415 protein-coding genes, 4 tRNA genes, 3 rRNA genes and 3 pseudogenes (1 of these 425 running past the window's edge) are annotated in these 461373 nt (G+C 53.6%); 196 read left to right on the top strand and 229 right to left on the bottom strand.

Features of this window, described 5'->3' with window-relative positions; all coding sequences use genetic code 11:
* The 4 genes from TURPA_RS19825 to TURPA_RS19810 form a co-directional block, all read left to right on the top strand.
* Positions 1 to 288, top strand: the final stretch of a protein-coding gene (locus TURPA_RS19825) for a M50 family metallopeptidase (protein ID WP_014805052.1). It extends 525 nt beyond the left edge of the window; only the last 288 of its 813 coding nucleotides appear in the window; its start codon lies beyond the left edge, outside the window; its stop codon occupies positions 286 to 288.
* A gap of 43 nt (positions 289 to 331) precedes the next feature.
* Positions 332 to 1489 (top strand): diguanylate cyclase, encoded by a 1158-nt coding sequence (locus TURPA_RS19820; RefSeq protein ID WP_014805051.1) that lies wholly within the window; start codon positions 332 to 334, stop codon positions 1487 to 1489.
* A gap of 84 nt (positions 1490 to 1573) precedes the next feature.
* Positions 1574 to 2491 (top strand): adhesin OmpL37 family surface protein, encoded by a 918-nt coding sequence (locus TURPA_RS19815; RefSeq protein WP_014805050.1) that lies wholly within the window; start codon positions 1574 to 1576, stop codon positions 2489 to 2491.
* Positions 2492 to 2499: 8 nt separating this feature from the next.
* Positions 2500 to 3102, top strand: coding sequence for a hypothetical protein (locus tag TURPA_RS19810; RefSeq protein WP_014805049.1), 603 nt, complete (start codon positions 2500 to 2502; stop codon positions 3100 to 3102).
* A 14-nt stretch (positions 3103 to 3116) separates the two neighbouring features.
* Here TURPA_RS19810 and TURPA_RS19805 read toward each other — a convergent pair whose 3' ends face one another.
* The 9 genes from TURPA_RS19805 to TURPA_RS19765 form a co-directional block, all read right to left on the bottom strand.
* Positions 3117 to 4004: a hypothetical protein gene (locus TURPA_RS19805; protein ID WP_014805048.1), complete on the bottom strand. Its 888-nt coding sequence runs from the start codon at positions 4002 to 4004 to the stop codon at positions 3117 to 3119.
* Positions 4001 to 4522, bottom strand: coding sequence for a type II secretion system protein GspM (gene gspM, locus TURPA_RS19800; RefSeq protein WP_014805047.1), 522 nt, complete (start codon positions 4520 to 4522; stop codon positions 4001 to 4003). Before gspM ends, TURPA_RS19805 begins: the two co-directional genes overlap by 4 nt.
* Positions 4519 to 6159, bottom strand: a complete 1641-nt coding sequence (locus TURPA_RS19795; protein ID WP_014805046.1) for a type II secretion system protein L — start codon at positions 6157 to 6159, stop codon at positions 4519 to 4521. The genes gspM and TURPA_RS19795 overlap by 4 nt, the downstream gene beginning before the upstream one ends.
* A 79-nt stretch (positions 6160 to 6238) precedes the next feature.
* Complete coding sequence (locus TURPA_RS19790) at positions 6239 to 7315, bottom strand: type II secretion system minor pseudopilin (protein ID WP_014805045.1); 1077 nt, start codon at positions 7313 to 7315, stop codon at positions 6239 to 6241.
* A 4-nt stretch (positions 7316 to 7319) separates the two neighbouring features.
* Positions 7320 to 8162, bottom strand: a complete 843-nt coding sequence (locus tag TURPA_RS19785) for a M14 family zinc carboxypeptidase (RefSeq protein ID WP_041948725.1) — start codon at positions 8160 to 8162, stop codon at positions 7320 to 7322.
* 51 nt (positions 8163 to 8213) lie between these two features.
* Positions 8214 to 9371, bottom strand: coding sequence for an acyl-CoA dehydrogenase family protein (locus TURPA_RS19780; protein WP_014805043.1), 1158 nt, complete (start codon positions 9369 to 9371; stop codon positions 8214 to 8216).
* A 48-nt stretch (positions 9372 to 9419) separates the two neighbouring features.
* Positions 9420 to 11882, bottom strand: a complete 2463-nt coding sequence (locus TURPA_RS19775; protein ID WP_014805042.1) for an efflux RND transporter permease subunit — start codon at positions 11880 to 11882, stop codon at positions 9420 to 9422.
* Between the two features lie 59 nt (positions 11883 to 11941).
* Positions 11942 to 13252, bottom strand: coding sequence for a hypothetical protein (locus TURPA_RS19770; RefSeq protein WP_157210603.1), 1311 nt, complete (start codon positions 13250 to 13252; stop codon positions 11942 to 11944).
* Positions 13253 to 13593: 341 nt separating this feature from the next.
* Complete coding sequence (locus TURPA_RS19765) at positions 13594 to 14352, bottom strand: outer membrane lipoprotein-sorting protein (RefSeq protein WP_014805040.1); 759 nt, start codon at positions 14350 to 14352, stop codon at positions 13594 to 13596.
* 178 nt (positions 14353 to 14530) lie between these two features.
* On the opposite strand from TURPA_RS19765, the gene mutM reads away from it, so the two are divergent.
* Positions 14531 to 15334, top strand: coding sequence for a bifunctional DNA-formamidopyrimidine glycosylase/DNA-(apurinic or apyrimidinic site) lyase (gene mutM / locus TURPA_RS19760; protein WP_014805039.1), 804 nt, complete (start codon positions 14531 to 14533; stop codon positions 15332 to 15334).
* Between the two features lie 10 nt (positions 15335 to 15344).
* Here mutM and TURPA_RS19755 read toward each other — a convergent pair whose 3' ends face one another.
* The 3 genes from TURPA_RS19755 to TURPA_RS19745 form a co-directional block, all read right to left on the bottom strand.
* The gene (locus TURPA_RS19755) at positions 15345 to 15962 is read right to left on the bottom strand and encodes a ferredoxin reductase domain-containing protein (RefSeq protein ID WP_014805038.1); all 618 of its coding nucleotides are present in this window, start codon (positions 15960 to 15962) and stop codon (positions 15345 to 15347) included.
* 11 nt (positions 15963 to 15973) lie between these two features.
* Positions 15974 to 16621, bottom strand: coding sequence for an FFLEELY motif protein (locus TURPA_RS19750; RefSeq protein WP_157210602.1), 648 nt, complete (start codon positions 16619 to 16621; stop codon positions 15974 to 15976).
* A 67-nt stretch (positions 16622 to 16688) separates the two neighbouring features.
* On the bottom strand, positions 16689 to 17654 hold the full coding sequence (locus tag TURPA_RS19745) for an IS30 family transposase (protein WP_014801511.1): 966 nt from the start codon (positions 17652 to 17654) through the stop codon (positions 16689 to 16691).
* 165 nt (positions 17655 to 17819) lie between these two features.
* On the opposite strand from TURPA_RS19745, the gene TURPA_RS19740 reads away from it, so the two are divergent.
* The 10 genes from TURPA_RS19740 (at position 17820) to TURPA_RS19695 (ending at position 30635) form a co-directional block, all read left to right on the top strand.
* Positions 17820 to 18953 (top strand): N-acetylmuramoyl-L-alanine amidase family protein, encoded by a 1134-nt coding sequence (locus tag TURPA_RS19740; protein WP_014805036.1) that lies wholly within the window; start codon positions 17820 to 17822, stop codon positions 18951 to 18953.
* Positions 18928 to 19638, top strand: a complete 711-nt coding sequence (locus TURPA_RS19735; RefSeq protein WP_014805035.1) for a hypothetical protein — start codon at positions 18928 to 18930, stop codon at positions 19636 to 19638. The genes TURPA_RS19740 and TURPA_RS19735 overlap by 26 nt, the downstream gene beginning before the upstream one ends.
* 1 nt (position 19639) lies before the next feature.
* Positions 19640 to 20470: a purine-nucleoside phosphorylase gene (locus tag TURPA_RS19730; RefSeq protein WP_014805034.1), complete on the top strand. Its 831-nt coding sequence runs from the start codon at positions 19640 to 19642 to the stop codon at positions 20468 to 20470.
* Positions 20471 to 20503: 33 nt separating this feature from the next.
* Positions 20504 to 21955, top strand: coding sequence for an aminomethyl-transferring glycine dehydrogenase subunit GcvPB (gene gcvPB / locus TURPA_RS19725; RefSeq protein WP_014805033.1), 1452 nt, complete (start codon positions 20504 to 20506; stop codon positions 21953 to 21955).
* Positions 21956 to 22038: 83 nt separating this feature from the next.
* The gene (gene nuoF / locus TURPA_RS19720) at positions 22039 to 23340 is read left to right on the top strand and encodes an NADH-quinone oxidoreductase subunit NuoF (RefSeq protein ID WP_014805032.1); all 1302 of its coding nucleotides are present in this window, start codon (positions 22039 to 22041) and stop codon (positions 23338 to 23340) included.
* A gap of 19 nt (positions 23341 to 23359) precedes the next feature.
* Positions 23360 to 25192, top strand: a complete 1833-nt coding sequence (locus tag TURPA_RS19715) for an adenylate/guanylate cyclase domain-containing protein (RefSeq protein WP_014805031.1) — start codon at positions 23360 to 23362, stop codon at positions 25190 to 25192.
* Between the two features lie 17 nt (positions 25193 to 25209).
* Positions 25210 to 26784 carry a FecR domain-containing protein gene (locus TURPA_RS19710; protein WP_014805030.1) on the top strand — a complete coding sequence of 525 codons (1575 nt, stop codon included), beginning with the start codon at positions 25210 to 25212 and terminating at the stop codon, positions 26782 to 26784.
* Between the two features lie 52 nt (positions 26785 to 26836).
* Positions 26837 to 27613, top strand: coding sequence for a tetratricopeptide repeat protein (locus TURPA_RS19705; RefSeq protein WP_014805029.1), 777 nt, complete (start codon positions 26837 to 26839; stop codon positions 27611 to 27613).
* 35 nt (positions 27614 to 27648) lie between these two features.
* Positions 27649 to 29835 carry a hypothetical protein gene (locus TURPA_RS19700; protein WP_014805028.1) on the top strand — a complete coding sequence of 729 codons (2187 nt, stop codon included), beginning with the start codon at positions 27649 to 27651 and terminating at the stop codon, positions 29833 to 29835.
* Positions 29836 to 29837: 2 nt separating this feature from the next.
* Positions 29838 to 30635, top strand: coding sequence for a prepilin peptidase (locus TURPA_RS19695; RefSeq protein ID WP_014805027.1), 798 nt, complete (start codon positions 29838 to 29840; stop codon positions 30633 to 30635).
* Here TURPA_RS19695 and TURPA_RS19690 read toward each other — a convergent pair.
* The gene (locus TURPA_RS19690; protein ID WP_014805026.1) at positions 30606 to 32165 is read right to left on the bottom strand and encodes a cellulose synthase family protein; all 1560 of its coding nucleotides are present in this window, start codon (positions 32163 to 32165) and stop codon (positions 30606 to 30608) included. The two genes, TURPA_RS19695 and TURPA_RS19690, sit on opposite strands and share 30 nt — an antisense overlap.
* Positions 32166 to 32253: 88 nt before the next feature.
* Here TURPA_RS19690 and TURPA_RS22360 point away from each other — a divergent pair, with 88 nt between their 5' ends.
* From TURPA_RS22360 to TURPA_RS19670, 4 genes are all read left to right on the top strand, one after another.
* Positions 32254 to 32676 (top strand): cytochrome c maturation protein CcmE domain-containing protein, encoded by a 423-nt coding sequence (locus tag TURPA_RS22360; protein WP_014805025.1) that lies wholly within the window; start codon positions 32254 to 32256, stop codon positions 32674 to 32676.
* A 64-nt stretch (positions 32677 to 32740) separates the two neighbouring features.
* Positions 32741 to 35245: a tetratricopeptide repeat protein gene (locus TURPA_RS24195; RefSeq protein ID WP_014805024.1), complete on the top strand. Its 2505-nt coding sequence runs from the start codon at positions 32741 to 32743 to the stop codon at positions 35243 to 35245.
* Positions 35246 to 35252: 7 nt separating this feature from the next.
* On the top strand, positions 35253 to 37289 hold the full coding sequence (locus tag TURPA_RS19675; protein WP_014805023.1) for a flagellar assembly protein A: 2037 nt from the start codon (positions 35253 to 35255) through the stop codon (positions 37287 to 37289).
* Positions 37270 to 37629: a hypothetical protein gene (locus tag TURPA_RS19670; protein WP_014805022.1), complete on the top strand. Its 360-nt coding sequence runs from the start codon at positions 37270 to 37272 to the stop codon at positions 37627 to 37629. Before TURPA_RS19675 ends, TURPA_RS19670 begins: the two co-directional genes overlap by 20 nt.
* On the opposite strand, the gene TURPA_RS22355 is transcribed toward TURPA_RS19670, so the two are convergent.
* Positions 37616 to 38476: a prephenate dehydrogenase gene (locus TURPA_RS22355; protein WP_014805021.1), complete on the bottom strand. Its 861-nt coding sequence runs from the start codon at positions 38474 to 38476 to the stop codon at positions 37616 to 37618. The genes TURPA_RS19670 and TURPA_RS22355 overlap by 14 nt on opposite strands.
* The gene (locus TURPA_RS22350) at positions 38473 to 39366 is read right to left on the bottom strand and encodes a M23 family metallopeptidase (protein WP_014805020.1); all 894 of its coding nucleotides are present in this window, start codon (positions 39364 to 39366) and stop codon (positions 38473 to 38475) included. The genes TURPA_RS22355 and TURPA_RS22350 overlap by 4 nt, the downstream gene beginning before the upstream one ends.
* Before the next feature lie 149 nt (positions 39367 to 39515).
* On the opposite strand from TURPA_RS22350, the gene trxA reads away from it, so the two are divergent.
* On the top strand, positions 39516 to 39833 hold the full coding sequence (trxA, locus tag TURPA_RS19655) for a thioredoxin (protein ID WP_014805019.1): 318 nt from the start codon (positions 39516 to 39518) through the stop codon (positions 39831 to 39833).
* Positions 39834 to 39865: 32 nt separating this feature from the next.
* Here the strand turns inward: trxA and TURPA_RS19650 are convergent, their stop codons facing one another.
* The 3 genes from TURPA_RS19650 to TURPA_RS19640 form a co-directional block, all read right to left on the bottom strand.
* Positions 39866 to 40360 carry a hypothetical protein gene (locus TURPA_RS19650; RefSeq protein ID WP_014805018.1) on the bottom strand — a complete coding sequence of 165 codons (495 nt, stop codon included), beginning with the start codon at positions 40358 to 40360 and terminating at the stop codon, positions 39866 to 39868.
* Positions 40361 to 40409: 49 nt separating this feature from the next.
* On the bottom strand, positions 40410 to 41354 hold the full coding sequence (locus TURPA_RS19645; RefSeq protein WP_014805017.1) for a bifunctional riboflavin kinase/FAD synthetase: 945 nt from the start codon (positions 41352 to 41354) through the stop codon (positions 40410 to 40412).
* Positions 41355 to 41567: 213 nt separating this feature from the next.
* On the bottom strand, positions 41568 to 41912 hold the full coding sequence (locus TURPA_RS19640) for a phasin-related domain-containing protein (RefSeq protein WP_014805016.1): 345 nt from the start codon (positions 41910 to 41912) through the stop codon (positions 41568 to 41570).
* A 101-nt stretch (positions 41913 to 42013) separates the two neighbouring features.
* Between TURPA_RS19640 and TURPA_RS19635 the strand changes: the two genes are divergently transcribed.
* Positions 42014 to 43285, top strand: coding sequence for a PilZ domain-containing protein (locus tag TURPA_RS19635; RefSeq protein WP_014805015.1), 1272 nt, complete (start codon positions 42014 to 42016; stop codon positions 43283 to 43285).
* 36 nt (positions 43286 to 43321) lie between these two features.
* Here the strand turns inward: TURPA_RS19635 and TURPA_RS19630 are convergent, their stop codons facing one another.
* From TURPA_RS19630 to TURPA_RS19615, 4 genes are all read right to left on the bottom strand, one after another.
* Positions 43322 to 43663 carry a P-II family nitrogen regulator gene (locus TURPA_RS19630; protein ID WP_014805014.1) on the bottom strand — a complete coding sequence of 114 codons (342 nt, stop codon included), beginning with the start codon at positions 43661 to 43663 and terminating at the stop codon, positions 43322 to 43324.
* Positions 43664 to 43683: 20 nt separating this feature from the next.
* Positions 43684 to 45162 carry an ammonium transporter gene (locus TURPA_RS19625; RefSeq protein WP_014805013.1) on the bottom strand — a complete coding sequence of 493 codons (1479 nt, stop codon included), beginning with the start codon at positions 45160 to 45162 and terminating at the stop codon, positions 43684 to 43686.
* Between the two features lie 202 nt (positions 45163 to 45364).
* Positions 45365 to 45706 (bottom strand): P-II family nitrogen regulator, encoded by a 342-nt coding sequence (locus TURPA_RS19620; RefSeq protein WP_014805012.1) that lies wholly within the window; start codon positions 45704 to 45706, stop codon positions 45365 to 45367.
* Positions 45707 to 45746: 40 nt separating this feature from the next.
* On the bottom strand, positions 45747 to 47192 hold the full coding sequence (locus TURPA_RS19615; RefSeq protein ID WP_014805011.1) for an ammonium transporter: 1446 nt from the start codon (positions 47190 to 47192) through the stop codon (positions 45747 to 45749).
* 197 nt (positions 47193 to 47389) lie between these two features.
* Here TURPA_RS19615 and TURPA_RS19610 point away from each other — a divergent pair, with 197 nt between their 5' ends.
* From TURPA_RS19610 to TURPA_RS19575, 9 genes and pseudogenes are all read left to right on the top strand, one after another.
* Positions 47390 to 49306: an ankyrin repeat domain-containing protein gene (locus TURPA_RS19610; RefSeq protein ID WP_041948723.1), complete on the top strand. Its 1917-nt coding sequence runs from the start codon at positions 47390 to 47392 to the stop codon at positions 49304 to 49306.
* A 91-nt stretch (positions 49307 to 49397) separates the two neighbouring features.
* Positions 49398 to 50123, top strand: a complete 726-nt coding sequence (locus TURPA_RS19605) for a hypothetical protein (RefSeq protein WP_014805009.1) — start codon at positions 49398 to 49400, stop codon at positions 50121 to 50123.
* 1 nt (position 50124) lies between these two features.
* Positions 50125 to 52671 carry a transglycosylase domain-containing protein gene (locus TURPA_RS19600; RefSeq protein WP_014805008.1) on the top strand — a complete coding sequence of 849 codons (2547 nt, stop codon included), beginning with the start codon at positions 50125 to 50127 and terminating at the stop codon, positions 52669 to 52671.
* Positions 52668 to 53669 (top strand): hypothetical protein, encoded by a 1002-nt coding sequence (locus TURPA_RS19595; RefSeq protein WP_041948722.1) that lies wholly within the window; start codon positions 52668 to 52670, stop codon positions 53667 to 53669. The genes TURPA_RS19600 and TURPA_RS19595 overlap by 4 nt, the downstream gene beginning before the upstream one ends.
* A 58-nt stretch (positions 53670 to 53727) precedes the next feature.
* Positions 53728 to 56097, top strand: coding sequence for a YhjD/YihY/BrkB family envelope integrity protein (locus TURPA_RS19590; protein ID WP_014805006.1), 2370 nt, complete (start codon positions 53728 to 53730; stop codon positions 56095 to 56097).
* A 67-nt stretch (positions 56098 to 56164) separates the two neighbouring features.
* Positions 56165 to 56827, top strand: a complete 663-nt coding sequence (locus TURPA_RS19585; RefSeq protein WP_245536799.1) for a hypothetical protein — start codon at positions 56165 to 56167, stop codon at positions 56825 to 56827.
* A 57-nt stretch (positions 56828 to 56884) separates the two neighbouring features.
* Positions 56885 to 57277 (top strand): annotated as a pseudogene (folK, locus tag TURPA_RS24075) (2-amino-4-hydroxy-6-hydroxymethyldihydropteridine diphosphokinase); the annotation flags it as partial.
* A 72-nt stretch (positions 57278 to 57349) separates the two neighbouring features.
* Positions 57350 to 58144, top strand: coding sequence for a 3-methyl-2-oxobutanoate hydroxymethyltransferase (gene panB / locus TURPA_RS24070; protein ID WP_041949624.1), 795 nt, complete (start codon positions 57350 to 57352; stop codon positions 58142 to 58144).
* A 5-nt stretch (positions 58145 to 58149) separates the two neighbouring features.
* Positions 58150 to 58941 (top strand): SDR family NAD(P)-dependent oxidoreductase, encoded by a 792-nt coding sequence (locus tag TURPA_RS19575; protein WP_014805003.1) that lies wholly within the window; start codon positions 58150 to 58152, stop codon positions 58939 to 58941.
* 18 nt (positions 58942 to 58959) lie between these two features.
* Here TURPA_RS19575 and TURPA_RS19570 read toward each other — a convergent pair whose 3' ends face one another.
* Positions 58960 to 60108, bottom strand: coding sequence for a hypothetical protein (locus tag TURPA_RS19570; protein ID WP_014805002.1), 1149 nt, complete (start codon positions 60106 to 60108; stop codon positions 58960 to 58962).
* 200 nt (positions 60109 to 60308) lie between these two features.
* On the opposite strand from TURPA_RS19570, the gene TURPA_RS19565 reads away from it, so the two are divergent.
* Together TURPA_RS19565 and TURPA_RS19560 are read left to right on the top strand one after the other, a co-directional pair.
* Positions 60309 to 63035 (top strand): DEAD/DEAH box helicase, encoded by a 2727-nt coding sequence (locus TURPA_RS19565; RefSeq protein WP_014805001.1) that lies wholly within the window; start codon positions 60309 to 60311, stop codon positions 63033 to 63035.
* A 9-nt stretch (positions 63036 to 63044) separates the two neighbouring features.
* The gene (locus tag TURPA_RS19560) at positions 63045 to 64388 is read left to right on the top strand and encodes an ABC1 kinase family protein (RefSeq protein WP_014805000.1); all 1344 of its coding nucleotides are present in this window, start codon (positions 63045 to 63047) and stop codon (positions 64386 to 64388) included.
* A gap of 18 nt (positions 64389 to 64406) precedes the next feature.
* Here the strand turns inward: TURPA_RS19560 and TURPA_RS19555 are convergent, their stop codons facing one another.
* The 5 genes from TURPA_RS19555 to TURPA_RS19535 are packed head-to-tail and all read right to left on the bottom strand — an operon-like array spanning position 64407 to position 69527.
* The gene (locus TURPA_RS19555) at positions 64407 to 65480 is read right to left on the bottom strand and encodes a ribonuclease H-like domain-containing protein (RefSeq protein ID WP_014804999.1); all 1074 of its coding nucleotides are present in this window, start codon (positions 65478 to 65480) and stop codon (positions 64407 to 64409) included.
* Positions 65477 to 66646 carry a hypothetical protein gene (locus TURPA_RS19550; RefSeq protein WP_014804998.1) on the bottom strand — a complete coding sequence of 390 codons (1170 nt, stop codon included), beginning with the start codon at positions 66644 to 66646 and terminating at the stop codon, positions 65477 to 65479. Before TURPA_RS19550 ends, TURPA_RS19555 begins: the two co-directional genes overlap by 4 nt.
* Positions 66646 to 67071: a type II 3-dehydroquinate dehydratase gene (aroQ, locus tag TURPA_RS19545; RefSeq protein ID WP_014804997.1), complete on the bottom strand. Its 426-nt coding sequence runs from the start codon at positions 67069 to 67071 to the stop codon at positions 66646 to 66648. The genes TURPA_RS19550 and aroQ overlap by 1 nt, the downstream gene beginning before the upstream one ends.
* A 6-nt stretch (positions 67072 to 67077) precedes the next feature.
* Positions 67078 to 68202: a 3-dehydroquinate synthase gene (gene aroB, locus TURPA_RS19540; protein ID WP_014804996.1), complete on the bottom strand. Its 1125-nt coding sequence runs from the start codon at positions 68200 to 68202 to the stop codon at positions 67078 to 67080.
* A gap of 2 nt (positions 68203 to 68204) precedes the next feature.
* Positions 68205 to 69527, bottom strand: coding sequence for an aspartate aminotransferase family protein (locus tag TURPA_RS19535; RefSeq protein WP_014804995.1), 1323 nt, complete (start codon positions 69525 to 69527; stop codon positions 68205 to 68207).
* Between the two features lie 75 nt (positions 69528 to 69602).
* Here TURPA_RS19535 and TURPA_RS19530 point away from each other — a divergent pair, with 75 nt between their 5' ends.
* Genes TURPA_RS19530 through TURPA_RS19520 form a run of 3 tightly spaced genes read left to right on the top strand, consistent with a single transcriptional unit; the run spans position 69603 to position 72888 of the window.
* On the top strand, positions 69603 to 70058 hold the full coding sequence (locus TURPA_RS19530; RefSeq protein WP_014804994.1) for a hypothetical protein: 456 nt from the start codon (positions 69603 to 69605) through the stop codon (positions 70056 to 70058).
* Positions 70059 to 70078: 20 nt separating this feature from the next.
* The gene (locus TURPA_RS19525) at positions 70079 to 72049 is read left to right on the top strand and encodes a putative glycoside hydrolase (RefSeq protein WP_041948721.1); all 1971 of its coding nucleotides are present in this window, start codon (positions 70079 to 70081) and stop codon (positions 72047 to 72049) included.
* A complete protein-coding gene (locus tag TURPA_RS19520) occupies positions 72049 to 72888 on the top strand; it encodes a rhomboid family intramembrane serine protease (protein WP_014804992.1) in 840 nt (279 codons plus the stop codon). Before TURPA_RS19525 ends, TURPA_RS19520 begins: the two co-directional genes overlap by 1 nt.
* Before the next feature lie 32 nt (positions 72889 to 72920).
* On the opposite strand, the gene TURPA_RS19515 is transcribed toward TURPA_RS19520, so the two are convergent.
* The 3 genes from TURPA_RS19515 to TURPA_RS22345 are packed head-to-tail and all read right to left on the bottom strand — an operon-like array spanning position 72921 to position 76018.
* A complete protein-coding gene (locus tag TURPA_RS19515; protein ID WP_014804991.1) occupies positions 72921 to 74990 on the bottom strand; it encodes a hypothetical protein in 2070 nt (689 codons plus the stop codon).
* Between the two features lie 7 nt (positions 74991 to 74997).
* A complete protein-coding gene (locus TURPA_RS19510; RefSeq protein WP_014804990.1) occupies positions 74998 to 75396 on the bottom strand; it encodes an ExbD/TolR family protein in 399 nt (132 codons plus the stop codon).
* Between the two features lies 1 nt (position 75397).
* The gene (locus tag TURPA_RS22345) at positions 75398 to 76018 is read right to left on the bottom strand and encodes a MotA/TolQ/ExbB proton channel family protein (RefSeq protein WP_014804989.1); all 621 of its coding nucleotides are present in this window, start codon (positions 76016 to 76018) and stop codon (positions 75398 to 75400) included.
* 109 nt (positions 76019 to 76127) lie between these two features.
* Between TURPA_RS22345 and TURPA_RS19500 the strand changes: the two genes are divergently transcribed.
* A complete protein-coding gene (locus TURPA_RS19500) occupies positions 76128 to 76472 on the top strand; it encodes a hypothetical protein (protein WP_014804988.1) in 345 nt (114 codons plus the stop codon).
* 3 nt (positions 76473 to 76475) lie between these two features.
* Entirely contained in the window at positions 76476 to 77159 is a 684-nt protein-coding gene (locus TURPA_RS22340) for a biotin--[acetyl-CoA-carboxylase] ligase (RefSeq protein ID WP_014804987.1), read from the top strand.
* Between the two features lie 219 nt (positions 77160 to 77378).
* On the opposite strand, the gene TURPA_RS19485 is transcribed toward TURPA_RS22340, so the two are convergent.
* Both TURPA_RS19485 and TURPA_RS19480 read right to left on the bottom strand, forming a co-directional pair.
* Entirely contained in the window at positions 77379 to 77645 is a 267-nt protein-coding gene (locus TURPA_RS19485; RefSeq protein ID WP_014804986.1) for a DUF6171 family protein, read from the bottom strand.
* 1 nt (position 77646) lies between these two features.
* Positions 77647 to 78324, bottom strand: coding sequence for a class I SAM-dependent methyltransferase (locus TURPA_RS19480; RefSeq protein WP_014804985.1), 678 nt, complete (start codon positions 78322 to 78324; stop codon positions 77647 to 77649).
* Positions 78325 to 78395: 71 nt separating this feature from the next.
* On the opposite strand from TURPA_RS19480, the gene TURPA_RS19475 reads away from it, so the two are divergent.
* The 4 genes from TURPA_RS19475 to TURPA_RS19460 all read left to right on the top strand — a co-directional run bounded on the left by TURPA_RS19475 (position 78396) and on the right by TURPA_RS19460 (position 83003).
* Positions 78396 to 79337 (top strand): cation diffusion facilitator family transporter, encoded by a 942-nt coding sequence (locus TURPA_RS19475; RefSeq protein WP_014804984.1) that lies wholly within the window; start codon positions 78396 to 78398, stop codon positions 79335 to 79337.
* The gene (gene lpxC, locus TURPA_RS19470) at positions 79337 to 80191 is read left to right on the top strand and encodes a UDP-3-O-acyl-N-acetylglucosamine deacetylase (RefSeq protein WP_014804983.1); all 855 of its coding nucleotides are present in this window, start codon (positions 79337 to 79339) and stop codon (positions 80189 to 80191) included. The genes TURPA_RS19475 and lpxC overlap by 1 nt, the downstream gene beginning before the upstream one ends.
* Positions 80192 to 80304: 113 nt before the next feature.
* On the top strand, positions 80305 to 81666 hold the full coding sequence (locus TURPA_RS19465; protein WP_014804982.1) for a cytochrome P450: 1362 nt from the start codon (positions 80305 to 80307) through the stop codon (positions 81664 to 81666).
* Between the two features lie 8 nt (positions 81667 to 81674).
* Positions 81675 to 83003: a 4Fe-4S binding protein gene (locus TURPA_RS19460; RefSeq protein ID WP_014804981.1), complete on the top strand. Its 1329-nt coding sequence runs from the start codon at positions 81675 to 81677 to the stop codon at positions 83001 to 83003.
* Here TURPA_RS19460 and TURPA_RS19455 read toward each other — a convergent pair.
* The 5 genes from TURPA_RS19455 to TURPA_RS19435 form a co-directional block, all read right to left on the bottom strand.
* The gene (locus TURPA_RS19455; RefSeq protein WP_014804980.1) at positions 82924 to 83730 is read right to left on the bottom strand and encodes a hypothetical protein; all 807 of its coding nucleotides are present in this window, start codon (positions 83728 to 83730) and stop codon (positions 82924 to 82926) included. The two genes, TURPA_RS19460 and TURPA_RS19455, sit on opposite strands and share 80 nt — an antisense overlap.
* Positions 83717 to 84286 carry a CDP-alcohol phosphatidyltransferase family protein gene (locus TURPA_RS19450; protein WP_014804979.1) on the bottom strand — a complete coding sequence of 190 codons (570 nt, stop codon included), beginning with the start codon at positions 84284 to 84286 and terminating at the stop codon, positions 83717 to 83719. Before TURPA_RS19450 ends, TURPA_RS19455 begins: the two co-directional genes overlap by 14 nt.
* A 61-nt stretch (positions 84287 to 84347) precedes the next feature.
* Entirely contained in the window at positions 84348 to 85619 is a 1272-nt protein-coding gene (locus TURPA_RS19445) for an adenylosuccinate synthase (RefSeq protein ID WP_014804978.1), read from the bottom strand.
* A complete protein-coding gene (gene lspA / locus TURPA_RS19440) occupies positions 85620 to 86150 on the bottom strand; it encodes a signal peptidase II (protein WP_014804977.1) in 531 nt (176 codons plus the stop codon).
* 101 nt (positions 86151 to 86251) lie between these two features.
* On the bottom strand, positions 86252 to 87322 hold the full coding sequence (locus TURPA_RS19435) for an HD-GYP domain-containing protein (protein WP_014804976.1): 1071 nt from the start codon (positions 87320 to 87322) through the stop codon (positions 86252 to 86254).
* 209 nt (positions 87323 to 87531) lie between these two features.
* On the opposite strand from TURPA_RS19435, the gene TURPA_RS19430 reads away from it, so the two are divergent.
* From TURPA_RS19430 to TURPA_RS19345, 18 genes are all read left to right on the top strand, one after another.
* On the top strand, positions 87532 to 87840 hold the full coding sequence (locus TURPA_RS19430) for a hypothetical protein (RefSeq protein WP_157210600.1): 309 nt from the start codon (positions 87532 to 87534) through the stop codon (positions 87838 to 87840).
* Positions 87840 to 90296: a chemotaxis protein CheW gene (locus tag TURPA_RS19425; protein ID WP_014804974.1), complete on the top strand. Its 2457-nt coding sequence runs from the start codon at positions 87840 to 87842 to the stop codon at positions 90294 to 90296. Before TURPA_RS19430 ends, TURPA_RS19425 begins: the two co-directional genes overlap by 1 nt.
* The gene (locus TURPA_RS19420) at positions 90293 to 90730 is read left to right on the top strand and encodes a chemotaxis protein CheW (protein ID WP_014804973.1); all 438 of its coding nucleotides are present in this window, start codon (positions 90293 to 90295) and stop codon (positions 90728 to 90730) included. Before TURPA_RS19425 ends, TURPA_RS19420 begins: the two co-directional genes overlap by 4 nt.
* 15 nt (positions 90731 to 90745) lie before the next feature.
* Positions 90746 to 92323, top strand: a complete 1578-nt coding sequence (locus tag TURPA_RS19415) for a methyl-accepting chemotaxis protein (RefSeq protein WP_014804972.1) — start codon at positions 90746 to 90748, stop codon at positions 92321 to 92323.
* 11 nt (positions 92324 to 92334) lie between these two features.
* The gene (gene cheB / locus TURPA_RS19410) at positions 92335 to 93378 is read left to right on the top strand and encodes a chemotaxis-specific protein-glutamate methyltransferase CheB (RefSeq protein WP_014804971.1); all 1044 of its coding nucleotides are present in this window, start codon (positions 92335 to 92337) and stop codon (positions 93376 to 93378) included.
* Positions 93378 to 94244, top strand: coding sequence for a CheR family methyltransferase (locus tag TURPA_RS19405; protein WP_014804970.1), 867 nt, complete (start codon positions 93378 to 93380; stop codon positions 94242 to 94244). Before cheB ends, TURPA_RS19405 begins: the two co-directional genes overlap by 1 nt.
* A gap of 28 nt (positions 94245 to 94272) precedes the next feature.
* Positions 94273 to 97392, top strand: coding sequence for a PAS domain-containing protein (locus TURPA_RS22335; RefSeq protein ID WP_053332250.1), 3120 nt, complete (start codon positions 94273 to 94275; stop codon positions 97390 to 97392).
* Entirely contained in the window at positions 97389 to 100019 is a 2631-nt protein-coding gene (locus TURPA_RS19395) for a PAS domain S-box protein (RefSeq protein WP_014804968.1), read from the top strand. The genes TURPA_RS22335 and TURPA_RS19395 overlap by 4 nt, the downstream gene beginning before the upstream one ends.
* An 80-nt stretch (positions 100020 to 100099) precedes the next feature.
* Positions 100100 to 100456 (top strand): response regulator, encoded by a 357-nt coding sequence (locus tag TURPA_RS19390; protein ID WP_014804967.1) that lies wholly within the window; start codon positions 100100 to 100102, stop codon positions 100454 to 100456.
* Positions 100457 to 100613: 157 nt separating this feature from the next.
* Positions 100614 to 100976, top strand: a complete 363-nt coding sequence (locus TURPA_RS19385; protein WP_014804966.1) for a response regulator — start codon at positions 100614 to 100616, stop codon at positions 100974 to 100976.
* Positions 100977 to 101077: 101 nt separating this feature from the next.
* Complete coding sequence (locus tag TURPA_RS19380; protein WP_014804965.1) at positions 101078 to 101434, top strand: response regulator; 357 nt, start codon at positions 101078 to 101080, stop codon at positions 101432 to 101434.
* Positions 101435 to 101486: 52 nt separating this feature from the next.
* Positions 101487 to 102143: a response regulator gene (locus TURPA_RS19375; protein WP_014804964.1), complete on the top strand. Its 657-nt coding sequence runs from the start codon at positions 101487 to 101489 to the stop codon at positions 102141 to 102143.
* A gap of 93 nt (positions 102144 to 102236) precedes the next feature.
* Complete coding sequence (locus TURPA_RS19370) at positions 102237 to 102593, top strand: response regulator (protein WP_014804963.1); 357 nt, start codon at positions 102237 to 102239, stop codon at positions 102591 to 102593.
* Positions 102590 to 103837 (top strand): sensor histidine kinase, encoded by a 1248-nt coding sequence (locus TURPA_RS19365; RefSeq protein ID WP_014804962.1) that lies wholly within the window; start codon positions 102590 to 102592, stop codon positions 103835 to 103837. The genes TURPA_RS19370 and TURPA_RS19365 overlap by 4 nt, the downstream gene beginning before the upstream one ends.
* Positions 103834 to 104919 carry an adenylate/guanylate cyclase domain-containing protein gene (locus tag TURPA_RS22330; RefSeq protein ID WP_014804961.1) on the top strand — a complete coding sequence of 362 codons (1086 nt, stop codon included), beginning with the start codon at positions 103834 to 103836 and terminating at the stop codon, positions 104917 to 104919. Before TURPA_RS19365 ends, TURPA_RS22330 begins: the two co-directional genes overlap by 4 nt.
* A 68-nt stretch (positions 104920 to 104987) precedes the next feature.
* A complete protein-coding gene (locus TURPA_RS19355; protein WP_014804960.1) occupies positions 104988 to 106097 on the top strand; it encodes a murein hydrolase activator EnvC family protein in 1110 nt (369 codons plus the stop codon).
* A gap of 17 nt (positions 106098 to 106114) precedes the next feature.
* The gene (locus TURPA_RS19350; protein WP_014804959.1) at positions 106115 to 106471 is read left to right on the top strand and encodes a bactofilin family protein; all 357 of its coding nucleotides are present in this window, start codon (positions 106115 to 106117) and stop codon (positions 106469 to 106471) included.
* 56 nt (positions 106472 to 106527) lie between these two features.
* Complete coding sequence (locus TURPA_RS19345; protein ID WP_014804958.1) at positions 106528 to 107004, top strand: YaaR family protein; 477 nt, start codon at positions 106528 to 106530, stop codon at positions 107002 to 107004.
* Between the two features lie 35 nt (positions 107005 to 107039).
* On the opposite strand, the gene TURPA_RS19340 is transcribed toward TURPA_RS19345, so the two are convergent.
* Positions 107040 to 108434 (bottom strand): thymidine phosphorylase, encoded by a 1395-nt coding sequence (locus tag TURPA_RS19340; protein ID WP_014804957.1) that lies wholly within the window; start codon positions 108432 to 108434, stop codon positions 107040 to 107042.
* A gap of 106 nt (positions 108435 to 108540) precedes the next feature.
* Between TURPA_RS19340 and TURPA_RS19335 the strand changes: the two genes are divergently transcribed.
* The 3 genes from TURPA_RS19335 (at position 108541) to TURPA_RS22325 (ending at position 113397) form a co-directional block, all read left to right on the top strand.
* Entirely contained in the window at positions 108541 to 110721 is a 2181-nt protein-coding gene (locus tag TURPA_RS19335; protein ID WP_053332249.1) for an alpha-glucosidase, read from the top strand.
* Positions 110722 to 110935: 214 nt separating this feature from the next.
* Positions 110936 to 112522, top strand: a complete 1587-nt coding sequence (locus tag TURPA_RS19330) for an alpha-isopropylmalate synthase regulatory domain-containing protein (RefSeq protein ID WP_014804955.1) — start codon at positions 110936 to 110938, stop codon at positions 112520 to 112522.
* A gap of 8 nt (positions 112523 to 112530) precedes the next feature.
* Positions 112531 to 113397: a diacylglycerol kinase catalytic domain-containing protein gene (locus TURPA_RS22325; RefSeq protein ID WP_014804954.1), complete on the top strand. Its 867-nt coding sequence runs from the start codon at positions 112531 to 112533 to the stop codon at positions 113395 to 113397.
* A gap of 5 nt (positions 113398 to 113402) precedes the next feature.
* Here TURPA_RS22325 and TURPA_RS23725 read toward each other — a convergent pair whose 3' ends face one another.
* The 11 genes from TURPA_RS23725 to TURPA_RS19275 form a co-directional block, all read right to left on the bottom strand.
* The gene (locus TURPA_RS23725) at positions 113403 to 113681 is read right to left on the bottom strand and encodes a hypothetical protein (RefSeq protein WP_014804953.1); all 279 of its coding nucleotides are present in this window, start codon (positions 113679 to 113681) and stop codon (positions 113403 to 113405) included.
* Entirely contained in the window at positions 113678 to 114754 is a 1077-nt protein-coding gene (gene pheA / locus TURPA_RS19320) for a prephenate dehydratase (RefSeq protein ID WP_014804952.1), read from the bottom strand. The genes TURPA_RS23725 and pheA overlap by 4 nt, the downstream gene beginning before the upstream one ends.
* Positions 114755 to 114865: 111 nt before the next feature.
* Complete coding sequence (scpB, locus tag TURPA_RS19315; RefSeq protein ID WP_014804951.1) at positions 114866 to 115405, bottom strand: SMC-Scp complex subunit ScpB; 540 nt, start codon at positions 115403 to 115405, stop codon at positions 114866 to 114868.
* On the bottom strand, positions 115402 to 116193 hold the full coding sequence (locus TURPA_RS19310; RefSeq protein ID WP_014804950.1) for a segregation and condensation protein A: 792 nt from the start codon (positions 116191 to 116193) through the stop codon (positions 115402 to 115404). Before TURPA_RS19310 ends, scpB begins: the two co-directional genes overlap by 4 nt.
* Positions 116190 to 117212, bottom strand: coding sequence for a tryptophan--tRNA ligase (gene trpS / locus TURPA_RS19305; protein WP_014804949.1), 1023 nt, complete (start codon positions 117210 to 117212; stop codon positions 116190 to 116192). The genes TURPA_RS19310 and trpS overlap by 4 nt, the downstream gene beginning before the upstream one ends.
* The gene (locus TURPA_RS19300; protein ID WP_014804948.1) at positions 117209 to 117760 is read right to left on the bottom strand and encodes a hypothetical protein; all 552 of its coding nucleotides are present in this window, start codon (positions 117758 to 117760) and stop codon (positions 117209 to 117211) included. The genes trpS and TURPA_RS19300 overlap by 4 nt, the downstream gene beginning before the upstream one ends.
* Positions 117760 to 117960: a sulfur carrier protein ThiS gene (gene thiS, locus TURPA_RS19295; RefSeq protein WP_014804947.1), complete on the bottom strand. Its 201-nt coding sequence runs from the start codon at positions 117958 to 117960 to the stop codon at positions 117760 to 117762. The genes TURPA_RS19300 and thiS overlap by 1 nt, the downstream gene beginning before the upstream one ends.
* Positions 117957 to 118691, bottom strand: a complete 735-nt coding sequence (locus tag TURPA_RS19290; RefSeq protein WP_014804946.1) for a 16S rRNA (uracil(1498)-N(3))-methyltransferase — start codon at positions 118689 to 118691, stop codon at positions 117957 to 117959. The genes thiS and TURPA_RS19290 overlap by 4 nt, the downstream gene beginning before the upstream one ends.
* 2 nt (positions 118692 to 118693) lie before the next feature.
* Positions 118694 to 119485: an outer membrane lipoprotein-sorting protein gene (locus TURPA_RS19285; RefSeq protein WP_014804945.1), complete on the bottom strand. Its 792-nt coding sequence runs from the start codon at positions 119483 to 119485 to the stop codon at positions 118694 to 118696.
* A gap of 8 nt (positions 119486 to 119493) precedes the next feature.
* Positions 119494 to 122262 (bottom strand): GreA/GreB family elongation factor, encoded by a 2769-nt coding sequence (locus tag TURPA_RS19280; protein ID WP_014804944.1) that lies wholly within the window; start codon positions 122260 to 122262, stop codon positions 119494 to 119496.
* Between the two features lie 207 nt (positions 122263 to 122469).
* A complete protein-coding gene (locus TURPA_RS19275) occupies positions 122470 to 123132 on the bottom strand; it encodes a hypothetical protein (protein WP_041948716.1) in 663 nt (220 codons plus the stop codon).
* Here TURPA_RS19275 and TURPA_RS19270 point away from each other — a divergent pair.
* From TURPA_RS19270 to TURPA_RS19245, 6 genes are all read left to right on the top strand, one after another.
* Positions 123132 to 123833 (top strand): lysophospholipid acyltransferase family protein, encoded by a 702-nt coding sequence (locus TURPA_RS19270; protein ID WP_014804942.1) that lies wholly within the window; start codon positions 123132 to 123134, stop codon positions 123831 to 123833. The genes TURPA_RS19275 and TURPA_RS19270 overlap by 1 nt on opposite strands.
* A gap of 13 nt (positions 123834 to 123846) precedes the next feature.
* The gene (locus TURPA_RS19265; RefSeq protein ID WP_041948715.1) at positions 123847 to 125628 is read left to right on the top strand and encodes a monovalent cation:proton antiporter-2 (CPA2) family protein; all 1782 of its coding nucleotides are present in this window, start codon (positions 123847 to 123849) and stop codon (positions 125626 to 125628) included.
* 32 nt (positions 125629 to 125660) lie between these two features.
* Entirely contained in the window at positions 125661 to 127277 is a 1617-nt protein-coding gene (locus tag TURPA_RS19260) for a DUF1997 domain-containing protein (RefSeq protein WP_014804940.1), read from the top strand.
* Positions 127278 to 127307: 30 nt separating this feature from the next.
* The gene (locus TURPA_RS19255) at positions 127308 to 127631 is read left to right on the top strand and encodes a hypothetical protein (protein ID WP_014804939.1); all 324 of its coding nucleotides are present in this window, start codon (positions 127308 to 127310) and stop codon (positions 127629 to 127631) included.
* Between the two features lie 169 nt (positions 127632 to 127800).
* Positions 127801 to 129960 (top strand): tetratricopeptide repeat protein, encoded by a 2160-nt coding sequence (locus TURPA_RS19250; protein WP_169314431.1) that lies wholly within the window; start codon positions 127801 to 127803, stop codon positions 129958 to 129960.
* Positions 129957 to 131942: a tetratricopeptide repeat protein gene (locus tag TURPA_RS19245; protein WP_014804937.1), complete on the top strand. Its 1986-nt coding sequence runs from the start codon at positions 129957 to 129959 to the stop codon at positions 131940 to 131942. The genes TURPA_RS19250 and TURPA_RS19245 overlap by 4 nt, the downstream gene beginning before the upstream one ends.
* Before the next feature lie 125 nt (positions 131943 to 132067).
* On the opposite strand, the gene TURPA_RS19240 is transcribed toward TURPA_RS19245, so the two are convergent.
* From TURPA_RS19240 to TURPA_RS19230, 3 genes are all read right to left on the bottom strand, one after another.
* The gene (locus tag TURPA_RS19240) at positions 132068 to 132730 is read right to left on the bottom strand and encodes an outer membrane beta-barrel protein (protein ID WP_014804936.1); all 663 of its coding nucleotides are present in this window, start codon (positions 132728 to 132730) and stop codon (positions 132068 to 132070) included.
* Between the two features lie 212 nt (positions 132731 to 132942).
* Positions 132943 to 133326 carry a PIN domain-containing protein gene (locus TURPA_RS19235; protein ID WP_014804935.1) on the bottom strand — a complete coding sequence of 128 codons (384 nt, stop codon included), beginning with the start codon at positions 133324 to 133326 and terminating at the stop codon, positions 132943 to 132945.
* Entirely contained in the window at positions 133295 to 133522 is a 228-nt protein-coding gene (locus TURPA_RS19230) for a type II toxin-antitoxin system VapB family antitoxin (RefSeq protein ID WP_014804934.1), read from the bottom strand. The genes TURPA_RS19235 and TURPA_RS19230 overlap by 32 nt, the downstream gene beginning before the upstream one ends.
* A gap of 718 nt (positions 133523 to 134240) precedes the next feature.
* Between TURPA_RS19230 and TURPA_RS19225 the strand changes: the two genes are divergently transcribed.
* Both TURPA_RS19225 and TURPA_RS19220 read left to right on the top strand, forming a co-directional pair.
* Complete coding sequence (locus TURPA_RS19225) at positions 134241 to 135353, top strand: ferritin-like domain-containing protein (RefSeq protein WP_014804933.1); 1113 nt, start codon at positions 134241 to 134243, stop codon at positions 135351 to 135353.
* 41 nt (positions 135354 to 135394) lie between these two features.
* Positions 135395 to 136381: a catalase family protein gene (locus tag TURPA_RS19220; protein ID WP_014804932.1), complete on the top strand. Its 987-nt coding sequence runs from the start codon at positions 135395 to 135397 to the stop codon at positions 136379 to 136381.
* 9 nt (positions 136382 to 136390) lie between these two features.
* On the opposite strand, the gene TURPA_RS19215 is transcribed toward TURPA_RS19220, so the two are convergent.
* Positions 136391 to 137941, bottom strand: coding sequence for an OmpA family protein (locus tag TURPA_RS19215; protein WP_014804931.1), 1551 nt, complete (start codon positions 137939 to 137941; stop codon positions 136391 to 136393).
* Positions 137942 to 138522: 581 nt separating this feature from the next.
* Between TURPA_RS19215 and thiC the strand changes: the two genes are divergently transcribed.
* Both thiC and TURPA_RS19200 read left to right on the top strand, forming a co-directional pair.
* On the top strand, positions 138523 to 140022 hold the full coding sequence (thiC, locus tag TURPA_RS19205; protein ID WP_014804929.1) for a phosphomethylpyrimidine synthase ThiC: 1500 nt from the start codon (positions 138523 to 138525) through the stop codon (positions 140020 to 140022).
* A 51-nt stretch (positions 140023 to 140073) separates the two neighbouring features.
* Positions 140074 to 140586, top strand: coding sequence for a hypothetical protein (locus TURPA_RS19200; protein WP_014804928.1), 513 nt, complete (start codon positions 140074 to 140076; stop codon positions 140584 to 140586).
* Position 140587: 1 nt separating this feature from the next.
* Here TURPA_RS19200 and TURPA_RS19195 read toward each other — a convergent pair whose 3' ends face one another.
* Both TURPA_RS19195 and TURPA_RS19190 read right to left on the bottom strand, forming a co-directional pair.
* Positions 140588 to 141358, bottom strand: coding sequence for a hypothetical protein (locus TURPA_RS19195; RefSeq protein ID WP_014804927.1), 771 nt, complete (start codon positions 141356 to 141358; stop codon positions 140588 to 140590).
* Positions 141359 to 141377: 19 nt separating this feature from the next.
* Complete coding sequence (locus TURPA_RS19190; protein ID WP_041948712.1) at positions 141378 to 142265, bottom strand: COX15/CtaA family protein; 888 nt, start codon at positions 142263 to 142265, stop codon at positions 141378 to 141380.
* 83 nt (positions 142266 to 142348) lie between these two features.
* Here TURPA_RS19190 and TURPA_RS19185 point away from each other — a divergent pair, with 83 nt between their 5' ends.
* Entirely contained in the window at positions 142349 to 143662 is a 1314-nt protein-coding gene (locus TURPA_RS19185) for a radical SAM protein (RefSeq protein ID WP_041948711.1), read from the top strand.
* A 27-nt stretch (positions 143663 to 143689) separates the two neighbouring features.
* On the opposite strand, the gene TURPA_RS19180 is transcribed toward TURPA_RS19185, so the two are convergent.
* Both TURPA_RS19180 and TURPA_RS19175 read right to left on the bottom strand, forming a co-directional pair.
* Positions 143690 to 144520, bottom strand: a complete 831-nt coding sequence (locus TURPA_RS19180) for an alpha/beta hydrolase family protein (protein WP_014804924.1) — start codon at positions 144518 to 144520, stop codon at positions 143690 to 143692.
* 43 nt (positions 144521 to 144563) lie between these two features.
* A complete protein-coding gene (locus TURPA_RS19175) occupies positions 144564 to 146207 on the bottom strand; it encodes a hypothetical protein (protein ID WP_157210599.1) in 1644 nt (547 codons plus the stop codon).
* Positions 146208 to 146419: 212 nt separating this feature from the next.
* Between TURPA_RS19175 and TURPA_RS19170 the strand changes: the two genes are divergently transcribed.
* Positions 146420 to 147286: a tetratricopeptide repeat protein gene (locus TURPA_RS19170; protein ID WP_014804922.1), complete on the top strand. Its 867-nt coding sequence runs from the start codon at positions 146420 to 146422 to the stop codon at positions 147284 to 147286.
* Positions 147287 to 148915, top strand: coding sequence for a sensor histidine kinase (locus TURPA_RS19165; protein WP_014804921.1), 1629 nt, complete (start codon positions 147287 to 147289; stop codon positions 148913 to 148915). It begins immediately after the preceding gene.
* A gap of 9 nt (positions 148916 to 148924) precedes the next feature.
* Here the strand turns inward: TURPA_RS19165 and TURPA_RS19160 are convergent, their stop codons facing one another.
* Genes TURPA_RS19160 through TURPA_RS19135 form a run of 6 tightly spaced genes read right to left on the bottom strand, consistent with a single transcriptional unit; the run spans position 148925 to position 154863 of the window.
* Positions 148925 to 150604 (bottom strand): NADPH-dependent assimilatory sulfite reductase hemoprotein subunit, encoded by a 1680-nt coding sequence (locus tag TURPA_RS19160; protein WP_014804920.1) that lies wholly within the window; start codon positions 150602 to 150604, stop codon positions 148925 to 148927.
* Positions 150585 to 151205, bottom strand: coding sequence for a precorrin-2 dehydrogenase/sirohydrochlorin ferrochelatase family protein (locus TURPA_RS19155; RefSeq protein ID WP_014804919.1), 621 nt, complete (start codon positions 151203 to 151205; stop codon positions 150585 to 150587). Before TURPA_RS19155 ends, TURPA_RS19160 begins: the two co-directional genes overlap by 20 nt.
* Complete coding sequence (gene cobA / locus TURPA_RS19150; protein WP_014804918.1) at positions 151183 to 151953, bottom strand: uroporphyrinogen-III C-methyltransferase; 771 nt, start codon at positions 151951 to 151953, stop codon at positions 151183 to 151185. The genes TURPA_RS19155 and cobA overlap by 23 nt, the downstream gene beginning before the upstream one ends.
* Complete coding sequence (locus tag TURPA_RS19145; protein WP_041949604.1) at positions 151950 to 153203, bottom strand: sulfate adenylyltransferase subunit 1; 1254 nt, start codon at positions 153201 to 153203, stop codon at positions 151950 to 151952. Before TURPA_RS19145 ends, cobA begins: the two co-directional genes overlap by 4 nt.
* A 23-nt stretch (positions 153204 to 153226) precedes the next feature.
* Positions 153227 to 154135: a sulfate adenylyltransferase subunit CysD gene (gene cysD / locus TURPA_RS19140; RefSeq protein ID WP_041948708.1), complete on the bottom strand. Its 909-nt coding sequence runs from the start codon at positions 154133 to 154135 to the stop codon at positions 153227 to 153229.
* An 11-nt stretch (positions 154136 to 154146) separates the two neighbouring features.
* A complete protein-coding gene (locus tag TURPA_RS19135; RefSeq protein WP_014804915.1) occupies positions 154147 to 154863 on the bottom strand; it encodes a phosphoadenylyl-sulfate reductase in 717 nt (238 codons plus the stop codon).
* A 73-nt stretch (positions 154864 to 154936) separates the two neighbouring features.
* Between TURPA_RS19135 and TURPA_RS22320 the strand changes: the two genes are divergently transcribed.
* The gene (locus TURPA_RS22320; RefSeq protein WP_053332248.1) at positions 154937 to 155224 is read left to right on the top strand and encodes a hypothetical protein; all 288 of its coding nucleotides are present in this window, start codon (positions 154937 to 154939) and stop codon (positions 155222 to 155224) included.
* A 99-nt stretch (positions 155225 to 155323) separates the two neighbouring features.
* On the opposite strand, the gene TURPA_RS19130 is transcribed toward TURPA_RS22320, so the two are convergent.
* From TURPA_RS19130 to TURPA_RS19100, 7 genes are read right to left on the bottom strand one after another with little or no spacing between them, the layout of a single operon-like run.
* Positions 155324 to 156106 (bottom strand): MBL fold metallo-hydrolase, encoded by a 783-nt coding sequence (locus tag TURPA_RS19130; protein WP_014804913.1) that lies wholly within the window; start codon positions 156104 to 156106, stop codon positions 155324 to 155326.
* Positions 156107 to 156883: an ABC transporter permease gene (locus tag TURPA_RS19125; protein WP_014804912.1), complete on the bottom strand. Its 777-nt coding sequence runs from the start codon at positions 156881 to 156883 to the stop codon at positions 156107 to 156109. It abuts the gene before it with no gap.
* Positions 156880 to 157806: an ABC transporter ATP-binding protein gene (locus tag TURPA_RS19120; protein WP_014804911.1), complete on the bottom strand. Its 927-nt coding sequence runs from the start codon at positions 157804 to 157806 to the stop codon at positions 156880 to 156882. The genes TURPA_RS19125 and TURPA_RS19120 overlap by 4 nt, the downstream gene beginning before the upstream one ends.
* The gene (gene gshB, locus TURPA_RS19115; RefSeq protein WP_014804910.1) at positions 157807 to 158745 is read right to left on the bottom strand and encodes a glutathione synthase; all 939 of its coding nucleotides are present in this window, start codon (positions 158743 to 158745) and stop codon (positions 157807 to 157809) included.
* Between the two features lie 10 nt (positions 158746 to 158755).
* Positions 158756 to 160003, bottom strand: coding sequence for a glutamate--cysteine ligase (gshA, locus tag TURPA_RS19110; protein WP_014804909.1), 1248 nt, complete (start codon positions 160001 to 160003; stop codon positions 158756 to 158758).
* Positions 160004 to 160017: 14 nt separating this feature from the next.
* A complete protein-coding gene (gene grxD, locus TURPA_RS19105; RefSeq protein WP_014804908.1) occupies positions 160018 to 160329 on the bottom strand; it encodes a Grx4 family monothiol glutaredoxin in 312 nt (103 codons plus the stop codon).
* Between the two features lie 9 nt (positions 160330 to 160338).
* The gene (locus TURPA_RS19100) at positions 160339 to 160578 is read right to left on the bottom strand and encodes a BolA/IbaG family iron-sulfur metabolism protein (protein WP_014804907.1); all 240 of its coding nucleotides are present in this window, start codon (positions 160576 to 160578) and stop codon (positions 160339 to 160341) included.
* Between the two features lie 292 nt (positions 160579 to 160870).
* On the opposite strand from TURPA_RS19100, the gene TURPA_RS19095 reads away from it, so the two are divergent.
* Both TURPA_RS19095 and lipB read left to right on the top strand, forming a co-directional pair.
* Complete coding sequence (locus tag TURPA_RS19095) at positions 160871 to 161239, top strand: single-stranded DNA-binding protein (RefSeq protein WP_014804906.1); 369 nt, start codon at positions 160871 to 160873, stop codon at positions 161237 to 161239.
* Between the two features lie 54 nt (positions 161240 to 161293).
* Positions 161294 to 162343 (top strand): lipoyl(octanoyl) transferase LipB, encoded by a 1050-nt coding sequence (gene lipB, locus TURPA_RS22315; protein WP_014804905.1) that lies wholly within the window; start codon positions 161294 to 161296, stop codon positions 162341 to 162343.
* Between the two features lie 66 nt (positions 162344 to 162409).
* Here the strand turns inward: lipB and TURPA_RS19085 are convergent, their stop codons facing one another.
* From TURPA_RS19085 to yajC, 7 genes are read right to left on the bottom strand one after another with little or no spacing between them, the layout of a single operon-like run.
* Complete coding sequence (locus tag TURPA_RS19085) at positions 162410 to 163846, bottom strand: NAD(P)(+) transhydrogenase (Re/Si-specific) subunit beta (RefSeq protein WP_014804904.1); 1437 nt, start codon at positions 163844 to 163846, stop codon at positions 162410 to 162412.
* Positions 163843 to 164172 (bottom strand): NAD(P) transhydrogenase subunit alpha part 2, encoded by a 330-nt coding sequence (locus TURPA_RS19080; RefSeq protein ID WP_014804903.1) that lies wholly within the window; start codon positions 164170 to 164172, stop codon positions 163843 to 163845. The genes TURPA_RS19085 and TURPA_RS19080 overlap by 4 nt, the downstream gene beginning before the upstream one ends.
* An 11-nt stretch (positions 164173 to 164183) precedes the next feature.
* The gene (locus TURPA_RS19075) at positions 164184 to 165308 is read right to left on the bottom strand and encodes an NAD(P) transhydrogenase subunit alpha (protein WP_014804902.1); all 1125 of its coding nucleotides are present in this window, start codon (positions 165306 to 165308) and stop codon (positions 164184 to 164186) included.
* A complete protein-coding gene (gene secF / locus TURPA_RS19070; protein ID WP_014804901.1) occupies positions 165305 to 166261 on the bottom strand; it encodes a protein translocase subunit SecF in 957 nt (318 codons plus the stop codon). Before secF ends, TURPA_RS19075 begins: the two co-directional genes overlap by 4 nt.
* The gene (gene secD / locus TURPA_RS19065; protein WP_014804900.1) at positions 166258 to 168162 is read right to left on the bottom strand and encodes a protein translocase subunit SecD; all 1905 of its coding nucleotides are present in this window, start codon (positions 168160 to 168162) and stop codon (positions 166258 to 166260) included. The genes secF and secD overlap by 4 nt, the downstream gene beginning before the upstream one ends.
* 9 nt (positions 168163 to 168171) lie before the next feature.
* Positions 168172 to 168732: a hypothetical protein gene (locus TURPA_RS19060; RefSeq protein ID WP_014804899.1), complete on the bottom strand. Its 561-nt coding sequence runs from the start codon at positions 168730 to 168732 to the stop codon at positions 168172 to 168174.
* A 21-nt stretch (positions 168733 to 168753) separates the two neighbouring features.
* The gene (yajC, locus tag TURPA_RS19055) at positions 168754 to 169185 is read right to left on the bottom strand and encodes a preprotein translocase subunit YajC (RefSeq protein ID WP_014804898.1); all 432 of its coding nucleotides are present in this window, start codon (positions 169183 to 169185) and stop codon (positions 168754 to 168756) included.
* Between the two features lie 106 nt (positions 169186 to 169291).
* Here yajC and TURPA_RS19050 point away from each other — a divergent pair, with 106 nt between their 5' ends.
* Both TURPA_RS19050 and TURPA_RS19045 read left to right on the top strand, forming a co-directional pair.
* Positions 169292 to 170782 (top strand): lamin tail domain-containing protein, encoded by a 1491-nt coding sequence (locus TURPA_RS19050; protein ID WP_014804897.1) that lies wholly within the window; start codon positions 169292 to 169294, stop codon positions 170780 to 170782.
* Complete coding sequence (locus tag TURPA_RS19045; protein ID WP_014804896.1) at positions 170779 to 171456, top strand: YggS family pyridoxal phosphate-dependent enzyme; 678 nt, start codon at positions 170779 to 170781, stop codon at positions 171454 to 171456. Before TURPA_RS19050 ends, TURPA_RS19045 begins: the two co-directional genes overlap by 4 nt.
* 24 nt (positions 171457 to 171480) lie before the next feature.
* Here TURPA_RS19045 and mnmE read toward each other — a convergent pair whose 3' ends face one another.
* From mnmE to TURPA_RS19015, 6 genes are all read right to left on the bottom strand, one after another.
* Entirely contained in the window at positions 171481 to 172911 is a 1431-nt protein-coding gene (gene mnmE / locus TURPA_RS19040) for a tRNA uridine-5-carboxymethylaminomethyl(34) synthesis GTPase MnmE (RefSeq protein ID WP_014804895.1), read from the bottom strand.
* Positions 172856 to 173635, bottom strand: coding sequence for an RNA-binding cell elongation regulator Jag/EloR (gene jag, locus TURPA_RS19035; protein ID WP_014804894.1), 780 nt, complete (start codon positions 173633 to 173635; stop codon positions 172856 to 172858). The genes mnmE and jag overlap by 56 nt, the downstream gene beginning before the upstream one ends.
* 104 nt (positions 173636 to 173739) lie before the next feature.
* Positions 173740 to 175440, bottom strand: a complete 1701-nt coding sequence (locus TURPA_RS19030) for a YidC/Oxa1 family membrane protein insertase (protein WP_014804893.1) — start codon at positions 175438 to 175440, stop codon at positions 173740 to 173742.
* A gap of 156 nt (positions 175441 to 175596) precedes the next feature.
* Entirely contained in the window at positions 175597 to 176844 is a 1248-nt protein-coding gene (locus TURPA_RS19025; protein WP_014804892.1) for a TIGR00341 family protein, read from the bottom strand.
* Positions 176845 to 176862: 18 nt separating this feature from the next.
* The gene (locus TURPA_RS19020; protein ID WP_014804891.1) at positions 176863 to 178143 is read right to left on the bottom strand and encodes a putative Na+/H+ antiporter; all 1281 of its coding nucleotides are present in this window, start codon (positions 178141 to 178143) and stop codon (positions 176863 to 176865) included.
* A gap of 74 nt (positions 178144 to 178217) precedes the next feature.
* Complete coding sequence (locus TURPA_RS19015) at positions 178218 to 179723, bottom strand: fumarate hydratase (protein ID WP_014804890.1); 1506 nt, start codon at positions 179721 to 179723, stop codon at positions 178218 to 178220.
* A gap of 211 nt (positions 179724 to 179934) precedes the next feature.
* Between TURPA_RS19015 and TURPA_RS19010 the strand changes: the two genes are divergently transcribed.
* Both TURPA_RS19010 and TURPA_RS23035 read left to right on the top strand, forming a co-directional pair.
* Positions 179935 to 180171 (top strand): type II toxin-antitoxin system Phd/YefM family antitoxin, encoded by a 237-nt coding sequence (locus TURPA_RS19010; protein ID WP_014804889.1) that lies wholly within the window; start codon positions 179935 to 179937, stop codon positions 180169 to 180171.
* Complete coding sequence (locus TURPA_RS23035; RefSeq protein WP_014804888.1) at positions 180162 to 180578, top strand: type II toxin-antitoxin system VapC family toxin; 417 nt, start codon at positions 180162 to 180164, stop codon at positions 180576 to 180578. Before TURPA_RS19010 ends, TURPA_RS23035 begins: the two co-directional genes overlap by 10 nt.
* Here the strand turns inward: TURPA_RS23035 and TURPA_RS19000 are convergent.
* Together TURPA_RS19000 and rpmE are read right to left on the bottom strand one after the other, a co-directional pair.
* A complete protein-coding gene (locus tag TURPA_RS19000) occupies positions 180575 to 181399 on the bottom strand; it encodes a sterol desaturase family protein (RefSeq protein WP_014804887.1) in 825 nt (274 codons plus the stop codon). The two genes, TURPA_RS23035 and TURPA_RS19000, sit on opposite strands and share 4 nt — an antisense overlap.
* Before the next feature lie 36 nt (positions 181400 to 181435).
* A complete protein-coding gene (gene rpmE / locus TURPA_RS18995) occupies positions 181436 to 181636 on the bottom strand; it encodes a 50S ribosomal protein L31 (protein WP_014804886.1) in 201 nt (66 codons plus the stop codon).
* An 87-nt stretch (positions 181637 to 181723) separates the two neighbouring features.
* On the opposite strand from rpmE, the gene TURPA_RS18990 reads away from it, so the two are divergent.
* From TURPA_RS18990 to TURPA_RS18980, 3 genes are read left to right on the top strand one after another with little or no spacing between them, the layout of a single operon-like run.
* Positions 181724 to 183556 carry a hypothetical protein gene (locus tag TURPA_RS18990; RefSeq protein WP_014804885.1) on the top strand — a complete coding sequence of 611 codons (1833 nt, stop codon included), beginning with the start codon at positions 181724 to 181726 and terminating at the stop codon, positions 183554 to 183556.
* A 1-nt stretch (position 183557) separates the two neighbouring features.
* Positions 183558 to 184298, top strand: a complete 741-nt coding sequence (kdsB, locus tag TURPA_RS18985; protein WP_014804884.1) for a 3-deoxy-manno-octulosonate cytidylyltransferase — start codon at positions 183558 to 183560, stop codon at positions 184296 to 184298.
* Positions 184288 to 184923: a DNA-3-methyladenine glycosylase family protein gene (locus TURPA_RS18980; protein ID WP_014804883.1), complete on the top strand. Its 636-nt coding sequence runs from the start codon at positions 184288 to 184290 to the stop codon at positions 184921 to 184923. Before kdsB ends, TURPA_RS18980 begins: the two co-directional genes overlap by 11 nt.
* 130 nt (positions 184924 to 185053) lie before the next feature.
* On the opposite strand, the gene TURPA_RS18975 is transcribed toward TURPA_RS18980, so the two are convergent.
* Positions 185054 to 185935: a M23 family metallopeptidase gene (locus tag TURPA_RS18975; protein WP_014804882.1), complete on the bottom strand. Its 882-nt coding sequence runs from the start codon at positions 185933 to 185935 to the stop codon at positions 185054 to 185056.
* Between the two features lie 65 nt (positions 185936 to 186000).
* On the opposite strand from TURPA_RS18975, the gene TURPA_RS18970 reads away from it, so the two are divergent.
* Positions 186001 to 186804, top strand: a complete 804-nt coding sequence (locus tag TURPA_RS18970) for an RMD1 family protein (protein ID WP_014804881.1) — start codon at positions 186001 to 186003, stop codon at positions 186802 to 186804.
* 23 nt (positions 186805 to 186827) lie between these two features.
* On the opposite strand, the gene TURPA_RS18965 is transcribed toward TURPA_RS18970, so the two are convergent.
* The 5 genes from TURPA_RS18965 to TURPA_RS18945 form a co-directional block, all read right to left on the bottom strand.
* Positions 186828 to 187535, bottom strand: a complete 708-nt coding sequence (locus tag TURPA_RS18965; RefSeq protein ID WP_014804880.1) for a glycosyltransferase family 2 protein — start codon at positions 187533 to 187535, stop codon at positions 186828 to 186830.
* A complete protein-coding gene (gene recR / locus TURPA_RS18960) occupies positions 187532 to 188140 on the bottom strand; it encodes a recombination mediator RecR (protein WP_014804879.1) in 609 nt (202 codons plus the stop codon). The genes TURPA_RS18965 and recR overlap by 4 nt, the downstream gene beginning before the upstream one ends.
* A 26-nt stretch (positions 188141 to 188166) precedes the next feature.
* Positions 188167 to 188469: a YbaB/EbfC family nucleoid-associated protein gene (locus TURPA_RS18955; RefSeq protein ID WP_014804878.1), complete on the bottom strand. Its 303-nt coding sequence runs from the start codon at positions 188467 to 188469 to the stop codon at positions 188167 to 188169.
* 36 nt (positions 188470 to 188505) lie between these two features.
* On the bottom strand, positions 188506 to 189300 hold the full coding sequence (locus TURPA_RS18950; protein WP_041948704.1) for a prohibitin family protein: 795 nt from the start codon (positions 189298 to 189300) through the stop codon (positions 188506 to 188508).
* An 82-nt stretch (positions 189301 to 189382) separates the two neighbouring features.
* The gene (locus TURPA_RS18945) at positions 189383 to 189985 is read right to left on the bottom strand and encodes a hypothetical protein (protein ID WP_014804876.1); all 603 of its coding nucleotides are present in this window, start codon (positions 189983 to 189985) and stop codon (positions 189383 to 189385) included.
* A gap of 79 nt (positions 189986 to 190064) precedes the next feature.
* Between TURPA_RS18945 and TURPA_RS18940 the strand changes: the two are divergent.
* From TURPA_RS18940 to hflX, 7 genes and pseudogenes are all read left to right on the top strand, one after another.
* Positions 190065 to 190286, top strand: a pseudogene (locus TURPA_RS18940) (FmdB family zinc ribbon protein); the annotation flags it as partial.
* A gap of 143 nt (positions 190287 to 190429) precedes the next feature.
* The gene (locus TURPA_RS18935) at positions 190430 to 191311 is read left to right on the top strand and encodes a ferredoxin reductase domain-containing protein (RefSeq protein ID WP_014804874.1); all 882 of its coding nucleotides are present in this window, start codon (positions 190430 to 190432) and stop codon (positions 191309 to 191311) included.
* A 65-nt stretch (positions 191312 to 191376) separates the two neighbouring features.
* Positions 191377 to 192264, top strand: a complete 888-nt coding sequence (locus tag TURPA_RS18930) for a TRAP transporter TatT component family protein (protein WP_041948703.1) — start codon at positions 191377 to 191379, stop codon at positions 192262 to 192264.
* Between the two features lie 74 nt (positions 192265 to 192338).
* Positions 192339 to 192785, top strand: coding sequence for a hypothetical protein (locus TURPA_RS18925; protein WP_014804872.1), 447 nt, complete (start codon positions 192339 to 192341; stop codon positions 192783 to 192785).
* Positions 192786 to 192789: 4 nt separating this feature from the next.
* Entirely contained in the window at positions 192790 to 194394 is a 1605-nt protein-coding gene (gene guaA, locus TURPA_RS18920; protein WP_014804871.1) for a glutamine-hydrolyzing GMP synthase, read from the top strand.
* Between the two features lie 64 nt (positions 194395 to 194458).
* Complete coding sequence (locus tag TURPA_RS22310; protein WP_053332245.1) at positions 194459 to 195025, top strand: DUF192 domain-containing protein; 567 nt, start codon at positions 194459 to 194461, stop codon at positions 195023 to 195025.
* A 7-nt stretch (positions 195026 to 195032) separates the two neighbouring features.
* On the top strand, positions 195033 to 196190 hold the full coding sequence (hflX, locus tag TURPA_RS18910; protein ID WP_014804869.1) for a GTPase HflX: 1158 nt from the start codon (positions 195033 to 195035) through the stop codon (positions 196188 to 196190).
* A 4-nt stretch (positions 196191 to 196194) separates the two neighbouring features.
* On the opposite strand, the gene TURPA_RS18905 is transcribed toward hflX, so the two are convergent.
* The gene (locus TURPA_RS18905) at positions 196195 to 197013 is read right to left on the bottom strand and encodes a hypothetical protein (RefSeq protein ID WP_014804868.1); all 819 of its coding nucleotides are present in this window, start codon (positions 197011 to 197013) and stop codon (positions 196195 to 196197) included.
* Complete coding sequence (locus tag TURPA_RS18900; protein ID WP_014804867.1) at positions 197010 to 197795, bottom strand: crotonase/enoyl-CoA hydratase family protein; 786 nt, start codon at positions 197793 to 197795, stop codon at positions 197010 to 197012. The genes TURPA_RS18905 and TURPA_RS18900 overlap by 4 nt, the downstream gene beginning before the upstream one ends.
* A gap of 121 nt (positions 197796 to 197916) precedes the next feature.
* Between TURPA_RS18900 and TURPA_RS18895 the strand changes: the two genes are divergently transcribed.
* Positions 197917 to 198366, top strand: coding sequence for a hypothetical protein (locus tag TURPA_RS18895; RefSeq protein WP_014804866.1), 450 nt, complete (start codon positions 197917 to 197919; stop codon positions 198364 to 198366).
* On the opposite strand, the gene TURPA_RS18890 is transcribed toward TURPA_RS18895, so the two are convergent.
* The 3 genes from TURPA_RS18890 to TURPA_RS18880 all read right to left on the bottom strand — a co-directional run bounded on the left by TURPA_RS18890 (position 198359) and on the right by TURPA_RS18880 (position 202176).
* Positions 198359 to 199327, bottom strand: a complete 969-nt coding sequence (locus tag TURPA_RS18890; protein ID WP_157210598.1) for a 3'-5' exoribonuclease YhaM family protein — start codon at positions 199325 to 199327, stop codon at positions 198359 to 198361. The genes TURPA_RS18895 and TURPA_RS18890 overlap by 8 nt on opposite strands.
* A 132-nt stretch (positions 199328 to 199459) precedes the next feature.
* A complete protein-coding gene (gene nadB / locus TURPA_RS18885; RefSeq protein WP_014804864.1) occupies positions 199460 to 201130 on the bottom strand; it encodes an L-aspartate oxidase in 1671 nt (556 codons plus the stop codon).
* A 290-nt stretch (positions 201131 to 201420) separates the two neighbouring features.
* Positions 201421 to 202176 (bottom strand): alpha/beta hydrolase, encoded by a 756-nt coding sequence (locus TURPA_RS18880; RefSeq protein ID WP_014804863.1) that lies wholly within the window; start codon positions 202174 to 202176, stop codon positions 201421 to 201423.
* A 200-nt stretch (positions 202177 to 202376) separates the two neighbouring features.
* Between TURPA_RS18880 and TURPA_RS18875 the strand changes: the two genes are divergently transcribed.
* Positions 202377 to 202724, top strand: a complete 348-nt coding sequence (locus TURPA_RS18875) for a DUF805 domain-containing protein (protein ID WP_014804862.1) — start codon at positions 202377 to 202379, stop codon at positions 202722 to 202724.
* Positions 202725 to 202745: 21 nt separating this feature from the next.
* Here the strand turns inward: TURPA_RS18875 and TURPA_RS18870 are convergent, their stop codons facing one another.
* The gene (locus tag TURPA_RS18870; RefSeq protein ID WP_014804861.1) at positions 202746 to 203255 is read right to left on the bottom strand and encodes a DUF4442 domain-containing protein; all 510 of its coding nucleotides are present in this window, start codon (positions 203253 to 203255) and stop codon (positions 202746 to 202748) included.
* 276 nt (positions 203256 to 203531) lie between these two features.
* Between TURPA_RS18870 and TURPA_RS18865 the strand changes: the two genes are divergently transcribed.
* The 9 genes from TURPA_RS18865 (at position 203532) to TURPA_RS18825 (ending at position 212598) form a co-directional block, all read left to right on the top strand.
* Positions 203532 to 204116, top strand: a complete 585-nt coding sequence (locus TURPA_RS18865) for a hypothetical protein (protein WP_157210597.1) — start codon at positions 203532 to 203534, stop codon at positions 204114 to 204116.
* Between the two features lie 56 nt (positions 204117 to 204172).
* The gene (gene eat, locus TURPA_RS18860) at positions 204173 to 205513 is read left to right on the top strand and encodes an ethanolamine permease (RefSeq protein WP_157210596.1); all 1341 of its coding nucleotides are present in this window, start codon (positions 204173 to 204175) and stop codon (positions 205511 to 205513) included.
* 131 nt (positions 205514 to 205644) lie between these two features.
* Positions 205645 to 207012, top strand: a complete 1368-nt coding sequence (locus TURPA_RS18855) for a glutamine synthetase family protein (protein ID WP_014804858.1) — start codon at positions 205645 to 205647, stop codon at positions 207010 to 207012.
* A 33-nt stretch (positions 207013 to 207045) separates the two neighbouring features.
* Positions 207046 to 208203 carry an iron-containing alcohol dehydrogenase gene (locus TURPA_RS18850; RefSeq protein WP_014804857.1) on the top strand — a complete coding sequence of 386 codons (1158 nt, stop codon included), beginning with the start codon at positions 207046 to 207048 and terminating at the stop codon, positions 208201 to 208203.
* Between the two features lie 118 nt (positions 208204 to 208321).
* Positions 208322 to 208507 carry a hypothetical protein gene (locus TURPA_RS18845; protein ID WP_014804856.1) on the top strand — a complete coding sequence of 62 codons (186 nt, stop codon included), beginning with the start codon at positions 208322 to 208324 and terminating at the stop codon, positions 208505 to 208507.
* Positions 208508 to 208580: 73 nt separating this feature from the next.
* On the top strand, positions 208581 to 209345 hold the full coding sequence (locus TURPA_RS18840; protein WP_014804855.1) for a sulfite exporter TauE/SafE family protein: 765 nt from the start codon (positions 208581 to 208583) through the stop codon (positions 209343 to 209345).
* Between the two features lie 49 nt (positions 209346 to 209394).
* Positions 209395 to 210339, top strand: a complete 945-nt coding sequence (locus TURPA_RS18835) for a M55 family metallopeptidase (protein WP_014804854.1) — start codon at positions 209395 to 209397, stop codon at positions 210337 to 210339.
* Positions 210340 to 210413: 74 nt separating this feature from the next.
* Complete coding sequence (locus tag TURPA_RS18830; protein WP_014804853.1) at positions 210414 to 211202, top strand: gamma-glutamyl-gamma-aminobutyrate hydrolase family protein; 789 nt, start codon at positions 210414 to 210416, stop codon at positions 211200 to 211202.
* A 7-nt stretch (positions 211203 to 211209) separates the two neighbouring features.
* Complete coding sequence (locus tag TURPA_RS18825; protein WP_281054942.1) at positions 211210 to 212598, top strand: aldehyde dehydrogenase family protein; 1389 nt, start codon at positions 211210 to 211212, stop codon at positions 212596 to 212598.
* A gap of 33 nt (positions 212599 to 212631) precedes the next feature.
* Here TURPA_RS18825 and TURPA_RS18820 read toward each other — a convergent pair whose 3' ends face one another.
* Positions 212632 to 213660: a hypothetical protein gene (locus tag TURPA_RS18820; protein ID WP_014804851.1), complete on the bottom strand. Its 1029-nt coding sequence runs from the start codon at positions 213658 to 213660 to the stop codon at positions 212632 to 212634.
* Positions 213661 to 213673: 13 nt separating this feature from the next.
* A complete protein-coding gene (locus TURPA_RS18815) occupies positions 213674 to 214708 on the bottom strand; it encodes a fatty acid desaturase family protein (RefSeq protein ID WP_014804850.1) in 1035 nt (344 codons plus the stop codon).
* Positions 214709 to 214865: 157 nt separating this feature from the next.
* Here TURPA_RS18815 and TURPA_RS18810 point away from each other — a divergent pair, with 157 nt between their 5' ends.
* Together TURPA_RS18810 and TURPA_RS18805 are read left to right on the top strand one after the other, a co-directional pair.
* Positions 214866 to 215363 (top strand): YeeE/YedE family protein, encoded by a 498-nt coding sequence (locus TURPA_RS18810; protein ID WP_014804849.1) that lies wholly within the window; start codon positions 214866 to 214868, stop codon positions 215361 to 215363.
* Positions 215363 to 215761 carry a DUF6691 family protein gene (locus tag TURPA_RS18805; RefSeq protein ID WP_014804848.1) on the top strand — a complete coding sequence of 133 codons (399 nt, stop codon included), beginning with the start codon at positions 215363 to 215365 and terminating at the stop codon, positions 215759 to 215761. Before TURPA_RS18810 ends, TURPA_RS18805 begins: the two co-directional genes overlap by 1 nt.
* A 21-nt stretch (positions 215762 to 215782) precedes the next feature.
* Here the strand turns inward: TURPA_RS18805 and TURPA_RS18800 are convergent, their stop codons facing one another.
* A complete protein-coding gene (locus tag TURPA_RS18800; RefSeq protein WP_014804847.1) occupies positions 215783 to 216430 on the bottom strand; it encodes a helix-turn-helix domain-containing protein in 648 nt (215 codons plus the stop codon).
* A gap of 334 nt (positions 216431 to 216764) precedes the next feature.
* Between TURPA_RS18800 and TURPA_RS18795 the strand changes: the two genes are divergently transcribed.
* The 6 genes from TURPA_RS18795 to TURPA_RS18770 all read left to right on the top strand — a co-directional run bounded on the left by TURPA_RS18795 (position 216765) and on the right by TURPA_RS18770 (position 223206).
* The gene (locus TURPA_RS18795; RefSeq protein ID WP_014804846.1) at positions 216765 to 218408 is read left to right on the top strand and encodes an alginate export family protein; all 1644 of its coding nucleotides are present in this window, start codon (positions 216765 to 216767) and stop codon (positions 218406 to 218408) included.
* Positions 218409 to 218430: 22 nt separating this feature from the next.
* Positions 218431 to 219417 (top strand): sulfate ABC transporter substrate-binding protein, encoded by a 987-nt coding sequence (locus TURPA_RS18790; RefSeq protein WP_014804845.1) that lies wholly within the window; start codon positions 218431 to 218433, stop codon positions 219415 to 219417.
* A gap of 89 nt (positions 219418 to 219506) precedes the next feature.
* Positions 219507 to 220499, top strand: coding sequence for a sulfate ABC transporter substrate-binding protein (locus TURPA_RS18785; protein ID WP_014804844.1), 993 nt, complete (start codon positions 219507 to 219509; stop codon positions 220497 to 220499).
* A gap of 6 nt (positions 220500 to 220505) precedes the next feature.
* Positions 220506 to 221330 carry a sulfate ABC transporter permease subunit CysT gene (cysT, locus tag TURPA_RS18780; protein ID WP_014804843.1) on the top strand — a complete coding sequence of 275 codons (825 nt, stop codon included), beginning with the start codon at positions 220506 to 220508 and terminating at the stop codon, positions 221328 to 221330.
* Positions 221327 to 222190: a sulfate ABC transporter permease subunit CysW gene (gene cysW, locus TURPA_RS18775; protein WP_014804842.1), complete on the top strand. Its 864-nt coding sequence runs from the start codon at positions 221327 to 221329 to the stop codon at positions 222188 to 222190. Before cysT ends, cysW begins: the two co-directional genes overlap by 4 nt.
* A 5-nt stretch (positions 222191 to 222195) precedes the next feature.
* A complete protein-coding gene (locus TURPA_RS18770; protein ID WP_014804841.1) occupies positions 222196 to 223206 on the top strand; it encodes a sulfate/molybdate ABC transporter ATP-binding protein in 1011 nt (336 codons plus the stop codon).
* A gap of 200 nt (positions 223207 to 223406) precedes the next feature.
* On the opposite strand, the gene TURPA_RS18765 is transcribed toward TURPA_RS18770, so the two are convergent.
* A complete protein-coding gene (locus TURPA_RS18765; protein ID WP_014804840.1) occupies positions 223407 to 224474 on the bottom strand; it encodes an MBL fold metallo-hydrolase in 1068 nt (355 codons plus the stop codon).
* Between TURPA_RS18765 and TURPA_RS18760 the strand changes: the two genes are divergently transcribed.
* Positions 224463 to 227015 carry a CHASE2 domain-containing protein gene (locus tag TURPA_RS18760; protein WP_083847863.1) on the top strand — a complete coding sequence of 851 codons (2553 nt, stop codon included), beginning with the start codon at positions 224463 to 224465 and terminating at the stop codon, positions 227013 to 227015. The genes TURPA_RS18765 and TURPA_RS18760 overlap by 12 nt on opposite strands.
* Here the strand turns inward: TURPA_RS18760 and TURPA_RS18755 are convergent.
* Positions 227008 to 227811, bottom strand: a complete 804-nt coding sequence (locus TURPA_RS18755) for a cytidylyltransferase domain-containing protein (RefSeq protein ID WP_014804838.1) — start codon at positions 227809 to 227811, stop codon at positions 227008 to 227010. The two genes, TURPA_RS18760 and TURPA_RS18755, sit on opposite strands and share 8 nt — an antisense overlap.
* 77 nt (positions 227812 to 227888) lie before the next feature.
* On the opposite strand from TURPA_RS18755, the gene TURPA_RS18750 reads away from it, so the two are divergent.
* Both TURPA_RS18750 and TURPA_RS22305 read left to right on the top strand, forming a co-directional pair.
* Positions 227889 to 228248, top strand: coding sequence for an STAS domain-containing protein (locus TURPA_RS18750; protein WP_014804837.1), 360 nt, complete (start codon positions 227889 to 227891; stop codon positions 228246 to 228248).
* Positions 228249 to 228396: 148 nt separating this feature from the next.
* A complete protein-coding gene (locus tag TURPA_RS22305) occupies positions 228397 to 229275 on the top strand; it encodes a hypothetical protein (protein ID WP_014804836.1) in 879 nt (292 codons plus the stop codon).
* 54 nt (positions 229276 to 229329) lie between these two features.
* Here the strand turns inward: TURPA_RS22305 and TURPA_RS18740 are convergent, their stop codons facing one another.
* The gene (locus tag TURPA_RS18740; protein WP_041948700.1) at positions 229330 to 230262 is read right to left on the bottom strand and encodes a hypothetical protein; all 933 of its coding nucleotides are present in this window, start codon (positions 230260 to 230262) and stop codon (positions 229330 to 229332) included.
* A 72-nt stretch (positions 230263 to 230334) separates the two neighbouring features.
* Between TURPA_RS18740 and TURPA_RS18735 the strand changes: the two genes are divergently transcribed.
* Positions 230335 to 231906: a peptide chain release factor 3 gene (locus tag TURPA_RS18735; RefSeq protein WP_014804834.1), complete on the top strand. Its 1572-nt coding sequence runs from the start codon at positions 230335 to 230337 to the stop codon at positions 231904 to 231906.
* 125 nt (positions 231907 to 232031) lie between these two features.
* On the opposite strand, the gene TURPA_RS18730 is transcribed toward TURPA_RS18735, so the two are convergent.
* Together TURPA_RS18730 and TURPA_RS18725 are read right to left on the bottom strand one after the other, a co-directional pair.
* Positions 232032 to 232673 carry a Rieske 2Fe-2S domain-containing protein gene (locus TURPA_RS18730; protein ID WP_014804833.1) on the bottom strand — a complete coding sequence of 214 codons (642 nt, stop codon included), beginning with the start codon at positions 232671 to 232673 and terminating at the stop codon, positions 232032 to 232034.
* Positions 232674 to 232738: 65 nt separating this feature from the next.
* Positions 232739 to 233497, bottom strand: a complete 759-nt coding sequence (locus TURPA_RS18725) for a ferritin-like domain-containing protein (RefSeq protein WP_157210595.1) — start codon at positions 233495 to 233497, stop codon at positions 232739 to 232741.
* 146 nt (positions 233498 to 233643) lie between these two features.
* Here TURPA_RS18725 and TURPA_RS18720 point away from each other — a divergent pair, with 146 nt between their 5' ends.
* On the top strand, positions 233644 to 234648 hold the full coding sequence (locus tag TURPA_RS18720; RefSeq protein WP_014804831.1) for an acetylxylan esterase: 1005 nt from the start codon (positions 233644 to 233646) through the stop codon (positions 234646 to 234648).
* 35 nt (positions 234649 to 234683) lie between these two features.
* Here TURPA_RS18720 and TURPA_RS18715 read toward each other — a convergent pair whose 3' ends face one another.
* The 3 genes from TURPA_RS18715 to TURPA_RS18700 all read right to left on the bottom strand — a co-directional run bounded on the left by TURPA_RS18715 (position 234684) and on the right by TURPA_RS18700 (position 237944).
* Positions 234684 to 235043: a dihydroneopterin aldolase gene (locus TURPA_RS18715; protein ID WP_014804830.1), complete on the bottom strand. Its 360-nt coding sequence runs from the start codon at positions 235041 to 235043 to the stop codon at positions 234684 to 234686.
* Positions 235044 to 235046: 3 nt separating this feature from the next.
* The gene (locus TURPA_RS18710; RefSeq protein ID WP_014804829.1) at positions 235047 to 236375 is read right to left on the bottom strand and encodes a TldD/PmbA family protein; all 1329 of its coding nucleotides are present in this window, start codon (positions 236373 to 236375) and stop codon (positions 235047 to 235049) included.
* Between the two features lie 180 nt (positions 236376 to 236555).
* The gene (locus TURPA_RS18700) at positions 236556 to 237944 is read right to left on the bottom strand and encodes a TldD/PmbA family protein (RefSeq protein WP_014804827.1); all 1389 of its coding nucleotides are present in this window, start codon (positions 237942 to 237944) and stop codon (positions 236556 to 236558) included.
* Positions 237945 to 237995: 51 nt separating this feature from the next.
* On the opposite strand from TURPA_RS18700, the gene TURPA_RS18695 reads away from it, so the two are divergent.
* From TURPA_RS18695 to TURPA_RS18685, 3 genes are read left to right on the top strand one after another with little or no spacing between them, the layout of a single operon-like run.
* A complete protein-coding gene (locus TURPA_RS18695) occupies positions 237996 to 239894 on the top strand; it encodes an ABC-F family ATP-binding cassette domain-containing protein (protein WP_014804826.1) in 1899 nt (632 codons plus the stop codon).
* Positions 239895 to 239947: 53 nt separating this feature from the next.
* A complete protein-coding gene (locus TURPA_RS18690) occupies positions 239948 to 240181 on the top strand; it encodes a hypothetical protein (RefSeq protein WP_014804825.1) in 234 nt (77 codons plus the stop codon).
* A complete protein-coding gene (locus tag TURPA_RS18685) occupies positions 240165 to 240560 on the top strand; it encodes a PIN domain-containing protein (RefSeq protein ID WP_014804824.1) in 396 nt (131 codons plus the stop codon). The genes TURPA_RS18690 and TURPA_RS18685 overlap by 17 nt, the downstream gene beginning before the upstream one ends.
* Before the next feature lie 32 nt (positions 240561 to 240592).
* Here the strand turns inward: TURPA_RS18685 and TURPA_RS18680 are convergent, their stop codons facing one another.
* The 4 genes from TURPA_RS18680 to TURPA_RS18665 form a co-directional block, all read right to left on the bottom strand.
* Positions 240593 to 242035: a phytoene desaturase family protein gene (locus tag TURPA_RS18680; protein ID WP_014804823.1), complete on the bottom strand. Its 1443-nt coding sequence runs from the start codon at positions 242033 to 242035 to the stop codon at positions 240593 to 240595.
* Positions 242032 to 243681, bottom strand: coding sequence for a DUF3556 domain-containing protein (locus TURPA_RS18675; protein WP_014804822.1), 1650 nt, complete (start codon positions 243679 to 243681; stop codon positions 242032 to 242034). Before TURPA_RS18675 ends, TURPA_RS18680 begins: the two co-directional genes overlap by 4 nt.
* A gap of 85 nt (positions 243682 to 243766) precedes the next feature.
* The gene (locus TURPA_RS22300; protein ID WP_014804821.1) at positions 243767 to 244267 is read right to left on the bottom strand and encodes an SET domain-containing protein; all 501 of its coding nucleotides are present in this window, start codon (positions 244265 to 244267) and stop codon (positions 243767 to 243769) included.
* A 19-nt stretch (positions 244268 to 244286) separates the two neighbouring features.
* Positions 244287 to 244892, bottom strand: coding sequence for an SET domain-containing protein (locus TURPA_RS18665; protein ID WP_014804820.1), 606 nt, complete (start codon positions 244890 to 244892; stop codon positions 244287 to 244289).
* Positions 244893 to 245012: 120 nt separating this feature from the next.
* Here TURPA_RS18665 and TURPA_RS18660 point away from each other — a divergent pair, with 120 nt between their 5' ends.
* On the top strand, positions 245013 to 245603 hold the full coding sequence (locus TURPA_RS18660) for a TetR/AcrR family transcriptional regulator (protein ID WP_014804819.1): 591 nt from the start codon (positions 245013 to 245015) through the stop codon (positions 245601 to 245603).
* Here the strand turns inward: TURPA_RS18660 and topA are convergent.
* From topA to TURPA_RS18640, 4 genes are all read right to left on the bottom strand, one after another.
* Positions 245600 to 247864, bottom strand: a complete 2265-nt coding sequence (gene topA / locus TURPA_RS18655) for a type I DNA topoisomerase (RefSeq protein ID WP_014804818.1) — start codon at positions 247862 to 247864, stop codon at positions 245600 to 245602. The genes TURPA_RS18660 and topA overlap by 4 nt on opposite strands.
* On the bottom strand, positions 247865 to 248809 hold the full coding sequence (locus TURPA_RS18650) for a hypothetical protein (protein ID WP_014804817.1): 945 nt from the start codon (positions 248807 to 248809) through the stop codon (positions 247865 to 247867).
* Positions 248810 to 248812: 3 nt separating this feature from the next.
* Positions 248813 to 249766 (bottom strand): sigma-70 family RNA polymerase sigma factor, encoded by a 954-nt coding sequence (locus tag TURPA_RS18645; protein WP_014804816.1) that lies wholly within the window; start codon positions 249764 to 249766, stop codon positions 248813 to 248815.
* 87 nt (positions 249767 to 249853) lie between these two features.
* On the bottom strand, positions 249854 to 250618 hold the full coding sequence (locus TURPA_RS18640; protein ID WP_014804815.1) for an EAL domain-containing protein: 765 nt from the start codon (positions 250616 to 250618) through the stop codon (positions 249854 to 249856).
* A gap of 304 nt (positions 250619 to 250922) precedes the next feature.
* Here TURPA_RS18640 and TURPA_RS18635 point away from each other — a divergent pair, with 304 nt between their 5' ends.
* The 7 genes from TURPA_RS18635 (at position 250923) to bioB (ending at position 259465) form a co-directional block, all read left to right on the top strand.
* Positions 250923 to 252374 carry a hypothetical protein gene (locus TURPA_RS18635; RefSeq protein WP_014804814.1) on the top strand — a complete coding sequence of 484 codons (1452 nt, stop codon included), beginning with the start codon at positions 250923 to 250925 and terminating at the stop codon, positions 252372 to 252374.
* Positions 252375 to 252475: 101 nt separating this feature from the next.
* Positions 252476 to 254359, top strand: a complete 1884-nt coding sequence (locus TURPA_RS18630) for an AMP-dependent synthetase/ligase (RefSeq protein WP_041948697.1) — start codon at positions 252476 to 252478, stop codon at positions 254357 to 254359.
* Positions 254360 to 254379: 20 nt separating this feature from the next.
* Positions 254380 to 255360 carry an alpha/beta hydrolase gene (locus TURPA_RS18625; protein WP_169314429.1) on the top strand — a complete coding sequence of 327 codons (981 nt, stop codon included), beginning with the start codon at positions 254380 to 254382 and terminating at the stop codon, positions 255358 to 255360.
* Positions 255361 to 255423: 63 nt separating this feature from the next.
* Positions 255424 to 256518 carry an aminotransferase class I/II-fold pyridoxal phosphate-dependent enzyme gene (locus tag TURPA_RS18620; protein ID WP_014804811.1) on the top strand — a complete coding sequence of 365 codons (1095 nt, stop codon included), beginning with the start codon at positions 255424 to 255426 and terminating at the stop codon, positions 256516 to 256518.
* Position 256519: 1 nt separating this feature from the next.
* On the top strand, positions 256520 to 257176 hold the full coding sequence (gene bioD / locus TURPA_RS18615) for a dethiobiotin synthase (protein WP_014804810.1): 657 nt from the start codon (positions 256520 to 256522) through the stop codon (positions 257174 to 257176).
* On the top strand, positions 257173 to 258438 hold the full coding sequence (gene bioA, locus TURPA_RS18610) for an adenosylmethionine--8-amino-7-oxononanoate transaminase (protein WP_014804809.1): 1266 nt from the start codon (positions 257173 to 257175) through the stop codon (positions 258436 to 258438). The genes bioD and bioA overlap by 4 nt, the downstream gene beginning before the upstream one ends.
* The gene (gene bioB, locus TURPA_RS18605) at positions 258422 to 259465 is read left to right on the top strand and encodes a biotin synthase BioB (protein ID WP_014804808.1); all 1044 of its coding nucleotides are present in this window, start codon (positions 258422 to 258424) and stop codon (positions 259463 to 259465) included. Before bioA ends, bioB begins: the two co-directional genes overlap by 17 nt.
* Here bioB and TURPA_RS18600 read toward each other — a convergent pair.
* The 3 genes from TURPA_RS18600 to TURPA_RS18590 form a co-directional block, all read right to left on the bottom strand.
* Positions 259440 to 260573, bottom strand: coding sequence for an aminotransferase class V-fold PLP-dependent enzyme (locus tag TURPA_RS18600; protein WP_014804807.1), 1134 nt, complete (start codon positions 260571 to 260573; stop codon positions 259440 to 259442). The genes bioB and TURPA_RS18600 overlap by 26 nt on opposite strands.
* 80 nt (positions 260574 to 260653) lie before the next feature.
* A complete protein-coding gene (locus TURPA_RS18595; protein ID WP_014804806.1) occupies positions 260654 to 261430 on the bottom strand; it encodes a hypothetical protein in 777 nt (258 codons plus the stop codon).
* A 77-nt stretch (positions 261431 to 261507) separates the two neighbouring features.
* Positions 261508 to 261581, bottom strand: a tRNA-Asp gene (locus TURPA_RS18590).
* 200 nt (positions 261582 to 261781) lie between these two features.
* Here TURPA_RS18590 and TURPA_RS18585 point away from each other — a divergent pair.
* The 3 genes from TURPA_RS18585 to TURPA_RS18575 are packed head-to-tail and all read left to right on the top strand — an operon-like array spanning position 261782 to position 264752.
* The gene (locus TURPA_RS18585; RefSeq protein ID WP_014804805.1) at positions 261782 to 262297 is read left to right on the top strand and encodes a DUF6580 family putative transport protein; all 516 of its coding nucleotides are present in this window, start codon (positions 261782 to 261784) and stop codon (positions 262295 to 262297) included.
* A complete protein-coding gene (locus TURPA_RS18580; RefSeq protein WP_014804804.1) occupies positions 262294 to 263337 on the top strand; it encodes an alpha/beta hydrolase family protein in 1044 nt (347 codons plus the stop codon). Before TURPA_RS18585 ends, TURPA_RS18580 begins: the two co-directional genes overlap by 4 nt.
* On the top strand, positions 263322 to 264752 hold the full coding sequence (locus TURPA_RS18575; protein WP_014804803.1) for an ATP-binding cassette domain-containing protein: 1431 nt from the start codon (positions 263322 to 263324) through the stop codon (positions 264750 to 264752). The genes TURPA_RS18580 and TURPA_RS18575 overlap by 16 nt, the downstream gene beginning before the upstream one ends.
* Here TURPA_RS18575 and TURPA_RS18570 read toward each other — a convergent pair.
* Positions 264700 to 266379, bottom strand: coding sequence for a GNAT family N-acyltransferase (locus TURPA_RS18570; protein WP_014804802.1), 1680 nt, complete (start codon positions 266377 to 266379; stop codon positions 264700 to 264702). The genes TURPA_RS18575 and TURPA_RS18570 overlap by 53 nt on opposite strands.
* Before the next feature lie 61 nt (positions 266380 to 266440).
* Positions 266441 to 267454: a M14 family zinc carboxypeptidase gene (locus TURPA_RS18565; RefSeq protein WP_014804801.1), complete on the bottom strand. Its 1014-nt coding sequence runs from the start codon at positions 267452 to 267454 to the stop codon at positions 266441 to 266443.
* A 116-nt stretch (positions 267455 to 267570) separates the two neighbouring features.
* On the opposite strand from TURPA_RS18565, the gene TURPA_RS18560 reads away from it, so the two are divergent.
* Positions 267571 to 269784: a PP2C family protein-serine/threonine phosphatase gene (locus tag TURPA_RS18560; RefSeq protein WP_014804800.1), complete on the top strand. Its 2214-nt coding sequence runs from the start codon at positions 267571 to 267573 to the stop codon at positions 269782 to 269784.
* Positions 269785 to 270272: 488 nt separating this feature from the next.
* The gene (locus TURPA_RS18555) at positions 270273 to 271772 is read left to right on the top strand and encodes a caspase family protein (protein WP_014804799.1); all 1500 of its coding nucleotides are present in this window, start codon (positions 270273 to 270275) and stop codon (positions 271770 to 271772) included.
* A 1-nt stretch (position 271773) separates the two neighbouring features.
* Here the strand turns inward: TURPA_RS18555 and TURPA_RS18550 are convergent, their stop codons facing one another.
* Positions 271774 to 272289, bottom strand: a complete 516-nt coding sequence (locus TURPA_RS18550; protein ID WP_014804798.1) for an LIC_12238 family plasminogen-binding lipoprotein — start codon at positions 272287 to 272289, stop codon at positions 271774 to 271776.
* A gap of 279 nt (positions 272290 to 272568) precedes the next feature.
* Complete coding sequence (locus TURPA_RS18545) at positions 272569 to 273516, bottom strand: hypothetical protein (RefSeq protein WP_014804797.1); 948 nt, start codon at positions 273514 to 273516, stop codon at positions 272569 to 272571.
* Between the two features lie 92 nt (positions 273517 to 273608).
* Between TURPA_RS18545 and pyrB the strand changes: the two genes are divergently transcribed.
* Positions 273609 to 274541 (top strand): aspartate carbamoyltransferase, encoded by a 933-nt coding sequence (pyrB, locus tag TURPA_RS18540; RefSeq protein WP_014804796.1) that lies wholly within the window; start codon positions 273609 to 273611, stop codon positions 274539 to 274541.
* A 219-nt stretch (positions 274542 to 274760) separates the two neighbouring features.
* On the opposite strand, the gene hisD is transcribed toward pyrB, so the two are convergent.
* From hisD to gspG, 4 genes are read right to left on the bottom strand one after another with little or no spacing between them, the layout of a single operon-like run.
* Complete coding sequence (gene hisD, locus TURPA_RS18535; RefSeq protein ID WP_014804795.1) at positions 274761 to 276095, bottom strand: histidinol dehydrogenase; 1335 nt, start codon at positions 276093 to 276095, stop codon at positions 274761 to 274763.
* Positions 276096 to 276097: 2 nt separating this feature from the next.
* Positions 276098 to 277168, bottom strand: a complete 1071-nt coding sequence (locus TURPA_RS22295; RefSeq protein ID WP_014804794.1) for an adenylate/guanylate cyclase domain-containing protein — start codon at positions 277166 to 277168, stop codon at positions 276098 to 276100.
* Between the two features lie 32 nt (positions 277169 to 277200).
* Complete coding sequence (locus TURPA_RS18525; RefSeq protein WP_157210594.1) at positions 277201 to 277503, bottom strand: hypothetical protein; 303 nt, start codon at positions 277501 to 277503, stop codon at positions 277201 to 277203.
* A 56-nt stretch (positions 277504 to 277559) separates the two neighbouring features.
* Positions 277560 to 278000, bottom strand: a complete 441-nt coding sequence (gspG, locus tag TURPA_RS18520) for a type II secretion system major pseudopilin GspG (protein ID WP_014804792.1) — start codon at positions 277998 to 278000, stop codon at positions 277560 to 277562.
* A 141-nt stretch (positions 278001 to 278141) separates the two neighbouring features.
* Between gspG and TURPA_RS18515 the strand changes: the two genes are divergently transcribed.
* Genes TURPA_RS18515 through TURPA_RS18505 form a run of 3 tightly spaced genes read left to right on the top strand, consistent with a single transcriptional unit; the run spans position 278142 to position 280776 of the window.
* Positions 278142 to 279515: a hypothetical protein gene (locus TURPA_RS18515; protein WP_014804791.1), complete on the top strand. Its 1374-nt coding sequence runs from the start codon at positions 278142 to 278144 to the stop codon at positions 279513 to 279515.
* 6 nt (positions 279516 to 279521) lie between these two features.
* On the top strand, positions 279522 to 279896 hold the full coding sequence (locus TURPA_RS18510) for a hypothetical protein (RefSeq protein ID WP_014804790.1): 375 nt from the start codon (positions 279522 to 279524) through the stop codon (positions 279894 to 279896).
* Complete coding sequence (locus tag TURPA_RS18505) at positions 279889 to 280776, top strand: transketolase (protein WP_014804789.1); 888 nt, start codon at positions 279889 to 279891, stop codon at positions 280774 to 280776. The genes TURPA_RS18510 and TURPA_RS18505 overlap by 8 nt, the downstream gene beginning before the upstream one ends.
* 193 nt (positions 280777 to 280969) lie before the next feature.
* On the opposite strand, the gene TURPA_RS18500 is transcribed toward TURPA_RS18505, so the two are convergent.
* The 6 genes from TURPA_RS18500 to TURPA_RS18475 all read right to left on the bottom strand — a co-directional run bounded on the left by TURPA_RS18500 (position 280970) and on the right by TURPA_RS18475 (position 287076).
* Positions 280970 to 281770 (bottom strand): energy transducer TonB family protein, encoded by an 801-nt coding sequence (locus TURPA_RS18500; RefSeq protein ID WP_157210593.1) that lies wholly within the window; start codon positions 281768 to 281770, stop codon positions 280970 to 280972.
* 52 nt (positions 281771 to 281822) lie between these two features.
* Entirely contained in the window at positions 281823 to 282512 is a 690-nt protein-coding gene (locus TURPA_RS18495) for a tetratricopeptide repeat protein (protein ID WP_157210592.1), read from the bottom strand.
* A 122-nt stretch (positions 282513 to 282634) separates the two neighbouring features.
* The gene (locus TURPA_RS18490; RefSeq protein WP_014804786.1) at positions 282635 to 283591 is read right to left on the bottom strand and encodes a DUF4340 domain-containing protein; all 957 of its coding nucleotides are present in this window, start codon (positions 283589 to 283591) and stop codon (positions 282635 to 282637) included.
* Between the two features lie 8 nt (positions 283592 to 283599).
* Positions 283600 to 285264: a GldG family protein gene (locus TURPA_RS18485; protein ID WP_014804785.1), complete on the bottom strand. Its 1665-nt coding sequence runs from the start codon at positions 285262 to 285264 to the stop codon at positions 283600 to 283602.
* Positions 285264 to 286019, bottom strand: coding sequence for an ABC transporter permease subunit (locus TURPA_RS18480; RefSeq protein ID WP_014804784.1), 756 nt, complete (start codon positions 286017 to 286019; stop codon positions 285264 to 285266). Before TURPA_RS18480 ends, TURPA_RS18485 begins: the two co-directional genes overlap by 1 nt.
* Before the next feature lie 112 nt (positions 286020 to 286131).
* A complete protein-coding gene (locus TURPA_RS18475; protein WP_014804783.1) occupies positions 286132 to 287076 on the bottom strand; it encodes an ABC transporter ATP-binding protein in 945 nt (314 codons plus the stop codon).
* Positions 287077 to 287211: 135 nt separating this feature from the next.
* Between TURPA_RS18475 and TURPA_RS18470 the strand changes: the two genes are divergently transcribed.
* Entirely contained in the window at positions 287212 to 290343 is a 3132-nt protein-coding gene (locus TURPA_RS18470; RefSeq protein WP_014804782.1) for an AAA family ATPase, read from the top strand.
* Here TURPA_RS18470 and TURPA_RS22290 read toward each other — a convergent pair.
* Positions 290340 to 291143 (bottom strand): phosphatase PAP2 family protein, encoded by an 804-nt coding sequence (locus TURPA_RS22290; RefSeq protein ID WP_014804781.1) that lies wholly within the window; start codon positions 291141 to 291143, stop codon positions 290340 to 290342. The two genes, TURPA_RS18470 and TURPA_RS22290, sit on opposite strands and share 4 nt — an antisense overlap.
* A 92-nt stretch (positions 291144 to 291235) precedes the next feature.
* Here TURPA_RS22290 and TURPA_RS18460 point away from each other — a divergent pair, with 92 nt between their 5' ends.
* From TURPA_RS18460 to TURPA_RS18450, 3 genes are read left to right on the top strand one after another with little or no spacing between them, the layout of a single operon-like run.
* Positions 291236 to 292114, top strand: a complete 879-nt coding sequence (locus tag TURPA_RS18460) for a class I mannose-6-phosphate isomerase (RefSeq protein ID WP_014804780.1) — start codon at positions 291236 to 291238, stop codon at positions 292112 to 292114.
* Between the two features lie 14 nt (positions 292115 to 292128).
* Complete coding sequence (locus TURPA_RS18455) at positions 292129 to 293757, top strand: acyl-CoA dehydrogenase family protein (RefSeq protein WP_014804779.1); 1629 nt, start codon at positions 292129 to 292131, stop codon at positions 293755 to 293757.
* Positions 293754 to 294182 (top strand): hypothetical protein, encoded by a 429-nt coding sequence (locus TURPA_RS18450; RefSeq protein WP_014804778.1) that lies wholly within the window; start codon positions 293754 to 293756, stop codon positions 294180 to 294182. The genes TURPA_RS18455 and TURPA_RS18450 overlap by 4 nt, the downstream gene beginning before the upstream one ends.
* Before the next feature lie 93 nt (positions 294183 to 294275).
* Here TURPA_RS18450 and TURPA_RS18445 read toward each other — a convergent pair whose 3' ends face one another.
* From TURPA_RS18445 to hrcA, 5 genes are all read right to left on the bottom strand, one after another.
* Positions 294276 to 295238: a Gfo/Idh/MocA family protein gene (locus tag TURPA_RS18445; protein ID WP_014804777.1), complete on the bottom strand. Its 963-nt coding sequence runs from the start codon at positions 295236 to 295238 to the stop codon at positions 294276 to 294278.
* Between the two features lie 15 nt (positions 295239 to 295253).
* Positions 295254 to 296372 carry a molecular chaperone DnaJ gene (dnaJ, locus tag TURPA_RS18440; protein WP_014804776.1) on the bottom strand — a complete coding sequence of 373 codons (1119 nt, stop codon included), beginning with the start codon at positions 296370 to 296372 and terminating at the stop codon, positions 295254 to 295256.
* A gap of 50 nt (positions 296373 to 296422) precedes the next feature.
* Positions 296423 to 298333, bottom strand: coding sequence for a molecular chaperone DnaK (gene dnaK, locus TURPA_RS18435; protein WP_014804775.1), 1911 nt, complete (start codon positions 298331 to 298333; stop codon positions 296423 to 296425).
* Positions 298334 to 298413: 80 nt separating this feature from the next.
* Complete coding sequence (locus tag TURPA_RS18430; RefSeq protein WP_014804774.1) at positions 298414 to 299010, bottom strand: nucleotide exchange factor GrpE; 597 nt, start codon at positions 299008 to 299010, stop codon at positions 298414 to 298416.
* Positions 299007 to 300158: a heat-inducible transcriptional repressor HrcA gene (gene hrcA, locus TURPA_RS18425; RefSeq protein WP_014804773.1), complete on the bottom strand. Its 1152-nt coding sequence runs from the start codon at positions 300156 to 300158 to the stop codon at positions 299007 to 299009. Before hrcA ends, TURPA_RS18430 begins: the two co-directional genes overlap by 4 nt.
* Before the next feature lie 533 nt (positions 300159 to 300691).
* On the opposite strand from hrcA, the gene TURPA_RS18420 reads away from it, so the two are divergent.
* From TURPA_RS18420 to rrf, 5 genes are all read left to right on the top strand, one after another.
* Positions 300692 to 302209 (top strand): 16S ribosomal RNA (locus tag TURPA_RS18420).
* Between the two features lie 296 nt (positions 302210 to 302505).
* Positions 302506 to 302578, top strand: a tRNA-Ile gene (locus TURPA_RS18415).
* A 41-nt stretch (positions 302579 to 302619) separates the two neighbouring features.
* A tRNA-Ala gene (locus TURPA_RS18410) sits at positions 302620 to 302692 on the top strand.
* A gap of 597 nt (positions 302693 to 303289) precedes the next feature.
* Positions 303290 to 306472: ribosomal RNA gene (locus TURPA_RS18405) — 23S ribosomal RNA — on the top strand.
* Positions 306473 to 306563: 91 nt separating this feature from the next.
* Positions 306564 to 306680 (top strand): 5S ribosomal RNA (gene rrf, locus TURPA_RS18400).
* The 16S, 23S and 5S rRNA genes sit together here with 2 tRNA genes alongside, the layout of an rRNA operon.
* Positions 306681 to 306757: 77 nt before the next feature.
* Here the strand turns inward: rrf and TURPA_RS18395 are convergent.
* From TURPA_RS18395 to TURPA_RS24190, 3 genes are all read right to left on the bottom strand, one after another.
* Positions 306758 to 306988 carry a hypothetical protein gene (locus TURPA_RS18395; protein WP_014804772.1) on the bottom strand — a complete coding sequence of 77 codons (231 nt, stop codon included), beginning with the start codon at positions 306986 to 306988 and terminating at the stop codon, positions 306758 to 306760.
* Between the two features lie 3 nt (positions 306989 to 306991).
* Complete coding sequence (gene fliS / locus TURPA_RS18390; RefSeq protein WP_014804771.1) at positions 306992 to 307429, bottom strand: flagellar export chaperone FliS; 438 nt, start codon at positions 307427 to 307429, stop codon at positions 306992 to 306994.
* Between the two features lie 112 nt (positions 307430 to 307541).
* On the bottom strand, positions 307542 to 307667 hold the full coding sequence (locus TURPA_RS24190; protein ID WP_014804770.1) for a hypothetical protein: 126 nt from the start codon (positions 307665 to 307667) through the stop codon (positions 307542 to 307544).
* A 104-nt stretch (positions 307668 to 307771) separates the two neighbouring features.
* Between TURPA_RS24190 and TURPA_RS18385 the strand changes: the two genes are divergently transcribed.
* Both TURPA_RS18385 and TURPA_RS18380 read left to right on the top strand, forming a co-directional pair.
* Complete coding sequence (locus TURPA_RS18385) at positions 307772 to 308785, top strand: LIC_10091 family lipoprotein (RefSeq protein WP_053332242.1); 1014 nt, start codon at positions 307772 to 307774, stop codon at positions 308783 to 308785.
* The gene (locus tag TURPA_RS18380) at positions 308785 to 309837 is read left to right on the top strand and encodes a DHH family phosphoesterase (protein ID WP_014804768.1); all 1053 of its coding nucleotides are present in this window, start codon (positions 308785 to 308787) and stop codon (positions 309835 to 309837) included. Before TURPA_RS18385 ends, TURPA_RS18380 begins: the two co-directional genes overlap by 1 nt.
* A gap of 88 nt (positions 309838 to 309925) precedes the next feature.
* Here TURPA_RS18380 and TURPA_RS18375 read toward each other — a convergent pair whose 3' ends face one another.
* On the bottom strand, positions 309926 to 311902 hold the full coding sequence (locus TURPA_RS18375) for a hypothetical protein (protein ID WP_014804767.1): 1977 nt from the start codon (positions 311900 to 311902) through the stop codon (positions 309926 to 309928).
* A gap of 117 nt (positions 311903 to 312019) precedes the next feature.
* Here TURPA_RS18375 and TURPA_RS18370 point away from each other — a divergent pair, with 117 nt between their 5' ends.
* Positions 312020 to 312787: a CDP-alcohol phosphatidyltransferase family protein gene (locus TURPA_RS18370; protein ID WP_014804766.1), complete on the top strand. Its 768-nt coding sequence runs from the start codon at positions 312020 to 312022 to the stop codon at positions 312785 to 312787.
* 2 nt (positions 312788 to 312789) lie between these two features.
* The gene (locus TURPA_RS18365; protein ID WP_014804765.1) at positions 312790 to 313575 is read left to right on the top strand and encodes a hypothetical protein; all 786 of its coding nucleotides are present in this window, start codon (positions 312790 to 312792) and stop codon (positions 313573 to 313575) included.
* A 3-nt stretch (positions 313576 to 313578) separates the two neighbouring features.
* Here TURPA_RS18365 and fliR read toward each other — a convergent pair whose 3' ends face one another.
* The 4 genes from fliR to TURPA_RS18345 all read right to left on the bottom strand — a co-directional run bounded on the left by fliR (position 313579) and on the right by TURPA_RS18345 (position 316680).
* Positions 313579 to 314367: a flagellar biosynthetic protein FliR gene (gene fliR / locus TURPA_RS18360; protein ID WP_014804764.1), complete on the bottom strand. Its 789-nt coding sequence runs from the start codon at positions 314365 to 314367 to the stop codon at positions 313579 to 313581.
* Positions 314368 to 314393: 26 nt separating this feature from the next.
* Positions 314394 to 314657 carry a flagellar biosynthesis protein FliQ gene (gene fliQ / locus TURPA_RS18355; RefSeq protein WP_014804763.1) on the bottom strand — a complete coding sequence of 88 codons (264 nt, stop codon included), beginning with the start codon at positions 314655 to 314657 and terminating at the stop codon, positions 314394 to 314396.
* A gap of 92 nt (positions 314658 to 314749) precedes the next feature.
* A complete protein-coding gene (gene rsmI / locus TURPA_RS18350; protein ID WP_014804762.1) occupies positions 314750 to 315439 on the bottom strand; it encodes a 16S rRNA (cytidine(1402)-2'-O)-methyltransferase in 690 nt (229 codons plus the stop codon).
* On the bottom strand, positions 315439 to 316680 hold the full coding sequence (locus TURPA_RS18345) for a putative glycoside hydrolase (protein ID WP_053332241.1): 1242 nt from the start codon (positions 316678 to 316680) through the stop codon (positions 315439 to 315441). The genes rsmI and TURPA_RS18345 overlap by 1 nt, the downstream gene beginning before the upstream one ends.
* A gap of 248 nt (positions 316681 to 316928) precedes the next feature.
* On the opposite strand from TURPA_RS18345, the gene ubiE reads away from it, so the two are divergent.
* The 7 genes from ubiE (at position 316929) to TURPA_RS18310 (ending at position 325994) form a co-directional block, all read left to right on the top strand.
* Positions 316929 to 317663, top strand: coding sequence for a bifunctional demethylmenaquinone methyltransferase/2-methoxy-6-polyprenyl-1,4-benzoquinol methylase UbiE (ubiE, locus tag TURPA_RS18340; protein WP_014804760.1), 735 nt, complete (start codon positions 316929 to 316931; stop codon positions 317661 to 317663).
* A gap of 104 nt (positions 317664 to 317767) precedes the next feature.
* Entirely contained in the window at positions 317768 to 319159 is a 1392-nt protein-coding gene (locus TURPA_RS18335) for a porin (protein WP_014804759.1), read from the top strand.
* 105 nt (positions 319160 to 319264) lie between these two features.
* Entirely contained in the window at positions 319265 to 321250 is a 1986-nt protein-coding gene (gene aspS, locus TURPA_RS18330) for an aspartate--tRNA ligase (RefSeq protein WP_014804758.1), read from the top strand.
* On the top strand, positions 321247 to 322263 hold the full coding sequence (gene rfaE1, locus TURPA_RS18325) for a D-glycero-beta-D-manno-heptose-7-phosphate kinase (RefSeq protein ID WP_014804757.1): 1017 nt from the start codon (positions 321247 to 321249) through the stop codon (positions 322261 to 322263). Before aspS ends, rfaE1 begins: the two co-directional genes overlap by 4 nt.
* Before the next feature lie 8 nt (positions 322264 to 322271).
* Positions 322272 to 323216, top strand: a complete 945-nt coding sequence (locus TURPA_RS18320) for an ABC transporter ATP-binding protein (protein ID WP_014804756.1) — start codon at positions 322272 to 322274, stop codon at positions 323214 to 323216.
* Positions 323209 to 324273 carry an ABC transporter permease gene (locus tag TURPA_RS18315; RefSeq protein ID WP_014804755.1) on the top strand — a complete coding sequence of 355 codons (1065 nt, stop codon included), beginning with the start codon at positions 323209 to 323211 and terminating at the stop codon, positions 324271 to 324273. The genes TURPA_RS18320 and TURPA_RS18315 overlap by 8 nt, the downstream gene beginning before the upstream one ends.
* 23 nt (positions 324274 to 324296) lie before the next feature.
* Positions 324297 to 325994, top strand: a complete 1698-nt coding sequence (locus TURPA_RS18310) for a flagellar assembly protein A (RefSeq protein ID WP_157210591.1) — start codon at positions 324297 to 324299, stop codon at positions 325992 to 325994.
* On the opposite strand, the gene TURPA_RS18305 is transcribed toward TURPA_RS18310, so the two are convergent.
* Both TURPA_RS18305 and TURPA_RS22285 read right to left on the bottom strand, forming a co-directional pair.
* A complete protein-coding gene (locus tag TURPA_RS18305) occupies positions 325948 to 327105 on the bottom strand; it encodes a DegT/DnrJ/EryC1/StrS family aminotransferase (protein WP_014804753.1) in 1158 nt (385 codons plus the stop codon). The two genes, TURPA_RS18310 and TURPA_RS18305, sit on opposite strands and share 47 nt — an antisense overlap.
* The gene (locus TURPA_RS22285) at positions 327105 to 328280 is read right to left on the bottom strand and encodes a peptidoglycan DD-metalloendopeptidase family protein (protein ID WP_014804752.1); all 1176 of its coding nucleotides are present in this window, start codon (positions 328278 to 328280) and stop codon (positions 327105 to 327107) included. Before TURPA_RS22285 ends, TURPA_RS18305 begins: the two co-directional genes overlap by 1 nt.
* Positions 328281 to 328372: 92 nt before the next feature.
* On the opposite strand from TURPA_RS22285, the gene TURPA_RS18295 reads away from it, so the two are divergent.
* Positions 328373 to 329407: an NAD(P)/FAD-dependent oxidoreductase gene (locus TURPA_RS18295; RefSeq protein WP_014804751.1), complete on the top strand. Its 1035-nt coding sequence runs from the start codon at positions 328373 to 328375 to the stop codon at positions 329405 to 329407.
* Positions 329408 to 329412: 5 nt separating this feature from the next.
* Here the strand turns inward: TURPA_RS18295 and TURPA_RS18290 are convergent, their stop codons facing one another.
* Positions 329413 to 332397 (bottom strand): LA_1737 family protein, encoded by a 2985-nt coding sequence (locus TURPA_RS18290; protein WP_014804750.1) that lies wholly within the window; start codon positions 332395 to 332397, stop codon positions 329413 to 329415.
* 130 nt (positions 332398 to 332527) lie between these two features.
* Here TURPA_RS18290 and TURPA_RS18285 point away from each other — a divergent pair, with 130 nt between their 5' ends.
* Genes TURPA_RS18285 through TURPA_RS18270 form a run of 4 tightly spaced genes read left to right on the top strand, consistent with a single transcriptional unit; the run spans position 332528 to position 335809 of the window.
* Positions 332528 to 333502 (top strand): hypothetical protein, encoded by a 975-nt coding sequence (locus TURPA_RS18285; protein ID WP_014804749.1) that lies wholly within the window; start codon positions 332528 to 332530, stop codon positions 333500 to 333502.
* A 50-nt stretch (positions 333503 to 333552) separates the two neighbouring features.
* Positions 333553 to 334041: a sensor histidine kinase gene (locus TURPA_RS18280; protein ID WP_014804748.1), complete on the top strand. Its 489-nt coding sequence runs from the start codon at positions 333553 to 333555 to the stop codon at positions 334039 to 334041.
* Entirely contained in the window at positions 334038 to 335162 is a 1125-nt protein-coding gene (locus TURPA_RS22280; protein WP_014804747.1) for a C40 family peptidase, read from the top strand. The genes TURPA_RS18280 and TURPA_RS22280 overlap by 4 nt, the downstream gene beginning before the upstream one ends.
* Positions 335163 to 335173: 11 nt before the next feature.
* Positions 335174 to 335809: a hypothetical protein gene (locus tag TURPA_RS18270; RefSeq protein WP_014804746.1), complete on the top strand. Its 636-nt coding sequence runs from the start codon at positions 335174 to 335176 to the stop codon at positions 335807 to 335809.
* On the opposite strand, the gene TURPA_RS18265 is transcribed toward TURPA_RS18270, so the two are convergent.
* The 6 genes from TURPA_RS18265 to TURPA_RS18240 form a co-directional block, all read right to left on the bottom strand.
* Positions 335799 to 336506 carry a L,D-transpeptidase family protein gene (locus TURPA_RS18265; RefSeq protein WP_014804745.1) on the bottom strand — a complete coding sequence of 236 codons (708 nt, stop codon included), beginning with the start codon at positions 336504 to 336506 and terminating at the stop codon, positions 335799 to 335801. The two genes, TURPA_RS18270 and TURPA_RS18265, sit on opposite strands and share 11 nt — an antisense overlap.
* Positions 336481 to 338022, bottom strand: coding sequence for a polynucleotide adenylyltransferase PcnB (pcnB, locus tag TURPA_RS18260; RefSeq protein WP_053332239.1), 1542 nt, complete (start codon positions 338020 to 338022; stop codon positions 336481 to 336483). The genes TURPA_RS18265 and pcnB overlap by 26 nt, the downstream gene beginning before the upstream one ends.
* Positions 338023 to 338282: 260 nt before the next feature.
* Complete coding sequence (locus TURPA_RS18255; RefSeq protein ID WP_169314428.1) at positions 338283 to 338756, bottom strand: Zn-ribbon domain-containing OB-fold protein; 474 nt, start codon at positions 338754 to 338756, stop codon at positions 338283 to 338285.
* A gap of 45 nt (positions 338757 to 338801) precedes the next feature.
* Positions 338802 to 339956: a thiolase C-terminal domain-containing protein gene (locus TURPA_RS18250; RefSeq protein ID WP_014804742.1), complete on the bottom strand. Its 1155-nt coding sequence runs from the start codon at positions 339954 to 339956 to the stop codon at positions 338802 to 338804.
* Positions 339956 to 341113 carry a thiolase family protein gene (locus tag TURPA_RS18245; RefSeq protein ID WP_014804741.1) on the bottom strand — a complete coding sequence of 386 codons (1158 nt, stop codon included), beginning with the start codon at positions 341111 to 341113 and terminating at the stop codon, positions 339956 to 339958. The genes TURPA_RS18250 and TURPA_RS18245 overlap by 1 nt, the downstream gene beginning before the upstream one ends.
* A gap of 11 nt (positions 341114 to 341124) precedes the next feature.
* On the bottom strand, positions 341125 to 341598 hold the full coding sequence (locus TURPA_RS18240; protein WP_014804740.1) for a Zn-ribbon domain-containing OB-fold protein: 474 nt from the start codon (positions 341596 to 341598) through the stop codon (positions 341125 to 341127).
* Between the two features lie 154 nt (positions 341599 to 341752).
* Here TURPA_RS18240 and TURPA_RS18235 point away from each other — a divergent pair, with 154 nt between their 5' ends.
* Positions 341753 to 343186: an alginate export family protein gene (locus tag TURPA_RS18235; protein ID WP_014804739.1), complete on the top strand. Its 1434-nt coding sequence runs from the start codon at positions 341753 to 341755 to the stop codon at positions 343184 to 343186.
* A gap of 7 nt (positions 343187 to 343193) precedes the next feature.
* On the opposite strand, the gene TURPA_RS18230 is transcribed toward TURPA_RS18235, so the two are convergent.
* Positions 343194 to 343988, bottom strand: coding sequence for a hypothetical protein (locus tag TURPA_RS18230; RefSeq protein WP_014804738.1), 795 nt, complete (start codon positions 343986 to 343988; stop codon positions 343194 to 343196).
* A 93-nt stretch (positions 343989 to 344081) separates the two neighbouring features.
* Between TURPA_RS18230 and ahcY the strand changes: the two genes are divergently transcribed.
* Positions 344082 to 345521 (top strand): adenosylhomocysteinase, encoded by a 1440-nt coding sequence (gene ahcY / locus TURPA_RS18225; RefSeq protein ID WP_014804737.1) that lies wholly within the window; start codon positions 344082 to 344084, stop codon positions 345519 to 345521.
* Positions 345522 to 345586: 65 nt separating this feature from the next.
* On the opposite strand, the gene TURPA_RS18220 is transcribed toward ahcY, so the two are convergent.
* Positions 345587 to 346327 carry a porin family protein gene (locus TURPA_RS18220; protein WP_014804736.1) on the bottom strand — a complete coding sequence of 247 codons (741 nt, stop codon included), beginning with the start codon at positions 346325 to 346327 and terminating at the stop codon, positions 345587 to 345589.
* A gap of 2 nt (positions 346328 to 346329) precedes the next feature.
* On the opposite strand from TURPA_RS18220, the gene TURPA_RS18215 reads away from it, so the two are divergent.
* Positions 346330 to 346902 (top strand): cytochrome c-type biogenesis protein CcmH, encoded by a 573-nt coding sequence (locus tag TURPA_RS18215; RefSeq protein ID WP_014804735.1) that lies wholly within the window; start codon positions 346330 to 346332, stop codon positions 346900 to 346902.
* A gap of 164 nt (positions 346903 to 347066) precedes the next feature.
* Here the strand turns inward: TURPA_RS18215 and TURPA_RS18210 are convergent, their stop codons facing one another.
* The 8 genes from TURPA_RS18210 to TURPA_RS22275 all read right to left on the bottom strand — a co-directional run bounded on the left by TURPA_RS18210 (position 347067) and on the right by TURPA_RS22275 (position 356061).
* Positions 347067 to 347984: an MlaD family protein gene (locus tag TURPA_RS18210; RefSeq protein WP_014804734.1), complete on the bottom strand. Its 918-nt coding sequence runs from the start codon at positions 347982 to 347984 to the stop codon at positions 347067 to 347069.
* Positions 347985 to 347988: 4 nt separating this feature from the next.
* Positions 347989 to 348879, bottom strand: coding sequence for an MlaD family protein (locus tag TURPA_RS18205; protein WP_014804733.1), 891 nt, complete (start codon positions 348877 to 348879; stop codon positions 347989 to 347991).
* A gap of 1 nt (position 348880) precedes the next feature.
* The gene (locus tag TURPA_RS18200) at positions 348881 to 349657 is read right to left on the bottom strand and encodes an ABC transporter ATP-binding protein (protein ID WP_217157595.1); all 777 of its coding nucleotides are present in this window, start codon (positions 349655 to 349657) and stop codon (positions 348881 to 348883) included.
* An 85-nt stretch (positions 349658 to 349742) separates the two neighbouring features.
* Positions 349743 to 350552: an MlaE family ABC transporter permease gene (locus TURPA_RS18195; protein WP_014804731.1), complete on the bottom strand. Its 810-nt coding sequence runs from the start codon at positions 350550 to 350552 to the stop codon at positions 349743 to 349745.
* Positions 350549 to 353188 carry a TIM44-like domain-containing protein gene (locus tag TURPA_RS18190; protein ID WP_014804730.1) on the bottom strand — a complete coding sequence of 880 codons (2640 nt, stop codon included), beginning with the start codon at positions 353186 to 353188 and terminating at the stop codon, positions 350549 to 350551. Before TURPA_RS18190 ends, TURPA_RS18195 begins: the two co-directional genes overlap by 4 nt.
* A 46-nt stretch (positions 353189 to 353234) precedes the next feature.
* Complete coding sequence (locus TURPA_RS18185) at positions 353235 to 354110, bottom strand: HAEPLYID family protein (protein ID WP_014804729.1); 876 nt, start codon at positions 354108 to 354110, stop codon at positions 353235 to 353237.
* Positions 354110 to 355015, bottom strand: a complete 906-nt coding sequence (locus tag TURPA_RS18180; protein WP_014804728.1) for a cation diffusion facilitator family transporter — start codon at positions 355013 to 355015, stop codon at positions 354110 to 354112. The genes TURPA_RS18185 and TURPA_RS18180 overlap by 1 nt, the downstream gene beginning before the upstream one ends.
* Positions 355015 to 356061 (bottom strand): radical SAM protein, encoded by a 1047-nt coding sequence (locus TURPA_RS22275; RefSeq protein WP_014804727.1) that lies wholly within the window; start codon positions 356059 to 356061, stop codon positions 355015 to 355017. Before TURPA_RS22275 ends, TURPA_RS18180 begins: the two co-directional genes overlap by 1 nt.
* Before the next feature lie 195 nt (positions 356062 to 356256).
* On the opposite strand from TURPA_RS22275, the gene TURPA_RS18170 reads away from it, so the two are divergent.
* Positions 356257 to 357990 (top strand): phospho-sugar mutase, encoded by a 1734-nt coding sequence (locus tag TURPA_RS18170; RefSeq protein ID WP_014804726.1) that lies wholly within the window; start codon positions 356257 to 356259, stop codon positions 357988 to 357990.
* A gap of 24 nt (positions 357991 to 358014) precedes the next feature.
* Here the strand turns inward: TURPA_RS18170 and TURPA_RS18165 are convergent, their stop codons facing one another.
* From TURPA_RS18165 to TURPA_RS18155, 3 genes are all read right to left on the bottom strand, one after another.
* Complete coding sequence (locus TURPA_RS18165; RefSeq protein ID WP_041948687.1) at positions 358015 to 358386, bottom strand: type II toxin-antitoxin system VapC family toxin; 372 nt, start codon at positions 358384 to 358386, stop codon at positions 358015 to 358017.
* Positions 358370 to 358621 carry a ribbon-helix-helix domain-containing protein gene (locus TURPA_RS18160; RefSeq protein ID WP_014804724.1) on the bottom strand — a complete coding sequence of 84 codons (252 nt, stop codon included), beginning with the start codon at positions 358619 to 358621 and terminating at the stop codon, positions 358370 to 358372. Before TURPA_RS18160 ends, TURPA_RS18165 begins: the two co-directional genes overlap by 17 nt.
* A gap of 86 nt (positions 358622 to 358707) precedes the next feature.
* Positions 358708 to 359520, bottom strand: a complete 813-nt coding sequence (locus TURPA_RS18155; protein WP_157210589.1) for a zinc metalloprotease — start codon at positions 359518 to 359520, stop codon at positions 358708 to 358710.
* Positions 359521 to 359829: 309 nt separating this feature from the next.
* On the opposite strand from TURPA_RS18155, the gene leuA reads away from it, so the two are divergent.
* Positions 359830 to 361545, top strand: a complete 1716-nt coding sequence (gene leuA, locus TURPA_RS18150) for a 2-isopropylmalate synthase (RefSeq protein ID WP_014804722.1) — start codon at positions 359830 to 359832, stop codon at positions 361543 to 361545.
* 62 nt (positions 361546 to 361607) lie between these two features.
* On the opposite strand, the gene TURPA_RS18145 is transcribed toward leuA, so the two are convergent.
* The 3 genes from TURPA_RS18145 to TURPA_RS23720 are packed head-to-tail and all read right to left on the bottom strand — an operon-like array spanning position 361608 to position 363382.
* Positions 361608 to 361886: a TMEM165/GDT1 family protein gene (locus TURPA_RS18145; RefSeq protein ID WP_014804721.1), complete on the bottom strand. Its 279-nt coding sequence runs from the start codon at positions 361884 to 361886 to the stop codon at positions 361608 to 361610.
* A gap of 46 nt (positions 361887 to 361932) precedes the next feature.
* Positions 361933 to 362874 (bottom strand): phosphatase PAP2 family protein, encoded by a 942-nt coding sequence (locus tag TURPA_RS18140; RefSeq protein WP_157210588.1) that lies wholly within the window; start codon positions 362872 to 362874, stop codon positions 361933 to 361935.
* The gene (locus TURPA_RS23720) at positions 362846 to 363382 is read right to left on the bottom strand and encodes a hypothetical protein (RefSeq protein ID WP_014804719.1); all 537 of its coding nucleotides are present in this window, start codon (positions 363380 to 363382) and stop codon (positions 362846 to 362848) included. The genes TURPA_RS18140 and TURPA_RS23720 overlap by 29 nt, the downstream gene beginning before the upstream one ends.
* 154 nt (positions 363383 to 363536) lie before the next feature.
* Here TURPA_RS23720 and TURPA_RS18130 point away from each other — a divergent pair.
* A tRNA-Val gene (locus tag TURPA_RS18130) sits at positions 363537 to 363610 on the top strand.
* Here the strand turns inward: TURPA_RS18130 and TURPA_RS23030 are convergent.
* Positions 363584 to 365335, bottom strand: a complete 1752-nt coding sequence (locus TURPA_RS23030; protein WP_083847856.1) for a transposase — start codon at positions 365333 to 365335, stop codon at positions 363584 to 363586. The two genes, TURPA_RS18130 and TURPA_RS23030, sit on opposite strands and share 27 nt — an antisense overlap.
* 89 nt (positions 365336 to 365424) lie before the next feature.
* Positions 365425 to 366627, bottom strand: coding sequence for a PD-(D/E)XK nuclease family protein (locus TURPA_RS18120; protein ID WP_014804718.1), 1203 nt, complete (start codon positions 366625 to 366627; stop codon positions 365425 to 365427).
* Positions 366628 to 366770: 143 nt separating this feature from the next.
* On the opposite strand from TURPA_RS18120, the gene TURPA_RS18115 reads away from it, so the two are divergent.
* From TURPA_RS18115 to TURPA_RS18075, 9 genes are all read left to right on the top strand, one after another.
* The gene (locus tag TURPA_RS18115) at positions 366771 to 369923 is read left to right on the top strand and encodes a DUF499 domain-containing protein (protein WP_014804717.1); all 3153 of its coding nucleotides are present in this window, start codon (positions 366771 to 366773) and stop codon (positions 369921 to 369923) included.
* On the top strand, positions 369920 to 370468 hold the full coding sequence (locus tag TURPA_RS18110; RefSeq protein WP_014804716.1) for a DUF3780 domain-containing protein: 549 nt from the start codon (positions 369920 to 369922) through the stop codon (positions 370466 to 370468). Before TURPA_RS18115 ends, TURPA_RS18110 begins: the two co-directional genes overlap by 4 nt.
* Before the next feature lie 100 nt (positions 370469 to 370568).
* Positions 370569 to 374000: a PBECR3 domain-containing polyvalent protein gene (locus tag TURPA_RS18105; RefSeq protein WP_245536796.1), complete on the top strand. Its 3432-nt coding sequence runs from the start codon at positions 370569 to 370571 to the stop codon at positions 373998 to 374000.
* 2 nt (positions 374001 to 374002) lie between these two features.
* Positions 374003 to 376762 carry a phospholipase D-like domain-containing anti-phage protein gene (locus TURPA_RS18100; RefSeq protein ID WP_014804714.1) on the top strand — a complete coding sequence of 920 codons (2760 nt, stop codon included), beginning with the start codon at positions 374003 to 374005 and terminating at the stop codon, positions 376760 to 376762.
* Between the two features lie 7 nt (positions 376763 to 376769).
* Entirely contained in the window at positions 376770 to 377561 is a 792-nt protein-coding gene (locus TURPA_RS18095) for a hypothetical protein (RefSeq protein ID WP_014804713.1), read from the top strand.
* A gap of 36 nt (positions 377562 to 377597) precedes the next feature.
* Positions 377598 to 378080, top strand: coding sequence for a TIR domain-containing protein (locus TURPA_RS18090; RefSeq protein ID WP_014804712.1), 483 nt, complete (start codon positions 377598 to 377600; stop codon positions 378078 to 378080).
* A 163-nt stretch (positions 378081 to 378243) separates the two neighbouring features.
* Positions 378244 to 378816, top strand: coding sequence for a toll/interleukin-1 receptor domain-containing protein (locus TURPA_RS18085; RefSeq protein ID WP_157210587.1), 573 nt, complete (start codon positions 378244 to 378246; stop codon positions 378814 to 378816).
* A complete protein-coding gene (locus TURPA_RS18080) occupies positions 378806 to 379222 on the top strand; it encodes a hypothetical protein (RefSeq protein ID WP_014804709.1) in 417 nt (138 codons plus the stop codon). Before TURPA_RS18085 ends, TURPA_RS18080 begins: the two co-directional genes overlap by 11 nt.
* Before the next feature lie 141 nt (positions 379223 to 379363).
* Positions 379364 to 380344 carry a hypothetical protein gene (locus tag TURPA_RS18075; protein WP_041948685.1) on the top strand — a complete coding sequence of 327 codons (981 nt, stop codon included), beginning with the start codon at positions 379364 to 379366 and terminating at the stop codon, positions 380342 to 380344.
* Between the two features lie 20 nt (positions 380345 to 380364).
* On the opposite strand, the gene TURPA_RS22270 is transcribed toward TURPA_RS18075, so the two are convergent.
* On the bottom strand, positions 380365 to 381480 hold the full coding sequence (locus TURPA_RS22270) for a hypothetical protein (RefSeq protein WP_014804707.1): 1116 nt from the start codon (positions 381478 to 381480) through the stop codon (positions 380365 to 380367).
* The gene (locus TURPA_RS18065) at positions 381473 to 382015 is read right to left on the bottom strand and encodes a hypothetical protein (RefSeq protein ID WP_014804706.1); all 543 of its coding nucleotides are present in this window, start codon (positions 382013 to 382015) and stop codon (positions 381473 to 381475) included. Before TURPA_RS18065 ends, TURPA_RS22270 begins: the two co-directional genes overlap by 8 nt.
* A gap of 315 nt (positions 382016 to 382330) precedes the next feature.
* On the opposite strand from TURPA_RS18065, the gene TURPA_RS18060 reads away from it, so the two are divergent.
* From TURPA_RS18060 to TURPA_RS18045, 5 genes are all read left to right on the top strand, one after another.
* On the top strand, positions 382331 to 383152 hold the full coding sequence (locus TURPA_RS18060; protein WP_053332236.1) for a hypothetical protein: 822 nt from the start codon (positions 382331 to 382333) through the stop codon (positions 383150 to 383152).
* A 438-nt stretch (positions 383153 to 383590) separates the two neighbouring features.
* Positions 383591 to 384451, top strand: coding sequence for a hypothetical protein (locus TURPA_RS18055; RefSeq protein ID WP_014804704.1), 861 nt, complete (start codon positions 383591 to 383593; stop codon positions 384449 to 384451).
* Positions 384452 to 384533: 82 nt separating this feature from the next.
* Positions 384534 to 384746, top strand: a complete 213-nt coding sequence (locus TURPA_RS22265; RefSeq protein ID WP_014804703.1) for a group I intron-associated PD-(D/E)XK endonuclease — start codon at positions 384534 to 384536, stop codon at positions 384744 to 384746.
* Between the two features lie 57 nt (positions 384747 to 384803).
* Positions 384804 to 385037 carry a hypothetical protein gene (locus TURPA_RS23715; protein WP_157210586.1) on the top strand — a complete coding sequence of 78 codons (234 nt, stop codon included), beginning with the start codon at positions 384804 to 384806 and terminating at the stop codon, positions 385035 to 385037.
* Between the two features lie 421 nt (positions 385038 to 385458).
* Entirely contained in the window at positions 385459 to 387891 is a 2433-nt protein-coding gene (locus TURPA_RS18045; RefSeq protein WP_014804702.1) for a hypothetical protein, read from the top strand.
* 671 nt (positions 387892 to 388562) lie between these two features.
* On the opposite strand, the gene TURPA_RS18040 is transcribed toward TURPA_RS18045, so the two are convergent.
* The 12 genes from TURPA_RS18040 to TURPA_RS17985 all read right to left on the bottom strand — a co-directional run bounded on the left by TURPA_RS18040 (position 388563) and on the right by TURPA_RS17985 (position 399646).
* On the bottom strand, positions 388563 to 390581 hold the full coding sequence (locus TURPA_RS18040) for an AAA family ATPase (RefSeq protein WP_245536795.1): 2019 nt from the start codon (positions 390579 to 390581) through the stop codon (positions 388563 to 388565).
* A gap of 132 nt (positions 390582 to 390713) precedes the next feature.
* The gene (locus TURPA_RS18035) at positions 390714 to 391100 is read right to left on the bottom strand and encodes a hypothetical protein (RefSeq protein ID WP_014804699.1); all 387 of its coding nucleotides are present in this window, start codon (positions 391098 to 391100) and stop codon (positions 390714 to 390716) included.
* Positions 391097 to 391858: a DUF932 domain-containing protein gene (locus TURPA_RS23025; protein WP_014804698.1), complete on the bottom strand. Its 762-nt coding sequence runs from the start codon at positions 391856 to 391858 to the stop codon at positions 391097 to 391099. Before TURPA_RS23025 ends, TURPA_RS18035 begins: the two co-directional genes overlap by 4 nt.
* A gap of 3 nt (positions 391859 to 391861) precedes the next feature.
* Entirely contained in the window at positions 391862 to 392602 is a 741-nt protein-coding gene (locus TURPA_RS18025; RefSeq protein WP_014804697.1) for a sigma-70 family RNA polymerase sigma factor, read from the bottom strand.
* Positions 392603 to 392662: 60 nt separating this feature from the next.
* Positions 392663 to 393343: a siphovirus Gp157 family protein gene (locus TURPA_RS18020; protein WP_014804696.1), complete on the bottom strand. Its 681-nt coding sequence runs from the start codon at positions 393341 to 393343 to the stop codon at positions 392663 to 392665.
* Positions 393340 to 394113, bottom strand: a complete 774-nt coding sequence (locus TURPA_RS22260) for a Rad52/Rad22 family DNA repair protein (RefSeq protein WP_014804695.1) — start codon at positions 394111 to 394113, stop codon at positions 393340 to 393342. The genes TURPA_RS18020 and TURPA_RS22260 overlap by 4 nt, the downstream gene beginning before the upstream one ends.
* A gap of 63 nt (positions 394114 to 394176) precedes the next feature.
* Positions 394177 to 394974, bottom strand: coding sequence for a DUF6946 family protein (locus TURPA_RS18010; RefSeq protein ID WP_014804694.1), 798 nt, complete (start codon positions 394972 to 394974; stop codon positions 394177 to 394179).
* Positions 394975 to 394994: 20 nt separating this feature from the next.
* Complete coding sequence (locus TURPA_RS18005) at positions 394995 to 395903, bottom strand: hypothetical protein (RefSeq protein WP_014804693.1); 909 nt, start codon at positions 395901 to 395903, stop codon at positions 394995 to 394997.
* A 17-nt stretch (positions 395904 to 395920) separates the two neighbouring features.
* Complete coding sequence (locus TURPA_RS18000; RefSeq protein WP_014804692.1) at positions 395921 to 396439, bottom strand: hypothetical protein; 519 nt, start codon at positions 396437 to 396439, stop codon at positions 395921 to 395923.
* Positions 396440 to 396960: 521 nt separating this feature from the next.
* A complete protein-coding gene (locus TURPA_RS17995; protein ID WP_014804691.1) occupies positions 396961 to 397389 on the bottom strand; it encodes a hypothetical protein in 429 nt (142 codons plus the stop codon).
* On the bottom strand, positions 397386 to 398561 hold the full coding sequence (locus tag TURPA_RS17990) for an AAA family ATPase (RefSeq protein ID WP_014804690.1): 1176 nt from the start codon (positions 398559 to 398561) through the stop codon (positions 397386 to 397388). Before TURPA_RS17990 ends, TURPA_RS17995 begins: the two co-directional genes overlap by 4 nt.
* Positions 398558 to 399646: a hypothetical protein gene (locus TURPA_RS17985; protein ID WP_014804689.1), complete on the bottom strand. Its 1089-nt coding sequence runs from the start codon at positions 399644 to 399646 to the stop codon at positions 398558 to 398560. The genes TURPA_RS17990 and TURPA_RS17985 overlap by 4 nt, the downstream gene beginning before the upstream one ends.
* 1071 nt (positions 399647 to 400717) lie before the next feature.
* Between TURPA_RS17985 and TURPA_RS17980 the strand changes: the two genes are divergently transcribed.
* A complete protein-coding gene (locus TURPA_RS17980; RefSeq protein WP_041948681.1) occupies positions 400718 to 400963 on the top strand; it encodes a hypothetical protein in 246 nt (81 codons plus the stop codon).
* Between the two features lie 98 nt (positions 400964 to 401061).
* On the opposite strand, the gene TURPA_RS17975 is transcribed toward TURPA_RS17980, so the two are convergent.
* The 6 genes from TURPA_RS17975 to TURPA_RS24065 form a co-directional block, all read right to left on the bottom strand.
* Entirely contained in the window at positions 401062 to 401358 is a 297-nt protein-coding gene (locus TURPA_RS17975) for an HNH endonuclease (RefSeq protein WP_041949541.1), read from the bottom strand.
* A gap of 118 nt (positions 401359 to 401476) precedes the next feature.
* Positions 401477 to 402352 (bottom strand): hypothetical protein, encoded by an 876-nt coding sequence (locus TURPA_RS17970; protein WP_014804686.1) that lies wholly within the window; start codon positions 402350 to 402352, stop codon positions 401477 to 401479.
* Between the two features lie 221 nt (positions 402353 to 402573).
* A complete protein-coding gene (locus tag TURPA_RS22255; RefSeq protein WP_157210582.1) occupies positions 402574 to 404481 on the bottom strand; it encodes a transposase in 1908 nt (635 codons plus the stop codon).
* The gene (locus tag TURPA_RS22250) at positions 404468 to 405958 is read right to left on the bottom strand and encodes a transposase (RefSeq protein ID WP_157210581.1); all 1491 of its coding nucleotides are present in this window, start codon (positions 405956 to 405958) and stop codon (positions 404468 to 404470) included. The genes TURPA_RS22255 and TURPA_RS22250 overlap by 14 nt, the downstream gene beginning before the upstream one ends.
* Before the next feature lie 958 nt (positions 405959 to 406916).
* Positions 406917 to 407906: an IS481 family transposase gene (locus TURPA_RS17955; RefSeq protein ID WP_245536841.1), complete on the bottom strand. Its 990-nt coding sequence runs from the start codon at positions 407904 to 407906 to the stop codon at positions 406917 to 406919.
* A complete protein-coding gene (locus TURPA_RS24065; protein ID WP_086014113.1) occupies positions 407842 to 410271 on the bottom strand; it encodes a DUF262 domain-containing protein in 2430 nt (809 codons plus the stop codon). Before TURPA_RS24065 ends, TURPA_RS17955 begins: the two co-directional genes overlap by 65 nt.
* A gap of 184 nt (positions 410272 to 410455) precedes the next feature.
* Between TURPA_RS24065 and TURPA_RS17950 the strand changes: the two genes are divergently transcribed.
* From TURPA_RS17950 to TURPA_RS17915, 8 genes are all read left to right on the top strand, one after another.
* Positions 410456 to 413596 (top strand): DUF499 domain-containing protein, encoded by a 3141-nt coding sequence (locus tag TURPA_RS17950; RefSeq protein ID WP_041948680.1) that lies wholly within the window; start codon positions 410456 to 410458, stop codon positions 413594 to 413596.
* Positions 413593 to 414138 (top strand): DUF3780 domain-containing protein, encoded by a 546-nt coding sequence (locus tag TURPA_RS17945; protein ID WP_014804681.1) that lies wholly within the window; start codon positions 413593 to 413595, stop codon positions 414136 to 414138. Before TURPA_RS17950 ends, TURPA_RS17945 begins: the two co-directional genes overlap by 4 nt.
* 29 nt (positions 414139 to 414167) lie before the next feature.
* Positions 414168 to 417671 carry a DUF1156 domain-containing protein gene (locus tag TURPA_RS17940; protein ID WP_014804680.1) on the top strand — a complete coding sequence of 1168 codons (3504 nt, stop codon included), beginning with the start codon at positions 414168 to 414170 and terminating at the stop codon, positions 417669 to 417671.
* A gap of 3 nt (positions 417672 to 417674) precedes the next feature.
* Complete coding sequence (locus tag TURPA_RS17935; RefSeq protein ID WP_014804679.1) at positions 417675 to 420434, top strand: phospholipase D-like domain-containing anti-phage protein; 2760 nt, start codon at positions 417675 to 417677, stop codon at positions 420432 to 420434.
* A gap of 9 nt (positions 420435 to 420443) precedes the next feature.
* Positions 420444 to 421244, top strand: coding sequence for a hypothetical protein (locus TURPA_RS17930; protein WP_014804678.1), 801 nt, complete (start codon positions 420444 to 420446; stop codon positions 421242 to 421244).
* 30 nt (positions 421245 to 421274) lie between these two features.
* Positions 421275 to 421760: a TIR domain-containing protein gene (locus tag TURPA_RS17925; RefSeq protein ID WP_014804677.1), complete on the top strand. Its 486-nt coding sequence runs from the start codon at positions 421275 to 421277 to the stop codon at positions 421758 to 421760.
* Between the two features lie 81 nt (positions 421761 to 421841).
* Positions 421842 to 422339: a TIR domain-containing protein gene (locus TURPA_RS17920; RefSeq protein ID WP_014804676.1), complete on the top strand. Its 498-nt coding sequence runs from the start codon at positions 421842 to 421844 to the stop codon at positions 422337 to 422339.
* Positions 422340 to 422365: 26 nt separating this feature from the next.
* The gene (locus tag TURPA_RS17915; protein ID WP_053332233.1) at positions 422366 to 422803 is read left to right on the top strand and encodes a hypothetical protein; all 438 of its coding nucleotides are present in this window, start codon (positions 422366 to 422368) and stop codon (positions 422801 to 422803) included.
* 53 nt (positions 422804 to 422856) lie between these two features.
* On the opposite strand, the gene TURPA_RS17910 is transcribed toward TURPA_RS17915, so the two are convergent.
* The 3 genes from TURPA_RS17910 to TURPA_RS17900 all read right to left on the bottom strand — a co-directional run bounded on the left by TURPA_RS17910 (position 422857) and on the right by TURPA_RS17900 (position 425624).
* Positions 422857 to 423441, bottom strand: coding sequence for a toll/interleukin-1 receptor domain-containing protein (locus TURPA_RS17910; RefSeq protein ID WP_014804674.1), 585 nt, complete (start codon positions 423439 to 423441; stop codon positions 422857 to 422859).
* Positions 423442 to 423579: 138 nt separating this feature from the next.
* Positions 423580 to 424677 carry a hypothetical protein gene (locus TURPA_RS17905; RefSeq protein ID WP_157210580.1) on the bottom strand — a complete coding sequence of 366 codons (1098 nt, stop codon included), beginning with the start codon at positions 424675 to 424677 and terminating at the stop codon, positions 423580 to 423582.
* Positions 424678 to 424943: 266 nt separating this feature from the next.
* Positions 424944 to 425624: a hypothetical protein gene (locus TURPA_RS17900; protein ID WP_014804672.1), complete on the bottom strand. Its 681-nt coding sequence runs from the start codon at positions 425622 to 425624 to the stop codon at positions 424944 to 424946.
* Positions 425625 to 425885: 261 nt separating this feature from the next.
* On the opposite strand from TURPA_RS17900, the gene TURPA_RS17895 reads away from it, so the two are divergent.
* Positions 425886 to 426704 (top strand): hypothetical protein, encoded by an 819-nt coding sequence (locus TURPA_RS17895; RefSeq protein WP_014804671.1) that lies wholly within the window; start codon positions 425886 to 425888, stop codon positions 426702 to 426704.
* 353 nt (positions 426705 to 427057) lie between these two features.
* Here TURPA_RS17895 and TURPA_RS17890 read toward each other — a convergent pair whose 3' ends face one another.
* The 11 genes from TURPA_RS17890 to TURPA_RS22240 all read right to left on the bottom strand — a co-directional run bounded on the left by TURPA_RS17890 (position 427058) and on the right by TURPA_RS22240 (position 438724).
* Positions 427058 to 429166 carry an AAA family ATPase gene (locus TURPA_RS17890; RefSeq protein WP_245536794.1) on the bottom strand — a complete coding sequence of 703 codons (2109 nt, stop codon included), beginning with the start codon at positions 429164 to 429166 and terminating at the stop codon, positions 427058 to 427060.
* An 81-nt stretch (positions 429167 to 429247) separates the two neighbouring features.
* Complete coding sequence (locus tag TURPA_RS17885) at positions 429248 to 429634, bottom strand: hypothetical protein (RefSeq protein WP_014804668.1); 387 nt, start codon at positions 429632 to 429634, stop codon at positions 429248 to 429250.
* Positions 429631 to 430392, bottom strand: a complete 762-nt coding sequence (locus TURPA_RS23015; protein ID WP_014804667.1) for a DUF932 domain-containing protein — start codon at positions 430390 to 430392, stop codon at positions 429631 to 429633. The genes TURPA_RS17885 and TURPA_RS23015 overlap by 4 nt, the downstream gene beginning before the upstream one ends.
* A gap of 2 nt (positions 430393 to 430394) precedes the next feature.
* Complete coding sequence (locus TURPA_RS17875; RefSeq protein ID WP_014804666.1) at positions 430395 to 431135, bottom strand: sigma-70 family RNA polymerase sigma factor; 741 nt, start codon at positions 431133 to 431135, stop codon at positions 430395 to 430397.
* A 60-nt stretch (positions 431136 to 431195) separates the two neighbouring features.
* On the bottom strand, positions 431196 to 431870 hold the full coding sequence (locus TURPA_RS17870) for a siphovirus Gp157 family protein (protein ID WP_014804665.1): 675 nt from the start codon (positions 431868 to 431870) through the stop codon (positions 431196 to 431198).
* Between the two features lie 2 nt (positions 431871 to 431872).
* The gene (locus tag TURPA_RS22245; protein ID WP_014804664.1) at positions 431873 to 432646 is read right to left on the bottom strand and encodes a Rad52/Rad22 family DNA repair protein; all 774 of its coding nucleotides are present in this window, start codon (positions 432644 to 432646) and stop codon (positions 431873 to 431875) included.
* Positions 432647 to 432712: 66 nt separating this feature from the next.
* Positions 432713 to 433510: a DUF6946 family protein gene (locus TURPA_RS17860; protein ID WP_014804663.1), complete on the bottom strand. Its 798-nt coding sequence runs from the start codon at positions 433508 to 433510 to the stop codon at positions 432713 to 432715.
* Between the two features lie 54 nt (positions 433511 to 433564).
* A complete protein-coding gene (locus TURPA_RS17855) occupies positions 433565 to 434275 on the bottom strand; it encodes a hypothetical protein (protein WP_014804662.1) in 711 nt (236 codons plus the stop codon).
* A complete protein-coding gene (locus TURPA_RS17850) occupies positions 434272 to 434664 on the bottom strand; it encodes a hypothetical protein (protein ID WP_014804661.1) in 393 nt (130 codons plus the stop codon). The genes TURPA_RS17855 and TURPA_RS17850 overlap by 4 nt, the downstream gene beginning before the upstream one ends.
* A gap of 1848 nt (positions 434665 to 436512) precedes the next feature.
* On the bottom strand, positions 436513 to 436824 hold the full coding sequence (locus tag TURPA_RS17835; protein WP_014804657.1) for an HNH endonuclease: 312 nt from the start codon (positions 436822 to 436824) through the stop codon (positions 436513 to 436515).
* Positions 436825 to 437113: 289 nt separating this feature from the next.
* Complete coding sequence (locus TURPA_RS22240) at positions 437114 to 438724, bottom strand: transposase (protein WP_157210579.1); 1611 nt, start codon at positions 438722 to 438724, stop codon at positions 437114 to 437116.
* A gap of 405 nt (positions 438725 to 439129) precedes the next feature.
* Here TURPA_RS22240 and TURPA_RS17825 point away from each other — a divergent pair, with 405 nt between their 5' ends.
* A complete protein-coding gene (locus TURPA_RS17825; RefSeq protein ID WP_157210578.1) occupies positions 439130 to 439870 on the top strand; it encodes a radical SAM family protein in 741 nt (246 codons plus the stop codon).
* Here the strand turns inward: TURPA_RS17825 and TURPA_RS22235 are convergent.
* Genes TURPA_RS22235 through TURPA_RS17780 form a run of 9 tightly spaced genes read right to left on the bottom strand, consistent with a single transcriptional unit; the run spans position 439867 to position 450054 of the window.
* Positions 439867 to 441612 carry an adenylate/guanylate cyclase domain-containing protein gene (locus TURPA_RS22235; protein WP_014804654.1) on the bottom strand — a complete coding sequence of 582 codons (1746 nt, stop codon included), beginning with the start codon at positions 441610 to 441612 and terminating at the stop codon, positions 439867 to 439869. The two genes, TURPA_RS17825 and TURPA_RS22235, sit on opposite strands and share 4 nt — an antisense overlap.
* A gap of 2 nt (positions 441613 to 441614) precedes the next feature.
* The gene (locus TURPA_RS17815) at positions 441615 to 442505 is read right to left on the bottom strand and encodes an HDOD domain-containing protein (protein ID WP_014804653.1); all 891 of its coding nucleotides are present in this window, start codon (positions 442503 to 442505) and stop codon (positions 441615 to 441617) included.
* A 59-nt stretch (positions 442506 to 442564) separates the two neighbouring features.
* Positions 442565 to 443008: a H+transporting two-sector ATPase C subunit gene (locus TURPA_RS17810; protein WP_014804652.1), complete on the bottom strand. Its 444-nt coding sequence runs from the start codon at positions 443006 to 443008 to the stop codon at positions 442565 to 442567.
* A gap of 15 nt (positions 443009 to 443023) precedes the next feature.
* Positions 443024 to 444934 (bottom strand): V-type ATP synthase subunit I, encoded by a 1911-nt coding sequence (locus TURPA_RS17805; RefSeq protein ID WP_041948674.1) that lies wholly within the window; start codon positions 444932 to 444934, stop codon positions 443024 to 443026.
* Positions 444931 to 445521: a V-type ATP synthase subunit D gene (locus tag TURPA_RS17800; protein WP_014804650.1), complete on the bottom strand. Its 591-nt coding sequence runs from the start codon at positions 445519 to 445521 to the stop codon at positions 444931 to 444933. Before TURPA_RS17800 ends, TURPA_RS17805 begins: the two co-directional genes overlap by 4 nt.
* Positions 445522 to 445525: 4 nt before the next feature.
* Entirely contained in the window at positions 445526 to 446836 is a 1311-nt protein-coding gene (locus tag TURPA_RS17795) for a V-type ATP synthase subunit B (RefSeq protein WP_014804649.1), read from the bottom strand.
* Positions 446833 to 448614 (bottom strand): V-type ATP synthase subunit A, encoded by a 1782-nt coding sequence (locus tag TURPA_RS17790; RefSeq protein WP_014804648.1) that lies wholly within the window; start codon positions 448612 to 448614, stop codon positions 446833 to 446835. Before TURPA_RS17790 ends, TURPA_RS17795 begins: the two co-directional genes overlap by 4 nt.
* On the bottom strand, positions 448611 to 449462 hold the full coding sequence (locus TURPA_RS17785) for a DUF2764 family protein (protein WP_014804647.1): 852 nt from the start codon (positions 449460 to 449462) through the stop codon (positions 448611 to 448613). Before TURPA_RS17785 ends, TURPA_RS17790 begins: the two co-directional genes overlap by 4 nt.
* Positions 449455 to 450054 carry a hypothetical protein gene (locus TURPA_RS17780; protein WP_014804646.1) on the bottom strand — a complete coding sequence of 200 codons (600 nt, stop codon included), beginning with the start codon at positions 450052 to 450054 and terminating at the stop codon, positions 449455 to 449457. Before TURPA_RS17780 ends, TURPA_RS17785 begins: the two co-directional genes overlap by 8 nt.
* Before the next feature lie 1052 nt (positions 450055 to 451106).
* On the opposite strand from TURPA_RS17780, the gene TURPA_RS17775 reads away from it, so the two are divergent.
* Positions 451107 to 451406: a hypothetical protein gene (locus tag TURPA_RS17775; protein ID WP_014804645.1), complete on the top strand. Its 300-nt coding sequence runs from the start codon at positions 451107 to 451109 to the stop codon at positions 451404 to 451406.
* Positions 451407 to 451462: 56 nt separating this feature from the next.
* Positions 451463 to 452687, top strand: a pseudogene (locus tag TURPA_RS17765) (IS3 family transposase); the annotation flags it as partial.
* Positions 452688 to 452838: 151 nt separating this feature from the next.
* Here the strand turns inward: TURPA_RS17765 and TURPA_RS17760 are convergent.
* The 8 genes from TURPA_RS17760 to TURPA_RS17725 all read right to left on the bottom strand — a co-directional run bounded on the left by TURPA_RS17760 (position 452839) and on the right by TURPA_RS17725 (position 456827).
* Positions 452839 to 453174, bottom strand: a complete 336-nt coding sequence (locus tag TURPA_RS17760) for a helix-turn-helix domain-containing protein (protein ID WP_014804644.1) — start codon at positions 453172 to 453174, stop codon at positions 452839 to 452841.
* Between the two features lie 10 nt (positions 453175 to 453184).
* Positions 453185 to 453508 carry a type II toxin-antitoxin system RelE/ParE family toxin gene (locus tag TURPA_RS17755; protein WP_041948673.1) on the bottom strand — a complete coding sequence of 108 codons (324 nt, stop codon included), beginning with the start codon at positions 453506 to 453508 and terminating at the stop codon, positions 453185 to 453187.
* 323 nt (positions 453509 to 453831) lie between these two features.
* The gene (locus tag TURPA_RS17750; RefSeq protein ID WP_014804512.1) at positions 453832 to 454011 is read right to left on the bottom strand and encodes a hypothetical protein; all 180 of its coding nucleotides are present in this window, start codon (positions 454009 to 454011) and stop codon (positions 453832 to 453834) included.
* Complete coding sequence (locus TURPA_RS17745) at positions 454001 to 454480, bottom strand: type II toxin-antitoxin system VapC family toxin (RefSeq protein ID WP_014804511.1); 480 nt, start codon at positions 454478 to 454480, stop codon at positions 454001 to 454003. The genes TURPA_RS17750 and TURPA_RS17745 overlap by 11 nt, the downstream gene beginning before the upstream one ends.
* 301 nt (positions 454481 to 454781) lie before the next feature.
* The gene (locus TURPA_RS17740; RefSeq protein WP_014804642.1) at positions 454782 to 455039 is read right to left on the bottom strand and encodes a Txe/YoeB family addiction module toxin; all 258 of its coding nucleotides are present in this window, start codon (positions 455037 to 455039) and stop codon (positions 454782 to 454784) included.
* Positions 455039 to 455287 carry a type II toxin-antitoxin system Phd/YefM family antitoxin gene (locus tag TURPA_RS17735; protein ID WP_014804641.1) on the bottom strand — a complete coding sequence of 83 codons (249 nt, stop codon included), beginning with the start codon at positions 455285 to 455287 and terminating at the stop codon, positions 455039 to 455041. The genes TURPA_RS17740 and TURPA_RS17735 overlap by 1 nt, the downstream gene beginning before the upstream one ends.
* Positions 455288 to 456163: 876 nt before the next feature.
* Positions 456164 to 456565, bottom strand: coding sequence for a putative toxin-antitoxin system toxin component, PIN family (locus TURPA_RS22230; RefSeq protein ID WP_014804640.1), 402 nt, complete (start codon positions 456563 to 456565; stop codon positions 456164 to 456166).
* Positions 456549 to 456827, bottom strand: coding sequence for an AbrB/MazE/SpoVT family DNA-binding domain-containing protein (locus TURPA_RS17725; protein WP_014804639.1), 279 nt, complete (start codon positions 456825 to 456827; stop codon positions 456549 to 456551). The genes TURPA_RS22230 and TURPA_RS17725 overlap by 17 nt, the downstream gene beginning before the upstream one ends.
* A 318-nt stretch (positions 456828 to 457145) precedes the next feature.
* Between TURPA_RS17725 and TURPA_RS24460 the strand changes: the two genes are divergently transcribed.
* Positions 457146 to 457331, top strand: coding sequence for a hypothetical protein (locus TURPA_RS24460; protein WP_157210576.1), 186 nt, complete (start codon positions 457146 to 457148; stop codon positions 457329 to 457331).
* A 359-nt stretch (positions 457332 to 457690) separates the two neighbouring features.
* Here the strand turns inward: TURPA_RS24460 and TURPA_RS23195 are convergent, their stop codons facing one another.
* The 3 genes from TURPA_RS23195 to TURPA_RS17705 all read right to left on the bottom strand — a co-directional run bounded on the left by TURPA_RS23195 (position 457691) and on the right by TURPA_RS17705 (position 461209).
* Positions 457691 to 458236, bottom strand: a complete 546-nt coding sequence (locus TURPA_RS23195; protein WP_014804638.1) for an SH3 domain-containing protein — start codon at positions 458234 to 458236, stop codon at positions 457691 to 457693.
* A 1325-nt stretch (positions 458237 to 459561) separates the two neighbouring features.
* Positions 459562 to 460221, bottom strand: a complete 660-nt coding sequence (locus tag TURPA_RS17710; protein WP_014804636.1) for a hypothetical protein — start codon at positions 460219 to 460221, stop codon at positions 459562 to 459564.
* A 316-nt stretch (positions 460222 to 460537) separates the two neighbouring features.
* The gene (locus tag TURPA_RS17705; RefSeq protein WP_053332230.1) at positions 460538 to 461209 is read right to left on the bottom strand and encodes an SRPBCC family protein; all 672 of its coding nucleotides are present in this window, start codon (positions 461207 to 461209) and stop codon (positions 460538 to 460540) included.
* Positions 461210 to 461373 lie beyond the last annotated feature (164 nt).

Raw genomic sequence — 461373 nt, 5'->3', positions numbered from 1 at the left:
CTGAACGATTTTGTGCACGGCGATGTCATGCGTACCGACGCGGGTATTCTCGCTCACTACCTGCTTGGTAAATCGGCGCTGGTCAAACCCCTGGCTTTTGTCATAGCCGGATTCATAAGCGCCATATCGATCTACGTCTTTTTGAAACTTGTGCGCAGTGCATTCGAAACCGAACCGCAGAATGAACCAGTCGACCTCGCCGCCTGGCAGGCCGAGAACCCCGATGTCGAGATCACGCCCGATATGCTCGAGTGGCTGAAATCGCAGTCGCGCAGGCCAGACCAATGAGTTTTTAAGCTGTACGCCCCGACTTTGCGTGGCAGCCTAATGCATGCGTGTCTCTACCGGCATTCAGGGCGAACTCGATCTCATCAACCAGATTTTTAACGATGAAACCACGAGCGAAGAACGCGTGCTCGAAGCCGCGGCCTCGCTTTACAAATCAGGTGAAAAGAACATCTATGCGAGGCTGCTGCATGTCATGTGCCACCTGCGCCTCGCGCCCGCCGAAGCCAAAAAAACCTGGGAAGCGATTATCAGCCACCGCGACAGCCTCGAGGGCAAACTCGGGCGACCGATGGGATTTCGCGTCGCCATGCTCGATTATTTCATTAACGAAAGCCGGGAACTCAAGAACCCGAAAGTGATCGAAATTCATGTCTATGCCGAGACCGCGAGGCAGGCTGCCGTCGATGAACTCACCGGTGTTTATAACCGGCGCTTTTTCGATTCAGCGATCGAGCGTGAAATCAAACAGGCCGCGCGGCGTAACCGCAACCTATCTCTGCTCATTCTCGACATCGATAATTTCAAAAAGATTAACGACACGCATGGCCACACGACGGGCGACGCGGTCATCTCGGCGCTCGGCAAACTGCTGAAAAAACAGATCCGTTCTGAAGACACCCCGTGCAGAATAGGGGGCGAAGAGTTTGCCGTGCTCTTACCCGAGACCGGTGTCGAGGGCGCAGAAATCGTTGCAGAAAAAATCAGGCACGAGTTTTCAAAATTAAAAATCGCTTCGACCGATCTCAGCCTCAGCGGAGGCCTTGCCACATTCTCGAGCGATGCAACCAACGCAAAAGACCTCATCGACCGCGCCGACCAGATGCTCTATTTCGCCAAGTATTCCGGTAAGAACCGTGTCATCAGTTATGCGAGCAATAAACGCCGGCACATTCGTTACCCCCTCGAATGGGAACTCGCGATCACGAAGACATCGGGCACCGCGGGCAAGTCACGCTCTCAAGACGTCTCGATCGAAGGCATCTCATTCGAACTCGACGAAACTACCGAACCGGGTGAACTCATGAGCCTGCATCTCAATATCAATTCTGAGCCGCTCGAGCTGCCGGTGCAGATCGTCTGGGTCGACAACAATGCGAAAGAGCGCCGGTTCAGGGCAGGGGCGAGGTTCATTCGCCTTACCGAAGAGCATCTTTCGAGCCTTAAAAAGAGGCTGCCCGCAAGCGCCAACCGCAACAACTAAGGGGGATATCCCCCTGACATGTTTTTTGCTTGAAGAACTCACCGGCCCGGTCGATAGTTAAACGAACCCCTTAGAGAGAAAATAATGCGCAAATTCTTGCATAAAACCGCCCTCAAGACAATCGGTCTGGCCCTCGCTTTTGCTGCGGCCGGCACGGCTGTTACTGCGGCAGCTCCCGACCAGGGGTTTGTCGAGAAGATTCTGCGCGAAAATCGCTACTTTATCGAATTTTCGAATGTCAATGTCTCGAATTTTGGGTCACCCGAAAATGAAAAGGCGCTCAAAGACGCCAACCAGCACAACTTTAACGCCAACCTCTACTACCTCGAGAGCAATTACGTCGACGCTTTCAAAGAAATTCGCCTCAGCCAGGAGATTCTGCTCGATCTGCTCTATGACGTCTTGCAGAAGCGTTATATCGAAGATGCACGGGCGCTGCTCGACCTGAATGCCCCGGTTATTATACAGTCTAAAGACAAAAAGTCGGCGCACTTTCTGCAGCTCGGCTACCGCGACGTCGAAGTGGCGCGGCAGTTTCGTGACATGGGTTACAACTATAACCGGTTTCTCTATTCGAGCAAAATTCGCTATTATATCGACGGCATCAAGCGCGCACGCCGCGCGAAACGTTTCGCCTTTCTTTCTCTGATCGAAAGCAAAACGCCGATCGAAGACAAAGCCGAGTACACCACCCAAACCTGGGATGACGCAATCAACAAAGACGACCGTGAGAAGATACGTGATTACGAGCGGGTCAAGAACAGCATGGTCAACCAGATGAACCGCAAACTCTATACCGATGGCATGAACTTCTTTCTGCACCACGACGACAACTATGGCCTCATTTCAGGGCAGAAGAAGTCGCTGCTGAAAGATGCGTTCAAAGAGCTGCAGACCAAACGGCCTGAGAAAAAAGCACTGGTACCCGATTATCCGAAAAAAGACCAACCCGAGCCGGCAAAGCCAGAAAACAAGAAACCCGCTGAGCCGGCGAAAAAATAATCTTTCCGATGGTTACAGGCGCGCGTGCACACCTCAGAGCCGCAGCGATTCTGCTCTTCTGCACCGCGGCCTCGCTCTTTGCCGCACCTCTCGACCTGCAAAAGATTCGCCTGAAAGGCGCACAGAATATTAAAGATCTGCGCTATTTTCAGGAGACCGGGCTCATTTCTGCACGGCAGACCGCCATCGAAATGCAGATCGAAAACTACGAGCGCAGCCTGACACAATTTGCCGAAGCAAAACAGACAGACCGAAACACCGCACTCAAAGCTATTCAGGCAAACTACGAAAAGTTTGCCCCTGAATTCAAGGCCATCGCTGACATTTACCGCGATCTGGCTTTGCGGCACAAAAACGCCATAAATGAAAAAAACAGCGAGACCATCAGTGAAACTGCGGTGCGCGAAAAAGTTGTTGCGACGGTTGAAGTCGCGAAACAAGACGAGACGCGGGCACTCGCTGCTTACACGAACCGCAACTATAACTACAGCGCGCATCTTTACTGGCGTTCGCTGCGGCATTACGCGAAAGTTTTTACCTTGCGCAAATGGCAGCCGCTGGTGCAGATAGCCGAAAAGCCCAAAGCGAATAAAAAACCTGCCGCCCGCTGACAGCGCCTCTAAAGCTAAGGCGTCGTGGGGGGCGTTGCGCTCTTTACCGTTACGGGTTCAACGACCGGCGCAGCCATTGTACCGCGCACGTTAAATTCGAGGCGGCCGTCGTCTTGCAGAACGTTGGCGAATTTGAGCAGGGTGCGCAGGTCTTTATCCTGATATTTTTCGAAGAATTCGTTTGTGGGTTTCAGAATAATGTTCAGGCTGAGCTCAGTCTGCGTGCCCATGGAAACCGAGCCCCTGATCTGCGCGTTGATCAGGCGCCCCATCGCTTCACCCTGGTCGATCTTGAGGACATTCTGCTGCGCAGTGGCTTTGAGTGTAACCTTCAGAAACGGTATTACAATTTCTTCTTTCAGAAACTTATTCTCTTTGTAGGTTACCTGTGCAGATTCGGCTTCGATTTGAAACGAGCCATTGAGTGTTTTCTGCGTGCCGCCCGATTTCGTTTGTTCGAGAGCCGAGGTAATTTCGAGTGAATCAATTTTGAGACCGAAATCCCCCTTTGCAAAAGAAAAGATTACGGCTTCGGCATGCGCGTCGTATTTATCGCCGAGCAGAATGCCGAGCGTGCTGATTTTACCTTTTGCTTCGGCAATTTTGAGCGCCGCCTGCTTATCGGTTTCGTTGCCAAACGGAATCTTGATGCTTTCGGCCCTAAAGCGGCCAAAGACCGAAAGCGACAGGTCGGCGATATCGACATGCACGCCCGATGCGCCCAGCTGGCGCAGCGCGAGCATCGCATAGGCCTCAAGCGGCGCAAAAATCAAGAGGCCAATAAGAAACGCGGCGACGCCTGCAGCGTAAGGCGACGCTTTCTTGAGCGTCGCCTGCCAGGTGCGCTCGACCTGCGGGGGCGTGGCGGGGACCAGTTCTTCGCTGTTTTCTGGCTCTGTCATTGTTTTCTTTGAAACCCTGAAATCTGCACGGTGAAGTCGTAGATACCTGGTTTTTTCAGCACCGGCCGGTAGCTGAAATTTTCGACTTTGTAAAGTGTCTGCGTGCTCTGCTCAATCTGCCTGATAAAATCGAGCACCTGGTTCGCCGAACTTTCTCTGATCGACACTTTCACTTCACGCTTGAGGTATTTATCCTGCACGATGGTGTCGGTGGGCGTGAGGCTGCCGACGCGCTCTCTGAGGCCGATAGTCTTCAGCATCGTTTCGATGCTCGAAAGCATGTTGTCGAGCTGCTGCGAATCGCCGGTTTTCATCGCCTGCAGAAGCTGGTACTGTCGGCCCAGATTTTCGATCTGCATCGTGTCGCGTTCGGCAGATTCTGATCTTTCGCTGAGGTCTGTCATATAGCGCGCGAACGAGCGGCCCGCAAAAAAGACGCCCAGAAACAGCATAAAGACACCGAGCAGCATCAGGTAAGTGCGCTCACGCGCGTTCAGGGTTTCCCAGAACTTTTTCATGTGCCTTCGGCCTTCTTGACTTTACAAAAGAGCGTAAACTTGATGCGGTTTTGCCCGCCGGGCCCCGGTGTGGAGTTCTCATTTTTTGATTCAACCGCCGTGAGCAAACTTGCACGCGCGAGTGAACGTTTAATATCTTCGAGCTTCGCAAAATCGGGCACGAGTCCATTGATCTCAACGCCGCGATCGCTGTAATAGAACGAAGTAATTTCGAGCCCCGCTTCGGTTGAAATATTCTGGTGCAACTGCACGAGAATTGCCGAGAGCCGCGGGGCTTTCAGAAAAACTTCAATGATTTCAGTCTTCTGCTTTTCTTTGCGCACGAGCTCGCCGGCATAACTCAGCGCAGAAAGATTTTCGGGAATCTGAGCTCCGGCAAAAAACTGCTGAAATACCTTTGTCTGCCGGTCTTCCCATTCTTTGAGTTCGCGGCCACGGCGCTTGAGGTCGATGAAAAACGAAGTGGCGAAGAGTAAAATGGCCGCTGCGACGATTGCGCCCACGATGCGCGATGCACCTGTCTGCGAGCTCACGACCCATTTTTTGAGATCGTCTTTGAGCAGCGTCATCTTGCCCGAGATAGTCTGCGAATAGGCGCCGCCCATGGTCACGAGGTGTTCGCGGTTGAGTAATGCCAGCGGCGTACGGTCGTAGGGAAAAGGCGACACTTCATGCCTGATGCTCGCAGCCAGGGCATTTTCAATCACCAATGCATTGTTAAGGTCAGAACTGAGCGCCACAGTAAGTTCATGCGGATTCAGCGCCTTAACCTCGGCGGTTTCTTCTTTGTCGCCCGTCGTCGCCTGGTCTTCCTGGTCGATCTGCAGGTTACGCAGTGAGACTTCGAGCTCGTGGCTGATGACTTGGGTAAATTCTTTGATTGAATCGCCGAGCGCCTTAAACTTGGGGCCGGTAATTTTGTAAGTCTTTTTGAAGGCATCAAGCTCGGCGCTGTCTTCGAGCGAAGAGGGCAGCGCCATGAGCAGGCGGTGCGTTTCGGTAACGTCGCTCTTGAGTTTTGCTTTGAGTTTCGCGATCAGCCAGTCATAACCTACCGGCATAACGCGTGCGAAACGCCATTCGCCGCCCAGCACGATGACAATGATCGAAACCAGTCTCGAGACGTGCAGCATGATGCACGACTCAAGACCCGTGAAGGGGTGCAGCCGAAAAAGCGCATCGTGAGGCGTGTAGATGCCGAGCACTGTGATATCGCGCTGCCTGAATTCGTCGAGAAAACGGATCAATACGTCTTTGCGCGAACCTGCAACAATCGCCCGGGTGCTCTGCGTGACGCTATTGGTCGTCAGGTAGCTGTCGTAGACAACTTCTGCGAGATCGCTCGGTATCAGCGGCTCAAGCTCAAACGGCATGACCTCGCGTACCTTGCGGCGGTCGGCAAACGGAAACGTCAGCTCCCGGGTGAAGAGGCTTTCGTAGGGCACATTAAAATGCACGCCGATCGCGCCCGGGTAGCGCTCAGCCACAAAGGCTGCGGCCTGCGCCGCAATGCTTTGCTGCGGGTCGAGCAGCATAGTTTCGGCCTGAAAAAACGAGCGCCCGGCGATGCCGCTGCGAAAAGCGAGACCTTTTATCTCGTAATTATTGATCTCGATGACAACGGGCGTGCGTGCCATGACTATATTTTCGGCATTTGAGAGCCGCAACCTGTGTTTTCAGGGCTCGGAGAGTCAAAATAGGGTAAAATACCGGGTTTCATTCTGAATAGAACACGAGCCTTTTGGCATTCGGGTCGAGTACGCCCATAACCTGCGCAACTTGCGATTCGAGAGATGCATCGGCAACAATCTTATAGAGTTGGTTCTGAATCGTTACCCGAATCGCCAGCTCTTTATAGAGATTGAGCCCCCCCGTCGTCGGTATCTGCAGCTCGGGTATAGTCGCCAGTTCATCGATACTTTTGATTCGCCCGTTACGCTTGATGCGCTCCATAATGATTTTGCGTGCTGCGGCCGGGGTCATAAATTCAGACATTGCCAGTAAGACATGGTAGGGCGCCGAATTGATGTTGATGAGATCGGTGGATGTATCAGCGTTATAGACCAGGTACGTGGTGATATTATTCGCGAGAATATAGTCTTCGGGTGTCACGGCTGCTTTTTCGAGATCGCTGAGCCCGCTGGTCGAAAAGTTCTTTCGCCGGTCGAGAGATCTCAGGTCGTCATAGAGCAGGCGTTGGTCAAACCCCGGCACAAACAGCAACTCTTCGAGCGACTGCATGCGGCCGTTCTTGATGCGCCGCGGTGGCTGCAGGCGTTCGTATTCGTCGCGTTCTGCCCCGCGCGCCATGGGCGTATTGTTCTCGTCGATATAGTCGACGACCGCATGCCACAGATCGACGGGAATACCGAGCGCAATCGAAAGGCGCTGAAAATACTCGAGATGCTTCTCATCGGTCTGGTCTTCGAACATGCGCACGAGACGATTGACGTTGAGCTTGCCACTCTCTTCGCTGAGCGAGAGCGTAACCGTGCCCCCGCCGAGCGGTATTGTCGGGGCAATGGTGAAGATGCCGAACTCATAGAGTGAATCGAGCGGAATTCGCGTCAGCAGCAACGTGCCCGTTTCAAGACCGCTCTGCGCGAGCTGCAGCGCCCGTTCGCGCTGCCCGGTTGTTGAAACGGCGCGAAATTCGTTGAGCGCAAAACGCACGAAGACGAGCGCGACAGAAATCGTCAGCGTCAGCATCAGGGTTGCGGTAATCAGAATAATCGCGCCGCGGCGCCTCAAAAGCAGACGCCGTTTGCGGATTGATTTTTGTGCGGCTTGCATAACCCTATTCGGCGATATAGGTTTCGATGCGCGACTTCTGCGCCGGTTTCGGTATGCAGCCAAAAGCCGAGTAATAGAGCGCGAGCCTGATCTCTTCGTAAATGTAGGGGGCCACCGCAGCTTTCATATGGCGTGCGAGTTCAACGGTAATGATGGGTACCTTCTTTTCACGCATGTAGGTGCCGAGCGAACCGGGTGTCGGGTAACCCACTCCCGTGCCGAGCGGGTAATCAGAGAGCAATGAAAATGGCCGCGCAAACGATTCGTCTTCAGGGTAATAGAGCACCACCCGAAACGGCTGGTGAATATTATACATCGAATATGCGGGGTATTTTTCCATCAGTTTCATGAACGCGGCCGTTTCAGAGGCACGCGGTGCATCTTCGTGGCCGTCTGAACTCGGGAAATCCCGGTTGAGGTCGATATTCGAAGCATTCAGCCGGTGGTACCGCTTATAACCGTCGGGGTTATAGTTGGGTATCACGATAATTCGGCGGCGATTTCTAAAATCATTGCTGAGCGTCGCGAGTTCGCGCACAAAATACTCGAGCACAATTTTTGTATTGCGTTCGTCACCGTGCTGTGCGCCGATAACATAAACGTTTCGCGCCTTGTCGCTGAGCGATTTTGCGGGTTCGACAATGTGTGCGATGAGCGCGCGGCCTTTGCCCGAAGTGCCATAGCGCAGCTTTCTGACACGAATTTTGTCGTCGTGATCGGGGTCTTCAACCGAACATGTCAGACGCTGCACGTATTTTGCATAGTCGCCGGCTGACAAATAGGGTTTAGCGGCGCCGACCGCAATAGTCACGCCTAATACCAAAACGCACGAGATGCTACGAATCACTTGCGTACACCCGCGACGGCGCCGCATCTCGTCAACGGCAAAAGCCCGCCTTTAGCGCAGCGAAAGCGCGAGGTCTTTCATGATGTTTTTCTGCATCGCCTCGTTGGTGCCGCCGCCGATCGATAGCAGAATCGCATCGCGTAATAGTTTTTCAACCGGGTATTCGCGCGTATAACCATAGCCGCCCAAGACCTGAATCGCCGCGCGCGCCACGTACTCTGCCATCTGTGTCGCACTGAGTTTCGCCGCCGCAGCCGAAAGTGATTCGCGCGAATTCGGATTCACCCTGAGCGCAGTTTCGTAAACGAATGCGCGGCTGGCACGGTAGCGTGCATATGACTCGGCGATCAGCTGCTGAATCTGCCCAAATTCTGAAAGTTTTTTGCCGAAGGCGCTGCGGTCGACGACCGCGTAACGCACCATTTCATCGAGAGCCCGCCGCGCAATGCCCAAAGACATCGCTGCAAGCGTCAGGCGCTCAATTTCAAGATTGCGCATCATGTGCGTGAGTGCGCCGTGTTCGGCGCCTATCAGGTTTTCGGTCGGTACCTCGACGTCTTCGAAGACCAGCTGGCAGGTCGGCGATTGTTTCATGCCGAGTTTAATCTCTTTTTTGCCGACGCTGAAACCCTTGAAATTCTTATCGACGAGAAAGCTGCTGAGAGCCTGGCGGTTATTCTTGTCGGTTTTCGCGTAGACGAGAAAGTAGCTGCCGCAGTTGCCGTTGGTTATCCACTGTTTGGTGCCGTTCAGAATATAGCGATCGCCCTTGCGCTCGGCAAAGGTCGTCATGCCGAGCACGTCGGTGCCCGCGCCGGGTTCAGACATCGCCATGCCTGCGATCGCGGTGCCATCGAGCACCGGGGGAATATACTTTTCGCGTATCTTCGCGTCGGCCGAGTGGTAGAGGTTGTTCACGAACAGCACTTCGTGCGCGAGGTAGCTCAGGGTAAACGCTGCATCGCTGTAACTCAGCTCTTCGTGTACGATGACCGATGCCGTCGCGTCGAGGCCATGACCGCCGGCTTCGGCGGGTATCGTGATGCCGTAGAGGCTGTATTCGCTGCCGAGTTTTCTGAGCAGCGATTCGTTTAGAATCTCCTTCTCGTCGTATTCTTTGACCTGTGGTTCTATGACGCCTTTCGCCAGATCATGCGTCAGCTCTCTCAGCGCCTTATGGTCATCGGTCGGATTAAAAATGTCGAACATAACTTACCTCTTAGCGGGCGGCTCAAGGCCGCCCCGACAGGGCCGCCTTTAGTCGCCTACACTTGCGGTATTTTGTTCAAACTCCGATGCCTTGAAAAGTGTAATGAGCACGGCCGGGGCAATCACGAAGTCGGCGACCAGCGCGAGGGCAATAATAATCGAGCTCAGCATGCCCATGTTCGCGTTAATGAGAAAGCCGCTGAACATAAGAATACCAAAACCCAGCACAAGAATCACCGAAGTGATAATGAGGGCGCCACCGGTTTCCCTGAAGGTATGCAGAATTGCCTGTTTGGTGTCATGCAGGTGGTGAAACGCGCGCAGAAATTTTGCGAGAAAGTGAATCGTGTCGTCGACAGCGATACCGAGCGTCACCATCGCTACGACTGCAATACTCAGATCGACAGTGTAACCGATCAGCCCGAGCGCACCATAGACAAAGAGCACCGGCCAGACGTTGGGTATCATCGACAAGAGGCCGAGCTTAACGCTGCGAAATGCAATCGTCATCGAGAGCGTGATGAGTGCAAGCGATAATACCATAGAGAGAATCATGCCGGGAATCGCCTGCGTCATGAGTAAGCCGAACATAATCGGAATGCCAATTGTGCGCGCCTTCATCTCGGGCATTTCTTTTTCGAGCCAGGCGTTGACCTCTTTCGCGAGGTCGACCTGCTTTTGCGAAGGCTGCGCGCGGCCGAAGGCGGTAATGCGGATCATCGAATCGTCGGCGTCGACGATGTTCGTGACATCTGACCCCTGCGGCAGATTGGTCTTATAGAGAAACATATATTGCGCAATCAGTTTACGCGTGTCAACGCCCGGTTTCGGTTCAGGTATTCTGTATTCAGCAGGATTTTCACCGTTCATGGTTTTGTTCATGCGCTTGATGATGTCGAGCACACTCGACACGTGCGTGAACTGAAACTCCGGCTTTGACATCAGGTAGTTATGGAATTTTTCGACTTTTTTCAGAAAGGCCGGGTCATAAACCTGCCCGGTACCAGACGAGCGAAAATTGAACTCAAAGGGCATGGTGCCGATGATATTCTGGTCGATATATTCTGAGGCAACGCGAAACTCTGATTTCTTGTCAAAGTAGGCCATGGTATTGTTATCGATCTTGATCGAGAACAAAAAGGCAACTGAGGCAACACAGGTGATAAGCCAGACGATCATGATCGCCCGTTTGCGCTCAAAGATAAAATCGACAAACTTCTCATAACCTTTTGTAGGCACGCCGTCGCTGAAATCGGCCTCAGACGATTTTGCCTGCTGTTTAAAGGGAATCACCGCAAGCAAAGCCGGCAGCGTCAGAATCGAGGCAAAGAATGCATAGACAGTGCCGGTACCGGCAAAAAGGCCGAGGTCACGAAATGGCGGCATCGACTGCGTCACCAAAGAATAGAAGCCGATTGCAGTTGTGACCGAAGTTAAAAGGCATGCCAGAAAGTTCTTATCGAGGGTGTCGAGAATTGCCTCGTCTCGCGTCATGCCATGGCGCATATTGCGCAAGAAAACAGCCATAATGTGTATCGAGTCGGCGATCGCAATCGCCACCATCAGCTGCATGGTATTTACCGACGCATTGTTCAAGGGGTAGTTGAAAATACCCATAAAGAGCAACATCGGGAAAAGTATCGAGGTAATAAGCACAACCATCGGCAGCAGCATGCCGAGAAACGAACGCAGTAGCGCAGTCATGGTGATGATGATGAAAAGAAACATGAGCGGCACGAGCGTCTTCTGGTCTTCTGCGGCAAATTCGATGAACGCATTGTTCAGCATCACCGAGCCGGCGAGCATCACCTGCAGATCGGGGTTCGCGTCGGTGTGCTTTTTCAGCACTTCAATCATCGATGCCTTGGCTTCGAGAAACGCCGACGGAAACTCAGGCGGCGCGACGATCTTGAGCGTGATCTGCGTCATGTCGAGTTTGGGCGAGATCATGAATTTGGTGAGCAGCGGGTCTTCGAGCAACAGCTTCTTTTTAGCTTCGAGCTTTTTGGCGTCGTAGGGCAGGTCTGACAAAAATTCGCTCACAACCAGGTCATCGCCTTTGGCCAGGGTAAAATTAAAATTGGCGAGACCGTCTACCCGGTTGGTATACGCCACTGTCCACATGTCTTGCGTGATCGCGCGCAGCGTCGTCAGGTTCTCATTGGTCCAGAGGTTGCCAGATTTCGCTTTCACGAGTACGATCGCCATGTCTTCGCGGTTATAGATTGCCTGGTGCTCGTCCATTGCCTTCAGGTTCGGGTCTGAGCTGTCGAACCAGACGCGGTAGTCGGCGTCAAAGAATGGCTTTTCGCCTTTGTAGCCTTCGATCCGCTTCGTCGGGTCGCTGCGCGTCTCGAGCATATATTTCACATGGTCGCCATAGCGTTTGCCGCGTGCCGCCATGCCGCCGATGACAATCAGCAGCAGCACGGCGTTGGCAATAATAATGTGCCACCGGTACTTGAGTACAAAGCGCCCGATTTTAAGTCCGGTTGTTTCTTTCTTTTTCATGGGTTATCCTTATTGAGTTATCTATTAGTCATGGTGAGCCTGTCGAACCATGACTTTCATCAAAAATAGTAAGATACCAGCAGGCTGCCGCGCGTTGTGTGCTCGAACGGCTTCAGCTGGCTACCGGTCGAGGTGGCAAAGCCCAGAAACTGCGCCTTGACCTTGACGCGCTCGAAAAAGCGCTCTTCATATTCGATGCGCCCGAGCATGTCGCCCTTTTTGTAATCGGTAAAGGTACCGACGAGCAGCGAGCGATCGCCGGTATTGTTGAACGTGTATCTGAGGCCTGCGAACACATGGTTCTGAAACGGCCTGAAAATATCGAGTTCCATGGGATTGCGCCCCGTGTCGCTGTCGCCGAGCGCCTCGACGATAAGGCCGAGATCTTGACTGTCGACGAAGAGGCTGTTGAAAGTATATTCAAAGCCGACCGTGTACTGCGCGTAGGGCCGCACGGTGTCGACCGTGTTCTGCGCCTTCGTTGGCTGAACGTATTGAATGTATGCGACATCGCCTTTGATCAAGAGTGCGTCGAGTGTGCCCTGCCAGGTGAGACCGCCCTGGTGAATCGGGTTATAGGCCTGCGCATACTGGGTCGGTACCGCCACACCCGGTGCAACGGGCAGCGCAGTTGCCTGCACCGGGTAAAGCTGCGGAAAACGCTTATAGCCGTTGAAATAATAGAGCGACGTATCGACCTTGCCGAAGAGTTGCTTCTGGTAGCGCACGGCGCCCTGCGGCCGCCAGCGGTTGTAAGGCGTCTCGTAGCGGTTCGCGTCGGGGTCGTAGATCACATTCGGGGTAATCGTCTGCGCGCCGACCGTAGTTTGCGGCAGCGCTCCCGAGAAATCGAAGCGGTTGCCGGCGATCGGTAATTTTGCCGGCGTGAAGTATGGCAGATAATAGACTTCGAAAGTATGCGGATTTTCATCACCAATGATGAAGCGCGTGCGCAGCGCGGGTTCACCCACTTTGGGTGCGTCAAAAAAATCGAGCGATGGGTCTGTCTGGTTTAAAATATCGGAGTGCGCAACCGATTCGACGGTCTTCCATGAAAATACCTGATAACCGGCGCGCAATTCGAACCGGCTCGTGACGAAATCTGCATAGATATCTTGCGGCAAAAAGCGGCGGCGGTTCTGGTCTTTGATGTCGACGACGCCGCGCGGGTTCGCCCTGAACTCCCAGTATTTGCCCGCCTTGAGGTTGAGGTCGAGCTGGCCGTCGAATGTGCCGACGTGTTCGGGCATTTCTGGTTTCGGCGCCGCTTTCGGAAAATACCAGTAGTTCATACCGATATTGCCTTTGTAGTTGAGGCGCGTGTTTTCAGAGAACTCGATGGCTTGGGTATAAGCGGGGGTTATCAGCATGCCCAAGAACGAGAAGAAGGCTATTTTCTTGACATTTTGTTCGTATCTGTGTATTTTCGTCATATGAGTTGGATGATGATTACCGGTATTACTCTGCTCATCGCCTCTGGCTTGTATTTTTTTGGGGTCGGTCTTGCTGGCATGGTCAGCGACGAAGTTCGAAAAGACCTGAAAAAGTGAACAAGCGATTCTTATTTGTTCTGGGCGTTTTCTTTCTCAGTACGGCAGCTGCTCTGCTACAAACATACCCGGAATATAAGCAAGTCATTGAGTCTTTTGCTTTTGTAGCCGGCTTGGTTAGCAGCATTTTGAGCATAGCCTATTATATTCGTCCGAAATAACTACTGCAAACGCTGCAGGTTGCGTTCGGTGAAAAGATCGTTCGAAAGCCCCGAGCGCATTTTGCGGCTCGTGAACTCAAGCACGCTTTTCTTTTTTGTCTGCAGGTTTTCGACGCTGATCTTCTGGCTGCGCCAGGTGGTGCCATACTGTTTGTGGCCGTCGAATGTCATGATTTTCAAAAGAGAATTCTTGCGGTCGAAGAAGTCTTGTCTCAGCACAAGGTTGTTGTCTTTCGAAATCCACATTTTGATTTTGGTGTAACCGCTGTTCGCATATGTGGGTGTCTTCTCAAGCACGTAGCACGGCTTACCTTTGTAGGTTTCGTCGGCAAGTTTTACATATTTGAAACGGTCGAGCGTGTTGCCGCCGACGTCTTCGTACGTGAATTCGCTGCCCATGAATGAGCCCGTTTTACCCGATGAGGATATTCTTTTGACACGGCGCAGTTCGGGCAGGTACAGCCATTGGCTGTCGTCGCCCTTTGGATCTTGGTGCGTCAACAGTGAGGTGCCGCGCACATCGGCCGGCTCGAGAAACTGAAACAACTGGTAATCACGGCTGCCCGCGCGTTCGAGCGTAAAGTTCTTGGTTTTGCGCGTCACAACCGAGCCGTTCGCGGCGATGAGGCTCATCGTCGATTCGACGGTTTCGTCGCCAAAGTTGCGCTGCGTCTTTTCAGCCTTCGCTGCTATGTCATAGGCTTCGTCGCCGTAGACGGCGAAAACTGCCAGGCCGAATAGGAGTATGTTTTTAACCATTTGGTTAATTTATCGCGCCGCTTAATACCCGGCAACAAAAATTTGAATGCATATGACTCTGTGGTCAGGTGTCAGGTAAATAATTCCTATTTTCGTGAATCTGCGTGCCGCTTTTAGGGTTTTGCATTTACGCCGGGTTGTAGTGCTTCGGTAGATCAGAAGGGGGATCTATACCGTCATGCCCGAACTTCCCGAAGTTGAAACTGTTCGCCGCTCACTTTCAGGCCTCGTCGGCCAGAGGCTGCGCAAGGTCGAACTACCGGACGGTCGGCTGCGCTACCGCGCCACAGCAGCCCAGTTCAAGGGTGCTGTGGCACAACAATTGACTGGCATTCGCCGTTTGGGCAAATACCTATTACTCGACTTTGGTGATTTTCCCGTGCTGTTTCACCTCGGCATGACGGGGCGACTGCTCTTGACCAGCCCGGGCGCGTCGGCCTACACCAAAGTTGTGTTTCGGTTTTCGCAGGCGACACTCTGCTTTGTCGATGTGCGCCGTTTCGCGTTCGTACTCGCAGGCAACAAGGCATTGGCTGCGCTCCCGGCAGGTGTCGATGCACTCGGTGTCCAAAATCGCGAGGCGCTGATTCAAAAGATGACTCAAAGCAGTGCGCCGATTAAATCGATCTTGCTCAACCAGAAGATCATTGCCGGCATCGGCAATATCTATGCCGCCGAAATGCTCTTTGCCGCAGGTATAGATCCGCACCGCCGCGGCAAGCGCCTCACCGCTGCAGAAGCAGCACGGCTGATTACCGCCTGCGAGAAAGTGCTGCGCCGCGCGATCGATAAAAAGGGGAGCAGCATTTCTGACTTTGTCTACTCATTGCCCGGTGAGCGTGAATACAGCACCGGCGCATACCAAAAAGAGTTTCTGGTCTATAACCGTGCCGGTGAGCCTTGCAAAAACTGTGGCGCGCAAATTCAAAAAACAGTGCTCGGCGGGCGCAGCACCTTCTTCTGCAACGTCTGCCAGAAATAAGAATCGGCTGTCAGTAATTCGAGAATATTTTCGCTGCGTCGAAATCTTTTTGCGCGCAAATTTCACGGCACGACTGCATCATCTCTTTTGAACCTATTAAGATCATTGCCGCAACAGAAGACAGGTCGAGCGATTGCAGAATATCCTGCACGTGCTGCGAGGTTGCGGTTTTTGAGAAGGCCCTTAGCTGCCGCAGACCCGCCGCCTCGCCGAGGCAGTCGATCTCAGGCAAAGCCTGCACGTTTTGCGCGCCATAGAGCAGAAAGTCACCCGCATGGCCGCGCTTTTGCCGCTCCACGACCGCCGAGCGAACCGCCGAGATTCCCGTCCCGTGTGTGATAAAAAGAAAAGCGCCGGGCAAGTCGAAATTACAGCCAAAACCTTTGCCCTGCGGTGCCGACAGTTTTACCGGTTGCCTGGGGTCTGTTTCATGGCGCGAAACAAAAAGCAGTTCGGCCTCTGATGTGTTTGAGGCAATCGCGAGAAAACGCGGCTTCTCTTCGTTGCCGTTCGCGAGCGTGACGTACTGGCCTGCAACATAGTCGAAACCCTGGGGTCGGCGGACCCTCAAATGGGTGTACCCTGCGGAATCGGTCTTGCTCGAGATGATGTCAGTTTGCAGCTGCATAGTCGTTGGCCCTAAAGCAGGTGGATGTGCTTTTTGTAGATTTTCTCGAGAAACTGCGTCTCATGCCCGCGAACGTACTGCGTGAATTCGAAGAAAACCTCGCGCGAAACCGGTTTCGTCGCAGCGTAACCTTCTTCGAAAACACGGTAGAGCTTGAGGGCCCCCACGGTGCGTGCCGCGAGTGAAACCGGCTTCATGACCACGCCCGCGAGCGGGTGCTTGCTGAGTTCAAAAAATGACTCGAGGTTTGTGACGACGAGCTTAAGTTGTTTTACCCGCGCATTCATGTCGTTTGCCTTTCGGTAGAGCGCCGGCAGCTTCTTTAGGTCAACGTGCTCAATGCCGTCGTGCTTAACTATAAACTTTTTTTCTTTGCGAATGACAGCCGCCATTTGCATGTCCAGTTCGTCTGTCAGCTCATTGAGCAGCAGCAGGTTTTCAATGCGCTCGCGGCTTTTCTCAGAAATCATGCCCTTGAATCGGTTATAGGTTTTCACCGCCAGTTCATCGCGCTCGGCTTTGCCTTCGAGTGTGTAGATCTTCTCGAAGAAATAGTCGGCGAGCTGCCGGGTTTTTTCGTCTTGAAAGTACTCGCCGTATGTCAGGTGCGAGCGCCTGACATGCGTGTTGACAATAATCTGGTGGTAGTGGTCGACCACGCGCGCCACAACCGGAGGCAGAAGAGACGGGTCAACCGATTAGCCTCATCAGGCCCGTTCGGCATTCTTACATTCCAAAACGAAGTGCGATAGGGCTGCGAAAGTAGACCTCGGCCGGGGTTCGGTAATTCAGCCGCTTGCGTGGTCGGTTATTTAGTAATTTAAGCGCTGCGTCAACCTGTTCCTGGTCGATGCGCCGAAAATCTGTGCCTTTGGGAAAAGACTCGCGCAGCAGGCCGTTCGTGTTTTCGTTCGTACCTCTCTGCCATGGCGAGCCGGGGTCACAAAAGTAGATGCCGCAGTTCAGCACTTGCTGCAGGTCGCGGTAGCCACTCATCTCGGTGCCCCGATCGTAAATGATACCCCGCAGCCGTTCGTTATCGATGTCGGCGAATAGGTCGCGCGCTGCAGCGTTAAACTGTGTCACCAATTTGCGCTCCAGTTTCGCCGCGAGCAAGTAACGCGAATGCCTTTCGACGAAAGTTGCAATCTGCCCGGTGCCCATTTTACCCTCGACCAAATCGCCCTCCCAGTAGCCGGGTTTGCGTCGCGTCAAAGCTTCGGCTGGCAGGTCGTGAATGCGAAAAAACCCTTTGTTTTCAGCCTCAATCCTCACTTTGCGCTTGTATGGTTTGCCTTTGCGGCGCAGGCACAGGCGATAAAAATTCGATGTGCCGGATTTCTTGCGCACATGATTGTAAATCGTCTGCATGCAGACACCGTCGAAACGTTCTAGGCGCATGCGGCCTGCGATCTGTTCTGGTGACAGCGTCGACTTGAGCGATGCTCCGATCTCTGACCAAAGCTCTGGTGTAACCTTCGCGGCGTTGGTATTAGTCTGGCGCTTTCGCGCCTCGTCTCTGGCGCACCGCGCGCTGTAATGTCGTGGCATTGAATTACGCCGAATCTCTCGAAAAATAGTGCTCGGGTGTCGCTTAAGATTTCTGGCGATTTGGCTGGCCTTGAGGCCCTCAGCAAGGCTTTCTTCTATACGCAGTCTTTCATCATTTGATAGTTGAACGTAGGGTCGCATCCGGGGGCTCCGTGGTCGTTTTTCGCAAATCAACCTCGAAACCCGGGAGCGGCCTTACATTACTTTATCCCTTTCGCACTTCGTTTTGGAATCTGCCATTCGGCTGTGAAATCGCTTGGCGCTCTCTCGCAGCATTCGATAACGATTTTACGGCCGGCGCCCCTTATGTCTCGCTCTGCAAAAACGCTGTTCTTGTCGCTGGTTTTCACCGCTGGCGCATCGGTTTCGCTTTTTGCTGCGTCGGGCGAGGCGCGTGAAAAAGAAAAGCTGCGCTTCACCCTGGTGCAGATCAACAAGCGTGCGTATCTGTCATTCGCGAACCTGCGTCGTGTGCATGCAGACCTGATCGTCACCTTCGACAAAAACGAAGGTCAGGGCGAGTTGCGCATGAAAAAGCGTGTTATACTCTTTCGCCTCGACGAGGCGCAATACCAGTCGCAGAGCGAGTTGCGCGAGCTCGACGATGTCGGTGCGATCGAAGACGATGGCATATTTTTCTCACGCGAATTTGTCGAAGAAATTCTCACTGAGCTCAGCGTACCAGTTTCATACCGGTTCAACCGCAACAACCTTCTCGTCGTGCGCGACAAGCCGCGCGACGCGACTGAAAAACTCGATTTCATATTTATCGATGCCGGCCATGGCGGCAAAGATTCGGGCGCATTGGGCTACTTCGATGTCAATGAAAAGGATATCACCCTGACGCTCGCGCATACTCTAAAAGCGCAACTCAAAGCCGATTTTCCCGGCGTGAACATTTATATGACCCGCAGCGGCGACCGCTTCATACGCCTCGAAAAGCGCAGCGACCTGGCGAACCGGCGGAGCGACAAAGGGCGATTCGGCATCTTCGTGAGTATTCACTGCAATTCAACGCTTTCACCTCGGGTTAAAGGGTTTGAGGTGTATTACCTGGCCCAAAACCCTGACAACACAAAGTCGCGCCAGCTGATGCTGCGTGAAAACCTCAAGTATGAAAGCAGTGCGTACATACGCAAACTCACGAGCCAGCTGATGAACGCGCAGATTCAGCGCGAGAGCAAGACGCTGGCGCGGCAGGTGTTTTCGGGCATGGCGAATCGCCTTGACGGTATGATTAAACCGCGAAAAGTGAAGAAGGCAGATTTCGCGGTTCTGAGGGGCTCTCTCATGCCGGCGATTCTCATTGAGACAGGCTACCTGACGAACAAAGACGATTTGAAGAGACTGAACAGTGTTGAATATCGTAAGGCGTTTGCAGAAGGTGTCAGCCGGGGTATCGGGGTCTTTTTAAGTGAATTGGCAAAAGCTGAAAGATAGCGTCATTTCTGTTCCAGCGCGCATCGAAGCAAAGATCAACCAGACCATCAGATATTTGAGAAATCCTCTTATATTGTTTCGCTTTCTGGCGATTTTGCTCGTGCTTGACTTCGTAGCCTTCATGTCGCTGACGCGCAGCAGCTATGCGATGATGCTGAACCCCGTTGCTTTTTTATTCACCGACCCGATCGAGTCGCGCAGTTCCATTGAGCTCTATTTTCCCCGGTCTTTATCGCTGACGGGCATCGAGAAGATTTATCCCGAAGACGAAGCCCCCGAGAAGACAACGGATGCGAAGCCAAAGCTCGATTCTGCGGGCGAAAGGCCGCTCAGCGATGCCGCGGTTGCCGAAGAGACAGTGCTGACGCGCAAGCAGGTGCAAAAACCAATGTCAGCAGTGGGGGGCCTTGAACTGTCGGCCGCCGAGGCTATGGCGCGGCGCGTAATGCTTGAGTTGATCGCGGGCCCCGCGGGCGAAGTCGAAACGCTCAAGGCGCGCAACCTGCTCAAAGAATCGATGTTTCTGCGCTCGCTCTGGACATACCAGGGCACTGTCTATATTTCAACCGATAAAATGATTTGGGATAAAATGACACCCAATGAACGAAAGATTACTGAATTCTGCATTGTCGAGTCGCTGCGTAAAAATCTCGGCAGCGAAAAATTTGCGTTGCTGAAAGAGTGACATGATTCAAATATCTCCTCAAGAAATCGAAAGCGCCGCGAATGTGCTGCGCGCGCGTATCAACTTTCCGCTGCAGGTCGGCATCGTGCTGGGTTCGGGCCTTTCAGACATGGCTGAACGCGCAGAAAAAAGCGTCGCGGTGCCCTACGCCGCGATTCCGGGTTTTCCGCAGTCGACGGTTGAGGGCCACGTCGGGCGTTTTGTCGGCGGCTTTATTGAAGAAGCGTCGGTCTTGATGATGCAGGGGCGCGTGCATTATTACGAAGGCTATGCGATGCAACAGGTCTCGTTTGGTATTCGACTGATGGCGGCGTTAGGTGTGCGCACGCTGATTCTTACCAATGCGGCGGGAGCCGTCAACATGGGTTACAAACCGGGTGACTTCATGCTGATACAAGACCACATCAATTTTATGTCAGCGAACCCGCTCATCGGCAAGCACCATGCAGAGTGGGGCGAGCGTTTTGTCGACCAGAGTGAAACCTACACAGGCGAACTTTTGAACCGGGCCCGCGGCGTCGGCAAGGCGCTCGGTATTCCCCTGCGCGAAGGTGTTTATGCGGGCCTTACAGGGCCAACGTATGAAACGCCGGCTGAGATACGTATGCTGCGCACGCTCGGTGCCGATGCGTGTGGCATGAGCACAGTGCCCGAAGCGATTGTCGCGCGGCAGTGCGGCATGCGCGTTCTCGGCATCAGCGTGATCACGAACATGGGTGCAGGTATCGCCGCTCCGCTGCACCACAGCGAAGTTGTCGAGATCGCCGAAAAACGTAAAATCGATTTTCAGAATTTTCTTTTCGGCATCATTCGTTCTATCAACGCAGAGTAGCAGGCCCACCGGGCCATTGAAGGAGTTATCACGATGAGTCTCGCTCATACCACCCGCCAAACTGTCAGAAAAGAACGGTTGCTCAGCGCATACCCACGGCAAGAGCAGGCCGCTGCGGATTTCTCCGGTGCACAAAACCCGCTGCTCAGAAAAGCCCGCTCTCCCGAAAAACCGTTTCCGGTACTTTCTGAAGTTGAGCTGATGCGCCACTTTCACCGCCTCGCGAAAAGCAACTACTCATGGGATGACGGCCTCTACCCGCTCGGCTCATGCACCATGAAATATAACCCGCTCATCAACGAGCGCGTCGCCGGCGACGATTCTCTGAAACACATTCACCCGTCGCTGCCGATTGAATACAGTCAGGCAGTGCTGCGCATTATTTTCGAAACCGAAGAGATGCTGCGTAATCTGCTCGATCTGCCGGGGGTGACGATTCAGCCGGCCGCGGGAGCGCACGGCGAACTCATCGGCACGCTGATGATCCGCAAATATTTTCTGAGCAAAGGCGAAAAACGCACGACGATCATTATACCTGAAAGTGCGCACGGCACCAACCCCGCGTCAGCCGCAATGGCGGGCTTTCAGACGGTTAAAGTCGGCGCGCGAGAGAACGGGCTCACGAACCTCGAAGAGCTTGAGAAATTGCTGAGCACCGACGTCGCCGCGCTGATGATCACGAATCCCAACACGATGGGCATCTTTGAAACGGACATTCTGAAGATCAAGGCGATGCTCGACAAAGTCGGGGCGCTGCTCTATATCGACGGTGCGAACCTGAATGCGCTCGTCGGCAAAATATCTTTCACGGCGATGGGCGCAGACCTGACGCAGCTGAACTTGCACAAGACATTCAGCACTCCTCATGGTGGCGGCGGGCCGGGGCAGGGCGCACTCGGCTGTTCAGCGCGCATGATGCCTTTTCTGCCGCTCGAGCAGGTGCGCATGAAAACTGCCGGCAACCCTGCGGCGGGTTATGAGTTTTTTGACCCCGCAGATTCTATCGGCCTCGTCAAGGCATGGTATGGGCAGTTTGGCAATATTCTGCGCGCCTGGACATACATGAAATCATGGGGTGCGAGCACGCATGAAATCGCCGAGACGGCGGTTATGAACGCGAACTATATGCGCGCGCGGCTTGAAGATATTCTGACTCTCGCTTCGCCCAGCCCTTCGATGCACGAGGTGGTCTTCAGTCAAGATGGCCTGCAAAAAGTAGGATTAACCACCGCAAATCTGGCAAAGGCGCTGCTTGACTATGGCTTTTATGCACCCACGATTTATTTTCCCCTCAATGTGAATGGTGCGATCATGGTTGAACCCACCGAAACCGAATCAAAAGAAGAGATGGATACGTTCATCGACGCGGTGCATGAGATTTACCAGAACCCCACGAAGCATGACCACGGTGCGCAGCAGACTTTTGTTACCGGCATCGACGAAACCGGTGCAGCACGCAATCCGCAGCTAACCTGGCATTGGTGAGCGCGGGTGCGCTTACAGGCGCACGCGCAGGTTTATTCGTGTTTTGATTTACGCCGCCCTTAGCGTTTGACGCATGAACTTCAATGCATCCTGCGAAATCGCGCCCGCCCCACAGCAAAGAGCACCGCGTTGTGCTGAACTATTTTCATCTTGAGAACTCCCACACGCGTAAGGTATACGAAGAGCAGGGTGGTTATGCGCAGCTGAAGCGGCTGCTTGTCACTGAAAAAGAGCAGTGGAACCCGAACGCAATTATCGAAGAGGTCAAGAAGTCGAACCTGCGCGGCCGCGGTGGCGCGGGGTTTGCAACGGGAATGAAATGGTCGTTTGTACCGAAAGACGGCCCTGAACCCAAGTACGTCGTTTGTAACGCCGACGAGTCTGAGCCCGGCACGTTCAAAGACCGGTTCATGATCGAAGAGATACCGCATTCTATCATCGAGGGCATGATCATCGCGGCACTCGCGCTCAACAGCGAACAGGGTTATATCTATGTACGCGGCGAATTCTATCGCGGCTGGGAAAGGTTAGAAGCCGCGCTTACCGAAGCGTATGCCGCGGGTTATCTCGGCGACAACATACTCGGTACTGGTCGCAAGTTTCACCTCGCGACGTATCGCGGTGCAGGTGCATATATCTGTGGCGAAGAGACTGCGCTGCTCGAAAGCCTTGAAGGCAAACGCGGCCACCCGCGCCTCAAACCGCCTTTTCCCGCGTTCAAGGGGCTTTATGCCTCACCTACCGTCGTGAACAACGTTGAGACATTTGCGACGGTGCCTGCAGTTTTTCGTCTCGGCGCTGAGACCTATTCGAAACTCTGCAAAGGCAATGAAAAATCGGGCGGCACAAAAATCTTTTCTATTTCAGGCCATGTGCAGAACCCCGGCATTTACGAAGTGCCTCTGGGGCTGCCACTCGCCGAAGTTATGGAAATCGCCGGCGGCTTAAGACCGGGGCGAAGCCTGAAAGCAGTTATTCCGGGCGGCAGTTCGACGCCTATCTTGACCGCCGAAGAGGCCGCTAAGGCAATACTCGATTATGAAGGCATGGCAGCAATGGGCACATTTCTGGGCTCGGGCGGCCTCATGTTTCTCGACGACACAACCGACATGGTTGAGCTCACGCACCGCGTGGCACATTTCTACAGCCATGAAAGCTGCGGCCAGTGCACGCCCTGCCGCGAAGGTTCACGCTGGGTCGGCGACGTCGTGCACCGCCTGCGCGACAAACATGCCGAAGAGGGCGACATCGACACACTGCTGAGTTTTGCAGGCAACATGGGTAATGGCACGACGATCTGCCCGTTTTCTGATGCCGTCGTTATGGGCGTTACGCCGATACTGAAGAAATTCAGACAAGACTTTGTTACCAGGTTAAGGTCATAGCCGCCAAAAGGGAGATACCATGCTGAACCGACTACGAAACGCCTACGCGCAGCTATTCACCACGATCAGGGCGAAGCTCATCGCGATTATTTCGCTGATCATCTTGCTAAGTATTCTGCTCTTTACCGGCATTTCTCTGAACCTATTTCAGACGAATATGTCTGAGCTGATTAAGCTCAACAACGGCAATAACGCGAAGATGCTTTCTGACAAAATCGAAGCGGAGCTGCGCAGCCAGGGTGACCAGCTGAGACTTCTCAGCACCCTGTCGCGCGAGGGCTCAGCCGTCATGAATGCGTATTTCAAAGATTCGAGTGACTTCTTGCTCGTCGCCGATTTTGAATCGCTGACCGGTGGGGCGGGTAAGTCATATTACCGTGAAGACAAACTTGCGCGGCTGAACGTGACGCCCGAACAGATGAAATCGCTGCTCAGGTTCACCGATGCCGACGCGAAGGCTGTGCGCCAGGGGCAAGCGATCATCAGATCGCTTCCGTTTTCACGGCAGAGCGTGTGGCTCTACGCGGTACCATTCAACGAGAAGGGCAGCGACCGCGCGATCGCTGCGATCATGAACGGCGATTCGCTGACCGCTCTTTTCGGCGCATTGAAGTCTAAAGGTACCTCGTCATCGCTTTACGCCGCCATGATGGTCGACTCTGGCAAGAAACTTGTCGCACACTCTGATAACCGCAAATACAAGGCGGCGCAAGAGATGGCGAACCACCCGGCAGTCGATGTTGCCTTCAAAAAATTTGCCCAGAACGTCGCGACCGGCGTGCAGCGCTATTCAATAGACGAAATCACGGAGTATGGCAGCTACCGTAAGCTGGCATTCGGCGGTGCGGCGGTCATCACGACCGTGAACGAAGATATTGCGTTCGAGGCTGTGCGTTGGGCGCGTATCACGATTATTCTGATTGCGCTGCTGATTCTCATGATCGCGATTTTGTCGATTTACTTCTTTTCGCGCACGATCTCAGACCCCTTGAAGGCGCTCGTCGGCGCGACGCAGCGTATTCGCGGCGGCAACTACGACGTACATATGGAGAAAACTTCGCGCGACGAAGTGGGCGAGCTGACGCAGGCATTCAATGAAATGTCAGACGGTCTGCGCGAGCGCGAAAACCTCAAGGGTGCATTCGGCAAGTTCGTCAACGAAGAGGTCGCGAAGATGGTCATGAAAGGTGACCTCGCGCTCGGCGGCGAGAGCAAGATTGCCACGGTTTTCTTTTCTGATATTCGCTCTTTCACGTCAATTTCTGAGAAGATGACACCGCTCGAAGTGGTGGGTTTCTTGAATGAGTACATGACGCTCATGGTTGAAATCGTTCACCGCCACGGCGGGGTTGTCGATAAATTCATCGGCGATGCGATCATGGCTATCTGGGGTGCGCCCGTGACGAAACCCAACGACGCCGAAAATGCGGTTCTCGCCGCGCTCGAAATGCGCCAGGCATTGCATAAGTTTAACCAGGGCCGTGGCAGCCGCGCAAAGCCCGTCATTCGTATCGGCATGGGCCTCAACACCGGTGAGGTGCTTGCCGGGCAGATCGGCAGCCTCGACCGCCTTGAATATACGGTGATCGGTGATACGGTTAACCTCGCCTCGCGTATGGAAGGGCTCAATAAAGCCTTCGGCACTGATATTCTGATCACGCAGAACACGTACGATCTTCTCAAGAAGAAATTTACCTGCATTCAGCTGCACAAAATTAAGGTGAAGGGCAAGGCCGAAGCCCAACGCGTTTATGCGGTGATGGGTAAGGCCGGCGACACCAAAGCGCCCAAGACCCTGGCAGAGCTGCACAAATTCACGGGCCTTTATCCGCAGAAGAATGTTGCGAAATAGTCAAAGAAGGATATAACATGAAACTAAGCCGGCGCGACAAAGTCGTTACTGCAATTCTGCTGATTTTGATTGCGCTGCTGAGCTACCTCATGCACTGCCATTGGCGCAACCGTTTTGGTTCGCGCGGCGAAGCAAAACCGGTCGGTGAAGTGGAATACAAATACCACCAGGTACAGAGAAAGTATTCAGACCGCATGATCTGGGAAGACGTCGAATCGCGTTCGCCGATCTATGCGTATGACTGGGTGATGACGAAAGACAAATCTGACGCGCGCATCACGCTCAACAACGGCATGAAAGTCGACATGGACCCTGAAAGTATGGTCGAAATCGACGAAACGCGCGACGGCGTTGGGCTCACGCTCCGTGATGGTACCATTCGTGCAGATTCACGCACTGCAAAGGGTGCATCGATCACTGCCGCAGACGGCACGAAAATCGATCTCGACAAGGCAAACGCGCAAATTACGAGCGATGGTAACGGCTTGTCGGTTGACGTCAAAGAGGGCAGCGCGACCGTCAAAAACCGTGATCAGAAAACCACAGTGGCCGCCGGCGAAATCGGCAATGTTTCACAGAAAGGTGTCACGAAAGAAAAGACCTCAATTGTGCTCAAAGCTCCGGCGGTGGGTGCCGTGCTCGACGACCCCGCCAAACCGGTGGAGTTCAGTTTTAACGCGCCGGCCGATGCCGAGTCGTGCGCCATTCTCTTGAATGCGCCTGGTAAGCCGCGGCGCACGATCACCGTCAATGGTGGCTCGCACAGCGAAAAGCTGAGCGACGGCAGTTATCAGTGGCGGGTCAGTTGCCGCACTAAAGGTGGTGTCATCACTTCTTCGGGGGGCGCGTTTCGCATGCGGCCGCAGCAAAGTTTCGCTCTGATCTCGCCGGCACCCGGTCAGGTCGTCACTGCCAACAATGCCGAATCTCTCCGCCTAGCGTGGCGCTCATCGGGGCCCGTGCATGTCGATGTCTCACAAGACAGTGGATTTGCCTCGCTGGTGCAATCGAATGATTCCAGCGGGCAGTCGCTGAACGTCAAGAATCTGAAACCGGGTAAATATTACTGGCGGGTTTACCCTGCCGGCAACAAGTCTGCGGCGCTGCAATCATCGTTCACGGTTTCTGATAAAGGTGAACTTCTGGCAGAAAGCGATGCGGCAGACGCCAAAATGAACGCAGAGAAGGCCGCGAAGAAAAAGGCGGCAGACGAAGCAGCCGCGAAAAAACAGCAGAGCGAAAAATCCTCAGCGGCTGCAAAAATAACCGCGCGGGGAGCCAGCACCCTGAACCTTGAACCCGATGCGAAAAGTGGCCGTTTCAGCGCCAGCTGGTCGCCCGTGAATAAAAATTACCGTTATCGGTTGCGCGTTGCGAGCGATGAAAGACTGACCGAAGACCTAAAGACCCAAACCGTGCAAGGAAAAGGCAGCGCGTCCGTTGCCCTGCCTGAAGGTGAATTCTTCTACCGTGTCGATGTCTTACCCGCGAACGGAACCAGGCCACTGGCCTCATCGACTCTGAAATCGGTAACGGTGAAGCGTAAACGCCTGCCTCCGCCGCCGAAGGTCAAGTCGGTCCAGGCCGAATAAGAATAGTCTCTGTTTTTGATTGACTCTCTCTGCATCGATGCGAGCGGTGCTTATGAGAGCAATGATTCTGCTGCTGCTGGCAGCGCTTACCGCCATGGGTTGCGGCAAAGGTTACGAAGAGCTACTGAAAACCGGTATGGATCTGCGTCGGGCGCAGAAATGGGGTGAAGCCAAACACGCGCTCTTCGCCGCGGCTGAAAAGAAAGCCACGGCCGAAGTCTACAAAGAACTCGGTAACGTATTTCTTCTCGGCGAGCAGAACATTGCCGAAGCCGAAGGTTATTACAAGAAGTCGCTCGCTGTCGAGCCGACGTACATAAACGCGCAATTCAATATGGGGGTAATTAGCCTCAAGAAATACGAGTTTACTCTCGACGACAAGGGCAAAGGCGACGAGGCCCTGCTCGACGAAGCCAATAGCTGGTTTAAGAAAGTGTATGAGCAAAACCCCAACTTTTCGATCGGCATCGAAGAGATGGCGAAATACCATTACTACCGTCACGATTACAAGCAGGCGCTTGAAACTGCGCAAAAGGCGATCGCCGTCGACAACCGCAATGCGAACGCCTATTCGGTGACCGGCCAGATCTATTTCAGCGGGCTCAAAGACTATAAGCAGGCATTCGAAAATTTTGAGTTTGCGCGGTCTCTCAATAACAAAGACGCAGACGTTGTCTTCTTTCTCTGGGCGACGAGCGAAAAGCTCAAGAAAACTCAAGATTCAGCCCAGTTCAAAACCCGGTACGAGCAGATGCTCAAACAAGAGGGATTAACCACCGAACAGGCGCGTGAGCGCGTCAAAAGGCTCGAAAACCAGCTGAAGGGCTGACAAGTTCAGCCCGGTAAGCAGCCGATAATAACCTCGTGGGGTTGCTCGAAAAATCACTCAAAAAGACCGGCAAAACGCGCAATACCCCGGCGAAGCCTGAAAAGATACCTGAAGAAAAGCGTTCGGTTGGCTGGCTGAGCGGTTCATTCGGCGAGCGCACGAGCGCGCTTGCCGACAAAATTGACCTCGAAGCTCAGTACGCCCGGCTTGAGGCGATGTCGTCTAGCCATGCTGCCCCGCCGCCCAAAATTTCGCTGCGCGACCGCGCGCTGAAGCTGCTCTCGGGTGCAGGCCTTGGCAAAGCCCCCGTTTCACCAGTTTTGTCCGCACCGGCGCCAAAGCGAAGCCTGCGCGAACGCGCGCAGCAGTTCATTCGCAAAATCAGCGGCGGCGGGTCGGGCGAATCAGGCGCGGCAGGTGGCAGCCACGAGCAGGGGGGGGTATCCCAATCCAATACGCCTGGCGACGATACGCAGGGTCTCAGCGACCACGAACAAGAATTACACAACCGCACATTGTTTCCGTGGTGGGCGCTGGCCGAAGGCGAACACGCTGAAGGCCTGCATTCGGCTTTTGGTCATGAGCATGCAGAGCCGCTGCAGCAGGTCGCCGAAACCGTGGCAGAGCCACAACCGCAGGCAGTCGTTGAAGAGACTGCCGACGCTGCGCGCTCGCCGCTCGAAGACTTTGCCGACACGATTGGGCGCATCACCGACAACCTGAAGAATCTGCACGTGCAGCTCGATGCGGGAAATTTTATCCGCAATATTCAGGTTGAGCCGACGCCTGCTGCCCAAGCATTCACGCCGCCGCTCATTAGCCACCACGTGCCCGTCGACGGCCCGGCGGCAGCGCCGCAGTCAACGGCAGGCGGCGTCGCTGTAGAGTCGCCGCCGGTACCGCAAGCCGCGGCGCCGCAACCCAAAGAGGCTGCGCGCGATGTGTTCTGGCCGCGTGAACTGCCGCTCGATTTACCCGCGCGCGATGTGCGCATCAATGCCGACGGCAGCGTTTCGGTCGTGCCAGGCCCCTTTCAGCTGCCCTACCTTGCCGAAGATATAGCTCCGCCTGCCGGCGAGCTTTCGCACTTTACCCGCAACCTCAAGAACGCTGAACTTTTTATCGGCGAAGGTGAACTGCAGCTGACGCGCATCATCTACGAGCGCCTGCTGCAGAAAATTACCGATGCCGAGGCGAAGCGCAAGATCAGGGCGAACCTCGACGCGCTCGACAATTACCGCAAGTCACATGACTGGGGCAGCTTCATGCCGATTGCACCGTGGATGCGAAACCCATGGCAAGACATGAAGCCTCCGCAGCTGAGCGTGTCTGAGATGCCCGTTGAGGCAAAGAATATCACCATCAATCTCGACAAGGGTTTCTTTGAGATCGCTAAGGCAATTTTTGAACAACAAAAAGAACTGATACAGAGCGTTGTCAAAGAAAAGAAAGACGACGCTGCCGCTGCGGGTGCAATCGAAGATGATGAGGGCGGTGCCGGCGCAGGCGACGGCGACGAAGGCGGGGACGCTGAAGCTGAAGAGCGGCGCGCCGATGAAGATCGCCGCAAGGGTGCACCTGACCCGCGGGGCGAAGGCGCTCCCGACCGGCGCAGCGGTAAAGACCGGCGCGCGGATGCGCTCGAAGAAAATGCTCCGCCGCCGCCCTTGGCCGAAGACGGCGAGGCAGCAGCGGCTCCAGAACCAGAGGGTGCACCTGAAGCCGAAGCTGCGGGGGCACCCGACGCAGCAGGCGCAGAAGATGAACCTTTACCCGATGGCGTGATGGAACCGCCGAAAATACCCGAGATGTCGCCCGACGGGCAGGCGATGGCTCCCGATGCAGGCGAGGGTGATGAGGGCGGCGGCGAAGATAAAGAAGAAGAGAACAAAGTTCAGGAAATTCGTGGCGTACTCGAACTCAAAACTCCCGACCAGGAAGACACACCCTTCTTAACGCTGACCTATGATTTCACCAAAATACCGCACGCTTATCGCCTAGCGAAAGATAATGGCATCTTTGAATACGCATATTACAAGTACAAGCCGATGCTCGTCAAGGCGCACCAGTTTATTCGCCGCAAGCAGATCACGCGCGCGCTGAACTATTACAGGGTCATTCGCGAGCAGCAGATACCGACTGAATTCAGGCACATGGTAGACCGCAATATCAAAGATATCACTGAATACCTGCAAAAATATCTGGTGACGCGGCAGAATTAGTTATGGCTGTTCTGATGCCTGTGGCCGCGGCGGTGTTCTTTGCAGTGTGGCATTCATTCTGCGATGCCCTTGCGTGGCGTATCTACGAAGCGTTCTATTCGCCGCGCCGCAAGCAGGTGGCTGACAAGTACAGGTTCGTGCTGGGGGGCAGCTCGCGCTGCGAGGCCTGCTCAGCGCCGGTGAGTATCAGGGGCCTCGTACCGGTCGTCGGCTTCTTTCTGGTCAAAGGGCGGTGCGAACGCTGCACGCGGCCGATTTCGTGGCGGTTTCCGGTCTTTGAAGCGCTGGCGGCAGTTTACGGGCTTACGCTCGGCCTCAAAGAGCTGGCACCTGCCGAGTTTGTGCTCGCGACCATCGTCTACGCGCTGATTTGGGTCGTCATCGCCACCGATTACCGGGTGTTGCTGATACCGACCGAGGCAATTCTGGGGTTACTCATCACCGGGCTCGTCGGCCTGCTGCTCATTCGATATCCGCAGTGGTATCGCTTTGAGAGTATCGACCTCGGCCTCGATCTTTCAGTCGCGTTTGTCTGGTATGCACTGTTTCATCTGCTCCGAATTGCTTCGGGCTACAAAATGGGGCTTGCCGATGTGCGGCTGGTGCTGGCGCTCGGGTTTTTACTCGGCCACCCGCTGGCGCTCTACCTTCCAGGTTTTGCTGCGATGCTCGCTATCGGCTTCTATTTGCTCAGGCGCTATTCGGTGCTGATCTATGCACCCTCTGAGACGCAGATTCCATTCGGCGTCTTTCTGGGCGCTGGTTACTTGTTACTCAGCCTTCTGCGCGACTACCGATAGAGCCGAAGCCATAGCGAACTGCTTTTTGGCGCGCATCTCTTTGAAGTTTTCAAAGAATGAGGCAAAGCTGATGTAGAAGAAACCGCAGGCATACATGACCATGAAAGGCACGAACATGGTGCGGTTGAAGTTGAAAGCAGTGTAGATAATCACGAGCGCGTATACACCCATAAAGAATTCGAGAAACGGTGTTTTGTCGAGTTTCACGTGCGCCGCATATTTCATGCGCTCGGCCACCTTATCTTTCTGGCCTTCGATGCGCAGTTTCGGGGTGCGAATAAATGCGGATTTCTTACCAGTCAAAGCCTGCCACACAGCGCGTGTGTTTGAGACCGCGATACCGGTACCGATCATGGTGAGAATCGGCATCCACGCGAGGCGGTTGGCCCAGCGATTGTAGAGAACTTTTTGTGAAACGAGGTACATTGCAATCGGGCCAAAGGTACCGAGTGAAAAGAAAACGGCAGAGATACCGATCACGGCATCAGATAAGTTACCAAGGCGTTCGCTGAAATAGAGCACCGGCAGCGTCGCGAGAATGTTGATCACCATCAGCGGGTGCACCATATAGTTCGTGAGGTGTGTCAGCGCTTCGAGCTTTACCGGCCAGCTGAGGTCGGTGCGAAAGATTGTCGGTGCGAGTTTGACAGTTGTCTGAATTGACCCCTTGCACCAGCGAAACTGCTGCGACTTATAAGCCGTGACGGTGGCGGGCAGCTCTGCGGGGTTCACGACGTCGACGATGTATTTGAAGCGCCAGCCCTTGAGTTCGGCGCGGTACGAGAGGTCGAAGTCTTCGGTCAGGGTGTCGGCCGACCAGTTGCCTGCGTCGTAGATGCAGGTCTTGCGCCAGATGCCGGCTGTTCCGTTGAAGTTCATCCATAAGCCTGAGCCGCCGCGCGCGATCTGTTCAATGGTGAAGTGGCCGTCGATGCCGAGGCTCTGGCCTTTGGTCAGAATGCTGTAGTCGGCATTGATGTGGCCCCAACGGGTCTGCACCATGCCGATGTCATCAGCTTCGTAGAAGTAGGGTACCGTCTTTTCGAGAAAGTCTTCAGCAGGCATAAAATCCGCATCGAAGATTGCCACAAATTCGCCCTTCGCCACCTCTTGCGCTTCTTTGAGCGCACCGGCCTTGTGGCCCTGGCGGTTCACGCGGTGAATGAGTTTAATGTCGTAACCTTTCTTTCTGTAAGCCGCAACTTTCTTGCGCACCAGGTCGGTCGTTTCATCGGTTGAATCGTCGAGTACCTGAACTTCCAGTTTGTTCTTGGGGTAACGCACCTTCATCGTGGTATCGATAAGGCGCTCGGCCACGTAATATTCGTTGAACATCGGTAGCTGAATCGTGACCCGGGGCCAGACTTTCATTTTGGCTTTCAGCTCTTCGAGACGACCGGCATCGGTCTCGCAGTTCTTGCGGTACTTGAAGAAGAGGCGCACCATGACAAAGCAGTGTATGCCGTAATAGAAGAGCACGATGATATCAAGAATATAGATGATGAGGCTGATGACAAACAGAGCGTCCATGGATAGTGCATTGCGCAAAATCGAGACACACCGTCAATTCATCGATAAGAGAAGTTGCCGTCGCAATGGGATTTTATTACTATGTAATATGCGTGTAAAATTGGCACTCTTTTTCAGCCTAGCTGCCGCCGCGCTGGTGATTCTCGTTTTCACGTCGAGCTCGAATGCCGCGCAGGTGCACCTGAAACTGCACGAATTTGAGGCCGAGATGGGCAAACCCGGCGGCGACAAGATTCTGCGCCGCAACTTGACTCTGTATGGCAAAGTCAAAGAGGGCAGCATCGAGCGTGAGGGCGTTAAGGCCCGCTTTGTGCTGGTCGATTCGGGCCGCGAGCTCAAAGTCGAGCACTCGGGCAAAACCCTTCTTCCCGACACGTTTCAAGATGGTGCGGATGCAGGTGTTGAGGGGGTCTATGATGCACAGCACAAGACTTTTACCTCGCACAAGGTTATGGCCAAGTGCGCTTCACGCTATGAAGCCGCTGGCGGCGAAAAGGCCAAGACCTACTGATTGGCCCCACGGCGCCCTGCGAAAAACCCGTTTTACCTTATGGAAAATATCCCGATAATCGGGTATGATCGAAGCTCCGCACAGACGGCTGAAGACTATAGTCGCCTTGGGTATTCTCGCGGGGCTTGTAGTCGCGGCGTATTTTACTCTGAATTCGCGTACCGCGCTCGACGGCTTTGACCCGGCAGCGATTCGCGATGAGCGCGATATCAAGGTAGAGTCGCTGCTTGAGCTGCTGCGCCTCGACCCGAAAGACTACAAGACACACGGCGAGCTCGCAAAAGTCTACTTTGAGCTCAAGAAATATAACGATGCAGAAAAGCACGCGTTATCGGCCGTCGAACTCGGCAAAGGGCAAAATGCATCCGCAGCGTTTCTCGCCGAACAGTACCTGCTGCTTTCCAAAATCTACCAGGCGATGGGTACACCTGAAGCTCTGGAAAAGTCGTTGCGTTACGCTGAGCTCGCCGCCGCAGCCGACCCTACCAAGACTGCGCCCTTGAAGCGCAAGGGGCAGGTATTCGAGGCGCAGAAGAAAGGGGACAAGGCCCGCCTCGAATACCTCAAGGCGTTGAAACTCGATGAAAAAGATCCCGAGACTTACGCGCTGCTCGCGAATCAGGAATTCAAAAAAGGCAAGAAAAAAGCGGCGATGGAATGGTTGAAAATGGGCGTGCGCCGCAACCCCACGAGTGCGATTGCCTTTCGTAACCTGGCGCGCGGTTATAACCGCATCGGTGACCTGACAAAAGCCAAAGAGGCCTATGAGCGCGCGTTGGCTCTCGACCCGAAAAACGGTGCTCTGCGTTACGAATATGCGAAACTTTTGCGAAAGCTCGGCGATGAAAAAGGTTATCTCGCAGAGCTGCAACGTGCGCACGCAGATGCCCCTAACGATGCACGCATACTGGCTGCAATGGGTGACGCCGAACTTGCTGCAGGTAACAAGCGCCGGGCGCTCGAACTCTACCGTGAAGCACTGAAGCGCGATGGCTCGAACGCCGCGCTGCGCTCGCGCTACACTGCTCTCTACAACGAGCTGAAGGCGGCAGAGAATAAATCAGCGGGTGCTGACGGTAAATCGGGCACAACTGGTGGTAACGGCGGTACCGGAGCTGATGGTACAAACGGCCAGCCGGGTGGCGGCTCAGGCAATTCAACAGGTGCAGCGGGTGAAGCCGGCGGCTCAGCAGGCAGCGACAAGAATGCAGCGGGCGGCGGCAAAGGTGAGAGCACTCAGGGCGAAAGTCTCGAGAGTGGTGCGGGCAACAAGAACGGCAAGAAATCCTCCGATGGCAATGCCGCTGCAGCGATCGAAGCCGGCAAAAAGGCTTTTGCTGAAAAAGATTATGGAGCCGCCGAGGCGCAGTTTCGCAAGGCCCTTGAGAAAGACCCTGAGAATGCAGACGCGCGGTATTTTCTCGGCCGTGCACTCGAGGCTCAGGGCAAGAATGAAGCGGCCATAGCCGAATACCGCCGGTTACTCGCGCAAGACCCGACGCATGCAAAGGGCAATTATTATCTGGGCAGGCTTCTCTACCAGGCGCAGAAATACGCCGAGGCCGAGCGCCATTTTGCAGCTTCGGTGAAATCTGACGGCGCGTTTGCACCCGCGCGTTATTCGCAGGGCCTCGCGCAAGAAAAACAGGGCAAGACCAGCGAAGCTCTCGCTTCGTATCAGGGGGCAAGCGCTGCTGACCCCAAGCTGACGCAGGCCGAGTTTAACCGTGCGATTATCTTCAAGAAGAAGGGTCAGTACGATGAAGCGCTCGCTGCACTGGCAAAAAGCGGCAATGGCAGCGATGTGGATTACCAACGCGGCGAGATATTGCTAAAACAGAAGAAATACGCCGAATCGAAAGAAGCCTTTCAGCGCGTCTTGAAAGAAAAGCCGCAGCACTATGAGGCTGCCTTTAACCTGGCGCTGTCTTACCACAAACTCGGCGACCCCGCCGGAGCCGACCAGGTCTTGTCGAAGGTGATACGCGACGATTCGCCCGCCGACCTGCACTATACGTACGGTAAGCTGCTCGAAGACAGTGGCGAGCTCGCCGGCGCCGAAAAACAATACCGGGCTTCTGTGCAGAAGAATCCTGGTTATTTTAAGGGCTGGCTGAACCTCGGCCGGGTAGCGGCGAAGGCGCAAAAGTATGATCAGGCTGAAATGGCTTACCGCAAGGCGCAGGCGCTCGAAGCCGATTCGCTTGAAGCCAACCTGAATCTTGCGAATGTACTCTACAAACAGAAGAAGCACCAGAACGCGATCGAATATTTCGAGGCCGCGAGGCTCAAAAGCAACAGCAAAGAGGTTGCGCTGCCGCTTGCCGGCAGCTACGAAGAAACGCAGCAGAACGAGAAGGCAGCAAAGGTCTACCAGCAGTTTCTGAACGAAAACCCCAAAGACCGTGTAGCGCTCGAGAGGCTGGGGTATCTCTATTACCGTAAAATGCGTGACAAAGACAAAGCGCTGGAGCAGTTTAACAAACTGCTGAAGTATTATCCCGATTCAGAGAAGGCTGCCGAATATAAGGGTATCGTGAAGCTGATCGAAAAGCAGAAAGCAGAATAGAGAATTCATGGCAACTGCATCAGACCACCTGCGCAAAATTATTCTCGCTCTCGAGAACGAAGAAGACCTGCGCACAGCAGAAGCGAACAAGCCCCCCCGCGAGGTAATCGTCGTCGCCGACTCAGTGCAGCAGGCGATGAAACTCGCCGCGATTGAGATGCAGCGCGACCCGATTCAGCTCGACTACAAGATACTCAACAAGGGCGGCTCGCAGCTTTGGGGGCTGCGCCGTCTGCCATACCGCGTGCATGTTTTTCCCGCCAAAGAAGATACACGTTTCAGCGATCTCGAAGACATGAATGTCTCGCTTTCGGGAGCGATCGCGCAGACGGCGCTCGCCGACGATACACCGATCGCAATTAACGCCGAAGGTAAAATTCTGGTGCGCATCTACCGTACCGGGGTTTATATCATCGTGCGGCCCCCGGTGGGCGAAGGGCAGGCAGTCACCATGGCGCAGGCGCTCGAGAGGCTGCGCGTCGCGGGGGTCAACGCCTTTGACAAAGGCAGGGTCGAAAACGAAATCAAGGCCAAGTCGGGCAAACAGATCAAGATCGCAGAATGGACGCCGAAACCCGACGCCGATTCGCAGCTACAGGTTGAAATATCAGCCGATCACATGCGCGCGACGATGACGATGACGCGGCCGAGGCCGGGTGGCCGGCATTTGCAGGTTGCCGATGTCATGCAGGCTCTCAAGGCAAATGGCGTGCAATTTGGCTTTCGAGAACAGATGATCGAAAAGGCGCTCGAAGAAGAGGTCTATTCGACGCCGGTTGTCGTGGCAGAGGGCAAAGCCCCACAACACGGCCGCGACGGTTACATCGATTATAAAATCCGCATCGACAAAAAAGTTGAATTCAAAGAAGACGAATCGGGCCGCGTGGACTTCTTGCAGCGCGATCTGGTTGAGAACGTGGTGCAAGGGCAGGTGCTCGCAGAACTCGTGCCGGCGCAGCGTGGCACCGAGGGGCGCGATCTTTTCAACAAGCTGATGCCGGCGAAGAACGGTAACCCGGTGACGATGAGACCGGGCCCAGGCACGATGCTTTCAGACGACGGCAAGAAGTTGCTCGCTGAGAAGAACGGGCAGGTGCTCTACCGCGGTGGCATTCTCAGCGTTCATGACATGTTCACCATCAACGGCGATGTCGGCATCGGCACCGGTAATATTACGTTTCTGGGTTCGATTCTCGTCACCGGCAGTATTGAAGACAATATGCATGTGAAAGCCGCCGGGGGAATCGAAGTCGCCGGCACGATACAGAAGGCGTTCGTCGAAGCAGAAGGCGATATCATCGTGCGCCAGGGTATTATCGGCCGTGACGATGCGCAGGTCGAATCGACAGCCGGTTCAGTCTTCGGCAAATTCTTGCAGAATGCGACGTGCATGGCCGAAGGCGATGTCGTGATGGGTGAGAATATTATGCACTCGAAGGTTTATGCGGGCGGCAATGTGGTCTGCAACGGCAAACGCGCGCAGCTCGTCGGTGGCGAAATCATCTGCGGCGGCGTTGTGCGCGTCAAATCGCTCGGCGCGATGGCTGCAACACCGACGCACGTGCTCGCCGGCGTTAACCCGCGCGCGATGCAGCAGATGAAGCAGATCGCGCAAATTGAAAAGCAGCTGCGTGAAAAAATTGCACAGGCAGAAATTAACCTGAAGACCCTGCAGCAGCAGAAGGCCGCAGCGCCCGATGCTTTCAGCGATGCCAAAGAAGAGCAGCTCGTCAAAACCAACGCGTTCAAAGACAAACTCGAAGAGCGATTGCGCGAAGCCCTCGCCGAAAAAGAAAACATTGAGACTTTCATGAAAGAAGAAACGTCATCGGGCGCCGTTCACGTCGAAAAGACGGTGTTCCCGGGTGTGACCATTGAGATCAACGGTGCGACGTTCTCGGTGCAAGACGAGTATAATAATGTGACATTCGTCGAAGAGCAGGGCCGCATCAACATCGTGGCCTACGTGCAGCCCGGTGACGACGATAAACACTTTCAGAAAAACAGGCGTAAAGGACGCTACGGTGAAACCACTCGATCTTAACGTCGGCATTCAGAACAGTTACGAAGCGGCCCGCAGCGAAGCGGTGCGTCTCGATAAACCTCAGGTATTGAACCAGCTGCAAAATCAGGATTCTGCGAAAGAGCAACTCGCCCGGGACCAGCGTGTGTCTGCCCCCGAGGGCACAATGCTGCACCAAGATCTGTTTGCCGAAGATGCATACGAACCACCTGATTACGATCTGTCTGATTCGCAGAAGCGCCAGAAAAGAAAGCAGCAGCAGCAAAGCGTTCGACCGGGCAATGCTTCAGAGGCTTCTGACGAACCCGCGGCGGCAGCTGCTGGCGAAGCCGAACAAGGCGGATTTTCTACGTACGCATAACTTTGGCACGGGCTGAAGCGGCTTCGCTGAAAAGCGTCACGATGTCGGCATTGCCTGCGTCGAGGGTAGCGGCAAGCGCAGTACTCTCTGCAGCGAGGGCGCGCAGCCATTCGGCTACATTTTTCTGGTTGCTGGTGACTATGTCTTGCCACATCGCGCCCGAACTCAGCGCGATGCGCGTCATGTCGCGGTAGCTGCCCGCGGCAGGTGTGGGCAAGTCTGCGCTGCCGGCAGCCGCACCGCTGAGGCGTGCGATCAGGCAGGCCGCGAGATGCAGCCCGTGGCTGACGTATGCCATGCGGCGGTCGTGTTCGTCGGGTGCGATTGTACAGGTCTTCGCCCCAATCTCTCGCCATAAATCTGTCACTGTCTTGACATCGTTTGCCTGCGTGGGCGCGTCTGCCCTGGCCGGAGTGATAAATACCGTGCAGTCGGTGAACAGGCTCGCTTCGGCCGCCGCGGGGCCCTGTATTTCTTTGCCTGCCATCGGGTGCGAGCCGACAAAGCGCATGTAGGGGTGATGGGCAGCGACATAGTCGCAGATCTGTTCTTTGGTTGAGCAGAGGTCAGTCACGAGCAGCGATTTTCGCAAAGACGCAGTCGCCATTGCGGCGTCGATTGCCGGCAGGCAGTCAGAAATATTCAGCCCCAGCACCAACAGGTCGCGGCCTTCGAGCAGCTTCGCACTGAATTCATCAGCCAGCGCAATGTTCTGAAGCCCGAGGGACTTAAGTACGTCGCGGCTTTTTTCACTGCGCACCGAACCCGCCACTTCGTGGCCAAGTTCTTTGAGGCGCAGCGCCATCGACGCGCCGATCAGCCCCATACCCTGAATAAAGATTCTCATAACTTTTCTCGGATAAACGGCATCGGATTGTACGTCAGCTCGTAATAATTGTCGGGTTCAAGGCTGCGCACGCGCACCTCATAATGCAGGTGAGGCCCCGTAGAACGACCGGTAGTGCCGACAAAGCCGATCAGGTCACCCCGCTTGACTTTCTGGTCTTTGCGCACCGAGATGTCGTTCATGTGCGCATAGACCGTGATGAGGCCAAACTTGTGCAGAATACGCACATTTTTGCCGAGCCCGCTCGTACCTTCGTCGGCGGCAGAAGCAATCACACCGTCGGCCGTCGCGTAAATGGGAGCTCCCACACCGCCGGCGAAGTCGATACCGGTGTGAAAGTTTGTCTCGAGGCCAAAGGGGTCGACCCGCCGGCCATAGAGAGAAGTGATCTGGTTCGAGCGCACGGCGATGCCGAGCGGCATGCTCGCGTAGGCTTCTTCACGCGCGGTGATGATGCGCATGACGCTCATCAGCGGCAGAATTTTCGCGCTCTGCTGCATGGTCGAATCGGTCTGCTCAATTTCGCCGAGGTCGGGTTTTGCCCCGAAGATCGTGCGGTAATAGTCGTCGCCGATTTTTTGCAGTTCGTCGAGGTTCTCGGTAATGCGGTATTTGCCGTTTTCGAGAATCTCCCACCGTGCGAGCCACGCCGAGGCAAGCTCTGCCGAAACGCGTTTATCTTCTTCTAACGGTGCTCGTTGCCACAGAGAAAAAGCGATCAGTGCGGCGACGGTCAGAAGCGCAGCGAGCAGAAAAAAGACGGCAGAGTAGGCGATGCGCCATTCGCGCTTGAAGCCGCCATGCGCCGGTATGACTGCCAGGGTAAAAGCACGCGTATCAAGGCGCACTCTGCGTGCGCGCTGGTCTTCAGAATTCTTACGCAAAGCCATGAAATTCGGGCACCGGAAAATAATTTGCTGTCACAAGTTCGATTTAGTATACTGCGGTTAAGAAAACGAAACGTCAAGTTATTAACTGCTAACGGCCGCTTTGGGTTCAGATTCAGGGAGCGTGGCGTCAATAACCTACAGGAGAAAGCATGGGCCTCGTACAAGAAATCACAGATCAGAATTTCACCAGCAAAACCGGCAGCGGTGTTGTCATGGTAGACTTCTGGGCTCCGTGGTGCGGGCCTTGCCGAATGGTCGCTCCGGTGTTAGAAGACCTGCAGAAAGAAATGGGCGAAAAAGTGTCGATTGTCAAAATGAACGTCGACGAAAACCCCGACACGGCGATGAAGTTTGGCATTACCAGCATTCCGACTTTGATGGTGTTCAAGAATGGCGAAATGGTCGACCGTACCGTGGGCGCAGCACCAAAAGAGCACTACAAAACAATTCTGGGAAAACACACCTAAAGCAGATCAGCCTCGCGGACCGCCAGCGGGCATTACTTTTGCCGGCTTAAAGATTCGGCGCGCGAAAATACCGACAACATCTCGCGGGTTGACATAGTCTCGTCGCCCGCTTCATTTTCAGAAAAAAGGCCCGCGCGCACTGCGTCGCGGTAATACCAGCCTGCAGTGCCGAAAACCTTTGTGAAGACACCGAGCGGCAGCTCGAATCGCTGCATCACCAAACGCGCAAATTCTTTGCGCTGAATCGGCTGGCGGTCGCGGCGAACCGTAATGCCGCGCGATTCGAGATAAGTCTCGATGCGCTCGTTCGTGACCGCGGTCGTCTCATTGATCGTGGCCTTCTGCGCCTTCAGATCGCGCACGAGCGCAGATTTCACCGAATAATAAATCAGGTCATACGAATCAGAAAAAGTAGCCACTGTATCTTTGAGTAGCGTGCCGACGACGTCGTTTGCAGGCGCCGGGCGCACGGCAATGAGGCCCGCCGAAAGAAGCGCAATGCGGATGTATTTCAGGTAAGTAACCATTTTCTGCCGCTGCGGTCAACGCCGCCTGTTACAATATACGGAAAAAAACTCAGATCAGCGACACAATTTTTGTGCGCAGCAAACGCGCTGCGGCGACGTCTTTTGCGATCTGTGCCTTCAGTTCATCGATGCCCGAAAACCTGAGCTCGCCTCGAATGCGGTCAGAAAACGCAAAGGTGAGCTCTTTGCCGTAGAGGTCTTCGTCAAAATCGGGAATGTGCACTTCAAGGCCGAGCGCATGTTCGCCGACGGTCGGCTTAACGCCCAGGTTGGCAACGGCGTTTAAACTGCGTCCGTCGTCGAGACGGGCGGTGCCTGCGTAAACACCCGACAGCGGCAGCAGTTTTTCAGGGTCAAGAGCCACGTTCGCAGTGGGAAATCCGATTGCGGCACCGCGTTTTTGGCCATGCACGACGAGTCCCGTAACGGAATAGGGTCGGCCCAAAACTGCCGCAGCTTCGGCGACATCGCCCGCGAGCAGCGCCGCCCGAATGCGCGATGAAGAGGTGCGTTTCTCATGCGTCACCTGTTCGTCGACGATGTGCAGTTCGAAGCCATATTTTCGCGCGGCGGCCGTGAGGTAACGTGCGTTGCCGCGGCGGTTATGCCCGAAGTGGTGGTCGTTGCCCATGATGAGGCACTTCATCTTGAGGCTGCCGAGCAAGAATTCGCGCAAGAAGGTGCGGGCAGAAATGCGCAGAGTCTTTTGCGTCACGGGAAAAAAAACGGCGTGGTCGAGGCCTGCCTGTGCGAGCAGGTCGCGCTTTTCAGCAAACGTCGTGATGCGGCTGTCGATCGCAAGTTTTTTCAGAATTTTTTTCGGGCTGGGTTCGTAGGTGACGAGTATTGCCGGCAGCTGCTTCTTTTGGGCGGCGGCGATTGTCGAGCTGATCAGCACCTGGTGCCCGGTGTGTAAGCCGTCAAAATCACCCATGGTGACAACGGAGCCATTGCCCAATGGGGGCAGGTCTTTCAAGTCAGTAATGATGCCCAAAATAGTCTCAGAAACGCTTAGTGACTGGCAAAGCAAAAGAGGTTTACAGCGTGTCGTTACAATTACGAAGGTTCGCGATGCCAAGCGGCCGTAAACGTAAGAGAAAAAAAATCGTCAACCACAAGCGCAAGAAGAAGCGCAGGGCGAACCGCCACAAGAAGAAATAACAGCCTGGGCCCTCAGGTGCGGTATTCGCCGCACCGGGCCATGCTGTTAACCCTGGCCAGGCATTCGTGCCTTGATACTTTGGGTAATCTCGTCGATTCTTTTCTGTAAATCTTCAACCCTGCCTTTTCCCGATGACTGAAACTCTCTCAGCGCCAGCGTCAGGTTGTCTGACATTTCGCGTGCCTTGGCCTCGTAGTCTTTTACCGATACCAGCAGGTCGTTCACAAATTTTTTCACCTGCGTAGAACCGGCTTCGCCCGACGAATCGCCCTTCGAGATCAGTTCGTTGATGCCCTGTTCAGCGGCTTTGAATGCGGTCTGCAAATTGTCTTCGAGTCCCTTGGCGGCGCCAATACCGAGATTGACGATTTTCTTGAGTAGTTCTTCCATGTTGAGCTCCTTTTGTTTGTAGGGAAAAGCCTGACCGCCCTGCACAGCCGGGCAACTCTTTTTGACCCGGTTTTTATACTTTGGCCTGCCAAAAACCGAAAATGACCTTAGTGGCTGTCGCACACCAAAGCCTACCCGGATTCGCGCGCGATCTCGACGCGTTCGAAAATGCCAATACCGAGAACTCGTATTTCGGCATTTTGAACATTCTCTATTACCTTAAGGCCAAATATACCCGTATTCATTTTCGTTATTCGGGTTATGTCTACATTGCACACTGCGAACAGATAGACCAGCACGAGGTTCTGCTGACAGCGCACGGCTTTCAGGAAACGCAGGAACGACGTGCGATATTGCAGTTCGAGGCGTATAACCGCTACTACATGTCGCAGGTCATGGTGTTGCGGACTAATGAAAACGGCATCTATATTCAGTTTCCGCAGCAGCTGTCTTTTCTCCAGCGGCGACGCCATATTCGGCTGCGGTTCGATGACCTTTTTATGCGCTTTACCATCATGTATTCACCGATCGGGCACACCCGTCTCGACGAAAAAAACCTCGAGAGCCGTTTCCCTTATGTGATGCAAGAGATTGCCCGTGAAGATGTCTCGTTGCAGACGATGTACCGCATGCTCGTCAGTGAGATACAGAGTATCAGCTCAGACTTTGAGATTGTCTTTTTCAAGAACCGCGACCCCGCGACGCTCACCGAGGCGGAGCGCGTTGTACAAACGCAGGGCAAGACGTTTTTCGTCGAAGACACTATGCGGGTGCTTTCATACACCTCGCCTCACGCGCACCCGAGCCTCACGAACCTCAGCGGACTTTTTGAGGCGCGGTCGGCAGAAGAGGGCGAAACAGCGGCTCTCAAATATATCGAGGGTATTCGCCGGCAAGATGCGCGCGACTTTGTCGTCTCGTACCTGATGAGTCCCCTGACCCTGTTCGGTGAAATGCAGGGTTATGTGCGCATCGAAACCAACCAGTTCGACAAACGTTATATCAATTCGATGCAGGCGATCGACATGCACCGCCTCATGGAGCTTTTCTCGTATGCGATGAGCAAGTCGCGTATCCGTTCGTCGCACTTCGACCCGAGTTCTGTCGAAACCCGGGTCGTGAATATCTCACTTTCGGGCCTTTTGCTCGAATTTTCCGATGAAGCAATTTTTAAATACCTGATGCAGCACCGCCGCGTCAAGATGCTGATTCCTGTATTGGGTGACGACCTTGAGCTATTCGGTGAAATCGTGCGGTTCTCGCACCGCGCTGGTTTCTATTATCTGGGAGTACTGTTTTTCAAAAGTAAACCGGGTGACATGATTCGGCTCGAGAAGTTTATTCACGAGAATATGCTGTTTCAATTTTTGTGATTCTCCGGGTATGGCGCTGCCATACCCGGAGAAAAGTCACCCGACGGCCGTTTTGCCTTTTTCGCCTGTACGAATGCGAATTACTTCGGCAAGCTCGGTGATGAATATTTTTCCGTCACCGATGTTGCCTGTGCGGGCGCCGCTGATGATTGCCTGTATCGTCGGTTCGACGAACTCTTCGTTTACGGCGATCTCGATGCGCACCTTCTTCAGCAGATTAACTTCGTGCACGACTCCGCGGTAAGATTCGTCGTACCCGCGCTGCTGCCCGCAACCCAGCGCATTCGACACCGTCATCTTGGTGACGTTGGCCTTAAAAAGCGCGTCTTTCACGTCTTGCAGCCTGTGCGGCTGAATCATTGCTGTGATGAGTTTCATAATTTTATTCTCCCGGTTTTTTAGTCGATGAAGGTCTGCAGGCCGCTGTAGCCTTCTTCGCCGTGTTCGCTGATATCAAGGCCGAGCGATTCTTTCTCTGCGCTCGCTTTAAGACCAATCGTCAATTTCACGAGGTATGCGATGACAACGGTGGCGACAACAGAAAGTACTATTGTGAACAGCATGGCCTGAATGTGCGCAGACACCAGACCCTTTTCAATCAGCGGTGCCAGGGCGCCGTTCACGTCTTTGCTCGCGAAAAATGCTGTCAGAATGGCGCCGAGTGTGCCGCCAACGCCATGCACCCCGAACGTATCGAGTGCATCGTCATATTTGAGCCAGTTCTTCAGATACATTACCGCAAAGAAGGGTATTATGCCGCCCAAAAGCCCCATAATAACCGCAGCATTGGCGTCGACAAAACCTGCACCCGGAGTGATAACAACAAGGCCCGAGACCGCGCCCGAGCAGAAGCCGAGCACAGTAGGGTGACCTTTCACAAGCCATTCGAGCATCGGCCACACGAATGCAGCAACTGCAGCCGCAAGGGTCGTCGTGGTAAATGCATTCGCCGCGATGCCGTCTGCCGCGAGCGCAGAACCTGCGTTAAAGCCATACCAGCCAACCCAGAGCATGCCCGTACCGATCGCGGTCATCACGAGGCTGTGCGGAGTAAATGCCTTGGCTCCGAAGCCGGTGCGCTTGCCGAGAATAAGGCAGAGCACGAGCGCCGACCAACCCGATGACATGTGTACGACCGTGCCGCCTGCGAAGTCGATCGCTTTGATCGCCGCCGCCTCGTTGCCGAGACCGTTCATGTAACCTGCGGGGCCCCACACCATGTGTGCGAGAGGAAAGTAAACGGCGAACATCCACAAGGCGACGAAAGCCATGATTGCAGAAAATTTCATGCGTTCGGCCACCGCGCCCACGATCAGCGCAGGAGTGATAATCGCGAACATCATTTGAAACATCGAAAAGACGTTGTTCGAGATCCAGGGGCCGCCCTGGCCGACGGTGCTGTCGACGCCCTTGAAAAAGGCGTACGCGCCGCCACCGATGAACGCGTTGCCCTCAGAAAATACCAGCGAATAGCCGATCAGCCACCACAAGATGGTGACGAGGCCTGCAATGCCAAAGCACTGCGCCACAACGCTCAGGATGTTTTTGCTGCGAACGAGGCCGCCGTAGAAAAGAGCAAGGCCGGGTAAAGTCATAAAGAGCACCAGCAGGGCAGATGTCATGAGCCATGCATTGTGTCCCGGCCCGGCGCCGGCCACGTTACTCTTTGCTGCCTTGTCTTCAGCTTTCACCGCGGGGTCGTCGGCCACGCGCTTTGAGTTGTTCATGTAAGCTTCGATATCTGCGACGCGCTGTTCTATTGTCAGCTCGCGCGGTTTTGCCGCTTCAGCGGGTTTCGCCTGCGCTGCGATTGCAGCGGGTGCCAGCAGCGAGAGGCAAAAAGCCGTCGATGCCAGTCTTAGAGTTCTGAGATTCATGTCTGCTCCTGAAAAGTTTTTTTGTGTTGGCGGATGTAGGCCTTACAAAAGACCAACGCGCCGTAAAATGGAAAAAAAAACCATCGGGCGATGCCCGATGGTTTTTTTAGAATGCCACGCCGCAGCTTCGCTGCGGCGTGGGCAAACTAGCCTACGGTTCGCGGCCTGGAACACATCGTGTGTGCCGCGAACCCTTCTGCTCCTAGCCTACGGCTGGTTTGCCTTTTTCGCCTGTGCGAATGCGGATCACTTCGGCGAGTTCGGTGATGAAGATTTTTCCATCGCCGATATTGCCGGTGCGGGCACCGCTGATGATCGCATTGATTGTCGGTTCGACGAATTCTTCGTTGACCGCAATTTCAATGCGCACCTTTTTCAGCAGGTTGACCTCGTGAACCACACCGCGGTACGACTCGTCGTAGCCGCGTTGCTGGCCGCAACCGAGTGCGTTGCTCACAGTCATTTTCGTGACGTTCGCCTTGAAAAGGGCATCTTTCACGTCTTGCAGCTTGTGAGGTTGAATCATGGCTGTTATAAGTTTCATATTCTATCTCCTTTTAGGTTGAACCAATGATTCGTGAGAATCAGCGGTTCACCTCCTGGAAGTCTGCATAAGCTTCGTTGCCATGCTCGCCCACGTCGAGGCCCATGATCTCTTCGTCACGGGATACACGAATGCCGCCCGCAAGTTTGAGTACGTACCAGAGCACAAGCGATGCGACGAAGGTGAAACCACCCACGGCGAGAATGCCTTTGATCTGTACGACGATCTGTGAACCGATTGACCATTTTGCAGGATCAACGACGTCACCCGAAAGGCCAGCAACATTCTTCGCGATTTCATAATCGTAGAAGAAGCCAGTCGCCAGGGTACCGAAGATACCGCAAACAAGGTGAACTGAGGTTGCACCTACCGGGTCGTCGATCTTGATCTTGTCAAAGAAGAGCACGCTCATAACGACGAGAGCTCCGCCGATTGCGCCGATCAGCGCCGATGCACCGAGCGTAACGAATGCACAGGGAGCCGTGATTGCCACGAGGCCTGCGAGCGTTCCGTTCAGAATCATGCCGAGGTCAGGTTTTTTGAGCAGAATCCATGAAGTTGCCGTTGCCGCGAGAGCGCCCATCGCTGCGGCGATGTTGGTCGCGAGCAGAACGTGCGCCAGGCCCGAACCCTCGCCCACACCCATGAAGCTGCCTGGGTTAAAACCAAACCAGCCGAGCCACAGAATCAGCGTACCGAGAGCAGCAGAAGTCATGTTGTGGCCGAGAATCGGCTTTACTTTGCCGTCAGGTGAATACTTGCCAATGCGTGGGCCGAGAACGATCACGCCCGCGAGAGCAGCCCAGCCACCGACGCTGTGCACAACTGTTGAACCGGCAAAGTCACGAAAGTTCGCAGCTGCGAGCCAGCCGCCACCCCAAACCCAGTGGCCTGTGATCGGGTAGAGAATCGCCACCAGCACGAGGCTGAAAACGACGAACGAGTGAAATTTAATGCGCTCAGCGACGGCACCTGAAACGATCGTTGCAGCAGTACCGGCGAACACGAGTTGAAAGAAGAACTTCGCGTTGAGAGGTACTCCTGTCCAGTTCATGCTGTCGTAAACGCCTTTATATGCTTCGCCAGTAGCCGGCGAGTTGTCGGCGCCGCCGAGCAAGAAGAGACCTTCGAGGCCCACATAGTCGTTACCTTTGCCAAACATCAGGCCCCAACCGATCACCCAGAATGACAGGGTCGAAAGGGCGAAGACCACGAAGTTCTTGGCCAGAATGTTCACGGTGTTTTTGCTGCGGCAGAAACCACTTTCTACCAGCGCGAAGCCCGCGTTCATCCAGAAAACGAGCATACCTGCTACAACTGTCCACAGCGTATCGATCGCGATTTTCAGTGTGCCCGCGCTTGTCGCGAGGTCACCGATTTGTTTTGCAAAATCGGGAGCCGCAGGCTTTGCATCAGCTGCGTACACCGCACCAGAAATCGTGATCGCCGCGATAAATAGCGTGGCAGCGATTTTTTTTATTACCATAAATCCTCCATAAACGTATGTTAGATTGCCGCCGCCATCGGGCCGCTGTGGCCGTAGACGTCTGAGCACTCGGGCTACTTTAGCAAACTTGGTGCCAGTTTTGAAGGGCGGGGGCCTGAGGTCGCCCGTCTGACGACAGTAGGATTTTCTTCTTTCATAAAGTATTGACGCACATTAAAGGCTCAGAACTGTTGATTATGCGATTTGAACCCCGGCATTCTGCAAAATGGCTCGCCATTTTTCTGATACTTTCTCTCTGTGCAGGTTGCCGTAAACGCACCACAGCCGAGTTGGGCATGGGGCTTGTCAACGCCGTGCGCGACGGTTCGGCGCGCGAAGTGCGCGACCTGATCGCAGAAGGGGCGTCGCTGAGCGCGCGCGACGAAAACGGCGAGCTGCTTTGGCGTGTCGCGCTTGAACACTATAACCGCAGCGTTTGGGAAGTTCTCACAGAAAACAATATCGATCTGAACGAAGCAGACTCGACAGGCAGCCTCGCGATTCACGTGGCAACCGCAAACGGACTCGCCGAAGCCGCCGAACGCATTTTGAAGATGAACGGCGGTAAGGTACAGCTGAGCGCCCAAGGCGATACACCACTCATGTCGGCGGCACGCTATGGTATGGCGCAGACGCTGAAAGCGATTCAGCCCTATTTTCAAACTGCCAGCGAGCGCAACCGCAACGGCGACACAGCGCTCATCGAGTCGGCGCGTTCAGGCAACATCAAGGCCGTGGAGCTGATTTTGAAATACAAACCGCTCATACCTGTCGCCAATTATTCGGGGCAGACGGCCGTTACACAGGCGCAGTACTATACTTTCTTCGACATCGTTCGCCTGCTGCAGGGCTTTGGCGCAGAGAATCCCGAAGCGAGCAAGGCGCTGCTCGTTGCCGTGAAGGCCAAAGACCTCGGTGCCGCGCAGGCAGCAGTGAACCGTGGCGCGAATGTGAACGTGGTCGACGAGAAGGGTTACTCTCCGCTCTCTTATTCTGTTGAACTGAGCGATGCGCGGCTGATTGAATATCTGCGATCGAACGGTGCGATGAATGCGCTCGCAAGCCGAAAACTCATTCTCGCGATTCGCGCCGACAGTTTCGAAATTTTTAACAATTCGCTCAATGAATACGCCGACCCGAATTATACCGATAAAGACCTGCAGACTCCGCTTTTGATCGCTTCGGCTTTCGGCAACTATGAAATGGTTCGCGCGCTGCTCGATCGCGGCGCACAGGTCGGGGCGCGCGACAAAGACGGTTATACCGCAGTTTTCTACGCCGCGCAAGAAAATCGCGTGCGCATTCTCGACGAACTGATAAAGCGCAAGGCCGATGTGACGCGCAAGAACAACTTCGGCTACACACCGCTGATTCTGGCTGCCGCAAAAGGGCATGTCGAAGCGGTGCGGCGCCTGGTCGACGCAGGGGTCGACGTCAATGCGACGGCCGATAACGGCGGCACGGCGGCATACTGGGCTGCTATTAAAGACCACGACGAGGTTGTGAAAATTCTTGTCGGGGCAGGGGCTGTCGACCCCAAAAACAACAAAGAACTCGTGATGGCTGCACGCACGAACGATGTTGAGCGCGCCGAAAAAGCCTTGCAGGCAAACATCAACATCGACCTGAAAAATGAAGACGGATATACCGCACTCATGTACGCGGTGAACTCAGGCGCGCCTGACGTCGCCCGGGTGATTCTGTCACGCAAGGCGCGCATTAATCTGCAAGACCGTGACGGCTATTCGGCGCTCATGATCGCCGCTTACCGCGGCAACGCTGAAATGGTAGACTTCTTGCTAACGTTTAAACCTGACGTGAACCTGCGCCACCGCAGCGGTCGCACGGCTCTCATTATGGCAACGTGGAAGGGGACACCTGGCATGGTGCAGCGCCTCATAACTGCGGGCGCCCGGGTCAACGACCAGGATCTCGACGGCTGGAGCGCGCTCATGTTCGCGGCGCACGAAGGCAGCATCGAAAAGGTAAAACTCCTCACTTCTGCCCGGGCGTCGGTGGCCCTCAAGAACAAGAAGGGCCAGACGGCCAAAGACCTTGCTGAATCGCGCAGCGCTCAAGACGTCGCAGAATATCTCGCCTCGCGCAAGGCCTGAGAGCCCCCCGCTTATTAAAGGAAGCAGCAGCATTCGCCGTTAATGTCTATAGCGGTCTGTCGATCTACAGGCAGCCGTTACGGGAAAAACCATGCTCAAAAGAATAACAGTCATTTCGGCGCTGCTCGTTGCAGCCATCTGCAGCGTCATTTGGGCGCAGAAAATTATCGATCCGCAGATTTTGGCGCAGCAAGAAGAACAGAAGAAACGCGCTGACGAAACGGGTTATGGCGATATCGAAATCGACAACCTGCACCGGGAAATCGCGATGCTGGCCCCCCGCGCCGCGCCGCGCATGAAAAAAGAGCAAGATGGCGGCCTGAGTCTTGAAATCGCTTCGGGCGAATCGATCAAGACGATCTCTGAGCGCTACCTCTACAATGGCGTCATTATTCTCTACCCTACAGGTGAAGGCCAAAATGCAAAACTATCGAAGGTACGGCTGGTCTTTGAACGCAACAACCCCTTTGGCAAGGCGTACAAGCGCGAAAAGCGCGAAGTCGTGAACCCGACACCGAACTTCTTCGACAACCCAGAGGCGAAAGAAGGGCAGCAAAAAGCCGATCCGAAGGTTGACCGTAACGACGATATTCTCGTCACCTATTTTGAATCAGAATTTGACGAGCGGCAGAACGAGACATTCAAAGAAAAAGAAAAGGTGGAGCTCAAAACCATACCGTTCTATGATAAAAAAGTCGACTTTGTCGAGACGTACAAGAAATATCTGCGCCGCACGGTAAAATCATTGCGGTTTACTGTCGAGTCGATTGAAATTACGCAAAAAAAGAAGCTCCGAGACCTGTTTGAGCTGAAATAATATGCGCCACGCATTCGAACATGCGTGTCGCCGCTGCGCCGGGGTTTTTTCGCCTGCGCTTGAGCTCAGTCAATTTTCGGTACTCACTGCGGCTTGCCCGCATTGCGGTTATTCGCACGGTTACGATAACCGTGACGGCAAAATTCTCAACCTGCTGCGCGAAAAGCAGGGGCGATCAGACGAACCTTTAACCCCCGCAGCACCTGAAGCCCCGGCATTGCCCGCGGTTTCGGTTCAGCAAGAACAAACACCCGGCGAAAATTTCGCTGCAGATGATGCACCCTATAATTCTACGATAGAAACGACTGCGATTGACCGCACCGAATATCCGTTGCAGGTTGAAGAGCGTTCGTCACACCCGGTATCAGAGTGGCGTCTGAAATTGCCTGGCATCAGGCAGGTTGTTTTAGTAGCGTCGACACTCATGACGCTCTTCATTACGGGCCTTGTGGTGATGCAGGCAATACCCGTCGCTGACGAAGAGGCCAAGGCGCAGCTCGCACAGTTGAAGAACCGCGAAGCCGATGTCGTGCTCGACCGCAATGGACAAGAACTGAACCGTCTCGGCGTCTCTGATTCAACGAAAGCCGTGCTGGCAGACTACCCGCGCTGGCAGATCGATATTCTGCTCTTTGCCGAAGACAAGAACTTCTTTCGCCACCATGGGGTTGAATACAGTGCTATTTTGCGCGCCGTTGTCAACAATGCGCTGAGACTGCGCTACGCACAGGGTGCTTCAACGATAACGCAGCAGCTCGCGCGCATTATGCTGCAAAACCGGCAGAAACGCATTCTGCGCAAACTCAGCGAGATCAGGCTCGCGCGCGCGCTTGAATCTACGCTCAGCAAGCCGAAGATTCTTGAACTCTATATGAACCATGTCTACCTGGGCCATGGCAATTATTCATTCGCTTCGGCTGCTCGCTTCTACTATGACAAGACGCCGCAAGAACTGAATTTTAACGAGTTCTTGTCGATCGTCGCTCTGATACCCTCGCCCGAGCGGTATTCGCCGCTCAGAAACGGTCGGCGTTTGGCCGGTCGCATGCAGGCACTCTATGAGCGCATGCGCGGCGCCGGTATGAAAGTGCCCGACATGCAGGCTTATGAGGGTGGCATGGCGTCAGTCACAGCTCAGGCAGAACGTTTCTCGACCGAAACGGCGTTCGGCTCGAAGTCGCGCCTGGCACTCTGGCCCGCGCAGTACGCGCGCGATTTTCTGACCCAGCGCAAGATACTGGGCGGCGAGCACCAGAATTCGGCGCGTGTCTACACGACGATTGATGCCACTCTTCAGGCGCGAGCCGAAGAGCTGCTCGCCAAACACATTCAAAAGGCACGGCAAAACTTTCAAAGCGTGATTCGCTCTTCAGATCAAAAAGAAATCCGCCTGAAGAAAAAACTGCAGAATGCAGTGCTCGATAGCGGGTTGTTGCTCGATCTTGGCGGCCTGCCTGTCGCGCGCGAAGCCGATGGCGGTTTGCAGGCGGCGCTCATTGCCATGTCACCGAGAACCGGTGAGATTCTCGCGATGGTCGGCGGTGAAAGTTTTCAAAGCAAGAACCAGTTGAACCGCACGGTGCAGATGCGCCGGCAAACAGGCTCGGCAATCAAACCTTTTATTTATGCTAAGGCACTCAGCCAGCACCTGATTCACGCGGCGACGCTCGTAGACGACACGCCGTACGTTGTCGGTTCGGGCTCGAAGGCATGGGCGCCTGAAAATATCAACGGTGGTTTTGAAGGCCCGATGCCGGTACGCGATGCGCTGGCAAAGTCGCGTAACATTCCCGCGATTCGCGTCGGGCGCCTCGTCGGCCGCGACGGCATCACCGAGCTTTTTTCAGATTTCTTTTTTCAGAATGAGAACGCCCTGAGTGAAAGGTTCAGCTATGACGAGACCGTCGCGATTGGTACCATTTCCCTTTCGCCCCTCGAGATGGCGCGCGCCTTCAGTGTCTTTCTGAATAACGGATTTCTCAACGATCCGTTGCTTATCACGCGGGTTGAGAGCGCTGAAAAATCTGCCGACATGCGCAAAACGCATATTGACCAGCTCGGTCTCTACCCGGCGTCGAAAGACCGGTTGCTCAGCCAGGCCGAGTCGCAGCTGATGTTGTCGCTCTTGAAGAGCTCGGGAAAAAAATCCGGCGCGGGCGTTAACGCAATCGTCGGCAAAACGGGTACTTCGTCAGAGTCGCGAGACCTGTGGTTCGTCGGTGGCGGAAAAGAAATTGTCGTCGCAGTCTGGTTCGGCTATGACGACATGCGCTATGCTATACCGGGTGCAACCGGCTCGGCGCTTGCGGCAAAACTCGCCGGTGATTTTTTGCGTCCCGACTTTAAACCTGCGGATTTCAAATTACAACCGGGCATGGTTCGACTTCGTGTCTGCCCTCTGACCGGGCGCACAGCCTCTGAAACCTGCCCGCATGCCCGCAGCGAAATTTTTCTGAGCGGCGTGGTGCCAGAAGGCGAATGCCTGCACGGCATCAGCGATGAACAATCTGACTTTATGGCAGTCATGGGCGAGTCGCAGTTCCGTTGAGTGAATTGTTCTCAAAAATTGTCTTTCTGACAGTATGCGTGCTCGCGACGCCGCTCGCTGCGGCTTCGCTGCACAGCCGGGCGCTGGCGCTCAAAGAAAGCGATCCGGTAGAGGCTGAGGCGCTGCTTGTGCGGTTTATTCAAGCAACCGGCAGCGACAAGCTTCGCCGTGCGGCCGGTTACGATCTCTTCTACCTGCGCCTCGCGCAGAACAGGCTCGTCGAGGCATTTCAGCAGGGGCAGTCGAAGGCTTTTCAGCGCAAGTACCGCGAGGCAGTCGCCATGCGTTTTAACCTGCAACCCAGGGTAACCTCGGGCCTCTTGAATCGTCTCGCGGCAATATGCGCGCAGAAAGAAATTTCAGAAGCATCGCACGGGTATTTTGCCCAGGTAAAATTTGGCGCGGCGGCCTTTGAATTCGCAGTGCGCGTCATGCAAAGTTGCAAGGTCGAAAACGCGGAGTCCGTGCTGCCCGAACTTGCCCAAGGCGCAAAAGCCGCCAATGAACGACAGCTGACACTCAAATTACTCAAGATTCGCTATGGCATTGAAGAGACCGCCCTCGCAGGGCAGCAGCTCGCAGAGCTTGCAACCCTCGATGCCGATTTGCTCGCGGCCAACTCAACTCTTGAGGGCCAGTTTTATTTGCTGCAGGCCCGCCTGGCAATGGAGCAGGGCGATTTAGAGACAGCTGAGGCGCGCTGCAAGGCGCTGCCGGGAAAAACCAGCAAGTCTTTGCGAGCGGCATGCAACTTCTTGCTCGCATACCACCTGGCACTGAATGAGCGTTTTGCCGAAGGCTACCGGCTGATTCAACACGCTGAGATACCCAAAGCCAATATTGACAACCGCTTATTGCGGCTGACGCTCGCCGTCGGTGCGGGGCAGGCGCCCCCTAAAAAATTGAGAAAATTTCAAAAGAGAGCGTCTTACCGCTATTCGGCGACGTCGCTGAAAGACCTTGCTGAGAGAGTTTCAGGCGCTGCAGAGTCCGATTAGTCCAATTCGGCAGGCAAAATAAAAGATGACAGGCTGCGCTGCGCTCTCATGCTAAACCATGTCACGCACACCCAAGCCCGGTCTTATCGTTCGAACGAAAGAGTTCTTTCTCAAAACGCTATCTGGTGATTTTGACGACACCCGCAAGTTTCAGAAGCGCCTGCAGGCTTCGATTATGTTTGGCATCGCCGCGTTCAAAAAGTTTCTGCAAGACGAAGTCTTGCTGCGCAGCGCCTCGATCAGCTATGCGATCGTCGTCAGCTTCGTGCCGACTCTCGTGGTCGTGATGATGCTCGGTTCACGTTTCATTGACATGGAAGCCTATTTTGCGCGGGCAAACGATTTTGTGCGCATGAGCGGCATGCAAATCAATCTCGACCCTTACTTTAACGTCATCAGAGAGTTTTTGAAAAATGCCGGCGCAATCGGTGGCATTGGATTTCTCGTTTTACTGTTTTCTGCAACGAGCGTGCTGCGCAATATTGAAGATTCGATCAACAAGATCTGGCGTGTAACACGCAAACGGCCGATGTTCCAGAAAATTTCTGGGTTTATTATGGTGATGGTTTTCGGCCCCGCCGTGCTCGCCGTCGGTATCAGCTATGCGCAGTGGATGCTCGCGCAATTCTCGTCGCCGAACTTCAAGCAGGTGCGAGTGCTGCAAGATACGGTGCAGATATTGGGCGACAAGCACGTCTTTTTGGTGCAGAGCGACAAGGGCAAACCCTACAAAGAAAAGAATATTCTGCCGAATATCGACTACGATGCAGAAAACGCCGTCGTGGTTCTCGATCATGAAAAGAATGTGGTTGTCGATCAATCACAGACTGATATCTACCAGAGCGCCGCGCGTGCAGACAAAGGCCAGCTGCAGAAGGCCATATTCGTCGATTTCGCCAGAACGAATAACCGTGAAATTCTGATCACCGACGGTGGCGTGATTTTGGTGAGCAAAGACGGCGGCGCCATCTACCATGCGAAAAAATTCTACACACTTGAAGACGACCGGGTCAAAGACGTGGTGCTCAGGCGAATTCAATTTATCACCGATCGGCAGGGCCTGATCATTGGTAACGATGGTCTGCTGCTCAAAACCGTCGACGGCGGCGATACCTGGAAACCGGCCTATCAGGCCAATGTGCGCAGTAATCTGCGTCAGGTTGCGCGTGTCAGGGCAGGTTTGTGGGCGGTGCTCGGCGAAGAGGGTGTGGCTCTCACAACGTCTGATGGTGGCGAAACCTTTGCGCCTTATACGCCGCTGACGCAGGCGATGAAGAACAAGAATGCTTCGCTGACCGGCATGGCGATCGCCGATAACGGCATCGGTTTCGCCGTGGGTGAGGCCGGGCTCATGCTCATGACACGTGACAGCGGCAACACCTGGCGTTCGCTCGCGATGGCTGAAAGCCTGTTCTTTCAAGATGTCGCTGTTGCCCCCGACGGTATGGCGATTGCCGTGGGCCTCGACGGCCTGATACGCTATTCTCAGTTCTTGCCAGACGGCTCGGTGCAATGGCGCATTGAAAAAGGGCGCAGCGATGTCGACCTGCAGGCGGTGCGTTATTATGCGAAAGAGAGCCGGTTCTTGATCGTCGGCGACCACTACCAAATGATCATGCAGCAGCACGATGGCACCAACAACGCCGCTATGAAAGATTTCAAAATTATCCAAAAGGCCCCGATCTGGCGAAGACTCATCTCGGCAGCGGGCAATCTGCTGATTCCATTTGCGGTAATTTTTATTCTCTTCTATCTGGTATACAAAATCATACCCTACACTGCAGTCGCGGCGAAATCGGCGGCGTATGGCGCGACTTTCACTTCGATCGCCTTAGTGATCTTCATTCTCGCGTATAAGTTCTACGTCACGAATTTTTCGAAAGGCACGGCGGCGCTTTACGGTACGCTCGCCCTCGTGCCCTTAACGCTCTTGATGCTTTACGTGTCTGCTTTGATTATTCTTTTTGGGGCCGAAATAGCCTTTTTCACACAATATCCGCAGCTATTTCGCATGAGCAAAAAGAAGACACTCGACGAAAGGCATAAGCGGCAGCTGTGGTATGGCCTCAGCATTCTGCACAAGCTTGCCGACAGCTTTAACCACGGCAGAAACGATTGTACCTCAGAGATTCTGCTGAAACACTGCGGCGGCGATCAAGAAGAATTTGGCTTTATCATCGGGCGGCTGCAAGAACGGGGTTATGTGACCGAAACCGACGACCACCACTGGCTTCTCGCAATGAACCCAGACCTGATATCGGTCTCAACGCTGGTTGAAGATCTCGATCCTTCTGATTATTCGATACCCGAATACAATGCCAAGAATGCCTTTATGCGCACAACGAAAGGTTATTTCGATCAGCTTGAAGCTAACCGGGGCAAGGTTTTTCGCAAGGTGACACTTTCGCAGCTGATGGCTGAAAAGTAATAGGGGTTTTGCCTGCGGCGCCGATAATCAGAGGGTGAAGCTCTGCCGGGCGGCCATTTTTTTCGTTTTGCTTCTGCCAGCGAGCCTCGCCGCGACGCTGAGGCTCGACTATTATTATGACCAGTCGGGCATGTTCACGAAGTTCTCTGACTGGATACCGAAACGCCTGCACCAGTGGCAGCCGCAGTTTGTTGAAGACTTTTTCTTACTCTACAGCCTGAAGCAGCTTTCGCAGCAAGAAGAGATCAGGCGCAACATATTCTTTCTGAAAATCGCGCTCGAGAAGAAATTCAGGCACCCGCGCGAGGCGCTGTGTCTCATTCACAACCCGCAGGAATACCATAAATACCGGCTGCTGGTTCATATGCACATCAACCTGCAGATTATGCGGTCATACCTGAGGCTGGCGTCGCTCTTTGACAAGCGGCATCTGTATTTTTATAACCTCGACTTTGCTCCCGAGCTGAAAAACTCGTTTCAGGTGGCAGAGGGCTATTACCGCGAGTCGATGCCATACTGGAAAAAGGCGCGTGATCTCGCGCTCGAAGCTTCGAGCTATAATTTCGAAATCGACATGCCAGGCCTCGAATCGATTCGCGCCGATATTCTCGCGGGCGACATCGACTACACGGTCTTCACCGGCAACCACCTGCTGCGGCTGAAGCAAAAGCAGCAAGAGGTCGATGCCTGGCTTGCGCAAAAGCCAGCGGCGCAGCCTGGTAATCCCTGATCACACGGGCATGGGAGTGCCATAAGGCTGGTCGCCCTGTGGCGATCGTAGCATGCGATGCCTCGCGTGGGACAAAGAACCGAATATATTATCGTGCTGGGCACCAACGTCGGCGACCGACAGGCAAATCTCGCGCAGGCGATGCAAGGGCTTGCCGAAGTGGGCGAGGTACTGCAGCAGAGCAGGGTGCTTGAAACGCTGCCGATTCTGATTCGGGCGCAGGGCAGATTTCTGAACCAGGGCGTTCGGCTCGTTTCTGACCTGAATCCGCCTGATCTGCTAAAGGCGCTGCTGCAGCTTGAGCAGCGTATCGGCAGACAGAAGCGCATCAAGAACGGGCCGCGCGAAATCGACATCGACATCGTCTGGTCGTCGGCCGAGCCCGTGCATCTGCCGAATCTGCGCGTGCCGCATATACATAACCGGTCACGCGAATGGATTCGACAGATCATGAACGAACTCAAGTCAGACGCAGTCGACAGCGAAACCGGGGTCGCCTGGTCGCGCATCAGGGGAAATGCCATCATGAACATACACGACTTTACGAAAAAGAAACTGGCGGGTGAAAAAATTTCCGTCGTCACCTGTTACGACCACGCGTTCGCGCGGCTCGTGGCGCGCACCTCAATCGACGCGATTCTGGTCGGTGATTCGCTTGGCAATGTTGTGCAAGGGCTGCCGAATACGCTCGCGGTGAACGTCGACGACATGATCTACCACGCGCGCGCGGTTCGGCGCGGCGCGCCGCAGGCTTTTATCGTCGTCGACATGCCGTTCATGTCTTACCAGACCAGCGTTGAAAAAGCGCTCGAGAATGCCGGGCGCATCATCAAAGAAACCGGCGCCGACGCCGTGAAACTTGAAGGCGGCAAGGCCATTCTGCCGCAGGTGCGCGCGCTCGTCGAAGCAGGCATACCCGTCATGGGTCATCTTGGTTTCACGCCGCAATCGCTGCTGGCTTTCGGCGGATATAAAGTGCAGGGCAAGGGTGACGCCGCTGCTGAGACACTTCTGAGCGATGCCGTGGCACTTGAAAAAGCCGGAGCATTCGCTGTGGTGCTTGAAATGGTGCCGGCCGCTGTTGCAGAAAAAGTGAGCAAGGCCTGCACGCTGGCAACGATCGGTATAGGTGCGGGCACCGCAACCGACGGGCAGGTTCTCGTCATCACCGACCTTTTGGGTATGGACCCTGATTTCGCGCCGCGGTTTGTGCGTAAATATGCCAACCTCAGCTCAGATATTCTCAGCGCGCTCGAAAATTACGCCGCCGAGGTGCGCGATGTCAGGTTTCCGTCAGAGAAGGAAACATTCCACTGAAAAAAATGGCGCACCAAAAGCGCGTCGCCCTCGTCACGGGTTCAAGCCGGGGGCTGGGCCTGGCGATTGCGCAGCAGCTGGTCGCGCGCGGCTTCATTGTTATTCTGAATGGGCGCGACACCAGTCGGTTGAAGACTGCAGCCGCCGCTTTCAAGTCCGGTGAGGTTGCGACAACCGCCGGTGACGTTGCAGCACACGCGTTCGCGGCGAATCTGACCAAGACTCTCAAAGCCTTAAAAATTGACCACATCGATCTTGTGGTGCACAATGCGGGCATTAACCATATGGGTAACATCAAAGAGACAAAGCCCGCCAACGCTGCCGAGACGCTGCGGGTGAATGCTCTGTCGGTGATTCATCTGGCGCAGGCCGCCCGGGCGCTGCTTGAAAAATCGGCTGACCCGCGCTTCGTGCTGGTCTCGAGCCTCATGCAATATTTTGCAATGCCGGCGCGCAGCGTCTATGCTGCGAGCAAGGCATCGGCCGAGCTCTTCGTCGGCGCGTGGGAGCTCGAACTCAAAGCTGAGAAAAGCCCGATTCGGGTGCAGATTTTTCGGCCCGCAGGCATTGAAACCGGATTTCACGCAAATACAAAGACAGACGGTGATTCACCGCGCTCTGAGGTGTCACGCATGCCGCCCGAAAAAGTGGCGGCAGAACTCATGAAATTGATTGATTCAACCCGGCGCGAGCTGGCGCCGGGGTTTATGAACCGCATCGTGGCGTTCGTGGCGCGGCATTTTCCCGCACTCACACGCCGCCTCATGCTGCGGCGGCATCTGAAATCGCTTCGCTGATCGCCGCCGCCAGATACCTCAGCTCGCGATACCGAAAACTTCGCGTTCGACCGCAAGTTCGGCTTCACCGAGCGTTGACTCAGATTCGAGAAACTCGGTGAAGTTGTGGCCTTCGCGTGTCGCTGAACAGTAGGCGTTGAACATATAGTTCACAAACGCCTTCATGTTTTCTTGCGGCATCGGCAGGTGAAACCCGACACGGTAGGCGAGGTTAATGACCTTGCGCACGAGTGAGCCGCCGAATTCAAAGACATCGATGCCGAGTTCGGCAAAGTCTTTTTCCATTTTCATCGCCAGCGGAATCGCCGGCAGCACCATGAGAAAGCGCTTCACCATCGAGGCGGGGTTGTTTTTCTCCCACCAGGTGAGGGGTTGCGTTTTCAGGTAGTTGGTCGGCAGCGCGCAGTGGCGTGACTCGTCGAGGTGAAACATCTGCAAGACCTCGAGTCCTGGAAACTTGCTCAAAGCGCCGAAGATGCTGAGCGCAATGCCTTCGACGAGCACGTTCATGCCAAAGAATTTCTCCAGTCCCTCAGATTTGAGCGTGCCTTCAAGCATCATGTACTCATAGACCGGTAATCGCGGTATATCTACACCGAAGGCCATGATGAGTTCGCGCAGCACCACGAAGTGTTTTGCTTCTTCGAGAACCTGCATCGTGAGCGCGGCCTTGGCTCCGGTGCTTTTCACGTCGCGCAGAACTTCGTTCGATACGAGCCATGCATACGCTTCGCCGTGCCCTATCAGAGAAAGAATATTGACGATCGCTTGTTTCTGCGCCGGTGTGTATTCGCGGTCGAGCAGCGCCTTGAATTCGGCGGTTTTAATGCGTTCGACTTCGCGCTTTTCATTTTCGTTCAACGCATCGCCCGCCATTTGCATCAGCATTTCTTCATCGCGACTGAGGTCGTGAAAACTCGACCACGATGCATGCTGTTCGGCTTTCCACAAGAGTCGCAGGCTCTTGTCGTAGTGCTTCTTGCGCAGTTCGTCGTTCGCCCCGCCGACAAATTCATAGTGGGCATCGTCGTAGTCGGCTTTGCGTCCCCCGAGATGCAGCGCACCGAGAACGCTGTCGAACGTGCGCACCAAAGTGTTGAGGTAGGCTTCGGCCTTCTCGTTCACTTGCTGGGCGGTCTCATTGACCGCGATTTTTTTTATCTCCATAGTTTCCTCCACTGGCGCCGGGCGCCTCAAAACAGGATAAAAAGATCGTTAAATAACTAGAAGCAGGGTGTCGAGCAAAAAACTATATTTGTCGTTATAGTTTTCTTCGGGCTGCCATTCTTCAAAAAAGGGGGATTTTTCCCGTTCTGGACTAGTAACCCTTTACGATATAATGACCGGCCGTATTATGTCTCTTCGTGATGCAGGGAAAACTCAACTTTGACATGAGTCCTGAGGCCTTTGACCAGAAGGGCACGGTGCTGCACACGCTCACGGGCGGCAGCGAAGAGTTGCAGATTGCAATCCGCATGCCGGCGACGCCCGGCGAGCCCGCCGCAGCCGAGGCTGCTCAGACCGGATATTTTTCCCGCCTCTGGGCCCTGATGCAGCGTTATTACCGCGATCCGCTTGCGGTTTTTTCTTCGTCGCGCACGATGCTGCTGCCGCACCAGGTCGAAGCTGCGCTCAAGGTTGTTTCGGCTTCGCGGCCGCGCTTTCTGATCGCCGATGAGGTGGGGCTTGGCAAAACGATCGAGGCCGGCCTCATATTAAAAGAGCTGAAACTCAAGCACGGCTACCGCAAAATTCTGATCGTCGTACCTTCGCCGCTCATGGCGCAGTGGCAGCAAGAGCTGCGCACGAAGTTTGCCGAAGAATTCACGATTCTCAATGGCGATGCGATGCGCAAGCCGGCGGCATTGCAGAACGGCAACCAGTTTCTGGTGTCGATCGACCTCGCGAAAGACGAGCGCTACCTCGACCAGTTTCTGGGCGCAAATTTCGATCTGGTAGTTTTCGACGAGGCGCACCGGCTGCGGCGCGATGCAAACACAGTGACTCAGGCATGGCACTTTGCGAATGCGATGAGCTCGGCAGTCGAAGGCTTTCTTTTGCTCTCGGCGACGCCATTTCGCGGCAAACTCGAAGAAATATTCTTTTTGATTCAGCTGATCGACCCCGATATTCTGGGGCCGCTCGCGACGTTTCAGACGCAGTTCGCTGAGGATGCATCGCTCTTACGCGACAGGCTTGCCCCTGTGGTTATTCGCCGCAGAAAAATCGATGTCGGCGGCTTCACCAAAAGATTTGCCAAAACGGTAAAGATCGATCTCGGCCGTGAAGAGCGAGAGTTCTATGACCGCACGACCGAATATGTCAAGACGGAGTTTAACCGAGCGCTTTCACGCGGTGAAAATCTGAAATCGTTTATCATGATCGTTTTTCAGAAGCTGCTCGATTCGTCGCCTTACGCTCTGCTGCGCGCGCTCGATGGCCGCCGCGCCCGGCTCGAAGGGCTTTATTTTCGTGTCATGCATGAAATCGCCGAGAGCGACGATGTCATGGAAGCGGTACGCGAGTTTCAAGAAGAAGAGGGCTTTGAAGAGGCCGGTGTTATCAATCCGCAAGAGGTGCGCCAGGAAATTCAGCACCTGACGCATCTCGCGGTGCTCGGGCGCAAAATCGAATCAGACAGCAAACTGAAGCACCTGCAGAAAACGCTCAAGACCATGCGAGGTATGGGGCACCAGAAGTTTGTCATTTTCACGCAGTTCAAGTCGACGCTTGAATACCTGGCTGACAACCTCAAGGGATATCGGGTTGCCGGCTTTCACGGTGGCTTAAACTTCGAACAGAAAGAAGCGGCGATACGGAGCTTCTTTGAAGACACCGATATTCTCATCTGTACCGAGGCTGGTGGCGAGGGCCGCAACCTGCAGATTGCCGCGTGCCTCATCAACTACGACCTGCCCTGGAGCCCCCTCAAGCTCGAGCAGCGCATCGGGCGCATACACCGTTTCGGTCAGGTGCGCGACGTGCACATCGTCAACTTTGCCTGCCGCGACACCGTCGCCGAGCGCGTCGTCGAAGTGCTCGAAGAAAAGATACGGCTCTTTGAAAATGCTCTCGGGCCGTCTGATACGTTGCTGGGGGCATTTGAGAGCGAATATAAGTTTGGCCGCAGCCTTATGGCCTTTTTGGGAGCCAAAAAAACCAGGCGCGAACACAACGAAGAACTCGAACGCAGCCTCTTTCTGGCAAAAGAAAATCTGCGCAACGTCGACCGGCTCATCTCTACCGAGCACATGAGCTTTAATCTCGCAGCGTTCAGGCATGCACACGACAGCGAAGAGGGGCGGCAAAGCGGCAGCGCGCTGAAATCGCTGATCACCGACTATTCGGCCGCAGCAGGCATGACGGTCAAGGCCGACTCAACGGTGGTAGAGCTGCGCGAGCCGGCTCACGAGAACGGCAAGAATCGCATCGTGCGCCGGGGCACGTTTGATCATGACCTGGCCACGAAGCGGGTCGATCTCGAATTTTTCGCCTTTGGGCATGAATACATCGATCGCTGTGCCGCAGAAATTCTCGCGGCATCAGAAAAATCGCCGGTCGTGAAGCTCACTGCGAAACACGATGGCATGCTGTTCTTCATGTCGCTCACCCTTGAACTCGACAAACGCTATAAGCGTATGTACCGGGTCTACGTGCCGCGGCACGAGCGCGACGATGCGCTGCTCGAAGAGATATGCAGCCTCGTGGCAGTGGCAACCGCCATACCCGCAGAAATCGACGCCGGGTATTTAAAAGCCGTGACTCTCAGGGCGATCGAGAAGCTCGAAGCCGAGATACGCGAAGACGTGAAGACGATCATTGCAAAAGTCAGGCCGTCTGAAAGTTATTGGCATAAACGCATCGTCGATTCGGCCGAAGCGCGCAAGTCCCAGATCGAAGAGCGCCTGGAGATACAACGCGGCAAATTGCGCTGGTACGGCGATAAATTTGCGGGTTCAGTGACCAAGATTGCGGGCGAAAAGCGCCGCAGCGAACTCGATGCCTATGAGCGCCTGCAGAGAAGCGATTCACGCCTCAAACCCCGCATCATCATTGATGTAAAAAAGGTTTGCATATTGTCGTCGGCGCACTAAGCGTCGGCCATGGGTCTGGTCGATAACCTCAAAACTTCGGTGAGCGCCGCCGCGCGCGTGGCCCAGACTTCGATCGTCTTTGCCCGGCACGCGCAGTTTTTTACCCGCGTGGTTTCAAACCCCGGCGCCCCAGAAACTGCCCGCGAACTGCGGCGCATCTTCGAATCTCTCGGCGCGACGTATATCAAGCTCGGACAGTTTATCGCCTCTGCGCCGGGCATCTTTCCCGATTCATACGTGACCGAAATGCAGGCGCTGCTCGACCGCACGACACCGGTCGACTTTGCCGATATCGAGAAAGTACTGGCGGCAGATTTGGGCAAAGACTATCGCCAACATTTTCGCTCAATCGAAGAAATACCGCTGGCATCGGCATCGATCGCACAGGTACACGCGGCGACCTTGTCGACAGGCGAAAGTGTGGTATTGAAAATTCAGCGCCCGAACATCGAGGCCAAAATGGACGCCGACCTCGGTCTCATGTCGTTCGCAGCGCGTTTGCTCGAGATTTTGCTGCCAGAGACGAAGCGCGTCGGCGTGACCGACGTGATTCATGAACTGGGCCGTTCTATGGCCGACGAAACCGATTTTATTCAAGAAGCAAAAAATATCGCTGACTTTCAAAAGTTTCTCGACGACACCGAAGAAACCGATGTGATCACGCCGCGCGTCGTGAAGGCGCTGAGCACCAAACGTGTGCTGACGATGTCTCGCCTCTATGGCGCGCCCTTGACCGACCTGCAGGTCGTGCGCAAATATGCCCGCGACCCGCGCGCAGTGCTCGAAAAGGCGCTCGCTACCTGGTTTCAGTCGCTTGCGCTCGTCGGCTTTTTTCATGCCGACGTGCATGCAGGTAACCTCATGATTCTCGAAGATGGCCGCATCGGTTTTCTCGATTTCGGCATCGTCGGGCGGTTCAGCCCGAAGGTCTTTGAGTCATTGTGGATGCTCGTGCAGGGTGTCGGCGAAAAAGACTACCGCATGATCGCCCGCTCGCTCATCGGCCTCGACGCCACGGGCGGTGGCGGGCAGAAAGTTGAAGAAGAAAAATTCGCCGCTGAACTGCGTTCAGTCTTCGAGCAGGTGAATAACTTCGGTAAGGTTGTCGAAACCGCCGCCCGCCGGGGTGAACGCATTGAAGTCGACGAGGGCGATCTGAACCAGATGATTCTGCAGATCGTCGGGGTGGCCCGCGATAACGGACTCAAGATTCCGCGCGAGTTTGCGCTGCTGATAAAACAATTTCTCTATTTCGACCGCTATGCGCAGATTCTCGCGCCGGGCATGTCGGTGTATTCCATGGGGCCTGAAGTGCAGGGCACGCGGGGTAAGGCGCGACTATTGCCGAAATAGCTAAAGTTTTCAGATACGTCAATCTTCTGTATAGGGCAACAGCTGGCGCTGCACACGCTCGTCTTCGCGCGCCAGAGCATGGCGCACAATTCGCCGCACGCTCGCGTGTTTGCCGTTTAGACGCCTCAGGTTCTTTACAGCTTTGACGACCGCCGCCGCGTGGCCCTTGCGGTAACTTTTGAGCGCCAGCCGCGCTGCGGCATGGTAATGCTTTTCTTTTCTGTAGGTTTCGCTCAGCAGGTCGAGATCGCGTGCATCGAGGTTTTCGAGACCGCGTGCGAGCAGCAGCACGCGTGCATCGTCTGGCGTGGCACTTTTGTGGCGATGCACCTTGTAGGCCCAGCCGGTGACACCCTCGCGCGCGGCGACAAAAACGTCTGATACCATTTTCATGAGGCTCACGAGAGAAAGTACGTCGATGCTGTTGTGGTGAATGATCTTCTCTTTCAGATCGCTCTGGCCAAGATGCAGGTATTCAAAATACGCCTGCGCGACTTCGGCGCCGCGTACATCGCCTTCCCGGGTAAAGCCCAGCAGGCGGGCCTCGGCGTCCATGAGGCGAGCGGGCTTTTCGGGATAGATGCGGCGAATCAGGTGGTAGAGATCTATATGGCGTTCGCCTGCGCCTTGAGTCAGAATGCCATAACGCTGCGCGCGCCGCGCCACAAGCGGCCAGTCGAAAGATTTGCCGTTGAATGTCACGAGCGTCTTTTGCCGTGCGAGAGTGATAAATGTTTTAAGGATATCCGCCTCCTCGAACGGCGAAGGAGCAAACAGCAGCCTGAGCCTCGTTTCTGATTCATTCACCCCCGCTGCGCCAATCAAGAAGGGATACGTTTCTTCACCCGAACCGAGCCCGGTTGACTCGAGGTCGAAGAAGAGCAGCTCAGACGAGTCGATGTCGGTCGCAAAATCTACCGCGACCTGCTGGGGCAGGCTGAGGCTCGTGCGCGACAGCGGATGCAGAGTGTGTAGAGATTCATGCAGTTCGAACGCCGTGGGGGAGACGCTCTGCTCACGTGCAGATGCCGGCGCGGGTTTGGCCGGTGAGCGATAGGCGTTTAGTCGCGCCTTAAGTGAATCGTGAGTCACTGAAGAGAATAGAGGTCGGCGAGCTCTTCGAGCTGCGCTGAAAGAATGCCGGTGATCGCCTCTTTGGCTGCAGGCACCGTGACCTGCAGCAGCGACATCTTGAGCGCGGTGCGTTTTTCAGCGAGCGCGCCCGAATTTTCAAATATGGTAACAAGCTGCGGGTAAAGCGACTGCGCAAGCGGAGCCGGCATGCCCTTTTGTTGCGCAGCGGCGAGAGCACGTTGAATGGTTTGCGCGACCTTGCGGTAGGCTTCGACCTCGTCTTTGAGTTTGTTCGCCTGGCCTGCATCGAGCTTGCTGCGCTGCATTACCTTGTGAATTTCATCGAACCACGCCACGTCTTGCTGCTGCGCGGCCTTCTGAAAAAGCGTGTAATAGGTATACGCGGCCTGTTGCACTGGCTGCAATGTGCCATAATACTTTGCATAACCCGCTTGATCGCCCACTTTCATGAAACGCCCGACGGTGTTTACGATCTGCACAAAAGTTCTGAATGCGAGCTGTTGCGGTACTGAAGGCTGCGCGGCTTCGCTGCCGTCATCGTCACCCGAACCTGAATCGGGCACGTAGGTGAGCGGGCGCGCGGTGATAAAGTAGGATGCATATTTATTCAGCAGCACTTCGCCTGGCTGAGGCTTGGGCCCTGCCGATGCAGGGGCTTCACCGGGCAACACGAGTTCAGAAGCCTTGAGCTTTTCTTCAGCCTCCGCTTCGGGATCGAATGGTTTGTATGTCAGCGGCGGGGCTTTTTGAAAGTCGGCTGCGAACTGCATCATCAGATCGTTTGAAGGCACCCGATACGGGTTTTCGTATTCTGCCTTGAACTTCGGTATTTCTGTTTCAAGCAGCTTCTCTTTCACCTTTTCGAGCTGCGGCATAAAATTCTGCCCGATATAGGCGCCCAGCCGCGATGCATTGGCTTCTTTAATGAAAGCGGCGAACTGCGGTAGTTGATCAAAATAGTCGTCGAGTTTCTTAATCACCTGGGCGATGAATGCCGGCAATTTCTGGCCTAATGCCTGTGCGTCGGCCGGTGGTGTTTTCAGAGCCTGCTGTGCGTAGTGCACGAGCAACCTCTGCATCGTCATCATGTATGCCCGGTTGAGGCCGGTTTCTGACAGCTCATAGCTGCCGTCGGCTTTTTTGCTGATCAGCGGCTGGTTCATTATTTCTGGTTTCTGATAAAATAGTCTGCTGCGGCGAGATAACCGTCGGCCCCGAGGCCGGCAATCACGCCGCGCGCGATATCGCTGAGGTATGACTTTTGCCGAAACTCTTCGCGCGCGTAGACGTTGCTGATGTGTACCTCGACGAACGGTACTTTTGTCGCGTTCAGGGCGTCACGAATGCCGATGCTCGTGTGTGTAAGCGATGCCGCGTTTAGAATCAATCTGTCATTTTCACCTAGATTCTGCAGGTAAGTGATGATTTCACCTTCGTGGTTCGATTGATAGAAAGCCACTTCTGCGCGACCTTTCACATGGTCGAGAATGGCCTTCTCTAGATCAGCCAGTGTAAACGTGCCATAAAAGCCCGATTCGCGTTTGCCGAGCATATTCAGGTTGGGGCCGTTGACGACGGTTATGCGCATGTTCTATTATCGCCCCCGACCATCATTAACTAACGCCTGAAATTCTTTCAGGCTCGCAAGCAGTTCTTTTTCGCTCACGGGTTCGGGCAGGCGCGCCTCGCCGGGGGCATTCAACAGCACAAAACGGATTGCGTTACCCTTATTTTTCTTGTCGGCCCGCATGAGTTCAATGAGCTTCTTGGGCTGCGGCAGACCTTTGAGCTTTGTCAATCGCTGAAATTCGCCCAAAGTTGCCGGCAATTCATAGCGCGCGAGCAGGCTTGCGATACGCTGCTCATCGGCAGAAGACAGATAGCCCAGGCGTCGCGATACCATGGCCGCAAACCGCATACCAATCGCGACCGCCTCACCGTGCAGAATACCTTTGTAGCCAGCGTGCGCTTCGAGGGCGTGCGCGAGGGTGTGGCCGAAATTCAGAAAAGCGCGAATCGACTGTTCGCGCTCGTCTTGCACGACGATTGCCGCTTTAACGGTGATGCACGCCGCCGAAACCATCGCTTTGAGTTCTGTCGAATTCGCAGCGAGCGCAAAATCATGGCGCTCAAGCTCGGTGACAAAATCTTCTTCGCTGATGAGCGCGGTTTTGATCGCCTCGGCAAGCCCACATTTGAGTTCGCGCGGGGGTAGTGAATGCAGAACAGAGGGAACAATATATACGGCGCGAGGCTGGTGAAAGACTCCCACGAGGTTCTTGCCTGATTTCAGGTTTACCGCCGTTTTGCCGCCGACTGATGAATCGACCATCGCCAAGAGGGTCGTGGGTATCTGCACGAAAGGCACGCCCCTCATGAACACACCCGCCAGGAAACCGGTGAGATCGCCGACCATACCCCCACCGATTGCGATAAGTTCTGACGACCGGTTGGCGCCCAGCTTAATGAGCTTATCGGCAATCGCCTCGAGCGCAGAAAAACTTTTGCTCTTTTCACCCGATGCAATGACGATGAACGGCACTCCCTTCAGGGCGCTGCGAAAAGCCTTGCCGTGCAGGCGGTCTACCGTGCTGTCGATTAAGGCAAATTGCCGGCGTTCAGAATGCGCTGCCGGCCGCAGAGCCGCAATGGTGTCGAGATATGTGACCCAATACCTGTGCCCCGCAACCGGAACTTCAATCTTGCCAGGCAGCTTCACGCTTAAAGTTGAATACCCGCGACGAGCTGGTCGAGTTTTTCAACTGCCGCATCCATCGTTGTTTTGCGTACGTTGAGTGGCGGCGCGAGGCGCAGCACCGAGTTGCCGCCACGGCCGACGATGAGGCCGAGCTGCAGCGCTTTCTCGATCAGTGGGCGTGCTTCGATCGAGTCGACAAACACAATGCCAATCAAGAGGCCGAGCCCGCGAACCTCGGTGATTTTATCAGGGTATTTTTCTTTGAGCTTGTTCAAAGCGCTCGTCAGGTATCGCGCAGATGCCTTAACGTGGTCAAGAATCTTTTCGGCTTCGATCGTGCGAATCACTTCGTAAGCGACGGCCGTCGCGAGGTGGTTGCCGCCAAAAGTTGTGCCGTGCATGCCCTTTTCAAAGACTGCAGCATGCTTTTCTGCGACAAGCATCGCGCCAATGGGAAATCCGCCCCCGAGGCCTTTTGCCATAGTCACGATGTCAGGCAGAACGCCGTAATGCTGGTACGCGAAATAGTGGCCGCTGCGGCCCATGCCGATCTGAATTTCGTCGAAGCAGAGCAGGGCGCCTTCTTCATTGCAGCGGGCGCGCGCAATTTTCAGAAAGTCAGACGACAGCGGAATCACCCCTGATTCGCCCTGAACAGGCTCGAAGATCACTCCGCAGGTGTTTGAATCAATGGCCGCCGAAAGGCCTGCGATGTCGTCGGCGGCGACAAACTCGATGTGGCCGAGAATTTCACCAAAACCTTTCTGAATCTTGTCTTGTCCCGTGATCGACAAAGCACCGAACGTGCGGCCATGAAAGCCATCTTTGACTGCCACAACTTTCTGGCGCGCGGGTGATTTGGTCTGGCCGTAAGCGCGCATAAATTTCAGCGCCGCCTCGTTTGCTTCGGTACCCGAATTGCAGAAAAACACCTTGCCGGGAAAATTGATCTCGACAAGTGCACGCGCCAGCTGCGCCTGCTGTTGGTTAAAAAAGAGGTTCGAAGTATGCCACAGCATTTCTGCCTGCTGATTGAGCGCGGCGATCAGATCTGAATGCGCGTGGCCGAGAGCTGTCACGGCGATGCCGCTCAAAAAATCGATGTATTCTTTGCCCTCTGTATCGTAGAGGTGGTCGCCGGCACCGTATTGAAAAGCGACCGGCATACGGGCATAGGTTTGCAGCACGTATTTTTCATCGAGCTCGCGAATTTCTTTGAGGGTCAGGCGTTCTGCGGGGTCAAAGGCATTGCGCTGGCGTGGTTCATGCGCCGGAGCAAGCGCATTCATGTCGGGCAAACCGACAAACTCGCGCGCTGATTCTGCTGTTTTGAACTCTTCACCCATGCCGCCTCTTTGCGTGTTCGACTCACCCCGCAAATTGTTTATTTGACGCGTTAAGTCTGAGGGTCGTTTAGCCGCATGGCTGATCAGCCGCTTTCCACCATGCCCATATTTCGCCGCGCCGAGCTCGCCGTTGCGGGTGTCGCGGTCGTTCTGCTCATCGCCTGCTCGCTGACCGTGATCTTGCTGCGGCTTTTCAGCGCAACTTCGTGGTCGGTATCGCTCGTCGACTCGCTGTCACAGTATCCCTCGCATCTGATGCTCGTCGCTGCGCTGCTTGGCGGCTCGATTGCCCTCTCGCGCGGTGAGGCGCTTAAAATTGAAGTGCTGAACGGCCTGTTCGCGCCCGCGACACGCGAAAAAATTACCCGTTACGTCGCGGCCATCGGTCTCGTTTTTTATCTGGGCTTTCTCGCGCTCATCGGCAGGCACCTCACGGTCGACTATAACCCACTCGTGGCATTCATTTACCTGCCGCTTTTTCTCATCATCGGCCTTAAGCTCGTGTGGATTGCCCTCGGCAAGAAAACATGAGACCTGGTTTCAGTTTCTCCATGAAAATGTTTCGGTCTTTGGCTCCACTCATTTCTCTGGTTCTTTCGTGTTCAGCTGCGACGGCCGCGCCGCTTGCTAAACCCGCTTCGGGATTTGCCGTCGAGCATGACTTTCGCGTGCGCGATGCAGGTCTTTCGCGCAGTGGTCGCGCTGACACATCCGGCTTTGCGGCAGATACTTACGTCACGGCGACCGCCGCCTATGGCAGCCGGCTACTCATCGGCACGTCTAACCGTGGGGTGCTCGAATCTGCCGATGGCGGCAAGAACTGGGTACAGCAAAGTGTGCAGAAAGTACCCATGGCGCTTGATGCGGCGAACCAGCGACGCGTGTATGCCTTTGATAACCGTGCACAATTCTTAACGCACAAGCACGAAGTGCTGCTGCGAACTGACGCGGCCACACCCGCCTGGCAACTCGTGAAGATCAATCTCAGACGGGCGGTTATTTTCACGGCGATTCACCGCGGCAAAGCGAACCTCTATCTCGGCACTTCTGTGAATGGGCTCGAAATTGCGCCTCTGACCGAAGCGGCCGTCACTGTGGCGCTGCAGGGCAAGAAGCCGCTGGCGCTCAAATTTGCAAGTTCGAATGCCGGGTTACCCGGTCGCCCACACGACAAGTCGCATTTTCTTTACGAAGAGATTCAGGCGATCTATGAAACGCCGGCAGGTGACCTGCTTGTCGCAACCGGGCCAAGACCGGCGCTCTACCGGCGCAGGCCGGGTGAAAAGCGTTTTCAGAAGATCAACGTCGAAAAGCTTGATGAAAACTTCGACGAATGTACTTCGCTCAGTGCAGTTTCAGAAGACAATGCCGTTCTCTCATGCCGCAGGGGTATCTGGTCGGGCTCGCTCCTGAATCCGCAATGGAGCTTTTCGCCGCACACAGCGATCGTCTCTGATGTGGCTTCTTATGGCGCTTATGCCTTCGTTGCGGGCGACGGCAACCTCGTGACCTACCGCGCGCACCGCTCGTTTCTCACGTCTGAAAAAAAAGCGCGTATGCAGAATGCAGCGAACCAGCGCCTGCTCTACACCTCGGGTTTTAACTGGAACAAGCGGCAGGCTGCTGTCATCAAAGAATTGCAGACCGATTTCTGGACAGGTCTCGTCATCGACGTCAAAGACGACAACGGCATCTTGCGCTACGATTCTGAAGTGCCCGTCGCCAAAGCGATCGGGGCAGTGCGGCCCCTGTATAAACTTACCGACGTCGTGCAGAAAGTACACGCGGTCGGCAAGCGCGTCGTCGTGCGCCTCGTCATCTTTAAAGACCCGAAACTCTTTGAGCGTGAAGGTTATGCGATACGCGATGCCGGCGGCGGCAAGTGGATTGGCGTACCCGGCGAAAGGTGGATAGACCCCTATAACCCAAATCTGCTTAGCGAATATTACGTGCCGCTCGTCAAAGAACTCACAGAACGCGGGGTCGATGAGATTCAGCTCGACTATATTCGCTTTCCTTCTGACGGTGCCGTGGGACGCTGCCGTTATTCGCACAAAACCACCGACTACTATGCATCTGAAGCGCTCGAAAACTTTCTGGTCGGGGTGCGCGGCGCGACGCATCTGCCAATCGGTGCGGATATCTATGGTTACAATGGCATGTACCGCGTACCGGGCGCGATCGGGCAAGACCTCGAAGTTTATGGACGGGTGCTCGACGTGATTTCGCCGATGCACTACAGTTCGCATTTCGGTGATGAATACATGCGCGAATATCCGCAGGGCGAACGGGCTTACCGGTTATTGTTGCTTGCCTTATCGCGCGGCGTCTATTATGCCCAGGGTGAATTTGTCATGCGCCCCTGGATTCAGGCGTTTCCCATGAAGAACTCGCTCTGGGGCTATGGCAAGAAGTATTTCGCCGACCAGATCAAAGGCAGCGCCGATGGCGGGGGCGACGGCTTCATGTTCTGGGGCAAGTTTGAACATATGCAGCTCGTGCGGCAGACACAGAAAGAATAATGTATTCAGCACCCAAAGCGACCTGGGCGGTACTTCGCCTGCTTTACATGCAGATAGCGCTGTGCGTGGCGATCATTCTGGAATCGGCGCTCTTGCAGAAAAGCGGCATCGCAGCCACTTTCGCGCTGAGCTTTAACGGCGTATTTGAACAGGGTTTTGTCTGGCAGATATTGACTGCGACCCTAGTGCACACAAACCCGCTGCAGCTGCTTTTTAACTGCCTCACCCTCTGGATGTTCGGTTCAGAGCTCGAGCAGCGCTGGGGCCGAAGCGGCTTCTTGCGCTTCTACCTTATCTGTGCACTCGGCGCGACCCTTTCGTTTCTCGCGCTCAGCGCTGCATTTCCCGCGATGCGCGGCGATGTATTTTTCTCGGCTGCAGGCGTGAATCTTGGGTTACTCATCGCTTACGCAATTTACTGGCCTGAACGCCAGGTGTGGTTCTTCTTTTTGTTTCCCGTGCGCATGAAATTTGTGGCGCTGATCACCGGTGTCATCGCGCTTTCGTATGCCGTTTCTTCGGCGCCCTTCGTGCTCTCGGCTGCGGGGCATTTAGGGGGGCTGCTCGCGGCAGGTACCTTGCTGCTCTTAACGGGGGGCGAGCCTTCGCGACTCGGCAAGGTCTTCGACAGCCTCGCGGCACGGTTTAGGCCCAAGACAGTGCACATTCAGGGCTCGGGCGATGCCGCCGCCGGCAAGACTGGTGAGCCTGCCATTCACGAAGCGCGCATCGACGCAATTCTCGACAAGATTTCGCGCGATGGCATGAAAAGCCTCACCAATGCCGAAAAGAAATTTCTACGCGATGCTTCAGACCGCATGAACCGCACGCGGCACTGAGCGCGTGTTCAGGCCACTCCAGATACCAACGACTATTCGGGAAATGATATGAATTCCTGGCGATGATTTTCATCGTGAAATTTGCGATCGTAGGTCGGGTTTTGTTTCAGCTGGTCTTCGATGGCACGCTTCAAACCAGAGAACTTGATCACTTCGAAGTCGGTTTTCGGCTGGTATTGCGCGAGCTTTTGAAACAGCGACTGCATTTCAGTACGGTTGAAAGGTTCAGAAAACAGCTTTTGCAAGAATGAAAAAATCGCCAGCGGCGATTCGGCCCCGTCAGCCAGAATTTCATACGCCAGTGCAGCGCTGCGTTTGGCATCACGCTTAAGCGCATAGAGTTCCATCAGCAGTTTCTTATCGTACGCCGTGTTGCCTTGCTTGAGCGCGATAATACTGTTGAGAGTTTCGATCTGCCGGTCGACAAGACCCCGTGCGGCTGCAAGGGAAGAGAGCTCGCGCAGAAATGTCGCGTCGTCTTTATAGAACCGGTAAACTTCTTCGTAGAGCTGCTGCGCCTCTGCCATCATGTCTTTGCGTTTAACCGCCCGGGCAAGGCTCAGAAGTTTTGCTGCATCGTCGGCTGTGATATTCTGCAGCAGGCGCGGGTCTGTCTGCATGAACTGCGAAAGGTTACGCACCGCCCTCAATTGTGACTTGTCGGCAAGGTAGAGCTCACAGGTCGGCAGAAATTGCATCAGCTTTTGCAGCGCGATGAGCGCCTGCGATTCACCATAAATGCCGAGGCTCTGCTCGTCAAAAATGTACGAATTCGGCCTTTGTTTCACATAGCAGGCATATCCGAGCCGCAGAACTATCGTGGCCGGGTTCAGATCGAGAGTGTAAATATTCTGCCCCTGCCAGACCGAATCGCCGAGCAGCTCATCGGGCAGCATATTCGTATAGATTGCCTGCCCGGTGCTTTTCTGCACACCGAGTATCGTCATCAGAAGGCCAGTGTCGGGCAGCTGCGGCTGTTTCAGGCGCAGCGACTGGGGTTTAAAAAAATCGCGGGTGACCGAATTGGAATATTTCCACTGCACCGAGAGCATCCACGCTGCTGCCGCAACCGCGAAAAGCGCAGTAATCGTCTTGCGCCATGCCTTTGCCACATAGATTGTGATACCGGTGAGTACGAGAATGACGAGCAGACCCGATAGAATTTGCAGCCATTCTGTCGCGATGTAGTAGGCGATGAACGCCGCACCCAGCGCGGCGCCCGCGAGCAGCTTTTCACGGCGCAGATAAACTTCATGCGCTTTTGCGAAGTAGAGGCTTTCCCAGATCGCGAGAGACGTGTACGCGATAGCTCCCCAAAAATTATAGTGAATGAGGTTAAAGATCGCCGCGAGGCCCGTGAATATCAGGGGTAGAAAGAGCAGCCCACTCTGTATGTGGGGTCTCACGGTGCCGAGCAGTCGAATCAGTTGCGGCACCGATATGCCCGCCAGAGTGATCGCGAGAACGAGCGGCAGGTTGGGGCGGTTCTGGCCGAGCGTCGCATGAAACGCCTGCGCCAGAAACAAATAGCGCAAGAAGTCGATGAGCTGCCTGAGGTTCAGAAGCCGTTCGTGCTGAATCTCCCATCCGCGTGCGACCTGCAGGCGCGAAATCAGTATCGCACAGCCTGCAACTGCCGGGGCGAGCCACGGTGCTTCAGCGACTTTGGGCGCGAGCAGAGCTGCAGCGGCGCCCGCCAGCACGAAAATTTTGGCGGGCTGAAAAACGAGCAGGTGGCGCGAGAGTTCATACCACAATACGATCGCGAGAATGCTGAGCGGCACCGGCAAGAGCAGGTACGCAGCTTCATTGCCGATTTCTCTGAATGCAAATACAAAACCTGTGCCTGTCGCAACGACGATCAGTAGCGTAATCAGATAAGAGCGAACCCGGTTCTTTGTCTGGGCGTAAAGCGCGGTAGCGGTGAATGCGATGATGAACAGTACCAAAGCAAACTGCGACAAGGCGAAATAGGTGCGGTAGAACGGGAAAAACGTATCGAGCAACCAGCGCAGCGTGTGTATGAAGGCAAAGCCCCAAAACAAGGCCGCAAGCCTGAATGTGGTTTCACGGCGATCGATCTTGAACGCGCGACCTGCCATGCGCCGGTCAGCGGTCAGTCGCGAGGTTGAAGCGGGTGACGCCCGATTTGTTGAGCTCGTCCATCACTGAAATGATCATCTGGTACGACGAACGTTTATCGCCGCGGATAATGACCTGATCTTTTTCTTTGTCTTTGATCAGGTCGTTCACTGTTTTGCCGAGTTCTTTGAGCGGCACATTCTTGTCGTTCACGAAAATCTGGTTATCCTGATTGATGAGCACGATCAGGGGCTGCGTTTCTGCCGCTTGCGATGAGTCAGATTTGGGCAGCTCGATCTTGATCGCCGGGTTGTTGGCGAGCGTCGCGTTCATGAGAAAGTAGGTGACGAGCAAAAACAGAATATCGACAAAGGGGGCGAGCTCAATACCCGTTCTGAGACTCAGCCGCGTGCGCGAGCGTACCATGCTAGTTGAGTTCTTTGACCGCGCGCTCGACGAGCATTTCGCATTCGTCCATCAGCTGGTTGGTGCGTTTGACATAGTAGTTGAACATCACCAGCGCAGGTATTGCGATCATAAGACCCAGCGTCGTGGTAATCAGCGCTTCGTGAATACCGATGGTCAGTTGGTCTGCCCTTTGTGCCGCACGCGCAAAGGCGCTGAATGCCTTGATCATACCTGTGACCGTGCCCAACAGGCCGAGCATGGGGGCGAGGGTGGTCGTCGTGCCCAGAAAAGAGGTGAATCGCTCGAGGCCTGCCTGTTCTTCAAAAATAACTTCGCGCGCGAAGCTTAACAGGTCGGGGTGAATCTGGCGACCTTCGATGACGCGCGCAACCGCCCGGTAGCCGGGATGCAGCTTACCGCTGCAGAATTCCAGTGCTGCATCGTACTTTTTCGCGGTGATGAGGCGAATGAGTTCTCGGCCTTGTTCGGGGTCGAGTGTGATATTCGCCCGAAAAAGAATGTAGCCGCGTTCGAGCGCGACAGTCACGGTCAGAATCGATATCAGAATGAGTATCACTGACACGAGCGAGCTGGGCAGAGAGCCGATACCCTGCGCCAGATACGTGTTGAAATTGGTCATGCTTGCAGACTCGATTTCGAAAATGGCCTGTCAAAGTAATTTGTGGGCTGAAGTTCACCCTTATTAAATAGGCTTTGCGTGACATTTCGCGGCGCAAATCTGCCGAGCGATGGAACCCGTTTCTTACCTCAAAATATTCTGTCTTGCCGTTAATGCGCTGGCGCTCGCGGCCTTTGTCTACCTCTCATGGCAATTGCACCGCAAAAAACCCAAAGATCTGGCATGGCGGGGTTTGGTGAAACTGGTGTCACTCGGTGGCATCGCCGCAAATTTTAACAAGACTTACAGCGCATGGTTCGCCGCATTTGTCGTATTCTATCTCGTGACCTGCGTTACCGTATCGGTTTACGTCTGGGCCACCGATCATTCGTTTCTTGTGGTGCTGTTTCCGCTGCTGTTCTATTATTTCTTCGCACGCTACCTGCTGTGGGAAAAGCAAGACCTCGCCGACTGACGCGTGCGGCTCTTTACCACGCTTGCCGAGGTTGATTCGACCAATCGCTGGCTGATCGAGCGTATTACCCACCTTGACCCGTGGCACACCGTCAGGGCGAAGGTGCAGACCGCAGGCCGTGGCAGACTCACGCGTAGCTGGTTTTCAGGTAGTGCAGATACAAATCTCGCGTTTTCGATGATTGTGCCCGTGGCAAAAGTTGATCCGGGGGCGATCTCGGCGGGTGTTGGCCTGGCGCTGCAGAACGCTCTGTCATTCTACGCGCAGGTTAACCTGCGCTGGCCGAACGATATCGTGGCGCAGGGTAAAAAACTCGCGGGCGTGCTCATCTCGCAGAACTCTGAAGATCCTCATCGCGTCGTTGTCGGTATTGGCGTCAATGTCAATAGTGAGGATTTTCCCCGCGAGATCGCCGGCACGGCTAACTCGCTCGCGCTCGCGGCGGGCCACCCGTTGAGGGTGCAAAAACTCTGGTTGCAGCTCTGGAAAGCGGTGCGCACGGCATTTTCTGGTGGCGTGCCGAATCTCGATGCCGATTTTATCGCGCGCTACAACAGCGTCGCGTGGCCCTTTATTAAACGCAGCGAAATATCAGAAGAGCTGTTGCAGTTTCAGACTTTGCTGCCCGACGGTCGGGCGCTGTGTCTGTCGCCCGAAGGGCCGGTGGCGCTCGACATGGCGCCTTAGCCTGGGTGACCAGGCGTGAACTCGCGGGCGCAATTTTTCTCTGAAATTTTTGGCGCGAATCGACGCAAATTCCCCCGCGAATCGGGGCCGATTCGCTCTGCAAGTGGCGAAGCCGCCAGAATTTGCGCCGATTTTTCGCTCTTGAGCGAAAGTGCGCCAAAAATTTCAGAGAAAAATCGCTCTATTTCCGGCTTGGCGAGTTCCCGCCTGGTCACCGGGCTACCAGCGGTTGATATCGCACGAGGCAGCCGCATAGCGGGTTTTCAGGTGCACAAAGCAGCCACAGAGTTTACAGTTTGAACCAAGCGCCAGGTATTCGCAGCTTTTGCAGACCGCCATACGTTCTTCGCGCACCGCGTCGGTGGCATACTCGCCGCGCAAGGTGTCGACTGCAGCGTTGAGCAAAGTATACTTTTCACGCGCCGCGCAGTCGCCGCAGGTTGTATTGGGTTTGGCCCTTAAGAGCCGGGTCACCATATTCAGCATTTCAGCCTCGGGTGAATTCGAGAAAGAACTGCGATGGCAAGAAGGTCAGGTCGCGTTTCAGGCGAAAACCCGCTTTTTTGAATTCCCGTTTCACAGTATTCTTATCGACCAGATTCGCCGGAACCTCGCCCGATTCTTCGTCGGCCTTTTCGAGTTTTGAAAAATCGATAATGACAATGCGTCCCTTACGCTTGAGGCTCTGCGAGAGCGTCTTGAAGTAGGCAACCCGGTTCTCGATGTGCTGGTACGTGTTGCAAAAGAAGATGAGGTCATAGTAATCTTTCTGTAAAACCGGGTTGCGTGACTGTATCAGCTCGGCGCGATAGTTCTGTTTCATTTCGCGCGTCGCTGCATCGCGCTGCATGTAGTCGACCATCGCCGGGTTGATATCAAAGCCGATCGACTGCCCTTTGGGTGCGACTTTCTCAGCAATGCGGCGGGCAAAATAGCCCGTACCCGCACCGATATCTGCCACGACGTCGCCATTTTTGAGCTTGAGCTCTTCGATGACCTTTTCTGGCATTTGCCAGCTTTGCCGGTCGGGCGATTCGAGAATCGCAGCGATACGTTCGGCTTCGAGTGCGGCTTTGTCGGGCGTCGGCGTGGTCTCAGCCGGTTTCTGGCAATTGACGCACAAGAGCATTGTAAGCAGACCGAGGGTGGGCAGGTATGCGCGCATGTTTTCACCGACTCCACATAAATCGTTGCCGCGATGTCATTCAGATTTTTATTTTCGCGGGTAAGCTCTCTATGGCATCAGGCACCAAAGCAATCTATTACGCGCTCGCAGCCAACACCGGCATTGCGGTCACAAAAACAGCCGCGGCGATAGTGACTGCCTCGACCTCGATGACCGCCGAGGCGATTCACTCGTTTGCCGACTGCGGCAACCAGATTCTGCTGCTCATCGGCATGAAAAAGGCGCAGGCCCCGGCGAGTGAGCTGCACCCCCTCGGCTATGGTAAAGTTTCGTATTTTTGGTCGTTTATGGTTGCGCTGCTGCTTTTTTCAGTCGGCGGCGTCTTCTCGGCGTACGAGGGCATTCACAAACTTGCGGCGCCGCAGCCGCTGCAATACCCCTGGGTCGCGATTGCAGTTTTGTCGGTCGGCGTCGTGCTCGAAACGATGTCGCTTTTCGGGGCGCTCAAAGAGATCAGGCCTTCGCGGGCAAACCGCTCGCTCTACCGCTGGTTTCGCGAAACCCGCCAGAGTGAGCTTATGGTCGTCATCGGCGAAGATATTGCAGCACTTTTGGGTCTTGTCATTGCTTTGGTCTTCGTGTTACTCGCGTACCTGACGCAGAAACCCATTTTCGACGCGATCGGCAGCATTGTGATTGGTTTCTTGCTCATCTTTATCGCCGTGCTGATTACGCTCGAGATCAAGAGCCTCATCATCGGCGAGAGCGCCGATGACGATTTTAAATCCGCCTTTCGCCTGTTTATTGCTACGAGGTACCCTCAGCTTGAAATTCTGAACCTGATCACGCAGCACCACGGGCACGACATTGTGCTCGCGCTCAAGGTGCGCTTTCGTAAATGGCCGGCTTCGGCAGAAAAACTGGTCGCAGAAATAAATGCGGTAGAGAAGGCGATTCGCCTCGAATTTGCCGCGGTGCGTTTCATCTTTTTCGAACCCGATATTTCGACAAAAGAGAAACAGGGTGCGGTGAGGCCGCGGCGGCGCAGATAATGCCCAAACCATTTCGCACCACAGTGAAACAGCCCGGCGTCTACGAAGGTGTCGGCCTGCATTCGGGTGAAATCACCCGCCTGACTTTTCTGCCTGCCGACTGCGGCGAAGGCATTGTCTTTTTCAGGCATGGCGGTAGCCGCGACGACCGTTCGGCAGTGCGCGCATCGCTTGAAAATGTGATCGATACCTCGCTCGCCGTCACGCTCGGCGGTGACACGCCGGGGCAAATGCAGCTGCAGACTGTAGAGCATCTGCTCTATGCTTTGTTCGTGCTCGGCATTACCGATGTCGCGATCGAAGTCGAAGGTGGCACTGAGATACCGATCGCCGATGGCAGTGCCGGGCCGTTTATTCGCTGTCTGCAGGCACTCGAACTTCACCACTATGCAGAAAAAGTGCAGCCTCTCGTGGTGACGCGGCCGGTTTCGGTGACCGATGGTGAAAGGTATTTGGTGGCGATGCCTGCCCCGGCATTTCAGGTTTCGTATTACATTGACTATCCGCACCCGCTGTTAAAAAATCAGGCAGTGCAACTGGCATACGACGACGTAACCTTCGTCGAGACGATTGGTTTTGCCCGTACCTTTGGCTTTATGAAAGACGTCGAGTATCTGCGGTCGCGCGGCCTCGCGCAGGGCGGCAGCGCAGACAACGCGGTAATCTATATGCCCGACGGCACGACGATGAACGAATTTCGCTTCGCGCGCGAATCGGTGTACCATAAGATTCTCGACCTCATCGGCGACCTCGCTCTCATCGGCAGACCCATTCAAGGGCATGTGCTCGGCGCGCGCGGCGGCCACGCGCTGGATGTCGCCTTCGGCAAGAAGCTCGTACAGGCCTTCGGCTGAGTAACCTTTTGAAGGCGCACTGAAAGAGTCATGCGCGGCCCAGCCGCGTAGGACTCTTTCAGGATTTTTCCAATATCTACTTTACGAGGCCGGGCAGGGCACGACCTCACCGCATGGCAGATACAGCAATCGCGGCGGGCAAAATACCACCGGGCCCGAAAATCACCCCGCTTGATCTCGCCGCCGAATTGCTCAAGGGCGACCCGCAGATCGTGCGCGACCCCTACGCATACTTTTCGGGCCTGCATGAAAAATATGGCGATCTCGTTTACTCAGATTTTGGTGTCGGCAGTTTTTACATCACCGACAATCTTGCGCTGATTCGCAAGATCTTCGTCAGCGAACCGCGTAACTATGCAAAGGCAGATGCCTATCTTGAGGCGGCGCATTTTCTCGGCAACGGCATTCTCAACAGCGAAGGCGACTTCTGGCAGGCGCAGCGCGCGATGGTGCAACCCGCTTTTACGAAGTCGCGTCTGAATGCGTTTATGGCGACGATGCTCGAAACGGGGCGGCATGCAGCTCAGCATCTTCAGGGTCAGGCGGATGTCTCAGGGCTCGCGATGCATATTGCACTGGAGAATATCTGCCGCTTTCTGTTTGGTTCAGATTTTGCCGCAAATGAAAAAACGATTCGTGCGGCCGTCGAGTTCGGTAACAACTTCATTAGCCGCCGCATACAAATGCCGTTCAAATTGCCGATTTATTTTCCAAGCCTGAGCAATTTGAGATTCTTCTGGCACCGCTTTGAGCTCGACCAGATATTGTACCGTATCATCGATGAGCGCCTCGCATCGCCGCAGCGCGAAAACCGCGATCTGCTCGGTATGCTGCTCGCAGCCGAGAAAGAAAGCCAGGGTGGCAAGGTGCGCAAAGAACAGGTGCGCGACGAGATCATCACTCTCTTGATTGCCGGCCACGAAACGACGGGGTTTACGCTCGCGATGGCGCTGTGGCTGCTCGCCGCCGATGCCGGTCTGCAGCAGCGGCTGCGCGATGAGGCAGACGCGGCGACGGCGGGTGGCCAGGTTGACTTCGAAAAATGCCCTTTGAGTGAGGCAGTGGTCAACGAAACGCTGCGCCTTTACCCTGCCGCCTGGATTATCGGGCGCCGGCTAAAGGCAGACGAGGTGTTTGAAGGTTACCTGCTCAAGAAAGGTGCGCAGCTGCAGACGGGCATCATTGCTCTGCACCGCAACCCCCGGTATTGGTCAGAGCCCGATAGGTTTAAACCCGAACGCTTTTTGGGTGAAAATGCCGAGCCTTCGGTCAAACAGGCCTTCATGCCTTTCGGAGCAGGCCCCCGCAAATGCATCGGTAGCGTGTTTGCGATGCTCGAAATGCAGACGGCGATCTATACCCTCTTGCAAAAATACCGCCTGTCTCGTGTCGCAGGTTACGAGCCAAAAATAGAATACCTTTTCACCGCGCGCCTGAAAGAGGCGCTACCTGTTGTCTTCGAACCGATAGCCTGAGTCATAACATGCTGGCAGCCACGACCAACCCTACGATCAGCCATTTCGCCCAGCGGCTCGGCATGAACTTCTGGCAAAGTCTCACCCGCCGAGGCATACTCGGCTGGAGCCTCGCGCTGGTCTTCATCAGTTTCTACGCGATTCTTTATTGGTCGTATGACATGGACGCGTATGTCTACGCGCGGCAGCAGCAAAACGTTCTCGCCCCGCTCGCAAAAAAACTCGATGCCGCACGCTCGGGCAACCTCGCGGCCCGGCACGGAATCGAAAGCCAGATTGCGCACGTTATGGCAAGTGTCGCGCTGAAGGGCGAAGGGCAGAACGCGTACCATGCATACCTCTTGCCCGAGAACCGCGTTTTTGTCGACCGCCTGCGCAACCTCAAAACGCAACCGGTCTCTGCAGTCATCGAAGGCTGGGCGGCACACCTGAACCCGCTCTCGCAGCTGATACGCCGCAGCGATGCCGACCGCTGGTTCTTGTATGGATTTATCTACACCGCGCTCGTCGTGCTCATGGGCATTCGCTTCTACCGCCGCTGGCGCCATGACAAGTACCAAAAAATGCGCACGCTGTCGGTGATGGCGGTGCAGACAGTACTTTCATTTTTATTGCCCTCGCTTCTCATCTACTTTAATTCGAAGGAGTTCTATTTCAGCTACTTCTGGCCGCTGAAGCTCGACTATTTTCTGCCGTCGACCTTTAGCGATTATCCCCGTGCGATGGCGCTGTGGGCTGTTATGATGTCATTTGTGGCAGTGCCTGTGCTGACCTATTTATTCGGAAAACGCTGGTACTGCTCATGGGTGTGCGGCTGCGGAGCGCTTGCGAACACGATGGGCGACCCTTTCAGGCAGCTCAGCGACAAATCAGAGCGGGCATGGGCGGTAGAGCGCGTGACTGTCTATTCGGTGCTCGCGCTCACGGTTGTTTTGACTGCGCTCATCTTCATCAACGAATTTCGGGGTGTCGACGATGAGTTCGGCCAATGGGTGTTTTCGATGAAACGCTGGTACGGCTTCTTTATCAGCGCAGGTTTCGCGGGCGTTATCGGCACGGGTTTTTATCCGCTGATGGGCACGCGTGTCTGGTGCCGGTTTGGGTGCCCGCAGGCAGCGATACTCGGTATTTTGCAGGTATTCTTTTCGAAATTCAGAATTACCACGAACGGCGGGCAATGCATCGCCTGCGGCAGCTGCTCTGCGAACTGTGAAATGGGTATCGATGTGCGAAGTTATGCGATGGCCGGCGAAGACATCAAACGTGCTTCGTGCGTCGGTTGTGGTCTGTGTATGTCGGTGTGCCCGCGCGGGGTGTTGCGCCTGGGAAATAGTTGAAGAAAACGTAGAGCGAAAAAATCTGCGTAAAGCTCGTCGCAGCGAGCGCAATCTCGACGCCCAGGTTTGAGCGTGTGCGATCGAAGAGCAACACAAGATTGACGAGTGCAAACGCTGCGGCAGCGATCACGACCATCGGCCCCGTGCGGTGTCGCAGCCGCGTGATCAGCAGCACGGTGACCATAATCTGCAGCAGAAGCAAGACAAGACCCAGAGCAAAGGGCGAAGTGCCTGCCTCAAAGCTGAAATCCAGACCTGCATAGGTGAGAATCGTTGTGATCAGCAAAATGGTGTAAAGGGCTATCGGTAAAAGCTCGCGGCGACGGTCGGCCAAAACCGATTCGTCAGAGATCCTCATTTGCCAGAGCCAGGTTGCAATCAGCGAAAAAATATGCGTTACAACAGCGTGCACCCAGGCAAGACTGAGGCTCATCGCATCACTCGGCATGCGGTCTGCCGCCAGCATAATATGGCGGATAAGCGGTAAGAAGCTCAAGAGGTGGGGCAGGTGCATCAGCAGCGGTACGCGCCGCCCGGTGCTGAGTGAAATAAAGAAAGCGACGCCGAGCCACTGCAAATAGGTCACAGCAAGATAGAGCACCGGCAGCGATTCTCTGAGTGCCTGGGCGGCTGTGAACTTCTGCGTGATGACAACATGCACGGCAAAAAACGCGAGCTGCAACGGGCCCGCTGCCAACAACAGCGTGATGAAACTAATGCGCCGCACTACCTTTTAATATCGTGCGTCCGTAGGTCTTTGTGTAGGCGAAAATACCGCCCGCAAACACGAACATCAGCGGGGGTATCGTCCATTCGCGGTAAGGCCAGCTAAAAAGATAAAATAAACCCGAAAGCGATATCATGCCGACGCCGAACTTGCCCCAATAGTTGGGTTTACCCAAGACATTGCGCTTGATGAGCAGGTAGCCGCCGCCGATGGTGCCAACGATTTCGCGCACCGCAACCACAATCGTCACCCAAAGGGGAAAGTCGCGGTAGTACACGAGCAATGACAAGCCTGACAGAATGACGATCTTATCGGCGATTGGGTCGAGGTACTGCCCGAGCGGGGTTTCTTGCCCGAGTTTACGCGCAAGGTAGCCGTCGAGAAAATCGGTGAGCGTCATAAAAAATAGCGTCAACCCCGTATACAGCCTGATGCGTTCAATGCCGTGCGGATGTGCCAGAATATACCACAGCGCGGGAATACCGAGCACGCGTGAAAGCGACAGTAGGTTTGAGATGGTCAGAATGCGGTAGGTGAAGAGTTCCCTGACCGTCATGCGCAGGGCCCTCCGTGGCCGCGCCTGACCGCGGCACCTCGTGTGCCTTCGGTCACCTCGCTCATTTTATCGCGATTGTGTTATCGCGACCGGGGCCGACTGAAACCCAGGCAATCGGAACTCCACAATATTTTGCGAGTGCGTCAATGTAACGGCGTGCATTCTTGGGCAGGTTCTTGAGCTTCGTGATATGCGAAGTGGGTTCTTGCCAACCCGGAAACTCTTCGTAGATCACCTTGATATCGCTGACCCTGCAAGAGGGAAAATAATCAATGCGCTTGCCGTCGAGCTCGTAGCCTGTCGCGACCTTGATTGTCTTGAATTCATCGAGCACGTCGATTTTCGTCAGCGCGAGCGCCGAAAGGCCGTTGATGCGCGCTGCGTGGCGAACGACTTCAACGTCGAACCAGCCGCAGCGCCGCGGTCTGCCGGTAACGCTGCCGAACTCGTGGCCGGCCTTTCGCAGCAGATCGCCCTCTTCACCGAGAATTTCAGTCGGGTAAGGGCCTTCGCCGACGCGGGTTGAGTATGCCTTCACGATGCCGATAACACTCTTCAGATAACGAAACGACACGCCGCTGCCGCTCAGCGCGCCACCGGTCGTGGGGTTTGAACTCGTGACATAGGGGTAAGTGCCGAAGTCGAGGTCGAGCATCGTACCCTGCGCGCCTTCGAGCAGCACACGTTTGCCCGATGCCAGTTCCATATTGAGATAATAAGGACAGTTGACTACCATGTCGCGCAGCTTCTCGCGCAGCGCCAGAAGTTTCTCGCGCATCTCGCCGAGGTCCATCGCGGGGGCCTCGTACATGCGTGTCAGCAGTTTGTTCTTTTGTTCGACGAGGCGGGGTAGTGTCGAATCGAAGAAGCTGTCGCTGTAGAGCATGCCGATGCGAATGCCCTGACGGTTGACCTTGTCAGAATAACAGGCACCGATGCCTCGCTTGGTGGTGCCGATCTTGTGTTCGCCCGATGCCTCTTCGCTGCGCACGTCGATTTCTTTGTGGTAGGGCATTAAGAGGTGCGCGTTGTCTGCGATGCGCAGCCTGCCTGCCGGGTTCACCCCTTTGGCTTCGAGCTCGGCGATCTCTTGAAACATCGCATCGGGGTCGATGACCATGCCGCCGCCGAGCACGCAGATCGTACGCGGGTATAGAATGCCGCTTGGTATCAGGCGAAATATATACTTGTCTTCGCCCACCTTGACGGTGTGGCCCGCATTGGCGCCACCCTGGTAGCGCACGACGATGTCGGTTTCTTTCGAAAGATAGTCGATGACTTTGGCCTTGCCCTCGTCACCCCATTGCGTACCGACGATCAGTGTTGCTGGCATCTAGACCTTGTTCTCGCCCTCGGCCGCAGCAGCAGCTGAGGCTTTTTCGGCTTTTTCAAACTGGTAAAACGAAATGGCGAGCAGACTTGCGCCCACGCAGATAAACGCGTCGGCGATATTAAACACGAACCAGCGAAACGAACCGAACCGCAGATCGATAAAGTCGACAACGCCGGGAATGCTGCCATAAAAACGGTCGGTAAAATTGCCGAGCGCGCCTCCCAGAATCGCGGCGATCGCCAATGAAAATACCTTCGAGTTTTCAGGGCTGCGGTAATAGTAATAAAGCAAAAAGAGGATTGCGAAACCCGTCAGAATCTGGAACACCCAGGCATAACCCTGCGCGAGGCCGAAAACGCCGCCTCGGTTATAGGTGAGGGTAAAGTGCAGAAAGTTACCCAATATCTGCTCGCTTTCACCTTCTGTGGTGAAACGTTTCAGAATCCACAGTTTTGAAAACAGGTCAGAGACGTAGACCGGAACAAGCACGGCAAAAAATGCGGGGGTAAATTTGGTGCGCCAACTTGACATCGAGGCAGCTTTGGCCCCCGAAACATCGCTACAAGCCTAAATGAAATCTCAGAGTTTCCTGAATGAGGAAACTGCCGTGGCCATGAATACCCGGGGTATTCTTACGAATGCTCTGCCGTACGAATTGTCTCAAACTCAGCGAAGTTGCTGAGTAACAGGTCAACCAGACGCGGGTCAAAAGAACTTTCGCGTTTTTCATGAAAGAATTCGATCACCTTTTCAACTGGCCACGGCTCTTTATAGACGCGGCGTTCAGTCAGCGCGTCGTAGACGTCGACGATACCCACGATGCGCGCCTCGAGCGGGCAGGCTTCACCCTGCAGTCGATGCGGGTAGCCGTTGCCATCCCACCTTTCGTGGTGGTGCAATGCAATCACATGCGCCAATTTCAAGAGCGGGTCTTTCGCCGCTTCGAGAATTTTGCCGCCGAGCACCGGATGCGTCTTCATAATTTCAAACTCTTCGGGGGTGAGTGGCCCCGGTTTTTTCAGAATCGCATCGGGTATCGCGAGTTTGCCGATGTCATGCAGGCCGGCTGCTTCACCGATGAGATCTGCATGTGTGTCGCTGCAACCTGCGAGACGCGCGAGGTGACGGCTGAGCTTCTGTATTCTGCGTATATGCGAGCCGGTTTCGATGTGGTGCAGATCGCTCGTCATCACGAATAGCCGGGCATATTCCTTGACCGTATCTAAATCTTGCGTGCGTCCAGGGTTTTGCAGTTTACGCACAGCGGCCGCGAGCTGTGATTTTAGTTCGGGCAGGCGAAAGGGCTTCTGCACGTACCCTAGCGCGCCCCCTTCAATCGCCGCATCGATAATCTTCTCATGCGACATGCCACTCACCATAATGACGCCCGCCTGCGGATAGCGGCCGGTGATTTCATGCAGCAGGTCGAAGCCATCGCCTTCTGGCATGTCGATATCACTCAGCACCACGCGGTTGGGGTCGACCGCCATCAGTGCGAGCGCCTGTCTGCCGCTCGCCGCCTCAACGACGGTGTAGCCCCAGGCTTCAATTGTCTGGCGCAGAGACCGCCGCACTGCGAGATCGTCGTCTGCGATCAGCACCGATACGTTTTGGGCCGCCGTTTTATCGGCCGTCGCCGCGGTAGCGGGGTAACCGTTCCACTGCAACGCGGGGCCGGCGGTTATCGGTGTATCAGGGCTCATTTGCATGGTGAAGATGTAACATAATACGGCAGAGATTGCAATTGGCAAGCGTACAGTTGTGAGTATGTAGTATTACGTATGCACCGCATCATGAGGTGTTTGCGCCGACCAGAGTGCATCTCATAGGTATGTCTACTGAGCCAAGCGTGTAGCCATCACAATTGACTTTACCCCCATGTATGATGTATAACCTGTCCCTCGGAGCAAACGTGAACTTTTTCAGAAAGAAAAGCAACGCCTTCATCACCCTTGAAGCGCCCGATTTTGGCGCTGACACACACAAGTTGTGGAGCGACCTCATGTACACGCTTGAAGGGCAAGAAGTCAGGCATGTCACGGTGCGCCTTTACGATACCGGCGACCTGACGCTGCGCGTTGTTTCGGTGATTGTCTCGCTCGGCCTGAAGCTGCGGGGCGAATCTGTCGAGTTCGACCTGGAAGCGTCGCCGAAAATTATCGCGATGATGCGGCGTTTGAATTTTAGCTCCGCCTTTTCACGCCTTCACGAGGTACAATAGTGCAGATTGACCTCAAAGAAGTTAAAGAATCTTTTCTCGTGACCACTCGCGAGCTCTTGCAGCGTTCAGAAGCGCTGCTGCTTGAGATGGAGCGCTCAACAGACGCCGAACATTTTGTCGAACTATTGCGCGCGATACACACGATTAAGGGCAATTCGGGCATCTTTGAGCTCGATCCCGTTATCAAAATCTGCCACGCGTTCGAGACATTTCTCGAGGCACTGAAAGAAAAGGGCAAATCGCTCAGTACCGAATCGATTGATATTGGCCTTACCGTCATCGACCGTATGCGCGCGCTCGTCGCCGAGATGGACCACGCGGAGAAACTCGCGGGCATCGGCATTCAAGACGTGCTCGATGCACTCGCGGGCAAGAGCCACCAGAGCCTTAACGCAGAGAAAAAAGCCGCCCCTGCAGAACCTGCATCGGGTTTTGACCGCTTGCGCGCCGCGACGCAAAAATTGCGCCTGCCAGAGAAATATCTGGAAATCGCCAAACGTGACGGGCATAATCTGGTGTTTATTGTGGTCGATTTTGGTGACCAGGGCGAGACAATGCTCTCTGACCTCTACCAGAAATTTCAGGCACTGCACAAGGCCGGCACACTGCTGTCATTGGGAGTGCTGCGCAAAGAGACGATCACCAATCAGCCCAAGGGCCCTTTTTTGCCATACTTCATTATTCTGAGCACCGCGTCGAGCGCCGAGCAAATCGGTACTGAACTAGGGCTCAAAGTGCTGCTGCACCACTACTTTTGGCAGCCACCGAAGGCCGAAGCGAAAGCCTCGGCGCCGGTCAGCCGTGACGCGCACAAAGAAGGTCATGCGCATGTGCGCGAAACCCACCTGAAGGTACATCTCGATCTACTGAATACCTTGATCGACATCACGGGCGAGATCGTGCTGACCCGAAATGCGCTCGTGCGCAAGGTCGATCACCATGCCGACCAGGGGCTGCAGGCATTTGCAAAAAAACTAAGTTATCTGGTTACCGACCTGCAAGACAAGGTGATGAAGACGCGCCTGCAGGTGCTCGACGTCTTGTTTCACCGCTTTCCGCGGCTGATACGTGAGACCGCGCAGCAGACCGGCAAGAAGGCAGAACTGCGGCTCGAAGGCGGCGATATCGAAATTGATAAGGCGATCATCGATGAGATCGCCGACCCGCTGATGCACATTCTGCGCAATGCCGTAGACCACGGCCTCGAGACTCCCGAAGAAAGGTTACGGTTGCAGAAGAATGAGGCCGGTACGGTGCTCGTTCAGGCGCAGACGCGAGAGGGCAACATAGTGATTCGGGTCGCCGATGATGGTAAAGGTCTCGATATCGACCACATTCGCAGCGTTGCGGTATCAAAAGGATTAATCACGCGCGAGAGTGCGGACACCGCCAGCGAGGCAGACGTCGCCGAATATCTGTTTTTGCCCGGCTTCAGCACCAAGGGCGAAGTCACGACAATATCGGGCCGCGGCGTCGGTATGGATGTCGTGCGCACCAACATCAGCAAGCTGGGTGGCACTGTCGACATAACCGGCGAAGCGGGTAAAGGCACCGTCGTGACGATGGTGATACCGCAGACGCTTTCCATTCTCACCTGCCTCACGGTCGAAGTCGATGATTTCCGTTTTGTTATACCCCAGCAGAATATCGCCGAGGTTGTCACAATCGACGAAACGAAGCTGCGCAACATACAGAACAAAATGGCTTACGAACTGAGGCAGCGCCTGTTGCCTTTGGTTGAAACCGACGAATTACTCGAGATGCCCGCCAAAGAACGCCGCATGGCCTACATCGTCGTCGTGCGAACCGAAAAATACTATTTTGGCCTGCGTGTGCAGAAAATTCTCGAGACCGAAGAAGTGGTGGTGAAGACGCTGCCGCAGTTCGGGCAAGACCGGCAGGTTTTTTCGGGCGCTGCAATCATGGGCGACGGCCGCATCGCGCCGATTATCGACGCAGCTTTGGTCGGCAGGCATTCAAACCTGCACTCGACAGCTGCCGACGAACAGATTTCGCGCGCCACAAAACAGATCGCCGAGGCCACAGTGCAGTACCTGCTCTTTAAGCTTTATGGCCGCAGTATTGCCTTTCGCGTTATGGCATTGCCGCGCATCGAATCGGTCGACCCGAAAGATATCGAAACGATCGTCGATCGCCAGGTCGTGCACTACCGCAATGAGATAATTCCGATTCTGCCGATGGGCTTTCTGAAACCCGAAAACTTTGAAGCCGTGCCGCAGCGCAATATGATTCTGCTGCAGTCAGAAGGCAGACGTTACGGATTGCTCGCCGATACGATTCTGGACATCGTCGAAGACAAGGTCACTCTCAGGCGTGAGGCCAATGACCGGGCTGAGATTGAAGGTTATGCCATAATTAAAGATGAGACTGTCATCGTGCTGAGCCTCACTGCGCTGATGCAGAATTCGCTCGCAGCCACGGCGGTAAACCCATGACAAATACTGTGACCGAATACCTGCGGTGGACTTCGGGCGCTTACCTGTTTGGGCTCGAGCTTGCGCATTGCCGCGAAATTGTCAACGACGTGCAGCTGACCCGCCTGCCTCGGTCACCCGCGTTTGTGCGCGGCCTTGCCAATCTGCGCGGCACGGTGATCACGGTCATCGATCTTGAAGTCTTGCTCGGTTACCGCAAAGAAGCTGCCTTCACCGAGTTCTGCAACATTATTCGTCTGCGCGTGCAGGGTTACCCGATCGCCGTGGTTGCCGATGCGATCAACGACACGGCGTTTCTGGGCGCAGACGAACTCGAAAGGCCGCCTGCCAACCTGACAGAATCAGAAAGCAATTTTATCCGCAAAGTAGCGAAAACCAAAGATGGATTGGTTCTCGTGCCAGATCTTCATTCCATTGCATCGAGAATCAACTGAGCCCAAGGAGTTCAAATGCGCAACAACCAGCCAATAACCAACAGAGAAAAAGCGATACCGCAGGGAGCAACGCTCGTCTCGAAGACAGACCCGAAAGGTGTCATTGTCTACGCGAGCAAAGACTTCAGCGACATCTCTGAATATGACAATGCCGCGATGGTGGGCGAACCGCACAATATCGTCAGGCATCCCGAAATGCCGCAGGCGGCGTTCGGCGACATGTGGGAAAGAATCCGCACTGGTCACCCCTGGCGCGGCCTCGTCAAAAACCGCGCGAATTCGGGCGACCACTATTGGGTCGAAGCGCAGGTTTCACCGCAGTACAAGAATGGCCGGCTTGCAGGCTTCATGTCGGTGCGCCGGCCCCCGGCGCGCTCAGAGGTTGAAAAAGCAGAACAGTTTTACCTCAAGCTGAACAAACAGGGCAAAGACGCCAAAGTCGACACCCGATCGGCTTTCGCCCGGTTTCTGAACCGAATTCCCATTGGGGCAAGGCTCGGCTTTCTCGTCGTCGGTTCGATTTCGACGGGCATAGTGCCGCTGACGCTTTACCTGCTCAACTACCCGGCAGTCGTCATTGTCGGCGCGGGACTCACGATCGGCATTCTGAAGCTGCCGGTGCTGCTTTGGACGCGCAGCGTCGTCTTGAAACACGTGAAGCTCGCGAACGAACTATTGAAAGACATGGGCGAGGGGGATTTCACCCGTTCTATAGACGTTCGCGACAGTACCGAGACCGGGCGCGTTCTCGAGTCGCTTCAGATCATGAACACGAATATCTCGGGCCTCATCTTTCAGATGACTGAAACGGGCAAAGATCTGAACAGCGGCGCCAAAACACTCGCCGATTCGAGCCAGAATCTTTCAACAGGTATCGAACAGATTTCGCAGCAGACGACGAGCATTTCATCTGCCGCAAACCAGATGAATCAGAATCTACAGGTTGTTTCGAGCGCGGTCGAAGAGATGTCGATATCGATCGGCGAAGTGGCAACCAAAGCTTCAGAAGGCGCGCGCGTCTCTAAAGAAGCCGCATCGATCGCGCAAGATGCGCAGGGGCTTGTACGCGATCTTGGCACCGGTGCTGAAAGTATTGGCAAGGTGATCGAAATCATCGCCAAAATTGCCGAGCAGACCAACATGCTCGCGCTCAATGCTTCGATTGAAGCGGCCGGCGCAGGCGAAGCGGGCAAAGGTTTTGCAGTGGTGGCCTCTGAAGTGAAAGAACTCGCCCGACAGACAGCAGCTTCTTCAGAAGACATCAAGAAGCAGATTCAGGCGATTCAGAAAAGTACCGACGATACGATCTCGGCGATCGGCAATATAGCCGGCATCATCAACCGTGTCAATGAAGGCAACGCAAGCATCGCCTCTGCCGTCGAAGAACAATCGATGACGACAAAAGAGATTGCGAGCAACGTTAACCAGATATCGGGCGCTTCGGCCGAGATAAACAAGAACATCTCTGGTATCAGCACTGCGGTGACTGACAGTGCGAAAGACGCGCATAAAATTTCTGAGCTTTCGTCGGCGCTGAAGAAACTCTCTGATTTCTTGACCGGTGTCGTTCAGGAATTCAAAGTCATCAAGTAGTTCGCCGGGCGATGAAGACTCAGGTTCTGATTGTCGACGATTCTGAAGTCTACAGGCTCTTTCTCAGAAACGCGCTGGCAGGGGTTACCGATGTAGAGGTTGTGTCGGTGGCCTCGAACGGGCGGCTCGCGATGCCGCGCGTCAATCACTACAAGCCCGATATCGTGTTGCTTGACTACGACATGCCCGAGATGGATGGTCTTGCGGCGATACCCGAAATCAAGCGGCTCTCGCCCAAGACGCGCATTATCATGTTCAGCACGCACACCACTCAGGGTGCGCGGCTGACGCTTAAGGCACTCGAACTCGGGGCTGACGACTTTATTGCCAAGCCGGCGGGGGCCCTCGGCGGCACCGTCGCAGACGACCTGCGAGCAAAACTTCTCGAACACATTCGGGGGTTTGTTGTAACCAACACCACCCGGGTCGCGCCGGCAGAACCTAAGCCGCTGTTAAAGGCCCGCGATGCCAGGGCCGTCAAGAAGTTTCGCTATTGCCTCATCGGCATTTCAACCGGCGGCCCGCCCGCGCTGCGCCGCCTGTTCAAGCTCTTGCCGGCAGATTTGAAAGGCAGCATTCTTGTGGTGCAACACATGCCACCCCTTTTTACCGCACAGCTCGCAGAAAGCCTCAACGAAGAAAGTGCCCTGACCATTGTTGAGGCGACGACAGGGGTAAGGCCGCAGCCTGCGACTGTCTACATCGCACCCGGCGGCAAACAGATGCGGCTGAAACCAGATGCCCACGGCGACGCAGTCATTATAGTCGAAGAGAGCGATCCGAAAGAGCTTTGCAAACCCTCGGTGAATATCTTGTTTAACTCGGCGGCCGAATTCTGCGCGCCCGAGACGACCGCGATTATCATGACGGGTATGGGCGAAGACGGTTATATGGGCATGAAGGCCCTGTCAGCCGGTGGCGCGTACCTTATGGCGCAGCAGCAAGAAGATTGCGTCATCTTCGGCATGCCGGCAAAGCCCATTCGCGATGGCATCATCGACGAAGAACATGACGTCGAAGGGCTGGCAAAAAAAATCACGGAGTATCTGCGATAATGTCTGATCAGGCTTTTCCCGCGATCGCCAACGCCATCAAACGGCTCACCGGCCTGCATATTGAACCCGAAAAATATTATCTGTTCGAACACCGCTTTCCCGAGGTGATGAAAGAGCATGGTGTCTCAAGTTATGCCGCCCTGCTGCATGAAATCGAGAAAGGTACCAACCAGAAACTCATCAGCCGCGTGATTGAAAAAATCACGACCCACGAAACGCGTTTTTTTCGTGACGAGAGTATTTTCGATGCACTCGTTGAGCAGATAATTCCCGAATGGAAAGAGCGCAATTTTCAAGGGGCAGGCGATGGCCAGTACCCGCCGCTCAAGATCTGGTCTGCCGCATGCTCAACGGGGCAAGAGCCATACTCAATCGCCATGATGCTCGCTGAGTTTCATCTGCAACTGGTACGCAAGACGCAGATTATCGCGACAGATATTTCTGAAGAGTCGGTCGCAAAGGCCGTTCAGGGGCGCTATACCTCTTTCGAACTATCGCGGGGGTTACCCGAAAAATTTCGCAAGAAATTCTTCAGCGAAACCGACGGGGGTGCCCAGATCAACCGCACTCTGCTACCGGCGATCGAATTCAAGCCGATGAACCTCGTCACCGAGCCCGCACCCGACCGCTTCGATATCATTTTCTGCCGAAACGTCGCGTATTATTTTGCGCCCGATCTGCGCCTCGCGCTATTTCAAAAGATGAAAGCCGCCCTCAAGCCCGAAGGTGTACTGGTTCTGGGGTCAGCCGAATCACTGAACGGCATTTTAACCGATTATGTTCTGCGCGAATTCGGTCTCGCGCGCTATTACGAAATGAATACCGCAAATGTGACTTTGTTTGCGCGAAAGAAAAAAACTGAATAGCGGCTAAGCCGCAGGTTAAGAAATATATATGCCACAGTTATCATCGGCAGCGCTGACTTTCATGACCGGTGTCAACTGCCTGCTCTTTGCAGGCTGGTTTCTGATTCTTCGGTGGCGCAGCCAGAATTCCGTTGTGGGTATGCTGTCATGGGCGGCCGGTATGGCGCTGCACGGCGCAGGTTGGATTATTATCGTACTGCGGGGCAATGACCCCCAATGGGCCTGGCTCTTGCCTGGGGCGACGGTCATGCTGCCGGGAACGCTTCTCTTGCTCGATGGCTTTTATCGGCTGCTCAATGCCAGACCCGTACCCCGTATTCAGTGGGTGATCTTGATCAACTTTGAATTGTTGTTGCTGTATTTTACCTATGCAGATTACCGCAGCCCCGTCAGGGGAATCATCTCGTCTGCATACCATACCTTCGTCATTCTCTGGATGGCATTTGTGTTGCCCGGCAATTCAGAGGCGGTTTCGAAACGAATGCGTCTGGGCCTGCGTGCGGTTCTCAGCCTCATTGGGTTAGCGCTCGCTCTGCGCACGATCGCGAATTTTCTGTACCTGAGCGATCCGCATTATTCTACCCTGACCGATGCGGGCATCGACCTTGCAACGACCATTTTATTTTTTGCTACAGCGTTCATGCCGTCGTTCATTTTTCTGGCAATTTCAAACGAAGCGAGTGAACGCAGGCGCATCAGCGTCGCCAATCGCCTCGACGACCTGGTGGCTTCGATTGACGGTATCGTGTGGGAGGCTGATGCACGCACGGTGACTTTCACGTATGTGAGCAGCAAAGCCGAACGGCTGCTCGGTTACCCGGCGAGCGACTGGCTGAAGCCTGGCTTTTGGCAGGCACACATTTACAAAGACGACCAAATTTGGGCGCCGCAATTTTGTGCCGAGCGCGCGCGATTGCTTCAGCCGCATGAGTTTGAGTACCGCTTTGTGGCGTTAGACGGCCGAATCGTCTGGTTGCGCGATCTGGTGACGGTAGTCGCCGAAGCGGGCGAACCCCGGTGGCTGCGCGGCGTAATGGTCGACATTACCGCACGCAAGAAGAAAGATGAGGAGCTAAAGCAGCTCAAGCTTATCTATGAGCTCTTGAGCCATTGCCGCAAGGCGTTTGGTGAGGCCGCTGACGCTGAGGTGCTGCTCGAACAGATTGTGAATTCGTGTACAGTTTCTGACGACGTGCTGCTCGCCTGGATAGGTGAAGAGGCGGCAGATTCGCAAGAGGTAATCGTGAAGGCGGCCGCAGGTAAGGCCATGGCGTACCTGGACGAGCATAAAATTTCTACAGACGAAACCCTGCCCGAAGGGCGGGGGCCTACCGGCCGGGCTATGCGCGAGAAGCGCAGTGTCTTCGTTAATCATCTCGATATCACATCGCATGACATTTTTACTCCCGGGCGCCTGAAGTATGGCATGTACTCATGCGCGAGTGTGTATTTCATTCACTCGAACGGCCGGCCGATGAGCCTGAATATCTACGCAGCGCCCGGAAACTTCTTCTCAGCCCACATGATTGAATCTTTCGAGCAGCTGGCGCACGAAATTTCGCTGGCGCTCGAACGTTTTGCCATCGATCGCTGGCGCACCTATGCCGAGCAGCAGATCAGGGAAAACCAGATTCTGCTCGACTTTGCCATCGAATCAACAGTCGATGCTGTCTGGGACTTTGACCCGAGGGCCAACACCGTAAAATTTTCACACCACTGGGAATCGATGCTCGGTTATGACAAGGGCGAACTCAAGCACAGCCTCGTCGACTGGGAAAAACTTATCCATCCGCAAGATTTGCAGGCGATGAACGAAAATCTGCAGGGGTATCTGCGCGGCGATATGGAAGCATTTGACATGACGCTGCGCATGCGCAGCAAACGCGGCGACTATATTTGGGTAAAAGACCGCGGTGTCGTCGTCGAGCGCGACGAAGCGGGTAAAGCTTCGCGTCTTGTGGGCACTCTCAAGAATATCGACAGCGAAGTGCGCAGCCGCGAAGAAGCGCGTCGTAACGCCATTCTGCTCGATGAAGTATTTAATGCCGCACCTGTGGGTTTAATGGTTATCGACAGGCAGGGCAATGTTTTGCGATCAAACCCCAAGGTAATTGAAGTCGCCGGAGTTCAGAGCGCTCTCGGTTCTGGGGTGGCGGCAAGCGGGGCAATATTCTACGACGAAAACCACCAGCCTTATCCCGAGGGCGTGCTGCCGCAAGTCATCGCGAATCAGGCTACTGAGCAGGCTTTTGCGCAGACTTTCGGAGTGCGCCGGGCAGAGGGCAAAGAGCTTCGCTGGGTTCACGCAATCAGCCGTTTTGTACCGGCCATCGAATCGGCAATCTGTGTCACCTCAGACATTACCGATCTCGTCGAATCGCAGAGGTCGGTTCGCGACCTGGCGCAGGTGCTCGAGCAACGGGTCAAAGAGCGAACGCTCGAGCTTGAAGAGATTAATAAAGAACTCGAAGCATTCAGCTATTCGCTTTCGCATGATCTGAAGGCACCGTTGGTACGCGCTGAAAGCTGGCTGAATATTCTGCAGCAGAAACTCAGGGGTGCATTCGACCAGAATGCAGAAGACATCTTGCAGTACGTGAGGCGTGAGCTGGCTGCCATGACTTCGATGGGCGAAGCGATGATGCAGCTTGCGCGCGTTTCACAATCTGAATTGGTGATAACGGCTGTCGATCTCTCGCAGATTGCAGAGCAAATTTTGAACGATCTGCGCATCGAAAACCCCGAGAGTAAGATCGAAGCAGAAATTCAGCCGGCGATGGTCGTTTATGCCGATGCCGCGCTTGCCAGAGTGCTCATCAGAAACCTGCTCGAGAACGCCGTCAAATACAGTCGGCAGAAGCCCGCCGTTCAGATTAGCTTCTTTCAGAAAGAAGCCACAGGCTCGCCCTGTTACTGCATTCGCGACAACGGTATCGGTTTTGATATGCAATACGCCGACCGCCTGTTCGCGCCGTTTCAGCGTCTGCATTCTGAGAAGGATTACCCCGGTCATGGAATCGGTCTCGCTACGGCGCAACGTATCGTACACCGCCACCAGGGTACAATCAGCGCCGAATCGGCTGTTGACTCAGGCACAACTATTTCGTTTACGCTGCGCAATCAGGCAAGCGAGGCAGGTGCCAGATGAATTCAATGCCCAAAGAGCTCGCGGTCATCATCATTGAAGATTCGATCAGCGACGCGGCGCTGATCGAGCACCACATCGTCTCGCAGGGCTTTGCCGTGCGCAGCCTGCGCGTCGAAACTTCTGCCGAACTGAACAAGGCGCTCGAGCAACCGTGGGATATTGTCATCTCAGATTTTCGCCTGCCGCAGTTTAATGCGATTACAGCGCTTGAGATTCTGAGCCGCACCGGTAAAGATATTCCTTTTATTATCGTCTCGCAGGCAATCGGCGAGGGGGTCGCGGTCGAGTTGATGCGCGCCGGCGCGGTCGACTACATCATGAAGTCGTCGCTGAAGCGCCTGGGGCCAGCAGTTGAGCGCGAGGTGCGCGAGGCCCGGGTGCGCGCGGCCGCACGTGAAAGCGCGCGGGCACTCAGCGAAAACGAGCAGCGCCTCAGGGCCGCGCAAGAAGTGGCAAAAATCGGCAGTTGGGAAACCGACTTGAAAACACTCGCCGTAAACTGGTCGCACGAGACGTACCGCATATTTGGTCTGAATCCGCAGAGTTTTGCCGCGACGCATGAAGCTTTTCTCTCGTTTGTGCACCTTGACGACCGGGCAGCGGTCGATCAGGCGTTTCGTGAATCTCTGCAATCCCCTGAGCGGCATTCGATAGTGCACCGAATCGTGGCGACAGATGGCTCCACTAAATTTGTCGAAGAACGCTGGGGCATTGTATTCGATGAGGCTGGCAATCCGCAAAAGGCATTTGGCACCTGTCAGGATATCACCGAAAGAAAAAAACTCGAAATCGAAGTTGTTGAGCGTGAAATGTTTCTGCAGTCGGTGATCGAAAGCCAGATCAACGGCATTGTCGTGGTTTCAGCTACGGGCGAAATTACTTTGGCCAACGACAGCGCAGCACAGATTCTTGAGCTTCAGCGCGACAAGGTAACCGGCAGATATTATCAACAAGCAGACTACTGGAAACAGATTGATCTGAACTTTCAGCCGCTGCCTGTCGAGGTGCTGCCGCTCAGCCGCGCGCTGCAGCAGGGGCAAACGGTAACGGGGTTTGAGCACGGTATCGTGTTTCCCGATGGCACTACCAAATGGCTGTCCGTTTCGGCAGCGCCGATAAGGGCGGCCGGTGGCACGCAAAACGGGGCCGTTGCCAGTTTTCTCGAAATCACCGAAGTTTATCTGCAGCGCGAACGCAACCTGCAGCAATTACAGCGTCTGCGCCTGCAAGAGCATGCAATGAACAGTTCGGCGAGCGGAGTCATCATCTCTGACGCGAGATTGCCCGATATGCCCGTCACCTATGTAAACGCCGCTTTCACTAAAATAACGGGTTTCGCCGCGCATGAGGTTATCGGCAAAAATTGCCGCTTCTTGCACCGGGGCGACAACGACCAAGAAGATCTTCGCCGCCTGCGCGAGGCGCTAAAACGCTTCGAGGGCGGCGATTTCGTTTTGCGTAATTACGATAAGTCGGGTAAGGTCTTTTATTCGAGCCTCAATATCGCACCGGTCAGCAACGAAGCCGGGGCTGTGACACATTTTGTGGCGATTCAGACGGATGTCACAGAGAAAATGCGGGCCGAAGCTGAACTCGAATCGGCTCGCGAACGAATGGAGCTGGCGTTGACCGGCGCGCAGCTGGGGCTGATCGATACCGACATGGTGACCGGCGAGACTTTCTTTAATGCCCGCTTCGCCGAAATTCTTGGGTACGATCAAGGCGAGCTGATCGTCAATAAGGCGGCAGACCTGTGGACACATCTGCATGCTGATGATGTCGATCGCATGCAGCAGGCTCTGGCCGATCATATAAACGGACTTGCAGACCGTATGGAACAGGAATACCGCATGCGCCACAAAACCGGCCGCTGGGTCTGGATTCTCGCCCGGGGACGAATCGTTGCACGGGCAGCCGATGGCACACCCAAACGCTATACCGGCACGATTCTGGATATCACCGAGCGCAAAGAACAGAGCGAGCGCATACTCGAACTCTCGCAGCGACTCATCGCGATTTCAGAAACCGAACGGGCAGAAATCTCGAGCGAGCTGCACGACGTGCTCGGGCAGAGCCTGGTGCTCACCAAACTCAATCTGCTGCGCTTTCTTGACGACAAGAACCTGCGCACACCAGAGAACGAAAAACTGCTGCTCGAGCCGATTTCAGAGACGCTGCGCAAAGCCCGTGAGATTTCACGCCGGCTCACCCCGAGCCACATGAAAAAAGTTGGCCTGGCGCTGGCGGTTGAAGATATGCTGCAGTCTGCGGCGACACTCTCGCGCGTCGAGATTCAGCACGACCTGGCTGCGCTAGAAAATTTCTTTCCGGAAAACTGGAGTATCAACTGCTACCGAATTTTACAAGAAGCGGTCACGAATGCGCTCAAGCATTCGGGTGCTTCGCGCGTCGTGATCGCCACGCGCAGAATCGATAAGAATCTCGAAATCGAAATCACCGATAACGGTAAAGGATTCAGCGACGCAGCGGACGCCGAAGGCATAGGCCTTGCGCTGATGCGCGAGCGGGTTCGCGGTTTACGCGGGCATATGTTCTTCACCAGTTCACCACAGGGACTCACGCTGCACGTTCTGCTGCCGCCCGAGCAGCAGTCACCCACCGCTTGAGATGACGGCACGGCAACTTCTCGTAGCCTTAACGATTGACGCGTTATCGGGCTGACCGGGTTTTTCGCCGCAGGTAGGCGATGCCAAAAATTCTCACTGTCGACGACTCAGAACCCATGCGCAAGATGCTCGCCTTGGTGCTCAAAGCCGGGGGCTACGACGTCGTCTCGGCGGGTGATGGCGCCGAGGCGCTAGAGCTGTACCAGAAGTCACCGGTCGATCTCATTATTACCGACATCAACATGCCTTATATGGACGGCATCGAGTTTATTCGCCAGGTGCGCCTTATTTCTCCCGATGTGCCAATCGTCGCCCTGACCACCGAATCAGAAGAAACAATGCGGCGTCGCGGCCATGATGCAGGGGCGAACGGCTGGGTGGTGAAGCCTTTTAAACCGCAGCCGTTACTCGACTATATCAGGCAGCTTCTGCGTTAATGAAAATAGCGGGGGATCTACCCCGAATCAGCGTTTCTGCGGCCAGAACGGGGGATATCCCCCTTCTGAATAATTGTCAAAGGTTTTTTTGAAACATAAGACAAAAATTCGTCGATTGCCGCGGTACCGATTATACTCATTGTAACAGGAGCTACAAATGGGAAAGGTACTCGCAGTCGATGATTCAGAGCCGATGCGCAAAATGGTGGGGCTCGTGCTCGGCTCGGCCGGGTTCGAGGTGACTCTGGCGCAAAATGGCGCAGACGCGCTCGAGAAACTCAGGGCAGAGGATTTTGATCTGCTGGTGACTGACATTAATATGCCGGTGATGCATGGTATCGACCTGATTCAGCATGCGCGGCGCCTGCATGAAGAGTTGCCGATTCTGGCGCTCACAACCGAAGGGCAAGAGGCGATGCGCAAACGTGGGCAAGATGCCGGGGCGAACGGCTGGGTGCAGAAACCCTTTAAACCTGTGCAATTTCTCGAAGTGATTCGCCAACTCGTCAGCCATACGTAAACTTACGTATAGTAACTATACCTACCTGGGCAGGTAGGCTGCTCAATTGACTTTTGCCGAAAACCGTGCTATAGCCTCGTCTCGTGGCAGGCTCAGCGAACATGCAAACAATTCTGGCGGTAGACGATTCAGAAACCATGCGGCAGATGGTCAAAATGACCCTCACGGCGGGCAATTATAACGTGATTCTCGCGAATGACGGTGAAGACGGTCTTGAAAAATTCGTCAGCACGAGTGATATTGGGCTAGTCGTCACCGATATCAACATGCCCAAGATGGATGGTATTGGTCTTATTCGTGAAATACGCTCGCGCAACGCCGATGTGCCGATTCTGGCGCTCACCACAGAATCTGAAGAAGGCATGAGAAAAAAAGGTGCGGATGCAGGTGCGAACGGCTGGCTTGTAAAACCTTTCAAGCCAGCGCAGTTCATCGATATCATCAAACAGATTCTGTAGATTCGATAACGCTTGACGCAGATAAACGCCGGCGCAGCCTGCTAGCAGCGTCATGTCAACAACGGCTGCCCCCAAAGACTACCAGATTATTCTCGCAGACGATCATTCGATCTTGCGCGCCGGCGTGAAAGTGCTGATCGAAGGCAAACCCGGGTTCAAGGTTGTCGGCGAAGTCGGTAACGGTCAAGACCTGCTCGACCTGTTGGCGAAAATTCCCTGTGATATGGTCGTGCTCGACCTGAATATGCCGCTCATGAACGGCATCGAAGCTCTCGAATACATGCAAATGCACTTTCCCCGGGTGGCGGTGCTCGTGCTGACGACTCATAAAGAAAAACCTTTCCTGAAGCGGGCTCTCGCAAAAGGGGCGAAAGGCTATCTTCTCAAAGAAGAGACGCATGATAAATTGATATCCGCCATAAGCGATATTCGCCAGGGCAAACGTGTTATTTCGGCAGAGATGACGAGCCTCATCGTCGACGACTATTCGACCGACCTTTCGAGCCCGCTGACTGCAGACCTGTTGACGCAGCGCGAAAAAGAAATTCTGAGCCTGACCGCCAATGGCCTCACGAGCAAAGAGATTGCCGAACGGCTCGATATCAGCGCACGCACAGTAGAAGCGCACCGCGGCAACGTGCGCGAAAAGCTGGGCATCACGACGATGAGCGAACTCGTCAAGTATGCAATGGACCACAATCTATTGTAATCGCAGCAGATAACTCGCTGCTACGTAATTCTACCTAAGGCGATGCGCCCTTAAACCAATTGACTTTTCAGATAAAATATGGTTCTCTAACCCATGGCAAACATTCTTGCGGTCGACGATTCAGAGCCGATGCGCGCCATCGTGTCGCAGGCATTAAGGTCGGGCGGGCATGAGGTTACCCTGGCCGAAGAGGGCGAAGACGCGCTGACAAAATTCAAGTCAGGCGAATTCGACCTGATCATTACCGACATCAATATGCCGGTGATGGATGGCTACGCATTCGTCAAGGCGGTGCGGGCGCTGAACGGCGATATTCCGATTCTCGCGCTGACGACAGAAGGGCAAGAAAGCCAGCGCAAGGCAGGCGAAGATGCCGGCGTCGACGGCTGGATAGTCAAGCCCATTAAACCCGCTCAGTTTCTCGCGATCGTAAAGCAGATTCTGACATGAGCGGCGAAGAGAACATTGGTATCGTTATATTCGGTACCGAAGCGCAGGTCGCCTGGTGTTCGAGCGCACTTTCAGGAGTTCTCAAGGCGCGGCGGCATTTTGTCACCGAACGTGACAAGCTCGGTGAGACGATACGCACAGCAGTACCCGAAATTGCACTGCTCGCCACCGGCGATGCCAATTCATGCCGCAACCTGATTTTACTCTGCCGCCGCGAGAACCCGGCGCTGCTGATCATAATCTGGAACGCCGAGAACGGCAGGCTTTCTGCAGAAAAAGATCTGTGCCAGAGTACATTCGCGATCGTCGATGGCGATGCCGGCACGCTCGATATCATCGCGATTCTCAAGAAGGCGTTCGCCTTCGTCTTGCAGAAGCGTGAGCAGCAAGAGCTGCAGCGTAAACGGCAATTGCGGCGGCAGAACCCCGCGCAGTGGCTCATGGGTGAAGAAAATGCAGAACGCCACCGCCAGCTCGAATACGCACGGTCACTGATTCGAAACATTCTGCACTCGGCATCACAGGGTCTGGGCATCGGCGCTGTATTGACCTATATCGATCTGTTGCAGATGTCACCGGCGATACAGGCAATCAAAGAGGGTGACGAAACGATCAGTGGCCTCGTCAAGAATGCGAGCGCCGCGCGGCAGTGGCTGGCCGCGTTTGAAAATATTCTGACCGGCCTGCAGAAACGTTACGAGGCCGATCTGCTGCCGTTCACGACCGTGAATAATGCGATAACCGCTGCCGTCAAAAACAGTGAGCATTTCAGAGCGATTAAGGGTCATGAAGTAGTGATGGCGCTGAGCGAATTTGTCGGCACGGTGCGCGGCAACGCTGAGGCGATCGGTGAAATCATCGCCGAGCTGCTCTTGAACGCTTACAAATACTCTCCCGCGAAAAGTAAAGTACGGCTTATGTGTTATGTGACGCCCGAGATCTACTCGGTGGTGGTCGTGAGTGAGATCGAGACGATGCGCGGCGGTGTCACCGGCGTGCCCGCTGCCTTTGAAAAACGGGTGTTCGAGCCGTTCTTCAGGTTAAACAATACGTGGGACGACCGGTTTCGCGAGCAGAAATATGGTCTCGGTATTGGCCTGACTCTGGCCGAGCATGCGGCCGAGCAGTGTGGCGCGCGGCTATATCTGTACCAGATTGAATTGCCTGCAACCGAAGTTGCGGCCGACGGCGCAGAGCGCGCAAATCGCATCGTCGCTGAGTTGACGTTGCAGAGGGCAGGGTGAGCAGCAAACCGGCAATCTGCCTGGTGCACCGGTCAGATTCACCCCCTGAAGGTATCATAGCAGCACTCAGCACACTTTCTGAAGTCCGCGTTTTTTCAGGCACCCGGCCACTGCCGCCTGTTTCAGACACTGCGCAGCTTCTCGTGTTTTATGCTCCGGTAGTCGATACTGACTTTCTGCCCGAAATTCAACATCACTGCAATGCGGGAAAGCGATCTGTCATTGTGATCTGTGCGAACCTCGCGAAACCTCAGAGGCAGCAAATGCTGCAGATGGGCGTAGCAGAAATTCTTGAACCTGATATCGACCACGCAGAACTCATCATAAAAGTACGGCGCGTGATCGAGGCGGTCAATCTGGCGGGCCGCATCGCCGAACTCGATGGCCATATCGAGAAACTTTCAGCGTATTTTTCGGGCGATGTGGTAAAGATGATTCTGGGCCAGCAAGCCACAAACCACGATTATGGCGAGAATCTCGAAGCCACAATCTTCTTTCTCGACATTCGCAATTTTACACGCATCAGCGAAGGCGTCGAACCCAACCTCATTGCAGCGTTGTTGAACCGCCTCTATACAGATATTATGGATTTAATACTGACGTACAAGGGGTCAGTCAATAAAATTATCGGCGACGCCCTGTTATCGACCTTTGGCTGCCCGGTGCGGGGTGAACGCGATGCCCGCAATGCCGTTGAGTGCGCCCTGGCGATTCGCGACACGCTTCACCTGTTCAACAGCACGAAACCGGCCTACATACAAGAAGATATCTCTATCGGCATGGGCATTGCAACCGGGCGCGTATTTGCCGGTACCATCGGCTCATACCGCAAAAGGGATTACACCGTGATTGGTGACACCGTCAATATTGCCGCGCGCCTCGAAGGGTTAACCAAGCAGACACGCTTTGATCTCATCATCGATCGCAAAACCCGCGATCTGGCAGGTCAAGACCTGAAAGTGCGAAAACTGCAGGTGAGTCGGGTGCGTGGCCGCACGCAGCCGATGGAGATTTTTCTCGTCGATGGCCTGGCGCATAAGGCAGCGGCGACCGGCACCGATGCGGTGTTTTTCAGCAGCTAAAGTTCTGTTTTTACATATGGTTTGACGGTGCAAAATCTGCCCCAAGGCTGACACCGTACTCGCTCCCCATGAAGAAGAATAAGTCCAGTCGATCGGCAAAGTCAGGCGGTGAAAATTCGCGCAAGGCTGCAATAGAAGTCGAAATCACCCCGACGGGTGCCCCGAAAGGCCTCGGCGCCTGGGCGATGAAGGGCAAAGCGACGGTCAAAATGGCCGCACCCGCGATTGGCCGCCTCGCCAAGAGCCAGCAGAAGCTGCTCTTGTGGATCAAGAAAAAGCGCAATGAGCGTCTGACGCTCATGTTTATTCCCCACAACGAGCTCAAAATACGCAATTACCACATCAGCAATCTGACGCTGATTATCGTCACCTCGGTTTTGGGGCTCGTGCTACTCGTCAGTGCATTTCTGGTGATTCGCCATAACAGCACGATTCAAGAAGTCGATAAGCTGCGCGTTTCGCACAAAGATGCCGAGGTACAGTTCGCGAAGGTTCGGCAAGAAATTATCGAACTCAGCAAGTCTTACGAAGATATTCGCCAGAACCTTTCGTCGCTGCAGTCATTGTCGAAGGGCACGAATGAAAAGCCGGCGAGCGCGAGCGATAGTTTCGCCGCGCAGCTGGCAGAACTGCAGCAAAAGACCAGAGAGAGCAAAGACCCTGAAAAAATACCGCTCGAAATATTTCTCATGAACCGCATGCTGCACGACATGGAGATTTCGCGCGGTTCGCTGGGGCAGGTGCAGGAATATCTGAAGAAGCGAGAGCGTGTGCTGAAGAATACGCCGACGATCTGGCCCGTACAGGGTTACATCATTAACCCGTTCGGTTTTGTGCGCATGTCGCACCGGCTGAACGTCGGCTACAATGCCGGTGTCGACATTGCGGTGCCGCATGGCGCAGCGGTGGCCGCGACAGCCCCGGGAATCGTCGTCAGCATCAACAAAGAGGCAAACCTGACCTATACGGTCAAAATCCGCCACAATTACGGCTACGAGACGGTCTACAAGGGCATCGAAGTCGTGACGGTTTCGCAAGAAGAGAAGGTCAACAAGGGCGAACCGATCGGCAACGTCGGCCATGCCGATGACAACTTTGAGAGTATCTTGCACTACGAAGTGCACATCGGGGTCGAAGCGGTGAATCCGATGCCCTACCTGCCGCTCGCCGGCGCGTAATTGCAGGAGCATAAGCGATGAAAAAACAGATAGATGCGGTCGCGGTCATTTCGAGTTACGTCGGGCAAGGCGACAGCTTTCATGGCGATTTTCAGCTCACAGGCGCATTGCGCGTCGACGGTACCGTCAGCGGCACCGTGCGCTCGACGACGCAGGTGATTATCGGGCCCACGGGTCATGTGAAAACCAATGTCGAAGCCGATAGCGTCATCGTCTCAGGTCGTGTCGATGGTAATATCTATGCGCTCGATTTCGTGCACCTGATGAAAAACGCGCGAGTCATGGGTGACATCGTCGCCGCAAATCTTTTGGTCGATGAAGGCGTCATCTTTGAAGGCCGGGCGCGCATTAATCATTTGAACGTCGGTAGCTGATCGTTTCCCGAAGGGAAAACGATCAGCTAAATCAATAAATCTGCCGATAATCGTGCATGCAGCAGGTGCAGCCATCGCACTTAAGACCCGCAACGGGTGATCTTGCACAGCGCGCCGGAATCTCACATGCCCAGGCAGGCGAAAAAAACAGCGCAGCTGCTGCGCAATCGGGCTTCTCAGGCATGGTCTCGCAGATTCTACAGAAGAAGACGGCGACACAGCGGGGTAGCACCCTCGAAGATCTGATGGCGAACCTCGACAACGACGAACGCGACTTTGCCGATGCCCCTTCGCGTGATCGTTATGAAAAATACAAGCAGACGGTGAAACTTCTCTGCAACATGCTCATTCAGCGCAGCTACCGCCTGCAGGGCTGGGAAGACAAACGCCAGCGTCGCTACGAAATCATCAAGACCATCGACACGCGACTGGCGCAGCTTTACAGCGGCCTCATGCGCCGCAACCAGGACGTCGTGATCGCGCTGCACCTCATGGGGCAGATTCGCGGATTGATTTTTGATCTACGCGCTTAAGGCTGCCGCACCTGATCTGCAGCGTGCGCAGCAGATCAGATGCGGGCTAATATATTTTTCGCAATTTTCGGCTTCGATTTGCCAATCTTGAGAGCCAGTTTACAGACGGCATCAACCTGTTTACAATCGTTTGCTTGCAGGTCTTCTTTATAAATACGCAGCAGGCTCTCGCCTTTCTTGACCGGTTCGCCAGGGTATTTCAGCATTTCGAGCGAGACCTGGTCGACCACCGCGTCGGTCGATTTTTTGCGACCGGCGCCCAGATCGACCATAAGGTTGCCAATCGCCCGGCTGTCGGCGTGAGAGAAGTAGCCAGCCGCCGGAGCGCGGTAGTTGTAAACAGTTTTGGTATCGTTCGCCGCGAACGCCTTTAGAATATTTTCAGCCTTCTTTTCGAGGCCCGCCACGTCGCCCAGCTGTGCCTTGACCCAGGCTTCCATCTTCTGCCTCAGGGCGCCGCTGCGCCACAGGCCCATCAGCGACGCCAAGGCATTCTTGCGGGCCTTTAAGTTTGTGCGCGACGCAGGCTCGAGCATGGCGACCGCGAGTTCGACAGTGATTTCGACGAGAGAAGCTACCAGCAGTTCTTCGCGGTTGAGTTTCGCCTTTTTGACAAAAAGTTTTTCTGCGGTTTCCAGATAGATTCCAGTGGGTTTGCAGAACTCGAAGGCCTCCCAGGTCTCGATTGTGTTGCCAGTATAGCGCCCGAGCGGAAAATCCATCGCGGTGATGAGGCAGGTGGTTTTGACCCCGGCCTTGTTTGCGGTATTGGCGATCGAAGTTGCGAGTGCGCGTGCGTCTTTCAAATTCTGCATGAACGCCCCGCTGCCGCATTTGACGTCCATAACGAGTACGTCGAGGTCTTCGGTGAGTTTCTTGCTCAGAATCGAAGCGGTGATGAGAGATATTTCATCGACCGTTGCGGTGACGTCGCGCAGCGCATAGATTTTTTTATCTGCAGGCGCGATGTCGGCGCTCTGACCGATGATAAAACAACCTGTGGTGTTGAGATGCGCAGTCAGGCGCGCCTGCTCGTGTTCAAAGTAATAGCCCGGTATTGCGGCGAGTTTATCGAGTGTGCCGCCGGTGAAGCCAAGGCCGCGGCCCGAGATCATCGGCACCTTGCGGCCGGCGGCGGCGAGCCAGGGGGCGAGCATGAGCGACGTTTTGTCACCGACGCCGCCGGTAGAATGTTTGTCGACCTTCACGCCTTTAACGGCAGAGAAGTCGAGCCGCTTACCGCTTTCGGCCATCGCCCTGGTGAGCTGCGAGCGCTCCTCAACATCCATTCCCTGAAAGCAGATTGCCATGAGCAATGCAGTAATCTGGTAATCGGGTATTTCGCCGGTGGTGACGCCCTTCACCACGCGGTCGATTTCAGCTTTCGTGAGTTTAAGGCCCGCTTTTTTACGCGCAATAATTTCATTCATAAGAGAGCAAGTCTGCAAAGCAGGCCCGCAGAGGCAACAGATTACTGACTCTGCAGAAAGTCGCTGAAGGTGATTGTCCGGTCAGGTGCTGCTCAGATTTTCGCCTATGAAATCTTCAGGGCAATCAGTAGGATTCAGATGCGTCTTGTTTTCGGCTCTCGTGGCGATACCCGCAGGCTGCTTTCACGAGCCCGTAAAACTGGCGCCGTCTTTCATGCGCCACATGGAGCTGAAGCCCATAATCGTCGATACGACCCAGTCAGAGATGCGCATACTCGACGAGCGGCAAAACCGGGTGCTGCTGCGTTTGAGTCTCAGCGACGCTTTTCTCTCTTTGCGCAGGGCAGAAGACATGGTGCGCGAGCGTATGGCGAGCTATACGATGGCCGACACGGTCAAAGAAAACTGCCGGTTAAAACAACTCGCCTCTGGCAAGGTCGAACCGGAGGGGATCTTGATCGAAGCGCACCTGAATTGCAGCAGCGGTGCCACAGCGATCGCCGACCTGACGATACGGTTGGTCGATGGTGCTCCCGTTATGGCAATCAAGGCGCGCGATCACCGCTTCAATCGCCTTCAACTCGTATTTCAGGCCGAGCCCGATGAGCATATTTTTGGCGGCGGCGAGCAGTTCACGCATCTCGATCTGCGGGGCAAACGGCTGCCGATGCTGACAGAAGAGCAGGGCGTGGGGCGCGGCGCTCAGCCGATCACTGCGGGGGCGAATATCACCGCAGGCGCCGGCGGCAGCGACGTGACGACCTATGCGCCGGTTCCGTTCTTTTTCACATCAGCTTACCGATCATTCGATACAGTGCAGAATGAATACCAGGTCTGGAATTTTGGCCGCAGCTGCTACAGCGTCGACATCTGGCAGAATGAATTGCAGCTGAGCTTTAACACTTCTGGCAGCTATGCAGCGCTCATCGAGAAATATACCGCACGCACTGGCCGCATGCGGCCGCTGCCCGATTGGGCGCTCGGCACGATTCTGGGGGTTCAGGGCGGCAAAGACAAGGTCGAGCAGGTCTTGAACGCTGCGCTTGCGGCAGGAAACCCCGTTACTGCAATCTGGATTCAGGATTGGGTTGGCCGGCGCCTGACCAATTTTGGCTCGCAGCTGTGGTGGCGCTGGCTGCCCGATGAAAAGGCCTACCCCAATTTTAGAGGGTGGGTAGCATCGCTGCGCGCGCGCGGCATTCGCGTGCTCGGCTATGTTAATCCGTTTCTGGCAGACGAGGGGCCGATCTTCGAAGAAGCGAAGCAGAGAGGATTTCTCGTGCGCGACCGCCTTGGGCAGCCGTACAAAATTCGTACCGTGGGTTTTCCTGCTTATTTGATTGATCTTGCCAATGCCAATGCACGCACGTATCTCAAAGGTATTATTAAACAGAATATGTTGCAGGCTGGCCTTGCGGGGTACATGGCTGATTTCGGCGAATGGCTGCCGTGGGATTCGCAAATGGCCGACGGCGAACGCGGCGCAGCCTGGCATAATCGCTACGCTACCGAATGGGCGCGTCTCAACCGCGAGGTGATTCGCGAAAGCGGGCTTGAGGGCGAAGTCGTGTTCTTCACGCGTTCGGGCTTCACCGGCTCAGCAGCGCATTCGACTTTGTTCTGGGCGGGCGATCAGCTTGTGACCTTCGACGAATTCGACGGGCTAGCTTCGGCAATTACGGGTATGCTTACGGGCGGCGTTTCGGGCCTGACGCTCAACCACAGCGACATCGGCGGTTATACGACGATCAACAACCCGCTCAAAAACTACCACCGCAGCCGCGAGCTCTTGCTTCGCTGGGCTGAAATGGCGGTCTTTACCCCGTTCTTTCGCAACCACGAGGGCAACCGCCCTGAGAAAAACTACCAGGTCTACAGCGACGAACGTATCACGGGCGAATTTGCCGCGTTGGGCCGCCTGCACCAGCGGCTTGCTCCGCTCATGAAGCAGCTGATGGCCGAAGCCGCTGCAAGCGGTATGCCGCTAATGCGGCCGCTGTTCTTGCACTACCCGGCTGACCACAACACCTTTGCGCTGCGCCACCAGTTCATGCTCGGGCGTGACGTGATTGTAGCCCCGGTCATTAAAGAAGGGGCTCTAAAAGGCAGAGTTTATCTGCCTGCCGGCGGTTGGATTGAGTCCTCAACCGGTACCTTGATACGCAGTTCGGGTTGGCACGAGTTTGCTGCGCCTTTAGGGGTGCCCGTGGCGTTTATTCGCGCCGACGCCCCCGAAGTTGCGGCGCTCGAGGCACTGCTTGCTCCCGAGAAGAAGCCAGAAAACTGATGGGGTTGCGCTGCAGGTTGTTTGGCGGCTAGCCGCCACGCCCTGATCTTCATTGGTTCTATCTCTTGAAATCTTCTTCTCCGCATGAAAAGCATACGCATCGGGGCACATGGTGTGCCTGCACAGATTGGAGCAGCGTGCCGCCTGAGAAACATTGAAAAAAACAGCACTTAAGAAATCCTCAAAAGCGTTAAAAACACGCACCGTCACGATCATGGATACGACGCTGCGCGACGGCGAGCAGACTTACAATGTTGCCTTTGCGCCGTCTGAAAAACTGCAGATGGCGCGCCTATTGATTGAAAAGGCAAACGTCGACTTTATCGAGGTCGCATCGGCGCGCGTTTCGAAGGGCGAGCTTGAGAGTGTGCAGCTGATTACCGACTGGGCAAAGAAAAGCGGGGGCCGTAAGCTCTTGCAGCGCATTGAGATTCTGGGCTTTGTCGATGAAAAACGTTCGGTCAACTGGCTGATCGACGCGGGCGCGATGACGCTCAACATGCTGACAAAAGGCAGCCTCAATCACCTGACACACCAACTAAAAAAGACACCCGAAGAACATTTTGCCGATATTGAGCGCACGATCGATTACGCGGTGAAGCACGACCGGGCGGTCAACGTCTACCTTGAAGACTGGTCAAATGGCTGGCTGCACTCGCGCGATTATATGTTTCAGTTTCTCGATTTTATCGTGGCGCAGCCTGTCGGCAGGGTGATGCTGCCCGATACGCTGGGTGTGCTTTATCCGAGCCAGGTTTCAGAAGCGCTGCGTGAAATTACCGCGCGCTATGCCGGGCAGCATTTTGATTTTCATCCGCATAACGATTATGGCCTCGGCACGGTGAATGTGCTCGAAGCGATACGGGCAGGCGCGCACGGAGTGCACACGACCGTGAACTGCCTCGGCGAACGCACGGGCAATGCTTCGCTCGCCGAAGTCGTCGCCGGCATTCACGACCATCTGCAGATGAAGACAAGCGTGAATGAAAAAAGCCTCTTTCAGCTGTCGCGCACCGTAGAGACATTCTCAGGTAAACGCCTTGCGGCGAATGCGCCGATTGTGGGCGAAGATGTTTTCACGCAGACTGCGGGCATTCACGCTGACGGCGATAAAAAAGGCGGGCTCTACGAAAGCAGGCTCTTACCGGCCCGATTCGGCCGTGACCGCCGCTACGCGCTCGGCAAACTCGCGGGCAAAGCTTCTGTCGACCAGAATCTCAAAACTCTCGGCATCACGCTGACCGACGACGAACGCGCGCAGGTGCTGCAGCGCATTATCGAACTCGGCGACCAGAAAAAGCAGGTCACGATGGATGATCTGCCGTTCATTATTGGCGAGGTTCTGAAACGGCCTGAAGAAAAGATTATTGAGATCACGCAGGTGACGGTCACGTCGGGGTTGCACGTGACACCCATGTGTTCGCTCACCGTTGAATATAAGGGCAAGGCCTCGCAGGTTTCTGGCCAGGGCGAAGGCGGTTACGATGCCTTCATGAATGCGCTGAGCATCTGGGCCAAAGAGAACAAACTTGGCCTGCCGCGGCTCATCGACTACGAGGTGCGCATACCGCCGGGCGGGCAGACATCGGCGCTGGTCGAGTGCAAAATCACCTGGAGTCTGGCGCAGCACGTTTCGCAAGACAAAGGCCGGGGCGAGCCCGACAAAGCGATGCTCGGCGGCGAACTCGCGGGCTTTGGCAGCAGCAAGAACAACCTGACGACCCGCGGGGTCGATACCGACCAGATCATTGCCGCAATTCGCGCAACCGAGCGCATGCTGAACGTAATTCTGCGCAGGTAAGCGGCCGAATGAAAGATATCGCTGTCGTCTATAAATTTTCTGCGCTTGAAAGTTATTCACCGCGCCAGATCAGAAAGCACCGTGAACTGAACCCCGAACTCAGCGTGCGCCTCGAGGCAGCGCACGACGACCATGCGCGCGCGCTCGATCGCTTTCGCAAGCTGCTGCAGTCAACGCGCGCTTCGATCACGTACTTTGAGCGCGATTCGTTGCAGCAGAGCCTCGATGCATACCGGCTTGTGGTTTCATTCGGCGGCGACGGAACGTTTATCAATGCTTCGCACTTTATCGAGCGTTCGGTTCTGCTCGGGGTGAATTCATCGCCCGAAAACAGCGTCGGGCACTACTGCCGTTTCAACCTTAAGTCGGCCACGGCTACCCGGCGCCTCGAAGCCCAGCTCGGGGCGATGCTTGAGGGCAAAAAGCCTGCCGTTGCCGAAACACAGCTATTGCGTATGCACGTCGGCGTTCAGGGCCGGGCGGTGGCTTTTCCCGTGCTGAATGACGTGCTCTTTACCGAGGCGAACCCGGCGGCGACGTCAAGGTATACGCTGCGCTACCGCCGCAGCACGCACCACCAAAAAAGTTCTGGTATCTGGGTGACGACGCCAACCGGCTCGACCGCTGCCTACGCATCGGCAGGCGGCAAACCATTCAGACAAAAAGAGCTGAGGTTCATTGTGCGCGAGCTTTACAGCGACGACGGCCGCCGCCTCGGGGCGGGTTCCGTCAAATCGGGAGAAACTCTCGGTATCGTCAGCAGCATGATGAACGGTGCGCTGTTCGTCGACGGCTCGCACCACCGGGTGCCGATTGCGCTGGGGGAGCACCTGCACATTCGCGCGCATGATACCCATTTGCGCGCCATTTACTGAACAACTCAGGTCACTTCGCTGCGTATGTTGCCGGTTTTGGCCGCAGCTTTCTCAATAATGCGAGTCAGTGATGACAGAACGAGCCGGCTTTCTTCGCTCGCGTGGTGGTAGTCCCTGAGTTCGACAACGAGTGGGCCTTCTACATCGCTTTCGATCACGCGCTGCAGCATTTCAAGGTTGTTGTCAAATGTGGAGTGCAAAACGTCACGAAAGTAGCCGAAAAAGTCCGCCGCCTTTTCGACCCCTGGGCAATGGATGACTATGCGGCGTTCGGCCCTGCTCAATCTTCGGGACCCTTTTCGACCGGGTATGAACCCAGAATTCTGAAACCTGTCGTCAGATCGCGTATTTTGGCAAAAGCCGCCTGCATCGGCGCATCGTCTGCGTGGCCTTCAAGGTCGATGAAGAAAATATAACTCCACACCTGCGAGCGGTCGGGCCTTGACTCGATGCCGCGCATGTTGATTTTTTCTTCATAAAGCGGCGCGAGAGCACGGTAGAGTGAGCCCGTGCTGTCGGGCAGGTTGAAAGAAATCATGGTACGGTTGCGTTCGGCCCGGTTTGCGGTATCGCGGCCGATCACCACGAAGCGGGTGAAGTTGCGCTTGTAATCGGTGATGTCGTCGAGCAGAACTGGCACACCGTAAATTTCGCCGGCGACATGCGACGCAACTGCCGCCAGGCGTTCGCTGCCGTCTTCGGCGACAATCTTTACCGCTTCTGAGGTCGAAGGCGTCTCGATCCACTCAGCCTGCGCGATGTTCTTCATGATAAAATTACGAGCCTGGGCATAAGCCTGCGGGTGCGTATAGATACGCTCGATTGACTTCAGGTCTTTGGCGCGCGTCAGCAGGCTCTGCGTAATCTGCAGCACGATATCAGAATAAATCTGCAGGTTGTATTTTACGAGCGCGTCAAGCGTCGCTTTGACCATACCTTCAGTTGAGTTTTCAATCGGCACCACACCGTAACGAATTTCGCCGCGCTCGGTCGCCTGAAACACATCGTCGATGGTTCTGAACGGCGCGAGGCTGAGGCTGCGGCCGAATTTCTTGAGCGTTGCCTGGTGGCTGAAACTGCCTTCAGCACCGAAGTAGCCGACCTGTATCGACCCTTCAAGCTTCAGCGTGGCACTCATGATTTCGCGGTAAATATTGCGCAGCGATTCGTCGTCGACAATGCCGGGGTTCAGTTTCGCGATTTTGTCATAGACCTGCTGCTCGCGGTCTGGTTGGTAAAGCGGCAGATTGTCTTTTTGTTTCGCCGCTGCTATCTCACGCGCGATCTCTGCGCGCTGGCCGATGAGGCGCACAATTTCAGAGTCGATGCGGTCAATCTGGTCTCGGTACTGTTTCACTTAGAACGAGTCTCAAAACCCTCGTCTCGCGACAAGCCGGGTTCGGCCTTGAACTTATCGCGAGCCAGGCGCAGGCGGTTTTGAGACTCGCTCCTAATCACTGCTCGCATATCAGAGCTCGTCGAAATTCAGCTCTTTGACGTCTTGCGGCGGCGGCAGTTCGTCGAGGCTGTTCAAGCCAAAGTAGCGCAAGAAATCTTTAGTCGTGCCATAGAGCGTGGGTTTGCCCACGGTCTCTTTCTGGCCCACTGCCTTCACGAGCTTTTTCTGCTGCAGTGCAATCAGCTGCGCGCGCGAGCCAACACTGCGGATTTCTTCAATTTCTGGCAGGGTAATCGGCTGCTTGTAAGTGATAATGGCGAGAGTCTCGAGAGCCGATTTGGTCAGCGTTTCTTTTTTCTTTTGCCGCAGAAAATTCTGTATCGCGGGGTGAATACCGGGCGCGGTGGCAAAAGTATACCGGCCAGAAATTTCATGTATGCCGATGCCCGATTCGCGCTCGGCATATTCGTCTACCAGTGAATCGAGCGCGATCTGTACCTGCTCGCTGTTCATGCCAAGACCCGCGGCAATTTCAGCCACGGTAAGCCCCGCGCCCGATAAGAAAAGCAGGCCTTCAACAGCAGCTTTGAGATACGCGGAGTCGTTCATGTTGCCTCAAACTCTATGGCGAGCTGCTCTGTGTTGTCGCCGGTGTAGGGTGAAAAGTGTATATCTCCCAGCCAGTCGTCTTGCCGCAGTTTGACCAGTTTTTGTTTCGCCATTTCGAGCAGCGCCAGAAAGCAGGCGATGATACGCGCGATTGAAAAGCCTGTCACTGAGCGAAAGAAAGATGCTTCACCGCCGCCGGCAAGACGGCCCGCCATGTATTCGATCATTTCTTCAACGGTAATCGTCTCATCGTGTATCTGCATCGGCCGCGATTTCTCTTCGCGTTCGAGAAAATCACGAAAGGTGCGCAAGAAAGACAGCAGATCGACTTCAAGGTAGTCGCCGTCTTGCTCAAAATGGCCCCAGCCCGCCTCGCGTGTCAGGCGAAGCTGCGCGCGTTCTTCGAGCTGGCGCATTTCGAGCGCCGCGGCCTGCATTTTCTTGTACTCGAGCAGCTGCTCGACAAGTTCATATGGCAGCGTATCGGGAGGAGTATCTTCTCCGATGACTGCGTTCGGCAGCAGCAGCCGGCTTTTGTAAAAGAGTAACCGCGCAGCGGTGTGCGTGAACTCTGCCTGTTCTTCGAGAGAAATCGGCGTTTTTTCCATATAGCCGATAAAGTCGTGTGTGATGCGCGAAAGTGAAACCGAGAAGATATCGACTTCGTAACTTTCGATCAGAGTCCATAAAATGGCGAGAGGGCCTTTTTGTTCAGAGCCGGCGCGCGTTGAAAATGCAACCTGAAACCGGGAGGCATCTTCGAACCCCGGCAGAGTCGCGATGCTCACAGCGAATACCTCGAAACGAGCCCCATAGAATCTTTCACGCGTGCCATGGTTGCCGCAGCGACCTTGCGCGCCCGTTCAGCACCGGCGTGCAATATATCGTTTACCAAACCTGACTTTTCAGCAAGCTCACGGCGCTTCGCATTAAAGGGAGCCATCGCCGGCAAAAAGCGTGTCAGCAGCTGCTTTTTACAGTCGACGCAGCCGAGAGCCGCGCTGCGGCACCCCTGATTTACTTCTTCTTTGAGGTCGGCCGCGAAAAAGTCATAGTAGGTAAAGACGGTACAATTTTCGGGGTTGCCTGGGTCGGTGCGCTTGACCCGGGCCGTGTCGGTTTTCATGACCATGAATTTCTTGCTCAGCGATTCTGCACTTTCGGCCAGATTCAGCGAATTGTTGTAGCTCTTGCTCATCTTACGCCCGTCAAGGCCCGCAACTTTGGGGAACGACGAAAGAATCGCCTGCGGCACTGTCAAAACGTCCGCTTTGCCCGCGCGGTAATAGTGGTTGAAACGCCGCGCGATTTCACGCGTGAGTTCGAGGTGCGGCAGCTGGTCTTCGCCGATCGGTACGTGTGTCGCATCGTACAAGACAATATCGGCCGCCTGCAAAACAGGGTAACCCAGAAAGCCAAACGAATCCAGATCTTTTTCAGTATTCGCCTGTTTGTCTTTATACGTCGGGTTGCGTTCGAGCCATGAAACCGGCGTGAACATCGCCAGAAGCTGCGCCAGTTCGCTGTGTTCGGGCACGTCGGACTGCACGAAGATCGTCGCCTTTTCAGGGGCTATGCCTGCCGCCAGCCAGTCTGAAACCATCGGCGCGATAAATCGGTGCGCATCGGGATAATTCGGATAAAACGCTGTCAGAGAATGCAGGTTGGCCACCATGAAGAAGCATTCGGCTTCGTGCTGCAGGCGGCTGAAATTGGTCAGTACGCCCAGATAGTGGCCCACATGCAGTTCGCCCGTCGCCTGCATACCGCTGAGTATTCGCCGTGGCTTTGGGTCTTGTGTATTCATGCGAGCTTTAACCATTGCACTAAAAAATTACCCGTAAAAAAATCAATCCGCCAGAAGCTGAAACTGAGCGCGACGGCGACAACAATCGCAAACGCCAGATTGAGCGCGTGAAACATTTTCCATTGCATGAATGGGGCGAAATATACCGAAGCCGCATCGAACGGGGGCAGGGGAATCCAGTTGATGATAAAGAGCGCCCAGGTTTGTTTCAGAAACACAGCCGAGAAACCTGCTGAAAAACTCATCGGTGCCGGCGCTTTGATCGCCGCGTACGCAACGCCGATGGTCAGCAGAATAACGAGCCAGAGTTGCCCATGCATGAACCTGAGCAGCGCCATCGGGCGGTCTCTGAGCAGGCCGCCGGGGGCGCTGCCATTCAGCGTCAGTGAGGCAAACGACACGAGAGAAAAGTCGGCGAGGGGGCTTGATTCGCTGTCGCCGGCCATGCGCGCGCAGAACCACTCGCGCGTGAGCAGCACCGTCAGGGCGCTCGGCACAGTGATGAAGAGATCTGAGGCCTGTTCGAGCGCCTGCGCGAGAGAGGGCATCAGCCACCCCCCACATAGTGTATCAGCTCAAGCACGTCGCTGTCATTGAGTGTCGTGCTCGCAAAGGCCAGGCGGTCTACGAGTTCGCCGTTGAGCTCGACTGCGATGCGGTTCGGCGACAGCTTTAAGTGAGCGATTAGCCCCGCAAGGGTCGCGTCGCCGATACCCTGCAGGGGAATATTTTCTCCGTTCACTGTCATGGCTGAAGACACAGATACCCTAAGGCAAATATTGCGGCCGTTTCAGAGCGCAAAACATTTTCAGAAAGCAGAACCGGCCGTGCGACCTGCCTCAGCCGTGCGATTTCGGCGTCACTGAACCCGCCTTCGGGGCCGTTGATGAAGCACAGGCTGCTGCCAGCCGAAGCCGAAAAATCTGTAATGCGCGCTTCGGCTTCGAGGTCGCCGTAAAGCATCTCAGATTGAGGTGCCGTCAGCCACGCGGCGAGATTTCCCGTGGTAACGTGCGGCCTCACGGGGTTATACGCCTGCATACAGGCATTTTCGACCACCGCCTCGATACGCGCCGTTTTTTCGTGCATCGCCTGGGAACGGTCGCAGTCGATGAGATGAATGTGGCTCGCGCCCAGTTCGGCCGCTTTCTGTAACACGAGGCTCAGCGCTTTCGGCTTGATCCAGGCCTGCACGAGTGTCACTGCGCGAGCCTTGCGTTGCAACGTGATTTCACGCTGCCTGTCGGTGAGCAACAGGGTGGATTTTTCAACCATTGCAGGTGAGATTTTGCCTGAGCCATCGCCCACGATTGCCTGCCAGGTATTCGCCCTGCGCATGACTTTGACGAAGTGCTCGCGGTGTCTGTCGGGCATTGCGAGCGAACCGCGCTCTTGCAGCGCGAGGTATTCATGCGCTGTCAGCAGAATCAGCGCATGGTCTTTTTGCAGCCTGCGCAGCGGCGGGGCGGCTTCGGTCACGGTTATTTTTCGATATTTTCTTTTTTGAACAGCGACGCGTCGAGTCGTGCTGTCTTGTCGACCGAAAAGAATTCAAGCGTGCTTACCGTGCCGCGGCTGACGTCGGCCATGTCCCAGCGAATGGGAAACTCGATCTGTTTCGTCAGATTTTTCTCTTCACGCACCGAAAGACTGCCATAGGTGAGTGTGAGTGTTTTCATGAGTACCATCGCCGAATCGTAATAATCTATGCGCCGCACGCGGTTGTCTTTCTTCGGGTCTACCAATACCAGTAGCTTGCCATAATGGCCCTTGTCGAGCGGCAGGTTCTCGATGATTGTGAATTCGCCCTCTTCATTCTTTTCTGAGCCCTTTATCTTTTGTTGGTAGTTGTCGATGAAAGAGGCGTTCGCGATGTCGATGTACGCAAACCCTGACCCAAGTACATTCTCAAACCGATCAAGATATTTCTTATGGAACATGCGCTTATCGTGCGTCAGATAAGCGTAGATGTTCTGGCCCTGGTCGTTGTAGAGCAGCTTGAGCTCAGTGCCGCGGGTCATCGAATCGAATACAAAAAAACTCGCATTCTGCTTTTGGTACAGCGATGCTTTGTAGACAACCGACTTACCCTCGCGGGTCGTGATCGTCAGCTGCAATTTCTGGTGTCCTTCGGCGTATTGCAGCTGCTGAAACACTCTGTCCATGATTTCGAACGCGGTGCCGCCGATACCGGTTTTACCCTGTGCATTCACCTGCCCGAGCAGAAGCAGGCAGGTGAGGCTCGCAAGTATCGTGATTCGGCGGCGGGTCATGGCTAACTTCAGACCACGCGGCCTGCGGCGTCGATTGCTTTTTCGATACCGATGATCTCAAGCTTCTGCGCGTTAAAGGTCTGTGTCGAACCTTTGCGCGCACCCATGAGCACTTTGCCGAGCGGCGACTTATACGAGATAATGCCCTTGTCGACGTCTGCATCCCACTGGTCGAGAATCGAGTAGACGAAGATGTCGCCGCTCGCGCCATCGCGTAGTTTCACCCGCGTACCGATTGAAACTGCGTTGGTATCAATATCTTCAGCAGTAATCTGTTGCAGAGCCTTGAGGTCGGCTTCAAGCTGCGTGACTGTTGCCTGAAGAATCGTCTGGTTTTCGAGTGCCGCCTTGTATTCAGAGTTTTCACGCAGGTCGCCTTTTTCCTGCGCGACGCCGATCTCTTCTGAGTTCTTCGGTATCTCGACGTTGATTAGGTTATCCAGTTTTGCGCGCATCGCTTCGATCGCATCGAGACTTGCCACTGTACCGCCCGATTTTTCGAGGCGTGCTGCAAGGCTTTCTTGGATTTCTGTCTGATCGTGGTCGTCTTCTTGTTCAGCAAACGCCGCGGGGTTCAGTTCACGCAGCTGCGATACGATCTGAATTTTTTCACCGTCATTGAAGAAGGGCACGTCTTTTAGCAGGGCAGAGAATCTGCGCACCGAATCTTTAGCCTCGCGCGAAATCACGTTCAGCAGGTCGTCTTTGCCCGAGCCGAAGAAAATATCGCGAACGCTGTTGCGCAGCTTCGAGCCCTTCGGTTCGATCTTCGGAATCGACTTCATCATACGAAAGAGACCGAGCAGGGCTTCTTGCGTCTGGCCTGCGGGTAGTTCGAGCTGGCCGGCAATCACTGATTTTACGGTCCAGAGAAAGACCTCGGCATTTGTTTTCACGTCTTTTTTCAGGCGGTTAATAAATTCTGAAATCTCTTCGGTGGCGTTTGCCGCAGTAAGGTCAGAAATAATCGACTTATGCAGCTTGACCGGGGTTTCAAACAGCATTTCGAGAAAGATACGACGCCACTCGTTATGGTGCCGTTTGGCAAATTTCAAGGCGTGGCGCTTGAGTTCAGTCTGCTTCACTTCTTCATAAAGTTCAGCGAGATCTGCGGGTGTTCGGGTCTTGAAGGCCTGAATGATGTCAGCCTGCTGCTCCTTAGAGAAAAGCGGCTCGTCGTCGGCCAGCGCTTCGGTTGCCATTTCGAGCAACCACAAACTTTTCAGCCGGGTGTTTGGGTCGAGGCTTTTCAGCGTCTCGCGAAAGTGAGGAGCGATAAATTCAATGGCTTCGAGGTTCTCTTCTGGGGCCTTGAGCACATCGATAAATGCCTGCACGCGGTCTTCAAAACCCTGCGCCGCCTGAAACTGCTCGATCGCCGATTCAGAAGTTGTGATCGGCGTGTCATGCAGCTCGATCACGTCTTTTTTCTGCGCAGAATTGCCGATCAGTGCGTCTTTCAGAAGTTCAGGGCGAATTTTGCTCCACCATTTAGACCACTGCGACAGCGGTACATACTTGTCAGTCAGTTCGGTCTTGATGTCGGCGAGCGAGAGGCGACCGCCGAATGATTGCAGCAATATCTTGAAGAAAGCAGTAATATCTTCTTTAAAGAGCTTTGTCATCTCTTCTGGCTTCTCGAACTGCATCACCCAGAAGTGCTCTTCGCGCAGTGGCTTCAGAGATTTCAGCGCCATCTGGATATCCATCTTGTGGGCTTTTTTGTCTTTGAAGTCGATGACCATCTCAGCGGTATTGAGTTCGGTTATTTTGCCGACACCCCAGCTGCGGTGAAAGACGTAGTTGCCTTTATCGAAAACGATGTTGGTTTCAAAATTCAGAATCGATGACTGCAGGCTCTTGCGTGTGTCGGTCAGACCCGAGTACTTTATGAAATCCTCAAGCAGCGAATGCGACTTGTATTTTTCGCGGTAGGTGCGTATCAGTTCGTTCTTGAAACGGGCAAAATTCGGGTTGTATTCGAGAATTTTTTTACTGAGCAGCATGACCTTGTCATGGTCTTCTTTCTTTATGAAGTAGTTGGCGAGCAGAACATAAAGTTCGGCGATCATCTCACGCTGGCGGTGGCCGGTAAGGATACGCTCAATTTTCTTGTAGAAATTGAAATCGTCTGGCAGAAGCTCGATGAGCCGGTTCCAGGTGGTTTTCAGCTTTTCGAACTGCAGGTTGCGCGCAAACGCTTCAGCCGCCTGTTTGTAGAACTGCAGGCCCTTCTCGAGGTCTTCGTTGATGATTGCATCCGCGTATTTCAGGGCGATGTCAGGGTTTTTGCGGTCGAGCACGGCAAGTTGCTCGAGAACGGGAATCGCCTCTTTATGCTTGCCGAGTTTTTCGAGGGCATTGGCGCGCGCGCGCAGAATTGTGCGAGTCTTGGTGACCGCGAGCATCTTTTCTGAAAGATAATCGACAACCGCCCATTTCGACGCCTCTTGAAATTGGTCGAGCAGGGTCTTGAGGTGCACAATTTCGTCGGGAATATTCTTTTCGAGTGCCATCATGCCGATGAAGTAGTGCGCCGCAATCGACGACTCATACTCACCGAGGTGGTTAAGCGACTCACTGCGCAAAAGGTCGTGTTTGCCTTGTTTCTTAACTTCGTCTAAAATCTGTTCGAGAATTTTAAAGCGTGAAATGCTGACGTCTTTCGCCGACAGGCGTGTCCATTTTTCTTCGTTGAACTGGCTTTGAATGCGTGCTTCAAGAGTTTCTGCTTCACCCGCGGGTTTTGTCTCTTGTACTGTTTCGGTTTCGCTCATTCGATATCCCCTTTAGCGCTGCAGAATGTTTCCGCTTGGCCTATACCCTGCTTTATTGTGCGCCGCACAGGCGATCGCAGATCAGGGCATAAAAAAAGCAGTAGCAACAGCCACTGCTCTCAGGCACGCTGCCGCCGAAAATCAGGTTGTCAACTCTCATTTGGGGTCCTGAGCTGGAAATCACTCCTGTGATTTCCAGCTCAGGAGTCACCTAAAGACCGCGCCGGTTCTGATCAGGTAGAAAGATTGAATGCACTGCAGCAGAATAGTGCGGATCTTGTTGATCAGCAGTACTTTCTCTTCAAGAGTGATCTTGCGGTCGCGCGCCGCCTCTTGAAATGCATCGATGAGCTCGTGCACTGACTTGTCGAGGTAATCCGTCGCCCACTTCGACACAGAAAAATGAATGTTCACCTCTTCAACATCCATCTTGCCCTTCACGAGAAAGCCGTCTTTGCCTTCGCTCACCTCAAGCCCGTCGCCGAATGCAGCAGCAAATTCGGGGTCATAAACCCGCAAATAGAGCGCGGCGAGGTTGCGGATAATCATGTGCAGCGCATTGGCGACATTCGCCTTTTCCTGGCCGAGCATGCGCTCATCTTCGCGCAGATAGCGTTTCATCATATGCTCGAGGTGCGTGCGCTGCGTCGCGATTTCTTGCAGCAGCTGCACCAGATTTTGCTGGCGGTAATCGATCAGCAGTATATCATTGAAAATGAAAGCACCGTTCTTGCGCACGTCAATCAGCTGGTGTGCCTGAGCCATGGGGGCATGGCCCGATCGTTTAGTCGTGACAGCAAGTGTTTCATGCAGCGCCGGTACGGCCTTGCGATTGACAGGCTTCGCGAGCGCCGTAATCTGCTCACGCAATGTGGCGCGCGTACCTCACCAATTTCTGGCTGATGTTTCTGACGGCCGTCTCGCTGCCTTACCTGCTGATCAGGTTCAGAGACAATGCTGCCACTTCGCAGTTGATGTATTTTTACGCGCGCGTCGGCGAGCTGATCAGCGGCTGGCGCTTCGACATTTTGGGCCGCGAAAATATTCAGGTTGAGCCTGCGGTCTATGTTTTCAACCACCAGAGCTCGCTCGATGGCCTTCCGCTCGGGTTGATGAAGATTCCGCGGTTGGCGATCATTGGTAAGAAAGAAGTTGCTTATATTCCCTTCATTGGCTGGGCCTTTTACCTCGGCGGAAACGTGCTGATTAAGCGGGGTGACGGCAAACAGGCGCGCGGCCAACTCGATGCCGGGGTCGAAGCGATTACAACGCGCCGGGTTTCCATCGCGATTTTTCCCGAAGGGTCGCGTAATCGCGATCAGGTAGGATTTCTCCCGTTCAAAAAGGGTGGGTTTGTGATGGCAATCGACGCGCAGGTTCCTGTGGTGCCGGTCGTGATAGAGTCGTATAAGCGCCTCTACGACAAGGCAAGCGGCAAAATGCGTAGCGGCACGCTGAAGGCGCGAGTGCTGCCGCCGATCGCGACCGGCGGTATGCAGCGACAAGATGCGCAGAAGTTGACGCAACACGTTGAGTCCCTGATGCGCGAAACGTATGACCGCTTAACTTAAGCGCATTCACATTATGGATTCACACTCTGTACTTTCAAACATGCTGCTCTTTATGGCGGCCGCTGTCGTTGCGGTGCCGCTCGCGACGCGACTCGGGCTGGGCAGCATTCTGGGCTACCTGATCGCCGGCGCAGTCATCGGGCCATCGGGCCTCAAGCTGATCTGGAACGTCTCCGATATTCTGACGCTGTCTGAATTTGGCGTTGTGCTTCTGCTCTTTATTATCGGGTTAGAGCTACGTCCCGGGCGCTTATGGAACATGCGGCGCGACATCTTCGGGTTCGGGCTCATGCAGATCATTTTTTGCATGCTGGGTATTGGGGGCGCACTTCTCGCCTACGGCGTGAGCGGCAGCGCGTTGGCGATTTTATCGTTCGGGTCTGCCTTGTCTTCGACAGCGTTTGCGTTGCAGCTGCTGCGCGAAAAACACGAGCTCAATACAAGCTATGGTCGGGCAGCCTTTGCAGTCTTACTGTTTCAGGATATCGCGGTAATACCCGTTTTGGTCGCAATTCCGTTTTTGACCACGGCGCCTGCCACGCCAGGCCATAGTTCGCCGGGGTTTCTCGCGGGGCTCGGCGCGCTTGCCGCGGTGCTTGTCGGCGGCAAATACCTCGTGCGGCCTTTTTTTCGTGTCATCGTGCGCGCTGAAAGTCGAGAGCTCTTCACAGCGGCCTCGCTGCTCATGGTTTTTTCTGTCGCTGCTCTCATGGAGCATGCGGGCTTCTCGATGGCGTTCGGCACGTTCGTCGCGGGCGTATTACTCTCAGAATCAGAATACCGCCACGAACTTGAGGCGAGTATCGAACCCTTCAAAGGTTTATTGCTGGGCCTGTTTTTCATGGCTGTTGGCATGAGCATCGACTTCTCGCTGCTGCTCAACCAACCCCTTTTGGTATTCGCTGCAGTTGCAGCGCTCATGGCAATTAAAGTCGTTGCGATCTATGGGGCAGGGCAGCTCTTTCGCTACGACAAAGAGGCGTCGCGCAATATCGCTTTTTTGATCTGCCAGGGCGGCGAGTTTGCTTTCGTACTTTTTAAGCTGGCTGCAGGCAAGAACCTCTTCACGCCTGAGACCGCAGCGCTGGCTAACGTTGTGGTGGCGGTGAGTCTTGTAGCCACGCCGTTCGTGTTTGCGTTCAACCAGCGCTTTCTGCGCTCCAGGTTCGCCGCTTCGCCTTGGAAATTTGATGAAGTGCCGAATGAAGGCAGCCCGGTAATTCTGGCGGGGTTCGGTCGTTACGGCCAGATTATCGGCCGCATGCTGAGGCTTAACGAAATCGATTTTACGGCGCTCGAGGTCGATTACGAGCAGGTGCAGACCGTGCGCAAATTTGGCAGCAAGGTCTATTATGGCGATGCGAGCCGGCTCGATCTGCTCGAGGCGGCCGGGGCCGCCAATGCCAAAATATTCGTGCTGGCGGTCGACGATATAGAAGCGTCGGTCGAAATTGCCCGAATTGTCAAGCAGCACTTTCCGCATCTGAAGCTGATCGCGCGCGCACGCAACCGCGCGCATGCACATGAGCTTATCGACGTTGGGGTCGACGATCTGCGGCGCGAAACTCTTGCTTCGAGTTTAGAAACAGCGCATGTGATGCTGCGCGAGCTCGGCTTCAGTGAAAAACGCGCAGACCAGATGGTGCGCACCTTTCGCAAACACGACGAAGAGATGCTGCATGCGCAGAGGAAATACCGTGACAATGAGAAGCTTTTTGTCGATTATTCGAACCAGGCAGGTCTGCAGCTCGCCGAAGTCTTTCGGCAAGATGCAATCGCTGAAGAAAAAGATTGACCGGCGTGTTGAGGGTGAGACTATCTCCCCCTATGAAAAAAGCACTCAAGATTCTGAAGAAATGCCTGATAGGGCTAGGCATACTGATCGTCGTCGTGATGGTCGGTGGTTTCATCGCCATCAAGGCAGTGGTCACGAAAGACTTTGTCGCCACAAAGATTGAAGAGAATATCAACGGCCGCGTCGAAATTCAAGACATCTCGGTGCCGATTTGGGCTGCTTTTTCGGGCATCACGATCGACGGCTTCAAGATTGGCTACCGTGACGCAGAGGTCGCTAAGCCCATGGCAGAACGCACGCCGATGAAAGGCGAGGTAATTGGCTTCAAAAAATTCAATTTTCAGGTCGCGATCGGCGCGCTCATCACTTCATTCGGTAAGAAATTCGAACTTAAATCGCTGCTCTTCACTGAGCCGGTGGCGCATATCGTGCTCGGCAAAAACGGTGGCAATAACCTGCAGCCGCTGCTGCTGAAACCCAAGACCAAAGAAGAACTGGCAAAAGAAGCAGAAGAAGCTGCCGCCAAAAAAGAAGAAGATAAAAAGGCCGCGGCGAAAAAAGCCGCCGAAAAGAAAAACAAAGAACCCGCAAAACCTTTTGATATCCGCGAAATACCGACTGAGATCAAAATGGGAAAAATAGGCATTGAAAAAGGTTTCTTCACAGTCAACGTCGAATCGCTTGGCCAGACGCTGAAGGTAAGCGGAGTGAATGTTTACCTGCGCGACACACATATCGACCCAAAAAATCTCGAAAAACATAACCACATCGGCCTCACCACACAGTTCGTGCTCGAACTGCAAGAATCAAAAGGCGGCGGAGTGAAGTCATTCAAGATCGCATTTGACCTTGCGGGTGCTATCAATCCGTTCAACCCCAAGACCGGTGGCCCGGCAGAATCTGTTATGCTGAAAATGGGCTTGCTGGAAGGCAGCTTCGTGACCGGCCTCTCAATCTTTGAAAAGCTGAAAGGGCAGACCGAAATGCTGAACAAGATTGGCATCAAACTGGGCTTTCTCGGCGAAACGCAGACGCTTTCACGGGACGCGTACGCGACGATTACCTATGGCGGTGGCGTCGTGCGCATCAAAGAGCCGCCTGCGCTCATCACAAAAGACTTTGAGTTTCGCCTGACGGCTGAAGACTATGTTAACGTAAAATCTCTGGACCACAAGATGCGCGGCGATTTCTCGCTCGCAGCGCAGCACACAAAAACTGTCGAATCTGATCTCGATAAGTCGATTGGAGCGGCCGTAACGCCTGCGCTGGCGCAGGTTCCAGAGCCAGCCCGCAAGGCAGTGGCAGATGGCCTCGCACCCGAGAAGATTCGTGCACAGGTGCTGGCGCCGGCGATGAAAAACGGCCTGATCACTTTTGGCATCGATTCGAGCGGCACTATCTCTTCGCCTAACGTGAAGGTGGTGCGGCCTGAGTTCCCGAGCCTCAAAGATCTGATCTCGAACGAGATCAAAAAAGGTACGGGCAATCTGACAGGTGCGATCACCGGCCAGCTGAACGCTGCAAAAGATAAGGCTGTGGGCGAGGCGAAGGCCAAGGCCGATGCCGCGAAAAAAGCAGCTGAAGAAGAAGCCAAGCGTAAAGCGCAAGAAGAGCTCAAGAAGAACATGCCCAAGATTCCGGGGTTCTGATATCTCCCCGGCATTTACACAACGCCTGACGTGAAAGACGTAATACTTTACGTCTTTCTGTTCGGGCTATATGCTGTGCTGGGCCTGCTATTTTTCGGCGGTGACGCGGCAGCGCGCGCGGCCGCGCCGACGTGGCAGGCTCTTGGACAAAATCTGGTGCTTTTTGGCTGTGCTGCAGCCGTCGCACGCTGGTCGGTAATGGCGTTTAAGCCGCGAGCGCATCGGCTGCTAGATGGCCAGAAAATAGTCGGCATTGAAGAGGCGGGCCCCGACACGGTTCTCGACATCGTGCAACCCAAAACTCTCAAGCGCGAAACGCAAAAACCAAAACTGAAACGCCGCCGGCGCATTTAATCACGGTTATCCTTTAACTCCGCCTGCGGGTTAAAGAGTTGCTTCAATTGCACTTGACGCATTGCATAAATTGCTATATTATGTCGCATCTTTCATGGTTCGACATCCCTCAGCACAAGTGATTCGACGTAGCACCGAAAATGGGGGCGTTAAGAGCGCCAGCCCCCAGGTGGTGCGAAGCTTGCCGTTCGGTGGCGCAAAATCTCGCTTACCCGGCTTTCGCCGCATTCGCACGCTCATCATCGTCGCCGCAATCGTGCTGACGGCAGGCCTTGGCTATGCAGTTTTTTATCCGACGCTCGGCATTCGGCAGAACCTTGCCGAAGAAGAATTTCAGAAAGCCTGGTTGCTCTACCAAGACCGCAAGTACGACGCCGCGATTGAGAAATTCTCGCAGGCGTTGTTGATCAACCCGCAGTTTCACTGGGCGCGCCGCTTTCTGGCGCAGGCTTATTTTATGTCGGGGCAGACTTCAGAAGCAATTGAGGAGTTCGAAACTCTCGCGCGCGCAATGCCGCATGATATGACTTTGCGCAATCGCCTCGAAGCTCTAAACCTCGGCGAAGCGGCGCAGGGTGATGGCACCACCGAATTCTTGCGCATCGTACCGCGAACGCAGGGCTACCGTTACAACCGCCCGACTTTCGTCGGAGCGCTGCAGTCAGACCAGATGGCGGTCTTGTCGCTGGGTAATTTTGAAATCGGCAATATGGTTTCATTTTCAGCGCAGGGCGAGCCGGTTGAAAACCGCCACCGTGTTTCGGGCAGGCTCAACTATCCGATGGCGTTTGCACAGAGCGACAGTGAAATCTGGATCACTGATTTTCGCGACGACCGCATTCACCGGCTCGACAAGAATGGTAAGCGTTATCTCGCATACCTTTTCAACCCCGATGCAGTCGGTTCCACAGGTGAAGGCGAACTGCAGTTCAGAGCACCCGCGGGTATCTGCCACCGTGCCGGAGAATTCATCGTCGCCGATTCGGGTAACAACCGCCTGCAGCGTGTCGATGAAAGCGGCAAGTTTATCGCCTTCATCTCACGCCCTGAAGATTCAGATGCGCTGCAGACGCCATTTGGCCTGTGGTGTAACGAAGAGTCCATCTGGCTGACCGAATCGGGGGCAGGGAGGGTCACCCAGCTCGACCGGTACGGCAATGTCGTGAAAGAATTCTCTCCGCCTGAACTGAAAAAACCGCGCCACATCACATGGGACGAAGACCAGCAGCTCTTCACGATCGCCGACGAAAGTTCAGGCATTCTGTTTATGAACCCGGCCGGCTCGATTGTGCGTAAGACGACGGGCTACAACAGCCCGACGGGAAAATTCGTCACCTTCGCGCGGCCTTACGCTGCCACGTACGACGCCTTTCGCAATCTTTACGTCGCCGACTACGGTTCGAGCGAAGTCGTGCAGTTTGCTCCTGTAAGTGAAAAGTTCGGCCAGCTCTACATGCAGGTTGAGAAGGTCAACGCGGCCAGGTTTCCATCGGTGGGGGTGTACGTGACCGTTTCGGCCTCACCGCTGACGATGGGTAAGTCGGCGTTGCCGCAGTACCTCACAGAGCTCAGGCCCGAAGACTTCAAGATATTTGAGAACGATGCGCCGGTGGGTAACCTGGGTACACAATACCTCGGCCAGTTCGATCAGGTCTTGCAGGCTGCCATAGTGATTTCGCGGTCAAAGCGCATGCAAGAATATGAGACGCAGATTCCCTGGGTGCTCGATCACCTGCTGACGAAAATTCGCGAGAAAGACCGGTACCGCATCATGAGCCATGGTAGCGACGTGCGCACCGAGTCTGACTTTATTTCGTCGCGCCTGAAAATTCTGCAATCGGTGAAAATGGCTCTCGCCGAAAACCAGCTCAGCGAACAAACGGTCGGTTCAATGAGCAGTGCAATTTACGATGCGGTCGGCGAGCTTATCTCGCGCGAGGGCAAGCGCGCGGTCATTTATCTGACCGACGGTTCGGCCGACGACGATGCCCTGACACCATACAGCAAAGACCGACTAGTCGATTATGCGCGGGCGAATCATATTCCCGTTCACGTCATTTCGTTCGAACACCCGCAATCGGCCGCCGTTGCAGGCGCGCGTGAAGCCCTGCAAGACCTTGCAAAACGCACGGGCGGCAGTTACCACCGGGCACTCGAGATTGACCCGAATATCGATGCAATACTGCGCGGACAAAAAGAAGTACGGTATGTGCTCAGCTATCAAAGTTTTGCCAGAAAACAGATGCGAGGTCAATACGTCGATCTGCGCGTCAGCGCGCGCTTTCGTGAGCGCCGGGGCCTTGACCTGAGCGGGTATTTTATTCCATGAAACGGCTGCAAAGAAACGGGTGTTTTCTGCTGGCCCTTATCGTGCTCTGTGCTCTCGGCGCAGCCGAGCAATCGGCGCAGTATTATTACGATCAGGCCGTCGGCATAGACAAAAGCGGCGACACACTGAAGGCGACCGACATGGTGCGCGAGGCGCTGCGCAAGAACGGCAACCATGTACCGTCGCTGTTGCTGATGGCCCGCCTGTCGCAGCAGGCGCAGCAACCGAAGCTCGCGTCGCAGCTCATTACCAAGGCGCTCGGTTTAGAAAAACAGAACGAAGCCGCCTTCATTCTCTGCGCCAGAGTTGAGTATGCGCTGCGCAACACCCCTGCGATGGAAAACTGCCTCGCGCAGGCTGAAAAGCTGAAGCGCAACAATGCCGATGCGCAATCGCTGCGCGCGCAGCTTTTGATCGATGGTGGGCAATTTTCGATTGCGCGGCGAAAAATCGAGGGTATTCTGCGCGATAACCCGGGCCACACAGAGACACAGCTGCGGCTCGCCTCACTTTATCTCAAGCTCAGGCAGTTTGAAAAGGCCGAAGCACAGTTTCGAAAAGTGCAGACTCTTTTGCCCGAGAGCAGCGAACTCGCTGTTGCGATAGCCCGGGCCAGGCTCGACGCTTACTTTGAATCGGCGAGGCTCAATCTTTTTGCCTCTTCAGAAGAAAGTTCGGTCAAGGCGCTCGATGCGCTGCGCCACGCACACGCCAATAACCCCGAAAACCTCGCGGTTAACCTGATGCTCGCGCAGCTTCTGGCAGTCACAAACCGCTGCAGCGAAGCAGGCGAATACCTCGCGCGTGTTGCCGGGGCCGACGCCGAATCACGAAGTATTGTCGCCTATGTGTCGCTTTGCGCCCCCGGTTCTGAGCAGGCTGTCAAATTGCTCGGCGATTTCGTTCGCCGCAACGAAGACGATGACCTCGCACGCCACCAGTACGAACTGACGCTTGTGGCGCAGAACAAGCGCCGCGAAACGGCAGCGACCACCAAAGCCGCACGCTACCACCGGCAGATCGCCAAACGCGAGTCTGACCGCAACGCAGACGAGTTTGCGCTCAGCGAACTCAGGTGGACTGAATTTCTTTTTCCTGCGTATATCGAAGCGCACCGCGACCTCTTGAAATATTTCAGGCAGCGAAAAGATTTTGAACGCCTCGCCGATGAACTTACATTCTTACGCGACTCAACCGGCGATCAGGCTTACCGCGAAATGTTCGAGCAATTCGAAATTGAATCGCGCGACCTGTGGTACCGTAAGGCGGGCGTGACTCAGCCTGAGCGCGTGAAAAACCTGTTACCAGTGCATATCTTTCCGTTCAGAGTGAAAAATCCGCTCAATGACCACCCGCTCGGCGGAGTTGCAGTCGCCGACCGAACCCGCGTCGCGCTGCAAGACTTTGGCCGCGTGCGTTCGATTTCGCGCGAAATGGCTGCCCTGCCTCAGGCCCAGGCATTTTCACCTGAAAATCTGCGCAGGCTGAGGCAAACCTACAGCGACGCCCTCAAGGGTGAGGCCAACACCGAGGCGTTTCAGCGCCGCACACTCAGCCTCGTCTTAACCGGCGAAGTCAGCGAACTTATGCACGGTATCGAAGTCATCGCAGAACTCGTCGATGCCGAAACCGGCATTCGCGTCGCAGAAATACGCTTCAAGGCCGAGGGCCGCGAATACCTGAACAAGGCGGCTGTGCGCCTCGCTGAATTTGTCTACGCAAATGCACCGGTAAGCGCCAACGTGCTCAAAATTCTCGACGACGACCAGATTCTCGTTAACGCCGGCAAACGCGACGGCATCACGAATGCGACAAAATTTGTCGTCACCGACAAACTCGGCAAGGCGCTTGAGTTTAAAATAGAACAGAAGGATTTCGATATCTTACGCGCCCGTTCGACTGATGCCATGGCAACGCGCCACCTGAAGGCAGGTGATGTGGTGAGAGTCCTCACCCCCCCGGCCCCCCTCTCCACGAAGTAGAGAGGGGGGGCAAAACAGTCTTACCAATTTTAGTAGAACCGCCTTTCACCCCCCTCTCCATGTTATGGTGACCCAACGGGTCTCCGTCTTCGGCGAGGGGGCAGGGGGTGAGGATGAAACGACTCTTAGTTAAAGTAGAAAATCGCGCCGACGGCCCAGCTTTGCAGGCCGAAGTAGGTTGATTTGTCATCTACATCGGCAGGATTAGAATTAGTATCTGGATTCGTCGTGCCTGAGGCCCAGCCTACTGTTGTCTTGCCGAAAACATGAAACTGGTCATTGATTGGGACTTGCAAGCCCAGTGCAGCAAATACGCTAATGTAGCTACCTGTGCTTTTTCCCTCAGTGGTAAGGCCATCTACTCGCGTAGTTTTTGTCGTTGCTGATGTGGGGGCGAAACCAACTCCCGGCGCTATGTAAAGATCCATCGCGTTAAGTTTCACGAGATAAAGTGGAATTTCCAGACCGAAACCCCATGCAGTACGCGACACTTCAGTTGTCTTGGTTTGTGTTGCTATTGTATTGTTTGTGTTGTCAGTTGTCGTCGCCGTATAAAAACCTACTGAAGGCGCAATTGCAATCATGTCAGTGAGATGGTAACGCAGACCTACCGTGGGCATTCCACCAAAGTTTGGTGCGCCGGGGCCATCATTCATTGAGCGTGTCGTCCACGTTCCCAGCGAACCTGCAAAACTGAAATCCATACCAAATTTGCCGGCCTTGACTGCGCCGAAGCTCGACGTTGTAGCTGCCAGCATCAGCGCTGAAGCGAAAATGATTTTCTTCATGTTGTCTCCTTAAAAACTTTTTCTTTTTCGGCCCGAAGACCGCTGTCGTGACAATATATCCTCGCGGATACTATGTCAATGCCAATAGACGACGGGCGCGGGGCATGTAAAGATATAAATGTCTATATATCCATATTCGGCTTTGTAGGGGTAGGTTTAAACCTACCCCTACAAAGGGTATCGCGCGATTTTCGCATGGGGTGTTATGACCCCTACATACCCTTTTTCAACATGTCACGCATCCGCGCAAAATGCCGGTCGACCGTGACGATATGGCAATTGTGGTATTCGGCTGTCGCAAAAATCAGTGTATCGAAATTCGAAACTGTGAGCCCGTTCGCGCGAAAGAGGCGGGCGCGTGTCGCAGCAAGTTGCCAGACCTCGTCGGTGATCGGCAAAAGCGGAAGCACCTCGAGGTAGTCTTGAAGAAGTTTGAATTCCTCACTTTTTTTGAGGCCTGCGCTGAGTTCGAGCACTACCGGTTGGCATAGCGCCGCGCGGCCTGAGCGCAGCGCCGATTCGACGCGTGCTTTTGCGTCGCCGCGGCCATGCTTGCGCCAGGCTTCAATTAAGGCTGATGTCTCGAGTAGTATCAAGGTCTCTCATTTCGCGCAGGTCGTCTTGTGTCATGAAATCGCTGAAAGTGCCGAGTTGGTCGACCAGGCGCTCGATTTTGTAGCGGCGGGCGAGTTCGTCGAGCGCCAGAATGACAGCTTCGCGCTTGGTGCGCAGGCCATAGAGGTTCTGTACGGTGGTAAACTTCTCTTCGGGAATATCCAAAGTCGTTTTCATATGGATAAATATTGTGATTTATATGGATAGTCAACGGAATTTGCTATTTCGCCATGTGTTGAGGATTTAGGTTTTATCTGCATTTATTGCGGTGGGGTATTTTGACGGGTCTGCTCATCACGGTCATTCCCGCGTACCCTTCGACCGTGCTCAGGGCAAGCGCGGGAATCTAGAGGCATGTACATGAGCCTAGATGCCCGCTTTTGCGGGCATGACCTTGGCGGCGGTGTTTGGTGGTATTGTCATGAGTTGCGTATGTGCGGCCAAGAACCGCCTGGTTTGGCGCAGGCCTCGGGGGCGGCAAAAATGGCCTGACGCAGCGGAAAGCCTCGGATATCGTGAGGGGCGGTAGGCCCCCACCGTCATTCCCGCGAAAGCGGGAATCTATAGTCATGTAAACGAAACGAGCCTAGATGCCCGCTTTTGCGGGCATGACCTAGATGGCTTTGTTTGGTGGTGTTGTCATGCGTTTCGGATGTGCGGCCAAAAATCGCCTCCGCCTCGCAGGCCTCGGCGTTTCCGTAGGAAACGCCTGCTAAAGCGGCTGCGCCTGCCAGCGAGGCGGATTCGGGCTTTGCCCGAACCAGCGATTTTTGGCCTTTGGTGCGCTGCGCACAAAAAAAGTGTTGACGGCGGGTGCGAAAACGACGAGAAAACTATCAGGTAGTGAATAGTTTTCCGGGCTAACACCCGGCAATTGAAACTAAAGGAGGAAACTATGGAAATTACCCAAAATATCTCGGCGATTGGCAACATGGTATTGCGCAATCCGAAGGTGGCTGCTGAGCTTTTCCCTTCGGCAATCGCAGGTTATGTGCTGCAACACGGCCATAACAACACGCTCGATGTGGTCTCTGGCCATGCCGTGCACTACGACTGGACTTATTCGAACTTTGGAAACCCCGAGTTCAAGACGCTCTACCGCCGCGCGTACAAAGGGCAGTGGGATGCAGAAGACCTGCCGTGGCATACCAACGTCGACCCGTTCAACCCGAACATCGCGATTATACCTGAGCGCCTCGTGCCGGGTTTTGGCGAAAAGTTCTACCCGAAAGATCTGCGCGAGCGCCAGAAGATTCAGCACTCTGCCATAAGCTTTTTGCTCTCGCAGTTCTTGCACGGCGAGCAGGGCGCACTCTACATCGCGGGTGAAACCGTCGAAGCGAGCCCGTGGTTTGACGCGAAACTCTACGGTTCGACACAGGTCGTCGACGAAGGCCGCCACGTCGAGGTGTTTGCGCGCTATCTGCAGCAGAAGCTTGAAAAGCTATACCATGTGAACGATAACCTCTTTGTGATTCTGCGTTCGATCACCGCAGGTTCAGACTGGGACCTGAAGTTTTTGGGGATGCAGATCATGATCGAAGGTTTGGCGCTCGGCGCATTCGGTACGCTTTATAAGTTTACTGAAGAGCCGCTCTTAAAGCAACTCTTGAAGCAGGTAATTTCTGACGAAGCGCGCCACGTGCACTATGGTGTTGTCGCGCTGCGCGACTATTTCACGAAAGAAATTTCAGAAGCCAAGCGCCGCGAGCGCGAAGACTGGGCGTATGAAGTGGCTATCATGCTGCGTAACCGCTTTCACTTTCTCGAAATCCATGAGGAGTTCTACGGCCAGTCGATCAACCGCAAAGACTGGCTGCACCTGCTCGAAACCTCAGAGATGATGAGCGAGTTCAGAAAGCAGCTCTTCACGCGCATGATTCCGAACCTGAAGGCGATTGGTCTGCTCAGCGATCGTATCCGTCCGAAATATGCCCAGCTGGGTATTTTGAAATACGAAAACGAGCGCTCTGCCGATCACCTGACAGCAGACGATCTTCTCAAATAAGAGTTTACCGGCGGGGCTGCATCGCAGCCCCGTGGTAAATCATGAAAACTCCATCGAAGAATTTCAGCGAAATTATCTCGCAGGGCGAAGACGAAAAGTTTGCCGCCTATACCACCAAACTCAGGGCTATTCAAAAAGCCAAATCGAAGAAATACGGCAAAGGGCGCCTATTGCACCGTAAGGGCCTGTTGGCGTTGAAGGCCGAGTTCACTGTCAACGCGAACTTGCCCGACCATGCCGCACAGGGTATTTTCGCGACTCCCGGTAAGTACGATGCAGTTATTCGCCTTTCGAATGGCAGCCTTGAAATTCAGAGCGATAAGACTCCCGATATTCGCGGGTTTGCACTGAAGGTCAAGGGCATCAAGGGCAATTCAGTTATGACCGGTAAACCCACGACCGAGCAGGATTTTGTTATGATTAACCACACGACATTTTCTTCGGCGCGTGCCGAAGAGTTTCTTGATCTATTGCTGGCTCTCTCGTCTGGCGGCGGGGCGCTTTTGAAGCACCTCTACAAAACCTACGGTTTTCTGGGCATGTTCAAAGCGATGGCGCGTTTTGCCAAAGTCATTGGCAAGAAATTCACCAGCTTTGCGACCGAGACTTTCAGCACCGTGCTGCCGATCAGAAACGGGGATTATGCGGTGAAACTGCGTATTCGTCCGGTTTCAGAGCCTGCGGTGAAGGCCTCAAAGGCTGACCTCACGACCGATCTCAAAGCACACTTAAAATCCGCACCGCTGGAATATGCAGTCGAGCTGCAGTTCTATACCGATGCAGAAACGACGCCGATCGAAGATGCGTCGGCCGAGTGGCCAGAAAGTGCAACACCGTTCGTCACGGTCGGCAAGCTCGAAATCAAGGCGCAAGATCTTGAAGGCGCCCCGTACGATGCATTTGCCGCGAGCGTCGAACAGATGAAATTTGACCCGTGGAATGCGATTGAAGCACACAAGCCGCTCGGCAATATCATGCGCGCCCGTAAGCACGCGTACTACGCGTCACAGCAAGAACGAGGAGTGTAGTCCCCACCGCTATTTCATTCTGAACTCAGTGCGCCGGTTCTGTTCGTCGTAAGGCTTGCCCTTGCGGGCGACCACCGGCCGCGATTCGCCCGCACCCGAGACCGACAGGCGGTTTTCGGCGACGCCGTTCTTCACCAGCCAGTTGCGCACGCTCTCTGCGCGCTTCTCTGAAAGCGCCTGGTTGTATTCGGCTGTGCCCTTAAGGTCTGTGTGGCCAATGATTTCAAACTCGGCTTTGGGGTTCTGTTTCAAAAAATCCAGAATCAGCTTTAGGGTTGGCACCGACGAATTCTTCAGTCGCGCCGAGTCGAAATCAAAATAAATGGAACGGATATCGAGGCTCGCATTCTTTTGCATTTTCTTGAGGGGCAAGAGATACGTGCCCGCTTCGATCGTGGGCACGTCGGTGTCTTCGGTCGAAGGCAGGTAACCCGCCGATTTGCCGGTCAGGCGCACAATTTCTTCGCTCGTCACTTTTTTCGGTGCATCGAGTTCGATTGCATGGTTCGCGCCGCCGTTCTGTTCAGCGGTGTAGGCAGCGTCTTTCTCAGAATCGGCTTCGAGAACCTCTAGCCTCACATAGCCGCCAATTTTTTCTTTCGTATCGGCGTCGATCAGCTGAACCTGCCAGTGCTTTTGCGGCGGTTTGGGTTCTTCTTTCTTCACGACGGCTGGCTTCGGCTCTTGAATCGGTTCGATGTTCAGATCATAATCGTTCTTCTCGCGGTTGAACGTGCTCGAGATGAAATAATTTCCGTTCGAGACGGCGAGAAAAGCCTCATGCCCTTCGGTGTTGACATTGCCCCCTAGAAGTTCGGGTTCTGCCCAAACACCCTTGTCGAATCGTGTCTGCCATATATCCCACCCGCCTTTGCCGCCCGGTCGGCGCGAAGAAAAATAATACCGTGTGTTGTCTTCGCCCGGCACGAGCGCAGTTTCCTGGTTGCCAGAATTTATATGAGGAGGCAGGTCTTCAATGGTGTTGCCGCTCGACTTGAGATCGAGCACGCGAATACGCGAGCGCTGCATGTCGCCAAAAGGCCAGCTGCTGAAAAAAAGATACCTGCCGTCACGGCTGAGCGAAGGTGATTTCTCATTCCAGGGAGTGTTGATCTCTTGCACAGGGCGCGGGTTTGACCAGGTTTTGCCATCCCACTGCGCCAGATAAATATCGAAGCTCACGCGCACCCGGCCCTGCGCATCTTTGGGCAGTTCGATGCTGCCGTCACGGTCAGAGGCGAACAGCAGAATCTTGCTGTCGGCGCTGAGGTAGGGCGTCTCGTCATTAAACTGCGAGTTGACCGAGTGCAGCGGCGTCGGCGACGACCATTTGCCGTCGACCAGTTTTGACATGTAGAGATGCGAGAAGCCCCCCTTGCCAGAGGCGCGCGTCGATGAGAAGATCATCGTCTTGCCATCGGCGCTGAACGTCGGGGCGAATTCTTGCGCAGCCGTGTTGATCGCCTCGAGCGCCGGCTGCTGCCGAATTTCGGCGGCGGCGAGCACATCGAAAAGCGCGTTGGCGGCAATGAGTAGCCGCGCAGACAGAATTAGCCTCATAGTTGTTGTTCGGACGTTTGCCGTAGGGCTGAAGTGTTTTTTTCGGCCAGGCATGAGAAAAAAGAGGCATTTTTTGGTATTTAATAGATAGAGGGGTATCTATGCTGACGACGAGTGTGTCATTGCCCGAAAATGAGGCGGTTTTGTGGAGGAAACGACAAAGAAGTATTTTGAGGCTCGCGGTGCGGTCGCTCAGGGTGCAGCTGCGCGGGAAGGCGGTGCGCCGGGGTGTAAAGCGGAGTTATAACCGTGTGCCCGGTGAGTTTTTGGTGGTCACGACGCGGTTTACTGAGGCGGAGTATGATACGTTGCACATGGCCGCGGCGTCGATGCGTGTGAGTGTCTCCTGGCTTGTATATCAGCTGATATTATTATGGAAGAAACCAGCACGCAGAAATCGGCCGAATGCGCACGTGACTAACTATGAGCTGCACTTATGTATTTGGAGTCCCAATGCAGCCATTCTGACTGAATCTCTGCTATTCTACCCCAAAATCGCTGCCCCGGACGCACACACACAACCCGTTTATTTATCGACGCCTTAGCGCGAGGCGGCATCTGACCCCATGAGCGACCCCACTATGGAAATTCCCTGCCGACCTGTTAAACTCTCCAATGGAGACATAATACGGCTCTATGAAACTGCCGGCCCGCAGGGTTATGCCGCCGCGCAGGGCATTCCGAAGCGGCGTGAGAAGTGGGTCGCGGCGCGGCGGGCGGCGGGTGATAGATCCCCCACGCAGATGTACTATGCCAAAAAGGGCATTGTTACAGAAGAGATGCAATTTGTCGCGATGCGTGAAAATATGGCAGTTGATTTTGTCATGAGCGAGGTGGCGCGCGGGCGCGCGATTATACCGGCGAACATTAACCATACAGAGCTTGAGCCGATGATTATCGGGCGCAACTTTCTGGTGAAGATCAACGCGAACATTGGCAATTCGGCGCTCGCCTCGTCGATCGACGAAGAGGTCGAAAAGCTGCGCTGGGCAACTAGATGGGGCGCCGACACGGTAATGGATCTTTCGACGGGCAAGAACATTCACCAGACGCGCGAGCACATTCTGCGCAATTCTCCCGTGCCGATTGGTACTGTGCCGATTTACCAGGCGCTTGAAAAGGTCAAAGGCAAGGCCGAAGATCTGAACATTGATATTTTTCTGGAGACACTGGTCGAGCAGGCAGAGCAGGGTGTGGATTATTTCACCATACACGCCGGCGTGCTGCTTAAATATATTCCGCTGACGGCGAAACGTGTCACGGGTATCGTTTCTCGCGGCGGCTCGATCATGGCGAAATGGTGCCTGGCGCACCACAAAGAAAATTTTCTCTATACGCATTTCAATGAAATCTGCGAAGTCATGAAAAAGTACGACGTGTCGTTTTCGCTGGGCGATGGGCTGCGGCCCGGGTCAACGGCTGACGCGAATGACGAGGCACAGTTTGGCGAGCTGCGCACATTGGGCGAACTCACCAAAGTCGCCTGGAGCCACGATGTGCAGACCATGATCGAGGGGCCGGGGCATGTGCCGATGCACCAGATCAAAGAAAACATGGACCTGCAGCTCGAGATCTGCCACGAAGCACCGTTCTATACCCTGGGGCCACTCGTCACCGATATCGCGCCGGGGTATGACCACATCACTTCGGCGATTGGCGCGGCGATGATTGGTTGGTTTGGCACGGCGATGCTCTGTTACGTGACGCCCAAAGAGCATTTGGGGCTGCCCGATAAAGACGACGTCAAGACGGGCGTCATCACCTATAAAATCGCCGCGCACGCTGCTGATTTAGCAAAGAACCATCCCGGCGCACGTGATCGCGACGACGCGCTCTCAAAGGCAAGGTTTGAATTTCGCTGGGAAGACCAGTTCGATCTCTCGCTCGACCCTGAAACGGCGCGCAAATACCACGACCAGACGTTGCCGCAAGACGGCATGAAGAAAGCCCACTTTTGTTCCATGTGCGGCCCGCACTTCTGTTCGATGAAGATCACGCAAGATGTGCGCGAGTTGGCTGAGCAGGGTATGGCAGAAAAATCACAGGAGTTCAAGGAAAAAGGCAGCGAGATCTACGTCTGAGCGGCAGGCAGAAATCGCTTTGCCGATTGCGAAAATCGCCGACAATTAAGCATGGAAATCCGTCGCGCGCTTGAATCATTTGTCTTACAAAAGAAGCTGACACCCCGCAAGCTCAGAAACCTGGTCACAGTTGCTACGACGGCCGAGCGCCTCGCCACCAGGCCCTATATCGAAAAGCGTGAGCTCGATCTGATCGTCGACCGGTTCGGCGTCGGCCCTGATGTCACGACCTGGGGTGATTTCTTTGCTTCAGAAATCGCGACTGACCACTGGGAAAAGGGGGATGCAGAATTTGAAAAAATCTGCGAAACCGTAATTTTCGACTTTATCGCCGCTTGTATGGTTTTTCCCGGCAGACCGGCGGCTTTCTTAGAGAGCGTCATGCATGAATACCACCAGAGCCTCGCGAAGTCGGCAGCCGATCGCGGCGCCGACGACCAGGAGAAAATTCATCTCGGTATTCTGGCGGGTTATTTCGAACAGATGGGCCTGAAACAAGAGAATTTGTCAGCGGCCGATACTGAATTCTTCGATTCGTTCAGCGTCAGAACGCGAACTGCGTGACTTAATCGGGTTTTACAAAACGCCCGAGCCATTTCCAGAAGCCATGCGCGTTTGGCTGTGCCAGAATGCGTACAATCGCCGCAGAGAGAATCTCGCGCGCCACCGCGATGTCGTCATGACCCGGTTCTTCTTTGGCCCTCTGGCATAGCAGGTCGACACGCGATTTCAGCCCTGCCATATCGTGGTGCTTCGCGGCCTCGGCAGCGGCCAGAACTGCGTAGGCTACCTGCTCCCTGAAGACGACCGTCCGTGAAATGAGCAGAATATCGCGCTTGCTGATTTTGCGAAAGGGGACGATGTCGAGCGTTGCCGTGAATTCGCAGCGGTAATGGGTAATGCTCTTGTCGGGCCCGACTTTGTAGGTCGCTTCTGGCATTTCGAGCGCGACTCGCGAATTGCGGTAATAATCCGTATCGACGATCACGAGCGCAAACTCCGATTCGTGTTTGACTGCGAAAACGCCCAAATCTGCGTCGAGAACGAAACCTTTATTGGCGTAAAGCTCGAACGTGCCATCATTTTTCTTTCGCAGTTCGCTCTTCATATTCAGCGGAGAGTTTTTCCAGCCGGGCTCTGAAATTGCGTAAACAAATTCACCGTTGCGTCTGCTGAATTCTGACAACAATTCGGGAAAGTATTTTTCGAGTACATAGCCGGCTGTGGCTTTGTGCGCGATATAGGGTATGTATGCTTCTGGATATTCGGCTTTGGCGTAGGTGTCTGAAATAAACCGCAGAAATTCGGCGAAGGGTTTTTCGTAGGGTATCAGCATAATGGTAACTTCGAACTCCTCAGACTGCGGCGGGTTCAGGGGGCCGCGCCGCTGAAAATAGCCAGATACTGTACGTGATCCAGAGAATATCTGAGCCGAGCAGATGTACGATCTGCATATAGGCGGGGGCGCTCAGCACGATGTTCGCGATACCGATGATACCCTGAAGCGCGGCAAGAAAGGCCACGGCATCGCAGAGGTGCCACCTGCCGATCGTCTCTGCATTATATTCGTCGCGGCGCCTGACCGCGACTGCAAGAATATGACCGATCGTGAGTACCGCGATAAACGGGTGAATGTTTCTGAGTTTCAGATAAGTGTGCCCTTCGGTCACGATGCCTTTGGTGCCGGGAAAAAGCGTGTCGCCGAGCGCTGCGATCGCGCCGAACATGCCGGTAATGAGCAAAAGCGCGGCACCGATTAGTATAGCGCGGTTGCGCGTCAGACGGGGTGCGGCTTCGGTAGCGAGCGCTTTCACCGTCAATGCGAGCGCCGTCAGCAGCAGGTAGGTGTTACCGAGGTGTAGCGGCATCATCAGGCCGCGACCGATAGAGGCATCCATACCTACCCAGCGAAACAGCACGAGCGACGCGCCGAGCAGACCTTCGCTGATAATGAAAAGCAGCGAGAAGAGTGCCCAGCGCCGGGCAGGTTGGTTTTGTGGCCTGCCGCGCATGACACCCAAAACCAGCGCCAGCACGAAGAGTCCCGAAAGGCCGCTCGTCAGCCGGTGCGTGTATTCAATGGTCTTTGCATGGTTCTTGATGAGATCGCCGGGTACGACTTCGCCATCGCAGGTCGGCCAGTGTTCACCGCAGCCGGCGCCAGAACCTGAAATGCGTACATAGGCGCCGAACAGAATCACGACCAGGGTATAGATCAGTACAAATACAGCATACTTGCGCATCAAGATAGAATTGGCTTTGGCGACAAAGGGGCAAGACTTACTTTGCCGCTTGCCCATGAATTAATTCATGGGCAAGCGGTTATATGACTCCAGTTCGAGATATGCACAACGCACAGAGCCTCGTTAAACTCTGGCGCCATGAGTTTGCCGACCTGCCGTTTGAAGCGGTCGTTAAACAGGATGTCTTGCGCCAAGGCCTTTCTTTCACTCCGGCGGCGCTCGCCGATGCCGATTTCAAAAAGAAAGACTATTTTATCTTCACGTTTGATCGCGCGCCGCTGTCTTCATTGCCCGACCACAAACGCGTTCCCGAAGAAATCCGCATTTTCACCCCGGCCGAATCTGGCGCTGCGCAGGGCTTTGCTGCAGCATTGCAGCCGACGGTAATTTCGGTGCGCCTTAACCCTGATTCACCGTACGTCGTCGACCGCGGTGCAGACGGCAACATCGTTCTGTTACTCTCTGGCGAGGCGCTCGCGCAGGTGCTTTTTCCTCCGGTACCCGAATATTACCGGCAGCAATTTTCGTTTGATAAACCGATCGGCGAAGTTGCGCCCGCGATCGAATGGGGATATCTCATCTATCTGACGGTCTTTCGCAATTGCCAGTATTTCGGTAAAGACGAAGAGTGCCAGTTCTGCGATATCAACCACAACTGGCGGCAGCAAAAGCGCGAAGGCCGGCCTTACACCGGCGTCAAAGACCCCGCACACATCGTCGAAGCACTCGAAAAAATCGCTGCGAGCGACAGTGTCGCGAAAGCCTTTACGATTACCGGCGGGTCGGTTACGGGCAAACTGCAGGGTAAAGATGAGATAGAGTTTTATCTGCAATATCCCCGGGCGATGAGCGCTGCACTGAAAGAGCGGTTCATTTCAAAGATGGTGATTCAGGCGTGGGAGCTCGACGACTGCAAGAAGGCGATCGATGCCGGCGTGAGAATTTACCACCCCAACTATGAAGTTTGGGATGCAGACCTGTTTAAAAAAATCTGCCCAGGCAAAGAACGCTTCATCGGCCGTGAAAACTGGATCAGTCGCGTCGTCGCGTCTGCTGAGGCTTTTGGGGCGATGAACGTGATACCCAATTTCGTCGGCGGTGTTGAAATGGCCGACGGTGTGGGATTCAGCGATGAAGACCAGGCGGTCGCCTCTACGAGCGAGGGCCTCGAGTTTTTTATGAGCAAAGGCATCGTGCCGCGCTTCACCACATGGTGTCCCGAACCTTTCACGCCATTGGGTGAAAGTGCGCCGCCGCCGCTCACCTATTATCTAAAACTCTTGCGCAACTACCGCGCGATACACCGTAAATACCAGCTGCCCGTACCGCCTGGTTATGGCGAAGCTGGTGTCGGCAAGGCTGTGTTTAGTGTCAGTGCCTTTATGGACGTCCTGTAACAGAACGCAAAGCGTTCTGTTACAGGATCAATTGATCATTTGCCACAACAGATCAATATTCGTCTGTGCGGGGTTATGCCCCTCATTCGGAAACTCACGGTAGTCCGGCTGAACTCCCCAGTCGCGTAAAAAATCGCGGCACTCAGGCGCCTGTTTCTGCACGCGCGGTGCGTCTTTTTTGCCGCCGACTGTCAGTATAACCTTCTTATTGCGGGTCAGTTCACCATACCGCGCCCGGCGCTGGTCGGGGTCGAGCATGGGGTCAGGCATAAAGAACTGCGGATAAAAATTGCCTTTCATGCTGATGACGCCCGCATAGTCAAAATAATTTGCGTCTTTGTCGCCCATCATCTCGTTATAGTGAATACTCTGTATGAAACTCGCGATTGCGGTGAAACCGCCCGCCGAAAAGCCGCTGAGAAAAACTTTGTCGCCCTGCGCGACGCCTGAAGAGACGAGCTGTTGCAGCAAGAGGTTCGTCGCGCGCCGCGAATCGTCGAAGCCTTCGACGTGATCGCCCGAAAGTGACCACCAGTTTTGCATGCTGAGCAGAATAACACGGTTCGCGGCCGCGCCTTTAACCAGAAAATCTGCTCCTTTCTTATGCAACTTCTTGTCGCGCGAGTTGCCGTGAAAGAACACCACGACCGGCGCAGCGCCGCTCACCCCCGGGGGAACAATAAGCGTACCTTCGACGCCGGCTTTGGCGAAGAGAGCGTTGTCGAGTTTCACGGTTACCGGGTAGCGCCCGGGCTTAAACTGGGTGACTGGCGCGGTTACGCCCGACACGGTGTGCGCGCTCGCCGCCACAAATGGACTGGCGACGAGCGCGAGGACAAAAAGCATACGTGGTTTCATATGCCAGCCGGCACCGTGCCCGACAGGCTGCGAAGCGAAAAAATCAATATACCATACTCAGGCCAAACCAGCCGCGCGCACCCGAGGTCTGGTAGAGTGATATGTGCTGCCATTTCTGGTTCAACAGGTTTTCACCGCGAATGAACGCTTTGACCGAAGGCAACAGGCTCTTTTCAATACCCGCACCCAATAGCAGATATCCCGACAGTTCGCGGGTCGCGAGAGTTGTGAGCTCAGTTTCACGGCGAATGTGTACGTACTTGATTTCAAGGCTGAAATCCCAGGTATTGGGGGTGTAGTGCAGCCGTGTAAAGAGCGAGAGTGGTTCTCTCAGCGATGCGGCGTCGATGAAGTATTCGAGCGCTAGCCCGGTGTCGTGGTAAAAATCATCGCCGAAATTCTGCGCGAGCGACGCCTCAGCGGTGACCGCACGGTAATTCATCGGCGTGAGCTCGAGAAGCCCCGTCGCGCTGTTCAGCCTGCGGTCGAAATAGACCGGGTAGTTGATGAGCCCCGCAGACGCCTTTACATGCGTCTCTTTCGTCACGCGAAAGTTGTTCTTCGCCGCGGCGCGCCACTGGTCCTCTGCCTGAAAAAAGCGATAGGGGGATTGATAAACCGGCGAAAAGAAATACCGGTCGAAGTCGGGTATTTGCCCTGTACGTTCAAATTCGAGCGTACCCTGGTACCCGGGATAAAAAAAGTCGAGCGCGACCCGGGGCCCGATGATGGGCTGCATCGATTGTGCGAAAAAAACCTTTGCGCCGACGGTGAGGTCGATCTGCAGCGCCTGCTGTTCTTCACCGATCAGAAATCTCGCCAACGGAAAAACATTGCGGGCTTCGAGATTGCCGGCGCGATAATATTGTGGCAGCGCCGTGGCATAGTCGGTATTTTCACCGTACCACAGGTTTGCCGCGAGCGTGAAGGCATTGCGTTCTCCGAAAATATATTGCCATTCGACCTGACCCTTGATGCTCTTAAAGTCTGCGTCGCGCGTCGTCGTCGCTCCGGTTTGGGTGACAGTGCCTTTGCCGAGAGAGCCCGTGATGCCGGCCGTGAGCCTCTGGTTGTCGCCGGGCCTTACCAGGTTTTCCCACTGGAAAAGCCCGAGTTTCTTGTTCTCTTCGCCAAAGACAGTGTTTGCCTGCAGGCCGCGCGCGGTTTCGAGATATTCGGTGCGCAGCAACATCTTGTAAGACTGCGAGAAATTAAGTTGCCCCAAAAGTTTAAGCGCGTCATGCGACAGCGCCGAATTCGCCACGGTAGTTTTGCCATAGGCTTCGTAGTCATATTTGTTGCGGCGGTAGTCGATCAGGTACGCGCCGAATTCGTCTTTTTTCGTGATAAATATCTGCGCACCCAGCGCATTCTGCGTGCCATATTCTGCGCGAATCAGCGCCTTGCGTTCAAGCTGGCGAGTGCCCTGTTTTTCTTTTACGCTGAGCGCGCTGACCTCGTCTTCCCATCGCGAAAGCTGCCCGTCTGAGATTTTCGGCAGTTCAATTTCACTCTTGCGGGGTGGGGCGTACTGTTCGTCTTCGCCCTCGACCGTTGCATCTTTTTCGGCGATGTCTTCGCCGGGTTTTTCTGCCTTGGCAGCCGGTTTCTTGCCCTTTGTCTTGTTCAGGTTGAGTTCGTCTTCGATGTTGAGGCCGGGGGTACCTTTCTGTGCGTAGAGTGCCACCGCGAATAAGCAGGCAACTATGATGACGATTCGGCGAGAAGATTGAATTCGGGTCATGGGTTTATGAGAGAGATAAATCCTCATTTGTGACACCGTGTAAAGTGACAAGGCACCTGAGCGGCACGCAGCGTCAGCAGGCCTCAGCTCAGGTGCAATTGCGGCTATTTTTTGCTGCCGGCAGAGCCGCAAATCAGCCGAAATTAAAGAAAGACATGGCCGAAGCGCACGATACGGGAAGGGCACGCAGGACGCGCAATCTGCTCTTCGAGCAGGCGCTTGAGGCCGAAAAAAAAGGCGACCTGAAGGCCGCCCTGGAGAAATACAAGATGGCGCTGCAAATCGACCAGAATTTCTTCGACGCCTGGCTGAACGCGGGCGCGATCTACACCCGCCAGGGCAAGGGCGACAAGGCGATCACCTGTTACCAGCGGGCTTTGGTCTCGAAGAACGACGTTCGCGGGCACTACAACCTCGCGGTCGAGTATTATAAAAAGGGGGATTTCAAAGAGTCCGAAAAGGCGCTGAAGTCTGTCTTGAAGCTCGACACGCGTTACCTGAATGCACACCTGCTTTTGGGGTATGTGTATGGCAAGACGGGCCGAAACGACAAATCAGAAATTTCGATCCGTAACGCACTCAAGATCGACCCGCAGAACTACCAGGCGCAGACTGCGCTTGCTCTGCTGTACTTTCACACCGACCGGCCAGAGCTCGCCCTGCGCCAGGTAAATATTCTTCTGACCAAGGCGCCCGAAGACAAGGTTTTGCTCGGCCTGTCGGCGAAAATTTCACTTTCGGGTGGTGACCTCAGACAGGCCGCCGCAGGCTTTAGAAAAGTCGCAGCCCGCGACCCCGAACTCAAGAAATTCTACGAATCGCTGCGCGGCGAAGTACCGCAGGAAAAGAAGAAATCGATCAGGCAGAAGCGCGAAAAGATCGAGACGCAGGCGAAAAAGACCGCAAAAGATATGCTTGACCTCTCGCTGCTGCAGTTCTTTGACGGTGAGCCCGAGCACGCACTGGCGACTCTTGAAAAACTCACCGCTGCACTCGAGGCAAAGAAAATCAAGAAGCCTTAGGTGCGAAACAGCTCGCTATCACTCAAACGCCGCCAATACCAGAAGAGCATCATTTCGCTCTTGAACATCGAAGACGCGATTGCCCGCGTGCAAGAGCTGATCGATGAAATTTTCACCGACACGCGTTCGATCGTGCTATACTGGAACGACGCCGCCGGCGCGTTTATACCGGTAAAGCCCGAAGACCGCGACGACAACCTCAAGTTTCGCATTTTCGACGATTTTATGCTGTGGCTGGGCGATCAAGACCGCATTTTCAGCAAGCACGACTTTCTGCATGGTAAAAAATTCGCCGCCGTGCGCGAGGCAGCGCTCGAGTTTTTCAAAACGACGGGCGCTGAGATTATCGTGCCGTTTAACCTCAATAAGTCGGTCTTGGCGCTGCTCTATCTGGTGGGCCGTGAAGGCGGCAAAGCGTACACGAAAAAAGAACTGAGATTCTTGCTTGAAATTCGCGACATAACGACAGTCTCGCTTTCGAACGCCGCGCTCTATGAACGCCTGCACGCGATGCTCTTTCATCTCGAAGAAAAAGTCAAAGAGCGTACGAGCGAACTCTCGAATGCACAGGCACAGCTGATTCAGCAGGAAAAGATGGCGAGTCTCGGCGTTATGGTCGCCGGTATCGCGCACGAAATTAATACCCCCACGTCCATCGTCAGCGGGGCGACCGAAAATCTGAACAGCAACTTACAGCTCATTATCGGCGAAATCGTTGCAGACCGAATTCCACCCGAGCCGATGCGCTACCTGCTGACAGAAGCGCAGCGCGCGCGCGAACTTAAAGACACGAAGCTGCTCAGCGCGACGGAAAAACTGCGCACGGTTCGTGAAATTGTCGCGCAACTGACCGCTGCGGGTTCTATCGATGAAACCGAAGCAAGAGCACGCGCCGACTTTCTGATCGACCTGGGGCTCTACCATGACGAGGGGCTCATTCGTCTGACAGCCAACGCCGCCGAGCAGGAGTTCGTGATATTTCGCGCGCTCGTCAACATCGACAAGAATCTGCGCAACATGCGTTTTGCACTGTCTTCGATTCTGAGTATCGTCAAGGCGCTGAAGCACTATTCGCACCGTGACCAGGCAGAGGCCGAGAATATCGATGTCAGCGAAGGCGTTGAAAACACCGTCATGGTTTTTCAAAACCAGCTCAAGCATGGTGTGCAGGTGAACCGGCACTACGAGAGTGTTTCTAAAATTACCTGCAACCCGGGTGAACTAAACCAGATCTACAGTAACCTGCTCGTCAATTCAGTGCATGCCATGAAGGGCAAGGGTGCCATCGATATCTTTATCAGAGAGAGATCGCTCGATGCGGTGCTCGACCCAAAGAATGTGCACGATGACAAGAAGCTCGAAAGTCTGCTCTCTGACAAACCGACGAATCGCTACGTCTTGATCACGCTGCAAGACTCAGGCCCGGGAATTCCCGAGGCTCTGCAGATGAAAATATTTGATCCGTTTTTTACGACCAAGGCACCCGGCGAGGGTACAGGCCTCGGTCTGGGGATAATCCGCAATGTCGTGCTGAAACACAATGGTTTGCTGGCTTTTTCAAGTGAGCCCGGCTGCACGCGGTTCACGATCGCGCTACCGGTCGAGCACGCGCCCGCACCGCAGACCTAACGCCGGGCTTTAGGCGGGTTCGGCGGCCATGACGCTCTTCAGGCGTTCGGTACCGACGCGGTTGACGAAATCACCGAAGCGTTCAGTTGGCGCGCTCTCGGCTTTCCAGAATGCAAATGCGCGGTCAAGGTGCGCGGGCAGATCGTTCATCTGAATTTTTTGCAGCACCGCTTCGCCAACACGGGTGCCCGCATGGTTGCCACCGAGAAAGATGGCATATTTGCCGCCGTTCTGCTGTCCGACAATACCGATTTCTGCCGAATACGGGCGGGCGCAGCCGTTCGGACAACCCGTCATTCTGACGAGCGGCGCGCGGTCCATGAGCTTGTGCTTTTCAACCAAGCGATTCAGATCGCGCATCACATGCGGAAAGTACCTTTCGCTTTCAGTAAGGGCGAGAGCGCAGGTCGGCAGTGAAACGCACGCAAGTGCGCGACGGTAGAGCGCGTTCGGGCGGCTCGTGTTGATGCCATGCGCCTTAAAGATGTGTATCAGTTCATTGCGCTGTTTTTCGGTCATATCGAGAAACAGCAGATCCTGGTCGGGGGTTACCTGCACGCTGATGCCGAGTCTTGCCACGACGAGCTGAATCGCGGTCTTCAGGCGATAACCGGGTATATCTTTAATGCGGCCGGTGGTGATATAGAGACCAAAGTTATAAAGGCCATTGGCCTTGCGCACGAAGCCGTGGTATTCAGGTACTTTCCACGCGGGCAGCGCGCGCGTTGTGTTGAGTTTAACGCCTGAACGGCTTTCGACTTCGCCACGAAACCATTCAACGCCTTTATCGGCGAGTACGTATTTTAGGCGTGCATGCTTGCGCTCAGTGCGGTCGCCATAATCGCGGTGAGCTGTCACGATCGCGGTCGCTACCGGCAGCAGGTCGCTTGCAGATATATAGCCCAACAGATCGGCAGCGCGCGGGAAAGTCTCGGGCTTGTTGTGCGTCATGCCGAGCCCGCCGCCCGCGAAGACGAAGAAACCGTCGATTTTGCCATTGCTGTGTGTTGCGGCAAATGCCATGTCGTTGGTGTAAATGTCGACGCTGTTGTCGCCCGCCATCGTCACCGCAATTTTGAACTTGCGCGGTAAATACGTTTTACCGTAAATGCGCTCGTTCGTTACCGGGTTTTGCTGAACATCATTCAGCCAGATCTCAACATACGATCTGGATTCAAATTTAAAGTAGTCTGAGAGAATCTGAGAATATTCTGAAAGCTGGTTGTAGATCGGCGACCCGGTCACATTAATCGCCTCAGTGACATTGCGCACCACATCGCCGCAGGCACCCACAGAAGTTAAGCCAACGCGGTCGATCTCTTGCATGACGGCGCGCAGATCTTCTTTCAAAAGCCCGTGCAGCTGCACCGACTGGCGGGTTGTAAGCCGTAGTGCTCCGCCCCCAAAGCGGTCACCGAGATAATCCCATGCCAGGTATTGCTCGGCTGTCAGCCTGCCGCCGGGTATACGCCCGCGCAGCATAAAGGTTGTGACCTTTTCTGGCTCACCCTCTTGTCTCTTATCGCGGTCTTTCTGCTGGTAAAGGCCATGGAATTTCAGCAGCTGCTTGTCGTCGTCGCTGAATTTGTCGGTACCGTCAACGAGCCCCTCGGCGATGGTGCCGCGAAGAAAGTTCGACTTTTCTTTGACGCCCTCGACTTCTGAAAGTTCAATCTTGTCTGTGCTCATCACCGACTCCCGTTGCTGGTTTGCCAAAGTAACGGCTTTCGATCTGCCGCACGATGTCTGTTATGACAGACTTTTTTTCAATAACAGACTGTAAAGTAACTGCCCTGGCACGCAGCGCGAATATTTTTTCCCAGTCGTCATCGAGTTCGGCTGGCAGAAGTGCTTCGAGGTGGCGCCTCAGCACAGCGCTAAGGCCTGCAAACCGACCATATGTTGATACCGCCACCTGTATGCTGCCCCGGTCGATTACCGCCGCTGTATAGAAATCGCAGCGCGCCTTGTCGTCGGCGCTGTTGATCAGAATGCCGCGCGCACGGCAGAGGCGAAAGATATGCTCTGCGACAGCCTCATCGTCGACGGCGGTAAAAATCATAAATGCCCTTTCGATATCCGCGTCTTCAAATTTGCGGGTGATTGTCTCAATCTGCGAGAGGTGCGGCTTCGCGAGTTCAGCCTGCATCGCCTCAGAAAAAGCCGGCGCGACGATGCGCAGATGGCAACCGGTGCGGCTGAGCTGCGCGAATTTTTCAAGCGCGGCCTTGCCTCCGCCGACCAGCAATACCGACTTGCCCTGGAGATTAAAGCTGAGCGGTAGCAGCATCTTGGGCTGTCGCGAATGTGTCTTTTTCTGCTTCGCCTGCTATTGCCGAACCGACGATGAATAGGCCTGGCCCTGAAGTTTTTCTGGCACATTCGCCGCGTTCAAAGGCCGCGATCGTATCAAACGCAATCACGGCGTCGGCCTTGCCGGCATTTTCAACGAGGGCCGCGGTCGTCCCGGCGCTAAGTCCCGCGCTGCTGAGTAGCTTTGCAATCTCGTTTGCGCGTTCGGCACCCATGTAAAATACCAGCGTGCCGGGAAATTCAGCCATTGCAGACGCGTGTTTTGCCAGATCAGGTGAGTGCCCGTCGGTCACCCAGATATGCCGGTTGGTCTTGCGCGAAGTCAGCGGAGCTTTCAGCGCAGCCGCTGCCGACAGCATCGCGGTAACTCCAGGTAGTACTGTCACTTCAATCTGCAGCGCCCTGAGTGCCTCGAGCTCGCTCGTCAAATGCGCGAAGATTGCGGGGTCACCGCCCTTGAGGCGAACAACATGTTTACCCTGCATCGCATGGGTTATCATGGCGGCGATAATCATGGTCTGCGTGTACGCATGGTTACCGCAGCGTTTGCCTACAAAAATGCTTTCGGCCTTTAGCGGAAACTCGGCAATAATTGAATCTTCAATCAGCGCGTCGTAGAGAATGACATCCGCCTCATGAATTGCCCTGAGTGCGGCGATTGTCAGGTGGTCGAGTTGTCCCGGCCCGGCACCGGCGATCGTGACCTTACCTGCGCCCGTTTTCATTCGGCGATCTCTGTAAGCATCAGGGCAGCAGAGGTCATATGTGTCTGCGAGTCGACGAGCACGGCGGCGCCGGTTGTCCAGTTATTTGCATAGCTGTCAAACTGAATCGGTTGCGCCGTTTTGAGCGTGACCTCGGCGATTTCATTGAGTTGAATCGTCGACCCCGGGTCTGCGTCGGCAAACGCAAGCGAATGGATGTCGAGCTTGCGCTCAACCGACTTCACCATCGCCTTGATCTTGCGCGTGCCGCAGAGCAGGTAATAGGGAAAGCCGAGTTTCAACGCCTGTGTATCGAGGTGCGTCAGGCGCGCCTTAAACAGCGAGGCGCGCTGCACAGGCTCTGCCGCCGCCACAAAGAGATCACCCCGGCTGATATCGACGTCGCGGTCGATTTCGATCACGCCTGAATCAGCGGCGTAGAGTCGGTCGGTGTTTTGGCCAGAGTAGTGCAGTGCGGTTACGGTCACTTCGGCGCCCGAAGGCTCGACGCGCAGCCGGTCGCCAACCGTAATTTCACCTGAACGCAAGATGCCGGCGAAACCACGAAAGTCGTGCAGTTCGGTGTTTTGCGGACGCAGAACGTACTGCACGGTGAAACGCGTGCCTTTGGCAACTTTGCTGTGTACCGCACTCTCTTCGAGCGTTTTTAGAAGTGCGTCACCCCTGAACCAGGGCATCGCCGCCGAGGTGTTGACGATGTTATCACCCTTCAGCGCCGAAATCGGAATCAGCGTCGTCTGCTGAAAATCGAGTGAGGCAGCCATCACTTTGAAATCGCGTTCAATTTCATTGAAGCGTGCCTCGCTGTAACCCACAAGATCCATCTTGTTGACGCAGACGATCAGGTGCGGCACGCGCAGCAGGTGCGAGATGAAGCTATGGCGTCGCGTCTGCTCGAGAATGCCCTGGCGCGCATCGATCAGAATGATTGCGGTGTCGGCGAGCGATGCGCCGGTCACCATGTTGCGCGTGTATTGAATATGGCCGGGAGTGTCTGCAATGATAAACTTGCGTTTGGGGGTTGAGAAATACTTGTACGCGACGTCGATCGTGATACCTTGTTCGCGTTCGGCCTTGAGGCCATCGGTGAGCAATGCAAGGTTCAGCTCGCCATCGCCGATGCGGTCTTTCGATTCGATGTGGTCGAGGTGTTCCTGAAAGATCGATTTAGAATCGTAGAGCAGCCGGCCGATCAGCGTACTCTTGCCGTCGTCGACCGAGCCACAGGTAAAGACCCGCATCAGATCCATAGTCTGACCTTGCTCGCCCGCCATCAGAAATACCCCGTCTTTTTGCGCTCTTCCATCGCCGCTTCGGAGCGTTTGTCGTCGAGGCGTGCGCCACGTTCGGCGCTGCGCGTCGTCATGATTTCATGAATGATTGCATCGACGTCGGCCGCTTCAGATTCCATCGCCGCAGTGCAGGTCATATCGCCGACGGTGCGAAAGCGCACCTTACGCTTGCTGATTTCATCGGCTGCGTCTATCGTCACAAATTTTGAAGTCGGAAAAATCTGCCCCATGTAGGGCAGAACTTCGCGCTCATGCGAAAAATAGATCGAGGGCAGCTCAACGTTCTCGCGCTTCAGATACAGCCACACGTCGAGTTCTGTCCAGTTGCTGAGCGGAAACACGCGCACGTTTTCGCCGTGGTGAATGTTGCCGTTGTAGAGGTGCCAGAGTTCGGGGCGTTGGTTTTTCGGATCCCAGCCGCCAAATTCGTCGCGCACCGAGAAAATGCGCTCTTTCGCGCGCGCCTTCTCTTCGTCGCGCCTTGCGCCGCCGATGCAGCAATCGAACCGGTGTTCGGCAATCGCTTCGAGCAGCGTCACGGCCTGAATCGCGTTGCGGCTCGGAAACTTTCCCTTTTCTTCAGCAGCTGTGCCGCGGCGAATGCTGTCTTCGACGCTCGCGACAATGAGTCGCTCGCCGAGCCGTGCTACCATTTCGTCGCGGTAACGAATGACTTCTTCAAAATTGTGACCGGTATCGACGTGCACGAGCGGAAATGGAAACTTTGCCGGGCGAAACGCTTTTTCGGCAAGCTTTACAATCGCGATCGAATCTTTGCCGCCAGAAAAAAGTAATGCCGGGCGCTCGAACTGGCCGGCGACCTCGCGCAGAATCATCACCGCCTCTGACTCGAGATAATCGAGATGGCTTCGAACAGCGGTGGATTTCATAATTTCAGGAGTCATTTGTGTACGTGCAGTCCGCACTCTTTTTTATCCGGGTCTTCCCACCACCAGCGGCCAGAGCGTATGCTTTCACCCGGCTGAACGGCACGCGTGCAAGGTTCGCAGCCGATCGAAAGAAAACCCCGGTCTTGCAGACGGTTGTAGGGAATATTGTGCTCTTGAATGAAGGCCTTGAGCGCATCGTCAGTCCAGTCGAGAAGCGGATGGTACTTTACGATATTGTTGGTGTGGTCGTGTTCGGCGAAGGGCAGATTCGAGCGATCAGGGGAGTGCACACGGCGAATACCGGTGATCCACAAGTCGGCTCCTTTTAGAGCGCGCGTCAGCGGCTCAACTTTGCGAATGCCGCAGCACTCTTGCCGCGCTTCGACACTCTCGTAAAAGCTATAGGCGCCTTTCGCCTGCATCAACTTTTCAACGGCCGCAGCCTGCGGAAAATAGACTTCGGGTGAAATGCCGTAACGGTCGCGCGTCGAATCGAGAGTCTTATACGTTTCGGCAAAGTGGCGCCCGGTATCGAGTGTGAAGATGCGTACGGGCAAAGAATCGCTCGCGATGATGTGCGTGATGGCCTGGTCTTCAAGCGAGAGGCTCGTCGAGAAGACCACTTTAGTTTCGGGTAAAACGTGCAATAACGATTTCAGATTTTCAGCGAGACCATTAGCCGGGTTTGAGGCAGAAAGTAACTTTAAGATTTCTTCAGCTGTTGCCATATTTGACTTGAGGCCGGCAATTTCTCATACTGCGGCACCTTGGGTCAAAAACCGAGAGAAACTCACGCTGTAAATGCAGATTGAATTCTTGTTCTATATAACGGACGATGCGCCGATTCACTCAGCGGAAAAGAAATGGCCAAAAGGCCTGGCCCGGCACCGAAGCGACGGACCAGCCTTTCGGTCAAAAAAAGAAATTACTTCTTTTTCTTCGCAGGTGCCTTTGCAGGCGCTGCTGGTGCTGCAGCTGGTGCTGCAACTTCTGCTTTTGGCGCTTCAACTTTCGCTTCTGGCGCTTTTTCTTCAGTTGAAGAGCAAGCCTGGAAAGCGATCGCTGCAACGAGCAGAGCAATTACTGTGAGTTTTTTCATGTAGTTTCCTCTGTCTAGAATCTTTGACCCGAAAGTCGAGTCAGAAGCGCACATTTGCTCAGACTGTAAACACTTGTGGAGGTAGACCCTTACCAACTATCGCGCAGCCGGCGAAGTTCTAAAAAGACCTGCTTGTCTGCTGCTTCACGCAGGTTGCGGCCTGTCAGTTCTGAAAGGCGCAGGCGCAGGGCGCGGTTAGAAAGCCGCAAGAACGGGTTGTAATCCCCCTCTTGTTTGATGGTCGTCTGGTGCGCCATTTCATCGGCATCGCAGGTTAGCTTTTCCCTCATCGTGCGTGCGCGTGTGTTCATGGGTTCAACGTGCAGGCTGAAGTCGAGATTGCGCGCAGCATAATAATGGCCCGGCATCAGAATCAAATCGGGGGTGAGGCGCACGAGCCGTTCTGAAAAAGTTCGGTAGTGTTCTTCAATGTCTGCTCCGGGCAGCCGGCAGTGACCGCAACCACCATGAAACAGGCAGTCGCCGCTGAATAAAAAGCCGTTGCACTCGTACGCGGCATGCCCCGCCGAGTGGCCTGGTGTTAACCTGCAGGTCAGGTGAAGATCGCGGCTGATCTTGATTGTTTCGCCGTCAGCGACAATCGTCGATCTGGCGCTGATTCGTTCAGCCGTATTCTGTGTTGTGTAGACGGGAATGTTGATTTGCTGCTGCAGCGCTGCCGAAGCACCGGCATGGTCGTCGTGTTCGTGCGTGATAAAGATCGCGCGGGCGCGCAGCGAGAATCGCCCGAGCATGCTGGTAATCTCAGAGGCATGCAGCGGATCTATCAGTACCGCGTTCTTTTCGCTGTCGTTCAGAATATACTGGTAGTTCTTCAGCGAATTGCCGGCCTGCCAGCGGAGTAGTTCCATCTAGTTGCGAATTCCAAGACCCTTCTTGAGATATCTCAGGCACACATAATAGAGCGCTGCATTGCCCGCAATCAAAAAGAGTAAGGCGAAAACATAGGATACGTCAGAGTGCCCGAGAAATGCATAGCGCAGCGCACTCACCATGTGCAATATTGGGTTTGCCGCTGAAACCTTCTGCCAGAACTCAGGCAAACCCGAAAGCGGGTAAAATATGCCTCCGAGGTAGGTGAGCGGTGTCAGCACGAACGTCGGCACGAAACTGATGTCATCGAACTTCTTCGCGAACATCGCGTTCATGAGCCCCGCGAGCGAAAAAAAACCGGCGGTTAGAATGAGTATTGTAATCGCGAGCAGCGGGTGTGCAACCTTCAGTTCAACCCCCGGCGCAACGAGAATCACCGCGATAACTGCGGCTGCCACGAGGGCGCCGCGAATGATGCCACCGAAAGCAAAACCCAGAACAATCAGCCAGTCGGGCACGGGCGAAACCAGTATCTCTTCTATATTCTTCTGAAACTTCGCGCTGAAAAAAGATGAAGAAACGTTGCCATATGAGTTGGTGATAACAGCCATGAGAATTAACCCAGGCACGATAAAGCTCGCATAGCTGTCGTTGCCCATCATACCGATGCGCTTGCCGATGAAGCTGCCGAATATCAAGAGATAGAGCGCGACGTTCATCACCGGCGGTAGCAGGGTCTGCGACCAGATGCGGACAATGCGAATATATTCTTTTCGCAAAATTGTGAAAAAGCCAATGGCGTCTGCGCGGGTCATGCCAGGGGTTCCTTCTGTGTCAGATCGAGAAAAAGTTTTTCGAGCCTGTTCGTCTTTTCTTTAATATTGCGTACCGCGAGCTTTTTCGCTGAGAATTCAGCAAAGAGCGCATTGATCGGCTGCCCCTTCTTTACGGTTATTTCGAGTGTCAGCGCATCGAGACGGTGGGCGGTGAAATTTTTCAGTTTCGGCGCGGCCTGCACCGGCTTCACGAGATCAACAACATAGGTTTGCTCACCCAGTCGGCCAAGCAGCTTCTTCATCTGCGTGTTGGCGATAATCGTGCCCTGGTCGATGATCGCAATATTGCGGCAGAGGTTTTCAGCCTCTTCGAGGTAGTGCGTCGTCAGAATGATCGTGGTGCCCGAGCGGTTGAGTTCTACCAGAAATTGCCAAATGAGCTTTCTCAGCTCAATGTCGACCCCCGCCGTCGGTTCGTCGAGAATCAGAATCGCCGGCTCGTGTATCAGCGCGCGCGCAATCATCAGGCGGCGCTTCATACCTCCCGAAAGCATGCGCGTGGGTGTCATGGCTTTGTCCATGATCGAAAGTTGTGTCAGGTATTTTTCGGCCCGTTCGCGCGCAAGGCGCCGGCCGATTCCATAATAACCTGCCTGGTTCGTCAGAATCTGCATGGGCGGTTCAAAGATATTGAGGTTGAACTCCTGCGGTACGAGGCCCAGATAAGATTTTGCGCGCGCTATATCGTGGTCGATGTCGACGCCCATAATCTTTACCGTGCCGGCGGTTTTTAAGACCAGCGAGGCCAGAATACCAATGAGCGTCGATTTGCCGGCTCCGTTTGGGCCGAGCAGCGCGAAAAAATCTCCCTGTGCCACCGAGAGGTCAATGCCTTTCAGCGCCTCGAAGGTTCCGCCATAAGTTTTGCGAAGATTCTGAATTTCAATTGCCGGTAAAGACACTTAAGCTCCTGAGGCGGCGCGTGCCGCAGCGTCGATGATCTTTTTTGCGAGATTTTCACCCGTGAATTTCTGCATTTCCCTAAGGCAGGTCGGCGACGTGACGTTGACTTCGATCAGTTTGCCACCGATCACGTCGATGCCCGCAAAGAAGATTCCGAGATTCGTCAGGTGAGGCCTGAGCATCGCAACGATATTTTCGTCTTCAGCCGTGATCGAGGCTGCGTTTGCACTGCCGCCAGCGGCAAAGTTATTGCGGTGGTCGTTCTCACCGTGCAGCCGCAGAACGGCGCCCAGAATTTCACCCTGCAGCACCAGAATGCGCTTGTCGCCTTCGGTCGCAGCCGGCAGATATTTTTGCACAATCACGTAACCACTCAGCCGCACGAGAGTCTCAAAAACCACTGCCGCATTCTTGTCGCCGCTTCTGACGATGAAGACCGATGAACCGCCAAAACCGTCTGTCGGTTTAACGACGACCGCGCCGTGATCTCTTAGAAATTCGTGAAAATCGGCGGCGTTTGCGGTAATCAGGGTAGGCGGAGTGATTTCTGTGAACTGCGCCGCCCAGATCTTCTCGTTGATCGTTCTGAGTCCCTGCGGCGCATTCAGCACGAGCGGACGCTTACCGGCCTCAGACAACAGCCAGGTATCTGTCAGGTAATGCACATCAAAGGGCGGGTCGGTGCGTATCCAGACGACGTCAAAATCGCTCGCCGCGCTCTCTTGCCACTCTGAGAGTTTAAACGGGCGCTCGGCGCGGTCGTGCACGACTGCTTTACGGGTCTTGAACACGAGGCCTGACGGTTTGCGGCTGATACCGCCGCGGAGCATCACATGAACCCCGTGTCCCTGACGCTGCGCTTCGAGCATCAGCGCAAAAGACGTATCTTTTTCGGTATGCAGCGACTCGGGCGGGTCGATCAGAAAAACATGATTCATTGCAGCTGCGCTAAGCGGGTAACGCGCCGCAGAGGCCCGGCAGGTCTTTGCCAGCGGGATTCAGAATTTCACAAATTTCGCGCTGCAGCGCAATGCCCGCGACCCTCGTCATCAGCGCGGCGACCTGGGTTTCGGCATTCTGTGATTCAGCCATGGCTATTTGTTTAAAGTACATGCCGGTGCTGTTAAGGCTCGTGCGCGCATCTTTCTGCTCATTGACGCGACCGAAACGCCCGATGAACCGATTGTTCGCAAGCATGACAACGTTCTCGGCAAAGTGTTCGCCGGTTTTAACGATCGTTGGCACTCCCTCTTGCAGCAGATAGTCTTTGACGACCACGGAGCTTTTGCCCTTAAAAAGTTTGTTCTTCTCTTTGCGGTTGATATCCTGAATTTCGCCGGCGTTGTCGAAAGACAGCATCGCCATACCATAAGTACCATGGTCAGATTTCAAAAATACAAATGGCTTTTCTTTGATCTGGTATTCGTCGTAGCGCGCCTGAATGCTCTGCATCAGTTGTTCAGCCTGCGCTGCGATTTGCGCCCGCGAGGCATCGTCGTTGATATCGACACCTGTAATGTGTGCGTCGAGCGGCGAAAAAAACCAGGGGTCAACCCCTACGATCGCCCCAAGGTCTGCGGTGAGGTTGCGGTAATGCTGAAAGTGGCGCGCCTTGCTGCGCGTATGCCAGCCCGCCTGCCATGCCGGCAGAACCTGAATCTTCAGATTCTTGATCCATTCGGCAGTGCCGGCAGATGAATCGTGGTTCATGACGACGGCCGCATAGTCTGATTCTTTTGCCGCGGCAGTCTCGGGCGAAAGCATTTGCAGTTTATCGCCCTGCGCAGTGGTGAGGGTTATCGCTCCCGAAACATAACTGCCGTCTTCAATCACAAACTGCGTGGCAGCGTCTGCGTCATACCCTGCCAGTCTCAGCAGGTTCAGCAGCGCATAGACGTTCTGCAGATAAAAGAGGTTACGCGTGTGTTCTTCGCAGACGAGTAGAAGCTTTGAACCGACAGCAACGCCATAGCGATTGAGCGCATTCTTCAGTTCTGCCGCCGCAACGGGATACCAGCTTTCGTGAAGGTTATTAAAACCGGCCGGGTAAAGGTTCGCATCGATCGAGGCGATTTTGAAACCCGCATCGCGAATATCTGCCGACATAAAAAGCGGCACATCTTTCTCGAGCGAAACGAGCCAGTCTTCGATGCGGTTCGAGGCCGCGAGAATCTTATTTTGCAGCAATCGGTTCACGCAGCCTGTTGTTTTTAGCTGAGCAGCGGAGCGAGTTCGTTCTTCTGCGCCATCTCGGTCACGATGTCACAGCCGCCGATGAATTCACCCTTGATATAAAGCTGCGGCAGAGTTGGCCAGTCTGAATATTGTTTGATCGCATCGCGCAGAACCGGGTCGGCAAGCACATCGCGCGTGACGAAATTTGCGCCGTGTTGGTTGAGAATCTGTACCACACGCGCAGAAAAACCGCACTGGGGAAATTCTTTGTTGCCTTTCATAAACAGCACAACGGCATTTTCTTTCACGTCTTTGTCGATCTGGGATTTCATTTCTTCAATTGTCATGGGGTATCCTTAAGTGATTTGGTCTGGGGTCATCGTCTTCAGCTGCAATGCGTGCAGCCGGTCTTTCAGCGGTTCCCGAAGCGCATCCATCACAAGCTTATGCTGGCGTACGAGCGGCAGGCCGACAAACTTCTCTGAAGCAACGACTGCCTGAAGGTGTTCGCCGTCTTTCATCGGGTCGAGCACTTCGACATGCGCGCCGGGCAGCGCCGCGGCAATCAGGCGGTGTATTTCTTGCGGGTCAACCATACTCTGAGCAAACGCAATATACTATACCCGGCCGGTTTTGGCTATATTTCAATTGTGCGTGCGGCGGGGGTGGGTGGGCAGATACTGCAAAGACCCTGCCGGCAAGGCGCACATGGGCCGATTTGCCTTCAGGAAAAAAAATCAGAACGTGTGAGAAAAAAACGCCGTTTTCTGGTATTTAATAAGTAGAGGGATTTATCCCTCTGAAACAACCGGGCAACCGGAAATAAAACGGCTTTGAAGGTGGCGCAGGGTTATGCGCCGCAGACAAGGCCAGATTAAAGAGGAAAATATGTTTAACCAAAAGATGAATATCCAGCAATTCGTGGGCAGGCTGGTGAAAGACCCGACGCTCAAGACCACGACGAATGGCAAGCTGCTGATGACCTTTCCGTTCGCGTACAACACGCCCAACAAGACAGACGATAGCGGCAGCACGGCGAATTTTCTCGATGTCGAAGCATGGGAAAAGCTCGCAGACTTCAACGCGCCCCGCCTCAAGAAAGGTATGGAGATCGTGATTATGGGCAACCTGACGCAGCGCCGCTGGAAAGACGCTGAAAACAAGACACGCTCGACGTTTCGCCTCGTGGCGCGCGCAATCACCGTGAGCGACCTCAAGCGCCGCCCCGAGCCAGACCATCTGCGCCAGGCAGCCTAGGCTTTCGGTTTACCCCCTGCAGCGTTTGTCTGACGCTGCAGGGTAGACCGGCCTATGCATCTTCTTCGAAGTCCTGTTCTCTGCAATTATCAGTATATTGGTCTGACACCCTATCAGAACGCATTGCAGCTCATGGAAACTGCGCTGCAGAAACTGCCCGAAAACGAGGCGAAGGTGTGGGGGCTTGAACATCCGCTCGTATACACTTCGGGGCTCAAGACTGAATCTGCCCATATTTTGAACCACGAGATTCAGGTTGTGCCTGCGCGCCGCGGTGGGTCGGTAACGCTGCACAATGAAGGCCAGCTCGTGATCTATTTTGCCTTTCCACTTTCTACAGTAGAAGGTGGCCTCGAGAGATTTGTGCGGGTGCTCGAGTCGACTCTGGCTGAGGTGTTGCTCGGTTTTAGCGTCGATTGTAATTTCAGGCCCGGCGCGAGCGGCATCTTCACCGCAGGAGGCAAAGTCGCCTTCATCGGCCTCGGGCTCAAACGGGGTTTCATCTACCATGGCGTCTCGGTCAACCTCACCAATAACCTGAATGACTTTCGCGCCATAAATTCCTGCGGCCTCACACTTGAAATGACGAGTGTGCAGAAACTCACCGGCCGCAGCATACCAGCAGAGGTCTTCTTCGAAAAGTTTTCCTCAGTTTTTAGCCTAAAACTCACGAAGCAGACACCCTCTGCGTTTCGCGATGAGGCTCTGCGCGGCAATAACCTCGAAGACTGGCGCACCGGGTTTAAGCGAGGCTGGCTTGCATTTCACGAACGCCGGTTTTGGGAAGCGCATGAATTGTGGGAGATCTACTGGCACGAGATGCCGCCCGGCGATCTGCGCATTTTTTTTCACGCGATGATCCAGGTTGCAATGGCCTATTACAAACTCTATACCGCACCTAACTTCACGGGTGCGCTTTCGCTGCTCACCAAGGCACTCGAAAAGCTCACTGTCGTCAGAGAAATAGTGCCGCTCGAAAACCAAAACGAGTTTATCGCGGCGCTGGAAAAACAGCTGCAGCAGCTTCAAAAGGCTGCGGCAGTCGGCGAGATTGATTCCGCTGAAAAAGCACTGCCAGACATTTTTGCCTGGCAGATGCCTTAATCAGGCTGCTGCACAGCATAAGTTAGGCTGCGGTACAGCCTTAATCAGGCTGCTACACAGCCTAAGTTAGGCGTCGAGTTCTTGCAGACCCGTGACGAAACCGTCGAGAGTCTTTTTCGCGTCACCAAATACCATGACGCAGTTGTCTTTGTAAAAAAGCTCGTTTTCGATTCCTGAGAAGCCGGGGCTCATGCCGCGCTTCAGCACCATCACCGTCCGCGAAGAGTCTACGTTGAGAATCGGCATGCCATAAATGGGGCTTGATTTATCGTCTTTAGCCGCCGGGTTTACAACGTCATTTGCACCGATGACAATCGAAACGTCCGTCGTCGGAAAGTCATCGTTGATCTGGTCCATGTCGCAAAGCAGGTCGTAGTCCACGCCCGCTTCTGCGAGCAATACGTTCATATGGCCTGGCATGCGCCCCGCCACCGGATGGATAGCGAAGCGCACAGTCTTGCCTTTCTTGATGAGGTAGTCGACAAGCTTTTTGCAGCTGTGCTGCGCCTGCGAAACCGCCATGCCATAGCCAGGCACAATAACCACCGACTCGGCAATGTCGAGAATCGCGGCTGCTTCCTCAGCCGTTTGGCCTTTGATTGAGCCCTTAACCTCACGTGCCTCTGCAGCCGGGGTAACGGCGCCGAAACCGCCGAAGAGTACATTCATCATCGATCGGTTCATCGCCTTTGTCATGATAATCGAAAGAATCACACCCGAAGCTCCGTCGAGTGCCCCTGCGATAATGAGAACGTTGTTGTTGAGGGCGAAACCGGTGGCGCAGGCTCCGAGGCCCGCGTAAGCATTCAAGAGTGACATCACAACTGGCATGTCTGCCGCACCAATGGGGAGCACGAGGCTTACCCCGAATATGAGTGCGACGAATGCGAGAACGTAAAAGAGCTCAGCAGCGCCTGGATTGTAGATCAGGTATCCGAAAGAGGCGACGAGTATCGCAATGATAGTGATGTTTACCGGGTTCTGGCCACGGTACTGAATTGGCGCACCGGGCAGCGTACCGTTCAGTTTTGCGAACGCGATCATCGAGCCGGTAAAGGTCAGGGCGCCGAGCAGAACTTCCATACCGATCGCAATCATCAGACCATGGTCGTCTGGCCTGACGTGGCCGGTGTAATACTTGGTAACGCCCACGAGTGCGACTGCCAGAGCGCCGAAAGCATGCGAGAGCGCAGTCCGCTGGGGCATCGCCGTCATCGGCGTCAGCAGCGCGATCACATAACCGGCGATGGAGCCGATTACGAGGCCGATCAGAATCCATTCGAGGCTGACAACTTCACGGTCGAGCAGCGTACTGATAATCGCCACCGCCATACCGGCTTCGGCGAGAAACATACCACGGCGCGCGGTTCGCGGCGAGCTCAGAAACTTGAGGCCAAGAATGAAGAAAACAGATGCAATGAGGTACGCGAGACCGATGAACAGGTGAATTTCCTGATCACCGAGAAATGTACTAAATAGTTTGCGCACATAGTTGTCGATCATTTGCCTGCCTCCGTTTTAGCTTCTGTCGCTGCAGGTTTGTCTTTCTTGAACATCTTGAGCATACGGTCGGTGATAAGAAAACCACCGACGAGGTTCGTTGTGGCGGCCGCGACGGCAATGACAGACATTATGATCGCGAGCACTTTGGTGTTCTCATCGCTGTGGTCCATGCCGGCGACGATGATCGCGGCCACGACTGAAATCGCCGAAATGGCGTTCGTCGCTGACATGAGCGGGGTGTGCAACAGGGGGGGCACCTTGTGTATCACGTTGTAGCCGACAAACGCGGCGAGAATAAAGATGTAGAGTGGGGCTAGAATATCCATGCTGGCTCCTGTTAGTTTACGGCTTTCTTCACGATTTCTGAGACAAGTTCGCCTTCACGGGTGATGAGGCTGCGCTTCAAAATTTCATCGGTCGACGCATCGCGTGCGAGCGCACCGTTTTCGAATAGGTATGTCAGCAGATTCTCCATATTCTTCGAGAGCATACGGCTTGCCGCACTGCTCATTGAAGACGTGATGTTTGCGGGAGCGAGAATTTTTACTCCACCCACTTCGACGGTTTCGCCGTGTTTGGTGAGCGTGCAGTTGCCGCCGGTTTCAGACGCCAGGTCGACAATGATCGAACCCGGTTTCATGCTCTTGACCATGTAATCTTCGATCAGAATCGGCGCTTTTTTGCCGAATATCTGCGCGGTGGTAATGACCACATCAGATTTGGTGATGTGTTTGTGCAATAGTTCTTTTTGCTTGGCGATAAATTCGGGCGATGCCTCTTTTGCGTACCCCTGGTCGTCTTGCAGGTTCTCGGTGATTTCCATTTTGACGAATTTTGCACCGAGGCTCTCTACCTGCTCAGCGGCGGCAGCGCGCACATCGAATGCCTCAACCACTGCGCCGAGGCGCTTCGCAGTCGCAATTGCCTGCAAACCAGCGACACCTGCGCCCAGCACGAATGCCTTTGCCGGTGAAATTGTGCCGGCAGCTGTCATCAGCATCGGAAAAAAGCCGTTGAATTCCTGTGAAGCCATCAGCACCGCACGGTAACCCGCAATCGACGCCATTGAACTCAGAACGTCCATCGACTGCGCAATCGTAATGCGCGGAATAAACTCCATCGCAAACGCGGTTGTTTTCATTTTTGCGTAGGCCGGCAGATTCTCTTTGCGGTTAATCGCATCGAGGGTGGCGAAGATCCAACCGCCCGATTTGTAAGATTCGATTTCTTGGGTTGTCGGCGGTCTGACCCTCAGCACTGCATCGGCAGAGGCGAGATCAGCAGCATTGCAGAGTTCTGCCCCCGCTTCGGCAAACTGCGCGTCGGTGATGAAAGAGCCATCACCTGCGCCCTTTTCGACGAGAATCGTGAAGCCTTTTGCTTTGAGTTTTTTGACGCTCTCGGGTATCAGCGCGACGCGCTTTTCTCCGGTGCTCGTTTCTTTGGCTACGGCTAGTTTCATGCGCGTGCTCTCCTTTTCATGAGGTTGTCCCAGATGACGACAATGGGTGCGGCGACAAAGTTAGAAGAATAGGTGCCGATCAGAATACCGAAAATGAGTACCTGCGCGAGGTCTTTGAGGCCCTCATCGCCAAACAGATAAATGGGTATTACTGCAACCAGAGTTGTGCCCGTCACGTTAATGGTTCTCGTGAGCGACTGCATAATCGACTTATCGACGACCGGTTCAATACCCAGTTCTTCTTGACCGTGCATATTCTCGCGAATGCGGTCGAAAATAACGATCGTATCGTTGATCGAGTAACCGAGAATCGTGAGCAGTGCGGCGACGACCGGCACCGAGAGGGGAATCTGCAGTACGCCGATAACTCCCACTGTGATGATCAGGTCATGCACCGATGCAATCAAAGCGCCGAGTGCAAAATTTAAACGAAAGCGAAATGCAACATAAATCGTAATCAGAAGCAGTGCAATACCCACCAGATAGAGCGCATTCGACTGCAGGTATGCGCCAATCGTCGGGCCAACCTGCTCAGCCGCTGAGAACTCAATCGCAGGGGAGTTTGCAGGCAGCAGCTTATTCTGAATGAGGTACTTGAGGTAATCAATCGCGTTGATCGGATAGCCCTTTTTCTCAAGGGCAGCTTTTTCGGCTTCGGCGCGGGCTGTCAGGTCTTGTTGAGACTTGCCGCCGATTTCAATTTTCATTCGGTCGCCCGACGCCTTGTCGACAACCTGAACCGCCGCAGAGATTTTCTCTGCCTCAAAAAACGAGCGCAATGAATCCACCGTGAGTTTCTCGGTTTTCTGCAGTTCTAATTTTATGCCGCCGGCAAAATCAATGCTCAGAGCAAAACCCTGGTGCTTTTGGAATGTGATAACAAGTAAGGCAACCAGCAAAACAAGCGAGCCGATGAGGCTAAACCACTTGAGTTTCATGACATGAAGGTTCATACTTTACCCCCGCGCAGCGCCGCTGCCGGCGTTTTGCCGGCGCTCCGGTGTTTGCCAAAGCCTATCGAAAGACTTTTTACTTCTACCGTGTAGGCGAGCCATTCGATAACGGCACGGGTCACAACAAGAGCTGTGAACAGGGTCGTGATGATGCCGACGAACAGTGTTACGCCGAAGCCTTTGATCGGACCAACGCCGAGCTTCGAGGCGAGAATAATCGCCGCGATCAGAGTTGTCAGGTTACTGTCGATAATTGTCAGAGTTGCGCGCTCAAACCCGGCAGCTACTGCAAGCTTCACCGATTTTCCGCGGCGCAGTTCTTCGCGTATGCGCTCGTAAATAATCACGTTTGAGTCGACCGCCATACCCATCGTCAGAACGACACCCGCAAGGCCGGGAAGTGTAATCGTGAAATCCATCAGCGCAAAAATCGCAGCCATGAGCAACAGGTTGATGACCAGCGCGAAGCTCGCAATCACTCCCGATGCATGGTAATAAGCAATCATATACAGAATAACCAGCACCAGACCAAAGAGGATTGCCTTGAGGCCTGAGTCAATCGCCTCTTGGCCAAGCGTTGGGCCCACGGAACGTTCTTCGACGATCACCATGGGCACTGGTAATGCTCCCTCTTTAATGATGAGTGCGAGGTCATTTGCCTCTTGCCCGGTGAAACTGCCGCTGATCTGCCCGCGACCGCCGAGAATGGGCTCGTTGATGCGCGGCGCCGACCGAACCTTATTGTCGATCAGAATTGCGATGAGTTTACCCTTGTTTTCCGTTGTGACTTTGCCGAATGTGTCGGCGCCGGCCGCCGTCAGTTCAAAACTCACGAGAAAGTTGCCGCGCTCGGGGTCAACAGTCGCATACACGTTGCGGCTCATCTGGTCACCGGTGAGAACCGGTTGGTTTTCAAGCACCAGAAACTCCGTTGCCATAAGCTCGCTCACGCCTTTGGCATTGGGACGTTTGTCATAAGAAAGATAGATACCGAGTGTCTTGGGAAACTTGAGTTTCGCCTCGAGCTTGCGCACGAAATCCTGGCGTTGAAAATCGGTTGTGAGTTTCTGGAATTCGCCAAACTCCCGGTTGGCTTCTTGCGTCAGGCGGCCCGCTTCGCCGGCCGGATCGTGAATGTGGTAGGCCACGCGCGCCGTCGATGCAATCAGCTTTTTTGCCTGGTCGGGGTTTGCGACACCGGGCAAGGATATTTCAATTCGTTCTTCGCCCTGCATACGAATGAGGGGCTCAGAAACACCGCGGGCATCGATGCGCGACCGCATAATCTCGAGAGCACCTTCGACATCCTGCTTTTTGCGCTGCGGAGTGAAGTCAAAAGCGTTGTTGATTTCAGTAATTTTGTTCGTCAGATTCTTCTTCTTCTCGGGGTCAGTTTCGGTCTCGAGTTGCTTCTTGAGGCCGGCGAGCATTTCGGGAGGGTATTGGCGTTCGAGAGTCTCTTTGAGTTTTTTGAAGTCGCCTTCGAGCACGAGGTTCATGCCGCCCTGCAGGTCAAGGCCGAGCTTGAAGGGTTTTGCCATTAGTTTTTCTTCGACCCACATCGGCTCGAGCAGAATGCGGTCTGGGTCTATACCTTCGAGGCGGCCGAGTTCGTTCAAAAAGGCTGTCTGAACGAACTTGCCTTTGATGCTCACGAAACTCTCTTCGGCGGCTTTTTCATTGCCAATCGGCTTTGCAGTCTTACGCGCTGCGGTGTATTTCGCTGCATAATTCTGCCCGACATATTTTTCAACGCGCTGCAGAGCCTCTTCGCGCTTTTCAGGCGCTGCGGCCTCATTGGCATAGACGCGAATGGTGCGCTCGCCGAGGTTCGGCCAAATCAGGGCAATCGACAGACCAACTACGGTCAGAATCAGAAAAAATCTAACTTGTGCACTCACAGATTAACCTCAGTATTTCTTACGCTTGATTTGTCTGCCGACGCGGAAGCGGTAGATCAGAAACAAAATCACAAACCCCGCGACAATTAAAACCTGTGTCAGGGGAATTTCAGGTAACTTAAACGTCTGGCCCTGAGGCCGCGGCTCGGGCAAATCTGCCGCAGCCGCCAGACTTGCGGGTTTCGGCTGAACGGGCTTTGTCTCGGGCTTTATGCCGGGGGCTTCGCTCACGAGGTTCACCGTCGAAGTTTCAGGGGCCCAGACGAAAGATTGCCGCGCAATTTCTTCGGGGGTGTACTCTGAAATCTCGGCTTTTGCAGGTGCTTCAGAACCGGCAGCCGCAGCAGCCTTGGCTTTCTTCTTCTTGCCCTTACGCTTTTTCTTCTTGGTTACAGGTTTGGTTTCGTCGTCGCTCTCTGCGGCCTTGGCCTTTGCAGGCGCTGGTTTCGCTTTCTCTGTCTCGGCAGTGGGCTCGTCATCGAAAATATTCTGTGCCCGCAGTTCATTGCTGAACTGAAACTGCGCAGCTGCGCAGAACAACACAAGAAATATTTGACCAAGACGGCGCACGGGTTGCCTAAGATTTGAAGGTCAGTTGCCGCCGGCTTTTGTCACGACAGTGTCAAGGGTTGAGATCGCGACCTCAACCTTCACGTCGTCTGAAATTTTCACAATCGCAATGTTTTCGTCACCTTTGACGCCGACAACGGTACCGAAAATGCCACCGCGCGTCAGAACGCGGTCGCCTTTCTCAAGCGCCTTCAGCTGCTTCTGGCGGTCTTTCTCGCGCTTCTGCTGTGGGCGAATGAGCAGAAAGTAGAACACCACAATCATCAGCACAGGCAGCGCAAAGCTTGAGATCATGCTGCTGGTATCGGGCTGACCCGCAGCTGCTTTTGGCGCTGTGCCAACAGTTGCGGTTGTACCCGCCGCCGGGGCGGCTCCGGCGGCAGGTGCCGCCGCGCCGGGTTGTGTTACGGGCACGGGTACTGCCTGTGCAACGGTGAATAATAGTTCAGTCATAGGGGCAAAGCCGCTTTTTGACACACCGCGTCAAATTATAGCGCTGCTGGCCTCTCGCCCCGCAAAAAAACATTGTCAGTGCAGACGGCAGGGTGTGCGTAGGCATGTGCGGCGCCTGCGCTCGGTAATCTATGTTCTGGCAGCTTTAGGCATGCTGGCCTGCGAAGCTGGTTCAAACGGCGAAGCACCCAACCAAGGCGCGCTGCAGCAGACGGCTGCCGGGCAGATTGTCGCAAATCTCAGCAGCCGGGGTATTGAGAAAGATCCGCGATTCACTGAACTCAGCATGATAGCGCTCTATCTCTATAAAAAAACTGACTATAGCCTCAGCTGTACCACGGCGCCCGACCGCAGAGTCTGCGAAGACGGCCTGATCTTTCGAAACGAAAAGGTCGATTCGCTGGGTTTCACCAATGAACCCGGTTATTTCGGTTACGAGCCAAGCTATTCGCCGGCGCGCTATTACCCCAACCTGGTTGCGAACGACGGCTATAACTATCCGCAAACCAAACCTGCAGACCCACCGGGTTTTGCCGACCCCGATGTCTGGCAATGCCTTTACAGTGTTTTTCAGGGCGGGTATGCATGCGGAGTGAATTCACATCCAATTCGGCATTTCAACAAGAACCTGACCACGTACACCCTGCAAGTCTATGCGACGAACGGGCAGGGTTATGCTTCGTCATACATTCTTGACTACAACCTCTTCAACAGCCTCAATCACCCGGTCAAAGACGGCGATCGGTATTATGCGTACTTCGCCGTACACTTCAATGCCATGAAGGCGGCCGCGGATTCTGAAGACCGCTTTGATCCCCATGCGTCGACATGGAAAAGGCCGATAGAGCCCGACCTGGTTTCGCCGCGTATCGAGGTCAAAGTAAAACTTCTGCCCGAAGGCCCCTATGACCGGGCGGGCAGTGTTTACGATATTCCCGATTACAGTACATGGTACGATCCGCTGGCGGGTTGCCGCGCGGCGCAGACGGTACCCGCAAATTCGGTTTATATAAGCGAAGTTTTGTGGATGGGCAGCAAATCGGTTTCAGGCGCCGGCGCGCTCGAAGACGAGTTTATTGAAATCTATAACAGCAATGCATTTGATGTCAGCATCTCTGGCTGGAAAATTCTGGGCGCCGGTACATCGTCTGAGGCGATAGTGCTGCCGACTTGCGCGGTCATCAAAGCAGGTGGCGTCTACACCGTGGGCGCGCAGACGACCAAGGCCTTTACGAAACTCGACTACACGAATGCCAAATTCTCGCTTTCAAACAGCGGCGAGTCGAGCTTTGGCTTAACCGACGCCAGCGCAGCGCCTGTTTATTCGCATGTCATTACCGGTTGCACGTCTTTGACCTGGGGGGCGGCGGCGGGAATCAATGGAGTAAATGGCAGCACGGGCGTGCCCAAACGTTCGATGCGCCTGACGAATCGAAATTCCCCTTCGACTACATGCGCATCGGGCTGGACAAGCACCAGTGTCTCTGATGCTGGTTACAGCGCTGGCAGCGCGAATCTCTCTTCGAACTACAGCGGCACGGCTGATACAGGTTCAGAAGGCACCGTCGCGACCCCTGGTTTTGCCGGCCCATTGTGAACCTGAACGAACGTTTCAATCAGGTTCTCGCCGAAATTGGCGAAGCCGCGATGGCCGCAGGCCGGCCGGCCGATTCAGTCAACCTGATCGCCGTTTCGAAAACTCACCCCGTTTCGCTCGTCGATGAGCTCGCCCAGCTAGGTCAGGTGCACTTTGCGGAAAACCGTATCGCCGAGCTGACTGAAAAGCAAGCCGCGGCGAGGGCCACCGGTCTGCAATGGCATCTCATCGGCCAACTGCAGACGAACAAGGTAAAGCTGCTAAACGCGGGGACAATTCTGCATTCACTCGACCGGCTCTCGCTTGCAGAGAAACTGCAGCAGCAATTTGCTGCAGACAACATTCGCTGCCTCATTCAGGTCAACTGCAGTGGCGAACCTAACAAATCGGGTGTGGCTCCGGCAGATTTCGACGCGCTCGCCGAAGCCATTGCGAAAAAGCCGGCGATCAGGGTTCTCGGGCTTATGACGATGGCAGAACACAGCGATGACGAGCGGGTGGTGAGACGGGCATTTGCCGACCTTCGCGAACTTTCAGAGCGGCTTGCGGCGCAGAAGATTTTTCCCGGCTACGAGAACTGGCTTTCGATGGGCATGTCAGGTGACTTTCGCTATGCAATCGCCGAAGGCGCAACGCATGTGCGTATAGGCACTGCGATTTTCGGGCATAGGTAAGTAGGGGTAGGTTTAAACCTACCCCTACTTACCTATGCAAAATCTACTGAATATGCGGCCGAGAATATCTTCACTCGAAATTTCACCCGTCAGCTCAGACATACAATCGATCGCTCGCGTTACCTGGTGCGCAATCAATTCGGGCAGCTCGCGGTCTCGCAAGAGATTCGAAGCCGACCGCATCAGCGAGGCGATTTCGTTCAGCAGCTTAACCTGCCAGACAGAGAGCGGCACCGCGTCCTGCGGGGCGAGCTCGGCTGTAATCGCAGCAAATGCCTGCATGAGCGCGGGAAATCCTTCACCGGTGAGCGCTGAAATATAGATGACAGAATTGTTGTCGGGTGAATCTTTGCGCCGATTCGCCCATTCGGCGTGCAGCATGTCGCATTTGTTCACGGCCACGAGCAGGCGGGCCGGTGTTTCAGCGGGGAGCAGGGTCTCAAGTTCAGTCGGCGCGATCGAACCATCGGCGATCAGCAGGCAGATATGTGCGCGGCCGATGAGCTCGCGCGTGCGTTCGATGCCGATGATTTCAATTGTGTCGCCGCTGTCTTCGCGCAGGCCCGCCGTGTCGAATAGCCGCACATTGACGCCCTGAATTTCGAGCTCCGCCTCAATATAGTCGCGGGTTGTGCCCGCAATGTCGCTGACAATCGACCGTTCATGCCCGAGCAGACGGTTCAAGAGCGATGACTTACCGGCATTGGGGGCACCGACGATCGCGATGTTGACGCCCCCGCGTATCGAGTCGAACCTTTGCGCGTCGTCTGCAAGCTTCTGGGTTTCGCCTTCAACGCGGGAAAGAATTGCGAGTTTGGTGTCGAGCGTCGCGAACGCAATATCTTCGTCGATAAAGTCGAGCTCGGCATTCAGATCGGCGGCGAGGTTCATGAGCGACGAGCGCAGCGACAGAAGGCCCGAGCGAAACGTACCCCGCGACAGCCGGTGCGCTGCCTTTAACGACAACTGGCTGCGCGCCTCAATCACCTCGGCGACGGCCTGAGCGGCATTGAGGCCGAGCTTGCCGTTGAGGTAGGCACGGCGCGTGAATTCGCCGGGTTCGGCGCTGCGAAAGCCGTGTCGGTAGAGCAGGGTAAGAATGGCGCGAACGATCAGCGGGTTGCCGTGGCAGTGAATTTCGAAACTGTCTTCGCCCGTAAACGAAGCCGGCCCGTCGAAACGGAAAAAAAGCACGTCGTCGATGAATTCGTCGCCATCGCTGATGTTGCCGTAGTGCGCCACGCGGGCAGTCAGCTCAGCAGCACACTTACCCGCAGGCGTCAAAAAGATATTCGCCAGGGCCGTAAAGACAGAGCCCCGCGTACCCGGAGCCCCGCTGCCGCGAATGACGGCGATTGCAGAACGCGCCCCTGCCACCGTGGCCGGGGCACAGATAAAGTCAGCGGTTGAAGTCGTCGCTTTTGAACTCAATATCGTCGGCGCCTTCTGGGTCATGGCCTGCTTCGAAGGCGATGTTGCCGATGTTGTCGTCTGTGGTAAGTTCATTGCCCGGTTCTGCCGCATTGCCATCGGGTGCCTGATCGGTAACGATCTTGAAGATGCGCACGCGCTTGTAGACGCCGTTACCTTCAGATTCAGTTTTTACGGTGCCGTTGTCTTGCAGCGCCATGTGAACGAGGCGGCGCTCGTATGGGTTGAGTGGGTCGAGCAAACGGCTTTTACCGGTACGCGCAACGTATTCGCCCGTTTTTTGTGCGATCTCCATGAGATGCTGCGCGCGGCGTTCGCGGTAATTTTCGATGTCGAGCAGAATCTTGGGCTGCTCACCGGTAATCTTTTCAACAATCAGGTTCGTCATGAACTGCAGCGCTTCGAGCGTGCGGCCGTGTTTGCCGATGATGTAGCCGGCAAATTCGCTCTCGAGATCGACCATGAGTTTGCCTTCTTCAACGCTGCGGTGGTCTTTCACGGTTACGGTGTAACCCATGTGCCCCAACAGCGTCGAAATCACGCCGCGAATAATGACCGCAAGCGGCGTCTTGCCGCGAATGGCATTCACTTTGTAGATGCCCAGCGTCTTTTGGCCGAGGCCGAGAAAACCAGAGCTGCCTTTTTTCAGCACGCTGATTTCGACATTTTCTGCTTCGGTGCCGAGATCGGCGAGTGCCTGGTCGAGAGCTTCTTTTTCGCCGAGGGCCTGTACTTCGAGTATTTGCATTTTAACCTTCCATTCGTTTCGTCCCAAAACCGGCGCCACTAACGGCGCATGTTTCGGGGGATATAGTAAGCCATGTTTCTGTTATCTGTCGTTGCACCTTGAGCTCAGGCCTTCTGTGCAGCCTTGCTGTTCTTGTGGTTCGTGTAAACCTGCTGGGCTATCGACAGAAGGTTCTGCACTGTCCAGTAAAGTACCACACCTGACGGCATCGCATAAAAGAGAAAAAGCATCATGAAAGGCATCATGAGCATAATCTTGCGCTGGTTTTCGTCGCCCGAAGTCGGTGTGAGTTTTGTCTGGTAGAACTGCGTCAAAGTCATGACAACCGGCATGAGGTGCACCGCAAAACCACCGATAAAGGGCAGGGTTGCCGGCAGTGAAAACACATGGTCTGGCTGTGACAGGTCGGGAATCCACCCTGGAATGAAGGGCGATTTCCAAAGGTCGTACGCGTCAGAGAACGCCGAGTACATCGCAATGAAGACGGGCAATTGTATCAGCATCGGCAGGCAGCCCGAAACGGGGTTCACCTTATGCGTCTTGTACATCTCCATGATGCGGCGCTGCTTCTCTTGTGGATTGTTCTTATAACGTTCGTTGATCTCTTTAATCTTGGGCTGCAGTTCGCCCATACGTTTCATCGCTTCGGCCTGCTTCTGGTTGAGCGGAAAGAACGCGAGCTTCAAAAGCAGCGCGATCAGTATGATGCCTATGCCATAATTGGGTATCACTTTGTAGAGCAGGTTCAGCGCCGAAACGATAATGTCGCGTATCGGCTCGGTGATACCAAAATCGAATGATTTATAGAGGTTCTTATGGAACTGCGAAAGTTCAGGCAACACGCGGCGCGCATCTTCATTTGGGTGCAGGTTGCTGTCGAGTTTCGGGCCCATGTAACCGATGAATTCAAAGCGCGCAGGCTTGCCTTTTTCAAGCGTCACGTCACCCAGGTTGATGTGCAGAGCCTGCGCGTTCACAAGCTGCTTCGATTCAGTGCGCACTTCTGGCGTGAGCGTTGTGCTCAGGGTCTTGAACAGCGGCTGCATGTTCAGAATCAGAAAGCGGGATGAGCTGCCAAAAAACTCTATCGGTGCATCGGTTTTTTTAGGCGCTGACGACGAACCGCCGCACGAAAACCCGGCGCCACCACCACCGCTATAAACCTGTTCAAACTTTTCACCATGGCTGTAATGGTGGTAGTCGCGAAAGTTGCCGGGGCTGCCCTCAGGTGCGGGGCCGATCATCGGCAGAGCATAGAGCATCAGATTCTTGAGTTTGAGGTTCGCCTTGGTGTCGATCGCGAGGGAAAACTTGAAATAGGGTGCTTTCTTCAAAAAGACAAATTCTTTGCTGAAAGTCGCCTCATAGCGGTTCTTATCAACCACCAGCTGTACGGGCGTCGTGGCGATAATTCTGACGGCGTCGGCATCTTCGCTCTTCGTGAACGTGAATGCGGCGAACATCATGGATGTCAGATTCGCAGTGGTCAGGTCAACGCGGGCTGGGTCGCCCAGGTAAGGCGCGAGGTAAATTTCTGTGTTGGGTACAACGATGTTGGCGCCGTCTCGCAGGGGGTAAGCCGTGTCACGGTTGCGAAATTCTTCAATGCGTGCGCCTGCCTCAGAAAAGACCACCGTGAAGTTCTGTGTTTCGATCGAGATACGTTTCGAAGTATCTCCCCGTTTGGCGACCTGCATTGCCACGGGCTCAGCCGGTGCGCCTTGCGTTGCTACGGGCAGCGGAATGATGAAGAGTGCAGCCAGAGCCGCTGCGACCAACGCGCGACGGCGGAATAAAGACAACATATAAGGTAGGGGTTCATTCGGTAAACAGGCGGTAAATCAATTTGTCAGGTCGCGCTCCGTTAACACTCAGTGACCAGCAGTATCCGGAAAAAATGCTAAAAAGCAAAAAGCCTCCGCAGCGGAGAGCTTCGCTCGCGTCGTTTGCATAGGAAACGGTTAGGGTAAAATCTGAACGCTGATGTGTTCGGCTTTGAGTCTGACCTTGAGCCAGTCGGCGATGCGTTGCTTCACGGGTGCTGGCAGGCGTTCGCGTGTTTCAATCGACACTACCCAGTTTTCGACGTCGGCCTTGTCGGGGCTGACGAGTATCGCAGGTGCGATGCTGGCATTTTCAAGGGTGAAACCCTGAGCCTGAAGCTCGCCCAGAATCTGGGCAGCAAGGGCCCTGTCGGCAATGCGTGCCTGCGCAGCAGATGTCGCCTTTTCATCACTCACTTCAAAACCCTGCTTGACCTCGAGCCTTGCTGTTTCTATGCCATAAGCCGCAAGTTTTCGCCGCATATCAGCGATCTGCGCGCTCGTGATCGGTTTGCCGCCAAATGTCAGTACAATTGACCGCTCCCGGGAATCGATACTCTTCTTGAGCAGAAAATCCCCCGGTATTGCTGTTTCGAACTCAATGAAGCGCTCGGCGCGGTTCTTGAAACGTGTGTCGTCGACGATCTGGTAACCCAGGTAGACGCTCGGCAGAATGGTCAGCAGTGTCACGAGCCAAATAATGCGCCTCACTTTTAGCGCGCGGTCAGGGTCGGGCTGTTCGCGATAGGGAAAGCGCATGAATCGCACCGTCACGAGGGTTGCCAGGGCGATAAATACTGTATTGATAATGAAGAGGTAAAATGCGCCTGCAAAAAAGCGCCCCTGACCCGTGGCGATGCCATAGCCCGCGGTGCAAAGCGGAGGCATCAGCGCGGTCGCAATCGCGACGCCCGGCAAGACGTTGCCCTTCAGCTTGCTGGCAGTGGCGAGAATGCCTGCAAGCCCGCCGACAAAGGCGATCAGCACATCGTATACATTGGGCGTCGTGCGTGCGAGAAGTTCTGAATGGGCTTCGTTGATCGGCGACGCCAGAAAGAACAGGGTAGAGGTCGCGAGGCTGACACCCGCAGCGAACGCATAATTCGTCAGCGACTTTCTGAGCAGTTGCAGGTCGTTGATGCCCATCGCCAGGCCCATGCCCATGATCGGGCCCATGAGCGGCGACACGAGCATTGCGCCAATGATTACCGCCGGCGAATTGACGTTGAGGCCGAGCGAGGCGATCAGAATCGCGAACACCAGAACCCAGAGGTTTGTGCCGCGAAACTGCACGCCGCTTTCAATCGTTTTGATGACCGAGCGAAAATTCTCACGGTGCGCCTTGAGCTTGAAGTTGTCGAGCAGGTCGGCGAGCGAATACTTCATGGCCCGACTCGTCTGAAACTACAAGACCCAGAAAAACAATATGGCGACAAGGGTCGGCCCCGTGGCGCCTAAGAGCAAGAACAGGGGGGATAAACCATTCTCCTGAAAGAATTTGCTGTGCCTGAGTATACCCACACCCGCCGGGTTCGGCGCATTGGCGATGACCGTGAGGCCGCCGCCCGTGACTGCACCCGCAACCAGTGCAATTTTCATTTGCTCGCTGAGGCCCGGTGAAAGTGACCCAAGGTAGGTGAGCGCAGCATTATCGGTGATGGCAGTCAGGCCCGTCGCGCCGAAATAGAGCTGGTTGACGTCGAGCGATTCGAGCAGCGGCTTCAACCAGAAAGCCTGCAAACTGCCCAGCGTGACAAGACCCGCAAGAAAGAAGCCGACGAGCAGGCCTTCACGCAATTTCAGAGGTTCTTGGTACTCTTTCGTGGCGACAGTCAACCCCAAAAAGATCATAAAAATGCCGAAGAAGATGTTTTCATGGTGTGCGAACACGACGGTGAGCCCAATCAGCGCGAGGTGCATCAGCGTCAGCCACACCGGAATCGTGCCCTTTCGTTCTTCTGCGGGCGCTATCTTTTTGAGTTCACGGGTAAAGAGCGCCATGACGATGATCGTGCCGGTGATAGTCGTCAAGAGGCCGCGCCAGCCGAAATGCATAAACATATAGCTGAGACCCCAGTTCCATTTGCCCGCGACCATCAGCACGGGGGGCGCGGCGAAATGCGTGAGAACTCCCCCCACTGAAACATTCACGAGCAACAGGCCGAGAGTTGCGTACGCGAAAGTTTTTGATACATCGCGGCTATAGAGCCGCTGGCGCAAAATCAGCGCGATTAAGGTCATCGCCGCAGGTTCGGTGATGAATGAGCCGAGCACCGGGCCGATGCCGAGCGCGACAAAGTAGAACGCCGCGCCAGAAGGCAATGGTAAAAGGCGCGCAAGGCCATTGATGAGTTGCTCCGCCGCCCGCAACACCGGTTTTGAAGCGGCCATAACCATGATCGCGAGTACGAATTTCGCCTCGGTGAAATTCAGGCTGTCTATGTATTTTGACGCAGGGGTGACGCTCTGGTTCTGGCCGATGATAATCAGAAACAGCAGCGCGGCCCACATGCCGAAGACGATTTCAGTCTCAGCGAGAAATTCAATGAGGTTCTGCCTCAGCGAACCGTGCGGAAAGTTATGCGCCCAGTCGTGAAACTTGCCTACAAAAAACGTGTGTAAGACGGCCAGGGCAAAGAGAATTGCCCCGGTCGCTTCCATCAAAGTCGGGGTGGGTATGTTCATGGGCAAGTATCGAAATATAGGACAAATGTACCATGAAAAAAGACTTTGGGATTATTACAGCATATTCTGACAAACTAACCAGCGATTTTTTTCTTCCAGAGCGCCGGGCCGGTGGTGTGCACCGATTCGCCGTTCACGTCGACTGCAACAGAAACCGGCATATCCTCGACCTCGAATTCGTAAATCGCTTCCATGCCCAGGTCGGCAAACGCAACCACGCGCGACTTCTTGATTGCCTTAGCAACAAGGTAGGCCGCGCCGCCAACTGCCATGAGGTAGATCGCTTTGTGTTTCTTAATTGCTTCAATCGCCTGCGGACCACGCTCTGACTTGCCGATCATGCCGATGAGACCGGTCTTTTCGAGCATCATGTCGGTGAACTTGTCCATGCGGGTCGCAGTCGTGGGGCCAGCAGGCCCAACGACTTCGTCACGCACCGGGTCGACCGGGCCCACGTAGTAGATGAAGCGGTTGTGGAAATCGACACCGTCGGGCAGTTTTTCTCCTTTTGCCATCAGGTCGGCAATGCGCTTGTGTGCGGCGTCGCGGCCAGTGAGGATTGACCCTGTGAGCAACAGCGTCTCGCCGGGTTTGAAGGCGGCGAGGTCTTCTTTTTTGAGGTCATTGACGTTAACGCGTTTCGCTCCCTCTGCCTTCCATTCAATATTCGGCCAGTCTTCAATCTTCGGTGGGTCGAGATAAACCGGGCCTGATCCATCGAGCGTCAGGTGCGCGTGGCGCGTCGCCGCGCAGTTGGGTATGATCGCAATCGGCAGCGAGGCAGCATGCGTCGGACAGTCTTTGATTTTGACGTCGAGCACTGTGGTGAGGCCACCCAGGCCCTGTGCACCAATACCCAGTTTGTTTACCTCGTTGTAGAGGGTAATGCGCAGCTCTTCAGCCTTGTTCTGTGGCCCGCGTGCAATGAGCTCCTGGATGTCAATCGGATCCATCAGCGATTCTTTTGCCATCACCATCGCTTTGTCCGCGGTACCGCCAATGCCGATACCCAGCATGCCAGGTGGGCACCAGCCTGCGCCCATTGTCGGTACGGTTTTCAGTACCCAGTCGACAATGCTGTCCGAAGGGTTCAGCATAGCAAATTTTGCCTTGTTCTCAGAACCGCCACCTTTTGCCGCAACGGTAATCTCTACCTCATTGCCGGGTACGAGTCGGGTATAGATGACGGCAGGCGTGTTGTCCTTGGTATTCTTGCGGGCACCCGCCGGGTCGTTCACAATCGACGCGCGGAGTACATTGTCAGGGTGCATATAAGCACGGCGTACACCTTCGTTGATCATGTCTTCCAAAGTCATCGTTGCATTCCATTGCACATCCATGCCGACATTGACGAAAACCGATACAATGCCGGTATCCTGGCAAAGCGGGCGGTGGCCGATTGCCGACATGCGGGAGTTCAGAAGAATCTGCGCCATAGCGTCTTTGGCCGCACGGGACTCTTCTTTTTCATACGCGTTCTTCATTGCCTGGATAAAGTCGGGCGGGTGGTAGTAAGAAATATATTGTAGCGCGCCAGCTACCGATTCGATGACGTCGTCTTGCTTGATGACTGTGGGCATAGGCCATTAGCGAAATTCTGAGTTATGTTGGAAATCAGATAAGGGTAACCACGGCGACACGGCGTTAGGCCCAGTGGTTGTAGCACCATGGTCTTTCCCGCGAAAGCGGGAATCTACTCCCATGTCGATATTGGAACGCCGACATGCCCCCGCGGATAATCAAGATCACAAAACACTTGCCGACTTGTACAAGAAGGCATAGGTTGTACACATGCTGCTGAACGTCGCCTATTCAGAACTCAGGCAACATCTGGCCGAAAACCTCGATGCCGTCGCTAATGGGGATACAATACTCGTTGAAAGGCGGGGCAAGGTTGTTGCGAAAATCGTGCCAGTAGAGCAGCCAAAGAAAGCGAAAAAAAGCTGGCACAGAAAATTCGAGCCCATTAAAATTAAGGGTCCTCCAATGTCTGAAACGATACGGCAGATGCGGGACGAATCCTGGTAATATTCATCGATACGTCCGCTTTAGTTAAGCGTTATATTGTCGAAGAGGGCACCCGGGAAGTTCTTGGGATATTTGAAGATTCTTATGACATTAGAGTCAGTGCTGTTACCAAAGCTGAGGCGATCTCAGCTTTTAATTTTCGGCGGCACCGAGGCGATATCTCGAAAGCCGAGTATGCGCGGTGTATAGACTCCTTTTTCGAAGATTTTAAGGATTTTGAGGTCGTGCCGCTTTCTGATACTGTTGAGTCAAAAGTGCAGAAGCTGGCTGAAAAATATGGGCACAAAGCTTTGGATAACATTCAGTTGGCATCAGCACTAGTGATGAAGCCCGGCAAATTTGTCACGAGCGATAAGAAACTGGGTTCGATTGCCGAACTCGAAAAACTCAAAGTCAAAAAAATCTAAACAGCCGCCGCCGCATCGGCCCGCTCTTGCCTGCGCCGCGCCGTCACTTCAGCGTAATGCTTCTCATAGTCGGGAAAGTTTGTGCCCATGATGCGATCCCAGAAGTTGAAGTACAGGCTGTAGTTACCGTCGAACTTTGCATGGTGCATATTGTGGTGTGTTGAGGTGTTAATCCACCTCAAGATTGGATGCGATGCCCAGGCAGCGGGAAAAAATTCGTACCCCAGATGCCACCAGATGTTCATGATCATTGCATAGAAGGTGTGGCCCATCAGAACCCAGAATTGGGTCGGCACGAGGCAGGTGAAAATTACCAGATATATACCTTCAAGAAATGCCTCGATTGCATGAAAGTTGTAAGCCGCCAGCGGGGTCGGGTTTATGGACTTATGGTGAACCAGGTGAATATGTTTATAGAGTCTCTTGCGGTGCACGAGGCGGTGCATCCAATAGAACCAGGTCTCATGCCACACAGTTACAGCCACAATCGTGAAGATCATGTAAGGCCAACCGCCATATTTGCCGGCGTCGCGGTAGATTTCACCCGGCAGGTAGCCCGCTTTGCGCGCGGCAAATGTTGCTACGCCAATCAGCGTGAAGACAATCAGGGTGACTGCGGATTGCAGAATTTCATAGCGAATGCGCTCTGAGCGAGGGAACGCCTGCTGGATCTTGAAACGCTGAAAATAGCCTTTTTTCCAGACCCAGAAAATGACAAATGCCAACCCTGCAATCGGGTAATAACGAACAAAGTTCATCTTGAGCTGAAACAGGGCTATTTGCCCCGCGCATTGCCAGCTCAGCTCACAGATTGCAGGCATGGTTTAAATAAGGATTGCCCCCGAGGGGAACAAACCTTATTTCATTTTGTATTTTTTCTTGAATTTGTCTACGCGACCTGCTGTATCGACCAGCTTGGTCTTGCCAGTGAAGAATGGGTGGCAGTTAGAGCAAATTTCGACAAAGATTTCTTTTTTGGTTGAGCGCGTCTTGTGTTCCGCGCCGCATGCGCAACGGATCACCGCGTCTTCATAAACGGGATGTATACCTGCTTTCATATCGCCCAAACCGCGTTTCAAGACAGGGTGGCAAGGAAAATGATTCTGCTTGACCTTGCATCGCACAGGCTCTTTGCGAAGTAACCGATGCCCGACGCCAAATACGAATTCGACGATACCCGATCTGCAATAGGCGCCAATGAACTCGATGCGCAAGAGCGCAAAGAAATGCTCGACCGCTTTAAATCTGCGGGCGGGCAAGTGCTCAGAGAAAAGAGTATCGCCGAAAAGGCCGAAGATGCGCGGCGCGCAGCCGAAGCCAAATCAGGTGGTCCCTCAGGCCGGCCAGTCGGCGGTGGTGGTGGCGGCCCGGTGGCCGAAAATAAGCTGCCTTCGCAGCTGAGGCGCGAGCGCGAGCGCGAAGAGTCTGAAAAGGCGCAGCGTGCCCGGCAAGAATATGAGAAGGCACTCAAAAAACTCAGCGGGCCCGGGGCGAGGTTTGTCATTCGCCTGCGCTGCTTTCTTGCGGGCGTTGCACCATTTTCGGGCAAGCATATCAAACCCCAGTTCGTGCAGTTTCTGAATCTTGAACTGAAGCAGGCACTCATTGAATTCAACCTCATCTGCAATGACCTGTTTTTGCAGCGGCCGTCGATTGGTAAAAAGATCATGCATGGTCTGGATGCGAAAAATCCGCTGCTTATGGAAACCCTTGAGTATGCGCACCACCTCTATAACAGCGAATACTTTAATGCGTTCGCGACAGCTGCGCAGAATAACACGTCGGTGCCGGTAGAAACGGTGTCGGCTTCGCTGAAGTCGATCTATCGCACGCTCTACATTCTTTATCCGTTTCAAGAAACGTTCAAAAAGGCGATGGGTTTCGCGCTCGATATATTTACGCCCGAGGCACAGCAGGCAAAACTCTCGCAAGAGTCTCTGCAGGGTATGATCATCAAGCAGAAGCGGTTTCATACCAACGCCAAGGCGGTATTTCAGACGGCTTTTCCGAAATTGTTTCATTTGATCTGCCTCGCTGACGGTATCGATTACCCCCCGTTCTCGCCGCTGCTCGAAAAGGCGATTCAGGTAACGCAAAGCGATAAGCTGGGGCAGCGCAAAAAGGGCGATGGCTCGACTCTCGAGTCAAATGCAGCTGAAGGTGCAGTACGAGAAGGCACAGAAGCGGCAGAGGCCGCTACCGAAGAAAAGAAAGAAGAAGAGAAAAAGGGCGGCATTTACGACACAAAAGAGTATCAATATGGCTACTCTCTCATGAAGGTGAGAAATCCCCCCCAGCTTGTTGAGAGGTACGACAAGTCGAAGCGTATGCTTGAGAAAGTAGCGATCAATGACCGCATTCTGCTTTCATACCTCTATTTCATGGAGTTCGACTACGAATATTCATTCGTGCTCACCACGAATAAGATTCAGATCAACGTCGACTACTCGGGCGGGGTCAAATCGGACTACAAGAAGCAGATGGCCGACCTCTATAATGAGTCGCGCGCGATTATCAAAGCGTACGAAAAATACGAAGAGATGCTGCAGGAATACAAAGCCGCGCGCGACCGTAAATCGACCAATTATATAGAGAAGTCAAAGCTTGAAGAAAAGGCGAAGGGCCGGGCAGACATGGAGGGCCGAAATACCCGTGGTCTCATTCGCACTTTCATGGACAACGTCGCAAAATCGATGGCATTTCTCATCTCAGACATGAAAAATGCAAAGCAGATCGTCGGCAATATGGAAGACCTCATGAAATTCGATTCTGATTTTGAGAAATCGAAACGCCTGAACGGCAAACCCATCAAGCAGTGCATTATGGACGCCTACTGTTTCGCCGTGGCATTTAAAGAGCGTCTCGCCAACGGTGACCTGTTTCCGCTGACGCCGATGACCGACGAAGAGATGACCGAGTCTTTCGGTTCAACCTTCGGCAGTTCGACGCCTGCGCCGGCAGATTCTACCGAAATCTGACATGCGCGCTTTGGGCGTTATCCCTGCGCGCTATGCTTCGACGCGTTTTCCCGGTAAACCGCTAGCCCTGATCGCCGGCAAGCCCATGATTGAATGGGTTTATGGCGCGGCGAAGAAGTGCACCGACCTCGATCACGTCGTCGTCGCAACCGACGATGCGCGCATTGCCGATGCTGTCAGGCAGTTCGGTGGCGAAGCGGTCATGACGCGTGACGACCATGTCTCGGGTTTCGATCGCATCGTTGAAGTGGCGTCAAAGTTCTCTGGTTTTACGCACTACGTCAATGTGCAGGGCGATGAACCTCTGCTGCCTGCTGCGAATATATCGGGCGCTGTGGCGCTCTTTCGGGAGCATGGTGAAGACTGCCATATCGCAACGACCGCTGTGCCTTTTTCAAACGAGGCCGACGAGGCGAATGAAAACATGGTCAAGGTTGTGCTCGCGCACGATGCGCGCGCGCTCTATTTTTCACGCTCGCGCATTCCGTTCTATCGCAAAGATGTGAGGGCCTCGCTGCCGGCGCTCAAGCACCAGGGGCTCTATGCCTATTCGCGCGAGGCATTGCTGAAGCTGGCCAAGCTGCCGGTCGCTGCGCTCGAAGAGGCCGAAAGCCTCGAGCAGCTGCGCTTTCTTTATAACGGCTTCAATATCTTTGTGCATATTGCCCGCGAAGATTCGCCGGGCGTCGATGTGCCCGAAGACATTAAGCGCGTCGAACAGATTCTGCAGCATGCCGTCTAAACCGCATTACTGGGACACAGCAACCACCCACCTGCAGCGCAGCGACAAAACACTCGCAGCAATTATTGCGAAATACCCTGAGGTGAAGCTGCGGCTCAAAAAAGATTCATTCACCACGCTTGCGCGCGCGATTGTCGGCCAGCAGATTTCGGTGAAAGCAGCCGATTCCATTTGGGCGCGGGTCGTCGCTGCCGCGCAGGGCCGCATGACGAAGATAGATCCCGCTAAGATTCTCGCGCTGAATACAAAAGCGCTGCGGGCCTGCGGGCTCTCAGAGCGCAAGGTGAGCTATCTGCAGAATCTTTCAGAGCGTTACGTCTCGGGTCATCTGAATGGGCAGAAACTAGCGCGCATGCAGGATGCAGAAGTGAAGAAGACGCTGGTTGCACTGCACGGTATTGGCCCGTGGACAGCCGACATGTATATGATGTTCAATCTCTGGCGGCCCGACATTTTACCACTGGGTGACGTGGGCCTCGTGCGGGCAATTGAACTGCATTATTTTGAGGGCCGAAAGGTGCCGCTTGAAAAGGTCCGCAAAACCGCCGCGCCCTGGTCGCCTTACGCGACCGTCGCCACCTGGTACCTCTGGCGCTCGCTGGATCCTATACCGGTGGAATACTAAGGAATGTCGCAGACATTCCGTAGGCTGCGCGTCGCGCCCGAAAATTGAATAGCAGCGAAGCGCTTTAGCAGCAATTCGCTGGCGAATTGCGAGGCTATTCAATTTTCGGGGGCTTTTCGCGACGTGCAGCCTAGTTCTGTTGTATTTTCAACTCGTATGTTTTGGCGAAAGTATTGCCCTTGATATCTTTCGCCTCTATGCCGACTTTTTTCGAGCGGCGCACCTGCGTTGTGAGCGAGTAGTAGTTTTTGAAGAAGATGTCTTCGAATGCCTGGCCAGTGCCGAGCTGCCAGGCGTCGTCTTTGAAAAGAATGCGGTCGAACCTCGCCGACATCACTTCTTTGTCATCGATCGAGACCTTGTACTCATAAACTCCCCAGCGTTCGCGACCGGTGCCGTGGTCTTGCAATAGCAGGTAAACTGGATAGTCACTCGTCAGGCGAAAGCCTTTATCGGGATTAACGCTCGCAAACTTATCGGCGAGCAGCACACCCCAGTCTTTCGCCTCGGGAGGCCGGGTATCGGCGTAGTAGGTATGCGGCATGACGATAAGGGGGTTCAGCATCGCCCGGTTTGCGGCATCGTATATAAAGAAGTGAAGGTGTGGCCCGCCTGAGTGGCCGGTGTTGCCCGAAGTGCCCAGCTTTTCGCCCGCGGTCAGTTTGAACGATTGCAGCACCGCATCGGCCATCGTCTTCAGGTGCATGTAGCCGGTCCACTGGTCGCCGTGGTCGACGATGAGCGTATTGCCACCGCCGAACGGCATTTCACCGGGCGTAAACTCAGTTTGTATGCGGTATAGCACCCGCCCATCGCGGGGAGTGATAACTTTCATGCCTTCGCCCGGCAGATCGATGCCGTTGTGAAAATGGTCGAGCCGCGATTCGCCGAAGGTCGAGCTGATCTGGTATTTTTTGTCTTTCTCTACAGGCCAGTCGAGGCCCGTCTCTGCCGCGATCACTGGCACTGCGCCGGTAAACAACAGACAGCTGACGAAAGTAAAGCGCCCCATGGGGACAGTAAACGTAAAAAAAAGACCGCGTCAAACCAATCGCGCTTTGTGCTTGCGGGACAGATATGCTTTACCAACGCGGTGCGATGAAACTCCATTCGTATTCGATCGCCGAATCGATTCACCTCGGGCCCATCGCCGCCGCATCGACGCATGAAACGATGACCGTGCTCGACCGCGAAATTTTTATTCGCCTCGGCAAAAATTCGTGTTACAGCATCTACAGTTTTGGCGCAGTCGTTTTCTACAACGTGCCTGAAGCCGAGCAGCAGCTGGCATTGCAGAACGTGCGCGCGCATGCAGACGGTCTGCACGAAAAGGCGCTCAGCGAAGACCATGACCTGAAGCTCGGCGCGGGCAAACCGCATGCGATACCGTCAGAGATCAAAGTGCCAAAAGCGAGCGACGACGTTCTACGGGTGGTCATGCAGAATCTCGCCTACTCGGTGACACTCGACTATTTTCAGCAGATCGCTGCGGCACTGCTTGAATCGGTCAAGAGCCGCGCGGAAGAGATAGCAAAGTCAGGCAAGATCAGGCTGCGTGAAAAGCAGCTCAACCAGTTTATCGGCAGGGTAATGACTGTAAAGAATCGTATCGCCGAGCACTTCTATATCTTTCAGGCGCTCGATGAAGTGTGGGAAAACGACCTGTTGGGACGCGTGCACCACGGTATGGTGCAGTCGCTGGATCTCAAAGTGCGCTTCGAAGAAGTCGAAGGCAGCTTTCGCATCATCGAAGAAAACCTGCACATGATGAACGAGCTGCACGTCAATGCGCAAAGCCACCGCATTGAGATCGTGATCACGGTTTTGATTTTGATCGAGGTCTTAGACCTGATTGGCGACAAGTTCAAAATCTTTCATTAACAGTTTCCTGAGAAAGGAAACTGTTAGCAGGCCTTGCGGAGAAACTCTTTGAATATCGTTTTTAGAATAATGTACCCGGCCAAAACAGAACCTTTGATCGTGCCCGAAATTTTTGAAACGCCGATACGCCTGCGGTAACTGACGGGTACTTCGGCAATGCGCAGGTTTTTCCTGACCGCACGTATCTGCATCTCGACTGTCCAGCCGAAATTGCGGTCTTGCATATTGAGTGCCTGCAGAGCGCTGCGGCTGATCGCCCTGAAGGGGCCCAGATCTGAATACCTCTGCCTAAAGAACAGGCGAATCAAGAATGTCGCAAGCCAGTTGCCGAAGCGTTGCTGCGGGGTGAGCGAGCCGCGGTCTCTGACGGCCCCTGCCAGGGTTCGCGAACCGATGACCAGATCTGCGGCGCCGGTGAGAATAGGGCCAACCAGATGGGGAAACTCTTCGGGAAAATCAGAATAGTCGCCGTCGATAAAGAGTACAACTTTGGCCGCAGCAGGGACTTCTTGCAGAGCCCGTAAGCACGCAGACCCGTAACCTCGCGCCGGCTCGGTGACGACGAGACATCCTGCTTTTTTTGCGACGACTGCCGTCTTATCGGTCGAGCCATTGTCACAAACAATGATCTGTATTTTGAGCTTTTCGCGTTTAGCGGTAGCCAGAAGGTCTTTGGCCACAAGACCAATGGATTTTTCTTCATTGAGAACCGGAATTACAGCCGCGATCACAGATCGACCCGCTGGCGTATTGACTGTGAAATTGCCTGCGTCTCGGCAAAATCGAGCATTTGGCCCAGCGCCAGCCCGGTCGCGATGCGCGTCACGCGAATGCCGCTCGGTTTCAAGAGATCGGCGATGTAGTGCGCTGTCGCATTGCCCTCGACACTCGGGTTCGCCGCGACGATGACTTCTTTAATACCGAGCCGCGCGGCGCGCTCGGCAAGTTCTGGCAGGTGTAGTTCTTCGGGGCCGATGCCATCGAGTGGTGAAAGCACGCCGCCCAGCACATGGTAGAGGCCGCGGTGTTCGCCTGTGTTTTCGACGGCATAAATATCTGACGGCTGCTCAACGACGCAGAGGCTTGCACTGTCTCGCCGCGGATTATCGCAGTAGACGCAGCCCGTCGCTGCAGGGTCTGCACCGCGGCTCGTATACGCACCGCAGCGGCTGCAGGCCGTGATGCGCGTGACAAGTTCGGTCAATGCGTGGTTAAAGTTTTCAACACGGGTTTTGCCGCCTTCGATCAGAGAAAAAACTATACGCATCGCGGAGCGCCGGCCGATACCGGGAAGCGATTGAATGGCCTCGATGGCGGCCAATAGCTCAGGAGGCATATTTCAACATGATGTGAGGCAAAGCCTCACATCATGTTTCCCAGCATGCCTTTCATGTCTGACATGACCTGCTTGCGGGCATCTTTTTGCGCCGATTGAATCGCTTTTTTGATCAGCTTCGGCAGCACCTTGATTTCATCGGCGTCGAGCAGAGCCGGGTCAATTTCGAGGTCGATGAGGTTTGCTTCGCCGTCGACGGTCACTTTGACGGTACCGCCGCCAGTTTCAGCGCTCACGCGCATATCGCCGAGCTTCTTCTGCACCTGCTTCATCTGCTGCTGCGCGGCGCGCATCTGGCTCATCATGTCTTTTATATCACCTAGTCCCATAAGCTCCCGAGGTGGTGCGGCGCATGGCGCGTAAAGCTACTTCGGTTCGGGCACGAGCATCGGTGTCTTGCCGTCGGTGATGATCACCTTCGTGTTGGGCGATTTCGCGAGTTCGCGAAACGCCTCGATGCTGCGCAGCATGATAATTTCTTTGCTGAGGCCCTGGTTCAGAATCTTTTGCGAGTCGCGCACACCGGCTGCCTCAACCTTGCGCCGCTCAGCCTCACGGTGCTCTTGCTGCAGCACATATTCCATGCGCTGTGCGTCTTGCTCGGCGCGCAGCTTGTCTTCGATCGCGGCGTAGAGGCCCGGCGGCAGCTTAATGCTTTTCATCAGCACGCGGTCGATCATGAAACCCTTGCTTTCGAGTACATCACGCATTGCCTTCAGAATTTCAGCTTCGATTTCAGAACGTTTGCCGCTGTGCATGTCTTTTGCCAGAAAGCGTGCCGATACGTCGGCTGCCGCCGAACGGAACACATTGACGACAACACGCTGCTCGTTCTCTTCGAAGGCCGTGCCACCGAATTCAACGAGCAGGGCGGGCACTTTGTCTTCTTTTAGCTTGTAGAGGATCGAGATCTCTGCTTCGACATTCAAACCCTCTTTGCTGGGCAGCGCCAGTTTTACTTCGAGGTTTTGCAGTGAAAGCGAAAGGACAATGATGCTCGTCCAGATCGGGTTGTAGAAGTAAAGACCGGGGTCGAGAATTTCATTGGTCTGTTTACCGAATTTGCGTTCGACTCCGAGGTTGCCCTGGTGAATCGTGGTACAGGCGCCGGTAAGAAGTGCGGCGCCGATTATGGCAGCGGTAATGCTTCGTTTGGTCATGAGATCCCCCTTTTTGTTCACTCTGGCCGGCAAGCAGCCCGCTGGGCAGACCACGAAATCGTGGTGTTGGTTCCCGGGCAGGCTAATCTGAGCCGAGCGTCTCTGCGTAGGCCATGAGTTTAAGCGCCTCATTGCGTGAAATCTTATTCTGCGTCAGCATGGACTGAACGACCTCGCGCAGCATCGACAGGGTCTGCATCTCTTCTTCGGGGGCTTTTTTACGAAAGAGGTCAAGCCAGCGTTTCGGTGTCTTTTCTGCACGCAGCGTGTAGAGGTGCTGCCTCAGCATGCGCTCGCGCATTGCCGGTATTTCTGCTGCGAGCATATTGAGGCGCGCGACCAGTTCGTCGATGTCGTCTGAGGTGAACTGCAGTACATTCGCCATTTCATTGCGGCCGCCCGACCGCGAATAGCAGGTGTAACGAGCCTCGTCGATATTGTAGACTATTTTATAAATCAGCGGCCTTTCGGCCAAGAGGTCGACCAGAAATGTCCAGACGAGTTCGCGGTTCTCACGCAAACCCCATGGTTTGCCGTGGCGTAGATTGCCATATTCTACGAGAGACTTCTTGTCTTTGCGCAGCTTCTGCAGCAGCTGGCGGGTTACTTTATTGATGCGCCGGCGAATGCGCCAGAGCCCGAACCACGGAAGCCGATGGTGCGCATGTTTGAGGTCTTTGATCATCGACTCAGGCGAAAGCTTAGGGCTTGCGGGGGCCGTCAAGTAGACTTGACGGCGTGATTTTTTGTTGTATATTGATCGTATGCCAACATATGATTACAAGTGCGCCGACTGCGGCCGCATATTTGAAAAATTTCACGGCATGCATGAAACCCCGCAGGTGACATGCCCCGAATGCACCTCGGTGAACACGTCGAGGCAGGTGAGTCTAGGTGCTGGCATTGTCTTCAAAGGCGCCGGTTTCTACGTCAACGATTACAAGAAGTCGGGTGGCGCAGGTTCGGCGGCGTCATCGACTGCAACCAAAGAAAAAACCGAAACCGCGAAATCTGATTCTGCCGGCGGCGCAGCGTCGCCCGCGGCGGGCAGTGGTGAGTCGAAGTCTGCCCATTCGTGCGGGCCGGGTTGCGCACACTGATCTCCCGAACAGGGCCAAGGTAAACACAAGTGTCTGAAACAGAAGTAAAAGAATTCGTACGGCCCACGGTCGAAGTCAATACGTATAAAAAGGCCAATCCGCTCAAGGCGAAGGTGCTAGAGAACCGCATTCTCTTTCGCGAAGGCGACGAGAATGATGTTCGGCACATTGTGCTCGACGCACGCGAGATGAACTATCTCGACGGGCAGAGTGTCGGCGTGCTGCCACCCGGCCTCAATGAAAAGGGAAATCCTCATGCGGTGCGGCTCTATTCGATCGCGTCGCTCGCTTCGCGCATCGAGGGCAGCGAAAATCTGACGCTCTGCGTGAAGCGCGCGATCACGAAAGACGAAGCCACCGGGCAGGTCTACCGCGGCGTCGCGTCGAACTTTCTCTGCGATGCAAAACCCGGCGACGAGATCACGCTCACGGGCCCGGCCGGCAGAAAGTTTGCTTTGCCTATAACTGAGGATATAAACCGACCCTATATCTTTATCGCTACGGGAACCGGCATCGCCCCGTTTCGCGGTTTTCTGCAGCGCCTCTTTAAACACACTCCCGGCTTTAACGCGCCGGTCTATCTGCTGTTTGGTGTGAAGACCAAGGCAGAGCTTCTGTACCATGAAGAGTTCATTCAATACACGCAGCCGAACTTCTTGTACCTGAAAGCGCTCAGCCGTGAAATGAAAAATGCCTCGGGCGGGCGCTACTACGTCGGCGACCTGATTCATGACCATGGCGGCAAACTCTGGCCGGTGATACATGACGAGCGCAGCATCATCTACATGTGCGGCCTCAAAGGTATGGAAGCGGGTGTCTCAGGGGCGATCAACGCGCTCGCTAAACAAAACGGCGCGGGTGATGACTACTACGCAAAACTCGAGCACCGCATCGTCGAGGAAGTTTACTAATGTTGCGTGTCCCCCTCCGCCTACGGCACCTCCCCCACGTGTGGGGGAGGGTGGGTGGGGGACTTTTGATCGCTTTAGCTGCGAGCAGCTGCTCGCTCAAGAAAATCGCTGTGCGCCAGGCGACTGGTTTCTTCGCCGAAAGCCGCAAGGTCTTCGAACAAGAAACAGACCTTGAGATCGCCGAGACATCCATCGCCTCGAACCTGAAGCTGCTTGAGGCGATGCAGGTGCATGACGAACACAACGACAATCTCAACCTGCTGATTGCCGAGATCTATTCGGCGTACACTCTGTCTTTTGCCGAAGACAAAATGGAGCAGGCTGAAGCCGATAAAAAAGACGCCGAAGTCGAGCGCCAGCGCAGGCGGGCGAAAATGCTCTACCTGCGCGCACGCGATTTTGCAGGCAAGGTTCTGTTGCCGTTACTCGATACCGATGACCTCAGTAAAATGACCGAGCAAGAGCTGCAGCAGCGGCTGGCGAAGCTCGGCAAGAGCGACATCGCGCCGGTATTTTGGTATGCATTTGCCTGGGGTTCGGCGATCAATGTCGATCGCGAAGATACGCAGGGGCTCTCTGACCTGCCTAAAATCGAAATCATGATGGCCCAGGTCAAAGCGTGGGACGAAGCCTATTATTTCGCGGGCGCGTGGCTGTTCGAAGGTGTCTATTTTGGCGCGCGCAATGAGATGATGGGCGGTGACCCCGCGCGGGCAAAAGCTGCGTTCGAAAAGAATCTGAAGCTCACCGAAGGCAAGCTCTTGATCACGCAATACTTTTACGCGCGCACCTATTGTATTTTTGCGCAAGACAAAGCTTGTTTTGATAAGAATATCGCCGCCGTTCTCGACGCCCCTGCCGATTTGCACCCCGGCCAGAAGCTCGCCAATGCACTGGCGAAGAAGAAAGCAGAGCGGCTCAAGCGCCGCAAAGCCGACTTTTTTATTGAATAGAGCTAAACCGCGGCAGACAACCCGGTTTTGCTCAAAACGGTTTATGCCCTGTATACGATCTTATATTATGTCGCATGAAAATGATGCTGCTTGCGGCGATTTTGGCCGTTCTGCCTGCTTATGCAGACGAAGAAATCTTTCTGGCATGCAGCGTGACGCAGATTGCCGCTTCAGAAGCCGAGGGTAAGACAGATAAAAAGCTGCGCAAACTCGAGAAATTTCTGAGCAAAGATGCCGTGACGCAGAAGTTCAAGAGCTTCAGGCAGGTGGCTAAAAAATCTCTGAATGCGACGAAGGCGAGGGCGGGTAAGGTGAAGCTGCGCAACGGCAATACATTTTCACTGCGCGCAGTTTCAGTATTTCGGGCGCAGCGCAAGAACAACATTACCGTCGAGGTTTCGACCGGCGGCGGCAGCGAGCAAAAGAAATTTATAGATCGTGAATACCTGATGCTGAACGCCGGTTCACTCGACAAAAAGTCTGAACTCGTTGTCGCTGTTAGTTGTCCTGTTTTTCCGTGAAATCATGAAAAAGAAACCGTTAACCAGAAAACCGCCTCTAAAAAAGAAGACGGCTAAAAATCATGATGTTCATGAGAAGAAAATCGTCGTTCTTGATTTTGGTTCACAGTACACTCAGCTGATCGCCCGGCGCATTCGCGAGCTGCGCTACTACGCAGAAATACATCCTCATCATATTTCGCTCAAAGAAATTCAATCGCTGAACCCGGCAGGCATCATTCTTTCGGGCGGCCCCGCCTCGGTTTATGAAAAGGGCGCACCGCAGGTCGATGCCGGTGTCTTTGGTCTGGGCGTTCCCGTGCTGGGCATCTGCTATGGCCTGCAGCTGATCTGCCATCTGAACGGTGGCAGGGTTGCGGCATCGGGTGCGCGCGAATATGGTCGTGCGACGCTGAAAGCGCGCAAAGCATCGCCGCTTCTCAAGGGCGTCAAGCCCGGCCAGGTGTGGATGTCTCACGGCGACAAGATTCTGAAATTACCCAAGCGTTTTTCTGTCATCGGCGTCACCGAAAATTCGCCGACTGCGGCATTCGCCGACGAAAAGGCACGCATCTACGGTGTGCAGTTTCACCCTGAGGTTCAGCATTCGACGCAGGGCAAGGCCATTCTCAAGAATTTCTGCAGCACCATCTGCGCAATGAAACCCAACTGGACAATGAGCCGGTTTGTCGAAGAGAAAATTTCTGAGATTCGCGCGCAGGTGAAGGGCGAACGTGTGCTCTTGGGGCTTTCGGGCGGCGTCGATTCAACCGTCACTGCGAAACTGCTGCATGACGCTATCGGCGATCAACTGACCTGCGTGTACGTCGACACGGGCCTCATGCGCAAGGGTGAAACCGACGCAGTAAGAACCCGCTTCAAGAAAGAGTTTGGTATTAAGCTCGAAATCGTCGACGCCGAAAGCCGCTTCATGGCAGCGCTCGCGGGCGTCGATGAACCCGAACAGAAACGCAAAATTATCGGCAAACTTTTTCTCGATGAATTTGCGGCAAAGGCGAAAGAACTGGGGCACCATGAATTTCTGGCGCAGGGTACTCTGTATACTGACGTGATCGAGTCGGTGTCCGTCAAGGGGCCTTCGCAGACGATCAAGTCGCACCATAATCGCGTGCAGGGCGTGCTCGACATGATTAAGGCAGGCCGGGTCATCGAACCGCTGTCTGAGCTCTTCAAAGACGAGGTGCGCCGTCTCGGGCTGGCGCTCAAGATTAACCGCAACCTGCTGTACCGGCATCCGTTTCCCGGGCCGGGGCTGGCGATCAGAATTCTGACAGCAGTGACGCGGGAAAATGTCGCGACTCTGCGCGAGGCAGACGCAATCATGCTCGATGAGCTGAAGACTTCGGGCTGGTACGAAAAGGTGTGGCAGGCGGGTGCGATTTTCTTGCCGGTGCGCTCTGTAGGCGTCATGGGCGATAACCGCACGTACGAAAATGTGATCGCGCTGCGCCTTGTCACGAGCGAAGACGGCATGACGGCCGACTTCGCGCACCTGCCTTACGAGGTTTTGGCAAAAATTGCTTCCCGCATTATTAACGAAGTGAGGGGTGTAAACCGCGTCGTCTATGACATTTCTTCAAAACCCCCGGCCACGATTGAATGGGAATAACCCTCTGATCACAGCGTTAGGCCGTGCGACGGTTGCCAAAATAGTGCGGATTGTCTGCTTAAACGTGGCCACTGCCGTGTTTGCCTTTGCGCCGCTCTGGGCGCAGAGACCGGATACCTGGGGAAGTGAGAAATCCTCCGAATCGAAAAATGAAAGCAGCGAGCAGGCAACGCCCGCAGGCGATCTGGGTAAACCGCTCGACGAGATCTGGCGCATAGTTTTTCGCAATTCAAAAGGCGAAGATGTGGTGCTCGACTGCGAAGTTGCCCGAACTGAAAAAGACAAAGAGCGCGGGCTCATGTTCCGTAAAAACCTCGCGAAAAATCGCGGCATGATCTTCGTGTACAATAGACCCGAAGAAATGAATTTCTGGATGCGCAACACGGTGCTGCCGCTGAGTATCGCGTACGTGCACGAAAAACTTTTTATCGCGAGCATTCACGATATGAAACCGCTCGATCTCGACATTGTGAGTTCAGATATACCGGTACTCTACGCGATCGAGGCAAACCAGGGTTGGTTTAAGAATAACGCGATCCATTCGGGAAATCGCATCACTATTTACAAGAAGCCCGACGATTTCAAGATTGAACGCAAGAACAAATACCGCAAAGAGCTCAAGGTTCCCTGACTGACGCGTGGACGCCTCGTCATTATACCAGAAAAAGCTCGTCTCGAAAGAGCAATACCGCGCGCTCTGCGTCGGGCAATATGGCTCGTCGTACTTTCCCGATAAGCGCAGTCAAGAAGAATCGCTGCGCGAATTGTTGATGCTCGCTGAAACCGCGGGTGTCAAAACTCTGCACGAGCTGTTCTTTAACCATGACGATATACATCCTGCTATGTTCTTCTCTTCGGGGCAGATTGAGCGCATTCGCAGGGTCTGCACCGACCTCGATCTGAATCTGCTATTCGTCGATGCACAACTAAAACCTAACCAGCTCAGAAACCTCGAAGAAGAACTCAAGATTCGCGTTCTGGGCCGTATTGAAGTTATTCTGGATATTTTTGCGATGCGCGCCAAAACGCGCGAGGCGTTGCTGCAGGTTGAGCTCGCGCAACTGCTCTATATTCTGCCGCGACTCAAAGGCTTGGGCGGTGTGCTTTCGCGGCAGGGCGCAACAGGCGCCCCGGGAATCGGTACCCGAGGCCCGGGCGAAACGATGCTCGAAACTGACCGTCGTTACATTCGCCGCCGCATCCAGAAAATTCGCAGCGACCTCAAAGACGTTGAGCGGCATCGCAGCACAGCACGCCAGGGCAGGGGGCTCGCCACTTTTGCGCTCGTCGGTTACACCAATGCCGGCAAGAGCAGCATCTTAAACGCACTGTCGTCGAGTTCGCAGAAGGTTTTTGCCGAAGATAAACTATTCGCGACGCTTGATACTTTTTCCCGAAAGATCTATCTGGGTGAGCAGAATTTCAGGCCATTTTATGCGGTCGTAACCGACACCGTCGGTTTCATTAGAAATCTGCCGGCGTCTCTGATTGCCGCGTTTCAATCGACGCTCGGTGAAATCAAGCATGCAGACTGGGTTATCGAGGTGCACGATGCGTCTTCGGTGCAGCTCGAAGATGAAATGGAAGTTGTGCGCGGCGAACTCGATCGCCTTGGCGTTGCCGACAAACCGCGGTTGCTCTATTTCAACAAAGATGATCTGGTCTTTGCCGACACACGCGCTGAGCTGACTGAAAAGTATCCGAACGCGATCTGGGGCAACGCGCTCAGTCGCGAGGGTGTTGCGGCATTGCGCCAGCGGCTGGCAGAGAGTGCGGCGAATGTGCACGTCGCATGAATGACTATTTGCGGCGAGGTGCAAGCGGCACCTGCGGGGCATTCGGGTTGGCAACTTCGAGCGCATACCAGAGAATCAGAACTGCGGTGTGCCCGGTCATTTTGCTGACATAAGGGTTGTCGAGATGATTCTCGGCTTCGGTCAGAAAACGGTGCAAGAACAGTGAGGATGTCACCTTCTTCGGGCGGGCGTACGCCATAAAGGCCGCTGCTTCGACGTGTAAGTCAGAAATATTGCGCTCTGAATCTATGAGGCGCTCCATTGTGGCAATCCACCGCCGCTCGAAGGCCGCAAGTTCTGCCGCATGCAGTTGATAAAATGGGCATGCTTTTTCACGCAGAATCAGCAAAGCGAGATACATATGCGTCAGCTCATAACCGCCTTTCGCTGCGAGATTAAACATCTGCATGTGCATATCGGCATCGGGTTCAATGAGGTCACACCAGATGGCGCGGTTGACGATGCGGTCGATCGGCCCCTGGCTTATCTGCTCGCGGTTGGGGGGGTAGTGCACCTCAGGCACGAGTATGTGCAGAATCGGTGAAAAACTGGATTTCCAGAATCTGCCATCGTGTACATCGCGGCGAAACCGCGTCACCGCCATGGGCTCTGGCAGATTAAACTTGCGCATGAGTATGTCATAGATATAGACGACGTCGGCCTTGTAGTGCCGCTCAACCTGATTCTGCATCATCCACGCATAACTTTTCGCGGCGACGTTGGCCACGCGGTTCATGACGGCGGGTGGCAGACGGGTCTCCGCCCGAACCGCGGCAAAACCGATGAGAAAAACAAAGGCCAGGGCGACGCGGCGTGCAGTCATGAACCGCTGAATTTCGCCTTGCGCTTCTCTGCAACGGACTTCATGCCCTCAGCGGCATCTGCAGTATTCAGAATAACCTGCAGGTCGGGAAAGAGACGTTCGGCAGCTGCCGTAAAGCCATGCTTCTGGGCCCGCACTGAAGATGCGAGAGTTGCCGCGACGGCAAGCGGTGCCTGCTCGGCGATCTTGTGCGCGAGCTCAAGCGCCCGTTCTTTAAGTTTCGACTGTTCAACGATCTCTTGAATGAGGCCAATGCGCAGCGCTTCGGCCGCGGTAAACATATCGCCTGTGAGCATATATTTCATGGCGTTACCCCATCCGCATTGTGCCGGAAACCTCATTGTCGCGCCGCCAAAGGGGAACACACCGCGCTGCACTTCCATCTGCCCGAATTTTGTGCTCGCGGTCGCGATGCGAATCTCGCTCGCAAGCATCAGTTCGATACCGAGAGTCAGGCAAAAACCGTGCGCCGCCACAATTACGGGCTTGGTCTTTTCGCGGCCCGAAACACCCCATGGGTCGATGCCGTCAGGCTTTGATAGCAGATTGCCCTGGCTCTTCTGGATACCCTCGGCGACTTCGCCCAGTTCAAGGCCGAGTGTGAAATGCTTACCCTCGGCGCAGACTACCCCGACGCGCACTTCGCGATCAGCCTCGAGCTGCTCGTAGGCGTCGCCGAGTTCGCGGAGCATCGCCGTATTGAAGGCATTGTTCTGATCGGGCCGGTTGAAGCTGATAATCAGAACATGGCCGGCTTTTTCGGTTTTGATATGGGTACCCATGGCAGCAGACTCAAGCGATCGGCATGCGGGTCAACCAGAATGCAATTGCCTGTTCATGCAAAAATCAATCCCAAGTTGAGAAAAAATACCCGTTCGCTGGTATTTAATAATTAGAGGCAATATGAAAGACAAACTTGTTACCAGTGTCAGTCTGCCGGCTGAAGCTGCAGCATTCTGGAGGGCAAGACGCGTGGAGATCATGCGCTATGCGGAGCGTTTTTTGCGCATTCAGATGCGCCACAGCGTCAGGCGTGCAGTCACCAGGAGATATAATCACGAAGGAGAGAGTTTCACGATTGTCACGACCCGGTTCTCGGCTGCCGAGTATGACACGCTGCATTTCGTCGCTGCGTCGCTCAGGGTGAGCGTCTCCTCCCTTATCTACGGGCTTATCAAGTTGTGGTTAAAGCCTTCGCGAAGGGCTCTGCGCCGGTTCTTTGCGACTAACTATGATTGCCCACCGCAAAAATGGGACCCCGAAGCAGGTTTCGTCGAAGAGAGCCTGATCTTTTGGCGGGTACCCGACCCAGAAACCACCCAACCGCCAGTCTGGCTAACGCCCGTTACCTAAGAAATATCTCCCGCCCCAGATACCGACTATACTCGGACCACGACGCGTCATTGGTCTTGCCCTCGGCCGCGCGCTTGAGGTCGTGAAAAATAAACTGCGTCGAGTCGACGGCATCGGCTGCATGCACAAGGTATGCTTCGAGAAAACGGGGCTCTTCGATAGCACCCCAGTTTCTGCGGCCCTGGTGCGCGAGCACGACGTGCTCGAGTTTCGCGCGGGTGAGGGAATGCATTTTGACACTGTTCAGTTTGGCGACCAGACGTTCATAGCCGAGTAGAGTGTGTCCCTTCAGGCGGCCCGGTTCTGAATGTTCGTAGTGGCTGAGTAGAAAGTTATACTCGTCGACTTTGCCGATGTCGTGCAAGAAAGCACCGGCGATCATGAGGTCGCCGTCGGCGTGCGGGTAGATGGCGCGAAACGCTGCCACCGATCGCATCACGTTCAGGGTATGTTCCATCAGTCCGCCGATGTAGGCGTGGTGAATCTGCCGCGATGCCGGCGCTTCGAGAAACAGGCGCATGAAGTTGCGGTCGCGCAAAAAGTTCAGACAGATTTCGCGCAGTTCGTTAGAGGCAATTTTCTGAATCAATTGCTTCATTTCGACGTACATCTGCCGCCTGCTCACCGGCGTTCGGGCCCAGAAGCGGCTGAGCTCCTCACCTTTTGCGCCCGCTTCGACCTTCATGAGCTTGATCTGCTTCACGTTCTGAAACTCTTCGACGATGCCCTGAATGCGCACGATGCTGCCGGGTTTGGCGATGTCGGTGATGGTCTTCAGTTCAGTAGGATTGCCAAAATAAATCGCAGGCATATGCCCTGATGCGTCGGCGAGCATCAGCCGCAAGAAGGGCTTGTGATTTTTTGCAGTCTGCAGCAGTGCGCGCCTAACAAGAAACCTGCCTTCTTCGAGCAGGCCATTCTGCAGGTCGCGAATGAAGGGACTTCTCTCGGTCGTCAACAAAGAGGGCCTCCGCCGGCCTGCGTCCGGGCAGGGCCCCGTCGCCGACCTGGGCGCATCCCTGCACCTGCGGTCATCAACAAAGTGGGCCTCCGCCGGCCTGCGTCCGGGCAGGGCCCCGTTGCCGGCCTGCGCTCATCCCTGCGTCACCTTCCCGTGTTGGTAGTGCGCGGGTTCGAGCACCGTGTCGGCGCGCGACGGTTCGCGGTGCTCGGGATAATCGGTCATGAAGTGCAGGCCGCGGCTTTCTTTTCTCGCGAGCGCCGAACGTATCGTCAGCTGCGCGACGAGCGCGAGGTTTCTGAGCTCGAGCAGGTCGCGCGAGATGATCGTGCGGTTGTAGTAGTCGATGATTTCACCGTAGATGACGTCGACGCGGCGCAGCGCGCGCTCGAGCCGCAGCGTCGAGCGCACGATGCCGACATAGTCCCACATGATCGATCGTATTTCTTTGAAGTCGTGGCTAATGAGAACCCACTCGTCAGGATTTTTAGCGTGCGTGTGGTCCCATTCGGCGATCGTGGCTGCCGCTTTGCGGTGTGCCATAAGTCTCTCAGGCGCGAGGTATTCGATGATATTCACCAGGGCGCGTTCGGCAAATACTATGCCTTCGAGTAGTGAGTTGGATGCAAGCCTGTTGCCGCCATGAACGCCCGTTGACGCAACTTCGCCGATTGCGTAGAGGCGCTCGAGGTCGGTGAGTCCGTCGTGGTCCACCAGCACGCCGCCGCACATATAATGAACTGCCGGTACAACCGGTATGGGTTCAGCTGTGATGTCGATATTGAACTGCACCTTCAGTGTATCATAGATCATCGGAAAGTGTTCTTTCACGAAAGCCGCGTCACGGTGCGAGATATCGAGGTAGACATAATCCAGGCCATCGCGTTTGAGCTCCGCATCGATCGCGCGGGCAACAATGTCGCGCGGGGCGAGCTCGCGCTGTTCATGATAGTCTTGCATGAAGGCGCGGCCGGTCTTGGGGTTTTTAAGAATTGCCCCTTCGCCTCGCATCGCTTCGGTGATGAGAAATGCCGGTGTGCCCGCAGGCTTCTTACCCTTAAGCGCGAGGGCAGTCGGGTGAAACTGAAAGAACTCCATATTGCGCACGCGGCAGCCCGCGCGGTACGCAAGCGCTACCCCGTCACCGGTTGAGACGGGTGGGTTTGTCGTCACGGGGTAAACCCGGCCGGCACCGCCCGACGCGAGAATCGTGTAGTCGGCGAGGTGCAGGTCAATTTCATTGGTGGCGGCATTAAGCACATAGGCTCCGAACACCTGCGATGAATTCGCCTGGTTCAGCATATGGTGTTCGGTCGCGAGTTCGACGACGCAGTGGTTTGTGCGCAGAGTGATATTGGGCTCTGCTGCGACGCGTTCGAGTAAGAACGATTCGAGCGAACGCCCGGTGTGGTCGTGTGTGTGCAATACGCGTGATTCGTTATGGCCGCCCTCGCGCCCGAAATGCAGTTTGCCGTCGTCGCCGCGAGTGAATGGCATGCCAAGGTCGATCAGCTCTTGCACGCGGCGCACGCCCTCACGCACGAGAATATCGACCGCATCTTCGTCGCAGAGCCCCGCGCCGGCCACCAAGGTGTCGGCCTTGTGTTTTTCAGGGTTATCCCAGGTGCCGAGCGCGGCGGCAATGCCGCCCTGCGCATAGGTAGTGGCGGCGTTATCGACTGAGTCTTTGGTGACAATTGTGACGTGCCCGTGCCGGGCAGCCTTCAGCGCAAAAAATAATCCGGCGATGCCCGAACCGATGACAAGAAATCGTGGTTCAGAAGGGGGAGTATCTGCACTCACGGTTCACGCTGTCTAAAAGAAGAAATGTGCCGACCACAGTTTTAAGGCCGAAGGGGCATAACACCAACCTCAGAACGACCGTAGAGACGCCCATTCTGGGCGTCTCTTTGAGCGCGAAAGGGGGTACTTCTGCCGCAAATGGTGGGTCCGAAAATGATCGTTGTTCCAATCAGCACCTTGTCTTCGTGCGTTTATCAATTTAGGGAGACGCCCAGAATGGGCGTCTCTACAGTTTTAACCTTAAAGAAGTATAGAAATCGATGACCCTTTTCTAAGTCGGATAGCCGTGGTCAGCGAAACTGTTCTCTCAACCAATTATTCGTTTCATCAATCACCTGCGCCGGAATCTCATGCTGCCCGGCGAATTCGACGAGTTTGCCCTCGCCGCCATGCTCTGTCAGCAGTGCATACAAACGGTGTGCGGCCTGCACAGGTAGAACAGGGTCATGGGTGCCATGAGACTGAATGAACGATAAAACTTTGCTCTGTGCGCCGTATTTGTTTGCCGCCGTTTGCTCCCAGCCAATGCGGTTCACGAGCGTGCCAGAAAAAACAATAAGCCCCTTGAGATAGCTGCTGTGGTTCAGCATTATTTCGGTCGCGAGCATCGCGCCTTGAGAAAAACCACCAACGATTGTTCTCGCGGGGTCGCACTCGAGTTTTTCCATCGCAGCGATCAGCGTGTCGCGCGCGTCTGCCATGCCGGGGGGCAGGGACTTCGACAGGTCGCGTAATCCCCCTTCGCGGCGAATGCGCTCGATTTCTACCCAGTCGATGTTGAACCAGGCGCGACCCTGCTGGCCGCCATAACCCATGTCGATGCCCAGAATGCCATTGGGAAATATCATGCGCGTGCCTTCGGGAAAATCCAGGTAGGCCGAAAGGCCTGCAAGGTCGTACGCATTGGCTCCATAGCCGTGCATGCAGAAAAAAACAGTGCCGTCGTTCTTCGCTGGCTGCGCTTCGGGATTGGCTTCTGATCGCTTCAATACCTCAACAACCTTCATGCCATCGACGAACTTTTCAACATGCTGCAGGTAACGCATGCCCGACGATCACAAAACGCGAGCGCGCGGGTAAATGAATATGCGGCCCCGTTTTGCTGGGGGGTCATGTTTTTTATGCGGCGAACAATGTTTTCTGCAATGCGCAATGCCTCACGTGAAAAATCGCATAATTCTGATTGACGAAACCCGAACGGGCTGCGATCTACCGCAGACTTTAGTTTTTCCTGAGGAGGAATAAAATGAACGAATATCTTTCAGTACTAAAAAATTACGCAAAATTTGACGGACGTGCTCGCCGCCGCGAATACTGGATGTTCACACTCGTGAACGCCGCAGTGTACGTTGTGCTCAACATTCTCGCGACGCAGGTTTCGCCTTACATCGGCTTCGTCGCCCTCGCGTACATGCTCGGTATTCTTGTGCCTTCAATCGCGGTAGCGATTCGCCGCATGCACGACATCGGCAAGAGCGGCTGGTGGGTTCTTATCGCTCTGGTTCCCCTGATCGGTGGTATCTGGTTTCTGGTTCTCACAGTTACAGCAGGCCAATCAGGTTCTAACGCTTACGGCGCAGACCCAAAGGCGTGATCTGCCCTAACAGGGCGCGGTTTACCGCGTCCTGTTAAGCTTTCTTATGTAAAGAGTCTTGCGCATGCGCGCAACGACGTCACCCGATTCATCTTTCACTTCACACTCATAAACACGGTCGAGTTTTTTTACCTTGGTCAGTTCGGCGCGTATCGCTTCGATCTCCACCTCGGGTATGTGAAATCTTGCCCTCACGGTACCCAAACCCGGCTTCACAAAATCAATCGCCGCCGCTTTGTCCCATACCATATAGCCTTCGCCTAAATTCTGCATCAGCAGAAACATGAAGAATGGGTCGCACATCGAATAGAGCGAGCCCCCGAAATGCGTGCCGACGTAGTTGGTGTTGGTTTCAATCATAGCCATCGAGGATTCAACGGTGTACTGGTCGATCGTTTGTATTTTGATATTGGCGCCTGCATACGGGCCGAATTCGGTGAAGGCCGCGTCAAAGCCCAGTTCATCGCGCAGTTTCTGCCAACGGCCAAACACGGGTTGTTCGAGTTTACGCACGCCTACCGCAACGGACATTCGAGACCGCGTGGCAACGCCCCTGGAAGGTCCCCGAAAAAGGAACGTGTTAGAGCATCTGCGCCACATATTGCTATGGGTATAGAGACAAGACCCAATCTTAATGACACGAGTGTATAATACTTCGCGGTCGACACGCAGTCTGCTATCTGCCGGTTGGTTGGTATTGGTCGGTAGGGGGCAAGGGCCCGCAATTGTCGTAAATAAACGGCCCGAACCGTCGATATTGATACATAGAGACAGTAGATGGTCCGTTCGCTTAAGATATCCTCATTAATGTGCATACTAACATGTGTGCCCGCGATTGTGGCGCTGCAGGGTGAAAGTATCTTTGTAAAAGCCCTCGCTGGTGGCGGGTATTCGTACGTGACGCAAAAAGACGAAACGGCGGGCACGGGGCTCACGTTTACGGGCCCTTTGGGCATTAGCATGCTGCAGGCAGGCGGCTCGCTATCGCCGTCGGTGAAGTTCTATGGCTTCACCGGTTTTTCATTCGGGCCGTCGCCGAAAGTGAAAGCTGATAACCTGAAGATCGACACCGTGTACGATTACTTCTATGTGCTTGACCTGGGCCTGGGGCTGGCGCTCTATAACAAGGGCGGGCAATCGCTTTCGCTCGGCGGGTCAATCGCGCAGAACTACTATAAATATTCCGTGTATGGCGCGCAGGTTGGCACCTATACCCGCCATGGCTGGGGCGCTCACCTCATCGCCGGGCAGGAATTTCCGATGTCTGCGCGATTCAGCTGGGGATTGTCTGCGCTGCTTTATTATGGCCGCGTTTACGACGTGGGCCCGTCGGCCGACGCGCCGGTGACAAACTTGTACGGTGGCATCGCCGTAACCCTCATGTACGATTAGGGCCCGCGCGGCCCCATTTGCCTTTTCCTGCTATGGATTTCCATAGCTATGGTGCAATGCCAGCTATGGAAAATCACAGCTCTCCGACCCTTAAGCGCACTTTGGGCCCGCTCGCCGTCTGGGGCATGGGCGTCGGCTATGTCATCTCGGGAATGTATTTCGGCTGGAACCTCGGCCTGCCGCAAAGCGGGCCCTACGGCATGCTCGTCGCGACGCTCATTATCACGCTCATGTATGTCTGTTTCGTGCTCAGCTACGCCGAACTGGCGGCTGCACTGCCGCGCGCGGGTGGAGTGTTCGTCTATTCGCAGCGTGCGCTGGGCGCGTTCGCGGGGTTTATCGCGGGCCTCGCGCAGAATATCGAATTTGTTTTTGCTCCGCCGGCGATTGCTGCGGCGATCGGCGCTTACCTGAACCTGCTCGTGCCGTCGGTCGATGCGATTGCCTTCGCGATTGCCGCGTATTTTATTTTTACCGCGCTCAATATCTGGGGTGTCAGAGAATCGGCTATCTTCGGCGTCTTCATCACTATTCTTGCGGTGGTGGAGCTACTGCTCTTCACCGGCCTGACGCTGCCGCATTTCAATTTCGCAGCATTCACGAAAGATGCGCTGCCCAATGGCTGGTGGGGCGTCTTACCCGCAATACCGTTTGCGATCTGGTTCTATCTTGCGATCGAAGGCGTCGCGAATATTGCAGAAGAGGTCAAGAACCCGCAGCGCGACCTTTCACTCGGCTTCAACCTTTCGATGGCAACGCTGGCGATTCTGGCGCTGCTCGTATTTTTCGGAGCAATCGGCGTCGCCGGCTGGCAGGCGGTTGTTTACCCACCGGGAAAAGCGACGCCGTCTGATTCACCGCTGCCGCTCGCGCTTGCATTTGTCACGGGCCAGAATCACCCTCTCTATCACCTGCTTGTGTCGATTGGGTTATTGGGACTAATCGCGTCGTTTCATGGCATCTTGCTCGTTGCCGGCCGCACCACGATGGAACTCGGCCGTGCGAGGTATATCCACCATGTTTTCGCGAGGCTGCACCACACCCGGCAGACTCCCGCGAACGCGCTTGCCCTCAACATGCTCATCGGCACGGCAATTTTGCTCACAGGCAAAACCGCGCAGATGATCACGCTCGCAGCGTTCGGCGCGCTTACGATCTACATTCTGGCGATGGTTTCGCTGGTCGTGCTGCGCAAAACAGATCCGAACCTGGCGCGGCCGTTTCGTGCACCGCTCTACCCAGTGACGCCTATTGTTGCGCTGGTTATCGCGGCCTTTTCGATGGCAGCGATGGCATGGTTTAACCAGATGCTGTTTGTGCTCTATGTGTTGATTTTAGCTCTCGGTGCCGTCTATTTCTATGCCGTGCACCTGCGCCGGGAAGGCATTGGGGTGTAAGGGCTGCGCCCGCTTTTCTGGAATTTCACCGTTTTGCAATTTGGCTGGATTGAGAATCGCGGCGACCTGTCGCGTAGCCTTGCCTAAACTTTTGCACTTTGCAGCAGCGGGCGCGATAGCGAATAGGGCGCATGGACGAATTGGCCGACTTCAAAAAAATTCTCGAACGCCTCGAACATGGCGGCGTTAAAAAGGTAAAGGTCGCCGTCGCCGACATCGATGGCGTGCTGCGCGGCAAGTACTTGCACTTCGATAAATTCAGAGCGGCGGCAGAATCGACCTTTGGCTTCTGCAATGTAGTGCTCGGGTGGGATTCATCAGATGTCTGCTACGACAATGTGAAGTATACTGGCTGGCATACGGGTTACCCCGATGCGCTCGTGCAGCTTGACCCGGCAACGCACCGCACTGTGCCGTGGGATAACGACGTGCCATTCTTTCTCGGGCATTTCGTAAAATCAGACATGACTCCGCTTTCGATCTGCCCGCGCCAGGCGCTGCGGCGGGTTATACGAAAAGCCGAGGCAATGGGATTCACCCCGAAAAACGGTATGGAGTTCGAATGGTTTAATTTTCGCGAATCGGCGAAAAGCCTGCACGACAAGGGGTATATCCGCCCCGAACCAATCACCCCGGGCATGTTCGGCTATTCGCTGATACGCGCCGGGCAGGAGCGCGACTTCTTCAACGCGCTGATGGATGAACTGACAGCGTTTAACGTGCCGATTGAAGGGCTGCATACCGAAACCGGGCCAGGTGTCTATGAGGCGGCGATTCTCTACAGTGGTGCGCTTGAAAGCGCCGACCGCGCGACGCTCTTTAAAGCCGGTGCAAAAGACATCGCCGCGCGATTCGGCATCATGCCGAGCTTCATGGCCAAGTGGCACAAAGACCTGCCGGGCTGCTCAGGCCACATGCACCAATCGCTCTGGACGAAAAATGGCGAGAATGCTTTTTACGATGCGGGTGATACTCACAAAATGAGCGCAACCTTTAAGAGTTATCTTGCGGGCCAACTGAAACTCTTGCCCGAACTCTTGCCGTTTTTCGCTCCGACGGTGAATTCTTACAAGCGGCTGGTCGACGGCTACTGGGCGCCCACAAAACCCACCTGGGGCATCGACAACCGCACCGTATCGCACCGCGTGATTCCCGGATCTGAAAAGTCGACGCGGCTTGAGGTGCGCGTCTCGGGTTCAGATGTGAACCCATACCTTTCGGTCGCGGCTTCACTCGCTGCCGGGCTTTATGGCATTGAGAAAAACCTCAAACTTGAAGACGCGCCGGTGAAAGGCAGCGCGTATGCAGAGAGCAGCGTGCCGCGTCTACCCCACAATCTCAGCGAAGCGACGCAGAAGCTCGCCGATTCAAAAATTGCGCGCGAAATTCTGGGTGAAAATCTGGTCGAACACTTCGTCGCCACCCGCAATTGGGAATGGCGGCAGTTTCAGGATTCAGTGACCGACTGGGAAACCCGACGCTATTTTGAGATTATCTAATTGCTCGCTCATGGTGCGGATGAAATCCGCACCATGAGTGCATTCCGCTTTAGTTTTCCCACACCCATCACCTTCGGCGCCGGCGTGCGCAGGCAGGTGCCCGAGCACTTTAAGGGGCAGGGTATCACCTCTGTGATGATTGTCACCGACGAGATGCTGAGCAAGTTGCCGTTTTTTACTGCCTATGCCGACGAGCTCAAAGCTGCAGGGCTCAAGATCGATATCTTCAACGGCGTCAAAGGAAATCCCGTCAAGTCGCAGGTGATGGCAGGCGTTGAGGCCTTTCGCAAGTTTGTCACCCTCAGCCAGTCGAAGGGTGACTGTGCGATTCTTGGAATCGGCGGTGGCGCTGCGCTCGACGTCGCCAAAGCGATTGCGCTCATGGTGAACCATCCAGGCGATGTGTTTGATTACGAAGACGAAAAGCCCGGGGCGCTGCCATTCGATAAAGAAGTTCCCTATTGGATTGCGATTCCCACCACTGCCGGCACTGGCTCAGAAGTTGGCCGCAGCACAGTTGTCGCCGATGATGTCACGCATGTCAAAAAAGTCATTTTCTCGCCGCGTCTTCTCGCGAAGGCCGTTTTCGCAGACCCTGAACTCACGTCTGCGCTGCCGCCTGCGGTGACCGCCGCGACGGGGCTCGACGCAATGACGCACCTGATTGAAGCCTTTCTGGCCAAGGGCTGGCACCCGATGGCCGACGGTATTGCGCTCGAGGGCTTGCACCTTTCTGCCAGAGCGCTGCCTGCGGCGTTCGCGAACGGCAACGATCTCAAGGCGCGCGGCGACATGCTCATGGCGTCGATGATGGGTGCAGTCGCCTTTCAAAAAGGACTCGGCATTGTGCACTCATGCGCACACGCACTCTCGGCGATCGTCGATATGCACCACGGCCTCGCGAACGGCATTATGCTCGACCATGCGCTTGCGTTCAACCTCAAGGCAGTGCCCGACCGATTCGACCGGCTCGCTCAGGCAGTAGGATTAAAAACCGGTGCGGATTTTCTGCCGTGGGTGAAATCGCTCAAGGCCGAACTCAAGATTCCTGCAACACTGAAAGACGCCGGCGTCACCGCCGACAAGGTTGAGCCTCTCGTTAAAGTCGCGATCGCAGACGGTTGCCACCCTTCAAACCCGGTTAGCGTGAGCGAAGCGGATTTTAGAACTATTTTTGCTTCACTCGTGTAATGCGCTTAGTCAGCGCCCGGTTGGGGTAACCCGCTACGTACAATCACTTACCAGATGTGGCCCTGTTGCTGATTGACTCTGCAGTTTTTCTGTGCTATGCCTGCGCAGGAGAACAAGTATGTATACACAAGACATCGAATGCAGCGAATGCCATGAAAAGGTGGGTATCAATGTGGCGCGTATTGTTGAAGACGATTCGTTCGACAATGGAATGGAAACCTGCCGCTACCTTTGCCCCGTCTGCGCGATTCAGGCAAAGAATCGCTTAATGCAGGTGCAGCTGATGGCGGCCCGGGCAACCTGAAGCCATTTCACTGTCAAGCCGGAGCGTCCAGTATAGATTGACAATTCGCCAAGTAACAAAATAATGACTGGCAATGCCGCCGCTGGTCGAGTATTTATTTCCGGTTATCGCGGCATTTGCTGCCGCAGTGGTGAGCAGCTGCGCGGGTTTTGGTGGGGCAATTCTCTTGTTGCCCGTGCTTTCGGCAATCTTCGGCGTGCAGCGCGCGCTGCCGATTCTTGCCTGCGCGCAGCTGGTCGGCAATGCCGCCCGGGCATTGTTCGGGTATGCTGAACTGCAACCACGCATCGTTCTCCTGTTCGCGGTGGGGCTCGTGCCGGCTGCTGTTTTGGGCACGCTTTATCTGACCCAATTTTCAGAATCGACTGCGCGGCCGCTCGTTGCCACGATAGTCTGCATCGCCGCGCTGCTCGAGGCCGGCGAAGCGTTCGGTCGCCTGCCATCGTTCTTCAAAAGTATTAAGCCTCCGCAAGAACCAGGCGCATGGTTCTCTGCAGCTGGCGCGTTCGTCGGGTTCATTTCAGCAATCGGCGGAACGGCAGGGCCGCTACCCAATGCGTTTTTTCTGCGACTACAGCTTTCGCCGGCGGCATACATTGCGAACGAAGGAGCGGCAATGGGGCTGCTGCACCTCGCAAAGCTCGTGTCCTTCGGCCTCGGCGACTGGACACGAACGGCTGATATACCGCTGATGGCAGTGATGGCGGTTTCGATGGTGATGGGAACCTATGCCGGCAAGAGGCTTCTTACACGAATTCCCGTAGCGCGTTACCGAAAAGGCCTCGCCCTGTGGATGATCTTTGCCGCGGCTTCGCTCTTCTTCGTTTCAGCCGATTGACCACAGCACTTTTGCGTGACAGCGCAGCGCGAAAGAGCGGCAATGTTTCATGTCATTACGCAATCCTCATTTCTTTCTCGCGCAACGTTCGGCCTCGCGGCGAAAGGTGGTGTACCTCTTGCTGCTCTTGTTTGCCGGCTTTTCGACTTCTGTCACGGGTGAAACACCGCAGCTGCGGGTCTACATCTCTGTCGATATGGAAGGCGTTGCCGGGGTTGTGAACGAAGCGCAGCTTGCACCCGGCGGTTTCGAATATGAAAAATTTCGCCGCCTCATGACGGCCGAGGCCAATGCGTGCATCGAAGCTGCGTTCGCAGCCGGAGCAACCAAAGTCACGGTCTCTGATTCGCACGGCAACGGTTTGTCGCTCTTGCCTGAAGAGCTGAACCCCAAAGCGCGGCTCATTCGTTCGTGGCCGCGCCCGTTAATGATGATGCAGGGCATCGACGAAGGTTACGACGCGGCGATTCTGATTGGGTACCACGCGTCAATCGGTGTACCCGGCGCGGTGCGGGCGCACACGATGTCATCTAAAAGGTTCTTTGATGTGCGGTTTGGGGGCAAGCATGCGAGCGAAGCGCTGCTCAGCGCGGCAACCGCCGGGCATTTCGCAGTACCGGTTGTTATGGTGACGGGGGACGATCTCGCGGTTGCCGAAGCGAAAAAAGACATCAGCGCGAAAATCGAAGGGGTTGTGGTCAAGCGGGCAATCGGCTATCATGCCGCAGACAGCGTTTCGCCCCAGGCTGCCAGGGCATTGATTTCTGCGGGAACAAAAGCTGCGCTGCAGCGGCTGAAAGAGTTTAGGCCTTATAAGGTGGCGAAACCCGTGAAAGTCGAAATTGCATTCAAGCAGATGCTCAACGCCGAAATTCTCGCGTACCTGCCGATCGTCGAACGCGTCGATGGCGCGACGGTTTCGTTCAGCGGCAAAGATGTGCCCGAGGCGATTCGTTTTATTTCATTTGTCTCGCAGTACAGCAACGCCGAATAGCGCGCCCCGCGGTGGGCATAGCCCGAAAATGCTATAAGCGGTGACTGAGAGAATGGCATTGCCCTGACAATCACATGAAAAGCGAAAGACTTAGAATTGGAATCTCTGCCTGCTTCATGCATAAAGATCCGCAGCGCGCGATTTTTAAAGGCAAAACACTGCTTTATGTCGAAGAATCGCTGGCGCATTGGGTTATGCGGCTCGGCGCGCAGGCGTTCATGATTCCATCGGTGGCAACGGGCGGTAAGGTTGAACTCAGCGAATATGCGGCAGCGCTCGACGGTCTGGTGCTGCACGGCGGCGCCGATGTCGCGCCCGAAAGTTATGGCGAAAAACCGCTCAAAGACGAATGGAAAGGCGACCGCGTGCGTGACCTTTATGAGATTGAACTCTTTAAGGCGTTCAAGGCAGCTGAAAAGCCCGTGCTCGGTATCTGCAGGGGCGCGCAGCTGATCAACGTGGCGCTCGGCGGGTCGCTCTATCAGGATATCAATACGCAGATCGACAAATCGCTTGTGCACCGCGACTGGAACGTGTACGACCAGAACTTTCACGAGATTAAATTCAAACATGGGTCGTACCTCGAGAAAGTCTTCGGTCGCGGCAGCTTTCGTACCAACAGCGTGCACCATCAGGCGCTGAAAGATATTGGCGACGGTCTCACCGTTGAAGCGATTTCAACCGAGGATAATATCGTCGAAGGCATCAAGTACCAGGGTGTACCCTATATCTGTGGTGTGCAATGGCACCCCGAATTTCATGACGATGAAGACAATGCACTGCTCTCAGGCGACCCGCTTTTGAAAGATTTTATGCAGGAGTGCGAAGTGCGCAGAACAGAACTCAAAATGTCCCAGCGCTGAGCGATGGGTGAAGGACAATATGGAACTTGAAGTAATTAATCCGGCGACGGGCAAAGTAATCGGCAAGGTGCCTGCCGACGACAATACGAACATCGAACGCAAATACAAGGCTGCGCGGGCAGCGCAGCCTGCCTGGCAGAGGCTCGGGCTCTCAGCCCGCCTTGAAATTCTGAAGAAATTTCGCGACCGGGTTGAGAAAGACATCGAAGAAGCGGCGCTCGTGCTGACCCGCGACACGGGCAAGCCGATCAGCCAGTCGCGCAATGAGCTCAAGGGTCTTCTCGCGCGTTTCGATTTTTTTCTCGCAGAAACAGAAACGACGGTAGCGACTGAGACAGTGCTGCGTGATGGCACGGCGCTCGTCGAAGAGATCGAACACGAACCGCTCGGCGTAATCGCGAATATCTCTGCGTGGAACTACCCCTGGTTTGTGGGGTCGAATGTGTATGTGCCGGCGCTCTTGACGGGCAACGCAGTGCTCTATAAACCCTCGGAATTTGCGCTGCTTTCGGGGCATCTTATGGAGCGCTACCTGCACGAGGCCGGTGTGCCTTCAGGCGTCTTTGCCCTGGTCTGCGGGCGGGGTGATGCCGGTGCAGCGCTGCTCGAACAGCCAATCGACGGTATTTTTTTCACCGGATCGGTTGCAACCGGCCGCAAGATCGCCGAAGCAGCCGCGAAAAAATTCATTAAAGTGCAGCTCGAACTCGGTGGCAAAGACCCGGCATATATCACCGACGATGTTGACGTTAAGGCGGCCGCTGAGGCCACTGCCGACGGTGCGATGTACAACACGGGACAGAGCTGCTGCAGCGTTGAGCGCATCTATGTGCATGAGAAAATCTATGACCAGTTCGTGCAGAATTTCGTCGAAACAGTGAAAAGTTTCAGGCTGGGCGACCCTGAGCAGAACGATACGTATATCGGTGCATTGACGCGAGGCAAGGCTGCGCTCGACTTTCTCGAAAGCCAGGTTACCGATGCCGCGAAGAAGGGCGCGAAGGTACTGACCGGCGGCAAAAAAGCGGCGACAGCCAGCGGCGTCTATCTCGAACCAGCGGTGCTCACCGAGGTGAACCACGAAATGGAAATCATGCGAGAAGAGAGCTTTGGCCCAGTCATCGGTATCATGAAGGTGAAAGACGACGCCGAGGCCCAGAAGCTCATGAACGACACGCAATACGGGCTTACAGCAGCAGTTTATTGCCGCGACCAGAATCGCGCGCGCGAAATTCTGAAAGGTGTGAATGCCGGCAGCGCCTACATCAACTGCTGTGACCGAGTAAGCCCGCGGTTGCCCTGGTCGGGCCGGGGTGCCAGCGGGGTGGGCCTTACGCTCTCAACTTACGGCATCGAGACTTTCACTCGGCCCAAAGCCTGGCACATTCGCAGTTAGAGTGTTGGGCTTTGCCCAACACTCTAACCGCGTTCAAAAGTGTTCGCGTACCGGTTCGTGTTCGGCGATGAAACGATAGAGCCGCTGCCGCTCGGCGCCGTCTAAGTCGACTGGCCGCAGCAGCCACATGCCGGCGCGGTAAGGTGTAATGCGAATGCGGCACTCAATCGGCTTTTCGGGCAGTTCGAGGGTGAGTTCCCAGAATTCCTGGCGTTTCATCACCCACGGGGGCGGTTCGTTTTGAAACTTCGCTGAAATGGCCCTGTCTGAGGTGCGGTCGGTCATGCCCGAAAAGACCTCGGGCAGTGGCGGCGGTTCGCCTTCGGCAGTTTCGCCGACATCGAGTTCGGGGTGAGGCCATGCAGTGATCGAAAAACCGAGTGGTACCATCGTCATCAGATGCTGGTCACCACGAAATTCAATCGGCCCTTCGTGTTTGAATATCACCGAAGGGCCATTCACTTTAAGAATACCACCGGGAATCAAATAACCGCCGAGCTGCGGGCGGTATGCATAGATGTATGCGGCGCCGGGCCGTATCGGGGCCTTATCGAACAGAGTCAGCAAGACCTGTCCATCTTTCTTTTTCATCACCGTTGCGAGGTAAGACTGCTTGCCGATATCGACTGCGCAGAGCTCGCCTTCGCGCAGGTCGTCGATTTCTTTGATTTCGATGCGACTCGTGGCGCCCGGCAGAATCTTGTCGAAAATTTCGACGCGATCATTGCCCGAGATACCCGTGTGCGAGGCGAGAAATGCCTGCAGGCGGCGCGCGAGCGCCCGCTGTGATGACAGCGCCTCTTCTTGTTCAGCGGGTTTCAGCTCTTTGAAGAAGCGTTCGGCTATGGCGTGCTGGCCTTTCGTTAAGCCGCGGTTCAAGATCACCTGCATGAACCTGTTCGACAGCGCCCACAGCGCACGTTTGCGCTGCAACCGCCACTGCAAATAAATCAGGCCGATAACTACGGCGGCGAGAAAGTAGACGAGGTACCAGACCGAGCCCGCGTCAAAGCCCGCCAGTTCAAGATCTTTCGGCGAAATCTGTAAAAATACCGGCAGCATGCTGCCATCTCTTTCAGGCCTTTAACGGCGTCATGCGGCTTTTCATCAGCGCGATGATTTCGTCGCGTGACAGCTTCTTGTCAGAGAGGTCGACAAAAAATCGGCTCAGAATCTTGTATTGTTTAGCCATCAGCAGCAGCCAGATCATGAAATAGTCGAGTTTGCGAAAGACGATCGAGCGGGTTTCGCGGTAGGTCGCGAGATTGTCGATAAAGTCAGCAGGCATATCGAGAAAATGGCGGTTCATGTTCACATGGTGGCCGATGTGGTAGCCGTCGTTGAAGCACCTCTTGTTGTAAGGCGAGTCAATGAACGTGATGCTGTTGAGGTAGGGGTTTGCGGGGTCAGACGTGTCGACGAATGCGTGCTGTGTCCAGTTGCCGGCCATGAGCAGAAAACGTGTTAATCCCCATGGGATTATAAACACTATCAGCGTCACTTCGGTGTTGAGCCAGAGGCAGGCGGCCATCAGCGCAAACCACGAGAACTCGCCGAGCATCGCTTTGCGAAACAGCGGCCAGCGGCCCCGCCTGATGAAATAGTTGGCGAGCGTAAATATACCGATCGTGGCAAAAGAGATATAATAGTGCAAAAAATGGAGAAAACTGTCGCGACGGTATTTGAGCGTCGAACTCAGATCTTCTTTGAGGTTATTTTCCGGGTGGTGCATGCCCAGGTGGTGCGAGAAGTAGGTATAAGGAGTCATGCCGAAGAAGACGCCGAGCACTGCCTGCGGCCAGAAGTTCAGAAAACGCAGCGAATAGTGAAACAGCGGACGGTGTGAAATATTGTGCAGCATCAGCGTGTACGGCCCCAGATAAAAGAGAAACAGCGCAATGTGCGCGACCGCCAGGTAGGTTCGGTATTCGGGAAAAAGCAGAATGAGTGCCGCGCTGCCCGGTAGCAGAATGCTGAGTTTAATGAGGCAGGTGAGCAAATCGATATCGCGTTCGTCTTTAATAATCGCGAGAACCAGTTTTTTGAAAAATCCACCCAAACGAATGCCAGGTTCGACCGGGTCGGTGCCAATCAGGGTGTTTGCTGCCATGCACAAAAATTCGTGCGAGAGACATGTCGCAAAGGATAAAACATCGCCGCGCAGGCAAACTCGCTTTACAGCGGGAACTTGCGCTCAACTTTACTCTGCGTTCAAACGGCCGGGGTGGTTTGCTCGGGCCTGAACCCAAACGCGGAGGATCAACTCAATGACTACAGAATACATCTGGCCATTCTGGCTCGGGGGGCTTGCGATAGCCGCCGTCTCTGTCGCACTCGTCGTTCTGACGGGTAAATTCTTATCCGTGACGCGAGGCTACGCCAGCGTCTGCTCGATCTTCTCGAAACTAAAATTCTTTCAAAGGCCAGACCTCGGTGGCCCATTCGGATTTCGTACGTTCTTTACCCTCGGTCTGATTGCGGGCGGCGCGCTGGCCGCAGTCACGACGGTCGGCTGGCAGCCGACCTTTGAGCTCGGCAAATTCAATGAGATATGGGGTACAAGCCTCGCCGTCAAGGCGGCAGTGCTGATTGCCGGGGGTTTTTTCTGGGGCTATGGCTCGCGCATGGCCAAAGGCTGCACTTCGGGTAATTCGATATCGGGCCTTTCAAAAGGTTCGCTGGCGAGCCTGGTCGCAACCTGTGGTTTTCTCGTGGCCGGTGTCGCGGTCACTTTTGCGATCGCGCAGATTTCGGGGGTAAACTAATGCTGCGCGCGGTATTTCTGGTGCTCGGCGTCGCATTCGGCTACGTGCTGATTCGTGCGGGCGTATCGAGCTATGACGTCATTCGGGACATGTTTCTATTGAAGTCGTTTCACATGTATGGCGTGCTTGGTGTTGCGGTACCGGTATCTTTCATCTGTGTTCAGTTGTGGAAAAAATGGGGTGGCAGGCCGCTTCTGGGCGGCGAGACTGACTGGAGCATCGAAAAAGTATCAAAGAGCCACGTCATTGGCGGGCTTCTTTCAGGCGCTGGCTGGGCACTCACCGGTGCGTGCCCGGGGCCGGCGCTCGCGATTCTGGGTTATGGCGCGATGTCAGGGCTCTTCATAGTCGCCGGAATTTTTCTCGGCACGTATATCTACGCTCGCTTCGATGATTAACTGTTATTTCGCAAAAGACCCTTAAACCCGTTTCTCGGCGTATGTCATCACGAGATAGGCGCGGCATTCTCTTGCGCCGGTGTTGCGGTAGACGTGCGCCGCATCGGCGACAAAATAGATTGAATCGCCCTCTTTGAGCAGGATCTTCTGGCCATTGACTTCGATTTCGAGTTCACCCTCGGCGATGGCGATGTTTTCCGCCGTGCCGGGTGGGTGAGCGATCGCCTTTTCGACACAGCCTGCTTTGAAATTGAGTTCGTAGAATTCGACCCGGCGCGGCACATCGAGTGGAAACAGCGCCTTGGAAATAAAGTTGCCTTTTTGCGATGAAAGAATTTTGCTGTCGGCCTTGCGAATGACCTGCAGCTGCGCGTCGGTTCGCCTGCTGATGAGTGCCGCAAACGGCACGTCGAGCGCCCGGGCAATTTTCCAGAGCACATTTATCGACGGTGCGCTGCGCGACTGCTCGATCTGGCTGAGCATCGCCTTTGAAACGCCAGAGAGGTTCGCCAGCTTGTCGAGTGAAAGATCGAGATCAGACCGCATGCGTTTGACGTTTTCTGCGACGACGCCTGTCAGATTTTCTGTCGCACCCGATTTTTCGCCTGCGGCCTGTTTTGGTTTCTTCTGTGCTTTGGTTGCGCCGGGTCGCGGCTGCTTGTCTTTCATGGAGAAACAAGGTTCAAAACCCGCGTCAGTCTATAAAGCCAAAAGGCGTGCCCTCTGGAGCGAGCGTTGCCCGGCCGGGGTAACAGATCTGTAGGTTTGCTTTAACAGAAAAATATTCGTTTTAGTTGACAGTATGTCTGTTATAGCAGACAAGTATCCGTGGCCATTAAGTTTCGCCCCAAAGCCCTTCTCACCTTCGCCGGGTGCTGTCGTTCTGAATCCATCGGTTTATCCGGGATAATTCAGAACTGATATATTTTCTGAACTGCCCCGGGCAAGCCGGGGCGCGTCTGTCAGCAGAGTGACTCCCTTCCCGCATCAAGAGGAGAATAAAATGAAAAAGATTTTAAAACGAATAGGTGCCTTCGCCGTTTTAGGTGTCATTATGGCGCAGTCGCTGACAGCGCAGAATAAGCCGGCGGGGGTAAAGGCGCAGGCTGCCACTGAGGTCGCCGGCAGTGATATCGAAGAGATCCCCCCCGAAGTGTCTGACGCAGAAAAGAACGCAGCGACGATAGAGGTCAGAGACAGCTACTATGTCGAACGCCGCAGTTATGGCACAAAGCGTATCGATGGTACAAAGCCTGAATACGTCGTGCGCCTCAACGAGACCGGCATTGGTGTTTTTAAGAATGTCGACTGGCTTGTTGCCGGTCTCGACTACCGTTACCGCCATGAATACCGCTACAACGACTTGCGGCGCCCCAACGCAACGGCGGTGACAGGGCCGAATGGCGTTCAGCCCGAAACCGATACGCCGGTGCTATTGAGAACCCGTTTGTTTCTGAAAGTTGAAAACATTCTCGACCCCTTCAGGGTGACTGTCGAAGTTGAAGACGCGAGGCGTTATCCATTCTGGAACCCCGCCGACGACCCGACCAAGAACCAGCGGCAACCGCCTTATGCCCGCGATGACCGTGATTTTAACTCGGTTGAACCCATTCAGGCATTCGGAGAGCTCTATTTCAAGAATCTTTTCGGCTATGACCGACCACTGCATGTGCGCGTTGGTCGTCAGGCATTCGAGTTTTTAGACCGTCGCCTGATTGGTCTTAACGAATGGCGCAACACGACGAACACGTTTCAGGGTGTGCGCACAACAATAGGGCAAGAAAAGAATAACTGGTATCTCGAACTGCTCGCGTTTCAGCCTTTGGTACGCTACCTTGACAAACTCGACCAACCGCAGGGTAAGCAGTGGTTCTACGGAGCTATTCTGTCGATTCAAGAATGGTCGCAGGTTGCGACAATTCAGCCGTACTACCTCGGTTTGCAGCAAGACGGGCAATCGCCGACAAAAGAAAACCCCGAGCTTTTGCAGCGCGACTTTCAGAATATACACACCGCCGGCATTCGGGCATACGCCGTGCTCGGCAAGTCGGGCTTTGACTACGATGTGTCGTATACCAACCAATGGGGTACCGACGCGTTGCGGGCGAATGCTCAAGAGCGCAATCAAAACGCGTTTTATGCGACGGCTGAACTTGGGTATACGTTTAACCACAGCTGGAAACCGCGCCTCGGTGCGTTTTACGGCTATGTTTCGGGCGATTTGGATCGCAACGACCAGACGCAAAACCGCTTTAACCGCCTGTTCGGGTTCGCCCGGCCCTGGTCTTCGCACGACTATTTTCAGCTCGAGAACCTGAACACGCCGAAAATTGTGCTCGAATTCGAACCGTTCGAGAAACTCAAAATCGACACAGCCTATGCACAGTACTGGGTCGCGAGCCCTAAAGACCGCTGGAACAATTCAGGTATTCTGAACACCGCGTCGGCAGCCGGCAACGTGAACACAGATACGAAGATTGGCGACGAATATAACCTGCGTATCCGCTATCCGTTTCCGCACCTGAAGGTGAATGTTGGTTACGCTTACTTCAAGCCAGGTTCGTACACGACCAAATTTCTGCGGGGCGGCGACTCACATTTCGCCTACCTTGAAGTATCTGCAGTACTGCTCGAAAAAGCAAATTAATAACAAAAATGAGGATAAAGAAATGAAAACTAGCAATTACATCAAAGCGGGTCTTTTTGCAGCCTTAGCGCTGGCATCATTCGCAGAGGCGAAAGACTATGAGCTGCTCAACGTATCGTACGACCCGACGCGCGAACTCTATCGCGAATTTAACGCGGCTTTTCTGCGGCACTGGAAACAGAAGAACCCGAACGACAACATTAAGTTTAAACAGTCGCACGGGGGCAGCGGCAAGCAGGCCCGGTCGGTTGTCGACGGGCTCGATGCCGATGTGGTCACGCTCGCTCTGGCAAACGACGTCGATGTGATTGCAAAGGCGAAGCTTTTGCCCGAAGACTGGCAGAAGCGCCGCCCGAACAACAGCGCACCGTACACTTCGGCGATTGTATTTCTCGTGCGCAAAGGAAATCCCAAGGGGATCAAAGACTGGGATGATCTGATAAAACCCGGACTCGGCGTCATTACGCCGAACCCAAAAACATCGGGTGGAGCGCAGTGGAACTACCTTGCTGCATGGGCCTATGCTCAGGAAAAAAAGCAGGACCCGAAAGCGTTCGTCACGGCACTCTATAAGAATGTCAAAGTCCTGGACAGCGGTGCCCGCGGGGCCACGATTACGTTCACGCAGCGCAAGATCGGTGATGTCTATATCGCCTGGGAAAATGAAGCGTTTCTCGTGAGCCGTGACCTTGCAAACGAATATGAGATCGTCGTGCCTTCGTTCAGTATTCTGGCCGAGCCGTCGATTTCAGTCGTCGATGTCAATGCCAATCGTAAAGGAAATGCCGAACTCGCGAAAGCTTACCTCGACTACCTTGAGTCGCCAGAGGGGCAGAATATCGCGGCTAAGCACTTCTATCGCCCGCGCAACCCGAAGGCTGCGGCACGCTTTAAGCACTTCAAGAACCTTAAGCTGATTACCGTCGACGGCTTTTATGGCGGCTGGAAGAACGCGTTTAAAACGCACTTCGCAGACGGCGGCACTTTCGACCAGATCTACGCAAAATGAATGTATTCAGGGTGGCCCGGCCACCCTGAAGCTTATTGCTGCAACGCATTGACGCTGTGTTTTAGGCGCAAGATTTGGTGTTCGCTATAATGAAAAAAAATCTGTTAGCCTTAAGCCTTTTGGCCTCTTTTGCCTGCTCGGGCAAGAAGTCTGCGCGCGAAATTCTAAACGTTTCTTATGATCCCACGCGCGAGTTTTACCGCGAGTTCAATGCAGCCTTTGCCGCTCACTGGAAGCACGGGCACCCGGGCGAAGATATCAGCTTTCGTATGTCGCATGGCGGCAGCGGTAAACAGGCACGTTCGGTGATCGACGGCCTCAAGGCCGATGTCGTGACGCTGGCGCTATCGGCTGACATCGACACGATCGCAGCAGAGGCGAAGCTGCTGCCCGCAGACTGGCAGAAACACTTGCCGAAGAACAGCGCGCCTTACACTTCGACGATTGTCTTTCTCGTGAGGGCGGGAAATCCTAAACAAATTCGCGACTGGAATGATCTGGTACGCCCCGGAGTTTCGGTCGTTACGCCCAACCCGAAAACTTCGGGTGGCGCCCGCTATAACTATCTCGCGGCATACGCCTATGCGCTGAAGACAAATGGCAATTCAGACGCGAAAGCCAGAGAGTTTATCGCAGCACTTTTTAAAAACGTGGCAGTTCTCGATACCGGTGCGCGCGGCGCCACGACTACCTTTACGCAGCGCAAGATCGGTGACGTGCTCATCGCGTGGGAGAACGAGGCATATCTCGCCGTAAAAGAGATGGGTACAGGGCTTGAAATCGTGACCCCGTCATTCAGTATTCTGGCAGAACCTAGCGTGGCTCTCGTCAGCGAAAATGCGCGAGCAAATGGCACTACTGAACTGGCAACCGCTTATCTGCAGCATCTTTATTCCGATGAGGGGCAAAACCTCGCCGGGCGGCATTATTTTCGGCCCACGAATGCTGCCATAGCAAAGCAGCAGGCATTCATCAGCCCTCTGAAGCTCGCGAATGTCGAAGCTGTCTTCGGTGGCTGGGCAAGAGTCAACAAATTACACTTCGCTGACGGCGGTGTTTTTGATCAGATCTATGGGAAATAAACCAGTATGACGTTTCGCGAAAGATCGATTCTCCCGGGCTTCAGGTTGACTTTTGCCTGGACAGTCATTTATCTCTCGGTAATCGTCTTGATTCCGCTCGGCGGTATGTTCGCCAAGAGTTTCTCGTTAGGCTGGGGTGAATTCGTCGAGCATGCCTTTGCGCACCGTACTCTCGTATCGCTTCGCCTGAGCTTCACGACGGCGCTGATTGCAGCGCTCATCAACCTTTTCGCCGGGTTTGTGATTGCCTGGGTGCTGACGCGCTACGACTTTTTTGGCAAGCGCCTGCTCGATACGCTCGTTGACCTGCCGTTCGCGCTGCCGACTGCCGTCGCCGGTATCGCGCTGTGCACGGTCTATGCAGAAAATGGCAGCCTCGGCGCGCCGTTACTGAAGGCGGGAATCAAAGCAGCCTATAATCCCGTCGGAATCACCATCGCACTCATCTTTATCGGCTTGCCCTTCGTCGTGCGCTCGGTGCAGCCGGTACTCGAAGATTTCGAGCGCGAAATCGAAGAGGCAGCCGGCAGCCTCGGCGCGACGCGTCTGCAGACGATCAGGCTGGTGATTCTACCGTCGCTGATACCTGCGCTGCTTTCGGGTACCATAATGGCTTTTTCGCGCGCACTCGGTGAGTACGGCAGCGTCATTTTTATCGCGGGCAATATTCCCTTCAAGAGTGAAATTGCGCCGCTCATTATTGTCACCAAACTCGAACAGCATAATGTGCAGGGTGCCACCGCGGTTGCAGCGATCATGCTCATGATCTCGTTTGCGCTGCTGGTTGCGCTGAATTTTCTACAGATCAGACAGAAGAGAAAGGCCCGATGAACTCCACACCATCACACATACGCGACCCACGTTGGCTACAGGTGTCGTTTATCATCTTTGCCGTCGGATTTCTCACGCTTCTGCTTCTTTTACCCCTATACGAAATTTTTACCCAGGCGTTCAATAAAGGCTGGGATTTCTACGCCGAGGCACTTCAAGACCCCATTGCGCTCGACTCGATCAAACTCACGCTGATTGCAGCCGGTGTTTCGGTGCCGCTCAATCTCGCATTTGGCGTCATCGCCGCTTATTGTGTGACAAAATTCGATTTCTGGGGCAAGAGTTTTCTGATCTCGCTGATCGACCTGCCGTTCGCGATTTCGCCAGTCATTTCGGGCCTTATCTATGTGCTGATCTTCGGCTTGCAAGGCTGGTTCGGGCCAGCGCTGCAGGCAAGCGGCATCAAAATCATCTTTGCAATACCGGGCATTATTCTCGCGACAATTTTCGTCACCTTTCCATTTGTCGCACGTGAACTGATTCCGCTGATGGAAGAGCAGGGCAAGACCGAAGAAGAGGCGGCGCTGATGCTCGGTGCGAGTCCCCTGAAGATGTTCTTTATGGTGACGCTGCCCAACATCAAGTGGGGGCTCATCTATGGCGTAATTCTCTGCAACGCTCGCGCGATGGGAGAATTCGGTGCGGTATCGGTTGTATCGGGGCATATCCGCGGGGAAACGAATACCATGCCGCTGCACGTCGAAATTCTTTATAACGAGTACAATTTTACAGCAGCCTTTGCCGTTGCTTCGTTGCTGGCGTTTCTGGCGCTGGCGACATTGCTCGTCAAGTCACTGGTCGAGCTAAAAGTCAAACTCTCACAACGAAGCGCCAGAGTATCAAAAGTCGCCGCCGGGTAGGAACCATGCAAATTCAGATAGAAAAACTTTCGAAGATCTTCAAGAACTTCAAGGCCCTCGATAACGTGACGCTCGAGGCAAACCACGGCGAGCTGCTCGCACTGCTCGGGCCGTCGGGCTGCGGCAAGACGACGCTGCTCAGAATTATCGCTGGGCTCGAATTTTCCGAAGAAGGCGTCATTCGGTTCGACGGCAAAGACGTGCAGACTCTCACCGCGAAAGAACGCAACGTTGGGTTCGTTTTTCAGCATTATGCGCTCTTCAAGCACATGACGATTTTCGATAATGTCGCGTTTGGTCTGAAGGTACGTAAGAAGAAAGACCGGCCGTCAAAAGCCGAAATTCGCGAGCGGGTGCTGAAGCTTCTCGGGCTCGTGCAGCTCGCGAACCTTGAAGATCGCTATCCGCACCAGTTGTCGGGCGGGCAGAGGCAGCGCGTTGCGCTCGCACGTGCTTTGGCGGTTGAGCCCAGGGTTCTGCTGCTCGACGAACCCTTCGGTGCGCTCGATGCGCAGGTACGCAAAGAGCTGCGCCGCTGGCTGCGTAAGCTGCACGACGAGATTCATATCACGAGCATCTTCGTGACACACGATCAAGAAGAGGCGCTCGAAGTCGCCGACCGTGTCGTGATTCTGAATAAAGGGCAGGTAGAGCAGGTGGGCACGCCTGACGAGGTCTACCGCAACCCGAAGACGCCTTTTGTTTACCAGTTCATGGGCAATGTGAACCTCTTTCACGGCCGCATTGAAGGAGTGCAGGGCAAGGGATATGTGCGCCCGCATGAAATTGAGATCGATACGGCGCAGAAGTTTCCAACCGATTTTGCGGCGGTCATTGAAGGTGTGCAACCGCTGGGGCCGTACACACGCGTGACGCTGATCGATGCGAAGACGCAGCAGCTCGTTGAGGCCGAGATTCCCTATGAAACGGGCAAAGCGCTTGGGTTAAACCTCGGTCTGTCGGTTTTTTACCGTATTCGAAACGTTCAGACTTTTGATGGGGATTTTGTAATCTAAGTCGCATTCAACCGCAGGTTGAATGCGACGAGCCCCGATGCCAAAGCGTGCGCATTCGGGCAATGCCCGAAAAGCGGCGGCGAGCAGCGAAGCGCTTTAGCAGTGATTCGCCGCAGGCGAATCATGAGGCTCGCCGACGCTTGCACGCTTTGGCGTCGGGGAATTCTTGTGCGGCGTGAATTTGGGGCAGGGGGGTGAGGTCACTTCTGTTGAAAATTCCCATGCCTCACATCACCGTGCTCGAGTGAGGGCCTAAGCCCCGGCGCGGCGAACCAGGTGGTGAATTCTGACGTGGGGTGGTGGTTGCAGAATTCGGGGTTTGCCGCAGGGCCCGACAGCATCTTTTCTTTCACCATGGAGTTATATTGCAGCAGGCGCAGGTCGAGTGTGTTGGCGTTTAACACAACCTCCCACCCGCGTTCGCGGGCGCGTTCGCGCACCGAGTTGATGCGGCTGTTTTCGGGGTTATACGCGTCGACACCCACGCCGTTTTCGCTGAAGGTCATCGTGCCCGCATCGGTGTTGAGGTAGAGGCTGTGGTTGCCGGGTGTATGGCCTGGCGTTTGTATCAGCGCGACGCCGGGCCCGAGCAAGAGGTCGCCTTCTGTCAAAATCAGGTTTTCGTGAGAGACTTTCGCAAGGCCGTTCGGCACATACCATTCAGATACCGAGGGATGCAGATTGATCGTCGCCTCCCATTCGGCTTTGGGGTAGATATACTTTGCATTCGGAAACTTCGGTTCGATCAGCCATCCTCCTTTGTTGTCGCGCACGCCCATGAGCGGGCGCATGTCTTGCACGTGCAGGTGATCGTAACTGACATAGTTGATGTCACCGACTGAAAAACCGAGTTCGGCCAGCTGCTCTTCGACCGACTTGTGAATCTTTGCCAGCAGGCCTTCCATGAACTGGGGCACACGTTTTCTGAGGTTCTGGTAGAATGGTGCCTGCGCCGAAAGATCGGGAAAAATTGGATTAAATAAGAGAAGTTTCAATTGTCCGTCTTCGAGAAACTGCACGAGCGTCGCCCGGTTATTGAACCACAGGTACGGGTAAAGGCCGTCGTACGCATTGTGAAAGCCGTAGATTGTCGGGTAGGGACTCACCGAGCAGCTGAACTGCCGCACCGCGATCGGCATGCCCGATTCGATGAACGCGGCGCGCACGTGCGGCGCTGCGAGGCGTATTTTTTCAAGCTCGTTCAAGGGTAGCTTTTCACGCCGCGATTCCTCGAAGCCGGTAATTGCCTTGAAAGAATGTCTTGCCATGCGCCAGATTTTACCCGCGAGCGGCGGGGCAAACCGATTTCAGCTGAGGTATATGATTTAGTCTTGCCACGGCGGATAGATTTGTTAGCGCCGCCCATGGCTTTGCAAATTGATAAATCCTCATTAACTAAACCAATGTCGCTCGTGTTTTACGTGGTCAGCCTCATAGGCTTTGCGAGCATTATTGGCATGCTGGTGACGCCAAAAGACAACCTGCGTCTGAACGTCATGCTGCACGAGACGTACAATATAGCACTGATCTTTTCGACGATCGGTTTTATCGGTCTTATCTACATCTTGCTCAACGTGCTCGGCTTTTTTGGCCTCGACCGCAACAAGTTCATGGGGCTCTACCTCGCGCTATCGATTTCGGGCTGGTTTTGCTTCATTTACCAGCGCTATGATTTTATGCTGAAGCCGCTCGAAGAGTATGGCATTAACCTCAGGTTCAAGATGGCCGCTGAAACACAGAAGTACGGCCAGGTCGGCGACCAAATGGTGAAAATTCCCATGAAGAGTCTGCACCCCGCGATTCATATTATTGGCATCGAGACTGAAACCGTGCAGGCATATGGCGGCTACCCCTTCAGCTGGAAGCATTACTCAGACCAGTTGAAAGCGCTCGAAGATTCTGGCGCCAACACGGTCATGTTCGATATTTTCTTCATGGATTATTTCAAAGACAACTATGGTCTGTTGCATACGGTTGAAAGCCTGCGCGACAAAGCGCCCGAGCTATTCGCCAAGGGGCAGGGGATTAACCTGTCGAACGCAGAGCTGAAGGCGCGCTCTGCCTACTGGAGCGAACGGATCAAGAAATCGGGCAACGTGGTTGTCGACTATGGCATGGAAGTTGACCCCAGCTTTGACCCGGCGATGCTGCAGACGCCCGATATGAAAGCCCGCATTGCCGAGCTCAATAAATTTCGTATTCCCGACCAGAATATCGTAGAGAACGAATACCTGAAAGACCCGTATCTCGAATGGGTGTCATTCCCTTTTCCGCCGATTCCTGCGGTCAGCCGCGCGACGAAGGGGTTGGGTGCGGCGAATGTCAAATATGACGGGTCTTCGGCGAACTACGTGATGCCAATGGTGTTCAAATGGCAGAACCGCCTGTATCCTTCGATCTCGCTGCTGCTGGCCTGCCGTTATTACGGTGTTGACGTGACCAAAGATGTCGAAGTTAAACTCGGCGAATACGTCATCATCAAGAACATACCAGACAAAAAGGTTAGCTTCGGCATCAAGTTTGGCGAAGACAACGAAAAAGACATCATGACCAAACCGAACGCGCAGCGCTCGGTCAGAATACCCATCAACGAAACAGGCATGATGGCGATTAACTTTATCGGTGGCCCTTACACGTTTCCTTCGACGAAAATGGTCGAGCTCGCAGAACAGGCAAACCTAAAAGAGAAGACGTTAAATACCGAAGAATACCGAAACAAGATCTTGCTGACAGCGATGTATTATGCGACAGGTTCAGCGACCACGCGGGATATGCACCCCTCGCCCTTCAGCACGGTCACGGCCGGTATTGAACACCACGCCAGCGCTCTGAACACCATTCTCATGCAGGATTTCGTGACATATCCACCGGCAATCGTCAATTACCTGCTGATGTTTCTGTTTGCGGCAATTCTGGGCTTTTTGATACCACGCTTTAACATCGGCGTAGTTCTCGTTGCTGTGGGTGTCTTGTCGGCGGTCTTTCTCGTCGAAGCCGTGATTGTGTTCAAGTATTTCAAATATGTCCACTTCTTTCTCGTGCCATACGTCGAAGTCGTGGTGATTCTGATTGCGGTCATCGGCTATAAAGTTTTGACCGAAGAAGAAAACGTAAAATATATTCGCAGCACGTTCTCAAAATTCGTCGCGAAAGATATTGTGAACGAACTTCTCGCGAACCCCGAATCGCTGAAGCTCGGTGGTGAAAAGAAAGAGCTCACCGTATTTTTCTCAGATATTCGCGGCTTCACGACGATGTCTGAAAGCCTTTCGCCAGAAGACCTCGTTCACCTCTTGAACGAATACCTGTCGACAATGACCGACCTCGTCATCGGTTACAAGGGCACGATCGACAAATACATGGGCGACGCGATCATGGCATTCTGGGGCGCGCCGGTGCCGAACGAAGACCACGCGTATTACGCCTGTATCACGGCCATCGTGCAACTTGAGGAGCTCAAAAAGCTGCAAGACAATTGGGCCGCAAAGGGATACCCGATTATCGATATCGGTATTGGCCTCAATTCTGGGCCGGCGGTTGTCGGCAATATGGGCTCTTCTCACCGTATGGACTATACCGTGATGGGCGACACGATTAACCTCGGTTCACGTCTTGAAGGTACGAACAAACAATACGGCACTCGCATCATCATTTCGCAGACCACGTATGAAAAGGTCAAAGACCGCGTTTATACCCGCGAGCTCGACGATATTCGTGTGAAGGGAAAGAATGAGCCGGTACGTATCTATGAACTGATTGGCCTCGTGAACCCGGCAGACGCCGAGAAGCTCAGAACGCAGGTCAGTTAGCGCGGGCGTCGACCGAAGTCGCCGGCCTCTGCGCGATATTCGCGTTGCTGGCGAACATTTCGGGGCTGTTCTTCGCGAGCTGAATCACTTCAGCCGCCCCGAACAGGGGTTTTGCCAGCCGTTCGAAATGCAGATAGACCTTACGGGCGACTTCAAGGTCTTGCGGTTCGTCGACTGTCATGCGAATGCCGCGCACACGGGCTTTCGCCAGTTCTTCAGAAAAGGTTTCATCGAGCGGTTGAGAATAGATTTCGTATAGGTGCGGGTTTTCGCGCACAAACATCGTGACATGCTCGCGGTGGTGCGGCAAGATCTCCGACGCGCCCCCGGGGGTCGCGGGTTCTGCCCGCAGGCGAATCGAGCGCAGGGCGTTTACCCTGATGATTTCTGAGCCCATGCCGAGAGGCAAATCGGCGGTGTGTGCGTAGTCGACCGGACGTGATTTAAGCTTCATGATCAGCCGCGCCAGTTCGTCTTTATCGGTAAATGGGTTATCGCCCGTGACGCGTATCACATAATCTGTATCGTCCAGGTCAGAGCTCGCATCGAGGTATCTCTGCAGAACGTCGTAAACATCGCCTTCGGTGAAGTTCCAGCCCCGTTCGCTGAGATATGTGGGCAGGGGGCTTGCCTCTTCGCGCGCGATCGCGAAATGCAGCGCGACATTGGCGCCTTCGAGCGTGGCGAAACGCCGCGCGATGTGCTCCAGAATGCTCAGGCTGCCGATTGTCTGCAGCACTTTGCCGGGCAGGCGTTCGCTTGCCATTCGGGCCTGCACAATTGCTCTGAAGCGCATAGGGCCAATATCGGTGAACTTTTCACCCGAAAATCAAAAAATACTTGCCTGACACGCAAAAGCAATAATATAGACCAATGGCCGCTAAGTCAGGCATCAAGATAAAAGTCAAGAAAAAGGGCGAAATCAGCATCGTCGAGATCGACGGTGCAATCAAATCAGGAATGGAGTTCGATCTGGCCGACGAACTCGAATCGTGCATGCACGAGGCGAAAGTCCCGAAAATCATCGTCGATATGAAAAAGGTGCCGTTTATCAATTCGGCCGCTCTCGGTATTTTGCTGAATATCTATAAAGAGATTGAACGCCGCAACGGGCGCTTTGGCCTGTGTGCGATCAGCTCAGACGTCGACCACCTGCTCGAAATCACCAAGTTGGGTTCGGTTTTCGATATCTATAAGAACCAAGACGACGCCCTCGATTCAATAGCCGATTAGGTCGTCGCTCGACGACTGATTGACCGGCTACGCCGGCGATTAGGTCGTCTTCGACGACTGAATTCATTGGGGCGTTGGTCGTTCACCCATCGACCTCTTCAATACAAAAAGGCGACAAGTTTTGTTGCATTTCTATCGAAAATAGAATGTGAAGCAGCTTCGTCATCTTATCGCCCTGATCTTCTGTCTCTTGCTGCCTGCGGCTTTCGCTGCCTCGCAGAAGCCGGTGCGTGTCGAGGCGGTCGTTGACTGGCCCAATAATAAGATTTATCTGAACGCCGTGCTCGATGTAACCGGTGCAAGGCTGGGTACGAGCAATGCCGAGCTGCGGCGTGAGCTGAGAAACGAGCTGCTGAAAAAACTCAGCCAGGTTGCAGATAAGCTGATTCAGAATCTGGTCGATGGTGAATCTGCTGCTGACCAACTCGCGGGCACCGATCTCGCAGAGTACTGGGCATCGCTCAAGGTTTCGACCTATCAGCTCGCCGAAAACCGGGCATCGGCTACGCTCGACATTCCGCTGCGGGGCAAGGGCTCTTTGCTCGCATATTTGCCATTGGCGTACAACACAGAAACACTGAATGAAAAAAGCAAAAGCGATGTCACACTCTATGACCAGCGCCCAGGTATCGCCGAATATGACAGTTCTGATCTTGAACCCTTGCTCTATACCGGGCTTATTATCGATGCGCGCCACCTGCCATTCGAGCCGACACTCGACGCCGGTATCTATACGAGTTCGGGCCGGCAGATTTATGGGGCGGCTTACCTGACGCGCACGACTGCGGTGCGGCGGGGCGTTGCAGGCTTTGTCAGCGACGAAACGGTGGCCGATGCGCGCCGCCGGGCAGGTAAAAGGCCATTGAAGGTTTCGGCGCTCGACGCTGCGCGCTTCAAGGGAAACGCGCTCGTGATCAGTGACGAAGATGCGGCGCGCCTGACGGCGCATGCGGGCAGCCGTGAAAACCTGCGCCGCGCGCGTGTCGTTGTGCTCGTGGGTTCAGACAAGCTGCGTTCGCGGTATTAGACAACCTTACGTAAGCTTTCAGAACCATCTGCAGGTACCTGAAAAAGCAATTTGTCATACCGGAGAGGCCGCTCGGGGGTTCTTTTTCAAGAACAGTACCATGACGGCAATGAGACCCCCGAACAGAAAACCCGTGATACCAAAGAGAAAGTAATTCGGCTGGGGTTTAAAAGGTATTGCCAGCTGCAAAACTGCCACGTTGTCTGAGCGGCGCCTTACCACCATTTTAAAGGCAGGTTGGTTGCTCTTGATTTTGCGGCGCGCCGCGAGACGAAGCTTCAGTTCAGATTTGCCGGCCGGCAGCGCAATCGCCGCCGCGTCGCAGGCAGTGGCGCCAGCCGTCGCGGTGACAGTACATGCGGTGATGCTCAGGTCTTTTAGCGCAGCATCATCGAGGTCTTGCGCCTCAACGCTGTAAGTCGACGATGAGGATAGAGTAAACTTCAGGTTCATTTCGTCTTCGGTTCCAGGGCTGACGCCTTGAACCGACCACACTGCGGGTAGCTGGTATGCGAGACCTTCAGCTGCTGCAAAATCGGCGTCGTAACGCGCCACAACCTTATCGACCGGGTTCAGCGCTGCGGCGGCGAAGACATCTGTGTTCACCGGGGTAAAGCCGGCCGCGTCTTCGCGGTAGTAGGCAACTACCGTAAAGCCTTCGGCGATCGGTTGCATCACCTGAATAAAATTGCGTTCGAGCGAGATCCTCATTATATCGCGTGCTTCGCCTTTGAGTGCCAGAGGTGCAGAAACATTGCCGGTGAATGCCCAGATTGCGCCCTCTGGGCCCGTCGAGTTTCGGGTCGCGCTGGTAACCTTGACCGCGCAGGTTTTGATGTCTTTGCGCAGATTGGCGCACGCGATGCGGTTGGTGGTTTCGGTGAAGCTGCGAATGGCGCCAGAGGCCGATTTGACCTGCGGAGCGGCCGCGCCGGGCCCCGCGAGGGCAAGAGTTGTGACCACAAGGGCGAGAGGTGCGATGCGCATGGATCGCATTTCTGCGGCGCTCTGCGCCGTAAGCTCATTTACGCCCTGTCTGCAATTGATAATGAGCCTGCTGTGGCCGAGCTGACAGACGAAATTTCAAAACGCAGGGCGTTTGCGATTATCGCACACCCCGATGCGGGTAAGACCACGCTCACAGAGAAACTGCTGCTTTACGGCGGGGCGATTCATCTTGCGGGGCATGTGCGCGCAAAGAAAGACCGAAAGTCGACCAAGTCAGACTTCATGGCGCTTGAACAAGAGCGCGGTATTTCGGTTTCAACAGCGGCGCTGCAGTTCAATTATGAAGGGCATGTGATGAACCTGCTCGACACCCCCGGCCACCAGGATTTCAGCGAAGACACGTACCGTACGCTGATGGCCGTCGACTCGGCGATCATGCTGCTCGATGCCTCGCGCGGCGTCGAACCGCAGACGATAAAACTTTTTAAAATCTGCCGTGAACGCAATCTACCGATCATCACCTTCATCAACAAAATGGATATGCCGGCGCTCGAGGCCTTTGAACTCTTAGACAACGTTGAAAAAGTACTCGGAATCTCCGCTGTGCCGCTTGTCTGGCCGATGGGGTCGGGCCGCGACTTTAAGGGCTATTTCGACCTTTATGGCAAGAAGCTGCACCGCTTTGAACGCACAACCGGCGGTGCGCACCGGGCACCAGAGGCACTCAGCGGCATTGAAGACCCTCAGGTACGCGAGCTCATGGGCGAAGCCGAGCACGATAAGTTCTGCGAAGACGTGGCGATAGCGGGTGAAGCGTTGCCGGCATTCGATAAAGAGAAATTCTTACGCGGTGAAATGACGCCGGTACTATTCGGCAGCGCGGTGACAAACTTCGGTGTTGAGCATTTGCTCGCGAACCTCACCGATCTGGCACCCGCACCCCGACCGATTGTGCTCGATAACGGTGAAACACTGAAGCCCGACGAGAACCGCTTTACGGGGTTTGTATTCAAAATGCAGGCAAACATGAATAAGCTTCACCGTGACCGGGTTGCATTCTTGCGCGTCACAAGCGGCAAGTTTGAGCGCGGTATGTCTGTGAATGTACCGCGTCTGGGCAAAGAGGTGAAGCTCGCAAACCCCGTGGCATTTTTCGGGCAAGAACGTACGACAATCGATACGGCGTACCCCGGCGACATCATTGGTATCATCAGTCCGGGGCTCTACCGGCTCGGTGATATTCTTTGCGAGGGAAACCCGCCGACGTTTCACCCGTTGCCGCGTTTTGCCCCCGACGTTTATGCGCGCATTGTGCTGACAGACACGGGCAAGACCAAGCAGTTTCGCAAGGGTATTACCGAACTTGCCGACGAGGGTGTGGTGCAGCTCTTTAATCTGACTGAGCAGACGCCGCTCATCGGCGTTATCGGCCAGCTGCAGTTCGACGTCTTCAAGTACCGGCTCGAAGACGAATACGGTGCACCCGTTCGGCTCGAACCATTGCCCTTCGAGTGCTCCCGCTGGATTAGTAAAGAAGATGCCGAAAAAGCCGGGCGCTTCGACAAAATAGTCTACGATGAACTCGGTAATCCGGTGTTGTTGTTTGAGAGCCAGTTCAGGCTCAGGTCATTTCAAGAGCAGAACCCCGACGTGGTACTGCACATGCACCCGATTGTCATTTAGTATAGCAGGCGACCGGAGCCGAAAAAGTGTAAAGCAGCAAAGTCGCCTTGTTTCAAAGCCACGACGCGAGCGAAGTTCTCCGCTTCGCAGGCTATTCACTTTTTCGGAGATTTTTACGGAACCCGCTAGCCTTTCACAAGAACAATACCGTTCTCAATTTTTGAGGGCAGTACTGTGAGTGGCTTGTTGCCGCCCGCGGTGCACTCGCCAGATTTCAGATCGAACTTCCATTCGTGAAACGGGCAGACGATGCTGCCTTCGGCAATGCCACTTTCAGGTATCGCATTGCCTTTGTGCGGGCAATGCGCATCGTAGACGACAATTTTGCCTGAGTTCAGCGTCAAAATGGCCTTACGCGCGCCGGCCTGAAAGTATTTTGCATCCCCCTCTTGCAGAGAAGCGAGCGGAGCGACTTCGTGCCAGGTTTCGGTCGCGCTGCTTGGGGTCGCAGGCTTGCCGACATGCGCAAACTCAGGCAGGTTCATTTCGATGATCACGTCGATCGCCCAGACAATTTTGCTGAAACCGAGCGCGGGCATCGCCATCAGCAGGGCGTCGATGACTTCGTCGGCGGTTGCACCCGCCTTAAGCGCACGCGGCAGGTATTGGCGAACGCCATTCGCGGTCTTCGCGTGTACCTTGGTGATGACAGAGATGAGCGCGGCGGTTTTCGGGTCGAGGTGTTCACCCGCCTTTTTGAGAAAAGTGAAATAGGCCTGCATCGCGTCGGGCCGGGCTTTCAGCAGATAGTCGAGGGCTTTGCTCATGGGTTAGTATTCTATTTTTTCGACGACGCGGCAATCTCTTGCAGTTTCGCAGAACAGCAATGGGCCTAACTGGCCCTGAATGCCCGCTCTGGATTCTGCCTCCAGCCCACAAAGGGCCAGCGCGCCCAATAGATGATCTGGCTTTTCAGCAAGCGCCAGATTGATCGCTGCGGGGGCACGCCCAGAAGGCCCGCAACCTCTTGAAGAGCCAGCTCACGGTAATCTCTGAAAAACATGTCGAGCAGCTCTGTGGCTTCAATCGAATATCTGCGGCGCACGAGCGCCCTTGTCAATCGGTGCACCAGCGCAAGTGCGTAGTCGACGCGCAGATAGAGGCCCCAGAGATAAGCAGCCATAAACCGGTTGGCCGCAAGGCTGGTCTTCACCTGTGCCTCGCCGAATGCGATGTGCGTCACTTCATCGCGTGCGATCGCGCGCAGTGTTTTCACGATGCGCGCATCTTTCGTATTGGCGATCAGCATTTGCATGAGGTAGTGCACCCAGCGCTCACCCACCGCTTTATCGAGAAAACAGTGCTCAATCCAGAGGCGGCCGCTGACTGGCGTGGTAACTTGCTTCAACAGCCACGATTGCCGGGGTGAGGGGCGCTCAGGGCTCACATAAGCGAGCAGGCCTTTGTAGAGCCGCGCATGGCGAATTTCATCGCGAATCTGTCTCGCCAGAAAGTCTGCGCTTTTCAGGTCAGGGGCATACTGCATGGCGCGCCCCTCGGCGATGCCCGTCAGTTCGCCGTCGATGAACCGCGCGAAGATAAACGCAAAAAGTTCGCGGTCTTTGGGCAGCGTCAGGGAAACCGCAGGCATATGCGCGTTTTGCAGGTGGACTGCGGCCGTGAACTGTTTTTGTCGCCGCCACCGTGTCGGTGCGGCTTCGTCTGCCGGCGTCGGCACCAATACCCGTGTGTGCAAAATAATGTACGCAGTGTCGCGGTTAACAATTCGTTTCGGCAATGGCTCTCTTCGACGAATGTTACAGCGCAGAGGCGGATGTTTCCCTTGCGCCCAAAGACCTCGACAAATTCTGGGCGGCGCAGCTCGCGCGCCTGAAAAAAGTACCGCTGGAGGTACAGACCAAGAAGAAGGTAAGCCGCAAGCTCTTCACCGAGCAGAACCTGGCGGTAGACTTTCAGAGTGTAGACAAGTACCATATGAGCGCGCAGTTCATCGCGCCGCGCAAACTCATCGGCAAACCGCCTCTGGTCGTCATTTTTCCTGATTATGGCAAAGAGACCGTGGCGTACAAGGGTCTCATGAATGCCGGCATTGCGCAGCTCGTCGTGCGCATGCGCGGGCATGAAGCGCCGCGCCCGGTGCAGAGCGAAGACAAGTTAAACCCTGTCAAAAAGAAAGACGAACGCGAGCAGAGTTATGGGTATTTCGGCGAGCGGCTGCTCGACCCGGCGGAGTATTACGCCAATAAAATCTATCTCGATGCGTTTCGCGCGCTCGAGGTGGCAAGGCTCAGAAAAGAAATCGATACCTCGCGCATGGGAATCATCGGGCAGGGGGTCGGCGCAGCGCAGGCGCTCTTTGTTGCGGCCTATATGCAGCGCGGCGATGCGCTGTTTCTCGAAAACCCTGCGTTTTTACATCTCGATGAAACCCAGAATATTTCAGACGCCGATTATGCGCGAGAAATCAATGACGCGGCACGCGGCAGCAAGAAGGTGAAGCAGCAAATTAAAGAGAACCTTCGGTATTTCGACCCGGTTTATTTCGCCAAAAAGATCAGCGCGAGCACTGCGTTTTCAGTCAATCTGACGAATAAGATAGCAGTCCCCCACGGGGCATTCGCCTTATTTCATTTACTCAAGAACGAGAAAGACATGTTTCTCTTCACCGAAGGTGACGCCGCAGCGCTCGCCGATGAAAAGCGCAAGACTGCCCTCAACGCAGTGCGCTACTTTCGCGAAAAGCTACTGGGCCAGGTTTCGGCGCCCGATGCTGAAGACTAGCGGGTTTTGAAAAGGGAACCTGCTGGTTTGAAAGTTCAACAGTCGACTGCGACATATATAGTCTCAGCGCCGTTCTTGGCTGCGGCGAGCGGTTTGTCGATTCTCACACTGACACTTTTGGCGCGGGCAAGGTTTTTGAGTGCCTGCCCGATCTGTAGCGCCAGATTCTCTATGAGTTCATAGTGCCTCAGCGCCGCTATGCGCTTGATTTCGTTGCAAAGCACGTCGTAGTCGACCGAATTCTTCATGTCATCGACGTCGTAGCGCGTGCCGCTCAAAACGAGCCGCGCCGAGATAAAAACAGTCTGCGGTTTGCGTTTCTCGGTTTCGTAAATACCCACCGAAAGCGTGACTTTCAGGCGTTCGACCGCAATGGTTAGAGGCTTCAGTTTCATATTTTAGCCCGCAACCGATATTTTACCGATGAGCAGATCGGGCACGCAAACCGAACCGTACTGGTCATTATATTCGTTTGAGATCGCCTCGATATTCTGCAGCATATCAAAAATATTCGCGCTGAGTGTGATGCGGTCAACCGGCTGCACCCGCACGCCGCCTTCGTACAAGAACCCCTGCGCACCTATCGACATCTCCCCTGAAACCGCCGAGCAGCCGGCTGCCCCTTCGAGTTTGTCAATCAGCAGCACGCGTCCAGAGAGCAGAGCGGGCGCCGGTTCATTGCCCGGCGAAACGACAAGATTCTTAAAGCCCGTCGAAGCCTTTGACCCAATCGATCTGACTGCGTTACCGGTTGAAACCCTCTTGTCTTTGCCGGCAGATTCGAGATTGTAGAGAAAATTCGTGAATACCCCGGCCTCGACGACTGCGATATCGCGTGTCGGTGTACCCTCCGCATCGCGGGCGCGCGAGCCTTTCAGTTTCAGATCATGCGCAGCTGAGGTAATGGTCAATAGCGGCGATGCGATGCGTTCGCCGAGCCTGCCCTTGAGGCGAGACTGGCCGCGCTGCGCTGCGTCAGCAAAAAATGAGGATTGATATATAGAAAGAATCTGTCCCGCCACTCTGTTGCTGAACAGCACCGTGTATTCGCCTGACTTAACCGGCGCAGCGCCGAGCTGTTCGAGTGTTCGCCGTGCGGCGATACCAGCAAAGTCCAGTGGCAGAAGTTCAGAAAAAGAAGGGCGGCTATTGCTGTAAAAACCCATTTTTTTCTGATCGCCTGCGGCGGCGACGGCCGCGGTGTAGGCCGAAAACTCCTGGTGCGTCTGTTCGTAGGTTATGCCCTTTGAGTTCATAAAATACGATGTCGCACTCGAGCGGCCCGCGCCGGTATAGGGCACGTTTTCAATGCGCGCATCACGCGCCCGGGTTTCGCTTTCGAGCCGGCGCGAAAAATCGGCGAGATCGCTGAGCGCTACGCGCTCGAAATCGGGGGATAGATGATCGAATTTCTTCTCTGACGCAGGTTGCGGTTCGGCGACTGAATATTCGACGGCGCCAGTCAGCTGTGTGTGCGATATCGCATCAGAAAGACAGATCTTGAGCGCTTCAGGTGTCAGCCTCTCAGTGAACGCGATGCCCGGCCGGTGATCACAAAACACCCTGACGCCGAGCGCTGCTGAACTCTGAATCTCGGTATTGCTGATCTTCTGTTCAAACACTTCGACGCTTTCGCTGAACGAGTCATAGCCGACGATGTCAAACGCCTGAGCTTTCGAGGCAGCCGCGAGCTCGGCGAGGGTGGTAATGGCTGATTGAATATTCATCTAAACCTCGGATATTGGATCATCGCGAATGCGCAGAATTCGGTGCAAGCCATCAGCAAGGTCAACGCCTTCGCGGCATAGATGCCATCCATGGCAGCCGCGAAGCCTGTGATCATCCTGATCATTCGCTCCTCCGCAAAGATGCCAACCATGGCCGCGTCGGAGTACAGAACATCCTGTTCATCTACCCCCCACAAGTATCTCATCGACCTTCAGGGTCGGTTGGCCGACGGTCACGGGTACGCTGCCCGACGACGCGCCGCACATGCCGGCGGTGATCTCCAGGTCTGAGCCGACCATCGAGATCAGCGGCAGAATTTCATGGCCTTTGCCGATGAGAGTTGCGCCGCGCACGCCTTCGGCGATTTTACCGCTGCGAATGCGGTAACCCTCTTCGACAGCAAAATTGAACTCACCCGTCGCCGGGTTGACTGAACCACCGCCGAGTTTGGGTGCATAGAGGCCGTCGTCGATGCCTGCAAGCATTTCGGCGAGTGAACTCGAACCGGCGGCGATGTAGGTATTGCGCATGCGCGATACCGGCGCGTACTGGTAAGATTCACGGCGCGCCGAACCCGTGCGCCGTACATTGCATTCTATCGACCCCACACGATCAGAGATATAGTTCTTCAAGATGCCGTTTTCAATCAGAACTGTCTTCTCAGTCGGCATGCCTTCGTCATCGATGGCCACCGAACCCCAGCTGCCGAAAATGGTGCCGTCGTCGATCGCTGTGACCGCCGGGTGCGCGATGAGTTGGCCCTGTTTGCCGGCAAACGGCGTCGCCTTTTTGCGCAGCGCTTCGGTCTCCAGCGGGTGGCCACAGGCTTCGTGAAAGATGACTCCGCCAAAGCCGGGGCCGAGAATGATCGGCATCTTCTTGCCCTCAATATAACCGGCGTCGAGCATGCGCACCGCGCGTTCTGCCGCCTCCCGGGTCAGCGATTCGATGTCGAGGTTGTCGAAAAATTCAAAGCCCTGCAGCGCGCCCGGTGACTCACCGGCGACAAACCGCTCACCGGCTTTTTCTGCCGTGACTGAGACCGAAAAGCGTGTGCGGGTGCGCGAATCAGAGATAAAAAGACCCTCGCTGTTCGCAATTTGAATATGCTTTGTCGAATCTACGAGCGAGGCAGAAACCTGCTGCACCAGCGGAGACACGGCATAACCTTGTTTGTCGGCGCGCATGAGCAAAGGCAGCTTTGCTGCTTGCCCGGCGTCAGCGGGACGGCGCAGAATATTCTGTATCGCCGGGGCTTGATGAATGGGCTTCAAAGCCGCCCTGGCGTTGCCCGGGAGTCGCGCAGTTGCCGCGCGGGCTGCAACCAGCGCTGCCAGAAGCTTACTCAGAGCATCTTTCGAATCGCTGCTCGTATAGCCATAAACGACGTCTGTGCCATAGATGAGGCGCAGGCCGATGCCGTATTCGATGCCCGCGGTTGCGTTTTCAATCTTGTGGTCGCGCAGGCTCACCGCTGCGTTGCGCGTCTCTTCTTCGTACAGGTCGGCGAAGTCGGCGCCCTGGCTGAGCGCAGCTGAGAGAATATCTTCGGCGACTGTTTGATTCATGAGGCAGACCCTTGAAGCAATGTGCGGAGTGAATCGTTTTCTGAATCTGGCATGCATGCGCAAAACTGGGGTCAATCGGTGAACTATCTCTCTGCAGAAAAACTCACCAAGGTTTATGGCGCCAAAACACTATTTCAGGATATTTCATTCGGGCTCGATGCGGGTGAAAAAAAAGCGCTGATTGCGCGCAACGGCGCGGGAAAGTCGACACTGATGCAGATTCTGGTCGGTCGAGAGACACCCGATAAGGGGCGAGTGGTTTTGCGCAACGGTATCAGGCTTTCGTATCTCGATCAATCCGACGAACTAGACCCGAATATGACGATTGCCGAGACCGTCTTTGATGTACGCAAGAGCGTCATGCGTGTGATAGCGCGCTATGACGAGGCGATGCGCACGGGCAAAGGCATCGATGCGGCGATTGCTGAAGTCGAAAGCGCCAATGCATGGGATTACGAACGTAAGATCACCGGTATTTTTACCAGGCTCGGCATTCGCGACACTGCGGCCAGGGTCGGGTCACTTTCTGGCGGTGAGCGCAAGCGGGTGGCGCTCGCGCATGCACTCATCGACGAAGCTGAAATTTTGATACTCGACGAGCCGACGAACCACCTCGACCTGGACATGATCGAGTGGCTTGAGAGCTATCTGCAGCGCGAAAAAATCACACTCTTGCTCGTCACGCACGACCGCTACTTTCTGGAAACCGTCTGCGATGAAATTCTTGAACTCGATAACGGCCAGCTCTACAGCTATAAGGGCAATTACTCTTATTTTCTGGAGAAAAAAGCTGAACGCGAAGAGGCAGAAGCGATCGCGATAGAAAAGGCGCAGAATAAAATGCGCCGTGAACTCGAATGGATTCGCAAGCAGCCGAAGGCGCGCACGACGAAAGCAAAGTACCGCGTCGATGCTTTCGAGGCTGTGAAGGCAGCCGCGACCCAGCAGAAAAAAGAAGAGCTGCAGGCTCTCGTGCTCGAGATGAACCGCGTCGGCGGCAAGATTCTCGAGATTACCGCGCTCAGCAAATCGTTTGGTGGCCGCAAGCTCATACACAACTTCGAATACAAATTCGTACGCGGCGACCGCATCGGCATCATCGGCCGCAACGGCGCCGGCAAATCGACTTTTCTGAACCTCATCACTGGCCTCGAAAAGCCCGATTCAGGCAAGGTGGATATAGGCCTCTCCACAGTCTTTGGCTATTACCGGCAAACTGGCGGCAATTTTCCCGAAGGCATGACCATTCTCGAAGCCGTGCGCAATGTTGCAGAGGCTGTTACGCTGGCGAAGGGAAAAGTTCTCACCGCGGCGCAGTTGCTCGAGCAGTTTCTGTTTCCCCCATCGACGCACAGGCAGCAGGCTGCGACCTTGTCTGGCGGCGAAAAGCGCCGGCTCTATCTGCTGACGATCTTGATGCAGAACCCGAATTTTCTGATTCTCGATGAACCGACAAACGACCTCGACATCGCGACGATCAACGTGCTCGAAGATTACTTGCTGGCCTTTCAGGGTTGTTTACTCATTGTCTCGCACGACCGCTACTTTATGGATAAGCTGACGACTCACCTTTTCGTGCTCGATAACGATTTTCGTCCAGGGGAAGAGGGTGAAGTCAAAGATTTCAACGGGAATTATTCGATGTACCTGGCTGAAAAAGAAGCCTTAGACCGCGAGAAAACGGCTGAGAAAAAAGCGAAAGAGCCGCGCGAGCGCAGCCGCACGGCCAAACCGCCGCAACTCACGTTTGCTGAAACCAAAGAGCGCGATGCCCTCGAAAAAGAAATTCCATTGCTTGAAGCGCGGCTTGCTGAGGCTTCTGCTACGCTGGCCGCTCCGGGCCTTCCATTCGAAAAGACGGCTGAACTCGGTCGGCTAATCGAAGAAATCGGGCGGCAGATTGAGGCCAAAACAGCGCGCTTTCTTGAGCTACTCGAAAAAGCGGGCTAAGCATTTTTCATAAAATTCTTGACAGAAGGTCATATCGGCATTCATACAGGCGTATGAACGCGGCAGTCCTTCAAAAATCAGCCACAGCCACCCGGCGCGTGACGGCAAACCTGCCACATAAGCTGCTCATCGAAGCGCAGCAGATCAGCGGCAAAGGCATTACCGAAACGCTGATTCTCGGCCTTGAAATGCTGCGCCGCCGGCGTGCGTTCGAAACCGGGCGATCACTGAAGGGCAAGCTGACGCTTGATATCGATATCGAGACCAGCCGTGAACGTCGTCGTTGATACCTGCATCTGGGTCGACTATTTTGCCGGCAGAGATGCTGCGTTATGTGAAGCGGTAGACCGGCTGCTCGAACATGGCCTTGTGCTGATGACGCCCGTGATTGCGGCCGAGCTTGTCAGCGGTGCGCGTAAGAACGATCAGAATGTGAGGCTCAAGGCATTCTTGGGTGACCTATCCCTCGCTGACTCATCTCTCAGTCATTGGTTTCGCGTCGGCGATTTGCGCGCGCGATTGCAAACCGAAGGCATCACCGTCTCAACACCCGATGCGCATATTGCGCAGGTCGCACTCGATCAAAAGGCCCGGTTGTTTACACACGACAAGATTTTTGCGAAGATTGCAAAAGCCTGTAATCTTCGCCTTTTCGACGATTTCTGATTCTCATCATTCAATTCGGTGAAGAATGAGAATCAAAGTATCGCCAGTGGTGAGCGCGGCAGTTTTGCGAGTCGCGAGAGTGCGGCATTCGCAGCGTGAAAGCCGCACATGCCGTGCACGCCACCACCCGGTGGTGTCGATGCCGAACAGAGAAAAATTTTGGGGTTCGGCGTCGTGTAGGGGTTGAGTCGCGCGACCGGCCGCGTCACAAATTGCCATAAATCGGCGACCCCCCCCGTAATCGCCCCACCGACATAGTTGGCATTATACGCCTCGAAATCTGCGGTGTGCATTGCATGCCGTTTCAGAATCGTCTTCTTGAAGCCAGGGGCAAAGCGCTCAATCTGGTTTTCAATCGTTTCTGCCAAATCGGCGCGCGAACCGTTCGGCACATGGCAATACGCCCACAGAGTGTGCTTGCCCTTCGGGGCACGCGAACCGTCGAATTCACTCTGTTGAGTTAAAAGCACAAAAGGTTTTTGAGGATCTCTACCCTGCCAGATTTCGGCTTCGCTGGCCGCAATCTCTTCGCATCGACCACCGAGGTGCACGGTCGAAGCTTTCAGACACTCTCTGTTTGTCCAGGGTATCGACTGTGACAGCGCATAGTCGACTTTAAACACACCCGGCCCGTAACGAAACTTATTCAGCCGATTGACGTAACCCTGCGGCAAAACGCCTAAAAAGCCGCTTGCCAGAAGGTTCGGGCTTGTATCGAACAGATATGCCCGCGCTTCGGGCAAATCTTTCGGCCCCGTAATGCGGCGCCCCGTTTCGATAGTGCCGCCGAGTGATCTCAGATACGAAGCGAGTGCATTCGTAATTGCCTGCGAGCCACCTGCGGCAATCGGCCATGGTTTGACGTGGCCGGCGATGAGAAAAATGAGCGCGACTGCGGCTGTGATCGGCTTATCCAGCGGCAGAATTGAATGAGCGGCGCAGCCCGCGATGAGCGCACGTGCTTCATCGGTCTTGAAGCATTTCCAGAGGGCTTCGGCGCTGCGTATGGCTTTTAAGCCAAAGCGCGCCATCAAGAGCGGGTGTCTGGGAAACCCGGTCGGGTGCAGCGCATCGGCAAACAGGGCATCTGCCGCTGCGACAAAAGGTTCGACCAGGTTCTTGTATTTGCGCGCATCGATACCGAGTCGCTCGGCCGTGTCTCTGACACCTGGCAGCAGCAGCGCAACGCCGCCGTTATCGAGCGGGTGTGCAACCGACGCTTCGGGGTAGATGAACTTCAGCCCATGCCTTTCGAGCGGCAGGCTCTTGAAAAAGGGCGAAACGACCCCCATCGGATGCACCGAAGAGCACACGTCGTGCTGGTAGCCCTTGAGCGTCAGTTCGGCTGTGCGTGTGCCGCCCCCAATTTCATCGGCAGCTTCGATCACGTGCACAGAGACGCCCGCTTCAGCAAGGCGTATGGCAGCCGCAAGGCCGTTCGGCCCCGAACCGATGACGACTGCGTCTGCCGTCACGGTTTACCGGTGATCCATGGCTGGCGTTCGCGCAGCGGAGCGGCGTCTATGTGCCCGCTTTCGATATTGCCCGTCGCCAGATCATGAATGCGGTATGCGAGTTTTGCTTCGAACAGCGGTTCTGATTCGATAAAGATACAGCGCACTTCGCCGGGTTCAAAGCCACATTGCGCCTGCACGGCTGCAGCGAGCTTTTCATCATGCAGGTGCCCGTCGCCGAAGTTGTAACCCAATACCTGGCCCGCGACGACTTCGCCTTCAGCATATTCATAGTCATTGAAGTTTGCGACGGCAGAAGGCATGAGCGCCGAAAACGCGCGCCCGTGCAGGTGCATCAGCCTGAAGGCCATCACCTTGCTCAGAATCGCAATCGTATCGGCCTCATTGTAAAAAAGCCGCAGCTGGTCGGGTACCCAGCGTGCACTGGCCGTCAGCTTTTCGAGTTTCTTGTGGCTGCCCTTTTTGAACAGCCAAACACTCGTTGCCCAGTTGCCGGCGTAGTAGCGCATAGAGAGCAAGAACGAAAGTGTGCGCGGCCAGATATTGCCAATCAGCGGCAGCGCTATCAGCATCACGGCGAGAAAAACCGCGAGCGGCAACGGCAAGCTCATGAGTGAGACATCCGCATTGTACCAGAAGAGGTAAAACGCGCCGTAGACAACCATGAAGTTCCATTCGATAGGCACCCCCATCGGCACATTGCTCGTGATATAGACATGCAGGCCAACCATCAGCGCCATGCCGGCAATGTGGCCATAGCTGCCGGTCGGTGAGAGCATCAGAATGATTGGGATACCCAGTTCTACAGCGGTGCCCCAGTGGCCGGCGATGCGGGCAAAGGTGGATGGATTCACGTCATGCGGGTAGTTCTTGTACATGAACCGGCGCATGAAGGCGAATCGCGTAAACGGGCTGTTTGAATTCATTACCCCCACGACGTACGGAAAATGGCGGTTGAGTTTTGAAAAACCGGCCCAAAACCAGAGCGCGAGCTGCACGGCTTTGGCTCCGGCGAGCCAGTTGCTGGCAAACAAAAAACACATCGTGGTTGTCCAGTAATGTTCACCGCGTGCGGCGAGAAAGAGTGTTCGGTCTGCCAGCGCGTTCACCGGTAAAAGCACGGCAATTGCCGCGAACTCATCGAAGCCGGGCTGTGGTGAAATGAGTGCGTAGACGAGCGCGGCAATCAGCGCAGCATAGAGCAGCACGTCTACGATGCCACGCCTGATGCCACCGAGAATCGGCAGGCCAGGGTAGAGCGCCAGCTTCGTCGTGTCAGGTCTCAGAAAATAAAGAAATCCACCTAATGGGGGAAAGTACCTGCCGGTCAGTGGCCCGCTGCCGCAGCCGAGACCGAGCACTTCAAAGAGCATGCTCCACAAGATTGCCTTCTGGAAAGCGATTGGTGTGAAGGCCCATTCGCCGATCTTTGCGAGACCCGATGCACCGGGGCTGAAACTGCAGAAGAAGCTCCACATATAGATGTAGAAAACTATCTTGAAGACATACAGAAAATATGCGCCGATCGGCGTGCCATAACCCTGAACGGCCCAGGCCTTGCAGGCCTGCTCGGCTTTTTCGGCAAACGGTAGGTTTTGCCAGGCAATCGGGTCGTACGGAGGTGCGGTCGGTTTAATGAGGCCCATGAAAAGCTACGTGCACCAGCTGAACTGCAAGGTCGAGCAAAAAAACCGGCAATCTGCCGAACGCTGCCGACGGCAGGCGGCCTTCTTAGGTAATGGCGATGGTATGCGCCATCGCGTGACCGGCATAGCGTTGCTGCAGTTCGGCGATGCGGCGCATGTCGTCGCCTCGTACTGTATGGCGGCAAACCGGCGAGCCGCAGCGGCACTGCAGCGTGAAGTCTGCGCGTGCTTCGCTCGTTGCATAGTCATAGGTGATTTCTTCGCCCTTGGCTATATCGCGCCGGGCCGTCATCGAGTTATCGGGTTCGAACCAGGTATTGGGGTCGCAGCTGTGGTTCATGTAATCGGCATCGTCGCCAGCCTTACCCTCGGGTGTACCGTAGAATTCATCGGGGCCGGTCTGGTAGCTATAGTTATAGAAATTTTTGCGCTGCTCTGGTGCCATCGCATCGATCTCTGCCTGCGAGTAGGCGCGTTCACCGTCATCTTTCTGCCAGATAAACTCACCGGCAGCGATCGGCTCGCGCGCGAACAGCCCACGACCTTCGATGTCGCTGCCGCGAACTTCAATCTTGGGATTGAGCATATTTCACGGATTGAATGCGCTACGCACTCGCATGGCTTGCGGTGAGCGTAGTCGAACCCATGCCGCTGTGCGACAGATTGCCGCCGCTATAGGCTGCCGCATGAAACAAATCATGCGGATTCTCAAGCCCGGCAGAACGCAGTACAAATTCGGGTGCTATACCGAGGTCGATATATTTTTGCTGCAGTGGTGGTGCCAGATATTTGAAATCGCGAACCCGGCCACGGCACGTCGGCGCTCCGCAGGCGCAGTCCATTTCCCAGTGGTCTTCGGCCATCGATGTCGAATAGTCGAATGTAATTTCCACTCCCGCTGAAATTGTGTCGACTGCGACAAGAAAGGCCTTGTTGTTCTCGACCTTCAGGCCGGCATTGGGTTCGCAGCAGTGGTTGACGAAATTGTCTGGTGAGGTTGTGGGGCCGAGAAACAGATCGTCGCTGATCTGCATGTAGTGGCATTTCTCAAAATTGACTTTACCGAGGTATTCGCGCCGGGTATAAATTCTGCCGCGAAATTGCAGAATTTTTTCCCCGGGCCTGAAGGTTTTGCGGGCGAAAACGCCCTTGCCGAAGCGGGTGGGCCTGACTTCTAAAGGAGGCTCCGCGAGGGCGGCTGTTACTGGCATATATTCCTCAACATGAAACAAATGGTGAGCCGCCCTTCATAAACCTATCAAACATACAATCAAAAATTTTGTTTTTGGCTTTCAGTCAGAGAGTGATTTGTGGTAGTTGCCGCGCTTTCTATGCGCACCGATTCGTCAAAACCTGCATGGAAGATCTACCCATGGCGCGATTCGAAAGAGCGTATTCTGGTCGGTGCAGCCGTCGCATTTTCCCGCAAGGGTTTCTACGGTACATCGGTGAGGGAAATTTCACAAGAAGCAGGTCTTGAGCAGCCGAGCATCTACCACCACTTTGGCAGCAAAGAGAATCTGTACTGGGTATGCCTGCGTGCGACGCACCTCTACATGATTCGGCGGCTCAGGTACCGCATCGGCCGCAAGGGTAGTCTGCTCGCTGAAATGCGCGACATGTTTCGCGCAGTTTCGTGGTTTAACCGCGAGTACCCGGAGTTCTTTGCGCTGCTGTTTTCGCTCGTCTATTCGTCGCCGCCCGAAATCGCTGCGCGGTACACTTCGCTCTATGGCGGCGATATCTTTGGCTTTGTCGAAGCGGCGTTCGAGAGAAACCCGCCGGCGACCGGCAGGCTCGAGAAGTATTCTCTTTCAGTGCATACGCTCTACAGCTTTATACTTTCGCACAGCGGCACGCGCCCTGCGAACTTACACGTCTCGTATTACCAGGCGCTGCGCCGGCTGTACGCCGCGCTTTAGGTTGCGCCTTCGCCTGTGTTGTCTGCCGGCATGTCTTCGGCCGTCTCTTCGATGACGTGTTTACATTCCGGATTCTGGCAGGTGAGCGTTATGCCTGTTTTGCGCACCTTTTGGCCCATGATCGAGTCGCATTTGGGGCAGGTGCGTTTCGCAGGGGTCTCAAGCATTGTAAATTCGCAGCCGGTCGTGGCATAGTTTGCGCACCCGAAGAAACCCCGGCCCTTTTTGCCCTTCTTCTTAACAACGCTGCCGCCGCAGACGGGGCAGGTGCCCAGCGGAATACTCTCTGAAAAACGGCAGCCGCCCTGAAAATTGCTGCAGCCGATAAAATAGCCGTTTTTGCCGAGCTTCTGCATCAGCTTGTTGCCGCATTTTGGGCAATCGCGATCGAGCGGAATTCTAACCAAATGCGTCTGGTCGGCTATTTCGTCACCCGCGCGTTCGACGGTAGTGTGAAAATTCGGGTAGAAGTCACCGAGCATATGGCGCCAGTCGTTCTCTCCGGCTGCGATGCTGTCGAGCTTCTCTTCCATATTGGCAGTGAATTTCAGATCGACAATTTCGGGAAAATGCGCCGCCATAATGTCATTCACCACGCGCCCTAGCTTCGTGGGTATTAGCTGGCGGCCTTTGCGTTCGATATATGCGCGCTTGTCGAGTGTGCCTATGGTCGGCACATAGGTTGCGGGCCGGCCAATACCCGATTCTTCCATCGCCTTGATGAGCGAGGCTTCAGTATAACGCGGCGGGGGCTGCGTGAATTTCTGTTGTTTGATGAGGTCGACGAGCTTCAATGCTTCGCCTTCGGCGAATGTGGGAACATAGCCTACCTTCTCTTCGCCGAGCGGGTAGATCGCACGAAAACCGGGGAAAACCTGGCGCGAGCTTGAATAACGGAAAACCAGGGAGTCATCTGAATTGCCCGGCGCCGACTTTGTACCTCCGTGTAATTCAGTCGTCGCCTCAGAGGGCCTCGTGCCCGGCGTCGACTTTGTACCTCCGTGTACTTCAAGAGTAACCAGCTCATCCACGCCCGAAGTCATCTGCGACGCAACGAACCGGCGCCAGATGAGCGCGTAGAGGCGGTACTGGTCGCGGTCGAGGTATTTCTCGACGCTTTCGGGCGTGCGGCTCACGTCGGTCGGCCTGATCGCTTCGTGCGCATCTTGCGTGTTCTCCGCTTTCTTGCTGTACTGTACCGGCGCCTCGGGCAGGTACGCGGCATCGAATGCCTGACCAATATAGGTGCGCGCCTGCTCAAGACCCGTTGCCGAAATGCGCGTCGAGTCGGTACGCATGTAGGTAATTAAACCCTGCGAACCTTCTTTGCCGAGCTCGACCCCTTCATAGAGAGATTGCGCGATCGACATGGTTTTTTGCGCACGAAATCCGAGTCGGGTTGATGCGTCTTGCTGCAGACGGCTCGTGATATACGGTGCGAGGGGCTTGATGCGCCGTTCGGATGTTTTGCGCGAGGCGAGCTTAAACTCAGCTGCTTCGGCGCGCGCTGCCAGCGCGTCTGCATCGGCTTTGTTGGTGACCGCTACCTTTTTGCCATCGACCTGAGCAAGGCGAAACAGAGTCTCTTTGTCTTTGGGCTTGCTGTTCGTCCCTGAAAAATGCGCGTCGAATTCCCAGAACTCTTCGGCGATGAAGCTTTCGATTTCAATCTCGCGGTCGCAGAGAATTTTCAGCGCGGCAGACTGAACGCGGCCCGCAGAAAAACGGCGCGAGCCAAACTTCTTCTGCAGAACCGGTGAGATTTCGTAACCGACCAGGCGATCGAGCACGCGGCGAGCCTGCTGCGAGTCGACGCGCAGCATGTCGATGTCGCGCGGGTGCTCAACGGCTTTCAGCACTGCATCTTTCGTGATTTCATTGAATTCGATGCGGCTAATTTTGGGGTTCACCTCAGAGAGTGCGCGCCCCAGGTGCCAGCTGATCGCTTCGCCCTCGCGGTCGGGGTCGGTTGCCAGTAACACCTGCGAAGAATTTTTTGCCGCCTTACGCAGCTCACCGAGAGTCTTGCCCTTGCCGCGAATGGTTATGTAAAGCGGCTCAAAGTTGTTCTGGATATTGATGCCCATGCTCGACCGGGGCAGGTCGATTAGATGGCCCTTCGACGATTCGACGCGGTATTTGCTGCCGAGAAATTTGCCGATCGATTTGGTCTTTGCGGGAGACTCGACAATCACCAGCGCAGGTTTTGCCGCCTTCGCAGGTTTTTTCTTCTTCACCGGAGTTTTTTTCTCTTCAGACATCTAATCGCTCTCCCAGACTACAAAACGTAGCGAGGCGCCCGATTTGTTTTTTGCGACAAGCCGTCGCATATTAATTATTTTTTCTTCTTTATTGGTAAAAAGTTTCTCGTCGATGAGTCGCGGCGCAGCCGAGGGCAAGGTCAGAAAACGGTACACAATACGCAGCATTTCGATGGGTATGGCTGCTGCCTCACTGGCACTGCCGTGCACTGCCACCAGGCGCAAATGGGCGGCAAATTTCGTTAGTGCCTGCCGCTCAGATTCGAGCCAGAGCGCAAATTTCTCAGGGGGGGAGATCCACCTCAAACGCAACTCTTCGCGTTCGACGTAGCTTGCGCTGAGCAGCGAGCGCAGCTGTTTTTTTAGCCATTTTCTGGCCTCAACAGGCGCCCCCGGCAAAAGTTTCAGCGCTGCGACACAACTACCGGCATTCTGGCCTTGCCGGCGTGCCGCAGCAAAGCGCAGCCCGCAGAATAAGAGGCAGGCGCAGCTGAGAATGAAGGTGGTGATCGCGGGCCACCACACGGCCTCACGCGCCGGCAATTCGGGAAAAACAGCAACAACCTCAGCTTTATGGCTGAGTTCGGCCAGATGGCAAATTGCGCAGGGCTTCGGCGCTTCAAGCATCAGGCGATGCTGTGCTGGCTTAACCTCGCTTTGGTTGAAGCGCAGCAATATCTTGAGGCAATCGTCGGGCATCTGCAGGCAGGCAAAATTCTGCTGCCAGCGCCAGCTGTCGACGCCGGCGAGTTTCATCTGCAGCGCCGCGCGGGCGCGTTCAGAGGCACGGGTATAGAGTGCCTGATCAGGCTGCGTCAGCGAATGCGCAGCATAGGTGAGCGCCAGTGCTGCGAGCATTGCCGCGAGGCAAAGCGCCAGAATTTTTGCGGGAGAATAGAGCGCAGGCCACAGCAGCGTTGAATAGCGCACGCGCCGGGCAGGCATGGGTTAGTCTTCTTTGTCGAGAAAGTCTTCGAGATGGCGCTGCTTGCCATACTTTTGCAGCTTTAGCAGCGTGAGCTTTTCAATCTGCCGTACACGCTCTTTTGAAAGATTGAATTTTTTGCCGGCCTGCGTGAGCGACAGCGTCTTCTTGCCGTTGAGGCCATAGCGGTGCTCGATGATTTCACGCTCGCTCGCCGTTAACTCATTCAAGATCTGGTGCAGCGAATCGTGCAGCGCGCCCTGCATCACCTGGTCTTCGGGCGAAATATATTTGTCGTCGCGAACCTGCGATATCTGAGTGTTTTCAGAGTCGGCGTTGGCCGGCATGTCGAGCGAGACATAGTCTGACGAAATTTGCTTCAGCCACCGCACTTCTGCCTCTGGCATATCGAGCCGGTCGGCAATCTGCGTCAGCGTCGGCTCTTCGCCGAGTTCATTCTCGAGTTCTTTTTGAATCGAGTCGATGCGCGCCACATCGATCGTGCGGTTCATCGGCAGGCGTATCATCGCGGCCTTCTGGTTAATCGCGAGAATAATCGCCTGGCGAATCCACCAGACGGCGTAGCTGATAAAGTGGTACCCCATGTCGGGGTCGAAGCGCTCAGCCGCTTTGATGAGGCCGAGGTTACCTTCATTGATCAGGTCAAGCAGGCTGATGCCGAATTTCTGGTATTTCTTCGCGACCTGCACCACGAAGCGCAGGTTCGCAGTGATAAGACGCTCTTTCGATTTGGCATCGCCTGCAATCGCGCCGCGCGCCAACCGGTCTTCTTCTTCGCGCGTCAGCAGCGGTATTTTATTGATTTCTTCGAGGTACCACTGTATGCTCGATTCGGTGTAGGGGTTCTTGGCCAGGGTCTTGTCGACGACAGGCTCTTCGTTGCGAATCTCAATTTCAGGCCCCATCTCGGCAAGCCGCGTTCGCTTCTTCGTCTTATTTTTCGGAGCCACAGCCACTTGGGCCTGAAACCGTTATTTGCGGGCGGCGTAAAGTGATTCGCCGTTTTGAGCCGCTTTGGCTTTGCGGCAGCCGGCAGATTCGAATTATATGACCTTCAGCGCCGGTATGTCGCGCACAAGACCATCAAAAACCGGCTTGGCGAAATAATACCCCTGAAAATAGCGCAGTCCTTTTTGGCGTAAATGATCGAATTCGGCCCGTGTTTCGATGCCTTCGGCGACCACGCGTATGCCGAGTTCTTCACAGACACGGCAGATCGCATCGACGATAATGCTGCGCACACGGTCTGCGTCGATGTTGCGAATGAGTGCCATGTCGAGTTTTATGACGTCAGGTTGAAATTCCGCCAAAAGATTCAGCCCCGAGTACCCGGCGCCGAAGTCGTCGATAGCTGTCTGAAAGCCCTGCTTTTTGTATTCCGCGAATATTGATTTCAGATGCGCATGGTCGGTGACACGTTCGCCTTCAGTGACCTCAAAGATAATTTTGCTTTGGTCGAATGAGAACTCCTCAGCGGCTTCGAGCGTCGTGCGAATGCAGGTCAGAGGGTTATAGATCGCGCCGGGAATAAAATTGATATTGAGGTAGGTGTCAAGGCCAAGGCGAGAAGCCGCTTCGATTGCCTTCACGCGGCAGCTTTGGTCGAAGCGATAGCGGTTCTCTTCGTTGACCCGTGCGAGCACCGTTGCGGCACCCTCACCGTTCGGGCCGCGCACCAGTGCCTCATGCGAATAGATTGTGCGCGTCTCGGCATCGATCACGGGCTGAAATGCCATCTTGAATTCGAAGTCGAGCCCCGCGCCATTGAGGCATTCGCGGCAGGCCAGTTTCGTGAATGCTTCTTTCATGCTATCGAGGGAAGCAAATCAGAATCTGAATTTCATGCGTCAAGGCGAACTTGGTTTTTTATCCTATCGGGGCTGCGCGGTAGGTCGCGATATTCGAAATTTTAGAGCCCAAGCAAAACGACGAAATTCGGGAAAAGCGGGCCTAAGCCCGTTCATAGAGCGATTTACGCTTCGAAAATCGCGGAACTTTTTCTGAAATTCGTCGTTTTGCGACCTGCCGACTAGCCCCTATCGGGGCTGCGCGGCAGGTCGCCATATTCAAAAAAATGCTGGAAAATCTGAGTCTGCCCCGTCAGATTAACTCATGAAGGCTTTGTGGGTGGTGGTCGGCCTGGTCGCGATTTTGAGCACAGGCTGCGTCAACGGCAAGGGTGCAATCGATAAAGCGGCGGATATAGAAATCCGCGACGCCGGCGTCGCAACAGGTGGCGGCGGCGCAGCGTACGTGGGGCCGGGCGAAGTTTACACAAACCAGCACCTGCCACAAGATTTTTCACTGCCTTTGCCCGTGCTGACCGGCACAACCGACGGCACGATCGACCTGGGCCGCTGCTATATGGACTATGCACCGGGTGCAACGTCGCTCGACGCGCATACGCGTCGCCTCTGCGGTATACAGTTCACGCAGGTGCAGCTCGAACTGCGCGCACTCTTTCTCGATCTGGCTCTGCCCGATATTCGCGCGTTCTGCCGCAACAGGCTTGAGGGCTGCGACCTGGCAGGGCGTGAATTCACCATAACGGTGTCAGAGCCCGTTATGCGCCGGGTGCAGCAACTCTTCGAATTCTATAAGTATACGGGGCTTGAAAATTATTTCGAATACAACGGTTACGCGATTCGCAATGGCGCGAAAATTCCGTTTGTGATCGAAACCTATGAAGAGACCTGCATCGAACCCTATGACTACCGCGCGCGCATTCGCACCCGCGTGATCGGCACCTCGGGTGGGGTCGCTCAGACGCGCGACAATGCCGGTGACGTGATTATCATGTGGAACCGGCAGCGGCATAACCTGCTGCTCGATTTTCGCACCAACGTCGAACTCTTCGGTTTTCAGATTAACCTGCGCAGAACCTATGAATTCTCTTCACGCGAAGCAGGGGTAAGGTATACCTCGTCGGTGAATTATTTCACGGGTGAGAGTGTGCTCGTGCACGGCAACGCCGTCGTGGCAGAACCCTGCACCGGCAATAAGTGCGTCAAGTTTCGCCACATCGCCGCAGAGTACTCGGGTACCGATACCGCGCGCGACGGCCTCGGTGGTAATGAAGCGACAAGCGATGTCTTGCGTTTCAGCGAGGGAGTAATCGACGTGAATGGCGGCCTCGTCGACAGCTATGCGTCATTTGGTGGTGTTTCAAACCGCGAGCGTTTGGCATTCAGCGGCAGCACTGTGACCGATCTGCGCTTCTATGGTTCACCCGGTAACCCACTCGCGCTCGTTTCGGGCGATGCGGCTGGCATCGCAACCAACACGTATCTCAATCAATACGCGACGCCGGCGCGACTCGGCATCACAATGCTCGCAGATGTGGCACTCGCCGCGCACCTCGAGCCGCGCGAACTGCATTGGCTCGCGATCGCCGACCCGAGTCAGGCGCACAATCTTCGTGGCTTTGCCGTTGCCAGCCATTCGCAGAACTTTGTGCTGCGCTGGCAAGATAAGCCGGCGCATGCGGGCAGGTTCGCGTTCAGCGGAGCACAGACATATTCAGCGCCCAAATCGCTTTCACTCTCCGCGCACCCGCTCTTCTGATGGCGGGGCGTGGGTTTTCGCTCGGGTTTCTGTAAACAAGTGTAACTCATTTGTATTTCTCATCGACGCGATGAGTCGTGTTGATCTTTTACCTTAAGCCTATGCAGAATTTGCCCGAAGTTTTTGCCGCGAGCGCGCAGAAGTACCCCGACCAGGGTTTTTATTCAAAAGACTCGCATAAGTTTTTCATGCCGACGAGGTTCAGCGTGCTGTACGAACGCGCTCAGGCTCTCGCAATCCACCTGATTCGCGCGAATGTCAAACCCGGCGACCGGGTCGCGATCTTTGGCGACAACTCTGCCGAATGGCTGGTGACCGACATGGCAATACAGATGGCCGGCGCGATTGTCGTGCCGCGCGGTTCTGATTCAACGCCGCAAGAACTCGAGTTTATTTTGAACCACTGCGAGGCAGAAATCTGTTTCGTCGAGCACCTGCGCCTCTTTAAAAAAATCGGCGGAGTTCTCAAGAAGCGGGGCACAAAAGTCTACATCATGGATCCGCTGTTTCCCGAAAAAACAGCCGCCGACGAGAAGCTGAATGTACTGCCGCGTCTGCTCCATGATCTGCCACTCGCGACTGATGAGGAGCTCAAAGAGCTCGAAGCACTGCGCCAGAAAATTCTGCAGGGCGACCTCTTTACGATTATCTATACCTCGGGCACGACCGGCGAACCGAAGGGTGTCATGCTGTCGCATGCAAACATGCTCTACCAGCTCGAGATTGCCCCAAAAATTCTGCAGATGTCGCCGCGCGACCGCATTCTCTCCATTCTGCCCGTCTGGCACATCTATGAGCGCTTCATGCTCTATTCGGTGATTTTCTCAGGCGCGCATTATTACTATTCAAACAAAAAAGACCTGATGGAAGACTTCATTCGCGCGAAGCCGACGATCATGGCATCTGCCCCTCGCCTGTGGGAGCAGATCTACCAGAAGCTGCGCGAGCGCATCGACAAAACCGAGGCATTCAACCGCGAGCTGTTCGATTTGTCTTATGGCATCAAGCAGCGCCTGCACCGCGCGCAGAATGTTGTTGCGGGGCAGTCGGCTGAAACCGGCGAAAAGAACTTTCTGAGTAACTTATTTGAGAAGGCCGTGTCGGTCTTTTCGCTTGCAGGCCTCAAGGGCCCCGACGTCTACATGGATTCAATTTTTCTCGTGCGTGTTCGAGCGATGCTCGGCGGTGAGCTGCGTGGTACCATCTCAGGCGGCGGAGCGCTGCCGCTGCACATCGATGAATTTTTTAACGCGATTGGCATTCCCGTCTACGAAGGTTATGGCATGACAGAAACCTCGCCGCTCATTTCAATGCGCCAGCCCGGCAAAGTGATTATGGGCACGGTCGGCTTTGTACCCGACCGCACGACGGTTGAAATTCGCGGCGAAGACGGGCGCATCATGCCGCCAGGTGAGCCGGGCGTGATATTCGTCAAAGGCCCCGGCGTCATGCAGGGCTATTACAAGAATGGCGACGCGACGCTTAAGGTTCTACAAAACGGCTGGATGAACACAGGTGACATCGGCGTCTTCACGCGCAGCGGTGCGCTCTCGATTCGCGGCCGCGCAAAAGACACAATCGTGCTGCGCTCCGGTGAAAACCTCGAACCTGTGCCGATGGAAACTCTGCTCGCGCAGCATCCGCTGATTGAACAGGCGGTAGTGGTCGGGCAAGACCAGAAAAATCTCGGCGTGCTCATCTGGCCAGACTATGACCGGCTGCTCGATGCCGGTTATCAGGTGTCGGAGTTCGACCTGAAAAATGACCTCAACACCTATGGCGAGCTCGTGACCATTTTCAGAGAAATCTGCCACGAACTGATCAATGAGCAGAACGGTTTCAAGAGCTATGAACGCATTTCGCACTTGCGCTTCTTGCCAGATAAGCTGCGCGTCGGCGACGAGCTGACGGCGCTCATGAAGATAAAGCGCAACGTCGTGCACGCAAAGTATGCACCGCTCATCGATAGCATGTTTAAGGAATAATCATGGCAACCGCAGAACAAATGAAAATCAAGACCGGGCACGTGAAACTACAGACGCCCGACCACTGGAATATCGCCGTCTACAGCTATTTGCCCGAAAAGATCACGCGCCAGTACCCCGTGATGCTGCTTCACGGCATCGCCTCAAACCACAATGTGTGGGATTTCGGCGTGCCCGAGCTCTCATACGCGCGCCACCTGGCCGAGCAGGGGTACGCGGTCTATGCGATGAACCTGCGGGGCAGAACCGGTAGCGACGGCCCGCAGACGGGCAGGGGAAAACAGTGGTCGATCGACGACTTCTTGCTCTGCGATCTGCCGACGGTTGTCGAATACGTGAAGAAGCAGCACGGCACCGAAAAGATGCACTGGGTCGGGCACAGCATGGGCGGTATTCTCGGGTTCTTTTACCAGATTCGCCACAAGGCATCGAATCTGCAGAGCCTCACGACCTTTGCCACGGCGCTCAATTACACCTATTCGACGATTAACCACTTCAGGTCATTGCTCGACTATATCAGTGCGATGCAGTACTTTCCGCTGAAGACATTCTACAAGCCGATGATTCCGTTCGCGAGCCTCAACACCTTCTGGAACCGCTTTCTCTGGAACCCGGAAAACATGGACGCTGAAATCGCGCACAAGGTGCTGGAAAACATGATCGAACCGATTTCGGTTAACGAATGGAACCAGATCAAGCTCATCTCAGCAGCCGAAGGTATGCCCCGGCTCTCGGGCGGCTTTCCGCACCGTGCGGACGACCGGCGCATTACCGTGCCGACACTCATGCTTGCGGGTGATCGCGACTGGCTGTGCGCGCTCGACGGCGTCGAATGGACGATGGACCAGCTCACCTGCGAGCGTAAGCTCATTGTGTTCGGTAAAGAATACGGCAGCTCAACCAGCTATGGCCATATGGATCTAGTCTGCGGCAAAGCGGCGCCACGCGAAGTCTGGCCCAAAGCTACAGACTGGATCAACAAACGCGACGCCCTGGAATAGCCATTCGGCCCATTAAATTGCTTTTTAGGCCTGTCTTCGTCGTGCAGATTGCCCGCGACGCGCATGCAGGCTTTCACAAAACAGGTCGAAAATTTTCTGCTCCATGCTGAAAAAACCAACAGGCTGCGTTCGCTTGAAGCGCCCCCCGAAAATTTAATCGACCTCTGTTCGAACGACTATCTGGGCCTAGCAAAGCACAGGCGAATTAAAGATGCACTGAAGACGGGGGTAGACCTCTATGGCGGTGGGTCGACCGCAAGCCGGCTCGTGCGGGGGCATCGCGGTATTTTTGCGCAGGTTGAACGGCAGACCGCCGAATGGCTCGGGGGCGAAGCGGCGCTTTTTTTCGCTAATGGATATGCGGCGAATGTTGGCGCCCTTTCTGCCATCTGCGATTCTTCATACGTGGCATTCATCGACAGGCTCGCGCATGCCTCGCTCGTCGACGGCGTAAGGCTATCAGGCGCTCAAAAAGTATACTTCAGACACAACGACATGCAGCATCTGGGCGAGTTGCTTGCCAAACACAGAGCAACCAAGGCTATCATCATCACCGAATCACTCTTCAGTATGGATGGTGACATGGCGCCGGCGGGCGCACTCATCGACTTGAAAACGAAATTCGACGCGCTGCTCTATATCGACGACGCGCACGGCATCGGTGTCTATGGCGACGCGGGTTGCGGGCTTTCTCCCCGTGAGGCCGATTTTCGCGTCATCACTTTTGGTAAGGCTTTGGGGCTCGAGGGTGCGGCGATAGTCTGCAGCGACGCTTCGAGAAGCTATCTTCTGCACAATGCACGCACGTTTGTCTTTTCGACGGCTCCCATGCCGGCAATTCTGCATGCTGCAGCAGTGGCGATTGAACTCGTCAAGGGTATGCAGGGAGAGCGTGAAAGGCTGCAGCAGGTGAGCGCGACGATTCGAAACGCCGTGAAAGATGCTGCACGCATGAAATCCTCATCGCACATTGTGCCGCTCATCTGCGAGAGTGAGGCGGCCGCGCTCGAACTCGCAGGCCGGTTCGCGGCCGCAGGCTTTCACACGCGTGCGATCAGGCCGCCCACAGTGAAAGAATCGCGCGTGAGACTTTCACTGAATTCGAACCTGACGGCTGAACAGGCGGCGCAGATAGCGGGCCTCATAGGGGCTGCATAGCATGGCCCTCGTCGTCGCCGGTACCGGAACCGATGTCGGCAAGACGCTCGCGAGCGCGCTCATCATGGCGAAATATGCGCGGCATGGCGCTCGCTATCTGAAACCCGTGCAGACAGGCGACACGAGCGACCGGGCCGTAGTTGCCGACCTCGCCGGTCTGCAACAAGATCAGGCATTATCTGAAATATACAGCTTCAGCACCGCTGCTTCGCCGCATTATGCGGCAGAGCTCGCGAACACAATAATTGAACCGCACCATCTGGTGCAGCAAATCAAAAATAGCGGCCGGGCACTCGTCGTTGAGCTTGCGGGTGGGCTGATGGTGCCGCTCACGCGAAATTACACTAACCTCGACCTGTTACGCGATTTGCGGTTTCCGGTAGTGCTCGTGGCATCGACCGGGCTCGGCACAATCAACCATTCGCTGCTGTCGCATGCGGCGTTGACCCAGGCTGGGTTAAGCGTGTGCGGATTTATTTTCGTCGGCAAAGCGGGGCCGCTGAAAGAAGACAACATACGCACAGTACTACAGCTGGCCGGCGCCGGGTATTTGGGCGAGCTGCTGCTCAATGAATCAGGCCACCTCGATGCTGCAGCGATGCGGCAGCTTGCAGCCGGCTTCGATGCGGCAGAAACCCTGAGGCAATACCTCGCATGATCTGGCATCCGTTCACAAAGCAACAGGGCGCGCCCGAGCCCCTGAAAATTACCCGCGGGCAGCGCGAATATGTGTTCGATAGCGAGGGTCGCCGCTACGTCGATGCCATTGCGTCATGGTGGACAGTGATTCACGGCCATAACCACCCGCAGATTGCCGGGGCGATAACGCAGCAGCTCGCCGAACTCGACCATGTCATTTTTGCCGGGTTTATTCATGAAAGCGCCGAAGCCGTCGATCGCGCGCTCATGCGCCTGACTGCGGGCCGTTTCACGCACACGTTTTTTTCTGACAATGGCTCGACTGCAGTCGAGGTGATGTTGAAGCTCGCAGTGCAATACTGGCATAACGAAGGGCAGAAAAAGCGCAACGTCTTCATCAAATTTGAGCCGGCTTACCACGGTGATACCGTTGGGGCGATGAGTGCCGGTGGCGATTCAGTCTTTAACCGCGCGTTCGAACCTTTGCTGTTTCAGACCCAATCGTTTCGTTATCCTCAAACAGATACAGACCTCGGTGTGCTCGATGAAATTGAAAGCTGGGTGAGGCAAAACCGCGACATTGTTGCCGGCATTATTATCGAACCTCTGATCGCGGCCGCAGGCGGTATGCATTTTCAAGAGCCGCAGCTTCTTGCCGCGCTCGACCGTATCTGCAAAAGTTATGACCTGCTGCTTTTGTTTGACGAAGTCTTTACAGGCCTCGGGCGCACTGGTAGAATGTTCGCTTTTGAGCACGCAGGCATTTCGCCCGATCTGCTCGCACTCGCGAAGGGACTTACCGGCGGGGCTTTGCCGCTCGCCGTGACCCTGGTGAATGAGCGTGTGCACCGCGCATTTGCGTCGCCCGAACCCGAAAAAAACTTTTATCACGGGCATACGATGAGCGGCAACCCGCTTGGCTGTGCTGCTGCTGCGGCGTCGCTGGCCCTCTGCGCAGACAACAGATTCTTGCCGCAGGTAACGGCGCTGCAGCAGAAAATGCAGCGCCGTTGGCGCCATCTTGAGACCGCGTTTGAGGGTAAGTTGCAGGGTGCGCGCAGCCTGGGTGCGGTCAGTGCGGGCAACCTCGTGACGCAGGGCACAGCCGGTTACACGTTTCAGCACGCAGCCGAAATGCGGCGGCAGGCTTTGGCTAAGGGGGTAATCCTCAGGCCACTCGGCAATGTTATCTACGTGACGCCGCCCTATAACATTTCAGATTCTGCACTGGAAAAGACCTTTGATTGTATCGGAGAAATTATCGATGACTACGAACCGTGAAATTGCGCCCGCGACGGCGGCGCACGCGCTCGACATTCTTGAGGGCAGGGTGCCGCTCTATGCGGCGCTCGCTGAAGCCGCAGAAGTGCGCGAACGCCATTTCGGTAAAGCGGTGCGCATTCACATTCTCGATAATATTCAGAACGGGCGCTGCGCCGAAGACTGCGGCTATTGCGCGCAGCGCAAAGACGCAAATTCAGGCATCGAACCCTATAGCTTAAAAGCCAACGAGGCGATCTATGCCGAGGCTGAAGCCGCGAAGGCTGCGGGCGCCTACCGGTTCTGCATGGTGACAGCAGGCACGGGGCCTTCGGCCAAACGCACCGAAGAACTTGCAGAACTTATTCGCAGAATCAACGCCGACCTCGGCCTGCGCGTTTGCCTTTCTGCGGGGCTCATCGACAAGAAGAAGGCAGAAGTTTTGTCTGCTGCAGGGCTTGATCGCTATAACCATAACCTGAATACCGCAGAAGAGCATTACGGTGAAATCTGCACGACGCATACCTACCGCGACCGGGTAGAGACACTCGAAAATCTGAGCAACGCAGGCGTTGGCCTTTGCTCAGGAGTCATTGTCGGCCTGGGCGAAAAGCCGCAGCACCTCGTCGAAGCGGCGCAAGAGCTGGCGAGACTCAGAGTCGCTTCAATACCGGTGAACTTTTTTATTCCGGTGCCGGGGCATGCGATCGAAAATGCGCAGACTTTGACGCCTGAATATTGCCTTCGGGTATTGATCGTGTTCAGATTGCTGAATGCCGCTTCTGAAATTCGCATCGCCGCCGGCCGCGAGGGACACCTGCGCTCATTACAGGGAGCGGCGCTTATGGTTGCGAATTCCCTGTTCGCTTCGGGATACCTCAACGTGCAGGGCTCGAATCTCGCCGAAACATTGCAGCTGATTGAAGACGCCGGGTACCACGCTGAAACCGCCGCCGGAGAACCCTTCACCCTGGCTGCAAATGCTGGCGTCGGTTATTCGCCGCAGCGGGTGAAAGATCTGCTTAAATTTCCGCAAGTATCTTCTTGAAACGGCCCAGGTCTTCTTCAAAGACATTCAGGTGTGGCGAGAAGCGCAGATAGCCTTCGCGCAGCGCACACTGCACGCCTGCCTGCATCAGCTTCACATACATTGCGCCCATGTCGTCCCCTCGGCGCGCGCAGACGATGGCGCTTTTTTCAGCGCCGAAACTGTCGCGTAAGACCTCGAAGCCATGATCGCCCAGCAGCTTTGATACCGCATCAGCGAGTTCAAAGAGTCGCGCCTGCACCACATCAAAACCAATACGGTGCAAAAAATCGAGTGACTCTGACAGAAAAATCCAGTTCATATAGGGCGCCGTCGACAGCATGAAGCGCTCGACGCTTTCTTTGTAGTCTTCGCGGTGCGGCAGATAGACGTCGTCGTTTTTGACAGAAGAGGTGCCCGCCACGCGAATGTCGAGCTTCTTCAAAAATTCGTCGTCGATAAATAACCCGCCTGAACCCAAAGGGCCGAGCAGCCATTTCCAACATGAGAACGCCATGGCGTCGACACCCAACGCCTTAACGTCGATGTCGACATGGCCGGCGCCCTGGGCTGCGTCGAGAATGAATGCGACGCCCCGGCTTCTGAGCAGACGGCCAATCGCCGCGAGGTCAAATTTGAGCCCCGTCAGCCAATCGACAGCCGACAGCGACATGGCGCGCACATTGGTCGTGAGCTCGGCGCGAATATTTTCGAGAAATTCGGCGGTTGATTTACCCGGCGAGACAAAGGCGATTTCAACACCCTGCCGCTTCAGCTGCAAAAACGGATAGACATTGCTCGGGTATTCGCGCTCGACCAGCAGAATCTTGTCGCCGCGCTCGAGCGGCAGGCTCTGCGCGATAAAGGTCATGCCCTCTGCGGTGTTGTTGAGTATCGCATATTCATGCGCCGACCCACCCAAGAGCTCTGCAAAGCGCGACTGTATGTTGCGCTTAATCTGCCCGTGGGGTTTATAAGACTGCAGAATGCCTTCGCGCATGAAGGCGTCGAGGTAGTTCTTGACTTCACGCGTCGGGCCCAGCGGCGGTATGCTCACCCCGCAGTTGTTCAGCCAGACAAGATTGGGTGCCACATCGAATTCGCGGCGCAGCGCGGCAAAGTCAGTCATGACCCATGAGCGCACGCAGAGATTGGGTCAGCGCGTCGCGATTTTTTGGGGATTATAAGTGCTGCTGCGCATGGGGCCTTTCAGACAGGCGGCTTTCGCTTCGGTGCAGACTTTTTCTTTCTTGGGAGTTTCTTCTTCGCCACAGCCTTTTTCTTTTTCGGAGTCTTCGCCACCTTTTGCGGCTTTAACTTCATGGCATGTATCATGTAGATCAGGTTCTTCAATTTCTGGGCTTTAAAATGCTGTGCCAGATGCAGAACGTCTTTTTCGCCCAAGTGGTGCACAAGTTGCAGAACGTTTTTAGATCCTACTGCATTGACAAGGGCGGCCATGTGGTCGGCCGAATCGGTACGCACGAGGTCGCGCAAAAATTCAGGTCTCAGCTGATTGGCGAGGGGGGCGAGCTGCGACATCGGTACTTTTTTGATGAGGCCCACGAGGTTCTCGGCGGGAATCTGCTGCGTGAGCACGAGCGCTCGCTCGCTGCCCGTTGCTTTCAAGAGCTCGAGCATGCGCTCGACACCGACGCCCGCGACAATTTTCACGAGCCTCTCGGTATCGAGGTTCGTCAGAAAAAGTACAATCGTCGCCAGATCGAGCCGGTTCATGAGTTCAATCGTCGCATCGGCCTCGAGCGAATTCATCAGCGTCACCAGCGCCTCGACGTTACTCTGGCGCACGATCGCCGAAACCTGGCGCACCGAGGTATGCGAGAGCACCTTCAGAATTTTCTTGTGTTCAATATGGCGCGAAAGGTAGTTGAGCTTGTCGCCCGGCATCGTCGACAAGAGCACGATAACCTTGCCGGGGCCGAGCACCGTGAGGTACTGCAGACCTTTGGTCAGCTCATTTGCCATGTGACATAAGACCTGTCGCAGACAGGCGGGAAAGCGGGTTTAGGATTGTCAGGTTATTCAAAGCGGTCGAAAAATTGCGGGGTTGGCGGGACTTGAACCCGTGGCCTTCCGCGTGACAGGCGGATGCTCTAACCAACTGAGCTACAACCCCAGTTATCATTCAACCCGGCCCAGAGGCCGAATTCACCCTTTCAGGTGACGGCAGTTTCTACACGTGAGACTCGCTGTCTACGAATTCTCAAAGAGCTGCACGGCAGCTCGCTCTAGGTTATGCACGGGCATGGCGGAGCCGCGGCCATTTTCAATTCGCCTTGACGTTGCGAATCGCCGGCGCGATCGAGCTGCATGTCAATGCGCAATTTGTTCATCGCCACCGGGCTTATTCTGGCCGTTGCGATTACCCGTTTTTTGCCACACCCACCCAATTTCAGCCCAGTCATGGCAGTGGCTCTCTTCGGGTCGGCAGTCTTTGCGAACCGCTATATCGGCTTCACAGTTGCGCTTCTGGCGATGGTTGTCTCAGACTTCTTCTTGGGCATGCATTCGACTCTGCCGTTTGTTTACGCCTCGATGCTGCTTGCGGCGTTTTTGGGCAACCTTTTGCGTGAGAACCGTTCGGTACTGAGAATTGTCGCCATAACGATGGCGGGTAGCGTGCTCTTTTTTGTCGTCACAAACCTCGGCGTCTTTATAATGCAAGACCTCTATGCCAAAAATCTTCAGGGGCTTGGTGAATGTTTCGCGATGGCTCTGCCCTTTTTTCAGAATTCACTCGCCGGTGATATGGTCTTCACCGCCGTGCTCTTTTCGATGCACCACATTTTCGTGACGGCGCCCGAGCGCCGTCTGTCTGCGCCAGCAGTTTGACAGGCTTCGGGTCGGCTCTGCGCTTTATTCTGGCGCAGCAGCGCAGCGGCTCGGTGCGTTCACTCGCACGGCGCAAAAACCTTACGCTTAACCTGCGCAAGAAACGTTTCGCAGCTGATCTTTACGAACCGCGAAATACCGTTACCGACACGATCGTCTTTCTGCACGGCATGTCGCCTTTGGGCATCTCTGACCCAAGGCAGATGAAAGCGGCGGCGGCACTCGCAGAGGCGGGGTTTCGCGTTATCTGTCCTGAAATTCCCGATATACGCAACCTGCAGGTAACAGGTGAAAGTATTGAGGTGTTTATCGGCCTCGTTGAATCCATTTGCGATAATGCGGATTTATGCTCGAACGGCCGTGTGGCGCTGTTCGCTCCTTCTTTTTCGGGGGCGATTTGCCTGAAGGCTGCAGCTGACCCTCGCATCGCGGGCCGCATTTCTGCAATCTGCGCTCTGGGCGCTTTCTCGCGCATTGAACGTTCGCTGCATTACCTCATGCACACCGATGACGCCGACGCGTATGCTCGGCTGATTATTCTGGCCAATTTTCTACCCCGGCTCAAGATCGGCAAGGGGCTCAAGCGCTATTATCTGGCCGCGGCGCACGACAACTGGAACGGTACGGCATCGCGTAACGAAAACCTTGCGGGCTTCTCACCCACAAACATGGCGCTGGCAGAAATGAAGCGTTTGACTGCGGGGCAGCGCCGGATCTTGCAAAAAATTGAAAACGATAAGCCCTTTCGCCGTGAGCTGGGCACGCAGTTGCTTACAGTCATGAGCGATACCCTGGCCGCTTATAATGTGGCTGAAGTCGCTGCCGAAGTCAGAGCGCCGGTTTTTCTGCTGCACGGCGAAAGTGATGACGTGATACCCGCGCGTGAATCAACAGAACTCTACCCGCTGATGCAGCGCGCGCGGCTGGTGGTTTCGCCGTTTATCGGCCATGCAGACACCGCGGTCTCGCTGAAACAGCTGCCCGATGTCTGGCGGTTGGTATTAGGGTTTGCCTGGTATTTTCGATGGGCCCGAACCTGATCGCCTCAGTAGAAGGTGCATCCGTCGCGCGCGCCGGTAAAGTTGTTCTGACTGATCTGAACCTCAAAATTCATTCGGGTGATCGTATCTATGTCTCAGGGGAAAACGGCGCAGGCAAATCTTCGCTGCTTTCACTCTTCGCCGGCAGATTGCATCCGTGGCAAAACCAGGGTGAGCGAAAATTTCCGTGGCTTGCGCCGCATGAGTCACTGTTTCACCTGAGGCGTTATGTTGCCCTCGTGGGCCGCGAAGAGCAGCTGCGACTGCAGAAAATCTATGCGCAGCAGACGGTACGTGACTTATTGCTTGGCCATAGTGATGGCGATGATTTTCTCTACCGCGACCCCGCGCCGCAAGACATACACCGGGTAGACGCCGTGATCGGGCGCTGGCATCTGCAGGCGCTCGCGTCCCGCAAACTCAAAACGATGTCGCTCGGCGAAATGCGCCTCGCGGCTATTGCACGCGCCGACATGTTCGAGCGGAGGCTTTACCTGCTCGATGAAGTTTTCAATAGCCTGTCTGATCGCATTGCCGGCGAAGTTATCAGCTGGATATCTGGGCTATCACCATCTGCCGCCGTGCTGTTCACCGGCCACGGTGCTCCCGCGCGGCAGCTGCAGTTGGCGACACGCACATGGCAGGTGCGCAGCGGGGTTGTAACCGAGTTTGAGATTGTGCCGCGTGCGCAGGCGACCGGGGCTGACATTCGTGTCGCAGCGCCGGGTGTACCAGATCCCGTAGACTTAGTGAAATGCGACAACGCTGATTTCTATCACGATTTTCAACCGATTTTCAAAGGGGTTTCGTTTACCTTGCGTTCAGGCGATCGTATACTACTCACCGGGCCGAATGGCTCGGGTAAGACCACGCTGCTGCGCATTCTGCATGGCGATTTCAGGCCTGCCTGGCAAAGCGGCACGCTCGGTTTCTTGCATGCACTCGAGCATGAAACGAGGCCGCAGCTTTGGCGGCGGGTTCAGCTCGTTGCCGCTGCGCATTTTGATTACTTTTTGCCAGAGATGACTGTTGCCAATGTGCTCGCTTCAAGGCTTTCAGGTTCGCTCTATAGTTTTCCCGAAACTCTGCCCGAAGCCTGCGACGCCGTGGTCGCAGCGTTTCATTTGAAAGAATTTTTACCGCGCCATTTTCAGACGCTTTCAGAGGGTGAAAAAACACGGGTGCTGCTGGCGAGAGCATTTCTCGAAGCCGCACCTGTCTACCTCATCGACGAGGGTTTCATGGCTCTCAGCGATCGGTTTTTTTCTCAGGCGCTCGACTATCTGAACGCTTTGCCGGCAGAAGCTGCAGTTGTCATCGCTGCCAATGAGCGAATTCTCGATATTCGCAACGGTCTTAAGTTCAGACTGTCAGACTGGCAACTCGCTCACGGTCGGCTGTCCATTCTTCTTTAGCGCGTTTGCTGTAGACGTAACGCTCGAGTTTGGCCTCTTTAATTTTTGAGATATCGAGAAAAATAAAGCCATCGAGGCTGTTATTGAAATCTTTGTCGATGCCAAAGTCGAAAAAACTGACCCCACCTTCGTCGCAGAGTTCTGTATACTGTTTGTACAGCGTCGGTACGCTATAGCCGTAATGCTTGAGGTTCTGTTTGAGCTCCTTAAAGCTCTGTTTGTAATCTTCAGCTTTAAAGGCCTTTTCGATCTGCTGCAGATGGCCCGCGCGGTAGGCGAAACGGTGCTTCGCCCGCACCGGGCCGTCAGTCTTGCCGAACCAGCGGCTGTAAAACCAGACCAGCATCTCGCGTGCTTCGACAGAATACGACGCGCTCACCGATACCGGCCCAAACAGGTAGTTGTATTGCGGGTTTTTCGCCATGAAAGCGCCGATTCCATGCCAGAGGTAGTCGAGTGCCTGGCTGTTCCAGTAAGCCGGTTGCACGAAACTGCGGCCGAGCTCGAGCGACTGCGGCAGGTACTTTTCAAATTCTTCGTTGAAGCGAAAGAGAGTAGAAGTGTAGAACCCCGATGTGCCGCGCTGGCGGTAAATTTCGTCGCCGGCAGCGAGGCGGTATGCGCCGACTACCTCGAGTTCTGCGGCGTCCCACAGCACGATGTGCAGGTAATGTTCGTCAAATTCGTCGAGATCGATTTTTCTGAGCGTACCTTCGCCGACTTTTCGAAACGTCAGCTCACGCAGGCGGCCGATCTCACGCATGAGCGCTGGGGCGGTTTCGTAACGAACCAGCAGAATACTGATCTTGTCTTCGGTCTCGCCGAGTACTTCGGCCTGCATGATGTCATTCAGAATCTGTTTCTTGTCGGTTGGGTGAACGATATTCTTGGTCGTGCGAAAGGTGCCGGGTTTGCCGCGGCCGATCTGGTAGACGTGCCGGCGCAGAAGTTTTGCTGCAGCCCCGGCTTTTATACCCGCGAATGCCTCGGGCAAAATCGGGTGCGAGACCGTCAGCGCAATCGACGAATGCTTCTGGCTTTTGATCTCTGAATCAAGCGAGATATCTGAATAGAGTCCTGAAACCGCTGTCCAGAAATAGTGAGAGAGGCGATTACGCGCTGCAATGTGCATCGCCACGACGGGTACCTGCCAGAGCGTCGCCATCTGCGCAACTGCCTTCGACCAGTCCCCGTCGCTGATCTGTCTCAGCCGCCAATGCCGGGTTTTAGCGGGAAAGTAAATCACCGCCCGTTCTTCATTCAGCGCTTTTTGAATTTTCTTGAGTGTGGCGTAGGGCTGCTGTTTGCCGCTATTGACGACGACTGTGCCGTCGTCCCCCGTAAATTCTGAAAGCGAATCGGCGACAACCGTGATGTCGCGTCTGATGCCGTGTACTGTCGAATAGACCGCGATAAGGTCTAAAAACGCCAGAGGATGGTTTGCCGCGATGAGCAATCTGCCCTCAGCGGGTATTTTTTCCCTGTCCCTGAGGCTCACCATGATTTCGAGGTCGAGCTCGTCGCGTACCCGCTCGACAAGGTCGGCAAACGGGAGACTCTTGCGCCTGAAAAGGGACTCTTTCAGGTTCTGGAATTCGGGGGTGTAGAGTGCGCTGCTGATACTCATAAGTTTTGTTAATTCGTCAAATGACGAATTAAAGGACGCCTGTAGCTTTCTGCCTGCGGCGTCAACCGATATGCAGTTTCAGCGCGGCCTTTCGTGCTGCCCGGCGGCCATGCAGGTGCACTATATCCCACAAAAGTTGGCGGTGCTTACGCAGATAGTCTTTGCGGCTCTTTTCAGGGGGATTAAATATGTTCTGTTTCTTCAGCAGACGTACCGGGTTCTTGCGCAGTTCACGCCACGTGCCAATTTCAAGGGTCAGGGGCAGAAACAGCGACTTTTTTCGCGCGCTCAGCTTTGCCTGCGCGGCTTCAAACTCGATGAGGGCTCTATCCCACAGATCGCCGTGGGTCTGGTAACTTGCCGCCATCGGCTCAATGCGGTAATCGGCATGCCTGGCCTTCAGGCGCGCGCCCATGTCTTCGAAAACCGCCTTCTGGTAAACCGGCTTTTTGCTGAACGAATAGGGCCACCAGAGATAATTCTGTGAGCCATAACCCGAATGCAGATCGACCGCCGTGTGTACTTGCCGCCGGCCCTTCAGCGCGTAGTCGCTCAAAAACCTGAAAAGCGCGCGAGATTCGCGCTGCAGCGCCCGGCCGCGGTAATAGGGCAGCGCCGGTGAAATATGGTGGCCGCCGAAAAACGGGATAGATCCGGCTTCGGCATCTATGCCCGAATTGCGGTTGAGGTCAACGCCCCGGCCATTGGCCCGCGTCTCTGCCGCAACCCCCGCGGGATTCAGAATCGGAATCGAGTTAATGCCAAACTTGCCCTTCAGCAGGCGTTCTGAATACCAGGCACTTTTCGGGTTCAGCATATTCTTGAGTATATCGAGGTGAATGCGAATCGCGATCGTTTCGAGCCCGTGCACCCCGGAAACAAGCGAAACGGTGTGGCGCCTGAAGGCTGCGGGTTTACCGATTTCGAGCATATAGATGGGCCAGCGCTGGCCGTGCCGGGTCGGGGTCGAAAAGTCGAGCTGGCGAATGCGCACCAGGCCTTCATGGCGGCGCACGAAGCGCAGCAGGCGCCTTTCCCAGCGATCAAAGTGCAAAATTTCGCTGGTGGCAGACATGAGGGCAAAAGGTGTGCGGGAAACACTTCGTCAATTGACGAAGCATCAGCGGCGTACCCGCAGTCTGCCGTTTTTTATACTGCCGCCACGTCTAACTTTCCGATCTTCAAAAGAGAATGCGGCGGCTGTTTTTACCGACTTTTTACATTGTTGCCAATATTCTCTCGTTTGGCGCCTCTGCAGCCTCGAGCGCCCTCTATGCAGGTATCATCACATTTGTGTTCGTTCTTTACTACAGTTACGCGATCAAGCTGCCAGCCATCGATAAGCTGATTCTGGTCGTCGGTGCGATTGCGGGTCTTACCACCGTGATCCACGGGCTCTATTTCGGTATCTTGCACAAGATCGGTTTTTCAGGTCTCACCCGCGGCATGCGCCTTTTGAACCGCGCAATCGTGCGCGGCGAAACCTGGTTAAAAATCGACATTCGCCGCGATCTCAACGCCGACCAGTACCGCGAGCTGCACCGCATGCTGTGCTACCTGCCGCGTGAAAATGCGTACATGTCGGTGGCGATGGTCGTCATGATCGTCGCCGGTGTTGTCGTCTACCTCAACCGCTGGCAGAACTACAGCTTTGTGAACCTGATTCAGGTCGGCGTGATTGCTGTTATCGCCGGTTTCATACATGCCGGCTTTGCGGCCGTGATTACCGAACTCGTCACCGGCGAGATGCGCACGCGCGTGAAGCAGATCATGTACGAAAAAAAGGTGGAGTTCAAAGAGATATCGCTCTCGACGGTGCGCTCGAAGATTCTCTTTTTTATTATGATCATGGTCGCGACCTTGTTTGTCTCGAACTTTATGGTCTACTACAACGTTGAATTTCCCGTGATGATTCGCTTTTCGATCTTTGCGATCGCGATCGCGGCGATTATGGCGTACATGCTCTTTTCAATCGTCTTGCAGTCTTTGCGCGAAATCGAGGCAGCTTCGGTGAGCATTCGTGACGGCAAAGACGTGATGCTGTTTCCGCAGGCGCTCGACACCGAATTCATCAACGTCGCCACGGGCCTCAATACTGCTACGACCACGATTCGCGATTACCAGCACAACCTCGAGCGCAAGGTCGATGAGCGCACCGCCGAGCTCACGAATGCCAACGAAGCTCTGCATGCAAAAGACAAACTGATTCAGATGGAACTCGATTTCGCGTCAGAGATTCAGAAAGGTATTATACCCGCGAGCATCGACGAGTGGAACGGTCTGAAATTCTATGGCTATTACAAGCCGATGGAAAAAGTTTCGGGTGACTACTACGATGTTTTTCCTGCGCACGGCAACCGGCTGGGAGTTCTCATCGCCGACGTCTCTGGCCACGGCGTGCCGGCTGCGCTCATCACGACCATGGCAAAGGTGACGTTTGCTCGCTCGGCGCAAAGCTCGCACTCGCCAGCGCAGACGTTTCGCGATGTCAACGACCAGCTGCTGAAGATCGTCACGACACAAGATTACCTGACTGCCTTCTACCTCACCATCGATGAGACCCACCATTTCTACTATGGCAACGCCTCGCACCAGCAGGCAAAAATTCTGCGCGCCGAGTCGGGTGAAATCGAATCACTCGATACCGATGGACTCTTTGTCGGGGCAATGCCCGAAGCGAATGAAAGTTACGGCGAAAAAGAAGAGCGACTCTTTGCCGGCGACAGGCTGTTTCTCTATACCGACGGCCTCATTGAAATACGCAACAGCAGCGGCGAAGAGTTGGGCATAGAACGCTTCGACGCCATCTTGCAGAGCGCGCGCCCGCTGCCGGCCGCCGAAGCCGTACCCTTCATCGTCGCCGAAGTGTTTCGTTTCGCCGAAGGCAATAAACCTAACGACGACATTTCGATTCTCATGGCAGAAGTGAACCGCGAATATTCACGCTTTCTGCAGATGGCAGCGCGCGCGTACCAGCAGATCGAGCAGGGCGACCGCCAGAATGGAGTGAAATTGCTCGACGAAGCCATCAAACTCTATGGCAAGAATTTGCTTTCGCTCAAGACAGCCGGGGCGGTGAATTTCGACCTCGGACGCATCGAAACCGCCGAGCGCTACTTTCATGCGTACGCCGACCTCAGCCGGCAGAACGCCGAGGTTTTTTATTTTCTGAGTTCGATCGCAATCATGCAGAAACGCTTCGAAATCGCCGAACGCCACGCGCGCGAGGCGATCAGCCTCAGGTCGAATTACGCTCTGGCGTTCAATAACCTCGCGATTGCCTGTCTCAATCTCGGTAAATATGCCCTCGCACGCTTTGCGATCGAGAAGGCGCTCGTGCATGAGCCTGAGAATGAAGAAATACGCAAGAATGCGGAGAGGTTGGAGCAGTTGTTGAAGGGGTAGGGCCGCGTCTCAGGTCGCATAGGGGCAGAATTCAAGAAAAGTTCTCATCAGCTCAGGGCACGCCACGGGCCGCAAAATGACAAAATTCGGAAAAGTTCCGCAATTTTCTGCGACGGGGCCGCGTCTCAGGTCGCATAAGGGCAGAATTCAAGAAAAGTTCTCATCAGCTCAGGGCACGCCACGGGCCGCAAAATGACAAAATTCGGAAAAGTTCCGCAATTTTCTGCGACGGGGCCGCGTCTCAGGTCGCATAAGGGCAGAATTCAAGAAAAGTTCTCATCAGCTCAGGCCACGCCGCAGGCCGCAAAATGACAAAATTCGAAAAAGTTCCGCAATTTTCTGCGAAAATTGCTCCATGAACGGGCTTCGCCCGCTTTTCCGAATCTTACCATTTTGCTCACCTGATTCCGAAGCGAATCTGGCGGCCCGCGGCATGGCCCAATTGGAAAAAAACTATCCGCCACGACCGGGTCGTGCGTCTAAGCAATATGCGAAAATTCATCTTGGCGGGCCTTGTTTTGGGTTCGGTGTTTGCCTCTGGCAATCTTTTTGCGGCGCGTAAATTTGCGCTGATTGTTGGTACCAACTATAAAGGCTCTGAGATCAGCCCGCTGGGCCTCTGCGAGAAAGACGCAGAAGTTATGAAAAAGTCTATCGCACAGACGGGTAATTTCGAGCAGCAGAATATCCGCGTGCTGCTTGCCAACCAGGTGACGCGCGAGAATCTGCGTTCGGCGATTGTCGACTGGCTGGGCAAACAGGTCAAAGACGGTGATCAGGTCTTCTTCTTTTTTGCAGGCCACGGCCAGTTCATGCGCGACCCCGCAGCCAAGAATGGCATGCGCAACTTCATCATCATGTTTCAGCGGCCCCACGTCTCTGACGACGAGCTCTCAGAGTGGTTCGGCAAACTCAAGACCAAGAAAGCCGTCATTATTCTCGACTGCTGCTTTTCAGGTGGCATAGCGAAAAAAGGCGCTGCGACGCGCGGCGCAGGCAATGTGCCGATACCCGATGGGCAAGATTATGCTGTGTTGCAAGACCTCGAAGGCGTACACTTTCAGAACAAGGTGGTGATTTCGTCGTCTGACGACAACGAGACCGCAATCGAACTCGGCAAACCGATTGAACATGGCATCTTCACGTATTATTTCAGCAAGGCAATACTCGACGCAGACCTGAATGGTGATAAGAGCATCACCGCCTATGAGGCCTTCTTCAAGGCGCGAAACGAAACCACCAAAATGGCGCAGAAGGCCAACCACAAACAGGTGCCGCAGATCAGCGGCGATGCTTCTGGCTTCTTCTTTGTCGCCGCTGCAGTGGCGCCGCCCCCGCCGGCGCCGGTGTTGCCGCCCGTGCCGGTGGTGGTACCTGAGCCCGAGGTTGCACCGCCGATTACCCCCGAAGAGCCACAGAACCCCACGAATAAAAAAACGGGCACGCTCGTCATCAAGACGACCTATACCAAGGCCCAGCTAGCGGGCGGCATTCAGGTCTTTATCGACAATGAGGAGTACGATTTTAATCTGCAATACGTCGACTACGGAGCCTGGGGCAAAACTGCACAGATCACTGTCAGCAAAGTGCCAAGCGGCGTGCACAACGTCACGATCAAAGCCGGCGGTTACAGCGATCAGGTAGTGAAGACGGGTATCGAGCCCAACCAGACGACTACCGAAACCATTACCTGCGGGCTCGCCGGTAAAGGGGCGATCGCGGGCAAAGTCTACCTCGAAACGTTCGATCAGGGGGCAGAAGGCTTCATCGTCTTTATCAAACCCTTGCCGAACTTCAAACAGCCTACCTCAACCAGCCGCAAAGACGGGTCTTTTGCGTTCACTGAAGTAAAGCCTGGCAAATACACGGTGTTTCTGCGCGGTTCTGCCCGCGCAGTCATCAAACAATACGATCAGGAAATTACGGTAGAAGCCGACAAGATCACCAATCTGGACATTGTATTGAAGCGGCTCGTCGCCAAAAAATAGGTCAGAGGCCGACGCCGGTTGAAGGGGCTGCGACCGCTGCAACCGGCGCCGACGTATCGCTCTCTTCAACCTCACTCGTTTCATAGTCGATGGTTTCAACTGAACTATCACCGACGATAATAAAGTCGATCTGGTCGATAACCTGATTATTCAACGCAATTTTGAGCCGGTATTCGCCCTCATCGAGGCTCTTGTAATGATCGATCAGCATACCCTGGCCTTCGGCAATCATGCGGTTACGCAGATCAACTTCTTGATAGCCGAGGCTTTTCTTTTGCAGCGAGATACCATAGTAGCGGTCGGTCTTGGGTGAAGACGGGCGGTAAGCATACCAGAGCACGTCGTCGCGCTCAAAAACGGGTTTAGTCTTGTACGTGACAAAACGCTGTGGCTGAAAAAATTTTTGTTCCAATGCCGGCAGGTTCGAATGGTCGGCTACGGTGAAAGCGAAGCGCCCCGGCGAATGGCCGCATGATACGCATAGCGCTGCCAACACCAGAAAACCTGAAATCCTCATAGTTAATTTTCGGTTTGCCCCGGCCAAAACTGGCCAAAAATAAGGCCCACCGCGTTGTGATCAGGCGGGAACTCGCTGACGCGCATTTTCTTGCCCATGCGAACTGCTAATCAACGCAAATTCCTCCGCGAATCGAAGCGATTCGCTATGCGCGGGGCGCAAAGCCGCCTGAATTTGCGCTGATTTGCCGCCCTTGGCGGCATCGCAATTCGCATCGCCAAGAAAATGCGCCTTTTGTGTTATGCTTCGCGAGTTCCCGCCTGGTCACGCGTTGGCGCGCTACTTTCGCTGAGCCGCGAAATAACCCTGCCCGTCTTTGACGATGCCGGGGCCGGCTGCGGCTGGCCAGTTCAGGTTCTGCCCGCGCTGAGAATAGACGGCGCGCATTGTAATTTCACGAATGCCTGACATGAAGAGCGGCAACTTAATGCGCGCGTTCTTGCTCCATGAGTCTTTGCGAATCTCAACCAGCGGGTGGGGCAGAGCGACATTGCCGCCGCCGTTCTTGTGCACTGACGCGCCGGGTTTGTAGAGGCTGACGGTCGGTATTTCTTTGGTGAGCCTCAGCCGGCTCGCGAGGTCGCTCGCCTTCACTTCGGGAAAAGCCAGCGTGACCAGCGCGCGCGTGCCGAATTGCCCGCGGTTCGAGATTTCAATCACGCTCTGTTCGCCGGCCACTTCAAAAACTTCGAGAAAAGGCCAGATTTCGTCTGCCTGCCACGGTAGCCACTGCATGCCGTTGAAGCGGTATGCGTTTTGCCCGAGGTTTAGAATTTCGTCATTGGGTTTTTCTTCGACCTTTGTCATCTTGACGCTCGCCGTATCGAAGGCATCTCCTTCAAAAGTTTGTATGAACGCCGTCGCATCAAAGAGCGCAATGGTTTTTTTACCGCTGCCATACGTGAGCAGAATGTGCGACTTCTTGTTGCCGGTTGCTATAAAGAAGACCTTAGGTTCAATCAGGGCCGAACCGAATTCGTGGTGGCGCAGCAGCGTGTAACCTTTATCGGCCGGGGTCAGAACCGCGAGGTGCGTTTTCTGCGCAGTTTCATAGAGGGTAATGTCTTCGAGCGAAGCCGATGCATCGAGCTGGTATTTTTTCTGCAGGAGTATTTTCTCAACCGGCGACCCGATCAGCTTTTCAAGTTCGCCGCCCGAAGGATGCGGGCTTTTGCGGCAGGCGAGGGCAAAAATAAGGAGCAACGTTGTGGCCGTCAGGCGTTTCATAAATCCGCATCTGGGGTTGCAGACGCGGCGAAAAGCGCAACTGAAAAGTGCTATGGCTTGACGTCGCGATGCATTTTCATGAGCCATAACCCGTGAGTTGGAAAGGCCAGTCTATACTTTCGGCGCAGCAGTTTTCGCCGCAAGACCTGGCCGAAATTCTTGAAACGTCGCGCCGGCTCGAAGGCCTGCTCGGGTCAAAAAAGAACCTGAAGCTGCTCGACGATTACATTCTCGCAACGCTCTTTTTTGAGCCGTCAACGCGCACCCGGCTGTCGTTTGAAGCTGCGATGCACAGGCTCGGCGGCCGGGTGATTTCAACTGTGGGAGTGCAGTTTTCGTCTTTGGCGAAGGGCGAAACGCTTTTTGACACGCTCAAAATGGTCGAATCTTACAGCGACATCTGCGCTATCAGGCATTCAGTTGAAGGGGCTTCGTCGCTTGCTGCCCGTAGCATCAAAATTCCGGTGATCAACGCGGGTGACGGTGCGGGTGAACACCCGACGCAGGGCCTGCTCGACCTCTATACGATTCACCGTCACGGCTATCTTGAACGCGCCAAGACATCGGTGGCCTTTGTCGGCGACATCAAGTTCGGGCGTACGATCCACTCGCTGATACAGCTGCTCAGCCATTATGGTGTGCATATGGTTTTTATCGCCCCGAATGAGCTGCAGCTGCCGCAGAAGTACGCAGACCTGCTCGACAAGGCGGGCGTCAGCTACGAAAAAACGGAGGATATCGAAGCGTTACGCAGCGTCAACGTGGGGTACATCACGCGCATTCAAGAAGAGCGTTTTACCGACCACCGCGAATACGAACGCTTCAAAGATGCGTACATCGTCGACCGCGAGCTCATTGGCCGCTGCCGCGAAGATATAATCGTGATGCATCCGCTGCCCAGGCTCAGTGAAGTGGCAACTGATCTCGACTCACACCGGTCAGCGGTCTATTTTGAACAGGCTAATAACGGTCTTTACGTGCGCATGGCGCTGATTCTGGGGCTGTTGCAGGTTGAGCTGCCCTGAGGGGCTGCGCGGCAGGTCGCCGCAATTGAAATCTTAACCTGTCGGCAAAACGGCGCTATCCAGGAAAAGCGGGCAGAGGCCCGTTCATAAAGCGATTTTCGCTACGAAAATCGCGGAACTTTTACTGAATTGTGCCGTTTTGCGACCTGTCGTGCAGCCCTGAATTCAGGATTTCTCTTTGCCGAAAGCCTGCTATCAGTCTCCGACTCTAGAAAACTGCTACTCTTCAAAACGCGTGAGTACCGAATAGCCGTGCTCGGCGAAAAGGCCTTCGGCGCGCGACATAGCTGAAATCGCATCTTTGCCAGCCTCAAGCCCCGATCGGGTGACCTTCTGCCAGGTAATGCGCCGGTAAAAGGTGTAGACGCTCACCCCTGACGCATAGCGCGCGGCGCCCGCAGTCGGCAGAATATGGTTCGTGCCGGTATAGTAGTCGCCGGCAGCGACCGGTGCATGGTCGCCGACGAAGATGCTGCCGGCGCAGCGAATCTGCGCCAGAATTTCGTCGTTGCGTTCAGTCTGTATTTCAAGGTGTTCGGGCGCGTAACGGTTCGAGATATCCACCGCGTCTTCAAGCGAGTCGACGATAATCACGCGGCCATTTCGCCGAATTGCATCGAGTGTAATTTGTTTGCGCTTTTCGTCATCGCTGCGTGCTGCGAGTGAACGTTCAATTTCGGCGCTCACCCGTGTACCGAGCTCAGTTGAGGTGGTCAGCAGAATTGCCTGCGCGTTTTCATCGTGTTCGGCCTGCGCCATGAGATCGTGGGCCACGTAGCGAGCATTCGCCGAATCGTCGGCGATGACAATAACTTCGCTCGGCCCGGCAAACGAATCGATGCCGCAGCGGTTTTCACCCGCCACATGAATTTTTGCGGCTGAAACATAAACATTGCCGGGCCCATAGATGAAATCTGCAGCTTCAAGGCCCAGCTCGCTCACACCGTAGGCGGCAGCAAATATTGCCTGCGCACCGCCGGCCTGCAGCACGCGCGTCGCGCCGGCCGCATGCGCCATCGCGAGCACGATATCAGATACCCTGCCGGTTTGCGGGTCGGGTGGGGTCATAACTGTGATGTCTCTGACCCCGGCGATGCGCGCCGGTATAACACCCATCAGAACCGTCGAGGGGTAGAGCGCTTTGCCCCCCGGCACATAGAGCGCGACGCGGTCAAACGGCACAAACCGCACCCCCAGCTCATTGCCGGCGATATCGGCTGAAAAATTTCGCTGCCGCTGCAACTCGTGAAAGTTCTCAATATTGGCAGCCGCGAGGCGAAACGCTGCGAGCGTCTCTTGCTGCGTTTTCGCGACGCGTGCCGCGGCAGCTGCCATGTCGCTTTCACCCAGCACCAGCATTTCAGGCACATTACCTTCGAACCGCTGCAGTGCATTCTTCAGGGCGGTGTAGGCGTTCTGCTGAAATTCAGCCGCTAGCGGTTCTATCGTGTTTGAACGAATATCATTGAGGTTGAGAGCGCTGTGCGAAAAAAGTGCAGCCTTTTCTGCGGCTGTTAGTGTCGCGTAGTGGTCAGTCTTGAGAAGCGCAGACATATCTATTTAAAGCGCAGCGGTTCGAAAATTTCGACTTCAACCGACTTGCCACGAATGCGTTGCTGAAAACGAATACGCCGGCTCACCACGTGGTCGGCGATTTTCGCCTGCGTGGCGCCATCGATCAGCAGATGCGTTTTTGCGGCCTTGTTGAGGCCCTCGAGTCTGCTCGCGACATTGACGACGTCGCCCAGAACCGTATATTCGAGGCGGCGAAAAGACCCGACCGTGCCCGAAAAAACGCGCCCCGATGCGATGCCGATGCCAAAGCCGATGTCGTGGTTAAGGTATTCGGGTCTCACCTGGTTGAAAAGCGCCATCGATTCTGTAATCGCCATGGCGCATTTTACGGCGTTGAGTGCATCGTTGCCCTGGCTCAGCGGAGCGCCGAAGGTCGCCATTATGGCGTCGCCGATGAACTTATTCACTGAGCCGCCATGTGAGAAAATAAGATCCATCAGATCGGTAAAGAGTATATTCAGCAGATTGGCGACATTCTTCGGGTCGAGGGATTCAGAAAGTGAAGTGAAGTTGCGCAGGTCAAAAAACATCACGCTCGCCTCGATAATTTCCGGCTCCATCACTGAGCCCGACGACTGAATTTTCTGAATGACGTCGTCAGAAAAGTATTGCGCCAGAATTTTACTCTGCGCCTCGAGACGCTCGTTGGCCTCGCGCAGGCGCACACGTTCACTGTGCCGTTCGAGCCACAGGCGTGCCTTGACGAGAAATTCAGCATGCCGCAGAGGTTTGATCAGAACCTCGTCAGCTTCTTTCACAAGGGCGAGCACCGACGTGTCTTCGGTGGCGTCGGCCGTCATCATGAGAATCGGGGTGGTCGAGTAGTGCGGGCGCGACCGCAGCTGGTCGAGAATATCAAGGCCTGAAATGTCGGGCAGGTAAATGTCGATAAACGCAAGATCGTAATTGCGCTCGTCAATGACAGCAAGGCTCGTCTGGCCGTTCGCGAAATAGTCGACTTCGTAGCCCTCTTGCGTGAGCAGGGTTCGCAGAATCTCGCCCTGAACTTCGTCGTCTTCGATCAGTAAAACACGGGCTTTGGCTGCTGCCATTCGCCGTCAGAGGTGATTTCAGTTTCAGCGGGTCAAATATATGTCAGGGATTCAAAATCTTTGTCGATGAGCGCCCGGTTCACATTCTGAATCGCGACGCGGTAGGCGATATACATATTCTGCGTGCAGAGGTTGCGGTAGCGCACGAGGTCGAAACCGTAGATCTGCGCACGAAAATATGACCCGCTCTTGATCTTATCTTGCATGTCAAGGCTGCAGAATTCGAGCGCATCATCGAGCAGCATAAAGCCGCGCGGGTGCAAGAACTCGTTGCGATGCACGAAAGCTCCGTCGCGTTGCATCGCGATGAGCATTTTGACACGGTATTGCTGCATAGGGGCCTTTATAACGTCGGCCCCGCTGCCCATGAAACTTGAGGGTTGCGGACCTTTCAGCGGTCCATTAATGTCGAAAGGTCTACATCCGCATCGTCTTTTTCACCGCCCTCTCTGCCGTCTGCACCGAGGCTGATGACTGAGAATTTGGAGCCGGTGATATTGTAGCGGTAAGGAGTGCCGTAAGGGTCGACCGGTACCTTTTTGAGGTAGGGGCCATCCCAATTCTGAACACCCGAAGGCTGGCGAACTAAAGCTTCAAGCCCCTCGTCGGCGTTCGGGTACCGACCGGCTTTTGCCTTGAACTCGTCGAGCGCGTTGACGATCGAGAAATAATCGGTATTCATTGCCAGCTTATTCTGCCCCTTGTTGGCTTTGGCTTTGTTGTCGCCGAGTGAAACAAAGAGTACGGTCATGAGACCACCGAGAATCGCAATCACGACCAATAATTCAATCAACGTGAAACCACTTCTTTTGCGTGCCTTAAGTATTCGCATACTGCTAACGACCGGTAACGGGATTCGGTGACAAGAGTTTTTCGTCCCTGGAGCGAAAACAACGCGGATTGGACGAATCTGGGCTCGCTCTAGACTCAAGTAAAGTGCTTTTCTGTCAAAGAGAACTATTGATCTTTACCTATGCGCAAAGCCTTGAGCAGCCTCGTCGCGTTAGCGGTGAGTGCCCTGATTATTTCGACCATTATTTCTTTTTTTATGCGCGATTCGTTCGAGACGCTGCCGGTGAAGGCGAGTTCGGCGCCGGTCAAGCCGACCCGCCGCATGCAAGACACTGCGTTTCTCGTTTCAGCCGAGCACATTTCACGCTACGATTTCAACTGGCTGACCGAAAAGCTCAGCGTGCTCGCCGGCGAATCACCGCAGCGCATTTTGCCGGTGCCGGTCAACTTTTATCTGGCGAATGCACTGAATCATGCTGAATATCCGGCGGCAGCTCTAGACCTGATCGACGCAGAGTGCAATGTCCGCAGCGACAAAGTTGCCAGCGTAAAGAGATATTTTAAGGCGCTGCAGGTAAACTCGAGCGAAGGCAAAAAAACAGGTTTGCACATAGCCTCTTTTCGGGCGATACCTGAGTCCGTAACGCTGCGCTATTCTGACAATACTGCCCGTGCGGCCAAATGCCTTGGGGCGCAGCTGACGCTCATCGGCGAGATTACGCTGGGCCAAGACCCTTCGAGCCTCGTTGTGCCGGCCCTGCAGTCTGTGCGGGTCAACCTTGCGCCTTATGAAAGGGCGCAACTGCTGAACAATGCCGCGCGCAATATCTATTCGGCGATCGCCGAGGCGTACAAGAAAAATCCTGCTTACCGCGCTCGGGTATTGCTGACGAATGCCGTGCCGTACGCGCAGGCGCAGGTGCTGCCATTCAGCGAACTCGCCGGCCAGTTTGTGGGCCTTACACCCGACGAGCTGACCGCAGTGCGGGCAGGCGTCATTGCCCTGAACGGCAGCATAGCCTTTGTGCCCGATCTCGCCAAGCAGGTTGAAATCGGTATCGATACCTCGGTGATCTGGCAGCTTTGGCAGACGGCGAAAATTCCGTTCTTTAAAGACGCTTCGGGTGAACCGCTGGTCTACGAAGATCTGATTTTGACTCTGCGCCGCAGCCTTACCGACGCCGACGCAGCGGGTGTTATTCAAAACCGCAAACTCAAAGTCATCTACGCAGCGTATGCGCGCGATAATGATGAAAAGCGCAAACTTGGTGAAAGCATTAATCTCGCTTACCAGCGGTCGAGTAACGAGCGGCTGCAGAAATTGCAGCTTCAGTTGTTTCTCGATGTGTACGATTTCTCGGCGGTAGGGCTTGAAGCCGAGACCTACATCGCGCTCGAGATGCCTGCGCGCCAGAAATTTCCGTTGATCCACATGGTCGCCCGGCCGCTCGCGAAGCGCTGGGGTTTTGAAGAGAAAAAAGACGGGTCAGACACATCTGAGATCGAAGACTCGCTGCTGCTGCTGCGCAATACCCTCGCGCAGGCCGGCAAATAGAATCACGTGCCTCATCCTTATTCTGCGCTGGTCTGGGGCATGGGCATTTCGCTCGTGCTCTTCTACGCCGCCTTTGCCGTTCGTAAGGCCAGCCTGACTCGCCATCGGCTGCTCGCCATGGCAGGGGTAGTCTTCAATCTCGTGAGCAGCGTGTATCTCATCTGGGCGGTACGTATTGCGGGCGTTGAAATGCCGTCAGAGTATCCGTTTGCGGTCATCACTGCCCACCGCCTGTTCGCGACGCTGATTGCCATTCTGATGCTCGTCATGGTATACACCGGCATCAGACGCATGCGCCGCGTGCATGTGGCGCTGCACAGATTCTTTTTGGCGGGTTACACGCTGACTTATATTTCAGGATTGGTGATATTTCATGGGTAATACAGAAGACTTCATCGTCGGTGACGCGGCAGACAAGCAGCGTCTCGAAGCGATTAAGGCGAAATCGCCTGCAGAGGTCGGTGAAGACGATCTGCGTTTTGTGGCCAATCGCATCAGAAAAAACGCGATCGAAATGGTTTTCAGGGCAAATTCGGGGCACCCGGGTGGGCCGCTGGGTCTGGCGGATATCTATGCATACCTCTATTTTAAGGTATTGAAATTTGACGGTGATGCGCGCGACCGTCTTTTGATCAGCAACGGCCACGTTTGCGCCGTGCGTTACAGCGCCATGGCGGTGAGGGGCCAGTTGCCCGAAGGTGAACTGGCAACCTTTCGGCGTCTGGGTTCGCGACTTCAGGGACATCCATCGACAAAATTCTTTCCGCTGGTTGAAAACTCGAGTGGTTCATTGGGGCAGGGCCTGGCAAATGCGAGCGGGCTCGCGCTCGGCCTGCGCTACCAGAAGAATAGAGGCCGGGTTTTCGTTGGCATGTCTGACGGCGAATGCCAGGAAGGCATGACCTGGGAGGCAGCAATGGCTGTCGCACACCATAAGCTGGTGAACGTGCACCCGTTTCTTGACTTCAACAACATTCAGATTGATGGCAAAGTCGAAAACGTCATGGGAGTTGAACCTCTCGACAAAAAATTCGAAGGTTTCGGCTGGCAGGTTCGCATTGCAGACGGTCATGACTTTAAAGCGATTGCCGACGCGTTTGACTGGTCGCTCGCAGCCGACAAAGCCCCACGCATGATCTTGTTTCGCACCGTTCTGGGCAAAGGCGTGTCATTCATGGAAAACAACCCAGACTGGCACGGTTCACCACCTAACCAGAAGGATAGGGATGCAGCGTTTTTGGAATTGTCAGCCGCAAGCTGACAATTCCAAAAACTGACGAAGCTGGCTCGACGGAAAACCGGCAAGCAGGCCGCTTCGGCCGCTTTAGCAGCGGTTTGCGCAGCAAACTGCGAGGCTGCCGGTTTTCGCCAGCTTCTGCTTAACAGACAACTCTGTTATAGCACCAATCCGCAACGACGGCCTCCTGCCGGCGGATTAGTCGAATGACATCCTGTCACCTGACGATAATTCGAAAAATAAACGGGACAATCAGTACTCCGCCTTCCATCAGCTCTTTGGGTGGCGGGCCGAAATCGTGTGCGGCATAGAGCGCCTCGATGCACGAACGGTCGAGAGAAACATAACCCAGCGATGAAACGAGTTTAGCATCGCGTACGACACCATTCTCATCGAGCAGAAACTGAATATAGATATCCTGACTTGGGAACGTAGAAAACCTTGTATAACCAGACGCATAATTCATGCGGTGGTACGAGTCACCAAATGTCGGGTAGGGGTCGCCGCCGGGCGGCGCCCAGACAGACTGAATCTTGTTGATCATCGAGCGAAAATAGCTGTAGTGAGCATAACGCGCAGTCGGTATTGCCGGGCGACCGGCGTAATCCCATGACAGGGCGAAATCGTGGCGAAACCGGTAATACGCCGGTATGCGCAGTTTCTCCGTGGCAACGGTGGGCTTTTGCTCTTTCTGCGGCCTGATGTTTATCGTCGTGCGTGATTCTTGCGAAGTGAGAATGCGCGCGTATTGTTTTGCCGAAAGCAGGCGTGCCTGCATCGGTGAAACATCGCCGGGGCTCAGTACATAGTCAGTCGAAATCGATTCGAAACCCTTTTCGCGGGTCAGCTGGCCCTGCGCTGCCGAATCGCGGTCTGAAAGAAACTTGACCTTGTCTTTGCGCTTCTCTTTGACCACTTCGCGGTTTTCAAGCATTGCCTGAATTATCTTGCCGTTATCAGACTTTTCGTCGGCCTCGCCACCGAGCAAAGCTCTGAGGTCAATTTGCAGAAATAACACTGCCAGAATGCACAGGCAAAAGACTGTAGAAAAGAAACGCGCCAGGGCGCCGTCAGAAATCTGCGTCACCGACATCGAATCGGCCGCGTTTTTTATTGATAGATTCGCGAAGGTCATTGATATCTTTTGTTACTGCCTGACCTGCTTTCTTCATGTAAAGGTCAATCAGGTTCAGGGCCGCCGGGTACGCACCCTGCGACGCAGTAATCTTGGTACAAGCTAACAAATATCGGGGCAACTGGCTTTTTTGCCAGTCAGGTTGAGCGCAGCGTTTGGCCGCGTTTTTCAGATCTTTGAGCTCAAGCGCATAGAGGCGCGTCAGGTAAAAATCGGTCTCTTCGTCGTGCGCATTCGTCTCCATATAGGCAGTCAGCGCCTCGCGTGCCCGGTCTTTTTCTTTCATTTTGAGGTAGATAGCGGCAACCCGCCTCGCGTGCACGCCATCGGCGAGTTTCTGTGTGCCTGAAATCTTCGATAAGTTCTGCAGCGCGTCGTCTTTTTGACCCCGCTGTGCATGAATTTCGGCAATACGCAGAAATGCCCTGATGCGGTAGCGATCGGCGAGGCCCGTCTGCTGAACCGCCTGGTTCAGCATCGCCAGCGCGATCTGTTCGGTAATCTGCTCTTCTGCCAGCAGCGTGCCTTTTCCATAGAGTGCCAGGGCCTCGTTGGGGTCGCTTCGGAGTGCCCGGTCGAACAGCTCAAGTGCCGAGGTCTGCTTGCCCTGTTCAAGGCGCCTCAAACCCTCTTCGGCGAGTGCCCGCGAGCGCCCACACGAAACCGCAGCGAGCGAGGCCAATAGCACAAAGGCCAGAAGCCGGCTGAGCGAAGGCAGGTGAGTTCTTTTTCGAATCGGATTTCCTCTTAGTTACCGGGCGGCGGCGTCAGGTTCGGCATTTGGCCCTTGTCAACAAGGTCTTCGAGCCGCGGAAACAGCGCATCAACTTTGCTCTTGGCAATCGTGAGCGGCGCGCCGGCGTCGGTACTTTTTGCAATGTATTCCTGATCTTTGGTCGGCCCGAAGAACTCGATCTCTTTGGTCACGTTCGCAGAGAGCAGCACGCTGATTTTGCCGACGCGCGGTGGCAGGTTTGTTTCTTTGTAGAACCTCACGCCGGTGAGGTCTGAAAGGTCGTTCGCATAGGTGGTCGCGCGGTTTTTGTCGGTTGCCCGTTGGGGATCGAGCACGAGCTGACCTTTGTCATCGGCCTTGAGTTTGAAGGTCTGTTTGCCAGAAACCTGAATTTCTTTGATATTCTCTTTCGCAATTTTGAGAATGCTGCGGTCACGGTACTGGTCTGCGTCCTGGTTCCAGTCGCCGCGCAAGAAACCTTTTACCGCATAGACCGAGCTTTCGTCGGCGAGGCGCACAAAGCTCGCATTGCCGGCCCCGGAATATTTGCCGAGAACTGCCTGCGCGATCTTGTCGCCGTTTTCGCCTTCGAGCAGAATCTGGTAATCCTGCTCGCGTACCTCGTATTCGCCTTGCTTGTCTTGGTTCGCTGACACCTCTTGATAACGGCGGGCTTCAAAGATATTTTTAAGACCTGTTTCAATCTTTGTCGCGTCTGCTTTCATAACGCCGAGCGGTGTACCCGCGAGTTCGAATGTCCAGCCGTCTGTTGTGCGGGTGAATATACGCTTGCCCGTGGTGTCGGTGAGCGTAATTTTCTTCACACGGTCGGCCTTGCTTTTGATTAACGGCGACGACTTTTCATATGACTTTTCAAAGAGCAAGAAAGGGTCGTTGACCAGAAAACCAAGCAGAAAGACGAGCGCTGTGACTGCGGCGAGTATCGTGTTTTTTTTCTGAATAGGCATAAGATTCCTCAGTTTGCAGGTGAAAGTTGTTTTCTGCGCGTCAGACGCCAGGTGCCGAAGCCGAGAATTATGAGCAACGGCAGCGCAAAAGCGAGCACTGTCAAAAACTTGCGTTTACCGTCTTCGACGAGCTCGGCCTTGATACGAGGCGCCGATTTCTTGCGCAATTCGACCAGATCTTCGTTGCCATTCATGATATCGATTGCCGCAAAAATTGTCTTGATGTTTTCATCAAGCAGAGGCGCCTGCGTCATTTCGCTGAGAATGAATGTGAGGTTACTGAATGCATAGGGAGTGCCCACGACCATGATTGTGCTCTCTTTTTCAGCATTCTTCAAATAAGTTTTCGGAGCTTCTTTGGGCGGTTCAGCCGCTGCGTAGAGGCTTGAGAATCTGCCGCGCGCCGTGACGGCAAGGTTATACGTGCCCGTCGTCTGTTTAGGCGCTGCGATCATGTCGTCCATTTTGCCGGGGTCGAGAAAGGCAAAATTCGCCTGCGACCATGAATCAGGGCTCGATTTGGCGAGCACCTCGACCTGAAACTTGCCGTCGCCCTCGGGCAGCACCGCCGGGTTGGTTTTGACGCTGCTTGTATAGGGTAGAATGAGCGCTGCGTTGCCCTTGGTCGACAGGTGTTTCTGGCTCAGACCGCTCTTGGGCACCAGCACCCACGGTGGATATGGAAACTTTTCGAGTCGCATGCCGTTCGGTTGCACAAACGGCACATAGTAATTGGGCTTCAGCTCATTGATCATGTCGTCGCCGAGTTCAATGCCATACCCTTTGAGAAAGTCTTTCAGGTCTGGGTTGCCGGGAGAAGCCATGAACTGCTGGCCGAAATTCACTTCCATGCCCGACGCGAGCACGATTAGGTTACCGCCACGCATCACGAACTGGTCGAGCCTAAACTTGTCGATTGGTTCGAGTTTGCCCGGTTGTACCACGACGAGCGTCGACACCTCTACCGGAATATCTGCAGTCGTGGTGTTGATATCCATGACTTCGCCGTAAAAAGTCGAAATCTTTTCCACAAAGTAAGAGAGCGATGTCGGGTTGCGCTCTTTCTTTTGGTTGAAAGCTCCGTGACCTGAAAGTAATCCGATCTTCTTTTCTTTCGGCTTTACCATCTTGAATATCTTGGCGGTCAGTTGGTTCTCGAGGTCGTGCTGTTCGTAGAGGCCGATAAGATTGTTCACGGTCTCTGATTTGTCGCCATAAGAGATCGCGAGCCCAAAATAGATGCTCTGCGCCTGGGCTTTTTTTGCTCCGCCGACACGCAGGTCGAGCTGCTGAATGCGCAGGTCTGTCGCCCGCGACTGCGCCGACTTGTCGTTGTCGGGGTCGAGAATCGTGAGCTTAACCTTGCCGCGCGAGCTGTTGACGTATTCTTGTATGAAGTCGCGGGCCTTGCGCGCCACGAGTACGGCTTCGTCTGGCAGATCGTTCGAAACAAACAGTTCGATCGTGGCCTTCTCTGGCAGATTGCGCAGCAGGTTTTTCGTCGTGCCTGATATGCGCATCGCACCGGTCGACGAAACATCGAACCTCAGGTAGGCGCCGTAACTCAGATAGCTGAACGCAAAGAACAGCGCGACATAGAGCACAGTAGTGGTTCTGCGCGACTGCAGATAATTCTTGATGGTTTCCATAGCTGGTGAACTTTTCGAATCCATTAGTGACCCCGGCGGAATTTTTGAATGCTGACTTTGTTCAGGTACAGAAATAGCGCTGAGAAAGACAGGTAATAGAGCAGGTCGCGGGTATCCAAGAGGCCCGCAGAGAGTGAATCCGAATGCCATGAAACAGACAAGAAGCCGAGCAGCTCTTTCATCGGCCCAAAGAATTGCAGCACCGGCTGGTAACCGAGCAGGTAGATGAAGAGGCAGGCAAGAAAGCTCAGTAAGAAAGCGGTGATCTGGTCACGTGTCAGCCATGATATGTAGAGGCCCATCGCTATATAAGCCGAACCCGAGAGCCATGCGCCGAGATATGACCCGATGAGCACCATAAAGTCGGGGGCGCCCACGTAAAAAGCCAATATCGGCAGAAAAAGAGTCGTGGCCAGTGACAGGCCAAGAAACACGAGGGCTGAAAGGTATTTGCCCAAAATGAGCTCCACCTCGCTATAAGGCAGCGTCAGCAAAAGTTCAACAGTACCACTGCGGCGTTCTTCTGCCCACAGGCGCATCGTGATGACGGGAATAAAGGCGAGATAAATCAACTTGAGCATGTCGAACATGCCCTGGAGCGAATACCCGCGGTCGAAGAAACGGGTGATGAAGAAGAAAAGAAAATTCACGAGAATTGCGAAAATACCCAGAAAGATATAGCCGATCGGAGTATTAAAGTAATTCGCGAATTCGCGCCGATAGACGGTCTTGACGTTTTTCCAGTCCAGGTCGAGGTTGATGTTTTTGATAATGTCCATAGTTACTCCGATCAATTGCCCTTTCTGATTCGCTGAACGGCGTCCGTGCCGCTCATCAGCCTTGGGCCTCCGTGCCCTTGGCGATTTCGCCGAACGGCGTCCGTGCCGCTCATCAGCCCTGGGCCTCCGTGCCCTTTGTCGTAAGCCGCGCAAATACGTCTTCGATGCTCTGCTTCTGCATGAAGAGTTCACGCAGCGTCCATTTTTCAGAAACGCAGAGGGCGAAGAGCTTTTCGTTGAAGCCAGAACCCGTTTCGGCGGCAAAGCGTGTTTCTACGTCTGTTGCCGAGATCTGGCTTACCGCTTCATCTGCTGCAAGAAGCGCGCGGATTTTTTCAAGCGCGCCCGTTGGGTTGCCCTTGAGTGCGAACTCCCACGTTTCGCGGCCTTCTTTCATGCGCTGAATCTTTTCGAGCTTTTCGTCGAGCACAATGCGGCCGTCAGCGATGATGATCGCCCGCTCACACGTGTCTTCGACCTCTTTGAGTATGTGCGTGCTGAGAATAATCGTCTTCTCTTTAGATAGTTCGCGAATAAGCTGGCGAATTTCATTGATCTGGTTAGGGTCGAGGCCCGACGTCGGTTCGTCGAGAATCAGCACTTGCGGGTCGTGCAAGAGCGCTGCCGCGAGGCCGACGCGCTGTTTGTATCCCTTCGAGAGGTGCATAATCGGCGAGTACAGGTATTTGGTAAGGTCGGTAACCTTTACGGCCTTTTCGATACCGCGCTCGGTATCTTCGGGGCTGAGGTTGCGGCTCTCGGCGATGAACTGTAAGAATTCAGAGACGAGCATGTCGGGGTAAGAGCTCGCGCTTTCGGGCAGGTAGCCGATCAGCGATTGCACAGCCTTGCGGTCTTTCTGCACGTCGTGGCCGCCGACGGTTGCAGTACCCGCCGTGGGTTCATAGAAGCCCGTCAGCATACGCATGGTCGTCGTTTTACCGGCGCCGTTGGGCCCCAGCAGCGCCACGACCTCACCTTTGCCAATCGAGAAGCTGATCTGCTTAACGGCTTCGTAATCGCCGAAATTTTTCTTAAGACCAGAGACAGAAATCATAACGCGAGCTTAAAAGTAAAACTCGGACGTCAAGCCTAATCGGCCTTATTTTTGGCCGCTGAGCGGCCAAAAATAAGGCCGTAAGCCTGCCACCGATATTCATTTACAGGCGATAAGCCGTTTAGAGTCAGCATTATGCCCGAAATAGCCGGAGTGAGTATTGAAACGGCAGATATATCCCCCGCCGAAAAGTCGCTCGTTTTTCACCAAGAGCTCGTGCTCACCGAGACCACAAAAAAAAATCTGGCGAAGATTCTTTATCCGCTGGTAGAAGGGCAGAATTTGCTGCTCGTTGGCGATGCCGGCGTCGGCAAGAATGCACTGGTCTACTATATCAACAAGATGCGCAACCTGCCGACGGTGCGCTTTAGCTTTAACCAAGACACTCTGCCCGAAGACCTGTCGGGCTCGTTTCGGGTTTTGCCCGACGGCTTTCAATGGAACAACGGCCCGCTGACTGAAGCGCTCGAAAAAGGGTATACCTTTGTTGCCGACGAGATGAACCTCGCTTCGCCCGAAATTCTCAAGCGCTTCATCAGTGTCTTTGACCGCCGCCGCCTGCAGCTGCTCGAAAAAGACGGCAGCGAGGTTCTCGCTAACCCGCGCTATTCATTTGTCGCGACGCAAAACCCGGCGCGCGGTTTCGAAGGCCGCAAGAATCTGCCCGAAAGTATACAGCGGCACTTTACCACGATCTACCTCGACCATTATCCGGCGCACGAAGAAAAAGAAATTCTGCGGGGTTTATACCCCGAAGAATACGGCGCGGTTGCCGACCTCGTGGTGACACTGCAGCGAGCGCTCGAAGCCCAGATATGGAAAAACGAAATTGCGAAAGAAGATCTCGAGCACTACCACTTCAACCTGCGTACCGCGCAGCGCTTTATGAACCGGGCGGTTGTCGCCTCGGTTGCCGATACTCAGAAGCCCGAGTTTCGCGACCTGGTATTCGCCTTTTATGTTTCGACCTTTCGCCTCGAAGCAGACCGGCAGTTGGCTCTTCAGACAGTCGCTGCAGTAATGGAATACGAACCGGCAGCGCTTCAGCGCGATTACACGATCTATAGCCAGAGCCGCGGTGCCGTCGGCGAAGAATTCGCCATGCCTTCAGACGCAGAAGGTGGCCACCATACATTACCTTTTCCCGTGACGCTGTCGCGTTCGCGCACGCTCGAGCAGATGCAGGCCTCGTTAGGTGCGGGCGACAACCTGCTGCTTGAAGGCGATGATGCCGCGCGAATTCTCGAGCTCTGCCATGTTATGGCACATGCTTCGGGCAAGGCCGTGACAGAGATTTTCCTTTCGCGCGGCATGCACACGAGCGACATCATCGGAGCGCTGCGCCCGCATGGCAGTTCGGTTAAATGGGTCGACGGCCCGCTGACGGCCGCGCTGCGCCGGCAAGACACGATTGTGCTCGAAAACATCGATGCGGCAGGTTCAGAGCTCGTCGAAAAGCTCAATATGCTGCTCGACCATGCGGGCCGACTCGCGTTGCCTCCCGAAGCAGAAGGCGAATCTATCCTCAAAAAAGAAGGTGAATGCCGCATCATTGCAATTAAGCGCACTCGCCGTAGCCGCAGCCAGCAGACAATTTCGCGCGCGCTTCGAAACCGCTTCTTCAACCTGCATGTTTCGGTGATTGAAGAGGCGACAGAAGTCGCCGAGCTGACGGCCCTGGCGCTCGACCTCGAGTTTGGGCCCGACGCCACAGCGCAGGGCGCACAGGTTGTACAGAAGCTGAGCCTTTTTCACAATAAGGCAGATGAAGCCGCGCGCGAAAAGAAAATCGGCGGCACACTTGCAGAGTCGATTCGCTACCGCGAAGAAAATTTGCTGAGGCTCATTGGCCATGTAGCCCGGTATGTCAATACTTCACCTCACCCCGGCCTTACGGCCACCCCTCTCCTGAAGGAGAGGGGGCATACAACTCCCCCCTCTCCTTCAGGAGAGGGGGGACGGGGGGGTGAGGTTCTCCGTCGCGGCGTCGAAATTTATTACGCGGGCATGCTGCAGAACCCCGATGACCGTATTGTCATTCAGCGCCTGTTCGAGCGCATCTTTGCCGACATGCCCTGGGACGACATTTTCGCGGCGCTCGCCGAAGGTAAAAAAAAAATCCTCGGCACGGCAAAAAAGCGCGATAAAAAAATAACTCCCCCCGATTGGGATAAAAAAAAGCACTTTCGCGAGGCCAACACCGGTAAGGCCACCAAGCGGCTGGGCGGCCAAGAGCTGAAGAAAGGGTTGAGGATTGATACCCCTGAAACCGGCGGCAACGTCAAAGAGGGGCCCGACGCCTGGTATGGCTCTGACACGCAGGGTAATGGCGGCCAGGGTGAACCAGCTGGTGGCGGCGGCGCGTGGGGCTACCGCACCGACCAGTTGTTTCAGGATTTCTTAAAAAAATACAAACCCAAGTGGGACTACCATATGGGCTATTCGCTCGCCGATTTCTATGACGTCTTTGGCAAAATGCTCTCTGAGCTGCAGATGGAGCTCGAGAACGCGCTCGACGCCGAACCCGAAATCGAGCGCCGCCTCATGGCGCAGGGGCACCGCGTCGACGCCCGACGCTACATCACTTACCAGGCACAGGCCGGCAACGACCGCATCTTCGACCGCACCCGCATTCTGCACTCGGAAAATAAACTCAAAGGGGTTGAGTTCGTGTTTGTGCTCGCGAAAGGCCGGCGTATGTTTAACTTCAAGGCTGCCGTCTCGGCGATTATCGCACTGCAGTCGGCGATAGAAATTCTGTGGGGCAAAAAAATTCCCCTGAAAGTTTTCGGTTATTCAGACTTCGAAAACATGAAACATTCGATCGACATTAACCAGTATATCTCGGTCGCAGAAGATGCTCCCGAGCACAGCGAGAAGGTGAAACTCTTCGAAAACATGACCGACAACTGGAACGGCGATACGATTGAAGAGGCGCAGGTTTTGCGCTACGCGGCCGAACAGTTCTCGCCCGAAGCGGTGACCAAGTTTATCGTGATGGTGTCAGACTTTCGCGGCCACCGCGCGCGTGCCGAGCTAAAAAAAGAGATTTTGAGCCCCGCAAGCCAGACCCTGAAAGAGCTGGGCGAAGAGTATGCCCGGCAGAATATTCATGTGCTCGCAGTTCAAACCGGTACGCGCTCGATAGCTGAACACCTCTTCAAAGAATGGCTGTGGATTCACGAAGAGACTTTCGATCAGGCGCCGATTTTACTCGCTGAAGCGATCAAGAACCTGATTCTGCGCTACCATAGGGTGGTAGTTTAAGCCTGCGGTTTCTTCGAAACCGCAGGCTTAATGATTGTCATCAGCAGAATAATAGTCCAATAGATCAAGACGAGCGCCGCTGCCGGTGTGAGCAGAAACTCCAGCTCTTTGGTCTGTTCATGGTATGCAAAGAGATAGATGGCGCTTACCCCCAGGCTAAACAGGGCGAACGCAAGGCGTCGAATTCTGAGTGATGATTCACGAAACGAAATGCGTGCGGCCGCCCGTTCGGCGAGCTTAAACGACACGACGGCGATCAAGAAACCTGCAAGCACGTCGCGCGGAAAATGCACGCCCACATAAACACGCGAGATTGCCCCAGCGCCGGCGAGCGAGAGCCACAGCCCCGCAAGCAGCAGCGACTTTCGCGGCCGCAGAAACATGAAGAGCAGGCCCGCCGAAAACGCGTGCCCCGAGGGAAAGCTGCGTACCGTAAGCTGCTGGCCCAGCAGGCAGACTGCCTGTTCCCCCAATACCCTCAGCGGGCGGTCGAAGTCGGCGAGGTATTTGCCCGACTGCAGCACGACATTGCCCGCAATGAGGGCAATCACCAGTGCGGTGAGGTTGTGCGGCCTCAGGCTGTGCGTGACAGTCGCAATCATGACCACCCACAATCCGTCGGCGAGCGAGGTCAGAAGTAAGAAGATGAAATTCGTGGCGTGGCTATCGCGCCTGCAGTTGAGCAGCCAGAAAAGTTCGGTGTTGGCGAGCCAAACAAGCGGTAATGCCACCAGCCCCATTACAAACAACACGCGGTAGAAGAGCCTTACCTGAGGCAGGGTGTGGTCGGCTGTATGCATTCGGCTGCCCAAACAAATTCTGTTCGTAAGCATGAAAGCAAATTTAAAAATTACGCATCGCTGCAACCGCCTATAAGCTGATACCCTTCGCGGTGCCCAAACCCTGGGGTGGGGGGCACCTCGACCAAATTGCGGGCCATACCGGCGAAGGCCATATCGGCGAATACGTTCTGTTCTCTGACATGCGCCAGTTTCCCGTGATGGCCGAAAATTCGCGGGGTCGCCGCCTCGTTGCCGACGTTTGGCGCGACCTTTTTCCGGGGTCTGCGGGTGTGCCCTTCATGCTCAAGGTGCTTTCGACCGCCGAGCCGATTTCGCTGCAGAACCATCCGTCAGACCAAGATCTGCAGAAACTCGGCCTCACGGGTAACGGCAAGTTTGAATGCTGGACAATTCTCGACGCGGGGGCCGATGCGCGCATGTATCTTGGTTTGAAACAGGGTGAGGATATCTCCGTTCTGCGAACCCTCGACGCCGACGCTCAGCCGATGCGCCACTTCAACGAATATGTGCCGCAGCGGGGAGAGATCGTCGAACTTTTTCCCGGTCTCGTGCACAGCACGGTCGGCCGCCTGCTTTTTTACGAGATTCAACAGACCTCTGACTATACGTTTCGCATCTATGATTTTGGGCGAGGCCGCGACCTGCACCTTGACGCGGCGATCGAATGCCTGCACGAACAAACGCCCGCGATCAGCAAGGTTCCCGAAGCACTCGAAACTTCTGCGTTCAAGTTACGCTATCACCCGGCTGAGAATCTGTCGGGCATTAAACCGGTCAACGACACATTCTCTGTCTTCACCTGGTTTGGCTGCGCAGCCGAGTTCATTTGCGACGGGCAGAGTTTTTCTCTAGCGTGGGGCGATTCGGTTTTGGTATTTGGCGGCATTCAGTGCTCGGTTGAAAAAAAAGAGGGCACAGCCGACCACGGCCTGCCATTGATTGACATGCTGTTCGAAGCTTATGCATAAGTGAAACGAAAGAGATGCCAACAATAAATCCTGGTCTACAGCCCTTTGATCTCACCGGCTATCGCGGCGCTTCGGGTAAGAATTTCTTCACTGAAACCCGCGTTTTGGCAGAGGCATTTCGGCTCAATAGTACCAACCAGACTCCCGATTACCTCGATGCAGTAAACTCTCACCTCTCAGGGCTCGGCACGCTTCTTGGCGGGCGCATCAATGAGTTAACGATCGCCTGCCATAAAGAAGGCAAGTGGGGCGAACTCGTGCAATACGACAACACGGGCAACCGCATCGATGAAATTCGTTACGCACCCGAACAGACCGAACTACGCAAAATCTTCTATGACTATGGCGTTGTGAACCTTGATTGCCACGCAAGCTGGCGGCATGAGTTCTCGCTGCAGCACCGCATGGCACTTGCGATTCTCACCAACATGAACGGTGAAGGCGGGGTCGCCTGCCCGCTGGCAATGACCGAAGGGTTGATACATGCGCTAAGGGCAATCGGCACAGAAGAACAAAAAGAAAAATTTCTGCCGCTATTGACTTCGCCCGACTCGCCATCGCATTTTATGGCCGGCCAGTATGTCACCGAACGTGTCGGGGGCAGCAACGTAGCCGCTAACCGCACCGTCGCGACGCCGCAGAGCGATGGCAGCTGGCGGCTCAATGGCGAAAAATGGTTCTGTTCAAACCCCGGTGACGTTTGGGTGACCACCGCAAAGGTCGCGAACACCAATACGATTGGGCTATTTCTGGTGTCGCGCCTGAGGCAAGACGGTTCCCTGAACGGTTGCCGGCTGCTGCGCAAAAAAGACATCATTGGCTCGAAAGGCAAAGTAACAGTCGAAAGCCTCTATGAGGATTGCGAAGCGACACAGCTTGGCCGCACCGCGCACGGTTTGGCCAATCTCATACGCTATATTTTACGCACATCGCGCCTGCACGTGATCTGCGGCGGACTCGGCCACATCTCCCGCGCGATTATTGAAGCCGAATCATACATTGCGCAGCGCGAAGCCTACGGAAAAAAACTCGCCGCTTTTCCGAGTGTGCAGCAGACGATCGCCGAACTCAAGATGCTGCAGGCTTCGCTCATGCTCATCAGCTTTCGGGCGTTTGCGCTCAGCGATGCGGAGCATCCGCTCGCGCTGATGCTTGTGCCGCTGCTGAAAGTCGTGACGACACAATACAGTGCGGTCGTTGCCAAAGAAGCCATGATTCTGCATGGCGGCAACGGCATTCTCGGTGATTTCAGTGTCTTGCCCCGCATCTTAAATGACGCGATCATCAACGAAACCTGGGAAGGCACGCATGCGTTGCTTGCCGAGCATGCGATTGCTGCGGCAAGACGGCCAAAGGTTGCCGCAGCCTGGAGCGAGTACCTCAAGGCAGAAACCGCGTCGATGCCGGCTGAGACGAAGACATTGGTGTTCGAATTGCACGAAGAGGCCACACGCCTCATGGCAGACGATTTTGAGAGAGATGCGAACCGCATGTATCTGTGCGAGCTCATGTGGCGCATTTTTGCCCTCTGCGAAACGCAGCGGGCACTGCAGCATGCGCCTGAAGCCGCCGCATACGCACCGCTGCTGCAGAGCTTCGTAGAGCAGGGGGCACGTTTGCCCTTTAGGGCAAGGGCAGCATGAAAATAAGATATGCAAACGCTTTCACCCTCGCGCTGCTTTGGCTCGGCCTCAGCGGTGCCTGCACCTACGATTCGACCCCGCCGGGTGAAGATAAAATCAACGATGGCAAGCCGTTGGTGATGATCGATGCGACCGGGCTTGGCGCAAACCGGCGGGTAGAAGTTCGCGTGACGGATGCGCTGGGCACCGTCACGCGAGCCACAGCAGCAGAAAAAACTGATGGCACTGGGAGGCTATTATATCCCCTGTATCTCGCCAGAGGCACCCGTAATTATGATCTACAGATTATCGTTGATGTTAACGCAAATAGCCTTTTCAACGACGGTGGAACTGATCTTCGCTATAGCGCGACGGCAGCGACGATTGCCAGCGACAGCGAAATAAAAAACCTTAGACTGTCTGCCACTGATTTTCTCGCGCTGTAAGATTCGAAGGGCAAATGAGAACTTCGGGTCGGTTTTCCGGTTCCCACCTCCGCGTTCCTCCGTGACCTCCGTGGTTAAACCACTCTTATTGATTTAACCGACGATCTGCTTCACGCTATCGAGCGCAATGCTGAGTGTCTTGAGGTCTGCTTCGCCGCTCACGAGAGGCTTTTCGGTTCCCATGATGCAGTTATAGAAGTGTACATGCTCGCTCTTCAGCGGATTATCTTTGTGAATAAAGACTCTTTCGACTACCGATTCTTGCGAGTATTTAATCTCATCGGGCGCGGTCACGGTGACTGAATTACCCTGACGGTGGATCTCTATTTCTTGTGCGCCATAGTTCAGAATGAGAAAGTTGTGTTTCTGCGTCACAGACAAAGAACGTTCTTTGTATTGGCTCAGCCGTGAAGCTGTCAGCGTCGCTATACATCCCCCTTCAAACTGCAACTCAATCACGGCGATATCTTCGTGCTTACCGGTAAGGCAGCTGCCCATCGCCGAGTGGCGCAGTAGGGGTTTATTGACCAGATTTATGACGATGTCAATGTCATGGATGAGCAGGTCGAGCACGACACCGACGTCGAGAATGCGGTTGTTCTGCGGGTGCAGCCGGCGCGTCTGAATCAGCAGCGGGTCACTGACAATTTTCGCCAGTGCCATTACCGCACCGTTGAAACGTTCGACATGCCCTACCTGCAGAACGAGTGATTTCTGTTTTGCCAGTGCAATCAGTTCTTCAGCCTGTTGAAGGTCAAACGTGATCGGCTTTTCGACCAAAACGTGCACACCTTTTTCAAGCGCATACTTCGCAATTTCATAGTGCAGCACTGTCGGCACGGCGATCGTCACCGCGTCGCAGGCATCAATCAGCTGCTGGTATGAAGCGAAAGCCCTTGTATTAAAGAGCGCGGCTTTTTCTGCCGCATGCTCGGGGCGTGCATCGAAAATACCAACGATCTCGTGCGTCGGCAGCGATGCCGCCACGTTGAGGTGGTAGCTACCCATGTGGCCGACACCAATAATGCCGAATTTTATCTTACTGTTGGTACTCATTGTAGAAAGGGTGCTTTACTTGAAGCGGCCGAAAATTCCCGAACCACTTGCCTGAAGCTCTGTTTCTAGTTCTTTGACGAGGGTTTTTGCCTTGCCCGAAAGTGATTTGGGTATCTCGATGCGCGCATGCGCGATCAGGTCACCAAACCGCCCCTGACCGCCCATGTATGGCAGGCCTTTGCCGCGCACCCTGAAGAGCGTGTCGGGCTGCGTACCGGCCGGTATCTTGACTTTAACTTTACTCTTGTCGAGGGTTTCGACAGTCACTTCGCCCCCGAGCATTGCGGTTGTGACCGGCACGTCGATATACATCGCCAGATCGACGCCGTCGCGCTCGAACGTGGTGTGCTTACGAATCTGCACGACGACGTAAAGGTCGCCTGATGGCCCACCGCGCGGCCCGGCTTCACCTTCACCGCTTATTTTGAGGCGGGTGCCCATGTCGATACCAGCTGGAATGCGAATTGCGAGTTTGCGCTTCTTGCTGACGGTACCGGCTCCGTGGCAGGTCTTGCAGCGATTCTTGATTATCTTGCCGTTGCCGCCGCAGGTATTACAAGTCGAAGCGACGGAAAAGAATCCCGTGCTGCGCCTAACCTGGCCCGAACCGCCGCAAATATGGCAGGTGTCGAGGCGGCCGTCTGCCGAGCCCGAGCCGCTGCAGTCAGAGCATGTCTCTTCACGGGGAATAACAATCTCTTCTTCTTTGCCGTTAAAGACGTCTTCAAGAGTGATTTCGAGGTTATACCTGAGGTCGCTGCCGCGCCTTGCCGAATTGCCGCCGCGCGACCGGCCAAACCCTGAGCCAGAAAAAAGGTTTTCAAAAATATCTTCGAAGCTCGTGCCCGAGAATATATCAGAAAAATCGCTGTAAGCGGCCTGGCCGAAGCCCTGAGCGCCACCGCCGCCAAGACCCGCGTGGCCATACTGGTCGTACATCTTGCGTTTCTGTTCATCTCGCAGTACTTCGTATGCCTCGGTTGCCTCTTTGAACTTCTGCTCGGCTTCTGCATTACCCGGGTTTTTATCCGGGTGGTACTGCATTGCCAGCTTGCGGTAGGCTGATTTTATTTCATTCAGCGTCGCCGATTTCGCTATGCCCAGTACTTCGTAATAGTCGCGTTTTTCTGCCATGTTTTAATTCTTTTCATACCTGCGCGCAAAGCGCGCAGGTATGAAAAATTCTATTTCTTGTCGTCTTTTATTTCCGTAAACTCGGCATCGACCACTTTCTCGTCGCCTTTTGCCTGCGCTTCGCCTGCGGCAGCCTCTGCGCCTGCATCGGGGCCATTGCCCTGAACAGTGAACGCCGCCTGGTGCTTTTGCACAACTTCACCCAGAGTCTGCGCAGCGGCTTTCATCTTGTCTGCGTCGCGTGACATCAGCGCCTCTTTGGCCTTTGACACCGAACCTTCGACTTCGGCTTTGATGCCTGCATCGAGCTGCGGTGCATCTGCGATCATCTTTTCGGTGGTGTAGATGATATGGTCGAGATCGTTGTATGCCGTTGCCGCTTCTTTCGCCTTGCGGTCTGCTTCAGCGTTCAGCTCGGCATCTTTCACCATCTTTTCGATTTCAGATTCTGAGAGCGAACTTGAAGCTTCGATCTTGATCTTCTGCTCTTTGTTCGTTTTCAGGTCTTTTGCCGAAACGTGCACAATACCGTTCGCGTCGATGTCGAAGGTGACTTCAATCTGCGGGGTACCGCGCGGCGCCGCTGGTATCTCTGAAAGCTGAAAACGCCCGAGCGTTCGGTTGTCTTTCGCGAGCTCGCGCTCACCCTGCAGCACGTGTATGTCGACGGCAGTCTGGTTGTCGGCTGCTGTCGAGAACACCTCTGACTTCTTCGTCGGAATCGTTGTGTTGCGGGTGATGATTTTCGTCATCACGCCGCCGAGCGTCTCGATACCGAGAGAGAGCGGGGTAACGTCTAGCAGCAGAACGTCGGTAACTTCACCTGCAAGCACCCCGCCCTGAATTGCCGCGCCGATCGCAACGGCTTCGTCGGGGTTAACTGATTTATCCGGTTCTTTACCAAATATCTCTTTAACTTTTTCACGCACCGCGGGAATTCGGGTAGAACCACCTACCAGAACCACCTTGTTGATCTCGTTGATGCTGTAGCCAGAGTCCGCGATCGCCTTGCGGCACGGCTCGACAGAGCGTTCTACCAGCGAGAGCGTCAATTGGTTAAATTTAGCTCGCGTCAGCGTCATATTGAGGTGGCGCGGGCCCGAGGCATCCATCGTGATGAACGGAATATTGATGTCAGCCGTCTCTTTGTTCGAAAGTTCAATCTTCGCTTTTTCGGCTGCTTCTTGCAGGCGTTGCAGCGCCATCTTGTCTTTGCTGACGTCGATCGCTGTCTCTTTTTTGAACTCAGCGACTATCCAGTCGATAATCGCCTGGTCGAAGTCATCGCCACCGAGGTGTGTGTCACCGTTGGTTGCCTTAACTTCAAAGACATTGTCTGCCAGCTCGAGAATCGAGATATCGAATGTGCCGCCACCGAGGTCATAGACCGCAATGACTTCGCCGCTTTTGTCACGGTCGAGGCCGTACGCGAGCGCGGCCGCTGTAGGTTCGTTGATAATCCTCACGACGTCGAGGCCCGCAATGCGGCCGGCATCTTTCGTTGCCTGGCGCTGTTCATCGTTGAAGTACGCGGGAACCGTCACGACAGCCTTGGTGACTGTGGTGCCCAGATATTCTTCTGCCGTTTGCTTCATTTTCGTGAGCACGCGGGCCGAAACTTCTTCGGGGCGGTAGTCTTTTTCGCGCGTCTTGATCAGCACGTCTTTCGCGGGGCCCTCTTTAACGACGTAAGCGACCTTGCGAATTTCGTCAGTAACTTCTGTCCAGCGACGACCGATGAAGCGTTTCACCGAGCGCAGCGTGTTTTCGGGGTTTGTCACCATCTGGTTTTTTGCGACCTGGCCCGTGAGCGTTTCACCTTTGTCGGTAAATGCCACAACCGAGGGCGTCGTGCGTGCGCCTTCACTGTTTGCGATGACGACTGCTTCGCCGCCTTCCATCACGGCGACGCATGAGTTCGTGGTACCCAGATCGATTCCGATAATTTTTTCTTTAGCCATTTTGTTTCTCCTTTATCTAATACTGTAAGGCGTCGCCCCTCGCGCATTTTGCTGCGAGGGCTTCGTTCGCCTTGTTATGATTACTGTGATGGCGCCTCCGCAGGTTTGGGTTTTGCGACGACGACGCGCGCCGGTCTGATCAATCGGCCCTCGATGCGGTAGCCCTTTTGAAATACCTGCACGACCGTCTCGCGTTCGACGTCGGTTTCCTGAACGCTCAGCGCCTCCATCATGTTGGGGTCGAATTCTTCACCGGTGGGCGAGAACTCTTCAACGCCTGCTTCGGTAAAGACCCGCGCGATCTGCTTCTGCACGAGTTGCACACCGTCGACGATCGGCTTCAGCGCCGTGTCGCTCTCGGCTTTGGGCGTATAAACCGAAAAGAACTGGTCGAGCGCATCGAGGGCTGGCAGAAGATCGGTCAGAAGCCGCGCGCTCGACTGGGCCGATTGCTGAGCCCGTTCGAGCACTGCGCGCTTGCGAAAGTTGGTAAACTCCGCGCGTTCGCGTTGCAGGTCAGAAGTGAGGGCCTCGATCTGCTTCTTCAGGGCTTCGGGGCTGTTTTTGTCATCGTTGTGGGATGCAGCAGCGTCATTCTGCAGCGCCGCAATTTCATCGGCTTCGCTCGCGAATTCTCCGGCGTTATTTCCGTCTTTGTTCATGGTCTCTTCACTCATTTGGGCCTCTTGGTAGTTCGTTTGCCTTCTTTGTGTGCGGCGCTCGCTGAGGGCAATTCGCGGCGCGCAGTGATTTCTATTTCATTGACTTTCAGATCAGAGCCCTGCAGCTCAATGTTGGTTTTTTCGCTCAGCACATTCGAGAGAATCTGCGAGCTGTAATCGAGAGCAGGTATGATACGTTCGTACGGCATGCGGTTCGCACCGATGACGCCAAGCGCGCCAATGCTCTTGCCGCTGAGGCTGTAGCCCTTACCGAGAATCGTGATGCCCGACAAGATTTCGCCGTCGATTTCGAGGCCGACCTGAGAGCCGACCTGCGGCAGATTCTTCATGCGCTCGAAAACCGAGGCGACAAAGTCCTGATTTTGCAGCTGCGAAATAACGCGTTCGGCCTTGCGGCGATCATTCGTCAGTTCGTAGATTTTTCGGTGCAGGTTTGAATCCCCCTCGATATGTATCGTCTGGTCGGGAGGATTGTAAACAATAGCCTGCGTGACGGCGGTGCCGATGTCAGACAGGTCTCCGAGTTCGGCGAGCGAGCCGCTCAAGAACTCGAGCCCGCGCTCTTGCACATCGCCCAGATCAAAACCCTTGAGGTTCTGGTTGAGGTAACGGCTGATTTTATAGAGGTCTTCCTGGTTGACAGGTCGCTCGAGTTTAATCTTCTTTTCATAGATGGCACCCGACGAGCTGATCATCACCATCAGCACCAGGCTTTCCATGACTGAAACAAGTTCTATGCGCTTGATGCTCGAGCCGATGCTGTTGGGCGCGAGCACGATACCGGCAAAGTTTGAGGTCTGCGCGAGCATCTGCGCAGTTGTCTTTAACAGCTGGTCAAGTTGCAGCGCAGCCGAGCGGTAGAGATCTTCAAGTTCTGTTTTCTGGTTTAGCGTAATTTCAAACAGATTGACGAGGTCGGCGAGATACAGTTGAAATGCGCGGTCGGTAGGTATGCGCCCGGCCGAAGTGTGGGGCGAGCTCAAGAGGCCCATCTGCTCGAGCACCGACATTTCTTTGCGCACCGTTGCCGGCGAAAACGCCATGCCGAATTTTTCGACAAGAATCTGCGAGCCCACGGGTTCGCCGCTCACAACGTACTCTTTGACGAGTGCGCGTAGTATTTCTCCTTGCCGGTCTGTCATATGCAGCTATGCCCTTTTGCTGATAGCACTCTCGTGTTGTGAGTGCTATCAATAGGGAGGATATCATAAGTTAAACACACCGGCAACAAAAAGTGAGGCTCGGCATCTCTTCACGCGGTCAAATCCCCTAATTAAGAGAGTTTGGCCCAGCCAATAGGCTGATTTCTCACTTTTTTTGCATCTTTCGACCTCAAAATGTCTAATTGTTTGACGCTCTGTTGAGCGTTCACAAACTGGCTCTCCGCTAACGACGCCTACGGCGTCTCTAGCGAACCTTCAGACGCGTTTGGCGCAGCTGAATGATCTGTTCTTTGACAGACGGATAATGATAGAAAATTGTTATGAAGCTTGAATCTGTAGCAATACAGACGCAAGGACTTCGTAAATTTCTTTAAGAACCTTGAGCAAAAGTCGCGCCAATTCACTTGGCGCGCAAACAATGATGAATGACAAAAACTGTCCAGCGACAGTTTAAAGGGTCAATCAAACACCGTTTTATATCAAGGCATCGCTTGCGATGCCTTGATTAAACTATAATGGAGAGTTTGATTCTGGCTCAGAACGAACGCTGGCGGCGCGTCTTAAACATGCAAGTCGAACGATCTGTAGCAATACAGGGAGTGGCGGACGGGTGAGGAACACGTAGGAATCTACCTCGAAGAGCGGGACAACTTTGGGAAACCGGGGCTAATACCGCATAGTACAGAGATGTTAAAGGGCTAGCAATAGTCGCTTCGAGATGAGCCTGCGGTCTATCAGCTTGTTGGTGAGGTAATGGCTCACCAAGGCTACGACGGATAGCCGGTCTGAGAGGATGATCGGCCACACTGGCACTGAGACACGGGCCAGACTCCTACGGGAGGCAGCAGTTAAGAATCTTGCGCAATGGGGGCAACCCTGACGCAGCGACGCCGCGTGAAGGATGAAGGCTTTCGGGTTGTAAACTTCGGTAGACTGGGAAGAAGAACTACGTTCGTTGAGGGCGTAGAGTGACGGTACCAGTCTGAAGCCCCGGCTAATTACGTGCCAGCAGCCGCGGTAATACGTATGGGGCAAGCGTTGTTCGGAATTATTGGGCGTAAAGGGCTCGCAGGTGGTTTGTTAAGTTGGTGGTTTAATCTCTGGGCTCAACCCAGAGTCAGCCTCCAAAACTGGCGAACTTGAGTACGATAGGGGATAGCGGAATTCTCGGTGTAGCGGTGGAATGCGTAGATATCGAGAGGAACACCAATGGCGAAGGCAGCTATCTGGATCGTAACTGACACTCATGAGCGAAAGTGCGGGGAGCAAACAGGATTAGATACCCTGGTAGTCCGCACCGTAAACGTTGTATACTAGTTGTTGGTGGTTTCAACGCCATCAGTGACGTCGCTAACGCATTAAGTATACCGCCTGGGGAGTATGCTCGCAAGGGTGAAACTCAAAGAAATTGACGGGGGCCCGCACAAGCGGTGGAGCATGTGGTTTAATTCGACGATACGCGAGAAACCTTACCTGGGTTTGACATGGATTTGACTGGGGTAGAGATACCCCTTCCCGCAAGGGCAGATTCACAGGTGTTGCATGGTCGTCGTCAGCTCGTGTTGTGAGATGTTGGGTTAAGTCCCGCAACGAGCGCAACCCCTATCTTCTGTTGCCATCATTAAGTTGGGCACTCTGAAGAAACCGCCGGTGACAAACCGGAGGAAGGTGGGGATGACGTCAGATCAGCATGGCCCTTATATCCAGGGCTACACACGTGCTACAATGGCCGGTACAGAGGGACGCAATGCCGCGAGGTGGAGCAAATCCCACAAAGCCGGTCTCAGTTCAGATTGCAGTCTGCAACTCGACTGCATGAAGTCGGAATCGCTAGTAATCGCAAATCAGCATGTTGCGGTGAATACGTTCCCGGGCCTTGTACACACCGCCCGTCACACCACCCGAGTTGGAGGTACCCGAAGAGGCTGTTGCCAACCGCAAGGAGGCAGGTCGCTAAGGTAAATTCGGCGAGGGGGGTGAAGTCGTAACAAGGTAGCCGTACCGGAAGGTGCGGCTGGATCACCTCCTTAAAAGGAAACCAGTTGAACCAAGAAGATTCGCAAGAATTTCCCTTGGGACTCAAGGTACATTATCCGTCTTTTGAAGAACAGATCGAAGGCCATAGGGCTTTGAAAAGTAGAGCTTGTAGCACCTAGTGCGGATTGCTATCGCTGCGAAGATATAAGCCGAAGGGCTTGTAGCACTTCCGCGAAATGCTGCGCATTTCGCTCCAGAGAGCGAAGACGCTCACAGTGGTTAGAGCACTCGCTTGATAAGCGAGCGGTCGCTGGCGATGAGACTGTAACTAAGAGTTTCAAGCAATAATGCGCTTGTAGCTCAGTGGTTAGAGCACTCGCTTGATAAGCGAGGGGTCGCTAGTTCAACTCTAGCCAGGCGCACATGGGATATTAGCACCGATGACGGAGCTGATACCTATTAAGGGGCATTAGCTCAGCTGGGAGAGCGCCAGATTTGCATTCTGGAGGTCAACGGTTCGATCCCGTTATGCTCCACAAACTTTAAGTAAAGACTTAAAGTTACATTGAAAACGCGGAGCATTAGCACCGAAGACAGAGCAAAGGCATTTCGTAGAAACGCCACTGCACAGCTGGGAGAGCGCCAGGTTTGCATTCTGGAGCCGCCGGAACGGCGCACGCCGCAGGCGAGTCAACGGTTCGCAGCCGAAGGCCCGTCGCGAAGCGACGGCTCCCGTTATGCTCCACAGCGTAACCTGAGCAAGTAAGTCGAAGAGCTTATCTTCACCTTACTTGTTTAGGTACTCTCGCCTAACGGCGAGCATAGCTAAACCACCGGATCATAGAGATGATCCAGTGAAGTTTGACAACGAATATGGGTAGAGGATTAATAAGAGACGCGCGAGCGTTGCTTGTTGATCCAACACAATTTTGAAGAAGATTTAAGAAAATAACGCGCATTGATACGACAGGATGTCGTTCAGTCGGCGCGGGCACGATGCCCGCGAGCGCCGACCGAATGGCCGAGCCATCGTATCTTTATGAGGAAAAGAATAAGTGTCAAAAAGATCGTATAACAGATCTTCGACAGGGAAATTTGGCAACAAATTTCGTGGGTCGAAGGGAGCATAATATGGTCAAGTATTTAAGGGCGTACGAAGGATGCCTTGGCACTACCAGGCGATGAAGGACGTGGTTACCTGCGATATGTCCCGGTGAGCTGGAAGCAAGCTTTGACCCGGGAATCTCCGAATGAGAAAACTCTGTACGGCAAAACCGTATAAACTCCGCAAGGAGTGGCTAAACTCAGGGAATTGAAACATCTTAGTACCTGAAGGAAAAGAAAGTAAAAACGATTTCGTTAGTAGCGGCGAGCGAACGCGAAAGAGCCTAAACCGGTGTTATGTCAAGCTTGAGGGCGTTGTGACATTGGTGTTGTAGGGCTGGCATGGGTTCACCTCAATGGACCTGCAAAGTTACCAAATTGCCATGTAAGAGAAGTGTTTGGGAAAACACGCCATAGCGGGTGATAGCCCCGTATCTGAAACATGTGTGATCTTTGAGCCAGTACCTGAGTACCACGGAGTACGTGAAGTTCCGTGGGAATCTGCGAAGACCATTTCGTAAGGCTAAATACTAGGTAGTGACCGATAGTGAACAAGTACTGTGAAGGAAAGGTGAAAAGCACCGCGAGAGCGGAGTGAAATAGATCCTGAAATCGTACGCTTACAAGGTATGGAAGCCCGCAAGGGTGACCGTGTGCCTTTTGTAGCATGAGCCTGCGAGTTACTGTATGCAGCAAGGTTAAGGGATTGAAGTCCCGGAGCCGAAGCGAAAGCAAGTCTGAATAGGGCGATTTAAGTTGCATGCTTTAGACCCGAAGTTGAGTGATCTAGCCTTGGTCAGGATGAAGTGGCGGTAACACGCCATGGAGGTCCGAACTCGTGAATGTTGAAAAATTCTGAGATGAACTGAGGCTGGGGGTGAAAGGCCAATCAAACTCAGCGATAGCTGGTTCTCCTCGAAATGTATTTAGGTACAGGGTTCGATGTTTCGTTGTGGGGGTAGAGCGCTGTTTGGGCTAGGGGCCTTACCCGGTTACCAAACCCAGGCAAACTACGAATACCACAACGTTAGAGTCGAGCACTGAGTCAGTGGGTGATAACGTTCATTGGCGAGAGGGAGACAACCCGGACCGACAGCTAAGGTTCCTAAATCTATGCTAAGTGATAAAGGATGTTCAATCGCACAGACAATTAGGAGGTTGGCTTAGAAGCAGCCACCCTTTAAAGAGTGCGTAATAGCTCACTAATCGAGCGATTGGGCGCCGAAAATGTACGGATCTAAGCATAGTACCGAAGCTTCGGATGTCAGCAGCAATGTTGGCGTGGTAGAGGAGCGTTCCTACAGCGGCGAAGGTATAGCGAGAGCAGTGCTGGAGCGGTAGGAAGTGAGAATGCAGGCATGAGTAGCGAAAATGACGGTTAAATTCCGTCACACCGTAAGCCCAAGGGTTCCGCAGCAAGGTAACTCCGCTGCGGGTTAGCCGGTTCCTAAGGCAAGGCCGAAAGGCGTAGTCGATGGTAACCTGGTTTATATTCCAGGGCTTAGTTTAAGTGGTTTGAGCGATGGGGTGACGCAAGAAGATAGGGAATCAGCCTAATGGATGGCTGTATAAGGTCGTAGGCGTTGAGATGATCAGGTAAATCCGGTCGTTGAGCTGAAAGCTGATATCGAGTGGGCCTTCGGGTTTCACGAAGTTTCTGATTCTATGCTGCCTAGAAAAACCTCTAAGTGACACTTGAACTAAACCGTACCCTAAACCGACACAGGTGGGCGAGGAGAGAATCCTCAGGTGCGCGAGAGAAACCTCGTTAAGGAACTCGGCAAAATAACCCCGTAACTTCGGGAGAAGGGGTGCCTCATTATCGTGCAAGCGAGAAGGGGCTGCAATAAAGAGTCCGCGGCGACTGTTTACCAAAAACACAGGTCTCTGCAAACACGTAAGTGGATGTATAGGGGCTGATACCTGCCCGGTGCTGGAAGGTTAACAGGAGATGTTAGCAGTAATGCGACGCATTGAATCGAAGCCCCAGTAAACGGCGGCCGTAACTATGACGGTCCTAAGGTAGCGAAATTCCTTGTCGGGTAAATTCCGACCTGCACGAATGGTGTAACGACTGTGGAACTGTCTCAACGAGGATCTCGGCGAAATTGTAGTGGCAGTGAAGATGCTGCCTACCCGCAGTGGGACAGAAAGACCCCGTGAACCTTTACTGTAACTTGGCATTGGTTTTCGGCTTTGTATGTGTAGGATAGGTGGGAGACTTTGAAGTTGCGGCGCTAGCCGTGATGGAGTCGTCCTTGAAATACCACCCTTACGAAATTGAAAACCTAACCTGGCGTTACTTTTGTGTTCGAATTTGTCCGGCCTTTGGCCGGCCAAATTCGTAAAAAGACGACAAGAGCCTTGGATAGGATAAAGCTGCGCTTAACGCTCATCCGTGAGCGGCGCAAGCCCTCGCACCTCGTGTGCTTGGGTTCACAATCTTCTGTTTCTAAATTTTTTAGGATAAGAGTTAACGAGTATTATTTATCTAAGGCTCCGGTTCGAACATAAAAGCAACGTCAGGGACAATGTCAGGCGGGCAGTTTGACTGGGGCGGTCGCCTCCCAAAGAGTAACGGAGGCGCCCTAAGGTTCCCTCAGCACGGTTGGAAATCGTGCGAAGAGTGTAAAGGCATAAGGGAGCTTGACTGTAAGACTTACAAGTCGAGCAGGGACGAAAGTCGGGCTTAGTGATCCGGTGGTTTCCGAATGGAAGGGCCATCGCTCAACGGATAAAAGGTACTCCGGGGATAACAGGCTTATCGCGTCCAAGAGTCCATATCGACGACGCGGTTTGGCACCTCGATGTCGGCTCGTCGCATCCTGGGGCTGGAGCAGGTCCCAAGGGTTTGGCTGTTCGCCAATTAAAGCGGCACGCGAGCTGGGTTCAGAACGTCGTGAGACAGTTCGGTCCGTATCCACTGTGGGCGTTGGAAATTTGAGAGGACTTGTCCCTAGTACGAGAGGACCGGGATGAACGAACCTCTGGTGTACCGGTTGTGGCGCCAGCTGCAACGCCGGGTAGCTATGTTCGGAAGGGATAACCGCTGAAAGCATCTAAGCGGGAAGCCTCCCTCAAGATAAGATTTCCCTGGTGGGGTTCGCCCCATCCTGAAGACCCCTGGCAAACTACCAGGTTGATAGGCTATAGGTGTAAACAGGGTTAACCTGTGAGCCAAGTAGTACTAATCGGTCGTGAGGCTTGACCATATTATGCTCTGAATGATTTTAAGGGGGCTACGCCCCCTTAACAACCCCCTTCGAGATACCATATTCGAAATCAAATTAACGACAACCCAAATCTGTGCGCAATAGAGCAAGGGTCACACCCGTTCCCATCCCGAACACGGAAGTTAAGACTTGCATCGCCAATGGTACTCGGTTCTTCGGAGCCCGGGAGAGTAGGACGCGCACAGGTTTGGGTTGTCGTGCAAATGAAGGCTCCCGAAAGGGGGCCTTTTTTGTTTTGCAAGGCTTTCAGACGAAAGCGCGCTGCTAAATGCGGCTTCGGACCTTGGTTTCGGCGAGCCGGTCGAAATAGTGTATCAGTTCTGCGCGGGTTTTATCTCCGGCTTTTAGTGGTTCGCCAGCTGCGGCCTGTTCGATGGTTCTCATGCGCCGGGCGTTCAGACGATTCAGCCTTAGCCCCAGAGTCTGCGTATCAGATGACTTTTTCGAAGTCGCGGTCAGAATCGCCGTGGTGATGACGAGCAGCTGCTCGAGCATCGGCTAGCCTTCAGCTTTGAAGCCGCCTTTGTGTTCGGTTGGCTTGGCCGCTGCGGCTTTAGCGGCCGACGGCATTTCAATTTGTTTCCAGGCCTCGAGAAGTTCAGTGATGATTTTTTTGACCGGCTTCAGCAGCTCTGCCTTCTTCTGCACATTGGCTTCAAGCAGCTGCGTCTTGGCGTATGCGTACAAGTTAAAGAGGTTTTGCGCGATTTCGCCGCCCTGCTCGATATTGAGTGAAACCATGAGTTCGGTCAAAATATCCTGCGCGCGCAGAATGTTTGCGTTGGCTTTGTCGTAGGTTTTAAACGACGCCATGTTCGTTTCTGCGGTCGAGATAAAGCGCAGCGCCCCTTCGTAGAGCATGATGATCAGCTGCTTCTGGTCTGCAGTGCCGACAGAATTCGCCTGGTATTCCTTTAGATGAAGGTCACGGTGCATTCATTACGCCTTCACAACCGGCTCTCAGAGTGTCGGCCTTTTTTAGAGTTTGTGAAGCAAAAAAGTGCAGGGGGATAGCCTTCTTTGAAGCTGTATATCCCCCTGGAAAAGCCTATTTTACGGCTTCGGTCTTGGTTTTATCTTTGGTTTTGCTCTTTTCGCCGTCTTTTCCATCGCATGCCGATGCGGCGGCTGTGGCAAAAAGTGCTGCGAGCAGAACGAGTGTGAGTTTTTTCATTGAGCCTCCAGAGGTATTGCAATCTCTGCATTCAAGGTAGCGCGCGGTGGCGGCTTTGGCCAGAAAAAGCGTTTTCGGCGTGTGAAAAGATGCTTGTCTGCCAGATGAGAGCAGCCTCTACTTTTACCCTCGTTCTTGCCCTGTTTGTCGCGTGCAAAGAAGCCACGCCCGCCCCGAAGGCAGACATGCAGGCGCTCTTTTTCGGCTCGCCTGAAGAGACACTGAAGCCCACAATCTGGGATACCGGCGACACGACAGTCACCAACGAAGACCGGCTGGAAATTTATGAACCGCATATTCGCGGCATTGGCGGTGGCTACTTCGGTGTCGGTTCGATTCAGAACTTTACCCTGGCGGCCTGGGCAAAAAGCGAATTTATCTGGCTGATGGATTTCACGCGAATTGTGGTGGCGGCCAACAAGATTCATATCGCATTTCTGAAGCGTCTGAAAACTCCAGATGAACATAAGCTCATGTGGAACAAGAAAAAATCCGTGGTTGAAGCCGATAAGATTATCGAAGAAGAATTTAAAGGCAGCGACGAACTCGCATTTATCAAAGAAAGCTACCGCAAGGCTTCACCTTATCTGCAGATCACTTTCGGGTTTATTGAAAAACTTTCGAAAAAGCGGCCTTACACCTACTGGCTGAACAATCAGGAACAGTATGATTACCTCAAGAAGCTCGCGTTGGCAAACCGCATTCGTGCACTGCGCGGTAATCTGAACGGCGACATTACCGTTAATGGTATTGCCGACGCGGCGAAAAAAATGGGGGTACCGATCAGAATTCTGTATTATTCAAACGCAGAAGAGTATTTTCGCGGTTATAAAGAACCATTCAAAAAATCTTTCTCGGCGATACCGGTCGATGAGAAGTCATTTGTCGTGCGCACGATTTCGTTCAACAAGGGCAAATTTCGCTGGGCAGCAGATTCAGACCTCAGCACCGACCGCGGCTTTCATTACAGTCTGCATCCCGCGCAGCATTTTCAAGAGCAGCTGAAACTCGAAAAAGTCGACGTGCGTGATTTCTACAAAGATGCCTATATTGACCCGAATGAATACGGGCTTTCGTTTCTCGGGCCCCTCGCCGAGAAAAAGCGCCAGGCGAAATAGTGCAGGCTGAGAAAGAAACCCAGAGACTGAGCGCGGCTCTTTCGCAGCAGTTGCTGAGGGCGTACAAACCTTCGTCGAAGGTGCTACCCAAGATCGCCGCCCTCATCAAGACCCATAAAAAATTTCTGCTCACGACACATGTGGGCGCCGACGCAGACGGCCTCGGCAGCCAGATCGGGCTCTATTACCTGCTTAAGTCACTCAAAAAAGATGTTCGTATTCTCAACAACGAGAAGGTACCCGAATATCTTGAAAATGTAATGCCGGTAAAGCTGGTCGGCTTTCTCGGTCACAACGGCATCGAAGAGGCAGCTGCGGCGAAACTTCTGAAAGACCGTTTTGTCTTTATATTGGACTCATCAGAGCCGCACCGCAGTGAAAAAGTCGGCGAGCTTTTTATGGCGCTCAAGCTTCCCTGGGCGACGATTGACCACCACATTCTGCCCGGTAAAAAAGAATTCTGCGTCGACCCGAGCTACGCGGCGACTGCCGAACTCATCTGGGATCTCTACCGCCACATGAAGGTGACGATACCGAAGGCTGCGGCTTTGCCTCTCTACACCGGCATTGTCGCCGATTCGGGAAACTTTCGCTACCCCAAAACTTCGCTGCGCTCGCATCTGATGGGCGGCGATCTGCTCTCGTACGGCATCCATTCAGACTATGTTTACCGCACGATTTATGAGAGTAACCCGCTTGATCGGTTGAAGCTCAACGCAAGACTTTACCCGAAGGTGCAGCTGCTCGAAAACGGTGTCGTCTATTTGCCCGTCGTGTGCGCTGACCGTGAAGGGCTGCATTTGGGTGACAGCGGTACCGAAGGTATCGTGAACCAGCTGCTCGCGCACAAGGGTCTTAAGGCTGCCGCGCTCTTCAATGAAACCGAGCACGGCGAGCTCAAAGGGTCGCTGCGCTCGATTGGCGATGTTGATGTGGCATCGGTTGCGAAAAAATTCGGCGGCGGTGGTCACAAGAATGCGGCCGGTCTCAAAGTGCGTGAACCCTTTGCCGAAGCGCTGAAAAAAGTCGTGGCAGAACTCGAGAAACTTTAATGGTCATTCCCGCGAAGGCGGGAATCTGAATAGATGCCCGCTTTCGCGGGCATGACAGGGAAAGTAACGAATCAACTTCACACTAATCCTAACGGATTAGCTTGACGATCATTTCGAGCTTTTCGGCGGCTTCCATGACTTCTTGTACCTTGCTCTTGAAGATCACCAACGCCGTGTCAGAGATTTCTTTCTTCACGATTTTTTTGCCGCGAATCTGGCCCAAAAGCGCTTCAGTCAGGCGCGGGTCGGCCGTTTCGAGCAGTACGATACTTTCTTCGATAATCACAATCGGCAGGTCTTTACTCCACTCGGTAAGGTTGAAGTCGAGAGCCTGGGCAATGCCGGCTCGCGACACGCGGCCCAGCAGTGCTTTGAAACTTTCGATCGTGTTACCCAGCATGACACCGGTCTGCACTGATTCTTTCGTCAGCTGAAAGTTGTAGACCTTGTCGAATTCTTTGAGCTCGGCAAAAGACTTCAGTAAGTGCAGGTCGTGCAGCGACATCTTTTCAGGGATAGCGACCAGCGTGCCATCGGGGTTTAGAATTACTGCGCCGAGTTCGCTCTGTGTCTCGAGTGGCTCGTTGTGGAAAAAATGATTACCGAGCTTGCTGATCGTGACGAAACGTTTCGGATAATCGACGCGCAGCATGCCCATGAGGTACATGTAGATCATCGCCGAGACGATCATCGAGCGCTGTTCGATGTAGGAGTTCTTAAAGTCACGCACCTTAAAACCTGGAATCATAATCACGCGCGAACGAATGAGTTCGGCGAGCAGCACCTTGACGAACATGCCCTGATTCGCTTCGATGAGTTTGGTACAGGTTTCAATCATCGGCATCTTGAAGAATGCCAGGTCGAGGGGTAGAAAAACCTCGTCGCCAACCATCCGTTTGTCGGCAGCCTCGAGAATGCGGTTAAATAGATCGCGCAACAGCTCTGAGGGTTCTCGCTTTAAGAAATCCTCATAATTCTCAATGAGCACGACGTTCTCTTCGCGCAGATCGACGAGTTCAAAGAGTCTCAAAAGCGGCAAAATGATTTCGATCTGGTGCATCTGGCTTTTTTCAGAGAACAGGTTGATGTCGATGTCGATCAGCGCCGCTTCTGAGCGCTTCATGTCGGCCTGGCGCAGCTTCTCAGACTGCGACAGCGTGAGGCCTTTGTTCGAGATAAAGAGCAGCAGCTTCTTCAGGTTCAGTAAGAAGTCGAATCCATTTTCGATCGTGCGTTCTGTCAGTTCTTTCACGTCGGTACGCACGGGAAAAAGCGGGTTCTTCTTGAGGTAGTTGAAGAGTTCAATCGGTATCACGAGAATGCGCACAAAGCGCTCGTCGATAAAATAGATATCTTTGAGCAGTTGAAACGCGTCGAGGCGGCGAATGGTTTTTTCCATCGGCAGCTTCTGTTCGTCCATGATGATGCGCGCCGCATTAATCTCGATAATGCCGCCGTTTGTGAATGCCTCATCGAGCAGAATCATTTCGCCGTCGCTGAGGGTCTTCAGCGTTTTCTGCAGTGTCTCTTCTTTAAAGGCCTTTTCAGCGTATTCGCGCGGTTTCTTGCCTTTGCCGCCGAGAATGGCGAGGTATTTCGGGTCGTAATCGTCGACTTCGGTCTGTTCGACCTCGCGGCGAATGCTGATCTGAAACTTCTCGCCGCGCGGATTGCTGTCGGTATTGACGAGTTTTCGAAATTCGTCGAAGGCAATATATTTATCCAGGTTATGCGTGATGCGCTCGCGGTTTTTCTTCTGGTAGAGCAGCATGATATGCTTCAATACCGCGAGTTCTTTTTCGACATTGATTGGCTGCAGCTGTATTTTGCGGCTGATTTCGCCCAGGGTCAGAATCTGTTTATTCGAGAGTATAACCGCGTAGATCTTTACCTGCAGAGGTGTCAGTTTCTCGAGTACGGTTTTGAGAAAATAAGGGTCAACAAAGGTTTTGACCAACAGTTGTATCAGCGCGCGTTTGTCTGACGGCGGTTTGGGGATTCCCCAGACCTCTGCGACCCGCAGCAGCTGCTCTTTTTCCAGCTTACCCAACTCTTCAAGCAGCACGATCGGGCAGTCAGTCAGATTTGAGACGCGCTGTAAAACCGTTTATGAAAATGCGGACTGCGGCACTGCAAAATAGGGCTTGCCATACAGAGCGCGAAGTCACCTCTGCGTACAGAAATGTGGCGTGCCATTATACCCAATTCGTTCTCGATGGGTAACCTGACGTTTGGCTTCTTCTCAATGATTATCGCCTCGAAAGCCACTGGCAGCAACGCCGAAAACTTTCACTATTTCATAGCCGCAGGCCTGTGTATCATGCTGGCGGCCGTTTTTGACGGCCTCGATGGCCCCTTGGCACGGCTTTTTAAGTCGCAGAGCCAGTTGGGCGAGCAGCTCGATTCGCTCGCCGACCTGACGACCTTTGGCCTTGCGCCGGGTTTTCTGATGTATAAGATCTACCTCTATGACTTCTCGCTGTCGAAATCTGTGCTCGGCACACCTTGGGATATCCCCATTGGTATGGCGATTGCCGCTGTATTTCCGCTTTGCGCAGCATTTCGCCTCGCGCGGTTTAATGTCGCACATGACCCGGGTTCTTTTGTTGGCTTGCCGTCACCGGTTGCGGGTCTGCTCATTGCCTTTTTACCGCTGTATAACAATAATACAGAATATCTGTCCCGTCCGGTGGCACTCGCGATTTTTTTGAGCGTCGGGTTTCTCATGATCAGTAACATACGCTATACAAAGCCGCAGTCGCAGATTCGGCCAAACTTTACCATACTGCGCGCCATCGGCTTTATTGCAATTGTCGCCTTGCTCATTTATCGCTTCAATCTTTATTACGTCGTTTTTGGGGTAGTGATTCTCTACGTGGCTTCGGGGCTATTCGCTATGGTGATTCACCTGACACAGAAATTACGCTACAGAATCACTTCGGGAGAATAGGCATGAAAATTCACAACATTATTAAAAGCTCAATGCTGCCTCTACTGCTCTTTGCCGCCGCCGGCGTATTGTCAGCTCAGGCTGAAAAGGTGGCACCAGCTGCAGAGGCGCCTGCAGCAGAAAAGGCTACCGTGGCTGAAGCAACCGAAAAGGGCCCTAAAGGCGAAAAAAGCGAAAAAGCTTCGAAAAAGAAAAAGCCGACGGTCATGAAGATAGCTGAAGACGCTGAAGATCCACCGCCGAAAGAAAAAGACGCCGAAACTTACCAGCTCAGCAACAAACGCATGCTCGACGACTATCTCGGGCAAGACCTGCGCCCCTTTGACCGCGGCGAACACATGCTGATTTCAGCTCTCGTCGGCGGCATTGCGGGCAGTGTTGTGGGCGGGTTGGTGGGCTTTTCGATGTTCGACAAGAACGACGAAACGCAGAGCAAGAACTATCTTTACAGCTTTGGCGGTGCGGGCGCAGGTGCGGGCGCGGTTATCGGCCTCGCCGTCACGTTCTTCGAAACCGGCAAGATTGCACAATTCGCGATCGGCAAGTTTCTCATGAAGTACAGTTGGTACGGCGCGATCGGAGGCGGGCTTTTGGGCGCTGGTATTGGCTTTATACCTTATTCTTCGAGCAACGACTACAGCGACATTCTTCGTTATGGCGGTTACGGTGCCGGTATCGGGCTCGTGGCTGGCCTCACGCTGTTCTTCTTCGATCTGCCCGAGCATTTGAAGCTCTATACCTACCGGCAGGCCGACCAGAACATGGTGGCTCTGGCGCTGCGCTTCTGAGATTCAGCGCCAGGCTTTGATCATCGCGTCGAGCATCGACACTGACCTGTCCATCTCGGCGAACATCGTCTGCACGATGAGCGGCGCCAGAATCGCGAGCACCACGAAACCGACGACGATCTTGATCGAGAAGCCGAGAACCAGCATGTTCATTTGCGGTGCCGCCTTTGACATAATGCCGAGCGTCACCGACACAAGCAGCAGGCAACCAATCACCGGCAGCGCGATTTTGAGCGCCGCGATGAACATACCGCCCGAAAGCAAGGCAAAGTATTTAAATAGTTGATTTTGCAGCACGCCCTGCTTGAGAAACGAAAAACCCAGATGCGGAACGCGCTCGACTGAAAACGCGAGCGCCTGCACCAGATACGTGTGTGCGCCGCTGACGAAGAACACGAACAGCGCTACCAGGTTCTTCAAAGTGCCGATTACCGGCATCGACACCTGAGACATCGGGTCTAGAACCTCGCTGATGCCGAAGCCCATCTGCACCGAGAAAAATTCGCCCGCGAGTTGATAGGCAGCAAAAAGAAATTGCATCGCGATACCGATAAAAAGACCAATAACTGCCTGCTCGAGAACTATGAGAATATAAGCGCGTTCGAGATCGCGCACCAATGAATCGGGCATATCGGCGACGGGCGTGATGATCGCCGCTGAAATGAATGCGAGCGCGAAACGCGAAAAAAACGGCAAAGAGTCTCCCGAATAGCCGGGGGCGACCGAAAATAGCGCCAAGAATCTCGCGAATACGAGGGTGAATATCTGAAATTGCGGTCCAAGTATTTCCATCGGGACTTTGGCTCAGATGCCTCTTGTCAGTGTTTGCCGATGATGCGCATCAGCCCCTGCGTATAGTCGGTCATCGTGTGTATCATCCACGAGGCGAAGATCAGCGTTACAAAAAGCACGGCGAGCAGCTTTGGCACAAAAGTCAGCGTCTGCTCTTGTATGCTGGTTGTCGTCTGAATGATGCTGATGATGAGCCCCACGATGAGCGAAACCATCAGTGCCGGCGCGCTGAGTTTAATCGTGAGCCAGATGGCGTCGCGCAGCATCGCAATGACTTCTACGTCGGTCATGCCTGATGAGACATAATATTCTCAGGGCGTCAATCAAATGCGCAAACCGAACAGGCCCGGTTTTTGCCTCTGCGCACATTCGCGCGGCAAAATTATTTGGCCGGTTTGAAGATTAAGGCAAATTCGCCTTGCTTGCCTGCAGCCCAGCTTACGGCCGCCGAAATTGGTCCGAGAAAAAAATCCTCATGCGTCTTCGTCAGCTCACGGCCGATCAACACCTCGGCGCCGGGAAACACGGTGCCGATATCTTGCAGCGTTTTCTCGATGCGGTGCACCGATTCGTAAAGCGCGATCGCACCTTCAAAATCCGCATATTTCGTGAGTTCATTGATGCGCCGGCCGCTCTTGGGCGAAAGAAAACCGAGAAAGAGCAGCGGGTCTACCGAAAATGGCGTGATGCTCACGAGGGCCGTCAGCGCCGACGCGCCCGGTATCGGCACGACGCGCACGCCATTTTCATGGCAGAGCCGCAAAATACGCGCGCCCGGGTCAGACAGGCGGGGAGTTCCCGCGTCAGAAATCAGAGCGCCCTTCTGGCCCTCGTTCAGAAATCGAATGAGACCCTCTGCGCTCTGGGCCTCTTTAAACGGATTGTGTACAAAAAGCCGCGCGCGCGTCGTAATGCCGGTGCGGCGAAAGAGGTCGAGAGCCTTGCGCGTGTCTTCGCAAGCGATAAAGTCGACTGTCTGCAGAATTTCTTTCGCACGCAGGGTGATATCGTCGCTGTTGCCGATCGGTATGGCAACGCTGTAAAGCACACCACCTGAGGTGTGCCCTGCCATCAGTTTTTCGGAGAAACGACGTCGCGTATTTGGTCGCCGCTCTGTGCGGCGTCTTGGCGACCTTTGGGCGCCGGTGCTTTTGCAACCTTGATGTTTTTCTTGCGTTCGGGGGCGCGCTTCTCGTATTCTTGCAGCGCTTTCCAGGTTGCCGAATAATCGTTGCGCGCGTTCCACACGACATAGCCGTCACCCTGGGCATCGTCGACGGCGAAGAACTGCTTGAGCACGTACTGCGGCAGGTCGAGTCCCGATTGTTTGATCTTCATGCCAAAACCCTGAATGTACGGAATAATTCTGGTTTTGGGAATTCGCTCTTTGGAGTTTTCGACGCCTTCTTTCACAGTACCGTACGGGTTGGCAATTTTTTCAGGGTCACCATAGTAGTGCGAGGGATAAACCATCGGATACAGATTGTGCACATGGTCGCCGAAAAGTTCGAGTTTCTGGCCGATATGGTCGTTGCGGTTAATTGTGATGCGGCCGAAGACGTCGGCGCCGAGTTCGACACCGAGTGAGTCAGTGAGTTTGCGCGCCCGCGCCAGAATCGACCCGATCTGGTCGTATTTGAATTTGAGCGGCAGCAGCTGCAGGTCGCGGCGGTCGGCGTAGCGTATGTAGTCGAGCTGAATCTCGCGGTAACCTGATTTAGCCGCGCGCTCAACGCTCTTCAAGACCTTTTCGAGGTGCGCCTGATCAGGATACTTTTGCTTGAGACCCAGGTCGAAAACCACGACGCGGGCAATCGGGTAAATACCATTGGTCTTGAGTAGCGACATTTGTTCTGCGCTGATCGCTTTGCCCTGCGCGTCGATCACCATCGAATTGATGCCGTGCTTGCGGCTCTGAGCGATAAAATGGCGGAGCGACTTCGTATTGACGGCAGTCGCGTTCGTCAGATAGATTGCCTTGAGAAATTCAGGCCTCTTGATTGGAAACTGCGCCCACGACAGCTGGTATTCGCGAAGCTTCTTCAAAAATGCGACGACTGATTTCTTGCCTTTCGCTGCCACACCGGCAGTTGCAGTCTCAACCGGTGCCTTAGTGGCGGTCGGTTGCGGCGGTACATTGGCCAGCGCCACAGTCTGCTCGGTTGCACCCTTGTCTCCCGGGCGCGTGACGACAATTTTATTCTCTGTCGTGTTTTGCGTATTCGCCGAAAGCCGCGTGCAGGTCATGCTGCCATAGAGCGAAACCATCGAGAAGACAAAAAGAAAGGGCAGGGTTTTTAGAGTAGTGTTCATGGGGGTTCTTGAAAGACTCGCTATCTTATAGTATCGGCAAACAAATGCCTGTATTTCCTGAAAAAAATACGGAGACAAGGCGGCAACGGCCTTCGCGAAGATGGCCATCCGTGGCCAGCGAAGACCCTGTACGTCGTGTGCGGGGGCCTTCGCAAAGATCGCCATCCGTGGCCAGCGAAGGCCTTGCACATCGTGTGCCTAGATTCGAATGACGCGGGGATTCTGATTTCTGCTAGGGTTGCGTCGAAGTGGCCAGTCGCGAATTCAGCAAGCAGAACGACAATTCTCCGCGCGAGCGGCGAGAAGTGGTGCGCGGTATGTTTAACCGCATCGCGCCGACCTACGATCTGCTCAACCGGTTGCTCTCGCTCGGCATCGACCGGCGCTGGCGCAAGAAAACGATCGACCTGATGCAGATCGACGGCCATTCGGTGGTGCTCGATCTAGCCTGTGGCACGGGCGACCTGGCGCAAGAGGCGGCCCGTCGGAGCGCGATGGCGATTTTTGCCGTCGACCCCTCAAATGAAATGCTGCTGCGCGCCCGCACGAAACTTAAATACGCCATGTCGCGCACGTACTTCGTTGAGTCTTTTGGTGAAGAGATTCCCCTGCAGTCGGGCCTGTGTTCGCATGCCATGATCGCCTTTGGCATACGCAACGTGCAAGAGCGTCCCAGGGCCTTCGCTGAACTTTTTCGCATTCTTAAACCGGGGGGAGTTCTCGCAGTTCTGGAATTTACGCCGATGGACAAGAAACTCGTGTCGTTCTTATTCAACCTCTATTTTCAGAAGATTCTGCCGTGGATTGGCGGCATGATCAGCCGGGACCGGCAGGCGTATGAGTATCTGCCCGAATCGGTCGCGCGTTTTGTCACCTCGGCCGATCTGCGCCGCGAGGCAGAGCAGGCCGGCTTTCAGCATGTGCAGACCAAGGTGTTTGCCCTCGGTGTGGCCACAGCGCTCATCATGAAGCACCCGGATTAGCCTTTATTAAGATAGATTTGCAATTAGTTAATTAGCAAATTACTGTTTGACGCTTTGTCTCATGACGAATTTATGCCGCAAATCGGAAACGGGAGCGTAACATAATGAGTCTTAAATCAGTTTATTTTCTTGTCGCGGTTGCTTTTTGGGGCAGCCAGACACTATTAGCCCAGGCAAAGGCGCCAGAGGCACGCACTGGCGAAAAGCCTGCAGGTTCGGCGGTAAATCCATCTGAAGCGCAGAAACAGGCAGATGTTATGCCTGTGGCAAAACCAGCCGAAATCAAATCAGCGGCTGCCGGCGCCGAAGCAAAACCAGAAAAGGCTGAGAAGGCCGACAAACTGCCGCTCGGCGTCACCTATGGTGACAAAGGGCTCACCTTTGACACCGGCGACGGCAAGTTTGGCCTCACTATGCAGCACCGTCTGCAGTTTCGTTACGCTTATCCGTTCGATGCCGACCCACGCACACTCACCGACCTCGATGCCGAGGGCCATTCATTTCTCGTGCGCCGGGCGCGTTTTAAGGTCAATGGTTACGCCTATAAAAAATGGCTCAAATACAATATGCAATACGACTGGTCGCAGCCGGTCTTGCGCGACTTTTCTATCGACGTCGCGAGATTCTCATGGGCGACCTTGCGCATCGGCCGTGCAAAGGTTCTCTACAATGACGAGCGCGTGGCGTCATCGGGCCGTCAGCAGTTTGTCAACCGTTCGATCTTGAACGATGTCTTCACAGTAGACCGTCAACAGGGTGTGCAGCTGATCGGCCGGGTTCTCGAAAATACGCCGGCTGACTTCAACTACATGGTGGGTGTATTCTCGGGGCGCGGTGTCGGTGAAAGGCTGAACGACGACGCGAGCATGATGTATGCGGCGCGCCTGCAGTGGAACGCCGTTGGTGACCCCATCGAGTGGAGCCAGAGCGACGACAAGTACACGCAGCGCCTGAATCTGAACATTGCCTTTGGTGCCGCGACAAACAAGAGCAATTGCACGGCATTCGAAACCGATGCGGTGAGCTGCCGCCGCCTGCCTGGGTCGAACTATCCGCCGCCGGCATCGACGCCGGGCGCGCAGGCTGGTATGTTTAAGGTCGATCAGGGTGTGTTTGAAATCCGATCCGTTTACAAGGGCCTCTACTTTAAGCATGAGTCGCACGTTAAGCGGGTGATCGACCAGAGCGTCACGACGAATGCCTGGCCGCGTGATGCTGAGATGTGGGGCGCGCTCGTACAGTTGGGGTATTTTCCGCATGCAGTCATCGATTGGGTTCCCTCAGAACTCGAGGTTGCGGGCCGCGTTGCCTGGGTCGACCCGAACATTGCCGTGAGCGGCAATAACCAGAACGAATATACGGGCATTCTCAACTGGTTCGCCAACAGCCATAACAATAAGATTTCATTCGAAGTGAGCCAGCTGGTGCTGCAGAATCCGGCAGGGGGCAACTCGACGGAGCAGCGCTACCGCAGCCAGTGGGAGTTTTCTTTTTGACCCATACGCGTTTGACGGCACTGCAATCGCTGTCCCGTCAAACGCGCCAACCCGCAAGACATAGCATTGACGCGCTGTCTCTGAAACAGGTTTTTCCTACCATATATGTCATCAGACGTGGCCAAAATGGCCCCTTTACAGGCCTTTTCAGAGCGCAGCGAATGCAATAGTTTAGGCGCGGCAGATAACCAGCGTGACGTGCTCGTCTGCGGCTGGGTCTACCGTTACCGCGACCAGGGCGGTGTGCTCTTTGTCGACCTGCGCGACCGCAGCGGCGTTGTGCAGGTGGTATTCGACCTTGCAATTGATGCCGACCTTTTGAAGCGCGCTGATGCACTGCGCGCAGAAGACGTCATTTCAGTGCGCGGTAAAGTGCGGCTGCGCGACAAGAATGCGATTAACCCCAAACTCAAAACGGGTGAAATCGAAATTCTCGCGACGGGCCTTGAGCTGCTCAGCAAGGCAAAGCCTTCGCCGATTCCACTCGACGAACACGACGACGAGGCATCTGAAGAACTGCGGCTCGAATACCGCTTTCTCGACCTGCGCAGAAAGCCGATGCAAGAGGCGCTGCGCGTGCGCCATGAATTCATTCGCTCGGTACGCAATTTTCTCGACGACAATGGCTTCTGGGAAATTGAAACTCCGATCTTAAACAAATCAACCCCTGAGGGAGCGCGTGACTTTCTGGTGCCGAGCCGGCTCAACGCGGGGGAGTTCTATGCACTGCCGCAGTCGCCGCAGATTTTCAAACAGCTGCTGATGGTTGCTGGCTCTGAGCGCTACTACCAGATTGCGCGCTGTTTTCGCGACGAAGACCTGCGCCGTGACCGGCAGCCCGAATTTACCCAGATCGATATTGAGCTGAGCTTCGTCGACAAAGAGATGATCATGCGCCTTAATCAGAAGATGATTGCGCATGCCTGCAAAGCAGCTTTCGGCATCGAAATCGACCCCGAGCCTCAGCGCATCACTTACCGCGATGCCATGGAGCTCTATGGCAACGACAAACCCGATGTTCGCTTCGACATGAAACTCGTCGAACTCGGCGACTGGGCGCCGATGACCGAGTTTAAGGTCTTTAAGGGCGCTGCCGAAACCGGGCGCCTCAAGGCTCTCTGCGTGCCAGGCGGTGCATCGCTCTCGCGCAAAGACATCGATGACCTCACTCAATGGGTGATGCAAGACTTTAAGGCAAAAGGTCTTGCCTGGGTGAAGGTGACGGAAAATGGTTTGGAGTCTTTGATTACCAAGTTCTTGCCAGACGCGGCGCAGAAAGCTCTGCTCGAACGCACCAATGCCAAAGCCGGAGATATCATTTTCTTCGCGGGCGACCGCGCCGATATCGTCTTCGCGACACTGTCTGCGCTGCGCCTTCGCCTTGCAGAAAAACTCGGCATGATTCCAGACGTCTATAAGGCGCTCTGGGTTGTCGACTTTCCACTCTTCGACCATGACCATGAGACGAATGCGCTCATCAGCGTACACCACCCGTTCACCGCAGCAGTGCCCGAAGACGCACGCATCGTGCTCGAGGCAGCCCAGGCCGAAACGATCTCGCCAGAAATGCATAAGCAGCTGCTGGGTGTGCGCTCAAACGCTTACGACTTTGTTCTCAACGGTGTCGAGATCGGCGGCGGCAGCATTCGTATTCACGATTCAAAAATGCAGCAGGCGATCTTCAGATTGCTGCGCATCACTGACGAAGAGGCGCAGAACCGTTTCGGCTTTCTGTTGAAAGGCCTCGAATTCGGCGCGCCACCGCATGGCGGTATTGCTTTTGGTGTTGACCGGGTGCTGATGCTCGGCCTCAAACGTTTCTCTATCCGCGATGTTATGGCCTTCCCGAAAACGCAGAAAGGGACATGTCTCATGTCGGGCGCGCCATCGTCAGTGGACGATAAGCAATTGCGCGAACTTTACCTGAAGTCAACGGCCCAGGGCCACGGAGGGCCAAAGGCCGCGAGAGCCAAGGACGGCGGCAGCGGCGAGGGCCACGGAGGGCCAAAGGCCGCGAGAGCCAAGGACGGCGGCAGCGGCGAGGGCCACGGAGGGCCAAAGGCCGCAGCGGAGAAAAACAAAACCCCATGACCCTCTCTGCAGCGCGTCTCGAAGAATTGCTGCGCAAAATTCCGCAGAGCCGGGTCTTCGTGCTCGGCGACCTCATGTGGGATGAATACATTCGCGGCGATGTGACGCGCATATCCCCAGAAGCGCCGGTGCCCGTGCTGCTTGGCACCAGCGAAGACAGAACACCGGGCGGCGCAGCGAATGTGCTCAAGAACCTGCGTGATCTCAAATGCAAGATGGGCGTGCTCGGTACCGTCGGGGCCGACGAGAACGGCGTTGCGCTGCAGCATGAACTCGAAAAATGGGGCCTCGGTGACGGGCTACAGCTGATTCGCCTGGCCGACAGGCCGACGACCATCAAGACGCGCTTTATGGCTCGCAACCAGCAGCTGCTGCGTGTCGACCGTGAAAAGGCAACTGCGATTGATGCAGCAACTGAAGAGCAGCTCTTGAAAGCGTTCGATCAGGTGATCGGCGCGTATCAGGCGCTGATTATCAGCGACTACGACAAAGGGTTATTGACGCCGCGGGTCATCGCCGAAGTGATCGCACGCGCGCGAAAGAAAAAAATTTTTGTCGCAGTGGACCCGCAGGTAAAGCATTTCAAACAATATGTCGAATGCGATATCATGACGCCGAACGAAAAAGAGGCCTCAGAGGGCGTGGGTTTACCTTTTCCGCAAAACGATGAGGATATCATTAATATCGCAAAGCAGATTCGCAGCACGCTAAAACTGCCTCATCTGCTGGTGACACGTTCGCAGCGAGGCATGGCATATTTCAACGACCGCGAAGTTGCCTTCTTGCCGACAGTAGCGCGTGAAGTTTTTGATGTTACCGGGGCAGGCGACACGGTCATAACGGTTTACACGGCCGCGATCTGCGCAGGAGCTTCGCACGTCGAAGCTATGGTGCTCTCGAATATGGCTGGCGGTGTCGTTGTCGGTAAACTGGGTACCGCGACCGTCTCTGCCGCAGAACTCAGTGCAGAAATCGCCCGCCCACTGCCACCGCTGCGCATCGAAGCCCTTTAGGTGCACCATTGAAACGGCGCGACGCTAAACCGATCATTCTTTCGCTGCGCGACGTCGACAAGCGGTTTCCACACGTGCATGCGGTCAATAAGGTCAGTCTTGAAATTCGCGAAGGTGAATTTGTGGCGTTGCTCGGCCCGAACGGCGCCGGTAAAACCACGCTACTCGAAATGGTCGAGGGATTGCAGACACCTGATTCGGGTGAGATTGCGATCGCGGGGCTGAACTACAAAAATAATGAGCGCGCGATTCGTTCGATCATGGGTTTGGCGTTTCAAGAGACACGGTTTCCTGAGAAAATTAAAGTCAGTGAAGCGCTGCAGCTGTTCGGTGCGTTCTACGGGGCGAGCAGTGCGCGCGTTTCAGAAGTGCTCGACCTGGTACGTCTCAAAGACAAGAAACATGCGTATGTCAATACGCTCTCGGGAGGCCAGCGGCAGCGTATCGCGCTCGGCATCGCGGTTATACAAAAACCCAAGCTGCTTTTGCTCGATGAACCGAGCACGGGGCTTGATCCGCATGCGCGGCGCGACATCTGGGATATTCTCAAAGAACTGAAGCAGCTGGGCTCAACGCTGTTGCTCACGACGCACTATATGGAAGAGGCTGAAGAACTCTGCGAACGCATCGTGATTATGTTCAAGGGCAGCATTCTTGCCGACGGTGATCTGTCGCATTTGCTCGAGAAGCACGCCGGCCATGAAATTCTCGAATTTCGCCTGCGGCAGCCCAATGCGAAGATACAAGAATCGCTGAAAAAACTCAAGGGTGTCTCGCATGTCAATCTCGACACAGCAGCAGGTATGGGCATCATGCACGTTGACGACTCTGCAAAAATTCTTCCCGGGTTTCTGAAATCGGTTGGCCGCGAAAACCTAAAGGCTTTCGCCGCACGGCCCCTCACGCTTGATGACCTGTTTATCAAAATGACCGGCAGGCACCTCGATGATTAAGCCGCTCTGGCAACTCTACCTGATGCACTTGCGCGAATTTTTTCGCGATTGGGAAATTATTCTCTGGTCGGTGTTGCTGCCGATTGCCATGTCGTGGGTGCTCGGTGTTGCATTCGTCGAACGCAAAGTCACGACGCGGCAGATTGCCGTTGTCGGCGATATTCAGCAAAGCTCAGAGCTGCGCGAGGTGATCAACGAGATTGAGAACCGCAATATATCCAAACCCAAAAAGAATAACGACCACAGCGTTTTTCGTTTTACATTCGCCGACAAAACAAAGGCACTTGAACTCTTGCGCAAAGGCAAGATCGTGCTTTTTATAGAGCTCTCGCCGGTGGGTGCGCTGAATTTTCACCTCGACCCGGCGAATGAGTCTTCTTACCTTTCTTATCTTATTCTGTCGCGCCGCCTCAGCCAGGAGAAAGTCGAGCTGCAGCTGAAAGCGGTGACGACGCGGGGTAACCGATATATCGACTTTCTCATACCGGGGCTGATGGCGCTCGGCATCATGAATTCATGCCTCTGGGGTATCGGTTATGTGCTGATCGAATACCGCATGAAAAAGCTCATGCGGCGCATGATTGCAACCCCGGTGCGAAAAGCAGTCATTCTCATGTCTTTCTTTTTCTCTCGCATGACGATTAACCTCGTCGAGACCCTGCTGCTCTTTGCATTCGGCTATTCCTATTTCGGATTCACCCTGCAGGGCAGCGCGTGGCACCTGGCGATGCTCTTTCTCTCGGGTAACGTCGCTTTCGCCGGCCTTGCATTCTTGCTCGCCTCCAGGGCAGAAAATACCCGCACGGGTAACGGTGTAATCAATGTTTTCTCGATTCCGCTGATGCTGAGTTCTGGTATCTTTTTTAGCTACGCAAATTTTCCCGAGTTGATTCAGCCGCTGCTGCAATATTCGCCGCTCGCGGTACTCGCCGATTCGATGCGCAACGTACTCAATGCCAGCGCCGAATTTTCAGAGCTTGCGCTGCCTCTTTTGATACTCAATGTATTTGGCGTCTTTTGCTTTTCAGTCAGCCTGAAAGTTTTCAGGTGGCATTGACGATGAGCCCACCGGAAAATGAAATGACGCGTAAGCTCATGGAAGAGCTTGAATCGTCGCAGAACGGTAGCTTCGAGCTTCTCGAAGAAAACGGCAAAGCAGTCATAAAAATATTCAATCCGACTGGCAAGGGCAGGCCTGTGCACCCAACCGATCTCATGAACCGCATACGTTCAATGAAGATCGTTCCCGAAAAAACCGTTTCGATTGAGCGGTTGATCAAAAACACCAGCGAAGGGCGAACTCCTGAAGGTGAAGCGCACATCATCGGTGAATGGCCGAAGCTGATTATTCGCAAGAACGCAGTTGCCGAAGTTCAGGTTGATGCCGAGCAGATGACGGCACAACTTTTTATCGAGCCGCCCGAAGGTGGCGGTAAGCCACCGACTGTCGAAGGTCTGCAGCAGCTGCTGAAAGACCACGGTGTCATCAAAGGTGTCATGGCCGATGTGCTCGCAGGCCTGGGTACAAAGCCGGTTTATAATCGGCTGATTACCGTTGCGAAAGGCAAGGCACCGATCGCCGGTGAGAACGGTTATATCAGGCCACTCTTTGAAACATTCAACAAACCCCGCATCGACAAGAAGGCGCAGAAGGTTGATTTCAAAGATGTTAACCTGATCCGCTCGGCGAAGGCCGGCGAAGTGATCGCCGAGAAGGTAGACCCGACGCTGGGTGAGGCCGGTTACGCAGTCAGCGGGCGAATTATGCCCGCCGAGCCCGGGACAATCGCAGAGTTTCAACTCGGCGCCAACGTCGAAATTTCGCCCGATGGCAAGCAACTCATCTCGAAAATCGAGGGCCGCCCGGTGCTCGAGAGTAACGGCAAGATCAGGGTCGATGAGGTCGTCTACCTGAAGAACATCGACTATTCGACCGGCAACGTTGACTTTCCAGGTTCGGTGATTGTTGAGCAATCGGTTGCAGATGGTTTTCGACTCAACGCTTCAGGCAGCATAATCTTGCAGAGCAGTGTTGGCGTCTGCGAAATTACCGCTGGCAAAGACGTGATACTGTCGGCCGGCTTTATGGGGCGCGGCGAGGGCAAGATCACTTCTGGTGGCGACGTCTATGCGCGCTTCGTCGAGCAGGGTACTGTCGTCGCGAAAGGTTCTATCTTCATTTCTGAAGCTTCTCTGCATTCAAGACTCACCGCCGGCGGGGCAGTTGTTGTGAAAGGTGGCAGAGGCGATATCACCGGCGGCGAAGTCTCGGCGGGCAAGTACGTTCAATGCAACAAACTTGGTGGCGCCGGTGAAACCAAAACTGTCGTCGTGGTGGGTGTCGACCCTGAAATTCGCACGGTTATTGACGAAATCGTCGCGGCGATTCGCGAGAAAGAAATCACCCTCGAAAAAATTCGCGTCAGCCTCAACCGGCTTAACGACGCCATGAAAAAGCGCCAGCTTGATGCGAAAGAAGCCGAGACGCGTGAGAAGCTGGTGATGGCGCTCAGAAAATACAAGGCGCTCGTTGATTCAGACCAAAGGCAGCTTGAGACCGCTCAGAATTCATACTCCGCGCACGACCGGGCTTTTGTGCTCGTCGAAGCGCAGCTCTACCCGAACGTCGAGGTCAACTTCGGCAAAGGCATGCTCTACCGCAGTCCGTTGCGCACCGCAGCGGGCCGTCAGGTGATTCATGTCGGCGAAGACAGGCTGGTTTCGGTGTCGCCTACGTTGCCGCGGCATATGCAAGCGATGCTCGAAGAAGCGAAATAACTTCATCCTGCTCGGCGTGGGTTAGCGTCGGGTAGAGCGGCAGAGACAGCGCACCCGCGAAATATTCTGCGTTATGCGGAAAATCCACCTCTTGAAAGCCGTGCAACTTCTTGACGTTGCTGAACTCATATAACGGAATAAAGTGCACCGAATAGCCGATGGATTTTTCCCGAAACGCATCGATCACCGCATCGCGGTCGGCCCGCGCGTTCTTGTCGATTGATATGCAGAAAAGATGCCTCGCATGCTCGCTGGCATTCGTCATGTCGTCGGTGAGCTTCTGCATTCTCACCGGCAGATCGCTCAGCGCCTGTTCGTAGCGCGCGGCGAGTGCAAGCCGTCTTTCATGATTCTGCCTTAATTCGGCGAGCTGTGCCAGGCCAATGCCTGCGTGAATGTCGGTGAGATTCGCCTTGAAGCCGGTCTCGACGATGTCATAGCGCCATGTACCACCGGCGTAGCGGTTCCAGGCGGCGCGCGACATGCCGTGCAGAGACAGTGCCCGAACGCGCTCGATGCTCTCTGCCGCGCAGACAATTGCACCACCTTCTGCAGTCGTCAGATTCTTGGTCGCGTAGAAACTGTAGCAGCTGAAATCCGCATACGCATGCAGGGGTTTGCCCGCATACCTGGTTTCGAGGGCATGCGCGCAGTCAAGAATGAGCGTCAGCTTGTGCCGCTTTGCGAGTGCCTGTAGTTTTTCCATTGGTAAGGCGTTGCCCGCAAAAGGCACCGCAATAATTGCCCGCGTTCGGGCCGTGATCAGCTTTTCAGCGGATTCAAGGCTCATATTCCACGTGTCGCTATCGATGTCAGCGAGGCGCGGTGTCAGGCCATGCAGCTCTGCGGTTTCGAGCGTGGCGATAAAAGTGTTTGAAGGCAGAATGACTTCGTCGCCGGCTTTCAGGTCTGCCGCAGCGAGGGTAATCTGCAGCGCGGCGGTGCACGACGACACGGGAACGACATTCTCGGTTTCGAGAAAGGCCGCAAGCCCTGCCGTGAATTGCTGCACGAGGGGGCCGGTCGTGAGCCAGCCGTTATCAATCGCGCGCTTAAGATAAGGTGAGGCTTTTTCCCAGGTGAGCGGCGCTCGCGAAAACGGAATACGCATCAGGCGTCTTTGTTTTTGACAGCGACCCGTTCAGTCTTTTTCAGGGCAATATGCGGATTCACGTGCTTCGAGGTACTCTTGACTTCAAAGTGCAGGTGCGCGCCGGTTGACGCACCGGTTGAGCCGACAAGCGCGATCTTCTGCCCGCGCCGCACAAATTTGCCTTTCTTGGCGATCAGCTTACTCGCGTGTCCATAAACCGTAAAAAGACCGTTCTTGTGGCGCAGAATAATCATGTTGCCGTAGCTGCCGCCATCGCCTGAAAATACCACGACACCATCAGCCGCCGCGTGAATCGGAGTCTTCATCGAAGCTCCGATGTCGATACCCGAATGGAAGGCCCGGTTCTTGGTAATGGGGTGAATACGCCACCCGAAAGTTGAAGTCAGGCGGTTATTCGCCCTGATTGGCCATGAAAATACTTTCTGTTTCACATAACGTATCTCGGGCAGGGGTGAAGCGCCGGGCAAGAACAGCTCTTTACCCGGCGCGATGGTCACACCTGCGAGGCCATTGGCTTTACGCACGGTTTCTGCCGGTACTTTGTAGCGCTTCGCGATTTCGGTCAGAGATTCGCTGCGTTTGGTTTTGACGAAAATACCCGTGCGGTCGGGTATGCGCAGTGTGTCGCCGGGTTGAATAACCGTTTTTTCTTTAATTTTGTTGGCATTGACTATGGTTGCGACGCTCACGCCATAACGCTGCGCGAGCCGCCAGACAGATTCACCGGGCTTTACCGCGTGCTTTACCACCTGTACTCTTGCCCCGCGTTTGGGTTTCGCTGACGGCTTTTCATGGGGCGCCGGTGCAGTAGGCTCGGTTGCCTGCTCTGTGACCTCGGGCTGCACAGCAGAAGGTGCCAGGCCGCTCTCTTCAGGCACGAGCTCGTCGACGAGGCGCAAATCTTCTTCACCACGCTCAGGGTTGACACGAATTTCTTCAAAATAACGATCGAGTGCAACATCGACGTCTGCGCTCTTTAGCTCCTGATGGTCTGAGTACGAGGTATTGTTGAGCGAAACCGGCATTTCGCGGTCGAGCCGCGTGGTTTTCTGCGAAGTCAGGGGCCGCGCAGAAAGGTGCGAATCATCAGAAAAAAAGATTACGAGCATCAGCACGAGCGACAACCCGGCAATACTCAGCAGCAGTCGATCGAGCACGCGCACTATAAACATTTTCGGCACGAATCGGCCGAACTTTTGCGCAAAAAAATCACCTGGATGTTACACCGGCAGCTCCTGCTTGCCGGTGCATGCGGTTTTCTTGCATGCGTTACGTGTTCATGGTCTACATTCTGGGTGCAGGCATCGCGGGCTTAAGTCTCGCCACAGCGCTGTCGCGCGTCGGCATTCGGTGGTGTATTCTCGAAAAAGAACATGAAATTGGTCTTTATGCGTCGGGTAAGAACGCGGGGATTATTCGCACATACGAAACTGACCCGGTGATTCGCCATTATGCCGAGCAGACACTCGCCATCTATCGTGCCGAAGAGCCCGGCTTTACTGAATGTGGCCTCATTATTAAACCCTGGGATATTGATTATAGTCTGGAAAACGCTGAACGAAGGGCATTTACGCATGGCCGCGATGAAGGCTATCTATTGCCCCAAAATGGCACCCTTTCGGCGAAAGCTGTGCTCGCGAGGCTGCTCGCAGCTGCCAAAGCGGGGGGTGGGGTCAGCTTCGGCTTTGATGCCGATTTGGAAATCCATGAGAGTAGGCTCGTAGCGCTGAAGAACAAGGCGGGCAATGACAATCTTTCGCTGACGCCTGCAGACGCAGTCGTGATTGCGAGCGGCGAGGGCGCCCTGCAGCACGCCGCTGCGCTCAGGCGCCCATTGGGTCTCGTCGCGCACCGTCGCAATCTTTATGAGTATGCCAATGTGACAGGTTACACGGGCCCCGTAGAATGGAATGAAGAAACCAGCTGTTATTTCCGCGCGGATGGCAAGCTGCTGGTCGCAACGGCAGGCGAGCAGATTCCGCACGGGGCCGGTGTCGCTGTCGATAAAGCAGAGGTCGTACCGCAGCACCTCGTAACGCTCGCCAGGGAATATCCACTTCTGGCCGAACGCAATCTCACCGGTTGGCGTACTTGCCTGCGGGTAATGCCGGCAGATAACAGGCCGTATTGCGGCGCCGATACGCAGGTCAAGAATCTCTGGTGGTTTGCGGGTCTCGGCGGCCGCGGCATGTCTCTCGCACCTGCGCTTGCCGCCGAGCTCGCACACCAATTAGCAGGCAATCAACCCACAGGCAATTTTGCCGCACAGCTTTCGCCCGACCGCGCCGAACTTTTTTGAACCTTTTACAGCGGAATACCAAGCAGTCGGTGTTTAACCCCACGCTCGGTTTCGGTGCGTATGTAGACAAAAGTCAAGAGCGCGAGACGCTTGTAGTTATCTTCGGTTTCATAGTGCCACAATAATCCGTAGAGACTGCCATACGAGTCAAAGCGGCGTTCGGGGTACTTGTTATGGTAATACAGCGCGCCGAGCGCGACACCGAGCGTCTGGTCATAAGCTGCGTAGTCGCTGTTTTGGTAGTACAGAAGCCCCAGCACGACAGCCCTGAACAGCCGGTTGCCGTCGGCGCTCGACTGAAAGGTCGCGAGCAAGAAGGGCAGGTGCAAAGCGGTGTCGCCCGCGCTCGTCGAATACCACCACAGCGGCAGCAGGTGGTGGCGCAGGTAGTTCTGCGCATCGATGCGCTTATAACCGGTGACGAGCGCGAGATGCCAGCTGAAAGTTTCGAGATCGCGTTCGTAGCTGTGCAGCACTCCGTAGCCCAGGCGAAATTGTTTGGAGTCTTGCCGGCTTTCGTACCAGACCATCCACACGACTGCATGCCATGAAAAAAGGCCGGCCGTTTTTTCGGTGCGCGTACCCGCGACCAGCGGCACGAGGTCTGTGGTGTGGGTCGCGCTGCGCTCGTAATAATAAATGCCGGCGAATCTTTTTGTCTCGGTAGCCGAGGTGTGCGCATAATAAACGGGAAAAAGCCAGGTGACATGCTCGTCGCCACGTTCATCCGTATGCTTTTGCTGCGATCGGTAGAACGGGAAAAGGTAAAAGTTGGAGTACGTCGCGTCATTGCGGCTCTTTTGGTGATAGATCAGCGGCACGCCGCGGCTCGTCATGCCCGGTGTCGCCGTTCGGTAATACAGCCACGAATAGAAATAATCCCTTTCCCGATCGCCAAACCAGAGATAGAGTGGCGACGCGTGTACACCCTGGTCAAAATGGTTGTCGCGATCTGCATAGTACCGCCAAAAAAGCGCAGCGAATGTCGTGAGCGAGCTGCTTTCAGGCGGTGTATTTTCGCCTGCGGGCCGGCTTTCCCGGTGGTGGTAAACCGGAAAAATGTAGCTTGTCGATTCGCTATCGTTGTCCCGCCGAGCGAAATGCAATAAACCCCAGATGCCGAAATTACCGCTCTCGCTGTAACGGTTGCGGTAAAAGAGCCACGAAACTGTGCGATAAGTTTCACCGCTTGCCTGCGTGTAATGCAAAGGCGAAAAGTGCACCTGCGTTTCGCCCTCGGGCGCCGACCGCCATTTTTTCCAGAAAAGCGGAAAAATTCTATATCCGCCTGATTCGCGGGATTCATAGCGATTATAGACCGGCCACAGAACGGTTTGTTCTGCCGTCTGCGTTTCGCAGTCATATTCGTTCCAGTAGGCGACGATCAGCCATGCGGTTTTGCTGCCCGTGCAGTCTTTGTAGAAACGTTGCTCCGCACCATAAACGGGAAACAGTACCAGATAGCGCGTGTCATCGTCGCGGTAGTGCACGTAGAAGGGTATCACAGTCTGAACACCCTGGTCGTTCTGCGTGTTCCACGTGAGCCAGCTGAGGGGCAGCAATCTGAAGTGGCGGTAATGGTCGGCGCGCTCATAAGCCGATGCGCCGAACAGCATATACCAACCGAAGAAGTTTGTAGAATCGGCGCGGGTGCGCTCACGTTTTGTCAGCAAGCGCGCTTCGCCCTGCGGCGGGGGCTCAATGGGTGGCTTGGTCGCTTTGATTTTGCCTGCCGGTTTGCGCGTTGTTGGTTCGGGAGTCGGCAGTGCAGGCGCGGTCGGTGCCGGGGCGTCACCCAGATGCAGCGTGTGCCGCGACGAAATACGAAACAGGTTGTAGAACCACCCGAGGTTCCAGTCGAGCACGATCTTCTCGCGGCTGAACGCCAACGCTGCGGGGCTGAGCGCCAGTTCTTCTTCAGAGAGCGAGAGCCCGGTCACATTGACGTGCAGGGAATAGTCTTTGGTGCGGTAATTCAGATAGAGCGGAAAAAGCAGCTTGAAATTCTCGGCGTCATCGACCAGCGAAACGTAAACTGGCGAAATACGCGTCGAACTCTTTTGCATGTCGGCCGAATAGAACAGCGGAAAGATAAACCAGCTCGAGCGCTCGGGGCTTTCGGTAACCCAGACGAGCGGAAAAAGGTAAGATGCCGTGCTGTAACCACCATGGCCCGAATAATAATACAGCGGCAACAGATGGCTGAGCGTCTTGTCTGGCCGGCTGCGGTGGCGAAAGAGATACAAGATAATCAGGTCGGTTTCATCGGGCGAGGTGTCATACATGACGAGCGGCAAGAGCGGGGCGCCCCATGACATTTGCCGGGTTTCACCGACTCCGGTGCGGCGGTACCAGAACAGGGGAGTGATCAGCGTGCGCGAAACATCAGCCTCTTTACGATGGTAATACAGCGGCAGCACTGTGCTGTGCGAACTCATTTGCGCCGAATCTTCGCCCCAATAGATCAGCCAGGCAAGTGTCGCGTCGCTGCCGCTTGCATAGGTCTCGCGGGCATAGAGCGGTGAAACAAAGAGCGAAGCCTTTTCGGTCTGCCGCCTCGCATGGTAATAAACCGGCAACAGCAGCGAATAATCGCGCTGCCGGCCTGTGTCGGCGCCCCAATAGTACAGCCAAAGCAGTGAGCGGTCGTTGTCCGTGCCGTCGCGTTCGTGAAAATAGACCGGGCTGAAAAACCGGTAGCGGTTGTCGATTTTGCTGTGCAGCCGGTAATAGAACGGCAGCAGCCTGTCGCTGCGATACCGGGGATAATCGGTATAACCGTAAAGCCAGAGTGCATGGAATGACTCGTGGGCCTCCCATTTCTCTTTTTGCACGAAAAACAGGCGCAGCGGCAGCTTTTCTTCACGTTCTCGGCCATATATTTCGATTTCGCCTTCGTCTAGATCGTCCCACGAGCGAGCATCAGCCGTGGCGGTCAGAAGAAACGCAGCGATAAGTACAAGACGGCCTGTAAGGTTCGAGATCCGCATGATTCGCAGCCGCTACAGCCCCGGCGCCGAGATGCCCTGTCAAGCGGGGGCCGGCCCCGGCAGCGCCCAAAAACGCGCAGCTTTGCTTTACTTTTGACCTGTATTTCCCGACAATGTAATGAGGATATCCATGCGCAAGATAACAACCTTCGTATTTCTGTTGGCTCTCGGCTCTGCCTGGGCAGAGAACGTGGCTGAGAAAGCCAAATACAAACGTGCTGAGGCGCTCGAGCAGATCGTCTATCTCGACGTGCCGCTCAGAAACTTTGGCTCTGAAAAGCCCGAACTCGTCAAAGATTATGACGCAGCCAAGCAGAAGTATTCTGTCGCGCTGAGCTTTTTCTTTGAAGACAACTTTGTCGAATCATACAAACTCTTTCTCGAAGTACAAAACAGCCTCGAGAAGCTCTACGAGCAAATGTCGCTCTTCTACATCGACCGCACCAATACTGTTCTGCAGCAGGCAGTGAAAGAAGCGACTGAAATTGAAATTCGCTACAACCGCAAAGCGCCTTTCGCGACACAAACGATCGGCGACAAACGCGAAGCCGGTGTGCGCATCGGCGCCGATAAAAAACCGGTTGCGCTCGAAAAACGTCTCTACGACCCGCAAGAAATACATTATCTCTACGACAAAAAAGCAATGATCGATAATATCGATTACGGCTTTATGCAGCTGGGGCAGGCGAAGGTCGCGCGCCAAAAAGCGATGGATCTTGAAAAGTGGCTCGAAAAGGGTAAGCCCATGCCACCCACCATGAAGAAGAGCCGCATCGACAGCTACAAGGCGGCGATCAACATGTGCCGCCAGGCGAAAGTCAACGGCATCATGGTCATGCAGCTAAACCGCATTTATGACAACTACGAGCTGCAAACAAAATTCAAAGACAACTATTTCATGAAAGAAAAGAGGCTCGACCCGGTTTTTGATTTTGCAATCCCTGACACATACAAGAAAGACGCAAACGATTCGCGCAATTCGATACATGACCGCGAAGACCGTATTAAGATCAAGGGCGAAGACCCGGCGAAACTGGCGCAAGAAGAGCGAAAAGCCACGAAGTCGGCAGAAGCAGCGCCTGCAAATTCAAACAAGCCGAAATAGTTTTTCGGCTCTCATGACCGGGGCAAGACCCCGGTTGCTTTCTTTTTATCATGAGCGCGATTAAAATCCATTCTGAATTGATTAAGCCATCGGTTCTGGTAGAGATTGCACTGGCGCCTTTCAAGCCGCAGTTCGCCGAAAAGAATATACAGATCGATATTTCGATTCCGTACACGCTGCCGCAGGTGAGCTGCGATGTGGCGAAGACCGCGTGGGTTCTGACGATATTTTTCAGCAACGCGATTCGTTACACGCCCGCCTGGGGTAAGCTGACAATTCGCGCCGAGCGGGTCAAAACGATGTTGCGCATTTCTGTAGAAAACTCAGGCTACGGCGTGCCACTCGAAAGACTGCAGGGCATGTTTGAAAAACCGCAGAATTTCGACGCCCCGGAATACGGCAAGGGACTCGCCCTGTTGCTTGCGCGGGAAATTCTCGAAGCGCAGCAGGGCACTATCGGGGCAACGTCAGAACTCGGTACGCTGACACGTTTTTATCTGCAGATTCCATTGACCGAAATGAGCGAGGTAAACCCATGAAAAATTTCCGATCAGTTAAGTTCTTGAGTGCCTTCGGGGCCATGCTCGTGGCGCATGGTATGGCGGCACAGGTGCCCGAAAATCTGATTCCCGAATTGCTGGCCGACTGTCCCGATCACGTCGCTGAGAAATACGCGGGGCCTTTACCGCGGTATGCGCGCGTCTTGCCAGATAAAAAGGCGGATGTATCACTCACACTCAAGGCGGTCGTACCGCGCGCCTGCCACCTCGAGCTGCAAGACTGGCAGCTGCAGACCGCGCTGCAGCTTGGCCATTTCGGGCAAAGCCAGGGCCTGAAGGCGTCGACAATTTCAGACCTGACCGAAATCATGAGCTGGCAGACGATCGCGAAAGATGTCTATTTGCGGTATGGCCGCGTGTACGAAAAGATGCAGTCGGCAGGTGCAACTCCTGAAGAAACGGGAGAGGTCTTTCTGGAGGCGCAGACAAAGGGGCTTGTGCCCGACCAGGCCGAAGGTTTTGCCCTCATCTACACTGCGAAACGCGCGAAGGGTGACACGCACGCAGCCGCATTTGCAGCTTCTACAGCAGAAATCGCCGTTCTGAAAAAGTTGAGGCCTGCGAAGGCTGTGCAGGCGCATGTGGCTGTGGTCACCGGCGCTGCAGCCAGCCGCTCAGCCGAAGCGCCCGCGGCAGATACAAACGACGCGCTGTGGGACACTCTCGAATCGCAGATCAAGGCAGAGGCTCCGGTGGCTGCCGCGCCGGGCGCGAAAAACAGCTGGAACCTGAATCTGCTCGAAAGTTTCTTCAACGAATGGAAGGGGACACCATACCGCTGGGGCGGTGTGACGCGCAAGGGCATTGACTGTTCTGGCTTTGTCGTGAAGGCAATGCTCTCGCAGTTTCCGTCGAGCAAATTGCCGCGCAGCGCCAACGCACTCGCCGCGATGGGTGTCGAGGTGCCGCGCCAGTCGCTTAAAACCGGCGACCTGGTTTTCTTTACGGCGTCTGAAGCGCCGGGCCGCATTACCCATGTCGGCATTCTGATCAATGGCACTTCGTTCGCGCACGCATCATCGAAGCGGGGAGTCACACTTTCAGACGTCGCAGACAAGTATTACGCCAAACGCTTCGTCACTGCGCGGCGACTTTTTTAACCCAGAGCCGCATGAAAATCGTCGGCGAAAAACTGGTTTTGCCGCGAAACTTTGAATTTTTCAGGCGCCTGCCCGCAAGGTTTGAGATACTGGTCATCGCGAAAGGCGCCGTAAGGCCTGACGCGACTACGTTCGAGATTGAGATAAAGGGCCAGCGCCTCACCCTGCGCTCCAGGGTCGATCTGAAACCCGGTGCACGCTATGAACTCGAAAAACAATCGGTGACAGAATTTCGCATCGCCCGCGAAACCGAAAGCGAACCTGCATACTCAGGGCGCCGAGTCGCCGAGCGCGCTGCCACCGAGGCAGGCGAAGCACGCGAAAATCTGCAGCCGCTGCCCGACGCGGCGGGTCTTGCTGCCGCCGACCTGTGGAAAATACATGCATTCGCCGAAGCCGGCGGCGAGGTAGAGCCACGCGGGCAAAAGTACCGTTTTGATTTAGAGTCAGAAGCGGGTATGAAAGGGCTTTTTATACCCATTTCAAGCGGCGGCTATTCGCTGCTGGTTTCGGGCCCGGCAGCAATTCAGGAAAATATCGAGGCTTTTCAACTTCTGCTCGAAGATCTGCAGATCAGGTCAGTTTCGCGCGTCGATGCCGCCACTTTCGAGCGCATCAGCGATGGTGCCATCGACTTCAGCGGCTGAACTGTTTTATGGCTTGTTCAAGATGCCGGGTGAGCTCGCCATACCAGACCGGGCATTTTTCGCAATGTTTGAATTCTGGTTCTGACCGGATTGTGTCATGCGGAAAAATATAGAGCTGCGTATTTTCTTTACCGGCAAGAAATGACAGCATAAAAACTTCTTCGATGTTGCGATCGCCGATCACCACGCAGCCGTAGCTGATCGCACCGCCGTGCACGTTGATGCCCGTCGATACATGACGTGGGTCGCGGCCTTCAAGCTCGATCATCGCGCGGTCAAATTCATTCGGATGGTCGACGTGCATCGCCAGATGGTATTCGGGGCTCAGGTCAAGACGGTCGATGCCGTAAATGCCCTCGGGTATCTGCAGATCGCCGTAATAAAGCTTTGGGCCCTGGCTGCCGCTCATCGCGGTGAATTTATAGTCTTTTACGAAACGCCACGCGCCATTCGCATCGGGCAGCCAAAGCTCGAGGCGGCGCTCGGCCTTGAAGACTGCCAAACGCACCATTTTCGGGGGATACAAAACGCCAGACGCCTTGATCGCTGCGTCGAGCCTCTTGTAAATTGCCTTGCGGTTTTTTTCGACGAACCGTGCCGGCGTCGAGGCTGAGAGATTCCCGGCAGCAACTGTGAGCGCTGCCAGCAGCAGCCCCAATCTGCGCAGCCGCTTATTCAGCGCCGGTTTGTGGAGCATTGCCGTGGCTTGAACCGCCGCGGTTCGCGCCGCCGCGTCTGCCGCGCCGGCGCCTCGGTTTACCGCCACGCGGTCTTTTCTGGTCATCGCCCACACCTGCGGGTACGCTGTTATCATCGGCGATATCGGCAGGTGAATAATCTTTATCGTCGATCTCGATATTGTTAGCAGCGCTCTTGCGTATCGACTCGGGCAACTTTTGTCTGAGGCCGATTTCCCAGAAGAGGGCGCGCTGCAGGGCGCCTTCGTCGCCATAGGCGCGAGCAACGATCTTATAGACAATGAACGATTCCTGAAAGATTTTGCGTGCCTGAAATTCTTTCACCCAGCCTTTGCGCTCGGTGACTTCACGGCGAAACAGATTCTGTGTCGCAAATATCTGCAACAATGTTTCGAATTCACGCTTGGTGAGCGCCAGATCTTTTTGCAGGGCTTGAAGAGGTTCTTTCAGTTTGCGTTCGAGTGTTTTTTCATGGTCTTTCTGGTTACGCAGAATGATGTTTTGCAGTGCGCCGGCGATGAGCAACGCATAATAGATATTCAGGTTCACATCTTCATGCTCTTGAATCATGCGGTCGGCAATCGCCAGGCGCTGGCCCAGCGGGGTTTCGAGAAATTCTTCATGGCTGAGATCCGTTGCCAGCTCTTCGCCTTCGACGATGTGCGGCATGAGGGTTTCCATGAGGCCGGTGCTGAGCAATGCGCCGAAAATTGTCGCGGCTTGTCCGCTGCGGAAAATTTTGTTGTACTCTTCATGCAGCCGCGAACTGGAAGCCTTGAGCAGCAGGGGTTTATACTTGTTGATTGCCTTCAGCGTCGCGGGGTCGAGGCTTAAGCCCAGAAGCGCCGCAAATTTTACGGCGCGGTACATTCTCACCGGGTCTTCGGGAAAAGAAATTTCAGGGTTGCCGATCACGCGCACCACGCGTTGCTGAATGTCTTCAAAGCCACCCGCATAATCAACGATAGTCTGGTTTTTCACATCGAATATCAGGGCATTGATTGTGAAGTCCCGGCGAGCCGCGTCTTCTTTGAATGTGCCGAACTGGTTATCTCGCTTGAGGTAGAGATCATCTTCGTTCTTCGCCGAAGAGCGGTTCGTGGGCAGGGAGCGTGCCGTTGACACCTCGATAATCTTGCCGCCCTTGAAGACAACGTGCACGAGTCTGAAACGGCGCCCGATGATGCGGCTGTTGGTAAACATGCGCCTCAGCTCTTGCGGGTGCGCGTCGGTCACGATGTCGTAATCTTTCGGCTTGCGGCCGAGCAACAGATCGCGCACAGAACCACCGACGATATACGCGCGGCACCCGCATTGCTGAATGCGCGCCACGACTTTGAGGGCATCTTGATCGAGGTGTTCAAGGCGAATCGAGTGTTGGTCGGGGCCGTATTGCATCGGCTTCGGGTAGCGCAGAATCTGGTCTGCGGTGAGGTGTTTTTTCACCCCTAAGAGTTTTAGAATTTTCTGGAACATCGAAATAGAATCCTTCTCTGACGAGTATTCCGTGAGCACGACGTTCCGGGACTGTAGGTGGCCATTTCAGGGCCAACTCATGCGAAATCCGTCGCTCAGACGGAAAAGTATTGGGGCCGGGGGTGAAAAAGTCAAAATCAGGGGCTTTTCAAGAAAACGAAAAGCGTATGCCAGATCGCGCGCGCAAACGCAGGCGGGACTTTTTCGGCCGGCTCTACGGCACATTCATAAAGGGAGACTGGTTCTCAACCCTAATTAATCTCTGGGTGAAATCTGGTCGTGACCCGGCGCGAGGCGGGTCACTCCACTAGCGTGAAGTGTTTGATGTCTTTCAGAGAATTGGTCTTTTTGTCAGAAAATACGGCTTTTACCCGGGCGCCGATCCATAAACGCGATTCATCCTCAGGTACTTCAAGAAAATGCTGAAAGTTGTTATCGGCCCCGTCGAGCTTGAAAAAGCCATACCCATAAGGCACCGGCTTTTTTTCGCCGGTTTCAGGGTCCAAGAACTGAAAGCGCAGAATCGTGAAGCTGACGATTTTGCCCTCTGACGCTACCGGCACGAGTTCGTCCATTGCGGTAAAGCAGGGGCCGCAGACCTGGCGCATCGGCACATACACCTTTTTGCACTTTGGGCAGCGTATGCCGGTGATGCGGTGGTTTTCAGTGAGTTCGTGCAAGAACTTGCTGCCATAGAGGCCGACACCGTAACCATAGGGCTGCGACCCCTCGCCGGAGCTCATTGAAAATTGACCTTGTTTGTTTTCTTCCATATTTTTTTTCTTTCGCGCGTGGCTTTCGCCACGCGCGAAACTCCCTTAGGGTTTCTGCGCTCCAAAAAGCAGCAAGTCAGTCCAGAAGCAGCCGCCGAAGCCGGTGGCCAAGGCGACCTTTGCGTCTTTTACCTGGCGCGCTTCGGCGCGGTTCTGAATCTGCAAAGTCGCTTCGGCAACGCGAATGAGGGCAGTTGCGCCAATCGGGTTACCGCAGATCGGGCCACCCGAGGGGTTGATCGGCAACTCACCATCCATGTCGGTGACGCCGTCCCACAAAAGTTTGGGGCCTTCACCGGGTTTGCAGAGCCCTAATGATTCTATCCAGCTGAGACCCGCGTACGAATACGGCAGGTACATTTCGATCACGTCGAGCTGTTTCAGCGGGTCGGTGATGCCGGTTTTTGAGAACAGCTCTTTCGCAGCGCTCTCCATCGACTTGAGACCATCGAGGCTGACGTCAGTGGTGAAAGACGCGTTGTGCCGCACCGAGGTGCCGAGCACCCACGCAGGCTTGTCACAAATTTTTTCGGCGACATATTCGTCGGCAAAGATCACCGCGCACGCGCCGTCGGTGCGCGGGCACATGTCGAGCCAGTGCAATGGGTCGGCGATGAGCGGCGATGCCATCACTTGTTTAATGGTCGTCTCTTTTTGTACGTGCGCAAACGGGTTGTTCGCGCCATTCTTGCGGTCGCGCACGACGACGCGGGCCGCGTCTTCTTTCTTGTGGTTATGGCGTGCGAGATACGCTTGCGCTTCGACGGCAAGGCCACCGATGGCACCGGCAAAGACGAGCCTGTCCCAGATGGGGTCGAACGCCGTGGTGATCGCAGCCGTCGTGTCCGATTCGGTGTTCTTTTCCCACCCGATCACGAGCAGTTTTGAAAAGAGACCCGATGCCACCATGTGGTAGCCCGCGATCGCGAGCGTTGTGCCCGTCGTGCCCCCGGTTGTGAGTTTAATGACCGGTTTCATCGTGCCGCCGGTGCCGGGCACCGACCATGAATCGACATAGTTGATGCCTTCAAAGTGGTCCATGTTGCCGATGACGATGCCGTCGATATCGTCGATCGTGAGCTGCGCCGCGGTCAGCGCGCGCGTCACCGCTTCAGTGATCATCTCTTGCCCGTTGACGTCGCTGCGCCCCCCGGTATGGTAAGTCTGGCCTGAGCCGATGACTGCAACCCTGCGTGCCATTAGATTGAACTCCCCAGTGCCCAGACGCAGTGCGCCTGCCCGCACGGCCCGTTGATGCCATGCGCGATCGCCGTGTTGATTTTTTTGTCGAGCTGGTGTGCACCGGCATCGCCCCTGATCTGTAGTGTCGCCTCGATCATGCGGATGAGCCCCGCGGCGATAACCGTGTGCGCCGACAAAACTCCGCCCGAGGCGTTTACGGGCAAGGCGCCGTTAATTTGCGTAGCGCCACTTTTCATGAATTCTGCACCTTTGCCTTCGCCGCAAAAGCCCAGGCCCTCATACCACATGAGCTCCATATAGCTGAATGCATCGTAGATTTCTGCGAGGTCAACGTCTTTCGCGGGATTCTTGATACCCGCCATGCTGTATGTCTTTTCGGCAGCGAGTTTAAGGGCAGGTGAGCGCGCGAGGTCGCGCAGGCCAAGATCGTAAGCGTCTGAATAGAAAGCCGCGCCTTTGATGTAGACAGGCTTGGCTTTGCCGCCTCTAAGGCTGCGTGTGAATTCGTCGCCTGAGATAATCATCGCCGCCGCGCCGTCAGATATGGGCGAGACATCAAAGAGCTTCAATGGGTCGGCGAGGCGTCGCGAAGCCATCACGTCTGCCACGCTCACCTTTTTGGCAACCTGCGCGTATGGGTTCTTCAGCGCATTTCCATGGTTTTTCACCGATACTTCGGCAAAATCTTCTTCTTTTGCGCCAAAAGCATGCATATACGCGCGCGCCTGCATAGCGGCGGATGTCAGATTGTCGAGGCCGAGCGGGCGGGTGAAGATCGGCTCGAACATGCCGTTCGTGATAAGGTTCGTGTCGCTTTCAGAGCCTTTGCTGTGCGCGACGACGAGGGTATTCTTATAAGAACCTGAGAGAATACGCGTGAGAGCATAGTGCGCGCCGAACGTGCCATCGCCTTCGACGGTCGACACATTCTTTTCATAGGCGCCACACGCATCTTGTATCGCCATCGATGATATGGTTCTGCCATCCCAAAAGTCGTTCGAGACGGTGACGATGTTGTCGATGTCTTTGATTTCAATGCCCGCGTCGGCGAGCGCCGCGGTGGTGACTTCGTACACCATTTCGGCGAAGTTCTGTTTTACGTTGCGGCGCAGCTGTTTGGTCTGTGCCACGCCAATAATTGCTGTTTTTTCCATGTGTAATTTACCTATTGCTTATTTTCGCCCGTAGGGCGAAAATAAGCAATATCCAAGATATGGCCCTCGCGTGTTTCTTTAAATACAGGCTCAACACGTAAGCCGATTTTGACGTTTTTGAAATCCACCTCACCTAAAAGATGCGGTAGCGCCTGCGTTGCGCCGTCGAGTGTGATGAGAGCGTAAATTCTGGATTGCTCGGGCAATGCCGCGCGCGAGTCATAGCTGCGCTCAGTAAAGGTCGTGACGGTGCCGGTTCCCGAAAGCTCGAGCCATTCTGTGATCGGTTCGAGCGAATAGGGTGAGTTGAGTTTTGGCGGGCAGAAGACCTGCCCTGTTTTCGGGCATTTGTTCGCGAGAATTTTTTTGTCGTCGCGCAGCGCGCGCAAAAATCGCGAGCCCGTGTCGCCGACCGACCAGGTGTAGGGCACCTTGATCTTGCTTTCGTGTACAAGGTAATTTACCTCGTTTCGCCAATCGCTCATGGCGGGTATGCTCGAGAATCGCGGACATTCTGCAAAACAAAAAGGTAAGCGATAATTGATGGCCATCAATTTGATATGGCAGCAATGCAATGAGTAGCTTTACGGCTCGTCTTCGTGATGCATCGGGTCTGTAACAAACCATCAGGGGTAAGCCATGAAAACTCACTCAACCAAAATCAGATTTCTCGCCATCGTGCTGGCGATTGCCTCGGTCACTGCACTCGGGGCACAAAAACCGAGAAAAGGGCCGATCAAGCCAGCGGGCGTCGTTGTGGCTCCCGCGACACCTGCAGAACCGCTCAAGGCAGCAACCGCTGAATCTGCTACCTCGGTGACGGGCAGTACACCTGCGGTTACTGCAAAATGGTATGACAGTGTGAAAATTACCGGCATGGTGCGGGTGCGACCTGAAGTTAAAGAGAATTTCGCGTTCGATGCAGGTCAGCGTTATAATTTCGTTGGCCAGAAGGTTTGGCTGCGCGCCGAAAAAGAGTTCGACGACAAGACAAAACTTGTTATCACCCTGCAAGATGCGCGTATCTGGGGCGGTCAGAATCCGACAATAACCGATAGTTCTACTGAACAGCAGGCAACCGATATTCGTGAAGCTTACGTGCAGATGAAGAACTTTTTCTATACCCCATTCGATCTGAAACTGGGGCGCCAAAAGCTCGAATTCGGTGAGGAGATGCTCGTCGGGTCGCTCGATTGGTCAAACGTCGGTCGGTCTTTTGACGGTTTCAAACTCACCTGGGACAAGGGGATAAATAACTTTCAGGCTTTTTCAACCATCATTCAAGAGTCCAACTCAAATGACCTGAACAATACGGCGAATTCGCTGAACAAGCAAGGCATGTACTTCAGCGGTTTTTACAACCAGGTGAAATTTCACCGCGGGTTCATGGTCGACCTTTTTGGTCTGGCGCGCAACCAGGATGTTGACGGCCATTCAAATCAACTCTATACGGGCGGCCTGCGTTTCAGTAACCGCACCGACGCGGGTAACAAGACGCCAGCCGATATGTGGTTTGATTATTCAATCGAAGGTGCGTATCAGGGCGGACAAAAAGCCGGCAAAGAAATTCAGGCATACGGCGCAGTTGCTTTTGTTGGCGTTAAGTTTGATCTCGGCGTGAAGATGCGTTTTGGTGGCCAGGGAGCCTATTCGAGTGGTGACCGCAACCCAAACGATGGTAAGTACGAAACATTTGATTCACTGTATCCCACACCGCACTACCAGTTTGGTCAGGCCGATATGACGAGCTGGCGCAATTTGACCGGCGGTGGACTCGATTATACTGTCTGGTTTACCCCAGATTTCAGTGTTAAGCTTGATTATTGGTACGCGATGCGTACAAGCGGCAATGACAGCTGGTATTCGATCGGCGGTACACCCTACGCATCGGCTGCGCTCGGTACGGAAAAAGAGCTATATCAAGAGGCGGGAGTGCTGATTAACTACAAACCCCGCGACTATCTGATGTTCCAGTCGGGTTATGCGTACGCTATGCGCGGCAAAGCAATGAATGCAGCGAACAAAAGCGGTGATTACCAGTTTGCCTATTTCATGTCGACGTTTATCTTCTGAGATCCACCTATTTGCGCCTGCCGATCAGATAAACTCCGCTGAGCCCCGTGCCCGGCAGGTAGTTCCAGGTGCCGGCCTGCCAGACAAACGATCTGCACTCTGGCACATCAGCAAGGCTCAGCAGTTCATCGGGTGTGTAACCGCGCAGCACGCTGGCGATGCTGTCCCAGAAGAACATAGAGGGTATGACGGGGGTCAGGTTACACATCGCGAATGCGAACGGGGTGCGTTGCCTGAGCAGCGGATAAATCTGCGTGCTGAGCGTCGCGCCGATCGGCACCGACATCAGGTGCCAGAGATCGCGCTGAAATGGATCCATGATACAGATGCCGTCGCTGTTCTTAGCCGCATCTATCAGAATTTTCCGGGCAAGGTTCGGAGAGAATTGGTGAAATGCCGATAGCAAGCTGCGCACGGGATAATCCGCATCCCGCCTGCTGTTCGTTGCATCGGTGCTCGCCGATTCAAACTCAAGAATGCCCGGGTACTGGAGCTTGAGGTTAGCATAAACTTCATTTGCAGGATACAGATCAGTAAGTTTCATTTTCACCTTAAGGTTGTCGGCCCGCATCGCGTTTAACAGCGTTACACCTGGACCACCGGCCCCTGAGCATAGATCCAGAATGCCTTCCGCGCCGGTTGCTTCAAACCAGCGTCGAACGATGGGCAACGCCGTTGCATACACACCACCAATATCTTGCGTCCACGAGAGAATCTCGCGAAACAGCACCTTTAGGTCATCAGGTACCCAAGAAAGTTCGTGGCTTTCAAAAGTGTCAATGCGGGCGGGTAGTGTAAGCATGAATAAGGATCGGCGGAAATCCGTACAGATTGCCTATCCGAATTTCAAATCCTCCTTGACAACGTATCGATATATTGAAATGTATCGATACGTATGAAAACACCAGAAGCAACCGCTGGCTCGACCAGCAACGCCGACTACAAAGTCGCCGATATCAACCTGGCCGATTGGGGCCGCAAAGAACTCGACATCGCTGAGCATGAAATGCCAGGCCTCATGTCGCTGCGCAAGAAATATGGCCCCGAAAAGCCATTGAAGGGCGCAAAAATCATGGGCTCGCTGCACATGACGATTCAGACAGCGGTTCTGATTGAAACACTCAAAGAACTCGGCGCCGATGTGCGCTGGTGCTCGTGCAATATCTTTTCAACACAAGACCACGCTGCGGCAGCAATTGCGAAAGCAGGTATTCCGGTATTTGCCTGGAAAGGTGAGACGCTTGAAGAATACTGGTGGTGCACTGAACAGGCGCTGACCTGGCCAGACGGTTCAGGCCCAGACCTGATCGTCGACGACGGTGGCGACGCAACTATGCTCATTCACGACGGCACAAAAGCTGAAAAAGACCCGAAGTTTGTCGATCAGCCAACTGACAACAAAGAATACAAGATCGTTCTGAACCTCATTCGTGAAAGCCTCAAGAAGTCGAAAGACAAGTGGACGAAAATAGGCAAAGCAGTGCGTGGAGTTTCAGAAGAAACAACTACGGGCGTCAAACGCCTCTATTCAATGCTCGAAAAAGGCGAGCTGCTTTTCCCGGCGATCAACGTCAATGACTCAGTCACAAAATCAAAATTTGACAACCTCTATGGCTGCCGCGAATCACTAGCCGACGGCATCAAGCGCGCAACTGACACGATGATTGCCGGCAAAGTGGCGTTCATCGCAGGCTATGGCGACGTGGGCAAAGGTTCAGCACAATCGATGCGCAACTTTGGTGCGCGTGTGATCGTCTCAGAAATCGACCCGATCTGCGCCCTTCAGGCAGCGATGGAAGGTTATCAGGTAGCGCCGATCGAAGACGCACTGGAAAGCGCCGACATCTACGTGACCACCACGGGTAACAAAGACATCATCACGCTCGAACATATGAGCAAAATGAAAGACCAGGCGATCATCTGCAATATTGGTCACTTCGACAATGAAATTCAGATCGAAGCGTTGGAGAACATGAAAGGTGTGACACGCATCAACATCAAGCCGCAGTACGATAAGTACATCTTGCCGAACGGCAAAACCATTTATCTGCTGGCCGAAGGCCGACTCGTCAACCTCGGTTGCGCAACGGGCCACCCATCATTCGTGATGAGCAACTCATTCACCAACCAGACTCTTGCCCAGATCGACCTCTGGAAAAACCGAGACACAAACAAGATCGGCGTAACGCGCCTGTCAAAAGTTCTCGATGAAGAAGTTGCACGCCTGCACCTCGAGCGCATCGGTGTAAAACTGACCAAGCTCACCAAAGAGCAGGCCGACTACATCGGTGTCGATGTTGCAGGTCCTTATAAGCCTGAGCATTACCGTTATTAATTTTCCTTCGGAAAATTAATAACGGTAGCAAGATTAGAAATCCCCGCAAGGGGATTTTTTATTGGCTAAAAACTCAACGCGACGGCGAGTCCCGGCCGAAAGAAGTACTGCTGCCAAACTACCGAATCAGAAACGAGCAAATTAGGGCTACGTATTTCGGCGTAGAGCCATGCGCCTTCGGCAAAAACCTGCAGATCAAGACCTGCGGCAAGGTTGATATTCGCGCCGAGCGTCAGGTTCGTCATGAATCCCCATTCGTTGAACTTGTGGTAGCGGTTTTCGCTGCGGGCGTCGGCACCGTTTGTCGCAGTCACCAGTGATTCGAGCGCGCCGAAGCCATAGGCAGGCCCGGCGCCGGCTTCGATGAAAAGTAAGTTATCGACGAAGTTAAATCGATAGCGCGCCAAAAGCGGTACCCAGGCGAGGCCGAGGCTGTATTTGCCAGAAGAAAGCTGGTGGCTGCCCCCGAATGTGGTGTTCATGCGGGTGAGTGCATCGTCGACAATTGCCGAACCGGGCTTCGACAGCGCGCGGGCATTCATCGCCGAGACGAGGCCGAGCGAGCCGCCGAAACCATGCCCGCCATTGACGAAAAAGACTTTGCCGCCATAGTCGGTGAAGTTGTATTCAGGGGCCAGGTTTGAATAAACCTTTTCGAGGCCGGCGGGCATTGCGGCCGTCGCCATGGAGTAGCTGCCACCCACCGCGACGAGATAGTTGGCATCGGCGTTGACCCCGGTCGCCGCCAGGCAAAGAGCGAGTGAAATTCTATTTATGCCGCGTCTGAGTTTTGCTAACAAGTCCATATATGAGAGTTCTTCGGGTCACTGGCGCATTTGCTGCGGCGCTGGCAATTTTTATGGCGCTGCCGCTTTATGCACAGAGCGCGCACAGCCGTCTGAACGCCCCGGCGCTGTTGAAGCGCTTCGACAGCCTTTCGCGCCAGCTCATGTGCACCTGCGGCTGCAATATGCCGCTCAGAAACTGCAACCATACGGGTCACTGCAATGCCTGGCCGCAGCGCGACGCGCTTGACAAGCTGCTGTTGTCTGGCGCGAGCGACGAAGAAATTCTTAAGGGTTTTCAGCACGGCTTCGGTGCGGTAGCAGATAAGGGGGATGCATTCGCGATGGCGCGCACGCCCGACTATGGCTATATGCAGGCCCAGTTCAAGAATGGTTTCGGTTCGCAGATCATGAGCATACCGCAGAGTAACTATCTGGGTGTTTTTGCCTTTCTGGGTTTTGTGCTCGCTGTGGGTGTCGCTGCGCTCTTTATTCGCAAAAAGCGCAAGAAAACCGATGGAAATCAGACATTGCAGCTGCTCGACGACGAGCACCGTGCAGCGTTATTGAAAAAGATCTCAGCTGAAGAAAGTTGATGGCCTAGCAGGCTCCGGAAAACTCCCGAAAAAGCGAAAAGCCTCGTCGTTTGCAAAAACAAACGACTGCTAAAGCGCGACGTCGCTTGGCAGCAAGCGACTTTGCTGCTTTTCGCTTTTTCGGTTCCGGGAGCCTGCTAGCAGTTTCCTTCTTCAGGAAACTGCTACCGTTCGCGGCAAGATTCTTTGTAAATAATCACCCACGGGCGTTCTTGAATACACTTGATAAACGAGCGGCTGTATTCGATTGTCTGGCGAATGTTGTCGCGTAAGACCTTGCTCTCGTTGTTGAACTTGCCGAGGCTGCCTCTGTTATTCGACAGCGCCTTTTCGAGCAGTTCAAGGTTCTGGGCCATGCTCGCGCTGTTGGCTACCAGCTGCGTGAGGCTCTGCTGCTGCGCCGTCAGAATTTCTTCGCTGTTGCGTGCAATCGATGACAGGTTTTCTTTCAGGGCATCAAATTGTCCTGATATGGCTTTGAAATAGTTGGTCGCCCCCGATGCCGTAGCTGCGAGGTCTTCGCGGTTTTCGGCGACGATGGCATCGATGTTGTAACGCAAAAGCGCGGCCTTCGCCATGATCTCTTCGGCTACTTCGCCAGCGCTTTTGCCATCGAACCAGCTTGAGAACGAAAGCATCATCTGCTCGAATGACGGTGGCGAAATACCGCGCACGACCTGCCCGGGAGCGATGAGGGGCTCATTGGGTTTGGGCTCATTAAATTGAATGTTGATGTATTTCTGGCCCATTAGGTTATTGCTGAATATCGAAATCTGCGTTTCGTTGCTGAGGGGCATGGCATTGCGAAGCGCATTTTCAAGATAGATGCGCACATAGGTCTGGCGATCGCGCTGAAAAATATCCTGTACATAGCCCACCTGCCTGCCGCCGGCGAGCAGCACCTTGGCATTACGCGTCAGGTTGCTCAGAAATGAAAAAGCGATGTCGATGGTGAAACCGGCGCGCGCGGTGTGAATGCGCGCTCCGACGATTGCGGTGAGAGTGATAACCAGAAAGCCGGCAAGCACCCAGGCACCGGCACGAATCGAGGCTCGGCGTGTGGCATCGAGATTCGGCTTCATGCGCTTAATTGCTCTTGTTCAAAAATAAAGATGGATTTTCTTCGAGTTTGCGAAACAGCTCACGCGCATGGTACGCGGCTTCATTGGCGTTTTTGTAGAGTTCTTCGTCTTGTATCAGCTTGCCCACCGAGCCGCGGCCTGAGTTGACGCGCTGCGTGATCAGGTTCAGGTCGCGCGAGATTTTCGACATGTTTTCGAGCATGATCTGAATATCTTGCTTGTTCTGGTTTGAAATGTCGGTGAAGTTTTTGGACAAAATATTCAGCTTTTGCATCAGTGTGTCGAGCTGCGCAGAGAGCGAGGTGAATGATTCGCGCGCCTGCTTTATCGTGGTTCTGATATCCCCCCGGTTTTCGTTCACGATGCCGTTGAGATTTGCCAAAAACGTCTCGGTTTCTTTCATGATTTCGGCGAGCACCTGACCGCCGTTCTTGCCGTCGAACCAGCTTGAAAACGCCATCATCATCTGGTCGATCGAAGGTGGGTCGATACCGACCCATTCGTCGCCGTCGGCGAAATAAACCTCATTGGGTTTTTCATCGGGTATGGTGATGTTGATATATTTCTGGCCCATGAGGCCTGTCGTGTAAATCGCAAAGACCGTTTCGACGCGTTTGGGTATTTTGTTTCTCAGGTCTTTGTTCAGCGAAATTGTGACGAACGTCTTGAGATCTTTCTGAAAAATCTTCTCCACGTAACCCACCGGCAAACCACCCGAGATGCGCACCGGAGCCCCGGTTGCCAGGTTGTTGAGAAATCTGAACTTCAGGCTGAGGCGCATGCCTTCGCCCGAAACCTGCCAGCGGCCAAGAATCGCCAAAAGAGCGATAAACGTCGCGAGCGACACGAAGGTCATGATGCCGACGGCGATGCGGGTGCGTTTGTCTTTATCCATATCAGAGAATCGGAATCGGGCCGTCTGCTGAACCTTCAACGAATTGCCTAATCACAGGGTCATCCGATTTTTTGAAATCATCGGGCGTGCCGATGAGGCGAAAGACCCCATCGTATAGCATGGCGACTCTGTGTGCCGTGCGAAAAACCGAAGCCATATCGTGAGATATCACAATCGAAGTAACGCCGGTTTTTGCGTTGAGCGTCTTGATGAGGTCGTCGACCGCAGCGCCGAGAATCGGGTCAACCCCGGTGGTGGGTTCGTCATAGAGCACAATTTCAGGGTTCAGCGCAATTGCGCGCGCGAGGCCGACACGCTTTTGCATGCCACCCGATAATGCAGAGGGATTTAGATTTTCAACGCCTTTAAGGCCGACCATGGCGAGTTTTTCTGTGACGAGTTCTGCGATTTCTTTTTCTGGCAGGCGCGAAAACCGCCGTGGCCCAAAAGCCACATTCTCAAACACCGACATGGAATCGAAGAGGGCGGCCATCTGAAACAGCACGCCCATTTTGCGCCTGAGATTATTCAGCTCGGCGTCGTCGGCCGCGTGCACGTCGATACCGTCGATATAGACCGTACCCGCGTCGGGCTTCAGTAATCCGGTGATGTTCTTCAAGGTGACCGATTTGCCCGAACCACTCTTGCCGATGATATAAATTATCTCGCCGCGGTAGATGTCGAGGTCTACACCGCGCAGAACGTGTTTGCTGCCGAAACTTTTATAGATTCCCGCGAGCTGCACATGCGTCTCGCGGGTGGGGGCCGGGGAAGTCACTCTCCCCACCCCCCGACCCCCTCCCCACATGTGGGGAGGGGGTGCCGTAGGCGGGGGTGGGGACATGTAAGAAATAGCATAGATCTTACAATCCGAACAATTGAAAAATATATGTAATAAAATAATCAGACACAATGATCATCATAAACGAAAACACCACTGCCTGAATCGTCGCCTGACCGACACCCTCTGCGCCCCCGCGCGCGCGAAAGCCCGAGAAGCATGAGATCAGCGCGATCTCAGCACCAAAGAAAAAAGTTTTGCCGACGCCTGAGATCAGGTCTTGGCTGCGCACGAGCGTGCGCGCAGAATCAAAGTAAAGATTATACGGAATGTCGAGACTGATGTTTGAAATGAGAGCTCCCCCTAAGACCCCGACGACGATTGCCATCACGGTAATCATGGGTATACAAAATAGTGCCGCGAGAAAGCGGGGCACCGACAGATAATGAATCGGGTTGGTCGCGAGCGTCGAGAGCGCGTCGATCTGTTCGGTAACTTTCATGGTGCCGACTTCGGCGGCGATTGACGAGCCGACGCGGCCGGCGAGCAGAACTGCGGTCAGAACCGGCGAAAGTTCGCGCACCATCGCGAGCGCGATACCGCCGCCCATAAAAGTAGAAATGCCCTGAATTTGCTGTTCCATCGGGCCGCCGAGCTGCAGCGCCATGACCATGCCCACAAAGAAAGAACTCACCACGCCGACGGGAATCGACTTCACGCCGATTTCGCCCATTTGGTAGAGCAGGTTGCGCACATCGAATGGCCGGGCGAAAACATAGCGAAAAGTCTGGCCGGCGAAAATGGCAAAACCGCCGATCGCTTCGAGCAGTCCGAGCACGCCGCTGCCGATGCTGTCAAAAATGGGAATAAGTGTCTGGTGAAAGCGTTTCATTCAACTTTGGTTTCGACTGAGTCGAGAAGCCAATCTGCATTTTTGCCCTGTATGGGCGAGTGACAATATGAACACTCGATGCTGTCGGTTTCGGGCAGCGGCGCTCCGCATGAGGCGCAGCTGTGTTCGGCGAAGCCCGCATTATTCAGGTGCGTGTTTTGCGCACGCAGCGTGATGACCGATTGCCGGTGGCGTACCTTTGTATTGGGCAACGCAGCTGCCGACCACTTGATGCGCACTTTTGCAATCGCTTCGCTGCTGTTTGCTTTGAAACTCTCCAGGTCTGCCGCGCCGACTGCGATATCGTAGAGGCTCTGCGGCTTCAGCTCGCCGGCGAGGTAAGTGTCGGTGGCGTCGCGCACGATATAGTTTTTATTCTGTGTCAGCGCCGCCATAATGTCGCGCCAGAAAACAAATGACGCGCGGTCTTCAATGCGATCAGAACTTGCACTGGTGAGATTCTGGCGGGCGCCCGGGCCGCGGTACTCGCTGGCCTGCGTGATTTCAGCCAATACCCAGTCAAAAGTGCCAGAGCCGGCGATGGCGCCGCAACTTTTGCATTTATTCAGCTCTCCTTCACCTTTAAAGGGGGTGCCGCAATGGCTGCAGCTGTCGATTCGATCGGGGTGGTCAGTGGTGGCTTCGCGCCGGCGCATAAAAGAATAGAATTCGGTAAATGGGTTCAGCGGTGCCTTTTTTGCCGCACGCAGTGCATCGTCATCGGGGCGGCCAATTTTGGCCATGATATCCCGGGCCGCAGCATCCATGCGCACAGTAAGGCAGTCGAATTCTCCCGATTTGCTGTGTGCCACAACAAAGAACCGGCGGATCTCGAAATCAGCCATAATATTCCTGCGTTTTTCTAGCTCGCGCATGATTTTCAGCTGCAGCCGAAATCGGTTATAGACCCCCTGCGACAGGTATCGGCGGCAATCGCGCATATCGCCTGCACACCAACTGTGCTGAATACGGGTGGCGATTTCAGATGCCCGGGTTCGAAATGCTTCGAGATCAAATTTCGCATCGTGCTTGAGAACCTTGTCTATCGCCGCTGCCTCTGTTTTTTGCAGCATCGCCCGCTCTTTCGCATTCGCGGCTTTTTCGCGCAGGTAGCCGACAAGCCTGAAGGAGAAAATAATGCCAGCAACGGCAAGCACGAGATAAACAAGCATAAAAATCAGGTGTAGCCAGCCGGGCTTCATTCCATACTTCCAGTAGTGGCGCAGTTGGTATGTGAACTCGGTCCACGCATCGGGCTTGGTTAATGAATCATAAGGAGTAAAAATCCTCACGACTATTTCACTTTCTATTGCAGGTTCAAGCAGCTTCACTTCGGCGATATTACCGGTCTGCGTGAAGGTACTGAGCAGCTGTTTCTCGTGCTCGCATGTATAGCTGTAAGTCCAGTTATCTTTGCAGAGAATCACTTCTGCCAGAATCTTCTTCTCGAACGGAAGATGAATTTTGATGCTGTTGTAGTCCGTATAAAGTGCCTTGGCTGAAGAGGCGTTCATGCCACCGATTCTGCTTATTGGCTCGAGCGAGCCGATGGCAATATCAAAGTATCCTCCGCGCTCTTTGTCGGCAAAGGTAGGCAGCAGATCTGCGGTTATGGATTGCGATTCCCTTGCCGAGTAGAGATTCGCATTCACGGCATAGCGTTCAAATTTGCCGAAATAGGCGCCGCTTGTTCTTGCGACAAAAGTTTCGCGTTCGTTGAGTATGGGCATGTACCACAGCTCGGGTTTACCCTTTATTGTGAATGAAAGCTGCAGCGTAGAATTCTGCTGAATTTTAGCCTCTACATCAGCTTCTTTGAACAACCCGACAACGCCAGGTTGGTAAGGGTCAGCGGGCACGACGCCAGAAATGATGAGGCGCGGCTTATCGATTTTCTTGCCTGCAACCAGAATGCAGGGTGAACCATTACCTTCGCAGGTTGCAATTATCTTGCCGCCTATCGACGAATCGTAGAGCCAGGCCCTGGAGCCGGGGGCGAGTTCAGTGAGCGTCACATTGGCTGTTTTTGCGGAATCGAAACCAAAATCGAATACCCAGTAACCCGGGATGCCCGAGTAATAGACGCGCTCCATCTCGTAGTCAAGAGTTGCTTTAATAGGCCCGGAGTCGGGTTTGACAACTTCAAACCCCAGCGTGTTGCTCGTGCGGTAGTCTTTCTTAAGATTGCCCGTTACGGTGTGCCCGGGCCAGACCTTTTGCGCGAGCCGTCGCCCTTCGACCTCCCGGGAATAGACGTTCTTGGGGTTCTTGTCATACGCAATGAATTCAAGATTCTCGCTCAGACGCACACGCCCCCGTGGCGTTAAAGTGACCGTCGCGGAATACGCTTCAATTTTGCTGATGGGTAGTTGGCGGTAGGCAGGTGCACTGTATGAAGAGCTGCTGCCTGAGTAACCCGATGACGACTTGTAAGAAGAACCCGATGACGAAGGTCGGTATGAAGAACTGCTCGAAGACGATCGATAACTGGATGAACTCGAAGACCGACTCGACGAGGATGAAGAACGCGACGAACTGCTGCTGCTCGATGAACGGTAGCTACCGCCGCCGCCGGCACGGGCAAAGAGGTCTGTGGCAAGAATGAATATCAGGGCAAGCGAAGCGAAGCGTGGCACAACTAAGTCCTGATTCTGGCAGCGCCATGTAAAGAGAATATGGTGCCTAACTCAGCTCATAGATGAGGCGCACAAAGGTGCTCATGCCATTACGGCGCATGTTGTCCGGCAAACCAGCCACGAGCCCGATAAGCAGGTTATGCGAAAGCTGTAAACGAATCTGCGGGCGAAAGGTAATTGTGCTGCGCCTGTTCGCAATCTCCTGATTCATCTCTAATCCGATGAAATGCCGGGTGCCTGAAAGCATGTAATGAAAACTGAGGTTGTTCTCCCAGGTTGTATATGACTCTGGTGCAGCAGTGTGTCGGGGGCCGGCGTAGAGTAGGGTGTGCCAGTTGTTGCTCCAGCGATGGGCAACGACGAAGAACGGATTGTAAAGATTGCCAATAAAACCGGTCTGCGTGTTGTCTGCAATCGCCGGCGCCCGTAAGAACTCGTGCAGGTAACCTACCGCGGCGCTGGTGGCGTACCTTTCAGACACCAGAAAGGTGTACTGCGTCGCCGCTTTGACGGAATTTAACCCGTCAGTGCGCGGTTGGTCGAGAGTGCGTTCTGCGTACTGCGTCGTCTGGCTAAAAGGAAGTTCGAGCTCAATACCGAGGCGGTTGATCGGCGCCCATTCAATCTCAGCAAGGTAATCGAAGCGCGCAAACTCCCGCTTGTCCTGCACACCGTAGCCCAGGTTGACTTCGAGCTCGCCAGCACGTGCGCCCAGGTCACGAATCAGATCGATGTACAGCGGTTCGGCATGCAATACCTTATCCACAACTTCGTTTTCCGGATTCTCGATTTCGGCGATGTACTCCGAATCGAGTTTTTTTCGGGTCTTGCTCTCAGACTCTTCAGCTGCAACTGTGTTGCCCGCAGAAAAGAGCAGTACAGGGATAAGTACAGGTAGGATTATTCGCTTTACTGGTGCCATCAATGATGCTGGTGTCTGTCTTCGCTATTGCAGCAGAATTCGATTGTGGTGTGCATAATGCCTCTGCCCCTCGCCAACTCTCTGATCTCGTGTTTGATATTCCGCAGCGCTGAAAAGCCCAGCTTATCAGAGACAATCACCTGCATCGTTAAGACATGGTTTTGCCCATCGAGAGTCCACAGGTGAAGATCGTCGAGATCTTTGACGTGTTTCAATCCACGCACAGCCGACTCAAATTCGGGCAGCTTGACATGACCAGGAACCTCCAGCAACAGAATGCGTACCACGCTGCGCAGATTCTTGTAAACGTTAAACAGTATAAAAAGCGAAATGCCCAGCGATACGAGCGGGTCAAGAAACGGCAGATTAAAGAAGATCATGACGATACTGCTGACGAGCACGGCTATCCACCCCAATACATCTTCGAGCAGGTGCAGATAGACCGCGCGTTCGTTCAATGAATGGCCTTTTTTGACGCGCAGTGCAGCAAAGCCGTTAATGGCAACACCCAGAACTGCGAGCAACAGCATCCCTTTTGCGTCAGCCTGTTCAGGCTTCAGCAGCCGCTCGACCGATTCGCGTATCACGAGTGCCACGCCGATCAGCAGCACCGACGAAACAACCAGAGCTCCCAATAAAGAAAAGCGCCGGTAGCCATAGGAGTAATATTCGTCTCGAGGTTTGCCCGATATTTTTTGCAGATACCAGGCGACACCGAGGGAAAAAGTATCGCCGAGATCATGCAATGCGTCAGATAAGATCGCGACGCTGTTGGTATAGAGACCGCCGACGAGCTCAATGACGGCAAAGCCGAGGTTGAGCGCGAGCGCGAGCAGCAGATTATTCGAGGCATGTTCGTGGCCAGGCCCATGGTGGTGGTGCGAATGGTCGTGGTGGTGTCCCATTATTTGCCGCAGACGCGCGCGCAGACTTCAAGACGGCCCTTACTGCCACTGGGCCACCTACTCGAAATTTCGCGCTGGAAGAAATCTCCCATGACGATTGTTTCGGGAGAATTTTTCAGGCCGTCAATGCTTCCCGAGGTCTGCAGTTTATTAAACTCGGCGGCGAACTGCCGCGTCTCTGCGTTCTCGGGGTTATGCAGCATTCCCGCAAGCCAGCAGCAGGGAAGAACGTACCCCCGCGCCGAGATGTAGAGGCTCTTCGACTCAGCTACCTGGCAATGAATTTCGCGCGAGGCCAAAAAGTCGGCATAACTCTGGTGTCGCTCTGCCGCGCTTTGCAGTTCGCCCGCTACCGGGTGGCGATGCTCGGTGGCCACCGGTGGGGCCAGCTCTGCCTCAGTCGCTCCGCTGCGGTGGCGCACGGGGGCCGGCACATCGGCGCTGACGGCTTCGCGCTTGAGAAACCGCGCGGTGCGCTTCACATTGAAGGCGGCAAAACCCATTTCAAAGGCGAACCCGCGCGCCGCTTCGACCTGGTGCTCGTTGTGCGCGAAGACTATAAAATCCCATTCGGCACGCCCACCCGCAGCGATGAACGCCGCGGCATTTTCCATAATCTTCGACCATTCGGTATTGCGGCGGTAAATCGCGTTCGTGTCTTCGAGGCCGTCGATGGCAAAACGCGCATAACCGTGCTGACCGGTGAGATGCGCAAGCTCAGCCCACCACGACCTATCGCGCAGGCTGCCGTTCGAGTGCACACCAATCTGCAGATCGGCGGAGCTCTCTCTCAAATAGCTGACTATCCCAAGAGTTTCGGCGGCCGCCGCGGCGTCACCGTAGTTGCCGCAGAGATAGACCTTCTTCAGCTGCTTCAGGAAATCTGCTGGCAAGAGCTGCCTGACCTGGTTCAGCGAAAGCTCCGCCATGGTGAGCTTCGGGTTCAGGACACCGCCCTCGATGCGGCGGGGGCATTGCGGGCAGGCTGCATTGCAGCGCTCGGTCACCTCGAGGTGGACTTGCTTGATGTCGGAAAAAGAATACATGAAAACGTAGAGACAGCCTTCAAGGCTGTCTCCGTTTTACAATGATATAGTTGAGAGACGCCCGTAAAGGGCGTCTCTACAGATCATAACGCAATAGCCCAATACATTTCTATTTGGCCCCGAATGAATTCGGCGCCAAATTCAAGCACAAACGATTCTGCTTTACAGCGTCATTTTTGCCTGCAGATATGGGGGATGTCTCTCACTGCTGAGGAATATTTTCAGAAATTTCTGCAATCCCCCCTGACCGCCGCCGAAAAAGCGCAGCTGCAGGCCGACAAGTCCCGGCTCATCGCAGAACGGGCGTTCGACGGTGAACCGGCGTTCGGCACCGGCGGCATGCGGGCGATCACGGGACTCGGTACGAACCGGTTGAACCTGCAGAATATTGCGCGGCTCAATCTCGCCGTGGCGAAATATTTCAAACAGGGCAAAGCCTCACCGCTGCTGGCGATGGGTTATGACTCGCGTCTCACGTCGCCCGAGTTTAGCCGGCTCAGCTACCATATCCTGACGCAGAATGGCTTGAGGGTGAAAATCTTTCGCCGCCCGACGCCGACACCTTTGCTCTCTTACGCAGTGCGCGAGCTCGGCGCCGATTGTGGCGTCGTGCTGACCGCATCACACAACCCGCCGCAGTACAACGGCTACAAAGCCTATGGAGCCGATGGCGGGCAGATCATCTCGCCCGTCGACAAAGAGGTGCAGAAGTTGTTTCTCGAAACCGGCTACGACGTTCTGCCGGCGAACCTGCACGAGCTGGCGGAGAAGGCGATTCCCGAAGCCGACCTCATCGAAGAAGAGATTTACCAGTCATACATCAGCCGCCTCAAAAAAGAGATCTTCTACACCAACAAACCCAAGCGAGCGCGCATTCTTTATTCGCCGCTGCATGGCACCGGCGGCTGGTTGTTCGAGCGGGCGTTCAAAGAACTCGGCTATGATTCATTCTCTGTTTTGCCCGAACAGGCAAAGCCCGACGGCAATTTCCCCACGGTGAAATCACCCAACCCCGAAGAACCGGCGGCGTTCGAGCGCCTGCTGGCGGCGGCTAATGCAGCTCCCAACAAACCCGACCTGCTCGTGGCAACTGATCCTGACGCAGACCGGGTAGGGTGTATGCTGAAGACGGCCACGGGTTACCATTTTCTCACGGGTAACCAGATCGGCTCATTGCTATTAGAGAGCATTTCCCGTAAGAGTGTAAGGGCAGAAAATCTTCTGCCCCAACAGCGCAAGAATCCGTACATCTGCAAGACCATCGTCACCACTGAATTGCAACGCCTCATTGCCGACGGCTATGGTATAAAGACCGTTGAAACGCTCACTGGATTCAAGTATATTGCAGAGCAGGTCGCGAAAGACCCCGAGAACTATCTCTTTGGTGGCGAGGAAAGCTTTGGTTACCTGCCGATACACTGGGTACGCGACAAAGACTCGCTCTCATCGGCGCTCGCCCTGGCAGAACTCGCCGAAGACGAGAACCTCGTGCAGGCCCTGGACGCGATCTACATACGCCATGGGCTCTTCCATGAACTTCTGCACAGCATTGACCTCAGCAAGAACCCGTCGCTGCTACCTGAGACTCTCGCGAAGCTCGCCGATCCCAAGGCGTTTGCGGCAAAGGTCGATTTCGGCCGCGAGGTAGTGGATATTCTCGACCTGCGCAAAGGTGCTGCAGAACCCAAAACGCAGGCCGGCCGCGAACTGCAGCAGCAACTCGGTGAGGCGGATGTCATCCAGTTCTGGTTAAAGGATTACTCGCGGCTAACAATCCGCCCTTCTGGTACTGAACCCAAAATCAAGGCATACCTGAGCCTCATGGGCAAACAGAAGCCGACGGCTGCGTCGCTTGCCGCTGACAAAGAGGCGCTCAAGGCAGAGGCGGAGGGAATTCTGAAGAAGTTTTTAACCGCATTGGGAGTGTGAGCTGACGCTCATGGGCCTGGTGCCTTAATAGGGTTTGCGCAGCCCGGGGAACATGGGGAAGTGTTTTAGGTTTAGAGTTACCAAATTAAGATCGTGAATCCGGGCTGTGGCTGCTATCGCTGCATCGCTAATATTCAGGGAGTGCGATTTCCGAAACTTTTGCAGGTAGTCCCCTGCTAATTCGGCAGCGCCGACATCGAAGGGAATAATACGATAGCTTTCAACCAAATCTTTTACTCTTTGGCGCTGTTGAGCCGATCGTATACCCGCAAAAAGTTTGCTGACAGTCACAGCCGAAATTGCTGTGTCCGCAGGCAAAGTCTTGCCAAACAAAATAGCTGCCGGCAGACCACGCAGCTGATCGATCAGTATGTTTGTGTCAACCAAGATCTTCAATGCGGCTGTTCCATGATTTGCGCAAACCTTCGAAATCAAAATCATTGTCTTTCCACGTGCCCGCTACTTCATCGAGTATCTCGGCACGGGTCTTTTTCTTCTGCTGCTTCTCGAGATGCGCATCGATCGCCTCACGAATGATCTCGCTGCGCTTTTTCTTCGTCTTCTTGCTGAGTGCAGTCAGAGCCTTGTGTTCATTCTGCGTCAGGTAGACCTGTGTGCGCTTCATCGCCATAGCCACATATATGTCGGTGTATACATCATGTCAATTATGCTGTCGATTCCCGCCTGTGTGGCAACGACAGGCAGCGCTGCGGGCCTTCAGCGCGTGAGCTGGTTGTCGGTGACGACTTTATCCCATATGGGGTCTTTGGTCTTGCGGAATTTCTTTGCGTAGGCGTCGCGCCGCTTCTTGACGGTCGCTGCCTGCGAGGGAGTGTAGAGCCAGCCCGCTTCGCCTTCGGGTAAAGGTTTGCAACCTTTGCTGAAATTCATCACGTTGGGGCGACCGGGTTTTGCCTTGGTGGGTGGGCATGAATGTCCGAGACCAAAGGCATGGCCGAGCTCGTGCAGAAACACCCGCTGGTCTTTGAGAAAGCGTTCCCAGTTAATTTGCGCAAATGGCATACCGTTGACCCGGCCACCGTATGAGAGCTTGTCTTTATCATGGTGCTTAATGAAAATGGTAATGCCCTGCGGCGCGCGTACGCGCAGGTCTTTGCATTTCCAGTAATCGCCGTAGCGGGTGTTGGTGCGGTTCACTATCGATTCATAGATCTCGGGGCAGGTCGAATTCTTGATGACTTCAAGGTCGGCGAATGAACGAATCTTGAAGCGCGCGAGGTTCTCGCCGCCTGTCGAGGCAAACTTTTCGTTAAGCAGATTCTCAATTTGCTGCAGCCGCTCAGGTGTCGCGCCAGCCACGGCCTTAGGGTGGTCGGTCATAAGCACAAAATGCAAAGCAAACAGGGGGAGTTCTGGTTTGCTGAGCGCACTCGTGCCGCCTTTATATTCGGACGCAGAACGTTCTGCCGGTTCGCCGGTAGCCTCAGTGTTGCCGGCGTCATCGGCATTGATGAACGTCGGCATGATAATTGCCTGGCACAATAAAAAGGCTATTGCAGTTCGCTTCATCAGCCATCAGGCCATGGCTGGCTTGGCTGGCAAATAAATTCGCAAGGCCTTAGGGAACGGTGAATTGCCATTGCCCCCGCATTAGTTCATGGGCAATGGGGAGAATCTTCAAAAAACTTGCCGGTATGTCGAACATGTATATATTACCAGCATGGTTCGACAAGGCTCACCACAAGTGCCGATGACTTTGTCCCTCGAACTATACCTATTGCCCCGACTATAATGTGCCATAGGTCGGTTAGACTACCCAACCGAACCCTATGGCATTGCGGCGCAGCAAGCGCCATCCAATAAGCATTCGGAGGCAATATGAAACATGAAATAGTTAAAAAATACCAACCTTACCGGCCCGTCGATCTGAAAGACCGTACCTGGCCCAATAAATCTATCACCACGGCACCCCGCTGGTGCAGCGTCGATTTGCGCGACGGCAACCAGGCGCTCGTCTACCCAATGGAGATTCCCGAGAAGGCAGAGCTCTTTAACCTGCTCGTGGCGGTCGGCTTCAAGGAAATCGAGGTCGGCTTTCCGGCGGCGGCCGATGTGGAGTACAATTTCTTACGCTACCTGGTCGATAACAAGCTGGTACCGAATGACGTCACCGTACAGATTCTGACGCAGGCGCGCGAGCACCTGATTCGTAAGAGTTTCGATGCACTCGCCGGTGTGCACCGGGCAATCGTTCACATGTATAACTCCACCTCGACGTTGCAGCGGGATGTCGTGTTCGGCATGAGCCGCGAGCAGATCAAGCAGCTCGCAGTTGACGGAGTGAAGTTGGTGAAGCAGCTCGCGGTCGAGTACCACAAGAAGACCGGTACCATTTTCGACCTCGAGTATTCGCCAGAAAGTTTCACCGGCACCGAAGTCGACTTTGCCGTCGAGATATGTGCCGCGGTCATGGACGTATGGGAGCCCACGGAGCAGAGCAAGGTGATACTCAACTTGCCCAGTACCGTCGAGATGACGACACCGAACCTGTACGCAGACCAGATTGAGTACTTTGTGCGCAACATACCGCGCCGCGACCTGGCGGTGATTAGCCTGCACACACACAACGACCGCGGCTGCGGCGTGGCTGCGTCAGAGCTGGGACTCATGGCAGGCGCTGACCGGGTCGAGGGCACTCTTTTTGGTAACGGTGAGCGCACCGGCAACTGCGACCTCGTGACCGTGGCATTGAATATGCTGACTCAGGGCGTTGATCCGAAACTCGATTTCTCGAATATTAACCAGGTTGCCGAAGTGTACGAGCGCACCACGCGCATGAACATTCACCAGCGCCACCCATACGTGGGCGAATTGGTCTTTACTGCTTTCTCAGGATCGCACCAGGACGCGATCAATAAGGGATTGGCAAAGCGCAAGCAGGCAGAGCACGAAGGCAAAGCGATTACCTGGGCCGTTCCGTATTTGCCGATCGACCCGCACGACATTGGTCGTACGTACGAATCGATCATCCGCATCAATTCGCAGTCGGGCAAGGGCGGCGTTGCATACGTTATGGAGCACGATTTCGGCTGCCGGTTGCCGAAGACCATGCACCCCGAATTCGCCCGTGTCGTGCAGGTTATCGCCGAAAAACAGGGCGGCGAAGTGATGCCCGCCGAGATCAACACCGCCTTTGAGAATGAATACCTGAAACGCAAATCGCCGCTTGAGCTCGCGGGTATTTCTGCGATTGAAGAAAAGCCCGACAGCGGTGAAGTAAATCTTAAATTAAAGATTCACTCCAACAAAGCCGGATTTCTGAAATCGGGTAATGGCGAATACGAGGGCAGGGGCAATGGGCCGCTCGATGCCGCGCGCGATGCGATTCAAAGCGCCACGAGCGGCAGAACGCAGTTTCAGATCAAGAACTACAGCGAGCATTCGCTGGGAGAAGGTTCTGACGCGCGTGCGATCGCGTACATACAGATCGAGCGCGAAGACAAGTCCACGTTTTACGGCGTGGGAGTCAGCCCCAATATTTCGCGCGCTTCGATCGAGGCGCTGTTCTCTGCTGTGAACCGTGCGTTTGGTTGATTAAAGCTCTCCACCCCCGCCCGCTCCCTGTCTGCAGCGAGCGGGCGGCGGTGGGGATTGATTCAGGTGCCACTGCGCACGAGAGTGAGTACGCCAATGGCGATGAATCCAACGCCAGCCGCGATATGCAATACTTTTTCCGGAACAAACTTGCCGATGACCTGACCCGCCAGTACACCGATACCGGCAGCGAGAACCAGTGCGCACGAAGATGCGGCGAAGATTACCCAGCGCGAATGCTGATCGTTGGTCGAAAAAAGCATGGTCGCGAGTTGGGTCTTGTCGCCGATTTCGGCGATAAAAACGGTAGTGAAGACGGTTACGAAAGTCTGATACCACATGCCGGGTGGTTGGCTGCCGCAGGCAGGGCGCAAAGCAGAATACGGCTCACCAGTACCAGGTCACCGATGCGGCATATCTGCCATTGCTGATCGTCGGCGAGATGAAAAAGCCCAGCGCCTTCTGTTTTCTACGATAGGCATCCACCTCATCTTCTGAAGTACCGTTCTGGCGGCGTTCATATTCAGCACGAAAGTTTTTGCCCGTGATGTAGCCGATCGTTGTGCCGATGATTGCTCCCGCCACGACCTCTGAAGTCCAGTGGTAGTCGCCTTCAATCATGCCAACGCCGATAGCCGCTGCAATCGGGTACCCGACCCAGGGAATCCATTTGTGTTCGGGGTAGTACGCGTGCTGCGAGGCGACGAAAGCAAACGAAGTGGAGGTATGCCCCGAGGGATACGAATGGCGAAAGCGAAAGTTATCGATGCGCTCATCGATGCTTGGGAAAAAATCGTCAGCCAAGGCAAATTCGCCCGGGCGGTGTCTGCCGGTAATTACCTTAAGCGAACCGACAAAGCCGCCGTTCAGCAGCACTGCCTGCGTCGCCGCCGCACCCGCGCCGGTAAAGCGCCGGTGGTCTTGCCAGACGCCGATCAGATAGCCAGAGATACCGAGAACGAAAGATGTGGCATCGCCGAGCCGCAGCATCGCAAACGCGAACGGCTGACCGAGCGGACTTTCTTTCTGGAAATAAGTCTGTATGTCGCGGTCGGCAGGCGTCTTGACCATCACCACAGTTGTGGCGAACGCGCCAAGGTGCAAGTAGGTCGAAGTACCCCAGAAACAATCGGTCGCATTCTTGCCCAGAATGCTGAACGGGTGCAGTGCGGCCGGTTTTTCATACGTCGAAAAATCGAGTCGCGGTAGTTTCTCCGCTGCCGGGGTGTCAGAACCTGCTGCCAGCAGAAAAAAAAACAAAACGGCAAAAATGCGAATTTGGGGTGTCTTTACGGGGCTTTCAGAACGAATAACCAACAGAGCCCCCAAGCCATGGCAGTCGGCGCGACTCGATGCCGATGCTGTCGATGCCCTGGTACAGATAGCACATGGTGCGCACCACGATGCCCCCCACATCGGGAAAATACGCCACGCCGAAACCCACCACCGGCGTGAAAGCCTGGCCAGTCGCTGTCGCCCGCACCCCGGTGCGCGCAGTGCGCTCGTCACCGATCACGAAATTGCCGCCAAACAAGATCTCGGCAAAAAAAGGTTGATCTTGAGCGAGGGGCCACATTGCCGAAAGCGAAACAGGCAACAGATGAAACGCCGCCGTTGCCCCGCCCGAATTACCCGGCGGAATGCTCAGATAACTATACCCCGCATTGGCCATTGCCAACCGGTTGAAACGGTAACTCAAACGCGCAGCGTACCAGATGCCCTGTCCATACGATTCAGCTGCGACAACGTAGCGGGTAAATGGCAGAGTGGGATTTTTCCCGTTCGCGCTGCCGCTATCGGCCAGCACAAGACCGGGCGCGACCACAATCAACATCATTACCGCTAAATGGCGCATCGGGCTGAACAGGCATCGACTTCAAGTGCCCTGGCCAGTCGAGGTTTTTTCGGCTGAAAGGCTGTTAGCACTTTCATTCTCGTTGACAGCGTGTTTAAACCTCCGTTTTTGCGGCCTCACGCCTTTTTAGGCAGCGGCGGAATTAGCTCAGTTGGTTAGAGCGCTTCCTTGACATGGAAGAGGTCACTGGTTCGAATCCAGTATTTCGCAAAATCTCAAGCTCACAAACCCCAAACTTGTCGGGTCCGGGCTGACAGCGAAGCTGTCAGATCCGGTTGCCGATGTTGGGACTTGCTCACTTTCGATAATGCGAAATGCAGGATTCGAACCAGTGACCTTAGAAAGAGAAGATCCTGAAGACAGGTTTGCAGAAACTGCAATCGGGGAAGAGAGAACGTATTTGTTTTGTTCTCTTGAGGGGAATGCGATTGCATCTTGGGATGCTATCGCATTGGAAGAAGGAAGATTTAACGCTCGTCGGGAATCTATAGACGATTCGGGATTTTTGAAGTTGTCAACAAAGTTTTGAGTTTTTGTCTTCTGGGGTGAATATTCTTGGGTCGACTCCTGTGGAATTCGAGCTTCGTTCCTGGCTGTGTTATCTTTGCGTTTAGCGTTGGGTGTTCTTCGAACGTATGGCTTCATGGGTCTGGGGTACTGAAGCTGGACAGGGAAATCTGAAGTAAGTGTAGTTGCGGTAGAACCGCAGGAACCTTTGGTTCCGGTTGCGCTGCGGGAGCTTTGCTCTACCTGTTCTTGTGCCGACCTTTGAGTCTGGCTGTTTTCTAAGTGGTCTCTTAATCTCTGGTCTATGAGCTTACTCCAGCCGTAATACTTTAAGCTCTTCCAGAAGGCGTATTCGTTCAGGTACAGCTGACTGAACTCTGGTCGGATGTATGAGTAACCTGCGGTGAAGTGGTACTTCAGGTTTCGGTGGTTGCCTTCGGCGACCTGGTTGTGGATCCCGTTGATTGACCAACGATTACGTGCCCATTTGTAACGGGGGTCTGCGGACTTTCTGTTGTGATTCACCATCCGGTGGTTTCGATTGATTCGGTAGTAGAACTTGTAGCCTTCGTCGGTGAACAGGGGCACGTTCTTTGGTATATACTTGTCTAATAAGGGTCGGAGTGTTTGAGCCTGGTTGTTGGGGATTGAGTCGTATATGATAGGACCGCCTTTCCAGGACAGGGTGTGGACGAGTGTCCCGACTTGTTTTCCGCCGAGTTTGTTTGCAAGGTAGATGGATGCTGTCTGACCGGTGTGCTTGTGCCGCTTACGTCCCTGGTTTGCGCGTTGGGAGGCTGAGTACAGGACACAAGAGTCGGCTTGGGGAACAGGTCGGTCGCCGAGAACGGTAGAGACGTGTTGATCGCCTGCGGTGGGTGGTAGTTTGGTTTCGCCGGAGGCGGAGTCAGGAAACTTTTCGGTTAGCTCTCTTTGCATCAGAGATTTAACTTTCTCCATCTGGTCGGAGGCGAATAGTTGAAGCCTGCGTTTTAGGAGCAGGGCGGAGTTCTTTGAGATACCGAGCCGGCGCTCTATTTCAGAAGCGGACAAAACTTGGGGATATCGCGCAATGGATTCGTGCAGGGCCCAGCCAAACATCCAGATGGGGAGTTTGAAATGGTGCAGGGGGGTGTGGCTGAAGCGTGATTGCTGGTGCTGACAGTCTGGGTGTGAACAACGAATAGAGTATGCCCTGGTGGAAATGGACTTTGTCAGGGGCTGATTGTGGGTCGGGCAGAACTTGGGGTACAGGAGTAGCAATACCTGATACGCATAGTTCGCGTGGTAAGATTGGTTGGCAGAGGGAATAGCCCTTATAGGCTGACTTTGTGGATTCGGATCCGTCCGTATGCCCGTTTGGCAGGTATTTTCCGATAGCTTTCTCGATACTAGGGGGCTATTTAGCGAAGCGAGATTCTCACGCATTCTGGTAAGATAACTATTGGGGCATCGGGGAAGGTGCCATTTTGGGCTATGATTTGCATTTTTTTGCGAATGCCCTTGGGAAAAATGCGTCAGTGTTTCAGGGACATTCGATCCACTAGAGGAATCAGGAACGCGAAATCCTCAATCGTTTCGTTAAAAAATGTCTCCATCGCCGAGGCGTCTAGCTTCTCTGGATTCACTTCGTAATTGTAAGATTTTGAAGCCAGGGCGTTCCGGTTACCACGGGGGCGGTAATCCAATCCCTTATTTCTGTATTCTTCGGGCAATTGGTTGAATTCTTTTTCGAATTGTTGGAAAAACGTTGCGTTGTTCTTCCCTTCGACATGGAGCATGAATTCTATGGCGCCAGACCTTAGCAAAGAATCGGCAGTCAGGTAATATTCAAAGTGAAAATAGAGGTCATTCTTTGCCTCCCAGGAGTCTTTGGTGAATTGCTGATAATGGCGATTCGGATTCGTATTCTGTGTCCATTGCGTTCGCGTCTGTTGAGCCAGGTGTTTCAGGGGAAAAGACATCGCGATTTCAAAAATCGCTTCTGAGTCTTTTTCAAACGCTGCTCTAACATCCTCAATTTCTCGCTTGTGCCTGAGATAAACCAGGGATTTCTCAGACAGGTCGAATTTGGTCTTATTCATGAAATGCTCCTCAAAATGATAAATGAAGTTCTCGGTTGTCGATGCATTGAGTTTGTTTGAATACTTGAGCGACCGCAGGTATTCAATTAGTTCTGAATATAGAACATTGACAAACCTGTCGGACGACGGCTTCATCGAGTATGGACTCAGAAGTATCATGGATTTTTTAAATTCAGGGAATTCCTCATCCAGTGAGGCTGCATACGACTCCGTCTGGCTTATGCCTTCTCCTGAGAATATCTTGTTTTCCACTGCCAACAGGTGCGTGCCGTTCAAGAACACCAGTAAATCGATGCGGCCAGAGTCCGAGAAGGTATGCTCGCGCTTTACGCGAAAGCTGCTGATGTCGGCTGGAGCTATCGGCAACGGATCTTGATTTCCGCGATTCCAGAACCAGTTTATTATGGCCAGGGCTTCTTCGCTGTGGTCGAAATCTAAAAGGTAGGCGAGGTAGTCTGTAATAGTGTTTTCATCGAACGGTCTGCGAATGATGTCGAGAAAGGATTTTGGCGGTCTCTTGCGATCGGGAGGCAAGCGGGCATAATCGCTGAGAAAAGCGGACAAATCAGGAGCCGTTTCAGGTTCTGTGGGTGCCGACGCCAGCTGTCTGTATTCCTTGAGAAACTGCTCCAACATTTTGGTAGGCACTTGAATTATTCAATGGCCGACGTGTCAATTATTGGCACGGACCGGCCGCCAAAAGCAGTCCGGCAAGCCACTTAATTGACAGGACTTCCTGCCTATAAGGTATGCCGGAGTATTGTCCAGGAGTTTAATAGATGGCGTCCACAGTTCTCCAATCAGATAAGCGTATAGCCCTAAGGTCAGTTCAACAGCTCTGCACCCCGCGTAAGAGCCTATTCGAGACACGCTTCAAGGATTATGCGCTCAATCTGACAGACCTGGCACAAGGCAAAATCGACGCAGAGGAGTTCTTTGCCGAAAACTTCATCACTGATGGAATGAGGACGCTGCTGGATACTGCTTTCGATCGATTTGAGGGCAAGTCGAATATCAGCGTGGTTAAGCTCACGCAGGCGATGGGTGGTGGTAAGACCCACAATATGATAGCCCTGGCTCTGTTAGCGGCTACCCCTGCGCTGAGAGCAAAGTACGGTTTCAAGACGGGGTTGAAGTCATCGATACGCGTTGCTTCATTTAGCGGGCGGGAAAGCGACAGTCAGTATGGCATTTGGGGTAGCATTGCTCAGCAAATAGGTAAGCTGGATGACTTTGCAGATTATTTTCGCGGTGTTCTCAAAGCTCCTGGTGAAACCAGTTGGGTGAATCTGCTCAAAGGCGAACCCCTGCTCATACTCTTGGATGAGCTACCTCCGTACCTCGATTATGCAGCTTCGGTTTCGGTGGGCGACTCAAACCTAGCGGTTGTAACGACCAGCGCACTGTCGAATCTCTTGGTCGCCGTGAACAAAGCAGAACTGGCTAATGTGCTCGTGGTCATCTCAGATTTGAAAGCAGCTTATGAGTCAGGCTCAGCGGCACTGGCAAGCGGGCCTTTGAAGAACTTTGACCATGAATTGAATCGAACGGCAATGGAGCTTGAACCGGTTCGGCAGAACTCAGACGAAATCTACCATATTCTCAAGAGTAAGCTTTTCGAGAAGGTGCCTACTGAGTCTGAAGTCGCACCTATTGCCCTCGCATTTGGCGAAGAGTTACAGACTGCGAAGCTGATGGATATCACCAGTAACTCCCCCGAAGAATTTGTCAGCCATATCAAACAATCATATCCGTTCCATCCGGCCGTCCGCGACCTTTATGCCCGCTTCAAAGAGAACCCCGGATTTCAACAAACAAGGGGACTCATTCGCTTGCTCAGGGCACAAGTGCGCTCGGTGTTCAGTGATGCGCGAAAGAGCGAGAGCGTCTACTTGCTGTCACCTGACGCGTTCGATCTGAATGACCCCGACACAGTAACTGAAATCAATAAGATTAACGGCACTCTGAAGAATGCGATAAGCCACGACATCGCTTCTGCTGGTAGTGCCGAGGCAGAAAAGCTTGATAATCAGTTCAAGACTGACATACATCAAGCCGCTACCAAGACAATCATGCTTTCGTCGCTCGCTGCGGTACAGAATGCTGTGCTGGGTCTGAATCAGTCAGACCTCGTGTATTATCTGGCAAAGCCAGGTCGTGATCTGCGCGATCTCAAAACCAAAGTTTTGCCCTCGTTGAAGACCACATGCTGGTATTTGCATCTTGACCGTCAGGGAAGTTATCTCTTCAAGAACGTTCAGAATATCGTCGCGAAGATTAATTCTCTCGTGGCAACGTATAATCCCGATCAGGCTATCAAGCAGGTGCGGAGTGAACTTGAAGCACTTTTTAAGCCGGTGGACAAAGATGTGTACCAGAGGCTTTCGGTTCTGGAAACACCGGACGTACTTAGCCTTGATGTCGATTCTGTCTTACTGGCAGTTTACCAGCCGAACGACAAGGGAGCGGGGCTACACCCGGATTTGTTGGCCTTCTATCAGAATCAAATATACAAGAACCGTGTTCTTTTTCTTACGGGCGAACGTGCGGCGATGGATTCGGTCTTGTATACCGCGAAGGAAATCAAGGCGATTGACTATGTCATCAACGAGCTTGAATCCGATAAGATTTCCGCCAAAGACCCACAATATGTGGAGGCATTGAGCCTCAGAGACTTGTACTCCAATAGCTTTAGGAGTGCGGTTCGCGAGACTTTCACGAAACTGTATTACCCCAGCGCAGATCGCCTCATGGATGCTGAATTTTTCATGCAGTTCAGCTCGAACAACTACAACGGTGAGCAGCAGATACGTACTACCCTTGAATCGAAGCAGAAGTTCACTACCGACACGGACAGCGATACGTTCCGCAAAAAGTGTGAGAAACGCCTCTTTGGCAAGGCTGCCGATGAGCCACGTGAAATGGAATGGGCAGAAATCAAGAAGCGGGCAGCGCGCGAACCGATCTGGCAGTGGCATCGCAGTGATGCACTTGATCGCCTCAAGTCAAAGCTGGTAAGAGAGAAGGTCTGGCGAGAGAACGGTAAGTTTGTTCAGACTGGGCCATTCGAAGCCGCAAAGACCGATATAATATTTGGCGGAAGCCTACGGGATGAAGAGACAGGTGCCGTCAAATTGAGGGTCGAGCCTCAACATGGAGATAAAATCTACGTTGATTATGGGGCTGATCCTACCACGGCATCTGAGTTGATTCAGGATCATGGAAACTTCGAGACCGCGCGGATGGAAGTCCGCTTCTTATGTGTTGACTCGACTGGTAAGCATCCACCGGGGCCAGTACGGGTTTGGAAGAACAAGATTGATCTCAAGTTTGACGCGGTGCCGAGAGACGGCAAGGTTTTCGTCACGCTGAAAGCCATACCCGATGCAGAGATTCGCTACACGACCGACGGTTCTTCACCACGCGATGTAGGCGGCACCTACACTGGAACCTTTGAGGTCAAAAAGAAATCCACCATCATGGCGATCGCCAGCAAAGAAGGTGTCGAGTCTGAGATACGATCATTTGAAGTTGACCCAGGCGATAGCAAAGGCGCACGCATTGACGATAACAAGCCCGCTACGGTCGTACGTCGCCACAAGTTTGACGGCACCGACAGATGTTACCAGCTTATAGAGTGCATGCGCCGTTATCAGATTGCAGCAAGCCATATTGAAGTGGCCATTGAAGCTGTTGCGCACGCTAACACGTTCATCAGCTATTCGACAGGCGGCCAGCTGATCCGATTTGATGCGGATAATCTGCGGGACCTTATGCAGTACCTGAGAAAGCCATTTACTGACGGCGATCAGGAAGATTATCGCATTACGCTTTTTGTTCAGGAAATGCATTACAAGCAGGGTGGGGATATACAGCATTTTGCGTCAGAGATGAATCTGGCGGGTTATGAACCTCAAGAGGTGAAGCAATGAAAAAGCAGAAGTCCACTGCCGCTGCTAGAAAAGATGCCAGTTTCGGACTGCATCCCGAAGAAACGGCTCACCACATTGTAGTAAACCTCGGCGATAAGAAGAGCCCTCACATCTACATCAGCGAGCATTTCGAGTATTTTGACAGCCCCGAACGGCGGCGCCTTGAATACACCCTGGGAGTTCAGGACAAGGCTCTACGTGTGATTCTGCCCTATGAAAAATGGAAGATGATAGAAGAACCTGTGCGCTTCGAATTTAACCAGCGCTTGCAGCGTGCGGGCCTGAAGAGTTCTAGGTTCAATGCCGGCTTCAATATCTTACCGCGACTCTTCGGCAAAGAACTGCTTTTGCTCTGTTGGGCCATCGAAGATGCCGATCCTGGCCAGATCCCCACTGCAATAAAGAACTGGCAGGGCTTAAAGCCCGAAGAACGCTGGTGGCTTTTCACCATGACGAACGCGGCCACGGGCCAGGCTGTGCAGGGGCGTAACCGTGGCTGGCGCAAGGCCGTCCGCTTTGCGTTAACCGAAAACCCGACCGAATAGCGGTCTGATTCGCATATACCCTGACACAATGACTGATCGCACGTTTATCGAAACACAGTTTCCCGTCTCTAAAGTCTCAAAGGAGTCTTATAAGGAGCGCATGGCAAACTACAGCCAGACGCTGACGGGCCTTGGCAAATGGTGGGGGCGCAAACCGCTGGTGCTAGTGCGCGCGACGATTGTCGGTCTATTGATGCCAGCCAGCGATAACGCTGAAAGGGATCGTGAAATCTTTTTGAAGATCATGACCATGGATGAAGATGGTCTTTGGCAACGTTACCAGGCGAAGGAAGGCAAACTTCCAGCCAAGGTTATCTATGAAATCTTGACCGATGAGGAACACCATGCTCGGGTTATAAAAGCCTTACAGAAAGTGGATCACGGACTGACTCTGCCGATGTTTGAAGCAGATCAGAAAGATCACACAAAGATATGGGCTGATTACTTTAAGGTCGAGGGCGATAAGATTTCCTGGGCCAAATTCTCCAAAGAGACAGGAGACCACGTCAAAGCGGCTTTGGAGCGCATTGCCTTCAGCGCACTTTATTACGACGAGAAGCTGGACTACTGCGTTAGGCCTGAGCAGATCGCAGGCCCATCGGCCGCTGCTTTCAAGGAGATCAATGCTCACCTGGGCACAAAAGCAAAGAACTTACAAGAATTGATTCAAGAGCTGGGTCAACGCCGTTTTGGTCATAACCCGAAAGTCGGTGATGCATTCTGCGGTGGCGGAAGCATTCCCTTTGAGGCAGCACGCCTGGGCTGCGATGTGTATGCCTCAGATCTGAATCCGGTCGCGGCACTACTCACCTGGGCGGCGATTCACATTGTCGGCGGTGGGCCTGAAGTGGCTGAACAAGTCAAAAAGGCACAACAGGAAGTCTATGATGCCGTCGACCAACAGATTTGCGAATGGGGAATCGAGCACAATGCCAGGGGACATCGCGCCGACGCGTATCTGTACTGTGTCGAAGTCAAAGACCCTGAAACAGGCTGGATGGTGCCTCTCGCTCCGTCCTGGGTGATCGGTGAGAAGACCAAGACAGTTGGCATTCTGGTGCCCGATGAAAAGAAGAAGCGTTACGACATCAAAATCAAGATGAACGCTACTGCGGCTGAAATGAAGGCCGCCAAAGAAGGCACGGTCAAGAGTAACTACGTCGTTCATCCTAAGAACCCCAACCCGATACCGATGTCGATCATTCGCCGTGAGAATTCAGGTGGATTGCGGTTGTGGGAAAACGAAGACGTGGTGCCGCGGCCAGACGACGTTTTTCAAGAACGCCTCTACTGTATTCGCTGGGTCGTGCCGCCAGCACACGAGCGAGTACGCACGTTGGTTCGCCTTGCACGATTGCAGAAGGACAACGAAGAGCACAAATTACTGCTCGATGAAATCGATGAGAAGCAGGCAAAGAATCTTAAGAAGGCCACTGGTATTGATCTCAGCGGATACTCTTACTCTATCGACAACTATGCAATACGCAAGGTCATCAAAGACCATGGTGATGCAGAACATGAAGAGAAACGCGGACAAATCGCAGTGACCGATGAGGCGTTTGAACTCATACCCTATGTTTTGCAGAATTATGACAAAGTCTCTGTGTCGCCTGAGAAGAACAAGCGCGGCTTAGAGGTTTTGATTTTCGAGAAGCGCATCAACGGTGCAATCTTCTACCTGACAGAGACCCGCACGGGAAAAAAGGAACTCAGTCTCAATACGATGTATATACGAAGGGGGCGTGACAATGCCCTTGCGGACCCTGCACCATCGTCCGGAACGCTCCCCCTTGGGGACAATAATGATCATTTTCGTGAGCTGTGTCAAGAATTAATCAGCAAGGCGACAGATAAGGAATATCGCTATTATGCAGCACCTGACCAGGCGGATTTGCAGCGTGAGGCCAAGGTATTGTCCTTGTTGCAGGCAAGTTTCGCAGAGTGGCAGAAGAATGGTATTGTTCCATCTCGAAAGATTGAATCAGGATATAATACGGATCAACCGATTCGGGAGCGCGGATGGACGCACTGGCATCATTTGTTTTGTGCTCGGCAATTACTATTTTTGGGGTTTCTGAACTCAAAGATTCAGAGCGTAGGTGGAGATCTCATTGCGGGAAACCTATCCCTATTCGGCTCGATCACGAATTGGAATAGCAAACTATGTCGCTTCCGCGTAGGAGGTAGCAAAGAGTCTATTTCGGAAACATATTCAAATCAGGCCTTAAATACCCTATTTGATTACGCGATTAGAGGATTTTCGGAGATTCGGGAACGTTGGTATGGTGGTGGTTTGGTCTTCGACGTAAAGAACGTAAGCCATGCTGGCACCGCTATAATTGAAACAACCGTTGCAGAAAAGGTTATCTGCGATAATGACCTTTGGATTACTGATCCGCCATACGCAGATGCTATTAATTATCATGAGCTTTCTGAGTTCTTCTTAGCGTGGTATGAAAAATTTCTTAACCGGCTTTTTCCTGCTTGGAGCAATGATTCACGCCGGTCACTTGCAATTCAAGGTGATGGTGAAGGTTTCCGACGAGCAATGGTTAAGGCGTATTCAAATCTTTGCAGGCTCATGCCCGACAACGGAATGCAAACCGTCATGTTCACCCATCAAGACGCAGGTGTATGGGCAGACCTTGCTGTCATTCTTTGGGCGTCCGGGCTTCAAGTTACTTCTGCGTGGACAATTGCTACTGAAACGACCTCAGCCCTTAAAGAAGGTAACTACGTTCAAGGTACTGTGCTCCTGATTTTGAGGAAGAATATCTCGTCTGATGTCGCCTTTCTCGATGAGATGGTACCCCGCATTGAACAAGAAGTCAAAGCTCAGGTTGAATCGATGGAGCGCATCGAAGACAAAGAAGAACCCAATTTTTCCGACACCGATTACCAGCTCGCGGCGTATGCCGCAGCCTTGCGCGTCATCACCGGTTATCGGCAGATTGAAGACCTCAACGTCGAACGAGAACTCTCGCGCACGGGCAAAGATGCCAAAAGTCCGCTCGAAAGCATCATCGAAAACGCGCGCAATGTTGCGGCAGCAATACGTATTCCTGAAGCCTTTGACATCCTTCTCTGGAGATCCATCTCTCCCGAAGAACGCTATTACCTGCGCGGGCTGGATTTTGAATCGAAAGGCGAAAACAAAGCCGGTGCGTTTCAAGAACTGGCGAAGAACTATGGCATTCGGGATTACACCGAGCTTTTGGGCAGCGTGAGGGCCAATGAAGCACGGGTGAAAACTGCGGCTGAGTTTGGTTCCGGGCAGATGACGGGTGACGGCTTTAATAGCTCAACCCTGCGGCATCTGTTGTATGCAATCAACATCTCTGTCGCCGAAGAGAACCCAGAAGTTGGTCGCAATTACTTACGATCAGAGCTTCCTGACTTTTGGTCGCGTCGGCAGAATATCATCAAATTGCTCGAATATCTCTCGCGCTTTGAACACAGCGTGAGACACCGCAGCGCCGAATTCAAAATGGCTGGGCTTCTGGCCGGGGTGCTGACCAACGACGCAGGCTGACCATGATTGCCCGCTATTCATCTCGTCTCATGCGCCATTCGGGCGAAAGCCTGGGCAAAGGCTTTCTGGCTGAAAAGCTCTCCCGCGCGAAAGCATACGACCGCATCGCGGGCTTCTTCAGTCCATCGATCATCCAGGTTGCGGGCGAAGAGATCGCAGCCATCGGCAAAGTGCGCGTGGTGGCAAACTCAAAGATCACCTTCAATATCTACTCAGCCAACCAAGAGCCATCGATGCCTGCATTCAAGCAGGCTTTGTGGAATGAGTGGTGCGATTTCGATCTGCCCGAAAAACCTGTCACGGGTTCGGTCTTGGAAAGACTCTATCATCTGCTCAATACCGGCCGCATGGAGGTGCGCATTCTCCCAGACGATCGGTTTGGCCTCATTCATGGCAAAGCGGGAGTGATAACCTTTCACGATGGCAATAAAACCGCCTTCATGGGCAGCGCGAACGAATCCATAACCGCCTGGCAGCTCAATTATGAGTTGGTCTGGGAAGATGACGATCAGTCTGCAGTTACCTGGGTGCAAAATGAGTTCGATAGCCTCTGGGGTGATGCGCATGCGCTGACTCTGACACAGGAAATCATTCAGGATATCCAAAGGACTGCGAAGCGCAAGGTTTTCACCATGCCTGAATGGCTGGGCAATTCAAACCCTGCCGCGCCTATAATAGAGAGCCCTGTTTATCGCAAACATAACGGACTCTGGAATCACCAGAAGTACTTCGTTCAACGCGCTTTCGACGAGCATAAACGGTATGAGGGTGCACGGCTGATTCTCGCCGATCAGGTGGGTCTCGGTAAAACATTGCAGCTGGCAATGGCGGCACAGTTGATTGCCCTTGCCGGAAAGCTCCCTGTACTCATCGTTGTTCCCAAGACGCTGATGCAACAATGGCAAGAGGAGTTTTGGAACCTGCTCGAAGTTCCCTCGGCCTACTGGACTGGTAGCTCCTGGATTGATGAAAACGGCGTGGAACATGAAAAAGGCGGTCAGTATATTCAGCATTGCCCGCGGAGAATCGGTATCATTTCACAAGGGCTGATCTCTCGGCGTGGCAACGCGTACACAACCTTGCTCAAAGGAAATTACGAGTGCGTCATCGTGGATGAAGCCCACAGGGCGCGGCGCAAATCGATGGGAGCGAATCCTGAGAACGAGTCACGACCTGAAGTGAACAATCTTCTGGAATTTATTCAACAAATCGCCGAAAAGACCAAGACTCTGTTGCTCGCCACGGCGACACCGGTGCAGCTGCACCCCATTGAAGCCTGGGATCTGTTGAGCGCTTTGTCCATCGACAAACAGCACGTCTTGGGCAATGAATTCAGCCCATGGCGCCACCCTGATGAGGCGCTGGGCAAAATCAATGAATCAGGCCAGGCCCTGGATGACATCGAATTCTGGAACTGGCTACGAAATCCTTTGCCACCAGCCGATGAAAAGGACGAAACCGGGGTGCTCCCGTTTCGTTCGATCCGCAATACTTTGAATATGGGTGACGCCGATACCATAGCTGAACTGGAGAAGCAGGCTGAACTGGATGCCCCGACAAAGAGCAAGGTGCGCAATCTCAAGGCATCGTTCTTCAAATTTCATAACCCGTTCATTCGCTCAATCATTCGGCGTACACGCGGTTACCTGGAAAACACGATCGATCCCGAAACCAACAAGCCATACCTGCAGAAAGTCGAAGTCCAGCTCTACGGTGAAGATGACATCGAGGCGCTGGAGCTGCCAGGCTATCTGAAGGATGCCTACGATTCCGCACTCGAGTACTGCCGTCTCTTGGCTAAACGTACGCGCAGCGCGGGCTTCTTACAGACTCTGCTTCTGCGCCGCATCGGAAGTTCTATGGTCGCAGGCCTGAATACAGCCAAGCGCCTTCTCGGTGAGGCCCGGACTGAAGAGTTTGATCTCGAAGAAGAGGATAGCTCAGAATTCGAAGAGCTATCGGCAGAGCAGGGCAGCTCACGTAATACACCCGAAGAAAATGAAATGCTCACGCGCATCGTGAATGCCCTGGCTGAAAGGCTCGATGCGGACCCCAAGTATAATCGTGTGATTCACCTGCTCGATCATGGCGCCGCCGATACTGGCCCCTGGCGCGAGCGAGGCTGCATACTCTTCAGCCAGTATTTTGACACGGCAGAATACGTCGCGAGCCGCTTGTCAGCGCAATATCATGATCTCACGATTGGTCTCTATGCAGGCGCGCAGAAATCAGCCATCTACCTCGATGGCCGTAAGACCCGCATTGAGCGTGAGAAAATTAAGAGCATGGTCAAGTCGGGCGAAATCAAGCTCATCGTCGGCACTGATGCTGCCAGCGAGGGCTTAAACCTGCAGATTCTTGGCTCCCTCATCAACCTCGACTTACCCTGGAACCCAACGCGCCTCGAACAGCGCAAAGGCCGTATCCAACGTATTGGTCAGCGGTACGAGAAAGTCTTTGTCTATAATATGCGCTACCTCGGGTCTGTCGAAGATGAAGTTCACGCACGACTCTCTTCACGTCTCAATGATATCCATGACCTGTTCGGTCAGATACCCGACACGCTCGAAGACGTATGGGTTCATACAGCCCTTGGTCGCATCGAAGAAGCTCAGAATCGTATCAATGCCGTGGTACAGAAGCATCCGTTTGATATTCGCTACAATACCAACGCAAACATCACGGGTCCGAAATGGGAGGAATGTTCTGAGGTGCTGAACAAGGTGGAGCGGTTGGAGTTGCTGGCGACGGGGTGGCGGTGAGATTACCATGTATCGTGGATTTAATGTAACACTTGATTCTGATGACTTTGCTTCAGACCTGGTTGTTGGCAAAGCCGTTCACGGCGCGATCAAAAATATCTTTCGCGAGACCTTGGATCCATATTTGCGGAAGGACGGAATACTCGACGCGACAAAGATGCAGGCAAATTGGTTTCCTCAGGTTCAGGCCGATGTATTCATCTCTCATGCTCACAAAGATGAAGACTTGGCCATTGCACTTGCGGGTTGGCTTTACAAGTCTTTTGAACTTTTTTCATTTATTGATTCCTGCGCATGGGGGCACTCAAACGCTCTGCTCAAGGCCATCGATAAAGAGTATTGCTACAACGCGAATAGTCAGACTTATGATTATGATAAGCGTAATTATTCGACGAGCCATGTTCATATAATGCTTGCCACGGCTCTAACAAGAATGATGGATAATTGCGAGTGCCTCTTTTTTCTCAATACGCCTGCCTCGATAACTGTGGAAGAAACGGTGAGGGATCAGGGCCAGACGCTTTCCCCCTGGATTTACCATGAGTTAGCAATGAGTCAATTGCTACGTCCCAAAAAGAAGACCCGGGAGAATCGATTCAATAAATATGGGGGAAAGCTTGAAGAGAGTTTGGAGAAGTCAGATTTACAGATTATACATCGCGTAGACTTATCGCATTTAAATACAATGGAAGTTGATAGTTTGATAGAATGGCGCGATGCTTGCCAAAATCAGAAAGGTCTTCAGGCCCTGGACGTTCTGTACGAACTGAGACCGCCACGACAAGACAATCGAATATAAACCTAAGGTTGAGGGTGGGGCATTCAGGAGGTTACAATGTTTGAAGAAAGTGATGATGAAGAGATGGTCGAAGAATTTAAGATTTTTGTTTCGCACGGACGGAGCTCCTTGTGGCAAGAAGTCGAACGTTTCGTGCGAACGCAGCTTGAAATCGATGTGGTCATATTAAAAGATCAGGTTAATCGAGGGCGCACGATAATTGAGAAACTTGATGAGGAAACTGATGAGTGCCACTATGCCATCATTGTAATGACGGCTGAGGATGAACAAGCAGACGGAAGTATTCGGGCACGTCAGAATGTCGTGCATGAAATAGGCTACTTTCAGGGTAAGTTTGGCCGAGAAAATGTTTTGGTATTAAGACAGGAGCCCGTTGAGGAGTTTTCTAATATTGCAGGCATCGTGTATGAGCCGTTCGTCGGGAACAATATTCAATCGACGTTCGAGCGGATACGCAGCGAGATTGAGGATGCGCTGGAGAGGTTTCTTGAAGAGGACGATGAGGATGATGAAGAATAAATTTCAAGGGGCGTATAGCCCTTGTTCTCTGCAGACATGTGTCGTACCAGATTATTGGCAAGTTCCCCATGTTTGCTATAAGCGTGCAATCCAACGGAATTTACTTGCCAGCGACGATGATCGTGAGACTGGTACAGACACCGCTTGCGCCGTTTGATTTAATATGGGATTATACGTACGAAATGATTTGCGGCTCAAAGGACAGACGCGAGCCAATGCAGTACGTAAGGACAGTCGAGTGGTCCTTGCGGAAAACTTTAGTCGGATAAACAATGCCGATAAGTTTGATATTTTCCTCTCTCACAGCTATCTGGATTCAAACGAGATACTTGGCTTGAAGCTGGAGTTTGAAGCCGCTGGATTCTCGGTTTACGTTGATTGGGTTGTCGACAAGGGATTAGATCGGACAAAGGTTGACCGACAAACCGCAGCGACACTGCGCACTCGCCTCAAACAATGCAGATGCTTAGTCTACGCTTTCACTGAGAACTCACAGAGTTCAGTCTGGATGCCTTGGGAATTGGGATATTTTGACGCATTCAAAAATAAGGTTGCCGTACTACCGATATTGCAGACAAGTCGAGCCGGTTTTGAGTATGTCGGTCAGGAATACTTGGGTTTGTATCCATACGCCTTTCACGCGACGGCTAAAGGTGGCAATGGCAGTGAATTAATCTGGGTATGCACGGCGCCAGAAACCTATAAGCAATTCAAAGGGTGGCTAAATGGACAATAAGCGAAAACATCTGGAACTGATTTCTAACATTATCACCCGGATGGGCAGCAACTCGTTCTCAATCAAGACTTGGTCAACAGGTCTTGTAACCGGTATTCTCGTCTTGTCGCTCAAGGAAAAGCTTGTCGCCTTTGCGATATATGCGATTATTCCGATCCTATTGTTCTGGTTTCTCGATACCTTTTACCTCAGGCAAGAACGATTATATAGATTGCTTTTTGATGAGGTTAGAGCAAAGAAGGAAAAGCACATTGATTTTTCGATGAAGACGGGACACTTGGCAAATCAGGTTGGTTTTTGCGGGGTCTTTTTTTCTAAAACGATTTTTCCTTTCTACTTCGTGCTCGGCTTAACGATTGGCTACTTTTCAGTGCTTTCCATGATTCCAGAAATGAAACTCTTCTGATGTGGGACAGGCAGTACGTCTGCCTTGATGCGCCTTGTTTGGCGTCCCTGTCCTCCTTCCGTATCAGCAAGGCAACGGCAAGATGACAAGTTGCCGTTGAGGCTCTTGGTACAGACACCAGCCCTGGGAAGTGACATAATTATGGCCGCATCAAAAACAGGTCATTATCTTTTAGCCGAGGGGATTGTGAATCCAGGGACGATTGATAAAACAAACCAAGTCATCATCCCACCAATCGACTTGCTTCATGATCTACGAACATGGATACTGCGATGCTTTCAAACAATTGGGATCGAAGCAGACGGCGTTCAGCCTTTAAATGAACTTTTGATCCAGTGGATGAATACCCGTTCAAAACTGATCACTCGACGGCCGCGGAAGGTTCACGAGTCATCTGAACTTAAGGACAAAAAGCGGCAACTGCAGACGGACGAGGCAGAGGCCTTACGGCTGCTAAAATTGAAACTGAAGAAAGGACATTCTGTTCAGGATCATTTGAGCAAGCGAAGTCGAGACCCTACCTATAATGATCCTTTGCTTCACGGTTGGGGCATACATCATCTGCACTTTCAAGCCCAGTCTTCTGAAGCTATCGACAAATATAAAAAGCCAATTACCTTCTTGCTCCTGGCGCGCATCGATGAACGAGACGCTTATTTGATCAACTTCGTCCCCCACGACGATAAGTATATCTGGGTGCAGCCGGAGCTAATAGAGATTCTTCATCGACACTGGCCATATTTACTAAGACACCAAGCTTTGCAGGGTGTCAGCAGTACTAGTTCGTCATACAGCCTAGAAAGCCGCAGACAAATCAAGTTGGCCAACTGTAATACCACAATTCAGATCGGGGATTCGGTCTATGGGCCGATTGGGGGTGGTATCATGCGTTCTGGCTCGAACTTTTTACACGTCATGGAAGCCGATAAAGTCATCGATACATTTGAGCGCCTACAAGCTTATTTGGAACAGAGCGGATATTCAGATATAATTAGTCGCATTCAGGCCTCCGATGATTCGCCGCGGGGATCGATCCATCTAAGGTTTGTTGATTTTGATGAACGTGAGCAGCCAGTGCTCCAGGAAATGAACACGGGGGCTCGTTTTCACTTCGAGTTATGAGCAATTGGTGCGGGACTGTTTCATTCTGCATTGTCCACCGCTTTCTCAATAGAAAGGAGTCTAATTTCCTTTGACCGGCCTTCAATAGTTCCGGTAAGCGTTACCGTGTCTTCCCACAGTGGTTTTACGATGTCAGACAGAATCGCTTTGTCGACAATAACCTTGTGGTCGACGCCTTTCTTATCTGTGACTTTTATTTTCTTGTTCTTCGCATCCGCATAGGAGAGTGTTCCCGTTATCTCCACGGTCTTTTCTTTGTTGCGTAGGGGTACCGGTGTTATCTCAGCCTTTTTTCTCGTTAAAGCGAGTTCCTTGACTTCCCCTGATAAATTCGCAGTAAATCCCACAAGGTTAACCTTCTTTCCGTCCGGGGCCAGGTTTTTAGCTAAGGCAACAAAATTCTGATAGTAATCATCTTCCGGTATTTTCTCTCGCAGTGTTACTTCATCACCTTCATTGACCAGCCTCAAGTTTTCCATCAGCTCAGCTACGATATCGCCAACCACATCTGTACCAGGAATCATCATCTGCGTCGTGGGCCTGCCGATACGAATTGTAACTGCGTAACTGGCAGCTCTCGGAACAGAAAGGTACAATTGATAATTTTCCTTGATGTTGTTCTCGATTCTGCCCTGTTCGCGAAATGGCTTTTTCATTTTTCGCTCAACTATCCGATAGAACAATCTCTCCGTGGTATTGAATTTTTCCATGAATACATCGCTCTGGACGACACCGAGGCCTGTTTCGCCACCAGCTATGCTGAGTTGAATATCTCGCTCTTCTAATTCAATTCCCCGAAGCTTTAGGTGTCGTCCAAAATGGACATCTTCAAGTATATCTCTCAATTCCTCCAAGATTTCCTGGGGTGCTGTGCCCGAAATCCCAAGACATGCCATCTGCTCGGCCTCACGAAACAGTTCTGCATTCAAAGCCAAGGCTGCTGCACTACGAAACAGAACAGAACGCGTCGGTTCTTTTGCAATCTTGTCTGCGTACGCGAATGCCGCTTTGCGTTCCGCTTCATATGCTTGTTCAAACAGAGATTTTGAATTTTGTATGTCATTCTTGATTTTGGCCAAGACTGCCTTTTCTGCCAAATCCATGGCTTTCTTGTGCAGGATTGTAAAATCAGCCATTTGCCTTAACCTGCGAGATTGGACTACTGAATTCTGTTACGACTATATAAGCGGGCAAGCCAGTATTGGCAGATTGTTGTACTTGGGCGATTTTTGTTTTTACCCTGCCATCTACTTTGCTGCGATCACCCTTGAATATGCCTGAGATTTCAAGTCTGGCCTTATTTTGGAATAGCGGTAACTTCGCGTCCTCTTTCTTGCCAAGCCAATAATCAATGCCAGTTTTCTTCATCGATCGTTCAATGACCGTATAATCAGTTTCTTGTGTAATGAGGGCAATAGCCACCGCTTCCGCCGCTGATTCCGTAGCTCGGTCTTGATCTGCATATGTACGCTGCATCTGCTGGGTTACCCGGAGGTACCCGACGGAATAGCTATCGCCGATATCGCCGTAGACTGTAAGCACAGCTGGATTCGCATGATTGTGAGCGTGCAGGCAGATACTGCACGCTTCAAGCAGCATTTGCCCCATGACTGGCGTCAGGGAGGGCAAGCCCTTACTCAGGAGTGTTAAATCTAGCGTCTTCTCTGCCATGATCGGTCATTCGTTGTTTCTTACCGCACTTAAACGCGACTTTGTTTCAGCCACCAATAATTTGCCCAAGGACCTTCACTCACATCGGTCTCAGAATGTGTAGTAAATGTAGTAATTCTGCACTCACGAATCGAGCTCCGTATCTCAAGGAGAGGCGTGTCTTCCTGTAATGCTCGCCGTGCGTCTGAGAACTGCACATAAGGGCCGTTCTGTCACATCTTGGGACGCTCCCCTTTCAACGTACCGACACATAGTTTACAGTAGGCGAGCGATACATGCTTTACAGCGATGCCCCGCGGGCATAGCATCCCTCCGATGAAGGAGAGCAAATCTGCTGAAGCCGCAAATGAACCATCAGGCTACGTAATCCCGCAAGAAGCTGCAAATTTGCTGGCTAAAATCATTACGGATAACCTAGCAAACTTGAGCCGCGACGCGTATGGCACCGATCCTCTAAAAGCTAAGAAAGCGCTGGAGATAATGGATGAGCTGGTCGCGAAGGGGACGATCAAATGGAAGCGGCCAGATCGGGAAACGATAATCGAAGGATATTCAACGCCGATGGAATTGCTGATGGAAAACCTTATTGCTGGTGATCTAACCAAGGCAGCGAAAACCGCAGACAAGTGGTTTCCGTTCAAACCTGAAAAGAAGCTCAAACGGACGTATACGCAACGAGAGATGTTGAACACATTCTTTCGAGACGGGTTCGTCGATCGTTACTCTGGCGAACGATTGTATAATCCCGGTTTCTTGCGACTGCTCAACGTGCTGCTGCCTGACCAGTTCCCTTATGACGCTCATGGCCATTTTGAGAAATGCCATGAAATATATTGGGACCTGATGCCTAGCCTAGATCATCAGACTCCCCTGGCTAGGGGTGGCAAAGATGAAAAGAGCAATTGGATTACGACTTCAATGCGCCGCAATATGGCCAAGGGTCCGTGGTCGCTGCAGGATCTTGGCTGGAGGCTTCATGCACCAGGGTCCTTGAAAGATTGGGATGGTGGTTCTGCAATATTTGTCTACTTGGTTGAGTTATTCATCGAGAAGTCTAAGCCGAATAAATACATTATGGACTGGTATAGACTAACCAAAGTACATCCGAAGCTGCCGAAAGTCTACGAAGGCCTATAGGCGCACTTTTGTTGGTTCAATGACACTTTGTTGAACAATCTTCATTCGTTCCTCTCTGTTTACTTCCGTCGTGTAATGGTTTATCTTGGTACGCCTTGATGGCAAAAATGAGGTGGCTGTCGTTTGAATGTCGGTCACATATTTCTCGCATTGAGACCCAGTTCCCGTAATCGCACTGGATTTAAATCAGATGCTTGCGCAGGGATGGCGTCTTTGGCGCAAGTCCCAGGCACCCGAGGAGGTACGGAATCGCCGTGCATAAATATTGTTGTATGAATGAATTCCACCTATGAGCCCAGCCACGTGTGGACGGGCGGCCAAAGCTAGAATTTCCAGATATGTGGTTCAAGAATCCAAAATTATGGGGCTTGACAGCGGAGTTTAGAAGAAACCTTGGCCATTTAAATTGGATAAAGGCTTTGTTGTAGGAGTCAGGAAATGGATCGATTGAAGAATGTTGTTAAGAAGATGTGCTTGGTGCTGCCACTTATCGTGCAGTTTTGCGCCACCGGAGCTGAACAAATGAACGATGCTTTGGCGAAGAAAGATTCAAAACGTTACAGAGAACTCTTACTGAAAGTTTCGTCGACTGACGAGATGATTAGCGTCTTGAAGTCGATGGAGAAACAACCAGATGAAACACATCTTGAATTCCTTCGGGTCTACAAGGAGGTATTTGCCGAGCGAAACCTATTGGATGATACAGATTCGTCAGCACAATCAAATGAAGGGTTCAATATTTCGCGGAGGAAGATTCTGCAGGATTTCTTGCATGGCATGCTGGGCTTGATTCACGGTGAAGCTGACGTGCCAATTACTCTCTACAGTGCCACTGCAAATGGTAGACCACTCTGTGAGGCTACTGTACCTCAATACTATCCAACGCTTGCAGCAGAGACATCCGAGTCTGGTCAGTATGCAGCTTGGGTCATAGCGATATATTGCGGCGATGTGGCGAGCGTGCAGGCTTACCAAAGCAGACCTCAGATGAAAATACCCGGAAACTGGCCACAATTGTTCGCAGTATACTATTCAGAACCCGAAAAAATCGCAGTGGCCAAAAGAATGCTTCCAATGTTCTACGAAAAGACGGGCAAGAAACCCTTACCAGATGCGTTTTTGTATGAGGAGCCAACTCGAGGCAATTGGTTTTACTGTGTCGGGTGCATTGAGTACCTTATTGAAAAAAAGGTATCATTCAGGAACCCATCAGGCAGTAGTGTATTAGGCTTAGCAAAGGCCTCGGGACATGACGCCATAGTGCAAAAACTCTTAAAGGCGGGAGCTCGCCAGAAGTAGTCCTGCCATACGTCCGTATTTGAGAAATCAGCTATGGTGACATTATGGCCCAAGATATCAACCGCAGGGATTTAGTAATTCTATGAATTCCTACCAGGTAGGCGTCGCTGCCGAGGCTTTTGCGGCAGCCCAATTCGCCAGAATTGGCTTTGATGTCTCTATCCAATATGGAGCTAATCAGCCTGAGTATGATTTGTTAGTCACGAAGTCTGATCGATTCTTGAAAGTTTCCATCAAGGGAAGTCAGGATGGTGGTTGGGGGTTAACCCAATCATACTTAAAAGATGCTAAATAGCATGAGGCTGCAGAGCAATGGCTGGCTGCGCATAGCAAGCATACAATATTTTGCTTCGTGCAGTTCCTTGGTAAAGGAATCGAGGCGTTGCCAAATATGTATTTGGCAACACCAAGTGAAATTGCTCAACATCTGAAGATGTCTAGAGCAGGGCATGGTGATACCATCCTGCATGAGAGTCATACATGGAAGGGCAATGCCGTGGCAAAAAATACGACCGATGCCATACCTGAAGACTGGACGTTTACTGGGGAGAGAGCTCTTCAATTATTGAAAGAAAATTCGCCTTGATTTGCTGCCAAAAAATCATTGCAAAGCCCAGATGAAGTCTACACATGTAAGAGGCGCCAATACTGCAACGTTGGATTTACAAGAAGCTTAGGACGCGCCGCGCCCTAAATGCGGGCTTCTTTCGGAGACTGGATATGCGCGTCATCAATTTGCCGAACCAACAGCGTTGTGCCGCACCGAATGCACGTCCCGTGCATGCGGAGGCAAGGCTTCTTCGTGGGTGAGGCCAAGCATGCGATCCCACAAATTGCTCGCTCGCGCAGCTTATTACTATTGTTGGATGACGTGCGCGCGCTTGCGTGGTCAGCCTTGCAAGGCTGACCACGTCGTAGTGACGCCAAGTGGTAACCAGTTTACCAACATTGGCACTTTCTGAGATTAATATTGATTGCGTAAGTGTTACCGTTTTTAGTTGTAAGTCATGGCTAAGGACTACCAAGTTTCTTTTCAAAATCTAAAGGCCTTGATTCAAGAAAATACTGATAAAGACTTCAAAAAAAGTCGGAATGAGGCGACGACTCGATTGCATTTGATAAACAAGGTGTTTTTTGATTGTCTAGACTGGATTGAAGCAGATTGCATTGCAGAAAACTATGACGGGCAAGAGTACCATGATTACAGCTTTATGGCCCCAGGGATTGCCCTGATCGTAGAGGCAAAGCGGGAAGGAGTATATTTTGAATTGCCGTTAGATTACTCGAGGACGAAAATAAAATTGCGTCACATAACTGAAAGCAATAAACAGGTTAAAGCAGCCGTAGAGCAAGTGGCAATGTATGGCCTTCGTAAGGGTTGCCGAGTTGTCGCTATCACCAACGGGACTCAGTATGTGGGATTTTTAACGTTTAAACAGAATCAAGAGCTGTACGAAGGAAATGCTATTGTCTTTGACTCTTTAGAGCGCATACGAGATAATTTTACAGAATTTTGGAACTGTTTTTCGAAGCAGGGCATAGAAAGAGCATATTTATCAATCAATTTGGATAGCTCGCCAACAAATTTTCCGCCAGCAAAGATTTCCGAATCCATACCGGATTTCCCGGTATACAAGAGACGAAATCATCTTCAGAGTGAATTGGTAACACTAGCCGAAATGGTGATTGCAGAAATTTCTGACCTTTCGGAAATTCGCAAAGTATTCTTGGATAACTGTTACTGTGATTCGGGAGCATTGTCCCAGTATTCTTTGCAGGCAAGAAACATTCTGCAGGCGAGATATGCTGGGCTATTCCCGGGAATTCAGGCACCGAGCATCGAGACGATCGTTAATCGCAAATCAGGCGTAAAGGGGGAGGTTTTCGATATTTCATTTGCACGAAAACCCATTATCATCCTGGGCGATGTTGGGATTGGAAAAACCACATTCATGCATAATCTCTTTGAGAATGTCATCCCTGCCAAGCAATTAGGCATCGTACTGATTCATATTGACCTTGGCCTAAATGCGATCATTGAAACCGATTTAGGTGGTTTTATTCTTGATCAAATTGAAAAGCAGCTAATAGAAAATTTCAAGATTGATATTACAGAGAGCAGTTTCATTACCGGAGTGTACCATTCACAACTCAGCAAGTTCGAAAGAGGAATCGCAAAGGATTTAAAGGTTTCAAATCCCAGTCTTTACGACAAAGAGCGGTATGAATTTCTCAAGAATCTTGTGGGGAATCGAGAGAAGCATCTAAAGAATGTGATCGATCATTTCCTTAAGGCACGAAATCAGAAATTGGTTTTAATATTGGATAACCTTGACCAAAGAAGTGAGAGTGACCAAGAAAAAGGATTCTTAATTGCCACAGAATTCACAGCGCAACACAACTTACCTGTTTTTATTAGCCTTAGACCAGATACTTTTCATAGGTCTGTTAAAACTGGCTCGTTGAGTGCATATCATCCTACTGCATATACTATTTCACCGCCGCGTATCGATGAGGTATTAAGAAAGCGACTGGAGTTTGCATTGAAAATAGTTAAGGGTGAAATTCCTCTTGAGAGGATTGCTCGTGTCTCTGTGCAGTTAAAGAATCTACAGGATTTTATTGAAATCATGCTCTATTCATTGTCGCAAAATGCTGAATTATATCGATTCCTTGATAATGTGAGCAATAGTAATGTCAGAAGAGCACTTGAGTTTATCAAGACCTTTATGAAAAGTGGTCACATAAATACCGATGATATTATTGATCGATATAATAGGCATGGTCTCTATCTGATCCCTAAGCATGCAATAACCAGAGCTGTTATTTTCGGAGAGTACAAATACTTTGATGCAAAAAGCTCTCCGATTGTAAATATCTATGATATCATCGAAAGGAATAAGGCAGAACATTTTTTAGGGCTGATTATTCTTGAATATCTGGAAAGCAAGATGAATCAGAACATTGATTATGGTTACAGCTCCTTTCAGGAAATCTTTAATTACGCACAGTCGAAGGGCTTTCTGGATCGCCAGGTCAAAGCAAAGATTGAGAATTTATTTGATGGCAAATTGATTGAAGACAATGTACACTCGGGGAATATAACGGCCTATAGCAATGAAGTGCGCTTGCGAATAACGGCTAATGGGTTGTATATGATTAAGTATTTATCACGTGAATTTGTGTATTTAGATGCCGTAGTTGTTGACACACCGATATTAGATACTGGTATAAAGGAGGCCATTGACGTACAGGACGCGTTGATCGAAGCTAGATTGGATAATGCACGCGAATTCCTGATATACTTAACGGACTGTGCAACGGAGGCGAGCATTCAGGGATTTGATTGGACAGATTATCAGCAAGACATCGAGAAAAGTATCGAACTAGCTCACCGGAAGTATGAAGAACGGAGAGCTCGCAATTCTGATGCGAACTGATATAGAGGCAATTTGATTCTACGGGAAGAACGCCCGCAAGGAGGCGGACGCATATTGAGCGCGCGCTTGTCACACAACGTCAGTAACCTGAGCATGACGTATCGCGTCCACACTTCCCATCACCAGCTGATTAGTGGTACTCTCCTGATCGGGACCAAGTTGAAACATTAGTTTATTCCGAATCAAGAGAATTTAACTCTAGTGCGAAATAGGAACTGCTCGTGCTTTTCCATTGGCGTCCTGGAAAATCACTCTGCCGAGATGGCGCGAGGTCACAATAGAGCGAGCTGAAGATGGAATACGTATCGAACCTGGCACTGAAGCGTCGTGATACCGGTGTGGGTATATGGCCATCCCTCGGAAGTGTGTATAGACGAAAATTTTGAAAATTCCGCCGCGAGTATACAGACTTCACCTGAAGTCACTGGTGGCAATAGGCAAGCTTCTGCAAGTCCGGAATCAACGGCGATGCTTCAGATGATCAGGCGGAAACGATTGAATCTGGTGCTGACGCTTTATATAGAGCTCGCTACTCCGCCTGCGTTTGTAAGACAGCAAGAGCATGATTGCGACTGAGACCATGACGGTAGCCAACACTGCAATTCCCATGAGCTCCATGCCTCAATTCTCAAGCGTGCTGAACAGCCGTCTCGGTCGGTTGTGGTGACATATCAGAAGCCGATAGGCCGAACGGAACCTCGTGCTTTACTGCGGATTTCTTCTCGCAACTCGCCTACAAGTACATCCCACGTGACGTTACCCTGTCCGAGCAGCACGCGCCGCTCAACATTACGGAAATCCCCAGGTGTGAGGTTATCCAGACTACCGATGGCCCGAGATATTTCTTCGGCATCAGGCATTGCCTCGCAAAGTGAACTAAAATAGGTTTGAAAAAGAATGGGTGTCTGTGCAGCCTGCAATGCCTTGAATTCAAGCTTCATCGCGAACCGGCGAAGGGCAGCCTGATCAAAGGTGTCGATCAGGTTGGTGCAACAAATGAGAACCGTGTTGTGATTCTCCATCTGGTTGAGAAATTCATTGGTTCTGGAAATCTCGTAGGTCTGCCGGGCCTCAACGCGTGACTGAAAAAAGGTATCTGCCTCATCAATGAGCAGAACTGCTTCGTTCTGTTGGGCTTGCTTGAATGCGGCAGCGATTGATTGCTCCGTACTGCCGACATACATGCCTAAGAGATCACTTCCTCGCTTAATAATGAGATCACGCGATAAGCAATGGGAGAGATATCGAGCAAACTCTGTCTTGCCGGTGCCGGGAATTCCGTAGAAAAGAAGGTTCACGCCATTGCGAGGACTTCTAGGCGAGGAGAGAAAGCTTTTCAGGGATTGAACGATCTGATTCGGGTCTACGGATAGATTCAGTGCTTCAAGGCTGTAAGCAGTATGTACTTTGGACTCTTCTTCCAGCGGTTTGTCTGGCTGCCGATTCGAAGCCAACAAGCGCGCGATAATTTTCCCACTATCCTGAGCTGGTGAAACCTTTGAGGCTTGTACAAGGGCATGTGCCATTTGGTTTAGCACTCCAGGACTTAAGTTCTCATCAGAGAGCAATTGCTCGGCCATTTCTGGCGAAATTAGTGATTCAATACCATGCTTGCGAATGATCAGATCCAAAGCATGGCTGCGCTGTTTTCTGGATAATTTATCGAATTGGAGGCGAAAATTAAACCTCCGCATTGTTGATTCGTGAAGGTGGTTGGTGTCATTCAGAATCCATATGGTTTTGCTTCTTGAGGAATCCAGGTAAGTGTTCAAAACGGACTTGGAGGGCGTCGAGTCGCTTTCGAAGGCCATAAACTTCACTGCAATGTTCAAGATGAGCTCAGCCTCATCAATAATCAGGCCGCTGCCCTGGGCGAAATAATCCGCGTAACGCAAGCGGGTCAGTCGCGAATGCCTGCCTCCTGTCGAGTGAACCGGTACGTGCAGAATATCGAGTCCCGCTGCCCGAATGAGACTGCGGGCAGCTTCGGTTTTCCCGCAGCCTGGTTTGCCATAAAGGAGGATGTTCGCAGGTCCTTCACTCTTCAAGAGAGCGAGCATGATTTTGATATCGATCGCATTCAGATCGAATGAGGCCAGATCATATACAGGTGCAGTATCTTTCCTAAAACTCTCGGCCTGAAAGGCGGTTATTGAGATACTACCTGCAATTGCCATTAACACTCTGGCCGGCAGCTGCATAGTGTCGCCTACGGGCTCGAGCAGCCCAGTCCGACTTAACAGGGAATCCCTTAATAGGACTTCCCCCGTTTTCTCGGCTGGCATTGCGAAGCATGCTTCAAGAATATAGAGCTCATCGGCAAGGCCAGAAATGCCCATATTGAGGAAATCAAGCTCAGGGCTTGATTGGCGTAAGTACAAGATCCAGAGCAACTGCAGCTCTGTCTCATTGAGAGATAGATTATCCCGCAGGTATAGCAAGAACTCGTTATTCTGCCAATGTAACTTCGCCGGGGTGCCTTCTAGCAGACCGCGAATCAACTTTTTTGCCAGTTTGAGCTTAGTCTGTTCACTTGAGTTGGTTATCCTCGATGACAGATAGTTCAGCCGGTCGAAGAGCTCTGATCTGTCTGTCAGGCAATCAGCTTCAACTTCGGCAATCACAGCCGGGGTGAAGTTAAGTTCTTGGCAGAGCTTCAGAATGTCTGCTTCGGAGGCTAATGCTGCCACAAAGCCAAATGCCTGTCGTAGTAGTTCGTCATGTGACTGAAGGTTATGGAGAACAAACAAGAAGTCACTGCGGTGCTTATTGACCCGATGGGAGACTCCGTTCATCGGTCGACAGTATCCTCGGCCCATTGCCTATGCCGCCTTAATCGTCTTGGGTTCTTCCTGCAGAAACTTGTGCGCGTCGAATCCAAGCTCCAGTGCTTGATTCATGCAGTGAACAAACTGCTTCAACTGCTGCTTTTGCTGATGGAGCGCTGATTTCTGATACTTGGATGCGTAGGTAATTGAAGCTTGGTATCCGCGGATCGTACCAACGAGGCGGATGACGGTCTCTGGCGGCAATGCCAGGCGAATCCTGTTCAGCAATGTCGAGCACGGATCTTTTCTGCGATCAAAGAAAACGATGAATCCGTCAGGCCTTCTGACCTCAACGGTGGTGTAATTGATCTCAAGCACCTCGTAGTTCAAGGGTAAGATCTTGATTCCCGGGAGAATGGGTGTACGCGCTACTTGCTTCATGCCAGTTTTCCTATGGATACGGCCAGATCGAATAGCCGCTGGTTCAGACTCACAGTTCTCTGAACATTTTGGATTGATCTTGCCTGTCGCTTTTTGTCACCGATAACAAACTTGCCGTTTATCAGCTTTTCCTGCAGTACGTTGAGAACAGACCAGACATCCTGTCCGGTGTCTGCCGTACGCATCGGCCGCAAGAGTGACTGTACATCGACCAACTGCGCTGCATCAGGTCGATCTTCAAAGCGCAACGCGAGTGCCTGGCGTGCAAAGGTCGTCTTCAGGGTTTCATCAAGGCGGATTGCCTGCAGTTCGTGAACTTTCTGCGTGATTTGAGGCATTTGCGCTGCGTACTGAAACACCGCATCTCGCACGGCTTCGTAGGTGTAATTAATATGGCGTATCTTTATTGAGGCAAATACTGCCTCTGACACGATCATCCCATTCGAGCATACCAGGCGAAAGAGTCCTGCCTTTAAATTGAATGAGCACAAACCGTTGTGTGCGTTAATAACAACCAGCTCAGGACAGACAGCTTGCACAGGCGATTCCAGGTGTTCGCGAGACCGAAAACGAATCATGTGTCGGGCTGCGACATCGTGTGCTCTCGTGCTCCCTTTTGCGCCCACTGGAAGCCAGTCCATGGTCTTCAGGTCGTCGATGAGGCGCGTAGTTGGTATGAATGAGTATCGACCGGATACTTCTTTCGAAGGCTCCTGCGCCAATACTGCGGGGATATTGCAAGTTTGTAGATCCAGCATTGATTATTCTTCTCCTATGAACGAACGTAGGCCTTTTGCCTCGTAATAAATCTGCAGCGATCTCTTGGCAGTCTCCTCTGCCTTCACGATGGCTGAGCGGTTACAGTTCAGCCTTCTGGCCATTTCGCGCGAACTGACGGGTTTTTCCTGGCTAATTCCGTATCTCCCGGAAATTACGCGTTTCTCGAAAGCAGGAAGTTGATCCAAACCCTTGTAAATGGCTTCCTCGAGATAATTGCGCTCTGCGAAGTCTGCAGGGCCTACTGACCGCGAATTGGCCGAAATTTGTTCTGGCTCAAATTGAATTTCAGAGAACAGGCTTGTCTGCGGAAACTGTGCTGCAAAAAGTGTAGTATTCGTAGTGCTGAGGCAATCCGCTGATTCTTGTGCAGCTTTTGCCTGGTACCATTTGCCCTTTGGGATCGATATCAGCTTGTTCTCCCTTAATGTCTTCCTGATAGCAGCGTGGATATACCATGAAGCATAGCTCGAAAGGGAAAAACCACGGTGCGGATTGAATGTCCTTACAGCTTTTATAGTCGCAATCGCAGCTTCGCTTTTACAGTCATTGTAGATTTCCCCGCAAATACGGTAACCCTTGAGGATTCCATTCACAAGTTGTTGGCAATGCAGTATGAGTGCGTCCTGGCTTCTTTTGCACCCATTGCGGGCTGACATGGTCAGGGACTTAAACCGTTCTGATGATTGATCGAGTGCAGAAGATTTCTGAGCAGTGGCTGTCATCTGCTCTATAAAACAAAACCCTGCGCCGGTTGCCCGGTCACAGGGGGAGATTTTGGTCTGTCAGTTAATCTGGATGTTGTATTTTTCTACGAGTCGTGCGATATGCGTGTACTTTCGGCCTTTCGCAAGTCCCGCTTTGATGCGCTTCTTCAGCAGGTCTTTCCGCGGGTCTGTACGGTATCCCTCAAGTGTGCGCAATACCTGACCGTGTTTTGCCAACTCCTCATCGCTGACCTCCGCGATACTAGCCTTCTGGTATGGCAGCGGTAACCTTGAGGGAGCGATGACTTCGACGCTGTCAGAGCGCCGCCATCCGATATTGGCACGCAGTCCCGAGACGAGCATTCCAGGCTTAGCCGGATCAAGCTGAAGATACGAGACCAGGTACTTCGTAAGCCATTCAGCTTTTTTCGCCAGTGATTTTTCCCGACGGGCAAGCTTGATTCGTTCCTGTTCCAGCAATGAGACCTGGCCCCACAAACTCTTGATGTAGACTGCGACATTCGTAGCCTTCAACTCTTTGGCCAGATTCAACTGATTCAGCCGTTCAAGAATCTGACCTTCGAGTTTTTCGTCGACGATCTCTCCATGTTCATCGACCACGAGCTCCAGGAGCTCAATGGCGCTTCGCACCGAGTCTTCAATCTCGTACAAAGTAAACCTGCCATAGTTGGCAGGCGTTACTTTGCTGGATGTCTGCTCGCCCGCCGCAGTAGCTTTGGCTCCAGCGGCCACGGTCATGCTCCAGCAGCGACAGAGTCGACGCGAATACCTTGCAGAATTCGCTCAACCTCTGAATAATTGTACGCCTTGCGTTTCAACAGATCGAGGGCCTTAGCATCACTGATCTGTAGCTCCGCAAACAGGTCTCTCAGGCTTGCAGGTACGTCAGCCATAGTAATCTCTGATTTGATGGGTGCGACCGGAGCTGACGCTGTTCGGACAGCGGGTTTTGTTGGCTCTTTCTGAGCTGCTACGGCTTTCTCACCATTCAGAACTTTCAGGTTCGGCTCCGGAATGGCGAAGGGTGGCAACTTAGGGGGATTCCAGCGGAAGTTCAACCATTGGCCGTTCGTACGGTCTTTAGCTGAACCTTTGTAGAGACCGTTGTCCGTTACAGTGCCATACATTTGATTGAGCTTGTACAGGTAGCGCCCAATACCCCATACCACGGCAGCGCGCCTAAAGGAGTTGCTGATTCCACCTTTGATCGGTTCGATTTCGCTGATGTCAGCGCCGTCTTCTTTGCTCACAAACTGACCATTGATGCGCAGGCTGAGTTTGCACATCGTCCCGTTATTGGCGCCCTGCCGGTATTCGGCCATCCAGTTCTCCGCACCGACGACCTGGTCGAGTCGATCCTGAATAGCACGGGCATCAATGTAGGGCACGGCCAGCACGTATGCATCTCCCTTACCGTTGATACCCGACAAAGCGGCGCGCCATTTCACAGCCGATTCGGGGAAAGGCGCCGCAAGCCTCTGCAGCATTTCTTTAATATTGTTTTCCATATTCTTCTCCTTCACTATGTTTTCAGGTCAGGAATCATCCTGCCTGATGACTCAGAGAAGTCCTCAGGCGGCCTGGGTGGTTGAAGGTTCTGGAAATAATGAATCGTGTGGGCGATCGCCTTGCCGACGATCCTGAAAATAGATGAGGAAGATTGGAACTTCAGGCAGGGCGGCGGTAAAATAGGGCCCGATCACAGCGTCCTTGGCAACTCCAGGAAATCTGAGCAGATCGCAAAAAGCCTGAAAATCCTGAAAGTTTCTTTCTGAGTCTGTGAACGCCTGAATCAACACGACCGCAGCTTCGGCATAGGTTTGGCGCGCGGTGAGTATAGCAGAAGCAGTTCTATGAAGCAACTGATACCTCAAGGTGCTGTCAGGACTTATGCTGGTTGAGAGAATAGTGTTCAGAAAATCCAGACGGCGGACTTTGCGCTCTACGGGGCCAGAGGCTTTCTTGAAGAGTTTGCGCTGGTGCCGCGGTCCAGGCTTGTCAGCAGTTCGAATCCAGGTATCCACAGGCTGCGCAAAGGTCTCGTCACATTTCGCTTCTACTGCCAGGACTACCTTGCGGTTGCCGGGCCCCTCTGCGAAAATCATGAGGTCGTTCTTGCTTGGCGTAGTATGCGTATCTAACCATACAGGGTATTCAGCGTAGATCTGCTTGATTTCAAGAGCGCCCAACAATCGGTTTTTTGACTCACGAAGGATCGCTTCGATTTCTACCGGAAAACGAGCACCTATGTTCTGCCAACGATGTGCACATTCATAGGCGCTGTGGCCCGGTTTGTAGTGCCTTCGGCTTACGACCTCAATCCAATCTTCAATTGTCTTGAGGCGTTTGATGCCATAAATGTCTGACATGATTGCCTCAGAAAAATTCCCTAATCCAAGGTTCCTGCCATCCGCTCATAACAGGCATCGAGGCATGGGCTTTCCGCGACTCCTCCGTTGACGATAGAACAGATTTCGTACCGGGCATAGGATTGCAGGTCTTCACGCTCCAGCGGGAGATTTTTCTCGATCGAAAGTTCCTGCATTCTGTTTACCGTTTCCTTACTTACCTCGATATCCGGCATCTTGCAGGAGTTTGCCAGGCCATTGCTTAGTACACCTTTGACTTTGGATGTTGAAATAAATTGTGGCCTATAGTCAATATCCTGCATCATCGGAGCAATTTCACCGGACATTATCTTCACCTTCTCTTTGTATGAGAGAGGCTGGCCATTTCGACCTGACTGGTTAAGATCCTCCGCAGCTACTTCTCTCTTTCCGAGGATTTGGAATGCATCTACGTATAATGTAAAACCTTCAATTCCAGTGTGAACATAGCCTATCTGCCACGGCGACTTGTAGAGGGCTGAGTCCATGAGCCGCTTTCGGGTTAGTTTGAACTTTATCGCATAGGGCGTGTCGAGTTCCGCGTCCTCCCATTTTCCGTTTAGTTTACTCGACATCAGTTCGAAGTCAATCTTCGGAACATAAGATTCCGGTGGTTGCTTAAGGTCTGGCAGATCACATTCGATTTCTATTCGATTTGAATGCATGCGCCGAAAGGCTGCACACTGATTCGGAAGTGTGTACCAGTTGCCGGTCTTGAAGGTGGCCTGCAATTGATTGTCAGTTTCCTGCCATGTGTTCGCTGCCTTTTGATCTCTGCTTTCACTCTGGAGTTTGTCATATTTCTTCTTGTTGGCTGCAAGGCGCCGTACGAATTCTATGCTCATATCGGCGGAAAAGATGTTTGCGGTGATCAGGACGAGGCCTGAAAGGATTAGGATAAGTCTAAACATATTGCTCCTTCTAGCTATTAGATTGGTTTCGCCGGCTCCGAAGGTTTCTTCGGTGCGGCACTCGCTTTGGTAATACCGAGCAATTCGGCCGCGAATGCCAGTGCATATAGTATGCCGACAACTATCCAGGCCGTCGTATTGGATTTAATTTTTAGCGAACTGAAGATAAGCTGAAATAACCACCAGGTTGCATTCAATAGAAAGCCATAGAATGTTGCACGAAAGAACCTTCCAGTAAAGAAGAAGAGCTTGGTCTGCTTCATTAAAGAGGTTAATCCCAGGCCAGCACCGATCCCGAGCAACAAGGAAAGCGCCCAATGCAGCTTTAGATAAAGCAATCCGCTTGTTGCGATCAAGCCTACAGAGATGGAGCTAAACCAGAAAATTTGCCCCATTTCGGCCTCGAAGTCCGCGTATTCTTTCTCTTCGGGCGATAGACTGTCCCATTCTTCCTGTAGCTCGTGGTATCGAGCCATATCGTTCTGATACTTGATCATATCCGCTTCATATTTGCGAATTTGTTCGGGTGTTGGCATGTTTCCTCCATAGATTGCAGACCGATTGCCGTACAGGGGCTGCTGATACTATAAAGTCCCTAAACCCCTGCATTGGACGCGGGGGCGAACGCTAGCTCAGCAAATCATGCCGCAATGGTCTAAAACTGAGTTTTGGCGGGATTGTCGTATAGAGGAATTGAGCCGAGTGGCCCCCACTACCCATAGGGTTAGTACGGCCTTCAGACGTAGCGTGACCGAAGTCAAATACGCCAAAAGACCCCCATACGAGTAATGGAGGCCTCTCGGCCGGTCACGCTGCGGTCGTTCAGGTCGGTACTAATCAACCATATAGAACAATCGCGTTTAAATCAATTTTCCCGTCATGTTTTTGACGTGCAGTCAGAAAAGCAAACAGATTGTGAGACCAAGCTTTTTCACATCCCCGGATATTTGTATACAAAATTTTGGAAAATTTTTCGACTTTTTGCATATATATCAAACGCGAGTAAAGCATGATCGGCTATGAAACTCCATGAAAAGAGAAAGTTACAATTTCTTGCCTACATAAATGCATCAGGTTTCTCCAGATACCGCGGCCACTCATCGATTTCCCAGTACCTTGGAGGTGCGGGAACCGGCAGTTGGTTAATCGTATGGAAGCGGCTTCTTATCGTAGCGAGCAACGCAAGTTCTTGTTCTGAATGGATCACCAACTCTTTATTCCATCTTTCTGATTCGTCCGCAAGCCTAAGCAGCAATGGGTTGAATCTTGATGAAAAACCGTCTAACGTCAGAATCGCCAGATTCTTTCTCATCCGTGTATCGCTAATTGATTGCGGAAGCTCATTATCTGGGGAGTGAATCCCCCAGATGTAACAATCCCCCCAGGATAGCCCAGCTTCGGGCAGAAAGATTGTTTCGCCGGGAAGGTATTTCTGCTTCAGATATGCGCATAACTTTTGAGCTGTACCAAAGAAAATAGTGTTCATTTGTGCCTCCGTCTCGGGCGTTTTCGCCTGTTTCGCTCGCGCCAGATTCTGTCTTCGATACTCTCAGCGGTTGGATCGGTGAGCTGAATACTGGCCAGGCGCGAGCGTAAGGACAATAGCTGATCGAGAATGGCCTTCCTGCTTGCTGCTTGTTGGAAACGCCGGGAGTGTAGCACGTCGCTGATGTATGCGAGCTCGATCGGGTGAAATTCCTTCTGTGCTTCCGAATACAGACGTCGTAATTTCGGGCTGAGCATCCGTCTTGGTTGAATGCCCTGCGAAAACGTGTTGAGGGTGTGGAAGACCGTGCAAAGACGCCTTATAAATCCTGGTACGCCGCTTCGCAGGAGCAGCCTCCATGTGCGATAGAACATTTTCCTCGGGTTTCTGCGTAGCAATCTTAAAACAGAGATATACACCTCTTCGGGAGCCATTCCCGTAATCCGATGCACTTCCTTTTGAGTTACCCTGCCGGCCATCTGGACAATTTGCTGCAGCAGCTTGATGGAGTGTCGCAAACCCAGTTCCGTGTCTTCCGCGAGTGCGAAGATGGCTTCGGGCTCATAGACAAAACCTTCTTTATCCGCAATGTACTGAAGGCGATTCGCTACCTGCTCTTGCGTCAGCTCCGGAAAGGTGACTTCTGTAATGCGCGAACTGAGAGAGGACGATAACTTTTTTCGGAATTCTTCGGTGGTCGCCAGAACCAGAACAAAACGTCTTCCGGGAATCGGCTGCATTCTGCTGATACCATCTATTTGCTCGTGGATTACGGCCAGGCTGTTCTTGTTGGCGTATCCAACTTCATCGATGAAAAGGAGGCTTACCGGTTGAACGCAATGGTAACGCGCGGTCTCGAATGCCCTTTGCAATGCCTCTGTGTCATCACCACTACATTGTTCCTTCACAACATAGAGGTCGGGGTACGCATCATAAGCCTTGCATGCATCACATTTCCCGCAAGCGTCGGGTGAATCTGCATTGAAAGATGTGCAGACGCAAAGCTTAGCTGTCATTCGTGCAAGCGTCGTCTTCCCGACGCCTGAAGGTCCAATGAAAAGCAAGATTTCGAGACTACGTGAGAGAACAAATCGACGGATGGATTTTAGTAGCCAGTGGCTGGCTACTAAATCGCGCAGAAATTTAGGTTCGTATTTTTGCGCGAGGTTCATATGAACTCCTTCCATGTTTTGTCGTCGTATTCTCCGTCGAGAAACTGTTTATACTTATTGTTTTCGTTACATTTCTTGACGTACTTTGAATCGATAGACAAATCGCGGTGCATGCGGACCGAAATCTTCCCCGGCTGATGCTCCATGTACTCGCCATGACCCATGCGACGAATGAACTGGGTCGCTTTATATTGCCCGATGTGATCGTAGTTGCAACTTTCGAGTTGGAATATGCGAAAGTACTTCATGAACTCATGAATCGCTGTGTGTCTTCCTGGAGTGTTTTCACAGAATCGATGGTAAAATCGGTAGAGCACATCATGCTGCATCCGCCATTCATGCATCATCGTGTTCATCGCCTTGACTTCAATGCCCTCGCGCTGAAAGCGCTCTGCACCAGTCTTAACCCATTCCCTAAACTTTCTTATCTGTTCAGGCATGGACACGAGACGGTTGATTGCATTCCATTGCAAGGCTGAAAATCCGAAGGGTGCAAACTCCAGCGGCAGGAAGCATAGTTCCGCACCATCAATGTACGGGATTTCGTCGGGATTACCGTCTATGCAGACAGCGATAGACCCCGTGATCTTTGTTGACTTCGCCGGGCCGTTGAAACTGGAATCAATCCGCGTTTCGCGATTAACGTCCACAGTGCTTCTGATAAATGACTTGCTGATCGGGGTATTTACGCGCAGAAAGATGCCCTTATGCTTCGCAAAGCGCTCAACACCATCCTGACTGATGCTGTCATAAATGTTTTGCCGAACGCGGCCAAAATAAACCTCTGTGTCATAGGCGGGTGTGGCTGCATTCGCCAGGAGGGTGTAGGCCTCTGTACCCAAAATCAAGGTGGTTACGGATACGCGAATTCCGGAGATTATGGCTCCTAAAACTTTCTCCGTCTCCGACATCATCGCTTTTACATCGTCAGAGACGGCCGCGCGTTCGAGCAGGAGGGCGGCTACTGGTTTATCAGAATCGACCATACTGGCAAATTCAGCGTAATCAGACGCTGGGGCTTCATTGGTGTTGGGTTCACGATCTATACGCAGCGGGATATTTTCAACTCTATCATCACTTTTCATTCTTATTCTCCTTTATGCATCTGGTCGCTCTATCGCGTTCCAAGCATGAAAGCAATGTTTCTGCGGTGCAGAATCGATGACTAAAAAAAGTGCTCCAACCCGGCCAGTTTCCTCTATGTAGCCTCTACAGCCCGAAGAGATTTGGCGAGTTTTGCACAAAAATTGTTACATCGGACTTTCCCGGAGCTCGGAGAATGCAGATGCACTCTTCTCTGGATTTCTATGTTGGAAATGTAACCGAATTCTTCTAACGGATTCACGACTGATTTTCTTGTGACAGTATCGCTTTACAGTACTGATTACCCAGTCAGCCGGTATCTCGTCCCACGTTTCTCTAATGGTGTCTGGATCATTCTGACGCATCTGCTCCAGATAGATTAACAGGTCATGCGTAATGATTGGAGGCCTACCTTTGGAGCGCGGTGCAGTTCTGCGGCGGTGTGTACCCCGTGGCGGGAGCCACCGGCAGATCGTTATCCGGCTAACAGCCAGAACTTTCGCAATCTCTGTTTTTGAATATCCTTTCCGTCGCAGTTGCTTTGCCCGAAGGTGAAGTGCCTTAAAATCCCGAAGATGATGCTTTTCGTGAACTGAATTTGCTGACTCCATGAGGCTCCCGGGAGCCTGGTGTTGAGTGTGGCATTAGTGGCGCCTCGGGACTCAACAACAGCAGGCTCAACACGCTTTTTCAAGCGTCATCAGGTACCCATGGATGGGCTGAGGCCCAAGCAAAGGCAGCAGAGTATCTAATTCTCCGCTGAAGTAAGGCAAAAATAACTAGCGAGGCCCAAAATGTCAAAAATTATTTTGCGCGCTTGAGATTTGAATTAAAGCTCTGCACAATTCGATTATGTGTGCGATTCCAGCCCTGGGTGCGAGTACGAAACCGCGTTGCTGCGATGATGCGAAGCCTGACTTGCCATGCGGATTCAGGTGCTTTCTCTGATTTACGCTGCTTCAGATGCGCCGCCCTCCAAAGTACGTTTGTCCAGGTTTGCGGGCCAGCTGGCTTTGTGCCTTGGCGCCGAAGCCAGTAGTTTGCCGAGATAAGGATTTGCATACGGGTTTGCCATGCGTCGTCTCTTTTTTGTCTTAGGGTCTTTGCAGAGCGAGACCAAAGCTCCAGAACTTGAAATATCCGACGTTGCCAACGGCGACGATAATCACCATTTCGGCGGCGCAGCTCGCGGATTAGTCCTTGAATCCGGAGTGTCCAGGGTGAACGCTTTGCGCGTATTCGAGTGGAGGGTGGGACTTCATGGATTTTGTAAAAGAAGTATCGATACAGGCGGCGGCTGGTTAGATTCCATGTCGTGAATTGGCGCACGGGCTCTTGCCTCGCCCGCTTTCGCCGCACGGCCTGAACTCGGATAATGCGCTGGTTAAAGTTATTGCAGATGCCCCAGGCGCGGGTCTCAGGAAACTTTCGTGACTGTGATGCCAAAGGCTGGCCCTCTTGTTTTAAGGATGTCGAAGCAAAGATCGATGACCTGCGCTTCGGTCAGATGGCGTTTGAGACGAGCGGCATCACGCACAATGAGATAAATATTCTGAGGAGTGTGGGACCCCCCTGAGTCGAGAGGCAAGATATGTTCGGCGTCTGTGTTTTCAGGCGTAAGCTCGCGGCCGGACAGGGCGCAGCGGTAGTTCTGTCTTTCAAGGAGAGAATAGAAATCCTTGGCGGTGAATTTATATGTTGGTTTTGATTCCATAGTGAAATGAAACATTAACATGAAAAATGATGCCGGTGCGGGTGAGAGAATTTTCTGGTAAATGAAAGAACCGGGAGCTTGGCAAAAGAAGGGCGGCGCGAGGCCGCCCCGATGATGATCAGCTGAGTTCTGGGATTGAGAGTAGCCTGTTTTCGGGTTCTTTCCGGAACTCATCTTCCAGGTAGGCACCGTCGAGCAGCCAGCACAGGAATAGATCGATTTGATCCTGTGCGATAGCCGCGTTTAAGTGTTGATGCAGGCAGAGACTCGTGCGGCCTTCATCGCGGAGCATGAATGTCTGGACTGAGGTTTGGTCGTCGGAAATACCTGTCGGGTCTGAACAGGTCTCGTCGGGGGTGAAGAGTACTGGTATGGCTGAAAATGGACGCATAAAGGGATCGTACTGCATGCCGGTAGAAACGGATGTCCGATAAAGCAGGCTGATCAGTATTTCTTTTTCTTGATCCGTCACGCGCCGGGGAATATCAATGAGCAGCAAGCGTGCATTCGTTAAACGCCAGAGCCCGTTCCGAGTCAGACTTGTGATTTGATCGAGATCTTGGGAGCTGAGATGAACCACCCGGTCGCCGAGTGAACGCTTCAAGACCTCCATGAGCAAGAACCTTGGGGTATTGCCGGCGATGCTAATGACTGCTGGGTATGGGTTGGGGAGAAATAGTGCACCGCCAAGGGCACGTTGCAGGGCTCGCAGACAGTCATCGGGATCGGAGACGTGAGCACCGTCGGGCTCCACTTGGGTAATGGTTGAGTGAAGGAATTCAAGAAATTCCAGGTTTTCGTAAAGCCCCCGAGAGTTTTCTCGATAATTGCCGGACAGGGGCAAATGTCCCGGGCTCGTTGAAAACTGGCGTGTTTTGAACTCAAGGGTGCCGTTTTGAAACGGGGTATCGCTCCGCATGTACCAACGTTCGAATTCGACTGTTGTCGCTGGTCGATTTTTGACTTGAGACTTCTCTTGGACTTGTGTATTCATTTAATCTCCTGCATCCAGTTGGATGGCTTTTTGTTCAAGGATTCCGGGTCTGAGTGAGATACGGTTAACTTTGGGAGCTGATACGGCTGGCAAGAGAGCATCGTTAGCGGGGATTTCAGATATCACCTGCCTGACGATGGAACCTGAAAAGCATGAAAAAATGCGTCCAATGTGTCCGGAGAGGAAGAAGAATGAAAACGAGCGGCGGCAGGGCTCCGGGGTCATTGGTACTTCTCCTTGGATTTGCGCTGAACGTAGTGGCGCTGGACTTTTTGTTCGTACAGGGCGTGGAAGTTGGCGAACTCGGAGCGGCGCAGGACGTACCGGATGTTGGGCAGGAATGGGAAAGTCCTCTTCAAATCGTAGATAAATTTGAAGTTGTACCCGTCAGGGTGGCTGCGATCGACGACGGAGGCGAATCCGCGCAGGGCCCAAAGCCGGATGATCCGGTAGGCCTTGGCACGCGGGATGTTGGCTGTGTCGATCACGGAGTCAAGATCGCTCCATTCGCCTTCGTCGAGGAACTCCCATAGGCGGGCGGCGTAATACTCGTAGAGCTTCTGCGAAGCCTTGTCTGATTTTGTCTGTCGGTCTAGGAATGATTCGTAATCTCGCTTCGCGGTTTCGTGATCGGTGAGTTGTTGGGGAGACAGGAGGGTGGAGAGCTCGCCGGCGGATAAGCCTTCCTCCCCCTGGGTGCCCCAAGATTTTCTTTCTTCGAGTGTAGGCGGTTTGTATTGCAGGGATTGCAGGCGCACTTGTAGCCAATTCTTCAGGGGATATCTCAAGCTCACAAACCCCAAACTTGTCGGGTCCGGGCTGACAGCGAAGCTGTCAGATCCGGTTGCCGATGTTGGGACTTGCTCACTTTCGATAATGCGAAATGCAGGATTCGAACCAGTGACCTTAGAAAGAGAAGATCCTGAAGACAGGTTTGCAGAAACTGCAATCGGGGAAGAGAGAACGTATTTGTTTTGTTCTCTTGAGGGGAATGCGATTGCATCTTGGGATGCTATCGCATTGGAAGAAGGAAGATTTAACGCTCGTCGGGAATCTATAGACGATTCGGGATTTTTGAAGTTGTCAACAAAGTTTTGAGTTTTTGTCTTCTGGGGTGAATATTCTTGGGTCGACTCCTGTGGAATTCGAGCTTCGTTCCTGGCTGTGTTATCTTTGCGTTTAGCGTTGGGTGTTCTTCGAACGTATGGCTTCATGGGTCTGGGGTACTGAAGCTGGACAGGGAAATCTGAAGTAAGTGTAGTTGCGGTAGAACCGCAGGAACCTTTGGTTCCGGTTGCGCTGCGGGAGCTTTGCTCTACCTGTTCTTGTGCCGACCTTTGAGTCTGGCTGTTTTCTAAGTGGTCTCTTAATCTCTGGTCTATGAGCTTACTCCAGCCGTAATACTTTAAGCTCTTCCAGAAGGCGTATTCGTTCAGGTACAGCTGACTGAACTCTGGTCGGATGTATGAGTAACCTGCGGTGAAGTGGTACTTCAGGTTTCGGTGGTTGCCTTCGGCGACCTGGTTGTGGATCCCGTTGATTGACCAACGATTACGTGCCCATTTGTAACGGGGGTCTGCGGACTTTCTGTTGTGATTCACCATCCGGTGGTTTCGATTGATTCGGTAGTAGAACTTGTAGCCTTCGTCGGTGAACAGGGGCACGTTCTTTGGTATATACTTGTCTAATAAGGGTCGGAGTGTTTGAGCCTGGTTGTTGGGGATTGAGTCGTATATGATAGGACCGCCTTTCCAGGACAGGGTGTGGACGAGTGTCCCGACTTGTTTTCCGCCGAGTTTGTTTGCAAGGTAGATGGATGCTGTCTGACCGGTGTGCTTGTGCCGCTTACGTCCCTGGTTTGCGCGTTGGGAGGCTGAGTACAGGACACAAGAGTCGGCTTGGGGAACAGGTCGGTCGCCGAGAACGGTAGAGACGTGTTGATCGCCTGCGGTGGGTGGTAGTTTGGTTTCGCCGGAGGCGGAGTCAGGAAACTTTTCGGTTAGCTCTCTTTGCATCAGAGATTTAACTTTCTCCATCTGGTCGGAGGCGAATAGTTGAAGCCTGCGTTTTAGGAGCAGGGCGGAGTTCTTTGAGATACCGAGCCGGCGCTCTATTTCAGAAGCGGACAAAACTTGGGGATATCGCGCAATGGATTCGTGCAGGGCCCAGCCAAACATCCAGATGGGGAGTTTGAAATGGTGCAGGGGGGTGTGGCTGAAGCGTGATTGCTGGTGCTGACAGTCTGGGTGTGAACAACGAATAGAGTATGCCCTGGTGGAAATGGACTTTGTCAGGGGCTGATTGTGGGTCGGGCAGAACTTGGGGTACAGGAGTAGCAATACCTGATACGCATAGTTCGCGTGGTAAGATTGGTTGGCAGAGGGAATAGCCCTTATAGGCTGACTTTGTGGATTCGGATCCGTCCGTTTCGCAAAATTTTCTCCTCACCTTCCCCAAACTTAGACTTGGAGGAGCCTCGCTCGCATCGACAGCACAATCCGACACCCCCGCGGTTTCGGAGAAATTTGTGCGAAATGCAGGATTCGGGGACACTGAGCGATCTTTGATCGCGTTCTTGTCGGGACGCACCCCTGACACAGGGTTAATACACCCGAATTGGAATAATTCAACCTTTTTTGGAATATTTCCTGTTTGGTTGTTGGCGGATAACTCCGTGCTGGATGGTTTTTGCTTTCTGCTCGCGGTAGATGTTCTTCGAACATACTTCTTCATGGGTTTGGGATACTGAAGTTGGATAGGGAAATCTGTAGTAAGTGTAGACAGGGGGGAACTTTTAGTTCCGGGCTTAGTGCTTGAACCTGTGGCCCTGGTCGAGGGGCTTTGAGCTTCGAGGTCTTTTGGCAGGTGGGACTTTAGCCGGGGATCGATGAGCTTTGACCATCCGTAGTATTTCAGGGATTTCCAGAATGCGTATTCATTTAAGTAGAGTTGAGAGAACTCCGGTCGGATGTACGAGTACCCGGCGGTGAAGTGGTATTTCAGGTTGCGGTGGTTTCCTTCGGCGACCTGGTTGTGGATGCCGTTGATGCTCCAGCGGTTCTTTGCCCATTTGTATCTGGGGTCGGATGACTTTCGGTTGTGGTTCACCATCCGATGGTTTTGGTTGATTCGGAAGTAAAACTTGTAACCTTCATCAGTGAATAAAGGCACGTTTTTCGGGATATATTTGTCCAGGAGTGGTCGGAGTGTCTGAGCTTGGTTGTTGGGGATTGAGTCGTAGATGACCGGGCCGTTCTTCCATGACAGGGTGTGGACGAGAGTCCCGCGTTGTGCTCCGCCCAGTTTGTCGGAGAGGTAGATCGAAGCTGTTTGCCCCGTGTGCTTGTGCCGCTTGCGTCCCTGGTTGGCACGCTGAGAGGCGGAGTACAGGACACAGGAATCGGCCTGGGGAACTGCTCGGTCGCCGATTACGGTCGAGACGTGTTGATCCCCGGCTGTGGGTGGGAGTTTGGTTTCGGGGAACTTTTCGGTTAGCTCTGCCTGCATCAGGGTTTTGATCTTCTCCATCTGGTCGGAGGCGAATAACTGGAGTCGACGTTTTAGCAGCAGAGCGGAGTTCTTGGAGATGCCGAGTCGGCGCTCCATTTCGGTAGCGGACAGGACTTGGGGATATCGGGCAATGGATTCGTGCAGGGCCCAGCCGAACATCCAGATTGGAAGCTTGAAGTGGTGTAACGGGGTATGGCTGAATCGGGATTGCTGGTACTGGCATTCAGGGTGTGAGCAGCGAATCGCATATACTCTGGTCGATATGGACTTGGTCAGGGGCTGATTGTGAGTCGGGCAGAATTTTGGGTACAGGCTTAGCAATATCTGAAATGTGTAATTGGCGAAGTAAGATTGGTTGTCGGCTGGAACACCCTCTATGGGTGTGCTTTGGGGATTCGGGTATACAGTTATGCCCTTTGGGACCATAGTTTCCGGTAAAGACTCACGAACAGGTGCGAACGTCCGGGGCCGTGCATTGAAGCGCATGCGTGCAATATAAGCATGCCCCATGGAAAAAGAGCAGATAGCCGGGCTAAAGGCTGATTTTTTATCAAGCCGCAACTTTCAGACTTTGCTCGCCGTGGCTCTGCCTTTCGACCTGAAAGGCGCGGCGACTAGGCCCTGAAGCATCGGAAGGCTGACTTGTAGTTCCCTGTTCGGACATTTAGCAATCCAATCGGAAATATCTGAGATTAAGCCCAAAATAGAGTCTCGTTCTGTTGAGACGAGAGTGAAATTGCTCCAAATCCAAGTTGGTAAATCGGTTTGATACATTGAGCGCGACGAATCAGGTATTTTGATGCGCTTCATAAAGCCTTTCTGGTTCACCTCAATAAAGCCGAATTCTATGCTGTCTTCCTCTAGAAAAGTTTCATTCCCGTGAGGCCAAATGACGAAGAACCTGACATCATAACCTGGAATTACACTGAGGTTTGAAACAAAGAATGCACTGTCATTAGGGGTGTAGAGGTTGGATGCAGGATGATTCTTGGCTGTACCATCTGCCCAATGCTTTAAATTGTAAAAGTCTGAACTTGACCTGACACACCCATTTTCATGCTGTCTGTAATTTCAAATCCAGCATTTTGTCTTTCGCTATACTGAGCGAGTCTTTGAATGTTGCCAGAGGCGTTTTGCCGAAGCAATATTTCCCCTGATGAGTGCGCTGCGTGTTGTAATCGTAAATCCACTCATCAAGGTCTGCCTGCAATTGCTCCAAAGAAGTGTAAACCTTCTTTCTGAATGCAACATTGTAAAACTCATTCAATATAGTCCGGTGAAAGCGCTCACAAATGCCGTTCGTCTGCGGGCTCTTGGCCTTGGTTTTTGTGTGGTCGATATTCTCCAAGGCCAGATACAGCTGATAATCGTGCTCTTCCCGGTTGCCACAGTACTCGCTGCCACGATCGGTCAGAACGCGCAACAGCGGAATCTCATGCTCGTCAAAAAACGGGATGACTCTGTCGTTAAGCATATCGGCTGAAACCAGAGAATTCTTGCGATCATAGAGTTTCGCAAAAGCGACTTTCGAATACGTGTCGATGAAGGTCTGCTGATAAATTTTACCCACACCCTTCATATTTCCCACGTAAAACGTGTCTTGTGACCCCAAATAACCAGGGTGCTCCGTTTCAATTTCACCGTGACTTTCCTTCTCATCTTTTGCGCGTTCGAGCGCAACCAATTGTGCCTCGGTAAAGATCCCCTTTTCCTGAGCCATTCGCGCTTCAAGGTATTTCAGCCGTTTTTTAAACGTCGCAAGATCATGGCGCAGCCAAACGCCGCGCACGCCAAAAGGGGAGATGATGATACCTATCTTGCGCAACTCGTTGGACGCCCGAACCTGACCGTACGCGGGGTATTGAAATGCAATTTCCCGTACCGCTTCCTCGACCTCTGGAGCTACACGATTTTTCAGCAAAGGCTTCCTGCGGCTGATCTCCTGCAATGCGAGCTCGCCACCCTTGTCGTAAAGCTCCTTAAACCGGTAGAAACTGTCTCTTGAGTAACCGAAAACCTTGCAAGCTTTCGATACGCTGCCCAGCTGCTCTGCCAGTTTCAGCAGACCAACCTTGTTCTTGATAATTTTCTGTTCTGTCGTCATAAACACTCCTTTTTGTTAAGAGAGTGTCAGATAAAGTAAAAACTATTACATTTAAATCCAACACGGTCTCTACTGAGAATGGTTCGGATTTTGGGATCAAGGCTTCAATCTTGAGCTGATCGTACCATTCTCTGCAAATGCCAATATTCCTCTCAATAATCGCCGCATACGTCGGTCTCCAGTTGGTCTTTAAATCCCAGTCATCGAGGCTTAACCATTGTTTTCCGCAGAAACTCCACTCTAACAGTCGCGGAGATAATTCTTGAATATCCGAAATCATGTGTTTGTGCTTCAAGACGAAATCCTCCCAGGGTTTAGAAGCGGCTGCCAAATCATTTTTTGCAATACTATTATTTGATAGCGGATCAAGTTTATACGACGGCGGTACGTTTTGATCCATTCTATTCAGCGAGTAAGGCCATGCTCGGAAATTACCATTGGTGGCGTAGAAACTGCGCAGTGGTTCAGCGATATTGTGCTTATTATGTACATACGATAACGGAGAGATGTGATCCCAGTCAAACGGGACACTCGTGTCATCCAACTGGAAATGCGCTTCCCGGAAAAAATTGGCGAGAAACTCCCTTTGGGCATACAAGAGAACCATTTTATTGCGCAGAATCTCATAGAAAAAATCATGGCAGTCATTGTCTGCTTCTTGCAGGCGATTCCATACAGAGGTTCTTGCCTGAGGTGGGTTCCTAAGAATCTGCAGCATTTCCTTTGCTGCCTTTTCATTGAGTGACGGAAATCTCATGAGTATATTCTGCAGGCGCGCCCTGGCAACAGTAATAGCCGACCAAAACTTTTCAGTCGGCAGAGTGGCCGCGCAGGGCCAAATGTTGCGGAGTACCTTTGCGTGATTTCGTTGTTTCTGGCCTTTGCCCAACCATGAGAGTAAAGTTAACAGGCCAAGCGTCCGCCGATGCAAATCACTTCCAGATTTGATTGTGTCCTTATGGATCAGCAGTCTATACATGAAGATAAACAGTACTTCTGGAGCAGACTCACCGAAACTGGTCACAACTAGATGCGGAAAACCAAATGGCAGACTTTTCCGTGAGTAGCTCAGTAAATGTCGAACGTACTGGAGAAAGGTTTTTCCTTCATAGGCCTTCTCTTCGACTATCGTTCGCAAGAAGAGTTCAAATTTCGAAATTCCGGCCTCTCCTTTCTCCTTGCCATACTTGTCCTCGAGCATAGCCTTCTGGAATTGTTTCGGCTTGATCTTTAGCGATATTGCGTCGCGTCCAGTTGCTTTGTTTGCCTGCTGATAAAGTCTGTAAGCAATCGTAACGAATCGAGCAGGGCTTACCAAGCCCACGCACGACTTTTCGATAGCATCTTGAAGGGGCCGAGGAATGTGTGCCTTCAAAATGGAATAATTTAATTCTTCACCCTGCAAAGGTGTCCCGCCTGCATTGAGCCTTACGAAAAGGTTTTCAATCTCATCGTTTGATTCTTCCTGCTCTTCCTGTTCTTGGTCCGAAAGTGCGCTGGTCTCTAAGGCATCCTCGTCAGCGGCAGCCACAGTTCTGATTCTTTCAAAATCAAGGTATAGAGCCGGGATTTTTTGACCATGATCTTTATCTAACATGAGCAAGCAGGATTCTCGTATGGCCGCAATTCGATCTGGCAGAATAGACGCTGCAGTTTTAGGCTTCCCCTGCGCATTCCACTTGGCTTCTATCTTTGACCAGTGTTTCCACATACGAACCTGGGCGATAATGGTTTCTGAACTCTGAACAGATCCATTGGCATCTATGAAGAAACTAAAAGGTATTGGTAGATCTGCATCGGCTGGGTAAAAGTCATCCAATGAACCTGCCGCAAGATAGTCATCCACTCCATATTCAAGCATGGCCTTTCTGATGCGGTCTGCCGATAGGGTTTTAGCATTGTCTCCCCGCTGGTACCCCCATGGATGTGAACGTGTTATGACACGAAAGCGGTATTTCCGACTGTCGTCACCTGTAGGTGGAATCAGGTCGATAAATATCTTGAACTTTTCTTCTGAAGATCGGAAAGTACTCTGCCCCAGACCCAGGCAAATAGCTGTGGCGCGTTGCTGTCCATCGAGCATTTCTAGTTTATTGTCTTTCCCGTAGGTCGAGAGCACAAAAGCGCCCACAGGATATCCGCGCAGCAATGAGTCCCAAAGATTCTCAATCTGTGCTGGTTTCCACACGAACCCGCGCTGTACAGTGGGCAGTGAGATATTTCCGTCAGTCGGCCACCGAGCAATTTCGGCGATCGTGTAATTTGCTTTCTGGTCAATCTTGCTCATTTTGCGGTCATTTCTCATAGCAACCTGAGATAAGCAAGCAACGCCTTTGTTATTTCAAATCGTAATGACAAGGACGCTGCTTTAACATTCGGCTATGAGCGTCGTTGAGGGGAAGATTAAGCTAAACCACTTAATTGACAGGCCTCCCTCGGTCTCAGGTATGCCAAATAGCCTCCCAGGAGTCCAACAGATGTCGTCGACAATGCCGAAAACCGCAGTAACCCCATCTCTCAAGACAGTTCAGCAGCTCTGCTCACCCAGAAAGAGTCTCTTTGAAACGCGATTCAAGGACTATGCGCTCAACCTGACTGATTTGGCGCAAGGCAAGATCGATGCAGAGGAATTCTTCACAGAGAACTTCGTCACGGACGGGATGAAAACTTTGCTCGATACCGCGTTCGAGCGCTTTGAGGGAAAATCGAACATAAGCGTGGTTAAGCTGACCCAGGCAATGGGTGGGGGTAAAACGCACAACATGATTGCATTGGCCCTCTTGGCCATGAATCCTGATTTACGCAAAAAGATCGGCCTGAAGACGAATGTCAAAACGGCAATCAGGGTCGCATCGTTCAGCGGCCGGGAAAGCGACAGTGAATACGGAATTTGGGGAAGCATTGCACAGCAGATCGGCAAGCTCGATGACTTCGCGGATTACTATCGCGGGGTACTGAAAGCACCTGGCGAGACCAGTTGGGTAAATCTACTCAAGGGCGAACCGTTGCTTATCTTGCTCGATGAGCTTCCGCCATATCTGGAGTACGCGACATCAGTATCGGTGGGAGATTCGAATCTGGCTGTCGTGACCACGAGCGCTCTCTCGAACCTTGTCGTTGCCGCGAATAAAGAAGAACTCAGTAATGTTTTGATCGTGGTGTCTGACCTTAAGGCTACGTACGAGAGTGGTTCTGCTGCCCTCGCCAGCGGACCGCTGAAGAATCTCGACCATGAACTCAACCGCACGGCGATGGAGCTTGAACCGGTACGGCAAAACTCCGACGAGATTTATCACATTCTGAAGAGCAAGCTGTTTGAGAAGTTGCCCTCGGAGTCGGATGTTTCTCCCGTTGCTCAGGCGTATGGAGCCGAACTGCTGACGGCCAAGCAGATGGACATCACCAACAGTTCTCCTGAAGAACTTGTCAGTCATATCAAACAATCATACCCTTTTCACCCGGCGGTGCGTGACCTTTACGCGCGGTTCAAGGAGAATCCGGGTTTTCAACAGACCCGCGGTCTTATTCGCATGTTGCGGACACAGGTTCGCTCACTCTATAGCGAATCCCGCAAAAACGAAAGCGTGTATTTACTCTCGCCCGATACCTTTGACCTGAACGATTCAGATACGGTGACGGAGATAAACAAGATCAACGGCACTCTCAAGAATGCGATCAGCCACGATATTGCGTCTCAGGGGAGTTCCGAAGCTGAAAAGCTCGACCAACAATTCAGGACAGACATTCACCAATCAGCTACCAAGACGATCATGTTATCGTCGCTTGCTGCTGTACAGAATGCTGTGCTGGGCCTCAACCAATCAGACCTTGTGTATTATTTGGTCAAGCCAGGGCGAGACCTTCGGGATCTCAAGACCAAGGTTCTGCCGGCTTTAAAAACCACCTGTTGGTATTTGCACCTCGACCGCCAGGGCAATTATCTCTTCAAGAACGTTCAGAATATTGTTGCAAAAATCAATTCGTTGGTTTCTACGTACAATCCCGATCAGGCGATAAAGCAAGTACGCAGCGAACTCGAAGCACTATTCAAGCCTGTTGATAAAGATGTGTATCAAAAACTGTCCATTCTCGAAACTCCCGACGTATTGAGCCTGGATGTGGATTCGGTTCTGCTGGCAGTATACCAACCAAACGACAAAGGTGCGGGCCTACATCCAGACCTGCTTTCTTTTTATCAGAATCAAATCTACAAGAACCGGGTTCTTTTTCTCACTGGCGAGCGTGCTGCAATGGATTCGGTCTTGTACACGGCCAAAGAAGTCAAAGCCATTGACCATGTAATCAAAGAGCTTGAGTTAGATAAAATATCAGCAAAAGATCCACAGTATGTCGAAGCCTTGGATCTGCGAGATCATTACTCGAGCAGCTTCAGGAGTGCCGTGCGAGAAACATTCACGAAGCTCTATTACCCGAGCGCCGATCGCCTGATGGACGCAGAGTTCTTCATGCAGTTCAGCTCGAACAACTATAACGGCGAACAGCAGATCAAGGCAACCCTCGAAGCCAAGCAGAAATTCACGACAGACACCGAAAGCGACACGTTCCGCAAGAAATGTGAAAAGCGTTTGTTTGGCAAAGCCGCAGACGAACCCCGGGAAATGGAATGGGCGGAGATCAAGAAGCGTGCCGCTCGTGAGCCGATTTGGCAATGGCATCGCCTCGATGCTTTAGACCGACTCAAAACAAAACTCGTTCGCGAGAAAATCTGGCGCGAGAACGGGAAGTTCGTTCAGACTGGTCCTTTTGAAGCAGCCAAAACGGATGTTATCATCAACCAGGTGCTGCGCGACGAAGAAACGGGCGCGGTGAAATTGAGGGTCGAACCGCAACATGGCGACAAAGTCTATGTAGATTATGGAGCAGACCCGACGACGGCCTCTGAATTGATACACGACCACGGAAACTTTGAAACTGCGCGCATGGAGGTGCGATTCCTGTGCGTTGATTCAACGGGCAAACACCCGCAAGGGCCTGTGCGCATCTGGAAAAACACCATCGCGCTCAAATACGATACAACGCCGCGAGACGGCAAGGTGTTCGTTACTCTGCGGGCAATCCCCGATGCTGATATTCGTTATACGACCGATGGTTCGGCACCACGTGAACTCGGTGGGGAATACACTGGAGTCTTCGAAGTCAAAAAGAAGTGCACGGTTATGGCCATCGCCACGAAAGAAGGCATTGAGTCTCAAATACTTTCATTCGAAGCTGACCCTACTGCGAGCAAAGGTGCCCGAATCGACGAGAGCAAGGCTGCCATCGTCATTCGCAGGCATAAGTTCGACGGCACAGACAAATGCTACCAACTGATTGAATCGATGCGGCGCTACCAGATATCTGTCAGCCAGGTTGAAGTCGCCATCGAAGCCATTTCTCATGCTGACACATTCGTGAGTTACTCAACGGGTGGGCAGATTATTCGCTTTGACGCGACAAAGCTGAGTGAGTTGATCGACAACCTGCGCAAGCCATTCATTGAGGAGAATCAGGCAGAGTACCGTATCAGGCTTATGATCGGTGAAATGCACTACCGTCAGGGTGGAGACATTCAACACTTTGCTGGCGAAATGAATCTACCGGGCTATGAACCGCACGAGGTGAGACAATGAAAAAGAAATCTGCGGCCGCTGCACACGATGACCTGAGTTTCGGCTTACATCCCGAGGAGACCGCGCACCATTTTGTGGTGAATCTCGGAGACAAGAAAGGCCCGCATGTGTATATCAGCGAACACTTCGAATATTTTGAGTCACCCGAGAGACGGCGTATTGAGTATTCTGTCGGTGTTCAGGATAAGGCACTCAAAGTCATTCTGCCATACGAAAAGTGGAAGATGATCGAAGAACCGATTCGATTTGAATTCAATCAACGCCTGCTACGCGCTGGTCTGAAAAGCTCGAAGTTCAAGGCCGGTTTTAACGTGTTACCTCGCCTATTTGGCAAAGAGCTCTTATTGCTCTGCTGGGCTATCGAAGATGCCGACCCCGGCCAGATACCCACGGCAATCAAGAACTGGCAAGGCCTCAAACCTGAAGAGCGCTGGTGGCTGTTTACGATGACCAACGCAGCTACCGGTCAGGCGGTTTCAGGACGCAACCGCGGCTGGCGCAAGGCCGTACGCTTTGCCCTCACCGAGAACCCGACGGAATAAACCGTCGTTTCTCATACACACAAGATACGATGACCGATAAAACCTTCATAGAAACGCAGTTTCCTGTCTCCAAAGTTTCCAAAGAATCTTACAAGGAGCGCATGGCCAACTACAGCCAGACGCTCACGGGCCTCGGCAAATGGTGGGGGCGCAAACCTTTGGTTCTGGTGCGTGCTACCATCGTCGGGTTGCTGATGCCTGCGAGTGACAACCCCGAGAAAGACCGCGAGATTTTCCTCAAGATTATGACCATGGACGAAGAAGGTCTGTGGCTGCGCTACCTTGCAAAAGAAGGAAAACTTCCGGCTAAGACGATATACGAAATACTCACCGACGAAGAACATCATGTACGAGTTTTGAAGGCGCTGCAAAAAGTCGATCACGGCCTGACGTTGCCGATGTTCGAAGCAGACCGCAAAGACCAGGCCAAGGTTTGGCAGGATTACTTCAACGTCGATGGTGAACGTGTCAGTTGGGCTAAATTCTCGAAAGAAACGGGCGACCATGTGAAAGGTGCATTGGAGCGCATTGCTTTCAGCGCTCTGTACTATGACGAGAAGCTGAATTACTGTGTCAGGCCCGAGCAGATCGCAGGGCCATCCGCCGCAGCATTCAAAGAAATCAATGCTCATCTGGGTACGAAAGCACGGAATCTGCAAGAGCTGATTCATGAACTCGGTCAACGTCGTTTCGGCCACAACCCCAAAGTCGGTGACGCCTTCTGTGGTGGCGGTAGCATTCCGTTTGAAGCGGCACGCCTCGGCTGTGACGTCTATGCCTCTGACCTAAACCCGGTCGCTGCCCTTTTAACCTGGGCTGCAATCCACATTGTTGGTGGTGGGCCTGAGGTTGCCGAACAAGTCAAGAAAGCACAGCAAGAAGTCTATGATGCCGTCGATCAGCAGATCTGTGAATGGGGCATTGAGCACAACGTCAAGGGCCATCGCGCCGATGCTTACTTGTACTGTGTCGAAGTCAAAGACCCGGAGACAGGTTGGATGGTACCGCTGGCGCCGTCATGGATCATCGGCGAAAAGACTAAGACCGTTGCGATACTCGTACCCGATGAAAAGAAAAAGCGCTACGACATTCAAATCAAAATGGATGCCTCGGCTGCGGAAATGAAAGCAGCGAAAGAAGGCACTGTTAAAAGTAACTATGTCGTTCATCCGAAAAACCCGAACCCGATACCGATGTCGATCATTCGCCGCGAGAACCAGGGCGGGCTGAGGCTTTGGGAAAATGAGGATGTCGTACCGCGCCCAGACGATGTCTTTCAGGAACGGCTCTACTGCATTCGCTGGGTGGTGCCGCCCGCACACGAGCGCGTGCGTACGCTGGTGAAGCTTGCCCGCCTGCAACGGGATAATGAAGAACACAAATTGATATTGGATGAAATCAGCGAAGCGCAGGTCAAGAATCTGAAAAAAGCAACCGGCATCGATTTCAGCGGGTATTCTTATTCAGTAGACAACTACGCCATACGCAAGGTCATCAAAGACCATGGCGACTCCGACCATGAGGAAAAGCGCGGGCAGATCGCGGTTACGGACGAGGCGTTTGAGCTGATTCCCTATGTGCTGGAAAACTATGACAAGGTTTCGGTATCGCCAGAAAAGAACAAGCGCGGTCTGGAAGTTTTGATTTTCGAAAAGCGTATCAATGGCGCCATTTTCTATCTGACAGAAACCCGTACGGGTAAAAAAGAGCTGAGCCTTAATACTATGTATATACGAAGGGGGCGTGACAATGCCCTTGCGGACCCTGCACCATCGTCCGGAACGCTCCCCCTTGAGGACGACAACGACCATTTCCGTGAGCTGTGTCAAGAATTAATCAAGAAGTCAGTTTCAAAAGAGTACCGGTACTATACTGCTCCCGATCATGCGGATTTACAGCGCGAGGCGAAGGTTTTGTCTTTGCTTCAGGCAAGGTTTTCTGACTGGCAGAAGGTCGGCCATATTCCATCTCGCAAGATCGAACCTGGCGAGAAGACCGACGAACCGATAAGGAATCGTGGATGGTCACATTGGCATCACTTGTATAATCCAAGGCAACTGCTTGCGAATGGGGCATTTTTGCAAGAATCCGATGGATGTCAGAGACTGCCTTACATCTACTTTCTATTAGTGATTGCAACTTCGGGAAACAGGAATTCTCGATTGGTTAGTTGGGTGCCATCATATGGCGTAGAAACAACAGATCAAGTTTTCACTAATCAGGCCCTAAATACAAAATACAACTTTGGATGTCGAGGGTTGCTGGGATATTTGTCTATACTTGGAAATGTAATCAACGAGCAAAACACCCAGTTCAATCAAATCAAAAATCATTCTGAAGTTGCGACAACCGATTCAATCGAGTTAAGGACAACGAACGACCTGTGGCTCACGGACCCACCGTATGCCGATGCCGTCAACTATCATGAGCTATCCGAGTTCTTTCTGACTTGGTATGAAAGAAAACTCACGAAGGTCTTTCCTGACTGGGTGGTCGATTCGCGACGCGACTTAGCAATCAAGGGCAACAGTGAAGATTTCCGTCGCTCTATGGTAAAAGCATACACTAACCTTGCTAAGCATATGTCGGCCAATGGACTGCAAGTTGTCATGTTCACGCACCAAGATGCGGGTGTCTGGGCTGACTTAGCGGTTATACTCTGGGCGTCAGGCTTGCAGGTGACTTCTGCCTGGACTATCGCAACGGAGACCACGTCCGCATTGAAAGAAGGTAACTATGTACAGGGCACAGTGTTACTTATCCTTCGCAAGAATACATCCACTGAAGTTGCATTTCTCGACGAAATGGTGCCGCGCATTGAACAAGAAGTAAAAGCCCAAGTCGAATCGATGGAACGAATAGAAGACAAAGAAGAACCCAACTTCTCTGACACCGACTACCAGCTCGCCGCCTATGCCGCTGCTCTCAGAATCATCACTGGCTACCGCCAGATCGAAGACCTCAACGTAGAGCGCGAACTCTCGCGTTCAGCAAAAGATGCCAAGAGCCCTCTCGAAAGCATCATCGAGAACGCCCGCAACGTGGCAGCGGCTATCCGCATTCCCGAAGCATTTGATATTCTGCTCTGGAAATCCATTTCACCCGAGGAACGCTATTACCTGCGCGGCCTCGACTTCGAATCGAAAGGTGAAAACAAGGCCGGTGCCTTTCAGGAGCTCGCCAAGAACTACGGCATTCGCGACTACACCGAACTTCTCGGCAGCGTCAAAGCCAATGAAACGCGGGTCAAGACCGCAGCAGAATTCGCGTCAGCCCAGATGTCGGGTGATGGTTTCGCCGCTTCTACGCTCCGCCACTTGCTCTACGCCATTCACGTTGCCGTGACCGACGAAAGCCCTGAAACGGGGCGCAACTATCTGCGCAGCGAACTGCCTGATTTCTGGTCGAGGCGGCAGAACATTATCAAACTGCTCGAATACCTGGCGCGATTTGAGCACAGCGTTCGTCATCGCAGCGCAGAGTTCAAAATGGCGGCACTATTGGCAGGGGTGCTGGCAAACGACGCCGGTTAACCCATGATTTCGCGCTATTCTTCAAGGCTCATCAGGCACGGCGGTGAAAGCCTCGGCCAGAGCTTTCTGGCAGAAAAGCTGTCACGCGCCAAGGCGTACGATCGCATCGCGGGCTTTTTCAGCCCGTCGATCATACAGGTGGCCGGTGAAGAAATTGCGGCCATCGGCAAAGTGCGTGTTGTCGCCAATTCAAAGATCACGTTCAATCTCTATGCGGCGAGCCGGGAGCCATCGATGCCCGCCTTCAAGCAGGCACTGTGGAATGAATGGTGTGAGTTTGAGCTGCCTGAAAAGCCAATCTCAGGCTCGGTTCTCGAACGGCTGTACCACTTGCTGAACACAGGCAGAATGGAAGTGCGTATTCTGCCCGACGATCGCTTTGGGCTCATTCACGGCAAAGCCGGAGTGATCACGTTTCACGATGGCAGCAAGACTGCCTTTATGGGCAGCGCGAATGAATCCATTACTGCGTGGCAGTTGAATTACGAGCTGGTTTGGGAAGACAATGCCCCAGAAGCAGTAACCTGGGTTCAAAACGAGTTTGATAGTTTGTGGGGTGATGCGCACGCTTTGACCCTGACCGAAGAAATTATCAAAGACATTCAGCGGACTGCCAAGCGCAAGGTCTTCTCGATTCCCGAATGGCATGGAAATCCCAACCCTGCCGCTCCGATAATCGAAAGCCCTGTCTATCGCCACCAGAACGGTTTATGGAACCATCAGAAATATTTTGTTCAGCGAGCCTTTGAAGAGCACAAACGCTATGACGGTGCCCGCCTCATTCTCGCGGATCAGGTCGGTCTCGGCAAAACTCTGCAGCTCGCCATGGCCGCGCAACTGATTGCTCTCCATGGCAAATATCCAGTGCTCATCATTGTACCCAAGACTCTGATGCAACAGTGGCAAGAGGAATTCTGGAATCTACTCGAAGTTCCCTCCGCCTATTGGACAGGCAGCTCATGGGTAGACGAAAACGGCGTGGAACACGAAAAGGGAGGGCAATACATACAGCATTGTCCCCGGCGTATCGGCATCATTTCGCAAGGACTGATTTCCCGACGCGGTAATGCCTATTCGACTATCCTGAAAGGGAATTACGAATGCGTCATTATCGACGAAGCGCACCGCGCCCGCCGCAAGTCGATGGGCTCGAATCCGGAAAACGAGTCGCGCCCCGAGGTGAACAACTTGCTGGATTTCATTCAGCAGATCGCAACAAAGACAAAGACGCTGCTTCTGGCAACCGCCACCCCGGTTCAGCTGCACCCTATCGAAGCCTGGGATCTCCTGAGCGCCTTGTCGATCGGAAAACCGCATGTTCTGGGCAATGAATACAGCCCGTGGCGCCAACCATCGCAGGCGCTCGAGATGCTGAATCAATCGGCTGAGCGCCTCGACGATGTCGAGTTTTGGAACTGGATTCGTAATCCTTTGCCCCCGGCCGATGAAAAAGACGAAACGGGTGTACTGCCATTTCGGTCGATTCGCAACACGCTGAACATGGAAGACGCTGTGGCTGTCGCTGATCTCGAAGCCCAGGCTGACATGGACGCACCGACCAAAAGCAAGGTGCGCAATCTCAAGGCTTCGTACTTCAGGTACCACAATCCTTTCATCCGTAATATAATCCGTAGAAAGCGTAGTTATTTAGAAGAAACGATCGATCCTGAGACGAATAAGCCCTATCTGCAGAAGGTCGAGGTGAAGCTTTTCGGCGAAGATGACATTGAAGCGCTCGAGCTCCCCGGTTATCTGCAAGACGCATACGATGCGGCGGTCGAGTATTGCCGGCTGCTGGCAAAGCGTACACGCAGTGCGGGCTTCTTACAGACCCTTCTTCTGCGCCGCATTGGTAGTTCGATGGTTGCAGGCCTCAACACCGCCCGCAAGCTGCTCGGTGAAGCGCGCAACGAAGAATTTGACATGGAAGAGGAAGACAGCACCGAGTTTGAAGATGTAATTCCAGAACAGGGCTCCTCGAAAAATACCCCAGAAGAAAACGAAATGCTGACCCGCATTGTGAATGCCCTGGCAGATCGACTCGACGCCGACCCAAAATATAACCGCGTGATTCATCTGCTCGACCACGGTGCCACCGATACGGGGCCTTGGCTCGATCGCGGCTGTATACTCTTCAGCCAATATTACGATACCGCGGAATATGTCGCCAGCCGCCTCTCGGCACATTACCATGACCTCACCATCGGCCTCTATGCCGGTTCACAAAAATCTGCCATCTATCAAGACGGGCGCAAGACCCGTATCGAACGCGAGAAAATCAAGCGCATGGTCAAGGCCGGTGAGATCAAACTCATCGTTGGCACCGACGCAGCCAGCGAAGGCTTAAACCTGCAGATTCTCGGCTCGCTCATCAATCTCGACTTACCCTGGAACCCGACGCGCCTCGAACAACGCAAGGGACGGATTCAGCGCATTGGCCAGCGCTTTGAGAAGGTATATGTTTACAACATGCGCTACCTCAAATCTGTCGAAGACGCTGTCCATGCCCGCCTGTCCGCTCGCCTCAACGACATCCACGACCTGTTCGGGCAAATTCCCGACACCCTCGAAGATGTTTGGGTGCACACCGCCCTGGGGCGCATCGAAGAAGCGCAGAATCGCATCAACGCAGTCGTGCAGAAGCATCCGTTTGATATTCGGTATAATACCAACGCAAATATCACGGGTCCGAAGTGGGAGGAATGTTCGGAGGTGTTGAATAAGGTGGAAAGGTTGGAGTTGCTTGGGAGTGGGTGGCGGTAGAAAAGGTGTATGTACAGAGGGTTCAAAATATCTTTTGACGAAGATCCTTTCGAGACGAATGAATACCTTCAGGGGCTGGCGCGTCACGCGCTTATGCAAGATCGTATCGAGTCGACCTTAGATGCCTATCTTGATATCAATGGTGTGCTTAATGCTTCCAAGATGCAAGCCGATTGGTTTCCTCAAGTAAAAGCTGATGTTTTCATATCACATGCCCATAAGGACAAAGACCTTGCAGTATCCTTTGCCGGTTGGTTGCACGTTGCGTTTGGCCTGAGTAGTTTTATTGACTCTTGCGTATGGGGCCACGCGAGCGTTTTGCAAGCAAGAATCGACAAAGCCTTTTGCTACAACTCGGTAACCAAAACTTATGACTATACGCAACGTAATTATTCCACAAGCCACGTTCACATGATGCTTGCGACGGCCCTCACAAGAATGATCGATAATTGCGAGTGCTTGTTTTTCTTGAACACGCCTTCCTCGCTAACAATCGAGCAAGCAGTCAAGGATGTCGGAAAAACTTTGTCGCCTTGGATATACCATGAGTTGGCGATAAGTCAAATGCTGCGTCCCAAGAAGAAGACCCGAGAACGTCGTTTCAATAGATTTGGCGAAAAACATTATGAGAGCTTGGAGAAATCCGATTTACAGATTGCACATCATGTAGACCTATCGCACTTGAATACTTTGGATTTGGGTGATTTGATTAAATGGGCAGAGGCCTGTCGAAGTCAGACAGGTGCTGATACTTTGGATGTTTTGTATGATCAAAGCCCGCCTCGCAATGACAATAGACTTTACTCATAAGATAACGCAAAGTTCAATTAGGAGAACGAAATGTTGGAAGATGATAATGATGACGAGTTTGAAGAAGAGTTTAAGGTTTTCGTGTCACACGGACGAAGCCCCTTATGGAACGAAGTGGAACGGTTCGTGCGAACGCAGCTTGAAATTGATGTTGTAATACTGAAAGACCAAGTGAACCGCGGCAGGACTGTCATCGAAAAGCTCGAAGAAGAAACGGATGAGTGCCACTATGCTATTATCGTGATGACTGCCGAAGACGAGCAAGCAGACGGTACTATCAGGGCACGGCAAAATGTCGTCCATGAAATTGGTTTCTTTCAAGGCAAGTTCGGGCGAGAGAATGTCTTGGTTTTGCGGCAGGACTCCGTTGAAGAGTTCTCTAACATCGCTGGCATCGTTTATGAGCCATTCAGTGGGAATAACATTCAATCAACGTTTGAGCGAATCCGCAGCGAGATCGATGATGCCCTGGAGCGATTTCTTGAAGAAGACGAGGATGAAGACGAAGAAGATTGATTAGGTGCTCCACTTCGAGATGCCAGATGACCTCTGTAATTTCTTGACGAGGGATAAGTCTCAGAGCCTACCGTAAACGCTATGGCACGAAGCGCGTTCTACAGTTTTCACTTTGGTGGGGATAGCTGGAGGGCGGCACAAGTTCGCCAGATGGGTGTTATTGAAGGCAATCAACCGGTAAATGACAATGACTGGGAAACAGTGAAGCGTGGTGGCGATTCAGCGATACAACGATGGATTGATGGCCAGCTGTTTGGCAAATCTGTGACGATTGTATTGATCGGACGGGAAACCGCAGGTCGCCGCTGGATAAGCTACGAAATTGAGAAATCTTGGTCCGAAGGCAAGGGACTCTTGGGCATACACATACACAATCTCAAAGACTCGGGCCAAAGGCAGGATTACAAAGGACAGAATCCCTTCGCGCATGTATCTATTAATTTTGGAAGGTTAAATTTGGGTGGGATAGTTCCGGTTTATGATCCCCCATATACAGACAGTACCTGGGTATATTCTCACATAAAAAGCAATCTGGCATCTTGGATCGAAGAAGCGATTGCCGTCCGAAACAGATTTTAGCAACGGTTGCGCAGGTCTAAACGAATATGGGAAAATCAAAGGACAATCCAATGGATAACAAACGGAAGCACTTGGAATTGATTTCCAACATCATAACGCGTATGGGAAGCAATTCATTTGCGATAAAGACCTGGTCCACCGGATTAACCACTGGTATCTTGGTGTTGTCACTGAAAGAGAAGCTAATCACTTTTGGCTTGTACGCAGCGATTCCTATCACGCTTTTCTGGTTTCTGGATACGTTTTACCTTAGGCAGGAACGACTTTATCGAAAACTCTACGACGAAGTTCGGGTAAAGAAAGAGAAGCAGATTGATTTTTCAATGAAAACAGGCCACCTGTTTGATGAAGTGAGCTATTGTGGAGTTCTGTTTTCGATAACCATCTTCCCGTTCTATCTCGTGCTGGCCCTTACGATTGGATTCTTTGCCATCCTCTCCCTGATTCCGGCTATGAACTTCTGAACTCAGCGATAGATCGGCCACGCAGATGCGCACCATATCTCGGTTGGCACTAATCAGACTGAGTTCCCTTGAAGCCACTCGGAGAATCGTACATAGGTTTTTGGATTTCTATTTACCCAGAGCGTTTTGCGGTTCTGATCTTTTATGCCTTCCTCTGTGATATAGGGATAAACACCGAGATATTCTTGTCCCTTAAAATCGTTAGAGGTCATATTGCTCAACTCAATGGGGCAAATTGCAGCCCTACCTCTCAAGCCATCCATGAAACCCAGTTCCCATGGCATCCATTTGGAATTGGACGCATTACTACTTACGGCAAAGAAAAGACATTTTGCACTTCGCATTCTTTCCTTAATTGTATTCGCCGTAGCCAATGTGACATTGCGCCTGTCCAGCTGCGCATCATCTATCCAGTCGATGTAAACGCCATAGCCATAAGATTCGAATTTCAGCTTTAATCCATAAATGTATGTTGCATCTAAGGAACTATGAGACAAGAAGATGTCTGCCGGCTTCACTGCATTCTTTGCTTCGGCGAACAAAATTTGCCCCGCTGCTTGGCTCTTGTTCACGCGAGATTTCAGGAGAGTGGAGTTCTCTGCAAGTGACCTTAATTCGGATGCCTTAAAAATACCCATGATGCTCTGTCCTCCAACTGAATCTTATTGACTGCAGGGCGACTGTGCATGTATTTATCCATTCAGTAAAGAATTTTTGATATGTTAAGTGAGCTTGACTACGCTCCAAGAAAATCTTGCTGCGGGAGATGGCAGGTGCTAAATTTTAACATTTGCAGCACGTAGGGACTCGACCATGGTCGCCAGAGATTTCAGCACTTTTTTGGCGAACGCCAGCGTTTTCTTCTTCGACCAACGTTTGCGATTGGTTGTGTGTGCATAAATAATCTGCATAAACTTGGCGGGTTCAACCTTCAAGAGACTAACCATTGAGGAGACCCCCAGCTTGCGCAAATCCTTTGAAATCGCTGCTGAAACAGCCTCTAAGTCCTCAGCCAATTGGTCGTCAATCTTCACTATTGTGCGCCATTCGAGTGCGTCGAAAAGATCAGACGATTTGATGTTGTTTTCAATATCGCTAGTGTATCTCTCAAGAACTGATGGGTCGGTTTTTGCCAATAGTAGCAGGTCTTCAGAGACGGCATTGTTAATGGTCTTCAAGAAAATTCGTTCGTTGACTAACGGGAAGCCCATCAATGTAAAAGCTGCTCGCCGCAATCGATCAACCTGGGCTTGATTAAGTCTTGATTTTTTGGCAATTTCATCCAGAAAAGCATCCCTTGCTGGCTGAATTCTGGGAATAAGGGCTTCATCAATAAATTTCTTGTAATCTTTGCCATGTTCCGCTTGTATTGTCGCGTACGGGATAAAATATATGTCCATATTGCCAAAGGGATGAAGACTGCCGGGTATATCTGCTATAATTTTCCCTAAAGGGAATTTGCTCAACTTGCCTTTAATCAATTTTTTCTTTCGATATTCGTAGAGCACATCGAGATTCTCTGAACTCTTTATCAGCACGAAATAATCGGAAATGTGAATGTTGAATTTCTCCATGAGTCGACGAGTGTTAAATTTGCCGTCATTGAAGAATCTGGAGACAACGCCGGCTAATGTTTCATACTTCTTCCGATAGAGTTTTTTATCTTTCTTTACCAGTGCCAATAATTCAGAAACGCTATTTTCTGTCGCTCCTATGATCTTGTCAAAGTTTGTCCAAAATGAAAACAGAATTGTCGGTAATTGAACGAAAAGGCAATCAATTACGAGCTTGGTGACATTTCGTTCGTTACCTGCTAAGAAGTCATAGGCTATTTTGGCTGATGGAAGAACCAAGAGGGTGATAGCCAGAAGCACTTTCTTGTTTGGCAGGATAATGAATGGCCTAAAGATCAGAACGATGGAGCTGATCCAGATTGGTATTACGATCCATAGAGTTATGTTCATAGACGACTCGCGTGTTTACAATGCCTAGTTTCTGGATGCCCTCCAACTAGTCAAATTATACGGACTACGGCCACTTGTGCAGTTTGACAAGAACGATTGCGGATACAAATAGCACTGCTCTGGTGCCTTCTAGAGGTGAATAGAGCAGATCTTGGTGACGCAAGGCATTTGGTGCTTTATTTTCTATTCTTGGTTATGTCAAATCTGGCAAAGAAATTTGTGATGCAATCTGGGCATATGAAGCGACGTTCATACGTGATTTCGTCATGACCCGATCTCACACCCAATAACGCCTTGCGCTTGGCCAATTCCCGATTCCAAAAAGTTAGCCCCTTCTTTTCTGTAATGGCTTTTGGGAGATTCTCCCGAATCATCTTCGACCAAAGATTCATCTTCCCTTTTCCGATTTCAAACATAGAATTGCAGAAAGTACATTTTCCCAAGCACAATTTTTCCAGAAGCAGCAGATTCAATCGGGGTATGGGCATATAACGGGGGCTGGAGAGTACCTCTAAGCAGGCACGATTCTTGATTTGAATCAATCCTATTCCCAAGTGTCCCGCAATATCCAGCTCGTCCCTGGAGAATCCATTCCGACGATAATCTGCTAAATATACCCTATTGGCGTAAACATTATAACCAAAGGCCTGGCCACTTGCCGTGGCAAAAGGTTCTGTCCCTCTTTTTACCTCAACTGAAATGGTTTCGATTTCTCCAGACAAATCTCCTCCGGTATCACGAACGCCGATGACGTCAATTCTACTAAAGGACAGACCGGTATTGACTCCGACTTTGAAACATTTGTGAGTGGTTTTTAACCACCTCGCGACTATGGGATATAGTTTTTGCTCATGCATGATTCGACTTATACCTTCTGGGACGCATGCGACTCTCTTGGCACTGCTTGCTTAGGCCGAGCGTCATGGTCGAAGTTGGAGCCAGTTTTGAATCGAACAGGGATTCTACAGCAACTTTTCGATTACCTGACTGCGCTTCCCATAAGGGCCATTCTGTCTCTTTATTTTCCCCTCTCCGCTGAATGGAGTCTCACATACTTTACAGGTACGGAGCGTACACATGCTTTACACTGTCCATGCCATTCATGCACCTTGCCTGTGATGCAAAAAGATTTCCGTGTAGAGCAGACAGGAATCGAGCCTGGCTACGTCTTACCTGATAAAGTTGTGGAGTTATTGGCAGAATTGTTGCGTGATCAAATATCCCGATTAAGCAGCGATGCGCATGGCACCGATCCGCTAAAGGCCCAAAGGGCCCTGGAAATCATGGATGACCTGGCTTCCCGCGGGGCAATTGAATGGCAGCGTCCGAACCGGAAAGAGATATTGGCAAATTCAGCGCCAATGGAAAAATTGATGCATGATCTAATTTCTGGAGACCTTGCCAAGGCGGCAGCTACAGCAGCTGAATATTTTCCATTTAAGCCGAACACGAGGTTAAAGCGCACGTATACTCAGAGGGAGATGTTAAATATTTTTTTCAGGGATGGTTTTATTGACCGATATTCTGGCGACCGACTGTATCATCCTGGATTCTTGCGGTTGCTCAATATACTGTTGCCACAGCAGTTCCCATATGATGCGCATGGACATTTTGAAAGGTGCCATGAAATCTACTGGGACCTCATGCCCAGCCTGGATCATCAGACTCCTCTGGCGCGCGGTGGAGCCGACAAGAAGTCGAATTGGATTACCACGTCCATGCGGCGCAACATGGCCAAAGGCCCGTGGTCGCTTCGAGAACTTGGCTGGCATCTTTTTCCCGCAGGATCTCTAAAGGATTGGGATGGAGCGTCCGCAACATTTGTGTTCCTGGTAGAAAAATACATTGAAATGTGCAAGCCGCACCGGTATGTAATGGACTGGTACAAGAGCACCAAACTGCATGGGCAGCTTCCGAAGGTGTACGAACATCCGTGAGAAGTTTTGTGCTCTGAAGAAGATGCTCGTCAGTTTAGGGCAGAAGGTTTTGGCTGGGACTTGGGCCAGCCCGCTTTCAGGGAAGTGTGTATATGCGAAAATTTTGAAAATTCCGCGGAAAGCATATGGGTTTCACTGTAGGTCACGTGGGCTCATAGGTGACAAGCCAGCGGTCTGCGATCAGCGGCGGTGCTTGAGATGATCTGGCGGGAATGATTGAATCTGGTGCTGGCGCTTGATATACATTTCGCCGTTCGATCTGCGCCTCAGCAGAAACAGACTGACCAGACCCAAGCAGGTTATTATGGCGATCAAGACTGCGATTTCCATTGGCTCCATAGCTTGACTTTCAATCAGGCTGAATAGCGTTGTGGGGGATCAGGCCTGTACTGCCGAAATCCGATGCTCCGTATAGACCCTCGCCTTTTACTCTGGTTCTCCGATCGGAGCTCATTCACCAGATGCTGCCAGGTCACGTTTCCACGCCAAATCGCGATCCGGCGCTCAACGTTCCTAAAATCACCGGGAGTGAGATTTTCCAAATCGGCAAGCGCCTGAGCGAGCGGTGCGACGTCAGGCATATCTGGAATCAGCGATCGAAAATACTCCTGAAATAGAAGCAAGCGCTGGTCGGAGCGCAAGAGCTTGAATTCGACCTTCATCGCAAACCGGCGCAGTGCAGCGGGGTCAAAGCTGTCGATCAGGTTGGTGCAGCAGATGAGAATCGCGTTGTGATTCTCCATTTGGTTGAGAAATTCATTTGTATGGGAAATCTCATAGGCCTGTCGGGCATCGACACGGGACCGAAAGAATGTGTCTGCCTCGTCAATGAGCAGTATAGCCTCGCTCTGTTGAGCCTGTTTGAACGCAGCAGCAATAGATTGCTCTGTGCTGCCGACATACATGCCAAGAAGATCACTCCCACGCTTGATGATGAGATCCCGATTGAGGCAATGCGAGAGGTATCGCGCAAGCTCTGTCTTCCCGGTACCGGGTAGTCCATGAAAGAGTAGATTGAGCCCGTTCCGAGGCTTTTTGGGCAAAGCGAGAAAACTCTTCAGGGACTGGATGATGCGATCTGCCGAAATCGAGAGATTCAGAGCATCAAGACTGTAGGCGTCGTGAACATGGGCCTCTTCATCCTGCGTTGCGTCGACACGGCGGTTTGATAACAACAGGCGATCAATGATTACGGAGGGGTCAATGGCCGGTGTGTTCTTGGTCGTCTGCACCAACGCATGGGCCACTTGATTTAGTACGCCCGGACTCAGGTGTTCTTCGGACAATAAGCGGCTAGAAGTATCGGGAGACACCAGAGTCTCTATACCATGTTTTTTCACGATCATCTCGAGCGCGTGGCTGCGCTGTTTTCGCGAAAGCTTATCAAAGTGGAGCTTGAAATGGAATCGCCTCATCGTCGATTCATGAAGATGGTTCGTGTCGTTTAGAATCCAGATAGTTTTGCTTCGTGATGAATCCAAATAGGTATTGAGCACTGACTTTGCTGGAGTTGAATCGCTCTCAAATGCTATGAACTTGACCGCATTGTTGAGGATCAGCTCCGCCTCATCGACGATCAAGACACTTCCTTGTGAAAAATGATCCGCGTAGCGCAATCGCGTCAAACGCGAATGCCTTCCGCCCGTAGAATGCACTGGCACGTGCAGAATATCCAGACCTGCGGCTTGTATGAGGCTGCGAGCCGCTTCCGTCTTGCCGCAGCCAGGCTTGCCGTAGAGCAGGATGTTTGCGGGACCCGCGCCTTTCAAAAGGGCGAGAATGATTTCGACGTCGATCCGGTCGAGGTCAAACGAATCGAGAGAGTAAACAGACGCAGCGTCTGGCCTGAAATGTTCAGCCTGAAAAGCGGCAATGGATATGTTACCTGCAATCGCCATTAGGACTCTGGCTGGGAGTTTGACGGTATCGCCAACAGGCTCAACGAGACCGGTCTTGCTCAGAATCGAATCTCTCAGCAGGACTTCGCCGGTATCCTGAGCCGACATGCCAAAACAGGTTTCGAGAACATAAAGTTCATCCGCCAGGTCAGAAATACCCATATTGAGAAAGTCGAGTTCAGAGCCGGATTGCCGCAGATAAAGCACCCAGAGCAGCTGCAACTCGGTCTCATTCAGAGACAGATTTTCTCGCAGGTATTCTAGAAACGCATTACTTTTCCATTGGAGTCCCGCTGCTTGGTTTTGCAGCAAGTGACAGATCAGCTTCTTTGCCAACTTCAATTTCGTGTAGTCTTTGGAATCGCTGATCCGGGATGAAAGATAGGCCAGCCTATCGAAAAGTTCCAATCTGTCTGTCAGACCATCGGCTTTAATCTCGGCAAGTGCTGTTTGCGAAAAATGGAGATTCTGGCAGAGCTGGAGAACTTCTTCTTCAGAAGCGATGGACGCAACGAAACCAAGGGCGCGTCTCAGCATTTCCTCGTTTTCTTGAAGATGCTGCAAAATGAACAGGTAATCGTTGCGATGCCTAAGCAATCGGGGAGAGACTCCGCACAGTGATTGTCCGTATGGCCTGCGCATTATTCAGGCAGCCTTGATGGATTTTGATTCAATTACCAGCACCTTGTGTGCGTCAAAGCCGAGCTCCAGGGCATGATTCATGCACTGGATAAATTGTCTGAGCTGCTGCTTTTGTTTGGTCAGGGCACTCTTCTGATATTTCTTCGCATAGGTAATCGAGGCTTGGTACCCCCTGATCGTTCCCACAATCCGAATCACCGTCTCCGGCGGTAACGCGAGCCGTACTTTGTTCAACAGGACAGAGCATGGGTCTTTCTTGCGATCAAAGAAAACAACGAAAAAGTCGGGCCTCATGACCTCTACCGTATTGTAGTTGATATCGAGTACTCGGTATTTTGCAGGCAGTGCCTTAATGCCAGGCAGAATCGGTGTTCGTGCAACCCGCTTCACGCCAGCTTCCCGATGGATTCGGCGAGGTCAAAAAGCCGCTCGTTCAAACTGATCGTCCTTTGAACATTTTGGATCGCACGCGCCTGACGCTTTTTTTCGCCAATCACAAACTTGCCGTTAATGAGCTTCTCTTGAAGTATGTTGAGCACCGACCACACATCCTGGCCATTATCAGCAGAGCGGGTCGGCCTCAAAAGCGCGTGAAGGTCTACGAGGTTCGTTGCGTTTGCCCGTTCTTCGAAGCGCAGGGCTACAGCCTGCCGGGCAAAAGTCAACTGGAGCGTTTCATCCAGGTCGATTGCCTGCAGTTCATGCACCTTTTGGGTAATCTGTGGCATTTGTGCTGCGTATTGGAACACAGCATCTCGAACAGCATCGTACGAGTAGTTGATGTGCCTTATTTTGATCGAAGCGAAGACTGATTCAGAAACGATCATTCCGTTCGAGCAAACCAACCTGAACAATCCCGCTTTTAAATTGAATGAGCAGAGACCGTCGTGTGCGTTAACTACGACCAGTTCCGGGCAAACAGAATGTACGGGTGATTCCAGATGTTCTCTGGAACGAAAACGAACCATATGTCTGGCAGAAGTATCCTGTGCGCGTTTGCTACCTTTTGCACCGACAGGAAACCAATCCATAGTGCGCAGGTCGTCAATCAGCCGCGTTGTTGGTATGAACGTATATCGCTCCGAAACGCCCTCCGCGGGGGCTTGAGCAAGCACCGCGGGTATTGCGCAATTTTCCAGATCAAACATCGTTACTCTCCTTGTATGAACGAACGCATACCTTTTGCTTCAAAAAAATGGCGCAGCGACCTCTTGGCTGTCTGCTCGGCCTTGAGAACGACGGAACGACTGCAGTTCAGCTTCAGAGCCATTTCGCGCGAACTCACAGGTTTTTCTTGGTTAATTCCGAATCTTCCGGAAATTACTTGTTTTTCAAAGTTCGAAAGTTGATCCAAACCTTCGCAAATGACAGCCTCAAGATAACTCCGCTCTGCCAAGGCAGCGGGGCCTGCTGAGCGTGAACTGGCCGAAATCCTGTCGGGCTCGTACTGAATCTCAGAGAAGAGACTCGTGTGCGGTAATACCGCCGTAGAAAGTGTAGTCTTTGTAGTACTGGGGCTGCCGGCTGATTTTTCCTCAGCCTTCATTTCGTACCATTTATTCTTCGGGATTGAGATGAGCTTGTTCTCTCTCAATGCCTTTTTAATGGCAGCGTGGATGTGCCAGGATATGAAACTTGAGAGAGAGAACCCGCGGTGGGGATTGAATGTCCTGACCGCCTTGATCACTGCGATTGTGGCTTCACTTCTGCAGTCATGGTAGATTTCTCCGCTGATGCGGTAGCCTTTGAGTATCTGATTCAGAATCCCGAGGCTTTGGATGATGAGCGTGTCTTGGCTTTTCTCGCAACCGTTAAACGCTGCGACAGACAGAGCTTCGATTAACGGCGATTGTTGCCCAAGGCCTTTTGATCTGGGAGCAGTTGCTGTCATCTGCTCTATAAAACAAAACCCTGCGCCGATTGGCCGGTCGCAGGGACAGATTTTCTGACCTTACGTTATCTGGATCGTGTACTTTTCAATAAGTCTCGCAATGTGTGTGTACTTCTTGCCCTTCGCGATTCCGGCCTTTATCCGTTTCTTGAGGATGTCCTTTCTTGGATCAGTTCGGAAACCTGTGAGAGAACGCAATACATCGCCATACTTGGCATGTTCCTCTTCACTGACTTCAACCACCACGCCGCGTTGATACTGCAGGGGTAACCGACGCGCATCGCTGACCTCGATGTTGTCAGATCGGCGCCAGCCAATGTTTGCTCGCAGACCGGACACAAGCACACCTGGTTTGGAAGGATCGACTTGCAGGTAAGAGACCAGGTACCTCGTCAACCATTCAGCTTTTCGGGTGAGCGATTTTTCTCGGCGTGCGAGCTTGCTTCTCTCCTGTTCCAGCAATAAGACCTGACCCCACAAGCTCTTGATGTAGACAGCAACGTTCGTGGCCTTTAACTCTTTTGCAAGGTTCAATTCATTCAACCTCTTGAAAATCCTGGTCTCAAGTTCTTCATCGACCACTTCGCCGTTGTCATCGATCACGAGCTCAAGCATTTCTACGGCGCTTCTGACCGATGATTCGATTTCATATAAAGTAAACCTGCCAAAGTTGGCAGGAGTTACCTTGCTGGATTCCTGATCACTTGCCGCGAAGGCCTTGGCTCCAGCAGCCATATTTAAGCTCCGGCAGCGACGGATTCGACGCGGATATCCTGCAGGATTCGCTCAACTTCGGCAAAGTTGTACGACTTGCGCTTCAGCAGATCAAGGGCTTTCGCGTCGGTGATTTGCAGCTCCGCAAACAGGTCGCGTAGGCTCTCTGGTACATCCGCCATGGTGATCTCAGCCTTCTTGGTTGAAACCGACGGCTGTGCGGTCCTTGATACAGGCCTGACTGGCGCTGATGCAGCAGCTACCGCCTTGTCGCCGTTCAAAACCTTCAGATTTGACTCTGGCACCGCAAAGGCCGGGAGCTTGGGTGGATTCCACCGAAAGTTCACCCATTGGCCGGTGGCCTTATTTTTCGCGGAACCTTTGTACTGACCATTCTCGGCGACGATACCGTAAGACTGATTAAGCGCATACAGGTACCTTCCCACACCGAAAACTACGGCAGCCCTTCTGAACGAGTTGCTTATCCCACCCTTAATGGGCTCGATTTCGCTCTGGTCTGCACCATCTTCTTTGCTCACCCAACCTCCGTTGATGCGCAAGCTCAGTTTGCACATCGTACCATTCCCGGGGCCTTGCCTGTATTCTGCCATCCAGTTTTCAGCGCCGATCACTTGATCGAGGCGATCCTGAATTGCTCTGGCGTCAACGTACGGCACGACCAGGGCGAAAGGTTCACCTTTGCCGCTCAGGCCGCAAAGTGCCGCCCTCCATTTCACCGCTGATTCAGGGAAAGGCGCCGATAACTTTCGCAGCATTTCTTTAACATCTGTTTCCATAAGATTCTCCTTTTCGTTTGCTTTGCAGCTACAGGAAAATTCCTGTCTGCTAAACCAGAGAAGTCCTCAGGCGGCTTGAGTGGTCGAAGATTCTGGAAATAACGAATCGTGAGGCCGAGTACCCTGACGACGATCCTGAAAATAGATCAAGAACAAGGGGACTTCTGGTGAAGCAGCGGTAAAGTATGGTCCAATAACGGTGTTCTTGATAATTTTCGGGAAGCCAAGCAGCTTGCAGAAGTCCTGAAAATCCCGGAAGTTTCCCTCCGATTCCGTAAAGGCCTGTATGAGCACAACCGCAGCTTCGGCGTATGTCTGGCGAGCAGTCAAGACCGCTGAGGCAGTCCGATGGAGCAGTTGGTATCTCACCGTGCTCTCCGCGCCGATGTCCGTAGAGAGAATGGCATTCAGAAATTTCAACCGGCGGATCTTGCGCTCCACGGGCCCATAGGCGCCTTTGAATAGTTTTCGCTGGCGCCTCGGCACGGGCTTGTCCGCTGTTCGGATCCAAGTATCCACGGGCTGAGCGAAGCTCTCATCGCATTTCGCTTCTACTGCCACAACAACCTTGCGGTTGCCTGGCCCCTCTGCGAATATCATCAGATCGTTCTTGCTCGGGGTTGAATGTGTATCGAGCCAAACAGGAAATTCGGCATAGAGTTGCTTGATCTCCATCCCTTCGAGCACTTGAAGACGCGACTTGCGGCAGATCGAAGCTATCGGCTCGGGAAATCTTGATCCAACATTTTTCCAGCGGTGTGCGCACTCGTATGCGCTATGGCCCTGCTTATAGTGTCGTCTGGTTACTACCTCAATCCAATCATCTATGGTTTTGAGGCGCTTGACACCGAAGATTTCGGACATATCAAAGCCTCCACCGATTACCGGTTATGACCAGGAAGTCGGCTCGCATATGAGTTAAGGTTGCGGCTCAGATGGTGACATATCTGAATTTGCGGGCGACTGTGCTGCACCCTGCGGGGCAAATTCATTTATGATATCTAAAACAGCCTTAAATTTTGCGCAATCTTTTGTGTCATTCGTTGAGCAAGCCTCTGTGGTTAACCCTGTCCATTTTTCTCGCGGAGATTGGTTTACGTTTAACCCCATGCCGTGTCCACCTTCGTCCAATCCTCTTCTAATTCTGGGGTACTGCTCCAATGCGTGCCGCAATAGACTGCGGGATGTTTCGCGGTGGTAGCTTTCCCATAAAAGCGAGCCGACGACATTTCGCATATAGTCCCGATCTATGCCTTTTTCAGGTTCATACATTGTGATTAAAGCGCAATCGTAATCTGAAACTGGGGCAAGAATATCAAACATTCTGATGTCACCATTTCGGATTGACTCCTCAATGGGAAAGATGATGCTTTGCGCATCAGAGAATACTCCATAAAACATTTGGTTGGGATTCGTCCCTTTTTTTATCTCGGCCTCTACCCATTTGTACTTCCTTCCCTTAACCGCATTGATAAATGAAATTGCGTTAGGCTTCATTTCTGCTCGAACGGCTATTTCCCATTTCTGCCTGTAATCATTCTTCGTGGCAGCGGTTATTGCTGTCTGGATCGAGACGGATACGAAAATCAAATAGAACCATTTAAGCGACACGACTTGGTATGTTCTCATGGCCGGCAGAGCTCCCCGTTACTGAAGCCGATGCGACCTTTTGGATCGACAAGGAACGAACCACTCCCTTGGCCATCGTAGTTGGCGGAGTATTCGTTGCGCGGGCCATTCTCGCATTTCACTTGATAATCGTACTGCTTGATTTCTTTTGTGATACCGCGATTGCCATCAATGACGCAATCAAAAGTCATGAGGCCGATTGTTTGAAAAACCAGCTTGCTCTTTTTTTCGCATTGGTAGCTTTGTTGCAGGTACTTTTTGGGGTTGCTGCGGACTTTTTGCTCCACCCAAGATTTTGTCTTCCTGTCGGTAATTACCTCATACCCTTTATTTGTTGCGAAAAGCGGCAGGAGCACGCATCCGCATAAGATCATTAGAATTTGTTTCATCGATTCCTCCAAAGTCTGACACACCAAAGTTCAAAGCACTCTGATCTCTAAAAGTCCCCGATGACTGTTCATGGTCGTCGAAATTACTTCAGTGTCATCAGCAGTCGCGGTGAATTTCGGTGCTTACTTGAAGTGAACGGGACTGTCGGGAAGAGGAATTGAGCCGAGTGGCCCCCACTACCCATAGGGTTGAGACGGCCTTCAGGCGTAGCGTGACCGAAGTCAAATACGCAAAAAGACCCCCATACAAGTAATGGAGGCCTCTCGGCCGGTCACGCTGCGCTTATTCAGGTTGGTCTCAAACAACCGTATAGAACAATCGCGTTTAATTCAATTTCTGGTTCAGGCTTGGCAAACAGGGTCAAGACAGCAAGTAAAATGACGATTGGGTACATGTCGGAGGGAGTTTGCCGATTACTTGAGATATGTGTATAGGTGTTCAAATTTTTTTTCGCGAATTTCTTCATCGATTTTCTCTAAAGGTCAAGGAATGTTGTTAAATGGTAGTTGAGCAGGAAATTTTATCCCAGCTTACGAAGAACATTGAGCAAAGTGCATACCAGGAGAATGTCAGGTGACGCTAACAAACATGATATTGCAGTCGGGAAGATTTGCCTTTTTGCCGCTCTGACAGGTTCTACGGTTATATAGCTCTGCCTTGGAACCGGGGCTTCATTCGGATTGTCCGAAGAGACAGCGCAGTGAATTAATCACTCTTTTGCCGTTGCGAGGATTTGAGGCCCTCGCTGTATGCGACTCCGGTCGTGGGTTTAGAAATCTGCCACTTGGACGTGACTCCGGCTGTGCCGGGCGCCCGCAGTCTCGAAGAGCGTTGGCAGGGCATGTGCCCGACCGTGGCAGAATTTCAGTGCAGCTGTTGGTAGACCCCTTGTGGGGGTGGGTCCTTTGACCCTATGTAGTCGAGGTCGCTTCGCGACTCGATGTCGACTCTGTGCTGGAGCGAGCCGGACAGGGGTGACTGCGAGGACTTTCAGTCCGAAGACTTCAGTCGGAGCGGTCGGTGGTTGTGATCGTTTTAGGGTCTACCCGCTGCGCGGTAGCCACTGAGGCGGTGCGATCTTACCTCGTCGGTATGGGGGAGTTGCCGGTCCACACCCTTTATCATTCCCTCGCCGTCTTCGGCGAGGTGTTGAAGTTAATCATCATTAACATGATCATTATCATCGGTTTTAGTGTTTTATTCATCCAACGGTTGAGGGAACTCCGTTGGGATAGAAAGGTTGCGAAGCAAAAACGGTAGGCTATAAAACTTGCAAGATTCGGTGATAGGTTCGATTCCATCCCAGAGCACGGTTCCGGAAACTTGTGGATACAATGATTCGATACCTGACCTGCCAGTCTGGCCTGTCCTTGGAAATTGCAGTGCGTCGGTTCAGCCAAGCTACACGCCATAAGACATTTGTCCACGTTGGGATTCCCTTAAGCACATTACGGCTTCGTCTTCGCCAATGGTTGGCCGCGGTGAGAATACCGGAACAGATTTGCCAAGCCGCATTTGCTGCCGGTTGCCGCGGTCGTGGATTGTACGACCATACTTCGAGGATTTGGAAAATGCGGCGTTGCCAGAGTTGACGACCATCACTGCCTCGACGCCGCAGCTCGCGTATAAGACCTTGGATGCGAAGAGCCCAAGGAGACGGAACACCTGATGATTTTGGTTGCCCGGATGCCTCATTGGTTCGATAGAAAAAGTAACGGTAGATTCTGCGTGATGTCTGGTTCCAGGCCTGGCGATGAATGATGTTGCGTGATTTGCTTCTTTGAGGGGCGCCGAGAAAGCGGGTACTTCTCTGATTGAAGTTATTGCAGATTACCCAAGCTCTGGTTTCAAGAAACTTTGGATACATTAAAGTCAAATTCAAGGCCTCTGTTTTTCAGTATATCGTAGCAGAGCTCAACGACAGCTTGTTCGGTCAGGTGGCGTTTCAGCCGCGCTACATCCCTCACGACAAGGCAAATGTTTTCAGGCTGGTGTTGGCCTCCAAGCTCCAGCGGCAAAATGTGCTCACCGTCAGTGTTTTCAGGGGTGAGTTCTCGCCCTGACAGCCTGCAACGATACTGCTGCTTGTCCAAAAGTGTATAGAAGTCCTTGGCTGTAAACTTATAAGAATCTCCAGAGCCCATGAGAGAATAAAACATGCAAAATTCTTAACCGGCAACCCAAGAGGAGATTTTCTGCGAATAGAAAAAGTGGCGTGGCTTATCGTACAAAGGAATCCGATAGGCCACGCCGGGGGATGAATGGTGAAAGGAACATGCTGTGTGCGGCAAACTCATCCCTGAAGATTACCGCAGCCTGTTCACCTTGTGCTGACTGAGCAATACAACTAACTCTCCACCAGCACAGGTATATACTTTGCGGAAGGCTAAACCAAAACCAGAATTAAAAAATGAACCCAGGATAGATTGTACGTAAACGAAGGGAATTTCATTGATACTTCGCATTTGACTTGCGTTCGACGTACTGCTTCTGGACGGATTGGCTATAGCGGGATTCGAAGCTGACGAACTCTTCCCTGTCGAGAACGTATCGGACTGGGGGGAGAATCGGGATACGCTTCCTGAAATCGTATAGCAGCTTAAAGTTAAATCCGTCAGGGTGACTGCGATCAACGACATCTGCGATCCCGGCAACCGCCCAGGTGCGAATGATCCGGTAGGCCTTGGCCCTAGAGATTTGCAGGGAGTCGAGAATTGAATCGAGATCACTCCATTCGTTGTCGCCGAGGAACTCCCAGATTTGATTCGCGTGGAATTCGTAAAGCTGCTGCGACGCAGACTCGTGTTTCTTCTTCCGGGATTGAAACAGGATGTAGTCTTCGACGGCATGTTTCAGGTCTGCGTGTTCAGGGCGCGAGACGAGCTGTTTGATTTGGGTGATGAGATCATCGTTGTCGCTGGACAATTCATTGCGTTTCCGTTCTTCGAGGGTTGGTGGTGTGTACGTGTGCGCCGAGATGCTGGTTCGGAGCCAATTTTCCCTGGGATATATCCGGCTCACCTTACCCAAATCGTGACTTGGGGGGATGGGACCGGACTTGGTAGTTTCACCCGACCCCTGTACGGTATCGCCGGATTTTTTGCGAAATACGATTGAACCGGAAGATCGTTCCGAAGCGGAACCGGTGACCTCTTCCATGTCAGGACGCACCCTTGACACAGGGTTGATACAAGACTCGCTTAATAATTCAATACACTTTTTTTTGGCGGAGGCATGAGCTTTTGATGATCGGGACAGGGTGGAATCGAAGTTCGATTGAGCATCGGAACGTGATTCGGTATCAGAACTTGATGTAGTTCGCGTAGTTGATGTAGTTGGAACTTCGTTCACAGGTTGGTGGTTTGAAAGTGATGTGGTTTTTGTAGTTGCTGTAGTTTGGTCTTCGGGTCGGAGGACTGTGAGCTTTGACCAGCCGTAGTATTTCAGGTTCTTCCAGAAGGCGTATTCGTTTAAGTAGAGTTGAGAGTATTTGGGTGTGATGTAAGAGTAGCCTGCGATGAAGTTGTACTTCAGGTTGCGGTGGTTGCCTTCGGCGACCTGGTTGTGAACTCCGTTGATTGACCAGCGGTTGCGTGCCCAGCGGTAACGGGGATCGGATGACTTTCTGTTGTGGTTCACCATGCGGTGGTTCTTGTTGATTCGGAAGTAGAACTTGTAGCCTTCATCCGTGAAGACAGGGACATCCTTGGGGATGTATTTATCCAATAAACGCCGTAGTGTTTGAGCTTGGTTGTTGGGGATTGAGTCGTAGATCACAGGGCCACCTTTCCAGGACAGGGTGTGGACGAGTGGGCCGCGCTGTGCTCCGCCGAGTTTGTCAGACAGGTAGATCGAAGCGGTCTGTCCGGTGTGTTTGAATCGTTTACGCCCCTGGTTTGCACGCTGAGAAGCTGAGTACAGGACGACGGAGTCGGCTTGTGGTACGGGACGGGATTGCAGGATCGTGTCAACGTGTTTGTCTTCGGATGGGTGTGGTAACTTTGTCTCTATGAACTTTTTCGTTAGCTCTTCGTGCATCAGGGTTTTGATCTTTTTCATTTGATCGGAGGCCAGGAGCTGTAGTCTACGTTTGAGCAGGAGTGCGGAGTTCTTGGCGATACCGAGTCGACGTTGGATTTCGGTGGCTGACAGGACTTGCGGGTAGCGTTCCTGGGATTCGTGCAGGGCCCACCCGAACATCCAGACTGGAAGTCTGAAGTGGTGTAAGGGTGTGTGACTGAGCCGGGATTGTTGGTACTTGCAGTATGAGTGTGAGCAACGAACCGTATAGCTTCGGGTTGAGATTTCCTTGGTCAGCAGGCTGTTGTGGTCGGGGCAATACTTGGGGTATAGCTTGAGAAGGATCTGATAAGTGTAGTTTGTGTAGTAAGATTGTAGACTAGCAGAATGATCAGGAAATGCTGGTTCTTGGAGTATGTGCGACGCAGTTTTCGCAAAAAAATCTTGGACACCGCCGACTTCGCCAACATTCTGTTCGCCGGCCCGTGCAACCGTTTTTGCCCGTTCTGTATCGGCAAAGAAGTCGCAGAGAACCTAAATGCCAGCAATCTCAGTATTTTTCCACCGCTGGGTTGGCAGGCATTTGTCGCTGAAGTTAAGCGGCTGCAGATCGGCGAGGTTGTTTTCACGGGCACGACCACGGACCCTCACCTGTACCGGTACGAAGCACAGTTGATCGATCTTGTACGTGCCGATCTGCCGCAGGCAAAAATTTCGATTCACACCAATGGAGCTTTGTCGCTGAAGAAGATCAAAATCTTCAACCGCTACGACCGGGCCTGTATTTCGCTGCCCACATTGAATCCGCAGACCTACGCGCGCATGATGGGTGTGCCAAAGGTACCCGATCTGAGGCGCATCATCGAGGCTTCTGAGATCCCCGTTAAAGTAAGCTCCATTATAAATGAGCACAATGTCGATGAGGTGGATCTATTTCTCAAACAGCTGTCTGCGCTGGGGGTTAAGCGGGTCGTGTTACGTCGCCTGTTCGGCGATTTGAGGCAGTGGAAAATTCTGCCAGACAGAGTGCCCGTGCGTTACTACCGCAAAAACCCGGTCTATGAAATCGACGGGCTCGAGGTCACCTGGTGGAACTTCGACGAAACCGCGAGCAGCAGCATCAATCTTTTTGCAGACGGCACGCTCAGCAAAGAGTATTTGCTCGTGCGGGCGCCGGCGCGTTAGAGTTCGATAAGTTTCTTCTCGCCGCCGCGCAGGTAGCTGACGCTTTGCAGAAAATGCAGCATGATCTGCTGCTCTTTGCCTTTCACCTTCTGGCTGAATGACCTGCGCACGGTAACATGGTCTTTGACCTTTTCGTAGGTCGCCTGGCTCACGAGCACGCTGCCCGCCTCACCGGATTTTTCTATCCGCGAGGCGGTGTTAACGACATCGCCGAGTGCCGTCCAGTCCATACGTTTGCGCGTGCCGACGCTGCCCAGAATGACCATTCCCGTGTTGATGCCGATGCGCATTTCGATCGGTTCTTCACCGCTGATTTTGCGGTATTCGTTGAGGCCGCCAAAGTTCTTCTGAATTTCAAAGCCGGCAATCACCGCTTCAAGCGGATCGATGAAAATCGCCATGATGCCGTCGCCGAGAAACTTGTCGATATAACCGTGGTGTACCTCAATCGATTTAACGGCGATGCCCATCGACAAGTTCAAGAGATCGATCACCTTTGCCGGATCGAGTTTTTCGCTCGTCGTGGTGAAACCGATCAGGTCGAGAAAGAAGATTGAAAGTTCGCGGTGTTCGTTGGGCAGGTGCAGAAAACCGTGCCTGAGGCTGTCTCGCGCTTTTTCGAGAATCATACCGGGAATGTATGGCCTGATGATACTCTGCAGGTGTACATTCTCGAAAATGGAGCCTTCAGAAAGGTTGCCGGCGTCTTGCGTCAGGTTGATCAGCTGCCAGCAGGTTTCAACCTGTTTGAGCTCGCGGTTGAGAATACCACTGATATTGAAGAGCAGTTCGCGTTTGCCGTCGATGGTTGCGACTTTGAGCCGGTAGTTCTCGAAATGGTTCACCAGATTCACGCTAAAAGGCCCTGAAAAAACGTCTTCGGCAAAGCGCGCTTTGAGCAGACGTGGAAAATCCTCAACATTATTCTCGCGCATGCCGAGCTGGTCGAGCAGGTCACGCGAGACCTGGAGCACATCGCCTTTTTCGTTGAATACGACGACGCCGAGATGCAGTTCAGAAAAAATATGTGCGACGAGCTTATCTTTCGCTTCGCTCGCTTCTAGTATTTTGACCTTGCCCGCATCGCCCACATGAAAGACATCGAGCGGAAAATCAACGCGGGCAGTCGTGCGCGTCTTGCCGACAACAAACTGAAAGTTATGCGGCGATAGTCCAAGGCCTTTGAGCGTCAGAAAAATGAGGGTCCAGCCAAGGCCCGGGGTTTCGACGGGCTTGCCATCGCCTGTCTGCTCTTCGGCATCGACGTAACGGTAAATACTCTGCGAATGCGCCGAGTCTTTGAGCAGTTTTTTCAAATAATCGTATTCTTCGCTTTTCGGGGCGCCGTCGTTAATGACCTCGAGCCGCAGCGACTCACCGTGACGGCTGAGCCGCACAATGATCGCAAGGCCCTGTTCGCGGCAGACGCGCTCAAAATTGCGCGCATAGTTCGTTTCGATTTCATCTTGAAAGATCGAGTTCCACTGTTCGTAGGGTATATCGCCGAGACCTGTTTCTTTGATCGCGTACTCAAAGAAGACATGCTTGTAAAGGGCCTTGAGCGCGTTGTCGGCGAGCTCGAGAACTATGGAGATCACCGGCCCTGCGAGCTGCCTGCGCCCGAGGTCAAAGATGACTTTGCGCACGCCTTCTTTAATCTGGGTCTTGACCCCTGAATACAATTCATAGGCGGTTGTCTCGAAGAGAATTTCTCCCGCTTCTGTAGCGTTTTGCTCTGCCATCGTCAGCCAATAAACGAAAAGACCTGATAGTACGGATCTTTCTCGATCGCCTCGTTCCAGTTTATCGATTCCAGGGCCGAACCGGGCAAAATGCCCAATGCCGCGAAAAAATCTGAGGTTGTTACAGAAGAATTCGCTTCGAAGAATCCGAATTCATTGGCCTTGGCAATCTGGTTCGCGAGACCGACAATGCGTATAATCTGCTGGTCCTTCTCAGGCAGGTGAGAAAGAGCCGCATCGGCGGGCCGGTGAATAAACACCGCGACCTCCCGATAAACGGTGGGCAGATTCCAGATTTTGATTACCATCTGGCCCACGACACCATTGTCGACTCCGAAGAGTTCCCTTTCTGCCTCTCTGAAGGGTTTTGAGGTTTCAAAGGTTTTGTTGAATACTTCAATATACTTCTCGCGGTCGAGGTGATTGAGAATCACTTTGCCGATATCGTGCAGCAGCCCCCCGATGAAGACCTCTTCGGTCAGATTTTTCCAGTGCAGCTGTTCGCAGATGATCTTTGCGATGATAGACGTCACAAGCGAATGCTGCCAGACATAGCGGCGAAAGCGGGCATAGTTGCCGCTCATGAAGATACTTTTGGCAGAAGCGGCGGCCACAATCGAGACGATAGTGCGAAAACCAATCATACCAATGGCCTGTGGCAACGTGCGAATCTCTTGCCCGCGCGAGTAAAAACTCGAGTTGGCCATCTTGAGAATGATCGAAGCGATATTCTGATCTGCCCGAATCAGCCGATCGAGTTCAATGAAATCCATGCGCGTATCATCGCGCAGACCGAGCACCGCCGAAAGCACCTGGGGCTGAAAGGGTAGATGTAAATCGCGTAGACTGACTTCAAGCTGTGCGGGGTCTCGACTGAGCAGCACTCCCGACATCGGTGTCACCTATGGCATGCGCATAGCGCGTAAATAGCTTTTGCGGCGCAATCGTGTTGCTATAGCAGGCCTTTCATCAAGATCGCCGCAACGAGCGAAAGAATGGCGTAAAATTCGGGAAATGCGGCAAGAATCATCGTCTTGCCGAAAGCATCATGGCCGCCGCCGATTGCCTGAATACCGCTCGAGCAGACATTCGCCTGCTGAATCGCCGAAATGAAACATACCAACCCCACCGCGAGGCCTGCACCGAAAACTACCGCCGCATGAAACATGGTGATCCCCGCTTTGACATCGGCAGAATAGAGAATGAATGCGACGAAACCATAGAGCCCCTGCGTCGCCGGTAAACCTGACAGCACGAGTGCGTTGCCGAACGCTTCGGGTTTCTTTTTGATCATGCCGAGCACTGACGAGCCCCCCATCGAAAGCCCGATGGCTGAACCGATGCCCGAGAGACCCACCATGAGTGCCAGCCCTGTGGTTGCGATAATTGTTTCCATTTTTTCTCCTTAAGGTCACGCCTGGGCACGGCGAAACGGATTGTATAGTCTGCCGCCGCCCCTGAAATTGATGTTCTTATAAAATTCGACGAATGTCAGGCGCAACGGGTGCACGAATGCGCCCAACGCTCCGAGTGCAAAATTGAGCGTATGCCCAACCACGAGTATCAGCACTGTGCCTACGATCCAAGGCGAGGCATAGTCGGTAGCACCTGCAGCAGTTCTTGGCAGCAGCATAAATGCAATCTGGTTAAACGCATTGCCGAGCAGCCCACCGGCGAGCGCCAGCGCAAAGAGGCGTATGTATGAGAGAAAATCTCCCAGAAGCCCGGTAGAAAAACCGTAGAAGTCCCAAAGCGCAGCGAGCGGACGAGTAAAAAATTTGCGATCAGGGCTGCCGAAGAAAAAAAACAAGACAACCCCCGCGGTCAGAATCGCCTGCGCCACCTGCTCGGGAACTGAGGTCAAAAAGCGGCCTACCGCAACCGGGCCGATAACAAAGCTGCGGTCGAAACCGAGGCCCATGAAATTTGTGTGCGCAGCGAGAATGAAAGCGGGGCCGCTGATCATCAGCATCGCCAGCGCTTTAACCCCGTAACGCCAGCCGAGCACGAGAATCTCGTTTACGGATTGCAACATGAACGCTGTAAAAATCTGCAGGCAGCCAATGAGCAACGAAAGCGTCATCGCCGGAAATACCGTTTTGCCCTGCACGGTATAGGCCGCAAAAAATGCCGGGTCGGATTTTGCCGCAATGAGCCCCTGGCCATCGCGCACAAAGAGATTCGCTCCGAAGAACGAGTTCATCAGTACGCCGCTGCCGATGGTTGCCGCTGAGAGAATCACGCCAAGCAAACCGATTTTGCGCAGACTCTTTTTCAGTGATAGACTTATCGAAATGGAGAGTAAAACCAGCCCGTAGCCGACATCGCCCATACAGAAACCGAAAAATAGGGTGAAGAACGGTGCAAAGAGCGGTGTCGGGTCGAGTTCGCGGTAATCGGGCAGCGAAAAAATACCAGTAATGGGTTCGAATATTTTTGCGAACCGGCCATTGCTTAGCAAGACCGGTGGATTTTCGCCCTCGGCAGGTTCACCGATTTCATACGCAAGCTTTCTCTCTTCGAAAAAGTTTTTGACTGCGGGTAGTCTCGCAGCAGGAAAATATCCACTGATGCGGTATACCGTACCGGTTTTGTCTGCTTCGAGGCTGTGTTTGGCTGTTTCAAAACTGCGCTGCGTCTCAAGATGAGCGGCCGACTGCATGAGCGACTGAACTCCGGTGGCCAGCGCCGCCAGGCGCGTCTTTGTCTCGAGCAGCTTTTTCTCCAGAAACTCCCGCTCGCGGCGCATCGCTTCAAGATTTGTACCCGGAACAGCAAACTTCTGGAACGGAATTACCGGCGCATCGGCGTGCAGCGTCAGCAAGGCAAAGCGCACGCTATTGCCACCGCGCGAAATTTCTTCTACGCACTGGTCGCCGAAATCGTAACGATCGAAAAATTTTTCAGAACCCGAGAACAGGTGCACGCCGATGCCGTGCTGCGCGAGTAGCGCAATTCCATCGACCGGTATTTCACCCCACGGTGCATAACGCGTATACTGCTCAGCCAATTCACCGAGCGCTTTTTCGTATCGCTCTTTTTGCTGCAGCAATCCTGTGATCAGATTCAGCTGGGCCGCCGACTCATGGGGGAGCGCCACTTCGGGCAAAACCGAGCCCTGAGGCAGCTCACGCTTCGCCTGTAAAATCTGCGCGAGGCTTTTGCGCAGCCCAGTGACGTTCTGCGCCGCGCGTTTTATCCGCTCGGTTTCTGTCTTAACGAGGTTGAGATCTACCACTCCCAGATTCTGCAACGCGCGCAGCATGCGCTTCTTTTCAGTATAAAAAAGCAGCAGCGAAAGGCTGTACATTTTGGCGATCACGACAGGGCCGCCTGGCGCGCGCGCTCTTTGACAATTTTCTGCGCCGCGCGTGAGATATTTTCTTTGTCGTCGAGAAAACTTCGAATGCGCCTGATCGCGTTCGTGTATTGCGGAATCTGGACCTTTTCGTACAGATTGACCTTCTGCGTCGCTTTTTTGCGCGCCTGCTGCAAGACTTCGGTATTTTTGCGCTGCTGGTTGATCTGAAGCCTCAGCCTCACCATTTCACGCAGTACCTCGGTGCCCTTTACAACCCAGCCGCGCTGGTGAAAAAGTCCGGCCTTGATCACGTTGAATTTAATGTCGCCGATGATACTGACCCGCACGCCGGCGATACTGCGCTCTGAAAGCTGAATTTCATCGATACGCAAGAGACCTGGATATTCGGCCCAGAGTTTAATGAAGTGTTCGTTCTGCCGGGCTAGTTCTGCCGCCTCTTTTTGCAGGGCCGCGAGCGATGCCTGGCTTTTGATGAGTTCGAGCCTCAGCGCAGTTTCTTTTGCTTTAAGAATCGGCAGCGCGCGCACCCTGATCGCAAGGTCGCGCCGCAACTTCTGCAGAGCAGGCTTGTTAAGCTGGTACTTCATCGCCTCACTTCACGCTTTTCCAGTACTTATCGAGAATCGCCTGTTTGATACCGACCTCGGTCTTTTCAAAATAAGTCGCCATAAGCCGCCAGCCGGTATCGAGCATCTTTTCGACGCTGATATTCACGTCGATGGCCAATAGCTCGCGCGAATAATCGCGCGCAAAGTCGAGCGCCCGCAGGTCGTAGCGCGTGAGATCAAAACCGTTTTCCTGCTTGGTTTTCGCATTGGCCGCGTCGGCGAAGAGCCTGACGAGCGCATTCATCACCTGCGGATGGTCTTCGCGCGTTTTTTTGCCAATGACGATCTGCTTGAGGCGTGAGAGCGAACGGAACGGATCGACAATGATCTTGCCGACACCCGTGTCACGGCGCAGAAACAGCTGCCCTTCGGTGATGTAGCCGGTGTTATCGGGTATCGCATGCGTAATATCACCATCGTTGAGGGTGGTCACTGCGACTATCGTGATCGAGCCACCGTCGGGAAACTGCGCCGCCTTCTCGTAAATGCGCGCGAGATCGCTGTAAAGCGAACCGGGCATGGAATCTTTCGAGGGAATCTGGTCCATCTTGTTCGACACGATTGAAAGCGCATCGGCAAAAAGCGTCATGTCTGAGAGCAGTACCAGTACCTTCTCTTTGTTTTCGACGGCAAAATATTCGGCGGCGCACAGGCACAGATCGGGAACCAGCAGGCGTTCAACCGGCGGATTATCGGTGGTGTTGATAAATGCGGTGATACGGCTTTCAACCCCGGCGTTGGCAAAAACATTGCGGTAATAGAGGTAGTCGTCATTGGTAAGACCAATGCCACCCAAAATAATACGGTCGGCGTCCGCGCGCAGCGCCACGGTCGCCATCACCTGGTTATACGGCTGGTCGGGGTCGGCAAAGAACGGTATCTTCTGCCCGGCCACGAGCGAGTTATTCAGGTCAATGCCCGCAATTCCGGTGGCAATCATTTCAGACGGCTGCTGGCGCCGCACGGGGTTCACGGTGGGGCCACCGGTCTCAACCAGAAGCCCCGTCAGGGGCGGGCCACCGTCGATCGGTTCACCGTACGCATTGAGGTAACGCCCAGAAAGATCAGGCCCAACGGTGAGCTGTGGCGGCACACCCAGAAAATGCACACGCGAGTTTGTCGCCAGGCCATCGGTACCAGAGAAAACCTGCAGCGTCACTTCGTTGCCGCTGATCTTCACTACCTGAGCGCGACGGCCATCAACTATCGCCATCTCTTCGTTGCCGACGCCTTCTGCCAGCAGCGTGATTGTCGCCTTCGTGATTTTGGAAAGGCGTGTATAAACTTTTTTCATGACACTACCGCGGCAGCCTTCTTGCCAGCAGCGAGGCTTTTGAGTTCAGCCTCGTATTTCGTAAAGTCGGCATTCTTAAACGGAGAGTAGTTCATCTGTTTCATCAGATTTATCAGTTTCTTAAAGAACACTCCGACATCTTCAAAATGCGCAAAATCAAAATCCTGCGTACAAATTTCAGCGACGAGGCCCAGCATGTACTTCTGCCGTTCCATCGGGGTATTCTGGTCAATCGGATCAAACGCGTCCTGCTGCAGAATCGCAAAATCCAGCAACTCGCCTTTCCAGAGTGTAACATGGTAGCTCACCGGTACGCTGTCGTCGCCCAGAATAGAAATCTGGTCGGCCGCTTCAACGCTGCGCCTGAGGTAATCGCGCATGCGCTCGACGAGTTCGGCCCAACCCGGCTGCAGGTCGGCCGCCAGCTGCTCGCGAAACTCAGGGTAATCGAGATACTTGGAATACGAATCGAGCGGGTCAATCGCCGGGTAGCGCTTTGAGTCGGCCCGTTTCTGCGCCAGCGCATAGTAGCAGCGTGCAGCCTTGCGGGTACTTTCGGTCACGGGTTCGTTCATATTACCGCCAGCGGGTGAAACCGTACCGATAAAAGTCACCGAACCGGTATTGCCGTCCTTCAGTCTGATAAAACCCGCGCGCGCATAAAAGGCCGAGATGACCGCCGAAAGGTCCATCGGAAAAGCATCGGGCCCCGGCAGCTCTTCAAGCCGGTTCGACATTTCGCGCAGTGCCTGCGCCCAGCGCGAAGTCGAATCGGCGAGCAGCAGCACTTTTAATCCCATTGCGCGGTAATATTCGGCGATCGTCATGCCGGTATAGACCGACGCTTCGCGCGCTGCCACCGGCATGTTTGAGGTATTGCAGACAATCGTCGTGCGCTCCATCAGCTTGCGACCGGTACGCGGATCTTCAAGTTCGGGAAACTCCTTAAAAATTTCGACCACCTCATTCGCGCGTTCGCCGCACGCCGTGATGATGATGAGATCCGCATTGGCATTCTTGCTCATCGCGTGTTGCAACACCGTTTTGCCGCAGCCAAACGGCCCCGGAATAAAGCCGCTGCCGCCCTCGGGCATCGGGTTCAGCGTATCGACCGCACGAATACCGGTTTCGAGCAATTTGAAAGGGCGCATCTTTTCGGTGTAGTTGGTGATCGCGCGTTTCACCGGCCATTTTTGCCGCATGGTAACTTTTACCGTTTCACCGGAGGAGTTCGTAAGTTCTGCGATCTCGTCGTCGACGCGGTATTTTCCGGCGCTGACGAGACTTTTTACCGTGTGTACACCCTCGAGCGCAAACGGTACCATAATCTTGTGCTTGATCCAGCCTTCGTTGACCTGGCCTAACCAGTCACCGGCTTCAACTTGGGCACCAGCCGCTACAAGCGGGGAAAAATCGAACAGCACTTCTGTATCGAGCGGATCGACCTGCTGGCCGCGTTCAAGAAACAGCCCGGTTAATTTATCGAGATCGTTCTGCAGGCCGTCGTACTTACGCGAGAGAATGCCGGGGCCAAGTGAGATCTCAAGCATATGCCCGGTGAAGCTTACCCTATCGCCGCTCTTGATGCCACGCGTCGATTCAAAGACCTGCGCCTGAGCGGTGTTTCCCGAAACGCGAATCACTTCGGCCATTAGCCTTACTCGATCATGTTCGATATAACAAATTTCGTTTTGCCCAACAGGCCCGTTCGCTTCGATGCTGACGAGGTTCGACAACACACCGGTAATTTTCCCCTGCGTTGAAGATACTCCGCTCATTTTATTACTCCGCTCTCTGCTGGTTCACCTGCAGTTCTGATGATGTCTTCAACAAGATCACCGAGTGCACGCGCTCCCTGATCTGGTGTCAGAGCCCGCCAGCGATGCCTCAGGCTCAGATCGAGAAAATAATAGAGCACGAAATTCAGTGAGAAGATTTCACCGCGCACCAGTGCAGCACAGTGTGTGAGCAGCAGCTCGTCGATCGTTTGTTCGAGTTCGACCAATTTGCCTTCGGCGAGAAGGTGCGCCAGCTGCCCGAGGTAATCGTGCTCTCCGCCAAGCCCAAAATCCGCCTGCGTCGAAGCCGCCAGCGCAACGGGCAGATCGTAATCGCCCACAGTGATACGCGTGATCTTGAAACCCTGTCTACGCGCGTTGAGCGCGAGCAATACATTTTTCAGATCACGCTTGAACAGAAACATCGAGCGGATAAATTCCTGCGGATGGCAAATGCCCGCGTCGTAATAAAGCTCCAGCAACCGGTTCTCGCGTTCGCGCACTGTCCAGCCCGCATGTTTTTCTTCGTTCAAAAACTGATCTAAATATTCCGGTACTATCACCTCACCAGCATAAACATCGATGAGCATGTCATCGAGATCTTCAAAAGTAAAAACAGCAGGAGTATAAAAATGGCTGGCGGTGCGGGGTAAAATGCCATCGCGCTTGCGCAGCAGCTTCAGCAGGTTCTTATTGTCGTTACGGTAAAGCAGATACCGAAAAGCATGGGTTTCAGTTTGGTTGAGGTTGTCTTCGATGAGCAGCCGCACCGCTTCGAGCTCCCCGGCCTCCAGATCAGTCGGGTCGGGCAGCGCATTGACGAGAAAATAGAAATTAGACTCAGCCATTCTGCGATCTGAAAAGCGAAGCTATCGCGGGTTTTATGTGGGGCTGCAAGAACTCGAGAAGCGCCGGCTCGGTAAAATCAAGCTCAAAACCAGCATCTCTTTCTCTGACGACAAAACCTGCCTTCATCGATCCCGCAAGTATTTCGAGCCCCTTCAACCGGCCCTGCATCAGCCCCGACAGCCCGCGCACGAGTTCATCGCGCTGGCCCTGCGGCACGCTGAGCATAAGTCCTGTTCCATCACGGTTTTCGGCCAGCTTGAGAAAAAGATCCTTGATGAACTGGACATCGGAAAGAGCGGCAGAAAGCGGTGACGCGACAGCCTGCGCAGCGAGCAGCTGCGAAATTTCGTTGCGCAGGCTGCCCAGCGCCCGGGAGGCAGTCAGTTTCAAATCAGAATCGGCGCTTCTGAGCAATCGCAGCGCCTCGTCTTTGGCAGCAGCAGTAATCTGCGCCGCTTCGTCTTTTGCTTTGCGCGTAATTTCTGCTGCCTGTGCTTCGGCTGCGGCGGTAATCGCTGCCGCGCGGTCCTGGGCTCGGCTTATGCCCTCCTGGTACACCCGGTCAACTATACGCTCCAGAGTATTCTCCATAGTTCTGCATTGGCGCGTGAGCTTTGTGGACAAGTGTTTTTTAGTTTTACTTCTCTAATACATGGACGTCTGCTACATGCATACCGGATCCTACCCCCGTATATTAGAGGCGGTTAGAACTGCTCGCTATAAATTCAGCCAGCCTTTCGGACACTCAAATTTATCGCAGAATGGAGCCATACCGAATTATAGAAACTTTCGATGTAGTTGAAAATGTGTCCCCCTCAGCTTGATAAATATAGATCAAGTTGCATCTCAGGTGCGTAACGCAATCCGACTTTGTAGTCGTTCAGCGCATTGCTCTTGAAAACGCGCAGCACTTTGTGGTGCGCAACTCGCGATCGTTGACCATGCGCAAATGATAGTCCGTGGGTAGCCGAATATGACACCTCCAATATATCGACGCCGCGAAGATTCATCGAATTCTGTAGGCGTCTCTACGCATAATTATTCATACGGACGCTCAGTATTGAATTCATCGGGCCATTCACCCAAAAATTCTCTGGTGCATTTTCAGATCGCCTTTCAACCTGCCCAAGATTTCCCGATAAATATCAGCGTGCATGCGCACGTGCGCGCCATTCTGATTAGGCCTACATGGTTCAGTGCGATCCAGTGAACTACCCAGTGACATCCACGACGCAGAAAGTTGTGTGAGCCGCGCAATTTGTGCGCCGATGCAATCGGGCTGCCGTCATCAGAGCGAATATTTTCCGGTAGACAGTATTTCTTGAACAGCGCTTCAAAGTGCTTTTTGATAATGTAAATATGGCCTTTTCCAGTATCTGATCTGACAGAATGTAACGGCTGTGTTGATCACGAACTGTCAGAGGTGCACATTTCTGCCCTTCGATGTGTACCACCAATAGACTGGCCCCTCATGGCAAACAGCCAACGTTTGAGGTCGACAGTCCGCACAGGATTCGGCCGCTGAGCTTCATTTCTTTGCTGAATACGATCGGCGGATTTTCTGCGTATACGTTTCCGTTTCTCTGTCAATCTGCATCTTCGCAAGATTTTCTCCGTATGGCTATACTGAGCCAAAAAATAACATGCTGGAAAAGAAAAAATATGGATGCAGACTGTCCTTACTAATGGGCATATATGATGAGCAATTCGGGTTAAAATTGAATGATGAGGTTAAGGATTTAGACGCCTTTAAAGGCCATGTTGTACTGGAATTGCGTAAGGACAAGACTCATAAGATATTAGAAGAAGCAGGAGAAACGATTTTTGCAAGAAGGGTATTGCTTGATTTTCCTGCCCCTTTACAGTATGTTCGAGGCTTAAAGGTCAAATTTTTGAAATTCTCAGGTTCACCGGAGTTGTTTGTGCAGTATTCAACATTGTAGCGACCCCCTAAATCACCGGACACCTTATCCTGCTCCTAAGACATAGGAGTAGTGATATGAATAATGATAGTACTAAGGCTAAGGTAGAGTTAGTCACAACCGTCCAGCGGCGGCGCAGATGGTCGGTCGCGGAGAAACTGGAGATTCTGGTAGAGGCCGAACAGCCCGGTATGAGCATGTCGTATGTGGCCCGAAAACATGGAATCGCAGCGACGCAGATTTTCAAATGGAAAAAGCTGAAAGAGGCTGGCGCTCTGACGGCTGTTGGCAGCGAAGAGGAAGTATTGCCCGTATCGCAGGTCAGGCAGCTCCAAGAGCGCATCCGTCGGCTGGAGAGCATTTTGGGTCGTAAGACGGAAGAAGTTGAAATCCTCAAGGAAGCCGTGCGTATTGGACGCGAAAAAAAACTGATCTCGCACAAGCCATTGCGCGGCATCGAGGGTTTCGAGTGAGCCATGTAGCGGATGTATTGCGTGTCTCACGGTCCAACCTCTATGAAAGTTTGAAATCCTCACAACGGGGGCGCAAGACCGACCTGACGGTAGATGAGCGAGTACTGCCGGAAATCCGACGGATCTGCGACGAAAGACCGACATACGGTTATAGACGCGTGACAGCAATGCTCAACAAAACCCTTGAAAAACAAGGCTTTTCACGCGTGAATAAGAAGCGCGTCTACCGATTGATGAAGGTGCACCAGTTGCTGCTGCAAAAAGTTGCAAGCCGTCGCACCCTTGTGCATGATGGCAGAATCATCACGGCGAAAAGTGACGTGCGCTGGTGCATGGATATATTTGGCGTGCTTACCTGGGATGGCACTCACGTCTGGGTGGCGTTTGTTCTGGATTGCCACGATCGGCAAGTCATCAATCACTTTAGCAGCACCGTCGGCATCGACGGTCTGAACATTCGCGACATGCTGCTCGGTGCAGTCGAAGAGCGCTTTGGCAAGGCTGAATGCCCACACACCATTCAACTGCTCAGTGATAATGGCCCACAATTCACGAGCCGTGAAACGGTTCATTTTGCATCTTCCATCGGCTTTCAAGTCTGCACGACGCCTGCCTATAGCCCTGAAAGCAACGGTATGGCCGAAGCATTTGTGAAAACATTCAAGCGCGATTACGTTTACATAAATCGCCTTGAATCCGCGTGGAAAGTAATGCCGCAGATTTCAGACTGGATGCATGACTACAACCATCATGCGCCCCATAAAGGCTTGAAGATGCGTTCGCCGGTTGAATACAGGAACCTAATGGCAGCAGGTTAAGCTGTCCGGTTTTCGGGGGTCACTGCATGCCCGAGCCCGGCAAAACCAAGCTCCTGCTTGGCCGGGCGCAGGGCATCTCTGGCGCGTAGGGCCGAGCACCCGAGGAGCTACGGCACCGCAGGGAGCGCAGCAGGTAAATTTTGTTGTATGCAGTTGCGCGATTCAGGCACCAATCAACGCGTACTTTTCCGGCAATTTGGTGTCTGTTTTGAGTAAATATAGCATTCGCTGAGCTGTGCCATTGGGCTCATTTCTACCATTTTCCCAGGCTTCTACAGTCTTGATAGAGACACCCATGAGTAAGGCAAAAGATCTTTGCGTCAATTTCAAACTCTCTCTAATGCGCTTAATCTCACGATTATTGTAGTGCGAAAGCGGCTTTATTGCGATTTGTCTTACGCGAGCACCGGCTAAGGCACCGCTTTTTTCAAAGGCAATAGCTTCCTTCAGCCCCTGTATACTGCTTTGGCCTACTTTTGTTTGTGTCCGTGTTTTCATATATGCATCCTCACTTAAGTTGGTCAATTAGCTTCTTTATCTGAGCCTTTTCCTCTGGAGAAATATCAGACTTTTCATTTTTCGAGTATGCCGCTATAGAATAAAGTTTCTCTCGCCGGACAAAATCGACGTAACAAACTCGCGCGCCACCTCGTTTCCCTCTGCCTTTCGCGGCCCATCTAATCTTACGTAAACCACCGGTTCCCGCAACTGTATCACCACTTTCAGGATTTTCTGCTAAAAAATCCTCCAGCTCCCACAAATCTTCTTCACTTAAGCCGATCTTCGTCCAAGATTTCAAGAATGAAGGCAGCTCAATGAAAACCCTGAACACAATCAAATTTTGACCCTATTCAATAGGGAGTCAATGTTTTTGTGAAATCACTACGACTTATCGCGCAATTGCATACAACGTTGGTTTTACCTTGACGTTTTTGCTTGTGGCTTCTTAGTCACAAGCAAAAATGTGCCCGAAGCGCCTGCCCGAGCCCGCCAAGGCAGGCCCACTGGCCGGCGGGCGCAGGGCATCTTCGGCGCGGAGTGGCCGAGCACGCGAGGAGCTACGGCACCGCAGCGAGCGCAGCAGGTAAAACTTGTTGTCTGAAGTGATTTGCCACTTTGTACGCCGCATTTTTCGGCAAGGATGCCGAAAAATGGCTACTTAGCTTTTGCACTTGCTAATTCTGGTCTGTATTGCTTAAGCTTGAGGGAGGCCTTAATGTCTGCAGTCTCCAATCTCAATTTTTCGAGCAACTGTGAAGTTGTCAGACCCTTGTCGGCTTCGTAAATCTTATCCTTCCAGGCTCTGACTTCTTCTAATGACTTGTCAACTTTCATCTTCGCTCACCGCCATTGGCACCATCAGTTCCAAATGCTTTCCATAACCGCGCAACAAATTAATAGCGTTGATGGCTTGCATTCGCCTGTAGTTCGCCAAGTGTTTCATATTCCAACTTAGTAGCGCGTCAAGCTCATAAACGGTGGCTACGGCAGCATGCCTGCAGTCAACCTCGCACCGGGGAGGGAGGATTTTGGCTTCCAGATAGGCTTGAGCTAGGATTTCAACCTCTTCTGATAGATCGATAATCTGTGGCTCATATTTTTGTATCAATTCGCGAAGTAAAAGCTGCGTATTCGGATTGGCCTGACTGATTTCCCTCAATACCTCATCAGAAATAAACAACTCATACTGATTTCTGGCGTAGTTTTCAAAGAACTGCCGGGTTATATCCCTTTTTTCAGGAGCATCATCGGCATAGTAAAAGTTCCAAACCGATGTCTCTAAATACAACTTAACTGGCTTCAAATTGCTTATTCCTTGAGTAACCCTGCTTGAATTCGCTTCGGCAATGGCCCGTCAAGGATGACGGGGAGCAGGGCGAATCTGTTGGCAAATCATTTCAGACAACGCGGGTTTTACCTTGACGTTTTGGCTTGTGGCGTCTTCGCCGCAAGCCAAAACGTGCCCGGAGCGCCTGCCCGAGGAGCACAAAACAAGCGTCCCGCTTGTGCGACGAGGGCATCTTTGGCGCGGAGCGGCCGAGCACGCGAGCCAACGAAGTGCTCGCGCGCGCAGCAGGTAAAACTTGTTGTCTGCAGTTCGGCGCTTAGTAGTGATAGCGGCAGGCTATAATGACAAGTGTCTTGTTGCCTTCGACCTGATATACAAGTCTATGCTCCGGGTCAATTCTGCGTGACCAATAGCCTTGTAATTGGTGTTTCAGGGGCTCAGGCTTCCCAATACCCTCATATGGAGAGCGTTTTATATCTCTGATTAAATCATTAATTTTTTTCAATGTCTTTCGATCTTCTGACTGCCAGTGAACATAGTCCTCCCAGCCGGCATCCGTAAATAATACATTCATCAAGGAATCTTTACTTGCTTCAATTTACCTGCTCGGTGCTGCGCGATGGACTTTTTCAAGTGTTTGACATTGGCGTCAGAGGCTAAAAGGTAATTTGTTTCTTGCAACGAATTAAACTCATCTAACGAAATCATTACAACATTTTCATCGTTTTTTCTCGTAATGATGAGGGGATAATGCCCTGTGTAGACATCGTCCATGTACTTCTTAAGGTTCTTCCTCAGATCACTGTAAGAAACCGCATCCATAAGTACAATATATTGTACAATCTATATGTTGTCAAGAAAAAGTGTCTTGCGCCGAATTGCAGAGAACGTTGATTTTACGCTGACGTGCGCCTGCGGGTGTAAAGTGTTTTGCCTTTTCACCCATTGCGTTTTACGCGAAGCGCATGTGCCCGGAGCGCCTGCCTGAGGAGCACCAAACAAACGTCCCGTTTGTGCGACGAATGCATCTTTGGCGCGCAGGGCCGAGCACGCGACCCAACGGAGTGGTCGCGGCGCAGCGCGTAAAATTTGTTCTATGTCGTTGCCGTCAAGCGGTCGCTTGGGGGGGTAGGGCCGTGGCGTGTTCGCAAAACCCGCACTTTACCTGTCGAGCGGCGCGAGGTCTGCGAAAAGCGGAGTTCGCAAGCTTTCCGTAATTCCCGCCGCGTACGAATGAACGTGGGCTCGCGAACGTAGCGCAAGACGAAACCTGATCCATCGCGCCGACAACTCTTCGCGGGTTTTGCGAATACGCCTGGGTAATACTCTTGCAGCGATCGCGGAGCGTCGCGATCTTCATCTATAGCAGTCGTTACACAACCAGCGTTGATGCCTGGAAGGAGCTTACAATGACGAGGTGCTCTTCGGCTTTTCTACCTCTTCGCGACGCTAGGCAATGACATAGAACGCGGATTTTACAAGACGTTTTGCCTTGAAGCGTCTTCGCTGCAAGGCAAAATGTGCCCGAAGCGCCTGGCCGAGGAGCACCAAACAAACGTCACGTTTGTGCGACGAGGACATCTTTGGCGCGTAGGGCCGAGCACCGCGTGGCAGCGAAGCGAACGCGGGCGCAGCTTGTAAAATTTGTTAGGCGCAGTATCGCATCGATAGAGGCCATTGCCAAGGATGGCAATGGCCTCATGTTTTCTTTTCTTTAACCGTGGCTAGAAAAGCGGCCACGGTACTTACGGGTATATGGAATCCCTGAACTTCCCGCAAATCCTTATCACCGCTAACGATGAAATCAGCTTTTCCCGCATATGCCGCGTTGAGAAATTTGTTATCATCGGCGTCCCTGCATAAATCGAATTTCCGCGTAACTTGGACCAGGATTCCAAACTCCCGGAAATATGAATGCCATTCAGCCGCGATGGCCTCATCCTTAGAAAAATTGAATAAGGACCTTTTGTATTCAGACAGGATATCAGGAGTAACAATTACGTCAATTTTTCCGTTTTTGACCAAGTTCAGCAATTCCAATGGCTTGCCGCCATAGAAAATCGCCGAAATCAGCAGGTTCGTATCAAATACTATTCGCAACTTTCTTCTTACGAGCTGCTTTGATGGCGGCCTGGATATCGCTTTTCTTTAACTTCTTCTGCTTTCTAATTTCTTGGCTGCGTGCAATAAGATCATTAAACTTTGAAATTCTGGGTGGTTCAATTTTCTGCAGAAGGACGTTTTTGCCATCAGTCATAATGGCCATTTTTGTGCCCACGGCGAGTGCTAGACGCTTACGGATTTGAGTTGGGATAACAATTTGTCCCTTCGAAGAAAGGCTCGTAATTTCGTACTTTTTCATGAATGTAAGACCTTCTTACCCTGCTAGGTTACACTGTATATGACAAAACGGCAAATAATTGTCAAATTTCGCTGCCAGGGAGGGCAGCGATGAGGGAATCTTAAAAAAATTTGCGATATTGCGCCTAACGTTAGATTTTACTAGACGATTTGGGGTGTGCCGTCTTCGGCGCAACCCAAATTGTGTCGAAGGCGACTGCGGCGCGCCCGCCAATAAAGCTCAACTGAGCTGCGGGCGTCGACGCATCTTCGTCGCCGAGACCGAGCACGCCTTTCGCGTAGCGAATGGCGGCGCAGCTTGTAAAATCTGTTGCCCGCCGTGCCGGCTAGCGAGCGCTACAGAGCCTCGATCGGGCAGGGGCCAATTGCTTTCAAGCTCGCGATGCGTGGCCTGCGAAGCCGCAATACCGAATTCGAACAAATAGTAGGATTTCTGACGCTCACGAACCTCGATATCAGGAGCGCCTACCGAGCAGTCGTGCTTGCGCCAGTCGCCAAACTCTAATCTTCACCCAAATAGCAAGCCGCAAGCTCGACTGCACACAGTGCTTCTTCTATTCTTCGGCCACGCATAGGCATGGCGGGCAGCGTGGAATTTACCCGAAGTCGATAGTGCATCGCACAATAGATGCGGTCTTCATTCGAAAGCCGCGACTTGATGCACTATCGATTTGCCGAAGGTCGCCTCGTTGCGCCCGACCAAACAAACGTCCCGTTTGTCGGGCGTCAACGACTCTTGGCGACCGAGGCCGAGCACGCGACCCAACGGAGTGGTCGCGCGCGCAGCGGGTAAATTTTGTTGTCTGACGTTGTCGCGCGTCACGCCGGCATGGAGGTCGGCGTGACTCTTTTTGTCTTAGACTATTAAACACAGTTACTTAGGGTATTAGTGCAAAACTGGTCTATCCAACCGGTTCTATGCTTTACCTTTATCTTCAAATATCTCCCTGAACATTCAAGGATTTCATCTGGGCCTTCTGGATTAGGATATCGCAGCAAAAACGACAATATGCTTTCTTCATCGGGTACTTTTCTGACTCTAATTGGAGAGCTAATACCAAAATGAACATCTACATGTTTTCGGTGAATCCAACCTTTCAAGCCAGGTATGGTTGCCTTTTCTCCAGAAATTTTATGTTTCATGCGTTTCGCAAAAGCTATATCGGGGGAATCATGAACATAATACTCAAAATCTGTTACTTCAAACCAACCGTCTTTATACCCAATGATTGAAAAAACCGTATCGCTGGGAATTGCGGTCAGGATTTTGCCATTAGGAGATTCCCGAATATTCGTACCAGCAGGGTCAGAATCTTTACTATATGCGCCTGTTTGGCATTGGACTTTTTCTGCCCCAAAAAGGCAAGGAGAAGAGCTCCAGATCAGGGCGATAAGTAAAAATTTTTTCATAAGCGGGAAAAGACTCCGGTGCCCGATGAAGTCGTCAATCAGATTAGCCGCACCCGCACGGATGCGGGTGAGATAAGAGAAGCGCGACAATGTCAGACAACGTTGGTTTTACCTTGACGTTTTTGCTTGTGGCGTCTTCGACACAAGCAAAAATGTGCCCGGAGCGCCTGCCCGAGCCCGCCAATGCAGGCCCACAGGCCGGCGGGCGCAGGGCATCTTCGGCGCGGAGTGGCCGAGCACGCGAGGAGCTACGGCACCGCAGCGAGCGCAGCAGGTAAAACGTGTTGGGTGCCGTAACGAATTTACAGAGTCTATAGCGGATCGCCAGCATTGAGAAGAGCCCATAGTTCGTTGGGACTAATTGGGCCTGGTTTGCTAATTAGTCGCCTATGGATTTCCAGATATTCTTCCTTAGGTCTAAAGAAGAATTTCGGATTCACATGGTCGAAAGGCTTGAAAGGTCTATTTATGCCAGCATTGTGCAGCAAAATGTGTGCCCCTCAGGCTGATACAAGATTTCCCTGAGGGTTGTTCAACTCTTTCTCCAAAATCGGAATCAGCCTGCTACTAGGGGACAGTATCATCTGTCGATGCAGTAACTTGAAATTCACTGAATTTGCAACAAGCATCTCATCAGTCGCAACTTCCGCCCAGCAAGGCATTAGTTCATCGGAAATCGTGAGAAAAATATCATGCTCACCAGCCCCCCGCCAGACATTTGTCTTTGTGGCTGCCAGGACTATATTGGACATTGCACATTGATGTTTTGAAACGAATTGCCTTAGGTTATCCGACAATTGAGTTTCATTTATCTTATGTGCTAAAAAGAGCCCGGAATGATATCGGAGATCGCAGTTGATGCTGAACTTCTCTGAAACTAAGACAAAATTAGCCCGCCACGGTTGTATGAACCCGGCTGACTCATAGTCTTTCCTTTGCCTCGAATTCAAGCTTGCAGTGGCTTTCTGCAATCTATCGCAGGTCGTTTCCTCAGATATTGTCGGTAAACTAGGCTTTGTACAACTTAAGACGAGCACTGACAAAAACAGTTTCAACACGGTCAAAACTAACATTCTACACATCTTACGACTCCTGCTCATGTCATTCGTTATGGCACCCAACGCGGAATTTACCTGACGTTTGGTGACGCTCGTGTCATTATTTCAATCTGTAAAGCCATTTTGCGTCACCAAATGTGCCCGGAGCGCCTGCCCGAGCCCGGCAAAACCAAGCTCCCGCTTGGCCGGGCGCAGGGCATCCTGGGCGCGTAGGGCCGAGCACCCGAGGAGCCACGGCACCGCAGGGAGCGCAGCAGGTAAATTTTGTTAGGTGCAGTGCGCTTCGATGTAAGTTTTGATTTTTACAAATTGTTCTACTACATGCGCAAACTCGGATGCTTTTTCCGGGGCATTGATGATTATTAAGGAAAGGAAGCGACCTAACTCCAACTGCAGGATAAAAATTGGATGTTTTTTGCCAGTAGCAAGCCCATCCAGCAAGCCTATCAGCTCTGGCACGAAAATCTTTTTGAATAGTTCTTCTGAGGTACCGGCTATGAACCATGGCGTTTTTTGGAAAGGCAGCTTATGGACCTTTCTTGGTAAATTTGGCTTCGCTTCAAGGTCATAGAAATTTGACAGGATCAGGGAAGGATCCTTTGGGATAATGTTTGGCAAACGAGAGTATAACGCAAAGACAATACGGGAATATTCTTCGCGCCGATTTAACGGCATCTCAGAAAGAAAGCCAGACACGCCACGACCAAAGTCATACGAAGAGTTAATCAATGGTCGTAATCTTTCTGGAAATGCAAGACACATTTCAATCGAATCAGCGGATTCCGCAAGCATAGAGAAATTAGTGGCCGATAAAGACCGCCTTAATCGATTTAAGTCACTGCCCCTTAGCATTTCATGAACTTTGTTCGCAAAGTATAGAGCCAATAGGCCCGTTACAAAATAGTACAGCGTTTCATAGTTTTGCATAAAATTAGCGCATTGCACCAAACGTTGGATTTTACGCTGACGTTTTTTGACGCCTGTGTCAATTATTCAATCTGTAAAGCCGATTCGCGTCAAAAAATGTGGTCGTAGCGGCTCGCGGTGAGGCGCGAAAACACACCTCCCGGTGTGCGCGTCATCCGCGATCTCTCGCCGCGAAGACCCGAGCACGCGACCCAGCGGAGCGGTCGCGGCGCAGCGCGTAAAATTTGTTGGCTGAAGTAATTGCGCCTGTGACCCCGTATAGGAGGGCCGGGCGGCGAGAAACCAAGCGTGAGGATCCAAAAAGGTCCAACCTTTGCTACTTAAATTCGGTATCAATGCAACAATTCTCGCTGAACTGTATAATTGACAAACCTGGTCCCCAATCATTGACTACAAGACCAAGTTGGTTTAGCGTATTGAACCATACTTCTCCAGAAAGCATCTCACCCTCGAGCTGCCCTTTGAATTTAGTACCTTCCGTCAGGTCCGAAAGATTCAACTGTGATATGATCTCTTCCCTAACCAACTTCTTCTTGTTAAAAGTTGTTTTTCGAGGGATCTTTGGCGAATGTTCAAGCAAAAAGCGCAGCTGCTCTATAAATGAGACCCAACCCTCTGTAATATTACCGTAGTATGCATCCCATTCAATGTTACCACTAAGCCCAGCTCTTACGAGTGTTAAGTTTGTGGCGTCTTGGTCAGACTTAAGGATGAAAGTATCACCGCCGTTCACTACAAGCTTATACTTCTGAACATCATCAGTTTCTTCTTTCACATCAGTAAAATAAATCGTATTTATCTCATCTTCAAGGCTGGGCGTAGCCCAACCATGCCACTGCATTAGTTTCTCTTTATGGCGAAGAGCGTGCCAGACGGCGTCTATTACCGCATTGATGGTAATGGTGAGTTGAGGTGTGTTTTTTTCTGATTGCGATATTTGCATAAATCGTCTTAACCTCTGTAAATTCTCATTTTTCTCGATTGCCATCTATCATGTAAATGAATTTGATTAGCATTGGCTTTAAATCTCAAATCGTAGCCGCGTCGCCACGAAGGCGACGCAGGACAAAGGCGCAATTATTTCAGCCAACGCGGAATTTACCCGACGTTGATGGTGTGCCACACAATAAAACCGGCCTTATTTGAAAAGCC

The organism is Turneriella parva DSM 21527, from assembly GCF_000266885.1.
GTDB lineage: Bacteria > Spirochaetota > Leptospiria > Turneriellales > Turneriellaceae > Turneriella > Turneriella parva.
Note: the sequence above shows the minus strand (reverse complement) of the source record. Positions and strands in the feature narration are given on the sequence as shown.

Bases quoted from the DNA above. Each gene is read 5' to 3' on its own strand.
- TURPA_RS19820 (WP_014805051.1), top strand. From the start codon at position 332: ATGCGTGTCTCTACCGGCATTCAGGGCGAACTCGATCTCATCAACCAG.
- TURPA_RS19815 (WP_014805050.1), top strand. From the start codon at position 1,574: ATGCGCAAATTCTTGCATAAAACCGCCCTCAAGACAATCGGTCTGGCC.
- TURPA_RS19810 (WP_014805049.1), top strand. From the start codon at position 2,500: ATGGTTACAGGCGCGCGTGCACACCTCAGAGCCGCAGCGATTCTGCTC.
- TURPA_RS19805 (WP_014805048.1), bottom strand. From the start codon at position 4,004: ATGACAGAGCCAGAAAACAGCGAAGAACTGGTCCCCGCCACGCCCCCG.
- gspM (WP_014805047.1), bottom strand. From the start codon at position 4,522: ATGAAAAAGTTCTGGGAAACCCTGAACGCGCGTGAGCGCACTTACCTG.
- TURPA_RS19795 (WP_014805046.1), bottom strand. From the start codon at position 6,159: ATGGCACGCACGCCCGTTGTCATCGAGATCAATAATTACGAGATAAAA.
- TURPA_RS19790 (WP_014805045.1), bottom strand. From the start codon at position 7,315: ATGCAAGCCGCACAAAAATCAATCCGCAAACGGCGTCTGCTTTTGAGG.
- TURPA_RS19780 (WP_014805043.1), bottom strand. From the start codon at position 9,371: ATGTTCGACATTTTTAATCCGACCGATGACCATAAGGCGCTGAGAGAG.
- TURPA_RS19775 (WP_014805042.1), bottom strand. From the start codon at position 11,882: ATGAAAAAGAAAGAAACAACCGGACTTAAAATCGGGCGCTTTGTACTC.
- TURPA_RS19770 (WP_157210603.1), bottom strand. From the start codon at position 13,252: ATGCTGATAACCCCCGCTTATACCCAAGCCATCGAGTTCTCTGAAAAC.
- TURPA_RS19765 (WP_014805040.1), bottom strand. From the start codon at position 14,352: ATGGTTAAAAACATACTCCTATTCGGCCTGGCAGTTTTCGCCGTCTAC.
- mutM (WP_014805039.1), top strand. From the start codon at position 14,531: ATGCCCGAACTTCCCGAAGTTGAAACTGTTCGCCGCTCACTTTCAGGC.
- TURPA_RS19755 (WP_014805038.1), bottom strand. From the start codon at position 15,962: ATGCAGCTGCAAACTGACATCATCTCGAGCAAGACCGATTCCGCAGGG.
- TURPA_RS19745 (WP_014801511.1), bottom strand. From the start codon at position 17,654: ATGCGACCCTACGTTCAACTATCAAATGATGAAAGACTGCGTATAGAA.
- TURPA_RS19740 (WP_014805036.1), top strand. From the start codon at position 17,820: ATGTCTCGCTCTGCAAAAACGCTGTTCTTGTCGCTGGTTTTCACCGCT.
- TURPA_RS19730 (WP_014805034.1), top strand. From the start codon at position 19,640: ATGATTCAAATATCTCCTCAAGAAATCGAAAGCGCCGCGAATGTGCTG.
- gcvPB (WP_014805033.1), top strand. From the start codon at position 20,504: ATGAGTCTCGCTCATACCACCCGCCAAACTGTCAGAAAAGAACGGTTG.
- nuoF (WP_014805032.1), top strand. From the start codon at position 22,039: ATGCATCCTGCGAAATCGCGCCCGCCCCACAGCAAAGAGCACCGCGTT.
- TURPA_RS19715 (WP_014805031.1), top strand. From the start codon at position 23,360: ATGCTGAACCGACTACGAAACGCCTACGCGCAGCTATTCACCACGATC.
- TURPA_RS19710 (WP_014805030.1), top strand. From the start codon at position 25,210: ATGAAACTAAGCCGGCGCGACAAAGTCGTTACTGCAATTCTGCTGATT.
- TURPA_RS19705 (WP_014805029.1), top strand. From the start codon at position 26,837: ATGAGAGCAATGATTCTGCTGCTGCTGGCAGCGCTTACCGCCATGGGT.
- TURPA_RS19695 (WP_014805027.1), top strand. From the start codon at position 29,838: ATGGCTGTTCTGATGCCTGTGGCCGCGGCGGTGTTCTTTGCAGTGTGG.
- TURPA_RS19690 (WP_014805026.1), bottom strand. From the start codon at position 32,165: ATGGACGCTCTGTTTGTCATCAGCCTCATCATCTATATTCTTGATATC.
- TURPA_RS22360 (WP_014805025.1), top strand. From the start codon at position 32,254: ATGCGTGTAAAATTGGCACTCTTTTTCAGCCTAGCTGCCGCCGCGCTG.
- TURPA_RS24195 (WP_014805024.1), top strand. From the start codon at position 32,741: ATGATCGAAGCTCCGCACAGACGGCTGAAGACTATAGTCGCCTTGGGT.
- TURPA_RS19675 (WP_014805023.1), top strand. From the start codon at position 35,253: ATGGCAACTGCATCAGACCACCTGCGCAAAATTATTCTCGCTCTCGAG.
- TURPA_RS22355 (WP_014805021.1), bottom strand. From the start codon at position 38,476: ATGAGAATCTTTATTCAGGGTATGGGGCTGATCGGCGCGTCGATGGCG.
- TURPA_RS22350 (WP_014805020.1), bottom strand. From the start codon at position 39,366: ATGGCTTTGCGTAAGAATTCTGAAGACCAGCGCGCACGCAGAGTGCGC.
- trxA (WP_014805019.1), top strand. From the start codon at position 39,516: ATGGGCCTCGTACAAGAAATCACAGATCAGAATTTCACCAGCAAAACC.
- TURPA_RS19650 (WP_014805018.1), bottom strand. From the start codon at position 40,360: ATGGTTACTTACCTGAAATACATCCGCATTGCGCTTCTTTCGGCGGGC.
- TURPA_RS19640 (WP_014805016.1), bottom strand. From the start codon at position 41,912: ATGGAAGAACTACTCAAGAAAATCGTCAATCTCGGTATTGGCGCCGCC.
- TURPA_RS19635 (WP_014805015.1), top strand. From the start codon at position 42,014: ATGACCTTAGTGGCTGTCGCACACCAAAGCCTACCCGGATTCGCGCGC.
- TURPA_RS19630 (WP_014805014.1), bottom strand. From the start codon at position 43,663: ATGAAACTCATCACAGCAATGATTCAGCCGCACAGGCTGCAAGACGTG.
- TURPA_RS19625 (WP_014805013.1), bottom strand. From the start codon at position 45,162: ATGAATCTCAGAACTCTAAGACTGGCATCGACGGCTTTTTGCCTCTCG.
- TURPA_RS19620 (WP_014805012.1), bottom strand. From the start codon at position 45,706: ATGAAACTTATAACAGCCATGATTCAACCTCACAAGCTGCAAGACGTG.
- TURPA_RS19615 (WP_014805011.1), bottom strand. From the start codon at position 47,192: ATGGTAATAAAAAAAATCGCTGCCACGCTATTTATCGCGGCGATCACG.
- TURPA_RS19610 (WP_041948723.1), top strand. From the start codon at position 47,390: ATGCGATTTGAACCCCGGCATTCTGCAAAATGGCTCGCCATTTTTCTG.
- TURPA_RS19605 (WP_014805009.1), top strand. From the start codon at position 49,398: ATGCTCAAAAGAATAACAGTCATTTCGGCGCTGCTCGTTGCAGCCATC.
- TURPA_RS19600 (WP_014805008.1), top strand. From the start codon at position 50,125: ATGCGCCACGCATTCGAACATGCGTGTCGCCGCTGCGCCGGGGTTTTT.
- TURPA_RS19590 (WP_014805006.1), top strand. From the start codon at position 53,728: ATGTCACGCACACCCAAGCCCGGTCTTATCGTTCGAACGAAAGAGTTC.
- TURPA_RS19575 (WP_014805003.1), top strand. From the start codon at position 58,150: ATGGCGCACCAAAAGCGCGTCGCCCTCGTCACGGGTTCAAGCCGGGGG.
- TURPA_RS19570 (WP_014805002.1), bottom strand. From the start codon at position 60,108: ATGGAGATAAAAAAAATCGCGGTCAATGAGACCGCCCAGCAAGTGAAC.
- TURPA_RS19565 (WP_014805001.1), top strand. From the start codon at position 60,309: ATGCAGGGAAAACTCAACTTTGACATGAGTCCTGAGGCCTTTGACCAG.
- TURPA_RS19560 (WP_014805000.1), top strand. From the start codon at position 63,045: ATGGGTCTGGTCGATAACCTCAAAACTTCGGTGAGCGCCGCCGCGCGC.
- TURPA_RS19550 (WP_014804998.1), bottom strand. From the start codon at position 66,646: ATGAACCAGCCGCTGATCAGCAAAAAAGCCGACGGCAGCTATGAGCTG.
- aroQ (WP_014804997.1), bottom strand. From the start codon at position 67,071: ATGCGCATAACCGTCGTCAACGGCCCCAACCTGAATATGCTCGGCAAA.
- TURPA_RS19535 (WP_014804995.1), bottom strand. From the start codon at position 69,527: ATGGGTGAAGAGTTCAAAACAGCAGAATCAGCGCGCGAGTTTGTCGGT.
- TURPA_RS19530 (WP_014804994.1), top strand. From the start codon at position 69,603: ATGGCTGATCAGCCGCTTTCCACCATGCCCATATTTCGCCGCGCCGAG.
- TURPA_RS19525 (WP_041948721.1), top strand. From the start codon at position 70,079: ATGAAAATGTTTCGGTCTTTGGCTCCACTCATTTCTCTGGTTCTTTCG.
- TURPA_RS19520 (WP_014804992.1), top strand. From the start codon at position 72,049: ATGTATTCAGCACCCAAAGCGACCTGGGCGGTACTTCGCCTGCTTTAC.
- TURPA_RS19515 (WP_014804991.1), bottom strand. From the start codon at position 74,990: ATGGCAGGTCGCGCGTTCAAGATCGATCGCCGTGAAACCACATTCAGG.
- TURPA_RS19510 (WP_014804990.1), bottom strand. From the start codon at position 75,396: ATGGTACGCTCGCGCACGCGGCTGAGTCTCAGAACGGGTATTGAGCTC.
- TURPA_RS22345 (WP_014804989.1), bottom strand. From the start codon at position 76,018: ATGACCAATTTCAACACGTATCTGGCGCAGGGTATCGGCTCTCTGCCC.
- TURPA_RS19500 (WP_014804988.1), top strand. From the start codon at position 76,128: ATGGAACCCGTTTCTTACCTCAAAATATTCTGTCTTGCCGTTAATGCG.
- TURPA_RS19485 (WP_014804986.1), bottom strand. From the start codon at position 77,645: ATGCTGAATATGGTGACCCGGCTCTTAAGGGCCAAACCCAATACAACC.
- TURPA_RS19480 (WP_014804985.1), bottom strand. From the start codon at position 78,324: ATGCGCGCATACCTGCCCACCCTCGGTCTGCTTACAATGCTCTTGTGC.
- TURPA_RS19475 (WP_014804984.1), top strand. From the start codon at position 78,396: ATGGCATCAGGCACCAAAGCAATCTATTACGCGCTCGCAGCCAACACC.
- lpxC (WP_014804983.1), top strand. From the start codon at position 79,337: ATGCCCAAACCATTTCGCACCACAGTGAAACAGCCCGGCGTCTACGAA.
- TURPA_RS19465 (WP_014804982.1), top strand. From the start codon at position 80,305: ATGGCAGATACAGCAATCGCGGCGGGCAAAATACCACCGGGCCCGAAA.
- TURPA_RS19460 (WP_014804981.1), top strand. From the start codon at position 81,675: ATGCTGGCAGCCACGACCAACCCTACGATCAGCCATTTCGCCCAGCGG.
- TURPA_RS19450 (WP_014804979.1), bottom strand. From the start codon at position 84,286: ATGACGGTCAGGGAACTCTTCACCTACCGCATTCTGACCATCTCAAAC.
- TURPA_RS19445 (WP_014804978.1), bottom strand. From the start codon at position 85,619: ATGCCAGCAACACTGATCGTCGGTACGCAATGGGGTGACGAGGGCAAG.
- lspA (WP_014804977.1), bottom strand. From the start codon at position 86,150: ATGTCAAGTTGGCGCACCAAATTTACCCCCGCATTTTTTGCCGTGCTT.
- TURPA_RS19435 (WP_014804976.1), bottom strand. From the start codon at position 87,322: ATGAGCCCTGATACACCGATAACCGCCGGCCCCGCGTTGCAGTGGAAC.
- TURPA_RS19420 (WP_014804973.1), top strand. From the start codon at position 90,293: ATGACAAATACTGTGACCGAATACCTGCGGTGGACTTCGGGCGCTTAC.
- TURPA_RS19415 (WP_014804972.1), top strand. From the start codon at position 90,746: ATGCGCAACAACCAGCCAATAACCAACAGAGAAAAAGCGATACCGCAG.
- cheB (WP_014804971.1), top strand. From the start codon at position 92,335: ATGAAGACTCAGGTTCTGATTGTCGACGATTCTGAAGTCTACAGGCTC.
- TURPA_RS19405 (WP_014804970.1), top strand. From the start codon at position 93,378: ATGTCTGATCAGGCTTTTCCCGCGATCGCCAACGCCATCAAACGGCTC.
- TURPA_RS22335 (WP_053332250.1), top strand. From the start codon at position 94,273: ATGCCACAGTTATCATCGGCAGCGCTGACTTTCATGACCGGTGTCAAC.
- TURPA_RS19395 (WP_014804968.1), top strand. From the start codon at position 97,389: ATGAATTCAATGCCCAAAGAGCTCGCGGTCATCATCATTGAAGATTCG.
- TURPA_RS19390 (WP_014804967.1), top strand. From the start codon at position 100,100: ATGCCAAAAATTCTCACTGTCGACGACTCAGAACCCATGCGCAAGATG.
- TURPA_RS19385 (WP_014804966.1), top strand. From the start codon at position 100,614: ATGGGAAAGGTACTCGCAGTCGATGATTCAGAGCCGATGCGCAAAATG.
- TURPA_RS19380 (WP_014804965.1), top strand. From the start codon at position 101,078: ATGCAAACAATTCTGGCGGTAGACGATTCAGAAACCATGCGGCAGATG.
- TURPA_RS19375 (WP_014804964.1), top strand. From the start codon at position 101,487: ATGTCAACAACGGCTGCCCCCAAAGACTACCAGATTATTCTCGCAGAC.
- TURPA_RS19370 (WP_014804963.1), top strand. From the start codon at position 102,237: ATGGCAAACATTCTTGCGGTCGACGATTCAGAGCCGATGCGCGCCATC.
- TURPA_RS19365 (WP_014804962.1), top strand. From the start codon at position 102,590: ATGAGCGGCGAAGAGAACATTGGTATCGTTATATTCGGTACCGAAGCG.
- TURPA_RS19355 (WP_014804960.1), top strand. From the start codon at position 104,988: ATGAAGAAGAATAAGTCCAGTCGATCGGCAAAGTCAGGCGGTGAAAAT.
- TURPA_RS19350 (WP_014804959.1), top strand. From the start codon at position 106,115: ATGAAAAAACAGATAGATGCGGTCGCGGTCATTTCGAGTTACGTCGGG.
- TURPA_RS19345 (WP_014804958.1), top strand. From the start codon at position 106,528: ATGCAGCAGGTGCAGCCATCGCACTTAAGACCCGCAACGGGTGATCTT.
- TURPA_RS19340 (WP_014804957.1), bottom strand. From the start codon at position 108,434: ATGAATGAAATTATTGCGCGTAAAAAAGCGGGCCTTAAACTCACGAAA.
- TURPA_RS19335 (WP_053332249.1), top strand. From the start codon at position 108,541: ATGAAATCTTCAGGGCAATCAGTAGGATTCAGATGCGTCTTGTTTTCG.
- TURPA_RS19330 (WP_014804955.1), top strand. From the start codon at position 110,936: ATGGATACGACGCTGCGCGACGGCGAGCAGACTTACAATGTTGCCTTT.
- TURPA_RS22325 (WP_014804954.1), top strand. From the start codon at position 112,531: ATGAAAGATATCGCTGTCGTCTATAAATTTTCTGCGCTTGAAAGTTAT.
- scpB (WP_014804951.1), bottom strand. From the start codon at position 115,405: ATGAACGACTCCGCGTATCTCAAAGCTGCTGTTGAAGGCCTGCTTTTC.
- trpS (WP_014804949.1), bottom strand. From the start codon at position 117,212: ATGAATACACAAGACCCAAAGCCACGGCGAATACTCAGCGGTATGCAG.
- TURPA_RS19300 (WP_014804948.1), bottom strand. From the start codon at position 117,760: ATGCCCTCTCTCGCGCAGGCGCTCGAACAGGCCTCAGATCTCTTCATC.
- thiS (WP_014804947.1), bottom strand. From the start codon at position 117,960: ATGACAGTGAACGGAGAAAATATTCCCCTGCAGGGTATCGGCGACGCG.
- TURPA_RS19285 (WP_014804945.1), bottom strand. From the start codon at position 119,485: ATGACCCGCCGCCGAATCACGATACTTGCGAGCCTCACCTGCCTGCTT.
- TURPA_RS19280 (WP_014804944.1), bottom strand. From the start codon at position 122,262: ATGAGCGAAACCGAAACAGTACAAGAGACAAAACCCGCGGGTGAAGCA.
- TURPA_RS19270 (WP_014804942.1), top strand. From the start codon at position 123,132: ATGTGGCGCGCGTACCTCACCAATTTCTGGCTGATGTTTCTGACGGCC.
- TURPA_RS19265 (WP_041948715.1), top strand. From the start codon at position 123,847: ATGGATTCACACTCTGTACTTTCAAACATGCTGCTCTTTATGGCGGCC.
- TURPA_RS19260 (WP_014804940.1), top strand. From the start codon at position 125,661: ATGAAAAAAGCACTCAAGATTCTGAAGAAATGCCTGATAGGGCTAGGC.
- TURPA_RS19245 (WP_014804937.1), top strand. From the start codon at position 129,957: ATGAAACGGCTGCAAAGAAACGGGTGTTTTCTGCTGGCCCTTATCGTG.
- TURPA_RS19240 (WP_014804936.1), bottom strand. From the start codon at position 132,730: ATGAAGAAAATCATTTTCGCTTCAGCGCTGATGCTGGCAGCTACAACG.
- TURPA_RS19230 (WP_014804934.1), bottom strand. From the start codon at position 133,522: ATGAAAACGACTTTGGATATTCCCGAAGAGAAGTTTACCACCGTACAG.
- TURPA_RS19225 (WP_014804933.1), top strand. From the start codon at position 134,241: ATGGAAATTACCCAAAATATCTCGGCGATTGGCAACATGGTATTGCGC.
- TURPA_RS19220 (WP_014804932.1), top strand. From the start codon at position 135,395: ATGAAAACTCCATCGAAGAATTTCAGCGAAATTATCTCGCAGGGCGAA.
- TURPA_RS19215 (WP_014804931.1), bottom strand. From the start codon at position 137,941: ATGAGGCTAATTCTGTCTGCGCGGCTACTCATTGCCGCCAACGCGCTT.
- thiC (WP_014804929.1), top strand. From the start codon at position 138,523: ATGGAAATTCCCTGCCGACCTGTTAAACTCTCCAATGGAGACATAATA.
- TURPA_RS19200 (WP_014804928.1), top strand. From the start codon at position 140,074: ATGGAAATCCGTCGCGCGCTTGAATCATTTGTCTTACAAAAGAAGCTG.
- TURPA_RS19195 (WP_014804927.1), bottom strand. From the start codon at position 141,358: ATGCTGATACCCTACGAAAAACCCTTCGCCGAATTTCTGCGGTTTATT.
- TURPA_RS19190 (WP_041948712.1), bottom strand. From the start codon at position 142,265: ATGCGCAAGTATGCTGTATTTGTACTGATCTATACCCTGGTCGTGATT.
- TURPA_RS19185 (WP_041948711.1), top strand. From the start codon at position 142,349: ATGACTCCAGTTCGAGATATGCACAACGCACAGAGCCTCGTTAAACTC.
- TURPA_RS19180 (WP_014804924.1), bottom strand. From the start codon at position 144,520: ATGAAACCACGTATGCTTTTTGTCCTCGCGCTCGTCGCCAGTCCATTT.
- TURPA_RS19170 (WP_014804922.1), top strand. From the start codon at position 146,420: ATGGCCGAAGCGCACGATACGGGAAGGGCACGCAGGACGCGCAATCTG.
- TURPA_RS19160 (WP_014804920.1), bottom strand. From the start codon at position 150,604: ATGAGCACAGACAAGATTGAACTTTCAGAAGTCGAGGGCGTCAAAGAA.
- TURPA_RS19155 (WP_014804919.1), bottom strand. From the start codon at position 151,205: ATGCTGCTACCGCTCAGCTTTAATCTCCAGGGCAAGTCGGTATTGCTG.
- cobA (WP_014804918.1), bottom strand. From the start codon at position 151,953: ATGAAAACGGGCGCAGGTAAGGTCACGATCGCCGGTGCCGGGCCGGGA.
- TURPA_RS19145 (WP_041949604.1), bottom strand. From the start codon at position 153,203: ATGGATCTGATGCGGGTCTTTACCTGTGGCTCGGTCGACGACGGCAAG.
- cysD (WP_041948708.1), bottom strand. From the start codon at position 154,135: ATGAAATCCACCGCTGTTCGAAGCCATCTCGATTATCTCGAGTCAGAG.
- TURPA_RS19135 (WP_014804915.1), bottom strand. From the start codon at position 154,863: ATGGCAACAGCTGAAGAAATCTTAAAGTTACTTTCTGCCTCAAACCCG.
- TURPA_RS22320 (WP_053332248.1), top strand. From the start codon at position 154,937: ATGCAGATTGAATTCTTGTTCTATATAACGGACGATGCGCCGATTCAC.
- TURPA_RS19130 (WP_014804913.1), bottom strand. From the start codon at position 156,106: ATGGAACTACTCCGCTGGCAGGCCGGCAATTCGCTGAAGAACTACCAG.
- TURPA_RS19125 (WP_014804912.1), bottom strand. From the start codon at position 156,883: ATGACCCGCGCAGACGCCATTGGCTTTTTCACAATTTTGCGAAAAGAA.
- gshB (WP_014804910.1), bottom strand. From the start codon at position 158,745: ATGAATCATGTTTTTCTGATCGACCCGCCCGAGTCGCTGCATACCGAA.
- grxD (WP_014804908.1), bottom strand. From the start codon at position 160,329: ATGACAATTGAAGAAATGAAATCCCAGATCGACAAAGACGTGAAAGAA.
- TURPA_RS19100 (WP_014804907.1), bottom strand. From the start codon at position 160,578: ATGGTTGACCCGCAAGAAATACACCGCCTGATTGCCGCGGCGCTGCCC.
- TURPA_RS19095 (WP_014804906.1), top strand. From the start codon at position 160,871: ATGTTTAACCAAAAGATGAATATCCAGCAATTCGTGGGCAGGCTGGTG.
- lipB (WP_014804905.1), top strand. From the start codon at position 161,294: ATGCATCTTCTTCGAAGTCCTGTTCTCTGCAATTATCAGTATATTGGT.
- TURPA_RS19085 (WP_014804904.1), bottom strand. From the start codon at position 163,846: ATGATCGACAACTATGTGCGCAAACTATTTAGTACATTTCTCGGTGAT.
- TURPA_RS19080 (WP_014804903.1), bottom strand. From the start codon at position 164,172: ATGGATATTCTAGCCCCACTCTACATCTTTATTCTCGCCGCGTTTGTC.
- TURPA_RS19075 (WP_014804902.1), bottom strand. From the start codon at position 165,308: ATGAAACTAGCCGTAGCCAAAGAAACGAGCACCGGAGAAAAGCGCGTC.
- secF (WP_014804901.1), bottom strand. From the start codon at position 166,261: ATGAACCTTCATGTCATGAAACTCAAGTGGTTTAGCCTCATCGGCTCG.
- yajC (WP_014804898.1), bottom strand. From the start codon at position 169,185: ATGACTGAACTATTATTCACCGTTGCACAGGCAGTACCCGTGCCCGTA.
- mnmE (WP_014804895.1), bottom strand. From the start codon at position 172,911: ATGACCCAGAAGGCGCCGACGATATTGAGTTCAAAAGCGACGACTTCA.
- jag (WP_014804894.1), bottom strand. From the start codon at position 173,635: ATGCAAATACTCGAAGTACAGGCCCTCGGCGAAAAAGAAGCTCTCGAC.
- TURPA_RS19030 (WP_014804893.1), bottom strand. From the start codon at position 175,440: ATGTTGTCTTTATTCCGCCGTCGCGCGTTGGTCGCAGCGGCTCTGGCT.
- TURPA_RS19025 (WP_014804892.1), bottom strand. From the start codon at position 176,844: ATGAAGTATTCGCTCGCCGACCTGCTCGACAACTTCAAGCTCAAGGCG.
- TURPA_RS19020 (WP_014804891.1), bottom strand. From the start codon at position 178,143: ATGAACATACCCACCCCGACTTTGATGGAAGCGACCGGGGCAATTCTC.
- TURPA_RS19015 (WP_014804890.1), bottom strand. From the start codon at position 179,723: ATGCCCACAGTCATCAAGCAAGACGACGTCATCGAATCGGTAGCTGGC.
- TURPA_RS19010 (WP_014804889.1), top strand. From the start codon at position 179,935: ATGCTGCTGAACGTCGCCTATTCAGAACTCAGGCAACATCTGGCCGAA.
- TURPA_RS19000 (WP_014804887.1), bottom strand. From the start codon at position 181,399: ATGCCTGCAATCTGTGAGCTGAGCTGGCAATGCGCGGGGCAAATAGCC.
- rpmE (WP_014804886.1), bottom strand. From the start codon at position 181,636: ATGAAAGCAGGTATACATCCCGTTTATGAAGACGCGGTGATCCGTTGC.
- TURPA_RS18990 (WP_014804885.1), top strand. From the start codon at position 181,724: ATGCCCGACGCCAAATACGAATTCGACGATACCCGATCTGCAATAGGC.
- kdsB (WP_014804884.1), top strand. From the start codon at position 183,558: ATGCGCGCTTTGGGCGTTATCCCTGCGCGCTATGCTTCGACGCGTTTT.
- TURPA_RS18980 (WP_014804883.1), top strand. From the start codon at position 184,288: ATGCCGTCTAAACCGCATTACTGGGACACAGCAACCACCCACCTGCAG.
- TURPA_RS18975 (WP_014804882.1), bottom strand. From the start codon at position 185,935: ATGGGGCGCTTTACTTTCGTCAGCTGTCTGTTGTTTACCGGCGCAGTG.
- TURPA_RS18970 (WP_014804881.1), top strand. From the start codon at position 186,001: ATGCTTTACCAACGCGGTGCGATGAAACTCCATTCGTATTCGATCGCC.
- recR (WP_014804879.1), bottom strand. From the start codon at position 188,140: ATGCCTCCTGAGCTATTGGCCGCCATCGAGGCCATTCAATCGCTTCCC.
- TURPA_RS18955 (WP_014804878.1), bottom strand. From the start codon at position 188,469: ATGGGACTAGGTGATATAAAAGACATGATGAGCCAGATGCGCGCCGCG.
- TURPA_RS18950 (WP_041948704.1), bottom strand. From the start codon at position 189,300: ATGACCAAACGAAGCATTACCGCTGCCATAATCGGCGCCGCACTTCTT.
- TURPA_RS18945 (WP_014804876.1), bottom strand. From the start codon at position 189,985: ATGATCAAAGACCTCAAACATGCGCACCATCGGCTTCCGTGGTTCGGG.
- TURPA_RS18925 (WP_014804872.1), top strand. From the start codon at position 192,339: ATGAAAATGATGCTGCTTGCGGCGATTTTGGCCGTTCTGCCTGCTTAT.
- guaA (WP_014804871.1), top strand. From the start codon at position 192,790: ATGAAAAAGAAACCGTTAACCAGAAAACCGCCTCTAAAAAAGAAGACG.
- TURPA_RS18905 (WP_014804868.1), bottom strand. From the start codon at position 197,013: ATGACTGCACGCCGCGTCGCCCTGGCCTTTGTTTTTCTCATCGGTTTT.
- TURPA_RS18900 (WP_014804867.1), bottom strand. From the start codon at position 197,795: ATGGGTACCCATATCAAAACCGAAAAAGCCGGCCATGTTCTGATTATC.
- TURPA_RS18895 (WP_014804866.1), top strand. From the start codon at position 197,917: ATGAAAGACAAACTTGTTACCAGTGTCAGTCTGCCGGCTGAAGCTGCA.
- TURPA_RS18880 (WP_014804863.1), bottom strand. From the start codon at position 202,176: ATGCGTTACCTGCAGCATGTTGAAAAGTTCGTCGATGGCATGAAGGTT.
- TURPA_RS18875 (WP_014804862.1), top strand. From the start codon at position 202,377: ATGAACGAATATCTTTCAGTACTAAAAAATTACGCAAAATTTGACGGA.
- TURPA_RS18870 (WP_014804861.1), bottom strand. From the start codon at position 203,255: ATGTCCGTTGCGGTAGGCGTGCGTAAACTCGAACAACCCGTGTTTGGC.
- TURPA_RS18865 (WP_157210597.1), top strand. From the start codon at position 203,532: ATGTGCATACTAACATGTGTGCCCGCGATTGTGGCGCTGCAGGGTGAA.
- eat (WP_157210596.1), top strand. From the start codon at position 204,173: ATGCCAGCTATGGAAAATCACAGCTCTCCGACCCTTAAGCGCACTTTG.
- TURPA_RS18855 (WP_014804858.1), top strand. From the start codon at position 205,645: ATGGACGAATTGGCCGACTTCAAAAAAATTCTCGAACGCCTCGAACAT.
- TURPA_RS18850 (WP_014804857.1), top strand. From the start codon at position 207,046: ATGAGTGCATTCCGCTTTAGTTTTCCCACACCCATCACCTTCGGCGCC.
- TURPA_RS18845 (WP_014804856.1), top strand. From the start codon at position 208,322: ATGTATACACAAGACATCGAATGCAGCGAATGCCATGAAAAGGTGGGT.
- TURPA_RS18840 (WP_014804855.1), top strand. From the start codon at position 208,581: ATGCCGCCGCTGGTCGAGTATTTATTTCCGGTTATCGCGGCATTTGCT.
- TURPA_RS18835 (WP_014804854.1), top strand. From the start codon at position 209,395: ATGTCATTACGCAATCCTCATTTCTTTCTCGCGCAACGTTCGGCCTCG.
- TURPA_RS18830 (WP_014804853.1), top strand. From the start codon at position 210,414: ATGAAAAGCGAAAGACTTAGAATTGGAATCTCTGCCTGCTTCATGCAT.
- TURPA_RS18820 (WP_014804851.1), bottom strand. From the start codon at position 213,660: ATGCTGCCGGTATTTTTACAGATTTCGCCGAAAGATCTTGAACTGGCG.
- TURPA_RS18815 (WP_014804850.1), bottom strand. From the start codon at position 214,708: ATGGCAGCAAACACCCTGATTGGCACCGACCCGGTCGAACCTGGCATT.
- TURPA_RS18810 (WP_014804849.1), top strand. From the start codon at position 214,866: ATGACTACAGAATACATCTGGCCATTCTGGCTCGGGGGGCTTGCGATA.
- TURPA_RS18805 (WP_014804848.1), top strand. From the start codon at position 215,363: ATGCTGCGCGCGGTATTTCTGGTGCTCGGCGTCGCATTCGGCTACGTG.
- TURPA_RS18800 (WP_014804847.1), bottom strand. From the start codon at position 216,430: ATGAAAGACAAGCAGCCGCGACCCGGCGCAACCAAAGCACAGAAGAAA.
- TURPA_RS18795 (WP_014804846.1), top strand. From the start codon at position 216,765: ATGAAAAAGATTTTAAAACGAATAGGTGCCTTCGCCGTTTTAGGTGTC.
- TURPA_RS18790 (WP_014804845.1), top strand. From the start codon at position 218,431: ATGAAAACTAGCAATTACATCAAAGCGGGTCTTTTTGCAGCCTTAGCG.
- TURPA_RS18785 (WP_014804844.1), top strand. From the start codon at position 219,507: ATGAAAAAAAATCTGTTAGCCTTAAGCCTTTTGGCCTCTTTTGCCTGC.
- cysT (WP_014804843.1), top strand. From the start codon at position 220,506: ATGACGTTTCGCGAAAGATCGATTCTCCCGGGCTTCAGGTTGACTTTT.
- cysW (WP_014804842.1), top strand. From the start codon at position 221,327: ATGAACTCCACACCATCACACATACGCGACCCACGTTGGCTACAGGTG.
- TURPA_RS18770 (WP_014804841.1), top strand. From the start codon at position 222,196: ATGCAAATTCAGATAGAAAAACTTTCGAAGATCTTCAAGAACTTCAAG.
- TURPA_RS18760 (WP_083847863.1), top strand. From the start codon at position 224,463: ATGTCTTGCCATGCGCCAGATTTTACCCGCGAGCGGCGGGGCAAACCG.
- TURPA_RS18765 (WP_014804840.1), bottom strand. From the start codon at position 224,474: ATGGCAAGACATTCTTTCAAGGCAATTACCGGCTTCGAGGAATCGCGG.
- TURPA_RS18755 (WP_014804838.1), bottom strand. From the start codon at position 227,811: ATGCGCTTCAGAGCAATTGTGCAGGCCCGAATGGCAAGCGAACGCCTG.
- TURPA_RS18750 (WP_014804837.1), top strand. From the start codon at position 227,889: ATGGCCGCTAAGTCAGGCATCAAGATAAAAGTCAAGAAAAAGGGCGAA.
- TURPA_RS18740 (WP_041948700.1), bottom strand. From the start codon at position 230,262: ATGCGCATCGCACCTCTCGCCCTTGTGGTCACAACTCTTGCCCTCGCG.
- TURPA_RS18730 (WP_014804833.1), bottom strand. From the start codon at position 232,673: ATGAGCAAAGCCCTCGACTATCTGCTGAAAGCCCGGCCCGACGCGATG.
- TURPA_RS18725 (WP_157210595.1), bottom strand. From the start codon at position 233,497: ATGCCTGCGGTTTCCCTGACGCTGCCCAAAGACCGCGAACTTTTTGCG.
- TURPA_RS18720 (WP_014804831.1), top strand. From the start codon at position 233,644: ATGGCTCTCTTCGACGAATGTTACAGCGCAGAGGCGGATGTTTCCCTT.
- TURPA_RS18715 (WP_014804830.1), bottom strand. From the start codon at position 235,043: ATGAAACTGAAGCCTCTAACCATTGCGGTCGAACGCCTGAAAGTCACG.
- TURPA_RS18710 (WP_014804829.1), bottom strand. From the start codon at position 236,375: ATGAATATTCAATCAGCCATTACCACCCTCGCCGAGCTCGCGGCTGCC.
- TURPA_RS18700 (WP_014804827.1), bottom strand. From the start codon at position 237,944: ATGAATCAAACAGTCGCCGAAGATATTCTCTCAGCTGCGCTCAGCCAG.
- TURPA_RS18695 (WP_014804826.1), top strand. From the start codon at position 237,996: ATGCATGCGCAAAACTGGGGTCAATCGGTGAACTATCTCTCTGCAGAA.
- TURPA_RS18690 (WP_014804825.1), top strand. From the start codon at position 239,948: ATGAACGCGGCAGTCCTTCAAAAATCAGCCACAGCCACCCGGCGCGTG.
- TURPA_RS18675 (WP_014804822.1), bottom strand. From the start codon at position 243,681: ATGGGCCTCATTAAACCGACCGCACCTCCGTACGACCCGATTGCCTGG.
- TURPA_RS22300 (WP_014804821.1), bottom strand. From the start codon at position 244,267: ATGCTCAATCCCAAGATTGAAGTTCGCGGCAGCGACATCGAAGGTCGT.
- TURPA_RS18665 (WP_014804820.1), bottom strand. From the start codon at position 244,892: ATGCCAGTAACAGCCGCCCTCGCGGAGCCTCCTTTAGAAGTCAGGCCC.
- TURPA_RS18660 (WP_014804819.1), top strand. From the start codon at position 245,013: ATGCGCACCGATTCGTCAAAACCTGCATGGAAGATCTACCCATGGCGC.
- topA (WP_014804818.1), bottom strand. From the start codon at position 247,864: ATGTCTGAAGAGAAAAAAACTCCGGTGAAGAAGAAAAAACCTGCGAAG.
- TURPA_RS18650 (WP_014804817.1), bottom strand. From the start codon at position 248,809: ATGCCTGCCCGGCGCGTGCGCTATTCAACGCTGCTGTGGCCTGCGCTC.
- TURPA_RS18640 (WP_014804815.1), bottom strand. From the start codon at position 250,618: ATGAAAGAAGCATTCACGAAACTGGCCTGCCGCGAATGCCTCAATGGC.
- TURPA_RS18635 (WP_014804814.1), top strand. From the start codon at position 250,923: ATGAAGGCTTTGTGGGTGGTGGTCGGCCTGGTCGCGATTTTGAGCACA.
- TURPA_RS18630 (WP_041948697.1), top strand. From the start codon at position 252,476: ATGCAGAATTTGCCCGAAGTTTTTGCCGCGAGCGCGCAGAAGTACCCC.
- TURPA_RS18625 (WP_169314429.1), top strand. From the start codon at position 254,380: ATGAAAATCAAGACCGGGCACGTGAAACTACAGACGCCCGACCACTGG.
- TURPA_RS18620 (WP_014804811.1), top strand. From the start codon at position 255,424: ATGCAGGCTTTCACAAAACAGGTCGAAAATTTTCTGCTCCATGCTGAA.
- bioD (WP_014804810.1), top strand. From the start codon at position 256,520: ATGGCCCTCGTCGTCGCCGGTACCGGAACCGATGTCGGCAAGACGCTC.
- bioA (WP_014804809.1), top strand. From the start codon at position 257,173: ATGATCTGGCATCCGTTCACAAAGCAACAGGGCGCGCCCGAGCCCCTG.
- bioB (WP_014804808.1), top strand. From the start codon at position 258,422: ATGACTACGAACCGTGAAATTGCGCCCGCGACGGCGGCGCACGCGCTC.
- TURPA_RS18600 (WP_014804807.1), bottom strand. From the start codon at position 260,573: ATGACTGACTTTGCCGCGCTGCGCCGCGAATTCGATGTGGCACCCAAT.
- TURPA_RS18595 (WP_014804806.1), bottom strand. From the start codon at position 261,430: ATGGCAAATGAGCTGACCAAAGGTCTGCAGTACCTCACGGTGCTCGGC.
- TURPA_RS18585 (WP_014804805.1), top strand. From the start codon at position 261,782: ATGCGCAATTTGTTCATCGCCACCGGGCTTATTCTGGCCGTTGCGATT.
- TURPA_RS18575 (WP_014804803.1), top strand. From the start codon at position 263,322: ATGGGCCCGAACCTGATCGCCTCAGTAGAAGGTGCATCCGTCGCGCGC.
- TURPA_RS18570 (WP_014804802.1), bottom strand. From the start codon at position 266,379: ATGAGTATCAGCAGCGCACTCTACACCCCCGAATTCCAGAACCTGAAA.
- TURPA_RS18565 (WP_014804801.1), bottom strand. From the start codon at position 267,454: ATGTCTGCCACCAGCGAAATTTTGCACTTTGATCGCTGGGAAAGGCGC.
- TURPA_RS18560 (WP_014804800.1), top strand. From the start codon at position 267,571: ATGCGGCGGCTGTTTTTACCGACTTTTTACATTGTTGCCAATATTCTC.
- TURPA_RS18555 (WP_014804799.1), top strand. From the start codon at position 270,273: ATGCGAAAATTCATCTTGGCGGGCCTTGTTTTGGGTTCGGTGTTTGCC.
- TURPA_RS18550 (WP_014804798.1), bottom strand. From the start codon at position 272,289: ATGAGGATTTCAGGTTTTCTGGTGTTGGCAGCGCTATGCGTATCATGC.
- TURPA_RS18545 (WP_014804797.1), bottom strand. From the start codon at position 273,516: ATGAAACGCCTGACGGCCACAACGTTGCTCCTTATTTTTGCCCTCGCC.
- hisD (WP_014804795.1), bottom strand. From the start codon at position 276,095: ATGTCTGCGCTTCTCAAGACTGACCACTACGCGACACTAACAGCCGCA.
- TURPA_RS22295 (WP_014804794.1), bottom strand. From the start codon at position 277,168: ATGGCAGCAGCCAAAGCCCGTGTTTTACTGATCGAAGACGACGAAGTT.
- TURPA_RS18525 (WP_157210594.1), bottom strand. From the start codon at position 277,503: ATGCAGCAATACCGTGTCAAAATGCTCATCGCGATGCAACGCGACGGA.
- gspG (WP_014804792.1), bottom strand. From the start codon at position 278,000: ATGCGAATACTTAAGGCACGCAAAAGAAGTGGTTTCACGTTGATTGAA.
- TURPA_RS18515 (WP_014804791.1), top strand. From the start codon at position 278,142: ATGCGCAAAGCCTTGAGCAGCCTCGTCGCGTTAGCGGTGAGTGCCCTG.
- TURPA_RS18505 (WP_014804789.1), top strand. From the start codon at position 279,889: ATGGGTAATACAGAAGACTTCATCGTCGGTGACGCGGCAGACAAGCAG.
- TURPA_RS18490 (WP_014804786.1), bottom strand. From the start codon at position 283,591: ATGCCTATTCAGAAAAAAAACACGATACTCGCCGCAGTCACAGCGCTC.
- TURPA_RS18485 (WP_014804785.1), bottom strand. From the start codon at position 285,264: ATGGATTCGAAAAGTTCACCAGCTATGGAAACCATCAAGAATTATCTG.
- TURPA_RS18480 (WP_014804784.1), bottom strand. From the start codon at position 286,019: ATGGACATTATCAAAAACATCAACCTCGACCTGGACTGGAAAAACGTC.
- TURPA_RS18475 (WP_014804783.1), bottom strand. From the start codon at position 287,076: ATGATTTCTGTCTCTGGTCTTAAGAAAAATTTCGGCGATTACGAAGCC.
- TURPA_RS18470 (WP_014804782.1), top strand. From the start codon at position 287,212: ATGCCCGAAATAGCCGGAGTGAGTATTGAAACGGCAGATATATCCCCC.
- TURPA_RS22290 (WP_014804781.1), bottom strand. From the start codon at position 291,143: ATGCATACAGCCGACCACACCCTGCCTCAGGTAAGGCTCTTCTACCGC.
- TURPA_RS18455 (WP_014804779.1), top strand. From the start codon at position 292,129: ATGCCAACAATAAATCCTGGTCTACAGCCCTTTGATCTCACCGGCTAT.
- TURPA_RS18450 (WP_014804778.1), top strand. From the start codon at position 293,754: ATGAAAATAAGATATGCAAACGCTTTCACCCTCGCGCTGCTTTGGCTC.
- TURPA_RS18445 (WP_014804777.1), bottom strand. From the start codon at position 295,238: ATGAGTACCAACAGTAAGATAAAATTCGGCATTATTGGTGTCGGCCAC.
- dnaJ (WP_014804776.1), bottom strand. From the start codon at position 296,372: ATGGCAGAAAAACGCGACTATTACGAAGTACTGGGCATAGCGAAATCG.
- dnaK (WP_014804775.1), bottom strand. From the start codon at position 298,333: ATGGCTAAAGAAAAAATTATCGGAATCGATCTGGGTACCACGAACTCA.
- TURPA_RS18430 (WP_014804774.1), bottom strand. From the start codon at position 299,010: ATGAGTGAAGAGACCATGAACAAAGACGGAAATAACGCCGGAGAATTC.
- hrcA (WP_014804773.1), bottom strand. From the start codon at position 300,158: ATGACAGACCGGCAAGGAGAAATACTACGCGCACTCGTCAAAGAGTAC.
- TURPA_RS18395 (WP_014804772.1), bottom strand. From the start codon at position 306,988: ATGCTCGAGCAGCTGCTCGTCATCACCACGGCGATTCTGACCGCGACT.
- fliS (WP_014804771.1), bottom strand. From the start codon at position 307,429: ATGCACCGTGACCTTCATCTAAAGGAATACCAGGCGAATTCTGTCGGC.
- TURPA_RS24190 (WP_014804770.1), bottom strand. From the start codon at position 307,667: ATGAAAAAACTCACACTCGTTCTGCTCGCAGCACTTTTTGCCACAGCC.
- TURPA_RS18385 (WP_053332242.1), top strand. From the start codon at position 307,772: ATGAGAGCAGCCTCTACTTTTACCCTCGTTCTTGCCCTGTTTGTCGCG.
- TURPA_RS18370 (WP_014804766.1), top strand. From the start codon at position 312,020: ATGTGGCGTGCCATTATACCCAATTCGTTCTCGATGGGTAACCTGACG.
- TURPA_RS18365 (WP_014804765.1), top strand. From the start codon at position 312,790: ATGAAAATTCACAACATTATTAAAAGCTCAATGCTGCCTCTACTGCTC.
- fliR (WP_014804764.1), bottom strand. From the start codon at position 314,367: ATGGAAATACTTGGACCGCAATTTCAGATATTCACCCTCGTATTCGCG.
- fliQ (WP_014804763.1), bottom strand. From the start codon at position 314,657: ATGACCGACGTAGAAGTCATTGCGATGCTGCGCGACGCCATCTGGCTC.
- rsmI (WP_014804762.1), bottom strand. From the start codon at position 315,439: ATGGCAGGGCACACCTCAGGTGGTGTGCTTTACAGCGTTGCCATACCG.
- TURPA_RS18345 (WP_053332241.1), bottom strand. From the start codon at position 316,680: ATGAACACTACTCTAAAAACCCTGCCCTTTCTTTTTGTCTTCTCGATG.
- TURPA_RS18335 (WP_014804759.1), top strand. From the start codon at position 317,768: ATGAGTCTTAAATCAGTTTATTTTCTTGTCGCGGTTGCTTTTTGGGGC.
- aspS (WP_014804758.1), top strand. From the start codon at position 319,265: ATGTCATCAGACGTGGCCAAAATGGCCCCTTTACAGGCCTTTTCAGAG.
- rfaE1 (WP_014804757.1), top strand. From the start codon at position 321,247: ATGACCCTCTCTGCAGCGCGTCTCGAAGAATTGCTGCGCAAAATTCCG.
- TURPA_RS18315 (WP_014804755.1), top strand. From the start codon at position 323,209: ATGATTAAGCCGCTCTGGCAACTCTACCTGATGCACTTGCGCGAATTT.
- TURPA_RS18310 (WP_157210591.1), top strand. From the start codon at position 324,297: ATGACGCGTAAGCTCATGGAAGAGCTTGAATCGTCGCAGAACGGTAGC.
- TURPA_RS18305 (WP_014804753.1), bottom strand. From the start codon at position 327,105: ATGCGTATTCCGTTTTCGCGAGCGCCGCTCACCTGGGAAAAAGCCTCA.
- TURPA_RS22285 (WP_014804752.1), bottom strand. From the start codon at position 328,280: ATGTTTATAGTGCGCGTGCTCGATCGACTGCTGCTGAGTATTGCCGGG.
- TURPA_RS18295 (WP_014804751.1), top strand. From the start codon at position 328,373: ATGCGTTACGTGTTCATGGTCTACATTCTGGGTGCAGGCATCGCGGGC.
- TURPA_RS18290 (WP_014804750.1), bottom strand. From the start codon at position 332,397: ATGCGGATCTCGAACCTTACAGGCCGTCTTGTACTTATCGCTGCGTTT.
- TURPA_RS18285 (WP_014804749.1), top strand. From the start codon at position 332,528: ATGCGCAAGATAACAACCTTCGTATTTCTGTTGGCTCTCGGCTCTGCC.
- TURPA_RS18280 (WP_014804748.1), top strand. From the start codon at position 333,553: ATGAGCGCGATTAAAATCCATTCTGAATTGATTAAGCCATCGGTTCTG.
- TURPA_RS22280 (WP_014804747.1), top strand. From the start codon at position 334,038: ATGAAAAATTTCCGATCAGTTAAGTTCTTGAGTGCCTTCGGGGCCATG.
- TURPA_RS18270 (WP_014804746.1), top strand. From the start codon at position 335,174: ATGAAAATCGTCGGCGAAAAACTGGTTTTGCCGCGAAACTTTGAATTT.
- TURPA_RS18265 (WP_014804745.1), bottom strand. From the start codon at position 336,506: ATGCTCCACAAACCGGCGCTGAATAAGCGGCTGCGCAGATTGGGGCTG.
- TURPA_RS18255 (WP_169314428.1), bottom strand. From the start codon at position 338,756: ATGGAAGAAAACAAACAAGGTCAATTTTCAATGAGCTCCGGCGAGGGG.
- TURPA_RS18250 (WP_014804742.1), bottom strand. From the start codon at position 339,956: ATGGCACGCAGGGTTGCAGTCATCGGCTCAGGCCAGACTTACCATACC.
- TURPA_RS18245 (WP_014804741.1), bottom strand. From the start codon at position 341,113: ATGGAAAAAACAGCAATTATTGGCGTGGCACAGACCAAACAGCTGCGC.
- TURPA_RS18240 (WP_014804740.1), bottom strand. From the start codon at position 341,598: ATGAGCGATTGGCGAAACGAGGTAAATTACCTTGTACACGAAAGCAAG.
- TURPA_RS18235 (WP_014804739.1), top strand. From the start codon at position 341,753: ATGAAAACTCACTCAACCAAAATCAGATTTCTCGCCATCGTGCTGGCG.
- TURPA_RS18230 (WP_014804738.1), bottom strand. From the start codon at position 343,988: ATGCTTACACTACCCGCCCGCATTGACACTTTTGAAAGCCACGAACTT.
- ahcY (WP_014804737.1), top strand. From the start codon at position 344,082: ATGAAAACACCAGAAGCAACCGCTGGCTCGACCAGCAACGCCGACTAC.
- TURPA_RS18220 (WP_014804736.1), bottom strand. From the start codon at position 346,327: ATGGACTTGTTAGCAAAACTCAGACGCGGCATAAATAGAATTTCACTC.
- TURPA_RS18215 (WP_014804735.1), top strand. From the start codon at position 346,330: ATGAGAGTTCTTCGGGTCACTGGCGCATTTGCTGCGGCGCTGGCAATT.
- TURPA_RS18210 (WP_014804734.1), bottom strand. From the start codon at position 347,984: ATGAAGCCGAATCTCGATGCCACACGCCGAGCCTCGATTCGTGCCGGT.
- TURPA_RS18205 (WP_014804733.1), bottom strand. From the start codon at position 348,879: ATGGATAAAGACAAACGCACCCGCATCGCCGTCGGCATCATGACCTTC.
- TURPA_RS18195 (WP_014804731.1), bottom strand. From the start codon at position 350,552: ATGAAACGCTTTCACCAGACACTTATTCCCATTTTTGACAGCATCGGC.
- TURPA_RS18185 (WP_014804729.1), bottom strand. From the start codon at position 354,110: ATGGCACCAGTAAAGCGAATAATCCTACCTGTACTTATCCCTGTACTG.
- TURPA_RS18180 (WP_014804728.1), bottom strand. From the start codon at position 355,015: ATGGGACACCACCACGACCATTCGCACCACCACCATGGGCCTGGCCAC.
- TURPA_RS22275 (WP_014804727.1), bottom strand. From the start codon at position 356,061: ATGTATTCTTTTTCCGACATCAAGCAAGTCCACCTCGAGGTGACCGAG.
- TURPA_RS18170 (WP_014804726.1), top strand. From the start codon at position 356,257: ATGTCTCTCACTGCTGAGGAATATTTTCAGAAATTTCTGCAATCCCCC.
- TURPA_RS18160 (WP_014804724.1), bottom strand. From the start codon at position 358,621: ATGGCGATGAAGCGCACACAGGTCTACCTGACGCAGAATGAACACAAG.
- TURPA_RS18155 (WP_157210589.1), bottom strand. From the start codon at position 359,520: ATGAAGCGAACTGCAATAGCCTTTTTATTGTGCCAGGCAATTATCATG.
- leuA (WP_014804722.1), top strand. From the start codon at position 359,830: ATGAAACATGAAATAGTTAAAAAATACCAACCTTACCGGCCCGTCGAT.
- TURPA_RS18145 (WP_014804721.1), bottom strand. From the start codon at position 361,886: ATGTGGTATCAGACTTTCGTAACCGTCTTCACTACCGTTTTTATCGCC.
- TURPA_RS23720 (WP_014804719.1), bottom strand. From the start codon at position 363,382: ATGATGTTGATTGTGGTCGCGCCCGGTCTTGTGCTGGCCGATAGCGGC.
- TURPA_RS23030 (WP_083847856.1), bottom strand. From the start codon at position 365,335: ATGCGTGAGAATCTCGCTTCGCTAAATAGCCCCCTAGTATCGAGAAAG.
- TURPA_RS18120 (WP_014804718.1), bottom strand. From the start codon at position 366,627: ATGTTGGAGCAGTTTCTCAAGGAATACAGACAGCTGGCGTCGGCACCC.
- TURPA_RS18115 (WP_014804717.1), top strand. From the start codon at position 366,771: ATGGCGTCCACAGTTCTCCAATCAGATAAGCGTATAGCCCTAAGGTCA.
- TURPA_RS18110 (WP_014804716.1), top strand. From the start codon at position 369,920: ATGAAAAAGCAGAAGTCCACTGCCGCTGCTAGAAAAGATGCCAGTTTC.
- TURPA_RS18105 (WP_245536796.1), top strand. From the start codon at position 370,569: ATGGCAAACTACAGCCAGACGCTGACGGGCCTTGGCAAATGGTGGGGG.
- TURPA_RS18100 (WP_014804714.1), top strand. From the start codon at position 374,003: ATGATTGCCCGCTATTCATCTCGTCTCATGCGCCATTCGGGCGAAAGC.
- TURPA_RS18095 (WP_014804713.1), top strand. From the start codon at position 376,770: ATGTATCGTGGATTTAATGTAACACTTGATTCTGATGACTTTGCTTCA.
- TURPA_RS18090 (WP_014804712.1), top strand. From the start codon at position 377,598: ATGTTTGAAGAAAGTGATGATGAAGAGATGGTCGAAGAATTTAAGATT.
- TURPA_RS18085 (WP_157210587.1), top strand. From the start codon at position 378,244: ATGGGATTATACGTACGAAATGATTTGCGGCTCAAAGGACAGACGCGA.
- TURPA_RS18080 (WP_014804709.1), top strand. From the start codon at position 378,806: ATGGACAATAAGCGAAAACATCTGGAACTGATTTCTAACATTATCACC.
- TURPA_RS18075 (WP_041948685.1), top strand. From the start codon at position 379,364: ATGGCCGCATCAAAAACAGGTCATTATCTTTTAGCCGAGGGGATTGTG.
- TURPA_RS22270 (WP_014804707.1), bottom strand. From the start codon at position 381,480: ATGGCTGATTTTACAATCCTGCACAAGAAAGCCATGGATTTGGCAGAA.
- TURPA_RS18065 (WP_014804706.1), bottom strand. From the start codon at position 382,015: ATGGCAGAGAAGACGCTAGATTTAACACTCCTGAGTAAGGGCTTGCCC.
- TURPA_RS18060 (WP_053332236.1), top strand. From the start codon at position 382,331: ATGAAGGAGAGCAAATCTGCTGAAGCCGCAAATGAACCATCAGGCTAC.
- TURPA_RS18055 (WP_014804704.1), top strand. From the start codon at position 383,591: ATGGATCGATTGAAGAATGTTGTTAAGAAGATGTGCTTGGTGCTGCCA.
- TURPA_RS22265 (WP_014804703.1), top strand. From the start codon at position 384,534: ATGAATTCCTACCAGGTAGGCGTCGCTGCCGAGGCTTTTGCGGCAGCC.
- TURPA_RS18045 (WP_014804702.1), top strand. From the start codon at position 385,459: ATGGCTAAGGACTACCAAGTTTCTTTTCAAAATCTAAAGGCCTTGATT.
- TURPA_RS18035 (WP_014804699.1), bottom strand. From the start codon at position 391,100: ATGAAGCAAGTAGCGCGTACACCCATTCTCCCGGGAATCAAGATCTTA.
- TURPA_RS23025 (WP_014804698.1), bottom strand. From the start codon at position 391,858: ATGCTGGATCTACAAACTTGCAATATCCCCGCAGTATTGGCGCAGGAG.
- TURPA_RS18025 (WP_014804697.1), bottom strand. From the start codon at position 392,602: ATGACAGCCACTGCTCAGAAATCTTCTGCACTCGATCAATCATCAGAA.
- TURPA_RS18020 (WP_014804696.1), bottom strand. From the start codon at position 393,343: ATGACCGTGGCCGCTGGAGCCAAAGCTACTGCGGCGGGCGAGCAGACA.
- TURPA_RS22260 (WP_014804695.1), bottom strand. From the start codon at position 394,113: ATGGAAAACAATATTAAAGAAATGCTGCAGAGGCTTGCGGCGCCTTTC.
- TURPA_RS18010 (WP_014804694.1), bottom strand. From the start codon at position 394,974: ATGTCAGACATTTATGGCATCAAACGCCTCAAGACAATTGAAGATTGG.
- TURPA_RS18005 (WP_014804693.1), bottom strand. From the start codon at position 395,903: ATGTTTAGACTTATCCTAATCCTTTCAGGCCTCGTCCTGATCACCGCA.
- TURPA_RS18000 (WP_014804692.1), bottom strand. From the start codon at position 396,439: ATGCCAACACCCGAACAAATTCGCAAATATGAAGCGGATATGATCAAG.
- TURPA_RS17995 (WP_014804691.1), bottom strand. From the start codon at position 397,389: ATGAACACTATTTTCTTTGGTACAGCTCAAAAGTTATGCGCATATCTG.
- TURPA_RS17990 (WP_014804690.1), bottom strand. From the start codon at position 398,561: ATGAACCTCGCGCAAAAATACGAACCTAAATTTCTGCGCGATTTAGTA.
- TURPA_RS17985 (WP_014804689.1), bottom strand. From the start codon at position 399,646: ATGAAAAGTGATGATAGAGTTGAAAATATCCCGCTGCGTATAGATCGT.
- TURPA_RS17980 (WP_041948681.1), top strand. From the start codon at position 400,718: ATGCGTCGTCTCTTTTTTGTCTTAGGGTCTTTGCAGAGCGAGACCAAA.
- TURPA_RS17975 (WP_041949541.1), bottom strand. From the start codon at position 401,358: ATGGAATCAAAACCAACATATAAATTCACCGCCAAGGATTTCTATTCT.
- TURPA_RS17970 (WP_014804686.1), bottom strand. From the start codon at position 402,352: ATGAATACACAAGTCCAAGAGAAGTCTCAAGTCAAAAATCGACCAGCG.
- TURPA_RS22250 (WP_157210581.1), bottom strand. From the start codon at position 405,958: ATGGAGCGCCGACTCGGCATCTCCAAGAACTCCGCTCTGCTGCTAAAA.
- TURPA_RS24065 (WP_086014113.1), bottom strand. From the start codon at position 410,271: ATGAGAAATGACCGCAAAATGAGCAAGATTGACCAGAAAGCAAATTAC.
- TURPA_RS17950 (WP_041948680.1), top strand. From the start codon at position 410,456: ATGCCGAAAACCGCAGTAACCCCATCTCTCAAGACAGTTCAGCAGCTC.
- TURPA_RS17945 (WP_014804681.1), top strand. From the start codon at position 413,593: ATGAAAAAGAAATCTGCGGCCGCTGCACACGATGACCTGAGTTTCGGC.
- TURPA_RS17940 (WP_014804680.1), top strand. From the start codon at position 414,168: ATGACCGATAAAACCTTCATAGAAACGCAGTTTCCTGTCTCCAAAGTT.
- TURPA_RS17935 (WP_014804679.1), top strand. From the start codon at position 417,675: ATGATTTCGCGCTATTCTTCAAGGCTCATCAGGCACGGCGGTGAAAGC.
- TURPA_RS17930 (WP_014804678.1), top strand. From the start codon at position 420,444: ATGTACAGAGGGTTCAAAATATCTTTTGACGAAGATCCTTTCGAGACG.
- TURPA_RS17925 (WP_014804677.1), top strand. From the start codon at position 421,275: ATGTTGGAAGATGATAATGATGACGAGTTTGAAGAAGAGTTTAAGGTT.
- TURPA_RS17920 (WP_014804676.1), top strand. From the start codon at position 421,842: ATGGCACGAAGCGCGTTCTACAGTTTTCACTTTGGTGGGGATAGCTGG.
- TURPA_RS17915 (WP_053332233.1), top strand. From the start codon at position 422,366: ATGGGAAAATCAAAGGACAATCCAATGGATAACAAACGGAAGCACTTG.
- TURPA_RS17910 (WP_014804674.1), bottom strand. From the start codon at position 423,441: ATGGGTATTTTTAAGGCATCCGAATTAAGGTCACTTGCAGAGAACTCC.
- TURPA_RS17900 (WP_014804672.1), bottom strand. From the start codon at position 425,624: ATGCATGAGCAAAAACTATATCCCATAGTCGCGAGGTGGTTAAAAACC.
- TURPA_RS17895 (WP_014804671.1), top strand. From the start codon at position 425,886: ATGCAAAAAGATTTCCGTGTAGAGCAGACAGGAATCGAGCCTGGCTAC.
- TURPA_RS23015 (WP_014804667.1), bottom strand. From the start codon at position 430,392: ATGTTTGATCTGGAAAATTGCGCAATACCCGCGGTGCTTGCTCAAGCC.
- TURPA_RS17875 (WP_014804666.1), bottom strand. From the start codon at position 431,135: ATGACAGCAACTGCTCCCAGATCAAAAGGCCTTGGGCAACAATCGCCG.
- TURPA_RS17870 (WP_014804665.1), bottom strand. From the start codon at position 431,870: ATGGCTGCTGGAGCCAAGGCCTTCGCGGCAAGTGATCAGGAATCCAGC.
- TURPA_RS22245 (WP_014804664.1), bottom strand. From the start codon at position 432,646: ATGGAAACAGATGTTAAAGAAATGCTGCGAAAGTTATCGGCGCCTTTC.
- TURPA_RS17860 (WP_014804663.1), bottom strand. From the start codon at position 433,510: ATGTCCGAAATCTTCGGTGTCAAGCGCCTCAAAACCATAGATGATTGG.
- TURPA_RS17855 (WP_014804662.1), bottom strand. From the start codon at position 434,275: ATGAGAACATACCAAGTCGTGTCGCTTAAATGGTTCTATTTGATTTTC.
- TURPA_RS17850 (WP_014804661.1), bottom strand. From the start codon at position 434,664: ATGAAACAAATTCTAATGATCTTATGCGGATGCGTGCTCCTGCCGCTT.
- TURPA_RS17835 (WP_014804657.1), bottom strand. From the start codon at position 436,824: ATGTTTTATTCTCTCATGGGCTCTGGAGATTCTTATAAGTTTACAGCC.
- TURPA_RS22240 (WP_157210579.1), bottom strand. From the start codon at position 438,724: ATGAAAAAGATCAAAACCCTGATGCACGAAGAGCTAACGAAAAAGTTC.
- TURPA_RS22235 (WP_014804654.1), bottom strand. From the start codon at position 441,612: ATGGCAGAGCAAAACGCTACAGAAGCGGGAGAAATTCTCTTCGAGACA.
- TURPA_RS17815 (WP_014804653.1), bottom strand. From the start codon at position 442,505: ATGTCGGGAGTGCTGCTCAGTCGAGACCCCGCACAGCTTGAAGTCAGT.
- TURPA_RS17810 (WP_014804652.1), bottom strand. From the start codon at position 443,008: ATGGAAACAATTATCGCAACCACAGGGCTGGCACTCATGGTGGGTCTC.
- TURPA_RS17800 (WP_014804650.1), bottom strand. From the start codon at position 445,521: ATGAAGTACCAGCTTAACAAGCCTGCTCTGCAGAAGTTGCGGCGCGAC.
- TURPA_RS17795 (WP_014804649.1), bottom strand. From the start codon at position 446,836: ATGAAAAAAGTTTATACACGCCTTTCCAAAATCACGAAGGCGACAATC.
- TURPA_RS17790 (WP_014804648.1), bottom strand. From the start codon at position 448,614: ATGAGCGGAGTATCTTCAACGCAGGGGAAAATTACCGGTGTGTTGTCG.
- TURPA_RS17785 (WP_014804647.1), bottom strand. From the start codon at position 449,462: ATGGCTGAGTCTAATTTCTATTTTCTCGTCAATGCGCTGCCCGACCCG.
- TURPA_RS17780 (WP_014804646.1), bottom strand. From the start codon at position 450,054: ATGGAGAATACTCTGGAGCGTATAGTTGACCGGGTGTACCAGGAGGGC.
- TURPA_RS17775 (WP_014804645.1), top strand. From the start codon at position 451,107: ATGCTGGAAAAGAAAAAATATGGATGCAGACTGTCCTTACTAATGGGC.
- TURPA_RS17760 (WP_014804644.1), bottom strand. From the start codon at position 453,174: ATGAAAACACGGACACAAACAAAAGTAGGCCAAAGCAGTATACAGGGG.
- TURPA_RS17750 (WP_014804512.1), bottom strand. From the start codon at position 454,011: ATGAAAGTTGACAAGTCATTAGAAGAAGTCAGAGCCTGGAAGGATAAG.
- TURPA_RS17740 (WP_014804642.1), bottom strand. From the start codon at position 455,039: ATGAATGTATTATTTACGGATGCCGGCTGGGAGGACTATGTTCACTGG.
- TURPA_RS17735 (WP_014804641.1), bottom strand. From the start codon at position 455,287: ATGGATGCGGTTTCTTACAGTGATCTGAGGAAGAACCTTAAGAAGTAC.
- TURPA_RS17725 (WP_014804639.1), bottom strand. From the start codon at position 456,827: ATGAAAAAGTACGAAATTACGAGCCTTTCTTCGAAGGGACAAATTGTT.
- TURPA_RS23195 (WP_014804638.1), bottom strand. From the start codon at position 458,236: ATGAAAAAATTTTTACTTATCGCCCTGATCTGGAGCTCTTCTCCTTGC.
- TURPA_RS17710 (WP_014804636.1), bottom strand. From the start codon at position 460,221: ATGCAAAACTATGAAACGCTGTACTATTTTGTAACGGGCCTATTGGCT.
- TURPA_RS17705 (WP_053332230.1), bottom strand. From the start codon at position 461,209: ATGGCAATCGAGAAAAATGAGAATTTACAGAGGTTAAGACGATTTATG.